This window comes from Neptunomonas japonica JAMM 1380 (assembly GCF_016592555.1).
In the GTDB taxonomy this organism is placed as follows: Bacteria; Pseudomonadota; Gammaproteobacteria; order Pseudomonadales; family Balneatricaceae; genus Neptunomonas; species Neptunomonas japonica_A.
On sequence record NZ_AP014546.1, the window covers coordinates 3524466 to 3985838 of the forward strand.

The 461373-nt window shown below is 44.6% G+C and carries 417 protein-coding genes, 17 tRNA genes, 9 rRNA genes, 1 other RNA gene, 2 pseudogenes and 1 riboswitch (2 of these 447 running past the window's edge); of the genes and pseudogenes, 154 read left to right on the plus strand and 292 right to left on the minus strand.

Going from position 1 to position 461373, the window contains the following annotated elements:
• The 8 genes from NEJAP_RS16595 to NEJAP_RS16630 all read left to right on the plus strand — a co-directional run.
• Nucleotides 1-830: the 3' portion of a branched-chain amino acid ABC transporter substrate-binding protein gene (locus NEJAP_RS16595; protein WP_201348266.1), read on the plus strand. Its footprint begins 283 nt before the window's first position; the window shows 830 of its 1113 coding nt (coding positions 284-1113); its start codon lies off the left edge, out of view; it ends in the stop codon at nt 828-830.
• A gap of 112 nt (nt 831-942) precedes the next feature.
• On the plus strand, nt 943-1869 hold the full coding sequence (gene livH / locus NEJAP_RS16600; RefSeq protein ID WP_201348267.1) for a high-affinity branched-chain amino acid ABC transporter permease LivH: 927 nt from the start codon (nt 943-945) through the stop codon (nt 1867-1869).
• Entirely contained in the window at nt 1869-3116 is a 1248-nt protein-coding gene (locus NEJAP_RS16605; protein WP_201348268.1) for a high-affinity branched-chain amino acid ABC transporter permease LivM, read from the plus strand. The genes livH and NEJAP_RS16605 overlap by 1 nt, the downstream gene beginning before the upstream one ends.
• Nucleotides 3116-3883 (plus strand): high-affinity branched-chain amino acid ABC transporter ATP-binding protein LivG, encoded by a 768-nt coding sequence (livG, locus tag NEJAP_RS16610; protein WP_201348269.1) that lies wholly within the window; start codon nt 3116-3118, stop codon nt 3881-3883. Before NEJAP_RS16605 ends, livG begins: the two co-directional genes overlap by 1 nt.
• A gap of 1 nt (nt 3884) precedes the next feature.
• Entirely contained in the window at nt 3885-4586 is a 702-nt protein-coding gene (locus NEJAP_RS16615) for an ABC transporter ATP-binding protein (protein ID WP_201348270.1), read from the plus strand.
• A 164-nt stretch (nt 4587-4750) separates the two neighbouring features.
• The gene (locus NEJAP_RS16620; RefSeq protein WP_201348271.1) at nt 4751-5677 is read left to right on the plus strand and encodes an exopolyphosphatase; all 927 of its coding nucleotides are present in this window, start codon (nt 4751-4753) and stop codon (nt 5675-5677) included.
• Between the two features lie 13 nt (nt 5678-5690).
• Nucleotides 5691-6860: a PilT/PilU family type 4a pilus ATPase gene (locus NEJAP_RS16625; protein ID WP_201348272.1), complete on the plus strand. Its 1170-nt coding sequence runs from the start codon at nt 5691-5693 to the stop codon at nt 6858-6860.
• Between the two features lie 72 nt (nt 6861-6932).
• On the plus strand, nt 6933-7343 hold the full coding sequence (locus NEJAP_RS16630) for an SMI1/KNR4 family protein (RefSeq protein WP_201348273.1): 411 nt from the start codon (nt 6933-6935) through the stop codon (nt 7341-7343).
• 85 nt (nt 7344-7428) lie between these two features.
• Here the strand turns inward: NEJAP_RS16630 and NEJAP_RS16635 are convergent, their stop codons facing one another.
• Nucleotides 7429-8319, minus strand: a complete 891-nt coding sequence (locus tag NEJAP_RS16635) for a hypothetical protein (RefSeq protein WP_201348274.1) — start codon at nt 8317-8319, stop codon at nt 7429-7431.
• Nucleotides 8320-8451: 132 nt separating this feature from the next.
• Here NEJAP_RS16635 and NEJAP_RS16640 point away from each other — a divergent pair, with 132 nt between their 5' ends.
• The 5 genes from NEJAP_RS16640 to NEJAP_RS16660 all read left to right on the plus strand — a co-directional run bounded on the left by NEJAP_RS16640 (nt 8452) and on the right by NEJAP_RS16660 (nt 13997).
• Nucleotides 8452-9861, plus strand: a complete 1410-nt coding sequence (locus NEJAP_RS16640; protein WP_236590978.1) for a sigma-54 interaction domain-containing protein — start codon at nt 8452-8454, stop codon at nt 9859-9861.
• A 163-nt stretch (nt 9862-10024) separates the two neighbouring features.
• Nucleotides 10025-11656 (plus strand): acyl CoA:acetate/3-ketoacid CoA transferase, encoded by a 1632-nt coding sequence (locus NEJAP_RS16645; RefSeq protein WP_201348275.1) that lies wholly within the window; start codon nt 10025-10027, stop codon nt 11654-11656.
• Between the two features lie 123 nt (nt 11657-11779).
• On the plus strand, nt 11780-12271 hold the full coding sequence (locus NEJAP_RS16650; RefSeq protein ID WP_201348276.1) for a SixA phosphatase family protein: 492 nt from the start codon (nt 11780-11782) through the stop codon (nt 12269-12271).
• Nucleotides 12272-12414: 143 nt separating this feature from the next.
• Nucleotides 12415-13371, plus strand: coding sequence for an AEC family transporter (locus NEJAP_RS16655; RefSeq protein ID WP_201348277.1), 957 nt, complete (start codon nt 12415-12417; stop codon nt 13369-13371).
• Nucleotides 13372-13373: 2 nt separating this feature from the next.
• Complete coding sequence (locus tag NEJAP_RS16660; protein WP_201348278.1) at nt 13374-13997, plus strand: ankyrin repeat domain-containing protein; 624 nt, start codon at nt 13374-13376, stop codon at nt 13995-13997.
• Between the two features lie 9 nt (nt 13998-14006).
• On the opposite strand, the gene NEJAP_RS16665 is transcribed toward NEJAP_RS16660, so the two are convergent.
• Nucleotides 14007-14819 (minus strand): helix-turn-helix domain-containing protein, encoded by an 813-nt coding sequence (locus tag NEJAP_RS16665; protein ID WP_201348279.1) that lies wholly within the window; start codon nt 14817-14819, stop codon nt 14007-14009.
• Between the two features lie 159 nt (nt 14820-14978).
• Here NEJAP_RS16665 and NEJAP_RS16670 point away from each other — a divergent pair, with 159 nt between their 5' ends.
• The gene (locus NEJAP_RS16670; protein WP_201348280.1) at nt 14979-16298 is read left to right on the plus strand and encodes a lyase family protein; all 1320 of its coding nucleotides are present in this window, start codon (nt 14979-14981) and stop codon (nt 16296-16298) included.
• 23 nt (nt 16299-16321) lie between these two features.
• Nucleotides 16322-17362: a type I asparaginase gene (locus NEJAP_RS16675; protein ID WP_201348281.1), complete on the plus strand. Its 1041-nt coding sequence runs from the start codon at nt 16322-16324 to the stop codon at nt 17360-17362.
• Between the two features lie 25 nt (nt 17363-17387).
• Here NEJAP_RS16675 and NEJAP_RS16680 read toward each other — a convergent pair whose 3' ends face one another.
• The 5 genes from NEJAP_RS16680 to hemA are packed head-to-tail and all read right to left on the minus strand — an operon-like array spanning nt 17388 to nt 21834.
• On the minus strand, nt 17388-17810 hold the full coding sequence (locus NEJAP_RS16680) for a CoA-binding protein (protein WP_201348282.1): 423 nt from the start codon (nt 17808-17810) through the stop codon (nt 17388-17390).
• Nucleotides 17807-18568: a HesA/MoeB/ThiF family protein gene (locus tag NEJAP_RS16685; protein ID WP_201348283.1), complete on the minus strand. Its 762-nt coding sequence runs from the start codon at nt 18566-18568 to the stop codon at nt 17807-17809. The genes NEJAP_RS16680 and NEJAP_RS16685 overlap by 4 nt, the downstream gene beginning before the upstream one ends.
• A gap of 54 nt (nt 18569-18622) precedes the next feature.
• A complete protein-coding gene (prmC, locus tag NEJAP_RS16690; RefSeq protein WP_201348284.1) occupies nt 18623-19471 on the minus strand; it encodes a peptide chain release factor N(5)-glutamine methyltransferase in 849 nt (282 codons plus the stop codon).
• A gap of 11 nt (nt 19472-19482) precedes the next feature.
• Complete coding sequence (gene prfA / locus NEJAP_RS16695; protein WP_201348285.1) at nt 19483-20565, minus strand: peptide chain release factor 1; 1083 nt, start codon at nt 20563-20565, stop codon at nt 19483-19485.
• 3 nt (nt 20566-20568) lie between these two features.
• Nucleotides 20569-21834: a glutamyl-tRNA reductase gene (gene hemA / locus NEJAP_RS16700; protein WP_201348286.1), complete on the minus strand. Its 1266-nt coding sequence runs from the start codon at nt 21832-21834 to the stop codon at nt 20569-20571.
• 215 nt (nt 21835-22049) lie between these two features.
• Between hemA and NEJAP_RS16705 the strand changes: the two genes are divergently transcribed.
• From NEJAP_RS16705 to NEJAP_RS16755, 11 genes are all read left to right on the plus strand, one after another.
• Nucleotides 22050-23756: a tetratricopeptide repeat protein gene (locus NEJAP_RS16705; protein WP_201348287.1), complete on the plus strand. Its 1707-nt coding sequence runs from the start codon at nt 22050-22052 to the stop codon at nt 23754-23756.
• Nucleotides 23753-24352 (plus strand): lipoprotein insertase outer membrane protein LolB, encoded by a 600-nt coding sequence (gene lolB / locus NEJAP_RS16710; RefSeq protein WP_201348288.1) that lies wholly within the window; start codon nt 23753-23755, stop codon nt 24350-24352. Before NEJAP_RS16705 ends, lolB begins: the two co-directional genes overlap by 4 nt.
• Nucleotides 24353-24446: 94 nt before the next feature.
• Nucleotides 24447-24521, plus strand: a tRNA-Gln gene (locus NEJAP_RS16715).
• A gap of 66 nt (nt 24522-24587) precedes the next feature.
• Nucleotides 24588-25529, plus strand: coding sequence for a ribose-phosphate pyrophosphokinase (locus tag NEJAP_RS16720; RefSeq protein WP_028469602.1), 942 nt, complete (start codon nt 24588-24590; stop codon nt 25527-25529).
• Nucleotides 25530-25654: 125 nt separating this feature from the next.
• The gene (locus tag NEJAP_RS16725; protein WP_201348289.1) at nt 25655-26236 is read left to right on the plus strand and encodes a 50S ribosomal protein L25/general stress protein Ctc; all 582 of its coding nucleotides are present in this window, start codon (nt 25655-25657) and stop codon (nt 26234-26236) included.
• Between the two features lie 30 nt (nt 26237-26266).
• Complete coding sequence (gene pth / locus NEJAP_RS16730; protein WP_201348290.1) at nt 26267-26854, plus strand: aminoacyl-tRNA hydrolase; 588 nt, start codon at nt 26267-26269, stop codon at nt 26852-26854.
• Between the two features lie 17 nt (nt 26855-26871).
• Complete coding sequence (gene ychF / locus NEJAP_RS16735; protein ID WP_201348291.1) at nt 26872-27963, plus strand: redox-regulated ATPase YchF; 1092 nt, start codon at nt 26872-26874, stop codon at nt 27961-27963.
• A 147-nt stretch (nt 27964-28110) separates the two neighbouring features.
• A tRNA-Met gene (locus NEJAP_RS16740) sits at nt 28111-28187 on the plus strand.
• A gap of 13 nt (nt 28188-28200) precedes the next feature.
• Nucleotides 28201-28275 (plus strand) — tRNA-Gln (locus NEJAP_RS16745).
• Between the two features lie 38 nt (nt 28276-28313).
• A tRNA-Gln gene (locus tag NEJAP_RS16750) sits at nt 28314-28388 on the plus strand.
• 98 nt (nt 28389-28486) lie between these two features.
• Complete coding sequence (locus tag NEJAP_RS16755; RefSeq protein WP_201348292.1) at nt 28487-30610, plus strand: EAL domain-containing protein; 2124 nt, start codon at nt 28487-28489, stop codon at nt 30608-30610.
• Between the two features lie 86 nt (nt 30611-30696).
• Here NEJAP_RS16755 and serB read toward each other — a convergent pair whose 3' ends face one another.
• The 7 genes from serB to queA form a co-directional block, all read right to left on the minus strand.
• On the minus strand, nt 30697-31914 hold the full coding sequence (gene serB, locus NEJAP_RS16760; RefSeq protein ID WP_201348293.1) for a phosphoserine phosphatase SerB: 1218 nt from the start codon (nt 31912-31914) through the stop codon (nt 30697-30699).
• Between the two features lie 101 nt (nt 31915-32015).
• Nucleotides 32016-34562 carry a ribonuclease R gene (gene rnr / locus NEJAP_RS16765; RefSeq protein ID WP_201348294.1) on the minus strand — a complete coding sequence of 849 codons (2547 nt, stop codon included), beginning with the start codon at nt 34560-34562 and terminating at the stop codon, nt 32016-32018.
• An 88-nt stretch (nt 34563-34650) separates the two neighbouring features.
• Nucleotides 34651-35577: a protein translocase subunit SecF gene (secF, locus tag NEJAP_RS16770; RefSeq protein ID WP_201348295.1), complete on the minus strand. Its 927-nt coding sequence runs from the start codon at nt 35575-35577 to the stop codon at nt 34651-34653.
• An 11-nt stretch (nt 35578-35588) separates the two neighbouring features.
• Nucleotides 35589-37442, minus strand: coding sequence for a protein translocase subunit SecD (secD, locus tag NEJAP_RS16775; protein ID WP_201348296.1), 1854 nt, complete (start codon nt 37440-37442; stop codon nt 35589-35591).
• A 68-nt stretch (nt 37443-37510) separates the two neighbouring features.
• Nucleotides 37511-37846, minus strand: a complete 336-nt coding sequence (yajC, locus tag NEJAP_RS16780; RefSeq protein WP_201348297.1) for a preprotein translocase subunit YajC — start codon at nt 37844-37846, stop codon at nt 37511-37513.
• Between the two features lie 28 nt (nt 37847-37874).
• Entirely contained in the window at nt 37875-38996 is a 1122-nt protein-coding gene (tgt, locus tag NEJAP_RS16785) for a tRNA guanosine(34) transglycosylase Tgt (protein ID WP_201350693.1), read from the minus strand.
• A 14-nt stretch (nt 38997-39010) separates the two neighbouring features.
• Nucleotides 39011-40057, minus strand: coding sequence for a tRNA preQ1(34) S-adenosylmethionine ribosyltransferase-isomerase QueA (queA, locus tag NEJAP_RS16790; RefSeq protein ID WP_201348298.1), 1047 nt, complete (start codon nt 40055-40057; stop codon nt 39011-39013).
• Nucleotides 40058-40248: 191 nt separating this feature from the next.
• Here queA and NEJAP_RS16795 point away from each other — a divergent pair.
• Nucleotides 40249-40333: transfer RNA gene (locus NEJAP_RS16795), tRNA-Leu, on the plus strand.
• A gap of 207 nt (nt 40334-40540) precedes the next feature.
• On the opposite strand, the gene NEJAP_RS16800 is transcribed toward NEJAP_RS16795, so the two are convergent.
• Nucleotides 40541-41386: a tyrosine-type recombinase/integrase gene (locus NEJAP_RS16800; RefSeq protein ID WP_201348299.1), complete on the minus strand. Its 846-nt coding sequence runs from the start codon at nt 41384-41386 to the stop codon at nt 40541-40543.
• A 147-nt stretch (nt 41387-41533) separates the two neighbouring features.
• On the opposite strand from NEJAP_RS16800, the gene NEJAP_RS16805 reads away from it, so the two are divergent.
• The 4 genes from NEJAP_RS16805 to NEJAP_RS16820 are packed head-to-tail and all read left to right on the plus strand — an operon-like array spanning nt 41534 to nt 44051.
• Entirely contained in the window at nt 41534-42076 is a 543-nt protein-coding gene (locus tag NEJAP_RS16805) for an ATP-binding protein (RefSeq protein ID WP_201348300.1), read from the plus strand.
• A gap of 11 nt (nt 42077-42087) precedes the next feature.
• Complete coding sequence (locus NEJAP_RS16810; RefSeq protein WP_201348301.1) at nt 42088-43146, plus strand: hypothetical protein; 1059 nt, start codon at nt 42088-42090, stop codon at nt 43144-43146.
• A complete protein-coding gene (locus tag NEJAP_RS16815) occupies nt 43124-43498 on the plus strand; it encodes an ASCH domain-containing protein (protein ID WP_201348302.1) in 375 nt (124 codons plus the stop codon). Before NEJAP_RS16810 ends, NEJAP_RS16815 begins: the two co-directional genes overlap by 23 nt.
• A gap of 28 nt (nt 43499-43526) precedes the next feature.
• Nucleotides 43527-44051: a hypothetical protein gene (locus NEJAP_RS16820; protein WP_201348303.1), complete on the plus strand. Its 525-nt coding sequence runs from the start codon at nt 43527-43529 to the stop codon at nt 44049-44051.
• Between the two features lie 71 nt (nt 44052-44122).
• Here NEJAP_RS16820 and NEJAP_RS16825 read toward each other — a convergent pair whose 3' ends face one another.
• Both NEJAP_RS16825 and NEJAP_RS16830 read right to left on the minus strand, forming a co-directional pair.
• The gene (locus tag NEJAP_RS16825; RefSeq protein ID WP_201348304.1) at nt 44123-44866 is read right to left on the minus strand and encodes a hypothetical protein; all 744 of its coding nucleotides are present in this window, start codon (nt 44864-44866) and stop codon (nt 44123-44125) included.
• Nucleotides 44867-45100: 234 nt separating this feature from the next.
• Nucleotides 45101-45794, minus strand: a pseudogene (locus tag NEJAP_RS16830) (IS6 family transposase).
• Between the two features lie 274 nt (nt 45795-46068).
• On the opposite strand from NEJAP_RS16830, the gene NEJAP_RS16835 reads away from it, so the two are divergent.
• Nucleotides 46069-46539 carry a VOC family protein gene (locus tag NEJAP_RS16835; protein ID WP_201348306.1) on the plus strand — a complete coding sequence of 157 codons (471 nt, stop codon included), beginning with the start codon at nt 46069-46071 and terminating at the stop codon, nt 46537-46539.
• 41 nt (nt 46540-46580) lie between these two features.
• Nucleotides 46581-48002: an MFS transporter gene (locus NEJAP_RS16840; protein WP_201348307.1), complete on the plus strand. Its 1422-nt coding sequence runs from the start codon at nt 46581-46583 to the stop codon at nt 48000-48002.
• A gap of 246 nt (nt 48003-48248) precedes the next feature.
• Here NEJAP_RS16840 and NEJAP_RS16845 read toward each other — a convergent pair whose 3' ends face one another.
• Both NEJAP_RS16845 and NEJAP_RS16850 read right to left on the minus strand, forming a co-directional pair.
• Entirely contained in the window at nt 48249-49631 is a 1383-nt protein-coding gene (locus NEJAP_RS16845; RefSeq protein ID WP_201348308.1) for an aspartate aminotransferase family protein, read from the minus strand.
• A gap of 255 nt (nt 49632-49886) precedes the next feature.
• Nucleotides 49887-51314: an APC family permease gene (locus NEJAP_RS16850; RefSeq protein ID WP_201348309.1), complete on the minus strand. Its 1428-nt coding sequence runs from the start codon at nt 51312-51314 to the stop codon at nt 49887-49889.
• A 352-nt stretch (nt 51315-51666) separates the two neighbouring features.
• On the opposite strand from NEJAP_RS16850, the gene NEJAP_RS16855 reads away from it, so the two are divergent.
• Together NEJAP_RS16855 and NEJAP_RS16860 are read left to right on the plus strand one after the other, a co-directional pair.
• Nucleotides 51667-52998 carry a tetratricopeptide repeat protein gene (locus NEJAP_RS16855; protein WP_201348310.1) on the plus strand — a complete coding sequence of 444 codons (1332 nt, stop codon included), beginning with the start codon at nt 51667-51669 and terminating at the stop codon, nt 52996-52998.
• Nucleotides 52999-53404: 406 nt separating this feature from the next.
• Entirely contained in the window at nt 53405-54871 is a 1467-nt protein-coding gene (locus NEJAP_RS16860; RefSeq protein WP_201348311.1) for a PLP-dependent aminotransferase family protein, read from the plus strand.
• Between the two features lie 94 nt (nt 54872-54965).
• On the opposite strand, the gene NEJAP_RS16865 is transcribed toward NEJAP_RS16860, so the two are convergent.
• The 5 genes from NEJAP_RS16865 to NEJAP_RS16885 form a co-directional block, all read right to left on the minus strand.
• A complete protein-coding gene (locus NEJAP_RS16865) occupies nt 54966-55787 on the minus strand; it encodes an ABC transporter permease subunit (RefSeq protein ID WP_201348312.1) in 822 nt (273 codons plus the stop codon).
• Nucleotides 55787-56743 carry an ABC transporter permease subunit gene (locus NEJAP_RS16870; protein ID WP_201348313.1) on the minus strand — a complete coding sequence of 319 codons (957 nt, stop codon included), beginning with the start codon at nt 56741-56743 and terminating at the stop codon, nt 55787-55789. The genes NEJAP_RS16865 and NEJAP_RS16870 overlap by 1 nt, the downstream gene beginning before the upstream one ends.
• Nucleotides 56740-57909 carry an ABC transporter ATP-binding protein gene (locus NEJAP_RS16875; RefSeq protein ID WP_201348314.1) on the minus strand — a complete coding sequence of 390 codons (1170 nt, stop codon included), beginning with the start codon at nt 57907-57909 and terminating at the stop codon, nt 56740-56742. The genes NEJAP_RS16870 and NEJAP_RS16875 overlap by 4 nt, the downstream gene beginning before the upstream one ends.
• Nucleotides 57910-58058: 149 nt before the next feature.
• A complete protein-coding gene (locus tag NEJAP_RS16880; protein ID WP_201348315.1) occupies nt 58059-59150 on the minus strand; it encodes a polyamine ABC transporter substrate-binding protein in 1092 nt (363 codons plus the stop codon).
• A gap of 164 nt (nt 59151-59314) precedes the next feature.
• Complete coding sequence (locus tag NEJAP_RS16885; RefSeq protein ID WP_201348316.1) at nt 59315-59809, minus strand: thioredoxin family protein; 495 nt, start codon at nt 59807-59809, stop codon at nt 59315-59317.
• Nucleotides 59810-60141: 332 nt separating this feature from the next.
• Here NEJAP_RS16885 and NEJAP_RS16890 point away from each other — a divergent pair, with 332 nt between their 5' ends.
• The 8 genes from NEJAP_RS16890 to NEJAP_RS16925 all read left to right on the plus strand — a co-directional run bounded on the left by NEJAP_RS16890 (nt 60142) and on the right by NEJAP_RS16925 (nt 70260).
• Nucleotides 60142-61674 (plus strand): aldehyde dehydrogenase family protein, encoded by a 1533-nt coding sequence (locus NEJAP_RS16890; protein ID WP_201348317.1) that lies wholly within the window; start codon nt 60142-60144, stop codon nt 61672-61674.
• A 358-nt stretch (nt 61675-62032) separates the two neighbouring features.
• A complete protein-coding gene (locus NEJAP_RS16895) occupies nt 62033-63160 on the plus strand; it encodes a GGDEF domain-containing protein (protein WP_201348318.1) in 1128 nt (375 codons plus the stop codon).
• Nucleotides 63161-63825: 665 nt separating this feature from the next.
• Nucleotides 63826-64875: a hypothetical protein gene (locus tag NEJAP_RS16900; RefSeq protein ID WP_201348319.1), complete on the plus strand. Its 1050-nt coding sequence runs from the start codon at nt 63826-63828 to the stop codon at nt 64873-64875.
• A complete protein-coding gene (locus tag NEJAP_RS16905; RefSeq protein ID WP_201348320.1) occupies nt 64847-66496 on the plus strand; it encodes an ABC transporter transmembrane domain-containing protein in 1650 nt (549 codons plus the stop codon). Before NEJAP_RS16900 ends, NEJAP_RS16905 begins: the two co-directional genes overlap by 29 nt.
• Complete coding sequence (locus tag NEJAP_RS16910) at nt 66496-67305, plus strand: alpha/beta hydrolase (RefSeq protein WP_201348321.1); 810 nt, start codon at nt 66496-66498, stop codon at nt 67303-67305. Before NEJAP_RS16905 ends, NEJAP_RS16910 begins: the two co-directional genes overlap by 1 nt.
• 11 nt (nt 67306-67316) lie before the next feature.
• A complete protein-coding gene (locus tag NEJAP_RS16915) occupies nt 67317-67754 on the plus strand; it encodes a hypothetical protein (protein WP_201348322.1) in 438 nt (145 codons plus the stop codon).
• Nucleotides 67755-67894: 140 nt separating this feature from the next.
• Complete coding sequence (locus tag NEJAP_RS16920) at nt 67895-68530, plus strand: TVP38/TMEM64 family protein (protein ID WP_201348323.1); 636 nt, start codon at nt 67895-67897, stop codon at nt 68528-68530.
• Between the two features lie 8 nt (nt 68531-68538).
• On the plus strand, nt 68539-70260 hold the full coding sequence (locus NEJAP_RS16925) for an amidohydrolase (protein ID WP_201348324.1): 1722 nt from the start codon (nt 68539-68541) through the stop codon (nt 70258-70260).
• Nucleotides 70261-70303: 43 nt separating this feature from the next.
• Here NEJAP_RS16925 and NEJAP_RS16930 read toward each other — a convergent pair whose 3' ends face one another.
• Nucleotides 70304-70477, minus strand: coding sequence for a hypothetical protein (locus NEJAP_RS16930; protein WP_201348325.1), 174 nt, complete (start codon nt 70475-70477; stop codon nt 70304-70306).
• A gap of 229 nt (nt 70478-70706) precedes the next feature.
• Entirely contained in the window at nt 70707-73682 is a 2976-nt protein-coding gene (locus NEJAP_RS16935) for an insulinase family protein (protein ID WP_201348326.1), read from the minus strand.
• A gap of 384 nt (nt 73683-74066) precedes the next feature.
• Between NEJAP_RS16935 and ilvC the strand changes: the two genes are divergently transcribed.
• Nucleotides 74067-75542: a ketol-acid reductoisomerase gene (gene ilvC, locus NEJAP_RS16940; protein ID WP_201348327.1), complete on the plus strand. Its 1476-nt coding sequence runs from the start codon at nt 74067-74069 to the stop codon at nt 75540-75542.
• A gap of 125 nt (nt 75543-75667) precedes the next feature.
• Complete coding sequence (gene modF, locus NEJAP_RS16945) at nt 75668-77086, plus strand: molybdate ABC transporter ATP-binding protein ModF (protein ID WP_201348328.1); 1419 nt, start codon at nt 75668-75670, stop codon at nt 77084-77086.
• A 70-nt stretch (nt 77087-77156) separates the two neighbouring features.
• Here modF and NEJAP_RS16950 read toward each other — a convergent pair whose 3' ends face one another.
• The 3 genes from NEJAP_RS16950 to NEJAP_RS16960 are packed head-to-tail and all read right to left on the minus strand — an operon-like array spanning nt 77157 to nt 80917.
• Nucleotides 77157-79181: a putative bifunctional diguanylate cyclase/phosphodiesterase gene (locus NEJAP_RS16950; protein WP_201348329.1), complete on the minus strand. Its 2025-nt coding sequence runs from the start codon at nt 79179-79181 to the stop codon at nt 77157-77159.
• 39 nt (nt 79182-79220) lie between these two features.
• Nucleotides 79221-79856: a hypothetical protein gene (locus tag NEJAP_RS16955; protein WP_201348330.1), complete on the minus strand. Its 636-nt coding sequence runs from the start codon at nt 79854-79856 to the stop codon at nt 79221-79223.
• 2 nt (nt 79857-79858) lie between these two features.
• Nucleotides 79859-80917 carry a hypothetical protein gene (locus NEJAP_RS16960; protein ID WP_201348331.1) on the minus strand — a complete coding sequence of 353 codons (1059 nt, stop codon included), beginning with the start codon at nt 80915-80917 and terminating at the stop codon, nt 79859-79861.
• A gap of 311 nt (nt 80918-81228) precedes the next feature.
• On the opposite strand from NEJAP_RS16960, the gene NEJAP_RS16965 reads away from it, so the two are divergent.
• The gene (locus NEJAP_RS16965; protein ID WP_201348332.1) at nt 81229-83724 is read left to right on the plus strand and encodes a methyl-accepting chemotaxis protein; all 2496 of its coding nucleotides are present in this window, start codon (nt 81229-81231) and stop codon (nt 83722-83724) included.
• A 17-nt stretch (nt 83725-83741) separates the two neighbouring features.
• Here NEJAP_RS16965 and NEJAP_RS16970 read toward each other — a convergent pair whose 3' ends face one another.
• Nucleotides 83742-84680 carry a LysR family transcriptional regulator gene (locus NEJAP_RS16970; protein ID WP_201348333.1) on the minus strand — a complete coding sequence of 313 codons (939 nt, stop codon included), beginning with the start codon at nt 84678-84680 and terminating at the stop codon, nt 83742-83744.
• 113 nt (nt 84681-84793) lie between these two features.
• On the opposite strand from NEJAP_RS16970, the gene NEJAP_RS16975 reads away from it, so the two are divergent.
• The gene (locus tag NEJAP_RS16975) at nt 84794-85804 is read left to right on the plus strand and encodes an NADP-dependent oxidoreductase (RefSeq protein ID WP_201348334.1); all 1011 of its coding nucleotides are present in this window, start codon (nt 84794-84796) and stop codon (nt 85802-85804) included.
• 32 nt (nt 85805-85836) lie between these two features.
• Entirely contained in the window at nt 85837-86514 is a 678-nt protein-coding gene (locus tag NEJAP_RS16980; protein WP_201348335.1) for a type 1 glutamine amidotransferase domain-containing protein, read from the plus strand.
• A 76-nt stretch (nt 86515-86590) separates the two neighbouring features.
• Here NEJAP_RS16980 and NEJAP_RS16985 read toward each other — a convergent pair whose 3' ends face one another.
• The 3 genes from NEJAP_RS16985 to NEJAP_RS16995 all read right to left on the minus strand — a co-directional run bounded on the left by NEJAP_RS16985 (nt 86591) and on the right by NEJAP_RS16995 (nt 89986).
• Nucleotides 86591-87604, minus strand: a complete 1014-nt coding sequence (locus NEJAP_RS16985; RefSeq protein WP_329610914.1) for a patatin-like phospholipase family protein — start codon at nt 87602-87604, stop codon at nt 86591-86593.
• Nucleotides 87605-87682: 78 nt separating this feature from the next.
• Entirely contained in the window at nt 87683-88465 is a 783-nt protein-coding gene (locus NEJAP_RS16990; protein WP_329610915.1) for a 3-hydroxybutyrate dehydrogenase, read from the minus strand.
• Between the two features lie 162 nt (nt 88466-88627).
• A complete protein-coding gene (locus NEJAP_RS16995) occupies nt 88628-89986 on the minus strand; it encodes a magnesium transporter (RefSeq protein WP_201348337.1) in 1359 nt (452 codons plus the stop codon).
• A 154-nt stretch (nt 89987-90140) separates the two neighbouring features.
• Between NEJAP_RS16995 and NEJAP_RS17000 the strand changes: the two genes are divergently transcribed.
• The 4 genes from NEJAP_RS17000 (at nt 90141) to NEJAP_RS17015 (ending at nt 96991) form a co-directional block, all read left to right on the plus strand.
• Entirely contained in the window at nt 90141-91094 is a 954-nt protein-coding gene (locus NEJAP_RS17000) for a zinc transporter ZntB (RefSeq protein ID WP_201348338.1), read from the plus strand.
• A 217-nt stretch (nt 91095-91311) separates the two neighbouring features.
• Nucleotides 91312-93399 (plus strand): TonB-dependent receptor plug domain-containing protein, encoded by a 2088-nt coding sequence (locus NEJAP_RS17005; protein WP_201348339.1) that lies wholly within the window; start codon nt 91312-91314, stop codon nt 93397-93399.
• A gap of 27 nt (nt 93400-93426) precedes the next feature.
• On the plus strand, nt 93427-94356 hold the full coding sequence (locus NEJAP_RS17010; protein ID WP_201348340.1) for an ABC transporter substrate-binding protein: 930 nt from the start codon (nt 93427-93429) through the stop codon (nt 94354-94356).
• Between the two features lie 76 nt (nt 94357-94432).
• Complete coding sequence (locus NEJAP_RS17015; RefSeq protein WP_201348341.1) at nt 94433-96991, plus strand: ATP-binding protein; 2559 nt, start codon at nt 94433-94435, stop codon at nt 96989-96991.
• Nucleotides 96992-97006: 15 nt separating this feature from the next.
• Here NEJAP_RS17015 and NEJAP_RS17020 read toward each other — a convergent pair whose 3' ends face one another.
• The 8 genes from NEJAP_RS17020 to aceK form a co-directional block, all read right to left on the minus strand.
• Nucleotides 97007-97342, minus strand: coding sequence for a hypothetical protein (locus tag NEJAP_RS17020; RefSeq protein ID WP_201348342.1), 336 nt, complete (start codon nt 97340-97342; stop codon nt 97007-97009).
• A gap of 40 nt (nt 97343-97382) precedes the next feature.
• Nucleotides 97383-97862 (minus strand): DUF2489 domain-containing protein, encoded by a 480-nt coding sequence (locus NEJAP_RS17025; protein WP_201348343.1) that lies wholly within the window; start codon nt 97860-97862, stop codon nt 97383-97385.
• 162 nt (nt 97863-98024) lie between these two features.
• Nucleotides 98025-98140, minus strand: a 5S ribosomal RNA gene (rrf, locus tag NEJAP_RS17030).
• Nucleotides 98141-98255: 115 nt separating this feature from the next.
• Nucleotides 98256-101147, minus strand: a 23S ribosomal RNA gene (locus NEJAP_RS17035).
• A 192-nt stretch (nt 101148-101339) separates the two neighbouring features.
• A tRNA-Ala gene (locus NEJAP_RS17040) sits at nt 101340-101415 on the minus strand.
• A 49-nt stretch (nt 101416-101464) separates the two neighbouring features.
• Nucleotides 101465-101541: transfer RNA gene (locus NEJAP_RS17045), tRNA-Ile, on the minus strand.
• A gap of 100 nt (nt 101542-101641) precedes the next feature.
• Nucleotides 101642-103184: ribosomal RNA gene (locus tag NEJAP_RS17050) — 16S ribosomal RNA — on the minus strand.
• The 16S, 23S and 5S rRNA genes sit together here with 2 tRNA genes alongside, the layout of an rRNA operon.
• Before the next feature lie 510 nt (nt 103185-103694).
• The gene (aceK, locus tag NEJAP_RS17055; RefSeq protein ID WP_201348344.1) at nt 103695-105422 is read right to left on the minus strand and encodes a bifunctional isocitrate dehydrogenase kinase/phosphatase; all 1728 of its coding nucleotides are present in this window, start codon (nt 105420-105422) and stop codon (nt 103695-103697) included.
• 108 nt (nt 105423-105530) lie between these two features.
• Here aceK and pfkA point away from each other — a divergent pair, with 108 nt between their 5' ends.
• Nucleotides 105531-106538, plus strand: a complete 1008-nt coding sequence (gene pfkA, locus NEJAP_RS17060; RefSeq protein WP_201348345.1) for a 6-phosphofructokinase — start codon at nt 105531-105533, stop codon at nt 106536-106538.
• Nucleotides 106539-106554: 16 nt separating this feature from the next.
• Here the strand turns inward: pfkA and NEJAP_RS17065 are convergent, their stop codons facing one another.
• Nucleotides 106555-107196 carry an MBL fold metallo-hydrolase gene (locus tag NEJAP_RS17065; protein ID WP_201348346.1) on the minus strand — a complete coding sequence of 214 codons (642 nt, stop codon included), beginning with the start codon at nt 107194-107196 and terminating at the stop codon, nt 106555-106557.
• A gap of 24 nt (nt 107197-107220) precedes the next feature.
• Nucleotides 107221-107676 carry a hypothetical protein gene (locus NEJAP_RS17070; RefSeq protein WP_201348347.1) on the minus strand — a complete coding sequence of 152 codons (456 nt, stop codon included), beginning with the start codon at nt 107674-107676 and terminating at the stop codon, nt 107221-107223.
• A gap of 154 nt (nt 107677-107830) precedes the next feature.
• Here NEJAP_RS17070 and NEJAP_RS17075 point away from each other — a divergent pair, with 154 nt between their 5' ends.
• The 4 genes from NEJAP_RS17075 (at nt 107831) to NEJAP_RS17090 (ending at nt 109833) form a co-directional block, all read left to right on the plus strand.
• Complete coding sequence (locus NEJAP_RS17075; RefSeq protein WP_201348348.1) at nt 107831-108727, plus strand: D-hexose-6-phosphate mutarotase; 897 nt, start codon at nt 107831-107833, stop codon at nt 108725-108727.
• Between the two features lie 102 nt (nt 108728-108829).
• Nucleotides 108830-109096 carry a DUF5062 family protein gene (locus tag NEJAP_RS17080; RefSeq protein WP_201348349.1) on the plus strand — a complete coding sequence of 89 codons (267 nt, stop codon included), beginning with the start codon at nt 108830-108832 and terminating at the stop codon, nt 109094-109096.
• Nucleotides 109097-109132: 36 nt separating this feature from the next.
• A complete protein-coding gene (locus tag NEJAP_RS17085) occupies nt 109133-109303 on the plus strand; it encodes a hypothetical protein (RefSeq protein WP_201348350.1) in 171 nt (56 codons plus the stop codon).
• Complete coding sequence (locus NEJAP_RS17090) at nt 109300-109833, plus strand: nucleoside 2-deoxyribosyltransferase (protein ID WP_201348351.1); 534 nt, start codon at nt 109300-109302, stop codon at nt 109831-109833. The genes NEJAP_RS17085 and NEJAP_RS17090 overlap by 4 nt, the downstream gene beginning before the upstream one ends.
• 49 nt (nt 109834-109882) lie before the next feature.
• Here NEJAP_RS17090 and NEJAP_RS17095 read toward each other — a convergent pair whose 3' ends face one another.
• From NEJAP_RS17095 to NEJAP_RS17130, 8 genes are all read right to left on the minus strand, one after another.
• The gene (locus NEJAP_RS17095) at nt 109883-110107 is read right to left on the minus strand and encodes a hypothetical protein (RefSeq protein ID WP_201348352.1); all 225 of its coding nucleotides are present in this window, start codon (nt 110105-110107) and stop codon (nt 109883-109885) included.
• A gap of 58 nt (nt 110108-110165) precedes the next feature.
• A complete protein-coding gene (thiC, locus tag NEJAP_RS17100) occupies nt 110166-112043 on the minus strand; it encodes a phosphomethylpyrimidine synthase ThiC (RefSeq protein WP_236590980.1) in 1878 nt (625 codons plus the stop codon).
• A gap of 37 nt (nt 112044-112080) precedes the next feature.
• Nucleotides 112081-112917: a bifunctional hydroxymethylpyrimidine kinase/phosphomethylpyrimidine kinase gene (gene thiD / locus NEJAP_RS17105; RefSeq protein WP_201348353.1), complete on the minus strand. Its 837-nt coding sequence runs from the start codon at nt 112915-112917 to the stop codon at nt 112081-112083.
• Nucleotides 112906-113000: riboswitch (TPP riboswitch) on the minus strand. (Overlaps the previous gene by 12 nt.)
• Nucleotides 113001-113395: 395 nt before the next feature.
• Nucleotides 113396-114412 (minus strand): glycosyltransferase family protein, encoded by a 1017-nt coding sequence (locus NEJAP_RS17110; protein ID WP_201348354.1) that lies wholly within the window; start codon nt 114410-114412, stop codon nt 113396-113398.
• A complete protein-coding gene (locus NEJAP_RS17115) occupies nt 114409-114936 on the minus strand; it encodes a phosphatase PAP2 family protein (RefSeq protein WP_201348355.1) in 528 nt (175 codons plus the stop codon). Before NEJAP_RS17115 ends, NEJAP_RS17110 begins: the two co-directional genes overlap by 4 nt.
• A gap of 91 nt (nt 114937-115027) precedes the next feature.
• Nucleotides 115028-115957 carry an alpha/beta hydrolase gene (locus tag NEJAP_RS17120; protein WP_201348356.1) on the minus strand — a complete coding sequence of 310 codons (930 nt, stop codon included), beginning with the start codon at nt 115955-115957 and terminating at the stop codon, nt 115028-115030.
• Nucleotides 115958-115966: 9 nt separating this feature from the next.
• On the minus strand, nt 115967-116779 hold the full coding sequence (mutM, locus tag NEJAP_RS17125; protein WP_201348357.1) for a bifunctional DNA-formamidopyrimidine glycosylase/DNA-(apurinic or apyrimidinic site) lyase: 813 nt from the start codon (nt 116777-116779) through the stop codon (nt 115967-115969).
• A gap of 43 nt (nt 116780-116822) precedes the next feature.
• On the minus strand, nt 116823-117707 hold the full coding sequence (locus NEJAP_RS17130; RefSeq protein WP_201348358.1) for a DMT family transporter: 885 nt from the start codon (nt 117705-117707) through the stop codon (nt 116823-116825).
• 150 nt (nt 117708-117857) lie between these two features.
• Between NEJAP_RS17130 and NEJAP_RS17135 the strand changes: the two genes are divergently transcribed.
• Nucleotides 117858-119291 carry a PLP-dependent aminotransferase family protein gene (locus tag NEJAP_RS17135; RefSeq protein ID WP_201348359.1) on the plus strand — a complete coding sequence of 478 codons (1434 nt, stop codon included), beginning with the start codon at nt 117858-117860 and terminating at the stop codon, nt 119289-119291.
• A 25-nt stretch (nt 119292-119316) separates the two neighbouring features.
• On the opposite strand, the gene rpmG is transcribed toward NEJAP_RS17135, so the two are convergent.
• Both rpmG and rpmB read right to left on the minus strand, forming a co-directional pair.
• Entirely contained in the window at nt 119317-119487 is a 171-nt protein-coding gene (gene rpmG, locus NEJAP_RS17140; RefSeq protein WP_028470634.1) for a 50S ribosomal protein L33, read from the minus strand.
• A gap of 11 nt (nt 119488-119498) precedes the next feature.
• Entirely contained in the window at nt 119499-119735 is a 237-nt protein-coding gene (gene rpmB / locus NEJAP_RS17145; protein ID WP_028470633.1) for a 50S ribosomal protein L28, read from the minus strand.
• Between the two features lie 395 nt (nt 119736-120130).
• On the opposite strand from rpmB, the gene NEJAP_RS17150 reads away from it, so the two are divergent.
• On the plus strand, nt 120131-120679 hold the full coding sequence (locus NEJAP_RS17150; protein WP_201348360.1) for a hemerythrin domain-containing protein: 549 nt from the start codon (nt 120131-120133) through the stop codon (nt 120677-120679).
• A gap of 2 nt (nt 120680-120681) precedes the next feature.
• On the opposite strand, the gene radC is transcribed toward NEJAP_RS17150, so the two are convergent.
• Nucleotides 120682-121356 (minus strand): RadC family protein, encoded by a 675-nt coding sequence (gene radC, locus NEJAP_RS17155; RefSeq protein WP_201348361.1) that lies wholly within the window; start codon nt 121354-121356, stop codon nt 120682-120684.
• Between the two features lie 114 nt (nt 121357-121470).
• Here radC and coaBC point away from each other — a divergent pair, with 114 nt between their 5' ends.
• From coaBC to slmA, 5 genes are read left to right on the plus strand one after another with little or no spacing between them, the layout of a single operon-like run.
• Nucleotides 121471-122676: a bifunctional phosphopantothenoylcysteine decarboxylase/phosphopantothenate--cysteine ligase CoaBC gene (gene coaBC, locus NEJAP_RS17160; RefSeq protein ID WP_201348362.1), complete on the plus strand. Its 1206-nt coding sequence runs from the start codon at nt 121471-121473 to the stop codon at nt 122674-122676.
• The gene (gene dut / locus NEJAP_RS17165) at nt 122673-123128 is read left to right on the plus strand and encodes a dUTP diphosphatase (RefSeq protein WP_201348363.1); all 456 of its coding nucleotides are present in this window, start codon (nt 122673-122675) and stop codon (nt 123126-123128) included. Before coaBC ends, dut begins: the two co-directional genes overlap by 4 nt.
• A 19-nt stretch (nt 123129-123147) precedes the next feature.
• The gene (locus NEJAP_RS17170; protein ID WP_201348364.1) at nt 123148-124536 is read left to right on the plus strand and encodes a phosphomannomutase/phosphoglucomutase; all 1389 of its coding nucleotides are present in this window, start codon (nt 123148-123150) and stop codon (nt 124534-124536) included.
• 25 nt (nt 124537-124561) lie between these two features.
• Nucleotides 124562-125464: an acetylglutamate kinase gene (gene argB / locus NEJAP_RS17175; protein ID WP_201348365.1), complete on the plus strand. Its 903-nt coding sequence runs from the start codon at nt 124562-124564 to the stop codon at nt 125462-125464.
• A gap of 10 nt (nt 125465-125474) precedes the next feature.
• The gene (slmA, locus tag NEJAP_RS17180; protein ID WP_201348366.1) at nt 125475-126071 is read left to right on the plus strand and encodes a nucleoid occlusion factor SlmA; all 597 of its coding nucleotides are present in this window, start codon (nt 125475-125477) and stop codon (nt 126069-126071) included.
• A 50-nt stretch (nt 126072-126121) separates the two neighbouring features.
• Here the strand turns inward: slmA and NEJAP_RS17185 are convergent, their stop codons facing one another.
• The 4 genes from NEJAP_RS17185 to gpmI are packed head-to-tail and all read right to left on the minus strand — an operon-like array spanning nt 126122 to nt 131027.
• Nucleotides 126122-126976, minus strand: a complete 855-nt coding sequence (locus NEJAP_RS17185; RefSeq protein WP_201348367.1) for a divergent polysaccharide deacetylase family protein — start codon at nt 126974-126976, stop codon at nt 126122-126124.
• Nucleotides 126976-128277 carry a S41 family peptidase gene (locus NEJAP_RS17190; RefSeq protein ID WP_201348368.1) on the minus strand — a complete coding sequence of 434 codons (1302 nt, stop codon included), beginning with the start codon at nt 128275-128277 and terminating at the stop codon, nt 126976-126978. Before NEJAP_RS17190 ends, NEJAP_RS17185 begins: the two co-directional genes overlap by 1 nt.
• A gap of 34 nt (nt 128278-128311) precedes the next feature.
• The gene (locus tag NEJAP_RS17195; protein WP_201348369.1) at nt 128312-129460 is read right to left on the minus strand and encodes a murein hydrolase activator EnvC family protein; all 1149 of its coding nucleotides are present in this window, start codon (nt 129458-129460) and stop codon (nt 128312-128314) included.
• 16 nt (nt 129461-129476) lie between these two features.
• The gene (gpmI, locus tag NEJAP_RS17200; protein ID WP_201348370.1) at nt 129477-131027 is read right to left on the minus strand and encodes a 2,3-bisphosphoglycerate-independent phosphoglycerate mutase; all 1551 of its coding nucleotides are present in this window, start codon (nt 131025-131027) and stop codon (nt 129477-129479) included.
• Nucleotides 131028-131205: 178 nt separating this feature from the next.
• Between gpmI and NEJAP_RS17205 the strand changes: the two genes are divergently transcribed.
• From NEJAP_RS17205 to secB, 3 genes are read left to right on the plus strand one after another with little or no spacing between them, the layout of a single operon-like run.
• Complete coding sequence (locus tag NEJAP_RS17205; RefSeq protein WP_201348371.1) at nt 131206-131625, plus strand: rhodanese-like domain-containing protein; 420 nt, start codon at nt 131206-131208, stop codon at nt 131623-131625.
• 5 nt (nt 131626-131630) lie between these two features.
• Nucleotides 131631-131885 carry a glutaredoxin 3 gene (grxC, locus tag NEJAP_RS17210; RefSeq protein WP_201348372.1) on the plus strand — a complete coding sequence of 85 codons (255 nt, stop codon included), beginning with the start codon at nt 131631-131633 and terminating at the stop codon, nt 131883-131885.
• 9 nt (nt 131886-131894) lie between these two features.
• Nucleotides 131895-132371, plus strand: a complete 477-nt coding sequence (secB, locus tag NEJAP_RS17215) for a protein-export chaperone SecB (RefSeq protein ID WP_201348373.1) — start codon at nt 131895-131897, stop codon at nt 132369-132371.
• A gap of 50 nt (nt 132372-132421) precedes the next feature.
• Here secB and NEJAP_RS17220 read toward each other — a convergent pair whose 3' ends face one another.
• From NEJAP_RS17220 to glnA, 5 genes are all read right to left on the minus strand, one after another.
• The gene (locus NEJAP_RS17220) at nt 132422-133309 is read right to left on the minus strand and encodes a M14 family zinc carboxypeptidase (protein WP_236590981.1); all 888 of its coding nucleotides are present in this window, start codon (nt 133307-133309) and stop codon (nt 132422-132424) included.
• Nucleotides 133310-133384: 75 nt separating this feature from the next.
• Nucleotides 133385-133849 carry a tRNA (uridine(34)/cytosine(34)/5-carboxymethylaminomethyluridine(34)-2'-O)-methyltransferase TrmL gene (gene trmL, locus NEJAP_RS17225; protein WP_201348374.1) on the minus strand — a complete coding sequence of 155 codons (465 nt, stop codon included), beginning with the start codon at nt 133847-133849 and terminating at the stop codon, nt 133385-133387.
• Between the two features lie 53 nt (nt 133850-133902).
• Nucleotides 133903-135327 carry a nitrogen regulation protein NR(I) gene (gene glnG / locus NEJAP_RS17230; RefSeq protein ID WP_236590982.1) on the minus strand — a complete coding sequence of 475 codons (1425 nt, stop codon included), beginning with the start codon at nt 135325-135327 and terminating at the stop codon, nt 133903-133905.
• A complete protein-coding gene (gene glnL, locus NEJAP_RS17235) occupies nt 135311-136393 on the minus strand; it encodes a nitrogen regulation protein NR(II) (RefSeq protein WP_201348375.1) in 1083 nt (360 codons plus the stop codon). Before glnL ends, glnG begins: the two co-directional genes overlap by 17 nt.
• Before the next feature lie 262 nt (nt 136394-136655).
• Nucleotides 136656-138062 (minus strand): glutamate--ammonia ligase, encoded by a 1407-nt coding sequence (gene glnA, locus NEJAP_RS17240; protein WP_201348376.1) that lies wholly within the window; start codon nt 138060-138062, stop codon nt 136656-136658.
• Between the two features lie 371 nt (nt 138063-138433).
• On the opposite strand from glnA, the gene typA reads away from it, so the two are divergent.
• From typA to dtd, 3 genes are all read left to right on the plus strand, one after another.
• The gene (gene typA / locus NEJAP_RS17245) at nt 138434-140251 is read left to right on the plus strand and encodes a translational GTPase TypA (RefSeq protein WP_201348377.1); all 1818 of its coding nucleotides are present in this window, start codon (nt 138434-138436) and stop codon (nt 140249-140251) included.
• 117 nt (nt 140252-140368) lie between these two features.
• Nucleotides 140369-141319, plus strand: a complete 951-nt coding sequence (gene pip, locus NEJAP_RS17250) for a prolyl aminopeptidase (protein WP_201348378.1) — start codon at nt 140369-140371, stop codon at nt 141317-141319.
• 8 nt (nt 141320-141327) lie between these two features.
• The gene (dtd, locus tag NEJAP_RS17255) at nt 141328-141768 is read left to right on the plus strand and encodes a D-aminoacyl-tRNA deacylase (RefSeq protein ID WP_201348379.1); all 441 of its coding nucleotides are present in this window, start codon (nt 141328-141330) and stop codon (nt 141766-141768) included.
• Between the two features lie 11 nt (nt 141769-141779).
• Here the strand turns inward: dtd and NEJAP_RS17260 are convergent, their stop codons facing one another.
• The 10 genes from NEJAP_RS17260 to pssA all read right to left on the minus strand — a co-directional run bounded on the left by NEJAP_RS17260 (nt 141780) and on the right by pssA (nt 153336).
• The gene (locus NEJAP_RS17260) at nt 141780-142487 is read right to left on the minus strand and encodes a tRNA-uridine aminocarboxypropyltransferase (RefSeq protein WP_201348380.1); all 708 of its coding nucleotides are present in this window, start codon (nt 142485-142487) and stop codon (nt 141780-141782) included.
• On the minus strand, nt 142487-142993 hold the full coding sequence (locus tag NEJAP_RS17265; RefSeq protein WP_201348381.1) for a hypothetical protein: 507 nt from the start codon (nt 142991-142993) through the stop codon (nt 142487-142489). The genes NEJAP_RS17260 and NEJAP_RS17265 overlap by 1 nt, the downstream gene beginning before the upstream one ends.
• A gap of 43 nt (nt 142994-143036) precedes the next feature.
• Entirely contained in the window at nt 143037-144029 is a 993-nt protein-coding gene (gene moaA, locus NEJAP_RS17270; protein WP_201350700.1) for a GTP 3',8-cyclase MoaA, read from the minus strand.
• Nucleotides 144030-144199: 170 nt separating this feature from the next.
• Entirely contained in the window at nt 144200-145288 is a 1089-nt protein-coding gene (gene mobA / locus NEJAP_RS19565) for a molybdenum cofactor guanylyltransferase MobA (RefSeq protein ID WP_419197835.1), read from the minus strand.
• A gap of 155 nt (nt 145289-145443) precedes the next feature.
• A 5S ribosomal RNA gene (gene rrf, locus NEJAP_RS17285) occupies nt 145444-145559 on the minus strand.
• 115 nt (nt 145560-145674) lie between these two features.
• Nucleotides 145675-148566: ribosomal RNA gene (locus NEJAP_RS17290) — 23S ribosomal RNA — on the minus strand.
• 259 nt (nt 148567-148825) lie between these two features.
• A 16S ribosomal RNA gene (locus tag NEJAP_RS17295) occupies nt 148826-150368 on the minus strand.
• Between the two features lie 529 nt (nt 150369-150897).
• Nucleotides 150898-151515 carry a sulfite oxidase heme-binding subunit YedZ gene (locus NEJAP_RS17300; protein WP_201348382.1) on the minus strand — a complete coding sequence of 206 codons (618 nt, stop codon included), beginning with the start codon at nt 151513-151515 and terminating at the stop codon, nt 150898-150900.
• The gene (gene msrP / locus NEJAP_RS17305; protein ID WP_201348383.1) at nt 151506-152513 is read right to left on the minus strand and encodes a protein-methionine-sulfoxide reductase catalytic subunit MsrP; all 1008 of its coding nucleotides are present in this window, start codon (nt 152511-152513) and stop codon (nt 151506-151508) included. The genes NEJAP_RS17300 and msrP overlap by 10 nt, the downstream gene beginning before the upstream one ends.
• A gap of 61 nt (nt 152514-152574) precedes the next feature.
• Nucleotides 152575-153336 carry a CDP-diacylglycerol--serine O-phosphatidyltransferase gene (pssA, locus tag NEJAP_RS17310; protein WP_201348384.1) on the minus strand — a complete coding sequence of 254 codons (762 nt, stop codon included), beginning with the start codon at nt 153334-153336 and terminating at the stop codon, nt 152575-152577.
• Nucleotides 153337-153637: 301 nt separating this feature from the next.
• Here pssA and ilvY point away from each other — a divergent pair, with 301 nt between their 5' ends.
• Complete coding sequence (gene ilvY / locus NEJAP_RS17315; RefSeq protein WP_201348385.1) at nt 153638-154531, plus strand: HTH-type transcriptional activator IlvY; 894 nt, start codon at nt 153638-153640, stop codon at nt 154529-154531.
• A gap of 27 nt (nt 154532-154558) precedes the next feature.
• On the opposite strand, the gene NEJAP_RS17320 is transcribed toward ilvY, so the two are convergent.
• From NEJAP_RS17320 to NEJAP_RS17330, 3 genes are all read right to left on the minus strand, one after another.
• Nucleotides 154559-154957 carry an acyl-CoA thioesterase gene (locus NEJAP_RS17320; RefSeq protein WP_201348386.1) on the minus strand — a complete coding sequence of 133 codons (399 nt, stop codon included), beginning with the start codon at nt 154955-154957 and terminating at the stop codon, nt 154559-154561.
• An 85-nt stretch (nt 154958-155042) separates the two neighbouring features.
• Entirely contained in the window at nt 155043-155534 is a 492-nt protein-coding gene (gene ilvN / locus NEJAP_RS17325; RefSeq protein WP_028470424.1) for an acetolactate synthase small subunit, read from the minus strand.
• A 2-nt stretch (nt 155535-155536) separates the two neighbouring features.
• Nucleotides 155537-157258, minus strand: a complete 1722-nt coding sequence (locus NEJAP_RS17330; RefSeq protein WP_201348387.1) for an acetolactate synthase 3 large subunit — start codon at nt 157256-157258, stop codon at nt 155537-155539.
• Between the two features lie 427 nt (nt 157259-157685).
• On the opposite strand from NEJAP_RS17330, the gene NEJAP_RS17335 reads away from it, so the two are divergent.
• Nucleotides 157686-157952: a hypothetical protein gene (locus tag NEJAP_RS17335; RefSeq protein WP_201348388.1), complete on the plus strand. Its 267-nt coding sequence runs from the start codon at nt 157686-157688 to the stop codon at nt 157950-157952.
• 4 nt (nt 157953-157956) lie between these two features.
• Here the strand turns inward: NEJAP_RS17335 and NEJAP_RS17340 are convergent, their stop codons facing one another.
• On the minus strand, nt 157957-158796 hold the full coding sequence (locus NEJAP_RS17340; RefSeq protein ID WP_201348389.1) for a 23S rRNA (adenine(2030)-N(6))-methyltransferase RlmJ: 840 nt from the start codon (nt 158794-158796) through the stop codon (nt 157957-157959).
• 67 nt (nt 158797-158863) lie between these two features.
• On the opposite strand from NEJAP_RS17340, the gene NEJAP_RS17345 reads away from it, so the two are divergent.
• From NEJAP_RS17345 to NEJAP_RS17365, 5 genes are all read left to right on the plus strand, one after another.
• Nucleotides 158864-159859, plus strand: coding sequence for a lysylphosphatidylglycerol synthase transmembrane domain-containing protein (locus NEJAP_RS17345; RefSeq protein ID WP_201348390.1), 996 nt, complete (start codon nt 158864-158866; stop codon nt 159857-159859).
• Nucleotides 159856-160896, plus strand: a complete 1041-nt coding sequence (locus NEJAP_RS17350; protein WP_201348391.1) for a glycosyltransferase family 2 protein — start codon at nt 159856-159858, stop codon at nt 160894-160896. Before NEJAP_RS17345 ends, NEJAP_RS17350 begins: the two co-directional genes overlap by 4 nt.
• A complete protein-coding gene (locus NEJAP_RS17355) occupies nt 160889-162448 on the plus strand; it encodes an ArnT family glycosyltransferase (RefSeq protein WP_201348392.1) in 1560 nt (519 codons plus the stop codon). The genes NEJAP_RS17350 and NEJAP_RS17355 overlap by 8 nt, the downstream gene beginning before the upstream one ends.
• A 9-nt stretch (nt 162449-162457) precedes the next feature.
• Nucleotides 162458-163327, plus strand: coding sequence for a phosphatase PAP2 family protein (locus NEJAP_RS17360; RefSeq protein WP_201348393.1), 870 nt, complete (start codon nt 162458-162460; stop codon nt 163325-163327).
• 75 nt (nt 163328-163402) lie between these two features.
• Nucleotides 163403-164401, plus strand: coding sequence for an NAD-dependent epimerase (locus NEJAP_RS17365; protein WP_201348394.1), 999 nt, complete (start codon nt 163403-163405; stop codon nt 164399-164401).
• Here NEJAP_RS17365 and NEJAP_RS17370 read toward each other — a convergent pair.
• From NEJAP_RS17370 to NEJAP_RS17385, 4 genes are all read right to left on the minus strand, one after another.
• Nucleotides 164398-165177, minus strand: a complete 780-nt coding sequence (locus NEJAP_RS17370; protein WP_201348395.1) for a response regulator — start codon at nt 165175-165177, stop codon at nt 164398-164400. The two genes, NEJAP_RS17365 and NEJAP_RS17370, sit on opposite strands and share 4 nt — an antisense overlap.
• A 166-nt stretch (nt 165178-165343) precedes the next feature.
• Complete coding sequence (gene clpB / locus NEJAP_RS17375; RefSeq protein ID WP_201348396.1) at nt 165344-167923, minus strand: ATP-dependent chaperone ClpB; 2580 nt, start codon at nt 167921-167923, stop codon at nt 165344-165346.
• Nucleotides 167924-168056: 133 nt separating this feature from the next.
• The gene (gene feoB, locus NEJAP_RS17380) at nt 168057-170039 is read right to left on the minus strand and encodes a ferrous iron transport protein B (protein ID WP_201348397.1); all 1983 of its coding nucleotides are present in this window, start codon (nt 170037-170039) and stop codon (nt 168057-168059) included.
• Nucleotides 170032-170259, minus strand: coding sequence for a FeoA family protein (locus tag NEJAP_RS17385; protein WP_201348398.1), 228 nt, complete (start codon nt 170257-170259; stop codon nt 170032-170034). The genes feoB and NEJAP_RS17385 overlap by 8 nt, the downstream gene beginning before the upstream one ends.
• A gap of 181 nt (nt 170260-170440) precedes the next feature.
• Between NEJAP_RS17385 and NEJAP_RS17390 the strand changes: the two genes are divergently transcribed.
• On the plus strand, nt 170441-171010 hold the full coding sequence (locus tag NEJAP_RS17390; protein WP_201348399.1) for a helix-turn-helix domain-containing protein: 570 nt from the start codon (nt 170441-170443) through the stop codon (nt 171008-171010).
• 51 nt (nt 171011-171061) lie between these two features.
• On the opposite strand, the gene tdh is transcribed toward NEJAP_RS17390, so the two are convergent.
• The 3 genes from tdh to NEJAP_RS17405 all read right to left on the minus strand — a co-directional run bounded on the left by tdh (nt 171062) and on the right by NEJAP_RS17405 (nt 174478).
• Complete coding sequence (gene tdh, locus NEJAP_RS17395; RefSeq protein WP_201348400.1) at nt 171062-172090, minus strand: L-threonine 3-dehydrogenase; 1029 nt, start codon at nt 172088-172090, stop codon at nt 171062-171064.
• A gap of 11 nt (nt 172091-172101) precedes the next feature.
• The gene (locus NEJAP_RS17400) at nt 172102-173292 is read right to left on the minus strand and encodes a glycine C-acetyltransferase (protein ID WP_201348401.1); all 1191 of its coding nucleotides are present in this window, start codon (nt 173290-173292) and stop codon (nt 172102-172104) included.
• Nucleotides 173293-173422: 130 nt separating this feature from the next.
• Nucleotides 173423-174478 carry a PLP-dependent cysteine synthase family protein gene (locus NEJAP_RS17405; RefSeq protein WP_201348402.1) on the minus strand — a complete coding sequence of 352 codons (1056 nt, stop codon included), beginning with the start codon at nt 174476-174478 and terminating at the stop codon, nt 173423-173425.
• Nucleotides 174479-174583: 105 nt separating this feature from the next.
• On the opposite strand from NEJAP_RS17405, the gene NEJAP_RS17410 reads away from it, so the two are divergent.
• Entirely contained in the window at nt 174584-175051 is a 468-nt protein-coding gene (locus tag NEJAP_RS17410; protein ID WP_201348403.1) for an Lrp/AsnC family transcriptional regulator, read from the plus strand.
• A gap of 35 nt (nt 175052-175086) precedes the next feature.
• Here NEJAP_RS17410 and pgeF read toward each other — a convergent pair whose 3' ends face one another.
• Both pgeF and rluD read right to left on the minus strand, forming a co-directional pair.
• Nucleotides 175087-175809 carry a peptidoglycan editing factor PgeF gene (gene pgeF / locus NEJAP_RS17415; RefSeq protein ID WP_201348404.1) on the minus strand — a complete coding sequence of 241 codons (723 nt, stop codon included), beginning with the start codon at nt 175807-175809 and terminating at the stop codon, nt 175087-175089.
• Between the two features lie 12 nt (nt 175810-175821).
• Complete coding sequence (gene rluD / locus NEJAP_RS17420) at nt 175822-176793, minus strand: 23S rRNA pseudouridine(1911/1915/1917) synthase RluD (RefSeq protein ID WP_201348405.1); 972 nt, start codon at nt 176791-176793, stop codon at nt 175822-175824.
• 144 nt (nt 176794-176937) lie between these two features.
• On the opposite strand from rluD, the gene NEJAP_RS17425 reads away from it, so the two are divergent.
• Both NEJAP_RS17425 and nadE read left to right on the plus strand, forming a co-directional pair.
• The gene (locus NEJAP_RS17425; RefSeq protein WP_201348406.1) at nt 176938-177858 is read left to right on the plus strand and encodes an outer membrane protein assembly factor BamD; all 921 of its coding nucleotides are present in this window, start codon (nt 176938-176940) and stop codon (nt 177856-177858) included.
• 51 nt (nt 177859-177909) lie between these two features.
• Entirely contained in the window at nt 177910-178743 is an 834-nt protein-coding gene (gene nadE, locus NEJAP_RS17430; RefSeq protein ID WP_201348407.1) for an ammonia-dependent NAD(+) synthetase, read from the plus strand.
• Nucleotides 178744-178768: 25 nt separating this feature from the next.
• On the opposite strand, the gene NEJAP_RS17435 is transcribed toward nadE, so the two are convergent.
• From NEJAP_RS17435 to murJ, 14 genes are all read right to left on the minus strand, one after another.
• Nucleotides 178769-179860 (minus strand): NAD(P)/FAD-dependent oxidoreductase, encoded by a 1092-nt coding sequence (locus tag NEJAP_RS17435; protein ID WP_201348408.1) that lies wholly within the window; start codon nt 179858-179860, stop codon nt 178769-178771.
• Nucleotides 179861-179906: 46 nt separating this feature from the next.
• Nucleotides 179907-180449 (minus strand): GspH/FimT family pseudopilin, encoded by a 543-nt coding sequence (locus NEJAP_RS17440; protein WP_201350702.1) that lies wholly within the window; start codon nt 180447-180449, stop codon nt 179907-179909.
• A gap of 46 nt (nt 180450-180495) precedes the next feature.
• Complete coding sequence (locus NEJAP_RS17445; protein WP_201348409.1) at nt 180496-180903, minus strand: type IV pilin protein; 408 nt, start codon at nt 180901-180903, stop codon at nt 180496-180498.
• Nucleotides 180904-180908: 5 nt separating this feature from the next.
• Entirely contained in the window at nt 180909-181238 is a 330-nt protein-coding gene (locus NEJAP_RS17450; RefSeq protein ID WP_201348410.1) for a hypothetical protein, read from the minus strand.
• Nucleotides 181239-181248: 10 nt separating this feature from the next.
• Nucleotides 181249-184530 carry a pilus assembly protein gene (locus NEJAP_RS17455; RefSeq protein ID WP_201348411.1) on the minus strand — a complete coding sequence of 1094 codons (3282 nt, stop codon included), beginning with the start codon at nt 184528-184530 and terminating at the stop codon, nt 181249-181251.
• 12 nt (nt 184531-184542) lie between these two features.
• Nucleotides 184543-185172, minus strand: a complete 630-nt coding sequence (locus NEJAP_RS17460) for a pilus assembly PilX family protein (RefSeq protein ID WP_201348412.1) — start codon at nt 185170-185172, stop codon at nt 184543-184545.
• Complete coding sequence (locus NEJAP_RS17465; protein ID WP_201350703.1) at nt 185172-185891, minus strand: PilW family protein; 720 nt, start codon at nt 185889-185891, stop codon at nt 185172-185174. Before NEJAP_RS17465 ends, NEJAP_RS17460 begins: the two co-directional genes overlap by 1 nt.
• Nucleotides 185891-186322: a type IV pilus modification protein PilV gene (gene pilV, locus NEJAP_RS17470; RefSeq protein ID WP_201348413.1), complete on the minus strand. Its 432-nt coding sequence runs from the start codon at nt 186320-186322 to the stop codon at nt 185891-185893. The genes NEJAP_RS17465 and pilV overlap by 1 nt, the downstream gene beginning before the upstream one ends.
• A gap of 9 nt (nt 186323-186331) precedes the next feature.
• Complete coding sequence (locus tag NEJAP_RS17475; protein WP_201350705.1) at nt 186332-186823, minus strand: GspH/FimT family pseudopilin; 492 nt, start codon at nt 186821-186823, stop codon at nt 186332-186334.
• Between the two features lie 254 nt (nt 186824-187077).
• A complete protein-coding gene (locus tag NEJAP_RS17480; protein WP_201348414.1) occupies nt 187078-187509 on the minus strand; it encodes an FKBP-type peptidyl-prolyl cis-trans isomerase in 432 nt (143 codons plus the stop codon).
• A 15-nt stretch (nt 187510-187524) separates the two neighbouring features.
• Nucleotides 187525-188019, minus strand: coding sequence for a signal peptidase II (gene lspA, locus NEJAP_RS17485; protein ID WP_419197836.1), 495 nt, complete (start codon nt 188017-188019; stop codon nt 187525-187527).
• A 33-nt stretch (nt 188020-188052) separates the two neighbouring features.
• On the minus strand, nt 188053-190884 hold the full coding sequence (ileS, locus tag NEJAP_RS17490) for an isoleucine--tRNA ligase (protein WP_201348416.1): 2832 nt from the start codon (nt 190882-190884) through the stop codon (nt 188053-188055).
• Nucleotides 190885-190899: 15 nt separating this feature from the next.
• Nucleotides 190900-191832 (minus strand): bifunctional riboflavin kinase/FAD synthetase, encoded by a 933-nt coding sequence (gene ribF / locus NEJAP_RS17495; protein WP_201348417.1) that lies wholly within the window; start codon nt 191830-191832, stop codon nt 190900-190902.
• A gap of 74 nt (nt 191833-191906) precedes the next feature.
• Entirely contained in the window at nt 191907-193400 is a 1494-nt protein-coding gene (gene murJ / locus NEJAP_RS17500; RefSeq protein WP_201350707.1) for a murein biosynthesis integral membrane protein MurJ, read from the minus strand.
• Between the two features lie 236 nt (nt 193401-193636).
• Between murJ and rpsT the strand changes: the two genes are divergently transcribed.
• On the plus strand, nt 193637-193900 hold the full coding sequence (gene rpsT, locus NEJAP_RS17505; RefSeq protein WP_028470392.1) for a 30S ribosomal protein S20: 264 nt from the start codon (nt 193637-193639) through the stop codon (nt 193898-193900).
• A 70-nt stretch (nt 193901-193970) separates the two neighbouring features.
• Here the strand turns inward: rpsT and proB are convergent, their stop codons facing one another.
• From proB to rplU, 4 genes are all read right to left on the minus strand, one after another.
• Entirely contained in the window at nt 193971-195095 is a 1125-nt protein-coding gene (gene proB, locus NEJAP_RS17510; protein ID WP_201348418.1) for a glutamate 5-kinase, read from the minus strand.
• A gap of 21 nt (nt 195096-195116) precedes the next feature.
• Nucleotides 195117-196322, minus strand: a complete 1206-nt coding sequence (gene cgtA, locus NEJAP_RS17515; RefSeq protein ID WP_201348419.1) for an Obg family GTPase CgtA — start codon at nt 196320-196322, stop codon at nt 195117-195119.
• Between the two features lie 103 nt (nt 196323-196425).
• Nucleotides 196426-196683, minus strand: a complete 258-nt coding sequence (gene rpmA / locus NEJAP_RS17520) for a 50S ribosomal protein L27 (RefSeq protein ID WP_201348420.1) — start codon at nt 196681-196683, stop codon at nt 196426-196428.
• A 23-nt stretch (nt 196684-196706) separates the two neighbouring features.
• Nucleotides 196707-197018 (minus strand): 50S ribosomal protein L21, encoded by a 312-nt coding sequence (gene rplU, locus NEJAP_RS17525; RefSeq protein ID WP_201348421.1) that lies wholly within the window; start codon nt 197016-197018, stop codon nt 196707-196709.
• A 225-nt stretch (nt 197019-197243) separates the two neighbouring features.
• Between rplU and ispB the strand changes: the two genes are divergently transcribed.
• The 3 genes from ispB (at nt 197244) to fabB (ending at nt 200249) form a co-directional block, all read left to right on the plus strand.
• Nucleotides 197244-198212, plus strand: coding sequence for an octaprenyl diphosphate synthase (ispB, locus tag NEJAP_RS17530; RefSeq protein ID WP_201348422.1), 969 nt, complete (start codon nt 197244-197246; stop codon nt 198210-198212).
• Nucleotides 198213-198408: 196 nt separating this feature from the next.
• Complete coding sequence (gene fabA / locus NEJAP_RS17535; RefSeq protein ID WP_028470386.1) at nt 198409-198924, plus strand: bifunctional 3-hydroxydecanoyl-ACP dehydratase/trans-2-decenoyl-ACP isomerase; 516 nt, start codon at nt 198409-198411, stop codon at nt 198922-198924.
• Between the two features lie 107 nt (nt 198925-199031).
• Entirely contained in the window at nt 199032-200249 is a 1218-nt protein-coding gene (gene fabB / locus NEJAP_RS17540) for a beta-ketoacyl-ACP synthase I (protein WP_201348423.1), read from the plus strand.
• Nucleotides 200250-200304: 55 nt separating this feature from the next.
• On the opposite strand, the gene NEJAP_RS17545 is transcribed toward fabB, so the two are convergent.
• From NEJAP_RS17545 to glp, 5 genes are all read right to left on the minus strand, one after another.
• Complete coding sequence (locus NEJAP_RS17545; protein WP_201348424.1) at nt 200305-201060, minus strand: lysophospholipid acyltransferase family protein; 756 nt, start codon at nt 201058-201060, stop codon at nt 200305-200307.
• 3 nt (nt 201061-201063) lie between these two features.
• Nucleotides 201064-201318 (minus strand): molybdopterin converting factor subunit 1, encoded by a 255-nt coding sequence (moaD, locus tag NEJAP_RS17550; protein WP_201348425.1) that lies wholly within the window; start codon nt 201316-201318, stop codon nt 201064-201066.
• A gap of 3 nt (nt 201319-201321) precedes the next feature.
• A complete protein-coding gene (gene moaC / locus NEJAP_RS17555; RefSeq protein WP_201348426.1) occupies nt 201322-201801 on the minus strand; it encodes a cyclic pyranopterin monophosphate synthase MoaC in 480 nt (159 codons plus the stop codon).
• A 3-nt stretch (nt 201802-201804) separates the two neighbouring features.
• Nucleotides 201805-202923, minus strand: coding sequence for a 1-acyl-sn-glycerol-3-phosphate acyltransferase (locus NEJAP_RS17560; protein WP_201348427.1), 1119 nt, complete (start codon nt 202921-202923; stop codon nt 201805-201807).
• Between the two features lie 65 nt (nt 202924-202988).
• A complete protein-coding gene (gene glp / locus NEJAP_RS17565) occupies nt 202989-204206 on the minus strand; it encodes a gephyrin-like molybdotransferase Glp (RefSeq protein ID WP_201348428.1) in 1218 nt (405 codons plus the stop codon).
• A gap of 101 nt (nt 204207-204307) precedes the next feature.
• On the opposite strand from glp, the gene NEJAP_RS17570 reads away from it, so the two are divergent.
• Nucleotides 204308-204694 carry a SirB2 family protein gene (locus NEJAP_RS17570; protein WP_201348429.1) on the plus strand — a complete coding sequence of 129 codons (387 nt, stop codon included), beginning with the start codon at nt 204308-204310 and terminating at the stop codon, nt 204692-204694.
• A 10-nt stretch (nt 204695-204704) separates the two neighbouring features.
• Here NEJAP_RS17570 and rfbD read toward each other — a convergent pair whose 3' ends face one another.
• On the minus strand, nt 204705-205619 hold the full coding sequence (gene rfbD / locus NEJAP_RS17575; protein WP_201348430.1) for a dTDP-4-dehydrorhamnose reductase: 915 nt from the start codon (nt 205617-205619) through the stop codon (nt 204705-204707).
• Between the two features lie 228 nt (nt 205620-205847).
• The gene (ssb, locus tag NEJAP_RS17580) at nt 205848-206384 is read right to left on the minus strand and encodes a single-stranded DNA-binding protein (RefSeq protein ID WP_201348431.1); all 537 of its coding nucleotides are present in this window, start codon (nt 206382-206384) and stop codon (nt 205848-205850) included.
• Nucleotides 206385-206584: 200 nt separating this feature from the next.
• On the opposite strand from ssb, the gene uvrA reads away from it, so the two are divergent.
• On the plus strand, nt 206585-209407 hold the full coding sequence (gene uvrA, locus NEJAP_RS17585; protein WP_201348432.1) for an excinuclease ABC subunit UvrA: 2823 nt from the start codon (nt 206585-206587) through the stop codon (nt 209405-209407).
• A 55-nt stretch (nt 209408-209462) separates the two neighbouring features.
• Here the strand turns inward: uvrA and rplQ are convergent, their stop codons facing one another.
• The 54 genes and pseudogenes from rplQ to NEJAP_RS17855 all read right to left on the minus strand — a co-directional run bounded on the left by rplQ (nt 209463) and on the right by NEJAP_RS17855 (nt 247688).
• Entirely contained in the window at nt 209463-209852 is a 390-nt protein-coding gene (gene rplQ, locus NEJAP_RS17590) for a 50S ribosomal protein L17 (RefSeq protein ID WP_028470375.1), read from the minus strand.
• A 39-nt stretch (nt 209853-209891) separates the two neighbouring features.
• Nucleotides 209892-210896: a DNA-directed RNA polymerase subunit alpha gene (locus tag NEJAP_RS17595; protein WP_201348433.1), complete on the minus strand. Its 1005-nt coding sequence runs from the start codon at nt 210894-210896 to the stop codon at nt 209892-209894.
• A gap of 26 nt (nt 210897-210922) precedes the next feature.
• On the minus strand, nt 210923-211543 hold the full coding sequence (rpsD, locus tag NEJAP_RS17600) for a 30S ribosomal protein S4 (protein WP_028470373.1): 621 nt from the start codon (nt 211541-211543) through the stop codon (nt 210923-210925).
• Nucleotides 211544-211558: 15 nt separating this feature from the next.
• Nucleotides 211559-211948, minus strand: a complete 390-nt coding sequence (gene rpsK / locus NEJAP_RS17605) for a 30S ribosomal protein S11 (RefSeq protein ID WP_028470372.1) — start codon at nt 211946-211948, stop codon at nt 211559-211561.
• Nucleotides 211949-211973: 25 nt separating this feature from the next.
• The gene (gene rpsM, locus NEJAP_RS17610) at nt 211974-212330 is read right to left on the minus strand and encodes a 30S ribosomal protein S13 (protein ID WP_028470371.1); all 357 of its coding nucleotides are present in this window, start codon (nt 212328-212330) and stop codon (nt 211974-211976) included.
• Nucleotides 212331-212465: 135 nt separating this feature from the next.
• Complete coding sequence (gene rpmJ / locus NEJAP_RS17615; RefSeq protein ID WP_028470370.1) at nt 212466-212582, minus strand: 50S ribosomal protein L36; 117 nt, start codon at nt 212580-212582, stop codon at nt 212466-212468.
• 16 nt (nt 212583-212598) lie between these two features.
• A complete protein-coding gene (gene secY / locus NEJAP_RS17620; RefSeq protein ID WP_028470369.1) occupies nt 212599-213927 on the minus strand; it encodes a preprotein translocase subunit SecY in 1329 nt (442 codons plus the stop codon).
• Complete coding sequence (gene rplO, locus NEJAP_RS17625; RefSeq protein ID WP_028470368.1) at nt 213928-214362, minus strand: 50S ribosomal protein L15; 435 nt, start codon at nt 214360-214362, stop codon at nt 213928-213930.
• A gap of 14 nt (nt 214363-214376) precedes the next feature.
• Nucleotides 214377-214559 (minus strand): 50S ribosomal protein L30, encoded by a 183-nt coding sequence (gene rpmD, locus NEJAP_RS17630; RefSeq protein ID WP_028470367.1) that lies wholly within the window; start codon nt 214557-214559, stop codon nt 214377-214379.
• A gap of 6 nt (nt 214560-214565) precedes the next feature.
• Entirely contained in the window at nt 214566-215066 is a 501-nt protein-coding gene (gene rpsE / locus NEJAP_RS17635; RefSeq protein ID WP_028470366.1) for a 30S ribosomal protein S5, read from the minus strand.
• A gap of 11 nt (nt 215067-215077) precedes the next feature.
• A complete protein-coding gene (gene rplR, locus NEJAP_RS17640) occupies nt 215078-215428 on the minus strand; it encodes a 50S ribosomal protein L18 (RefSeq protein WP_028470365.1) in 351 nt (116 codons plus the stop codon).
• A 9-nt stretch (nt 215429-215437) separates the two neighbouring features.
• Complete coding sequence (rplF, locus tag NEJAP_RS17645) at nt 215438-215971, minus strand: 50S ribosomal protein L6 (RefSeq protein ID WP_201348434.1); 534 nt, start codon at nt 215969-215971, stop codon at nt 215438-215440.
• Nucleotides 215972-215980: 9 nt separating this feature from the next.
• Nucleotides 215981-216373: a 30S ribosomal protein S8 gene (rpsH, locus tag NEJAP_RS17650; protein ID WP_028470363.1), complete on the minus strand. Its 393-nt coding sequence runs from the start codon at nt 216371-216373 to the stop codon at nt 215981-215983.
• Nucleotides 216374-216455: 82 nt separating this feature from the next.
• Nucleotides 216456-216761: a 30S ribosomal protein S14 gene (rpsN, locus tag NEJAP_RS17655; RefSeq protein WP_028470362.1), complete on the minus strand. Its 306-nt coding sequence runs from the start codon at nt 216759-216761 to the stop codon at nt 216456-216458.
• A gap of 12 nt (nt 216762-216773) precedes the next feature.
• A complete protein-coding gene (gene rplE / locus NEJAP_RS17660) occupies nt 216774-217313 on the minus strand; it encodes a 50S ribosomal protein L5 (protein WP_201348435.1) in 540 nt (179 codons plus the stop codon).
• 12 nt (nt 217314-217325) lie between these two features.
• On the minus strand, nt 217326-217649 hold the full coding sequence (gene rplX / locus NEJAP_RS17665) for a 50S ribosomal protein L24 (RefSeq protein WP_028470360.1): 324 nt from the start codon (nt 217647-217649) through the stop codon (nt 217326-217328).
• 100 nt (nt 217650-217749) lie between these two features.
• On the minus strand, nt 217750-218118 hold the full coding sequence (gene rplN / locus NEJAP_RS17670) for a 50S ribosomal protein L14 (RefSeq protein WP_028470359.1): 369 nt from the start codon (nt 218116-218118) through the stop codon (nt 217750-217752).
• Nucleotides 218119-218194: 76 nt separating this feature from the next.
• Nucleotides 218195-218458 (minus strand): 30S ribosomal protein S17, encoded by a 264-nt coding sequence (gene rpsQ, locus NEJAP_RS17675; RefSeq protein ID WP_028470358.1) that lies wholly within the window; start codon nt 218456-218458, stop codon nt 218195-218197.
• Nucleotides 218455-218649, minus strand: coding sequence for a 50S ribosomal protein L29 (rpmC, locus tag NEJAP_RS17680; RefSeq protein ID WP_028470357.1), 195 nt, complete (start codon nt 218647-218649; stop codon nt 218455-218457). Before rpmC ends, rpsQ begins: the two co-directional genes overlap by 4 nt.
• The gene (rplP, locus tag NEJAP_RS17685; RefSeq protein WP_201348436.1) at nt 218649-219062 is read right to left on the minus strand and encodes a 50S ribosomal protein L16; all 414 of its coding nucleotides are present in this window, start codon (nt 219060-219062) and stop codon (nt 218649-218651) included. Before rplP ends, rpmC begins: the two co-directional genes overlap by 1 nt.
• An 11-nt stretch (nt 219063-219073) precedes the next feature.
• Nucleotides 219074-219760, minus strand: coding sequence for a 30S ribosomal protein S3 (gene rpsC / locus NEJAP_RS17690; RefSeq protein WP_201348437.1), 687 nt, complete (start codon nt 219758-219760; stop codon nt 219074-219076).
• 24 nt (nt 219761-219784) lie between these two features.
• The gene (gene rplV / locus NEJAP_RS17695; RefSeq protein ID WP_201350709.1) at nt 219785-220114 is read right to left on the minus strand and encodes a 50S ribosomal protein L22; all 330 of its coding nucleotides are present in this window, start codon (nt 220112-220114) and stop codon (nt 219785-219787) included.
• Between the two features lie 14 nt (nt 220115-220128).
• Entirely contained in the window at nt 220129-220404 is a 276-nt protein-coding gene (rpsS, locus tag NEJAP_RS17700; protein WP_028470353.1) for a 30S ribosomal protein S19, read from the minus strand.
• Between the two features lie 19 nt (nt 220405-220423).
• Nucleotides 220424-221251 (minus strand): 50S ribosomal protein L2, encoded by an 828-nt coding sequence (gene rplB / locus NEJAP_RS17705; RefSeq protein WP_201348438.1) that lies wholly within the window; start codon nt 221249-221251, stop codon nt 220424-220426.
• Nucleotides 221252-221264: 13 nt separating this feature from the next.
• On the minus strand, nt 221265-221561 hold the full coding sequence (gene rplW, locus NEJAP_RS17710; protein WP_028470351.1) for a 50S ribosomal protein L23: 297 nt from the start codon (nt 221559-221561) through the stop codon (nt 221265-221267).
• A complete protein-coding gene (gene rplD / locus NEJAP_RS17715) occupies nt 221558-222163 on the minus strand; it encodes a 50S ribosomal protein L4 (RefSeq protein ID WP_201350711.1) in 606 nt (201 codons plus the stop codon). Before rplD ends, rplW begins: the two co-directional genes overlap by 4 nt.
• Before the next feature lie 11 nt (nt 222164-222174).
• Nucleotides 222175-222813, minus strand: a complete 639-nt coding sequence (gene rplC, locus NEJAP_RS17720) for a 50S ribosomal protein L3 (protein ID WP_201348439.1) — start codon at nt 222811-222813, stop codon at nt 222175-222177.
• Between the two features lie 113 nt (nt 222814-222926).
• Nucleotides 222927-223239: pseudogene (rpsJ, locus tag NEJAP_RS17725) on the minus strand (30S ribosomal protein S10).
• Between the two features lie 180 nt (nt 223240-223419).
• Nucleotides 223420-224643 carry an elongation factor Tu gene (tuf, locus tag NEJAP_RS17730; protein WP_201348440.1) on the minus strand — a complete coding sequence of 408 codons (1224 nt, stop codon included), beginning with the start codon at nt 224641-224643 and terminating at the stop codon, nt 223420-223422.
• Between the two features lie 30 nt (nt 224644-224673).
• Entirely contained in the window at nt 224674-226767 is a 2094-nt protein-coding gene (fusA, locus tag NEJAP_RS17735) for an elongation factor G (RefSeq protein WP_201348441.1), read from the minus strand.
• Nucleotides 226768-226786: 19 nt separating this feature from the next.
• Nucleotides 226787-227257, minus strand: coding sequence for a 30S ribosomal protein S7 (rpsG, locus tag NEJAP_RS17740; protein WP_028470788.1), 471 nt, complete (start codon nt 227255-227257; stop codon nt 226787-226789).
• A 151-nt stretch (nt 227258-227408) separates the two neighbouring features.
• Entirely contained in the window at nt 227409-227783 is a 375-nt protein-coding gene (gene rpsL, locus NEJAP_RS17745; protein ID WP_028470787.1) for a 30S ribosomal protein S12, read from the minus strand.
• Nucleotides 227784-227909: 126 nt separating this feature from the next.
• Nucleotides 227910-232130, minus strand: a complete 4221-nt coding sequence (gene rpoC, locus NEJAP_RS17750) for a DNA-directed RNA polymerase subunit beta' (RefSeq protein ID WP_201348442.1) — start codon at nt 232128-232130, stop codon at nt 227910-227912.
• 66 nt (nt 232131-232196) lie between these two features.
• The gene (rpoB, locus tag NEJAP_RS17755; RefSeq protein WP_201348443.1) at nt 232197-236291 is read right to left on the minus strand and encodes a DNA-directed RNA polymerase subunit beta; all 4095 of its coding nucleotides are present in this window, start codon (nt 236289-236291) and stop codon (nt 232197-232199) included.
• 174 nt (nt 236292-236465) lie between these two features.
• Nucleotides 236466-236834, minus strand: a complete 369-nt coding sequence (gene rplL / locus NEJAP_RS17760) for a 50S ribosomal protein L7/L12 (RefSeq protein WP_236590984.1) — start codon at nt 236832-236834, stop codon at nt 236466-236468.
• A gap of 60 nt (nt 236835-236894) precedes the next feature.
• Nucleotides 236895-237389: a 50S ribosomal protein L10 gene (gene rplJ / locus NEJAP_RS17765; protein WP_201348444.1), complete on the minus strand. Its 495-nt coding sequence runs from the start codon at nt 237387-237389 to the stop codon at nt 236895-236897.
• 197 nt (nt 237390-237586) lie between these two features.
• Nucleotides 237587-238279, minus strand: a complete 693-nt coding sequence (gene rplA / locus NEJAP_RS17770; protein WP_201348445.1) for a 50S ribosomal protein L1 — start codon at nt 238277-238279, stop codon at nt 237587-237589.
• Nucleotides 238279-238713: a 50S ribosomal protein L11 gene (rplK, locus tag NEJAP_RS17775; protein WP_201348446.1), complete on the minus strand. Its 435-nt coding sequence runs from the start codon at nt 238711-238713 to the stop codon at nt 238279-238281. Before rplK ends, rplA begins: the two co-directional genes overlap by 1 nt.
• Nucleotides 238714-238815: 102 nt before the next feature.
• A complete protein-coding gene (gene nusG / locus NEJAP_RS17780; protein ID WP_201348447.1) occupies nt 238816-239349 on the minus strand; it encodes a transcription termination/antitermination protein NusG in 534 nt (177 codons plus the stop codon).
• 10 nt (nt 239350-239359) lie between these two features.
• Nucleotides 239360-239728, minus strand: coding sequence for a preprotein translocase subunit SecE (secE, locus tag NEJAP_RS17785; protein ID WP_201348448.1), 369 nt, complete (start codon nt 239726-239728; stop codon nt 239360-239362).
• A gap of 58 nt (nt 239729-239786) precedes the next feature.
• Nucleotides 239787-239862 (minus strand) — tRNA-Trp (locus NEJAP_RS17790).
• 62 nt (nt 239863-239924) lie between these two features.
• A complete protein-coding gene (gene tuf, locus NEJAP_RS17795) occupies nt 239925-241148 on the minus strand; it encodes an elongation factor Tu (protein ID WP_201348449.1) in 1224 nt (407 codons plus the stop codon).
• Nucleotides 241149-241243: 95 nt separating this feature from the next.
• A tRNA-Thr gene (locus NEJAP_RS17800) sits at nt 241244-241318 on the minus strand.
• Between the two features lie 13 nt (nt 241319-241331).
• Nucleotides 241332-241406, minus strand: a tRNA-Gly gene (locus NEJAP_RS17805).
• 15 nt (nt 241407-241421) lie between these two features.
• Nucleotides 241422-241505, minus strand: a tRNA-Tyr gene (locus NEJAP_RS17810).
• A gap of 13 nt (nt 241506-241518) precedes the next feature.
• Nucleotides 241519-241594, minus strand: a tRNA-Thr gene (locus NEJAP_RS17815).
• Between the two features lie 50 nt (nt 241595-241644).
• Complete coding sequence (locus NEJAP_RS17820) at nt 241645-242304, minus strand: hypothetical protein (RefSeq protein ID WP_201348450.1); 660 nt, start codon at nt 242302-242304, stop codon at nt 241645-241647.
• Nucleotides 242304-243050 (minus strand): type III pantothenate kinase, encoded by a 747-nt coding sequence (locus tag NEJAP_RS17825; protein ID WP_201348451.1) that lies wholly within the window; start codon nt 243048-243050, stop codon nt 242304-242306. Before NEJAP_RS17825 ends, NEJAP_RS17820 begins: the two co-directional genes overlap by 1 nt.
• Nucleotides 243010-243993 carry a bifunctional biotin--[acetyl-CoA-carboxylase] ligase/biotin operon repressor BirA gene (birA, locus tag NEJAP_RS17830; RefSeq protein WP_201348452.1) on the minus strand — a complete coding sequence of 328 codons (984 nt, stop codon included), beginning with the start codon at nt 243991-243993 and terminating at the stop codon, nt 243010-243012. The genes NEJAP_RS17825 and birA overlap by 41 nt, the downstream gene beginning before the upstream one ends.
• Nucleotides 243994-244500, minus strand: coding sequence for a dihydrofolate reductase (locus NEJAP_RS17835; RefSeq protein ID WP_201348453.1), 507 nt, complete (start codon nt 244498-244500; stop codon nt 243994-243996).
• 203 nt (nt 244501-244703) lie between these two features.
• Nucleotides 244704-245177, minus strand: coding sequence for a PaaI family thioesterase (locus NEJAP_RS17840; protein ID WP_201348454.1), 474 nt, complete (start codon nt 245175-245177; stop codon nt 244704-244706).
• Between the two features lie 34 nt (nt 245178-245211).
• Nucleotides 245212-246063, minus strand: coding sequence for a thymidylate synthase (locus tag NEJAP_RS17845; protein WP_201348455.1), 852 nt, complete (start codon nt 246061-246063; stop codon nt 245212-245214).
• 18 nt (nt 246064-246081) lie between these two features.
• Nucleotides 246082-246879, minus strand: a complete 798-nt coding sequence (gene lgt, locus NEJAP_RS17850) for a prolipoprotein diacylglyceryl transferase (protein WP_201348456.1) — start codon at nt 246877-246879, stop codon at nt 246082-246084.
• An 8-nt stretch (nt 246880-246887) separates the two neighbouring features.
• The gene (locus tag NEJAP_RS17855; RefSeq protein WP_201348457.1) at nt 246888-247688 is read right to left on the minus strand and encodes a sulfite exporter TauE/SafE family protein; all 801 of its coding nucleotides are present in this window, start codon (nt 247686-247688) and stop codon (nt 246888-246890) included.
• A gap of 91 nt (nt 247689-247779) precedes the next feature.
• Here NEJAP_RS17855 and NEJAP_RS17860 point away from each other — a divergent pair, with 91 nt between their 5' ends.
• Nucleotides 247780-248547, plus strand: a complete 768-nt coding sequence (locus NEJAP_RS17860; protein WP_201348458.1) for an NRDE family protein — start codon at nt 247780-247782, stop codon at nt 248545-248547.
• 17 nt (nt 248548-248564) lie between these two features.
• On the opposite strand, the gene ptsP is transcribed toward NEJAP_RS17860, so the two are convergent.
• Together ptsP and NEJAP_RS17870 are read right to left on the minus strand one after the other, a co-directional pair.
• Nucleotides 248565-250841, minus strand: coding sequence for a phosphoenolpyruvate--protein phosphotransferase (gene ptsP / locus NEJAP_RS17865; protein ID WP_201348459.1), 2277 nt, complete (start codon nt 250839-250841; stop codon nt 248565-248567).
• Nucleotides 250842-250859: 18 nt separating this feature from the next.
• Entirely contained in the window at nt 250860-251354 is a 495-nt protein-coding gene (locus NEJAP_RS17870; protein WP_028470537.1) for an RNA pyrophosphohydrolase, read from the minus strand.
• Between the two features lie 149 nt (nt 251355-251503).
• Here NEJAP_RS17870 and NEJAP_RS17875 point away from each other — a divergent pair, with 149 nt between their 5' ends.
• Entirely contained in the window at nt 251504-252157 is a 654-nt protein-coding gene (locus tag NEJAP_RS17875; protein WP_201348460.1) for an HAD family hydrolase, read from the plus strand.
• A 16-nt stretch (nt 252158-252173) separates the two neighbouring features.
• Here NEJAP_RS17875 and NEJAP_RS17880 read toward each other — a convergent pair whose 3' ends face one another.
• From NEJAP_RS17880 to NEJAP_RS17930, 11 genes are all read right to left on the minus strand, one after another.
• Complete coding sequence (locus NEJAP_RS17880; protein WP_201348461.1) at nt 252174-252566, minus strand: CBS domain-containing protein; 393 nt, start codon at nt 252564-252566, stop codon at nt 252174-252176.
• A gap of 122 nt (nt 252567-252688) precedes the next feature.
• Nucleotides 252689-255115 carry a putative bifunctional diguanylate cyclase/phosphodiesterase gene (locus NEJAP_RS17885; protein WP_201348462.1) on the minus strand — a complete coding sequence of 809 codons (2427 nt, stop codon included), beginning with the start codon at nt 255113-255115 and terminating at the stop codon, nt 252689-252691.
• Nucleotides 255115-256743 (minus strand): FecR domain-containing protein, encoded by a 1629-nt coding sequence (locus tag NEJAP_RS17890; RefSeq protein WP_201348463.1) that lies wholly within the window; start codon nt 256741-256743, stop codon nt 255115-255117. Before NEJAP_RS17890 ends, NEJAP_RS17885 begins: the two co-directional genes overlap by 1 nt.
• A 172-nt stretch (nt 256744-256915) precedes the next feature.
• On the minus strand, nt 256916-257953 hold the full coding sequence (locus tag NEJAP_RS17895) for an NADP(H)-dependent aldo-keto reductase (protein ID WP_201348464.1): 1038 nt from the start codon (nt 257951-257953) through the stop codon (nt 256916-256918).
• Nucleotides 257954-257971: 18 nt separating this feature from the next.
• Nucleotides 257972-259168, minus strand: coding sequence for a class I SAM-dependent rRNA methyltransferase (locus tag NEJAP_RS17900; RefSeq protein WP_201348465.1), 1197 nt, complete (start codon nt 259166-259168; stop codon nt 257972-257974).
• Between the two features lie 100 nt (nt 259169-259268).
• Complete coding sequence (gene gcvH / locus NEJAP_RS17905; protein ID WP_201348466.1) at nt 259269-259661, minus strand: glycine cleavage system protein GcvH; 393 nt, start codon at nt 259659-259661, stop codon at nt 259269-259271.
• Between the two features lie 22 nt (nt 259662-259683).
• Nucleotides 259684-260787 (minus strand): glycine cleavage system aminomethyltransferase GcvT, encoded by a 1104-nt coding sequence (gcvT, locus tag NEJAP_RS17910; protein WP_201348467.1) that lies wholly within the window; start codon nt 260785-260787, stop codon nt 259684-259686.
• A gap of 209 nt (nt 260788-260996) precedes the next feature.
• Nucleotides 260997-262265, minus strand: coding sequence for an FAD-dependent oxidoreductase (locus NEJAP_RS17915; RefSeq protein ID WP_201348468.1), 1269 nt, complete (start codon nt 262263-262265; stop codon nt 260997-260999).
• 9 nt (nt 262266-262274) lie between these two features.
• Nucleotides 262275-263525: a 2-octaprenyl-6-methoxyphenyl hydroxylase gene (gene ubiH / locus NEJAP_RS17920; RefSeq protein WP_201348469.1), complete on the minus strand. Its 1251-nt coding sequence runs from the start codon at nt 263523-263525 to the stop codon at nt 262275-262277.
• Nucleotides 263525-264856, minus strand: a complete 1332-nt coding sequence (gene pepP, locus NEJAP_RS17925) for a Xaa-Pro aminopeptidase (protein ID WP_201348470.1) — start codon at nt 264854-264856, stop codon at nt 263525-263527. Before pepP ends, ubiH begins: the two co-directional genes overlap by 1 nt.
• Before the next feature lie 15 nt (nt 264857-264871).
• On the minus strand, nt 264872-265459 hold the full coding sequence (locus NEJAP_RS17930) for a UPF0149 family protein (protein ID WP_201348471.1): 588 nt from the start codon (nt 265457-265459) through the stop codon (nt 264872-264874).
• A 152-nt stretch (nt 265460-265611) separates the two neighbouring features.
• Here NEJAP_RS17930 and NEJAP_RS17935 point away from each other — a divergent pair, with 152 nt between their 5' ends.
• The 4 genes from NEJAP_RS17935 to NEJAP_RS17950 all read left to right on the plus strand — a co-directional run bounded on the left by NEJAP_RS17935 (nt 265612) and on the right by NEJAP_RS17950 (nt 267004).
• Nucleotides 265612-265821 carry a TIGR02449 family protein gene (locus NEJAP_RS17935; RefSeq protein WP_201348472.1) on the plus strand — a complete coding sequence of 70 codons (210 nt, stop codon included), beginning with the start codon at nt 265612-265614 and terminating at the stop codon, nt 265819-265821.
• A complete protein-coding gene (locus NEJAP_RS17940) occupies nt 265818-266123 on the plus strand; it encodes a cell division protein ZapA (RefSeq protein WP_201348473.1) in 306 nt (101 codons plus the stop codon). Before NEJAP_RS17935 ends, NEJAP_RS17940 begins: the two co-directional genes overlap by 4 nt.
• A 116-nt stretch (nt 266124-266239) precedes the next feature.
• A non-coding RNA gene (ssrS, locus tag NEJAP_RS17945) (6S RNA) lies at nt 266240-266417 on the plus strand.
• An 8-nt stretch (nt 266418-266425) separates the two neighbouring features.
• Nucleotides 266426-267004, plus strand: a complete 579-nt coding sequence (locus NEJAP_RS17950) for a 5-formyltetrahydrofolate cyclo-ligase (protein WP_201348474.1) — start codon at nt 266426-266428, stop codon at nt 267002-267004.
• A 167-nt stretch (nt 267005-267171) separates the two neighbouring features.
• On the opposite strand, the gene NEJAP_RS19470 is transcribed toward NEJAP_RS17950, so the two are convergent.
• Both NEJAP_RS19470 and NEJAP_RS17955 read right to left on the minus strand, forming a co-directional pair.
• Nucleotides 267172-267306 (minus strand): hypothetical protein, encoded by a 135-nt coding sequence (locus NEJAP_RS19470; RefSeq protein ID WP_268927819.1) that lies wholly within the window; start codon nt 267304-267306, stop codon nt 267172-267174.
• Nucleotides 267307-267522: 216 nt separating this feature from the next.
• Nucleotides 267523-268434 (minus strand): AEC family transporter, encoded by a 912-nt coding sequence (locus tag NEJAP_RS17955; RefSeq protein ID WP_201348475.1) that lies wholly within the window; start codon nt 268432-268434, stop codon nt 267523-267525.
• Nucleotides 268435-268510: 76 nt separating this feature from the next.
• Between NEJAP_RS17955 and NEJAP_RS17960 the strand changes: the two genes are divergently transcribed.
• Together NEJAP_RS17960 and NEJAP_RS17965 are read left to right on the plus strand one after the other, a co-directional pair.
• Complete coding sequence (locus NEJAP_RS17960) at nt 268511-269023, plus strand: glycine cleavage system protein R (protein ID WP_201348476.1); 513 nt, start codon at nt 268511-268513, stop codon at nt 269021-269023.
• Between the two features lie 85 nt (nt 269024-269108).
• Nucleotides 269109-269357: a GlsB/YeaQ/YmgE family stress response membrane protein gene (locus NEJAP_RS17965; protein WP_201348477.1), complete on the plus strand. Its 249-nt coding sequence runs from the start codon at nt 269109-269111 to the stop codon at nt 269355-269357.
• Between the two features lie 16 nt (nt 269358-269373).
• Here the strand turns inward: NEJAP_RS17965 and NEJAP_RS17970 are convergent, their stop codons facing one another.
• Both NEJAP_RS17970 and argH read right to left on the minus strand, forming a co-directional pair.
• The gene (locus tag NEJAP_RS17970; protein WP_201348478.1) at nt 269374-270372 is read right to left on the minus strand and encodes a GGDEF domain-containing protein; all 999 of its coding nucleotides are present in this window, start codon (nt 270370-270372) and stop codon (nt 269374-269376) included.
• A 328-nt stretch (nt 270373-270700) separates the two neighbouring features.
• Nucleotides 270701-272095 carry an argininosuccinate lyase gene (argH, locus tag NEJAP_RS17975; protein WP_201348479.1) on the minus strand — a complete coding sequence of 465 codons (1395 nt, stop codon included), beginning with the start codon at nt 272093-272095 and terminating at the stop codon, nt 270701-270703.
• Between the two features lie 185 nt (nt 272096-272280).
• Between argH and hemC the strand changes: the two genes are divergently transcribed.
• Genes hemC through NEJAP_RS17995 form a run of 4 tightly spaced genes read left to right on the plus strand, consistent with a single transcriptional unit; the run spans nt 272281 to nt 276659 of the window.
• The gene (gene hemC, locus NEJAP_RS17980) at nt 272281-273225 is read left to right on the plus strand and encodes a hydroxymethylbilane synthase (RefSeq protein ID WP_201348480.1); all 945 of its coding nucleotides are present in this window, start codon (nt 272281-272283) and stop codon (nt 273223-273225) included.
• Nucleotides 273206-274030, plus strand: a complete 825-nt coding sequence (locus NEJAP_RS17985) for a uroporphyrinogen-III synthase (RefSeq protein WP_201348481.1) — start codon at nt 273206-273208, stop codon at nt 274028-274030. The genes hemC and NEJAP_RS17985 overlap by 20 nt, the downstream gene beginning before the upstream one ends.
• Nucleotides 274027-275361, plus strand: a complete 1335-nt coding sequence (locus tag NEJAP_RS17990) for a uroporphyrinogen-III C-methyltransferase (RefSeq protein WP_201348482.1) — start codon at nt 274027-274029, stop codon at nt 275359-275361. The genes NEJAP_RS17985 and NEJAP_RS17990 overlap by 4 nt, the downstream gene beginning before the upstream one ends.
• Entirely contained in the window at nt 275361-276659 is a 1299-nt protein-coding gene (locus NEJAP_RS17995) for a heme biosynthesis HemY N-terminal domain-containing protein (RefSeq protein WP_201348483.1), read from the plus strand. Before NEJAP_RS17990 ends, NEJAP_RS17995 begins: the two co-directional genes overlap by 1 nt.
• An 83-nt stretch (nt 276660-276742) precedes the next feature.
• Here NEJAP_RS17995 and NEJAP_RS18000 read toward each other — a convergent pair whose 3' ends face one another.
• From NEJAP_RS18000 to trxA, 5 genes are all read right to left on the minus strand, one after another.
• Nucleotides 276743-277195: a DUF302 domain-containing protein gene (locus NEJAP_RS18000; RefSeq protein WP_201348484.1), complete on the minus strand. Its 453-nt coding sequence runs from the start codon at nt 277193-277195 to the stop codon at nt 276743-276745.
• Nucleotides 277196-277414: 219 nt separating this feature from the next.
• On the minus strand, nt 277415-278476 hold the full coding sequence (locus tag NEJAP_RS18005; RefSeq protein ID WP_236590985.1) for a 2Fe-2S iron-sulfur cluster-binding protein: 1062 nt from the start codon (nt 278474-278476) through the stop codon (nt 277415-277417).
• Nucleotides 278473-279972 carry a 4-hydroxy-3-polyprenylbenzoate decarboxylase gene (gene ubiD, locus NEJAP_RS18010; protein WP_201348485.1) on the minus strand — a complete coding sequence of 500 codons (1500 nt, stop codon included), beginning with the start codon at nt 279970-279972 and terminating at the stop codon, nt 278473-278475. The genes NEJAP_RS18005 and ubiD overlap by 4 nt, the downstream gene beginning before the upstream one ends.
• 129 nt (nt 279973-280101) lie before the next feature.
• Complete coding sequence (gene rho / locus NEJAP_RS18015) at nt 280102-281361, minus strand: transcription termination factor Rho (protein WP_201348486.1); 1260 nt, start codon at nt 281359-281361, stop codon at nt 280102-280104.
• Nucleotides 281362-281572: 211 nt separating this feature from the next.
• Nucleotides 281573-281899, minus strand: coding sequence for a thioredoxin TrxA (gene trxA, locus NEJAP_RS18020; protein WP_028470566.1), 327 nt, complete (start codon nt 281897-281899; stop codon nt 281573-281575).
• A 178-nt stretch (nt 281900-282077) separates the two neighbouring features.
• Between trxA and ppx the strand changes: the two genes are divergently transcribed.
• Complete coding sequence (ppx, locus tag NEJAP_RS18025; RefSeq protein ID WP_201348487.1) at nt 282078-283598, plus strand: exopolyphosphatase; 1521 nt, start codon at nt 282078-282080, stop codon at nt 283596-283598.
• A gap of 82 nt (nt 283599-283680) precedes the next feature.
• Here ppx and NEJAP_RS18030 read toward each other — a convergent pair whose 3' ends face one another.
• From NEJAP_RS18030 to yrfG, 4 genes are all read right to left on the minus strand, one after another.
• Entirely contained in the window at nt 283681-285228 is a 1548-nt protein-coding gene (locus NEJAP_RS18030) for a phosphoenolpyruvate carboxykinase (protein ID WP_201348488.1), read from the minus strand.
• Nucleotides 285229-285404: 176 nt separating this feature from the next.
• On the minus strand, nt 285405-286277 hold the full coding sequence (gene hslO, locus NEJAP_RS18035; protein WP_201348489.1) for an Hsp33 family molecular chaperone HslO: 873 nt from the start codon (nt 286275-286277) through the stop codon (nt 285405-285407).
• A gap of 75 nt (nt 286278-286352) precedes the next feature.
• Complete coding sequence (gene hslR / locus NEJAP_RS18040; RefSeq protein ID WP_201348490.1) at nt 286353-286748, minus strand: ribosome-associated heat shock protein Hsp15; 396 nt, start codon at nt 286746-286748, stop codon at nt 286353-286355.
• The gene (gene yrfG, locus NEJAP_RS18045) at nt 286748-287425 is read right to left on the minus strand and encodes a GMP/IMP nucleotidase (RefSeq protein ID WP_268927820.1); all 678 of its coding nucleotides are present in this window, start codon (nt 287423-287425) and stop codon (nt 286748-286750) included. Before yrfG ends, hslR begins: the two co-directional genes overlap by 1 nt.
• Before the next feature lie 41 nt (nt 287426-287466).
• Here yrfG and nudE point away from each other — a divergent pair, with 41 nt between their 5' ends.
• Entirely contained in the window at nt 287467-288018 is a 552-nt protein-coding gene (gene nudE, locus NEJAP_RS18050; RefSeq protein ID WP_201348491.1) for an ADP compounds hydrolase NudE, read from the plus strand.
• Nucleotides 288019-288043: 25 nt separating this feature from the next.
• Here nudE and NEJAP_RS18055 read toward each other — a convergent pair whose 3' ends face one another.
• Nucleotides 288044-288325 carry a hypothetical protein gene (locus NEJAP_RS18055; RefSeq protein ID WP_201348492.1) on the minus strand — a complete coding sequence of 94 codons (282 nt, stop codon included), beginning with the start codon at nt 288323-288325 and terminating at the stop codon, nt 288044-288046.
• Between the two features lie 271 nt (nt 288326-288596).
• Here NEJAP_RS18055 and NEJAP_RS18060 point away from each other — a divergent pair, with 271 nt between their 5' ends.
• Nucleotides 288597-289181, plus strand: coding sequence for a superoxide dismutase (locus tag NEJAP_RS18060; protein ID WP_028470574.1), 585 nt, complete (start codon nt 288597-288599; stop codon nt 289179-289181).
• Between the two features lie 88 nt (nt 289182-289269).
• On the opposite strand, the gene NEJAP_RS18065 is transcribed toward NEJAP_RS18060, so the two are convergent.
• Complete coding sequence (locus NEJAP_RS18065) at nt 289270-289644, minus strand: isochorismatase (RefSeq protein WP_201348493.1); 375 nt, start codon at nt 289642-289644, stop codon at nt 289270-289272.
• Nucleotides 289645-289750: 106 nt separating this feature from the next.
• On the opposite strand from NEJAP_RS18065, the gene NEJAP_RS18070 reads away from it, so the two are divergent.
• A complete protein-coding gene (locus NEJAP_RS18070; protein WP_236590986.1) occupies nt 289751-290620 on the plus strand; it encodes a LysR family transcriptional regulator in 870 nt (289 codons plus the stop codon).
• A gap of 36 nt (nt 290621-290656) precedes the next feature.
• On the opposite strand, the gene NEJAP_RS18075 is transcribed toward NEJAP_RS18070, so the two are convergent.
• From NEJAP_RS18075 to NEJAP_RS18095, 5 genes are all read right to left on the minus strand, one after another.
• On the minus strand, nt 290657-291064 hold the full coding sequence (locus NEJAP_RS18075) for an ACT domain-containing protein (RefSeq protein WP_201348494.1): 408 nt from the start codon (nt 291062-291064) through the stop codon (nt 290657-290659).
• Nucleotides 291065-291135: 71 nt separating this feature from the next.
• Nucleotides 291136-291984 (minus strand): fumarylacetoacetate hydrolase family protein, encoded by an 849-nt coding sequence (locus NEJAP_RS18080; RefSeq protein ID WP_201348495.1) that lies wholly within the window; start codon nt 291982-291984, stop codon nt 291136-291138.
• 41 nt (nt 291985-292025) lie between these two features.
• Entirely contained in the window at nt 292026-292655 is a 630-nt protein-coding gene (locus NEJAP_RS18085) for a DUF2799 domain-containing protein (RefSeq protein ID WP_201348496.1), read from the minus strand.
• Nucleotides 292636-293007: a DUF805 domain-containing protein gene (locus NEJAP_RS18090; RefSeq protein WP_201348497.1), complete on the minus strand. Its 372-nt coding sequence runs from the start codon at nt 293005-293007 to the stop codon at nt 292636-292638. Before NEJAP_RS18090 ends, NEJAP_RS18085 begins: the two co-directional genes overlap by 20 nt.
• A gap of 69 nt (nt 293008-293076) precedes the next feature.
• The gene (locus NEJAP_RS18095) at nt 293077-293685 is read right to left on the minus strand and encodes an arylesterase (RefSeq protein WP_201348498.1); all 609 of its coding nucleotides are present in this window, start codon (nt 293683-293685) and stop codon (nt 293077-293079) included.
• Between NEJAP_RS18095 and NEJAP_RS18100 the strand changes: the two genes are divergently transcribed.
• Together NEJAP_RS18100 and NEJAP_RS18105 are read left to right on the plus strand one after the other, a co-directional pair.
• The gene (locus tag NEJAP_RS18100; RefSeq protein ID WP_201348499.1) at nt 293684-294448 is read left to right on the plus strand and encodes an ABC transporter ATP-binding protein; all 765 of its coding nucleotides are present in this window, start codon (nt 293684-293686) and stop codon (nt 294446-294448) included. The genes NEJAP_RS18095 and NEJAP_RS18100 overlap by 2 nt on opposite strands.
• Nucleotides 294445-296898 (plus strand): ABC transporter permease, encoded by a 2454-nt coding sequence (locus tag NEJAP_RS18105; protein WP_201348500.1) that lies wholly within the window; start codon nt 294445-294447, stop codon nt 296896-296898. The genes NEJAP_RS18100 and NEJAP_RS18105 overlap by 4 nt, the downstream gene beginning before the upstream one ends.
• A gap of 53 nt (nt 296899-296951) precedes the next feature.
• Here NEJAP_RS18105 and NEJAP_RS18110 read toward each other — a convergent pair whose 3' ends face one another.
• A complete protein-coding gene (locus NEJAP_RS18110; RefSeq protein ID WP_201348501.1) occupies nt 296952-299831 on the minus strand; it encodes a DUF748 domain-containing protein in 2880 nt (959 codons plus the stop codon).
• Between the two features lie 484 nt (nt 299832-300315).
• Here NEJAP_RS18110 and NEJAP_RS19475 point away from each other — a divergent pair, with 484 nt between their 5' ends.
• Nucleotides 300316-300441, plus strand: coding sequence for a hypothetical protein (locus NEJAP_RS19475; RefSeq protein ID WP_268927821.1), 126 nt, complete (start codon nt 300316-300318; stop codon nt 300439-300441).
• Between the two features lie 101 nt (nt 300442-300542).
• On the opposite strand, the gene rpiA is transcribed toward NEJAP_RS19475, so the two are convergent.
• On the minus strand, nt 300543-301220 hold the full coding sequence (rpiA, locus tag NEJAP_RS18115) for a ribose-5-phosphate isomerase RpiA (RefSeq protein ID WP_201348502.1): 678 nt from the start codon (nt 301218-301220) through the stop codon (nt 300543-300545).
• Nucleotides 301221-301387: 167 nt separating this feature from the next.
• On the opposite strand from rpiA, the gene ilvA reads away from it, so the two are divergent.
• Nucleotides 301388-302905 (plus strand): threonine ammonia-lyase, biosynthetic, encoded by a 1518-nt coding sequence (ilvA, locus tag NEJAP_RS18120; RefSeq protein ID WP_201350715.1) that lies wholly within the window; start codon nt 301388-301390, stop codon nt 302903-302905.
• Nucleotides 302906-302991: 86 nt separating this feature from the next.
• Here ilvA and NEJAP_RS18125 read toward each other — a convergent pair whose 3' ends face one another.
• The 5 genes from NEJAP_RS18125 to NEJAP_RS18145 form a co-directional block, all read right to left on the minus strand.
• On the minus strand, nt 302992-303936 hold the full coding sequence (locus NEJAP_RS18125; RefSeq protein ID WP_236590987.1) for an RluA family pseudouridine synthase: 945 nt from the start codon (nt 303934-303936) through the stop codon (nt 302992-302994).
• Nucleotides 303933-304433, minus strand: coding sequence for a hypothetical protein (locus tag NEJAP_RS18130; RefSeq protein ID WP_201348503.1), 501 nt, complete (start codon nt 304431-304433; stop codon nt 303933-303935). The genes NEJAP_RS18125 and NEJAP_RS18130 overlap by 4 nt, the downstream gene beginning before the upstream one ends.
• Nucleotides 304434-304572: 139 nt before the next feature.
• Nucleotides 304573-305970 carry a TRAP transporter large permease gene (locus NEJAP_RS18135; RefSeq protein ID WP_201348504.1) on the minus strand — a complete coding sequence of 466 codons (1398 nt, stop codon included), beginning with the start codon at nt 305968-305970 and terminating at the stop codon, nt 304573-304575.
• Nucleotides 305967-306554, minus strand: coding sequence for a TRAP transporter small permease (locus tag NEJAP_RS18140; protein WP_028470144.1), 588 nt, complete (start codon nt 306552-306554; stop codon nt 305967-305969). The genes NEJAP_RS18135 and NEJAP_RS18140 overlap by 4 nt, the downstream gene beginning before the upstream one ends.
• 163 nt (nt 306555-306717) lie before the next feature.
• The gene (locus tag NEJAP_RS18145) at nt 306718-307701 is read right to left on the minus strand and encodes a TRAP transporter substrate-binding protein (RefSeq protein WP_201348505.1); all 984 of its coding nucleotides are present in this window, start codon (nt 307699-307701) and stop codon (nt 306718-306720) included.
• Nucleotides 307702-308068: 367 nt separating this feature from the next.
• Between NEJAP_RS18145 and NEJAP_RS18150 the strand changes: the two genes are divergently transcribed.
• Nucleotides 308069-309682: a methyl-accepting chemotaxis protein gene (locus NEJAP_RS18150; RefSeq protein ID WP_236590988.1), complete on the plus strand. Its 1614-nt coding sequence runs from the start codon at nt 308069-308071 to the stop codon at nt 309680-309682.
• Between the two features lie 50 nt (nt 309683-309732).
• On the opposite strand, the gene NEJAP_RS18155 is transcribed toward NEJAP_RS18150, so the two are convergent.
• Both NEJAP_RS18155 and NEJAP_RS18160 read right to left on the minus strand, forming a co-directional pair.
• On the minus strand, nt 309733-311139 hold the full coding sequence (locus NEJAP_RS18155; RefSeq protein WP_201348506.1) for a sigma-54-dependent transcriptional regulator: 1407 nt from the start codon (nt 311137-311139) through the stop codon (nt 309733-309735).
• A 10-nt stretch (nt 311140-311149) separates the two neighbouring features.
• Complete coding sequence (locus NEJAP_RS18160) at nt 311150-313369, minus strand: ATP-binding protein (RefSeq protein ID WP_236590989.1); 2220 nt, start codon at nt 313367-313369, stop codon at nt 311150-311152.
• Nucleotides 313370-313595: 226 nt separating this feature from the next.
• Here NEJAP_RS18160 and pyk point away from each other — a divergent pair, with 226 nt between their 5' ends.
• The 3 genes from pyk (at nt 313596) to gshA (ending at nt 319099) form a co-directional block, all read left to right on the plus strand.
• Entirely contained in the window at nt 313596-315032 is a 1437-nt protein-coding gene (gene pyk, locus NEJAP_RS18165; RefSeq protein WP_201348507.1) for a pyruvate kinase, read from the plus strand.
• Nucleotides 315033-315169: 137 nt separating this feature from the next.
• Nucleotides 315170-317452: a Tex family protein gene (locus NEJAP_RS18170; RefSeq protein ID WP_201348508.1), complete on the plus strand. Its 2283-nt coding sequence runs from the start codon at nt 315170-315172 to the stop codon at nt 317450-317452.
• Nucleotides 317453-317533: 81 nt separating this feature from the next.
• Nucleotides 317534-319099 (plus strand): glutamate--cysteine ligase, encoded by a 1566-nt coding sequence (gshA, locus tag NEJAP_RS18175; protein WP_201348509.1) that lies wholly within the window; start codon nt 317534-317536, stop codon nt 319097-319099.
• A 4-nt stretch (nt 319100-319103) separates the two neighbouring features.
• On the opposite strand, the gene NEJAP_RS18180 is transcribed toward gshA, so the two are convergent.
• Nucleotides 319104-319430, minus strand: coding sequence for a flagellar basal body-associated FliL family protein (locus tag NEJAP_RS18180; RefSeq protein ID WP_201348510.1), 327 nt, complete (start codon nt 319428-319430; stop codon nt 319104-319106).
• A gap of 217 nt (nt 319431-319647) precedes the next feature.
• Between NEJAP_RS18180 and rsd the strand changes: the two genes are divergently transcribed.
• The gene (gene rsd, locus NEJAP_RS18185) at nt 319648-320121 is read left to right on the plus strand and encodes a sigma D regulator (RefSeq protein WP_201348511.1); all 474 of its coding nucleotides are present in this window, start codon (nt 319648-319650) and stop codon (nt 320119-320121) included.
• A 2-nt stretch (nt 320122-320123) separates the two neighbouring features.
• On the plus strand, nt 320124-321104 hold the full coding sequence (locus NEJAP_RS18190) for a WD40 repeat domain-containing protein (RefSeq protein WP_201348512.1): 981 nt from the start codon (nt 320124-320126) through the stop codon (nt 321102-321104).
• 42 nt (nt 321105-321146) lie between these two features.
• On the opposite strand, the gene NEJAP_RS18195 is transcribed toward NEJAP_RS18190, so the two are convergent.
• Together NEJAP_RS18195 and NEJAP_RS18200 are read right to left on the minus strand one after the other, a co-directional pair.
• Complete coding sequence (locus NEJAP_RS18195) at nt 321147-321842, minus strand: FKBP-type peptidyl-prolyl cis-trans isomerase (RefSeq protein ID WP_201348513.1); 696 nt, start codon at nt 321840-321842, stop codon at nt 321147-321149.
• 91 nt (nt 321843-321933) lie between these two features.
• The gene (locus NEJAP_RS18200) at nt 321934-322425 is read right to left on the minus strand and encodes a TIGR02444 family protein (RefSeq protein ID WP_201348514.1); all 492 of its coding nucleotides are present in this window, start codon (nt 322423-322425) and stop codon (nt 321934-321936) included.
• A 23-nt stretch (nt 322426-322448) separates the two neighbouring features.
• Between NEJAP_RS18200 and NEJAP_RS18205 the strand changes: the two genes are divergently transcribed.
• Nucleotides 322449-324371 (plus strand): ATP-binding cassette domain-containing protein, encoded by a 1923-nt coding sequence (locus tag NEJAP_RS18205; RefSeq protein ID WP_201348515.1) that lies wholly within the window; start codon nt 322449-322451, stop codon nt 324369-324371.
• On the opposite strand, the gene NEJAP_RS18210 is transcribed toward NEJAP_RS18205, so the two are convergent.
• The 9 genes from NEJAP_RS18210 to NEJAP_RS18250 form a co-directional block, all read right to left on the minus strand.
• A complete protein-coding gene (locus NEJAP_RS18210) occupies nt 324368-325690 on the minus strand; it encodes an HDOD domain-containing protein (protein WP_419197837.1) in 1323 nt (440 codons plus the stop codon). The genes NEJAP_RS18205 and NEJAP_RS18210 overlap by 4 nt on opposite strands.
• Before the next feature lie 165 nt (nt 325691-325855).
• Nucleotides 325856-327964 carry a RelA/SpoT family protein gene (locus tag NEJAP_RS18215; RefSeq protein ID WP_201348516.1) on the minus strand — a complete coding sequence of 703 codons (2109 nt, stop codon included), beginning with the start codon at nt 327962-327964 and terminating at the stop codon, nt 325856-325858.
• An 83-nt stretch (nt 327965-328047) separates the two neighbouring features.
• Nucleotides 328048-328260, minus strand: a complete 213-nt coding sequence (rpoZ, locus tag NEJAP_RS18220; protein ID WP_201348517.1) for a DNA-directed RNA polymerase subunit omega — start codon at nt 328258-328260, stop codon at nt 328048-328050.
• A gap of 89 nt (nt 328261-328349) precedes the next feature.
• On the minus strand, nt 328350-328970 hold the full coding sequence (gene gmk, locus NEJAP_RS18225; protein ID WP_201348518.1) for a guanylate kinase: 621 nt from the start codon (nt 328968-328970) through the stop codon (nt 328350-328352).
• 45 nt (nt 328971-329015) lie between these two features.
• A complete protein-coding gene (locus NEJAP_RS18230; RefSeq protein ID WP_201348519.1) occupies nt 329016-329651 on the minus strand; it encodes a response regulator transcription factor in 636 nt (211 codons plus the stop codon).
• The gene (locus tag NEJAP_RS18235) at nt 329644-330849 is read right to left on the minus strand and encodes an ATP-binding protein (protein WP_236590991.1); all 1206 of its coding nucleotides are present in this window, start codon (nt 330847-330849) and stop codon (nt 329644-329646) included. The genes NEJAP_RS18230 and NEJAP_RS18235 overlap by 8 nt, the downstream gene beginning before the upstream one ends.
• Nucleotides 330850-330893: 44 nt before the next feature.
• Nucleotides 330894-332531 carry an acyl-CoA synthetase gene (locus tag NEJAP_RS18240; protein WP_201348520.1) on the minus strand — a complete coding sequence of 546 codons (1638 nt, stop codon included), beginning with the start codon at nt 332529-332531 and terminating at the stop codon, nt 330894-330896.
• Nucleotides 332532-332599: 68 nt separating this feature from the next.
• Nucleotides 332600-333145, minus strand: a complete 546-nt coding sequence (locus NEJAP_RS18245) for a hydrolase (protein ID WP_201348521.1) — start codon at nt 333143-333145, stop codon at nt 332600-332602.
• A gap of 1 nt (nt 333146) precedes the next feature.
• On the minus strand, nt 333147-333587 hold the full coding sequence (locus NEJAP_RS18250) for a MaoC family dehydratase (protein WP_201348522.1): 441 nt from the start codon (nt 333585-333587) through the stop codon (nt 333147-333149).
• 157 nt (nt 333588-333744) lie between these two features.
• Between NEJAP_RS18250 and NEJAP_RS18255 the strand changes: the two genes are divergently transcribed.
• From NEJAP_RS18255 to NEJAP_RS18265, 3 genes are all read left to right on the plus strand, one after another.
• Nucleotides 333745-335118: a malonyl-CoA decarboxylase gene (locus NEJAP_RS18255; RefSeq protein WP_236590992.1), complete on the plus strand. Its 1374-nt coding sequence runs from the start codon at nt 333745-333747 to the stop codon at nt 335116-335118.
• A gap of 65 nt (nt 335119-335183) precedes the next feature.
• Nucleotides 335184-335927, plus strand: a complete 744-nt coding sequence (gene phbB / locus NEJAP_RS18260) for an acetoacetyl-CoA reductase (RefSeq protein ID WP_201348523.1) — start codon at nt 335184-335186, stop codon at nt 335925-335927.
• 181 nt (nt 335928-336108) lie between these two features.
• Entirely contained in the window at nt 336109-338016 is a 1908-nt protein-coding gene (locus tag NEJAP_RS18265; RefSeq protein ID WP_201348524.1) for an EAL domain-containing protein, read from the plus strand.
• 5 nt (nt 338017-338021) lie between these two features.
• Here NEJAP_RS18265 and NEJAP_RS18270 read toward each other — a convergent pair whose 3' ends face one another.
• Nucleotides 338022-340349 (minus strand): heavy metal translocating P-type ATPase, encoded by a 2328-nt coding sequence (locus NEJAP_RS18270; protein ID WP_236590993.1) that lies wholly within the window; start codon nt 340347-340349, stop codon nt 338022-338024.
• Between the two features lie 119 nt (nt 340350-340468).
• Between NEJAP_RS18270 and cadR the strand changes: the two genes are divergently transcribed.
• Nucleotides 340469-340939, plus strand: a complete 471-nt coding sequence (cadR, locus tag NEJAP_RS18275; protein WP_201348526.1) for a Cd(II)/Pb(II)-responsive transcriptional regulator — start codon at nt 340469-340471, stop codon at nt 340937-340939.
• 20 nt (nt 340940-340959) lie between these two features.
• On the opposite strand, the gene NEJAP_RS18280 is transcribed toward cadR, so the two are convergent.
• From NEJAP_RS18280 to NEJAP_RS18320, 9 genes are all read right to left on the minus strand, one after another.
• The gene (locus NEJAP_RS18280) at nt 340960-342705 is read right to left on the minus strand and encodes a BatD family protein (protein ID WP_201348527.1); all 1746 of its coding nucleotides are present in this window, start codon (nt 342703-342705) and stop codon (nt 340960-340962) included.
• Complete coding sequence (locus NEJAP_RS18285; RefSeq protein WP_201348528.1) at nt 342699-344651, minus strand: VWA domain-containing protein; 1953 nt, start codon at nt 344649-344651, stop codon at nt 342699-342701. The genes NEJAP_RS18280 and NEJAP_RS18285 overlap by 7 nt, the downstream gene beginning before the upstream one ends.
• Nucleotide 344652: 1 nt before the next feature.
• On the minus strand, nt 344653-345639 hold the full coding sequence (locus tag NEJAP_RS18290; RefSeq protein WP_201348529.1) for a vWA domain-containing protein: 987 nt from the start codon (nt 345637-345639) through the stop codon (nt 344653-344655).
• Nucleotides 345632-346111 (minus strand): DUF4381 domain-containing protein, encoded by a 480-nt coding sequence (locus NEJAP_RS18295; RefSeq protein WP_201348530.1) that lies wholly within the window; start codon nt 346109-346111, stop codon nt 345632-345634. Before NEJAP_RS18295 ends, NEJAP_RS18290 begins: the two co-directional genes overlap by 8 nt.
• Entirely contained in the window at nt 346111-347046 is a 936-nt protein-coding gene (locus NEJAP_RS18300) for a DUF58 domain-containing protein (protein WP_201348531.1), read from the minus strand. The genes NEJAP_RS18295 and NEJAP_RS18300 overlap by 1 nt, the downstream gene beginning before the upstream one ends.
• A 15-nt stretch (nt 347047-347061) precedes the next feature.
• Entirely contained in the window at nt 347062-348096 is a 1035-nt protein-coding gene (locus NEJAP_RS18305; protein ID WP_201348532.1) for an AAA family ATPase, read from the minus strand.
• Nucleotides 348097-348268: 172 nt separating this feature from the next.
• Nucleotides 348269-348871, minus strand: a complete 603-nt coding sequence (rrtA, locus tag NEJAP_RS18310) for a rhombosortase (protein WP_201348533.1) — start codon at nt 348869-348871, stop codon at nt 348269-348271.
• Nucleotides 348871-350922 carry a VIT and vWA domain-containing protein gene (locus tag NEJAP_RS18315; RefSeq protein WP_201348534.1) on the minus strand — a complete coding sequence of 684 codons (2052 nt, stop codon included), beginning with the start codon at nt 350920-350922 and terminating at the stop codon, nt 348871-348873. Before NEJAP_RS18315 ends, rrtA begins: the two co-directional genes overlap by 1 nt.
• 144 nt (nt 350923-351066) lie before the next feature.
• The gene (locus NEJAP_RS18320) at nt 351067-351819 is read right to left on the minus strand and encodes a helix-turn-helix domain-containing protein (protein WP_201348535.1); all 753 of its coding nucleotides are present in this window, start codon (nt 351817-351819) and stop codon (nt 351067-351069) included.
• A gap of 172 nt (nt 351820-351991) precedes the next feature.
• On the opposite strand from NEJAP_RS18320, the gene NEJAP_RS18325 reads away from it, so the two are divergent.
• The 3 genes from NEJAP_RS18325 to NEJAP_RS18335 all read left to right on the plus strand — a co-directional run bounded on the left by NEJAP_RS18325 (nt 351992) and on the right by NEJAP_RS18335 (nt 357826).
• Nucleotides 351992-355450, plus strand: a complete 3459-nt coding sequence (locus NEJAP_RS18325; protein WP_201348536.1) for an acyl-[ACP]--phospholipid O-acyltransferase — start codon at nt 351992-351994, stop codon at nt 355448-355450.
• Nucleotides 355451-355644: 194 nt separating this feature from the next.
• The gene (locus NEJAP_RS18330; protein WP_201348537.1) at nt 355645-355878 is read left to right on the plus strand and encodes a helix-turn-helix domain-containing protein; all 234 of its coding nucleotides are present in this window, start codon (nt 355645-355647) and stop codon (nt 355876-355878) included.
• A complete protein-coding gene (locus NEJAP_RS18335; RefSeq protein WP_201348538.1) occupies nt 355871-357826 on the plus strand; it encodes a DUF2075 domain-containing protein in 1956 nt (651 codons plus the stop codon). The genes NEJAP_RS18330 and NEJAP_RS18335 overlap by 8 nt, the downstream gene beginning before the upstream one ends.
• 405 nt (nt 357827-358231) lie before the next feature.
• Here the strand turns inward: NEJAP_RS18335 and NEJAP_RS18340 are convergent, their stop codons facing one another.
• Complete coding sequence (locus NEJAP_RS18340; protein WP_236590994.1) at nt 358232-358720, minus strand: hypothetical protein; 489 nt, start codon at nt 358718-358720, stop codon at nt 358232-358234.
• 328 nt (nt 358721-359048) lie between these two features.
• On the opposite strand from NEJAP_RS18340, the gene NEJAP_RS19570 reads away from it, so the two are divergent.
• The 3 genes from NEJAP_RS19570 to NEJAP_RS18355 all read left to right on the plus strand — a co-directional run bounded on the left by NEJAP_RS19570 (nt 359049) and on the right by NEJAP_RS18355 (nt 360729).
• Nucleotides 359049-359315 (plus strand): AlpA family phage regulatory protein, encoded by a 267-nt coding sequence (locus NEJAP_RS19570; protein ID WP_201348540.1) that lies wholly within the window; start codon nt 359049-359051, stop codon nt 359313-359315.
• Nucleotide 359316: 1 nt separating this feature from the next.
• The gene (locus NEJAP_RS18350) at nt 359317-359898 is read left to right on the plus strand and encodes a hypothetical protein (RefSeq protein ID WP_201348541.1); all 582 of its coding nucleotides are present in this window, start codon (nt 359317-359319) and stop codon (nt 359896-359898) included.
• Between the two features lie 231 nt (nt 359899-360129).
• The gene (locus NEJAP_RS18355) at nt 360130-360729 is read left to right on the plus strand and encodes a hypothetical protein (protein ID WP_201348542.1); all 600 of its coding nucleotides are present in this window, start codon (nt 360130-360132) and stop codon (nt 360727-360729) included.
• Nucleotides 360730-360745: 16 nt separating this feature from the next.
• On the opposite strand, the gene NEJAP_RS18360 is transcribed toward NEJAP_RS18355, so the two are convergent.
• From NEJAP_RS18360 to NEJAP_RS18380, 5 genes are all read right to left on the minus strand, one after another.
• The gene (locus NEJAP_RS18360; RefSeq protein WP_201348543.1) at nt 360746-361384 is read right to left on the minus strand and encodes a hypothetical protein; all 639 of its coding nucleotides are present in this window, start codon (nt 361382-361384) and stop codon (nt 360746-360748) included.
• Nucleotides 361381-362292, minus strand: a complete 912-nt coding sequence (locus NEJAP_RS18365) for a tyrosine-type recombinase/integrase (protein WP_201348544.1) — start codon at nt 362290-362292, stop codon at nt 361381-361383. The genes NEJAP_RS18360 and NEJAP_RS18365 overlap by 4 nt, the downstream gene beginning before the upstream one ends.
• A 101-nt stretch (nt 362293-362393) precedes the next feature.
• Entirely contained in the window at nt 362394-362939 is a 546-nt protein-coding gene (locus tag NEJAP_RS18370; RefSeq protein ID WP_201348545.1) for a hypothetical protein, read from the minus strand.
• Nucleotides 362939-363355: a DUF2787 family protein gene (locus NEJAP_RS18375; RefSeq protein WP_201348546.1), complete on the minus strand. Its 417-nt coding sequence runs from the start codon at nt 363353-363355 to the stop codon at nt 362939-362941. Before NEJAP_RS18375 ends, NEJAP_RS18370 begins: the two co-directional genes overlap by 1 nt.
• A 631-nt stretch (nt 363356-363986) precedes the next feature.
• The gene (locus NEJAP_RS18380) at nt 363987-364955 is read right to left on the minus strand and encodes a zinc transporter ZntB (protein ID WP_201348547.1); all 969 of its coding nucleotides are present in this window, start codon (nt 364953-364955) and stop codon (nt 363987-363989) included.
• Nucleotides 364956-365255: 300 nt separating this feature from the next.
• On the opposite strand from NEJAP_RS18380, the gene mgtE reads away from it, so the two are divergent.
• Together mgtE and NEJAP_RS18390 are read left to right on the plus strand one after the other, a co-directional pair.
• Complete coding sequence (gene mgtE, locus NEJAP_RS18385) at nt 365256-366614, plus strand: magnesium transporter (protein ID WP_201348548.1); 1359 nt, start codon at nt 365256-365258, stop codon at nt 366612-366614.
• Between the two features lie 42 nt (nt 366615-366656).
• Nucleotides 366657-367520 (plus strand): mechanosensitive ion channel family protein, encoded by an 864-nt coding sequence (locus NEJAP_RS18390; protein ID WP_201348549.1) that lies wholly within the window; start codon nt 366657-366659, stop codon nt 367518-367520.
• 29 nt (nt 367521-367549) lie between these two features.
• Here the strand turns inward: NEJAP_RS18390 and NEJAP_RS18395 are convergent, their stop codons facing one another.
• Genes NEJAP_RS18395 through rimK form a run of 3 tightly spaced genes read right to left on the minus strand, consistent with a single transcriptional unit; the run spans nt 367550 to nt 369995 of the window.
• Entirely contained in the window at nt 367550-367984 is a 435-nt protein-coding gene (locus NEJAP_RS18395) for an ATP-dependent zinc protease (RefSeq protein WP_201348550.1), read from the minus strand.
• 49 nt (nt 367985-368033) lie between these two features.
• On the minus strand, nt 368034-369065 hold the full coding sequence (locus tag NEJAP_RS18400) for a succinylglutamate desuccinylase/aspartoacylase family protein (RefSeq protein ID WP_201348551.1): 1032 nt from the start codon (nt 369063-369065) through the stop codon (nt 368034-368036).
• A 24-nt stretch (nt 369066-369089) separates the two neighbouring features.
• Nucleotides 369090-369995, minus strand: a complete 906-nt coding sequence (rimK, locus tag NEJAP_RS18405; RefSeq protein ID WP_201348552.1) for a 30S ribosomal protein S6--L-glutamate ligase — start codon at nt 369993-369995, stop codon at nt 369090-369092.
• 1278 nt (nt 369996-371273) lie between these two features.
• On the opposite strand from rimK, the gene dptF reads away from it, so the two are divergent.
• The 5 genes from dptF to NEJAP_RS18430 are packed head-to-tail and all read left to right on the plus strand — an operon-like array spanning nt 371274 to nt 381067.
• Nucleotides 371274-372863 carry a DNA phosphorothioation-dependent restriction protein DptF gene (gene dptF, locus NEJAP_RS18410; RefSeq protein WP_201348553.1) on the plus strand — a complete coding sequence of 530 codons (1590 nt, stop codon included), beginning with the start codon at nt 371274-371276 and terminating at the stop codon, nt 372861-372863.
• Between the two features lie 2 nt (nt 372864-372865).
• A complete protein-coding gene (dptG, locus tag NEJAP_RS18415) occupies nt 372866-374248 on the plus strand; it encodes a DNA phosphorothioation-dependent restriction protein DptG (RefSeq protein ID WP_201348554.1) in 1383 nt (460 codons plus the stop codon).
• The gene (gene dptH / locus NEJAP_RS18420; RefSeq protein ID WP_201348555.1) at nt 374229-379358 is read left to right on the plus strand and encodes a DNA phosphorothioation-dependent restriction protein DptH; all 5130 of its coding nucleotides are present in this window, start codon (nt 374229-374231) and stop codon (nt 379356-379358) included. The genes dptG and dptH overlap by 20 nt, the downstream gene beginning before the upstream one ends.
• 15 nt (nt 379359-379373) lie before the next feature.
• Entirely contained in the window at nt 379374-379910 is a 537-nt protein-coding gene (locus tag NEJAP_RS18425; protein WP_201348556.1) for a hypothetical protein, read from the plus strand.
• A complete protein-coding gene (locus NEJAP_RS18430; protein ID WP_201348557.1) occupies nt 379907-381067 on the plus strand; it encodes a DGQHR domain-containing protein in 1161 nt (386 codons plus the stop codon). Before NEJAP_RS18425 ends, NEJAP_RS18430 begins: the two co-directional genes overlap by 4 nt.
• Nucleotides 381068-381093: 26 nt before the next feature.
• On the opposite strand, the gene dndE is transcribed toward NEJAP_RS18430, so the two are convergent.
• The 7 genes from dndE to NEJAP_RS18465 form a co-directional block, all read right to left on the minus strand.
• A complete protein-coding gene (gene dndE, locus NEJAP_RS18435; RefSeq protein ID WP_201348558.1) occupies nt 381094-381441 on the minus strand; it encodes a DNA sulfur modification protein DndE in 348 nt (115 codons plus the stop codon).
• Nucleotides 381441-383435, minus strand: a complete 1995-nt coding sequence (dndD, locus tag NEJAP_RS18440; RefSeq protein WP_201348559.1) for a DNA sulfur modification protein DndD — start codon at nt 383433-383435, stop codon at nt 381441-381443. Before dndD ends, dndE begins: the two co-directional genes overlap by 1 nt.
• Complete coding sequence (gene dndC, locus NEJAP_RS18445; protein ID WP_201348560.1) at nt 383432-385036, minus strand: DNA phosphorothioation system sulfurtransferase DndC; 1605 nt, start codon at nt 385034-385036, stop codon at nt 383432-383434. Before dndC ends, dndD begins: the two co-directional genes overlap by 4 nt.
• Nucleotides 385033-386118, minus strand: a complete 1086-nt coding sequence (dndB, locus tag NEJAP_RS18450) for a DNA sulfur modification protein DndB (RefSeq protein ID WP_201348561.1) — start codon at nt 386116-386118, stop codon at nt 385033-385035. Before dndB ends, dndC begins: the two co-directional genes overlap by 4 nt.
• A gap of 135 nt (nt 386119-386253) precedes the next feature.
• Nucleotides 386254-386865 carry a hypothetical protein gene (locus tag NEJAP_RS18455; RefSeq protein ID WP_201348562.1) on the minus strand — a complete coding sequence of 204 codons (612 nt, stop codon included), beginning with the start codon at nt 386863-386865 and terminating at the stop codon, nt 386254-386256.
• A gap of 626 nt (nt 386866-387491) precedes the next feature.
• Nucleotides 387492-389183: an MBL fold metallo-hydrolase gene (locus NEJAP_RS18460; protein WP_201348563.1), complete on the minus strand. Its 1692-nt coding sequence runs from the start codon at nt 389181-389183 to the stop codon at nt 387492-387494.
• A gap of 25 nt (nt 389184-389208) precedes the next feature.
• Nucleotides 389209-390564: a hypothetical protein gene (locus NEJAP_RS18465; protein ID WP_201348564.1), complete on the minus strand. Its 1356-nt coding sequence runs from the start codon at nt 390562-390564 to the stop codon at nt 389209-389211.
• A gap of 334 nt (nt 390565-390898) precedes the next feature.
• Between NEJAP_RS18465 and NEJAP_RS18470 the strand changes: the two genes are divergently transcribed.
• Complete coding sequence (locus NEJAP_RS18470) at nt 390899-391384, plus strand: YhfG family protein (RefSeq protein ID WP_201348565.1); 486 nt, start codon at nt 390899-390901, stop codon at nt 391382-391384.
• Nucleotides 391377-391964: a putative adenosine monophosphate-protein transferase Fic gene (locus tag NEJAP_RS18475; RefSeq protein ID WP_201348566.1), complete on the plus strand. Its 588-nt coding sequence runs from the start codon at nt 391377-391379 to the stop codon at nt 391962-391964. Before NEJAP_RS18470 ends, NEJAP_RS18475 begins: the two co-directional genes overlap by 8 nt.
• 2 nt (nt 391965-391966) lie before the next feature.
• Here NEJAP_RS18475 and NEJAP_RS18480 read toward each other — a convergent pair whose 3' ends face one another.
• Both NEJAP_RS18480 and NEJAP_RS18485 read right to left on the minus strand, forming a co-directional pair.
• Nucleotides 391967-393175: a tyrosine-type recombinase/integrase gene (locus tag NEJAP_RS18480; protein WP_201348567.1), complete on the minus strand. Its 1209-nt coding sequence runs from the start codon at nt 393173-393175 to the stop codon at nt 391967-391969.
• Nucleotides 393176-393361: 186 nt separating this feature from the next.
• Nucleotides 393362-394225: a YicC/YloC family endoribonuclease gene (locus tag NEJAP_RS18485; protein ID WP_201348568.1), complete on the minus strand. Its 864-nt coding sequence runs from the start codon at nt 394223-394225 to the stop codon at nt 393362-393364.
• A gap of 153 nt (nt 394226-394378) precedes the next feature.
• On the opposite strand from NEJAP_RS18485, the gene rph reads away from it, so the two are divergent.
• The gene (gene rph, locus NEJAP_RS18490) at nt 394379-395101 is read left to right on the plus strand and encodes a ribonuclease PH (protein ID WP_201350725.1); all 723 of its coding nucleotides are present in this window, start codon (nt 394379-394381) and stop codon (nt 395099-395101) included.
• A gap of 57 nt (nt 395102-395158) precedes the next feature.
• Here the strand turns inward: rph and NEJAP_RS18495 are convergent, their stop codons facing one another.
• On the minus strand, nt 395159-395932 hold the full coding sequence (locus tag NEJAP_RS18495; protein ID WP_201348569.1) for an exodeoxyribonuclease III: 774 nt from the start codon (nt 395930-395932) through the stop codon (nt 395159-395161).
• A gap of 150 nt (nt 395933-396082) precedes the next feature.
• Between NEJAP_RS18495 and pyrE the strand changes: the two genes are divergently transcribed.
• Nucleotides 396083-396727, plus strand: coding sequence for an orotate phosphoribosyltransferase (gene pyrE, locus NEJAP_RS18500; protein ID WP_201348570.1), 645 nt, complete (start codon nt 396083-396085; stop codon nt 396725-396727).
• A gap of 8 nt (nt 396728-396735) precedes the next feature.
• Here pyrE and NEJAP_RS18505 read toward each other — a convergent pair whose 3' ends face one another.
• Genes NEJAP_RS18505 through NEJAP_RS18575 form a run of 15 tightly spaced genes read right to left on the minus strand, consistent with a single transcriptional unit; the run spans nt 396736 to nt 409543 of the window.
• Nucleotides 396736-397137 carry a hypothetical protein gene (locus NEJAP_RS18505; protein WP_201348571.1) on the minus strand — a complete coding sequence of 134 codons (402 nt, stop codon included), beginning with the start codon at nt 397135-397137 and terminating at the stop codon, nt 396736-396738.
• Nucleotide 397138: 1 nt separating this feature from the next.
• Nucleotides 397139-397948, minus strand: a complete 810-nt coding sequence (locus NEJAP_RS18510) for a prepilin-type N-terminal cleavage/methylation domain-containing protein (RefSeq protein ID WP_201348572.1) — start codon at nt 397946-397948, stop codon at nt 397139-397141.
• Nucleotides 397948-398457, minus strand: a complete 510-nt coding sequence (locus NEJAP_RS18515) for a type IV pilus modification PilV family protein (protein WP_201348573.1) — start codon at nt 398455-398457, stop codon at nt 397948-397950. Before NEJAP_RS18515 ends, NEJAP_RS18510 begins: the two co-directional genes overlap by 1 nt.
• On the minus strand, nt 398438-398941 hold the full coding sequence (locus tag NEJAP_RS18520; RefSeq protein ID WP_201348574.1) for a prepilin-type N-terminal cleavage/methylation domain-containing protein: 504 nt from the start codon (nt 398939-398941) through the stop codon (nt 398438-398440). Before NEJAP_RS18520 ends, NEJAP_RS18515 begins: the two co-directional genes overlap by 20 nt.
• A 29-nt stretch (nt 398942-398970) precedes the next feature.
• Entirely contained in the window at nt 398971-399465 is a 495-nt protein-coding gene (locus tag NEJAP_RS18525) for a type II secretion system protein (RefSeq protein ID WP_201348575.1), read from the minus strand.
• Between the two features lie 52 nt (nt 399466-399517).
• Complete coding sequence (locus NEJAP_RS18530; RefSeq protein WP_201348576.1) at nt 399518-400030, minus strand: type II secretion system protein; 513 nt, start codon at nt 400028-400030, stop codon at nt 399518-399520.
• Nucleotides 400023-401252, minus strand: a complete 1230-nt coding sequence (locus NEJAP_RS18535; protein ID WP_201348577.1) for a type II secretion system F family protein — start codon at nt 401250-401252, stop codon at nt 400023-400025. The genes NEJAP_RS18530 and NEJAP_RS18535 overlap by 8 nt, the downstream gene beginning before the upstream one ends.
• Before the next feature lie 2 nt (nt 401253-401254).
• On the minus strand, nt 401255-403018 hold the full coding sequence (locus NEJAP_RS18540) for a GspE/PulE family protein (protein WP_201348578.1): 1764 nt from the start codon (nt 403016-403018) through the stop codon (nt 401255-401257).
• A 15-nt stretch (nt 403019-403033) separates the two neighbouring features.
• On the minus strand, nt 403034-404461 hold the full coding sequence (locus NEJAP_RS18545) for a tetratricopeptide repeat protein (RefSeq protein WP_201348579.1): 1428 nt from the start codon (nt 404459-404461) through the stop codon (nt 403034-403036).
• Complete coding sequence (locus NEJAP_RS18550; protein ID WP_201348580.1) at nt 404458-405375, minus strand: ExeA family protein; 918 nt, start codon at nt 405373-405375, stop codon at nt 404458-404460. Before NEJAP_RS18550 ends, NEJAP_RS18545 begins: the two co-directional genes overlap by 4 nt.
• Nucleotides 405376-405411: 36 nt before the next feature.
• Nucleotides 405412-407019: a pilus (MSHA type) biogenesis protein MshL gene (gene mshL, locus NEJAP_RS18555; protein ID WP_236590995.1), complete on the minus strand. Its 1608-nt coding sequence runs from the start codon at nt 407017-407019 to the stop codon at nt 405412-405414.
• 26 nt (nt 407020-407045) lie between these two features.
• A complete protein-coding gene (locus NEJAP_RS18560) occupies nt 407046-407375 on the minus strand; it encodes a hypothetical protein (protein ID WP_201348582.1) in 330 nt (109 codons plus the stop codon).
• Nucleotides 407368-408036 carry a hypothetical protein gene (locus NEJAP_RS18565; RefSeq protein WP_201348583.1) on the minus strand — a complete coding sequence of 223 codons (669 nt, stop codon included), beginning with the start codon at nt 408034-408036 and terminating at the stop codon, nt 407368-407370. Before NEJAP_RS18565 ends, NEJAP_RS18560 begins: the two co-directional genes overlap by 8 nt.
• Nucleotides 408029-408634: a PilN domain-containing protein gene (locus NEJAP_RS18570; protein WP_201348584.1), complete on the minus strand. Its 606-nt coding sequence runs from the start codon at nt 408632-408634 to the stop codon at nt 408029-408031. The genes NEJAP_RS18565 and NEJAP_RS18570 overlap by 8 nt, the downstream gene beginning before the upstream one ends.
• 3 nt (nt 408635-408637) lie before the next feature.
• Nucleotides 408638-409543 carry a hypothetical protein gene (locus NEJAP_RS18575; RefSeq protein WP_201348585.1) on the minus strand — a complete coding sequence of 302 codons (906 nt, stop codon included), beginning with the start codon at nt 409541-409543 and terminating at the stop codon, nt 408638-408640.
• A gap of 210 nt (nt 409544-409753) precedes the next feature.
• Between NEJAP_RS18575 and NEJAP_RS18580 the strand changes: the two genes are divergently transcribed.
• Nucleotides 409754-409829 (plus strand) — tRNA-Phe (locus NEJAP_RS18580).
• Between the two features lie 151 nt (nt 409830-409980).
• On the opposite strand, the gene fabI is transcribed toward NEJAP_RS18580, so the two are convergent.
• The 7 genes from fabI to tyrS form a co-directional block, all read right to left on the minus strand.
• Nucleotides 409981-410757 (minus strand): enoyl-ACP reductase FabI, encoded by a 777-nt coding sequence (gene fabI / locus NEJAP_RS18585; RefSeq protein WP_201348586.1) that lies wholly within the window; start codon nt 410755-410757, stop codon nt 409981-409983.
• A 192-nt stretch (nt 410758-410949) separates the two neighbouring features.
• Nucleotides 410950-411065: ribosomal RNA gene (gene rrf, locus NEJAP_RS18590) — 5S ribosomal RNA — on the minus strand.
• A gap of 115 nt (nt 411066-411180) precedes the next feature.
• A 23S ribosomal RNA gene (locus NEJAP_RS18595) occupies nt 411181-414072 on the minus strand.
• A gap of 192 nt (nt 414073-414264) precedes the next feature.
• Nucleotides 414265-414340 (minus strand) — tRNA-Ala (locus tag NEJAP_RS18600).
• Nucleotides 414341-414389: 49 nt separating this feature from the next.
• Nucleotides 414390-414466: transfer RNA gene (locus NEJAP_RS18605), tRNA-Ile, on the minus strand.
• 100 nt (nt 414467-414566) lie between these two features.
• Nucleotides 414567-416109: ribosomal RNA gene (locus NEJAP_RS18610) — 16S ribosomal RNA — on the minus strand.
• Between the two features lie 560 nt (nt 416110-416669).
• Nucleotides 416670-417965, minus strand: coding sequence for a tyrosine--tRNA ligase (tyrS, locus tag NEJAP_RS18615; protein ID WP_201348587.1), 1296 nt, complete (start codon nt 417963-417965; stop codon nt 416670-416672).
• Between the two features lie 193 nt (nt 417966-418158).
• Here tyrS and NEJAP_RS18620 point away from each other — a divergent pair, with 193 nt between their 5' ends.
• A complete protein-coding gene (locus NEJAP_RS18620) occupies nt 418159-419583 on the plus strand; it encodes a peptidoglycan DD-metalloendopeptidase family protein (RefSeq protein WP_201348588.1) in 1425 nt (474 codons plus the stop codon).
• Between the two features lie 5 nt (nt 419584-419588).
• Nucleotides 419589-420695, plus strand: coding sequence for an anhydro-N-acetylmuramic acid kinase (locus NEJAP_RS18625; protein WP_201348589.1), 1107 nt, complete (start codon nt 419589-419591; stop codon nt 420693-420695).
• A 52-nt stretch (nt 420696-420747) separates the two neighbouring features.
• Here NEJAP_RS18625 and erpA read toward each other — a convergent pair whose 3' ends face one another.
• Both erpA and argC read right to left on the minus strand, forming a co-directional pair.
• A complete protein-coding gene (erpA, locus tag NEJAP_RS18630; RefSeq protein ID WP_028470805.1) occupies nt 420748-421098 on the minus strand; it encodes an iron-sulfur cluster insertion protein ErpA in 351 nt (116 codons plus the stop codon).
• Nucleotides 421099-421163: 65 nt separating this feature from the next.
• Nucleotides 421164-422195: an N-acetyl-gamma-glutamyl-phosphate reductase gene (gene argC, locus NEJAP_RS18635; protein ID WP_201348590.1), complete on the minus strand. Its 1032-nt coding sequence runs from the start codon at nt 422193-422195 to the stop codon at nt 421164-421166.
• An 88-nt stretch (nt 422196-422283) separates the two neighbouring features.
• Between argC and NEJAP_RS18640 the strand changes: the two genes are divergently transcribed.
• Genes NEJAP_RS18640 through NEJAP_RS18655 form a run of 4 tightly spaced genes read left to right on the plus strand, consistent with a single transcriptional unit; the run spans nt 422284 to nt 426629 of the window.
• Nucleotides 422284-424050, plus strand: a complete 1767-nt coding sequence (locus NEJAP_RS18640) for a chloride channel protein (protein ID WP_201348591.1) — start codon at nt 422284-422286, stop codon at nt 424048-424050.
• Nucleotides 424047-424679 carry a thiamine phosphate synthase gene (thiE, locus tag NEJAP_RS18645; protein ID WP_201348592.1) on the plus strand — a complete coding sequence of 211 codons (633 nt, stop codon included), beginning with the start codon at nt 424047-424049 and terminating at the stop codon, nt 424677-424679. The genes NEJAP_RS18640 and thiE overlap by 4 nt, the downstream gene beginning before the upstream one ends.
• Before the next feature lie 15 nt (nt 424680-424694).
• The gene (gene hemL, locus NEJAP_RS18650; RefSeq protein ID WP_201348593.1) at nt 424695-425990 is read left to right on the plus strand and encodes a glutamate-1-semialdehyde 2,1-aminomutase; all 1296 of its coding nucleotides are present in this window, start codon (nt 424695-424697) and stop codon (nt 425988-425990) included.
• Nucleotides 425991-425993: 3 nt separating this feature from the next.
• Nucleotides 425994-426629: a hypothetical protein gene (locus NEJAP_RS18655; RefSeq protein ID WP_236590996.1), complete on the plus strand. Its 636-nt coding sequence runs from the start codon at nt 425994-425996 to the stop codon at nt 426627-426629.
• A gap of 157 nt (nt 426630-426786) precedes the next feature.
• Here the strand turns inward: NEJAP_RS18655 and NEJAP_RS18660 are convergent, their stop codons facing one another.
• Both NEJAP_RS18660 and mrcB read right to left on the minus strand, forming a co-directional pair.
• Nucleotides 426787-427395, minus strand: coding sequence for a tetratricopeptide repeat protein (locus tag NEJAP_RS18660; protein WP_201348595.1), 609 nt, complete (start codon nt 427393-427395; stop codon nt 426787-426789).
• Between the two features lie 2 nt (nt 427396-427397).
• Nucleotides 427398-429614, minus strand: coding sequence for a penicillin-binding protein 1B (gene mrcB / locus NEJAP_RS18665; protein WP_236590997.1), 2217 nt, complete (start codon nt 429612-429614; stop codon nt 427398-427400).
• 186 nt (nt 429615-429800) lie between these two features.
• On the opposite strand from mrcB, the gene NEJAP_RS18670 reads away from it, so the two are divergent.
• Nucleotides 429801-431348 carry an AAA family ATPase gene (locus tag NEJAP_RS18670; protein WP_201348597.1) on the plus strand — a complete coding sequence of 516 codons (1548 nt, stop codon included), beginning with the start codon at nt 429801-429803 and terminating at the stop codon, nt 431346-431348.
• 31 nt (nt 431349-431379) lie between these two features.
• Here NEJAP_RS18670 and NEJAP_RS18675 read toward each other — a convergent pair whose 3' ends face one another.
• From NEJAP_RS18675 to NEJAP_RS18685, 3 genes are read right to left on the minus strand one after another with little or no spacing between them, the layout of a single operon-like run.
• Nucleotides 431380-432156: an ATP-binding cassette domain-containing protein gene (locus NEJAP_RS18675; protein WP_201348598.1), complete on the minus strand. Its 777-nt coding sequence runs from the start codon at nt 432154-432156 to the stop codon at nt 431380-431382.
• On the minus strand, nt 432150-433160 hold the full coding sequence (locus NEJAP_RS18680) for a FecCD family ABC transporter permease (protein WP_201348599.1): 1011 nt from the start codon (nt 433158-433160) through the stop codon (nt 432150-432152). Before NEJAP_RS18680 ends, NEJAP_RS18675 begins: the two co-directional genes overlap by 7 nt.
• A complete protein-coding gene (locus NEJAP_RS18685) occupies nt 433160-433966 on the minus strand; it encodes an energy transducer TonB (RefSeq protein WP_201348600.1) in 807 nt (268 codons plus the stop codon). The genes NEJAP_RS18680 and NEJAP_RS18685 overlap by 1 nt, the downstream gene beginning before the upstream one ends.
• 107 nt (nt 433967-434073) lie before the next feature.
• Here NEJAP_RS18685 and NEJAP_RS18690 point away from each other — a divergent pair, with 107 nt between their 5' ends.
• Nucleotides 434074-434400 (plus strand): Rieske (2Fe-2S) protein, encoded by a 327-nt coding sequence (locus NEJAP_RS18690; RefSeq protein WP_201348601.1) that lies wholly within the window; start codon nt 434074-434076, stop codon nt 434398-434400.
• Nucleotides 434401-434402: 2 nt separating this feature from the next.
• Here the strand turns inward: NEJAP_RS18690 and NEJAP_RS18695 are convergent, their stop codons facing one another.
• The gene (locus tag NEJAP_RS18695; RefSeq protein ID WP_201348602.1) at nt 434403-435566 is read right to left on the minus strand and encodes a pyridoxal phosphate-dependent aminotransferase; all 1164 of its coding nucleotides are present in this window, start codon (nt 435564-435566) and stop codon (nt 434403-434405) included.
• Nucleotides 435567-435833: 267 nt separating this feature from the next.
• Between NEJAP_RS18695 and dksA the strand changes: the two genes are divergently transcribed.
• From dksA to NEJAP_RS18735, 8 genes are all read left to right on the plus strand, one after another.
• Nucleotides 435834-436265, plus strand: coding sequence for an RNA polymerase-binding protein DksA (gene dksA / locus NEJAP_RS18700; RefSeq protein WP_028470601.1), 432 nt, complete (start codon nt 435834-435836; stop codon nt 436263-436265).
• A gap of 327 nt (nt 436266-436592) precedes the next feature.
• Nucleotides 436593-439541, plus strand: a complete 2949-nt coding sequence (locus NEJAP_RS18705; RefSeq protein ID WP_201348603.1) for an ATP-binding protein — start codon at nt 436593-436595, stop codon at nt 439539-439541.
• A gap of 10 nt (nt 439542-439551) precedes the next feature.
• Nucleotides 439552-440943 (plus strand): sigma-54-dependent transcriptional regulator, encoded by a 1392-nt coding sequence (locus NEJAP_RS18710; RefSeq protein WP_201348604.1) that lies wholly within the window; start codon nt 439552-439554, stop codon nt 440941-440943.
• Nucleotides 440944-441398: 455 nt separating this feature from the next.
• A complete protein-coding gene (gene pcnB, locus NEJAP_RS18715; RefSeq protein ID WP_201348605.1) occupies nt 441399-442826 on the plus strand; it encodes a polynucleotide adenylyltransferase PcnB in 1428 nt (475 codons plus the stop codon).
• Complete coding sequence (gene folK, locus NEJAP_RS18720; protein WP_201348606.1) at nt 442807-443304, plus strand: 2-amino-4-hydroxy-6-hydroxymethyldihydropteridine diphosphokinase; 498 nt, start codon at nt 442807-442809, stop codon at nt 443302-443304. Before pcnB ends, folK begins: the two co-directional genes overlap by 20 nt.
• A 44-nt stretch (nt 443305-443348) precedes the next feature.
• Nucleotides 443349-444143 (plus strand): 3-methyl-2-oxobutanoate hydroxymethyltransferase, encoded by a 795-nt coding sequence (panB, locus tag NEJAP_RS18725; protein ID WP_201348607.1) that lies wholly within the window; start codon nt 443349-443351, stop codon nt 444141-444143.
• 3 nt (nt 444144-444146) lie between these two features.
• Entirely contained in the window at nt 444147-444995 is an 849-nt protein-coding gene (panC, locus tag NEJAP_RS18730) for a pantoate--beta-alanine ligase (protein WP_201348608.1), read from the plus strand.
• Between the two features lie 244 nt (nt 444996-445239).
• On the plus strand, nt 445240-446421 hold the full coding sequence (locus tag NEJAP_RS18735; protein ID WP_201348609.1) for an acetyl-CoA C-acetyltransferase: 1182 nt from the start codon (nt 445240-445242) through the stop codon (nt 446419-446421).
• 84 nt (nt 446422-446505) lie between these two features.
• Here the strand turns inward: NEJAP_RS18735 and NEJAP_RS18740 are convergent, their stop codons facing one another.
• Nucleotides 446506-447348 carry a 6-carboxytetrahydropterin synthase gene (locus NEJAP_RS18740; RefSeq protein WP_329610919.1) on the minus strand — a complete coding sequence of 281 codons (843 nt, stop codon included), beginning with the start codon at nt 447346-447348 and terminating at the stop codon, nt 446506-446508.
• A gap of 160 nt (nt 447349-447508) precedes the next feature.
• Here NEJAP_RS18740 and rsuA point away from each other — a divergent pair, with 160 nt between their 5' ends.
• Nucleotides 447509-448204 (plus strand): 16S rRNA pseudouridine(516) synthase RsuA, encoded by a 696-nt coding sequence (gene rsuA, locus NEJAP_RS18745; RefSeq protein ID WP_201348610.1) that lies wholly within the window; start codon nt 447509-447511, stop codon nt 448202-448204.
• The gene (locus NEJAP_RS18750; protein ID WP_201348611.1) at nt 448201-449250 is read left to right on the plus strand and encodes a methyltransferase; all 1050 of its coding nucleotides are present in this window, start codon (nt 448201-448203) and stop codon (nt 449248-449250) included. The genes rsuA and NEJAP_RS18750 overlap by 4 nt, the downstream gene beginning before the upstream one ends.
• Before the next feature lie 46 nt (nt 449251-449296).
• Here the strand turns inward: NEJAP_RS18750 and NEJAP_RS18755 are convergent, their stop codons facing one another.
• The 13 genes from NEJAP_RS18755 to glmM form a co-directional block, all read right to left on the minus strand.
• Entirely contained in the window at nt 449297-450514 is a 1218-nt protein-coding gene (locus NEJAP_RS18755; RefSeq protein ID WP_201348612.1) for an NnrS family protein, read from the minus strand.
• A 130-nt stretch (nt 450515-450644) separates the two neighbouring features.
• On the minus strand, nt 450645-452750 hold the full coding sequence (pnp, locus tag NEJAP_RS18760; RefSeq protein WP_201348613.1) for a polyribonucleotide nucleotidyltransferase: 2106 nt from the start codon (nt 452748-452750) through the stop codon (nt 450645-450647).
• A 207-nt stretch (nt 452751-452957) separates the two neighbouring features.
• Nucleotides 452958-453224: a 30S ribosomal protein S15 gene (rpsO, locus tag NEJAP_RS18765; RefSeq protein ID WP_028470589.1), complete on the minus strand. Its 267-nt coding sequence runs from the start codon at nt 453222-453224 to the stop codon at nt 452958-452960.
• Between the two features lie 127 nt (nt 453225-453351).
• Nucleotides 453352-454302, minus strand: a complete 951-nt coding sequence (gene truB, locus NEJAP_RS18770) for a tRNA pseudouridine(55) synthase TruB (protein WP_201348614.1) — start codon at nt 454300-454302, stop codon at nt 453352-453354.
• 3 nt (nt 454303-454305) lie between these two features.
• A complete protein-coding gene (gene rbfA, locus NEJAP_RS18775; RefSeq protein ID WP_201348615.1) occupies nt 454306-454701 on the minus strand; it encodes a 30S ribosome-binding factor RbfA in 396 nt (131 codons plus the stop codon).
• A gap of 9 nt (nt 454702-454710) precedes the next feature.
• On the minus strand, nt 454711-457260 hold the full coding sequence (infB, locus tag NEJAP_RS18780) for a translation initiation factor IF-2 (RefSeq protein ID WP_201348616.1): 2550 nt from the start codon (nt 457258-457260) through the stop codon (nt 454711-454713).
• A 23-nt stretch (nt 457261-457283) separates the two neighbouring features.
• Complete coding sequence (gene nusA / locus NEJAP_RS18785; RefSeq protein WP_201348617.1) at nt 457284-458774, minus strand: transcription termination factor NusA; 1491 nt, start codon at nt 458772-458774, stop codon at nt 457284-457286.
• Between the two features lie 31 nt (nt 458775-458805).
• Nucleotides 458806-459261, minus strand: coding sequence for a ribosome maturation factor RimP (gene rimP / locus NEJAP_RS18790; RefSeq protein WP_201348618.1), 456 nt, complete (start codon nt 459259-459261; stop codon nt 458806-458808).
• A gap of 123 nt (nt 459262-459384) precedes the next feature.
• Nucleotides 459385-459461: transfer RNA gene (locus tag NEJAP_RS18795), tRNA-Met, on the minus strand.
• A gap of 49 nt (nt 459462-459510) precedes the next feature.
• Nucleotides 459511-459596: transfer RNA gene (locus NEJAP_RS18800), tRNA-Leu, on the minus strand.
• Between the two features lie 15 nt (nt 459597-459611).
• Nucleotides 459612-459971, minus strand: a complete 360-nt coding sequence (gene secG / locus NEJAP_RS18805; protein ID WP_201348619.1) for a preprotein translocase subunit SecG — start codon at nt 459969-459971, stop codon at nt 459612-459614.
• Nucleotides 459972-459976: 5 nt separating this feature from the next.
• Nucleotides 459977-460738 carry a triose-phosphate isomerase gene (tpiA, locus tag NEJAP_RS18810; RefSeq protein WP_201348620.1) on the minus strand — a complete coding sequence of 254 codons (762 nt, stop codon included), beginning with the start codon at nt 460736-460738 and terminating at the stop codon, nt 459977-459979.
• Nucleotides 460739-460776: 38 nt separating this feature from the next.
• Nucleotides 460777-461373: the end of a phosphoglucosamine mutase gene (gene glmM / locus NEJAP_RS18815; RefSeq protein WP_201348621.1), read on the minus strand. Its footprint extends 759 nt past the window's final position; the window shows 597 of its 1356 coding nt (coding positions 760-1356); the start codon falls outside the window, past its right edge; it ends in the stop codon at nt 460777-460779.

Here is a 461373-nt window from a genome sequence, read left to right on the forward strand (position 1 = left end):
AACACGTTGTAGGTCATCTTTGCTCGTCTTCTACTGAACCCGCTGCTGATATTTACGAAGAAGAAGGCGTTCTGATGATTACTGCCGCTTCAACCTCTCCTTCTATTACGGAAAAAGGTCATCAAATGATCTTCCGTACTATTGGTTTGGATAGCATGCAGGGCCCCTTTGCTGGCCAATATGTTATTAACAGCGTTAAGCCAAAAAACATGGCGATTATCCATGATAAACAGCAATACGGTGAAGGCCTTGCAACGGCAGTAAAAAAAGAAGTTGAAGCCGCAGGCATCAAGCCGGTTATGTTTGAAGGTGTAACGCCAGGGGACAAAGATTTCTCTGCACTCATCGCTAAATTGAAAAAGAACAAAGTAGACTTTGTTTACTACGGTGGCTACCACCCAGAGCTAGGCCTGATTTTGCGTCAATCTAAAGAAAAAGGTTTGGCTGCTAGATTCATGGGCCCTGAAGGTGTAGGTAATCCTGATATCTCTAAAATTGCCGGTGCAGCATCTGAAGGCCTGTTAGTAACACTGCCACAGAGCTTTGATAAAGATCCTGCCAACCAAGCATTGGTTCAAGCCATTGTTGATAAAGGCGAAGATCCAACAGGCCCATTCGTATTCCCTGCATACTCTGCCGTTGAAGTTATGACAACTGCAATGACAGCAACTGGGTCTACTGATACAGAAAAACTAGCTGATTACATCCGTAGCAACACCTTCAAAACAACGACAGGTGAATTAGCATTCAATGAGAAAGGCGACTTGGCCCAATTCTCATTTGTCGTTTACGACTGGCATGCAGACGGTACTAAAACGCCGGCGAAGTAACGCTCATAACAACAATAGAATTAACACAGTATTTGCCACTGAGTTGATTCAAAATAAACACCCTTATTCCGTGATCCGGGATTAAGGGTGTTTCATTATACGGTTCCCGCATATGTCAGAAACTATTCTCTATTTGATTCAGCAGCTCATTAATGGGCTGACTATCGGGTCGACCTATGCCCTGATCGCTATTGGCTATACCATGGTCTACGGCATCATCGGCATGATTAATTTCGCTCACGGCGAAGTTTATATGATCGGCTCTTACATTACCTTTATTGTGATTGCCGGCCTGTTAGGCATGGGCATGGTCAGCCTACCACTTATCCTATTTATAGCCTTAGTGATTGCCGTACTGATCGCCAGTACCTATGGTTGGACCGTTGAACGCGTTGCTTATCGCCCGTTACGTGGAACAAACCGTTTAATTCCGCTGATTTCGGCAATTGGTATGTCTATCTTTCTGCAAAACTATGTTGTTTTATCGCAAGGTTCACGTGATATCGCACTACCACCGATGATTTCCGGTAGCTGGACCTTTGGTGACCCAAATTTATTTGAAGTGTCTTTTTCATACATGCAGCTCTTCATTTGGGTAGCAACCTTCATCACTATGCTGGGGTTAACCCTGTTTATCTCGCGCTCTCGTATGGGCCGTGCTTGTCGTGCTTGCTCAGAAGATATTGGTATGACTAACTTGCTTGGCGTAGACACGAACCGCGTTATCGCTATGACATTTATTATTGGTGCAGCGCTAGCAGCTATTGCCGGTTTACTTTTGAGCCTTTATTACGGCGTGGTAAACCCATTTATTGGTTTTATGGCAGGTTTAAAAGCGTTTACAGCAGCTGTTTTAGGCGGTATCGGCTCAATACCCGGTGCAGTACTCGGTGGTCTTATACTCGGTGTTACAGAAGCACTCACTGCTGCATACTTTCCTTCTGAGTATAAAGATGTCGTTGCCTTTGGCTTATTAATACTGATCCTACTGTTCCGTCCTAGCGGCTTGTTAGGCAAACCGGAAGTGGAGAAAGTCTAATGGGTAAACTCTACAACGCAATTTTTTCTGCGGGTATCGCCTTTGTACTAGCATGCCTAATGATTGGTGTAAAACTCAACACCGATGGTACAACGCTTAAAGTATCAGGCGCGACTTCTGAGCAGTGGGCGTGGATCATTGGCGGTATTGCACTGGTCTTTTTCTCACAGCTATTTGCAGACCAGATAGATACTGCATTTAGTAAAATACCTAAGCCAAAGGTGGGTCACTTAATACCTGAAGGTGACAAGATGGCGCAACTCAAGCCATGGCTAATAGCTGGGCTTTTTGTTTGCATGGTCATCTGGCCTTTTATGGTGTCACGCGGATCTGTTGATTTAGCCACATTGGCTCTCATTTATATCATGCTGGGTCTTGGCCTGAATATTGTTGTTGGTTTGGCGGGACTTCTGGACCTTGGCTATGTTGCCTTTTATGCCGTAGGTGCTTATACCTATGCATTATTATCGCAATATTTTGATATGTCTTTCTGGGTTTGCTTACCCATTTCAGCCGGTATGGCAGCCCTATTCGGCTTTATACTTGGGTTTCCGGTATTACGCTTACGCGGTGATTACCTCGCGATTGTAACCTTAGGGTTTGGTGAGATTATTCGTATCTTACTGAATAACTGGACAGCGGTAACCGGCGGCCCAAATGGTATTTCAGGTATCGCTAAACCTGCGTTGTTCGGCTTAGAATTTACGCGCAGATCCAAAGACGGGAGCCCGCTCTTCCATGACTTTTTCGGTATTAGCTACTCCAGCTCATACAAGGTTATTTTCCTTTATTTGATTGCCGTAGTCTTAGTGGCCTTTGTTATCTTTGTGATCAACCGCCTAATGCGTATGCCTATTGGTCGCGCATGGGAAGCATTACGTGAAGATGAAATCGCTTGCCGCTCTCTTGGCCTTAACCGTACAGCCATTAAGCTATCCGCCTTTACTATAGGCGCCTCGACTGCAGGCTTTGCGGGCTCATTCTTTGCGGCAAGGCAGGGCTTTATTAGTCCAGAGTCATTCACCTTTATCGAATCAGCTATTATCTTAGCGATTGTGGTTCTCGGTGGTATGGGGTCGCAAGTCGGCGTTATTTTGGCAGCTATCGTTATGACGATTCTCCCTGAGCTGGCACGTGAGTTCTCTGAATACCGCATGTTATTGTTCGGACTAACCATGGTTCTGATGATGCGCTGGCGCCCACAAGGCCTAGTGCCCATGAAACGCCCTGTTCTGGAGTTGAAATAATGAGTCAGTTATTACTCGACGTTAACGGGCTGACCATGCAGTTTGGCGGACTGGTAGCGGTAAACAAAGTTAATTTAACTGTAAAAAACCGCCAAATTGTTTCCGTCATTGGACCCAATGGTGCTGGTAAAACCACAGTCTTTAACTGCTTGTCGGGTTTTTATATCCCAACAGCAGGCAGCGTTATGTTCAAAGGCAAAGAGATTGCTGGCATGAAAGATTTCCAAATCTCTCGCCAGGGCTTAGTACGCACTTTTCAGCACGTACGTTTATTCTCGAACATGACCGTTATTGAAAACATGTTAGTAGCACAGCATCGCCATTTAAATACGGGTCTATTAGCCGGATTATTTAAAACGCCGTCTTATCGCCGACTAGAGCAAGAAGCGATGGAACGAGCAATCTTCTGGTTAAAAGAAGTGAACCTACTCGACTCAGCCAATCGTGAGTCAGGTAACCTGTCTTACGGTCAGCAAAGACGTTTAGAGATTGCTCGCTGCATGGTCACTCAGCCAGAACTATTGATGCTGGATGAACCAGCGGCGGGCCTTAACCCGAACGAAACCAAGGAGCTTGATGAACTGATTATCAAGCTACGTGATGAGCATGAAATATCTATCCTGTTGATCGAGCATGATATGGGCTTAGTGATGGGTATTTCTGACCACATTTATGTGATTGCACAAGGAACGCCTTTGGCCGACGGCAATGCCGACGATATCAAAAACAATCCTGATGTTATCAAAGCTTACCTTGGGGAATCGTAAAATGCTGAAACTGGAAAATGTAAATACCCATTACGGCAAAATCCAAGCACTACACGACATATCCATTGATGTTCATACAGGTGAAATCGTCACGCTTATCGGCGCAAACGGCGCAGGTAAAACCACACTAATGATGACTATCTGTGGTGATCCTCGCGCATCATCTGGGAAGATATTCTTTGATGGTGAAGAGATATCTTCTGTAAATACTCCTGAAATCATGCGCAAAGGATTAGCCGTGGTTCCTGAAGGGCGGCGTGTTTTCTCTCGCCTGACGGTGCAAGAAAACTTGCATATGGGTGCTTACTTTCGCAGCAATGCAGAGTACGAGGAAAGCCTTGCACACGTACTTGAGTTATTTCCACGATTAGAAGAGCGCATCAACCAGCGTGCCGGCACGATGTCAGGTGGCGAACAACAGATGTTAGCGATTGGCCGCGCCATGATGAGCCGCCCTCGGATGATCTTATTGGATGAACCCTCATTAGGGCTTGCTCCTATCATCATTCAGCAAATTTTCTCTATTATTGAGAAACTGCGCGATGAAGGCGTCACCATCTTTTTAGTGGAACAAAACGCTAACCAAGCGTTGCGTATCGCTGATCGAGGTTACGTCATGGAAAACGGACGTGTTGTTCTTAGCGACAGTGGTGATGCTTTGTTAACTAACCCAGAAGTGCGCAAAGCATACCTAGGCGGCTAACCATTTAAATTGATACTAAAAGCCATTCGCTATTGACGTAGCGAGTGGCTTTTTTGTTCTTCGTACTGGCTCAAAAAACTTTCCTAACGACTCACCTGCATATCAGTAATCCTTGTCTATACTGATTTCTATAATATTTTGTCAGTTAACGCAGGAATACTGGTATGTCTCAATTTCGATTAGTCACCCGCAGCGACTTTGACGGTCTAGTGTGTGCAATTTTACTTAAACACCTCGACTTAATTAACGATATTACGTTTGTTCATCCCAAAGACATGCAGGATGGCACGATCAGTATTTCTGATAACGACATCACGACGAACTTACCCTATGTCGCTGCTGCCCACTTAGTTTTTGACCATCATCTATCAGAAACCTTGCGCAACCAAGGCGATCGACCTAACCATATTATCAACCCAGAAGCCCCTTCTGCTGCACGTGTTGTATGGAAGCATTACGGCGGAGAAGCAGCCTTTCCTAAAGAATGGAAAAGCATGATGTCTGCAGTAGATAAAGGTGATTCGGCTCAGTACAACCAAGAGGAAGTACTCAACCCCAAACGCTGGGAGTTGCTCAACTTCATTATGGATGCTCGCACAGGTCTCGGTCGCTTTCACGACTTCCGAATCTCTAATTACAATTTAATGATGGATCTAATTGATTACGGTAAAGATCATTCAATTAACGACCTTTTAGCACTCCCTGATGTTAAAGAGCGTGTCGATCTCTACTTTGAACAAGAGAAAAAATTCAAAGACCAAATCACGCGTTGCGCTACAGTCCACGACAACTTGGTCGTTCTGGATTTACGAAACGAAGAAGTTATCTACGCCGGTAATCGTTTTGTCATTTATGCCATGTTTCCACAATGCAATATTTCCATCCATGTGCTGTGGGGCCTTAAACAACAGAACACAGTATTTGCGACCGGGAAGTCTATCTTTGACCGTTCATCAAGAACCAATGTTGGCGAGTTAATGCTGGCCTATAACGGCGGCGGACACCAAGCAGCAGGAACGTGCCAAGTAGATAATGACAAAGCAATTGACACATTACACAAGCTCACTGCTCAAATTAACGCTGACGGATAAATAGGGCCACTAAATGGATTTTTACGATTGTCTTCGTTTACTCGCGGCTAAAGATGGTTCCGATCTTTATCTCTCAACGGGAGCACCGCCATGCGGAAAATTTCAGGGAGTTCTCAAACCCCTGAGTAAGACGCCCTTTCAGCCCGGAGAGATCGAAAAAATTGCTTTGCAAGTGATGGACCAAGAGCAAAAAACCGCTTTCCAACACGATTTAGAGATGAACCTAGCCATCTCTGTTGAGAAGTCCGGCCGCTTCCGTCTTAATATTTTTAAACAGCGTAATGATGTTGCTATTGTAGCTCGAAATATCAAGACAGATATTCCCCGCATGGAAGACCTAGGTCTTCCAGATGTACTGAAAGATGTCATTATGGCCAAGCGTGGTCTGGTACTATTTGTAGGGGGAACAGGCTCTGGTAAATCAACATCACTCGCAGCTCTTATCGACCACCGTAACAGCAATAGTGGTGGACACATCATCACCATTGAAGATCCCATCGAGTTTGTACATCACCATAAAAAATCGATCGTCAATCAGCGTGAAGTCGGCGTAGATACTCGTAGTTTTCACAACGCCTTGGTCAACACACTGCGTCAAGCTCCCGATGTTATTCTTATCGGAGAGGTGCGCGATAAAGAAACAATGGAACACTGCTTAGCTTTTGCAGAAACAGGTCACCTTGCTATTTCTACACTGCACGCCAATAATGCGAACCAAGCATTTGACCGTATCATTAACTTTTTCCCCGAAGAAAAGCGCCACCAGCTGTTGACTGACCTATCACTGAACGTACGCGCTATTGTTTCACAGCGCCTAGTGCACACAATTGATGGAAAACGAGCAGCAGCCATTGAGATCCTCCTAGGAACTTCAACGATTAAAGAGCTTATCTTTAAAGGCGATATCGATGGCATCAAAGAGATTATGGCAAAGTCCGAAGCCTTGGGTATGCAAACCTTCGACTCAGCTCTTTTCAAGCTCGCCAGAGAAGGAAAAATTAGCGAGGAAGAAGCCATTAAGAATGCTGATTCAGCAAATAACCTGCGCTTAAAATTCAAGTTAAGCGAAGAGGGAAATAGCAGCAGTGCTGGTGGATTAAACTTCAGTTTAGAAGAAGATAAAGCTGAAGAGGACGACGCTGGAGAGGAAATAGACGATCACAAAGGCCAGACAGTGTTCTAATTTATCCTGTAAACTCCACTATCAATTTATTAGTGTTTAACAACACAGGTTTTAGGACTCTTATTACTTAATATGAACGACATCATTGATGAACTTCGTGAGCTAAACGAAGACCGCTTCAACTCTGTACGCCTCCCAACGGAAGATGAATTAGTTGAGTTGGAAGAGGAGATTTTAATCTCTATTCCTGCAGACCTGAAAGAGTTCCTGCTAGAGGCTAGCGATGTCGTAGTTGGCTCACTATCTCCTGTCACTGCAACCGAGCCACACTCACATACGCATTTGCCTGAGCTAACAGCCACAGCATGGTCGTTAGGTTTACCCAGAGAGTTAATTCCATTTTGCGAGGCGAATGGGGGTTATTACTTTATCGAACAGGATGGTTCTATCGGCTTCTGGTCAGCAGAAGACGAGGTAAACGAAGAGCAATGGGACAACCTGTGGGACTGGATTAGTGATGTTTGGATGAGTGACACTGAATAGTTTTCTGTTATAGATCACTCCATAATTAAGGGCTATTGATAGCCCTTTTTTCATACATCAATCTAATTACTGAACTCCCCACCTCCTAATATGCCTCTATACCGTTCTTTAACAATAAGCGCGGCATAACATCATCTAAATTTGCAATATCACTCTCATGCAACTCTAGAAGTGTTAACCCATATTTCGAGTAAGCCTGCAGCTTTTGTTGCTTAATTTTTTGATACCCCGGATCACTCTCATGCTCCCATAGCTCAACATATATCTTACCCGCGGGTATATAAAAAGTACTGTAAACATCTTCTTCAATCGGCAAGCGGCGCTCATAAGCGTGCGCGATATCTGCTAAATACAACCAGTTATCAATCAACACTTCAGCTTTTGAGCGAAGCTGATGACCATCTACCGCTCGAAAATTGGCAGGAAATGTTTTCCTAAAAACGGAGACCTCTTCGCTCGTGGATTCATTGAGCCCCAATGCCTGGCCTAAATCTCCTTTAAGCGCTTTTAACGAGCGCTGAAAAGCAAGATTATGAATAAACGCGAGCGGCCATAACACATAAGGAATAGCGGTTTTTTGGCTCTCTTTTTGCACGCCCCCTAATGCCTTTCCTTGCTCCGTTAACTGCCAACCTTTGTGATACCGATCCACCCAACCTAACTCAGAAAACAACGCGTTAACTTGCCGTGCTGACAATTCAACTTTTTGCCCTATATTAGCTGCGCTATGGAGATCATTTTTATCATAGGCGACCACTACGGCTTCGCCCTCAATTTTTAACTGCGCTGGCCAAACAATATAAGACCCAAACTTATCACTTTGCTTTACCTCTCCCCCCTGCTCTCTGCCACTAGGTGTTAACTCCCAGTTTTTTTCTAAACGCACAATCCATCCAGCACTTTCTAATTGAACAAATAGCGCTTTACTCGACATGGAACGCAATTTTGATAACGCTGTAGTTGATATTTTATCCATGGAGCATGTCCTGAGAAGCAATTAATAAGCAGTGTAGTTTACAGCCAACACTTGTATTTCATGACACATATGAGTACAAATTTATAAGCCTAATGCAAACAAAAATATTTATAGATAACAAGGGATGCAGCATTGATCAAACCAAAAGTTCAGCAACCTGAGCAACACATCTGTCTTGATGAGTTACTGAGCGGACAAACTAGCAAGCAGCACCCCTTTGAGCTACTTTCAAGCCTCTGCGAAGGTGCCATTGCTGTAGATTCATCTTGTCGTATTATCTGGATGAGCCCCAAATATCGACAACTCATTAACATAGCTGAAGATGAAGCACTTATCGGCATGCCTATTGAAGAGCTGCTGCCTAATACACAACTACCCCGTGTATTAAAAAGTGGCAAGCCCACCTTTGTCGACCTCATGCAAATTAACAACCGCTGGTGTGTGGTCACGCGCATGCCATTAAAAGACAACGACGGCACTGTGATGGGTGCTATTAGTTTTATTTTTTATACCGATTTAGAAAGCCTAAGACCATTATTTGACAAGTTTACTCGTCTTAAACGTCAGCTCGAACAACAAAAATTAATTCGCCCTTCTCGCTATGCGCTGGATGATTTAATTGGTCAATCCGCCATTATTCAACAATTAAAAAGGCAAGCTCGCAGAGCCGCATTGCTAGACACTACTGTGCTTCTACTTGGCGAAACGGGGACAGGTAAAGAACTGCTCGCCCAAGGTATTCATCACGCATCCCACCGAAACGGAGGCACATTTGTTGGCATCAATATGGCAGCGCTACCAGAGTCACTCGTTGAGGCCGAGTTGTTTGGAGCCGCTCCCGGAGCCTATACCGGTATTGATAAAGGCGGACGCAAAGGAAAGATACAGCTAGCCAATGGCGGCACTCTGTTTTTGGATGAAATTGCCGAAATGCCTCTTACCATGCAAGCTAAACTTCTTAGGGTCTTGCAAGAGCGAGAAATAGAGGCGTTAGGATCAAACCGCCTAGAGCAAGTCGATGTTCGCATTATTGCTGCGACATCAGGCAACCTTAAACAACTGGTTGATGAAGGTAAGTTTCGTGCTGATCTTTATTATCGATTGAATGTATTACCCATACGTTTAGCACCACTTCGGGAGCGTAAAGAAGATATTCCATTACTGTGTGCCCACATGTTAGAAAATATTCAACAGCAAGCACAGGTTCCCGCACTTGCACTAACAGACACCGCACAGCAATGGCTACTTGAATATAGCTGGCCTGGCAATGTCCGGGAACTTCACAACCGCTTAGAACGCGGCTGTGTAATGGCAGAAGGTACTGCTATTGAACCCGCAGACTTAGGTGCATTTGATGATCTCCCCCGTGTTGACCTCAACCCTTTACCGACAAACCTTCATGAAACACGGTTAAAGCTAGAACAAGGTGCATTGAAAGAAGCGCTTCAACAAACAGGTGGCAATAAAAGTAGTGCCGCCAAACTATTGGGCATTTCTAGAGCCACTTTATATGAGCGCTTAAAAAAGTGTAAAGGGAAATAGACACACTGCTAAAAACCGGACATTAGTGTCTACATAGCAATACACTGCAGAATAAGCTCCAGCACATAGAAACAACCAAACATATGATTTTATTGATAAAAAAATGACTGGCTCGCCTTTTGCTATAGCCAGTTAACAATAAAAATTATTTACAGGTAATGGTATGCCCAATCGTTTTATTTCAGCTCAAGAAGCCGCGCTACTCATTGCAGATAATGACACTATCGCAACCGCAGGCTTTATCGGTATCGGGTTTGCAGAGACACTCGCAAAAGCTATCGAGAAGCGTTTCTTAGCTACCGGCCACCCTAGCAGTCTTAACCTAGTGTATGCAGCAGGGCAAGGCGATGCCGAAAGCCGAGGACTGAATCGCTTTGGTCATGAAGGCATGCTAAAACGCGTCATTGGAGGGCACTGGGGCTTAGCACCACGCCTTGGCAAACTGGCAATTGAAAATAAAATTGAAGCATACAACTTGCCGCAAGGTGTTATCTGTCATCTATTTCGTGACATTGCAGCAGGGAAACCCGGCACATTAACACACGTGGGATTAAATACGTTTGTCGACCCCCAGCAAGATGGCGGAAAAATCAATAGCAGCACTCATGAAGATCTCGTTGAACGCATAGAAATAGCCGGCTCCCCTTTTCTTTTATACAAGACCTTTCCCATTAATATAGCCTTGCTTCGCGGTACCACTGTTGATGGACATGGCAATATTTCAATGGAGAAAGAAGCGTTGCCATTAGAAGCATTGGCTATCGCTCAAGCAGTTAAAAGCAGCGGCGGTAAAGTTATCGTGCAAGTTGAACGAACCACTGAGCAGCACCAAGTAACACCTGATCGTGTACGTATCCCTGGAATTCTAGTAGACCATGTGGTGCTCTCAGAAGCAGAAGATCATCCGCAAACATTTGCTGAGCAGTACAACCCTGCCTATTGCGGCGAAGTTCGTACCGGCAACCCACTGAAGCCTATTCCTCTATCCGCACGCAAGATCATTGGCCGGCGCGCATTAATGGAGCTACGTAAAGGCTCGGTCGTTAACTTAGGTATTGGCATACCTGAAATCATCTCACACATTGCGGCAGAAGAAGGCAGACTTAAAGAGTTTACATTAACGGTTGAAGCTGGCGGTATTGGCGGATCACCCGCCAGCGGCTTAAGCTTTGGGGCTATTGCCAATGCCGACGCCATTATTGATCAGCCTGCTCAGTTTGATTTTTATGATGGTGGTGGCCTAGATCAAGCCTTCCTTGGACTAGCAGAAGCAGACCCTCAAGGTCATATTAACGTCAGTCGTTTTGGTACGCGACTTGCCGGATGCGGAGGCTTTATCAACATCACGCAAAACACTCGTGATGTTTACTTTCTGGGTACATTTACGTCAGGTCCTCAAGCACTTGAAGTTAACAACAATCAACTAACGATTATTGAAAACGGCCCTATTAAGAAATTTCTCGCCGCCGTAGAACAGATCACCTTTAACGGGCAATATGCCTTAGAAAAACAACAAAATGTTATGTTCATTACCGAAAGAGCAGTTTTTAAACTCACGGAAAAAGGCTTAAAACTGTTAGAAATTGCTCCTGGCGTAAATCTAAAAACTGATATCCTCGACCATATGGGGTTCATACCCCTTATCGATGATGATTATGTGCTGATGGACCCTCGTTTATTTAACGACGGCCCCATGAATTTACAGCATGTAGGCAGTATGCCGATGCCGCATATGCGCTCTGTATGGAAGCGAGTGCTGGAGAGCACCTCACAAGATCATGAGTTTTCACAGTAATCTAGACAGTGATAACTGAGCTTAGAAAAGTTATCACTGATTTTTATACACTCAAATACCTTAAAAGATTCCAACAACCGTGCTATTTTGCGCAAATAGCTGCTTTAAGGCCGGAGTCCTATTATGCGCACGCTCACTCTTATCAGACATGCTAAATCAAGCTGGAAGAATCCAGATCTTGAAGATTTTAACCGCCCTCTTAACAAACGCGGAAAACGTGATTTGCCTGCCATGGCCGAACGCCTAAAAGCGGCAAACCTGACACCCGACAAATGCTTATCGAGCGGCGCTACGCGTGCATACCTGACGGCGAAAGCCACCAGCAAACAACTCACTAACCGACCACTCATTGAGGTTATTCCTGAGTTATACGACTCATGTATGGAGACATTGCTCGATACATTACAGCGTCATTCAGACAAGGATCATCACATTATGCTGTTTGGTCATAACCCCGGCTTACAACGTTTAGGGGAGTATTTGAGTGCCGAACGGATCAACAACCTACCCACCTGTGGTGTTATGCATATTCAACTAGGTATCACCTGCTGGTCCGAACTCACAGAGTCATGCGGCACACTTCTCTGGTTCGATTACCCAAAGCTTCACCAGTAGGCCAACATAACCTACTCAACGAAAATACTTGCGCTGATAAAAAGTTACCTAAGTGAGTAGGCTTTCCTACAACACTGTATTGCATAGCACTTAAATCACGACAGCAGTATCATCGTGCCTTCATTCACTTATAGGAGCTTTACGTGGCGCTTTACCTAGATACATTGGTTTTTACAGCCAACATTGTGGCGCCCATCTTTTTTATCGTATTTATGGGCGTTATATTAAAACGCACATCACTTATTGACGAGGCGTTTGTCAGCACTGGATCTAAACTGGTGTTTATAATTACGCTACCAACCCTCGTTTTTATGAGTATCGCTAGAACTGACTTTCAAGCAGTTTTTAATCCCGCACAACTCAGTTATGTAGCCGCCGGAACATTGATTACATTTATCGCTATCTGGTTGCTAGCGAAACAATGGATCCATAAACCCGAAGACCTTGGTGTTTTTATTCAAGGATCTTTTCGCAGTAACTATGGGATTATAGGGTTAGCGGTAAGCTTCAATTTATTTGGCCAAACAGGTCTGGCCCAAGCGTCATTACTGCTTGCATTGGTCATTCCTCTATATAACGTACTATCGATCATTGTCCTCTCACTGCCCATGAAAAACAGTAACGCTCTATCACTGAGCGGCGTGATCGTAGAGATATTAAAAAACCCCTTAATTATTGCGGTACTACTCGCACTGCCTTTTTCCTATTTCGGCTTCTCGTTACCCGAAGTCGTTGACCGCACTGGCCGTTACTTTGCTAACCTTACATTACCCTTAGCGCTACTCACTATTGGTGCCACATTGAATTTAAAGAGCCTAAAACACACATCATTCCAAGCATTCTGGGCTACGGCAACTAAATTACTTATTCTCCCAGTCGTTCTCACTTTAGGAGCTTGGCAAGCGGGTTTCACAGATCAAGACTTAGTAATAATGTTTGTGCTTTTTGGCTGCCCTACTGCGGCAGCAAGCTTTGTCATGGCAAAAGCCATGGGAGGCAATGCACAGCTGGCCGCTAATATTATTTTAACGACGACTATCGGCTCAGTATTTACGCTAAGCAGCGGCATCTATCTGATGAAAATTTTAGAGGTTATCTAAGCATGCTAACGCTATTCAAAAAACAAAAAATATCCAAGCTATTTAAAGCAATTAAAGCAGGTGATTTAGCCGCCCTTGCTAAACGGCTACAAAACATCGATTCAGCAATACTAAACGACCAAACAGACCAACAGCTTAGTGCTATTGAAACTGCCATTCTTGCACAACAACCCAAAGCTCTTATCATGGTAATTGCTGCCGGAGCTAACATTGAGCAGCTATCATCGACCAATGAGCCTTACTTGTTACTTGCCCTTAAGCAGGTGCAGAGCTTGCCACTCATCAATGCATTGCTACAATCAGGTTCGAGTACTGAGTATAAAGCCCAAGAAGAAAACACACATTTAATAGCCGCCTGTTTTAAGCACTGCTCTGTCACAGAGTTAATGCTTCACCTGAGTCGTTTTATAGAATATGGGATTGACCTTAACCAAGAAGACTCACAAGGGCTCAGCGCGTTGAATTATGCACTAGAGACTCAAAACAAAGAGCTACTTAATTTTTTGATAGCTTCTGGCGTTCAAACACCAGCTCAATGGCCTCAGTCATTACCTGAAGAGCTAAAGCAGCATGTAAAACGCGCCGTTGATGATCTGCGTATCAGACAGATGTTTTTAAGCCCCTAGGAACTCAATTTAAGCGCGCGCTGTAAAGTGCCAATCAGCCTCATTCATCTGATTACGCACCGACACCTTAATAGAGTCGTCTATGGCATCATCATTCAACTCATAGAGGCCACAGAGCCCTAACGCTTTTCGGATATCAACCTGCAAACCTAAATACTCCATCACCACACGGGCACAGCTAGGCTTTCTTACGCCATTGGCAGGCACACCAATCCTTAAACCATTTAAGCGGCTGATACGATTCTTATAACTTGGAATCAAAACCGTTTCGGTAACTTCATTCGTCGCTAACGCTTCATAATCAATCATGAAGATGCGATCAGTTAAAAATAAAGCCATCCCTATATATTTACTATGAAATGCTGCTTCAGTAGGACTTTCTTTTAATCTCTCGGTACGTTGGTAATAATAACCTTCATCGCGTTTTTCAATACAGATCAAATTTCGAAGCACCTTGCCAGGACACGCCATCGACATATAGTACTCAAAATAATACCCCACGTACTTTTCCATCTGTGCCGAACTGGCATGACTCAGGGTTTGCAGATGACTATCTTCGACTCGAGGTGGTCCAGAGGGGGCAATGACTTTCGGACGCACTTGAATAAGGCGCTCGAACTGAGCGACAGGAAGCAGTAATTCATACTCCTCTACACCAAAAAAATCACAGAGCTTTCGCATAGTTTTTGGCGAAGGCTTATAACGACCACTTAGATACCGATTGAACTGTGTACGATTAAGATTCAGACGACGGCACACATCGGCAATAGAGTCGTAATAACTGCAGAGCAATTTTAGATTACTGGACAGGTCCTGATACATATACACAGCCTTTAATTTAGACACTTCAACTATAGTGGTGCTATATGATGCATTTCAAGCAACATTCTGCATCAAAAACTGCATCAATGCCTAATAGATAGATGCAACTTAAGTATGATTGAATGGTAATCACCTACTTAATAAAGAGCTAGTCGCCCAATGAATAACCGAAAAGAACATGATTTATTAGGCGATGAGACACTCCCAGACACTGCTTGGTACGGCATTCAGACATTACGCGCCTTGCGCAATTTCAATACCTCTGGTGTACCTATTCACCAGTTTCAAGATCTCATCAATACATTAACAATGGTGAAACAAGCGTCAGCTGAAGCAAACCACGAACTGGGGTTACTCAGCAGTAAAAAAACCAATGCTATTCGCCAAGCTTGCATACGTATTCGTGAAGGAGAGCTACATAACCAATTCGTTGTTGATTTAATCCAGGGAGGTGCCGGGGTATCAACTAACATGAACGCCAATGAGGTTATTGCTAACTTAGCGCTCTCTATCATGGGTCACGAAAAAGGTGAGTATCAGTACCTTCACCCCAACAATGACGTTAATAAATCACAGACAAACAATGATGCATACGCCACAGCAGCACGATTATCAATTGTATTAAGTACACAGACACTCACACATGCGCTCTCCTCTATTAAAAGCAGCTTTGAGAAGAAGGCAGAAGAGTTCGCTCGAACTCCTCTTGTAAAAGGCACTCACTTACAAGATACCGCTACAAAAATGCTAGGAAGTGAGTTTGCCGACTTTGCAGCCTCCCTGAAAGAAGAGATCGTAAATATACAAAGCGCCTGCACACAACTATGCGCGACAAACCTTAATAGTACATCGCAATATCAAACAAACAGTGTTCATCCTGATTATACGAAATCTACAATAAAACATCTGACACATATATCAGCGCTACCTATCACATCAGATAAAGAATCATCTGATAACCACTCTGATATGGAAGCATTTGTGAAGACGTCTGCTATTCAAAGAAAATTAGCGATAAAGCTCGCCAAAATTTGCAATGCAATATGCATACTATCTAACGATCCACGGACTAATTTTAATGAGATTAACCTCCCCATTACACAAGCAGGTTCCTCGCTTGTTCCAGGTGTTGTTAGCCCTGTTATTCCTGAGGCTGTTAGCCAAACCGCTTTCCAAGTCATTGGGCATGATGTCACCGTGTGCATGGCCGCAGAGGCAGGTTCTCAACAGCTAAACGCCATGGAACCGGTCATTATCTATAACATTCTCAATTCCATGAAAATGCTTAGCTCTGCTATCTACATGCTAAACCATCGCTGTATTCGTGGTATTACCGCCAATAGCCCACCGATCCAACTCAATATACCAGACAGCCGCATGCTCGCAGCATTAATGCCAGATCTTAGCTATGGAACTCATCCCCTAAATCATCTAAGCTCTGCTGCCGCAAATACTAGCCCCATGAAAACGGCTGTATGAACACCCCCAATTGAGGCCGCTACATGAACAAATCCCGCGTTCTAATTATTTATACTGGCGGTACCATTGGTATGTGGCCTTCGGCATCTGGCTACGTACCACAAGGCGGGTTCAATGAACTATTAGAGCAACGCCTCAATAAAGTATCTATCTCGGCTCTTCAGCCTTTTGACATTATCGAACTCGACAAGCTCATTGATAGCTCAAATATAGTGCCTGCCGATTGGGCCACATTAGCAGAGCTGATTACGCTGCATTATGATAAATATGATGGTTTCGTCATTCTTCACGGCACCGACACCATGGCCTACACAGCCTCAGCGTTGTCTTTTATGCTTTGCGGTTTAAGTAAACCCGTCATTTTAACCGGTTCGCAAATTCCTTTAGCTCAACCCAGAACCGATGCCACTAATAATTTACTGAATGCTATTGAGTTCGCCCGCGAACCCAACAACCAAGAAGTCTGCATCTGTTTTGATGGGCAATTATTGAGAGGTAATCGCGCCAAGAAAGTTCATACCTCGTCATTACGCGCTTTTGCATCGCCTAATTATAGTCCTCTAGGACAGTCAGGCATCCAAATTAAATTGTTTGATAACAGTACTAAAAGCATAGAGCAGGCTAAAAACACGCAAAATAATACGTCGCAATTTAAAACGCCAAACTGCGGCACTGAACATATTGCACAACTGCACCTTTACCCAGGCATCAATGATGCTCAGTTGACATCAATACTAGATAACCCTGATATAAAAGGCGTTATTATGCTGAGCTACGGGGCAGGAAACCCCCCTGATAATAATCAATGCTTGATGTCTTTGCTGGAAACAGCCAACAATCGTGGTGTAGTCATCGTTAACCTGACTCTTTGCCACTCAGGACAGGTAATACAAGGGTCTTATGCAACGGGCGCGCGTCTCAATCAACTAGGCGTGATTCCCGGTGCCGATATGACTGTTGAAGCGGCTTATACCAAGCTACTGTTTTTATTAGCGACTGAAACAGATATTGAACATATTAAAGAACTGATGTCATCCCCTCTATGCGGTGAGATGACACTATAGGAGAAACTATAAACCCAACAAAAACTTACGAAATTTTTGATATACCCAAACTTGGTATATCAATCGCAGGACAACGATCCATAATCACATCGAGTCCTGCAGCCTCAGCCCGATCAGCCGCAGGCTGATTAATCACACCAAGCTGCATCCACACAGCTTTTGCACCGATACCAATAGCATCATCTACTACACTCGCTGCCGCCTCGGAATTGCGAAACACATCCACCAAATCCACAGTTTCAGAGATATCCTGCAATGATGCCAAAATAGTTTGGCCATGCAACTGCTGCCCTGCTTTAACAGGATTAACAGGAATAACCTGGTAGCCTTGGTTAAGTAAAAAAGCCATCACCCGGTAACTAGCACGCTCTGGTTTTAGGCTCGCACCAACCAATGCAATGACTCGGCTGCTCTCAAGAACACGTTTTACCTTTTCGATTTCGCTCATGCACTAACCTCCTTATTGGCGCAAACAGGGCAAGCCGGGTCTTGTTTCAATTTAAGGGAACGCCATTCCATATGCTTTGCATCCAACAACAATAATCGACCCGTTAAAGTCGTGCCTATATTAGCCAACACCTTCAGCGCTTCCAAAGCCTGCATAGAGCCAATAATACCGACTAATGGAGAAAGCACGCCAGATTCAGAGCACGTTAGCGTTTCATCATCTCCTTCGGTATATAAACACTGGTAACAAGGGCTTCCTTCTACTCCAGGCTGGTAGACCGCAATTTGGCCTTCCATACGAATAGCTGCGCCCGATACCAACGGCTTTTTATGCTTAACACATGCGTGGTTTACAGCAAAACGTGTTGCAAAGTTATCAGTACAATCCAGCACCAAATCAACTTGAGCAACAAGCGCTTGTAATGCATCGGCACCTAAACGCTCAGCACGCGTTACGATATTAATATCTGGATTAATATCGCGTAGCATCTGTGCGGCGGAATCTACTTTTTTCATACCTATACGGGCTGTCGTATGAACCACTTGACGCTGCAGGTTAGAAAGATCAACCTGATCGTCATCCACTAAGACCAGCTCACCAATGCCCGCAGCAGCCAGATAAAGGGATACAGGGCTACCTAACCCGCCTAAGCCTATTATGAGCACTTTAGAGGCTAGCCAACGCTCCTGACCATCAATATCCACATCAGGTAACATAATTTGGCGACTGTAACGTAGTAACTGATCATCACTTAGCATTATTATTTTCTCCAGCACCTTATTTATCTAACAACCTAATAGCGTGCGTACCGATTAGCCGACTTTCCAACAACCCAGCGTAACACGATCGTTACCCGCATAGTCCTGACAGGTATTTACCTGCTGATAGCCACAATCATTAAATAATTGCCTCACGGCAGCCCCCTGTTGGTAACCATGCTCAAACAGTAGCCATCCATCAGTCACAAGATAGTCAGTGGCAGCACTAATGATATGCTGAATATCCGATAGACCTTCATCATCAGCGATTAACGCACTACGTGGTTCAAAACGCACATCACCTTGGTCAAGATGCTCATCTCTTGAATCTATATACGGTGGGTTACTAACAATCATGTCAAAAAGTCCAGAGAATGGTTCAAGCCAATTGCCTTGAACAAAGCTCACCTGAGCTAGACCTAATCTTTTCTGGTTACGTTGCGCCAACGCAACCGCCGCATCAATGCGGTCACATCCCCATACTTCCCACGTCGGTCGCTCACTTGCCAAAGCGAGAGCAATAGCGCCAGTTCCGGTTCCTAGATCAGCCACTCTAAATGGTCGATCAAGAAACGGGACATTAGCAAAAAGAGAGAGTGCAGTTTCAACCAACACTTCTGTGTCGGCGCGAGGAATAAGGGTATCCGGCGAGACTTCAAGATCTAAAGTCCAAAAAGCCTGGGTACCCAAAATATAGGCAATAGGCTCACCGATGGAGCGGCGCGCCATCAATGTAAGAAACTGCTGCTGCTGGCTAACTAAAAGCGGTTTTTCTGGCCAAGTCATCAAATAGCTAGAGGGCTTATCTAACACATGACATAACAGCAATTCAGTATCTAACTTAGACGAATCACTGACCTCTTCTAATTGTTTAGAGCACAATAGAGCCTCAGCAATATGCATAGTCACTCCTGCTACTCAGACAGCGCCCCTAACAACTCAGCTTGGTATTCATGCATCAGCGGATTAATAACTTCTTCCAGCTTGCCTTCCATGATCTCATCAAGCTTATAAAGCGTTAGGTTAATGCGATGGTCAGTAATTCGGCCCTGAGGATAATTATAAGTCCGAATACGTTCAGAACGATCACCACTACCCACTAAACTCTTACGTGTCGTGGCCTGCTCCGCTTCGTGTTTTTCTTTCTCTGCAGACTGTAAGCGCGACGCCAACAAAGCCATCGCTTTGGCACGGTTCTTATGTTGAGAGCGCTCTTCCTGACACTCAACAACAAGACCACTAGGAATATGAGTAATACGGATAGCGGAGTCTGTTTTATTGACATGCTGTCCACCCGCACCAGAAGCACGATAAGTATCAACACGCAAATCAGCTTTATTAATTTCAACTTGAGCCACTTCATCCAGTTCAGGCATAACGGCCACGGTGCATGCCGAAGTATGGATACGCCCCTGAGATTCAGTTTCGGGCACTCGTTGAACACGATGCGCACCCGATTCAAACTTCATCCGCGAGAAAACATCTTGCCCTACAATACGGGCTATCAGCTCTTTATAACCACCATGCTCGCCTTCATTGGCACTAATAACTTCTATACGCCAACCTTGTGCTTCAGCAAACTTAGAATACATTCTAAAAAGATTACCGGAGAAGATAGCCGCTTCATCACCACCAGTACCTGCTCGCACTTCCAAGAAAACATTACTGCCGTCATTGGGGTCTTTAGGTAGCAAGTGAATCTGGAGTTCATCCTCTAGGGTCGCAATACGTGCTTGCGCATCTGACCATTCTTCTTTGGCCATCTCACGCATATCAGGATCAGTATCTTCCATCATTAGCTGCGCTTCTGCCACATCACTCTCTGCTTGCTGGAATGCACTATAAGCCTGCACCACAGGCTCTAGCTCTGAATATTCTTTAGAGAAATCGCGAAATTTGTTTTGGTTTGAGATAACGTCCGCATCACTTAATAGTGCTGCCAGTTCCTCAAAGCGATCTGCTAGCTTATCCAGCTTGGCTTGAATAGACTCTTTCATGTATTAGTTTTCGTCCGAATCAGATAACTGGAAAAGCGTTTGTGCGGCAGTTACAACATCAGATTGCCCTTCAGCACTCGCTTTTCGTAGCTGAATTGTTGGGTGATGAAGTACTTTATTAGTCAAACGGCGAGCCATCTGAGCGAGTACTTCCTCGGGATCTTTACCTTTTTTCAATTGCTTCAAAGCAACTTCAACTTCTTGGTCACGCAAAGCCTCATAGCGCCCACGTAACTGAGTGACGGTATCGACTGCATCAAGCGACCGCAATTGGCGCATAAACTCATGAGCACCAACATCGATAATAGCCTCAGCCTCTTTCGCAGCACTCTCACGACTACGCTGATTTTCTTCAATCACTTCACGCAAATCATCAACTGTGTATAAATACACATCATCAAGATCAGCGACTTGCGGTTCAATATCTCGCGGCACAGCAATATCAACCATGAAAATAGGTCGATGCTTGCGTTTTTTTAATGCATTTTCGACCGCACCTTTACCTAAAATAGGTAACTGGCTAGCGGTAGATGAAATAATAATATCGGCATCAGCTAAAACGTCAGGAATATCTCCAAGCATCACAGCTTTACCGTTAAAAGCTTCAGCAACACTTAAAGCACGGCTCACCGTACGGTTCGCAACTGTAATATTACTAACGCCTGCGTTTACCAGATGCTGAGCTACTAGCTCTATAGTTTCACCTGCACCAATTAACAGCGCCCTACTGTCTTTAAGATCAGAGAATATATGCTGCGCAAGATTAACGGCCGCATAAGCAACAGATACTGGGTTTTCGCCTATGGCTGTATCAGTGCGGACTTTTTTAGCTACTGAAAAGGTTTGCTGAAACAAACGCCCCAGTTCAGCACCCACTAACCCTTGCTCCTGTGATAAAGAATAGGCTGATTTAAGCTGCCCCAAAATTTGCGGCTCACCTAAAACCAAAGAATCCAATCCACTGGCAACCCGCATCATATGCTTAGCCGCAGACTCATCCCAATGAGTATAAGCACACGCTTCAAGCTCACTCAGCTCAAGGCCATGATACTCACCTAACCACTCCAATACCGCACGCGTTCCCGACAACTCAGTTGAACAATAAAGTTCTGTTCGGTTACAAGTAGAGAGAATGGCAATTTCTTTTAGCTGTGCAAAGCCATGGGCCTGCCGCAAAGCATCCGCCAATTTATCAGGACTGAATGCCACTCGTTCTCTGACGGAGACAGACGCCGTTTTATGATTAATGCCTAAAGCAAGAAGAGACATGGATCGATTAACTACACCAGACTATCAATAAGCGCGCAATGATACACCGATTTAGCCTAAAACATGAAATTCCCCGCGCCTGAAAATGCACTAAATGGAACCTATTTACAGAGTATTACACTAATCAGGATATGCTTTGGCGATGACAAGGCGTATCAAATTCTACTATAGTGACAATAGTCAGTAGTACATCAACCTTGGATCGATTATATATTGTGCTAAAAAAAATACTCTGTTTGTTGATTATCAGTACAGGAATACTGAGCGGGTGCAGCTCAACGCAGCAGCCGAACGAAACAGTAGCGCCAACGCCTGCTTGGGAAAGCACTTATCAGCAAGGTGAGCTAAATGGCGAATCATTATACGACCTTCTGATTGCTGAATTAGCGGGGCATCAACAGCAATACGATGTTTCTCTTGAGAAGTACCTAAAACAAGCAGAATTAACGGGCGACCCCGGCATTATCAGACGTGCCGCTCGCATCGCACAGTTCACTAAAGACGCAAGCTCGCTCGAAAAAGCTGCAAGAATATGGGTCAAATACGAACCTGATAGCCAAGAACCGCAAACATTATTGGTTGGCTTGCTCATTCAACAAGGCAAATTTTCAAAGGCACTGCCTTTCATTGAGGGTGCATTAACGACTAACAGCCACCAAATATTGGCGCTACTCAACAGCCACGCTGCTAAAATGCCACCTAAAGAAGCGCAGGCATATTTGAGCATCATCAACAAACAGACACAACGCACTCCCAAAAATTCAGAGCTATGGCTATCACGTGGAATACTCGAGAGGCGAGTGTCTGACAATAACAACGCGCTATATAGTTTTAATAAAGCCCTTAAGCTAAACCCTAAAAATGAAACTGTCATTATTCAAAAAGCAGACTTACTGAAAGATAGCGGCAAATACTCTCAGGCACTCGATGTGATTGCAGCGGGCCTTAAAAGAGATCCGGAAAACAAGCAGCTCACTATTCTAAAAATCCAAACGCTTTACAAAGGCAACCAGCCCAAAACTGCCGTTAAAGAAAGCAATCAACTTATCTCCAGCTTTCGCACTGATAACCAACTTCATCTATACCTTGCTTTATTAGCATTAGACTTCAACCGCCTTGACGACAGTAAAGCTATATTGCAAACCTTGTACTCACGCACGCGAGATACATCGTTACATTTTTATCTCGGATTAATAGAAGAACAGCTAGACAATCCAGAGCTCGCTATACAGCACTATTTGCAAGTAAACCGTGGTAACAACGTACTGCAAGCATACACACGTACACTTGCACTATTAGCCGGCGACACCAAAGAGCCTCGTGTTACTGACATCATCACCAAAGCGACAGCAAACCATGCTGAATTAGCACCTGATTTGATCAATGTATACGCGGATTGGCTGAGAAGTTTCAAATTTGAAAAGCAAGCAATCACAAGCTTAGATAAAGGAATTTCAACCTACCCCGATCATATCCCTCTACGTTATTCGCGCGCTATGATGCGACCTCCTGAAGAGTTCCCTCAGTCAGAGGCAGATTTTAGATTTATTCTAAATAAAGACCCTAACAACGCCATGGCATTGAACGCTCTCGGTTATACCTTGTCACTCTATACCGAGCGTTATCAAGAAGCTTACCAATTACTTAGCAAAGCTATCAGTTTAAAACCGGATGACCCCGCCGTTATGGATTCAATCGGATGGATATTGTTCAAGCTCAACCGTTACGATGAAGCGCTCACCTATTTAACTAAAGCCTATAAAGTATACCCAGATCCAGAAGTAGGCAGTCACCTTATTGCAGTTCTGGTAGCCCAGAACAAAAATCAGCAAGCTCAAGAACTGTTCACCGAGCTTTCGAGTAAGTTCCCAGAAAACCCTCATATTATGAATACCGAGAAAACACTGAACGGACAGCTATGAAAAATATACTTTTACTGATGACCCTTTCATTAATAATGACAGGCTGTAGCCTTATACCTAAAACTCAAGCCCCAGAACCTAAATCCACTATTAGCTGGGAAGAACACCAGGCAGTTATCAAGCAGATATCTCATTGGAATACGTCAGGAAAAATAGGCATTCGCACCCCTGATGACTCACAATCAGCGTCCCTAACTTGGAATCAAAACCAACAAGCATACAATATTAGCTTAAAGGGCCCACTCGGTCAGGGTGGCGCTACCATTAGCGGCGACCAATACTCTTCAACACTAGAGATTCCTGGTGAGCAGCCATTAGCTGCCGGCTCTCCTGAAGAGCTACTAAGCCTACGTCTTGGCTGGGAAATCCCCGTTAAAGATGCACAATATTGGATCAAAGGCATCCCCTCCCCTAGCAGCACCTACGACCTGACACTGACCGACAATCGTTTGGCAAAACTAACTCAGCAAGGTTGGAATATTGAATACCAGAGTTACGTTGACGGTAACAAAGCCAGCCTTCCTAAAAAGTTAACAATGAGCCGCGAAGAGTTAAAGTTGACACTGATTTTACGGAACTGGCGAATTATTGATTAAAAAGAGCACAATTTTCGTTTTTACTTGACCATTCTGGCTGTTTTTAAGAGAATAGCGCCCTCTTTTTGAGGGGAATTACCTCCAAAGATGATAGTGGGGTATAGCCAAGCGGTAAGGCAGCGGGTTTTGATCCCGTCATGCGCAGGTTCAAATCCTGCTACCCCAGCCAATAATCTATGGTGAGTTCTCACTCAACATGAATTCCAATGAAGAACAGTCCGAAAAGGTGCACACCATGTCTGAAATGATGGTTTTCACTGGCAATGCAAACCCTGAGCTAGCGCTCAAAGTTGTCGATCGTCTCGATATACCGATGGGTAAAGCTCACGTTGCTCGTTTTAGCGATGGTGAAGTCAGTGTCGAAATCCAGGAAAACGTCCGCGGTCGAGATGTTTTTATTATTCAATCCACTTGCGCACCGACCAACGACAACCTCATGGAATTGATTGTCTTGGCTGATGCACTACGTCGCGCATCAGCAGCAAGAATTACAGCTGTAGTACCATATTTTGGTTACGCTCGACAGGATCGTCGTCCGCGTTCAGCTCGTGTAGCTATCACAGCTAAAGTTGTTGCCGATATGATGACAACTATTGGTGTAGACCGCGTTCTTACAGTAGATCTACATGCTGACCAGATTCAGGGATTCTTCTCTGTTCCTGTGGATAACGTTTATGGTTCTCCAGTTCTATTAGATGACATTATTGATCAGCAATACGAAAACCCAATGGTCGTCTCTCCAGACGTTGGTGGTGTAGTGCGTGCTCGCGCCGTTGCTAAGCAACTGGATTGCGATCTTGCTATCATCGATAAACGCCGCGAACGCGCGAACGAATCTCAGGTTATGAACATCATTGGTGATGTAGAAAATCGTACCTGTATTCTTGTTGATGATATGTGCGATACAGCTGGCACCTTGTGCAAAGCTGCACAAGCACTAAAAGAAAACGGTGCCGCTCGTGTTATTGCGTACGCTACTCACGCAGTATTATCAGGCCCAGCTATTAACAACATTACAAATTCAATGCTAGATGAATTGGTGGTTACTGACACGATTCCTCTAACAAAAGATGCACAACAGTGCAGCAAAATTCGTCAACTAACGCTAGCGCCCTTGTTGGCAGAAGCCGTACGACGCGTTTGCAACGAAGAATCTATCAGCGCTATGTTCCGCTAATCGCGAACACTGCCTGTAAGAAAAAAAGCCCGCTACCGGGTACACGAAGTCCTGAAAAGGACTAAATCAATCACTTTAGGGCCTTGGTCGCGCGGTTCTAAAGGTAGTTATTTATAGGTAAAAAAATGTCTAATTTTGTAGTTGAAGCTGTATCTCGTGAAGATCAGGGGAAAGGTGCGAGCCGCCGCCTGCGTCACGAAGGCCTGGTACCAGGTGTTGTATACGGCAGCGAAACACCTGTTTCGATCTCAATGATCAACAAAGATCTGATCAAGCAACTTTCTGATGAAACTTTCTTCTCTTCAATTCTGACTTTGAAAATTGACGGAAAAGAAGAAAAAGTAATCATCAAAGATTTGCAGCGTCACCCAGCTAAATTATTGATCATGCACGCTGATTTTCAGCGCGTTGTTAGCGATCAGAAAATCAAAATTACTGTTCCTCTGCAGTTCGCTAATTTTGAAAAATCTGCTGCTTCTAAGGCTGCTGCTAAATTTGCTGCTGAAAGCAACGTTGTTGAGGTTTTGTGCCTACCTGAAAACTTGCCAGAAGCATTGGTTGTTGACCTAACAAATGTTGAAATTGGTCAAACACTTCATTTGTCAGACATCTCTATGCCTGAAGGTGTTGAGGTTGCTGCATTGCGTCGTGGTGGAGACCATAACCAAGGTATCGGTTACATCTACTCTCCACGTGGTGCTAAGTAATATATTTAGCCATAGGACACCCGCTCTGGCATGAAAGACACGATCCAGCTCATTGTTGGCTTGGGTAACCCAGGCAGCCAATACGCTAAAACCCGTCATAATGCCGGTGCCGAGTTTGTCGAGCAACTTGCTGCTCGACAACTCACTCCCCTACAAGCCGAAAAGAAGTTTTACGGCTTGTATGGGAAAACTACTCTGAACAATCAGACAATACATCTATTGATACCGACCACCTACATGAATCTCAGTGGGCAATCTGTATCGGCGCTTGCCAATTTTTACAAAATTTCTCCAGAAAACATTCTTGTTGCTCACGACGAACTCGACCTACCTCCCGGCATTGCACGCTTTAAAAAAGGCGGCGGCCACGGTGGCCACAATGGTTTAAGAGATATCATCAGCAAACAGGGAAATAACAAAAACTTTTACAGATTACGTCTTGGCATCGGACATCCCGGCCATGCAAACGCTGTGGCTGACTTTGTTTTGAACAAAGCTCCCATCAGCGATCGTGATAGCACTCAAGCTGCGATCGAAGAAGCGATCCACTATCTTCCTGAAGCCACTTGCGGCGAATGGGCGAAAGCCATGAATAAACTCCACAGCTTTAAAGGCTAACGAAAGGTAATAACACTATGGGTTTTAAATGCGGAATCGTTGGCCTGCCTAACGTAGGCAAATCAACACTTTTCAACGCGCTCACGAAAGCAGGCATTGACGCGGCTAACTTTCCTTTCTGCACTATCGAGCCGAACTCTGGCGTTGTTCCAATGCCCGACACTCGCTTAGATAACCTTGCTGCTATCGTCAATCCAGAGCGAATTTTACCAACAACAATGGAGTTTGTTGATATTGCAGGGCTCGTTGCCGGCGCATCAAAAGGTGAAGGGCTCGGCAATAAGTTTCTTGCCAATATCCGCGAAACAGATGCTATTGCACACGTTGTTCGTTGCTTTGATAACGACAATGTCATACATGTTGCCAATAAAATCGACCCTATTGCTGACATTGAAATCATCAATATGGAGCTAGCACTGGCTGACCTAGATTCTGTTGAAAAGCAGCTATTCAAAGTCCAGAAACAAGCTAAAGGCGGCGATAAAGACGCCATCAAAGCTAAAGAGCTACTTGAACGCTTAAAGCCTCATTTAGAAGAAGGCCTATCTGCTCGCGCATTAAGCTTTAGCCCTGAAGAGCTAAAAATCATTTCAACTTTCCACCTACTTAGCATCAAACCTATGATGTATATCGCCAATGTAGATGAAGACGGCTTTGAAGATAACCCACATTTAGATAAAGTTATCGAATTTGCTACCGCCGAAGGTGCTCAGGTTGTTGCTATCTGCAATAAACTGGAAGCAGAAATAGCGGAACTTGATGATGATGAGAAGAGCGAATTTCTGCAAGATTTGGGCATGGACGAGGCAGGGCTAGACCGCCTAATTCGCGCAGGATACGAGCTTTTAGGCCTACAGACCTATTTCACAGCAGGCGTTAAAGAAGTACGCGCCTGGACCGTTTCAATAGGCGCCACAGCACCACAAGGAGCCGGGGTCATACACACAGATTTTGAAAAAGGCTTTATTCGTGCTGAAGTCATTAGTTACGAACACTTCATCGAGTTTAACGGTGAGCAAGGCGCTAAAGATGCTGGAAAGTGGCGCTTAGAAGGAAAAGACTACGTACTGAAGGATGGCGACGTTATTCATTACCGTTTCAACGTATAAACTAGCATTCATCCTAGCCAATAAAAGCCGACTTCACGTCGGCTTTTTCATATAAATCAACGCCATTTCAACTATTTCAATTTTTTTACACATTACGTGTTGACAGGTTTTCAAAAAAATAGAATAATGCGCGCCTCGAATGACTACGGCGATGTAGCTCAGTTGGTTAGAGCAACGCATTCATAATGCGTGGGTCGCAGGTTCAAATCCCGCCATCGCCACCATTCGAAGAGAAATAGGGGTATAGCCAAGCGGTAAGGCAACGGGTTTTGATCCCGTCATGCGCAGGTTCAAATCCTGCTACCCCTACCATTTCTCTCTTGAATCATCTGATTCATACTCTCTACTACAGGGGTATCGCCAAGCGGTAAGGCACTGGATTCTGATTCCAGCATGCGTAGGTTCAAATCCTTCTACCCCTGCCATTTTCTCTTCTCTTTTCCTGACATCACTCTTTAAACCAGCTAAACTTTAATTGATAGTCTATTGCTTTAGATGGATGCTGAATTAAAGGAAGATTGGAATGAAAGAAGCGGTCACCACTTCAGACGCATTATTACAGCGCCTATCTGACCAACGCCGTCAAAGACTACGTAAAAATGTTCAGCTTCTTTTCTTAGGCCTTAGACCCGAAGAAACAGATCCAATTATATCCCTACTGCGTGGTGCACGACTTGCACCTAGAGGCAGGCAACTCAACACCGAAGCAGAGTTTCTAGAAGCCCTTAGTGAACGCTCCTGGGACTTGATTATTTGCACGTCGGAACGCGAAGACTTTGCCATCAAACACGCAATACACCACCTTAAGCGTTTTGACAAAGACATTCCTGTTATACAGCTCGTTTCCCATGCAGATAGCCAACTGTCGCTACAAGGCTTAAAAGCCAATATGCAAGCCGTAGTTCCACTCGAAGAAAAAGAATTACTGTTAATCACCATTAGGCGAGAGCTTGAGCACTTAGAAAACCGGCGACGTATGCGACAAGCTGAAGCGCAATTAAACGAGGCAGAGAAGCGCGGCAAGATGTTGGTAGAACGCTCAACACTCGCGATAGCCTATTTTGATGCTGAGCGCCTACTGCTGGCAAACAATGCCTTTGCTTTGCTATTTGGTTACGACAACCCAGAAAAGCTCGAAGGCAAACCCATCGAGCAATTTGTTGTGCCACAAGACAGCAACGAACTACACGAACAAGTTCGCTACTTTGCAGAAGAAAATCTTAAAGAGCTAATCTTCCAACTCACAGGCCGAAGAGCTGATGATTCCAACTTTAATGCCCATATAGAACTTCAGGAAACACGCATGAACAACAAAGCATGCGTTCAAGTAACCGTTCGTGCAGAAAACCTTCAAAAAAGTAAGAAGTCATTTAGTGAACACGACCCTATCACCGGTCTGTATAACACTGACTTTTTCCAACGCCGCCTTGATGAAACCATTCAAGCCGCATTACCAGGCGGGCATGACTGCCATCTCTTTTATATCAACATTAACAACTACAAAAACATTCGTGCTGACTACGGCAGCGACTGCTGCGATCATATCGCCCGAGACCTTGCCGACCTACTCAAAGCACAGATAAACCCCGTACACACAAAAGGCAGGCTCTCAGATGCTAGTTTTAGTATTATCTTCCAAGACCCCAACCCTGATAAAGCCGCCGTCGCCGCTGAAAAGTTATGCGCAGCTATCACACAGCACAGGTCACACATTAATAACGCAGAAGTGGCGATTACCTGCGCAATAGGCGTCACCACGATCACAGACACATCGCCGAACACAACCGAACTAATTGAACGCGCACAGTCTGCCGCCAAAAGCATCAGCTCAAATAATGAGAATGGGGTGATGTTCTACATACCAGATACAAACCCGTCCGAACAAGATGCAAGCAAGGCAATCAACGCCCTAAAAAATGCTATTGAGAAACAGCAATTCAAACTTCTTTATCAACCCATAGTGCCACTCTCTTACAACAGTCAATTAAGCCACTATGAAGCCCTACTCAGACTACTTGATAATAACAACAACGAAATATCACCTTCACTGTTTTTAGAAACAGTAGAAATAGCGGAATTAAGCACTACGATGGACCGCTGGGTTATTCAAGAATGCATTCGTCATTTACGTGAAGAGCTCGACAGCGGCAATAAGCACCGTTTATTTATCAGCGTAACTAAACGCACCTGGGGAGATCCAGATATCCTCCTGTGGCTCTCAGAACAGCTCAGAGAGTTTAGAATCCCCGCCGACCTTCTAGTATTCCAAATTAGCGAAAGCGACTGCTCCAGCCATTTAGCGAGCGCACAAGCATTTGTTGAGGGCTTAAAGAAACTTCACTGCCTAATATGCATAAAACACTTTGGCTGCTCTAGCAGCGCCAACCAAGTTCTTCGTCAAATAAATGCCGAGTACGTTAAAATTGATGGCTCTTTTGTACAAGAACTCGCATCAGCACCCGCATTAGATGATACGTTTGAAGAGATGATTGAGGCCTTAAAATCTCAGGGGAAAATAACCATCGCACCACTGATAGAAGACCCTAAAGTCATGAGCCGCTTATGGAAATCAGGTGTTGGACTTATTCAGGGTTACTACTTACAACCACCCAGAGAAAAAATGGACTATGATTTTTTTGAGGGCTAATAAAAATGCCAGTACTAATAACAGCACTGGCATTTTTCTACTTCAGCCTACAACGAGACTCAGGGCAATTAGCTTAACGAACCATATTACTGCAATGAATCTCGGTCTCTAAACCCTATCAGATATAAAATACCATCAAGCCCCAGCGTAGAAATTGCTTGTTTAGCACTCTGTCGTACCAGCGGTTTGGCTCTAAAAGCAATACCCAGCCCTGCAATTGACAACATAGGTAAATCATTAGCGCCATCGCCAACAGCAATTGTCTGCTCTAAACGCACACCTTCACGCTCAGCAATCTCTCTTAACAGCTCAGCCTTACGATTACCGTTAACAATTTCACCGACCACATCTCCCGTGACAATCCCGTCTTTAATGTCCAGCTTGTTAGCATACACATAATCAAAACCAAGCTGTTGCTGCAGCTTCTCAGCAAAATAAGTAAATCCACCTGACAGTATTGCCGTTTTGAAGCCCAACGCTTTCAAGCTTGAAACCAACTCTTCAGCGCCTTCAGTCATCGGCAAACGTTGCGCAACGGACTCAAGCACACTGGCATCTAACCCTTTAAGGAGAGCTACACGACGGCGAAAGCTTTCATTGAAGTCGAGTTCACCACGCATGGCCGCTTCAGTAATCTCAATCACCTGATCACCGACGCCCGCCTCTTTAGCTAACTCATCAATTACTTCAGCTTCAATCAGCGTTGAGTCCATATCGAACACAACCAATCGACGGTTACGACGGAAAATATTATCTTCCTGGAAAGCAATATCGACATCCAAATCACTAGCCGTGCGCAGAAACTCTTCTTGCAGTAGCGACAGATCACTAGACGCACCACGTACAGAGAACTCAACACAAGCTTTCGCTTTCTCTTGTGATTCACCACCCAGCGACAAACGGCCTGATAAACGCGTAATTTTATCAATATTAAGACCGTGCTGAGAGGCAACATCAGTTACCGCAGCAATGTGCGCAGCCGTTATTTTACGCGCGAGTAGCGTAATAATATGGCGTGACTTACCTTGGCCCGCAACCCACTGCTCATATTCTTCTTCACCAACCGGCTGAAAACGAACCTTCATATCCATTTCATGTGCTTTGAATAACAAGTCACGTAAAATAGGCGAAGATTCCGATACCTGCGGAACCTCAATAAGAATACCTAAAGACAAGGTGTTATGAATAACAGCCTGTCCTATATCTAGTATATTGACCTGAAACCCAGCCAAAATAGACGTTATAGTCGAGGTTACGCCCGGCTTATCTTCACCGGATATCGTGAGTAAAATAATCTCTTTCATCAAACTTCCAATCTAACTAAACAATATTACTGTAAAGAGTGTTACTGCAAAAATGCTGTTATAAATAATGGCAATATTATACAAAGAGCATTCGCCATGAATCACTTACGGCCTTTAGAAAGCTTAGCTGCCGAAGCCTTCTTAGGCTTTTTAGCACGACGCTTTTGAGCTTTCTTACTTTTGCCTTCACCACCTTTCGATATAGCAGCTAGCTCTCGCTCAGCCGCAGACATATGCGCCTTTTTATGCGCTGACCCTTGGTGTCCTGGCTTAGCCTTAGCTTTACTTTTTGGCCTACCTCGGCCATTCGTTGCTTTAGGCTTAGCATGCTCTCCTGCGGCCCCTATTTTGCCTTCTGCCAATAGCTGACGCTGACTGACTTTAGCTTTAACTATCTGGCCACTTTCTAAAGACTTAACTAGTTCAAAATCAATTTTACGATCATCTAAATCAACGCGCGCTACCTGTACACGCAAACGGTCACCTAACTTAAAGACCTTACGCGTACGCTCTCCAACTAGGCGCTGCTTCGGCGCATCAAAGTGATAATAATCACTCGGCAAACCAGTAATATGCACCAAGCCTTCGATATAGACAGACTCCAACTCTATAAACAAACCAAAACCTGTGACAGCAGATACAACACCGTCGTACTCATGACCAACCTGATCTTGCATAAACTCACACTTAAGCCACGCAACCACATCACGCGTAGCATCATCAGCACGTCGCTCCGCCATTGAGCAATGTTCACCAAGCTGCACTATTTGCTCAGTGGTGTAGGCATACCTAAACGCAGGATTGTGCACAAAATCATCGGGGCGACGCACTGTGCGTGCCTGAGAGTCAGAATGAATCATGGCACGAATAGCACGGTGCACCAAAAGGTCAGGGTAACGCCTAATAGGCGATGTGAAATGCGTATACGCAGGATAAGCTAAACCAAAGTGACCATTATTCTCAGGCGTATAGACAGCTTGCGCCATGGAGCGCAACATCATTGTCTGTATTACATGTCGATCAGGACGCTCTTCTATCCAACCGGCTAACTGCTGATAATCTTTTGGATCTGGTTCATCCCCACCACCCAACTCAAGGCCAAGCTCCCCTAAATAAGATCTAAGGCTCTCTAAGCGGCCAACTTTAGGCCCTTCATGAACACGATATAGCGTAGGCATATCAGTGCTGCTTAAAAAACGTGCTGTGGCAACATTGGCACACAACATACATTCTTCTATCAGCTTATGCGCATCATTACGCACAACAGGCACAATCTGTTCAATCTTACGGTCTTCACCAAAAATCATACGACTTTCAGTGGTTTCAAAATCAATAGCGCCCCTCTTCCCTCGCGCCGTTCTTAATGCAAAATACAGTGCATACAGATGCTCAAGATGAGGAACAACATGTGAATATTCACTGCGCAGAGCAACACCATCATCAGAGGCAGGCTCCATCAACATAGCCCCCACTTTTGTATAGGTTAGCCTTGCCTGTGAGTTAATAATCGACTCATAAAAGCGGTAACCCGATAACACCCCAGCAGCACTAATAGTCATTTCACAAACCATCGCTAAGCGGTCTGCATTAGGGTTTAATGAGCACAAGCCATTCGACAACAGCTCTGGCAACATAGGCACAACAAACTCAGGAAAATACACCGAGTTACCACGCTTATGCGCTTCTTGATCCAGCGCTGTACCAGGGCGCACATACCAAGAAACATCGGCGATAGCGACCCATAAGCGCCAGCCACCGCTGGCTTTTTCTTCTGCGTAAACTGCGTCATCAAAGTCTCTAGCATCTTCACCATCAATAGTCACAAAAGGTAGATGACGCAAATCAACGCGATTCTGCTTTGCAGACTCTTCTACTTCCGGTGTTAAGTCGCCAATTTCTTGATGAATGGCGTCAGGCCACTCATTGGGAATATCGTAGTTATGAATAGCAACCTGAATTTCCATACCGGCTGCCATATGATCACCCAGCACCTCAATAACACGACCTTGAGGCATATTACGCTTACCTGGTTGTTGAGTAATCTCAACCACAACCAGCTGATCATCTTCATAAGAAAGACCGCCTTCTGGGTCTGCGATTACCATAACCTGCTGCGTAATACGCTGGTTTTCAGGATGTATATGCCCAAAGCCCGCAGCCCCTTTAAAACGCCCTACAAGCTTATGCGTACAGTGCTCTAGTACCTCTATAACTTTACCTTCGCGTCGCCCTTTTTGATCAACACCAATCTCTTGCACAACGACACGGTCGCCATCAAAAACTTGACGCATTTGACGTGGACTAATGAATAAATCATTACCGCCTTCATCAGGTTTAACGAAGCCAAAACCATCACGATGGCCGATAACTCTACCCGGCAACAGATCCATTTTTTTAATCAGACCAAATTCGTTTTTACGGTTGCTCATTAGCTGGCCATCACGACACATTGCTTTAAGGCGCCTGGAAACCGCTTCGATAGGATCTTCTCCAGATATCTTTAATTCAGCACACAGTCTGCCATGACTAATGGGTGCTCCCCAGCTATGCAGAAAATCAAGAATATACTCACGGCTAGGTACCGGGTTCTGATACTTCTCAGCTTCACGCTGAGCTTCTGGATCGTTCTGGGCCCACTCTTTACTCATGACTTTCCATCCAATAGATAAACTATTTTTTAATAGTATGCGGTATAAACAAACAGGCCGGCAAGATGCCGGCCTGTGTTTCTCTAATTTAAGGAAGCTCGTCTACCGCTTCCTGATCATCTTTAGGCGGGGGTATCAAATCTTCCTTACAAATCCCCATCATGATCAGAGCATTTGCTGCCACATAAATAGAAGAGTAAGTACCCACAGTAACACCGACTAACAACGCAATGGCAAAGCCATGAATCATCTCACCACCAAACATTGCCAACGCTACCAATACCAACAAGGTAGTGATTGAAGTAATCAAGGTACGACTCAAGGTTTGACTCAACGAAATATTCATTATTTCCATTGAGGTTTCTTTGCGCAGCTTACGAAAGTTCTCACGAATCCTATCCGCCACTACAATCGTATCGTTCAACGAGTAACCGATAACAGCCAGTACAGCAGCCAGCACGGTTAAATCGAATTCAATCTGAAAGAGTGAAAAGAAACCAACAACGATCAAGACATCATGCCCTAGAGCAACGACAGCCCCTACCGAGAACTTGAACTGAAAACGAAAGGCCACGTACAGCATGATCATAAAGAGTGCCAATAGCATTCCTAGACCGCCCTGTTCGCGCAACTCTTCACCAACCTGAGCGCCAACAAACTCATTACGGCGTAGCTCGATATTTTGACCGCCATCCTGCTGCAACGCAGCCAATACCTTATCGCCCAACTTAGGATCATGATCTGACCCCAAACGAATAAGAATATCGGTAGGCGCACCAAAGGTTTGCACTACAGCACCTTCAAAACCAGCGGCGTTTAGCTGGCTGCGGATATCATTTAGATTAGCTTCTTTCTCATAACCTAATTCAACAAGGCTACCACCAGTAAAATCTAGCCCTAGATTCAGCCCACGCGTCGCTAAAGAGCCAATGGATACCAGCAATAACAACAATGAGAATATAGTTGCCAACTTCCGTAAACCCATGAAGTTGTAAACTTTAATATTTCCTGACATCTTCATGTACCTCAGATCGACAGCGATTTAAGCTGGCGGTTGCCATAGGTTAAATTCACTAACGCACGCGTTACCAAAATAGCGGTAAACATCGACGTCACAATACCAACGGACAATGTAATTGCGAAACCTTTCACAGGCCCTGTACCCATTGAGAACAAGATTACTGCAGCGATCAATGTCGTAATGTTGGCATCAAATATTGTCGTAAAGGCGCGATCAAAACCAGCACTAATAGCTGACTGCGGAGGAAGACCATTTTTTAACTCCTCCTTTATACGCGCAAAGATGAGCACGTTAGCATCAACCGCCATACCTACCGTCAATACGATACCGGCAATACCGGGCAATGTTAGCGTCGCTGATAGCAACGACATTACTGCCACCAACAGCACTAAATTGATACACAGTGCAATATTAGCCAGTAACCCGAAGACGCGGTAAATAGCCAGCATGAAGATCAATACAAGCGCAAAACCGATTTGCACAGAAGTAACACCCTGCGCAATGTTTTCAGCACCCAAGCTTGGCCCTACGGTACGTTCTTCAACAAAGTAAACCGGAGCTGCCAGCGCACCTGCACGTAACAACAACGCCAACTCAGACGACTCACCACCGCCATCAAGACCCGTTATACGAAATGAAGAACCCAATACCGACTGGATTGTAGCCAGAGAGATAATTTTCTTCTCTACGTATGGGACACGCCTTTCCACTTGCTCCCCATCCACGGTTTCAATCAAGGTACGCGCTTTGTGCTCAACAAAAAGAACAGCCATGCGGCGCTTAATAGCATTACGCGTGGTCCGCCCCATCAACTGCCCACCCTTACTATCTAGCGTAATAGATACTTGGGGTTGCCCATTTTCATCAAACGTCGACTGTGCATTAGAAACACTTGAACCGGTAATAATAATGTCTTTCTCAAGCACCCCCCTACGCCCAGGCTCATTACGAAACTCATACGTATCAGTCAAACCACGACTTGCATCCGGTTTAGCTTCCAATCGAAACTCAAGGTTCGCTGTTTTACCAATAATGCGTTTTGCAGCAGCAGCATCTTGCACACCCGGCAACTGAACAACAATACGGTTACGCCCTTGACGCTGCACCAAAGGCTCAGCAACACCTAGCTCATTCACACGATTACGCAGGGTTGTTAGGTTTTGCTTGATTGCATAATCTTCTATCGAACGTGTTGTTTGCTCTGTCAGAGTAACAATCAAAAAATTACCCTTGTCAGTATCTTCTGTCTGCAAAAGAAACTCAGTGTAATCTTTACGTATCAAGCTCTGGGCTTTATCACGTGTTGCGGCATCTGCAAACTTCACCTCTAAACTACCATCTTCACGATGCGTGACTGAACGATAGCGTAGCTTATCTTGACGCAGCTTCACTTTAATTTCAGACACATACACATCAAGACGTTGAGCTACTGCCGTCGCCATATCCACTTCTAGCAAGAAATGCACACCACCACGCAGGTCGAGTCCTAATTTCATGGGACCCGCGCCAATACTCTCTAGCCATTCAGGCGTAGTCGGCGCTAAGTTCAGCGCAACAACATAGTTGTCGCCGAGTACACTGCTAATAATTTGCTTAGCTTTTAACTGGGCTTCACCATCAGCAAAACGAATCAGTCCACTTTTGCTCGTTAATTCAACTTCTTTATAAACTAAGCCTTCACGTTTCAAGGCAGAGGTAACGGTATCCATCAGCGGTTGATCTACCTGATGAATGTCACGATTACCTGACAGCTGCACAGCATAATCTTCAGGATACAAATTGGGAGATGCGTAAAGCGCGCCAATAAGCAGTACAAAGAGAATAAGTAGATTTTTCCACAGAGGGTATCGGTTGAGCATGGTGCCCGTTCCTTGTATACAAACGAAAACGCCACTGAGAAGAGTGGCGTTTCAAACAAACTTAAGTATTAGATGCTTTTCAGAGTGCCTTTAGGCAATACAGCTGAAACATGTACTTTCTGGAAAGTAAGCTCTGTTCCTTCACTTACTTCTAGTACTACATAGTCATCATTTAGCTTAACAACTTTACCAAGAATACCACCAGCGGTTAGCACTTCATCACCTTTGGTCAGGTCGTTGATCAATGCTTTATGCTCTTTGGCACGTTTTGCCTGTGGACGCCACATGAAGAAATAGAAAATTAAACCAAAGCCCAACAGGAAAATAATGTTGAAAAAACCTGGATCCATTTCTCCTGCAGCACCTGCTGCTTCAGCGTAAGCTGGGGAAATAAAGAAGCTCATTGCTACTCCTAACGTTATGAAATTAAAATTAATTTTCGGCTAACGGCGGCACTTCCATACCCCGATTGCTGTAAAACTCTGTTACAAAGTCGTCCAATTTACCCTGTTCAATCGCCTCACGCAAACCAGCCATCAATGTCTGATAATAACGCAGGTTATGAATCGTATTTAACTGTGCGCCCAAAATTTCGTGACACTTGTCCAAATGGTGCAGATAAGCGCGACTAAAGTTCTGACAAGTATAACAATCACAGGTTTCATCTAACGGACGCGTATCTGTTTTATTGGAGGCATTTCTTAGTTTTACAACCCCCGTAGAGACAAACAGATGGCCATTTCGAGCATTACGCGTCGGCATAACACAATCAAACATATCCACACCACGACGCACGCCTTCTACTAGATCTTCAGGTTTACCGACGCCCATTAGGTAGCGAGGCTTGTCTTCTGGCATCTTATACGCTAGATGATCAAGTACTTTAACCATCTCATCTTTAGGCTCACCAACAGATAAACCACCGATAGCATAACCATCAAAGTCAATATCCGTTAATCCAGCTAAAGACTCATCACGCAGGTTTTCATACATACCACCCTGAATAATGCCAAACAGAGCCGATGGACTATCCCCATGTGCCTCTTTAGAACGCTTCGCCCAACGCAGTGACAAACGCATCGACTCAGCAGCTTCCATCTCTGTTGCCGGATAAGGAGTGCATTCATCAAAAATCATCACGACATCTGAACCCAGCTCACGCTGCACCTGCATAGAACGTTCAGGATCGATAAACACTTTTGAGCCATTTACTGGCGACTGAAAGGTAACACCCTTTTCAGTGATTTTTCGCATCTTGCCAAGGCTGAACACCTGAAAACCACCAGAGTCCGTTAAAATAGGGCCCTTCCACTGCATAAAGTCATGCAAGTCACCGTGCTGCTGGATAATTTCGGTACCAGGACGCAGCATCAAATGGAAAGTATTTCCCAAAATCATGTGCGCACCAATAGCTTCGATATCTCTTGGCAGCATCCCTTTCACCGTGCCGTAAGTTCCTACCGGCATAAATGCAGGCGTCTCTACAACACCACGAGGAAAGGTTAAACGACCACGACGGGCTTTGCCCTGTGTCGCAATCTTTTCAAATTTCATAAAGCAGTTACGGCTCACAAAGCCTCCGTTGTATCTGTTTTACGGCTGATACACATGGCATCACCGTAACTAAAAAATCGATATTTTTGTTTTACCGCTTCTGCGTATGCATGCATCGTATGCTCATACCCTGCAAAAGCACTGACTAGCATCAATAGTGTTGATTCAGAAAGATGAAAGTTCGTAATCAACAGATCAACACTTTTAAATTCATACCCAGGGGTAATAAAAATAGAACTATCACCAAAGAAAGGTTGAATTTCACCGTTTTGACTGGCACTTTCAAGCGAACGAACACTGGTTGTGCCTACGGCGACAACTCGACCACCACGGGCACGCGCTGCTCTTACCGCTTCACACACCGACTCATCCACTTCGATATACTCAGCGTGCATGATGTGATCTTCAATACGCTCAACCTTCACTGGCTGAAACGTACCCGCACCCACATGCAGAGTCACAAAGGCTTTTTGAATACCTTTTTCATCCAACTGCGCCAACAACGTCTCATCAAAATGCAAACCTGCCGTAGGTGCGGCCACCGCACCTGGCTGTGAGTTATAAACCGTTTGATAACGCTCACGATCTTCTAACTGATCTTCACGCTTCATATAAGGCGGCAAGGGCATATGCCCATGCTTTTCGAGCAGATCAATAACAGGGGCCTCGCCTGCAAACTCCAACTCAAATAAATTCTCATGACGAGCCACCATTGTTGCTTGCGCTGCACCTTCAAGCAACAAAACAGCACCCGGCTTGGGCGAGCGACTAGAGCGAACATGTGCTAACACACGATGCTGATCCAGCACTCGTTCAACCAGCACTTCAACCTTACCACCAGAGGACTTCTCACCAAACAAGCGAGCAGGTATGACACGAGTATTATTAAAAACCACTAAATCATTAGGGGTTAATAGCTCGAGTACATCCGAAAAATGTCGATGCGTTAACTCACCCGAATTACCCTCTAAACACAATAAACGGCTTGCAGAGCGCTGCTCTAACGGGTAACTCGCAATAAGTTCTTCGGGAAGTTCAAAACTAAAATCTTTTACCAGCATATCACTACAAAAAGGACGTTAAAGAGGCAAGAGATTGTACAGCAAAACAATTTTTTTTATCATAGTTTAAATATAGGGATTGACGTACCGCGAAAGCTGCCTATAATACGCCCACACTTTAAGCCAGTATGGTTAAATTGATAGACAGATTCTGTATCTATCTGATACTGAGCAAAAGAAGTTAAAGATGTGCCGGTGTGGTGAAATTGGTATACACGACGGATTCAAAATCCGTTGCCGAAAGGCGTAGCGGTTCAAGTCCGCTCACCGGTACCATTATATAAAACAGTAACTTAACTCTTAGTTACTTTCCTCTGTGTTTCGTCGTTGTCTACAAATCGTCTACATTGCTCAAACTACTCAACGGGTTGAATATTTTTGCCTCGTTCAGATGGTCTGGCGCTAGATGTGCGTATCTCATTGTCATGTTAATTGTGCTGTGACCTAAAACCTTCTGTAGTGTCAGAATATTTCCGCCATTCATTATGAAGGGCTGGCAAATGTGTGTCTTAACACATGTGTTCGTTGCCCTTTCGGTAGCTTGATACCTGATTCTACAAGTGCAGCTGTAAATGCATCATAACTATTGATAAAGGCTCTATCGTTATCACGGTTGTGTGCAATCTCACTATGCAGCTCTTCAGTAATAGGAATAGTTCTGTTACGACCTGACTTTGTACCTGTGTACCTTACGCTAAACGGTCTTATCTGTTGATTGGTGATCTGCTCTGCCTCACTCCACCGAGCCCCTGTTGCTAAACAGAGTTTTGTTATCAGCAGTGCGTCTTTGTTTCGCCTCTCCTTTAAGTGCTTAATAAGAAGCTGTATTTGGTTTTTGGTCAAGAATGTTAGTTCGTGTTCATCAATTTTGATGCGTTTGATATGAATGAGCGGATTGGCTTTAAGCTGCCCCTGTTTGACCAGCTCGTTATAAACAGCCTTTAAATAGGCAAGATCATGATTAAGAGTATTACTGGTAACTTGGTTCGCTCTAGCTGCTCGATATTGAGTATATTGTTCAGGTGTTAGCTCTGCCGCTATTGGGTCGCCTAACTCAGCACAGATTTTATTGAGGATTTGCAGCCGACTCTTACTGTCTTTCAGGTGTTGCCCGTGTCCATCAAACCAAATAGAAATACAATCAGATAAATGCTTTCTATCTTTACGTGGTGGTTCCCAGTCTGGGTTTTGCGTTACCTGCTGAATAACCCAAGCCTTCCAACGAATAGCCTCCCCTTTCGTCGATAGCGTTTTTCGATATCGTTTACCGCTCCTGCCACTAGGCCAGATATCTACATACCAGCCTTTATCTATTTTTTTTATCGTCACGACAAGTGCCCACTATCATTAATCTAATAAATGTCAGTTTTCTTTGATCATATAAGGTTTATCATCAATACTTGAAGATTAATAAACCAACTTTTATTTAAGTGCAGTTCTAAATACTTGTTCAATCACATCAAGGAAGAGGTGAGAGTGGAAAGGAAAACCATATTTCTGGGCGGTATTCACGGTGTTGGTAAAACAACTGCCTGCAATGCACTCACATCAAAAATATCTATCCCACACCACTCATGCAGTGACTTAATTAAACAGTTAACACTTCGATTGGATAGTCAGACAACTAAAATTGTTGATGATGTAGAGGGAAACCAAACAGACTTAGTTAAAGCGTTTAACCTTTATACATCAGAAAGCTGGAACTTACTGGATGGGCACTTCTGCCTATTCAATAGCAGTAAACAAGTGTCGAATGTGCCAACAAGCACTTTCCTAGACTTAAAAGTACAGGCCATCGTTTTACTAACGGGTAACCCTGAGACTATTGTTGACCGAATTTATCAACGTGATGGCATTCACCGTAACCTTGAAGAATTTGAAGAAATGCAGCGCTGTGAAATTTTACGCGCTCATCACGTAGCCACAAAACTCAACATTCCTCTATTGGTGTATAACACTAGTGACGATATAGCTCTAATAGTGACGTTTATTCATTCAATACTGAACACAGATATATAAAGGCAGTGATTATGGAAAATCTTTCTTATGTACCCTTCTCTAGTATTAATCTAGATGATTCCTTTTTTAGTACACTTAAAAGTGACTATTCAGAGTTTACTGCTTGGTTTGATAAAAAAGCGAGAGTTGGTGAACACGCATACGTATTACGTACTGATACTGGTGCAATAGAAGGCTTCATGTATCTAAAACCTGAGCTGGGTGAGGTGCTGGATATAGACCCTGCATTACCAAATGGTAAACACTTAAAGGTAGGAACATTCAAATTTGATTCGCATGGCACACGCCGTGGTGAGCGTTTTATCAAGAAGGTTTTTGATCATGCTATGTCAGAAGAAGTCGATGACGTATACGTTACTGTTTTTGATAAGCATGAATATTTACTACATTTATTTGCACTCTATGGTTTTGAAAAAGTCTCTGTTAAAACCACACAAAACGGGCAAGAAAGTGTTTTAGTAAAAAATATGACAAGTTACAAAGGTGATATTCTTAAAGATTATCCTCGCATGAACTCTGAAGGCGTTAATAAATATTTACTATCGATACAACCAGAGTACCATACTCGAATGTTACCTGATTCAATATTAAACAATGAAAGTCATGATCTAATTAAAGATATATCTCATTCTAATAGTATTCATAAAATATATATATGCGCGATGAATGACACGGCCCTTTTTAAAAGCGGTGACCTTTTGGCTATATATAGAACCAATGACTATAAGGGCCCAGCTAGATTCAGGTCAGTGATCACATCAATCGGTGTTGTAGAGCAATACAAAAGCATATTTGAATTCAGTTCTCTTCAAGACTTTAAAGATTATTGCTCTTCATATTCTGTTTTCTCTGATCAAGAGCTTACTGATATATTCAATAATAAAAAATATATTCATATAATTAAATTTACTTACAACACAGCCATGCAGAAAAGAACAATTCGTGATAAACTTATAAAAGAAGTAGGCCTTAAAGAAAAAGACTACTGGGGTGTAATGAAACTTACAGACAATCAGTTCAAACACATTATTAGCTTAGGTGACATCAATGAAAGTTTTATTATCAATTAAGCCTGAGTATGTAGAGAAAATACTTGATGGCTCAAAACGTTTTGAATTCAGAAAAACTGATTTCAAACGAGATAATATTAAAACGATTGTCATTTATTCAACGATGCCTGTAGGTAAAGTTGTGGCAGAGTTTCAAATAGCTGATGTAATGTCTCATTCACCTGATGACTTATGGGAAAAAACAAAAGACTTTTCAGGCATATCTGAAGAATTTTTCCGCTCATATTTTGAAGGCAAAGAAAAAGCAGTTGCTTTTGAAGTAGGTGATTTGAAGATATATGATCGCCCTATGAACTTGTGCGAACTTGGTGAAAATATAAAAGCACCACAATCTTATAGATATCTTCAATAGCAATTTAACATGAAAATAGGTCAAAGGAATGAGTGAAAATAATTGGGGGCAAGGAAAAAATAAAGAATACTGGAACGATTTCCAGTACTGGATGCATCTACATATAGGAAAACTAGGAGAGGTATCTTTAAAACATCGCAGTGCAATATTATTAATTTCTGTCCTAATGTTCTTAATCGATCCCAATGCTGAGATAACTTTTGGCGATGCTTCATTTGTTGGTTTTGGTATTTCTGTTACCCCTCCTCAAACTGTATCTATAGGTTTATTTTTATTCTGGTTATTGTTATATAAGCTAACCGCATTCTGGGTTTCAGTCTTACTAGAAAATGGTACAGATACGAAGAGAGCATTAGATAAAGCACTACATAAAAAAGACCCAGCTTATTTGATAGGAGAGCACAACCCAGAAGATGAAAATGCCATTATCAAAGATGATGCTGATTTGATCGTTACTCGATGGGCTAGAAAGCGTTTTTTATGGGAGTTTGCTTTACCTAACTTAATTGCATTTTTTATTATAGTTCGTTATTTAAGTGTGCTTTTTTGTTAATTTAAAATATTATATTTCGATTAATTTAAAAAGCAGTGTTATAGATTAGTGTATTTTATATTTTCATTAACCTATGTTGTATAATTCAGTATGGTCTGACGACCTTTTGGGGTTATTTCTATAGATTTTTTATGACTACCACTAGCGACATTAACTTTGATAAGATCACTAATTTCAAGAAAATCAATATCAGATTGAATCAAATCCTTGTCTTTCTTATCAACATTATCTTTAAAAAGTTCATCTATATTTTTACGGGCTTTCGTTTTTGCTTCTTTTAAAACATCCAATTGATCATTAGTAATAACAACACCAAGGTATCTTTTCTTATAATCTTCAAGAGATATTTTCAATCTACTTTTTATATAGTCATTTAATAATTTTATTTCATCATCTTTTATTTTTTCTCTTTTTTCATATTCGTGTTCTAATTCATAAATTTTATTTTTTATTTTAAAAGACTCTTCTTTGGATAATAACTCATAATCTTCAATTTTCTTTTTAACCGAAGCTATTTCTGACTGTCTTCTCTTATAAAATGAAAATATTATTTTTGCAGGATACGGGTATATAAAAATATAAATCAGAGTTGAACACAGTGGATAAAAAATACCATAAAATAGAACCTGATAGTCTGTTTTATATAATATCTCATCAATAATTCTCACTTTTTCAAGAACCTTTTCATCAGACAAAAGAACTAGTAAAAATTTATAATTCCACACACACCACGCAACACAAAAACCGAACATCAAAGGGCTTGAGACACGATCATACAAATCTGCTTTTATTGATTTAATGCTTTCTTCGATCATACATCTTCCATAATATATTTAGGTTCTTGTCCACTCTGCGCCCCTAGCGGTACCATTTATCCCTTATCCGTTGCGCTAATCGGTATCCGTCCCATTGCCGTATTCACTAGCGGTATCTTCTAGCTCTGGGCTAATTTGCCCTAGTTCAGGGTAAGTTTCTCCAAAAGCAAACCATATCTTATATGGTGCTGACAAGTTAACTTTATCAACCGGATTAAAATGAGTAGAAAAGCCTTAAGCTGTCACTACTCTCCACTCGTTAAACGCACCTTCCCTGAAATACCGATAGTTCGATGCTGAAACCATCCCCCTACAAGATTGAAAAGGTTATGAACCACAGCATGAACACTTAAAAACCGCTGCGCCTGACCCATTGATTTAAACCGCAGCAACCCCGCTCTCTTACTCTCGTTGGCTGATGAGAAAGCTCAGCTCGATTGTTCGCATACTGCGATGTATCGTGAATAACATCAGGTATCAACTCTCGGTGAGCAACACGATAACTCCCTAATTTATCGGTAACAATCTTACGGGGATCACCCCCACTTGAACGAATCAGTCTCGTTAAAAAGCGCTTCGCAGCCGAACTATCCTTACGTTCTTGCAAAAACACATCAATAACATCGCCATCCTGATCAACGGCCCGCCACAGGTAATGCTGTTTACCATGAATCTTCACAAACACTTCATCAATGAAGAACGTATCACCGAAGCCCCGAGATTTTTTCTTTAAATGATGAGCATACTGAGGGCCAAACTTATTACACCACAATCTGACCGCTTCATAACTAACGGTCACTCCACGCTCAGCTAAGAGATCTTCAATATCTCGGTAACTAAGATTGAAACGGCAGTACAATCAAACGGCATGCTGGATGATGACTGACGGGAAGCAGTGACGTTTATACTTAATTTGGGATGATTTCATTCGCTGATTATCCCGTAACAAGAGTTAACTTGTCAGTACCAGCTCGATCAATAGGGCCTACTGTCTACAAAAAAGTGGCACGACTTTACACTCCAAGCTGGCTTTTAATTTTAGAAGCCTGATAATCGTCACCTTAATTAAATGTAGATACCTGATCAGCATTCTGATGGTTAGATGTTACTTATTCAGACCTCTCCTGAGTGGCCTTTTACATAATTCGAAATTTTTAGCTTTACACTAATTATCATTTTCAAATATCACCAAGGAATGTGCTATGAGTAAAAAAGTATCGCCGATACCCAGAGGGTATCGCACCGTGACGCCCGTTATTGTGGTGAGAGGGATTCAGGACGCCGTCGAATTCTATCGGGGCTGCTTTGGCGCTGAACCGAGCCAACAGGTTCTCAGTCCAGATGGGCTAACGGTGGTTGCCGCAACACTTAAGATAGGCAACTCATTTGTACGGGTGATGGAGGAGTCATTAGAAAACAAGATATTGAGCCCTTCTGCTCTAGGAGGCGCTGCCGCCAGCCTTCATCTTTACATCAATGATATTGATACATTTTGGCAACAAGCACTTGATTGTGGTGCACGTCCTATTACAGCGCTGCAAGATACCTACTGGGGTGAACGACACGGAATTGTAGTAGATCCGTTTGGCCATCATTGGTCCATGGCTTCCAAGATTGAAAACTTGTCTAAAGATGAACTGGCATCCCGTGCGAAAGAAGCCTTTGCTTGCTGATTTTGTATGTTTTCTTACACCGCTTGCTTTCAGGTTAAAAGATGAACTCGTCATCGCCTACAAACCATCATAAAACACCCTGGCTGGCACTTTATAGCATTTGCCTGGGTGCCTTTTTGGTGCCTATGGCGATGTCTGCAGTCAATCTTGCTTTGCCTTCAATCGCTGAGGATTTACAGGTCGATGCGGTCTTACTCAGCTGGATTCCCAGTGCACCTCTCTGGGGAAGCGTGGTGCTGATGCTGCCCATTGCTCGATTAGCCGATATCTTTGGGCGCAAACTCGTTCATTTGTTGGGGCTGTTCTTGTATGCCCTATCCTCACTAGCAATTGTGTGGGTCGACAGCATTGAATGGTTGTTAGTTTTCCGGGTGATACAAGGTTTAGCTAGCTCGTTTATCTTTGCTACCGCGATGGCTATGGTGGCACTCTTAGCGGGTAGCAAGCGACGCGGCATGTTTCTTGGCATCGTTTCCACATCTGTTTATCTAGGGCTGACAATTGGCCCTGCGGCAGGAGGCTTATTAACGGAGTGGCTAGGTTGGCGCAGTGTTTTCTGGTTACCTGTACCCGGTATATTGATGGCGTTAGGGCTGATTACTTGGCTTCTGCCTACTGAACAGAAACCGACCGGGTCAGAGCCCCAGCAGCATTCTATGCGACAACGCTTCGACGTAACGGGCAGTTTACTGTTTTCTTTAAGCGTCAGCTGTTTATTCTTCGGCGTAACAGGCTTGCCGGATATAAACTTCGTTGCCTTGCTGTTTCTGGGGTTGGCTTTAAGTGGCGGGTTTATTTATCAACAACGTCACGCCAGTGTACCGTTGGTAAGAATTGATGCATTAAGCCAGAACCGGGTTTTCAGCCGCTCGATGCTAGCCAGCCTTTACATGTATGGGGCTAGCTTCCCTGTCCTGTTTATCGTCAGCTTGTACTTGCAATATATTCAGGGACTCTCTCCGGGTGATGCCGGTAAAGTGATACTTTTGCAAGCGCTATTAACCGCCTGTATTGCACCTATAGCGGGCCGCTTATCCGATAAATACGAGCCGCGGATAATTGCTACCGCGGGTTGTGGTCTTTTTTTACTGGGGTTTGTACTGCTATTTTTTGTGGGTATACAAACGCCACTGTGGCAGGCTAAAGCCGGTTTATGCTTGCTGGGTATCGGCTTTGGTTTATTTTCATCACCCAATACTAATGCAGCAATGAGCTCGGTAGACCCATCTCGTTTAGGTATTGCTTCAGCATTACTTAACCTAGCACGCACCGGCGGTAATATGTTTAGTACGGCAATTATGGTGGTTATCTTTAATTTTTATTTTGCCGATCAGATATTACAACCCGAGCATTATCCACAACTATTAACGGTGGTAAAAATCACTCTGCTACTTGGCGGCTTATATGCTTTATTGGGAGGATACTTCTCTCTGACTCGGGGGCGCATTCGTTTAACAAAGTAAGCCCCCTCACTCGCCTACGTTAACCGAAATAGACTCGATATCTCATGATTAAAATAGCGCTCAGATAAAATTCATCTAACAAATGAAGCCACAAAATCAGCTTAAAGATAATATCCGAGCGCCCCAGATTAACGAGCTTCACGCGTTATTATTTATTACGCCGAAATATAAGCGTTCTTAACACAGCACGCACTACTCCAAGTACCCTTCGTCTTCTCTAACCTCCATTTAAGGTCAGAGAATATTTCAAGTCAAATCCTGCAGAGCGTTATCCAATGCCTGAATAATCACATCTATATCATCCCGCGTAACAATCAAGGGAGGGCTAAGACAGATATTATTATTTAATGTCGCAAAAGAGCGATTGGTACGCCCGATAATCACGCCATTGGCCATACAATGAGCCGCTATAGCCATGCATAGATTTTCATCGGCAGGCTCTTTAGTCATACGATCTTTTACTAGCTCAAAACCTGCAAATAAGCCTTTACCTCGTACATCTCCGATCACCTCATATTTATCCATAAGTTGATTCAAGCGACCACGCAGGTATTCACCTTGCTCGGTAACATTATCGAGTAGCTTTTCATCTTCGATGATTTGCATATTAACTAACGCAGCAGCAGGCCCTGCCGTACAACCGGCAAAGGTAGAGATATCACGAAAGTACCCCATACGCGGGTCATCATCTTCCTTAAACGCCTCAAAGACATCCTCTGTGGTAACGGTACAGGAGATAGCGGCATAACCTGATGCAACACCTTTTGCCATAGTGACAATATCTGGTCGAATACCATAATGCTGATAGCCAAACCATTTACCCGTGCGCCCTAGGCCACATACCACTTCATCAATATGTAGCAATATGTCATATTTTTTACAGATCTGTTGCACACGCTCCCAATAACCATGCGGAGCTTCAATAATGCCACCACCGGCGGTGATAGGCTCTAGGCATAAAGCGCCCACAGTATCTGGCCCTTCGGCAAGAATGACCCGCTCAATTTGATCCGCCGCCCAAACGCCGTAATTACCTATGTCTGCCCCTTCCTGCGCTCGGTACTCACAGCAATGAGGAACTTCGACAAAACCCGGAGTAAAAGGTCCATATTGATTACGGCGTTCGCTCTGACCGGTAGCGCTCAGAGTAGTAATAGTCGTACCGTGATAATCCCGTTCTCTGAAGAGAATTTTACGCTTTTTGCCACCATACTTTTTATCTGCAATTTGGCGTACTATTTTAAATGCTTTTTCGTTGGCCTCCGAGCCTGAGTTTGAATAATACACTCGGCTTAAACTTGGCATTTTACTGATCAAGCGTTCAGCAAACTGAGCCGCTGGAACATTACCTGCAGTCTGAGCAAAGTAGTTCATAGTGACCAGCTGATCCCGAACAGCATCCGCGATCTCAGTACGGCCGTAGCCAACATTAACAGTCCATACAGCGCCAGATACTGCATCAAGATACTCATTACCTTTGGCATCCCAAACCCGTACGCCCTTACCTTTGACAATCATTAACGGATCGCTGTTTTCATAGGCCTTATGTTGGGATAAGTGATGCCAGACATGACTACGATCACTCTCTACCACTGTTTCAGAAATTAGATTCTCTGTCACATTATTCATTTATCTAACCTATCCATAATTATTTCTAAATAGAGGAGCGCTTTTATATGCGCTATATATTTATATTTACTCAGATATAAAAAAGGCCTTAGACCCAGCATCACAGAGGTTTTAATACCAACTAGCAATATGCTGATATCGAATATATTGAGTTGGTATCAGAGTAAATACTAACGAGATAACCTTTGAGTAATGAACTGCAGTAAATATAAAAATATTACGGCAGGTGTAACCTGCCGTAATTTTCATCCACTATCAATTAACTACATTTTCCTGCAATGCTTCTTCAACTTCAGGTTTACGACGCTCCGCCATCACCACGGATACAACAGCAATAGCAAAGGACGCACAGGCCATAATCAGTGCCTTAACACCATAAATTGAATGACCTCCTAGGAAAGCGTAATAGATCGCAACGATGGTAGATATTGCGCCGATAACAGCAAACCCTTTGTACCAATCACCAAAGGCCGGAACAGAACCGTCATTGCGGTAACGTGCGAGCAGCGAATAGACATGGAAAATCACATAGGAAATAACCCAAACATAGGCACCACTAAATACCAGCTCAATAACACTGGAGCTCGTCATAGAAGGTACTGTTAGGAACACCGCCGTTAGCAAAATACCGGCTGTCGGTGTATGAGATTTAGGATTAAGGTAAGCAAATGATGTGGAAATTGTTTCACCAAACAATAGTCCATCACGAGCGATAGAGAACAACAAACGAGAAAGAGCTGCGATAGCAACCGTTGCAGTACCCAACGTTGCAGCAGCAGAGGCAATTGCCATTAAAGTAAAACCAGTAGCGCCAAAAGCGTGTTGGCCAATCGCCAATTGCGGACAATCACCTGAGCATGCAGCTTCTGATGCAGCCAACGTTTGCCAGAACTCTAAAGGCGCCGTACCGGTTACCCCGACGCCCATCATAATGGATGTTGCTAAAATAACCAGAATACCTAACATCAATCCCATAGGCATCGATTTTGCTGGATTCTTGACCTCTTCCGCTAGAGCACAACCAAACTCAATACCTACAAAACTCCAAATCGCCAACCCTAAACCAACAATGATAATACCGCCATCACCAAACAACCCTGGAACGCCTCCTTCAGGAACCATATTTGCGGATGACCATTCACCAAATTCACCCCAGCCAAGAAAACCGGCTAGACCAAAGAACCAGCGTATTCCCAACATAAAAATCAGCAGCAATGCACTCACCCAAGCCGCTTCCTTCACCCCTAAAAGGTTTGGAATCACTGCCAGCACAACGATAATGCCAACAAAGTAGTGCACCCCGATATCTGAATGAAACAGTGCCTTGAGCGCATGCCCCCCAGCGGCGATCTCTCCAGAGATGCCAAAGCTGATCATAATAAAGAAACACAACGCCACAAAGACACTGATTAATGCACCTATGCGCCCAGAAAACAGATCTTTAGAATATTCATATAAAGCACCCGCTTTGGGGTAGCGCACACTCAAATCTGCCGCCGACATTGCCAGTAACATATTAATTGCACCGGCGATAACTAAGGCGATTACAAAGCCCCAACCCAAGGTAAAAAACCCTGCAAAATCAGTAACCATGGTACTGGCAGCAACGACCAACGCTATACCAGCCACCATCACATCCCATGTACCTAAGGTACGTGAGAGGTGAATTTTTTTATTATCCATAATATCCTCACTATATTTATTTTTATTAATGTCTTCTGCTAAAAACTCTGTCTGATTCTTATTAAAAAATAACCTGCCAGTTTTTAGCCTTTTAAATAAATACGTGTGAAGAGCAAATAACCTTAGATCCAACAGCATCTTTAAAACTGTCAGCGTTGGTTCCATCCGTATTATTTATACTTTTAGAAAACCGTGGGTGGCCACTGTCACAAAAACACAATGATGCTGGACCTATTAAACTTCGATCTCAGTGATACCTTGACTACAAGAAGAAATTTGTTGACCAGCAGCATGAGACCGCTGCCGGGCATTACCTGGACAAGGCTATTCAAATAAAAAAGGAAACAGAGTAATGAAAGACCTGACAAATCTGGACGTTACCGTCCACAGCCAGCAAGCACTCGATCTCTACAATATTGCTGTAGCGGAACTATGTCACTTTAAAAACCCAGTACCTACTACCATCAAAATGCTGGAAGTAGAATCCAGCTTTGTGATGGGTCAAGTATTCAATGGGCATATCAACCTCTGGGCTACCGACAAAGATGACCTGCAATGGACACAGCAAAGCCTGCAAGCTATTGCTAATGTAAACCCAGCTCAGCTAAACCACCGTGAACGGATGCATATTGCAGCCCTCACTACATGGGCCAAGGGCGATCTTCGTGGAGCATCCCAGCAATTAGACCAGATACTGATCGAATATCCTCTGGATATTATGGCCTTACTTAGCGGCCATCAGCTGGACTTCTTTCTAGGCGATGCCTTAAACCTACTCGATCGAGTTTGCCGAGTACTGCCTGAGTGGGATAAAGAGCACCCACTCTATGGCTTCCTACTGGGAATGCTAAGTTTCGGCCAAGAAGAAACGGGCCGTTATGAGCTGGCTGAACAGACAGCACTGGAAGCCGTCACAATTAACCCTAAAGATATTTGGGGCATACACGCCGTTGCTCACTCACGCGAGATGCAGAGCAAGTTCAACGAAGGCGCCAGCTTTATGCGTGAATACGAAAAGCATTGGTCTCAAGATAATGTGATGATCTCTCACAATGCAATCCATCAGGGCCTGTACTTATTAGAAACAGGCGAATTAGCCGAAGCGGTAGACCTCTATGATAAATATGTACACTGGACGGGTATAGAGCCTATCCCGATGGCTCTAGTCGATGCATCCTCAGTTTTATGGAGGCTACACTTAGAAGGCGTAGAGCTGGGTAATAGGGCCTATGAATTAAGTGATTCTTGGCAGAAAAAAGATGATCAGCTGTTCTATGCATTCAATGACGCCCATGCCATGCTAGCCTACGCTGCCAGCGGCAACGACAATGCGGCACAAACACTACTCAACAAGATGAAAGACTATGCACTTCAGGGTGATAGTAACGTTACCAACCATGCCATGGTTGTACAAACGGGACTGCCAACTTGCGAAGCCTTCTACGCCTTCGGTAAGGGTGACTATCAGACTGCTGCCAATAAACTCTGGGCCATAAAGAACACCAACGCCCAATTTGGTGGAAGCCACGCACAGCGTGATGTGCTGGCTCGTACTCTTTTGGAAGCGGCTATCCGTTCAGACAACAAGACACTGGCTCAAGCTGTCATAAATGAACGCTTAATGGCGCGTCCTCAGAGTCCATACAACCTAAGTAAACTAGAGAAGATTAGGGCAATGAACTAAGCCCATACACCAACAAATCGGACGAAAGTACCGACTAACGTCCGATTTAATAGGTAATAGTGAATACATAACCCGAACAATAAATGTCTGCACGGTAAAAAATCCACTTATTATTATCAACTTAGCCAATCAATAGCTAAAAAAGCACTCCCAAAACCACTGTAAAGATCGGTAAGATAGTGCCGCTACCATTACTAGACCAGATAGAGCGATAATTACGCTAATCTCGACAAGTATTTTTATTCACTAACAGCACGAACAAGAAACCCTTTTTACATCAACGAACGTTATTCAAAATAAATAATTAATCCGTTCGTTTCAGACAAACTTATTAGCTTCACCACCAGCTTTTGGCATGGTGGTTTTTTGCTTTAAGGACACCTGAAAACAATGAGGCAGGCCCGCCATGTTTAAACAACTTTTTCACCTTTCTCCCGACAGTACTGCCACGTTGCAGCAACAGGTGCGTGCTCAAATCAGCAAAGCAATTCTTGAAGGTCACATCCCTGCAGATGTTCAGCTACCCTCCACCCGAGAGCTAGCTAAAATGCTGAAAATCTCTCGTAATACAGTCATTATTGCTTACCAAGACCTGATTGCCGATGGCTACCTTATTTCCAAAGAACGAGCAGGATTTTACGTTGATCCTACTATTCTAAAAGGTAATATTTGCGGTAGGAAAGAGAAAACAGTCAATACTAACGGTACTCCGGACTGGGGACACTTTCTTAAATTTCGCCCAACAACTAAGAGACTGAATAAACAGCGGCTCTGGCAGGAGTCTCCTTATCCTTTCATATATGGCCAGCTAGACCCAGAAATGTTCCCCTTTAACCACTGGCGCGAATGCTGTCTTGACTCGGTACGAATCCAAGCTGCGAAAACTTGGTCATCCGATCATTATGACGCCGACGACCCACTCCTGATAGAACAGATTCACTCCAGAGTTTTGCCACGTAGGGGAATTTGGGCTGAACCAGAAGAGATCCTAATCACAGTGGGAGCACAACATGCCCTCTACATGACACTGAATGTATTACTTAATAAAGATACGCTATTCGGTTTAGAAGAGCCGGGCTACCCAGACCTGAACCGGATGGCCGAATTTACCGGGTCAGAAACTCGCTGTCTGGATATTGATGCAAACGGATTGATCATCAATGACGAGCTTGATGAGTGCGATCTAATTTTCACGACTCCTAGCCACCAATTCCCTTCTACAGTCACTATGCCGTTAGAAAATCGCAAAGCACTTCTTGAGCGAGCAGTAGAAGATAATTTTCTTATCATTGAGGATGATTATGAGTGTGAAACCAATTTTTCATCCTATCCAACTCCAGCCCTAAAAAGCTTAGATACTAATGAGCGCGTCATCTATATCGGCAGTCTATCAAAAACGCTATCTCCGGGATTACGAATGGGCTATATCGTTGCCCCAAAAGAGCTAATCACAGAGATGCGTGAATTTCGTCGCATGATGCTGCGCCACCCACCCATGAATAACCAACGTGCTGTCGGGCTATTTTTAGAACGAGGCTACCATGACTCACTCATTCGAAATCTGCTCGAGGTCTACGAAAGTCGTTGGAACATCATGAAAGACAGTATCAACGACCTGCTACCCAACACAACCATACCACCCGCATTCGGGGGCTCTGCATATTGGATCGAATGTGATGAACAACTCAACAGCCATCGACTAAAACAGGAAGCGATGGATCAAGGGATTATTATAGAAACCGGCGATATCTATTATTACTGCAATACTCCGCCACTTAATTGCTTCCGGTTGGGCTATTCATCTATCGCAACCGAGCGTATTAGGCCAGGGTTAGAACGTTTGGCTAAGCTAGTTGAAAGCCAGCTCAGCTAATACCCCATTATTAAGCCCTCATTGAGGGCTTAATTAGGACAAGAGTTAAAGTATCAACTAAATCAGTACCACCCACAGTCGTTAAGACTTTCAATCACGTTTGATTTGCAACCATTGTTAACCGTGTCTGACGGCGCATTTGTAGTATTGCTGCAACAACACCCAGCGCCACAACAGCAATCATAATCGTAGCCAAAGCATTAACTTCTGGCGATACACCCAGACGGACCTTAGAGAAAATCAACATGGGTAGGGTAGTGTTACCTGGTCCAGACACGAAACTTGCGATTACAAGATCATCCAATGATAGGGTAAAAGATAGTAACCAGCCGGAAATTAACGCTGGTTTTATTAATGGTAGAGTGACCAGAAAAAACAATGACGCAGGCTTAGCGCCAAGATCCATCGCCGCTTCTTCCAGCGTGTCATCTAGCTGCGAAAGCCGCGACTGTACGACCACTGCCACATAGGCCATACAAAAAGTTGTGTGGGCAATAATAATAGTGCCAATACCACGACCTGCGGGCCAACCAAATGCCCCTTCCATCGCAACAAACAATAATAACAATGACAGACCGGTAATTACCTCCGGCATTACTAACGGGGCGGTAATCCAACCAGACAAAATCAACTTGCCACGAAAACGCCCAAAACGACTCAGCACCAACCCCGCTATCGTACCCAGCACCACTGCCAATGAGGCACTAATAAAAGCGATCTTAAGACTTAATAAAGCCGCATCAATAATCTGTTCATTACGAAACAGCTCGCCATACCATTTCAGCGACCAGCCTCCCCATACGGTTACCAGCTTCGACTTGTTAAAGCTGTATACAATCAACGCAATCAGCGGCGCATAAAGAAAGATAAACCCGAGTGTCGCCGTCATTTTTAAAAACAAAGATTGGCGTTGCATTACACCCTCTCCTCTTTACCCTGACTATTACGAATCAACATGATGGGTAGCACCAGCACCACTAGCATCACAATGGCAACAGTAGAGGCCATCGGCCAATCTCGGTTTAGAAAGAACTCATCCCACAGTACTCGACCGATCATCAGTGTATCTGAGCCTCCCAGAAGAGCCGGAATAACAAACTCACCTACGGCAGGTATAAATACCAATAGACAGCCGGCAATAATGCCCGGTATCGCCATCGGGACTGTAATCAGAAAAAAGCTGATAGAAGGCCTAGCCCCCAAATCTTCAGCGGCTTCCAGCAACGTCATATCCATTTTTTCCAGCGCGGTATAAAGCGGTAAAATCATAAATGGTAGGTAGGTATAAACAATACCGACGTACACAGCAAAGTCAGTCTGCAACATGGTAAGAGGCTGTTCGATAATACCGATATTAAGCAAAAACTCATTAACGATACCATTCTTCTTCAGTAAACCCATCCAAGCATAAACCCGTAGCAAGAATGATGTCCAAAATGGCAAAATTACCAGCGATAGCAACAGTGTGCGGGTTGAAGGCTTACTGCGAGCAATCAGATAAGCGATGGGGAAGCCTATTAGCAGAGTGAAAAAAGTAGAGATAGTGGCGATCTTTACTGAGCTAAGGTAGGCATCTAGGTAAAAAGTATCTTCAAACAGGTACAGATAGTTACCCAGATTCAACTTAATGTTGATGTACGCTTCTTCCAGATCCCAATCCAATAGTGAGGTGTAAGGAGGGATAGCGATGGCGCTCTCTGAAAGGGATATCTTAAACACCACCAGAAAAGGTACGAAGAAAAATATCCCCAACCAAAGCGTAGGGACAGAGATAACAGCCAAACGCCCCCAATTTATGCCGTTAAACAGTTTATATCGCGCCAGCCGGGACGAAGCAAAATCCACCCAAGCCGCACCAGTCTGAATACTCATGCGATTAGTACCACGCTGCTATCAACTTCCCAAAACAGATACACCTGATCTTGCCAAGTCAATCGCTCATCCATATCTCTGGCAAAGTTTGGCTGAGTGACTCGTACCTCCATTCCACTGGCCAACCGAACACGATAAACCGACTGGCTACCCATATAAGCAATATCTTCAATCACGCCATGGATGCAGTTTTCATTTTGAGAAGGCTGCTTGCTGCTAATACGAATCTTTTCTGGACGCAATGCCACATGCACTTTCTGATTCGGCGCACAGCTAATGCCGTGATTGACATACAACATACCCCCGGCTTCTTTAGACTGAACCCGAACTCGGCCCGGCTCGTCTTCAACCACTAGCCCCTCAAACAGGTTTACCGAGCCGACGAACTCTGCCACAAAACGACTGTTCGGATATTCATAAACATCGTGGGGCTCAGCTATTTGAACAATTTCACCATGGTTCATCACACCGATGCGAGTCGATAAAGTCATCGCCTCTTCCTGATCATGAGTGACCACTACAAAGGTAACCCCCAGCTCATCCTGAATATTAATCAGCTCAAACTGCGTCTCCTCCCGAAGCTTCTTATCCAATGCCCCAAGCGGTTCATCTAAAAGCAGTAACTTCGGTTGTTTAATCAAAGAACGTGCCAGAGCAATTCGCTGTCTCTGACCACCGGACAGTTGATGGGGTTTACGTTTTCCTAGATGCGACATCTGCACCAGCTCAAGCATCCCCCTCACTCTTTGTTTCACTTCACTACGGGCAACACCTTCTCGCTTCAAGCCGAAGGCAACGTTCTCCTCTACCGATAGATGAGGAAATAGGGCGTAAGACTGGAACATCATATTTACCGGCCGTTTCCAGGGCTGAATGCCAGACATATCAACACCATCGATCCAAATACGCCCGCTAGTCGGCGTTTCAAATCCAGCTAACATCCGTAATAAGGTACTCTTTCCGGAACCAGAGCCGCCCAGCAGGCAAAACAACTCATTTTTATAAATATCTAACGAGATATTATCGACGGCAGAAAATTCACCGAATTTCTTGGTTATATTCTCAAGCCTTAAGAAGGGTTCCGCCCCCTCCTGCTTCCATAATGGCAGGTTGGCACTAGTCAGTACGGCAGGCGTTGACGGACAATTATTCTGAAATAAATTCATAAGGCCCCTTGATGCTTCTTTTATGGGTAGCTTTTAAATGAACCTTTGCCTAGTCAAGGCTTCAACTACACAAAGGTTTATTTAGTCACTGTAGGATCAGAGAAAGAGAATTCAGGGCGGCAGCGTCCACGCCTGAATTTAAAAACAGCTCAACGGCCCGTTTTTATATTGCTCCAAGCGCGGGTTAATAGACGGTCGTATTTAGCACTATGAGCATTCATAGGGAATAGTTTCTGCTTCACCTCTGCCGTGGGGTATATTCCGGGGTTAGTACTCACTTCGTCAAGTAAGTAAGACATTGCGGCCTTGTTAGCGACTGCTGTAAAGGCATAGTTGGAAATACTTGCGTGGTTCTCACCACGTAGAATGTAATTTAAAAATTGATGGGCAGCCTGCGGATGTGGAGCATCAGCAGGTATTGCCAATAGGTCAAACCAGACCAAAGAACCTTCTTTAGGAATAACATAATCGACGCTCACTCCTTGACCCGCTTCTACTGCACGGCTTTGCGCCATTAACACATCTGAGCCATAGCCCAATACTATACAGATATCGCCATTAGCTAAATCAGACAAGTATTTACTAGAGTGGAAATATTTATAGCTAGAACGCACACCATCAATAAGATGGCTAGCCGCTTTCAAATCAGCCTTTTTTTCTGAGTTAGGAGCAATACCCAGATAGTTAAGAGCAATACCTACAATTTCAGAAGGCGAGTCCAATACGGCTATACCACAATCAGCCAATTTGGCAGCAACCTCCGGTTTAAAGATTAGATCTAGGCTATCAACGGGTAGATCTCCCAGACGCTCCTCTATCATCTGTTTGTTATACCCTAAACCAATCGTTCCCCAAGCATAAGGAACGTTATGCTTATTGCCCGGATCATGGGAAGCAATTTTATTCATGATATTCTGGTCGAGATTGCCATAATTACTTAATTGTTGGCGATCAATTTCTGCATAGATTCCAGCTTTAACCTGGCGCTCTAGAAAGAAACCGGTGGGCACTACCACATCATAACCAGAACTACCCGACATCAGCTTTGCTTCGAGCATTTCATTGGAATCATAAACATCATAGTTAACCTTAATACCGGTGTCTTTCTGAAACTGCTCGACCACTTTTGGATCAAGGTATTCTGCCCAGTTGTATACATTGACAACTTTATCTTCGGCTACTGCAACAGCCGACAATAACGCAGATAGCATCACTGCATAACTAACATGTTTAATTTTCATATTATTCTCCATTACATATATCTATCACTTTTAAAAAGTGAACATCTAAGATGACCTTTGTTTTAATTAACAAAGAACATTTATTATTATTTTCTTATCAATCTTATTAATATCTGATACATAAAGAATTAAAGAACACGAATAATGAGCAAACCTCCCTGTGTTTACTTAATTTGTTCAAGAACTTCACATAATGTTTCGCTAAGATATTCTCCCTCTGAATACGCTTGCTGTATTCTTTCCTCAGGATTAGACACTGAGACGGGCTTCTCAACAAATCTACCGACCACCTGAAAAGAACGGTCAAGAATGGCAACCACCGGAATTAAAATCTTATCCAGCCCAAGACTCTCCATAATTTCATCTTCAGCTCTGCCTTTAGATATAACCGCCATTTGAATTTTAGGTTGTAACTCACACATCTTATTAAGTGCGGTGATATTGATCTGGCAGTCTGGGCACCACATCTCTCCTGCCACCAGTAGATAATACCGCTCCGTCACCTCAGACAAAGCATCTAGCGTAGCTTGTGGCAATGTTTGCGGTACTTCTAACAGCGCTGATATTTTTGCGACAGCCTGCCTTTCCTGTGGGGTGCCACGCCCAACATAGGTATGAAAATTATCACCAAGTTCAAATAACGCTTTGTATGACTTCATTTTTATTGCCTTCCCCCACTACCGATGCTCTAAGTGAGAACCCTAGTACCTGATCCCATTGCTAAACTCAGTATTCATTGTTACCCCGTCAGATATTGAGGCGTAGAACCAACAGCGCAGTAAATTTTGATACCGGTTGGATCCACCTTGCTGCAATTAAAATAAAATCAAAAACCTTACACAGCGTAATGGTTCTTTTTATTCTCAGACGTTGGGTCTATCCGCTTTATAAACAGCCCCGATACCATCGCCTTAATATACGAGAAGCAAAAAGTTTAATTACATTTAATAAAAATAATTTCCACACACAAAATTATGAACTAGAGGCTCCTATGAATACTGAATATATCAAGATTAAAAACCATATTAATGGCAAGTGGCTTGACGAAACCAATGGCCAGTATGAGCCTCTTAAGAACCCCTCAACGGGAGCTGTGATCGGCGAGGTACCTCTTTCTTCTGTGCAAACCTCCCAAGCTGCAGTCCTTGCTGCAGCCGAAGCTTTTCCAGCCTGGAGCGCTACTCCGCTACCTAAACGAATGAACTACATCTTCGATATGCAGCAGGCGATGAAGGACAACCTAGAAATGCTAGCCCAAGCGATCGCTATTGATCAGGCTAAGCATATTGCAGAAGCGCGTGGTGAAGTGGGCCGAGTCATCGAAATCCTACAAATGGCCTGCTCTATCCCTGCCATGATTCAGGGCGAAACAGTACAAGGCATCGCCAACAACATCAACGGTCGTATCATTAAAGCTCCTTTGGGCGTTTTTTGTGGCGTGGCACCTTTCAACTTCCCTGCATTGGTATTTGGCTGGTTTATTCCGTTTGCCATCGGCAGCGGCAACACCTTTGTATACAAGCCATCCACCGAATCACCACTGTTTATGCAGAAAATGATGCAACTACTAGTAGATATTGGCCTACCAGACGGTGTGGTTAACATCGTTCACGGCGACCGTGAAACAGTAGAAGCATGGTACGAAGATGATAATGTTGCCGGTGTTTGCCTAGTAGGCTCGACGCCAACCGCTAAAGCAATCGCTGAAGGCTGTGGCCGTGGCGGTAAAAAAACCATGCTGCTAGGGGGTGCAAAAAACTTTCTGGTAGCGATGGAAGATGCACCAATGGACCTGATGATCGAAAACATTTTGATGTCAGGATACGGATCTGCAGGCCAGCGCTGCCTGGCTGTTTCCAATATTGCAGTGGTCCCAGAGATCTACGACGAGTTTGTTGAGCGTCTACTTGCTGCGTCTAAAGACATTACCATTGGCGATGCGATGAACCCAGATGTGTTTATGGGGCCTGTGATCTCTGCTAAAGCGAAAGAGAGAATCGAGAATTATATCGAGATAGGCCAGAATGAAGGCGCCACACTGGCGTTGGATGGGCGCAACCCTAGTGTAGCTGAGGGTAATAAGAATGGTTACTTCATTGGTCCAACCGTATTTACTGATGTGACTCCATGCATGCAGATCGCTCGCGAAGAGATCTTTGGTCCTGTACTGAATGTAATGAAAGTAGGCTGTATCAATGGTGCCCTGCGCATGATTAAAAACCATGAGATGGGTAATGGTGCTGTCATTTTTACTCAGAACAGTTACTACACAGAAAAATTCATCAATGAAGCTGACGTAGGGATGGTTGGCGTTAACGTAGGTATCTGCGCTCCGCATCCATATCTGCCCTTCGGTGGCATTAAAGGATCGCTAGTAGGCAACAACAAAGTTCAGGGTAAAAGTGCTGTAGATTTCTTCACTCAAAACAAAGTAGCAACGGTACGTGTTGTTGACCCAAAAGAAAATAACGCAGCTCCTGTCGCTAGTAGCAATGCAGCTGTACGTAGTTGTGTTGCCAGTTAGTTCCGTGTTGCCAGACTATTCACTAGCGGCACTGTATCGCTTTTGATAGCTGGATTTAGCGCGCCGAAAGGCGCGTTTTTTTTGCTTATAACTATATGGACGCTATCAGCAGTTTGAATTTTACATAATTAAACCCTACAACGTAAAAATACGCCACTAATCCCACCCTCGCTACGTAGATCCAGCAAGCTTTTCGCAGGTAATTTGCTAAGGTATAGTAAAATTAACATTAGCGAAATCAAATTAAGCTCTCCATAATACAATCATATTAGCAATAGTCCATCATTAGGGCAGTGGTAACGAGTACCGCTACACACACGCTAAATAATTACAGAAATTCAACCTTTGAGAAAAACAAATGACGACTGAACAGGCTTATTTTTTCACCGTCGCATTAATAAATTTAGTGTTAGCCTTCTCAGGTACACGAGTTGCTGACCCTGATGGAAAACAGAAATCTATACTCTTTTTTATCATCGCCTTTTCTGCAAACTGCCTTAGCTGGTTTCTTTACACATTTGATATAAATGTATTTTTAAAAATCATATCAGCAGTTCTATCTTCAGCGTTTATCTGGGGAATGGTGGTATTTAGCTTCAAGCGATGCGAGTGTCGTTTACCACTTGCCACGATATCAAGCCTGTTTTTGATAAACTGCATTGCTTTGGCCTTTTTCATATATAACAGTAATTTTAATGACGCTTTGCACGTTAGTGCTCTCTTTGTGCCTTCAGCATTTTGCTGCATCGGTTATTTATTTATAAAAGTAAAAAAGAATAGAAATCCGTCCGACATCATCCTTTCTTACGCTTGTTTTTTCATGGCCCTTTGTGTTGTTACCCGCTCTTTTTTACTCGAGCTATCACCTGAATTGTTTAGTAAAACCATGATTTCATCACAAATAATATGGCCTGCGTTTAGTGTCATCAGCGGCGTTTTCTCTTTGCTCAGCTTTACCGAAGAAGCCCAGTTGAAGCTTAAAGAAGAATCAAATACAGACCAACTCACCAACCTTGCCAACCGTCGCGCAATGAACGAAGTACTAAACAAAGAGTGGACGATAGCGAGACGACATAAAAGACCGCTCACCTTGATTATGCTAGACGTCGATTTTTTTAAGAAATATAACGATCTGTATGGCCATCAAGCAGGTGATGAGTGCCTGAAAAGCGTGGCTCGTACCTTACAAGGTAACGTAAAACGTGCAGGAGACCTCGTCGCACGCTATGGCGGGGAGGAATTCTTACTCATCTTACCTGACACCAACAATATTGCTGCGCAACATTTGGCCAACAGGATATGTACTTCGATAGCACAACTTGAACTGCCGCACGACCAATCACCTTTGGGCATCATCACGATCAGTGCAGGTATTGCGGTATTAACGAAAAACTCATACGAGAACATCGATGAGTTACTGCGAGGAGCAGACACTGCTCTTTACCAAGCTAAACAAATGGGTCGTAACCAGACTCAACTCATTTAACAGACCTATAGCTAAAATAGGCTGGATAAATTTCACCCATAAAAAGTAAGTAATTATTAAATTGCATAAGCTTATGTTCAGATGGGTTCACTATAATGGCCCCATATTAAAACAAGGAAGTGTTACTGTGAGCACAGAGCTAGAGCTATACCAAGATAGAACAGGAGAATATCGTTTTCGCTTAAAAACTGGCAATGAAGAAAGCAATATGAAGCCTGAAACTCATAAAGATAAATTCCGTACAATGAACAGAATGGAATCTGTGAAGAGAGTTATTCAAAAGGTTCTGGTCACAAATTATAAACACTAAACCCATAAGCTAATCAGCGCAAAGCTAAATGCCTACTTGAAGCCCAGCCCTCCCTAACCGCTAGAAAACTTTCCTACGTTTGCATGAACATTGCAGTATCACTGCTAACTGGCCCAAACACCTTCTTATAGAACCGCTCTAATAATAAAAAACCAAATATACCTTATTCCACCTATTTTATATTTAAGCTCCATTTAAACTTTTTTCTATAAGCTACACTTTTAGTTAACAGTGTTGAAGTAACTAAACAGGCATAATAATAACGTGAATAAAGACTGCGCTATTTTCACTTACGTTGAAGTAGCCAGCTGACTGGCATTAAGCTGATTTAAGAAATATACACTAGGTACTTATCATGGGTTTTTTATCAAATGTGAAACAAGGCTATATCACACGTAACGTTGATATATCTCAAGCAAAAATGCTATTAGACGTTCAACCAGCTGCTGGTGACTTATTGCTTTGTCGCGTTGATAAAATTCGTCAGCACACTCGCCTAGAAAACACCCAGGGCCGACGGGAACATCTTTATGAAGGTGATAACATTATCGTAGTAGCCGCGAAGCGTTATGCAACTGACCAATTTTGTGCCGAGCTACCTACCCTTGGACAACCCTTTCACCTTGTGGCAGCCGGAGGTATAGCAGGGAATGTCACGCACCGCAGCCAAAAGGTCAAAGCACCTACAGAACTCACACTCCAAGGCGTAATAGGTGGAAAAGATGGTAAAGCATTAAACTTATCGTCTTTTGCACCACTTAAAACGATGAATAGAACTCAGATAAACATCCCTGTTTTAGTAATTGTCGGCAGTGATATGAATGCAGGAAAAACCACAACGGCTTGTGCTTGTATTAACGGCCTATTTAAAGAAGGGATACGCGTTGCAGGCGCCAAATTAACTGGCACAGGCGCAGGGCCCGACTATTGGCGAATGAAAGACGCAGGCGCATGTCATGTTATTGATTTTGTAGATGCCGGCTTCCCTTCAACGGTTGGTCTCTCTACTGGCAACTTCATTCAGCTTTTACAACGCTTCAAAGAGTCTGCCCAAAAAGCGGAAGCCCAAATACTGGTTCTCGAAATAGCTGATGGTATTCTTCAACCAGAAACTAAATCCTTAATGAATTCGGAGCATTTTATCAATGAGGTAACAGGCGTCATTGTTGCTGCCGATAGTGCAACCTCCGCTATTATGGTGGCTGAAAGAGTGCTTTCAGCAGGATTCTCCCTTTATGCTATTAGCGGCTTACTTACCCGCTCCCCAATTGCATGCGAAGAAGCCACTACGGGCTCAGGCCTGCCGGTATTTACTGCAGCAGATTTAAGCAAAAAGTCAGCCATTGATTACTTATACAATACGATAATCCGAGACTATGAAAATACATGCTCTGCTGCTGGATAAAGTCCGCCAGTGTTTATTATTAGCGTTAGTTACCATTGCAATAGTTCAGTCTCTTTGTCTGATGGGTATGATTTATCAAGCTAAGCAGTCCTTGCAAGCCAGTAACTTTACACCAAGCTTTTATTGGCTTGGGTTTGCATTTCTCGGCATTTTAGTTATCGCTACGGGCCGTTATTGTGAACGATATATAGCAGAGCAACTCGCTCAACAATATGTAAATGAATTACGCCAATCCGTTTTTCTTAAAGTATTACAGCTCCCTATTTCAGATTCATCAATGATCAATAAAGGTGGCACACTTTTACGCCTAACGGGCGACATGGCAGCCATAAGAAACTGGATTGTCAGCGGGCTAGTACCCGCGATCGTATTAGGAATCTGGTTACTTATCGCACTCATTGGCTTATCTAGAATAAACCCATTACTAACCGCTAGCTTAACACCACTCATAGTCATTATATTTACTGGTAACTACTTAATTGGTAAGCATTTATACGAAAGGTCCAAACATATCAGACGAACCAGAGGGCGTCTAATACGCAATGTAACTGAACAGTTGCGAGAAATAAGAATCATTAAAGCATTTAACCAAATTAGCCGTGAGAGAAAACGTTTTAATGAGCAGAGCAGGCTTTTATCCACTGGCAATATTAAGCGCGCTAGTATTTCAGGCATTTCTCGGGGCTTTAATGAAGCAGTTCTTGGCACAGGTGTCTTAGCATTATTCATAACGGGTTTGTGGCTCGTAAAACAACAAGAAATAAAACCTGAAGATGTCGCTATTGTTATGACAGCAGCACTATATTTTTTATCTCACCTACGGCCGTTAAGTCGCTTATATGAATTATGGACACTAAAAAAGTTAGCCATTCATCAGCTTGAGTATTTTTTTAACCGCAAAGATAATATATCAATCGGTACAAAAAAACGTCCGTCTAAAATTCTAACGATCCAGTTGGATAAACTACAATCGAACCAACGCTTCCCTCCCATTTCTGCCGAGCTAACCGGAAGTGACCGCATCAGGCTTTGCGGCCAAACAGGTGGAGGGAAAAGTTCATTACTCTCCGTTCTTGCCGGTTTACTCGACTACACTAATGGCGAAATGAAAGTAAATAATATAGCGCTTTCTACATTCCAACCATTCGTTACTTCTCAGCTCACAACACTCATCAGCCAGCAGATGCCATTACTACGCGGTACCATACGAAAAAACCTTTTTTATGGCGCTAGGCAAAAATCTGACCGTTATACCCAACATGTTCTCTCAATGTGTAATTTAGAGCGATGGTTAACCCAATTACCTACCGGGATGGATACACGTGTACAAGAAAATGGGAGCAACTTATCTGCGTCCCAAAACTATAAAATCATGCTAGCCCGCGCATTACTCAGGCGCCCAAAAGTATTATTAATTGATACTGACGCGGCTCACCATGATGATGAAATAAAAATAATTACTCTGAAATTACTGAAAACATTTGAAGGCGCAATCATCATCTGCTCAGAACAAGGCTTCAACTACCAATATTACGACCAGATATGGGAGTTAAACAAAGAATCATTTCGCATAACTCATTTACCCCATGAGTCAAACTCGACAACAACTAGGCCTCAATAATGTTAAATATACTTAAGATGCTACCGAGCCCTGGTACAATTAAACAAGTCACTTTTCCTGCGAGTAGAATGCTACCTGTCTGGGTGTATCAACCAACAACAGAAAAGAAAAAACACCAAGCGATTGTCGCTATACACGGCATTTCCAGGAATAGCCTACAGCAACTTGAAGCCTACAAAGCACTTGCGGAAAAACATGGATTATGGCTTTTTGCTCCGGAGTTCAGTAAAGAAAATTTTCCCAGCTACCAACTGCTAGCCAAAAATTCATCCTCTCCAAGAGCCGATCTAGCATTAAACAATATCATCACAACCTTTAGGTCAATTAAGGGATTAGCTGAACTAAAAGTTCATCTATGTGGTTATTCCGGTGGGGCGCAATTTGTACATCGTTATGCTTACCTCCACCCCTATAATTTAGCTTCTCTGACGTTACTGAGTGCAGGCTGGTATACCTTTCCTGATCTTTATAAAAGCTATCCACAAGGTTTAAGAAATTGGCCATCATGGATGAACCGTCCAAGGTTACAGCATTTTTTACAAATCCCAATGTTGGTCATGGTAGGTAAGCAGGATATAAAACGAGACAAGAGCCTAAGGCAGTCTGAACTACTGGATCAATATCAAGGTATTCATCGTTTAGAGAGAGCGAACACTTGGAGCAAAGCGATACACGACACGATGAAACACTCCCCTTCGTCATCCACTATAAATATTGTTCATCTAGACAATCAGTCCCACGATTTCCAAAAAAACATTACTGAAACTGACATGCTTTCCGAAATAAGTCACTTTTGGTTAACGAATTAAGAGCAATTACTATGAGTAAACACTCGATTATTTTAATTATTATATGTGGATTATTTTTATCTGGTTGCCAGATAAAGCCTTACAACCAAAAACCAATTATGCTCAGCGGCGAGCAGGTCAAAAAGCTATTCGTCAAACACACTGTAGAGTCATATAACCTGAAAACCGGCACAACAAGTTTTTCTTATTACACTTCCAAAGGTCGTGTCAAACAGATCAGAAAACAGAGGAACAGAAGCGGGCATTGGAAGCTCGATGCAGAAGGAAAAATGTGCTTACGTATGCAAAAAAATAAATTTAGCTGCAGAGGTATATATCGTGAAGGAAACACCTACTATAAATACCGGTTAGACAATCAAAATAAACTCGAAAGAATCATCCGCTACCAGAGGTTTAATAAGGGCAATATGCTCAAAAAAATATCAGCTAAAACCGTGAATAATAACTAGAGATTAATACAAAATAGTCCCCCCCATAAACAGGGTCATTAACGTAGCGTTGAACTTAATAAGAAAACTCCTTTCTCATTAAAAACTATCCATCGTTAATTAACGGAGTTCTTATTAAGCCCCTGCACTACAAAACAGCATTGGCACTTATTCTGCTAATCACGTTAGTCATAGCATGGGGTAGTTATTCTTTACTACCGCTGATTGAGTCATATATTAACCCTGAAGCACTAGGCGAATGGGTCAAAAAGCATGGTTTTGGGGGTATATCAGCTTTCGTACTGTTAAGCGCTATCGCTGCCGCCATTGGGTTACCAAGACAGTTAATTGCACTCGTTGCCGGTTACAGTTTTGGGTTATTAGTGGGCTTATTATTAGCGATTAGCAGTATTAGTTTAGGAGCACTTTTAACATTCTGGTTTGCTCGTTTTTTTGCACGCCCTTGGGTCCAGCGGCACTTTCCTGATGCCATCAAAAAGATAGATAGCTTTATTGCGGAGCAACCTTTTCTTAAAATTCTCACTATTCGTTTTCTACCCTTTGGGACAAATATGCTGACTAACCTAGCTGCAGGGACGACAAAACTATCTGCCACAAAATTTTTCAGCGCGTCATTTTTAGGTTTTTTGCCACAAAGCGCACTATTTGTCATGGCTGGTAACGGATTCAATATCAACTCCAATAGCCAGATAATATTAAGTGTTATTCTGCTTCTTTTTTCTGCTTTACTCGCACTGCTTATCTATAAAAAGCATCAACATCATCCACTCCGATGACTCAACTGATGAAAACACGCATATCAACATATCTTTTAGGCATCGCATTACTAGCCGCCATCGTTATAGCGTTGCTTGTCGGTCTCGCGACGCCTGGACATAGAGTCTTTATTAACGGGAATATAATTACCGTCGACGACAACAACAGTATCGTCGAAGCGATATCTATTAGAGATGGCAAAATAGAGGCTATTGATAGTAATAAGAATATCCGCAAACTCATTCAAAAAGGCACCCAAGTTACAGATTTAAAAGGCAAAACATTACTACCTGGTTTTATCGACGCACATAGTCATTTTCCTAGCTCTGGGCTTACGGCTATTTCTGCTGACTTAAGCCCTCCTCCTACCGGCAGAACGTCTAGTATCGCGCTATTACTAGACAGCATGCGTTTACAAGCTGCAATGACTCCGCCAGGGAAATGGCTATTAGGCTTTGGCTATGATGACTCATCTCTTACAGAAAAACGCCACCCCACAAGGCAAGAACTCGATAGCATATCTAGCGAACACCCTATCTATCTATGGCACAGCTCCGGTCATATGGGCATAGCTAACAGTCTTGCTCTAGAAAAAGTTGGCATCACAGAAAAAACGCTATCGCCTTCTGGGGGAGTCATTGGACGAGATGCAAATACGGGCAAGTTGAATGGCCTACTGCAAGAGAAGTCTGCCTTATCGCTCACTACATTACTGCAGGACTTTTCATTTACCGATTATTACCAAATTTTCCGGCAGGCTCGCGACGACTATAGCAAAAATGGCATTACTACAGCACAAAGCGGTGGCATTGGTGTTAACCTTACTCGAGCACTTTACTGGGCTAGCCAGCTCAGGCAGATTCCCTTTCGTATGGTTGTTTTCCCTAACCACCAGAGCTTTGGACAACAACTATTAAATGGCAGCTACAAACAAACGGATTTTAACTCCGAGCGTTTTTATTTGGGGCCAATAAAAATCATTGCCGATGGCAGCGTTCAAGGGCGTACCGCTTTTTTAACAAAGCCATTTTATAAAAACCCACCAGCCATACCAGACTACAGAGGTTTCCCTTCCTTTGAGCAAACAGAACTCAGTGCCATTGTAAGCACCTATCATGATGCAGGGTTCCAATTAGCTATTCACGGAAATGGTGATGCTGCGATTGACCAAATAATCAATGCCTTTGCAAAAGCTCAAAAATATACTCCCTCAACTGACCCAAGGTTGATTCTTGTACATGCACAAATGGCACGGCTCGATCAACTCAAAAGCATGCAAGCATTAGGCATTACTCCCAGCTTTTTTCCTACACACACCTATTATTGGGGCGACCAGCATATCGCATCATTCATGGGCCCCAAGAGAGGAGCAATGATGAGCCCTACGGGCTCGGCAGCAGCATTAGGGCTTAAGTTTAGTGTGCATACAGATGCCCCCGTCACCCCAATTAGCCCATTACAGTTACTCTGGAGCACAGTTAATAGGCAGTCAGTCAGTGGCAATACCATTGGAGAAGAGCAGAAAATTTCTACCATGCAGGCTATACGTTCAATGACTATTGATGCGGCGTGGCAGGTGTTTCAAGAAAAAAACAGAGGCTCAATAGAGCAAGGGAAGTTTGCTGATTTGGTGCTGCTATCAGGAAACCCTTTAGAAAACCCAAAAGATATCAAACAAATAAAAGTGTTAGAAACCATCGTGGATGGTGTCACTGTGTATACAGCAGAAACGAAAAACCCCAAGAAATAATCTCAGGGTTTCAATATAGAGTACGCGAACCTAATCGAGTAAATTAACCAGCTATACCAACAAAGTTATAAGCACTTTTCTTAGTTTTATCGCCTGTCATATTTTTATCATCAAGGGATTGATCACGTACAGAAGAACCTGCTTTCTCTTGACGAGTTTTAGATTTTTGTTCGTCTGAAGACTGCTTGTTGTATGAATGAAAGCCTTTAACGTTCATGCCTGTACCCTCTATCTAATGTGTTACTAATCATCTCTTGAGTATTAATATACCGACTTTTTCTTATAAGTAAATGGTATTAAATTTCATACAATTAGACCAAAAAAGAATAAGTAGTAAAAATAAGACACTACAACGAAAAATGACCGAGAAGCGGTCAAATTATTTTTATGATGGTGACGTTAAGGAGACATAATGTTTTTACATAACGGCTATCGATAAAAACAATCTATAGCTTGATGATCTCAAAAACATGCTCGCCAGCCCAATCAACAAGATCATCAGCACAATGCGTGATCACTGCTATGCTTGCCTTATCAGGAGATAAATAGGTTTCACGCACTCGCACAAGGTCATCCAATGAAATATTCAATACTCTTTCTCGAAAAAATTCTCTCTGTTCAAGCGTACGGCCATATAAAGCATTGTGAAAAACCTGCTTGGCATCACTCGCGGGTGAAACAGGCTTATCCATATAACTAATCATAGCAAAAACGGCGCTATCTACGTGTTGCTGAGTAAACTGACAGTTTTGCAACCACCCCGTCGCTTCACCAAAATCTTCCAACGTACCTACTGACCTCGGGTCTCTATAAGAGCACATCCGAAAAGCACCTATATTGGAGTCCTGACTACAGCCGCTGCCATACGCCCCACCACGTTCACGCACGATGGGATGCAAGTACTCATGACGAACCAACTCCCCTAACACATGCAAAGCTGCAGAATCGGGATGGTTAATAGCCACTGTCGGGTAAGCAATCGAACAGAAATTAACTTGAGTATCAGTTGTCCAGATCTCTCTTATTTGACGTGATACAGGCTCTAGCGTAAATGGCTGAAACTCCATACCCTGAATCTGAGCATCCTGAGAGTGCGTGCCTTGCCACCTCTCCAGCAATATCTGGCGCTCACATTTAAAATCAGCACTTTCACCCACCAGCATAAACTGCTTAGGCGCTGTGGCTAAGCGATAGTGAATGCGTTCAAACTTAGCTGCCATAGATGCAGCAAGGCTGTCATTACAAGCGCTGCGTAGACTATTATCAAAAGCACGTAGTGACTTAATACCTCGCAACCCACTCAAGCGCTGTACAAACGACGCAGCGGGGCTAAAGCCGCTAGAGGCCGTACGTTTAGCCAGTATATGACCATTATCAGCGACATAGTGATCAGCAGACAAGCGCTGCTGAGCTATAAGACTTTTTATTCGTGGTAATTCATCAAACCTCGCCATCGTCAAAGCGTTGTAGAGCATCTCGGTCATCGCTTGATGGTTTGTCGATAGCCCTCGCGTGGCTAATGTGAAATACCCTTTTGTTTGCTGCACATCGAGGAGAGAACCACGCATATTACAACTGGCGTGAATACCCTCTGAATACTCAGCTCGCCACGCTTGTGTTTGCTGATAGTTTTTTCCCCCACAGCCAAGCTCAGTTAAACAAGCCGTATAAAAAGGCAGGGCCTGCAGTAACTCTTCTTCCAAATAAGGCATCTCAATAACTAACTGTTGATGCAAAAGACCATTAGTCCCTTGCTCAAAACAAGTAATCGGTATGGAAGGGTTCGTCATAAAACGCTTACCTTGGGCGCCTTTTAAACCAACTGGTATTTCTTGCACAGTGAGCTTTGGCAAAATATCAGAATTTTCTTCCTCACTCTGACGCTCCTCTAGTGCAGACTCCTGCTCAAAAAGTTGCTGGCGTTGCTGGTCACTCATTTTAGCCAACATTTGCGTTAGCTTTTCCTTATTATCACTCTGGCGACGAGACTTAAGCGTTGTGTCAGGTAATAAAGAAAGACGAACCCTGTGCATATTTTCAAGCACCCGCTCTCTTATCAATGTTTTAATATATTCGGGGTCACTGACAGCCGTTCTGAGCTCAAGCATCACAGGCTCAAGGTCTAACGAAGCTGATAAAGCATCTTTATCTGCATTTACTTGCAATGCAGTAGGCAAAGCGGAAAGGATAACTTGCAAGCCATAGGGATAAGCATCATCGCTTATGTCTCGATGATCAAGCTCCAACTGATGAAGCACGGCATCCAAACGTGCTTTATCCACACCGTTTATCGCTATCTCGTTCAAAGTAGCCAACACCAAAGACTCGAACGCATCCGCCGCTTTTGGGTCGCTGCCCTGAATACCACAGACTAAGCTGAGTTCGGCATTGCTGTCTTCTAGGCCACATAAATGCGAAGGCCCATGACCCAGCGCCGTCGACTCTAGCGCATTCATCAAAGGTGAGGCACTGTCTTGAAAGAGCAGTCGACTTAACAGATGCGCCTCTAACCATTGCTTCAAGTCGGTGCTCTTGCCTATTAACCAAGCCAACAGATGATGTGTTTGCTCTGACAGCGGCTCACTACTAGTACCTCTATCCTCATCTAACGCATCTGTACAAACGAATTCTTGTGCTTTGACAGGTACTGTAAAATGCTCTTCAAATAACGGAGTCTCAACTAGAGATTGCTGGTCAAAGCGAGACAGTGCTTGCTGATCAATACGCTCGTGCAGCTCCTCAACAGGAAGATCTCCATAGGTCATAAATACCGCATTGCTTGGGTGATAATGCTCGTGATAGAAAGTTAATAATTGCTCATAGCTAAGGCTTGGAATCTCCGCAGGATCGCCACCGCTCACATAACGATAAGGAGTCGTTGGGAATAGGTACTTACAAAGAATGTCCCAATGAGTAGACGAAGACGCGTTAAAGGCACCTTTCATCTCATTATAAACAACGCCTCGCTGTTCTAAACATCCCTCATCATTAACCGCTAAACGATGACCTTCTTGTGCAAAATCTAATGGATTCAACTTGGCAAAAAAAACCGCATCTAGGTAGACATCGAGTAAATTAAAGTAATCTTTCCGGATTTGGCTAGCAAAAGGATATGCCGTCCAGTCAGCACTGGTAAATGCATTCATATAAGTAGCTAGGGAGCGCTTACGCATCATAAAATACGGTGCGCGCAACGGATATTTTTCACTTCCACATAGAATACAGTGTTCTAATATATGAGTAACACCACAAGAATTAGTAGGTGGGGTTCTGAATGCGACCAAAAAAACATTCTCAGGGTTATCCGCAGCTAAATGATAATGCAGCGCACCTGTTTTAATATGCCTATATTCCTGCACTTCTACTTTTAACGCGGGAATAACCCGGCTGCGGAGCTTTTGAAATGCAGAGTAGCAAGGCATAAAGAGTCCTCAATCTTATTACGCAACAGTGACTACTTATACTCTAACCGCCCACTTACACTAGAAACAGAGCCAGACGTTAGCCCTATGGAGTACCAACTCTGCTCGAAAGCCCACAATGGAGCCGCATATTCAGACAGCACAAATACAGCGTTTCCAATAACGCAATACTACGATGAATATATATCAATATACGCAAGATGGAACTTTATATAAAATGGCGCTATTAAATTTCGGTCGTGGGGCGTATATAATATCCCTTTCTGAATTTTAGCCTGTAAACCTGCATTGGCAGCAGCCAGCTTTTCGTTTACCCCGGCAATTAATCTAAATTTTCAGTACCTGCTGGTTTAGCAGGTACTTCATTACACGGAACTATCAGACATGCCAAATAATTACTTTAATACTCTGCCTCTACGTGAGCAGCTAGCGCAACTGGCTAAATGCCGCTTCATGGACATTTCTGAATTCCCAGATGGTGTAGAAGCGCTAAAAGGTAAAAAAATCGTTGTTATCGGTTGTGGTGCTCAGGGCTTGGCTCAGGGTATGAACCTACGTGATAGCGGCTGTGATGTATCTTACACATTACGTGCTGCTGCGATTGCTGAAAAACGCCAGTCTTGGAAAAGTGCTACTGAAAACGGTTTCGTTGTTGGTACATACGAAGAACTAATCCCAACGGCTGATGTTGTTCTTAACCTGACACCTGATAAGCAGCATACGGCTGTTGTTAATGCCATCATGCCTTTGATGAAACAAGGTGCTTGCCTATCATACTCTCACGGTTTCAATATCGTTGAAGAAGGTATGAAAATCCGTGAAGACTTAACAGTCATCATGGTTGCTCCTAAGTGTCCTGGTTCTGAAGTACGTAACGAATACGTGCGTGGTTTCGGTGTACCTACACTGATCGCTGTTCATGAAGACAACGACCCTAAAGGCGAAGGTTTGGCTTTGGCTAAAGCGTACGCTGTAGGTACAGGCGGTCATAAAGCCGGCGTATTGATGTCTTCTTTCATCGCTGAAGTTAAATCTGATTTGATGGGCGAACAGACTATTCTTTGCGGTATGTTACAGACTGGTTCTTTGTTGTGCTTCGACAAAATGATCGAAGAAGGTGTTGACGCTGGTTACGCATCTAAGCTGATTCAGTTTGGTTGGGAAACCGTTACTGAAGCGCTTAAATACGGCGGCGTAACGAACATGCTGGATCGTTTGTCTAACCCAGCTAAAATCAAAGCATTTGATCTTTCAGAAGAACTGAAGCTGATCATGCGTCCGCTGTACAACAAGCACCAGGATGACATCATCGACGGTACTTTCTCTCGCACTATGATGGAAGATTGGGCTAACGACGACGTTAACCTACTAGGATGGCGCGCAGAAACAGCAGAAACAGCATTCGAGAAAACACCTGCTGGCGATGTAGAAATTTCTGAGCAAGAATACTTCGACCACGGCATCCTAATGGTTGCTATGGTTAAAGCGGGTGTTGAGCTAGCTTTCGAAACAATGACAGCTGCGGGTATCGTTGCTGACTCTGCATACTACGAGTCTCTACATGAAACTCCGCTTATTGCTAACACAATTGCACGTAAGAAGTTATATGAGATGAATGCAACTATCTCTGATACAGCTGAATACGGTTGCTACCTATACAACCATGCTTGTCTGCCACTATTGGCTGACTTCATGAAAGATATCAAAACGGATGTCATTGGTAGAGGCCTAGCTGTAGACGACAACGGCGTTGATAATGCTCGCTTGATCGAAGTGAACGCTGCTCTTCGCGCTCACCCAGTTGAAGCAATCGGTACGACTCTACGTGGCCATATGGCTGATATGAAAAAGATCGTTTGATTTAGATCTTTGCCTGTAACGTGTTACAGGTAACGGAAGGCCAGGATTCATCTCCTGGCCTTTTTTTACATTTCATAAACACCCTCATCCCACACGCTGATACAGAACACCGGACACCGATACCTATGAACATTAGCCTGGACAACCTGACCGTTAACTTTGACGACCGCTTTCAATTGTATGAACTCAACTGGCAGCTAAATGATAATCAACATTGGGTCGTTACTGGCGCCAACGGTTCTGGGAAATCTGCGCTAGCAGCCGTACTGGCAAGTGCTGGAGAAAATGTATCAGGCAGTATCGAGGGACTTCCTGCAAAAGTAGGTCTGGTTTCTTTTGAAGCCCAAGCAGAACTGATCGAGGCCGAACTTAAAAAAGATGATGCTGACATCATGGATGTGATCGCTGAAGGTACACCTGTACATGAGATCCTTAATCCCGGCGACAGCAATCAGAAGTTGGTCGATGAGTTAGTTGAGAAGTTTGCTCTACAGCCATTAGTAGATCGTGCGTTTCGAAAGCTATCTACGGGCGAATCTCGCAAGGTTATGTTGATCCGTGCGCTAGCCAGCGAACCCGACTTGTTGATTCTTGATGAGCCATTTGATGGCTTAGATGTGCATACACTTGAAATGCTTCAAACGTATTTAGCATCACTGGTAAAAACAGTACCGATGGTTATGGTTCTCAACCGCTTTGATGAGTTTCCTGACTTTATTACTCATATCGCCTATATCGATCATGGACGCTTGCAACATAAGATCGATCGCAGAGACAGTAAAGCATACAATGAGCTTTACCAATTATTGCATTTAAAAACTACTAATTTACAAGTCCCAGCAGCCGACCCAGAAACCGCCATTCCACAGTTAGATCCAACCCAGCCGCTAGTTCGCCTAAACGCTATCAATATTACTTATGATGGCCACAAGATCATTGATTCATTGAATTGGACTATCGAGCGTAACCAGCACTGGCAATTGAGCGGTCCTAACGGCAGTGGAAAAACCGGTCTACTATCACTCATTACCGGCGACCATCCACAATGTTATGTAAATGACATTTTCGTGTTTGGCTTTAAGCGCGGTAGTGGTGAAAGCATTTGGCAAATAAAGCAGTTTATTGGTTACGTCTCTACCGCCCTACAGTGGGAGTACAAAGTAGGAACAGGCCTGCGAAATGTAATTATTTCGGGCTTCTACGACAGCATAGGCTTATACACAAAATCTACCGACAAGCAGAAGCAGATTGCTGATGAATGGCTAGCGTTATTAGGAATGAGTGACCGCGCCGATACGCCGTTTAATAAGCTATCCTATGGAGACCAGCGCTTATTATTAATTGCACGTGCCATGGTTAAACACCCGCCATTGCTTATTCTTGATGAGCCATGTCTTGGCTTGGATGATATGAATCGCCAACTGGTGTTAGCGTTAATAGAGAAAATCTGTGCAGGCAGCGAAACCTCTGTGCTCTATGTCAATCATCATCCAGAAGATCAGATTAAAGGCATCAACAACTACTTAGCACTGGAAAAAAGTTAATACATTAAATACTTAAGGGTCATTCCTCTATCCAGAATGACCCTTTTCAGTCCCATGGGCCGCCATAAAGTCATGGAGCCAAGTCCACCAGCAACGAGGGCTGATCAAAGTAGTACCCTTGCGCAAAGTCGACCCCTATCGATTCTAACTCACCCGCAATGTCTTGGCTTTCAACAAACTCTGCAATGGTTTGTTTACCTAGCGCTCTCGCCACATCGTTGATCGATCTTACCGTGGCTAAATTAACAGCATCTGTCATCATATCTTTAACGAACATACCATCAATCTTAATGATATCGACATCTAATGTTTTCAAATAAGCAAATGATGACAAGCCACTCCCAAAATCGTCTAACGCAAACTGGCAACCCAGAGCTTTAAGGCTTGCTATAAATTGACGAGCATTTTCAAGGTCTGTAATCGCTGCAGTTTCGGTAATTTCAAAGCAAATTTTCTCAGCAGGCAATCCTGCCTGCTTAAGCTTAGTAATAATAAAACTCAGAGAATCCTGACAAGCAATAGATTGCCCAGACAAGTTAATAGCACAGGTATTGAGTGCAGCTAATTCTTGAGGATGAGTAGCCAACCAATCAAATGTTGCATTCACTACTTCACGATCCAAACGGGGCCCCAAGTGATAACGTTCAACCAGAGGCAAGAATTGATTTGGATAAATAAGCTGCCCATCTGAGGCTTTTAACCGCAAGAGTATTTCATAATGCTTATCAGCACTGTTTTGCGGTTGCAAACCAATAATTGACTGTCGATGCAACACAATACGCTTCTTATCTAATGCGTTATTTATTTGATTGATCCACAGCATTTCATGGCGCTTATCCGCCAAGGTTGCATCTCCAACATCGAAGGTGTGTACACGATTACGACCAGAGTCTTTCGCCACTTTACAAGCCGTATCTGCAGCATTAAGAATGTCTTCTATCGACGATGTATGAGAATCAATTAAGGTCAGGCCAATACTCGCACTTATACGGTAAACTTCGCCGTCCCATTGGTAACGTACATCTGCAATGGCTTTACGGATATCATTACAAATGACACTTCCATTAGGGACACCACAAGAGGTCAACAATATAGCGAATTCATCCCCCCCTAAACGTGCGACCACATCGGTTGTTCTCACACACACTTGAATCAAACGGGCTACTTGCGCTAATAACTCATCCCCAGCAGCATGCCCACATGTGTCATTGACAACTTTAAAGTGGTCTAAATCTACAAAACACAAAACATGCGTTACTGAGTCATCAACCGTATCGGAGTAATGAGCCAACATTCGGCTAAACTCGCGTCGATTGTTTAAGTCAGTCAATGCATCATGGCTAGCTTGATAGGAAAGTGAATTGGTTAACCTGCGGGTATTGTTGCTCAGCTCAACGACTTCCTTGGGCCCACTCGTCACGCCGACAAACACTTCTCCTGCCTCAGCATCTCTTGCCATCTGGGTCAGTTGTCGTAAAGGACTAGATATTTGTCGGTTAGCCCAATACCAGAGTAATAGTACCATTAAAGAGAATCCGCCCCAGCTTAGGTACTGAATCAGCGTAACATTGCTTCTCTCATTCGCCTGAAGTTTAAAATTAGTATTAACCGCGGCTTCAGAAAGGCTGCGTAAACGCCTTAAGCGTTCAACTAACAATTCACTAACGCGGTCTGATTCAGCTAATAGGTAGGATAGTTGCTCATTACGGTTCTCGTTAGGAAGGACCGCAGCTTCTTCTAAATAGTGGCTCATGCTTGAGATGGTAGATGCCGTTTCAGACAATTCAGTAGTTAAAGGTATTGGAGAATCTTGGGCGCCTAAGTTTTCAAGGCTTTTTACAATAAAACGGCCCTTACTCACCCCACCTCTCACTAGGTAAGTTTGCCCAGAGCCCAGCACCAAATCAGCTGTAATCAGGTATTGCGATATATCAATCGCGAGTGATTCGACATCTTTATTCCAAAGCACACTTTGCATATGTTTTTCAGATGCTTCATGCGCTAAACGAAATTGATGCGACAAAAGCAGCTCGATAAGAAAGCCACCGGCTAAGCAGGCAAGAATAACGGTTGCAAGATAACCTTTTATTCTCATTTTGGCTGCCCTCTCATCATAGCGACTTTTGCAATAATGCTATTGTAACTGTGCAGAAATGACATCTCCCCATGCAAGCTCAGTGATTGCAAGCGTCTTCAAAGCAGAGCTTAAAATCAATAAATGCATGGCCGAATTCTTCGAAAAAACACCTTGAGCATGCTCACTTAACCCTTGCCCATCAGCGCTTATTAACAATAACAGCTCACTAAATGACTTTCCTTGTAATACAGCCTCTACTTCATTTATCAAAGTATCATTACATTCAAAACTACGGCAACGCTGAAAAGCTAAGCCTTCAATTTTCATATTTGGGCTTATAGCCCAAGCAATTTCTATAAGCCCCCATTCAGACAACTCTGAACGTGCTTGAACAAACCCTATAGAATTACTACCGTCTAGCACTTGATATAAGGTGTGCTTGCCAATTTCATTATGGTGAATAGTAAATGGTAAGCGTTCAGATACTTCACGTCGCATTTGTTGATCAATAGGTCGAATGATCGAACGATGCTTGGTTGCTTCAGGATAAAGACTATGGATAGCAAAAATAGGATCTCTTAATGAACAAAAGGCAGCAGATACAGGGATCGAAAAACTCACCAAAATAACTACTATCGCGGTTAGCACTCTTACATTATTTACCTGTAAGAAAAGACTCTCAACCTTACTCACACTTATATCCTCACGCGTAACTGTGCAACGAGCTTCGATGCCGTTTGTTGACCCGCTATGGTATCTAACTCATTAAACCATTCAGTGCTAACATCAACAAATCGATTAATTTTCCACTGAACGCCTAATGATACGCTACTATGGTCTTGCCAAGTATCAGCATTTTCTTGCTGCGCGTGCCTTAGTTGCAAATAAGTATGCAATGACTCCATAGGGTTACGCCAAGACAGTTCTAATAAAGCGTTTCGCTGCCCTAAGCCACTGTTATCACCGCCTGACAACTCAGCTAATGCCTCCCATTGACGATAGTAATGAACAACATCAATACCAACACGCTTACGCGCTACGGTTCCTTGAGCAGTAAGTATTTTCCCATTAAACCAAGAGAAGCCCAGCACGGTATTTTCTCTTGACGGAGTTCCTATGCGACCTGCAAACACATAAGGGTTACCACGATCCGATATGTTGTTCCCTGATCCCCGTGTCAGCGCAACTTCATAATCCAGTTGTGCTGATACACCATTTAAAGAAACACCCCAGTCAGCTTTAATTCCTCTATCGCGGAATGTGTGTTGTCTCAACGTACCATTAGTATCTATGTTTTGTTCCAACCCAAATGGCACTTCAAAGTGTCCAACACGAACATTGAATGTATTACGGGTTAGCCCTGTAAAATTGATATTCGCTATACGCCATGTAATTTCTGAATCATCACCATCATCAAAGAAAAACGCAGGGTTTTTAACCGCATTTAAACGGACCCAATAAGGCTGAAAAACTAAAGTAGCAATATCTCCATTTTTTCCTGAGAACACCTTGTGAAAATCAACGCCTATAACATGTTGGCTCGATAAATGGTCTAGGTCAGTGTCCTGAATAAAGCGGCTAGAAAGATCCAACGCCCAGCGGCTATTATCCAACCAATGAGAAGCAGTGTGCTGCTGACTAGTTTGATTATCAAAATCAGCCGCACCAGCAAACACAGAAGTAAAAACCATCACAAACATGGCGATTGTTCGATGAACCACATAGTGTACTGCCTTCAATGACAAACAGCTCAAGCGCTTCTCCTATATCATGATTGTTAAGCAAATAAAGGACTAATTTAGAAAATAAAAAGATTCATATATTCGATATCATAAGCATAGTTTACATCACGGGCTTGTCATGCCTAAACACAAGGTTTTCTATCTATTTATGCTAAATATTTTCCTCAAAAAAATAACAATGGCGATCTAAAGCAGAGCTTACTCGCTTTCAACCAATGCCATAGGCTATAACTAGTAGCTATAGTTATATTTTTTTCTTCTATACTGAATTCAACACAAAAATCACAGCACTATTTAGCGAGCAGGCTAACTTGGAGATTTTTTTGAAATCGTTTAACAACTCGAACATAAACACAAAGCTACTCCTCAGCTTTTTATTAATTGGTATAGTGCCGTTCGCAATACTCGCTATGGTCTCCATTTATAAGGCAAGTGACTCTCTATCAAAGCAAAGTTACCAACAGCTTGATGCTGTTCGTAGTATCAAAGCTCATCAAATAGAAAATTTCATGGCAACCAGCCGCCGAGATGCTATAAGCCTTGCCTCACTACTTAGTACTCTTCTGAATACAGGTACGCTTCAACTGGTAATAACAGATCAAAATGCTGCGGGCAAAAATTTATTTTCTACCTATTTAGAAAATCATGACTACGACGACCTACTTTTAATTGAGCCTACTGGGCTGATCTCTTATACAGCTGCAAAAAAATCAGACTACCAAACCAATTTAATGACGGGGCCGTATCGTGAATCACATTTAGGGGACCTTTTTCGAAGCATAGTGAAAACCGGACATTACTCAGAAGTAGATTTCGCACTTTACGGAGCAAGCTCTGGAGCTCCTGAGAGATTTATTGGAGCTCCAGTTTATGACGCTCAAGGAATACTCACTTTAGTCGTGGTACTAGAGATACCCATCGATCCTATTAACGATATTATGGGAATACGCGAAGGCATGGGGAAAAGCGGTGAATCATACCTTATCGGGTCTGACTTCCTAATGCGTTCTGACTCTTTTATCGATCCAAAAAATCACTCAGTTGCAGCATCTTTTGCCAACCCTTCAAAAGGAAGCATAACAACAGCTGCTGCGAAAGCCGCCATCGCCGGAAGAACAGGCAGCCAGTTAATAATTGATTACAACGGCAACCCTGTTCTCTCTTCTTACTCTCCAATTAATGTTGGGGGTAAACGCTGGGGACTATTAGTCGAGATTGATGAAGCCGAAGCATTTTCCGCAGTATCCACCTTAAAGCTTTGGATACTTCTTATTGGTTTCTTAGGGATTTTAGTCATCATTTTTGCTGCTCTGCGAATTTCACAGAAGATAACAAAACCTATCTCTGGGTTAGCACACACCATACGTCAAGTTGAAGAAAGCGGTGACTTTTCTGCACGTTTACAAGTATCAAGTGAAGATGAGATTGGACAAGCAAGTAAAGCGGTCAATCAATTACTCCAAGGTACTCAGAATGCATTAGCAGACACTAAATTGGTGATGAGAAAAATAGCAGCTGGCGATTTCACTGTACGCGTCACTCGTACCTTAAAGGGTGACCTTAACGACTTGAAGCAAGCAATCAACGACAGCGCAGAACAAACCCAAACAAGTATTTCTGCACTTAAACAGCTCATGGAAAACTTATCAACAGGAAACTTTAATACTGAGATAAAAACAGAGCTTCCCGGAAACTACCAGCAAATTGTTGATATTACCCAATGTGCCATGTTCGATATAGGCAACGCCATTAGGGAAGTTAACGATATCATGGAAGCAATGGCAAAAGGTGAATTTGACCTACGTATCGAGAGCGACTTACCAGGACAATTACATATTCTCAAAGAGAATATCAATGATTCATTAGATGCCGTCAAAACAGCGACATCTGAGGCATTACTTGTTGCAGAACTCCAGTCACAAGGAAACTTAGTAGCGCGTATTGATGGGCATTACAAAGGACAATTTAACGAACTAAAACAGGCCATTAATCATGGCCAGCACTCAATATCAAAATTAGTCAATGAAGTCCGCATTTCTGCTCGGGATGTTTCCAGCGCCACTCAAGAAATATCTTTGGGCAATAACGACTTATCAGAACGCACTCAAGAACAAGCCATTTCAATAGAAAAAACCAGTATTCGAATAGAACAGATCAGCACAACCATTCAGGCCAATGCAAACAATGCAGCACAAGCAAACATCGTAGTAAACCAAGCCAAAGAGATCACTGCGCATGGTGCTCAAGTTATGACAGGCGCCATCAACGCGATGTCTGCCATCCAAGCATCCAGTAAACATATTGCAGAAATCACTGCCTTAATTGATAGCATTGCGTTTCAAACTAATCTATTAGCTCTAAATGCTGCAGTAGAAGCGGCACGTGCTGGGGAACAAGGACGAGGATTTGCTGTAGTTGCTAATGAGGTACGCGATTTATCTCAAAAATCAGCTAAAGCTGCACGTGACATTAAAGAACTAATTAAAGATACAACACAGAAGATTAAAGAAGGTACAGAGCAGGTTCAATTATCCTCAGATGCGCTTGAAGACATTACGAACAGTATAGAGGAAGTCACATTACTGACTCTGCAAATCAGCGAAGCTAGCCAAGAACAAGCCCAAGGCATTATCCCAATCAATCGCGCCATCATGTCAATCGATGATATTACTCAACAAAACGCAGCCTTAGTCGAAGAGATTTCTGCCGCCGCAAGCGCCATGCATGATCAGGCTGACGGACTAAATACGTTGATGCAACGCTTTATCAGCGAGCAACCACCCACACAAAAAATAGATAAAACGACGTCACATACGTGAACCTTGGCTATTAGGCTCTAACAATTAAAGTCAGCTTTTAAGGCTTTGAGAGTACTGGTTAACTCCTCAAACACTAGCTGACGTAACCACATGTGCCCTGCGTCTTTCATATACCGCTCATGCCACACTACAGAATAGGTAAAATTATTTTGTTGCATAGGAAAAGGGATGATTTTCAATTGGTAATGCTTAGCGCAGCTGTGCGCTAAGCCAAAAGGAACGGTTAATACCAAATCACTTTGAGCCACCAGCGCCAGCGCAGCAACAAAGTGCGGCACTCTTAATGCAATACGCCGCTTTAGCCCTTTTTCTTCAAGTAAGTAGTCTATAGCGCCTTTACGGGCACCGCCCATAGTAATTAACGCATGCGGTTGCTTCGCATAACTTTCAAGACTCAGCCCAACTTCTGCCAAAGGGTGGTTAGTACTCATAACACATACGAACTGATCATCGCCGACACCACGTCCATGAACCGCTGCAGGCGCAGCTTTCACAGTACAAACAGCCAAATCAATATTGTCTTGGTCAAGTTGGTTCAATAAGCTTTCTTGCCATGGAACAATCTCTAAATTTACTCCGGGAGCTTCGCTTCTCAACCGACTTACCACAGAGGGGAGTAACACCTGAGTCCCATAATCGGTCGTCGCTAACCGGAAGTCACTTTTCGCGTGAGAAGGGGAAAACTGCGGCGGCTCGATCAGTGAGCTTATGTCTTGTAGCGAATGGTGTAATTGTAACGCGAGGGCTTCTGCTCGCGGCGTAGGCGCCAAACCTTTAGGCGTGCGTGTAAACAGAGGGTCATTAAACAGTTCTCTTAAGCGTGCAAGGTTACGGCTAATCGCTGACTGTGTCAGGTTCAATCGCCCCGCCGCACGCGTGACACTGCGCTCTTCTAACAACACATGAAAAACCGGTAATAAGTTAAGGTCAGCAGCAGACACTCGGGATATATTCACAGTCACATTACCAGTAATCATGTCGGATATTTTTATAATGCATTGGATGCATATCATATTCAAGATTAGAGTAACCATATTCTCTGGCATCTACTCTTTTTAAAGGCATGAATATGTATATCGAAGTAAACCGTGAAATACAGCTCGTACGCCGCCCTTCAGGTATCCCTGTCCCGGAAGACTTTCGCATTGTAACGACACCTATCAGCGTTTTAAAAGACGGTGAAGTTCTTATTAAAAACTCGTGGATGTCTGTAGACCCCTACATGCGGGGTCGCATGCTAGATCGTAAAAGCTACATTGAACCCTTTGCTCTGAATGAAACTTTATCAGGCGGAGCCGTTGGGCAAGTGATGGAGTCCAGTAATCCTAAGTTTCCTGTGGGCAGTAAAGTCGCCAACATGAACGGATGGCGAGAATATTTCACAACAGAAGGCTCAGATTTACAGCCTTTGCCAGAAACAGAAATACCAGATCAGGCCTTTTTAGGCGTGCTTGGTATGCCTGGTATGACCGCCTTTACCGGACTCACTAAAGTTGCTCGTATTAAAGAGGGTGATACCGTGTTTGTTTCTGCCGCATCCGGTGCAGTCGGCGCCATCGTTTGCCAAATAGCCAAACTGAAAGGTTGTTTTGTTGTCGGTAGTGTTGGTTCAGAGGAAAAAGCTCAATACCTAAAGACCGAATTGGGTATCGACGCTGTTGTAAATTATAAAACCACGGAAAACTTACAAGAAAGTATTTCCCAAGCCTGTCCGCAGGGTATTGATGTCTACTTTGAAAATGTTGGCGGTGAACATTTAGAAGCGGTTCTTAATCTCATGAATGATTATGGCAGAATTGCTGTGTGCGGGATGATCGACCAGTACAACGTAACATCGCCGAAAGCAGGCCCAACCAATTTATCGCAGATAATTATTAAAAAGCTAACCATACAGGGGTTCATTATCTTTGATCACTGGAATGAATACCCCGCCTTTGTTACTCAAATGACACAGTGGATACAGCAAGGAAAGATCACTGCAAAAGAAACAGTATATGAAGGAATTGAACAAGCCACTGAGGCTTTTATCGGCCTATTTACCGGAAAAAACATAGGCAAAATGCTAGTAAAACTAAGTTAGTTTTCGATTAACCGTAGAGAGGAACAAACACGATGAATATTCTTTTCGTACTTACTTCACATGACACACTAGGCGACACTGGCGAAAAAACAGGTTTTTGGATTGAAGAGTTTGCCGCCCCCTACTATACATTCTCTGATGCTAACGCCAATATTATACTGGCGTCTCCCGCGGGAGGCCTGCCTCCTATCGACCCGAAAAGTGAATTAGAAGACTTTCAAACAGATGCTACTCGCCGTTTCGATCAAGATAGCGAACTACAAACTAAGTTAGCTAACACTATCAAACTAACCGATGCTTTAGCTAATGACTACGATGCAATTTTTTACCCCGGTGGGCACGGCCCTATGTGGGACCTGACAAACAACACTGCATCCATCAACCTGATAGAAAGCTTTCTTCAGCAAGAAAAACCGGTTTCTGCCGTCTGCCATGCCCCCAGCGTATTGCTCAACGCCAAAGATGTAACAGGTGAAGCGCTTTGCAAAGGGAAAAAAGTTACAGGTTTTAGCAACACTGAAGAAGCAGCCGTTGGCTTAACCGAAATAGTGCCATTTTTACTGGAGGACGAGCTAACGAAGCAAGGCGGCCTCTATAGCCAAGGCGCTGACTGGACTCCCTATGTTGTTGAAGACGGTTTACTGATCACCGGTCAAAACCCAGCCTCCTCTACTGCCGTCGCCAACGCAGTGCTCGCTAAACTAAGCTAAAGAGCAAACATATCTTGTAGCAATAAAAAAGGAGCCATTAGGCTCCTTCTTTACAATGCAGAATTAAGACACAGCTTTATGAAAATTCCTTCACTAGGTCTAACGTTGAACGCTCACCTAAATTATCATAATTGGCATCAAGAAATACTTTTGCAGATTCACGACCAATATCGCGAAGGTGTGTTAAGAACTCCCACTCCGCATTCATTTTACTAGAAGCAGACAGTGGATTTAGCTGCTCGGTCGCTTCGATACGATGCACTAAGATATCGGCGTAATGATCTTTATCGAGTTTATTCTCATGTAATAATCGATGAACAAACTCAACACTACGTAGCTCTCTTAATAAAGAAGTATTAAAGGATATTTCATTCACTCTATTAAGAATTTCACGTGCAGTTTTCGGTGTTTCATTTCTCTCAATAGGGTTAACCTGAACCACTAATACATCTCGTGATTTAGTTCCTTGAAAAAGGGGATATAGTGGGGGATTGCCCACATAACCTCCGTCCCAATACGGAATCCCATCAATCTCTACTGCTTGGTATAAAAAAGGTAAACAGGCAGAAGCCAGCACCATATCAGGTGTGAGTTCTTCACGTTCAAAAACTTTAATTTTCCCTGAGTGCACATTAGTTGCAGCAATAAAAAGTTTAACGGCACTACACGCCCTAACTTTTTCAAAATCGATACTCGATTCAACTAACTCTCGCAACGGATTAATGTTCAAAGGGTTAGTGTCGTAAGGTGAAGCTACTCGGCTTAATAAATCATACATTAGGTATGCAGGCGAACTTTCCATATCCCAGCGCCCAGTAAGTACATCCATCGGAGTCCGTTTAAGTGGACTGTACCTACCCATTTCAGAGACTTTTCGCCAAAATGTCTCTAGCGATTCTCTGGCGCCATCTGCGCCACCGTTCATATAACCTTGTGCCAGTACAACAGCATTCATTGCTCCCGCACTTGTACCTGAAATGCCTTCAACACTGACACGCCCATCTTCCATAAAGTGATCTAATACACCCCAGGTGAATGCTCCATGAGACCCACCTCCCTGCAATGCAAGATTTACTGACTTTTTACGCATCAGTGTTATTTCCTTAACTAGAAGCTTTCATTCAATAAGACTGCTTTAGTAAACAAGCAGTCATTGATTATCGTGCAATTACTGTGCAGTCCAGCCGCCTTCAACCGGTAGAGTACTACCCGTAATAGACGCAGCACCATCACTGCATAAAAACACAGCAACAGCTGCTATTTCTTCAACTGTTACAAACTTTTTAGTCGGCTGTGCTTTCAACATCACATCCTGCTTAACCTGCTCTTCGGTAATACCACGTGCTTTAGCTGTATCAGCTACCTGCTTTTCAACCAGCGGCGTCCATACATAACCAGGAGCAATCGCATTGACTGTAGTACCGTATTCAGCCAGTTCCAGTGCTGTTGTTTTAGTAAAACCAGCAATACCATGTTTAGCGGCAACATACGCAGATTTAAATGGGGAAGCGACTAATGCATGTGCTGATGCCGTGTTGATAATACGCCCCCAACCACGCTGCTTCATACCAGGAATAGCCGCTTTGGTAGAGTGGAAAACGGCGGTCAGGTTAATAGCGATAATGGCATCCCATTTAGCTTCAGGAAACTCCTCAACAGGCGATACAAATTGAATGCCGGCATTGTTTACCAATATATCTACTGAACCTAATGCCTTCTCAGCATCCGTAATCATGGCTGCAATTTCTACAGGCTTTAACATATTCGCTGGTGAAAAAAGTACTTTAACATCAAAATCAGCTTCGATTGCTGCTCGAACCCCTTCGTTTTCTTCTGGTGTGCCTAAACCATTAATTACGACGTTAGCACCTTGCTCCGCTAGACCGCGAGCAATGGCCAAACCAATTCCGGAAGTAGAGCCTGTCACAACTGCATTTTTACCTGTCAGCATCATCCATTACCTTATGAAAATAATTATCTTCAGAATCTGGACTGGTGCTTTGAAATATCACAATTCCAGTTCTATGCAGCCAAGACATTAACATATATTTTGCACTGCACAAAACCCCCTATTAAATATCTTATGAATACCCAATAAGCAGTCAGCTGGCGTTCAGATTAGGAATAACGTTCCCAGCCCGAGGAAGGTCACAAAGCCGACAACATCGGTCACCGTTGTCAGTATGACTGAACCTGAAAGCGCGGGGTCGATCTTCAACTTTTCTAATAAAACAGGAATAATTACTCCTGAAAAAGCAGCCGCCATTATGTTGATAGCAATCGCTGAGGCAATCACCAACCCAATCATAAAATCTGAAAACCAATAAGCAACAACTCCCCCTATAGCTAGTGCCCACAAAAAGCCATTGAAGCAACCCACACTTAACTCTTTTATTAGCAGAGGCATTAAATTACCTCGGGATATTTGGCCTAATGCAATACCGCGGATAATGAGCGTCAATGTTTGGCTACCCGCAATGCCACCCATCGAAGCAACAATAGGCATTAATACAGCAAGTGCTACCACTTGTTGTAGCGTCGCTTCAAAGAGTCCAATAGCCCAAGATGCTAAAAATGCAGTTAGTAAGTTAATACCAAGCCACGTAGCGCGACGCATTGAGCTTTTTAATATGGGAGAGAACAAGTCTTCCGATTCGGATAAACCTGCGCGAGCCATATTTTCTGCTTCATGGCTTTCGCGCATTATTTGGAAACCATCTTTAATCGTCATACGCCCGATTAACATGCCTTTAACATCGATAATCGGTAATAAAACGTATTCAGATTTCTCCAGAACCTCAGCACTCTCTTCAAGGCTCATTTCTGCCAACAGAGGCTCTGCCTGTTCGTCTAACAACTCCACAAGCGAGATATGCCCAGGCGAGCCAAAAGTACTTTGCAGAGGGACCGTTCCGGCATAACGTCCGGCCCTATCTGTTAGAAATAACGTATCGGTACATTCAGGAATAGCACGGCGTAGTAAACGTAGTGCATCGTAAACCTTAGCATTCTGAGGAAGCACTAAAAGATTATGATCTGCATAACGACCAATTTGATTTTCGTTAAATTGGTTGCTGTGTTCAAAAAACAGACGCTGCTTCTGATCCATCTGCTGTAATGCAAGATCAATCAAATGGTCAGGCAAAGAGTCAGCTAGTTCAATTAAGTCCTCTGGGCTTAAAAGTGAAAATATCTGCTCAAGATTATCTGTAGCCAATGTATCAATAATTGAAAGGCGTGCCTCCGCTCGCATTTCAACCAGCACTTCGGCCTGCACATCATCAGAAATTAATTGCCATTGAGAAAGGCGCTCCTCTATTGGCAAAGCTTCAAGTAAGCGTGCCCACTGATCAAACTCTAGATCTTCAAGTTCATCGATAAGCATTGCCTTTTCTATGGCAACATTTTCAAGATCAGTATCAACACCGGCATTAACTATGCGGTCAACTAAAGGACCTAAATCATCTGACATACAAGCCACTACTTGCTAGTAAATAACGGAACCTAGATTGCCATGATTCATGAAGCATAACCAATATATCCGACGCTCATATGTAAAAAAATTCCCATTGATCAAACAACTATGCAACTATTACCTACCAAATATCAGAATCTGAGAGCAAATAATGCAAGGACTAATTCACGCCCTAGAGCTTGATAATAAGGGAGGTGCATCATTGTTAACCTCTCCTTTTAAAACCTCTTCAGCAGTGCAGTGGATTCATCTTGATTTTACTGAACACGACGCGATTAACTGGCTGCGTGAAGAAAGCGGCGTTGATTCAATTATTGCAGATGCATTACTAAGTGAAGAGTCTCGACCTCGTTATAATGAATACGAGGATGGAGCTTTAATTATCTTACGCGGCGTTAATATGAGCCCTGAATCAGACCCTGAAGATATGGTTTCAATTAGACTGTGGATTGATAAAGATCGTATTATTAGTACCCGCTGTCGAGTGCTATTGTCCGTACAAGATACCTATCGTAGTTTGTTAGCAGGCAAAGGGCCTCAAAACTCCGGTGAGTTCATTACTAGCCTTTGCGATAAACTCGTTGATCGCGTTTCCAGCTTTGTTGATCGCGTAGATGAACAAGTTACACAATTAGAAGAAGAAGCTATTGAAAACCCCTCAAGGGGCAAACGTAAAATAATTTCGGATTTAAAAAGACAAATTATCGCTTTACGTCGTTATCTACTTCCGCAAAGAGAAACATTTATAGCCATCTCAAAAAGTAATAATGAAATATTCAACAATAGACATCGGCTCATAACAGAAGAAGTAACAGAGCATTTGATGAGAAAGCTCGATCACCTTGAGTCTATCAATGAAAGAATCAATGTTATTCTCGAGCAACTCGCCAGTAATAGCTCGGAAATGCTAAATGAGCGCATGTATTTACTGTCTCTCATCACCGCCCTATTTTTACCTCTTGGCTTTCTCACCGGGTTGCTCGGTGTCAATATTGCAGGCATGCCTGGTACTGAATCACCCTCTGCATTTTGGTACTTTGTTATAATACTGATCACGATATCAGGCGGGATTTTTTGGTATTTTTATTCCAGAAAATGGATGTAACTATCATCTTATTTTTTCATATTTTTATTCTATGAAATTTAAGTCTACTACCCACCTGCTAAATTCGTTATTCTTCCTAATAATTTTTTAGTGGTTATTCAGCATGCTAGATTGGGTTCTAACAAATAATGGGTTTGTTATTGAAGCAGTTATTATGCTGGCCATCATTATCTATGTTGGCACACGCATTTAAAGCTATTCTAATATCAGGTGTTATATGAATTATCCGTGTTTGAGTCATTTCCCGCAGTTTCTACTTGTATTGTCTTTATCTATAACGAGTTCAACCTCCTATGGATATAATGAAACTGATCTCTTTAGTGATATTCCAGAAATTGTCTCTGCTACTCGTATCTCACAAAATATTTCAGAAGCGCCTGTCTCAACCACAGTAATCACGCAAGAGTTGATCCAAGCATCGGGCGCTACCGATATCCCTGAGCTATTTAGGCTAGTCCCAGGTTTTCAAGTCTATACACCCAATGCAAATAAGTACGCAGTAACTTATCATGGCGCTTCAGGCGAGTTTCCTCGCAATCTCGATATTCGTATTAATGGGCGCCCCGTCTACATCCCTCTTCTATCGACAGTGGCTTGGAATACTCTGGGGATATCTATTGACGATATCCAACGTATAGAAGTGGTGCGCGGCTCGAACGTGCCTTCTTATGGCTCAAATGCATTAATGGGAGCCATTAATATTATTACTAAAACCCCCATTGAACAAACTTCGCACCAATTAACAACAACAGTGGGAGCGCAAGGCAAAAAAGATGTCACGGCATCTTTTAGCGGTAAAGCCAACGATTTGTATTACCGTGTCAGCTTGGGTCATGAAGGTAATAAAGGGTTTGATTTTCAAAAAGATGGTGAGAATGTAAATTTGGGCAATCTACACTTCATATTTACTCCTTCACTCTATGACAGCATAGACTTTACTGTCGGATTTAATAACGGAGTCATGGGTATCGGAAGTGGCGATAACTTAAGAGAATACCAAGACAGGGAACACTTCTCTCATTTCCAATACCTTCAATGGAACCATATCATCAATGAAACACACGAAATCAACACTCAGCTTTATCATAACTACCTAAGACTCGAAACAAAGTCTTTCAATGCATCAGAACTACTAAATGATCCAGGGTTAGCAAACCTTAACGCCCAGCTTGCCTTCCTAGCAGCAACATTAGGCAGCAACTACCCATTCAGCAGTAGTCATGTAAGTGATTTCCCCGTATTTAGTAGTGCAGAAAATGGCAGTACACAAACATACGGTGCAGAGGTTCAGCATACATACTCTCCTAACTCATTTTTCACATTAGCCTCGGGATTAGGTTTGCGCTACGAGAAAGCAACTAGCGGTGTATTACTAGGAAGTGACTCAACAGTTGATGAAGAGACCTATTTTTTCTTCACTAATGCTGAATGGAAACAAACTGACCGTCTAAGTTGGAATGCAGGCTTGATGTCTGAGTTTTCCTCGATTACATCTCCTGCAACCTCATTACGACTCTCCTCAAATTATAAATTAAACGATACTCTTATCCTGCGTGGAGCGATAACCCAAGCTTATCGGACACCATCGCTTCTAGAAGAAAATAATAAGTCAGCTTATATATTCCCAGAAGGTGTACCTTATGATTTTATATCTCTCCCAAATGATGAGTTAGAAGCAGAAAAACTCAATGCCGCCGAACTGGGACTGTTTTGGTCACTTCACGAACTAAATGGCTTCATTGACCTGAAAATTTTCCAAGAGCGTATCTCTAATGGTATAGACAGCTGGTTTTATGACGGGCCGATTGACCTTCTATCCATTGCTCAAGGTTTTAGAGATGAAGTCAGAGAGCTACGTAATGCCTCTAATAGAAAATCACACGGATTTGAAATACAAGCTAGCATAAAACCATCTAAAAACGACCTTATTCATTTTGCATATAGCTTGACCAAAATAAGTGGCATCCAAAGAAGAGGGGAGTTAGCGAGAAAACCTGATCGAACCTATGATGATTCCGCACCACGCCATACAGGAACCTTATTACTTAATCATCAATTCACAAACTCTTTAGATAGTAGTGTTATTTTCAACTACATGTCAGACGTACAGTGGCGAGATAGTAGTCTCATTGAAAGCTACAAAACTACTGATTTTAAAATAACAAAATCGTTCCCTACTGGTCATGGTCAAAAATTAACAACGAGTTTTCTTGTTAAGAATTTGTTTGATCATAAGTATTCTCAATTCCAAACTAAGAATTCTTATGATCGTCGTTTATACTTAACAATGAAATTAAATTTCTAAAATTACCGGCACGGACAGCCTGAAAATATGACTTATTGGATATGGAGAGCAAGGAGGGTAAACAAGGCAATATTTACTGCCCTCCTCTTATTCGTGCCCATTCTTTGTCAAGCTAACTCAATATCTCGTGTTACCTTACTACTGAGCTCAAAACAACCTGTTTACCAATTAGTAGCCAAGAGCATTCATTCTTCATTGCACTCGAGCGCCGACATTGAAGAATACACCATAGACTCAATCAATAATATTTCAGAACCACCAGAAATAGTTCTAACAATTGGCTCTACTGCGTTTGAAAAGGCTTTAAATAAGTTTAAAGCCTCACCTATTATTGCAAGCTTTCTCCCACGTAGAGTTTATGAGGAATTACTTGAGCGGACATTAAGAAAACCTAACAATACAACGGCCGTATTTATTGATCAGTCAATGTCGCGCCAATTAGCTCTTGCTCGATTGATTGTCCCAACAGGCGTAACCATTGGCACCGTGTTTGGAGCATCATCAATACATGAAAGAGAACGCCTTTATCATGCAGCTAAAAAAACAGGCTTCAACATAAAGTCAGTTGCCCTCAATAGTGACGATAATCCAGTCAACACCTTACAGCCCGTCATCCAAGAATCGGACGTGTTTCTAGCTATTCCTGACCAATCAGCCTTTAACCGAGCTAGCGCTAAATGGTCATTATTTCTTGCGCTTCGACTAAAAAAGCCACTCATCGGTTTTTCAGAAAAATATGTAGATGCAGGGGCTCTGGCGGCAGTCTTTTCATCTCCTCAACAAATAGGAAAACATGCAGCGGAAACGCTCAATACTTATTTAGAAACAGAGGTACTTGTTGGGCCAGCACACCCGAAATATTTCACTGTAAAGACAAACCTAAAATCTATACAAACCATTAACATACAGATGGATGATGCTGTGATATTGCAACAGCAGTTAGGAGACTCTCATTAACTCCTCGCCTAACGCGCTTTTTCGGCTTGGTATCAGAAAGGGAATTTTGCTCCTGACTCTTTTACCATTGTTGTTTATGTCTCTACTTTTAGGAGGCTACTTCACTTATACGCGTTTACAAGATGCGGAGTACTCCCTCCTTGAACGCGGTCAATTATTAGCTCGTTTAATTGCATCCTCATCAGAGTTTGGTTTTATAACTAATAATAGCGAGCTGCTTAAAAACCTCAGTAAAGGACCGCTATTAGAACAAGATGTATCAGACATACTGTTTCTGGACGGAAAATACGAATTAATCCTACGTTCCGCTGAATTTCCTATCGATCTTCAAATAGCGTCTGGTGAAACATACAACCACAATGAATACTGGTACTTTACTCAACCTATTATCACCACAGGTATACCATTCTTAGATAATTCAGAGTTTCAAGAATCGGAACAGATTATAGAAACAATAGGCTGGGTTGTTGTTGTTATTTCTGAGTCGAGGAAAGTACAACAAGAAGAGCAAATATTTATAGCAAACACTCTTTTGTTACTCATAGGCTCAATATTTACATTCTTTCTCGCGCAGCGGTTTGGTAAACGAATCAGCTTACCGATACTCGAGCTCACTCAAACAATGGAAAAGATTCAAGCCGGACAATATGACGCTCGTATAACAAATACTTATACCGGCGAATTCAATTCGCTTGCCATTGGGCTCAATAATCTTGCAGATACTGTGCATAAATCTATAAAAAACCAAGAAAATAAAATTGAATTAGCGACACGCAAATTACAATTCACGCTTCATCACCTAGAACAACAAAATAATGCTCTAGCCACTGCAAGAAAACGTGCAGATGAGGCAAACAAAGCAAAAGATGATTTCCTAGCAAGAATGAGCCATGAGCTACGCACTCCACTAACATCTGTTGTTGGTTTTTCAAAACTACTTAAGCAAAGCCCTTGCACAGAAGAACAGTTGGAACATATAAGAATTATTAACCAAACATCGCAGATGCTTCTGTCTATCATCGATGACATTCTAGACTTCTCTAAGCTCCAGCAAGATGCGATAACAATAGAGCACATCCCCTTTAATTTAGAAGATGCAGTTTACGATGTGATGGAAATGCAAGCCCCACTAGCTCATAGCAAAGGATTAGAACTTATTGCCCATCTACCTGAAACTGAGCGCCTTGAGATTATTGGGGACCCCACTAGACTTCGGCAAATAGTATCAAACATTTTATCAAATGCAGTGAAATTCACAGAGAGCGGTTCTGTCGAAACTTATTTAAGCATTAAACAATTAAATAAACAGCAAAGCTTGTTCACACTTAAGATCATAGACACTGGCATTGGCATTCCCCAAAAGCAGCTAGAACAGCTCTTCAAAGCTTTCATGCAAGCAGACACATCTATTACTAGGCGCTTCGGCGGCTCAGGGCTAGGCTTAGTTATCGCTAAAAAACTTACTGAGCTAATGGGAGGCAAGCTGTCCATGAGTAGCGAAGAAAGCCAAGGAACAACACTTACGCTAGACCTCCCATTAAAAACACAAAAAAATGCGAACCCCATTACTAAAAATACCAGTGAAGCTGATACAACCACCATTTACTATGAAGAAAATACTTCTCTTCGAATAGCCATTAGCAGCATATTAAAACAACAGAATAATAAAGTTATAGCGGTAAACAGTATCGAAGAGATGAAGCGGCAGGCTGAAAAAAATAATGTAATAGTAAGTATTCCTGCTAATCCACAAAAACAAATAACACTATTAAAGGAGATAAAAGACATAAGCCGTCATTGTGCTAAATTGATATTCCTTTCACCTAACTGCACGAATCTTCCTGTCGCAAATAACATAGCCATATTAAACAAACCAGTCAGACCAAGCCGCATCCAGCAAGCAATAGAACGGACAATTCGTATTGAAGCCACAGACACTAAACAACGTGTAGCGGTAAAGGCTATAAAAGTCGTAGTAGCAGAAGACAATGAATTCAACAGTATTCTTATTAACAAAATACTTAACAGCTTTAACATACAAGCGTTTACGGCAACCACAGGACTAGAAGCAATCACACTAGTTAAAGAAGAGAAACCTGATATTGTTTTAATGGATGCCCATATGCCTATTATGGATGGATTTGAGGCAACAAAACATATCAAGGAGCGATGGCCCTCCCTCCCGATTATTGCCCTCACTGCCAACATTATAGAAAGTGAGCATATCGCTTTATATAAAGCCGGAGTATCTAAGGTATTACTAAAACCTATTAATGATTCACAGTTATTTGAGACTATTAATGCTCTCACTACAAACGTACTACAAGTAGACGAGAACGCTCAAAAAATCACACAAGTAACAGATATCACGAAATATGACATACACCCTCAGCAACTAGAGCAAGAGCTACAGTCTCTAAGCAGACAACTAGAAACAGCGTTTCAAACATATCAAATTGATGCTATTAGAGAAATCAACCATCAGATTGCGGGGATCTCTGGACTATATGAGCTGCCTGAAATTGAATGCTGTGTCTCAAGCCTGCAAGCACTGATAAGTAAAAGCACTATGGACTGGCCTAGCATATGGAAAGTTATCTGGCGCCTTAAGCGCATACTAGACAGCAATGATTGATAGTAACAGTGGCACTTAAAATGAGCGGTAGCTAGGCTCTTGATCCATCAAGGCCTTTAAAGCAGAACGTATTTCCTTTAGACGATCCATCCCCACATTGTTATAACGATAACGGCCAGAACCAAATAAAATCTCTTGGTGGCCGTCCGCTAGCAGCTCTAAATCGTAACAGCGCAAGCGAATTTTCTCTAACTCCGGGTCATGTAAGATAGTTAACCCAACAAAGACCACCCACTGATCAGCATCACCTTCCCCTTCACACAGGTCTGAAATTAGGCAATACACATCCATCCGTTTAGGGCGATAAATTGGTGGGCGACCAAACAGCATAGCAATAGCAAGTAAAAGCAAAAACAATAAACATATAATAAAAACTAAAATAAAGTCCACTTTAATGAAGAGCTCTATTCAACTCAGAATTCAGGGCCCCAGCTGCTTCAATAACCTCATCGGCACGTTTATTTTCTATATCAGCCATAAAAGCTTCATACTTTCTTTTGGTACGCTTATCTAAACTTTTCCATGCTTTTAATATAGGGATGTGTTCTGTTTCATTAAAAATATCAGAGAACACTTTATAAGATTTTTTACTATGAAACTCAGGATCTAAATGATCAATTAATACTTTAATTCTGATAGAACCTTCGACAACACCAACCTGACCACTCATCAAAGCTTGTGATAATACTTTGAGGCTATCAAGTACATAAGTATATTTTTCTTGGCGCACCTTATTAATTTTCTCGGCCTGCTCTTGCTGAGCCAAACGATTTTTCTTTATAAGTTGATATTTTTTATAAATAAACACTAAAAGAAACACAATAATGAATGCTCCAAAAGCAATCATCGAAATTATTACTGATTCTGACATCGAATAAACCTACTGAGCTAACACTGTTGATAAAAATAAATAATACAGTAAAAGCCTCGAAGGCCCTAGAGCTTACATCACCTGTATTGAGGACTCTTGGTGTTCTAAATCGCAGGCATAAAAAAACCCTGATCACGAAGTGATCAGGGTTCTCTATTAAAAGCTTGGCGATGACCTACTCTCACATGGGGAGACCCCACACTACCATCGGCGCTAAAACGTTTCACTTCTGAGTTCGGGATGGGATCAGGTGGTTCCATTTCGCTATGGTCGCCAAGCATAAACTGTCACAACATGGATTTGATGAAGGCTTTTCTTTGTCTTGGTCTATTCACAAGCACTACTCTGTAATCTTATCTTTACTACATGCTTCCCACACGCCTTTGGCGTTATATGGTCAAGCCTCACGAGCAATTAGTACTGGTTAGCTCAACGCCTCGCAGCGCTTCCACACCCAGCCTATCAACGTCTTAGTCTTAAACGGCTCTTTAGGGGAATCAAGTTCCCAGCGAGATCTCATCTTGAAGGGGGCTTCCCGCTTAGATGCTTTCAGCGGTTATCCCGTCCGAACGTAGCTACCCGGCAATGCCACTGGCGTGACAACCGGAACACCAGAGGTTCGTTCACTCCGGTCCTCTCGTACTAGGAGCAACTCTTCTCAAATCTCAAACGCCCACGGCAGATAGGGACCGAACTGTCTCACGACGTTCTAAACCCAGCTCGCGTACCACTTTAAATGGCGAACAGCCATACCCTTGGGACCGGCTTCAGCCCCAGGATGTGATGAGCCGACATCGAGGTGCCAAACTCCCCCGTCGATGTGAACTCTTGGGAGGAATCAGCCTGTTATCCCCGGAGTACCTTTTATCCGTTGAGCGATGGCCCTTCCATACAGAACCACCGGATCACTAGCACCTACTTTCGTACCTGCTCGACGTGTCTGTCTCGCAGTTAAGCACCCTTATGCGCTTGCACTCAATGCATGATTTCCGACCATGCTGAGGGTACCTTCGTGCTCCTCCGTTACTCTTTGGGAGGAGACCGCCCCAGTCAAACTACCCACCACACAATGTCCTCGATCCCGATTAGGGAACAGAGTTAGAACCTCAACAGTACCAGGCTGGTATTTCAAGATTGGCTCCACACGATCTAGCGACCATGCTTCAAAGCCTCCCAGCTATCCTACACAAGTAATGTCAAAGTCCACTGTGAAGCTATAGTAAAGGTTCACGGGGTCTTTCCGTCTAGCCGCGGGTACGCTGCATCTTCACAGCGATTTCAATTTCACTGAGTCTCGGGTGGAGACAGTGTGGCCATCGTTACGCCATTCGTGCAGGTCGGAACTTACCCGACAAGGAATTTCGCTACCTTAGGACCGTTATAGTTACGGCCGCCGTTTACCGGGGCTTCGATCAAGAGCTTCGCCGAAGCTAACCCCATCAATTAACCTTCCGGCACCGGGCAGGCGTCACACCCTATACGTCCACTTTCGTGTTTGCAGAGTGCTATGTTTTTAATAAACAGTCGCAGCCACCTGGTATCTTCGACTGCCAGCAGCTTAGAGCGTAAAGCTCATCACCGCCAGCAGCGTGCCTTCTCCCGAAGTTACGGCACCATTTTGCCTAGTTCCTTCACCCGAGTTCTCTCATGCGCCTTAGTATTCTCTACCTGACCACCTGTGTCGGTTTGGGGTACGGTTCGTTATAACCTGAAGCTTAGAAGCTTTTCCTGGAAGCATGGCATCAACAACTTCAGTCCTCAAGGGACCTCGTCATCGGTTCTCAGTCTTATAAGAGCCCGGATTTACCTAAGCTCTAAACCTACTACCTTAAACGCGGACAACCAACGCCGCGCTTGCCTAGCCTTCTCCGTCCCTCCATCGCAGTTATAACCAGTACGGGAATATTAACCCGTTTCCCATCGACTACGCATCTCTGCCTCGCCTTAGGGGCCGACTCACCCTGCCTCGAATAGCGTTGGACAGGAACCCTTGGTCTTCCGGCGGGGAGGTTTTTCACCTCCCTTATCGTTACTCATGTCAGCATTCGCACTTCTGATACCTCCACGGTGCCTCCCGGCTTCCGCTTCAACGGCTTACAGAACGCTCCTCTACCATGCCATAAATGGCATCCGCAGCTTCGGTGTCTAGTTTTAGCCCCGTTATATCTTCCGCGCAGGCCGACTCGACTAGTGAGCTATTACGCTTTCTTTAAAGGGTGGCTGCTTCTAAGCCAACCTCCTAGCTGTCTAAGCCTTCCCACATCGTTTCCCACTTAACTAGAACTTTGGGACCTTAGCTGGCGGTCTGGGTTGTTTCCCTTTTCACGACGGACGTTAGCACCCGCCGTGTGTCTCCCGTGATTGCACTCATTGGTATTCGGAGTTTGCATCGGGTTGGTAAGTCGGGATGACCCCCTAGCCGAAACAGTGCTCTACCCCCAATGGTGAGACACGAGGCGCTACCTAAATAGCTTTCGAGGAGAACCAGCTATCTCCGAGCTTGATTAGCCTTTCACTCCGATCCACAGGTCATCCGCTGGCTTTTCAACGACAGTCGGTTCGGTCCTCCAGTTGATGTTACTCAACCTTCAACCTGCCCATGGATAGATCGCTCGGTTTCGGGTCTAATCCCAGCAACTATACGCCCTATTAAGACTCGGTTTCCCTACGCCTCCCCTAAACGGTTAAGCTTGCTACTGAAATTAAGTCGCTGACCCATTATACAAAAGGTACGCAGTCACGGTCTCAAGGACCGCTCCCACTGCTTGTACGTACACGGTTTCAGGATCTATTTCACTCCCCTCACAGGGGTTCTTTTCGCCTTTCCCTCACGGTACTGGTTCACTATCGGTCAGTCAGGAGTATTTAGCCTTGGAGGATGGTCCCCCCATATTCAGACAGGATATCACGTGTCCCGTCCTACTCGATTTCATTGAAAATAGGTTTTCGCATACGGGGCTATCACCCACTACGGCCACACTTTCCAGTGTGTTCTGCTAACCACATCTCAACTTAAGGGCTGTTCCCCGTTCGCTCGCCGCTACTTAGGGAATCTCGGTTGATTTCTTTTCCTCCGGGTACTTAGATGTTTCAGTTCCCCGGGTTCGCCTCTAAACACCTATGTATTCAGTGTAAAGATACTCTATAAATAGAGTGGGTTTCCCCATTCAGAAATGTGAGGATCAAAGCTTGTTTACCAGCTCCCCTCACCTTATCGCAGGTTACAACGTCTTTCATCGCCTCTGACTGCCAAGGCATCCACCGTGCACGCTTTGTCACTTGACCATATAACCCGAAGGCGTCTGGCAAGAAACATGTTCTCGTAACGATAAAATTACTTTTGGCGCTTGTGTTTAAACAAGACTTTCTTTCATCAAATCCACATTGTTAAAGAGCGTTTAAAGCAAAAAGCTTTAAATGCTACACTCAAAAGATAATAAAACTCTCTTAAATATAATATTTAAAACTTTGTAGTAATGGTGGAGCTATGCGGGATCGAACCGCAGACCTCCTGCGTGCAAGGCAGGCGCTCTCCCAGCTGAGCTATAGCCCCATTATTGTGAGTATTGACACACTATCGATTTCTTGACCAATCGTGAAATTGGTAGGCCTGAGTGGACTTGAACCACCGACCTCACCCTTATCAGGGGTGCGCTCTAACCAGCTGAGCTACAAGCCTATCGCAGCGGTCACTTGGCAGACACCAAGTCACTCGTTTGCTCTCTTTACTTCGGTCAGATAATTCGTGTGAACGCTGTGCCAGAACTCGGCTTATCGTTTAAGGAGGTGATCCAGCCGCAGGTTCCCCTACGGCTACCTTGTTACGACTTCACCCCAGTCATGAACCACACCGTGGTAAACGTCCCCCCGAAGGTTAGACTATCTACTTCTGGTGCAATCCACTCCCATGGTGTGACGGGCGGTGTGTACAAGGCCCGGGAACGTATTCACCGTGGCATTCTGATCCACGATTACTAGCGATTCCGACTTCACGGAGTCGAGTTGCAGACTCCGATCCGGACTACGACCGGTTTTGTGAGATTAGCTTACCTTCGCAGGTTTGCAGCCCTCTGTACCGGCCATTGTAGCACGTGTGTAGCCCTACTCGTAAGGGCCATGATGACTTGACGTCGTCCCCACCTTCCTCCGGTTTGTCACCGGCAGTCTCCTTAGAGTTCCCACCATTACGTGCTGGCAAATAAGGACAAGGGTTGCGCTCGTTACGGGACTTAACCCAACATTTCACAACACGAGCTGACGACAGCCATGCAGCACCTGTCTCAGAGTTCCCGAAGGCACCAAGCTATCTCTAGCGAGTTCTCTGGATGTCAAGAGTAGGTAAGGTTCTTCGCGTTGCTTCGAATTAAACCACATGCTCCACCGCTTGTGCGGGCCCCCGTCAATTCATTTGAGTTTTAATCTTGCGACCGTACTCCCCAGGCGGTCAACTTATCGCGTTAGCTGCGCCACTAAAGAATCAAGTTCCCCAACGGCTAGTTGACATCGTTTACGGCGTGGACTACCAGGGTATCTAATCCTGTTTGCTCCCCACGCTTTCGCACCTCAGCGTCAGTATCAGACCAGGTGGCCGCCTTCGCCACTGATGTTCCTTCCTATATCTACGCATTTCACCGCTACACAGGAAATTCCACCACCCTCTTCTGTACTCTAGCTTGGCAGTATCAGGTGCAATTCCCAGGTTGAGCCCGGGGCTTTCACATCTGACTGACCAAGCCGCCTACGCGCGCTTTACGCCCAGTAATTCCGATTAACGCTCGGACCCTCCGTATTACCGCGGCTGCTGGCACGGAGTTAGCCGGTCCTTCTTCTGTTGCTAACGTCACAGATGTTACGTATTAAGTAACACCCTTTCCTCACAACTGAAAGTGCTTTACAACCCGAAGGCCTTCTTCACACACGCGGCATGGCTGCATCAGGGTTTCCCCCATTGTGCAATATTCCCCACTGCTGCCTCCCGTAGGAGTCTGGGCCGTGTCTCAGTCCCAGTGTGGCTGATCATCCTCTCAGACCAGCTAGAGATCGTCGCCTTGGTGAGCCTTTACCTCACCAACAAGCTAATCTCACGCAGGCTCATCTGATAGCGAAAGGTCCGAAGATCCCCTCCTTTCCCCCGTAGGGCGTATGCGGTATTAATCCAAATTTCTCTGGGCTATCCCCCACTACCAGGCAGATTCCTACGCGTTACTCACCCGTCCGCCGCTCGTCAGCAAAGTAGCAAGCTACTCTCTGTTACCGCTCGACTTGCATGTGTTAAGCCTGCCGCCAGCGTTCAATCTGAGCCATGATCAAACTCTTCAGTTTAAAATCATTGGTAATTTATCAATACCGGAGTATTAACAACTACCTAAATCTAGCTCAGGTTTTGCTAACTAAAAAACTTTATAAAACGTATGTTTCATTCTGTTCGTTAGGTTGCTTATCCTGATAAAGCTTTTGTAGCTTCATCCTGACAAGCGCCCACACGAATTATCTGACCAATCTGTTAAAGAGCGCTTGAACGTGTCGTTCAAGTGAGGCGCATATTCTACCGAACGCCTCGCTGGTGTCAACCTTTATTTTGCAACTTTCTGAAACTCATTTGGCTGCAAAGCTCGACTCCAACTACTGACCTGAAATCTTTGAAAAGATGTTAATTATCAAAGAGTTAAAAACCAGTATCTTCTCATCTCAACCCGCCTTTTTGGCGGCATCCTTGGGAAGAGGTGCGCATTCTACAGACACCCCAAAAGGAGTCAACACCCTAGCCTAAAAAAAGTCATTTATTTACCAAAAAAGGGGATTTAATAGCACCCGAAACCATATGGGGTATTATTAACGAGTGAACCGCTGTATCTGACGATATGGAAATATATCCACAACCTCGCCTGAGCTTACCTGCTCCTGCATTTCTTTCCAAAACTTCACGTCCAATAGATCGCCATGCAACTCATTAAATATCTTACGCACCTTCACATTACAGGCAGTAAGAATTGTAAACTCTTCAGGAAATACATCATTTGGCGCTACTGAATACCATGGCTCAGCAGCCATTTCTTGCTCGGGATACATTGCAGCGGGTATTTTTCGAAAATTACACTCTGTTAAATACATGATTTCATCATAGTCATAAAACACTACTCTTGCGTGCCTAGTTACACCGAAGTTCTTAAACAACATATCACCAGCAAAGATGTTTGCTGCCGCCAATTGCTTAATAGCTTTTCCGTACTCATTAATCGCATGAAAAATAGCGCTACTGTCATCATTTGCGAGCACTTTCTCTAAGTAGATATTTAACGGCGTCATGCGACGCTCCGTCCACAAATGCTTAATAGTTACTGCTTCTTCTTCAACTACTAACGAAGACGGTGCTACTTTTCGCAACTCTTCAAGTAACTCATCAGTAATACGTGCCCGGGGAAGTATTAAATTTGTAAACTCTTGCGTATCAGCCATACGCCCAACACGATCATGGCGCTTTACTAACTGATATCTTTCATGAACTATTGATCTGGTTACACGTTTAGATGAAGAAAATTTATCTTTGATAATTTTAAACACTACCGGATAAGAGGGAAGCGTAAAAACCGTCATGACCATCCCTTTGATACCAGGAGCTATGACAAATGAATCCTTTGAACAGCCCAGATGATCTATAAAATCACGGACGAACTCCTCCTTTCCCTGTTTATAAAAACCTATAGAGGTATAAAGCTCACCCACTGATTTTGAGGGAATTAAGGAGTGCAAAAAGCTCACAAACTCGGAAGGTGCATCAACATTCACCATAAAATAAGCACGTGTAAAACTAAAAATTATCGAGACTTGGTCCTGATTGCTTATAGCCGTATCGACATAGACACGCTTATTATGATTTAACACGGGAATAACGAAAGGAATATCACCACCCACAAAACTAATACGCCCGACGATATATGCCCCTTTATTTCTATAAAAAACGCTTCGAATTACATCAACACTGACCATACGACCGGCATCAAACTCTAAAGGCATATGCTGCAAGATATAACGAGTCAGGTTCACAACATCTCTTTTTTTATTCTCCCAAGGCACATCAAACCCGCAATCATCCAGCACCTCCCCTATTAAACCCACCAACCCTTGCTCGACACTGTAAGATCGGTAAATAGCATGGCGGGATAACACTTCGTGTTCAGCAACCAAGGAATGGACAAATATATTTTCATCCGTTAATTGGCGATGCTTACATACCTTACAATAGACAGAGTTATAAAAGGTTTCTGCCAGTTCAGAATCATTGCGCTGACATACCAATCCAATGTAACTAACTTTTATTTCATTCCACAAAAGTTTTTCGCAAGCATTAGCACCTACAATGCAGGCAATACTATCTATCGTCTTTTGCAGCTGCTGCTCATAGAGGTCTATTCGATCTGACGCAGCCTGCTGTATTTCTAACCATTGCTCCTGCTCAAAGCGCTGCTGAGCCATGTCTGTAATTAATTTAAAGAGCATACGATAAGTCACGAAGTGCTTAAGCACTTCTCTGGCAATTCGCTCAGACACTTTCTTACTCATATGCCCTCCTCTTATTTCTTCATTACATTAGCTTATTTACTTGAACATCATAAACCCCACGATACATACTACTCTCTATATTATGTTGATATCACAATAGGGTGTGCCATGTTTACACTACCTCACTTAAAGCCTATCAAACCGTATAAATCCATTGCCTTACTCACCAGTGGAGGCGACTCTCCGGGAATGAACCCCGCCATTCGAGGTATCGTTCGTGCAGCCCTTAATAGCGGCATAGAGAACGTATATGGCATTCAACGAGGTTATAGCGGCTTAATTGCCGGAGACATTCAGAAACTGAGTTCCCGCTCTGTTACCAACATAGTACAACGTGGTGGCACTATGTTAAAAAGCGCTCGCTGCTTGGAATTCAAAGACCCAGCCACCCGCGCTAAAGCAGCCAAAATTTTACATGACAAAGGCATTGAAGCACTGATTGTTATTGGCGGTGATGGATCAATGACAGGCGCTCACTTATTAACAGAAGAAACCGGTATTCCTGTTATCGGCCTACCCGGAACTATTGATAACGATATCCCTGGCTCTGATGACACCATCGGCTTTGATACCGCTGTTAATACCGCCTTAGAGGCTATTGATAAGATTCGTGACACCGCACTCTCTCATGAGCGGCTATTTCTAGTTGAAGTGATGGGGCGAAACTCCGGCTTCATTGCAACACAAGTAGGTATTGCCTGCGGTGCTGAACTTGTCGTGGTTCCTGAATATGAATTTGACTTGCACGACCTGTGCGTCGCCCTTGCCGAGCAACGGGCATCCGGGCAAGGTTCCAGTGGTATTATCGTTATTGCAGAAGGTAAAGACCCTGGCCTGACATCAAGAATCGCTTATCAATTAGAAGAACAAGGACAGGACCCTAAAATTTGCATTCTCGGGCACATTCAACGCGGGGGAAGCCCGTCGGGGCACGACAGAATGCTTGCCTCATGCCTGGGAGCGTCAGCAGTGCAATATCTATTAGCAGGTTATAACGACATTATGGTGGGGTTACGGCAAGGCGCTGTCATCGATATCCCATTACGTAGAGTTATCTCAGAAAAGAAAACTCTCGACCAGAACATCTTTGATATAACCACCTTGCTACATAAATAAGCAGCGCTGAAGCAGATCAACCCCGATGATCAGATACAAAAGGGTTGGTTTGCTTTTCATGCCCTAATGTAGATGCAGGCCCGTGACCGGGTATAAATTCTATATCATCACCTAAAGCGAACAACTTATTACGGATAGAGCTGATCAGCTGTGGGTGGTCTCCGCCTGGAAAGTCAGTGCGCCCAATAGATCCTTGAAAAATAACATCGCCCACTTGAGCCATACCTGCCAGCTTATCGAAGAAAATCACATGCCCCGGTGTATGCCCAGGACAATGCAACACCTGAAAAAATTGATTCCCTACACTTACCTGATCACCATCTTCAAGCCAACGATCCGGCATAAACCCATCTACTTTAGGAAAACCAAACATAGCACTTTGTTTATCCAACCCCTCAATCCAGTATAAATCTCCCTTATGAGGTCCTTCGATAGGCACTTGATGAAGTGCTTTTAGTTCGGCAGTGCCACCAGCGTGATCAATATGCGCATGCGTTAATAAAATCTTTTCTAGAACCAAACCTTCTTCTTTAATAGCTGCTTCTATTTTTGCGACATCTCCGCCGGGATCAATCACCGCAGCTTGTTTAGTTTCTTCACACCAACATAGCGTGCAATTTTGCTGAAAAGCAGTAACCGGAATAACTCTAAATTTCATAAAATACCCAACACCCTATAAATTTCAAATAACTGAGACAACTTCAAAGCACTTTTCATTAGAACCTAAGCGCAATAATATTTCGTCACCTTCATAACACCCTAAGACCTTACGCCCCAAAGGGGCATCAGACGTTATAGTCGTTACGTTTATCTCTTCAAACTGCAGCTCAACACCACCAGCAACAGGCACAACCCATAACCATTGAGATAATTGATTACTATGCTCACGTAAATGCACAACCGCACCCACAGCAACTGCAGAGTCACATTTAAAATCCACTGATTCAAAATGTTTCAAAACTGTAATTTGACGCTGCAACTCAGCGGCACGTACCGATTGCCCATGCGCCAAATAAGCAGCCTCTAACGCCAGAGTGTCATATTGATTTTCCGGTTTACTTTGCTCATGAACAGCATTGTCCCGCGCCTGATCAACAGCACCAAGCATTGTCGTTAATTCATTTTGCACAGCATTCAAGAGCTGCTCTGCTAACCGAGTTTTATTCAAAAGGCACTAGTCATCAGAAGATAAGAACGGGATGATAATTATGCAATGATATATTCACACAACTATCTGTTTTATAGTGAACAGCTATTTTAAGTCAATGAAAATCGAATTGCGAAGCCATTATATGAAATACGCTTTTTGCCAGCTAATTAAACGTGATGAACTTGATAGCATCCAAATAGACCACCCTCTTTTCAAAGCGACGGTGTTATTACAAGGAGCACAAATTATTGAGTTTTCGCCCGCTCACTATCATTTCAAAAACGCTTTATGGCTAAGCCCGAGCGCTCATTATAAAACAGGAGAATCTATCCGCGGAGGCATTCCTATTTGCTGGCCCTGGTTTGGTGCTCCTGATAAAAATCCCACGAACATTAGCCAGAATATAAAACAACCTTCTGCCCATGGCTTTGCCCGCAATAGTATCTGGCAGCTCAAAAGCATCAGGGAAAGCTGCCATCAAATTGAAGTCACTCTGTCACTTGCATCAAGCGCTGAAAGCCTTCAATGCTGGCCGTTTGATTTTGAACTCGAAGCTACATTTATTATTGGCAAAACTCTGCGTATTTCTCTCTCAACGCACAATACAGACAAGCACGTTGTGACCTACAGCCAAGCGTTACATACCTACCTGCCAACAAGCGATATTAATAAAACGCTCATTTATGGAGCAAGCGGCACCACTTACATTGACGCGCTTGATCATTGGAAGAAAAAACAACAGCAAGGCAGTATAAATTTTTGCATAGAAACTGATCGTATTTACATGTTTAGAGATAACACAACACTAACCGCAACCACGCCTCTGCACACATTATTACTCAACCAGTTTAATAGCCGCTCAGCTGTTATCTGGAATCCATGGATAGAAAAAAGCAAACGAATTAGTCAGTTTTCATCTACAGATTTTAATTCCATGTTTTGCATCGAAACAGCTAATGTTCTTGGAGATACTGTTACACTGAAACCTAATGAGACTCACCAGATAGGTATGCAACTATCCATAGAGTCTCAATATTAAAGTCTGTTAATACAAGCGGATGAAAACAACTAATGGTTTTCAAATCCAATGCCCAATAAATCATTCAACTCAATCTATGCATATTTTTAAAGAGGAATAGCGATGAAAATGAAACCCAAACAAGAAGCCCAACTGCTTAAAGAAGCATTACGTATCGGCGAAGTCTATATGAAGAACCGAGGCATCAACGAATTTAAGCCAACAGATAGCAGCAGCCTAAAAGTCACACAACTTTATCATTTGTTGACACAAGACAAACTCATCACTCCACTAGCAAAAGACCAAGAAGACGAGCCTCATATGAAACATAAGCTCGCATTATGGATTGCGAAGCAATTACCGGAAGACCACCCGTTGAAAAGTAATTAAAGAACAGTTTCACCTGTAAACAAGGCTCTATTTTCTATGCCAGCGCTAGCTTTGCTCTATGCATCCCAATTTAAAGCGCTACGCCCTAAATTAGTTGCTTTTGCTTTACTACAAGTAGCAGACAGAGGGCATGCAGAGGGTATTGTTAAATCTCTATGCAAAAGACGCCATACAGAGAGCCTTGATAATGATAACGTTCCCACATGATCAAATACATTTATTTAGCAGGCCCTGATGTTTTCAGGCCAACAGCCAAAGCGCTGGGTGCAGCAAAGAAAAAACTTTGCCATGAACTTGGCTACAGCGGTTTATTCCCCCTAGACAACGAACTTAGTCTTGAGCATTTAACACCATTCAACGCGGGTCTTAAAATTTATCACGCCAATATTGCGCTTATGAATCAAGCAGACTGCATCATTGCCAATATGACACCCTTTCGAGGTGCGGGAATGGATCAAGGCACTGCGTTTGAGATGGGTTATATGGCCGCACAACAAAAACCGGTATGGGGCTATACGCTTTCCAACAAAAGTTACTCCGAACGTATCAATCAGCCACTCCCCGGAGAGGACAAAAATGGCCAAATGGTTGAGCAATTTGATATGAGTGACAATTTGATGATGGTAGGCAGTACAACACCTAAAGGGGGCCTAATTCAATTATTAGGAGATGACCTGAATGATGAGTCGCACCTTAATGCTTTTCGCCACGCGCTAGAGAGGATATCAGTATCGTAAAAAGGTATTCACGCTCTTTTAGCATGAATACCTCGCCAACATAGCCACGCTACTTATTTTTGTTCTTTTGCGCTTCGATATACTTTTCATCCAAAGCACCGTACTGCCTCTGGTAAGCATCGGGGTCTGAGCGCCACAATCGGTATAACTTTCGATCATTGCTAGCCAAAGGCGGCGGTTGCTCCTTTCGTCTTCTAAGCGCCTGAAGGGTAACAGGCACAAAAGCAAACAGCACGAGAAGAGCAACCGCGACATACTTCAGTTCTTCTGACATAAGGGATCTTCATAAGTTATCAACATCCCTATAAGACTAACCGAAAGAACCTCTCAGGTTAAACTTTATGGTAAATTTCAGCCCCTGTATCTTTAAATTCCTGAGACTTTTCTTGCATCCCTTTATCAGCGGCTACTTTTATTGCCTCGATCTGAGCAGCATCAAGATCTCTGACTTCCTGAGAAATTTTCATAGAACAAAACTTAGGCCCACACATGGAACAAAAGTGAGCCACTTTTGACGACTCTTTCGGTAAGGTTTCATCGTGATATGCGCGTGCTGTATCAGGATCGAGACCAATATTAAACTGATCTTCCCAACGGAATTCAAAACGCGCTTTAGACATAGCATTATCACGTATTTGCGCACCCGGATGGCCTTTCGCCAAATCCGCAGCATGTGCCGCAATTTTATAAGTGATAATACCCGTTTTAACGTCATCCTTATTCGGCAAACCAAGATGCTCTTTTGGCGTCACATAGCACAGCATCGCACAACCATACCAACCAATCATGGCGGCACCGATACCTGAAGTAATGTGGTCATAGCCCGGAGCAATATCTGTCGTCAAAGGACCTAAGGTATAGAAAGGCGCTTCATGACACTCGGTCAGCTGCTTATCCATGTTCTCTTTGATCATATGCATAGGTACATGACCCGGCCCTTCGATCATTACTTGAACATCGTGCTTCCAAGCAATTTTTGTCAACTCACCTAAGGTTTCAAGCTCAGCAAATTGAGCCTCATCATTTGCATCATAAACAGATCCAGGGCGTAAACCATCCCCCAATGAGAATGATACATCGTAAGCTTTACAGATTTCGCAGATCTCTTCAAAGTGCGTGTAAAGGAAACTCTCTTCATGATGAGCCAAGCACCATTTCGCCATGATGGAACCACCGCGAGAAACGATACCCGTCATACGCTTAGCGGTCATTGGCACATAGCGTAGCAAAACACCGGCATGAATAGTGAAGTAATCCACACCCTGCTCTGCTTGCTCAATCAATGTATCGCGAAATACTTCCCAATTAAGGTCTTCTGCAACACCGTTTACCTTTTCTAACGCTTGGTAGATAGGCACGGTACCGATCGGAACAGGAGAATTACGCAAGATCCACTCACGTGTTTCATGAATATTCTTACCTGTAGAGAGATCCATAATGGTATCGGAACCCCAGCGAGTCCCCCACGTCATCTTCGCTACTTCTTCCTCAATAGAAGAAGTCACTGCAGAATTGCCAATATTACCGTTAATTTTCACCAAAAAGTTACGGCCAATAATCATTGGCTCTGATTCAGGGTGGTTAATGTTAGCGGGAATGATAGCGCGACCTTCAGCTACTTCTTTACGAACAAACTCAGGGGTAATTTCGTCCGGTAAGTTAGCGCCAAAACTAAAACCAGGATGCTGTTGCGCAACGATATTACCTTCAGCTTTGGACTTCGCTAATTTCATATTTTCGCGTATAGCAATGTACTCCATCTCAGGCGTCACTATCCCTTGGCGGGCATAGTGCAGCTGAGTAACATTCATGCCTGCTTTAGCGCGAGATGGTTTTCGCGTTAATTCAAAACGCAATTCATCCAAACGTAAATCGACTTCGCGCGCACGACCATATTCAGATGATAATGCGGTTAACTGCTCTGTATCGTTGCGTTCACTAATCCAGCCTGCACGCAATGCATCCAAGCCTTTTCTCACATCTATGTTTGCTTCAGGGTCAGTATAGGGACCCGACGTATCATATACATACAACGGATCATTCTTTTCGCCACCCATACCTGTTGGCGTATCATCCAGAGAAATTTCACGCATCGGCACACGAATATCAGGACGGCTTCCTTCAATATAAACCTTGCGAGACTTAGGAAACGGCTGCACAGAGGCATGATCAACACTGGCATTTTGGCTTAGTAATTTATTATTAGACATAATCCACCCTACTTAGAACTGAACTCTGAAAACAGCCTTAGCTAGTTTTATTCCAGAGCAACGAAAAATGATGCAGAGGACCGTATCCGGTCCCTACTGCTAATGTGTCCGCAGCAGAAATTGCTGCACTTATATAGCTTTTAGCCTCTTTAACAGACTGCTCAACACTTAACCCTTTAGCGAGCCCGGCAGCTATCGCTGAAGACAGCGTACAACCAGTCCCATGTGTATTTTTTGTCTTGAAACGCTCACTCTTAAATTCAAATACCTGCTCACCATTAGAAAGCAGGTCTATCGCGTGATTATGTACAGGTAAGTGCCCACCTTTGAGCAACACCCAAGGAACACCTAGCTCATGAAGTGACTCTAGGATTTGATACATCTCTTTAATAGATTGAGGTTCAGGTAACCCTGTTAAAGCAGCGGCTTCAGGAAGGTTCGGCGTCAAGACAGTAGCCAACGGGAAAAGACGATTTTTCAATAATGAAATAGCATCAGACTGTAATAGTGCATTACCACTTTTTGACACCATGACAGGGTCGATGACCAACGAATTCACAGGAAACTCGCTCAGCACAGAAGCTATCGCATCAATGGTTAGCGCATCACCCAGCATACCTATTTTACAAGCAGCAACATCCAGATCGTCCAATACAGCACGCAATTGTGCAGTAACGATGTCGTTAGGAATGGAGTGAATAGCAGAAATGCCTAATGTATTTTGCGCCGTCACTGCTGTAATAACAGAGGCGGCATACACCTCAAGAGCAGAGAACGTTTTAATGTCAGCTTGTATACCTGCACCACCACCGCTATCTGAGCCGGCAATAGTTAACGCTACAGGCATAGCTGTTGAAGAGCTATGATTGTACATCTCGATTCCTACGCCAGTACTAGCTGGATCAGGTTCAGCGGGTTTTCTCTCAGCCTCAACACAAGGCACCCCGACAAGATTAAAATGAGTCTAAGCGGTTAGTCTCTGACTGTCTACCCCTTGGATAATGAATCTACATTCAATAATTTACTGTTAAAAATAGGACTTTTTCCTATATGAAATCCGGGCCAACTCGCCATAATAACAACGGTGGATCTCCTGTTCATGGAACGAATTCAAGGATGGCCAAGTCAGCGGAAAGGACACAAGGTAGTTAACAGCACGGAAGCCTTTCAACCGCACGGATAATGGAAGCCAAATGAGTAAGCTTTATAAAGGATTTATAAAGCTTACTCGCCCTTTTACACACTATCTCATTAACCATACCCTTTGCACTTAACAGCAACAGGCTAGAATTAATCGCTAACCATTACTTCTTAAATTCGTATTTAAATTCTAATGCCTACTCAGCTGCTGTCTAAGACCACATCTGTTTAACAACTTGGTCCAATGGTATCTGACGCTCACTCGCTATCCATTCCGATAATGCCGCTGCCACATTAGGAAAGCACTTAGGCAGAGGGTTATCTAATTGGAGCCATGCTTCTATTACATCAACACCCAGTTCATTAATAATAGTTGCCAAGCCTAATGACTTCAAAATGCGTGCATTGGACTGCTGTTCAGCTTGACCCTTCATCGGCTTGCTAAGAAATTTTTTCCCATACTGCATAGCCTCACTAGCCAAACCAAAACCACAATTTGAAATAACGCCTTCACACATCGACAGGTCTTTTTCAAAACAATCTCTGCTCAATGGTCTAAATACAACGTTACTTCGCACATACGCTTTATCGATTTTGCTATAAACACGAAATTCATAATCAGGGAAAGCACTAAACCAATAGAACAAAACATCGTTCACTTCATACGGCATATATACCAAGATCATTTTATGTGTAGAATTCGAAGTAAACCTAGCAGGACTAATCAACGGCGGCGCTATCAAAGCGTCAAATGAGTCCCAATGAATACCAACGGCTTGCTTTACTGGCGCAAACAGCTTGATACCCGGCCTGATAAGTCTGGAGCAATAACCATCGGGCAATGCATGTAAAAAGGCGTATTGATGCGCAACCCCCATACTGGCTTTATTCGCCAACTTTGCCGACCACGCTGTAACAGGCTCAAAATCAGAAATAACTAAATCATAGCGGGATACATCTAAAGACCTGACATCACGATATAGCTGAACCAAGTTATTATTTAAAAGCGTTTTGAGCGGTAGTACTTTTGCCCCCTCCCCCATACAGAAGGTCAAGCCTCGTCTGACTGTGTAATCACCAAAACATGCCATATCAAACAATTCTGCCTTAGGCCTGCCACTAAAAAGATAATCTACATCAACACCCACTTCCGCCAAAGCGGGTGCCATAACCCTTGCACGAGCAATATGCCCATTGCCCGTGGCTTGCACCCCATATAAGACCTTCACCCTCCAACAACCCCTATACACAACTTAGCACACACAATACCAACCACTGCTCCCGCCACTATATCTGCAGGATAATGCACACCTAATACAACTCTAGAAATACCTATCAAGATAGCAATAATATAAGTTAGCAATGCGACAGACGGGTAGACATGCGCCAACACTGACGCAAAAACAAAAGCAGCAGCGGCGTGGCCAGAAGGAAAACCAAACTTATCTAAAGGGGTAACAACTGACTTAAGATCCAATCGCTGACAGGGGCGGTCTCGTCTAATGATATTTTTGAGAAACAGGTAGAGCGGAAGCTCTACAACAAAAGCGAACAGGCCCAAACGTAGAAAAGAAACACCATCTTGCGGTTCAAATAAAGCTAACAGGCCGCCCAAAAGAAGGTACAGCACTCCATCACCCAGTCGAGAAACGTTACGACTAAGCGTAGTTATCCCAGCATGCATTTGGCGCCGGTCTTGAAACCAGTAGAACAACGATGTATCAAAAGCAGTAATCGTTTGAATAGATAACATAACGCGCCCCATAAACGGATACGATAATGAGCATTATCGCTTCGCATCTGTGGAGCCCTTGTTACATCAAGGTGAAGTTTTTATGACAGGCCTACTTTAATCCCTGCGTAGGCAAAGCACTTAACCACCCAGTAACACTAGTAATCAACAGCTCTGGGTTATACCAAGGCATCATATGCCCACCAGGAACCTCGATTAACTCAAAAGGGTGAGCCAAGGTTTCGACTAAGCGCTTTGAGTACCTCAATGACATAACCTCATCATCTGAGCCGTGTAAAATAGCGGCATGAAAATCAAAAGCTTCTGACTTCACTCTGGAGCGCCACGAGTACAAACTGGACAACGTACTTAACGGGTAATCAAATATCATAAGGTGGTCATGATTAAACTCTTTTGCTGCAGGATGCCCTGCAAGCAACTGTTCATAATCCACCATCGATTTCAACGGTAACTTCATACTAGGAAACAGCTGCGCCATTCCCCATGTCCATTGCCACCCGATTTGATGAAAAGTGTCTGGGGGAATTTCGGGAATCAGTAAGGTCCCACACATAACACCCTTTATCCGATTATCCTTCTCTGCGGCAGCAACAGCCAAAAGTGACCCAATCGAATAACCAAATACATAAACAGGTCCAGAGTAGCGCTCTTCAAGCCCATCAATCAACTCACTGACCGACTCTACAACACTCTCAACTGTATAATGCCCTCTTTTACCACCCGAATAACCATGCCCTGGATAATCCAAACCAACAGCATGAAAACCGCTTTCTGCAAAGCGCCCAAGGATATCAGCATACAACTCGCAATAGGTGCCAATACCAGGCAACAATATCAGGATGGGCGCATCTTTATTACCTGCTTCATAAAGCTCACAGTGCACCGGAAGCTCGCCTATTTGAAGGTTTTCGCGCTTATCCAAAAAATGATGGATATCCAACTTATCTCTTAAACGCCCTCGGTGATCTTCAACTACGCAGCCCTTGCGATTTTCGTTGATGTGTAATTCGGCTATCGACATTTTATATTCCTACCGCTGACAATAATTGCAGAACACCGTACTACGCTGCCCTAAACGCACTTCTTTCAAGGTGCGACTACAAGTGGAACAAGGCTCACCACCTCTCCCATAAACATTCAAAGACTGCTGAAAATATCCAGGCTGACCATCACTATCGACAAAATCTTTAAGAGTTGTGCCGCCTTGAAAAATCGCTGCAGTCAGCACACTTTTGATTCTCTTCACGAGCACCGATAAGCGCTTCTCAGAGATTTGACCCGCAGATTTCCGGGGATCAATACCTGCGTGGAACAGTGCTTCATTGGCATAAATATTCCCTACACCAACAACCACTTTGCTATTCATGATGAATTGCTTAATAGTAACAGATCGCCCCTTACATTGCTGATGCAAATATCGCCCATTAAATTGATCCGATAGGGGCTCAGGCCCCAAAGAGGCAATACGCTCATGTACTTGCCCTTTGGGTTGCCATAAAATGGCACCGAAACGACGTGGGTCCGTGTAACGCAGCAAGATCCCGTCGCTAAATTGGATATCGACATGGTCATGCTTCAAGGCAGATCGCTCATCAGAGATAATCCGCAAACTGCCCGACATCCCCAAATGAATAACAACCGCACCACGCTCGGTCTCTAAAAGAATATACTTACCGCGTCGCACCACACTCTTTATAGATAAGCCTTCAAGCTTACGTAACTCAAGTTCAGGAACTCTCCAGCGCAATTGCGGTTGCCTCACAACCACACCAGCAATTTCTTGATTCAGTATATGCGGCTCGATTCCGCTTCTGGTCGTTTCAACTTCAGGCAATTCTGGCACAAGAACTCATTCCATTCATACTATGAAGCACGGTCGCTTATAGCTACTTCTGAGGGGCTTTCAATACAAGATACACACCAAACACAGTAATACATATCCCTATTAGTGCTAACACCCCTAATGCTTCATCAAATAGCAACCACGCTTCGATAACAGTGACCGGTGGCACCAAGTAGAAGTAACTGGCAACTCTGGCCGACTCCCCCTCGCGAATCATATACATCAACAGCAAAACGGCGGATACAGACAAACCAAACACTAACCAGCCAAGCGCCATCACTAGGTCAAATGACCAAACTACTTCACGCGTTTCTATACTGAACGCCAACAGCCCCATCCATACAGCAGTGGCTAGGTATTGAAAAAAGGAGCCCGCCATTAAGTCAACACCAGCACCAAAACGTTTCTGATACAGCGTGCCTATCGATATCCCTAGCAGCGCGACGATAGAGGCAGCCATCGCTTCAGGCCTCAGTGACCAATCACCTAAATCTTTGCCGCCAGTTAGCACCAGCGACACGCCTACCAGCCCTAACACTAAGCCCCATACTTGCAAACCTGCCAATGATTGTCTAAACCAGATCCGCCCAATAAGCGCGGTAAGCAAAGGCTGTAAGCCAACCACAATAGCAACTATGCCAGCAGGCATATCCCATTTTATGGCTGCAAAAACGCCTCCCAGATAAGCGGCATGCACCAGCGAGCCAGAAACCATCTGATGAAAACCCTGCCTACCGGTAGGAATTTTTGATTTGAAAATAGCCATCAATACCATGAATACCGCCAGCGTAAACAGCATTCGTATAAACAGCATATTAAAAGGTTCTATGTAAGGCAGCCCATATTTAGCCCCGATAAACCCAGTACTCCATAGCAGCACAAAGATAAATGGGATAAAAGGAATAAGCTTGGTACGCAACGCAACCATATAGGCGCCCCTATGGTGAAATATAAGTAACATTTAAAGAGATAGAGTACGAATAAAGCACTGATTAAAAAAGAGACAGCACAGCAATAAAAAATAGGGTACAGTTAATAAAATAGCAGAAAATAACGACAAATAACTAAGACTGTACCCATGAAAGTTTATGAAAAAGTTATTAAACACATCGAGCACCAGCTACGCTCAGGTGCACTTCAGGCATATGATTTCCTACCCTCTGTCAGAAGCCTGTCACAAACACTAAATGTCAGTAAAAACAGTGTCATCCGAGCCTATATCGCACTTGAGCAAAGCGGAGTAATCCTTGCTCACCCAAGAAAAGGGTTTTCCATAAAAGCTGATACCGAATACGATCAACCGCAACCACCCTCACCTCAAAAAGTGATTCGCGGCGCAACCTCACTGGATATTATTGGGTCTGCTCAACGTCAAGCTGATGTAGTTTTTGGTAGTGCTAACCCAGATACTCGTATCAAAGGGCGCAAAGAGTTTTATAAGCAATTAAACAAACTAGTTCGCCTAGAAATAAAGTCTCCTGCCATCTATAGCCACTACCAAGCACCACCAGGCAACCTAGAGCTGAGACAACAAATTGCAAAAAAAACACATAGCGGCCATGCCGAGCTTGACCCTGAAGAGATCATCATTACTAACGGCGCACAAGAAGCCATTTCACTTGCACTTAGAAGCACCACACAATCCGGCGACATTATCGCGGTAGAATCGCCCTGCTTCTATGGTACATTACAATGCATAGAAGCCTTGGGCTTACAGATAATTGAAATACCGTCCCATGCGCCAGATGGCATCGACTTAGAACAGCTCTCTAATATATTAGAGCGTTGGGAAATAAAAACGATTCTACTCAACCCCCACGCCAATAACCCTCTGGGGTTTAACATGCCAGATACAATGAAGTCATCATTAATGGCCATAGCGCAAGCGTATGATTTAGTTATTATCGAGGATGATGTATTTGGCAAGCTGGTGCATACCTCACAGCGACGCAGAACACTAAAATCAATGGATACCGAGGGGCGTGTTATTTTATGCAGCGCTCTGTCCAAAATACTCGATCCAGACATCCGTATTGGTTGGGTCAGCCCCGGACGATATTTTGATCAAGTTAACTATTTGAAATATGTCACCACACTCGCCACATCAGGTCTAATGCAACACGCTTCTGCTTTGTGGATGGAGTCGGCTAATTTCGACCGTCATATCAAGCAGCTTCAAAACAACTACAGACAACGAAAAATACTATTTATCGAAGCACTAAAAACATGCCTTCCTGTAGAAGCACATATAAATAATCCAGATAGCGGCTACCTATGCTGGATAACCCTTCCTCTCAATATTGACGGCGACCACTTGTTCGAGCGGATGAAAAGCGAAGGCGTTAGCATTACCCCGGGAAGTTTGTTCGGTACAGCACGGCAATTTCAGCACTGCATACGCCTTAACTTCAGTACATTCGACAACACACCGCAACAAATATTAGCACTGGCAAGGCTTGGCGAGATTATTTCTGAGGAGGTCAATTTTCAGGCACAAAAAAGCCCGACATAGCCGGGCCTTTTGAGAAACTATCATCTTATTTGATTTTAGCTTCTTTATACATAACGTGCTGGCGAACTACAGGATCAAATTTTTTGATCTCGAATTTCTCTGGCATGTTACGTTTGTTTTTATCAGTTGTGTAGAAATGACCTGTGCCTGCAGAAGAAACCAGACGGATCTTTTCACGATTACCTTTAGCTGCCATCGTCTAGCTCCTTATACCTTTTCGCCACGTGCACGAACTTCAACAAGTACTGCATCAATGCCTTTTTTATCGATAATACGCATGCCTTTAGCAGTTACACGTAAACGAACGAATTTATTCTCAGTTTCTACCCAAAAACGGTGCCAATGCAGGTTTGGAAGAAAACGACGACGCGTTTTGCGCTGTGAGTGAGAAACATTATTTCCTGTTACTGGGCGCTTGCCAGTAACCATACAAACTTTAGCCATAATCAAAGCCTCAAATTACATTGTTAACTTCTATTTCGGATGTCTATTGGTCGCTTCACAGATACTGTGTATATAAGCAAACCTCAGGCGGAGCGTTCAATAACCGAACTGAATCCCGTACCAAGCACGAATAGAAGGGGGCGAATTATATAGATAAGAAACATCAAATACCATTAAGATTTTCAAAAAGGGCTAGATTCCCGCTAAAAACAAGCGAAAAGCGCCTTCTGAAAAACGAACCGAACATAAAACGATACATTAATAAAAAATAATAGAAGGTTTTCGTGTAACTTTGATATTCGTCATATATACGTATAACAAACCCTCTTAGTATTAGAGAATACAGAATTCCAACCTTGGAATCCGTAGCCATTCACTGCAAACAGGATAATCCAATGGATAATAATATTAAGGTAACTGGTAATGATGATCCATTGATGGATTTTTCAAACTGTCACGTGGGCATCATTAAAAATTTTGAGCAGCTTCGAGGCTTAGCCACAACAAATATTAGCGAACCGATATCTCCTGACATCAAGCAGACAGCCGCTAAGTTATATAGCTTCTTTCATGAAGTGGTACTCAAACATCATAAAGAAGAAGAAGATGAGTTATTCAATGTCGTACTTGATTGCGCCAGACGTGGTGAAGAGACTCTTAAATCAAAAACAATGATTAAGCAGCTAACGAATGAACATCGCATGCTTGAACTGCAATGGAAACTAATTGAACCTGATATCAAGCAGCTAGCTAAAGGTAAATTTGTCATATTTGACCAAGCAATGGCATTAAGACTCGCTAACTCATACCTTGACCATGCTCAATTCGAAGAAAGGGAGTTCCTCCCCCTCTCTGCTGAAATATTAGGCGATAAAGGCCTTTCCTCTCTTGGCCTATCCATTCATATGCGCCATACACAAGTGGGTGTTGCCAGCTATATGTAAGCCTAGAGCAACCCTTGCTCTGCAAAAGATATGACATCTGGGTCACCCACGATCATGTGATCCAGTACTCGTATATCCACCAGCTGTAATGCATCCACTAAGCGTTTTGTAATCTGCTTATCTGCCACGGAAGGTTCCGCAACGCCGGACGGGTGATTATGTGACAAAATAACGGCAGCTGCATTTAAAGACAGCGCCCTTTTCACTACTTCTCTCGGGTATACCGATGCTGCATCAATAGTGCCATAAAACATCGGCTCAAAGCGGATAACTCTGTGCTTATTATCCAGAAAAAGACAGGCAAACACCTCTTGTTGATGATGCCTCATCTGCACTACTAGGTAATCCCTGACAGCTTGTGGGCTTTCCATTAACTCACCTCTTTGTAGTGAAGCCATCAAATGTCGGCGGCTCATTTCTAAAACCGCTTGCAGTTGAGCATATTTGGCAGGCCCTAAGCCCGGCGCTTCACAAAACTCTTCTTGTGAACTTTCCAAAAGTGGACGCAAACCATCAAATCTATTTAATAGGTCGCGTGCTAAATCAACTGCGCTCGCCCCTTTGATACCCGTTCGAAGAAAAATAGCCAATAATTCTGCATCAGATAAAGTCGATGCACCCTGTGCCAAAAGCTTTTCCCTAGGCCGCTCTAACTCAGGCCAGTCTGTAATCGCCATACACATTCCTTGTGCTAGTTACGTATAATCCCATAGAAGGTCTACGCAAAGATTTCCTGAAGTGGTATCTTACACCCCTTTACCACAACTGCGTAATTCCGGGTTGCTCAAGGTATGTATAGACTTACTAACAAACAAATAATTTTAGGTATCACAGGCGGAATCGCTGCCTATAAAAGCGCTGAACTCACGCGTTTATTGAAAACAGCAGGAGCGGATGTGCGGATCGTAATGACCCCGGCTGCAACCTCTTTCATCACACCGTTAACGCTACAGGCACTATCAGGGCATCCGGTTCACCTTGAACTACTCGACCCTGAAGCTGAAGCTGGAATGGGCCATATAGAACTAGCAAAATGGGCCGATTTAATTGTCATCGCCCCAGCTAGTGCCGACTTTATGGCACGCCTAGCAAATGGCATGGGTAACGACCTACTCAGCACTTTATGCCTCGCTACAGCAGTCCCTATTTGCTTAGCTCCTGCGATGAACCAGGCGATGTGGCGCTCTAGCGCAACACAAAAAAATGCAGATACGCTGCAGCAACAGCACGTTCAATTATGGGGGCCGGGTGTTGGCGAACAAGCCTGCGGTGATACAGGCCCAGGGCGTATGATCGAACCCACTGAAATTATAGAAAGAGTCGCTAAGCAATTTGATAATGGCGCTTTGTCGGGTCTCAACATACATATTACAGCAGGGCCAACGCGTGAGCCTCTCGACCCTGTTCGTTATATCTCCAACCATAGTTCTGGCAAAATGGGTTATGCCTTGGCTGAGGCGGCTATTGATGCAGGCGCTAATGTTAAACTAATTAGCGGGCCCGTTAACTTACCCGCACCGGCTCATGTAGAACGCGTATCCATCACTACTGCTGAAGATATGCTAGAAGCTTCATTAGAAGGTATTAGCAACTGCAACATCTTTATTGCGTGCGCTGCCGTAGCTGATTATCGCCCTACTTCTATCGCTGAACATAAGATCAAAAAAGGCAACGAGGAGATCATGGAACTCCATCTGGTCAAAAATCCAGATATTGTTGCAACGATAGCAGCAAGAGTAGACAAACCTTTCACTATTGGTTTTGCGGCAGAAACACGCGATGTCTTGTCTTACGCTCAAGGAAAGCTAGAACGTAAAAATCTAGATATGATCATTGCTAATGACGTTTCACAAGCAGGCATAGGCTTTAATAGCGACGAAAACGCTGTCACATTAGTGACTCGTGATACGCACATTGAAATTCCTCAAACCAGCAAGCGCCAGCTGGCAACACTATTGATTGAACAGATCTCCCAACTTTATAAGACATCAAAATGAAAAAAATACAGGTTAAAATTCTGGATGACAGAATTGGTCAGGCATTCCCGCTACCAAACTATGCAACACCAGGTTCAGCAGGCTTAGACCTGCGCGCTTGTCTTGACCAATCCCTTACGTTAGAGCCAGGCGAAACGGAGCTAATCCCAACAGGTATGGCGATTCATATTGAAGACCCATCGCTATGCGCTATGATTTTGCCTCGCTCAGGGCTAGGCCACAAACACGGCATCGTATTGGGGAATTTGGTGGGGTTAATCGATTCCGACTATCAAGGACAACTCTTTGTTTCTTGCTGGAACCGAGGTAACACCCGCTTTACGATGGAACCAGGTGAACGCATTGCTCAGTTAGTGTTGGTTCCTGTAGTACAGGCCGACTTTGAAGTTGTCGATAATTTTACTGACACTGAACGCGGCGCAGGCGGATTTGGTTCGTCTGGACGCTCTTAATTCTTGCAAGGATGAAAGCATGACTTATACATTGGAACAGCTCGACCAGGAAATTTTTCGTGCTTATGATATTCGCGGTATTGTAGATGAAGCACTAACAGACCCTGTCGTTTATCATTTAGGGCGAGCGTTTGCAGCCCAAGCACAACACCAGCAAATTAAAACGGTCGTGGTCGGTGCTGATGGGCGTTTGTCTTGTCCTCGTTTAAAAGCGGTCTTGATTGAAGGCCTATTAGAAGGTGGGGTCGATGTTACCGATGCAGGTTACATTCCAACACCTCTACTGTATTTCGCCGCACACCATACCGACAGCCAAACTGGCATTATGATTACCGGAAGCCATAACCCAAGCAATTATAATGGTTTTAAAATGATGCTTGGCGGCAACACTCTTGCCGGCGAAGAGATTCAAGCCCTTAAGCACCGAATCTTGCAGAGAGAATACACGCAAGGTGAAGGCCAGCTAAACAGCATCGACATTCGTCCGCAGTACCGTAAACGCGTGACCGAAGACGTTAGTATCAAGCGTAAATTAAAAGTGGTTATCGACTGTGGAAATGGTATTCCGGGTGAGATGGCCCCCATTTTAATGGAGCAACTCGGGTGCGAAGTCATTCCTTTGTATTGTGAGGTCGACGGCAATTTCCCTAATCACCATCCAGACCCTAGCAAACCAGCCAACCTTATTGATTGTATTGCTGCCGTTAAAGAGCATAACGCAGATCTTGGCCTTGCTTTTGATGGTGATGGTGACCGTGTAGGCGTCATCACATCTAGCGGCGCGATGATTTATCCAGACAGAGTCATGATGTTATTTGCAGAAGACATCCTGCAGCGCAACCCTGGATCTGAAATAATCTACGATGTGAAATGCTCTCGTTTATTAGGCGACGTTATACGCAAAGCCGGTGGCCAAGCCACCATGTGGAAAACTGGACACTCGTTGATCAAACGTAAAATGAAATCATCCGGCGCCCTGCTAGCTGGCGAGATGAGCGGTCATATTTTCTTTAAAGAACGCTGGTTCGGATTTGATGATGGTTTATACAGCGCTGCACGCTTGCTAGAAATTTTATCAACGCGCACAGAAACATTGGATGAAATTTTCAATAAGTACCCTGAAGATGTGAGCACGCCTGAACTGAATATCGATGTACGTGATGATAATAAATTCGATATCGTCGAAAAGCTACAAGCACTCGAGTACCCAGATGGCGATGCTAGCCGCATTGATGGAATTCGTGTTGATTACCCTGATGGGTGGGGACTAGTAAGAGCCTCTAATACAACACCTGTGTTAGTGCTGCGTTTTGAAGCAGCTAATGAAACAGCTCTTAATCGTATCAGGGATCAATTCCAGGAACGATTATTAACCGTTGATTCAAGCCTTATCATTCCCAACGAATAAGTATTATTTTGGAGCAGATATCTACATGCCTTTAAATCGTCAACAGGCCATGCAAACGGCTGAAGTTCTCAGTGAAGCCGTTCCTTATATTCAGCGCTTTGTGGGTAAAACCATTGTCATCAAATATGGCGGAAACGCCATGACTGACGAGAAGCTAAAAAACAGCTTTGCTCGTGATATCGTTATGATGAAACTTATTGGCTTAAACCCCATTGTTGTTCATGGAGGTGGCCCACAAATTGGCGACCTGCTTGAAAAACTCAACATTGAGTCTCACTTTATTAATGGTATGCGTGTCACCGACTCTAAAACCATGGATGTTGTAGAAATGGTGTTAGGCGGCATGGTCAATAAAGAAATTGTTGGCTTAATCAATAGCAATGGCGGTAAAGCGATTGGCTTAACGGGTAAAGACGGGCACCTACTAGGTGCTAGAAAACTCAGAGTCAAACATAAAACACCTGAGATGGAAGCACCTGAGATCATCGATATCGGCCATGTTGGCGAAGTTGAACATATCAATACTGCTGTTCTTGATATGCTAGCAGACTCTGACTTTATCCCTGTTATCGCTCCTATCGGTGTAGGCTCGGACGGCTCTTCTTACAATATCAATGCGGACCTAGTGGCAGGGAAAGTAGCGGAAGTACTTAAAGCTGAAAAACTAATTCTCTTAACTAATATTGCAGGCTTACTCGACAAAGATGGCGCAGTTCTAACAGGCTTATCCACACAACAGGTAGATGCACTCATTGAAGATGGCACTATCTATGGCGGCATGCTTCCAAAAATTGATTGTGCACTAGGCGCAGTGAAAAGTGGCGTCACCAGTGCACATATCATTGATGGTCGTGTAGAGCACTCTTGTCTGCTGGAAATATTCACCGATGAAGGTGTCGGCACGCTCATTTCCAACAACACTCTGTAGTAGGTTTTACATGAGCGAAAATACGAAAGTTTCCAGAAGCGAGCAAATTTTACAAGCACTCGCAAGAATGCTGGAATCTAATCATGGCCAGCGTATTACTACGGCAGCGCTAGCAAAGGAAGTCGGCGTTTCAGAAGCGGCGCTGTACCGTCACTTCCCTAGTAAGGCACGCATGTTCGAGGGGTTAATTGGCTTTATTGAAGAAACTATCTTCTCTAGAGCTAATATCATTACTTCGTCAGAGAGTCCGGCGATCCGCCAGTGCGAGCAAATTTTAACCTTAGTATTAGCTTTTATTGAACGTAACCCAGGAATGGCTCGCATCCTCACAGGAGATGCTCTTGCTGGCGAAACTGACAGGCTTCGCCATCGTGTCAATCAGTTTTTTGAACGGCTGGAGACACAATTAAAGCAAGTGATGCGCGAGGCTGAATTTAAAGAAGGACTTCGCACGGAGGCTACAGCAGGCGTTACTGCAAATCTAATGATTGCCGTGCTTGAAGGCCGTATTCGTCAATTTGTCAGAAGTGAGTTCCAACGCAAACCAACCGAGCACTGGAGTGACCAGTGGCAAAGACTTGCTGTAGGTCTTTTCCGCCCAGGCTAACCATTAGTGACAACATATTAACCAGATAAACCGACCGTTTACCTGGTTAATCACTCGTTACACCCATAGGCTTGTGACGATGTACACTTCGCTGATGGTGGGCGTGCTACTTCATAAGATTTCTTATTTATTTTTGTTAACAATTCGGCCTGTTGCTTTTGCATGATTAACGCGGGTGCTGACACTAATTGCACACCAGCCTCATCTAATGCAGGAATCGCCTTTTCCAAAAAAGTAGTCGTAATAGGGTAAGGGTGACCAATCACAATAGCAGAGCCATGCTTTCTCGCAATTTTCACAGCCTGAATAAACTGCTGACTTAAAAAAGCCTCGGTTTGCACGTGATCGAGAAAGATATCTCTACTCAGTGCCGGAATCCCTTCTTTTCGAGCAACGCTCCACGCCACACTGCCACGTGTTGTACGGCTATCGAGAAAGAAAAGATTGCGTGATTTTGCAACTTCCATCACCCACTTCATCGGAACCCGCTGACGTGTCAGTAAGCTTCCCATATGGTTATTCAAGCCCGCTGCATAAGGAACCGCATCCAAATCATCATTCAAAATTTCTTTAAAACGCGTTTCAGATAAGTCAGGTGTTAGCCCTCCTGGGCCTAACTTTAAATTTTGATCATTAGCCATAGGGACATGCAACATGACATCTTTGCCCAGCTCATGGGCAGCAATAGCAAGCAACCGCCCATGAGCGGAGTATGGTAACACGGCATAAGTAACGGGCCCCGGCAGTGCAAGCGCTGCGCGGCCTTGAGCCAAATTATTACCGACATCATCAATCACAATAACAATGCGCGGCTGTATAACGGCATCCAAGTTATTACCCGCCTGACAGCTAACACTAACCGTCAGGCAGATACCACAAACAGCCTCGAGCCAGCGAACAGTCATTAAGGCGCTGTCACTTTTCCAACAATCGTTAGCGCTTTAAGCAGGTTAAGCGCTTCATACAGTTGATAATCTCTTTGTGACAAGCCCTTCTGCGCCTCAGCTAGCTCATTATCTTTTAACTGTTCAGCTTGTCCATTAAACAGGTGACCCGACAAGTCTTTCTCTTTTGGAAAATTTCTACCTTGAACTTTTTTCAGCTCAGCTTCTTCAACCACAACATCTGGCTGTATACCTTGCGCTTGAATTGAACGACCACTTGGCGTGAAATATCGCGCCGTTGTAAGCTTCAAGGCACGACGTTGCGTCAAAGGTAAAATAGTTTGCACAGAACCTTTTCCAAAACTGCCCGTTCCCATAATCACAGCACGCTTATGATCTTGAAGTGCACCAGCAACAATTTCTGAAGCAGACGCAGAGCCTCCATTAATCAACACAACCATGGGTACAGTTGCCGACACAACATCTTCTGTTGCCATAAATTCAGTATCAGCATTGGCTAGGCGACCTTGCGTATAAACAATCATGCCTTTATCTATAAATGCGTCGACAACTTCAACTGCCGCTTGCAAAACCCCGCCCGGGTTATTTCTCAAATCGAGTACAATGCCTTGTAAAGATGAAGCGTTTTTTTCCTGAATTTCATATAGTGTTTTTTTAAGATCACTTCCCGTATTTCCTTGGAACTGTGTAATTCGCAAATACGCATACTGCTCACCCAGCATCTTATGCTTAATGCTCGTCACCTTGATCACATCACGCACAACTTTAATGCTTAACGGCTTATCCTCCCCCTCACGCAGGACAGTCAGTACGATCTCAGTACCAGGCTTGCCCCGCATTCGGCTAATAGCACCGTCTAGCCCCATGCTTTTAACTGGTTCGTCATCAATTCGTGTAATCAAATCACCCGCTTTAATACCTGCTTTAACAGCTGGCGTATCATCAATGGGGGCAATCACGCGAATAAAACCATCTTCAAGACTAATCTCAATCCCAACACCACCAAATTCGCCACTGGTATGCTCGCGTAACTCATCAAAAGCTTCAGGCTCTAAATAGGATGAATGCGGGTCTAAACCCGAAATCATTCCACGAATAGCATCTTCCAATACTTTGGCATCATCTACTGGTTCAACGTATGAGTTCTTTATGCGATCAAACACTTCGCTAAAACGCCTCAACTCTTCTAAAGGTAGCGCTTTAGATACCTCAGAATTAGGAGGCACAACGGTTTGAGACAGCGCCGTTGCACTAAGCCCTAAACTAAACAATACGCTAACCAGCTTTAACGATAGTTTCACTGCTGCCACCTTTTCATAAAAACATTTATCATCCTTAATGACGGACAAACCAACGTTTGGGGTTAATTGCTTTTCCTTTATGTCGGATCGCAAAATATAGACCGGGTTCACTATTTCCACCACTACTGCCTAATGTCGCTATAGGCTCACCTTGAGACACCCAATCCCCTGTCTCTTTGAGTAAGCTATCATTCTGCCCATAGAGGCTCATATATCCTCCTCCATGATCAACAATAGTTAATAAACCGTAGCCTCTTAACCAGTCAGAAAATACTACTCTACCATGATGTACTGCAGCTACAGGCCCACCAGTGGTTCCTGAAAGTAATACACCATCGTAACTTAGGTTATTCTGAACACTACCATAAGCACGTAGAATCTTTCCTTTTACTGGCCACTTCAATTTACCTTTAAGACTGGCAAATTTTTTATTATTTTGCGTAAGGTTTGCTGAAGAGATCGACTTCTCGATATCTATTAGAAGCTTTTCCAAGCGCTTTTTGTCACGCCGTAGCTGCTTTAGTTTAGCCTGAGAACTCACAACCCGCTTACCTAAAGCGCTCAGTGATTGCTTACGCTTTTCACGCAAGCTTGTGAGTGACGTCAATGAGCCTTTCAAACGATCACGGTTGTTTATAATAGCTTGCTGTGTTGTATCAATGGACAGGTGTGTTGATTTAAGGTCATTTAACAACGCTTGATATTGTGCCATCTCTTTAACTTGAGCAGAGCTAAAGCGATCATAGTAGTGCGTCATACGCGATATTTGTTCAGGATCTCGCTGGTTCAAGAACATAAAAAGACGAGGCTGAGAACCCAATCGATATTGTTGTCGAATAATCTGCTCTAAACGCTCTTGGCTCTTCTCAAGACGAGCTTCTAACCCAACTTTATCGGCTTGATACCCAGATAAATCTACTTTCAAGGTGCTCAGCTTCTTATCAAGCTGATGGATTTTTTTGCCTAATACACTAATCTCTTGCTCTGTTGTTGCCAATACACGCTCAGCAACACCTTGTTTTTTCCGGTCCCTTTTTAATTGAGATTGAACCTTATTTATATTTTTTTTAAGAGCACTCAACTGTGATTTTGTAGCTTGTCGATCCGCTGCTACGGCATGAGAATTTTTATCCCCCCCCAGAAACAGCGCTAAACAGAAAAAAAGATATAAAAAAGGCCGCATAGACGGCCTTATTAATTTACTGGGTTTTAGCAAGGCTATGCCCCGTCATTTCAGCAGGCTTTGGCAAGCCCATTAAATCCAGGATGGTAGGGGCTAAATCACATAAGGCACCATCTTCTAGCGATAACGCCTGCTTATTAGGGCCGTCATAAATCAATGCAACCGGAAAGTTTGTGTGTGCGGTATGTGGTTGCCCTGACGCGGGGTCCAACATCATCTCAACATTACCATGATCGGCCGTGACCAAGGTTTCCCCTCCCACTTCAGCCATCGCAGCCAAGACACGTGTTAAGCAGCTATCAACAACCTCTACGGCTTTAACTGCCGCATCGAAAATGCCGGTATGCCCTACCATATCGCCATTAGGGTAGTTACAAACGATCAGATCATATTTGCCACTTTTGATTGCATCCACCAGCTTATCGGTTAATTCCGGCGCACTCATTTCAGGCTGTAAATCATAGGTAGCCACTTGAGGGGATGAGACCAAAATACGCTCTTCTCCTGGATAAACCGCTTCCTGTCCACCATTAAAGAAGAAAGTCACATGCGCATACTTCTCTGTTTCTGAGATCCGCAATTGCGTTTTCCCTTGTGCTGAAATGTACTCGCCCAAATCATTAACTATTGTTGCAGGTAAGTAAGCACAAGCAGCGGGAATAGTGGCGGCATATTCGGTCATCATGACGTAATCGGCTAAAGCCGGAGCAGAGGTTCGATTAAACCCTGAAAAATCCTCGCTCTCTACAAACGCACGGGTTATTTCTCTCGACCTGTCCGGACGAAAGTTAGCACAGATAACGGCGTCACCATCACCAATGACACCCATGGCAACACCATCTTGGTGAATAACAGTCGCCTGCACAAACTCATCATTTTCATCACGTTCATAAGCAGCATCTAAAGCTTCGACAGAGGAGCTAGCAACACAAGGCGATTGCCCCAGTGTCATTGCATCATATGCCTGCTGCACACGATCCCAACGATTATCGCGGTCCATAGCATAATATCGGCCAACAATAGTGGCGATACCGCCAACGCCTAAATCAGCAAACAAAGCCTGGGCTTTTTCAAGTGAAGGTTTAGCCGAGCGCGGTGGCGTATCTCGTCCATCCAAAACAGCATGCAGATAAACCTTCTGCGCACCTCGCTGAGCAGCCATCCTTATCAGCGCAAATATATGCTCTTCATGACTATGCACGCCACCTGGCGATAGCAGCCCTAAAATATGCACCGCTTTTTGCTGATGTATCGCTTTATCCATCGCACTTGTCAGCACATTATTTTCAAAAAAATCACCGTCATCTATCGCTTTAGATATACGGGTAAAGTTCTGATAAACAGTGCGGCCCGCACCAATATTCATATGGCCAACTTCAGAATTCCCCATCTGCCCATCAGGCAAGCCTACTGCCAAACCTGAAGTCGCTATGCGAGAGTTTGGGTTATTCGCCAGTAACTGATCCCACATAGGGGTATTTGCCACTTCAATGGCAGAAGAAGGAGTCGACTCAATGCCAAAGCCATCTAGGATAATTAGTGCTTTGGGGATACGCATATTACTCATATGAATTCAGGCCAATATCGTCTAAGGAAGGTCACGTATTTTACTTTGATTCACAGCAATTGGCTAACAACGCCTTGCAATTCATCTTGCCCTCTTATATGAGAAGCTTTGTCAATGTATAATCTTCGCTCGAAATGAGGTGCCGGCTTCGCGGCGTAATGACGGTTTAGGAAACATAATGGAACAATTGATTGAATTCGCCACTAACAACTTTATGCTGATAGCGGCTTGGCTAGTAACACTTTTGATGATTATGTGGTCTGAAGGCCAAAAAGCTGGCAAGTCTGTTTCACCAGCCGTAGCTACCCAGCTGATGAACAAACAAGATGCTGTGCTGATTGATATTCGCACTAAGAAAGAGTGGGATACAGGCCACATTACAGGCTCAAAGCACGTCCCTCTTGCTGACTTTGCCCGTCGCTTACAGGAAGTAGAAAAATTCAAAACGCGTCCTGTTATTGTTGTCTGTAATATGGGACAAACAGCAGGCGCTGCTAGCAAGCAACTGAAAGCAGCTGGTTTTGATAACGTATTACGCCTACAAGGCGGAATTACTGAATGGAAAGGCCAAAATCTGCCTATCGTAAAAAAGGCCTGAGCTAGATGATCACAGTTTATAGTTCTGACTGGTGCCCTTTTTGCACAAACGCAAAAAGGCTGCTGGACCATAAAGGTGTGAAGTACACCGAGATCAACGTCGATAATCAACCCAATAAACGGGCACAAATGACAGAATTAAGCGGCCGCACTAGCGTACCGCAAATTTTCATTGGTCACACACATGTTGGCGGCTGCGATGAGCTTTACGCATTAGAACGACAAGGGCAGCTAGATACTCTAATTTCAACACAGGATTAAGGATTAAAAATGTCAGAGAATGATCAGGTTGCTGAGCAGCCAAAAGGACCACAGTTTTCTATTCAGCGTGTATATGTAAAGGACGCTTCTTTAGAAACACCTAACAGCCCGCAAATCTTCACTAAAAAGTGGCAGCCAGAGATCAACCTGGAAATGAACACTAAAACCACACCTCTTAGCGAAGAACATTTTGAAGTTGTTCTAACGCTAACAGTGACAGTTAAAAACGAAGAAGATACTGCGTTTTTAGTAGAAGTTCAGCAAGGTGGAATTTTTCAAGTCTCTGGCATGAACGAGCAAGAAATTAGCCATACGTTAGGCGCATTTTGCCCTAACTTACTCTTCCCGTATGCTCGCGAAACGATTGATACGCTTGTAACTAAAGCCAGCTTCCCTCCACTGATGCTAGCGCCCGTTAATTTTGATGCGCTTTATGCTCAGCAAATGCAACAAAAGGCAGCACCTGCTACTGCAGAACAACACTGATCTATCAGTGTATTACAAGCTCAACCTAGTTGAGCTTGTAATAACTCGCCCTATTCAGATAATACCACTTCTTTTTTCACTGCAGATTTATCGACCCAATCCACTAGGTCAGTCCACATACGCCCTATATCATTGCGCGATGGCATAATACCCGCATGGGGCAACTCTATTGTCATAACAGGAATTTTTTTTACAAACCAAGCATAGTTACCCAAAGATCCTGGATAGGTGCCTAATTGGCGCAAGTAAAGAGGTCCTAATTTTTTGGGTGGCTTTAAACTGCTACCATCAAAATCTAAAATTCCGTGAGGGGCATGCACTGATACAATAACATCCGGACGATATTCCTCTATCAACTGATGAACAACTTGGGATTCCGGCTCACTAAGGGGCGCCTTCCCTGGGTAGTAACGAGATCTTTCACGTGCTTTTTTCTTCCAATGCGCCAATGGCTCCGGAAAACCTGATGCTGGAATAAAATTACGATTCAAATCTACTTTATTAAAATTGACGCGTGAAGAGCGCGATCGCAACAAGCCATCAGGGTTAGCCAATGGAAGAAAATGCCAATCATAAGCACCGCTATGATGCTTATGTAGTGTATTCAACCACTTGAAGGTCACACTAACACTGGAGTATTCATCGCCATGAATACCGCCAATAAAGAGAACCTTAGGTGCATCACTACGCATCGCAGGAAAATGCTTTTCCAGAATAGCCAAGCCTCCAACTGAATAAAATCGAGGCTCATCAAACGCTAATTTATTACACTCACGCACAGACACGCTAGAAAGTTTACGGCCAATTTTCCCGCACAATAACTGCACATCCGTTTTAATATCTTTATGTGTATTGGGTTGTACGCTGGTTGTCGCAAACGATAGTGCAGGTAACACACATAAAAAATTCGCGAGAAACAAAAAACGATTTTTGATCAAGGGAAAAGTTCACCGATAGTAATAGAGATGACAGTATAAAAGAGTGTAGCTCACTATAAAAAATGATTCCTCACTTCAAATAGCACTTTTATAACCGTGCTGGCGCCATGCTTCATAAACCACAATGGCGCACGCATTGGAAAGATTCAAGCTTCGACTGCCATCACACATCGGCAATTTAACACACTGCTCAACCGGCAAGCTATCTCTTACATCTTCCGGTAGGCCACGGGTTTCAGGGCCAAATAAAAGCACATCTCCCTCAGAAAAACTGACTTCACTGTGGAAGCTTTGCCCTTTAGTTGTCAGTGCCCACACTTTAGGAGAGCCCAGTTCGTTCAAGCACTCTTGGAGAGAGTCATGGACACGCATCGCTGCAAACTCATGATAATCAAGCCCAGCTCGCCGTAGTTTTTTATCATCAAGCTCAAAACCTAAAGGCTTAATTAGGTGCAAGTGGAACCCTGTATTAGCACATAGACGGATAATATTGCCCGTATTAGGCGGTATTTCAGGCTCAAAAAGAACAACATGCAGCATAATGCTTCTCGTTAAAATAGATCAGTTAACATTATACCGTCATACACTCAAAATCACTCCTCTTCTGTACTTTCAACAACTAGTTTGAGGTCTTTAATTTTCCGTGTCAGCGTATTACGCCCCCAACCTAACAATACTGCTGCGTCTCGCCTCCTCCCAGCGGTATGTTTTAATGCTGTTTCAATCATTATTTTTTCAAATGCAGGCATTGCTGCATCAATAACCCCTTGCTTGCCGGCACTCAATTGCTGATCAACCCAATTACGTAAAGCGTGCTCCCAATTAGAGGTAATCACTTCAGCAGCCCCTTGCTGCTCGGCCAATTCAGGAGGCATGTCGGAAACCAATACTTCTCGTCCAGACGCCATAACCGTCAGCCAGCGACAGGTGTTTTCTAGTTGCCGAACATTACCAGGCCACGCCAAATCACACATAAACGCCTCGGTTTCAGGCTTTAAAACCTTTGCCTCAACGTTGAGCTCTTCTGCTGAACGCACCAGAAAGTGTCTAGCCAAGCGCGGTATATCTTCTTTGCGCTCAAACAGTTGCGGAATATGAATACGAATGACATTTAGACGATGAAATAAATCTTCACGAAACCGCCCTTCTTGGACCAAGCCCTCAAGGTCCTGATGGGTTGCAGCAATAATACGCACATCAACTTTAACAGCGGTATGCCCACCTACTCGATAAAACTCACCATCAGCCAGCACTCGCAGCAAACGGGTCTGAGTCTCGGCCGGCATGTCTCCAATTTCATCTAGAAATAATGTGCCACCATCAGCTTGTTCAAACCGTCCATGACGAGCCGCCGCCGCTCCTGTAAAAGCGCCTTTTTCATGACCAAAAAGCTCCGACTCTATCAAATCTTTTGGGATCGCTGCCATATTAAGCGCTATAAAAGATGAAGAGGATCTCGGGCTATGCTTATGCAAAGCATGAGCGACCAGCTCTTTGCCTGTTCCCGACTTTCCGTTTATCAAGACCGTTATATTCGATTGAGATAAACGTCCAATAGCCCTGAACACCTCCTGCATAGCAGGTGCCTCGCCAATAATCTCAGCAGTGTCTAGCGCAACAGGTTCAGCACTTTCTTGTCTTTGCTCAAACGCATGCTCAACAGCTCTTGTTACTAAAGCAACCGCATCATCAACGTCAAAGGGCTTAGGCAAGTACTCAAACGCACCACCTTGATAAGAGGCGACAGCGCTATCCAAATCAGAGTGTGCGGTCATAATGATGATAGGCATCTGCGGATGTATTTTTTGTATGCGCTCAAGTAGCTGTAAACCATCGATACCTGGCATACGAATATCACTAATGACAGCATCAGGAGTGCTCTTTTCAAGCTGCTTCAATACGTCATCCGCTTTTTCAAATACTTGTGTCTCAATACCAACCTGACTTAATGCTCTTTCGAGCACCCAGCGGATGGAACGGTCATCATCTACTATCCATACTTTACCGGGCATTTTCATTACTTAACTCCAAGGGAATATTGAGTGAAAAACGTGTACACCCGGGCTCACTGCTACACTCAATTAGCCCATGATGTTGATTAATGATGGATTGCGCTATAGACAACCCCAACCCCGAGCCATCTGCTCGACCGCTGATCATCGGATAGAAAACTGTATTAAGTATGTCTGTGGGTATCCCTGGACCATTATCAATAATATCAAGGCAGCACACTAATCTATGCCGCTCAGAACCCAACGTCACCTGACGCTTTGCTCGAGTTCGAAGAAAAATCTCTGGTGCTTCAACCTCATTTTCTTGTAATGCCTGCATCGCATTTCTTACAACATTCAATACCGCTTGAATAATTCTCTCTGAATCCCCCGTAAATTCAGGAATACTCGGGTCATAATCCCTTCTCAGGGCCAGCTTACCAGCGCATTCTGCATTCACTAATGCACAGACTCTCTCGAGCACTGCATGGATATTTACTTGCTCTTGCTTGGGAAGCTGATGTGAGCCCAATAATCGATCAACCAGATTCCTTAACCGGTCAACCTCTTCGATAATGATATGCGTATATTCATGTAACGCTTCATCTTCTAATTCTCTTTCGAGCAACTGTGCCGCCCCTCGAATACCCCCTAGAGGGTTCTTTATCTCATGCGCCATTCCTCTCACTAAATTCCGAGTAGCGGCATGGTGTGATAACAACTCCTCTTCGCGCTCGATTCGCAGCAGACGATCTCTTGCTTGGATCTCAATTAGCAACATAGGACTATGCTGCAATGGTAAAGGATTAACACTGTAATCAACTGTGAGCTCATGACCACTCATCGTAAGAAGTTTTGCTTCACGACGCGTGTATGGGTGGCCAGAGTGGATTGATTTCTTTAGTACTGCCAGCTCATCAGAATCATTAGTAAGCCACTGCTCAACACCGTAATTTCTCAAACGCTTGGCTGTCGCTTCCAGCAGCATTTCTGCAGCAGGGTTCATATAATCGATACACAGCTTCTCATCCAACAGAATCACACTGGTAGATAGGTTTTCTAAAGTTTGCTTATGTGTTTGTTTTCGAAACATCCGCGCGACCACCTAATACGTTGTTAAGCACAATGCAAAATAAGCGCCAACTTATAAAAATATTCTTTTATAACCAGAAAGCGCTAACAACACGCCTAAAGAGATACAAGCAAAGACTAGTTATGCGTATACCACTATAGCACCACTTCCAAACGCACCAATATAGTGCACCACTACTTTATTAGTGCGTTATTCTTACTCATTACAGTAAATACCAGGCAAAAAAAAACCTCCCGAAGGAGGTTTCTTTAAACAATCTCAATTAGCAAGAGTAGTACAAGTCATACTCTACAGGGTGAGTTGTCTGGTTTACTTTATCTACTTCTGCCTGCTTCACTTCAATGTATGCATCAAGCATATCATCAGTAAATACGTTGCCGCGTGTCAGGAATTCACGGTCAGCATCTAGCTCAGCCAATGCTTCAGCTAAAGAACCACAAACTTGTGGAATCTCTGCTGCTTCTTCTGGAGGAAGGTCATACAGATCTTTATCTGCAGCATCGCCAGGATGAATCTTGTTCTGAATACCGTCAAGACCAGCCATCATCAGTGCTGCGAAGCACAAGTATGGGTTAGCAATTGGATCAGGAAAACGAGTTTCGATACGACGTGCTTTAGCAGTAGTCACATAAGGAATACGGATAGAAGCCGAACGGTTACGAGCCGAATAAGCCAGCATTACAGGCGCTTCAAAATGAGGAACCAAGCGCTTATAAGAGTTCGTACCTGGATTAGTCAGTGCACAAAGCGCTTTAGCGTGCTTAATGATACCACCGATGTAGAACAAAGCGGTCTCACTCATACCTGCATAAGCGTCACCAGCAAAGATGTTTACACCATCTTTAGACAAAGACTGATGAACATGCATACCAGAACCGTTATCACCAACAATTGGCTTAGGCATGAAAGTCGCCGTTTTACCATACGCATGAGCAACATTATGTACGCAGTATTTTAAAACCTGGACTTCATCTGCTTTATTTACTAGCGTGTTAGCACCAACACCAATTTCACACTGACCAGCCGTCGCTACTTCATGGTGATGAACTTCAACATCCAATCCCATAGCCGTCATTGCATTACACATGTTTGCACGTAGGTCATGTAGAGAATCAACAGGAGGAACAGGGAAGTAACCACCCTTAACACGTGGACGGTGACCTGTATTACCACCTTCATACTTGTTGTTCGTAGACCATGCAGCTTCTTCAGAAGTAATAGTGTAACCACAACCACTCATTTCATTATGGAAATGAACTTCATCAAATACGAAGAACTCAGGCTCAGGGCCAAACATTGCTGTATCAGCGATACCGGTAGACTTTAGATACTCTTCAGCACGGCGAGCAACAGAACGAGGATCACGCTCATAACCCTGACCCGTTACCGGCTCAACGATATCACAACGGACAATAACAGTAGACTCTTCAGAAAACGGGTCCAAGATAGATGCACTATCATCTGGCTGAAGAATCATGTCAGATTCATTAATACCCTTCCAACCTTCGATAGAAGAACCGTCAAACATTTTCCCTTCTTCAAAGAAGTCATCACCCATCTGGTGAACAGGAATAGTAACGTGCTGCTCTTTACCTTTAGTGTCAGTGAATCGCATATCAACCCACTTAACATCATTTTCTTCGATTAACTTCAGAGTCTTCTCTGACATTTGGCTCTCTCCACATCAAAATTTTGTCAGACACGCTAAAAAACACGGTCCTGAAAAACATATCGGCCTAAGCCGGCTTAATATTTCAATAAGCAACTAGTGTGCCAGCACATATGTGCTTGATTTTATTACACCAGCCACCTTCAAACCCAATAAAACGCACCAAAATAACCCGAAAAACAAAACATCGCACCATAACAGTGCATAAACCGTGTTACATATACCGCTTTATATAGCCGCTAATATCATACTCCAACCTAAAACAAACTTCTTGTGGAAAAAAGACGTACAAACATAACTATTAATCAGGATCAACGTTGCTATTGCGTGTATAATGCGGCCTTTATGAAAATCTCTACAGGTACTTCCACGTGATCGAGAAGCTGAGAAATATCGCCATCATTGCGCACGTTGACCATGGTAAAACCACACTGGTTGACAAACTATTATCGCAATCTGGCACCCTGGGCCGCCGAGATGAGGGCACCGAGCGCATTATGGACTCCAATGACCAGGAGAAAGAGCGCGGTATTACCATTCTGGCAAAAAATACAGCCATTGAGTGGAACGGTTACCATATCAACATCGTTGACACTCCGGGCCATGCGGATTTTGGTGGTGAAGTTGAGCGCGTACTATCAATGGTTGATTGTGTATGCCTGCTAGTCGATGCTGTTGATGGCCCTATGCCACAAACACGCTTTGTTACACAGAAAGCATTCGATCAGGGCTTGCGTCCAATCGTAGTTGTGAACAAGGTTGACCGTCCTGGTGCTGATCCTGACCGTGCCGTTGATAAAGTCTTTGATTTGTTTGACTCGTTAGGCGCTACTGATGAGCAACTTGATTTCCCAATCATTTACGCATCAGCTCTAAACGGTATTGCAGGACTTGAGCATGATAACCTTGCTGAAGACATGACCCCGCTTTTTGAAGCAATCATTGAGCATGTTAAACCACCTGAGGTTGACGTTGATGGACCATTCCAAATGCAGATTTCTGCTTTGGATTACAACAGCTATGTGGGTGTTATTGGTGTTGGCCGTGTTAAACGCGGTTCGGTTAAGCTAAACCAACAAGTGAAAATCATTGGTGCCGACGGCAAAGTACGTAGCGGTCGTGTACAAAAGATTATGGGCTATCTTGGCCTCGAACGCATAGACGTGGACACAGCTCGCGCAGGCGATATCATTTGCGTCACAGGTATGGATGTACTAAATATTTCTGATACCTTGTGCGACCCTGAGAATGTAGAAGCATTGCCTCCATTATCAGTGGATGAGCCAACGGTTTCTATGACATTCCAGGTTAACGACTCTCCTTTTGCGGGTAAAGACGGCAAGTTCGTTACCAGCCGTAACATCAAAGAGCGTCTAGATCGTGAGTTAATTCACAACGTTGCTCTACGCGTTGTAGAAGGCGACTCACCTGAGAAATTCCGTGTATCTGGCCGTGGTGAGCTTCACCTTTCTGTATTGATTGAAACCATGCGCCGCGAAGGCTTTGAGCTGGGTGTTTCTCGCCCCGAAGTAGTTCAAAGAGAAGTTGATGGCGTTACCCATGAACCTTTTGAAATCGTTATGATTGACGTTGAAGAAGATCATCAGGGAAGCATCATCGAAGAAGTAGGTAAACGTGGTGGCGACATGACCAATATGGAAGTGGATGGTACTGGCCGTATTCGCCTTACTTTCCTAATTCCATCACGCGGTCTGATCGGCTTCCGTAGCCAATTCCTGACAATGACATCAGGTACTGGCATCATGACTTCTATCTTTGACCATTACGGCCCTGTCAAAACAGGTGAAGTTGCTTCGCGTACCAATGGTGTGTTGATCACTATGGTAACGGGTAAAGCACTTGGTTATTCGTTATGGAACCTGCAGGCACGCGGACGTCTTTGTATCGCACCTAACGTTGAAGTATACGAAGGTATGATTCTAGGCATTCATAGCCGTACAAATGACTTAGCAGTTAACCCAATTAAAGGTAAGCAGCTAACCAACGTACGTGCATCAGGTACTGATGAGAATATTCAGCTAACGCCGCCAATTCGCTTCACGCTAGAACAGGCGCTAGATTTCATTGAAGATGATGAACTAGTTGAAGTAACGCCGAACCACATTCGTTTACGTAAGAAGTTCCTTACAGAAAACGAGCGTAAGCGCTTTGCCCGTACGGGCAAATAAACAAGCAAGAATAAAAAGGCGACTCTTTAGTCGCCTTTTTTACGCCTATAGATTCCCTTTCCTCATCTTCCCACTCTATACTTTAAGCATACTTCCCGTATCAGTTAAGGATTTACCATGCGGACGCTTTATCCTGAAATATATCCATATAAAGAGCACTTAATTAACGTTGATTCTCAGCACACTTTATATGTAGAAGAGAGCGGTAATGCTGAAGGAATTCCCGTGCTGTTTATTCATGGTGGCCCCGGTGGTGCTACTAGCGGTGCTCAACGACGCTTTTTTAGTCCAGAAAAATACCGAATAATATTATTTGACCAACGTGGTTGCGGCAAATCAACACCTCATGCCAGCCTAGAAAACAACACCACACAAGACCTTATTAATGACATCGAGAAAATCCGCGAACTGCTCAGTATCGACGCATGGCTTCTTTTTGGTGGTTCTTGGGGCTCTACGCTAAGCCTTCTTTATGCCCAAGCCTACCCTGAAAGGGTGTCTGGTATGATATTGCGCGGCATTTTCTTAGCCAGAGAGCAAGATATACAGTGGTTTTACCAACAAGGTGCCAGCGCTATATTCCCTGACTACTGGCAAGACTTCATTTGTTTAATTCCGAAAAATGAACAAGGTAACTTACTGTCAGCCTATTACCAACGCCTGACATCGCAAAATGAAATTGAGAGAATGGCTGCAGCAAAAGCTTGGGCAGTATGGGAAGGTCGCTGCTCAACATTAGACCCTAACCCCAATATTGTTGATCACTTTGCTGACCCACATACCGCACTTTCTATAGCTCGCATTGAAGCCCACTATTTTATCAATCAAGCATTTATTGAAAGCAATCAAATTATCGAAAATGCCGGAAAAATTGCCCATATACGAACCACTTTGGTGCACGGCCGCTATGATATGATCTGCCCTATAGAGCAAGCACACACATTGCACCAAGTCTTACCCAATGCCGAACTTCATATTGTTAGAGATGCAGGTCATTCATCATTTGAGGCAGGTACTATCGACAACCTAGTGCGCGCTACTGATGATTTTGCACGCTCAAGCGCTTAAGGGACATTATGAAAGGTTTAATCCAACGTGTTAGCGAAGCTTCTGTAGAAGTCGATGGTCGTATTATTGGTGAAATAGGGCCCGGCATTCTTCTCTTACTGGGTATAGAAAAAAGCGATACAGAAGAAACAGCTGACAAGCTTTTAAAAAAAATTCGGACTTATCGCATTTTTTCTGATACTGAAGGGAAAATGAATTTAAACCTTCAACAAGCTAATGGAAGTTTACTTATTGTTTCTCAGTTCACTCTGGTAGCCGATACAAAAAAAGGACTTCGCCCTGGCTTTTCAAATGGAGCATCTCCCGAGCAAGGTAAAGCACTCTATCACTACTTTACCAAGCAAGCCCAAGCTACAGATACGCCTGTGCAAACAGGCAAATTTGGTGCTGATATGAAAGTGCGGCTTTTAAATGATGGCCCTGTCACTTTTTTATTAGAAGTAAACTAACCTTACACAATCTATACAATATTAGTAACGCCACCCTGCAGCTGAGCTAGGCGATGCCTAGCCGCTGCAGAAGCATTGCTCATATCAACTGAACGACGTGTTGCGTAATACTCCGCATTAAAAAGATCAAAATAGGCATCTAGGACATCGGCACTATGGTGATCACTGACTTCACGTAGCATCTGTGCAGCAACCTCTGCTGTACAAAGGTGATGCTTCTCTACAGACTGCCTTAAATGATAACGAGATATAGCCACTGCATTAGGCTGCATTACTGGTAAGTCATCCAAATAACGACTCAATCGAAACATACGACGCGCCTGCCGCCAAGTACCGTCCAAGATAATAAACGCGGGAGTCTTTTCTGATAAATTTTCACTAACGATCATCCGCTGCTGATAACTCTCTCCAGAAGGAAAAACAATACAAGGTTGATATTGATCATCACAAAGCGCCGCTATGAACTCAGGATCAGGCTCTGTTCGTGACCACTTAAAGACTCGCGCACCATCAATTGCATCTACAATTAATCGCCCCGTATTCGTTGGCTTATAAATCTCATCATTATGTGTCAGTAACCAAAAAACAGCACTGGCTTTCACTTTAGGTTTTTCAGAACATAGACAACTAAGCAAAGGAAGGAAACACCCCTTGCAACGACCTACATTAGAGCCTCTCGTTATAAACGGTTTACGTGGAGCGTTTACATCAAAGGCCACTATTGCAATCTCATCGGTGCTTGTTCATTTATATCAAAAAGGGATACTGATACTCCCCAGTCTAATTGCAAACAGCCCTTATGCATCCAGTGTAAAATTTGATGCATCTCCTGATGAGTAAGCACACTAAAGCCAAACACCTCATCCTGATTACCTACATAGAAACTCAAGCGATACTGCCCTTTTTGGAAGCTAATATCTAAGCGACGCAAAAGAGAAGCTTTGAAGTCATTATGCTCAAGATTAGCTTCTTGTCTAACCGATTGACTTTGCTTTGCGCTATCGTGCTCAAATTGAGCCATTGCACTTTGGTGTTCTAGGGGAGTTTTACTAATTTTCTCAGACGTCTGCTTCACCAACGTTGGTGAGGCCTCAAGCAACTTCAAGACTAAGCGTCGCGTAAGCCAAAAGTCGACTCTTTGCTGGCCATTATCTAGGTTACCAATTAGGCGAATACGGTCTTCAATAACATCAAAATAAAAAGAAAGAGAGGCAAGATTGATCATCTAATTCCCTGTTGAGAGACCATGGAATTAATATGATAACGAATCACCCCCCCGTTGTATTCATAAAGCGAACAATTTGCACATCGCCATCAGAGGTAAAATGATGCTCTTTAGGCTTATGCATTATCGCTTCTCGAATGCTTGTTTTTAAACGCTCAACATCTCCGGGATAACGCCTCACAACGGCTTTAAGATCGACCGAGTTTTCATTACCTAAACAGAGTAATAATCGACCCTCCACTGTTACCCTTACACGGTTACAATCTCCACAAAAATTATGGCTATGAGGAGAGATAAAACCAACACGCGAGGGGCTATCAAGCATACTCCAATAGCGAGATGGGCCTCCCGTAGTCTCACTGGATGACGCCAAAGGGTACTTCTCATCGATTATGCTGCGAACTTCATCACTGGAGCAATAAGTCTGTGCACGATCATGTTCAGAAATACTTCCCAAAGGCATCTCTTCAATAAAGGAAATATCTAAACCTTTATCCCGTATGAAATGAACTAGATCCAATATTTCATGATCATTTCGCCCCTTTAAGATGACAGCATTAAGCTTTATCTTATCAAAGCCAGCATCACATGCGGCATTAACACCTTCTAAAACCTGCTCAAGTCGCCCTGTACGTGTCAACTCTTTAAACAAAGCATCATTCAAACTATCAAGACTTATATTTATTCTTGTCACTCCAGCAGCTTTCAAATCAGCAGCAAACCTCACAAGCTGGGAGCCATTCGTCGTCAAGCAAAAATCATCCAGCCCTGGAAGAGAACCTATTCCATTGAATAAACTTATCACATCTTTTCTAACAAGCGGCTCTCCACCTGTCAGCCTTAATTTATTAACTCCCATTTCAGTAAAAGCACGCGCTATCAGCGTAATTTCTTCGAGAGATAATACCTCTTCACGAGGCAAGAAAGTCATCACCTCATCCATACAATACACACAGCGAAAGTCACATCGGTCAGTCACCGACATGCGAACATATGTAATGCACCGTCCAAATGGATCAACTAGCTGCTCATTCATCATCTATTCTTTAAACCTGCACTGACAAGCGAATTGGCAATAACTTTTAAGATCAATAAACAAGAATACTGCTTAGCTAATTACAAAAAAAGAACCAAAATACCCTGTGGTATGAGCCACGCCAACAAACTAAAAGAGACTCTTCAATACATATAAAAATATTATCGCAACTAACGAGCCTTCAAATACTCCATAACAAACTCCAGTATGCTATCCACATCCGCCAAATGCATAACCTTAAGGTCTGAGGCAACGGTTTCAGGTTCATCTGAAGCAATCGCGATAATATTTTTATCTTCAGGAAAAATCAGTGGACGCCCTAAAGAAGGACGATGCAATTCAATTTTCGGGATAGTTTCTCTCTTAAAGCCTTCAACTAGCACCAAATCTAAATTCGCTAAATCGAGCTTACTTACTAAGTCCGCTAAGACTGGTTCTTGCGGCTCTGGCTTATCAACCATTAGCGCCCAGCGGTTTGCAGAGGCGATAAGCATCTGATTAGCTCCCGATTTACGCAATTCATAACTATCCTTACCAGGATGATCTACATCAAACTGATGATGCGCATGCTTAATCACCGCCAACCTCACATCATGATTACGCAAAGCAGGGATTAATTTTTTTAGTAACGTTGTTTTGCCCGTACCACTCCAAGCAGAAAGCCCTAAGAGTTTAGGCATTTCAATTAATGCGTCTAAGTCATCACGACGATTAACATTAACAAAAGCGTCAATACAGTCAGAAAAATCAACTTCTATACATGAGTGCTGAGCAAACCAACTTTCAATCTTACGCTCACCATTGATTAAACACTGCTCCAAGTCGTCTAACAAACGTCTATTCAACAATGCCACGACCGGTTGTAACCTTTTACCGTCATGCGCTACAGCAATATCATAATCACCATCTTCTACTCCTTTCATTAACCGAAATACCGTGTCCTTAGGTAATCGAGGACTATCGCACGGTATAAATGCGATCCAGTCTGTCTTGGCATTAGATAGGCCTGTTGCCATGCCCATCAACGGCCCCTGATAACCACCTGCCAAGTCAGTAAACACTTCTAAGTTCAATGACTGATATGCTTCTAAACTCCTATTCGCATTGATAATGCAACGAGCAACCTGAGGTCGAATAATATCTAACGCGTGCTGAATAAGAGGCTTACCCTCAAACTCAATCCACCCTTTATCCGTCCCCCCCATTCTACGAGCCATGCCGCCAGCGAGTATTACACCGGTTACAGAGTTACTACACATACAACAGATACTCCAACAAGAGAAATATTTAGATGACCTAGAAATAGTACTCTATCGTCCTAGCGACAGTAAATTCACCACGCTACTCTTCGAACTCTTAAATCGCAGGCATAAAAAAACCCTGATCACGAAGTGATCAGGGTTCTCTATTAAAAGCTTGGCGATGACCTACTCTCACATGGGGAGACCCCACACTACCATCGGCGCTAAAACGTTTCACTTCTGAGTTCGGGATGGGATCAGGTGGTTCCATTTCGCTATGGTCGCCAAGCATAAACTGTCACAACATGGATTTGATGAAGGCTTTTCTTTGTCTTGGTCTATTCACAAGCACTACTCTGTAATCTTATCTTTACTACATGCTTCCCACACGCCTTTGGCGTTATATGGTCAAGCCTCACGAGCAATTAGTACTGGTTAGCTCAACGCCTCGCAGCGCTTCCACACCCAGCCTATCAACGTCTTAGTCTTAAACGGCTCTTTAGGGGAATCAAGTTCCCAGCGAGATCTCATCTTGAAGGGGGCTTCCCGCTTAGATGCTTTCAGCGGTTATCCCGTCCGAACGTAGCTACCCGGCAATGCCACTGGCGTGACAACCGGAACACCAGAGGTTCGTTCACTCCGGTCCTCTCGTACTAGGAGCAACTCTTCTCAAATCTCAAACGCCCACGGCAGATAGGGACCGAACTGTCTCACGACGTTCTAAACCCAGCTCGCGTACCACTTTAAATGGCGAACAGCCATACCCTTGGGACCGGCTTCAGCCCCAGGATGTGATGAGCCGACATCGAGGTGCCAAACTCCCCCGTCGATGTGAACTCTTGGGAGGAATCAGCCTGTTATCCCCGGAGTACCTTTTATCCGTTGAGCGATGGCCCTTCCATACAGAACCACCGGATCACTAGCACCTACTTTCGTACCTGCTCGACGTGTCTGTCTCGCAGTTAAGCACCCTTATGCGCTTGCACTCAATGCATGATTTCCGACCATGCTGAGGGTACCTTCGTGCTCCTCCGTTACTCTTTGGGAGGAGACCGCCCCAGTCAAACTACCCACCACACAATGTCCTCGATCCCGATTAGGGAACAGAGTTAGAACCTCAACAGTACCAGGCTGGTATTTCAAGATTGGCTCCACACGATCTAGCGACCATGCTTCAAAGCCTCCCAGCTATCCTACACAAGTAATGTCAAAGTCCACTGTGAAGCTATAGTAAAGGTTCACGGGGTCTTTCCGTCTAGCCGCGGGTACGCTGCATCTTCACAGCGATTTCAATTTCACTGAGTCTCGGGTGGAGACAGTGTGGCCATCGTTACGCCATTCGTGCAGGTCGGAACTTACCCGACAAGGAATTTCGCTACCTTAGGACCGTTATAGTTACGGCCGCCGTTTACCGGGGCTTCGATCAAGAGCTTCGCCGAAGCTAACCCCATCAATTAACCTTCCGGCACCGGGCAGGCGTCACACCCTATACGTCCACTTTCGTGTTTGCAGAGTGCTATGTTTTTAATAAACAGTCGCAGCCACCTGGTATCTTCGACTGCCAGCAGCTTAGAGCGTAAAGCTCATCACCGCCAGCAGCGTGCCTTCTCCCGAAGTTACGGCACCATTTTGCCTAGTTCCTTCACCCGAGTTCTCTCATGCGCCTTAGTATTCTCTACCTGACCACCTGTGTCGGTTTGGGGTACGGTTCGTTATAACCTGAAGCTTAGAAGCTTTTCCTGGAAGCATGGCATCAACAACTTCAGTCCTCAAGGGACCTCGTCATCGGTTCTCAGTCTTATAAGAGCCCGGATTTACCTAAGCTCTAAACCTACTACCTTAAACGCGGACAACCAACGCCGCGCTTGCCTAGCCTTCTCCGTCCCTCCATCGCAGTTATAACCAGTACGGGAATATTAACCCGTTTCCCATCGACTACGCATCTCTGCCTCGCCTTAGGGGCCGACTCACCCTGCCTCGAATAGCGTTGGACAGGAACCCTTGGTCTTCCGGCGGGGAGGTTTTTCACCTCCCTTATCGTTACTCATGTCAGCATTCGCACTTCTGATACCTCCACGGTGCCTCCCGGCTTCCGCTTCAACGGCTTACAGAACGCTCCTCTACCATGCCATAAATGGCATCCGCAGCTTCGGTGTCTAGTTTTAGCCCCGTTATATCTTCCGCGCAGGCCGACTCGACTAGTGAGCTATTACGCTTTCTTTAAAGGGTGGCTGCTTCTAAGCCAACCTCCTAGCTGTCTAAGCCTTCCCACATCGTTTCCCACTTAACTAGAACTTTGGGACCTTAGCTGGCGGTCTGGGTTGTTTCCCTTTTCACGACGGACGTTAGCACCCGCCGTGTGTCTCCCGTGATTGCACTCATTGGTATTCGGAGTTTGCATCGGGTTGGTAAGTCGGGATGACCCCCTAGCCGAAACAGTGCTCTACCCCCAATGGTGAGACACGAGGCGCTACCTAAATAGCTTTCGAGGAGAACCAGCTATCTCCGAGCTTGATTAGCCTTTCACTCCGATCCACAGGTCATCCGCTGGCTTTTCAACGACAGTCGGTTCGGTCCTCCAGTTGATGTTACTCAACCTTCAACCTGCCCATGGATAGATCGCTCGGTTTCGGGTCTAATCCCAGCAACTATACGCCCTATTAAGACTCGGTTTCCCTACGCCTCCCCTAAACGGTTAAGCTTGCTACTGAAATTAAGTCGCTGACCCATTATACAAAAGGTACGCAGTCACGGTCTCAAGGACCGCTCCCACTGCTTGTACGTACACGGTTTCAGGATCTATTTCACTCCCCTCACAGGGGTTCTTTTCGCCTTTCCCTCACGGTACTGGTTCACTATCGGTCAGTCAGGAGTATTTAGCCTTGGAGGATGGTCCCCCCATATTCAGACAGGATATCACGTGTCCCGTCCTACTCGATTTCATTGAAAATAGGTTTTCGCATACGGGGCTATCACCCACTACGGCCGCACTTTCCAGTGCGTTCTGCTAACCACATCTCAACTTAAGGGCTGTTCCCCGTTCGCTCGCCGCTACTTAGGGAATCTCGGTTGATTTCTTTTCCTCCGGGTACTTAGATGTTTCAGTTCCCCGGGTTCGCCTCTAAACACCTATGTATTCAGTGTAAAGATACTCTATAAATAGAGTGGGTTTCCCCATTCAGAAATGTGAGGATCAAAGCTTGTTTACCAGCTCCCCTCACCTTATCGCAGGTTACAACGTCTTTCATCGCCTCTGACTGCCAAGGCATCCACCGTGCACGCTTTGTCACTTGACCATATAACCCGAAGGCGTCTGGCAAGAAACATGTTCTCGTAACGATAAAATTACTTTTGGCGCTTGTTTTTAAACAAGACTTTCTTTCATCAAATCCACATTGTTAAAGAGCGTTTAAAGCAAAAAGCTTTAAGCGATAGACAAGCCGAGCAAACAGCAGGCCTATGACTTAGAACTTTACTTCCAAGATCAAAGATCTTCCTCTTAACTTTCAGTCAGATAATTCGTGTGAACGCTATGCCAGAACTCGGCTTATCGTTTAAGGAGGTGATCCAGCCGCAGGTTCCCCTACGGCTACCTTGTTACGACTTCACCCCAGTCATGAACCACACCGTGGTAAACGTCCCCCCGAAGGTTAGACTATCTACTTCTGGTGCAATCCACTCCCATGGTGTGACGGGCGGTGTGTACAAGGCCCGGGAACGTATTCACCGTGGCATTCTGATCCACGATTACTAGCGATTCCGACTTCACGGAGTCGAGTTGCAGACTCCGATCCGGACTACGACCGGTTTTGTGAGATTAGCTTACCTTCGCAGGTTTGCAGCCCTCTGTACCGGCCATTGTAGCACGTGTGTAGCCCTACTCGTAAGGGCCATGATGACTTGACGTCGTCCCCACCTTCCTCCGGTTTGTCACCGGCAGTCTCCTTAGAGTTCCCACCATTACGTGCTGGCAAATAAGGACAAGGGTTGCGCTCGTTACGGGACTTAACCCAACATTTCACAACACGAGCTGACGACAGCCATGCAGCACCTGTCTCAGAGTTCCCGAAGGCACCAAGCTATCTCTAGCGAGTTCTCTGGATGTCAAGAGTAGGTAAGGTTCTTCGCGTTGCTTCGAATTAAACCACATGCTCCACCGCTTGTGCGGGCCCCCGTCAATTCATTTGAGTTTTAATCTTGCGACCGTACTCCCCAGGCGGTCAACTTATCGCGTTAGCTGCGCCACTAAAGAATCAAGTTCCCCAACGGCTAGTTGACATCGTTTACGGCGTGGACTACCAGGGTATCTAATCCTGTTTGCTCCCCACGCTTTCGCACCTCAGCGTCAGTATCAGACCAGGTGGCCGCCTTCGCCACTGATGTTCCTTCCTATATCTACGCATTTCACCGCTACACAGGAAATTCCACCACCCTCTTCTGTACTCTAGCTTGGCAGTATCAGGTGCAATTCCCAGGTTGAGCCCGGGGCTTTCACATCTGACTGACCAAGCCGCCTACGCGCGCTTTACGCCCAGTAATTCCGATTAACGCTCGGACCCTCCGTATTACCGCGGCTGCTGGCACGGAGTTAGCCGGTCCTTCTTCTGTTGCTAACGTCACAGATGTTACGTATTAAGTAACACCCTTTCCTCACAACTGAAAGTGCTTTACAACCCGAAGGCCTTCTTCACACACGCGGCATGGCTGCATCAGGGTTTCCCCCATTGTGCAATATTCCCCACTGCTGCCTCCCGTAGGAGTCTGGGCCGTGTCTCAGTCCCAGTGTGGCTGATCATCCTCTCAGACCAGCTAGAGATCGTCGCCTTGGTGAGCCTTTACCTCACCAACAAGCTAATCTCACGCAGGCTCATCTGATAGCGAAAGGTCCGAAGATCCCCTCCTTTCCCCCGTAGGGCGTATGCGGTATTAATCCAAATTTCTCTGGGCTATCCCCCACTACCAGGCAGATTCCTACGCGTTACTCACCCGTCCGCCGCTCGTCAGCAAAGTAGCAAGCTACTCTCTGTTACCGCTCGACTTGCATGTGTTAAGCCTGCCGCCAGCGTTCAATCTGAGCCATGATCAAACTCTTCAGTTTAAAATCATTGGTAATTTATCAATACCGGAGTATTAACAACTACCTAAATCTAGCTCAGGTTTTGCTAACTAAAAAACTTTATAAAACGTATGTTTCATTCTGTTCGTTAGGTTGCTTATCCTGATAAAGCTTTTGTAGCTTCATCCTGACAAGCGCCCACACGAATTATCTGACCAATCTGTTAAAGAGCGCTTGAACATGTCGTTCAAGTGAGGCGCATATTCTACCGAACGCCTCACTGGTGTCAACCTTTATTTTGCAACTTTCTGAAAATCATTTGGCTGCAAAACCGGACCCCAACTACTAACTTAAAAACCTTGAAAAGATGTTAATTATCAACGCTTTATAAACCAGCATCTTCTCATCTCTCCCGCCTTATTTGGCGGCATCCTTGGGAAGAGGTGCGCATTCTACAGACACCTCAAAAGGAGTCAACACCCTTCTTCAAAAAAAGTCATATTTAGGCAAAATAATCCCAAAAACAACAAAGGCGCCACTAGGGCACCTTTAGTTAGCAATCAAGCTACATTTAAACCTTCTTCAGCGGCTTACTCTTCTTATAACTAAAATAAATCCTCTCAAACAAAGCAACCGCTAGAAACCCACCGTAGATGATGGCATCTTCATAACTCGCTCTTACCATCCAGATAACATGAACCATAACCAAGATTGATATGAGATACACCAGCTTGTGCAATTGAAGCCATCGCTTCTTTAAACGGCGTTGCATTTTTTTTGTAGAGGTGACAGCCAGCGGTATCAGCAACAACACAGCTGCAGCACCCACTATAATATAAGGGCGCTCTGAAAACTCCTCCAACAATATCTCAAACCGCCACCCGACAATAAAGGTAGCGAACGCCAACAAGTGCAATACGCTATAAAAGAATGCATACAAACCGAACATACGACGAAACCGCACAAGCCAAGCAAGCGACAACCTACGACGCAATGGCGTAACCCAAAGACTTAGCCACAATGAGATAATGGCCCAAGTACCCAGATATTTAACTATTTCTTTTGCAGGATCAGCTCCCAACTGCTGCGTATAAATATCATAAGACAACATCAAAAGCGGGAGCATTAATCCAAAGAAAACAAAGCACCACACCAACCTGCTTTTTGCAGGCTTAATCCCTAAAACCATTTACGTAAATCCATTCCAGCATAGAGGTGAGCCACTTCTTCCGCATAACCATTGAAAGGCAACGTTTCGATTCGATTTGGCGAAAATAAAGATGAAGGCAAACGTCTTTCAGATGCTTGCGTCCATCGCGGATGATCAACTTCAGGATTCACATTAGCAAAGAAACCATACTCTTTCGGTGCTGTTAAGTTCCAAGTTGATCTGGGCATAGTTTCAGTGAAACGAATTTTCACTATAGATTTAATGCTTTTGAAACCATATTTCCAAGGAACAACCAGCCTGAGCGGTGCTCCATTTTGCGGCGGCAAAGCCTGACCGTAAACACCAGTAGCCAAAAAGCTCAAAGGGTTCATTGCTTCATCTATACGTAGCCCCTCAACATAAGGCCAATCAAGTGAGCTAAACAGCGCCTTTTGCCCCGGCATCTGCTGCGGATCATAAAGCGTTGTAAATTCAACATACTTTGCTTTGCTGGTAGGTTTGAATTGCTTTAATAGATCCGCCAAAGGTATACCTAACCACGGAATAACCATCGACCATGCTTCGACGCAACGCAACCGGTAAATTCGCTCCTCAAATTTATGCGGCTTTATCAAATTTTCTAATGCAAATTTACCAACCTTTTCTGCCTCTCCTTCAATCTCTATCGCCCAAGGATCAGTCTTAAACTGCTGAGCTTTGCGGCTGGGATCTTGCTTACCAAGCCCAAATTCATAAAAGTTATTATGTAAAATCACATCAGGGTAAGGAGTAAGCTTTTCATTTGAAGAGAAATTACTATTACGCTGAGCGGCTTTAATAGATGGTTGCATCCAGTCAGGACCTGCATATACAGGCCAGTCTTCATCAAAGTCATATTTGGAAAGTGCGGAAGCCATACCAGCAGAAAGCAAGGCGGCAGTACCTGCCAAACCTTGCATAAAGAGACGACGCTGCTTATAAATACTTTCTGGCGTTATCTCTGAGCTTTTTATTAATTCAGCCTTTTTAATTAACATTTCAATTTCCATTGCTTATACCAATGAAAATTTAGACCCTAAAGTAATAAATAATTCCCTACTATACTTTTTTCCTTTTGCGCAACAACCACAATACAGGGCCAGAAGCACTATAGATAAGAAATAATAACCACAGAAAAAGGGCCGGCTCGATAGAGATTACCCCTAGACCTAACACTATTGCCGCCAAAATCACGAACGGCACCTTACCCTTCAGATCAACATCCTTAAAGCTATTATAAAGCGCATTACTCACCATCATAATGCCTGCTAGCGCGACATAAAGAGCAATAATATAAGCATAAGGGGCCGGATCAATACCGTACTCGGTAGCTGCCCACACTAAACCACCAACTGCAGCAGCCGCTGCTGGCGAAGGCAAACCGATAAAGTAGCGTTTATCAACAGAACCAATTTGGGTATTAAATCTCGCCAACCGAAGAGCAGCACATGCCACATAAATAAACGCAGCAAACCAACCTATTTTTCCTATATCACCTAACACCCAACTAAATGTAACCAAAGCTGGCGCAACACCAAACGAAACCATATCAGACAAAGAGTCATACTCAGCACCAAAGGCACTGGATGTATTTGTCATTCTAGCAACACGACCATCAAGCCCATCCAAAACCATTGCCACAAAAATCGCAATTGCGGCAGCTTCGAACTGGCTATTCATACCTGCGACTACAGCATAGAAACCAGAAAACAACGCCCCTGTTGTAAATAAATTTGGCAACAAATAGATACCACGTCGAGGCTTAACCTCTGATTCAGAGGCAGATTCATCTTCAGGACAAGAGTTATTTTCTTCAGTCATAACATCACTATTCATTAGGAAAGGGGGTTATTCTACAGCGCCATTAAACAGTTCGATAGCTTATCAAGCAAACAATACACGAATATCACAACTCATTATCTACACTCAATCACCACGCCTATTTAGCATTCAAGCAGCCCCAAGCACTTTATAATTGCACTTAAAGCTTATAACAAATACGGCATAGCAAAATACAACCCTCTATATTCAACAATATGTACTCACATACTTTTTAAAAGCTTATCTTCTGCGCATCAGAATTTCTGGCCAGATATCATCAGATTTATGTAATAATAATCATATGGATACACGCACTCTTCAACTATTTCTTAGCCTCTCAGACACACTCCACTTCGGGCGTGCCAGTGCCTTTTGTCATATTAGCGCATCAGCTTTAAGTCGCACCATCAAGCAATTGGAGGAAGAGATCGGAGTTTCTTTATTTATAAGAGATAACCGCAGCGTACAACTAACTCATGAAGGTAAGTTGTTTCAAGCCTATGCCCGAGACGCACTCGCCCAATGGGAGTTAACACGAAATACGCTACTAGAAGAAGCCAAAGAACTACGTGGTGAAGTCAGCATCTACTGCTCCGTTACAGCCAGCTATAGTTTTTTATATGACATTCTTAGCCAGTTTCGGAAAAACTTTCCCAGCATCGAAATAAAACTACATACGGGTGATCCGGACCTTGCGCTTAACCGAGTACAGAACAACGAAGAAGACATATCAATAGCCGCCAAACCAGACCAACTACCTAAAGACTTAACATTCAAGCCTATCGGTATTTCTCCACTGTTATTTATCGCGCCTAAAAAGCGCAGCGCTCAATCCGAAGCAATTGCTTTACCGGTCAACACAGAACAATGGAGCCATGTCCCCATGATTCTTTCCGAGGGCGGCGTTTCAAGAGACCGAATCGACGAATGGTTTCGACAACTAGATACCAAACCTAACATTTATGCACAAGTTGCTGGTAACGAGGCTATTGTAAGCATGGTTAGCCTAGGCTTTGGCGTAGGAGTGGTACCCAAAATAGTACTAGACAATAGCCCTCTTGCAGACAAGATAGAGATCCTGTCTGTCACCCCCCAGCTAAAACCATACGAAGTTGGCCTGTTCACACTAGAAAAGAAACTCAAAAATCCATTAATTAATGCTCTATGGAGCCAAATAAAAACCAGCCTCCCTTAACCACTATTCCTTTCATTAAACTTCTGCTTATTCACCAAACAACGCCTCTATTTCAGGAGAAATATAAGGACGCCCTCGCTCATTGAGCGCAGTACCGATTACTAATGCACTCACACATAGCTTTTGATCTGATAAACGAACAACCTCCTGCCTAAAACCAAATCTAACCTTACCAAGACGCTCAACAGCCACACTCACTACATATTCATCACCACTCCTTAAAGAAGCCTTATAGTCCATCTCCGAGCGAATAACGACAAGGTGAATACCTTGCTCCGCTAAAGCCGCAAAGTCCACACCGTTTGTTATTAAAAATTCATGGCGCGCATGCTCTAAATAATTGAAATAAACGCCATTATTAACAATACCCTGCATATCTAATTCGTAATCACGCACCTTACTCATGACCTGAAAAGGAGTACCCATTAGCTTCTCTCTCTCTGCGTTTTTTATGTAGATACAAAAAAGCCGCTCCACTATGGAACGGCTTTTTGAGAATCACCTTAAGATGTTACAGGCTCAACACCTTCTCACCACGCGCAATACCAGACACTCCCGAACGCACTACTTCCATAATGCTGGTAGAACCTAATGAATCAATGAAAGCATCTAATTTTGAACTAGAGCCCACCAACTGCACAGTATAAGTATTGGGTGTAATGTCGATAATCTGGCCACGGAAAATATCAGCCGTACGCTTAACCTCAGCACGAAATGCGCCCGAGGCCTTGAATTTGATCATCATCAGCTCGCGCTCAATGTGCTCACCTTCAGTCAGGTCAACTACCTTAACAACATCAATAAGCTTATTAAGCTGCTTAGTAATTTGCTCAACAACACGATCATCACCTTCGGTAGTGACCGTCAGACGAGACAAGGTCTCATCGTTTGTCGGTGCTACTGTTAGGGACTCGATGTTGAAGTTGCGCTGAGAAAACAATCCAACGACACGAGACAAAGCACCCGGTTCGTTCTCAAGAAGAACAGAAATGATATGACGCATATTTAAGTCCTCTCCGTTTTGCTCAACCACATGTCACGCATAGAACCGCGCGGCACTTGCATAGGATATACATGCTCATGCTGATCAACCGTGATATCCATAAATACCAAACGATCTTTCATGGCAAAAGCTTTCTCCATTGCCGCTTCCAGTTCCGAGTATTTCTCAACCTTAATACCCACATGCCCATACGACTCAACCAGCTTCATAAAGTCAGGCAATGATTCCATATAAGATTGAGAATGGCGAGATTCGTAGTTCATATCTTGCCACTGACGAACCATACCTAACGAGCCGTTATTCAAGCAAATAATCTTGACGGGGATATCGTATTGATTGCAGGTTGATAGTTCCTGAATATTCATCTGGATACTACCCTCCCCTGTCACACAGGCAACATCAGCATCCGGGAAATTCATTTTCACACCCATCGCTGCTGGCAGACCAAAGCCCATCGTACCCAAACCACCAGAGTTAATCCAACGATTAGGTTTATTGAACTTATAGTACTGTGCAGCAAACATCTGATGCTGACCAACATCCGAGCAAACGTATGCATCACCACCAGTCACCTTGCTAAGCATTTCGATGACCTGTTGCGGCTTCATCTTCTCAGAATCATCCGTACGGTAATGACCGCCATGACGCTGGCGCCACTCCTCAATCTGAGCCCACCAAGCTTTAGTCGACTCTTCATCCGGAGTTTTCTTGCTAGCTTTAAGCAGTTGTAATAACTCGTCCAAAACAGATTTCGCTGGACCAACAATGGGCACATCTGCACGAATTGTTTTAGAAATAGATGCTGGATCTACATCAATATGAACAATTTTTGCTGTTGGGCAGAACTTATCAACACCATTGGTAACACGGTCATCAAAACGCACCCCAATAGCCAAAATAAGATCACTATGATGCATAACCATATTCGCTTCATAGCTACCATGCATTCCTAACATACCAACAAACTGGCGATCCGTTCCAGGATATCCGCCAAGCCCCATCAATGTGTTAGTCACAGGGTAGTTCAGCGCTTGAGCCAGCTCAGTTAATTCCTCACTAGCATCACCCATGATGACACCGCCACCCGTGTAAATAACTGGGCGTTTAGCACTCATCAACAAATCGAACGCTTTCTTAATTTGACCACTATGACCTTTGGTCACTGGATTATAAGAACGCAGCTTCACTTGCTTTGGAAACACATAAGGGAAACGATCTGTCGGGTTGGTCATATCCTTAGGGATATCGACAACCACAGGACCGGGGCGCCCTGTTTGTGCAATATGAAATGCCTTACGGATTATTTCAGGGATTTCTTCAGCATGACTAACGCTAAAATTATGCTTCACGATTGGGCGAGAAATACCAATCATGTCTGTTTCCTGAAACGCATCTTCACCAATCAGATGACTCATTACCTGTCCGGTAATAACCACCATTGGTATTGAATCCATATAAGCCGTTGCGATACCTGTAACCGCATTTGTAGCTCCCGGCCCAGATGTTACGAGCGCAACACCCGCCTTGCCGGTAGCACGTGCATATGCATCGGCCATATGCGTTGCCGCTTGTTCGTGGCGCACAAGAACATGTTCTACTTCTTCCTGCTGAAAAATCGCATCATAGACATGAAGCAACGCTCCGCCGGGATATCCGTAAATAAATTTCACGCCTTCGTCACGAAGAGCGCGAACAACCATTTCTGCGCCTGATAGTAATTCCACTTTCTTACCCTCTAGTCGACACCGACCTCGTCGGTGAGTAAACAGTTCAGAGATTCTGCAATAATGAACATGTTAAAGCCGCTGTGCGATGATGACGCAAGAACAGCGGAAAACCAAAAGCACACCTTGTGTAATGGCCCATGCTCGGATGAATGCAGGTTAAGGATCGTCTTAACCGGCAGACTTTCTGAAACTTAAGCTGGGTAGTGCTTATAATGTTTTAAAAAAGAATTTACTAACCCAATTTACCAACATTAATTTCGCCATTTGTGTCGGGATTTCCTACTGCAAACGAACGAAGAAAAACAGCCCAACATTCTCGCATTTTGCGCACTATTGATCAACTCTAGGAACACACTTTGCATACAGCAGATGCACATAGACGAAAGTCAGGTTATATTGTCTGAAAAAAGCTGGAGATTACCTAATGAGTATTGCCGAAATAAAAAACAAAGAGCGAGTTATTAAAGAACTAACGCTATTCATTCGTAAAGTATTTTCTGAACCAGAAATATGCGCCATTGCTAAGGATATAGCACGCAAACACCTCAACAGCCCTAACGCAAACGTCCTTATTGCGGATGAGCTATCTTCACTCACTAACGTCAAAATTCCTATAGAACACAGCGAAGCAGATGAGATGTTTCTTGATCTGTTAAAAGACATTGTAAAAGACGAAACCGCTCTTTATTAAGCGCTTACTCCGGCACGAGCCACTGACCTTGTGGCTCACCCGCCTCTTTTAGTGCCAGACTCTTATGCAACCATGGCATAACTGAATCAATTTTTTGATCAAGCTGCCAAGGTGGGTTAATCAGCAACATACCGCTTCCGTACATCCTTTGTGAATCAGAACCCTTTACGAAGAACTCAGATTGATAGACTTTTCGAATACCTGATGCAGCAATGTTATCCAACATTTCTTGATGATGGCCTGCTTTTAACAGTGGGTACCAAATAGCCACGCTCCCATTTGGCCAACGCGTAAGCAATTGCCTCACAAATTTAGCTACCTGCTTGTATTCTGTTTTCACTTCATAAGACGGATCAACCAAGACTAGGCCACGATTAGGCTTTGGCGGCATCATTGACATAACGCCTTCATAACCATCTCGGTGGTGTACAGCCATTTGTGGCTGACGTTTAAAATGCTGCTTAACACGCTGGTACTCAGCGGGGTGCAGTTCCATCACCGCTAAGCGATCAGACGGGCGCGCCATCATAGTCGCTATTGATGGCGAACCTGGATAAAACTGTAAAGTAGCCTCCGCGTTCACTGCTCTTACTTGCTCCATATAAGGGAGAAGCGCTTCTGGAATATTAGCTTTATCCCAAAGCTTATTAATACCCTCAAGGAATTCACCTGTTTTTTGAGCTTGCTCATCTGACAAATCATAAAGCGCACAACCGCCATGCGTTTCAAGGTAGCTCCACGGCTTATCCTTAGCATTAAGTGCTTCAATCATTAACGCCAGTATCATGTGCTTATGCACATCTGCAAAATTCCCGGCATGAAAGCCATGTTGATAGCTCAGCACTCTAACACCTCTATTTGGTTATATTCCTGACCATTATCGCTGCCATATCCCTTATGCAAAAGGTACAATGCTCAACTTTGTCACTTTTCGTATAGATGATATGCAAACAGACACTCAAGACAGCCTGTTTTCAAAACGCAAACGCTTACCCTGGTTACTTGGCATTCTGATTTTTATCATTATGTTAATTGCTGTTGAGTACATTGTTGGCTGGAAAGCAGTATTAACACAATGGCAAGCGGTACCTACCAGCACATTATTGCCAGCACTAGCTCTTTTTGCGTGCAGCTACTTATTACGTGCATGGCGTATATACGATCTTTGCCAACCGGCATTACACGGGCGTTTTATAGCCGTATTAAAACTGAGCGTTTTGCACTTATACGCAAACAATATGCTACCGATGAGATTAGGTGAAGGCCTTTTCCCTATACTAATGAAACGTTATTTTTCGGTAGGTTTTGCTGAGGGTTTTGCTCGCCTAGTATGGCTCAGAGTATTAGATTTGATGATTGCAGGCACGCTTATCGTCATCACTTTTAGCTATTTTTTCCCGACATTGGCGCTTATTGGAACCGCTCTAGGTATCGTTTCATTACTTGTAATTTATGCAATTTATCGTACCAAAGGACGAGTTTGGATTATCCAGCACTCTTTTTACCCAAAAATTGAGCCCATCATCAAGCAGTTACAACTCACAGCACCAAAGGATACAAAGCAGTTCATGCGCGTTGTTCTCTGGACCTTTCTTTCTTGGGGCTGCAAACTCGCTGCGCTGATCATGATTACCCGTGCATTACAGTCACTCAGCACCTTTGAAGCACTCGCGGGTGTATTAGGTGCGGAACTAAGTAGTATATTACCCATCCATGGTATTGCTGGAAGCGGTAGTTTTGAAGCCGCTTTTATGGCTGGACTGGCTCCCATAGGATTACTCAGCTCAGATGTGTTGGGGCTGGCCGTTAACTTACACCTGTTTATACTAGGAGCAACGTCACTGTTTGCTCTGTTATGTTTCTGGATTCCCGTTGCCAAGCCAACGAGAGAGGATATCTCAATATGATCGACACAATTGATACACCTGAAGGTACAACCACCCACGAAGTAAACCATGCTTCTACTGACCCATGCAGCCAAAGCCTTTCGGTTGTTGTTCCTTTTTATAATGAAGAAGAGAACATCAAACCCTTCATGGAAGAGGTACATGCGGCACTAAAAGATTATCCTGGAAAATGGGAGCTTATTGCTGTTAACGACGGTAGTAACGACGGTACGACTCAGGCACTAGATAAAGCAGTAGCGGAATATGGCAGTCACATTAATGCAATCCATTTTGCCCGCAACTTCGGCCAAACAGCTGCAATGCAAGCAGGTATTGATGCCGCACGCGGAGACCTGATAGCAACACTGGATGGGGATTTGCAAAATGATCCCGCTGACATTCCTAAGCTAATTGTTGCACTCGAAGAACGTGACCTAGATATGATCAGCGGCTGGCGCAAAGATCGTCAAGATGGCGCGATTAATCGAAAGCTCCCATCTCGCATTGCCAACTGGTTAATTCGTAAAAACACCGGCGTCTATGTTAATGACTACGGCTGCAGCCTCAAAGTATATCGTTCGTGGGTCATCAAACAGGTTCACTTAATCGGCGAAATGCATCGCTTTATTCCTGCGTGGGTTGCTTGTGTCACATCGCCTGACCGTATTAGCGATATGCCCGTTAACCATCGTGCTCGCCAGTTCGGCACATCTAAATACGGTATATCACGTACCATTCGCGTAATTTTGGACTTGCTAGCGGTGTTCTTCTTTATGCGCTTTTCACGCCGCCCTGGTCATTTCTTTGGCTCGATCGGTTTATTTTTAGGCGCTATTGGCGGCTTGATTCTTACTTACTTGTTTGGTGTAAAGCTATTTACTGAAGAAGATATCGGGAATCGTCCATTACTCTTCACCGGCATTTTGTTTGTAATGACCAGTGCTCAGCTAGTAACTACTGGGGTATTGGCAGAGATTCTGACTCGCAGTACTGCACATGCTCAAATGCCCGTACGGCCATCGCCTAATGCTCCGACACAAAGGGGGTGGTGTGAATAACGCACTACCACAACAGGGGCTATTCAAGCTCCTGTTATCCACACCTATCTTAATAGTACTGGCACTTGTCAGTACTTTTGGTTATGCCGCCTGGTTGCCTTTATTCGATCTAGATGAAGGTGCTTTTACTACTGCCACTCGTGAGATGTTAGAAACCGGAAATTGGATTTCTACCTACATGAATGGCGTGCCTCGCCATGATAAACCTATTCTGATCTATTGGCTGCAAGCGCTTAGCGTCTCAAATTTTGGCCTCAGTACTTTGAGTCTACGGCTTCCATCATGTCTAGCTGCACTTGCCTGGATTTGGATAAGCTACCGCTTTGTTAAAGAACAAAGAAATGAAACAGAAGCACGCTTGATGGTATGGTTGCTGGCATCACTGCCACTGGCTAGTATTATTTTTAAAGCCGCGATTGCAGACGCACTGCTGAACTTTTTATTATGCGCCGCCTTCTTTGATATCTACCGCTATTATCAACGTGCAGATAAGGGCACCTTATTTAGGATTGGCATCTGGCTGGGATTAGGATTTCTCACCAAAGGCCCTGTTGCTTGCGCCCTACCACTCATTGCCAGCTTTGTTTTATTCACCTCTGAAGGGCGCTTTAAAGACTGGCTAAAAGCTGTTTTTCATCCCATTATTATCACCACCTTTATCATCATCGTCCTTCCTTGGCACATAGCTGTCTATCTCGACCAAGGGTGGGAGTTTTTTAAAGGGTTCTACTTAAAGCACAATATTGACCGCTTCAGTAGCACCATGGAAAGCCACGGTGGTAAACCTTATTACTATGTCATGCTGCTACCACTGTTATTGACACCTTTCACCGGGTTAATAGCACCGGTGATTAAATCGCTGCTTAATCAACGCCCCAAAGAGCTTGAGTTATTTCTACTTACTTGGTTTTTATTAGTATTAGCGATTTTCTCATTCTCAAAAACACAACTTCCACATTACATTCTTTACGGCATTACACCGGTGTTGTTTTTGATGGCAAGACACCTACTTAATGTAGGTTTTTTGTCGTTGCTTGCTCCCGCCCTAACCATCCTATTTGTGAGCCTATTGCCACTATTGTTTGACTATGCAGCAAGCCAATCGCACAAGCCTTTTGATATAGCGGTACTGGAGCTTGCAGCACTCGAATACAGCATCATATTTCAAGCTATGACGGCTATCGGATTATGTATAGTCATTTCATTATTTTTGTTGAGAAAAACAGATTACCCTTCAAGGCTTTTAATGGGTGCAGCAGGCACTATGCTGGTATTTAATTTCCTGCTTCTCCCCTTATTGGGCGCCGCTCAGCAAGAGCCTGTTCGAGAAGCAGCGCTACTGGCTAAAAAATTGGGTGGCCCTGTCGTTAGCTATGGTATCAACATGCCCAGCTTTTCCGTTTATAGAGACGCCATTGTGCCTCGCAGAGAACCACAACGCGGAGAACTTGTTTTCACCCGCATCAATAAAGACCTGTCTTTATTGGACCCAACAGCCAACCCAGTACGCCTTTATGCTAAAGGCGGTGTTGCCCTTTATTCTTATGAGTAATCAATCTTTATGAGTGACTCTAGCAATAGCACATTTATGGGGCTGCGCTACATACCCAGAACTACAACATTCAAGCAGCATGTTAGCTCAGCTAATGCAGCGTGGCCGCAGCCGCAAGCATTTGACCAGGTTCTGTTAATTCTTGCAGCGGTTTGCTTCCTGCTTGGCTGCGCATTGCTATTAAGCAACGGCTTACAAACAGGCTTCTATACTGCTCAAACTTTGAGCTTTATACTGCCAGCTATTATCTGGGAACATCTCTCTTTCATGGGAGACACGCTCGTTGTTCTAACCTTAGCGCTGCTATTTGCGTACCGCTATCCACATCTGCTATTGGCATTACTGATCACCGCCATTGTTGGTACACTCATTACACACGGCATAAAGCCTTGGCTAGCTACGCCGCGACCACCAGGAGTTCTTGAACCTGGAAGTTTTCAATTAATTGGCTCGAGCATCAGCAAAAAAAGTATGCCCTCTGGTCATACCTTAACTGCATTTGCAGCAGCAGGCTTATTAACAAGACTAACCACCAATCGAGTTATACAAGGCTTAATTCTAATAACCGCCTTATTTATAGGCTGGTCACGCGTGGCTGTCGGTGTTCACTGGCCTGCAGACGTATGCATGGGAGCGGCAGGTGGGCTTGTTTCAGCCTGGACGGGTCTTAAGCTATGTGATCGCTGGCAAGATGTATTCAAAGGTCGATTTTATGCCGTCCTCTTAATCATTCATGCGGGGTGCGCCATTACATTGATAAATTATGACGGGGGCTTCCCCCATACTTGGATTTTTGCTATTGCAGCATCCGCTGTCAGTTTAGGTTATATTTATCATAAACTCACTTTTAACCAACGGCTACCTAGGTTAAAACGATAAGCAATAAATCTGCCGACTATGGTAGCTTCTTTCGGTCATGTACCACTTAAATAGATGTAATCAGGAGTAGGCACAATGCGTTTTTTGGTAACCGGTGCAGCAGGATTTATCGGCTTTCATGTAGCTCAACGCCTGCTGAAAAAGGGCCATCAAGTTATTGGCCTAGACAATATAAATGATTACTACGATCCACAATTAAAGCTGGATCGCTTAGCTTTATTAAAGCCTTATTCTGATTTCACCTTCTATAAATGTGACCTTGCTGATAAAGAAGGTGTAGAAAAAATCTTTGCCGATGAAGCCATTCAACGTGTTATTCACTTAGGTGCGCAGGCGGGTGTAAGACACTCAATCAATAAACCCTTTGATTATGCCAGTTCTAACTTGCTTGGCATGTTAGTAATTCTTGAGTGCTGTCGTCACTTTGCGGTTGAGCACTTGGTTTACGCTTCATCTAGCTCAGTATACGGCACCAATACTAAGATCCCATTCTCAACCACAGATGAAGTAACTCATCCCGCTTCGCTTTATGCCGCTACCAAGAAAAGTAACGAGCTGATGGCACATAGCTATTCACATCTTTATAGCATTCCCACTACAGGCTTGCGCTTCTTCACGGTGTACGGTCCATGGGGACGACCTGATATGGCGCCGATGTTATTTGCCAGTGCGATCTCAGAAGAAAGAGCTATTAAAGTATTTAACTACGGAAAAATGCGCCGCGACTTTACTTATATTGATGACATAGTTGAAGGTATTGTACGCATTCAGAATATCATCCCACAACAAAACCCCGACTGGGATGGAAAAGGCGACGAGAGTGCTGCGCCTTATAAAATCTTCAATATCGGAAATAACCAGCCTGTCGAGTTGGAATATTTTATTCAGCAAATTGAAACCTCTTTAGGCACGACCGCTGTTAAAGAGTACTTGCCAATGCAAGCCGGTGACGTAGTCGAAACATTTGCAGATATTGACGCACTCAGTGAAGCAACTGGATTTACGCCAGCGACCCCTATTGAAGAGGGAGTACGTCAGTTTATTGAATGGTATAAAAGCTACTATAAAGCTTAGCGAACACTGGCGATATATTTAGAAAGATGTGCCATTTTATCAGGGTCATCATCAACTAGGGTGACCTTGATATTGATAAACGCAGAGTTTATATGTGGGTCTGCTGCCTGTACCATTTGTATAAACCCATTAACCCTTGCCACACTATCGCCCGATAGCTGCTCAATGTCGATCACGGCCTGATCCAGTACTTGCGGAAAAACACCTGCATTTTTCACTACCACCAGCACATCCTTCAGGCTCATATCTTTAATCGCACACTTAAACACCTGATCACGAACACGCAAATTTGCCATACCTTTAGGTTTTGATACGCTTTTTGGCGTCACTTCAACTTTGGCGCGCTCTTGCTGCAGCATCTTAGCGGCTTTAGCTTGTTTTGCTTTATCTGGTGCGGCTTGCTTACCCAACACCTTATTCATTTTTTGGACTAGCTGCTCATTAGTAAACGGTTTACCTAAGTAGTCATTAACACCCGCATGAATCGCTTTAAGCACGTATTCTCGCTCACCACGACTGGTTATCATGACAAACGGAACTGTTTTATATTGCGGTTGTGAGCGCGTCCATTCGAGTACCTCCAAACCACTCATTTTAGGCATTTCCCAATCACACAGGACAATATCAAATGTTTCTGAAGAAAGTAGCGACTGAGCCTCTTCACCATTAAAAGCGGCCTTAACCACAGACTGGGGAAAAGCATCACTCACTATTTTAGAGACTAGCTCGCAAATAAATTTTGCATCATCAACGATCAATACTTTCAAATTTTCCATTTACTACTCTCTACAACCGATCTGCCTTTAGGCAATTACTACCGGGATTTTTATCAATATACACCCATTAAAGTAGGCCATAAAAATGCTATTCACCAGTAATCAGCAGAATACAAACATAAAAAAGCCCGCTAAATCAGCGGGCTTTACAGAAATGTTTAGTCATTTAGCGAAAAACGAACTCTCCCGCCTCTACATCGACCGCTATCTCAGTACCGGGTAAATATTTACCGGCCAATAACGCGTGAGCCAACGGGTTTTCAATCCATTGCTGAATCGCTCGTTTAAGGGGGCGCGCTCCATAGATTGGTTCAAAGCCGACTTCCACCAGCTTATCAAGTGCTGTAGATGTCAGGGTCAAGGTTAAATCTCGCTCAGCCAAACGCTGACGTAAACGCTCCAACTGGATAGTAGCAATACCAGCCACCTGCTCTTTACGCAGACTGTGGAACACCACCACTTCATCTATACGGTTAATAACCTCAGGGCGGAAATGGGAACCCACCTCTTCCATCACAGCTCTTTTCATCAAGCCATAATCATCATCACTACTGAAGTTCTGAATAAGGTGAGAACCTAGGTTTGATGTCATGACAACGATAGTATTTCTGAAATCAACCGTCCTTCCTTGCCCATCTGTCAAACGACCATCTTCTAATACTTGTAGTAAAATATTGAAAACATCTGGGTGTGCCTTTTCTACTTCATCCAGTAGTAAAACAGAATACGGTTTACGACGTACAGCCTCCGTCAAATACCCTCCCTCTTCATAACCGACGTAACCAGGAGGAGCCCCTATCAGCCGAGCGACAGAGTGTTTTTCCATAAACTCTGACATATCTATACGCACCATGGCTTCTTCGGTATCAAACAGGTAAGTAGCTAATGCTTTACAAAGTTCTGTTTTACCCACACCAGTAGGGCCTAAAAACAGGAAACTACCATTTGGGCGATGGGGATCAGCTAACCCTGCTCGTGAACGACGTACTGCATTTGATACGGCTACCACTGCTTCACTTTGGCCGACCACACGATGATGTAAGGCATCTTCCATGCGCAATAGTTTTTCACGCTCACCTTCGAGCATTTTACTCACAGGTATACCGGTCCAACGCGAAACGACCTCAGCAACTTCCTCTTCCGTGACTTTATTACGCAGCAGTTTATTATTTTCCTGCCCCGCCTCTTCTGCTTCACTGGCCGCCGCCAACTGCTTTTGCAATTCAGGAATAATGCCGTATTGCAGTTCTGACGCTTTCGCAAGGTCACCGCTTCGTTTAACCTTTTCTAACTCAACTAACGCCTGATCTAGCGCCTCATTAACCTTTTGAGAGCCTTGCAAAGCGGCTTTTTCAGCTTTCCAGATCTCTTCCAAATCGGCAAACTCACGTTCCAGTAAGTCAATCGTTTTTTCAAGCTCTGTCAGGCGCTTACGGGCTGCGCCATCTTTCTCTTTTTTAAGCGCTTCGCGCTCCATTTTCAGCTGAATTAAGCGACGCTCTAAACGGTCCAAGTCCTCAGGTTTTGAATCCATTTCCATTCGAATACGCGAACCCGCTTCATCAATAAGATCAATCGCTTTATCAGGCAACTGCCGATCAGTAATATAGCGCTGTGATAATTTAGCCGCCGCAATGATGGCAGAATCGGTTATCTCCACTCCATGGTGCACTTCATAGCGTTGCTTAAGGCCACGTAAGATAGCGACCGTATCTTCTTCTGTTGGCTCATCTACAAGTACTTTTTGAAAACGTCGCTCAAGGGCAGCATCTTTCTCTACATACTGTCGATACTCATCCAGCGTTGTTGCGCCGACACAATGCAACTCGCCTCGCGCCAAAGCGGGTTTCAGCATATTTCCGGCATCCATGGCGCCTTCGCCTTTACCGGCACCGACCATCGTGTGCAGTTCATCGATGAAGAGAATTATTTGCCCTTCTTGCTTAGAGAGTTCATTCAATACAGCTTTAAGGCGCTCTTCAAACTCACCACGAAACTTAGCTCCGGCAATCAGTGCACCCATATCAAGAGACAATACTTTTTTACGCTTCAGGCCTTCAGGTACTTCACCATTTATAATGCGCTGAGCTAAACCCTCAACAATAGCCGTTTTACCTACACCAGGCTCGCCGATTAATACGGGGTTATTTTTAGTTCTTCGCTGCAATACTTGTATCGTACGGCGAATCTCATCATCACGACCAATTACAGGGTCCAGCTTACCTAATTCAGCCTGTTCGGTTAGATCAATACAGTACTTATCTAGCGACTGACGACTGCCTTCAGCATTAGGGTCATTCACACTATCCCCACCACGCATATTATTAATAGCCTGTTCCAAAGATTGTTTAGTAATTCCAGCATCTTTTAACACTTTACCGGCATCACTTTTATCTTCTAGCATTGCCAATACGATTAGCTCACTAGCTATAAATTGATCAGCACGTTTTTGTGCTAACTTATCCGTCAGATTAAAAATGCGCGCCATATTCTGGGATAGTCGAATTTCACCGTCTGGGCTTTGAACTTGAGGTAAACGCTCTAAGGCCTCACCAACACTACGCGTAAGCTGCGGCAAAGCTGCACCAGCCTGCGCTAACAGTGGCCGAACAGAACCATCCTGCTGCTGTAAAAACGCCGCAAGTAAATGAATCGGCTCTATAAAGTTATGATCTTTGCCAACGGCCAACGATTGCGCTTCACTTAACGCATCCTGGAGTTTTGAGGTAAATTTATCGGGTCTCATAGATAAGTATCTCCTGTTAGCAGCTCACAATATGACGGAGCTGCTGTCTCTTTGCATCTGATATGGGGATACTTGCTGGTTGATTCAAGCCATGCATGATTAATAATTAACCAGATGTGACCTGAATCAACTTTTACAGGAGTAAACTTCCTATGGTAAATGCTAACCAGCCACCGACCCAAGCTAAGACTAAACCTAAAGCAATAGACAAAACCGCCCAACGCCAACTGCCGGTCTCCCTGCGAATAACAGCAAGCGTTGCCAAGCAAGGCATATACAACAAGGTAAACACCATGAGAGCTAGCCCAGCAGCAGGTGCCAAGCCCGCCTGTATCGCTAACTGTAAACCACCAATATCTTCAGCATTAACCTGATAAACCATCGCCAGCGTTGCTGCAATAACCTCTTTTGCTAAAAATCCAGAAAGCAGCGCGACAGTTTCTTGCCACTGAAAACCCAAGGGAGCAAATATCGGCGCCATCCAGCGCCCCAACTGTTCCAGAAATGACATCTCAGCTTGCATCGGGAATGTTTGCAACCCCCATACCGCCAAAGACCCTACCAGAATCACACCGCCGACTTTTTGCAGGAAATCTTTCACTTTATCCCACACATGTAACGCTAATGATCGCCATGATGGCCAACGCCACGGCGGCAGTTCCATAATAAAAATTTCGTTAGGTTGTGCAGGTAACCAGCGAGACAACAATGCGGCAATCATGAATGCAACCATAATACCTAGCATATGAATTCCAAAAAGAGCGCTGCCCGCATTATTCTTGAAAAATATCCCTGCTAATAATACATACACAGGTAAACGTGCCGAGCAGCTCATAAAAGGATTGATCAAAATAGTAATCAAGCGTGCTCGGGGTTCCTCAATCGTTCGTGTTGCCATAATTGCCGGTACATTACAGCCAAACCCCATCACCAAAGGTACGAACGCTTTTCCATGTAACCCCACCTTACTCATGACTCTATCAGTGAGAAACGCCGCACGCGCCATATAACCGCTTTGCTCTAAGATCGCGATAAAAAAGAACAACAACACCACATTAGGTAAAAATACTAAAACTCCGCCAACGCCTGCTAACAGACCATCAGTAATAACGGCCCTAAATAAGCTATCAGGTAACAGCCAAGTCACACCATCACCCAATAGAGAAACACCCTGCTCAATCCAACCAGCGGGATAAGCGCCAAAAGTAAACGTTGCTTCAAAAATCAGCCACAATGCTATAAAAAACAGTGGTAAACCCAGCCAGCGATTAAGCGTAATATTATCCAGCCAACTATCAATACGGCTAATATCCACATGGTTCTCATCTATTTCATGAAATAAACCATGTATATAACCGTAACGCCCCGCGGTAATCATTTCGGTCGCGGTTTCATCATGGCGCTCTGCCAGCATTTTCAACGCACTAGTCATTGCCTTTTGCGCATTCTCAGTTAATTGAAAACCAATATCGCCTTGCGCTTCTAGACACTGAATCGCCTTCCAGCGAGGCAAATCAGCAAGTTGCAGCTGTTCGACGGCTTGTTCAATATGAGGCTCATAAACGATATCTAATGCATGAAAAGTAGATATCAATGATGACTGATGCTGGTTACTTGCCAGCAATGAGGCCACTAGCTGGTTAAGCAAAGGTTTAATAATGTTGATATTGCGACCATCACTCGCCAACGCAGGCACACCCAACTGGCGAGACAACTCTTTTAGGTCGGGCACTTGGCGCAAACGTGCCGCCTCATCCATCATATTTAGTGCAAGTAAGGTAGGTAAGCTTTGCTCCAGCAACTGTGTTGTTAACGCCAGATGACGTGAAAGATGGCTGGCATCGAGTACATTCAAAATAAAATCGGGTGGTGTGGATAGCAAGTAGTCTCGTGTAACCCGCTCTTCCACGCGACTCTGGCTTAACGAGTAAATACCGGGGAGATCCACAAATGTCAGCGTTAGGCCTTCATACTCACGTGTACCCTGCTTAATATCAACGGTAACGCCCGCCATATTTCCGGTCCGCTGCCTCGCACCTGTGAGCAGGTTAAACAACGAGGTTTTACCACAATTAGGATTACCCACCAGCGCAATAGTGAAATGTGTTTTAGTCATTATCTGCTACCTGAATACAGACTGCTTCTTCATTTCGTAAGCAGATTTTCTGTCGCCCCAATTGGTAGACTTTAGGGTTTCCCCAAGGGGATACAGCTGATAACTGAATAACCTGTCCACGCAAGATACCCAGCGTCGCCAAGCGCTGTCGAAAATCGCCAGAACCACAAATATCCACGATTTTTCTAGACTGCCCACGTGCTAAAGAGTCAAGAGTCACGACTAGCCACCTCACCATGAAAGATAATGAGAATGATTATCCTCTCAGTTATCACAAGGAGATATGACAAATATCAACAAAAGCTTATATACATGCAGCAGATTAAAAAACACCTGAAGGACAAAAACTGCCGAGTGTTTTATCATGAGTGCTAATTTTGATAAAACGGTAGGAGTTGTCAGTGAGCCAGAGAAGTACACCAAACCTTGGGTTAGCCATGAAGCAACGCCGCAAAACACTTGGGCTTAACCTGTCTCAGCTTGCCGAGCTTTCTAATGTGTCACGCTCAATGTTATCAGAGATAGAGAGAGGCAACGCCAACCCTACGTTCACAAACTTATGGAATATTACTCAGGCATTAGGCGTTAGCATTGATGATTTGGCGCATAGCAGCACAGAAAACCAGCCCCCAACAATCATGAGGCAAGATGCTATCAACACACCGAGAATGCACAGCGAAGATCAGGGCTGTGAACTGATTGCACTCAACCCTGTAGATACGGCCACTGAATTTGAGTGGTATCAGCTAATCATTCAACCCGGTAGCCATCTAGAATCTGAAGCGCATGTTCGTGGTACGCAGGAGCACTTGTCGGTTATAGAAGGACAGATGGAAGTGATACTCCAAGAAGAGGTACGAACACAAGCGACCACAGGGGATACACTACGCTACCCCGCCGACATTCAGCACTCCATAAAAAACCCAGGAAAGGTAACGGCCCGAGCTTTTCTAGTTGTACATAAACGCTAAAATACAATTCACATCATAAACTTAAAACAAACTTCGATTGACTAAGTCTGCTTATTCAGGCCAGTCAAGTATCACTTTGCCAGAAGCACCAGAGCGCATCAAATCAAAACCCTGCTGAAAATCTTTTAACGGGAAGTGATGGGTAATAATAGATGTAAGGTCTAACCCGGATTGAATAATACTGGCCATTTTATACCAGGTTTCAAACATCTCGCGGCCATAAATCCCTTTTAGGACCAATCCTTTAAATATCACCTTGGTCCAGTCTATTGCCATATCTGAAGATGGAATACCCAACATGGCAACTTTACCGCCATGGTTCATGACATCTAGCATATTACGAAAGGCAGCCGGTGCACCTGACATCTCTAAACCTACATCAAAGCCTTCTGTCATCTGGAGCTCTGCCATTTTATCTTCTAATGCTTGCTCAGCAACATTAACGGTATGCTCTACACCTAGTTGCTTGGCCAAAGACAAACGGTAGTGATTTATATCCGTCAGCACCACATGTCGTGCACCTACGTGCTTTGCAACAGCAGCCGCCATTATTCCAATAGGCCCTGCACCAGTAATCAGAACATCTTCACCCACCAGATCAAACGACAACGCCGTGTGTAATGCATTACCAAAAGGGTCAAAAATTGACGCCAAATCATCCGAAATATTATCAGGAATCTTGAATGCATTTATCGCAGGCAAAGCAAGGTACTCAGCAAAAGCGCCAGGGCGATTTACACCCACGCCTTGCGTATTACGGCATAGATGGCGACGACCCGCTCGACAGTTACGACAATGCCCACACGTAATATGCCCCTCACCGGAAACTCGATCACCAATTGAAAAGCCTTCTACTTCACAACCAATTTCAACCACGGTACCTACATATTCATGACCAACTGTCATTGGCACTGGAATCGTTTTTTGCGACCACTCATCCCAGTTGTAAATATGAACATCCGTTCCACAGATAGCGGTTTTACGAATCTTAATTAACAGGTCATTATGACCCACTGCCGGTTTCTCTATCTCATGTAACCAAATACCTTCTTGTGGATAAAGTTTTGCTAGCGCTTTCATATAACCTCCCCTTAGATAATACCCAGTTCACGAGCAAGGCGTGTAAAAGCAGAAATAGCCTGATCCAGTTGCTCACGAGTGTGAGCCGCTGACATCTGAGTGCGAATTCTCGCCTGCCCTTTGGGTACAACAGGAAAAGAGAAGCCAATCACATAGATCCCTTCTTTGAGCAGTCTATCTGCTAAGGTAGATGCTAATGCGGCATCACCAATCATCACCGGAATAATCGCATGGCCACTACCGGATAAAGTAAAACCTGCCAGCTCCATCTGCTGACGAAAATAATCTGCATTCTTATTTAGCTGCTTACGAAGTTCATCACCAGCCTCAACTAATTCCAGCGCTTGCAAACTGGCTTGCACAATAGCGGGAGCCAGTGAATTAGAAAAAAGGTAAGGACGTGAACGCTGGCGAAGCCACTCAATCACTTCTCGCTTGCCTGCTGTATATCCACCGGAAGCCCCGCCCAGAGCCTTACCCAAGGTGCCGGTAATAATATCGACACGCCCCATCACTTCACACAGTTCATGACTACCGCGCCCGTTCTCACCAACGAACCCCACGGCATGCGAATCATCCACCATCACCAGTGCATTATATTGATCAGCCAGATCACAAATGCCCTGTAAATTAGCAATTACACCGTCCATAGAGAAAACACCATCAGTGGCAATCAACCTCACTCGTGCATCTTGTGACTGCTGTAGGCACTGCTCAAGCGCTACTAAATCATTATTAGCGTAACGCAAACGCTGCGCCTTACTCAGGCGCACACCATCAATAATACTGGCATGGTTTAACGCATCGCTGATAATGACGTCATCTGCACCTAATAAGGTTTCAAACAAGCCACCGTTCGCATCGAAACATGAAGAATATAAAATGGCATCTTCCAAACCTAGAAACTGGCTTAATGCAGCCTCTAGTTGTTTATGGATATCTTGTGTGCCACAAATAAAGCGAACCGATGACATACCAAACCCATGCTCATCTAGCCCCCGCTTTGCAGCTTTTATCAATGCAGGATGATTCGACAAACCTAAGTAGTTATTAGCACAAAAGTTAATCACTTTGTTGCCATCCGTTAGCTCAATAGCAGCCTCTTGAGGAGAAACAATAGCCCGCTCAGCTTTAAACAACCCTTCTGCTTTTAGCTGATCGGTTTGCAGCACCAGCTGCTGTAAAAAATCTGAACGGTTCATATTTTCTCCTAATGCTCACTTTATCTTGTATAAAATATTTAATTCCAATATACCAGACAAAATAATAAAAATAACTTTATTGGAGAATTATTTCCATTAAACAGGATTCATTATTCAAAAGAGATCACACTCAACCATATATGGATTGCATTGAAGCAACTCTTTCAGGTACCTCATACCCCTTTTCTCGCAGCCAATCATGGTCAAAGTAGCTCTCTTGATAACGATCTCCACCGTCACATATCAAGGTAACAATACTGCCCTGTTCACCTCGTTGCTGCATCTCTTCTGCCAATGCCAAGACACCCACAAAATTAGTACCTGTTGAGCCCCCAACTAAACGACCCAACTTTGCAGATAAAAAGTGCGCTGCAGCTAAGCTCTCGTTATCTTCTACTTTCAGCATTTTATCAATCACCGCAGCCTCAAAAGAAGGCTCTACACGTGGACGGCCAATACCTTCAATGCGCGAGCCTTGCTGAATTGTTAAGCTGGCATCTCCACTTTGGTAATAATCGTAGAATACTGAATTTTCAGGGTCGACTACGCATAACTGCGAGGGTTGCTGCCACCACTGCTGGTGTCGTAGGTAACGGCCGATGGTTGCTGATGTTCCCCCCGTTCCAGCACTCACTACAATCCAACTCGGCTTAGAAAAGCGCTCAACATTCATCTGAGTAAATATAGATTCCGCTATATTATTATTCCCCCGCCAATCAGTTGCTCTTTCTGCGTAAGTAAATTGATCCATAAAATGGCCGTTCATTTCTTTTGCCATATCAGCCGCCGCTTGGCACAAGTCAGTCGCAGCAACTTGATAGCACTGCCCACCATAAAAGGAGATCTGCGCCATCTTTTTAGGTGCCGTACCCACCGGTACTACGGCAATAAAAGGCAAACCCAATAACCTAGCAAAGTAAGCTTCTGATATAGCCGTGCTACCTGAAGACGCCTCAATAATGGGCATTCCTTCTTTAATCCAGCCATTACACAACGCATAAAGAAACAATGAGCGAGCCAAACGATGCTTTAAGCTACCGGTAGGGTGGGTTGATTCATCTTTAAGATAAATATCGATATCAGGAAAAGCCGGCATATCTAATTTAATTAAATGTGTATCAGCGGAGCGATTGTAGTCTGCTTCAATAATACGAATAGCATTAGCTAACCAATGGTTTTGACTCATAGCTTGTTCTCCTGTTGATTAATAAAAGTATGCAGGAGCCAGCAGAGAAAAATATTGCTATTATTTACTTATAATTAATAAATAATAGAAAATAATTCTAATATTATGACAAATATTAAAATTGATGATACGGATAGACGAATCCTGCGTGAGCTTCAAGAAAATGCCGAACTTGGCATCACAGAGCTTGCCGCGCGTATAAACCTATCCTCAACCCCCTGCTGGCGGCGTGTTCAAAAACTACAAGATGCGGGTGTTATTAGAAAGAAGGTCGCATTGCTGGATTCAGCAAAAGTAAAATTGAATGTATCTGTCTTCGTGCATATAAAAACACGTAACCATTCTCATGATTGGTTTATCGCGTTTTCAAAGAAGATATCTAGCTATGCAGAAGTCGCCGAGTTTTATCGCATGAGTGGCGAGTATGATTACCTAATGCGTATAGTCGTTGCTGATATTACTGCGTTTGACAACTTTTATAAGCGCCTTGTTGAAGAGACGCCCGACTTAAGTGATGTTACCTCGAGCTTTGCTATGGAGCAGATCAAATATACAACAGCACTGCCTATATAAACTCACTAGCATGTCAAAGTATTTGGAGAAAAGGCTTAACTCGCAGTTTTCCAAATCAACGTGGCCATGCGCCCCGTTTGCGGAGCACGACGGTAAGAGAAAAAACGCTCTGTATCCGAAAATGTACAGTACTCACCACCTGATATCTGAGTTACACCAACCCGCTGTAAACGCAAAGTAGCCAACCGGTAGATATCCGCCAACCACTTACCAGAATTCAAAGAAGACACAAAGCAATCACTGGACTGTGCCAATTGATCGCAAAACTGCTGGCGAACTTCTTCACCAACTTCAAATACTGTTGGGCCAATAGCAGGCCCTAACCACACGTGAATGTCAGATTCTGACATTGTTTCTAGTGTTGTTTCCAGAACACCATCAGCCAAACCTCTCCACCCCGCATGCGCAGCCGCAACACGCTCTCCATCCGTGAATACAACCGGTAAGCAGTCTGCTGTCATTATGACACAGGCAAGGTCTGCTTCAGCTGTCCAGCAGGCATCTGCTTCACGAATAACAGCATCGCTTTGCGCTTCAACACACACCGTACCGTGCACCTGTGTTAACCATTGCGCAGCAGGCAGTTCAAGCTCATTCAGTAATTTCCCACGATTACTCGCCACAGCACTATGCTGGTCGCCAACATGATCACCCACATTAAACGAATCATAGGGAGGACAACTAACACCTCCTAAGCGAGTAGTAACAGCTGCCTTTATATGTTGCGGCGCGGCCCAACCAGGGCGAATTAGCTGCATGGTAATACCAGGCTAGTATTCATAATCATCAAAATCTTTAACATCTCGCTCTAGAGCTGCTAGTAAGCACTGAAAGTCTTCAGGCAGATCAATTTCCCAAGACATCAACTCACGGCTCGTCGGATGCCATAGCTCTAATTTTTTCGCATGCAATGCTTGGCGCTTAAAACCTAGCAGAGTTTCCTGAACCTCTTCAGTCGCCCCTTTTGGCATACGAAAACGTCCACCATAGAGCTGATCACCCGCCAGCGGATAATTTATATGTGCCATATGAACACGTATCTGATGGGTACGCCCCGTTTCTAGCTTCAAACGAATATGCGTATGGTTACGGAATTTTTCAAGAAGTCGGTAATGCGTAACAGCTTCTTTTCCTCCTTTAACGACACCCATCTTAAGGCGGTTTTTAGGGTGACGCGCTATAGGTTCTTCAACACAACCACCGCCTGTCATCACTCCCTGAGCTACCGCTTCATACTCACGTCCCATGGAGCGATCTTGCAACTGGCCCACTAGTTCAGTTTGCGCTTGGATAGTCTTAGCAACCACCATCAAACCGGTAGTGTCCATATCCAAACGATGCACAATGCCAGCACGCGGTACCATCGCTATATCAGGAAAGTGATGTAGCAAAGCATTCAGCAAGGTACCCGTACGGTTTCCCACTGCCGGGTGAACCACTAACCCTGCCGGTTTATTAACAACGAGAATATCATCATCTTCATAGATGATATCCAACGGAATGTCTTCTGCTAGATGTTCCTCCATAGGCTCGACCGTTGCATTAATAACAATGCGCTCGCCGCCATAGAGTTTTTCCCGAGTTTTCGCTTGCTTTCCGTCGACAGTAACGGAGCCCTCTTTTATCCAAGACTGTAACCGTGAACGCGAAAACTCTGAAAACAACTGAGCAACAATCTGATCAAGACGTTTTCCGGTCAATGCACCCGGAACTATTACTTCTAATTCAATCTTTTCTGACATCAATATACCGATCTGTAGCGCTGATGATTTTTCTTAGCTTCCGGTTATGGTTAAATAGACCGTTAATTAAGCATTTTGGCTCAGTATACCCGATACGGCGAGTCACGCCGACAATCGAATACTTGGAATATCAGGATTTATTACATGCGCTTGGCAAAAATCGTTGGTACCGTCACCCTTTGCGTTCTGGCAACCGGTTGTTCATGGTTTGGTGGTGATAAAGAGATCCCGGATATTCCGGAACAACAACTGTACGAAGAATCAATTTCTGCACTTGAGCTGGAGGACTATCAACTAGCTGTTGAAAAACTGCAGATGCTGGAAGCTCGCTATCCATTTGGCCGCTATTCAGAGCAAGCTCAGTTAGAATTAATTTACGCTTACCACAAAAACTATGAACCTGAAGCAGCTAGTGCGTCAGCAGATCGCTTTATTCGACTACACCCTTCTCACGAAAATATTGATTACGCATACTACCTTAAAGGCCTCACTGCATTTGAGCAGGATAGAACTTTTTTTGAGCGTTACTTGCCCATTGATATCACTCGACGGGACCCAGGAGCAGCACTAGACTCTTTCGAAAGCTTCTCTACTCTGCTAAATCGCTATCCAGACAGCCAGTATGCACCTGACGCTAATAAGCGCATGGTGTTTTTGAAAAATCGCCTAGCGACCTATGAAATAAATGTTGCACGTTTTTACATGAAACGTGGTGCTTTTGTTGCAGCAGCAAACCGAGGACGTTATGTCGTTGAGAATTTACAAAACACACCCGCAGTCCCTAATGCACTTGCTATTATGTATCAAGCATATACAGAACTAGGGATGACTGATTTAGCCAGCAGTGCGCGTGATGTTTTATTAGCTAACTATCCTGACTATGACTTACGAACTTACCGTCAAGAAAATAAAACATTACTAGAAACAGCTACCTTTGGATTACTTGGTAGCAGCGAAGAGCCTCTTCCACCATCACGACCTAACACTAAAACAACTGAGCAAAAAACTAAGATAGAAAAGAAAAGATCTTGGTTTGATCGTGCTACTTTTGGTGTTTTTGAGTAGTTATCTGGCAGTACGTAACTTTTGAATCATTAATATAGGAATGCAGACGCAATGAATGCTGATGAGATCATTAAAGAGATGCAAGTTCTACCTGAAATAGATCCTGCGTTTGAAATAACACGACGCATCAGCTTCATCAAACAACGTTTACGTGACTCACGCTTAAAAAATCTCGTATTGGGTATCAGCGGTGGAGTCGACTCATCCACTTGTGGAAGACTCGCTCAACGTGCCGTTGATGAGCTTAATCAAGAAGAGCAAACATCTGACTATACGTTTATTGCCGTACGCCTGCCTTATCACATCCAGCACGATGAAGATGACGCACAACGTGCTCTTTCATTTATTAAGCCAAGCGAAACGCTTACCGTTAATGTGAAGCCAGGTGCTGATGCGCTACATGAAGAAGTCACATCTTCATTACAGCAAAGCCAACTACTTTCTGCGAATGAAGCAGCTATTGATTTCGCAAAAGGTAATGTCAAAGCTAGGACCCGAATGATCATTCAATATGAGATTGCAGGAATCGTTGGCGCGCTGGTACTCGGAACAGACCACTCCGCTGAAAACATTACAGGCTTTTATACCAAGTGGGGTGATGGTGCGTGTGACTTAGCGCCACTATTTGGATTAAATAAACGCCAAGTTCGCCAACTTGCAATGGAGCTTGGGGCACCGGAAAGCCTCGCACATAAGACACCTACGGCTGACTTAGAATGCCTTGCTCCACAAAAAGCAGATGAACACGCTCTTGGTTTAACATACGACAATATCGATGATTTCTTAGAAGGGAAAAACGTTACATCTGAGGTTCAAGAAAAACTTATTAGCATCTACATAAAAACACAGCATAAGCGCCAACCGATCCCCACTATCTACGATTAAACGCTCATTTTGTCGCTAGAAGGGCTTAGACACGCCCTTCTAAATAATAGGCTGCAGGATCAATAACAGGCTCACGCCCTAATAGTAGATCCGCATGTAAACGTGTTGACGCAGGAGCCAACACTAAACCGTTACGAAACTGCCCTGCATTAACAGCAAGCCCTTCATAACCCGGCACATCACCAATATACGGCACCCCTTGTGGCGACCCAGGTCGCAAGCCTGACCAGTGGTGCTCAATATCATAATTAGCCAAAGATGGAATAATACTAACGGCTGTTTTATACAAAGAGTCATGCGCCTGCTGAGTTGTAGTTTTATCAAATCCAGCATGTTCCAAAGTAGAACCTATTAAAATACGACCATCATTACGTGGAATAACATAACGGCCTGCCATCAAGATGACTCTATTTACGGTTCCTACAGGCGCTTTAAAAATCATCATTTGCCCTTTCACTGGCGATACAGGCAAACTAATATTCAACGGCTTCAGTAACTCGCCACTCCACGCCCCTGCTGTAATAATGGTTTTTCCACCCGTGATATCAGCTTGAGCAGTCCTTACACCGTGAACTTTCCCGTTATCCAGCAATAGTTGTTTTACTTCATGATGTTCGTACAAAGCCACACGAGGTGATTTCTCCAAGCTGGCTCTTAGCGACTTCCCTAAACGAGGATTACGTATACTACAAACTTCTGGCATCCATAACGCGCTAGTATACCCACTGCAAAAATTTGCTTCTCTTGAATACAGATGAGTTGCATCAACCTTAAGCATTGGCCGATTGAACCTAGCCGCCCAAGCTAGTGCATCGCGCTCATCCTCTACATCCACCATATACATACCTTTTTGGCGAAGTTCAGGATCACAACCGGTTTCTTCTTGAAGATCTTGTGATAGATGTAAATAACTACTTTGCGACCAGGTTGCCAGTTGAGTAACAGGCTCAGAATAGCGCCAAGGGTAAAGAGGAGATACGATACCACCACCCGCCCATGTTGACTCCTGAGCACATGCTACACGGTCTACTAATGAGACTGTCGCACCCGCTTGCACTAATTCACGCGCCAACATCATTCCCACAACACCCGCACCAACAATGACAAAGTCGCTCATTACTACACCTGATTAAATTTCAACAAAAAGAGCAGTGTAGAGCATTTTAGATATCGATAGAACGTACCCTACCTACAATATTAAGTATCAAGCGTCGCTCCAATGCATAGCTAGGGTGGTTAATGCGAAATGAGCTATTGCCCAATAGTAACCGCCCAGTTGAAACATAGATTAAATAATGCCCCCGCCCCCAATTTATATCCAAAGATTCGCTAAAACGTGCGATATGTAACAATTCATCGATAGCGGCGTTATAGACCCTGTCGCTATCGACATCTTGAAACACAATAAAACCATCATTCCATACTATGCGCCCAACACCCACACTACCGGCACATTGCATTGTTGCTGTGGACAAGCTACAAACCTGAACTTGAGCACCGCGCTTTACCGCTTCAGACCGAGCAATAGATAAGCCTGCACGAATAGCCATTGAAGCGGCTGTTATTTCACTGCGAATTAGCATTTGTGAAAACGAAGGTATTGCCAAAAACATTAAAATGATCATGAGAGACAGCGCTACCATCAACTCAATAAGCGTGAAACCGGATTGCGAGCGCTCCCGGTCCGTATGCGCATCCTTGTGCATATGTCATCCTCAGGCCATCCTAGCCTTATATTTACTCGTTATACATTTACCAGCAGTCTTGCACACTCCCCGTTCCTGTCTCAGCACGTGCCCCCGTTTGGGTAATGCTTAACGTGCCACATTGTGTATCTGCAGTTTGTGCTCCCTGGGGAACAGCTTGGACTGTGTATACTGCTGCTGATGCTGCTGCCGCTAAGCTAATTGTATACCGTGCGGCCATACCATTTTCAGTTGTACAACCATCAACAGGCACCGCCGCTAAATAGGTCATATTTGCTGTAAACTGACGCTCCATATTTTGCGCCAGCGAAAGCACACAGCCACTGGCCGTTGCGCGCCATGAACTTAGTACATACTGTTGGTAACTTGGATAAGCGATTGCACTCAATATGCCTATAATCGCTACCACAATCATTAACTCTATAAGGGTTACACCCTTTTGGTCTGGTTTCATATGACTCATTTCATAATGACATTAATTGAAGTAATAACGGGCCTACGAGCGCCTTTCTTACCTTTTTTGTAGCTAAATAGCACGTCCAGCCCTAAGTCTAAATGACGCAATTTAGTAGGGTTACCCGCTTCCCTTATCCTCGCATGTGAAGCCACTTTATAGATTTCATTATCAATCATAATGCTACCGGTGCCCTTTGTAACAATTTCCTGTAATACCCCCTGGCTCTGATATACAACACCAGATTTAAGCTTATCTTTAGCCAGTGAAAGTTGTGGCACAAAGCTTATAACTAACGCTAAAACCATACCAATAAACAGTTGTGTAATTTTCAAAGCATCCCTCCTAGCGAGTAATCTGCTGCCAGCTCTGGCGGTTCACATCATCGCCTTCATCAATCCGCATTGTTTCTAACTGGTCATTCCCAGAAATAATAACTTGGTCAGAGTCTGCTCCAGGCATGAAACTGGGCGCATTACCTCCAGACCCAACCTTAATACCCGATGCAACAACAGGATTACCAGTAGGACCAAAAACCTTATCCCCTGTACCAAACTTGCCATCTTTATCAAGATCATATGTTTGGTTCAAGCGCCCCCCAGTGAAAGCATCGAGGGACATCAACCAACTGTCTCCTCCGGGAGAACAAGGGTCATTCGCTGGAATATTTGTTACAAATAGCAACCGCTTCCCACGTATCGCGGGAATAGAAATTAAGCGTTCACCTCGTTCACCCGCAGGCGGAACCATATCAAGAAACCAGCCTTTCTTTGCAGTAGTGGCGTAATTATTAGATGTTTCACGCAAAGGGTAACTATTCACAACATCATCTACGGTTGATACCGTGCCCTTTGTATCCGTCACATTAACAGAGGCTTCTATTGTGATAGTTTGCTGCAACAATTGAGAGCGCCCTGTAACATTAGCACCCTTATCATGAATACCGTAAAAGGTTTGTCGGCCGCCTAACGCTCCATTATTATCCGTAACTTCGATATATTGCCCAGTACCAAAATAAACCATTTGGCCAATACCGCTTTTCGATTTACCAACAGTAACTGCGGTTGTAATTGGCTGAGCATTACTGACAGTCCCTCCTGTTGTTTTGGTACAAGGGTCGGCACTACAAGCACTATAAAGTTTATAATCCAACTTCCATTTTGTAGGATCAACATCATTCAAATTAAATTTCCAAACATTACCAAATAGATCTCCCCCATAAACATAATCGGCTACTTGGTCACCATTTAGATCCACGGGTGTTAATGTAGAAAAGCCATTAGGCCTACTAGCATTAGTGGGATCATCACTTGTACCAACACCGGTAGAAATCTTAATCACATTAGTTTTGTCCCAAAGGTCGACAATATAAATCACCGCATTGCCGCTGCTACTCGCATAGCCATCTGCTTCAGTATTGTTATAACCATTACCAAATACTGCATACCATTTACCATCCTGCAACTTAACTATTTTAGGCCGACTATAGCTATAGCCTAAATCCACATCATCCTCGTCTGTAAATTCCCACATAAACAAAGATGCTGCATTTGACTCTGAGTAGGCTGACGGGTCAGTAATATCTAATGCATAAATACCCTGCCCACCTTTATTTAAACCACCCACTAAAACTGTTTTCCAAGCGGTGCCATCAAATGCATCGACAACCGTTGGAGAACCATCTACATAATATTGATGGGAATAATTAGGATCAGACAACTCTTTTAAATTTGGCAGTAAAGAGCCGGGGATAAACGCCATTTTTTCAACACCCGTGAGTGCTTCAAACGCATGCAACATCCCATCGTTAGCACCTACATAGAGTATTTTATCGCGGTTTTTATGTGTTGTTACAAATGAAGAATAAGCCACTGATTCAAAGGAGTCAGAATACCTAGCCGCTGGGGCGCCTACAAAATAAGGGGTAGAATGAACAATGTCACCTAAGTTAGTTACACGGTCTCGGTAGATAGACACGTCATAGGCTGTATCACTAACATTGCGGCCTCGTAAGTACTGCAGCATCGCTTCTTGACCATTAAAATAACTCGTTTTCTCTGCCGCCGAAAACTGCGACCAATCAAACGCGATGCCTGCTGCTTTGTTCGTCACAATAACACGTGAATTCCACGCTGGAATTTTTTTTCCTGCATCAAATACTGCGCCATTGGTAGCTGAACCTGTTGTTTTTACTTGCCCATACGTCGAACCAACGGTGGTATCTATCTCAAAAGAAAGAAATTCACCCGACCAGTTGGAGCTGTTGTAACGCGCTTGATAGACACTAGACCCCGTCTGTATTCGCCCAGTACTGGCCGCTGCAGAAGAAGAAGAACCCGATTTTTTTGTAATATCAGCGAGCGCATTTTTAAGTACTGTGGATAATTGGGCGGCATTAGACGCTGTATAGTATTTCCCATTACCGTATTCAGCCGCATCTTCCAACATCTGATTTTGTGTCGCAAAACCAACTGTATAGGTATACATATTCTGCACAGGAAAAGCCGCATCGTTATATCCAACACCGGATAAGTCATTTTCACTCGCATTTTTTTTAAAATCAGTGTCCCAAGCAAACTTAGCAATGTCATCCAAATATAACGTAGCACCTTCACCCGTTCCGTTCGAATCATATCCATCTGAATATTGAGGAAATGAAGGGTAATCACTACTTGATGTAGCTGGATGTAAACCATCCCAGTCCGTTAAAGTTTGACCTGCAGGCACATCAGGATCGTTACTAGGAAAATTACTATCACGTGTAGGGAAGCCATCTGTTATTGCTAACGTAAAATTTTTCTGGCAACGGTATTGAATAGGGCTGCTATAAGAAGTACTTGAATGATAATAACTGCTCAAACCTCGAAAATAGCGCGTGATTTCATAAAGGGCTTCAGACAGTGGCGTGTTAGTGTCAGCAGAATAACCTGAAAGAGAGCTCTTAATACTGCTAATACTACTACCGCATACTTGATCAATCGTTGCACCATGCCCGTAACTATGACCACTAGGCCCATAAAAACGAGCAACACCAAAGCGCATACCAGCAGTATTATCAACAACATCCGCCCCTACCGCTTTTGCAACCATCATTCTGGTTTCGTTAGGAATATTTCCAGAAGCCCCTGTTGATAAATCTGTCCCGCTAGCAAAGCGATTCAGTAGATAATTTACATACTCACCTGAATAGCGTGTATCACCACTACCGACAGGGTCAGGCAACTTCAAACACTTAGTAATACTGGTTGTCGACGCATTCCTAAATCGATCATAGTTACTTGAGCAACTTCCTTGCTTAAAACTGCTCTTATAATAGTTACCAGCCGTATTAGAAACATTAGACCAGCTGCCGCTTGAATTATAGTATTGCCACTGTTGCTGTGAAGAGCGATCTATTACTCCACTATTCGGGTCGCTAGAATCAACTAGAGCAAAGAAGTCCGCATCATAAATAATGTTATCCATGCTGCCGGAGTTATCCACCAGCAACATAACGTTGGGTTTTACTGTAGTAGAGACGGGTAAAGGTGCATTAGACAGCGCCCAAGAAGCGGCTATAGCATCTACGGACATACCGAGTATCACAAATAACTGAAGCCCATAAATTGGCTTTAATAGCATGCTCATACACCTCCTCCTTTATCTAAACCGACGCGCGAAAATAGTTTGCAACAGAGCCTCTGAAGTTAACGACCCCCCGTATGCCTTAATTGTGTTTCTATACAATGCACTACCTCTATCTTCAACAACTCCGCCTCCAACATCGTAAGCATCTGTTTTATAAACAACATACTCCACCATTAATAAAGGGCTAGAAACGACTAGTGTGTTCATATCAGTACTAGTAGGAGGATTAATAACTGTTCCATCTGACTCTTTGTAACTGCCATAACTAATAGCTTGGGCATCCCACGCCGCCGTGTCATTTGCAGGCAAAGCAACACCTCCTGAAGCGTTTATTACCTGACAACGAGGCGTAGCAGTCGCACTGCAACCTCCATATGACTTACCTACATCCAAGTTTTCTATGCTTTTAAGAAAACCCTCTTCTAAATAACGCATTCCGGCTTCACCTGCTTGGAGTGCCAAATTTGCATCGCGCATATTACCACTCATTTTTTCCTGCATCGCCGTACCTTGCATCGCACTTAACCCAAGAACGGTTAGCAGCAACATCATCACCAAACCGATTATGAGCGCAGCTCCCTTTTGTTGATGACGGTGAGGGGCTAATCTTTGTATGTTTCTTCTTTTATAGATATTCATCATTAAGGCATCTTGTTTCGAAGCGCTACGGTCGTAGTGTAGACCTTATATAAACGCCTATCCGTAGTGGTTACCGTATAAGGTGCAGCATTAAATGGGGCTGGGGCCGCTTGTGCCTGCTCCACTACACCTGCATCATTACTGGCAACTAGAAAGCTAATACGCACTGTCACCACATCAGTCCATTGCGAAGCGCCTACAGCAGCAACGCCTAAATAAGTATCGGGTTCTCGGTCACTGTTTGTATCTACACCATAGGTGAAAGCAACATTTTCAACACCTTCAACAACAGCATTTGCATTTCTAAATAATGCCCGTTGCCCTCCTGCATCAGGAGCGACATAGTAAACAACGCCGCCGCCTGAATTTGCAGCATTCGCTGGTATTGAAAGTATCTCACTCGTCACACCGGCGACAACATTTGCTGGCAAAGGAGCGACGGCCTGAAACCCTTGCACAGCAGTAATACTGGTATCTCGACTACTATTAACAGGCAATAAATTTTGAAATCCCGCATCACGCAGATCACGCAACATAATGTCTAATGCGAAACGCCCCGACTCTTGAACCCGAAACATAGCCTCTTGCAGCCTATATGTTTGACTGGACGCCAAAAACACATTGATAACACCACCAATCAAAATTAGCCCTAACAACATAGCTATCATTAGCTCAATTAACGAGAAACCAGCTTGCTCACTTGGACTATTAACTTTTTTCATCACAGCCCCGTTACAAATGAAAAGCAAGTCGCAGGAGCACCACCACCCCTACTCTCATCCCAACACACCTGAACTGTAAACTCTTCACTGTTTCGAGCAATGGTTCCTGTACCTGTAGGTAAAGCAGCCGCTAAATTTGCTTGCCATGCGGTTATATCAGCTGCAGCGGTGGCATCAACACCCGACGGAGCCGGCTGAGTATCATAATCCCCATCTCTTGCGGCCGAGCGATTAGACCTGATGCGATCCGACATATCATAAGCAAGATTCACAGCTTGTGATCGCAAAAATGCATCGTGATTTAATTTAACCGCATCAAATTGCAATGTTGCCATTCCAAGAAGCCCTATTGACAGTACTAGTACAGTTATTAGTACTTCTATTAGTGTAGAACCTGATTGCTTACTACTTTGCGTGCATTCATATTTCATAACATCACTCTATGGACAAGCGGCTCTCGTCACACTGACCCGCCCTGTAGTACTAATTTGTATCTGCCTAGCTTGTTGGCCTGTGCAATTTGGGTATCGACTATTAATAGTGACTGCTGCTGCCGGTAATGTCATACGACCACTACCATCAAACCTAATAGTAGAATTTCCGCCTGTCTGAGCAATAACAGCCCCAGTATCAGGGGCATCCCATACCTGTATAGTTGCAGCTCCTGTATTTAGCTGCACAATCCAACCATTCGCCCAGCTCCCAGGGCACGCAGTCCCATCATTGCCTGGGCATAAATTTACCAACGTATTCCTTTTTACGGCCTCGCTTCGAGCAACATTTAAGGCAATCACAATACTGTTAGCTAACGCAGCAGAACGGCTATTTTGAATCAGATTTGTAAAACTAGGGATAGCGACAGTAATCAAAATCACTAACACCACCAATGTCACCATTAATTCAATCAGTGTAAAACCTAAATTTCGCTTCATATTTTCTATTTAGTTATTCGCGCATGGCCATTGTCATCCCTTTCCATTGATTGATCTTCTATCCATGAAGATTTAACTCAAACTATTGTAAAACGCACATACTGTACAAAATCTAAACACTTTGTTTTATGAGTATAGGTCAAAAAATAGAAGTGGCCATTTTTATAGATAAAGTAACAACAGCGAAAACGAAAGGAGGGTAGGGAAAAGGAAGGGGAATATTTATTGTCAGCCCCCTCCATAATAGGGAATAGTTACGCAGCTATCTGTAGTACTTCTACTTCAAACTCCAAGTTTTTTCCGGCTAGCGGGTGGTTAAAATCCACTTCTACATTTATATCATCAAATGAAACAACGACACCGGGCAGTTCTCCGCTTGCATCTTGAAAACCAACAACCAAGCCTGCCTCTAACTCAATACCCGAAAAGCTTTCACGCCCAACTTTTTGAATATTACTGGGGTTTGGCATGCCAAATCCATGCTCAGGAGTGATCTTAAATACTTGTCGATCTCCTACTTTCAAACCAAATATGGCTGCTTCAAACCCTGCTAACATATTGCCATCGCCCACAGTAAAGGTAGCGGGTTGGCTAGAAAAATTACTGTCGACTACATCCCCATTTTGCAAACGGATCTCAAAATGCAGTGTAATTGTTTTCTCAGGGCCTATGACTTGCTCACTCATACCTTTCTCCGGCTCTCAAGTTGTTGAAGATTCAGCATCTTCGTTTTGCTTTTCCAGAAATATCATATCGATAATCATAATAGCGGCACCGAGCGTGATAGCGCTGTCTGCCAGATTAAACGCAGGAAAAAAGTAGGATTGATAATAGACAGAGATAAAGTCTACGACATAACCCAGCAGAATACGGTCATGCAAATTACCTAGAGCGCCTCCAAGAATCAGAGCCAGCCCCATCCCCAGCCACCACTGACGCGTTTCAGTTCGCTTTAACCACACAACCAAAACAACACTAATAACCACCGCAATCACAACAAACAACCATCGCTGCCAGCCACTGGCTTCTGATAAAAAGCTAAAAGCAGCCCCTCGGTTGTAAAGCAGAGTCATATCCAAGCCAGAAAACAGTGCCACAGGGACACCATAATCTAACCACTCTTGGGCAAAGTTTTTACTAAGTAGGTCTGCAGCTAACACAAATACCGTTAGCCACAACCACTTTAACGAGCCCAAACTTATTCCTTTCTGCGATTCTGTCATTATATTTTAAGCAAACTGGCGTGCTTCACCCTCACCATAAACATTATCAACGCAACGGGTACAAAGCTCAGGATGGTCTGCATTAGCGCCCACATCTTCACGGTGGTGCCAGCAGCGCTCACATTTAACATGCTCAGATGCTTTTAACGCCACTTTCATACCTTCTAGCTCTGTATCACGCGCATCCCCTGCTTCGCTCAGCGGTTTCAACGCTGCTTCAGAGGTAATCAATACAAAGCGCAACTCTGTTCCCAAACGTTCAAGATCAGTCATAATACTGTCATTCACATAGAGTGTTGCTTCGGTAGATAAGGAAGCTTTCACTAACTTTTCATTTCGTGCTTCTTCCAGCACCTTATTCACGGCGCTTTTAACTTCAAAAATACGTGCCCAATACTCACGGTCAAAAGCGACCTCTGCATCAAGCTCAAACAAGCCTTCATACCAGGTTTCGAAAAAGATGCTTTCGCTTTTATCTTTATCTGGTAAGGCTGCATAGATCTCTTCAGCCGTGAAGCTAAGAATAGGCGCAATCCAACGTGTGATCGCCTGTGCAATATGATACAACGCCGTCTGACAAGAGTGGCGCACCAAACTATCCGCTTTAGTCGTGTACTGACGATCTTTGATGATATCTAGGTAAAAGCCACCCAGCTCCTGCACACAGAAGTGATGCACTTGTTGATAAACATCTAAGAAACGATAGTTGGCATAAGATTCTTTCACTTTTTCCTGCAACCGCGCCGTGGCATCCACAGCCCAACGGTCCAGTGCCAGCATATCCTTAGGCGCTACTAAATCAGTAACCGGGTCAAAACCATTAAGATTGGCTAACAAGAAACGCGACGTATTACGGATACGACGGTATGAATCAGCAGTACGCTGCAGAATTTGCTTAGAAACGGCCATCTCACCTGAGTAGTCTGTTGAAGCAACCCATAAGCGCAAAATATCAGCACCTAATGTACCGGTAACTTCTTGCGGAGCAACTGTATTACCCAAAGACTTAGACATCTTGTAGCCCTTCTCATCAACGGTAAAGCCGTGTGTGAGAAGTTCTTTGTAAGGTGCATTTCCGTCAATTGCACAACCGGTTAACAGCGATGAATGGAACCAACCACGGTGCTGATCAGAGCCTTCTAAATAAAGGTCAGCGCGAGGGCCTTGATCATGCCCCATAGGGTGAGAACCACGCATGACATGCCAATGTGTTGTTCCTGAATCAAACCACACATCTAATGTATCTGTTACTTTTTCGTATTGATCAGCTTCATCACCTAATAGTTCAGCAGCGTCTAGCTTAAACCAGGCTTCAATACCTTCTTTCTCAACGCGTAATGCAACTTGTTCCATCAAAGCTACGGTATTCTGATGTAGCTCGCCCGTCTCTTTATGCAAGAAGAACGGAATCGGCACGCCCCAGTTACGTTGGCGTGAGATGCACCAATCAGGACGGTTAGCAATCATGCTATGCAAGCGAGGCTTACCCCAACCGGGAACAAACTGAGTCTGTTCAATCGCTTCTAGAGCACTTTCACGTAATGTTGAACCAGAGTTAGCTTGCTTATCCATACCAACAAACCATTGCGCAGTAGCACGATAGATCAGCGGAGTTTTATGGCGCCAGCAATGCATATAGCTGTGTGTAATGGTTTTATGCGTTAACAAACGCTGATTTTCACGTAATTTTTCAACAATCTTAGGACTAGCATCCCAGATTGACAGGCCACCGAAATCAGCTAAGTCATCAATATAAACCCCATCCGCCTTAACAATGCTTAGGATTTGATCAAACTCCATTCCATAACTACGGCAAGTGACAAAGTCATCTACCCCATAAGCAGGTGATGAATGCACAATGCCTGTACCGGCATCGAGTGCGACATAATCAGCCAAATAGATCGGAGATTCACGATCATATAGCGGATGTTGGAATGCTATGTGCTCTAACGCAGTTCCCGTTACTTTAGCAACAATATTCCCTTGTAACTCATAACGTTCCAAGCAGCTATCCACAAGCTCTGCTGCTAACAATAAATAACGATCACCCGTATCTACCAAGGCGTAATCAAATTCAGGATGAACATTCATCGCTTGGTTAGCAGGAATAGTCCACGGCGTTGTTGTCCAGATAACCGAAAAAGCAGGCTTATCTAAAGTATCTAATCCAAAAGCAGTAGCTAATTTTTCTGTCTCTTTACATTCAAAGGCGACATCAATTGCAGAAGATTTTTTGTCTGCATATTCAACTTCAGCCTCAGCCAATGCCGAACCACAATCAAAACACCAGTTAACCGGCTTCAAGCCTTTAAAAACATACCCACCTTCAACCATTTTCCCTAATGCGCGAATTTCACCCGCTTCATTAGCAAAATCCATAGTTTTATACGGGTTTGCCCAGTCACCAAACACACCCAAACGAATAAAGTCGTCTTTCTGGCCTTCAATCTGCTCATGAGCATAACTGCGACATAGCTCACGCGTTTTATCAGCCCCCAAGTTTTTACCGTGGGTAACCTCTACTTTGTGCTCGATAGGCAAACCGTGACAATCCCAACCTGGAACGTAAGGCGCATCAAAGCCATCCAATGTTTTGGACTTAATAATAATGTCTTTCAGTACTTTGTTTACTGCATGGCCAAGATGAATATTGCCGTTAGCGTATGGAGGGCCATCATGCAGAATAAACTTGGGACGACCTGCATTGATTTCACGAATTCGCTGATATAAGCCCATATCTTGCCATTTTTTCAGCATATCGGGTTCGCGCTTAGCCAGATTCCCACGCATTGGAAATTCAGTATCCGGCAGGTTCAATGTCGCTTTATAGTCGGTCATCACATTTATTCCAGATCATTTAGGTTGGGCAAAGTAAGTTTGCGCAACCTCTATATCATTAAAGATTTGTTTGCGAAGCTGTTCTAGCCCGTCAAATTTCTGTTCTTTTCTCAGGAAAGTTTCAAACTCTACACTGAGTAGCTGTCCATAAAGGTCTTCATCAAAATCAAGTAGATGAACCTCCAAAACTGGCTGAGTGCCATTAACGGTTGGGCGCATACCTATATTGCATACACCCTGTCCCAACATCTGCTCCTCACGATACATAGTAACGGCATAAACACCTCGCAACGGCGCAATAAATCGATGCATACGAATGTTTGCAGTGGGCACACCTAACTGACGACCTAGCTTCTGACCATGCATAACCCGCCCGGCTATACGATAACGCCGACCTAGCAAGCGTTCAGCCAAATCAAAATCGTTTTGCTCTAATACTTTTCTAACACGTGTGCTGCTGACACGCTCACCTGCAATCGTAAATGTATCTGTATTAACAACGCTAAAGCCATATTGTTTACCCACGGCTTCCAACATTTGATAATCGCCAGCACGATCACAGCCAAACCTGAAGTCATCACCTACAACAAAGTGCTTCACTTCAAGGCCTTTGAGTAACAAATTTTCTACAAACTCAGCCGCTGTCATTTTTTGCAGCTGCGCATTAAAAGCCAGACATAACACCCGATCAATGCCTTGAGCTCGCAACAAGCGCACTTTTTCACCAAAGCGGGTCAATCGTGATGGGACACTTTCACCACCAAAGAACTCCCTAGGCTGTGGTTCAAAAATAATAACAGTGGTCGGCAACCCCAGTTCTCGAGCTTTTGCTTTCACTTGCTCCAATACACGTACGTGCCCCAAGTGGACACTATCGAAGTTACCGATAGTCGCCACACATCCACGGTGTTTTTCACGTAAGTTATGCAGCCCGCGAATCAATTCCATCGAATTTAATACAACCCCAATAAAAACGCCGAATTATAGCTCACTTAGTATACAACGAGTACCGCAAATTCGAATTAGGCTCGAATATGGCGCATTCTCAGCCCTGCAAGCACTAATACAGCAAAATATGAGACAGCTCCGGCAACCACCACAAGCAACATATGCTGAGCTCGTTGCCACACATCACCACTCATCCACACATCCACAGTAGGGCTTAGCCACGTTATTACGGCAAATAAGACGGCCAAAGCTAAAAACAATCTTATCAGCAACACACCCCACCCAGGCTGCCACACAAATACCTTTTCGCGTATCAAACCTCTCAACAACATAGCAGCATTCAAAAAAGCAGATAATGCCGTTGCCATCGCCAATCCCACATGTTGAAAATGCCAAATCAGTAATAAGTTAAACACCATATTGGCAACCATTGCTTGTACGGCAATCTTCACTGGTGTTTTCATATCTTGGCGCGAGAAATATCCTGGAGCCAGCACTTTAATTAGCATAAATGCTAGCAACCCACAGGCATAAGCCTGCAAGCTCATTGCAGACATAGTCACATCCCTTTCGGTTAATGCGCCATATTTGAACAAAGTGATGATCAGCGGCTCAGCCAAAAGAATAAGCGCCAGCGCAGACGGCAACGCAATCAGCAAAATCATCCGCACTGCCCAATCCAAGGTATGAGCAAACTCTTTCGAAGATCGGCTAGCATGCTTACGAGCAAGGCTGGGTAAAATAACGGTAGATATGGCTATACCAAACACACCCAATGGCAACTCAGTTAAGCGATCTGAGTAATACAACCAAGAAACACTACCGGTTTGTAAGAAAGAAGCTAGTACGGTATCAAGCAGCAAATTGATTTGAGCAACGGAGACACCAAATAATGCCGGGATCATTAATTTAAGGATGCGCTGAACACCTTCATCCTGCCAACCAAACACAGGCTTAGGTAACAGTTTCAAATGCATCAAAAAAGGAAATTGGAAAATCAGCTGCACCACACCGGCAATTAACACGCCCCATGCAAGCGCAACAATGGGCTCATCAAACAAAGGACTAAGAAAAATGGCAGAGCCTATCAAGCAGACATTTAACAACACAGGCGTAAAAGCAGGAACAGCAAAGCGGCCATAGGTATTTAAAATAGCACCAGCAAAGGCCGTTAAGGATATAAGTAACAAATAGGGAAATGTAATTCGCAGCATTTCAGATGCAAGATCAAACTTGTGCGTATGATCCATATAAAAACCTGGAGCAAACACCGCAGTCAACACGGGTGCAGCCAAGACAGCCAAAACAGTAATTGCCAGCAAGATAAGGCCTAGCGTACCGGCCACCCTATCGACTAAGCGTTTGACTTCATCATGATCTTTCTGAGTTTGGTATTCCGATAACACAGGAACAAACGCTTGCGAAAAAGCACCTTCAGCAAACAAACGTCTCAGGAAGTTAGGAATCTTAAATGCTACAAAAAAAGCATCGGCACTTCCGCTAGCGCCAAAATAGTTAGCAATGACAACATCTCTTACCAGCCCCAAGACGCGAGAAAGCATGGTCATAATGCCCACGATGCCGCTTGAACGCAGCAACCCACCACGGCGTTTCGTATCTTCTACAACCCCTTTACCCACAATACTTCCTTTACGTGATACCTTATACGCCACGCATCTTATCGATTTTATAATAAACTTGCTTGTTTTTATTGACAGCAGGCTCAGAAATATGAATAATCTTGCGTCTCAAATTCTGGTGAATTCACCGGATAGATACTAACCCAACTTGAAGGAGCCGGATTGTGGCTAACTCCGCAGGATCCCGTAAACGCGCTCGCCAGTCGGAGAAACGTCGCCAGCATAACGCTAGCCTCCGCTCCATGGTTCGAACGTACATCAAAAAAGTTGTTGCAGCTATTGCTAGCGGCGACAAAGCTGCTGCAAACGAAGCATTAAAAGTTGCACAGCCTCTCATGGACTCTTCTGTAAACAAAGGCATTTTTGAGAAAAACAAAATTGCTCGCAGCAAAAGTCGCATGAACGCACGCATCAAAGCAATGGCTTAATTAGCACTGCTTTAAAAAAACCGGCTTTTGCCGGTTTTTTTATATCTGATTTTTACAACCCAAACAAAACTCAGGCCAACACCAGGTTATCCCGATGCACCAACTCCTCTTCACTGATATAACCCAATACCTCCGAAATCATTGAGCTAGGCTTGCCTACTATCTTACGAGCATCTCCCGCACCATAGTTCACAAGACCTCGCGCTACAATCCGCCCGGACTCATCAGCAATCAGCACCATCTCTCCACGCGTAAACTCCCCCGAGAGCCCTTTAACACCCGCAGGCAACAAACTCTTACCGCGCTCAGTCAACGCCAGCACAGCACCCGCATCAAGCACTAAGGTACCTCTTGCTTGCAGATGACCTGCCAACCACTGCTTTCTCGCCGCCATAGGGCTACGATCAGGCACCAAGAGCGTACCCAGCACCTCCCCCTGCTTCAGGCGCAACAACACATCCTCTTCACGACCACTAGCAATCAGCGTTATCGCTCCAGAGCGAGCAGCAAGTTTGGCAGCCCTCACCTTAGTTGCCATACCCCCCTGCCCCAACTTCCCACCACTACCAGCAACCGCTACCAACGACTCATCTTCAGCACGCGCTTGCGAAATCAACTCAGCATGCGGGTTTGAGCGAGGGTCAGCCGTATACAACCCATGCTGATCCGTTAGCAAGACGACACCATCCGCTTCAATCAAATTCGCAACCAATGCAGCCAAGGTATCATTATCACCAAACCTAATCTCATCAGTGACAACAGTGTCATTTTCATTGACGACAGGCACAACACCCATCTCAAGCAAAGTCTTAAGGGCTGCACGAGCATTCAAATAACGATCTCGATGAGTCAGGTCATCATGAGTCAGCAAAATTTGAGCTGTATGCGTACCATGGCGCTGAAAATTCGCCTCATACGCCTGCACCAGGCCCATTTGCCCAACCGCAGCAGCTGCCTGCAAGCGGTTAAGCTCTTTAGGACGAACACTCCAACCAAGCCGTGTCATTCCTTCAGCCACTGCCCCCGAAGAGACCAGAACAACCTCAACACCCTGCTGTTTCAAGGCCGCTAATTGATCGACCCAGCGACTAATAGCCGCCTGATCCAACCCCTGACCATCATTGGTCAACAAAGCACTACCTATCTTAACAACCCAGCGCCGTGCTTTTTGCAACTTATCTCGACTTGCCGCCACAACTACCTCTTCGTGCTAAATTCAGCGAACATATTCCACGTCAACATCATAATCATCATCATCGAAGTCATCATCGTCGATATCAAGATCCTGATCAGCTTCACGCTTCTTACGCATAGACTGACGCAGCCGCTCAATATGCAGACGCGCTTCAGCATCCACCAATGCACGAACTTCATTTTCCTCTTGCTGCAACTCAGGCTCAGCAAGAAAAGCAGCCGCACGCTCATCAAGGAAGTTCTGCAGATCCATCATCAGCGGCTTAACACCACCCTTATCAATCGCCGATATACGATAAACAGGACCATCCCAACCCAACGCATCAATAACAGACTGACAACGCTCTTCATGCTCTTCGACAGGCACCAAATCCAGCTTATTCAACACCAACCAGCGCGGCTGATCTGCCAACGTAGGACTGAATTTAGCAAGCTCTTCAACAACTACTTTGGCAGACTCAGCAGACGTCTGCTCATCCCACGGCGCCATATCAACAATATGCAACAACACACGATTTCGCGCCAAATGCTTAAGAAAACGAATCCCTAAACCGGCACCCTCGGCAGCCCCTTCGATAATCCCAGGAATATCAGCCACGACAAAACTACGATTACGCTCCGTTCTTACAACGCCTAAACTTGGCACCAACGTTGTAAAAGGGTAATCAGCCACCTTTGGCGTCGCCGCTGATACGGCACGAACAAAGGTAGACTTACCCGCATTAGGCAAACCCAACAAACCAACATCCGCTAGCACTTTCAACTCAAGCTTAATGTTACGAAATTCTCCGGCACTACCATTACTCGTCTGTCGCGGCGCCCGGTTCACACTACTTTTATAGCGCGTATTACCCAGCCCATGAAATCCGCCTTGAGCAATTTTCTCCACCTGACCAACCTCTGTCAGATCAGCAAGCACTTCATTAGTATCTATATCGATAACAGTAGTACCAACCGGCACCTTCAGCACCAAATCATTACCCTTATTACCCGAGCAGTTTCTACCCATCCCCGACTGACCTGTTTGCGCTTTGTGCACTCTCGTAAAACGAAAATCAACCAGCGTATTCAGCCCAGCATCAGCCTCCATATAGATAGAGCCCCCATCACCACCATCACCACCATCAGGACCGCCCTTGGGTACATACTTTTCGCGACGAAAGCTCAGGCAGCCATTACCACCCTTACCCGCTTCTACAGTAATCGTCGCTTCATCTACAAACTTCATCTTCTATCTCCCAAGAACAACTCCGCCTTAGCATAGCGCGAGGGCTGCTCATAAACAAAAAAAGCCCCGCACAGCGGAGCTTTTTCAACAACAAAGCCAGTTTTTACGCTGGAACGATGCTGACGTATTTGCGGTTTTTCGCGCCTTTAACTTCGAATTTAACCACGCCGTCTGTTTTAGCAAACAAAGTGTGATCTTTTCCGATGCCTACATCAGTACCTGCATGAAAATGCGTACCGCGCTGACGAACAAGAATATTACCTGCGATCACAACTTGACCACCAAAACGTTTAACACCTAAACGTTTCGATTGTGAGTCACGACCGTTTCGAGTAGAACCACCCGCTTTCTTATGAGCCATTTTCTATCTCCCGACAACTCAGCTTATGCGCTGATTCCAGTGATTTTTACTTCAGTAAACCACTGACGGTGGCCCTGACGAGTCATGCTGTGCTTACGACGACGGAATTTGATAATTGACACCTTAGCGCCACGACCATTACCAATCACCTCAGCAGTAACTTTAGCGCCGTCAACAGTTGGCAAACCAACTTTAACGTCATCACCATTACCAACCATCAAAACACGATCAAATTCAATAGTAGAACCTGCTTCAGCTGCCAATTTCTCCAGCTTAAGAGTGTGCCCTTCTTGTACTCGGTATTGCTTTCCACCGCTTACGATTACTGCAAACATTTCTTTCTCCAATTAACGCTTATCCGGCTACTAAAACGAAACCTACTTCTAATGGCGAACCCATATGGTAGGGAGCTAAGTTGGATAAGCTCAGGGCGCGAGATTTTAAAGCAATCGAGCCAATAACTCAAGCAATTTACCAGTAACACCGCCAATTCTTGACACTCCGCTCATCAACACCTAGCATGCGCGCTAATGTCCACATCAATATTATAAAGTTGTCGCATGCAACCACACCAGCTAAATCCAGCCATAGAACCACAATTCGAGTCCGTAAATGACTATATAATCAATCATTTAGGATCAAACGTACCTCTGGTCGAAAAGATTGGCCATTATATTGTCGAGAGCGGCGGAAAACGCCTAAGACCTCTACTAGTGTTGCTTGCCGCTAATGCATGCAACTACAACGGCAAACATCATATTTCCCTTTCTGCCGTTATCGAATTTATCCATACAGCAACACTACTGCATGATGATGTCGTTGATAATTCAGATCTGCGCCGCGGAAAAGACACCGCTAACGCTAAGTGGGGCAATGCGCCCAGCGTTTTAGTAGGCGATTTTCTTTATTCACGCGCTTTCCAAATAATGGTCGAAATTGGCGACATGGATATTATGAAAGTCATATCTAACGCCACCAACGTTATTGCCGAGGGTGAGGTTCTACAGCTCTTAAACTGCCGCAACCCGGACACCTCTGAAGAAGCCTACATGCAGGTGATCATTGGTAAAACGGCCATGCTTTTTGAAGCGGCAACCGAGGTTGGCGCGATATTAGCCAATGCGCCCAAAAAACAACAAGAAGCTCTTCGCGACTACGGCCGTCATCTAGGCATTGCCTTTCAGCTAATCGATGACGTCATGGACTATCTATCCAGTGCTGAAGAGATGGGTAAAAATGTGGGTGATGACTTAGCAGAAGGAAAACCAACACTGCCACTAATTCAAGCAATGAAGGTTGTAACGGCGGAAGAGCGTCAGCTTATTCGCCAAACCATCCGCAAAGGTGGACTTGAAGATCTTGAACCTATACTAGCGCTCGTAAAAAGCTCTGGCGCCATAGAATACACTCAAGAAAGCGCCTTAAAGCAAGCCGACCTTGCCATCGACGCACTATCAGCACTGCCAGACTCGTCATTCAAAGAAACCCTGACCCTTTTAGCCCACATGGCTGTGCACAGAAACACTTAACCCAGCACTATGGCATCTTGAAATACAGGTAAATTCATCAATTTATCTGTATTTTCCTACCTAAAAAACGACAGTTTTAGTAAGAAAACCACATCTTTAACTAATTTACCTGACTCAGGCCGTGCCTACAGCTCATCAAACCGGTATAATCAACCGATATTTTGACTACAATTTCTCTGGGATAGACAGTTACCACATGACTAAAGCATCCTCTTTTGAACGCGAAGACCTGTTGAAATGCGGGCACGGTGAAATGTTTGGCCTTGGCAATGCACGCCTGCCAGTAGGTAATATGCTAATGATGGATCGCATCACTAGCATCTCCGATGATGGAGGCCAATTTGGCAAAGGCGAAATTATTGCCGAACTAGACATCAATCCAGACCTCTGGTTTTTTGACTGCCACTTTCCAACCGACCCGGTTATGCCAGGCTGCCTGGGACTTGATGCAATGTGGCAGATTGTTGGCTTCTACCTAGGGTGGAGAGGCAATAAAGGCCGCGGAAGAGCACTCGGATCAGGTGAAGTAAAATTCACGGGACAAGTCCTCCCTACAGCTAAAAAAGTCACTTACCACATTGAGCTAAAACGCGTAATTGAACGCAAACTAGTAATGGGAATTGCAGACGGAACCGTTTCAGTTGATGGCCGAGTTATCTATACAGCTAAAGATCTGCGTGTAGGCTTGTTTACATCTACAGACAATTTCTAGTCCATTACAATGTCCTGCCCGTCATACCAAGAAAACTGGAGACGGGTAGTGGACGAACTATCCATTAACGAATAAGAAGAAGATCCTCTTAACAGGAGATACAACATATGCGACGCGTTGTAGTAACAGGAATGGGCATCGTATCTTGCCTGGGTAACGATAAAGAAGCCGTACTCGACTCATTGAAAGAAGGCCGTTCAGGCATCAAATTTCAAGAAGAGTACAAAGAACTAGGCTTTCGCAGCCATGTAGCCGGCAGTATTGATATCGACCTAGAGGCGTTAATTGATCGCAAACTTCGTCGTTTTATGGGTAATGCTGCAGCATATTCATACCTTGCAATGGACCAAGCCATTAAAGATGCAGGCCTCAGCGAAGAGCAAGTATCTAACGTGCGCACCGGTTTAATCGCGGGTTCAGGTGGCGCCTCATCAGCAGACATCGTTGAAAGTGCTGATATTTTGCGCAACAAGGGCGTGCGCCGCGTTGGCCCTTATCGCGTTACTCGCACCATGGGCAGCACAGTTTCAGCCTGCCTTGCCACACCATTCAAGATCAAAGGCATTAACTACTCGATTACCTCTGCCTGCGCTACGAGCGCACATTGTATCGGTAACGCAATGGAGCAGATCCAACTAGGCAAACAAGATGTTGTGTTCGCTGGCGGTGGTGAAGAGCTACACTGGTCACTAACAGTAATGTTCGATGCCATGGGCGCGCTATCCAGCAAATATAATGAAACACCTGAAAAAGCCTCACGTGCATATGATGCCAATCGTGATGGATTCGTCATTGCTGGCGGTGCAGGCATGCTAGTAATAGAAGAACTTGAACACGCCAAAGCACGCGGCGCCAAAATTTATGGCGAACTCGTGGGCTACGGCGCGACATCTGATGGCTACGACATGGTTGCACCTTCAGGCGAAGGCGCTATGCGCTGCATGCAGCAAGCAATGAGCACAGTTGATGGGTCTATTGATTACATCAACTCTCATGGCACATCAACGCCCGCTGGAGACATTCAGGAGCTCAAAGCAATGAAGAACACCTTCGGCGATGAGATGCCTCCTGTTAGCTCAACCAAGTCATTAACAGGACACTCTCTTGGCGCTACTGGCGTTCAGGAAGCCATCTACAGCCTTCTAATGATGGAAAATGACTTTATCTGTGCCTCTGCCAATATCGATGAGCTCGATGAAGCAGCACAAGGCATGCCTGTCGTCACAACACGCAAAGACAATGTTAAACTAGATCGCGTCATGTCAAACAGCTTCGGCTTTGGAGGCACCAACTCTACGTTGGTATTCCAGCGCTTTGACGGCTAATATCTGAAACGCATAAAAAACCGCCTATTGCGGTTTTTTGTTTTTATAATAAGCTTTACACTTTTTTAACTTCCAGCGCTTCAAGTTGCTCCATCTGCTCAAGCAACCAAGCAACTGACTCAGTATGCACCTCATCAACACTACGTCCCTCAGACAGCACCGGCTTACCAATACGTAACTGTATCGTTCCCGGATATTTGAGAAAACTTTTCCCCGGCCAATACACTCCAGCATTATGGGCAATAGGAACCACAGGCACAGCCGAACTAACCGCCAGCATAGCACCACCTTTATTAAACTTACCTCTCTCACCCACAGGCAGGCGCGTTCCTTGAGGGAAGATCACAATCGGAATACCCTTACCTAAACGGTCTTTTCCTTGCGATAATAACTCTTTCAACGCGCCACGCTTCTGACTTCTATCTAAAGCGATAGGATCTAACAACCCCAGCGCCCAACCAAAAAATGGCATCTTCAGCAGCTCTTTTTTCAAGACAACACACTGCGGACGAATCAAGGTTTGAAAGTAGATAGTTTCCCACTCACTCTGATGATTAGCGATAGCAACATACGCCCCATCTTTAGGCAGGTTTTCCAGCCCATCAACCTGCAGCTTTACACCACAACAAATGCGCAACCATGCTATATAAAAGTAGTTAATTTGGGTTACAAATTTAAAGCGCTGGGCAAATGGCAAAGGCTTTGCAACTACCACACAAAGCAAGCTATAAACGATTGTCGCCGGATAAAATGCCATGTAATAAAGCGCTGCCCGAAAATATCCCAGCATTGGTTTTCCCTGTTTAGACATTAATTACCCGCCTGTTACCGGCGGAAAAAAAGCAATTTCGTCACCATCTTTAATGGAAGCTTCCAGACTCGCCATCTCTTGATTAATAGCAACCAACAGATTAGGTCGCATCAGAACCCGCTCCCATGCATCACCCTCCTCTTTCACCAAAGCCGCTAAGAGGTGCGCCACCGTAGATAGATTCGCATCCCATTCCAGATCAACCTGTCCTACTCCCAGCTGCTCACGCACGCTGGCAAAAAAAACGAGTGATAACATCATTTACCCCTCAATTTTCCAATGACCGCTTTTACCACCTTTTTTTTCTATCAATTTTACCTCAGAGATCACCATCCCTTTATCAACAGCCTTGCACATATCATATAAGGTTAAAGCAGCAACACTCGCGGCCGTTAATGCTTCCATCTCAACCCCTGTCTGACCAGACAAACGACACAGCGTACTAATACAAATTGCAGATTTCTCCACATCAGGTACCAGCTCTACAGAAACCTTCGTCAACATGAGCGGATGACACAAAGGTATAAGGTCACTGGTGCGCTTAGCGGCTTGAATACCAGCAATTCTAGCGACAGCCAGTACGTCACCCTTCTTATGCCCACCAGAGACTATCATCTCCAGTGTTTCTGGTAACATCAAAATTTCTGCGTAAGCACGCGCCTCACGAGTAGTAACCGCCTTCTCAGAAACGTCTACCATATGGGCGTGACCCTGCTCATCCAAATGGGTTAATTTACTCACAAGCTATACCTTCTTTGATTCATGATTAAACACAGGATTAGCATATATATTTCGCATAATTTCACTTTCACGTGAACCCAGCCCTTCAAAGCGCTTCTCAAATACCGCTTGCTGCTCTTCTGTCGCCTCTTCTAGAAGGCCTGCTGCAATATAGTTCGAAGGGTGCAAAAAATAGTTTTGATGTATCTGGCGGTCCAACTCTGCTGCCAGCAACTCCGGCGCTTCGTAATCATTAACAATTACATCACCAAAATGAATATGCACCGCGCCTTTAAAACCTGTAATTCCCTGAACGATACTCTCTATATCTTCATGCTCACCTTTTTCATAAACACCCTCTCTTTCTCGTGCCGCAAGCTCAATTGCTTTAGCTCGATCACAAGGGTCAAATTCATAAGAGATCGACACAGGTACAATATTCAATCGCTTAACCGCTTCAGGGAAGTTACGCTGTTTACGCTGACTCACATAAAACATTTTTAGAAGAGCAGGATCCGTTTTATCGTCTCCGTCCTTAGCCCGCCCTTCCCGCTGCGCAATCCAGACCGATTCACCCTCCTGGATACTATGGTCAATATAAGCGGATAACTGAGTAACCGCAGCCATCATTTCACGCGGGCCTTTAGCCGAACGGTTGACGATAAAGCTTTTGTTCAATCGCATTAAATCAGATATATAAGGCTTACTCAGCAAATTATCGCCAATTGCGACCCGCACGGTAGGAAGATCTTGCTGGTAATGTGTCCAATTGACAAATGCTGGATCCATAGCAATATCACGATGATTAGACACAAATAAATAGGCTTCGTCGCCTTCAAGATTTTCCATACCAGAACACGTCAAACGAGTGGTTGTTCTGGCAATCATTTTTGCCATGTATTTAGCAATAGCTTGCTGAAACTGCTTTACTGATTGAATATCGCCGAGTTCACGTGCCAAACCAATGCGAACAAAAGGCTTGAGAAATTTAGCTAACCAGCCCGGCAAAGAAGGAAACTGATAATGAGTAATTGCGCTTATCAGTTCATTGTCATACAGCAAGTTCTGTAAAACAGCTTCAACTTCACGATCATTATAAGGGCGCATTTCTTTGAATGGGTCTTGCTGTGTATTCACTTGCATCAAGATCTCTAATCAACCAATAAACAGCGCATTTTACCCGCTATTTCACGCCAAACCCAATAATATCACCCCAACAGCTCCGAAAAGGGTATAAAGCTAACCAAATCACCCTTGTGCACCACACTTCCAGGCGGAATGACCACTAATCCATTAGACCAGCTCGCCGAAGACAAGATGCCCGAACTCTGATTATGAAACACAGCTATACGCCCTTGCTCCATCCTTGCACGCATGTATTCCTGACGATTCCCCGACTTTAAATGTTCAAAGTCAGCAGGCACATTAAATGCTAAAGGTAACGCATAGCCAGCTCCCTGCATGCGTATTAAAAAAGGCCGCGCCAATAAGCAAAAAGTGATGAGCGCCGAAGCAGGATTTCCGGGAAGCCCAAAGAAAGGCGTTTCTTTAACACTACCAAACGCTAATGGTTTTCCTGGCTTTATCTTTAAGCGCCATACATCTAGCTTACCCAGCCTCTCAACGGACTGCTTCACATGATCCTCTTCCCCAACAGAGACACCACCCGTACTGATGATACAATCAGCTTGTTCAGCGGCTTGCTCCAGCGCCTCTTCGACAGCCTCTGCGGTATCTGCTACTTTACCAATATCAATAGGCACACAACCCATTTGAGTTAACAAAGAGGCCAGCACAAATCGATTGGAGTTATAAATTTGCCCTGGTGCCAGTGATTCACCGGGACTAACCAACTCATCACCTGTCGATATGATGGCAACCTTTATTGGCCGAAAAACAGCAATACTATCGAGCCCTGTTGAGGCCAGCACACCCACATCAGCAGCCTGCAGCCGCACTCCCTTAGCCAGAAAAACCTGCCCTACTTTAATATCCTGACCTTTAGCTCTAATGTTTTGACCAACTTGCACCGGCCCATCCATAACTACTTTTTCGCCATCAAACTGAGCATTCTCTTGAATAACGATAGCATCAGCACCTTGTGGAATTTCAGCACCCGTAAAGATGCGTGCAGCCGTACCTGAGACAAGCGGTTGAGGCGCCCTTCCTGCCGGAACTCTTTGAGAAACAGCAAATGTTGTTTTACCGCCCTCGTTTATCGAGCAAGAGTTAATTGCGTAACCGTCCATACTGCTATTATCAGCAGGAGGCACATCAACAGCAGCAATAGGTGATTCAGCCAAAACCCGACCAACGGCATGCTCCAAATACACAACCTCTGTTTCAGTAGGTTTAGGTGCCATTTGCAAAATGGCTGATAATGCATCACTAATCGGCATTAAATCAGGATTATCAACAACTGACATTTCAAACTCCTCATATCATTTCCTACCGCGACACCGTTATAATTGCAGCCTCTAAAACAAGTACATTTAATACCCCGGATAATGCCCAACAGGAAACACTCATGTCAGAACTATACCCGCTCATCAAACATATTCACTTGACCAGCGTCGCTTTAAGTATTCTATTTTTTTTGGTGCGCGGTGCAGGTATGCTTTTTGACGCTCAGTGGCTACAAAAAAAGCTGGTAAAAATTCTACCGCATATCATAGATACCATATTACTAGTCAGCGCTATTGCTCTGACCTTTATCATCAACCAATACCCTATTCAGGCTGACTGGCTATCGGCAAAGGTCGCAGGCTTAGTTCTGTATATTATTCTTGGCAGTATCGCTCTAAAACGTGGAAAAACCAAAACAACTCGCATCAGTGCGTTTGTTTTAGCACTACTTTGCGTTACATATATTTTAAGCGTCGCCATTACTCATAACGCAGCGCCTTGGAGCTAACCGATTGCAATCAAGTGTCTTTTTGATAAATCTGGCGCAAGACAGCTACCAGCTCACTGCGCCAAGGACGCTGTCTAATACCAAACGTACTGAGCAGTTTTTTACACTTCAACACTGACGATGCTGGCCGCTCTACTTCCACATGCAGAGCGCGCGAAGGCACTGGAACAAGGTCTATTGTTTTCAATGCTTCGTATTGTCCGGCCGCCGCCAAAATAGCCTCTGTAAAGCGATAACGCGTAGTGACTTCTGCACCACAGTAATGATAGGTACCCCAAGCATCGGCTCCATTTTCTAGCTGCTTAATCATAGCTAAAATCACACGCCCAACATCAGTCGCTGAGGTAGGGCATCCTTGGCGATCATCCGCAGTCTCAATCGCCGCCTGCTTGCGAGCATTTTCAAGTGTACGTAGCAGGTAATTATCACCTCTAGCACTAAAAACCCAACTCACACGTAAGATAATGTGTTTTGGCTGATACTGGCGAAGCAGGTCTTCACCTTGACGCTTACTCTCTCCAAATACGCCCAACGGAGAAACATCATCATCTTCACTATAACCGCTAGCATAATGCCCATCGAACAAATGATCAGTCGACAGGTGAATTAACGGTATAGACAGAGCTCCGCATTCAACAGCAAGGCTTTTTACTGCATCACGGTTCACACAGAAACTGCGTTCTGGCTCGTGCTCAGCGGCATCAACATTATTAAATGCCGCTGTATTAACAACATAATCAGGCATGTAACGATCTAATGCCTGTTGAATAGCATCAGGGGATGTGACATCCAAAGCAGAAAGCCCTAAGCAGATAAACTCAAAATGATTATCTTGCTCACCGAGTAATACCAAATCATGAGCAACCTGCCCATCGCCGCCGGTCACTAACACTTTAATCGGCAAAAGCTTTGTCCACTCAGTCATGCTTCTCTAACACCTAATCCAATAAAGTTTATTTTTAACATGCAAATTAATATAAATGAACAAAAACAATAATATGCGACCAATAAAACACACAAACATGTATTTTGAATTAAATAGCGTAACAACTTACAGACAGAACACTTACTAGTCCCACAAAAAAGCCCCGCTAATGCGAGGCTTTCAATTAAATACGCTTTATAAAACGTTACACTTTACATGAAACAGGGTCTAAAACGGAATATCATCGTCAAAATCATCAAAATTTGGTGCTGGCGCTGCTTGCTGTTGCGGAGCCTGCTGCGGCCTCTGCTGCGAAGGAGCACTCTGCTGAGGACGAGACTGCTGTGGTGCGCTCTGTGGGCGAGACTGCTGTGGAGCCTGGTTATACTCTTGATCTTGCGAATAGCCAGCATCGTTATTGTTATTACCACGACCGCCCAGCATCTGCATTTCACTAGCGACGATTTCAGTTGTATAACGGTCTGCGCCGCTCTGATCCTGCCACTTACGAGTACGCAACGCGCCTTCGATATAAACCTGCGAGCCTTTACGCAGGTACTCGCCAGCAATTTCTGCCAATTTATTAAAGAACACAACGCGGTGCCACTCAGTACGCTCCTGATTCTGCCCCGTTTGTTTATCTTTCCAAGATTCACTGGTGGCCAACGTAACATTGGTGACAGCATTTCCTGACGGCATGTAACGCACTTCAGGATCACCACCCATATTACCTACCAATATTACTTTATTTACACCACGTGCCATGCTTCTCTCCGTCAGATAAATCAGCCCCTACAAACGAGGGAAACCATTACATATTTCTATAAAGCATACCACAGAGGACATATAAAATTATACGAAGCACGCCAGATAGAACAGATTCATTTATAAGAAACAGAACACATAGCGCTGCCGCCCCTGAGTACTTTATAATCGATCTCTTTTGTATTCCTCTTGGAGTAAGCATGGACACTATTCTGGTTCGCGGTGCACGCACCCACAACCTGAAAAACATTGACCTGGATATCCCACGCGACAAACTTGTGGTGATAACAGGCCTCTCCGGTTCTGGAAAATCATCATTAGCCTTCGATACATTATATGCAGAGGGCCAGAGACGCTATGTTGAGTCCCTATCTACTTACGCCAGGCAGTTTCTATCCATGATGGAAAAGCCAGACGTAGATCATATTGAAGGATTATCGCCGGCCATTTCCATCGAGCAGAAATCAACATCACACAATCCACGATCTACTGTCGGCACAATTACTGAGATCTATGACTACTTACGTCTGCTATTTGCTAGAGCCGGCGAACCACGCTGCCCAGACCACAACCTACCTCTGGCAGCACAAACGGTCAGCCAAATGGTTGATCAGGTCCTGACTTTAGAAGAGGGCAGCAAATTAATGCTCCTAGCGCCAGTTATACAGGGCCGCAAAGGTGAGCATTTACATACCTTACACGACCTAAGAAAACAGGGCTTTGTCCGCGCTAGAATTGACGGCATCGTTGTTGATTTAGACAGCGCACCTGAATTAGACAAAAAGAAAAAACACACGATAGAAGCCGTGGTTGACAGATTCAAGGTACGCGATGATCTGCAAATACGCCTAGCAGAGTCGTTTGAAACGGCACTCAACCTAACCGACGGTATTGCTCGCATCGCCTATATGGATGGCGAGGCCGCAGATCTTATATTCTCCTCTCGCTTTGCCTGCCCCGAGTGCGGCCATAGCATTCAAGAACTCGAACCTAGACTCTTTTCATTTAACAACCCACACGGCGCATGCCCTAGCTGTGATGGCCTCGGCGTTAAACAATTTTTTGACCCAAATAAAGTTATTCAAGACCCTAGTTTAACTCTTTCAGAAGGCGCTATTCGTGGCTGGGATAGAAGAACCCTCTATTATTTCCAACAGTTAAAAGCAGTGGCTAATCACTACTCATTTGATATCGATACACCATTCGAGCAGCTCACCAGCGAACAACAAACGCTCATACTCGAGGGAACTGGAAATGAAGAGGTTCCTTTTACCTATTTAAATGACCGTGGTGACACAATCACCAAGTCACATCCTTTTGAAGGCGTACTAAACAACCTGCAACGGCGATACAAAGAAACAGAGTCTGATATGGTGAGAGAGGATCTTGCCAAGTACCTTAATATGCAACCATGCCCTTCGTGCGAGGGTAGCCGCTTAAGAAGAGATGCTAGACACGTCTATATAGATCAGCACACTCTTCCAGAGATGGTCACCATGCCGATCGGGGCCAGCCTTGAGTATTATGAAAACCTCAAACTGAGCGGAAAACAAGGAGAGATTGCTGACAAAATTCTCAAAGAAATTCGTCTGCGCCTATCATTTCTCGTCAATGTTGGGCTCGATTACCTATCACTTGACCGCAAAGCTGATACATTATCGGGCGGAGAGGCCCAGCGTATCAGGCTCGCCAGTCAAATAGGAGCAGGCTTAGTCGGCGTTATGTATATTCTCGACGAGCCTTCGATAGGACTGCACCAACGTGATAACGAACGTCTATTGCAAACTCTGGTTCATTTACGCGACCTTGGCAACACAGTCATTGTTGTAGAGCACGACGAAGATGCTATTCGCTTAGCCGACTATGTAATTGACGTAGGCCCTGGCGCCGGAGTTCATGGTGGTGAGATTGTCGCTTACGGAACACCTGATGAAGTTATCAATAATAGCGCATCACTGACAGGCCAATATTTATCTGGTAAAAAGTGCATCGCCATACCAGAAGAAAGGCACCCCTTTGATACTTCTAAAACGCTAACGCTTTCAGGCGCTACAGGCAATAACCTGCAAAACGTCACTATCAAAATTCCACTTGGCCTCATGACATGCATTACCGGTGTATCAGGTTCAGGAAAATCGACACTGATTAACAACACGCTATACCCTCTCGCGGCCACTGAGTTGAATCACGCTACAACGCTTGATGCGGCACCTTATGAATCAATAGACGGTCTACAGCACTTGGACAAGGTTATCGATATTGACCAAAGCCCTATAGGCCGAACACCACGCTCAAACCCCGCTACCTATACTGGCATTTTCACACCGATAAGAGAGCTACTCGCGGGCACACAAGAAGCACGCTCTCGCGGCTATAAACCAGGACGCTTCAGCTTTAACGTTAAAGGAGGACGCTGCGAAGCCTGTCAGGGTGATGGGGTTATCAAAGTAGAAATGCACTTCTTAGCAGATATCTATGTGCCATGTGATGTCTGTAAAGGCAAACGTTACAATCGTGAAACACTGGAGATCGAATACAAGGGCAAGAGTATTGACGCAATACTTAAGCTAACTGTAGAGGATGCAAGAGAGTTTTTCGATGCCATTCCTGCACTCGCTCGACGCTTACAAACATTAATGGATGTGGGTCTGTCTTATATTCGCCTTGGACAAGCAGCAACAACGCTCTCTGGTGGTGAAGCACAGCGCGTAAAACTTGCAAAAGAGCTCTCTAAAAGAGACACAGGCCAAACCCTGTACATTCTTGACGAGCCAACAACTGGGTTACATTTCCACGATATTGAACAACTGATGTCTGTTCTCTCAAGGTTGAGAGATCACGGCAACACAGTAGTGATAATTGAACACAATCTTGATGTGGTTAAAACAGCTGACTGGATAGTAGATCTTGGTCCAGAAGGCGGAATAAATGGAGGAATGATTGTAGCGACTGGAACACCTGAAGATGTTGCTAATAACTCAGACTCACACACCGCTCGTTTCTTGAAGCCTCTATTGAAATAATAGAGCAGACATAAAAAACCCGGCCAAGGCCGGGTTTTTTTTGAAGACTAATTAATTAACCTTCAACTTCTTCAGCTGCACCAGTTACCTTACGGTCAACTAGTTCAACATAAGCCATAGGAGCACAATCACCTGGACGGTTACCGCATTTCAGAATGCGGATATAGCCACCTGGACGGTTCGCATAGCGAGGTCCTAGGTCAGTGAAAAGCTTACCAACAGCTTCTTTACTACGAGTACGGTCAAATGCCAAACGGCGATTTGCAACCGAATCTTCTTTCGCCAGAGTAATCAGTGGCTCAGCTACGCGGCGAAGTTCTTTCGCTTTTGGCAAAGTTGTTCTGATCAGTTCATGCTCAAATAATGAGCATGCCATGTTCTTGAACATCGCTTTGCGGTGCGAGCTGGTACGATTTAAATGGCGACCAGATTTACGATGACGCATTATAAATTCCTTACCAACTTGGTCAGTTAAAACCGCATCTTACGATGCGATTTTATCGTCGTTCTTCAGGCTAGCCGGAGGCCAGTTTTCAAGACGCATGCCCAAAGAAAGACCTTTGGAAGCAAGCACATCTTTAATCTCTGTCAGCGACTTCTTACCTAGATTTGGGGTTTTCAGCAGCTCAACTTCTGTTCGCTGAATCAGATCACCAATATAGTAAATCTGCTCTGCTTTCAGACAGTTGGCCGAACGAACCGTCAATTCCAAATCATCGACAGGGCGCAACAGAATCGGATCAACTTCCGGCTCTGCAGGCTCATCTTTCGCCTGATCAGCTGCATCTTCAAGATCAACAAAAACAGACAACTGATGCTGAAGGATTGTAGCTGCACGACGAATGCACTCTTCAGGATCAATCGTACCATTTGACTCGATATCAATAACCAGCTTATCTAGGTCAGTACGCTGCTCCACACGAGCACTTTCGACAACATAAGAAACACGGCGTACCGGACTATAAGAAGCATCCATCTGGAGACGACCAATAGCACGAGTTTCGTCTTCGTCATTAGTGCGAGTGTCAGCAGGCACATAACCACGTCCGTTGGTTACCTTAAGCTGCATATTCAGAGTCGCACCTGAATTCAGGTGAGCAATCACGTGGTCGGGATTTGCAATCTCTGCATCCTGGTTCAACTGAATATCACCAGCTGTTACAGCACCTGAGCCTGATTTGCTCAATGTCAGAGTTGCTTCTTCGCCATTGTGTAGCGTGATAGCAACGCCTTTAAGGTTAAGAAGAATCTCAATGACATCCTCCTGCACACCTTCAATTGTGCTGTATTCATGCAAGACACCGTCAATCTCAACTTCAGTGATGGCACAGCCAGGCATTGAAGAGAGTAGGATACGACGTAAGGCATTTCCCAACGTATGACCGAAACCACGTTCTAGCGGTTCCAATGTCACTTTAGCACGTGTGTTACTGATTTCCTGGACATCAATATGACGAGGACTCAGAAACTCATTTACAGAACGCTGCATAGTTCCACCAATCAAGAGTTCATGAATTACTTAGAGTACAGCTCAACGATCAGCTGCTCATTGATGTCAGCTGACAATTCGCTACGCTCAGGAATAGCTTTAAATACGCCTTCCATTTTGCCAGCATCAACTGAAACCCACTCAATTGGAGCACGCTGCGAAGCAAGATCTAGTGCGCTTTTAACACGCAACTGGTTCTTAGCTTTTTCACGAACTGCGACCACATCACCCGCTTGCACTTTAAAAGATGCAATGTTAACAACCTGACCATTAATAGTGATCTGGCGGTGTGATACGACCTGACGAGCTTCGGCACGTGTAGAACCAAAACCCATACGATAAACTACGTTATCCAGACGACCTTCAAGCAGTTGCAACAAGTTTTCACCTGTTGAACCAGCCTGACGAGCGGCTTCTTTGTAGTAATTACGGAACTGACGTTCCAGTACACCATAAATACGACGTACTTTTTGTTTTTCACGAAGCTGTAGACCGTAATCGGACAGACGACCTCGACGAGCACCATGTACACCAGGAACAGTTTCAGCTTTACACTTACTATCCAGTGCACGGACACCACTCTTCAAGAACAGGTCTGTACCTTCACGGCGTGACAGCTTGCACTTTGGCCCAAGATATCTTGCCATTATACCGTCTCCAGTTTATACGCGACGTTTTTTCGGTGGACGACAGCCGTTATGTGGAATCGGCGTGACATCAGTAATGTTTGTAATTTTGTAGCCGCAACCGTTCAGCGCACGAACTGCCGATTCACGACCAGGTCCAGGACCTTTTACAAACACGTCAAGATTTTTCAAACCATAATCCAAAGCAGCCTGGCCGGCACGCTCTGCAGCAACCTGCGCAGCGAACGGTGTACTTTTACGAGAACCACGGAAGCCGGAGCCGCCTGAAGTTGCCCATGAAAGTGCATTACCCTGGCGATCGGTAATGGTGATAATTGTATTGTTAAAAGAAGCGTGGATGTGAGCTAACCCATCTACTACTTGCTTTTTAACTTTCTTACGTGTGCGATTACCTGGCTTAGCCATATTGGAAATTCCTATCGCTTAACACTTATTTACGGATCGGCTTACGTGGACCTTTACGCGTACGCGCGTTGGTCTTACTACGCTGCCCACGAACTGGCAGATTACGACGATGACGAATACCACGGAAACAACCGAGATCCATGAGGCGTTTAATGCTCATAGATACTTCACGGCGTAGGTCACCCTCAACTGTAAACTTGCCAACTTCACCACGAACTACATCGAGCTGCGCTTCGCTAAGCTCTGAAATCTTAGTTGCTTCGGTTAAACCAGAAGCTTCACAGATTTTTTTTGCAGTCGTACGGCCAATCCCATAAATGTAAGTCAGAGAAATAACCGCATGCTTATTGTCAGGAATATTGACGCCAGCTATACGAGCCATTCAACTTACTCCATCTTAAAAATGCTCTTATTTGAGCACAATTCTATAAATATGTTCATAGAAAGCGCGATATTATACGCCCTGATTAATTTTAAATCAAGACCTCGCGCTTTCTACTCCCTTTGTCAGTGGTAATTAACCCTGACGCTGCTTATGGCGAGGTTCCACCTTGCAGATAACACGAACCGCACCATTGCGACGCACAATCTTGCAGTTACGACAGATCTTTTTAACAGATGCACGCACCTTCATGATCCACTCCTAGCGCTCAACGCAGCATGCCTGCGCCGCCACCTTTGAGATTTGATTTTTTCATCAGGGACTCGTATTGGTGAGACATCAAATGTGACTGCACCTGAGCCATAAAGTCCATTACAACAACTACCACAATCAGCAGAGATGTTCCGCCGAAGTAGAAAGGCACATTCCATGCAACAACCAAAAATTGAGGCATTAAAGATACCGCTGTGATGTAAAGCGCACCAAACAAGGTAAGGCGACCTAACACAGAGTCAATGTAACGAGCCGATTGCTCTCCTGGGCGGATACCCGGAATAAAAGCACCTGACTTCTTCAAGTTGTCTGCCACTTCACGCGGATTAAACATAATCGCAGTGTAAAAGTAGCAGAAAAACACTATACATACTGCGAACAGAATGATGTACAGCGGCTGCCCTGGCCCAAGAGCCAATGCAACATCGCCCAACCACTCCATTCCTTCAGTTTGCCCAAACCACTGACCAACTGATGCAGGGAACAGCAAAATACTAGACGCAAAGATCGGAGGAATAACACCTGCCATATTAACTTTCAATGGTAGGTGGCTGGTTTGAGCAGCGAAAACCTGACGCCCTTGCTGACGTTTTGCGTAGTTTATAGTGATACGGCGTTGACCGCGCTCCATAAACACAACAAATCCGACAGTAGCAACCGCTAGTACAGCGATAGCTAGCAACGCAAGAATGTTAAGATCACCCTGTCGTGCAGACTCGAAAGACTGCCCAATAGCACTCGGCAAACCAGCAACAATACCAGCGAAAATCAAAATCGAAATACCATTACCAATACCGCGCTCAGTAACCTGCTCACCTAGCCACATCAAGAAAACTGCGCCTGCTACTAGTGTTACTACTGCAACAAAGTAGAAGCTTGGGCCTCCGAGGAAGGCAACGCCTTGATTAGCTAGACCTACAGCCATACCAAATGACTGCACAGTTGCCAGTACGACAGTACCGTAACGCGTGTATTGGTTGATCTTACGACGACCCGACTCACCTTCTTTCTTTAACTGCTCGAGCTGCGGGCTCACCACCGTCATCAGCTGCATAATAATAGATGCAGAGATATACGGCATGATACCGAGCGCAAGAATACTCATACGCTCCAATGCACCACCCGAAAACATATTAAAGAGGCTGAGAATCGTCCCCTGATTTTGATCGAACAGTGCGGCTAGACGATCAGGGTTAATACCAGGCACAGGAATGTGTGCACCAATACGATAAACCACGATAGCCAGCAACACAAAGCGCAGACGAGACCATAGCTCCCCTAAACCACTTTGCTTGCCTGCCGGTATTGATCCTTTCTTAGCCATTTACGCCTCGACTTTGCCGCCAGCAGCTTCGATAGCAACCAAAGCACCTTTGGTCACACGAAGACCTTTAATGCTGACCGCTTTCTTAAGCTCACCTGACAGAATGATTTTTGCAGACTTAATCTCTTCAGAGATGATGTCTGCAGCTTTCAATGCCGCCAGATCGATTACTTCAGCTTCGATGCCGTTCAGTTCATTCAAACGTATTTCAGCAACAAAACGTGCTTTCCGTGAAGTGAAACCGAACTTAGGCAGACGACGCTGCAACGGCATCTGACCGCCTTCAAAACCCGGTTTTACAGAACCACCGGAGCGGGACTTCTGACCCTTGTGACCACGACCACCAGTTTTTCCTAAACCAGAACCAATTCCGCGTCCGACGCGTTTTGGAGCAGGCTTAGAACCAGCAGCTGGACTGAGAGTGTTCAGACGCATATGACGAACTCCTCTTACTCGCCTACTACACTAACCATGTAGTGGACTTTATTGATCATACCGCGAACTGAAGGAGTATCTTCAAGCTCAACAATATGTCCGATACGGCGCAAGCCAAGACCTTTAACACATAATTTGTGCTTAGGCAGAATACCAATTGGGCTGCGGACCAGTTTAACTTTCAAAGTATTAGCCATAATAGTCTACCCCAGAATCTCTTCTACAGACTTACCACGTTTAGCAGCAATATCTTCAGGAGAGCGCATTTGCTGCAATCCTTTGAATGTTGCACGCACTACGTTGATAGGATTTGTAGATCCGTAGCATTTAGCCAATACGTTGTGCACACCAGCGATTTCCAAAACGGAACGCATAGCACCACCGGCAATTACACCAGTACCCTGAGAGGCTGGCTGCATATATACTTTTGAAGCACCGTGACGCGCTTTAATAGGATACTGCAAAGTATCTCCATTAAGCTCAACACGGATCATGTTACGGCGTGCTGCTTCCATTGCTTTTTGAATTGCAACAGGCACTTCGCGAGCTTTACCTCGACCGAAACCAACACGTCCTTTTCCATCACCAACTACAGTTAGCGCTGTAAAAGCAAAAATGCGTCCGCCTTTAACTACTTTGGCTACACGATTTACTTGAACTAGCTTTTCCTGTAGATCACCATCTTTTTGTTCGTGATTTGACATCATCGACCCCTTTAGAATTCCAGGCCGCCTTCACGGGCTGCGTCAGCTAGCGCTTTAATACGACCGTGGAATTTAAATCCCGAACGGTCAAAAGCAACCTTAGTGATACCTGCTTCTTTAGCGCGCTCTGCAATCAAAGCGCCAACTTTTACAGCAGCATCGGCGTTACCAGTACTACCTGCGCGTAGCGCTTGCTCAACTGTTGATGCAGAAGCCAGAACCTGGCCGCCATCAGCAGAAATTAGCTGAGCATAAATGTGACGTGGTGTGCGGTTAACACACAATCGCGCAGCACCAAGTTCACGCATTTTCAGGCGAGCACGCAGTGAGCGACGAATACGAGCTTTTTTCTTAGCGTTCATAACCCTGCCTTACTTCTTCTTAGCCTCTTTACGACGAACATGTTCGTCAGCATAACGTACACCTTTACCTTTATAAGGCTCTGGCGGACGGAACGCGCGAACTTCTGCCGCTACCTGACCAACACGCTGCTTATCAGCACCACTAATGACAATTGTGGTTTGGTTAGGCATAGAAGCTGTTATGCCTTCAGGCAATTGATATTCGATTGGATGCGAGAAACCCAAAGTTAGGTTAATTGTGGTGCCTTTAACAGCAGCACGATAACCAACACCTTGTAGCAACAAAGTTTTCGAGAAACCTTCGCATACACCGACAACCATATTGTTGACAATGGAACGGGCTGTGCCAGACATAGAGCGCGAGATTTTTGAACCATCGCGAGCTGCAAATGTAAGTACGTTACCTTCTTGTTCCATAGAAACTGATGGGTGCATATTGATAGCTAGCTGGCCATTCTTACCAGATACGCTAACAGACTGCCCTTCAAGCTTCAGTTCAACACCTGCAGGAATGACTACGGGATTTTTAGCAATACGTGACATTGTAACCCCTTAGAATACCGTGCAAATGATTTCACCGCCGATACCGGCAGCGCGTGCAGCACGATCAGTCATCATACCTTTAGAGGTAGATACGATCGCAACACCAAGACCAGCTGCGATAGTTGGCAGCTCTTTAGTTGCCTTATAGATGCGCAGACCTGGACGACTAACTCGTTTAATCTCTTCGATTACCGGCTTACCATCAAAGTATTTAAGTTCGATAGTGAGAAGAGGTTTAGCTTCACCTTCTACAGCGTAGTCAGCGATATAACCTTCATTCTTCAACACTTCAGCAACTGATACTTTAATCTTGGAAGACGGCATAGATACAGCTGTTTTTTCAGCCATATGACCATTACGAATACGTGTAAACATATCCGCTAATGTATCTTGCATGCTCATGCATTTACTTCCTCAGTTGTGCAGCACAACGCGGTAGCAGTCTCCTGCCCTGACCATTGTGCTTACCATTTAACAAACTGTCTTACCAGCTTGCTTTCTTAAGACCCGGAACATCACCGCGCATTGCTGCTTCACGCAGTTTGTTACGACACAAACCAAACTTACGGTACACACCATGAGGGCGACCAGTAATTTGACAACGATTGCGTTGACGGCTCGGGCTTGAATCACGCGGCAATTTCTGCAGCGCAACAGTTGCGTCCCAACGTTCTTCTTCAGAAGACGCGGCACTATTAATAATTTCTTTAAGCTGTGTACGCTTTGCAGCGAATTTAACAACAGCTTTAGCACGTTTATCTTCACGTGCTTTCATAGATGACTTAGCCATTCTTAACCCCTGTTAAATCTTAAACGGAAAATTCAAGGCAGCCAGCAGGGCGCGACCTTCGTCGTTTGTCTTAGCAGTTGTTGTGATCGTAATATCCAAACCACGCAATTTATCCACTTTATCGTATTCGATTTCAGGGAAAATAATCTGCTCTTTGACACCCATGCTGTAGTTGCCACGACCGTCAAAAGATTTCGGGTTGAGGCCACGGAAGTCACGAATACGAGGGATAGATACATCTACCAAACGATCCATGAAGTCCCACATCTGCTTTCCACGCAACGTCACTTTACATCCGATCGGCCAACCTTCACGAACTTTGAAGCCTGCGATAGATGTGCGCGCCAATGTTACTACAGGTTTCTGACCAGCAATAGCTGTCATATCATTCACAGCGTATTCTAGCTGCTTCTTATCACCTAAAGCTTCACCAACACCCATATTAAGAGTGATTTTAGTAATGCGAGGAACAGCCATAACATTAGGGCTGTTTAGTTCTTCTTTAAGCTTCTGCTTAACTTCACTAGCGTAAAGCGCTTTCAATCTTGACATAACAATCGCTCCTTATTTTCCGCCGCCGACGATTTCGCCATTGGATTTAAAGAAGCGAACTTTGGTGCCGTCTTCAAGCACTTTAAAGCCCACACGATCACCCTTGCCTGTTGCTGGATTAAAAATAGCAACATTAGATGTAGTGATCCCAGCTTCTTTCTCAACAATACCACCAGGCTTACCCAACTGCGGGTTAGGCTTGGTGCTTTTTTTAACCATGTTGATACCAGAAATAATAAGGCGATCATCCGTCATTACACGAAGAACTTTACCGCGCTTACCTTTATCTTTACCTGCAATAACGACTACTTCGTCGTCACGTATAATCTTACGCATGCTATACCTTTATCGCTTCCTACTACCTGCTCATGCTCAAAAACGCCAAACCCTTTCGGGAGTGGCGTTTCAAAAGACAAAATCCTAAAAGAATAATGTCTTAAAGCACTTCAGGCGCCAGGGAAATGATTTTCATAAACTTCTCAGAGCGAAGTTCACGCGTTACTGGGCCAAAAATACGCGTACCCATAGGTGCGTTGTTCGCATTCAATAAAACCGCTGAATTTACATCAAAGCGGATTACAGAACCATCTGGACGACGAACACCTTTACGGGTACGTACTACAACAGCGTTAAGAACCTGACCTTTTTTAACTTTACCGCGTGGAATTGCTTCCTTAACAGTAACTTTAATGATGTCACCAATACCTGCGTAACGGCGGTGTGAACCACCCAGAACCTTAATACACTGCACACGCTTAGCACCGCTGTTATCAGCGACATCAAGCATCGATTCAGTTTGAATCATGGTCTACTCCAAAATATGTTAGCTGCCCATCAAAATCATGACGGGCAAACCGTCAACTGGAGCGAAGGCGCGTATTCTACACCTTCGCAGCACGCTCATCAATACTTACAAGCGCCCAAGTTTTACTCTTGGAGTAAGGACGGGTTTCTTCGATCGTTACAAGATCACCCGCATGGCACTCATTTTTCTCATCGTGAGCATGCAGCTTGGAGGAACGCGTCATGAACTTTCCGTAAATCGGATGCTTCTCTTTACGCTCAACCAACACTGTAATGGTTTTATCCATCTTGTCACTGACAACACGTCCAACCACAGTCCGAGTACGTTTTTCAGCGCTCATTTTTCACCTGCCTTATCATTAAGTACTGTCTTAACGCGAGCCACGTCGCGACGGACCTGACCCAGAAGGTGAGTCTGTGACAGCTGACCAGTCGACTTCTGCATACGCAGATGAAACTGATCTTTCAAAAGACCCAGCAAAGTCTGCTGAAGTTCTTCTGAAGACTTTTCACGAAGTTCTTTGGCATTCATTACATCACCGTCCGTTTGACAATGGTTGTAGACACCGGCAATTTAGCAGTTGCAAGAGCAAAAGCCTCAGTCACCAGATCTTCAGGTACACCGCTAATTTCAAATAACACGCGACCCGGCTGGATCTGTGCTACCCAATATTCCACGTTACCCTTACCTTTACCCATACGTACTTCTAGTGGCTTATTAGTAATCGGCTTGTCTGGAAAAATACGAATCCAAATTTTACCACCACGCTTAACGTGACGAGTCATGGCACGACGCGCTGATTCGATCTGGCGCGCAGTAATGCGACCACGACCGGTAGCTTTAAGACCGTACTCACCAAAGCTAACTTTGCTACCGCGATGTGCAAGACCGCGGTTACGGCCTTTCATCATCTTGCGGAATTTAAGTCGTTTAGGTTGCAACATTGACGTTCACCTCACTTAGAACCTTTCTTCTTAGGCGCATTTTTCTTCTCAGCACGTACCTGTTCGATACCACCAAGAACTTCACCTTTGAAGATCCAGACTTTAACGCCAATCACACCATAAGTAGTGTGCGCCTCATAAGGTGCGTAATCGATGTCTGCACGTAGTGTATGCAAAGGTACACGACCTTCACGATACCACTCAGAACGCGCGATTTCAGCGCCACCTAAACGACCACCTACCTGAATTTTGATACCCTTAGCACCCAAGCGCATAGCGTTTTGCACAGCGCGCTTCATAGCACGACGGAACATAACACGACGCTCAAGCTGGCTAGCAACACCTTGTGCTACTAACATGGCATCTAGTTCAGGCTTGCGAATCTCTTCGATGTTGATGTGAACTGGCACACCCATCATGTTAGAAACAGCATTACGCAGTTTCTCAACATCTTCACCTTTTTTACCAATCACGATACCCGGACGAGCCGTAAATATTGTGATTTTAGCATTCTGTGCAGGACGCTCGATTTCGATGCGGCTTACAGAAGCATTTTTTAACTGACCTTCAAGGTAATTACGTACCTGAAGATCGTTTTGCAATTTTCTTGCATATTCAGACTTATCGGCATACCACACAGATGTGTGATCTTTGACGATTCCAAGTCGAATACCGGTCGGATGTATTTTCTGACCCATAACGAACTCTCCTAGCACTCAGCCTTAGTCGGACACCTTAACGGTGATATGGGAGTTGCGCTTCAGGATGCGATCAGCGCGACCCTTTGCACGTGGCTTGATACGTTTCATGGTTACACCTTCATCTGCGAAGACTGTAGAAACATGCAACTCATCAATATCAGCACCGTCATTGTGTTCGGCGTTTGCAATAGCAGACTCCAGAACTTTTTTAACGAGTACTGCAGCCTTTTTAGGGCTAAAAGCTAAGATATTCAAAGCTTCACCCACCGACTTCCCGCGAATCTGATCAGCGACTAGGCGCACTTTCTGGGCAGAAATGCGAGCGCCATTTAATTTAGCAGCGACTTCCATCATTTAACCCCTTATTAGCGCTTAGCCTTCTTATTCGCAGCATGACCACGATAAGTACGCGTAGCAGCGAATTCGCCAAGTTTATGACCTACCATATCTTCAGTCACGAAGACTGGAACGTGCTGGCGGCCGTTATGAACTGCAATCGTCATCCCAACAAAATGCGGGAAGATAGTAGAGCGTCGTGACCAAGTTTTGATTGGCTTACGATCGCTCGCTTCAATTGCAGCTTCTACCTTCTTCAACAGGTGAAGGTCGATAAATGGACCTTTCTTCAGTGAACGTGGCACAGCTGTATCCTCAAGTTAGTTACTTAGCAGAACGACGACGAACGATTAGCTTGTTCGTACGTTTATTCTTACGTGTCTTATAACCTTTAGTAGGCACACCCCATGGAGTAACAGGATGACGACCGCCCGAAGTACGACCTTCACCACCACCATGCGGATGATCTACTGGGTTCATCGCAACACCGCGAACGGTAGGACGAACACCTTTCCAGCGCTTAGCACCGGCTTTACCGAGCTGACGCAGACTGTGTTCACTGTTGCCAACTTCACCCAACGTTGCGCGACACTCAACCAGCACTTTACGCATCTCACCAGAACGTAGACGCAATGTAGCGTACGTTCCTTCACGCGCAACTAACTGAGCAGATGTACCCGCAGAACGAGCGATCTGAGCACCCTTACCAGGCTTCAGTTCGATACAGTGAATAACACTACCCAAAGGAATGTTGCGCAATGGCAACGTGTTACCCGCTTTAATATCAGCATCAACGCCAGAAACTAATTTAGCTCCAGCAGAAACACCCTTCGGCGCAATAATGTAGCGACGCTCACCATCTGCATATTTCAGCAGGGCAAGGTGCGCAGTACGGTTTGGATCGTATTCCAGACGCTCAACAACTGCCGGGATACCATCCTTATTGCGACGAAAATCAATAACGCGATAATGCTGCTTATGACCGCCACCAATGTGACGAGTCGTAATGCGACCATTATTGTTACGACCACCGCTCTTGCTTTTCTTTTCGATCAATGCAGCTAAAGGCTTGCCTTTATGCAGCTCAGCATTTACAACCTTAACTACGTGACGACGTCCAGCAGAGGTTGGCTTTGATTTCATAACCGCCATAACTTAACCTCTCTTATTCGCCACCAAGAAAATCAATCTCAGAGCCAGCAGCAAGACATACATATGCCTTACGAACATCGCTACGCTTGCCTAGGCCGCGTGCAGTGCGCTTGGTCTTACCCTTAGCATTGAGAACGTTAACGCCAGATACTTTGACGTTGAACAGCTGCTCAACTGCTTCTTTGATTTCAGGTTTGGTAGCATCTTTAGCCACTCGAAAAACAACCTGCTGAGCATCGTCAGCGATAATTGTTGCTTTTTCCGAGATATGAGGACCTAACAATACTTTGTATAGACGTTCCTGGTTCATGCTAATGCCTCCTCAATTTTCTTAAGAGCAGGTACAGTAACTACAACCTTATCAAAACCAACCAGGCTAACCGGGTCAATTCCTGCAACATCACGTACGTCCACATGCGGAACATTACGAGCAGCCAGGTATAGGTTTGCTTCAACATCTTCAGTCACGATCAACGCGTTTGCTAGATCAAATTCTTTCATCTTAGCAATAAACTGTTTAGTTTTCGGCGTATCCATGGAGAACTGATCAACAACTACCAGACGATCCTGGCGAACCAATTCAGAGAAAATGCAACGCATAGCTGCACGGTACATTTTTTTGTTCACTTTCTGCGAGTGGCTACGTGGCTTTGCAGCAAACGTAACACCACCACTACGCCAGATAGGCGAACTAATTGTACCGGCACGCGCACGACCTGTTCCTTTCTGACGGAATGGCTTAGCACCACCACCAGAAACTTCAGAGCGAGTTTTCTGTGCTTTTGTACCTTGACGAGCACCAGCCAAGTATGCAGTAACTACTTGGTGTACCAGTGCTTCGTTGAATTCTTTACCAAATGCCGAATCGGATACTTCGACCGATCCATTAGCTCCAGCGAGATTCAGATTCATCATAACCCCCCTTAGGCGCCAGCTTTAACAGCTGGTTTAACGATTACGTCACCGCCAGTTGCGCCTGGAACAGCACCCTTGATCAATAACAGGTTACGTTCTGCGTCTACACGCACAACTTCTAGAGTCTGAATAGTAACGCGCTCAGCTCCCATGTGACCTGCCATCTTCTTGCCTTTCCAAACACGACCAGGAGTCTGACACTGACCGATGGAACCCGGAGCACGGTGAGATAGTGAGTTACCATGAGTCGCATCTTGCATAGAGAAGTTCCAGCGCTTGATAGCACCCTGAAATCCTTTACCCTTAGATTGACCAGCAACATCTACTTTCTGACCTACTGCGAAGCGCTCAACCGTTAGTGAATCACCAACGTTGATACCTTCATCACCCGACAGACGGAACTCCCACAAACCACGTCCTGCTTCTACGCTAGCTTTAGCATAGTGACCCGCTTTTGGTTTGTTTAGGCGGTTAGCCTTAACAGAACCAGTAGTCACTTGCACAGCTGTGTAGCCGTCAGTTTCAACAGTTTTTACCTGCGTTACGCGATTCGGATCCACCTCGATGACCGTGACTGGCACGGATACGCCATCTTCTGTGAAGATGCGAGTCATACCCGCTTTACGTCCGATTAAACCTACAGACATTTCCTATACCTCTTGCCAGTTGTGTACGGGGCTGTTACCCACTACGGCTGCCCTTTTCAGGAGCATTCCACAAACAGCGCTTCATTAAATGAATAATTCTGCGCAGTGACTGATTAGCCTAAACTGATCTGCACTTCTACACCCGCAGCAAGATCTAGTTTCATCAAAGCATCAACAGTTTTTTTCTGTTGGCTCAACGATATCTAGAACTCGTTTATGTGTACGAATTTCGTACTGATCACGCGCATCTTTGTTTACATGCGGAGAGATCAGAACGGTAAAACGTTCTTTGCGAGTTGGAAGCGGGATCGGACCATGCACCTGTGCACCCGTACGTTTTGCAGTATTAACAATTTCCTGCGCAGACGAGTCGATCAGGCGATGATCAAACGCTTTCAGACGTATTCTGATTTTCTGATTTTGCATTTTGATCACACTTTTCAAATGATTTATAACGGCAATAGCCGACCTCCCCTTCTATGAAGGGGACGCAAATTCTACTCAGGAGAGCAACCCACGTCAAGACCAGTCGACTAATATTTAACCAAAAGCAAAAAAAGCCCTCACATTGAGGGCTTTTTTGTATCATCTAACCTCAAAATGAGATTACGCGATAATTTTAGATACTACACCAGCACCTACTGTACGTCCGCCTTCACGGATCGCAAAACGCAGACCTTCGTCCATTGCGATTGGTGCAATCAGAGTAACAACCATCTTAACGTTGTCACCCGGCATTACCATCTCAACGCCTTCAGGCAGCTCACAGTTACCAGTCACATCCGTTGTACGGAAGTAGAACTGCGGACGGTAGCCTTTGAAGAATGGTGTATGACGACCACCTTCATCTTTGCTCAATACGTACACTTCACCTTCAAAGTTAGTGTGCGGGTTGATTGATCCTGGCTTAGCCAAAACCTGACCACGCTGTACGTCATCGCGCTTAGTACCACGCAATAGAACACCACAGTTTTCGCCTGCACGACCTTCATCAAGCAATTTACGGAACATCTCAACACCTGTACAGGTTGTTGTAGTTGTTTCGCGAATACCAACGATCTCGATAGCCTCACCAACTTTAACGATTCCGCGCTCTACACGACCAGTAACCACTGTACCGCGACCTGAGATTGAGAATACATCTTCAATTGGAAGCAGGAACGGCTGATCGATAGCACGTACTGGATCCGGGATATAAGAATCCAATGCTTCAACTAGCTGCTTAACAGCTGTTGTACCTAGCTCGTTATCATCTTCGCCGTTCAACGCCATTAGCGCAGAACCACAGATGATTGGAGTGTCATCACCCGGGAAGTCGTAAGCATCTAGCAACTCACGCAATTCCATTTCTACAAGCTCACGCATTTCAGCGTATTCTTCAGAATCAACACCACCACAGTCTTCAGCCAGCAAGTCTGCTTTGTTCAGGAAAACAACGATGTATGGAACACCTACCTGACGAGAAAGCAAAATGTGCTCACGCGTCTGAGGCATAGGACCATCAGTTGCGCCACATACCAAAATAGCGCCATCCATCTGAGCAGCACCGGTAATCATGTTTTTCACATAATCCGCGTGTCCTGGGCAGTCAACGTGCGCATAGTGACGAATCGTTGATTCGTATTCTACGTGCGATGTAGAGATGGTAATACCACGCTCACGCTCTTCTGGAGCGTTATCGATACCGTCAAACGCTACGGCTTCACCGCCAAATACTTCCGCACATACGCGCGTTAGTGCTGCAGTTAGTGTTGTTTTGCCATGGTCAACGTGGCCAATTGTGCCTACGTTGACATGCGGCAGATTTCGTTCAAATGCTTGTTTTGCCACGATAAAATACCTCTTAAATTATGGCGAAGGCTAGTAAGCCTTCATCACCGCTTCGGCGACATTCTTAGGAGCTTCAGCGTAACACTCAAACTCCATAGAGTAAGTTGCACGCCCTTGAGTTGCGGAACGCAGATCAGTTGCATATCCGAACATTTCACCCAACGGAACCTGTGCATTAATCACTTTGCCAGATGGAGTGTCTTCCATACCCTGAACAAGACCACGACGACGGTTAAGATCTCCCATAACGTCACCCATGTAATCTTCTGGAGTTACCACTTCGACTTTCATCATTGGTTCCAACAGACATGGATCAGCTTGCAAAGCGTATTTTTTTAATGCTTGAGATGCGGCAATTTTAAATGCCATCTCATTGGAGTCAACATCGTGATATGAACCATCGTACAAACGAGCTCTCAGACCAATCAGCGGATAACCGGCAATAACACCGTTCTGCATCTGCTCTGTAATACCCTTCTCGACAGCACCGATGTATTCCTTAGGAATAGCACCACCTACCACTTCATTAATGAACTCCAAACCTTCTTCATCAGACGGGCTGAATTCAACCATGACGTGACCATACTGACCACGCCCACCCGACTGACGGGCAAACTTGTGGTTAGCATCGATTGACTGGCGAATCTTCTCGCGATAGGCAACCTGAGGCTTACCAATGTTTGCCTCAACGTTGAATTCACGACGCATACGATCAACCAGAATATCAAGGTGAAGCTCACCCATCCCTGAAATAATCGTCTGCCCAGACTCTTCATCAGTCTCAACACGGAAAGACGGATCTTCCTGTGCCAACTTACCCAGAGCAACACCCATCTTCTCTTGATCGGCCTTAGTTTTAGGCTCAACAGCGACAGAGATTACAGGCTCAGGAAACTCCATGCGCTCCAATACGATTTTATTCGTAGGATCACATAGCGTGTCACCTGTGGTAACGTCTTTCATACCGATCAAAGCGGCGATATCACCTGCACGCACCTCTTTGATCTCATCACGGTTATTTGCATGCATCTGCACCATACGACCAACACGCTCTTTCTTACTCTTTACAGAGTTAAAGACGCTGTCACCTGAAGCCAACACACCCGAATAAACACGCACAAACGTCAACGTTCCAACAAACGGGTCAGTTGCGATTTTAAATGCAAGCGCAGCAAACGGAGCAGTATCATCAGCTGGACGAGCTGCGACAGTTTCGTCTTTATCATCCAAAGTACCTTCAATCGCTTTAACTTCGATTGGTGAAGGCATGTATTCAATTACTGCATCCAGCATCGCCTGAACGCCTTTGTTTTTAAAGGCCGAACCGCATTGCATTAGAACCACGTCATTATCTAGCGTACGCGCACGCAGACCTGCTTTGATTTCGTCATTATCCAAGCAACCTTCTTCAAGGTACTTTTCCATCAACTCATCAGAAGATTCTGCTGCAGCTTCAACCATCTCCTCACGAAGCTCTTCAGCTTTAGCTTGGAGATCAGCCGGAATATCTTCCAGCTCATAAGTCATACCCTGATCTGCTTCGTTCCACATGATTGCTTTCATGAGAATCAGATCAACAACGCCTTTGAATTCATCTTCAGCGCCAATAGGGAAGTTAATTGGAACAGCTTTAGCTCCTAAACGAGCTTTAAGCTGATCAATAACCATAAAGAAGTCTGCACCCGCACGGTCCATTTTGTTAACGAAGACCATACGCGGAACATGATATTTATTAGCTTGGCGCCAAACAGTTTCTGTTTGCGGTTGCACACCTGAAGAGGCGCACAACACGACAACCGCACCATCCAATACACGCAAAGAACGCTCAACTTCAATAGTAAAGTCAACATGCCCAGGCGTATCAATGATATTGATGCGGTGATTTTCAAACTGCTTGTTCATACCTTGCCAGAAACAGGTAGTCGCAGCAGAAGTAATGGTAATACCACGCTCCTGCTCCTGCTCCATCCAATCCATTGTTGCGGCGCCATCATGCACCTCACCAATTTTATGAGATAGACCTGTATAGAAAAGCACGCGCTCTGTTGTAGTCGTCTTACCGGCATCTACGTGTGCAACAATACCAATGTTACGGTAACGCACAATAGGAGTTTTACGAGCCACGACTCATCCCTCTGGATATTTAGAAGCGATAGTGAGCAAAAGCTTTGTTAGCTTCAGCCATGCGATGCACATCTTCACGTTTCTTAACAGCAGCACCACGACCATCAGCAGCATCTAGCACTTCACCAGCCAAGCGCAAAGCCATGGATTTCTCACCACGCTTACGTGAAGCATCAACCAACCAACGCATAGATAAAGCCATACGGCGCGAAGGACGTACTTCACAAGGCACTTGGTATGTAGCACCACCAACACGACGCGACTTAACTTCAACCGCTGGCTGGATAGCATCTAACGCTTTTACAAACATATCCAGAGGATCGTTATTTGAACGTTCCTGGATTTTATCTAGTGCACCGTAAACAATACGCTCTGCAACAGATTTTTTACCACTGACCATTACATGGTTAATAAATTTTGCCAATGTAATGTTGCCGAACTTAGGATCCGGCAGTATTTCGCGCTTTGCAGCGACGCGTCTTCTAGGCATGATAAGCCCTCATATTTAAAAGGTCTTCAGGAAATTCAGATAGATAAGTATCTATCCAACCTTACTCTTACCGGGTCCGGTCTTGCCAAATTTAGTATTGGATCTGTCACCAGACATTTTACTAGCATCAACTTCCACCGTTAAACGGTGATTAAGACTTAGGACGTTTAGTACCGTACTTCGAACGAGCCTGCTTACGATCGTTAACGCCTGAGCAATCCAATGCGCCACGAACAGTGTGGTAACGAACACCAGGCAAATCTTTAACACGACCGCCACGGATCAAAACAACACTATGTTCTTGCAGGTTATGACCTTCACCACCAATGTAGGAAGTCACTTCGAAGCCGTTTGTTAAACGAACACGGCAAACTTTACGAAGGGCCGAGTTTGGCTTCTTCGGAGTTGTAGTGTAAACACGTGTACATACGCCACGACGCTGAGGGCAAGCCTGCAGAGCCGGTACGTCACTTTTTTGTACTTTGCGCTTACGTGGTTTGCGAACCAATTGGTTAATTGTTGCCATTAAAGCAAACTCCACGTTTTCACGTTTAATTAAAAGCACCAAAAAACCGGATTATTATTAATCCGGTCACTAGGGGGCCGGAATTTTAATCAATTCCGACCCGTAAAGTCAATGTCTGATTAAAAATTAATCAGAATTTGACAACGAGGCATTCAATGCAGCCGCTAGTGCTTCTTGCACTTCTTCTGCACTGACTGTCTCAGTTCCTTCCGCAATCGCTTTTTTGCGTTTGCGCTCACTGTGATAAGCCAGACCCGTTCCCGCAGGAATAAGACGACCAACCACAACGTTTTCTTTCAATCCGCGCAAGAAGTCTTGCTTGCCCTTCACTGCCCCTTCGGTCAGTACGCGAGTTGTTTCCTGGAAGGATGCAGCCGAGATAAAGGACTCTGTTGCCAGAGACGCTTTAGTCACACCTAACAAAACACGTTCGAACTTAGCAGGAATTTTATCTGCTTCTACAAGCTCAGCATTTTCAGATACGACAGCAGCATACTCAACCTGCTCACCAGGGATAAAGGTAGAATCACCAGAAGTAACGATTTCAACTTTACGTAACATCTGACGACAAATAACTTCGATATGCTTGTCGTTAATGCCTACACCCTGAAGACGGTAAACGTCTTGGATTTCATTAACAACAAACTCAGCTAACGCCTCAACACCCAAGATACGCAAGATATCATGCGGATTAGTTGGACCATCAGAAATAACCTCACCCTTTTCAACATATTCACCTTCAAATACGTTGAGGTTACGCCATTTCTGAATCATTAACTCAAACGGTTCAGCGTCATTTGGTGTGATAACCAGGCGCTTCTTGCCTTTGGTCTCTTTACCAAACGAGATAACACCTGAAATCTCAGCCAATATTGAGGATTCTTTCGGCTTACGCGCTTCAAACAAGTCAGCTACACGTGGCAGACCACCGGTAATATCTTTGTTTACAGAACCTTCCTGCGGAATACGTGCTAACGCCTCACCTACCGACACTTTACTGCCGCTAGCCATGTTAACGATGGCTTTAGCAGGCAATAAGTACTGCACCAGCTGATCAGTACCAGGATGACAAATATCAACGCCTTTTTCATCTACCAATTTAATCATTGGACGAATGTCTTTACCGGCTGCCGGGCGATCTTTACCATCCAGCACTTCAGTAGTAGATAGACCTGTCAGATCATCAGTCGTTTGCTTAACCGTAATACCGTCTTCCATACCAACGTAAATTACTGTACCAGCAACTTCGGTAATAATTGGATGCGTATGCGGATCCCAGTTTGCAACGATATCGCCAGGGTTAACCTCAGCGCCATCTTGAACCTTGATGACAGCACCGTAAGGAAGCTTATAACGCTCACGCTCACGACCATGCTCATCAGTTACACCCAACTCACCAGAACGCGATACAGCAACCAAGTGACCTGCAGGTGTTTCTACATGCTTAAGGTTATGAAGGCGAATCTCACCGCCTTTCTTAACTTCAACACTATCCACTGCAGCAGCCCTAGAAGCCGCCCCACCGATATGGAACGTACGCATAGTAAGCTGAGTACCCGGCTCACCAATCGACTGTGCAGCGATAACACCGACAGCCTCACCCGCATTTACACCATGCCCACGACCTAGATCACGACCGTAACACGCAGCACAAATACCGAAACGCGTATCACAAGTAATTGCCGAACGAACCACGATTTCGTCGATAGATGAGAATGCTTCATCATTTTCTAAACGATGAACCCACGCCTCATCAATCAATGTTCCTGCAGGAATAAGTACATCCACACCCGCTGGATCAAGTACATCACGTGCAACCACACGACCTAGGATACGATGCCCTAACGCTACAACAACATCGCCGCCTTCGATCATTGGCTGGATTACAAGACCATTTTCAGTGCCGCAATCTGTCTCAGTAATAACCAGATCCTGCGCAACATCAACCAAACGACGCGTCAGGTAACCAGAGTTAGCCGTTTTCAGAGCCGTATCTGCCAAACCTTTACGAGCACCATGAGTAGAGATGAAGTACTGAAGTACGTTCAAGCCTTCACGGAAGTTAGCAACGATCGGCGTTTCGATGATCGAACCATCCGGCTTGGCCATCAGACCACGCATACCCGCTAGCTGTCGAATCTGTGCCGCACTACCACGGGCACCTGAGTCAGCCATCATATAAACAGAGTTGAAAGACTCTTGATCGACTTCATCGCCTTCACGATCAATTACTTTTTCAATTTTTAGGTTTTCCATCATACGCTTAGCCAACAAATCGTTAGCACGCGACCAGATATCAATAACCTTGTTATATTTCTCGCCTTGCGTTACCAAACCATCAGCAAACTGACGCTCGATCTCTTTTACTTCAGCATCAGCTTCACCAACGATTGTTGGTTTTTCATCAGGAATAACGAAATCGTTAACACCAATTGATGAGCCTGAAACGGTTGCTTGACGGAAGCCCATATACATTAGCTGGTCAGCGAAAATCACCGTATCTTTTAGACCGCAACGACGATACGCTTCATTCAACAAGCGTGAAATCGCTTTTTTCTTCATCGCCTGGTTAACAAGCTCATACGGAAGACCATCAGGAACGATAGAGAACAGCATGGCACGACCCGCCGTTGTCTCTTTCATTTCAGTGATTTCAGTAACATTACCTTCGATATCACGAATCACTTCACTGATGCGTACTTTAATCCGCGCCTGCAAGTCTAGCTGTTTAGCACCGTAAGCACGTTCGATCTCTTCGATATCAGCAAAGGCCATACCTTCGCCTTTAGCGTTGATGCGCGAACGTGTCATCCAATACAGACCCAATACAACGTCCTGTGAAGGAACGATGATTGGCTCGCCGTTTGCTGGTGACAAGATGTTGTTGGTAGACATCATCAAAGCACGCGCTTCAAGCTGCGCTTCAATAGTCAACGGTACGTGTACCGCCATCTGGTCACCATCAAAGTCAGCGTTGTACGCAGCACATACCAATGGGTGTAACTGAATCGCTTTACCTTCGATCAACACAGGCTCAAACGCTTGAATACCCAAACGGTGAAGTGTTGGCGCACGGTTAAGAAGAATAGGATGCTCACGGATTACCTCATCCAAGATATCCCATACTAATGGCTCTTCACGCTCAACCATCTTCTTAGCGGCTTTTATCGTTGTCGCATAGCCACGCAATTCAAGCTTAGAAAAGATGAATGGCTTGAATAGCTCAAGCGCCATCTTCTTAGGAAGACCACACTGATGCAAACGCAGGTACGGACCTACAACGATTACCGAACGACCCGAGTAATCTACACGTTTACCCAATAGGTTCTGACGGAAACGACCCTGCTTACCTTTGATCATATCAGCCAAAGATTTTAGTGGGCGTTTGTTAGAACCGGTAATAGCGCGACCACGACGACCGTTATCTAATAGCGCATCTACAGATTCCTGCAGCATACGTTTCTCGTTGCGCACAATAATGTCAGGTGCGTTCAGATCTAATAGACGTTTCAAACGGTTATTACGGTTAATAACACGACGATACAGATCATTTAGGTCAGAAGTAGCAAAACGACCACCATCCAAAGGTACTAATGGACGCAGATCTGGTGGCAATACTGGCAAGATTGACAGCACCATCCACTCTGGTTTGTTACCAGATTTATAGAATGATTCGCACAGCTTAAGACGCTTAGAAAGCTTCTTAATTTTGGTTTCAGAGTTTGTTTGCGGAATTTCTTCACGCAGCATTTGAATCTCTTCTTCCAAATCAATTGAAGCCATCAACATCTGAACTGCTTCAGCACCCATACGAGCATCGAATTCGTCACCGAACTCTTCAAGTGCTTCAAAGTACTGCTCATCGTTCATCAGCTGGCCACGCTCAAGCGTAGTCATACCAGGCTCAACAACAACAAACGATTCAAAATATAGAATTCGTTCGATGTCACGCAGCGTAATATCAAGCATCAAACCGATACGTGACGGCAATGATTTCAAGAACCAAATATGTGCAACAGGGCTCGCTAATTCAATATGCCCCATGCGGTCACGACGCACTTTGGTTAGCGTGACTTCAACGCCACACTTCTCACAAATAACACCGCGGTGTTTCATGCGCTTATACTTACCGCACAAGCACTCATAATCCTTGACTGGGCCAAAGATTTTCGCACAGAACAAGCCATCACGCTCAGGCTTGAAAGTACGATAGTTAATCGTTTCAGGTTTTTTAACTTCACCGAATGACCACGAGCGGATCATTTCCGGTGATGCAAGCGAGATTTTGATCGAGTCAAATTCATCAGCCTGGCTTTGTGACTTCAGTAGATTCAGCAGATCTTTCATTGTCTACGGCTCCTCGCGGAGTTATTGGGCAGGCACAGCGCGCCTACCCGGGTGATTCGGTAATACCTAGTCGTTCTCTAGCTCAATATCGATACCAAGAGAGCGAATCTCTTTAATCAATACATTGAACGATTCAGGCATTCCTGGCTCCATTTTGTGGTTTCCGTCGACGATGTTTTTATACATCTTCGTACGTCCATTCACGTCATCCGACTTAACAGTCAGCATCTCTTGAAGAGTATATGCTGCGCCGTACGCCTCCAGTGCCCACACTTCCATCTCACCGAAGCGCTGACCACCGAACTGCGCTTTACCACCCAGCGGTTGCTGAGTAACAAGGCTGTAAGAACCAGTAGAACGTGCATGCATCTTGTCATCAACCAAATGGTTAAGCTTCAACATGTACATGTAACCAACAGTCACTTGACGCTCAAACTCATCACCTGAACGACCATCAAATAACGTAACCTGACCTGTATCGTTCATGCCAGCCATACGAAGGAGCTCTTTAACTTCTGCTTCTTTCGCACCATCAAATGCAGGTGTTGCCAATGGCACACCACCACGCAAGTTACGGGCCAGATCGATAATTTCTTCATCAGAGAAGCTGTCAAGATCTTCATGACGGGCATTATTCCAGCCATCTAGCTCGCTGTTATAAATGCGATGCAGGAATTCACGAATTTCTTTAACTGCTTCAGCTTTTTCGCGCTCAACTTCTAACATCTCGTTGATACGACGCCCCAAGCCTTTAGCAGCCGCACCCATGTGCGTCTCAAGAACCTGACCAACGTTCATTCGCGAAGGTACACCTAGCGGGTTCAGAACGATATCAACTGGCTCGCCGTTGGCATCATAAGGCATATCTTCTACCGGCATAATAACCGAGATAACACCCTTGTTACCGTGACGACCGGCCATCTTATCGCCTGGCTGTACGCGGCGCTTAGTAGCCACATACACTTTAACAATCTTCAATACGCCTGGCGCTAAATCGTCACCAGCCTGAAGCTTGTTCTTTTTGCTTTCGAATTTTTTATCTAGCTCTTCACGACGCTCTTCTAGCTGCGCTTTTGCTTGCTCTAGCTGCTCAGACACGGCCTCATCAGAAAGACGGATTTTAAACCACTCTTCTTTCTTCAGATCAGCTAAAAATGCTTCTGTAATTTCAGCACCTTTAACAAGACCAGCACCACCATCAGCCTGTTTACCGACCAAGACCTTAGCCAAACGCTCAAAAGTAGCCTGCTCAACGATACGGTATTCATCGTTAAGATCTTTACGAATAGCGTCCATCTCTGCTTTTTCAATCGCTAAAGCACGCTCGTCCTTCGCTACACCATCACGTGTAAAGACTTGAACATCGATAACTTTACCAGTCGTACCGCCTTTCACTCGCAAAGAAGTATCTTTAACGTCGGAAGCTTTCTCACCAAAGATTGCACGTAGTAGCTTTTCTTCAGGCGTAAGCTGAGTTTCACCCTTAGGTGTTACCTTACCCACTAGGATGTCACCAGGACCAACTTCAGCACCGATATGGACAATACCTGATTCATCTAACTTCGCTAGCGCAGACTCACCTACGTTTGGAATATCTGAAGTAATCTCTTCAGATCCTAACTTAGTGTCACGCGCAACACAGGTAAGCTCTGAAATGTGAATAGTGGTGAAACGATCTTCTTCCACTACACGCTCTGAGATAAGAATAGAATCCTCAAAGTTATAACCATTCCAAGGCATAAATGCGATGCGCATATTCTGACCAAGCGCCAGCTCACCCATGTCAACAGAAGGACCGTCGGCCATGATATCGCCACGTTTAACTGTTTCACCCGGGCGAACAATTGAACGCTGGTTAATACAAGTATTTTGGTTAGAACGCGTGTATTTAGTAAGGCTATAAATATCTACACCAGCATCACCAGCTGTTACTTCTGCATCACCTACACGAACCACAATACGTGCCGCATCAACAGATTCAATAACACCACCACGCTCAGCGGTAACACATACACCAGAGTCACGAGCAACATAACGCTCCATACCTGTACCTACGAGCGGCTTATCAGCACGCAATGTAGGAACAGCCTGACGCTGCATGTTAGAACCCATCAACGCTCGGTTAGCATCATCATGCTCTAGGAACGGTATAAGCGAAGCCGCAATAGAAACTACCTGGCGCGGAGAAACATCCATGTAATCGACCTTTGCAGGTGCCATTACTGTTGTTTCATTCAGATGCCTAACCGTAACCATATCATCAAGCAAACGCTTCTCTTCATCCATAGATGCAGAGGCCTGAGCGATAACAAAGTTGTTCTCTTCAATTGCCGATAAGTACTCGATATCGTCAGCAACAACACCATCAGTCACTTTACGGTATGGTGTTTCAAGAAAACCATAGTCATTGGTACGAGCGAATGTTGCCAATGAGTTGATCAGACCAATGTTTGGTCCCTCAGGTGTCTCGATTGGGCATACACGACCATAGTGAGTCGGATGTACATCTCGAACCTCAAAACCAGCACGCTCACGAGTCAAACCACCCGGGCCTAATGCAGAAATACGACGCTTATGCGTTACTTCCGATAGCGGGTTGTTCTGATCCATAAACTGCGACAACTGAGAAGAGCCAAAGAACTCTTTAACCGCAGCGGCAACAGGCTTAGCATTGATCAAATCCTGAGGCATCAGGTTATCAGCTTCAGCCATACTTAGACGGTCACGAACGGCACGCTCAACACGCACCAAACCAACGCGGAATTGGTTTTCTGCCATTTCACCAACAGAACGAATGCGACGGTTACCCAAGTGATCGATATCATCAACAATGCCTTTACCATTGCGTATATCAATCAGGGTTTTCATTACATCTAAGATGTCTTCTTTATCTAATACGCCGGATCCAGTTTCTGCATCACGCCCTAGACGACGATTAAACTTCATACGACCAACAGCTGACATGTCATAACGTTCTTCAGCGAAGAACAAGTTACCAAACAATGTTTCAGCAGATTCTTTTGTTGGTGGCTCACCAGGGCGCATCATACGGTAAATTTCTACCAATGCTTCTAACTGGCTACGCGTAGGATCGTTACGCAATGTATCTGAGATAAACGGACCACAATCCAGCTCGTTTGTATAAAGCGTCTCGATCTCGGTCACATTTGCTGCAACAAGCGTCGCTACCAATTCATCCGTTACTAATGTATTACATGGACAAACCAGTTCACCCGTTGCAGGGTCAACAACATCTCTAGCGATCGATTTACCAATCAGATACTCAAGAGGCACTTCTAGCTGAGGCATATCAGCCATTTTCTTGATATGGCGCGGCGTAATACGACGACCAGCTTCAACAATCACATCGCCTTCGTTATTCTTGATCTCGAATGACATGGTTTCACCACGCAAACGGTCAGGAATAAGACCCATCTGTACTTTATCTGCAGAAAGCTCCCATGATGTATTCTCAAAGAAGATATCAAGAATTTCATGCGTATCATAACCCAGAGCGCGCAACAGTACAGTTGCAGGCAATTTACGACGACGGTCAATACGAACAAACAGCGCATCTTTAGGGTCAAACTCGAAATCTAACCAAGATCCACGGTAAGGAATAATACGCGCAGAATATAGCAGCTTACCAGATGAGTGTGTTTTACCTTTATCATGATCAAAGAACACACCAGGTGAGCGATGAAGCTGAGAAACGATAACACGCTCAGTTCCATTTACTACAAATGTTCCATTGTCCGTCATCAAAGGCATTTCGCCCATGTAGACTTCTTGTTCGCGGATATCTTTTACTGCTTTATTTGATGATTCACGATCATAAATAACCAACCGCACTTTAACGCGCAGTGGCGCAGCGTATGTAATGCCACGCTGTTGACATTCTTTGACGTCAAAAACAGGCTCACCTAGGCGATAGCCTACATATTCCAAGGCAGCATTTCCGGAATAAGAGACGATAGGAAATACAGATTTAAATGCCGCGTGTAGACCTTCCTCTTTACGATCTCCGGCATCCGCACCTTCCTGTAGGAATTTGCGATAAGAGTCTAGCTGGATCGCCAGCAGGTAAGGTACATCCATGACTTGCAGCAATTTGCTGAAATCTTTCCGGATGCGTTTCTTTTCAGTATACGAATAAGCCATCAGTGTTCCCCAGCATGTGCACCAAGTTGAGAAGCAGCCCAGAACGAGAATTTCTGGCCCGCGGAGCCGCTATTTATTTGCTGTCTACAAATAACGGAAAAAGGCCGGTGGCAATTTGCCACCAGCCATAGGTGTTTCAAGCAGTCTCAGGCTGCTTGTAAAGCATAAGCCAGATTACTTAAGCTCTGCAGAAGCGCCTGCTTCTTCCAACACTTTCTTAAGCTCTTCAGCTTCATCTTTGCTAGCGCCTTCTTTAATAGCAGAAGGAGCGCCATCAACAAGACCTTTAGCTTCTTTCAGGCCAAGACCTGTAGCAGCACGAACAGCCTTGATTACGTTAACTTTCTTATCGCCAGCAGAAGTCAGGATAACGTCGAATTCAGTCTGCTCAACAGCAGCTGCAGCGTCACCAGCAGGACCAGCAACTACAGCAGCAGCAGCAGATACGCCGAATTTTTCTTCCATTGCTGAAACTAGTTCAACAACATCCATTACAGACATTTCAGCGATAGCGTTAATGATATCTTCTTTAGTCAGAGACATGACTTTTTCCTAAAATATGGAGCCTAAGCTCGTTTAAATCGTTATGAAACAGCAAAAAAATTACGCTGCTTCTTGCTCTTTCTGATCGCGAACAGCGTCGATAACACGTACCAACTTGCCTGCTGCTGCTTCTTTCATACAGCTCATCAGTTTTGCAAGCGCTTCGTTGTAGGTTGGCAAGCTTGCCAATAACGCTACATCTACTACTTCGCCTTCAAATGCTGCTGATTTAAGCTCAAGCTTATCGTTCTTCTTAGCGAATTCTTTAAGAATACGCGCACCCGCACCCGGGTGATCTGTAGAAAAAGCGATAATCGTTGGGCCTGTGAAAGATTCAGACAAACACTCATACGCTGTACCAGTTACTGCACGACGTGCCAATGTGTTACGCACTACACGCAACCACACGCCATTTTCACGCGCTTCTTTACGTAGCGCTGTCATATCCCCAACGGTAACACCGCGAGAATCAGCCACTACTGCAGATAGTGCGTTTTGAGCAGCTTCCTGGACTTCAGCGACGATCGCTTTTTTGTCTTCTAGTCCTAATGCCACAATTAACTCCTGGATTAATAGTCTTACGACTGTTTACCATCAATCTACCTAAGTAGAGTTGCGAGCACGGTGGTATTCACCGTCTGCGCAGGCTGGCCACCCATTAAGATACGCCAAAGACGCATCACCTGCGGTCTTTGACGGCCTTCGTCTCTGTCTAACAGGTCGCGAAGACCCTCAAAAAACCTATTGCCTGATTAAGCTAAAGAAGCTTGATCAACCAAGATGCCTGGCCCCATAGTAGAGGACAGAACGATTTTCTTAATGTAGATACCTTTTGATGCTGCTGGCTTAAGTTTCTTAAGATCAGCAACCAAAGCCGCTACATTGCCTTTAATTGCATCTGCATCAAATTCAATTTTACCCACACCTGCATGGATAATTCCGTTTTTATCTGTACGGAAACGAACCTGACCAGCTTTTGCATTTTTAACAGCAGTTACAACATCTGGAGTCACAGTGCCAACTTTCGGGTTAGGCATCAAACCACGTGGACCCAAGATCTGACCCAACTGACCAACAACACGCATAGCGTCTGGAGTTGCGATAACAACACCATAATCAAGGTCACCAGCTTTCATAGAAGCCGCTAGGTCATCAAAACCAACAACATCTGCGCCAGCTTCTTGTGCTTTAACAGCATTTTCACCCTGAGCAAAAACAGCAACACGCACTTCTTTACCTGTACCATTTGGCAATACAGTAGAACCACGTACAACCTGATCCGATTTACGAGGATCAACACCCAAGTTAACAGAAACATCAATTGACTCTTTAAAGCCAACTGTAGAAACTTTAGCCAACAACTCTACCGCTTCATTGATTGAATATGCTTTTCCCGCAGTTACTACTTCACGGATAGCTTTCTGACGCTTAGTTAGTTTAGCCATTATTCCTGACCCTCCACTACAAGACCCATGCTGCGAGCACTACCAGCGATAGTATTAACAGCCGTTTCTAAATCAGAAGCATTCAGATCTGGCATTTTGATTGTTGCGATCTCTTCCAACTGAGCCTGTGTCACCGAACCAACTTTTACAGTGTTTGGACGACCAGAACCGCTTTTCAAGCCTGCTGCTTTCAACAACAAAACTGAAGCTGGCGGAGTTTTTGTAATAAAGGTAAAGCTACGGTCACTGTAAACTGTAATCACAACAGGAGTCGGCAAGCCTGGCTCCAAGCTCTGCGTTTCAGCATTGAATGCTTTACAGAACTCCATGATGTTTACGCCGTGCTGACCCAGAGCCGGACCTACTGGCGGACTTGGATTAGCTTGAGCTGCTTTAATCTGCAACTTAATATAAGCCTGTATTTTCTTGGCCATTTTCAACAATCTCCTTTGGGTCTAACGCCTAACGGCTCCCCGGTTTTACAAAGACAGAAAAACTCCACCTTATAAAAGGCAGAGTTTTTAGATTTTTTTATATCAGACTTTCTCGACCTGCCCAAACGCCAACTCAACCGGCGTAGAACGGCCAAATATAAGCACCGCAACTTTCATGCGATTCTTCTCATAATCGATCTCTTCGACAACGCCATTAAAGTCAGCAAAAGGACCGTCCGAAACACGCACCATCTCACCTGGCTCAAACACAGTTTTAGGCTTAGGCTTATCAACACCGCTCTGCACTCGAGACAAAATCTCATCAGCTTCACGCTGAGTAATAGGAGCAGGCTTATCTGCAGTACCGCCAATAAAACCTAAAACACGCGCAGTATGCTTAACAAGATGCCAAGTCTCATCAGTCATCTCCATCTGCACCAACACATAACCAGGGTAGAACTTACGCTCAGACTTGCGCTTTTTCCCATCCTTTATTTCAACAACTTCTTCTGTTGGAACCAGGATGTCACCAAACATATCCTCTAAGCCAGCAAGAGTAATACGCTCTTCTAACAATGTTTTTACACGCTTCTCATAGTTAGAGTGAGCATGAACAACATACCAATTTTTAGCCATGCCCTTTCTCCTAACCTATTATACTAGAGACAATCCAACCCAATAACGAGTCAAGCCCCCATAGCATCAAACCAATCAACAACACCACAACCACAACCATCGCTGTCGTCTGCAGTGTTTCTTGGCGCGTAGGCCAAACAACCTTACGCACTTCGTTCTTCGCCTCTTTAAACAGAGTGAAAAACGCACGACCTTTCTCTGTCTGCAGCGCAACAAACCCAGCAACCAAGCCCAACACCAACAAGGCAATGACTCGATATAACAAGGACTGTTCTGCATACATTGAGTTACCAACAACACCCGCCGCAACAAGCAGCACAACAACCAACCACTTCAAGGTGTCGAACTTAGATCCTTCAGATGCAACTTTTGAATTCACGCTTGTTAGCCTCGGCTTCGAATAAAGCTTGCGCTTTGATACCACTCTCGACTGAGAATGGCAGGTCAGGAGGGACTCGAACCCACAACCTGCGGTTTTGGAGACCGCTGCTCTGCCAATTGAGCCACTGACCTTTAAAAACAGGGACGCACATTATATGCACCCCCCTGCTATTTGGCAATACCTTTTATCGATATTATTCGATAATTTTAGATACTACACCAGCACCTACTGTACGCCCGCCTTCACGGATCGCAAAACGCAGACCTTCGTCCATTGCGATTGGTGCAATCAGAGTAACAACCATCTTAACGTTGTCACCCGGCATCACCATCTCAACGCCTTCAGGCAGCTCACAGTTACCAGTCACATCCGTTGTACGGAAGTAGAACTGTGGACGGTAGCCTTTGAAGAATGGTGTATGACGACCACCTTCATCTTTGCTCAATACGTACACTTCACCTTCAAAGTTAGTGTGCGGGTTGATTGATCCTGGCTTAGCCAAAACCTGACCACGCTGTACGTCATCGCGCTTAGTACCACGCAATAGAACACCACAGTTTTCGCCTGCACGACCTTCATCAAGCAATTTACGGAACATCTCAACACCTGTACAGGTTGTTGTAGTTGTTTCGCGAATACCAACGATCTCGATAGCCTCACCAACTTTAACGATTCCGCGCTCTACACGACCAGTAACCACTGTACCGCGACCTGAGATTGAGAATACATCTTCAATTGGAAGCAGGAACGGCTGATCGATAGCACGTACTGGATCCGGGATATAAGAATCCAATGCTTCAACTAGCTGCTTAACAGCTGTTGTACCTAGCTCGTTATCATCTTCGCCGTTCAACGCCATTAGCGCAGAACCACAGATGATTGGAGTGTCATCACCCGGGAAGTCGTAAGCATCTAGCAACTCACGCAATTCCATTTCTACAAGCTCACGCATTTCAGCGTATTCTTCAGAATCAACACCACCACAGTCTTCAGCCAGCAAGTCTGCTTTGTTCAGGAAAACAACGATGTATGGAACACCTACCTGACGAGAAAGCAAGATGTGCTCACGCGTCTGAGGCATAGGACCATCAGTTGCGCCACATACCAAAATAGCGCCATCCATCTGAGCAGCACCGGTAATCATGTTTTTCACATAATCCGCGTGTCCTGGGCAGTCAACGTGCGCATAGTGACGAATCGTTGATTCGTATTCTACGTGCGATGTAGAGATGGTAATACCACGCTCACGCTCTTCTGGAGCGTTATCGATACCGTCAAACGCTACGGCTTCACCGCCAAATACTTCCGCACATACGCGCGTTAGTGCTGCAGTTAGTGTTGTTTTGCCATGGTCAACGTGGCCAATTGTACCTACGTTGACATGCGGCAGATTTCGCTCAAATGCTTGTTTAGCCATCGTTATTATCCCCTAACCGGCCACTTTCTGACCGCAAGTTCACAGATACAACAAAGGGCAGACATATCTCTATATCTACCCTTATCGAATTTTTTTGGAGCTCATGGGCGGATTTGAACCGCCGACCTCACCCTTACCAAGGGTGTGCTCTACCCCTGAGCTACATGAGCAAGCCATTAGCTCTGGAGCGGGTAGTGGGAATCGAACCCACCTCTTCAGCTTGGAAGGCTGAGGTAATAGCCACTATACCATACCCGCTGATCGGAGCATTTATGGTGATGGGGGGTGGATTCGAACCACCGAAGCTTGCGCGTCAGATTTACAGTCTGATCCCTTTAGCCACTCGGGAACCCCACCTTACCATCTTCGTTGGTGCCGGCACCAAGAGTCGAACTCGGGACCTACTGATTACAAGTCAGTTGCTCTACCAGCTGAGCTATACCGGCTTAACGAAGTGGCGCATATGTTACTGACGACACCCCACCCTTGCAACCCCTTAACAAGGTTTTTTTAGTATTTTTAACGATTTATATTTTTTCTGCAGTACATCATTGATTTTATTGATCAAAATACGATCAACATCTACTGACAACTGGACTGAATAGCGCTTTTTCACCGCAAGCTGGTGTTTTATTCCAAGCCTTTCTGCAAGCATCAACAAACTATTCATTTTATCCTGCGCTCCTGCTTGCGTCTGAAATTCAGCAATGACAAATTCAGAAGCAACAAAATCTCGGCTTGGCGTAACTAAAACTCCGCTTTCACGTAACGGCGCAACCAACAAAAGCTTCTCGCGCATCGTCTTTGGCAAACTAAGAACAAGCTGAAATTTTTCACCCTCAGAAGGCCCCACAATAATAGTAGGCAAGAGCCCTTGCTCAACCATAAAACCAGCAACAGCATCAGCGTCAGACTGATTAACAAACCCCTCATAAACGACACATTCAGCCAGTATCTCGCCTGCCTTAATATCTGCCAGCTTATGCGCCGACCTTTTCTCAAGACTACCTTCTGCCACCTCGCTCACCAAGCGAAGCGTAAATGCCTGCTCAATCTCAACATCTAGCTGGCTAACTGGTTTTTCAGCAGTCATAACAAAGCCATAAAAAGCAACCACATTCGCTAATAACAAGAAAACCAGCAGCCATTTACGCATTATCGACAAACCCAGGCCAAACCATCCATAACAAGGTCCGACTCATACCGCCCAACCTGTATCATCTCTTGCATCAACGCACCGTCACCTCCTGTAAAAAACAACTCCGCACCCTTTTCAAGATCACCCTCAATAGCATAAGCAAGCGCTTTAAATAGATAGACACTTCCCTGCAAGACTGCTTCAGCCGTACTTACACCAGGATGAGTTACTATTTCTGCCGGCTGCTTCTCAAAGCGAACTTGTGCAGTGTTTTTCAGCAAAGACTCTCTCATCAAACGTAAACCCGGGATAATATACCCACCTAGATGCTCACCTTTATCAGAAAGATACTCGACGGTAACAGCACTACCGCAATCAACAACAATTACAGCTTTATTCACACGTTTATATGCCGCTATCATCGCTAACCAACGATCTACCCCCATTTTAGACGGGTCTTCATAGCTGTTGGTAACACCGGCGCACTGACTGCTGGTTTTAGCAAAGATGGGCTCAACCTCCCATAACGCCCTACACACCTTACGCAGCCGCTTATCACATTCGAACCCGGCAACAGAGCCAACAAATACCTCGTCGACCCGATCATTTACCACATCGCCAAACGAGTCATGCGCAAACTCTTGCGTCAATACAGAACCTTTTTTTATAACATTGCCTGCATCAATCACTCGCCATTTTAATAATGTATTTCCTATATCGACTTCAAGACGCATGGTATGGCCTAACGCTAATTTCACCTGCATGAAAATGCTCGACGCCTGCAGCATGCTCAACGATAAGCGCGCCATGCTCATCGACGCCCAAACACTCCCCCACGACCTCTTTACTACCCAGCAACAAGCGTATCGTTTCATTTTGGTAAGCGTGTATTTTCTGCCATTCATCCCTAAATACTGAAAAGCCATGCTCACTAAAACGCTCTAGTTCAGGCACAAGATGATTGAGTACTTGTGACATCAAGGTATTGCGCGATATACCGCCACCACATAGCTTATGCAGATCAGTCCACGGCTGATCGATAGACTCCTGCGCGTGGTCCGGCATAGCCACATTAACGCCCACACCAATCACTACCTGACACTCACCCGATGCATCTCCATGCATCTCAAGCAATATGCCCGCAAGCTTTTTAGAGTTGACCAACAGGTCATTTGGCCACTTTACCCGCACCTCCTTCACACCCAAACAACCCAATGCTTTAACCAACGCTAAACCGACAACAAGACTCAAACCTTCTAGCGCGGCAGCGCCTTGAGTAAAGCGCCAAACCAGCGAGAAGTAGAGGTTTTTTGCAAATGGACTCACCCACGTTCGGCCTCTACGACCTTTACCTCCTGTCTGATACTCAGCTAAATACAAACGTCCAGAAACCACACCTTGCTGATGCACTTCTCGCATAGCCATCATATTTGTAGAGTCGACAACTCGCTCTAGAGAAATAGTTGTTAGGCGACGACTTGCATACTCAGAGCAGCCCGTAACAATTTCTTTTTCACAGAGCAGATCCAAGCCTCCCGGAACGCGATAACCACGCCCTCGAATGCTATACACATCGACTCCTAACTGCTCAAGCTCTTTCATCTGCTTCCAGATAGCGCTGCGGCTCACACCCAGTACATCACCGAGTTCCTGCCCCGAATGAAACTCGCCATTTGATAATATCGCTAGCAGTCTGTCATCAATCATCTAGCTAGCCCGCTGGTATACAACAAAACTGTAATCATATGGGTTCGGCCCCTCGGCTTGAAAATCCTCCCGCCCCAGCTCTTGCCACTCATCCACACAGAACTCAGGAAAATAGGCATCACCATCAACTTCAGCATGTACTTGCGTCACATAAAGACGCTCTATTAATGGTAAAGCTTGAGCGTATATTTGCTCCCCACCAATAACCATAGCCTCTTCAGCCCCATCAATTTCTGCCTGACAAGCGGCCAAATCAAAAGCCTCATCCAGAGAGCGCACTACCTTTGCGCCTTCCAACTGATAAGCATCATCACGCGTAATCACTATATTCAATCGACCCGGTAGCGGCTTACCAATCGAGTCATACGTCTTACGCCCCATAATGACCGGCTTACCCATGGTTGCTTGTTTAAAATATTTCAGGTCACCAGGCAAATACCAAGGAAGCTTGTTTTGCCTACCAATCACTCGGTTTTGTGCCTGAGCAACAATCATGGACAATCTCATAGAAATACACCTTAAAATAAGCTTTTGCTGTCATTTGAAAACACAGCAAACAAGAAAATAACAATAGTTTATATTTTAGACAAAAACACGCAGACCAACTTAGGAACAGACCTTTCATCATACATACTGGGTCGTTCTGGCCAGAGACATCTAGCCCCACATAAAGACCTTTGCGCACTCACTGAGTAAAATCTAGAGTGTACTCACCCCATTGTTGCTGGCATCTTAACCGCAATAACAGAACCGCTAACACACACCACATCATCAGCTGACAAAGTAATCTCCACAATTACCTTACGCTCTTTTACCTCAGTGATTTTACCGCGAAGTATTAATTCAACACCCATTGGCGTGGGCGCCAAAAAATTTACATTCAAAGCCCCCGTAACAAAGCGAAGCGCGGGCGCCGAGCCAATAACACGCCCCTGCGCTTGATAAGCAGCCGCCGCAGCACTTCCAGTACCGTGACAATCAATTAAGGATGCAATCAAGCCGCCATAGACAAAACCTGGAATAGCCGTGTGATAAGCTTTTGGAGTGAAGCGCGCAATTGTTTCACCCTGCTTTTCATCTAGCCAATAACTTTTTAACTGATGCCCATCTGCGTTATTACTTCCACATCCATAACAATGACTCAGTTCCTCAGGATAATAGTCTTGAAACGCTTGCTTGCTCATAAAGTACCCCAGTCGTTAACGTTATTACGCTCATCTATACCGAAAATGGGTATTGAATTGGATCATGAAATTGATAGTTTAATACCTCGAAATCATCCATCGTCACCCAGGTTTCCAAATCTTCGAGTGATTTAATATCAGGATTGATATGCAATTGCGGGAGCTCAAAGGGCTCTCTGTGCAATTGCACATCACGCATTAACTCAATTTGATCTTCATAAATATGCGCATTAACGATTTTATGGAACGCTTGACCCGGTTTATGCCCGGTAATTTGAGCAATAATTTTCAAGAACGCGAACACCTGCACCTGATTAAACACCAAGCCAAGCGGCACATCACAAGAACGCTGATAGGATGTCAGGTGCAATGTATCACCTAACAATGAAAAATTATGGGTATGCATACATGGACGCAAGCAGCCCATATGAAATTCGCCTGGATTATAAAAGCTCAGAATTTCACCGCGATCATCAACACCTCTAGAAAGGTCATCTACTAGCTTTCGTAGCTGATCAATAACACCACCATCTTGTTTTTTCCAAGCACGCCCCTGCACTCCATATACCCTCCCCATATCATCAACACCCTGACGATGAGGATTACTTAACCATGCGCTATTTTCGTTTGCATTAGCGTCCCAAGTTTTTGTACCCAGCTTTCTAAAATCTGCAGCGTTATCATAACCACGCAAATAGCCGATCAATTCAGCAATTGCTGATTTCCAAAACGATTTTCGCGTTGTTAACAATGGGAACTGATTATTAGCGACATCGTAGATCATATCCGCGTTAATTACTGTGAGACAACGCTTACCTGTACGCTCATTCTCAACCCACTCACCTTGCTGAATAAGGCGCTGACAAAGATCTAAATATTGTTTCATATACTTTACTAACCTTAATTAAACAGCAGCCGGTGATGTTTTTTTCTTATACGCCCACAACAGCAATAGAGCACCGACGACTACCATCGGTAATGATAACAACTGCCCCTTTGTTAACCAGCCAAATGCAATGTACCCAATATGCGCATCCGGCTCACGAAAGAACTCAACACAAGAACGAAACACACCATACATTATTAAAAATAACGCCGATGCCGCCATGCGTGGACGTGGTTTTGATGTAAACCACCAAAGCACTACAAACATGACGACGCCTTCCAAAAATGCCTCGTAAAGCTGAGAAGGATGCCTTGCTATACCATCAACTGTACGCGGAAAAACGACTGCCCAAGGAACATCAGCAGCACGCCCCCAGAGCTCACCGCCTATAAAATTACCGATACGACCGGCACCCAACCCTATTGGAACCAAAGGCGCGACAAAGTCTCCCATCTGCATAAAGCTTTTATCGTGCTTTTTGCCAAACAACCACAGCATAACTAGCACGCCTAGTAAGCCTCCATGAAAAGACATACCGCCTTCCCAAACAGCAAACAACCAGAGTGGGTCTAAGAGAAACTGATCAAAATTATAGAACAGCACATAGCCCATACGACCACCTAAAACCACACCCATAGCGCCCCAAAATATCAAGTCTGATACTTGCTCTTCGGTCCAACCAGAACCTGGACGCCGTGCTCGGTATGCACCTAACCAAAATGCAGCACCAAACCCGATTAAGTACATTAGCCCGTACCAATGGATCTGTATAAAACCTAAATCCAGTGCAATCGGATCAATATCATGAACCCACATAGTGTTCCTTAAAATAAATTAGAGAGTAGGAATCGAGCCGCAACCAGCGCCAGAAAACCAGCAAAAATTTTCTTGAGAAGATCCCCTGGCAAACTATGCGCCCACTTCACGCCAATTTTTGCACACAGCGAGCTACTAATAACGATACCCACAAAAGCAGGCAAGTAGATATAACCCAAGCTCCACTCAGGTAAACCTTCCTCACCCCACCCTGTATAAATATTTGTTATTGCGCCCATGCAAGCAATAGGTAACCCACAAGCGGCGGACGTAGCGACAGCCTCCTGCATAGATACTTGCTTCCAAGTTAAATACGGCACCGTCAACGTTCCACCACCAATCCCAAAAATAGCCGATGCCCAACCAATAATACCACCAGCACCCGCCAAGCCTTTATCAGAAGGCGCTTCACTCCCTGCTTTAGGCTTCAACCCGAATGCCATTTGAATGGCCACTGTCATTGCAAAAATGCCAATCGCAATCTGTAGGTGAGCTCCTTTCATTAAATCGGCTGTAAATACACCGATAAAAGCCCCGACCATAATACCAACAGCCAAAGGCTTAAACATCTGCCAACGTACTGCACCACGTTTGTTATGAGCACGCACTGAGCTAATAGAGGTCACCACAATAGTGGCCAACGAGGTAGCCACTGCTGCATGCGTCAGCACTTCTGGTGACATGCCCTGCAAACCAAAACTGAAAATAAGCACGGGAACGATTAACAAACCGCCACCAATTCCAAATAAGCCTGCCACAATGCCCGCCGCAGCACCGAGAACTAAATAGAGCGCAAGAGTGATTAACATCAATTCTAATCCGTATTTTTTTCATGTTAATGTGCTAGTTTATCGAATTCGCTTCATGTAAGCACTCCAAAGACAAGAGAAACCATCGACCGTGTGCCTAATCACCTTCGCTTATCAACAACATCCAGAATACTCACTCATAATGGTGGCCAACCGTGATGAGTTTTACGCTCGACCAACATTAGATATGCACTTCTGGGAAAACCATCCTAACGTACTAGCAGGCAAAGATTTACAGCAGCAAGGTACCTGGTTAGGGATAAACAAGAGCGGCAAGCTGGCAGCCGTCACAAACTTCAGAGACGGCAAAAATATAGAAAATAACTTAAAGTCTAGAGGCGCTCTTACACGACACTTTCTCACCGAGGCGATACCTGCCAAAACCTACCTACAAGAGCTAGCCACTGAAGGCAGCCTGTATGGAGGCTTCAATTTACTATTGGGAGACACCACTGGGCTCTACTACTGTTCAAACAAAGGCGCGCTAACTAAACAAATAACGCCCGGCGTTTACGGTTTAAGCAATGCTTATTTAGACAGCCACTGGCCAAAAGTAGAGGCTGCCAAACAAGGTTTAGCGAGGCTCATAAAAAGTGAGTTTTCTATTCAATCGCTTGCCCATTTACTTCATTCAGAACATCAAGCCGCAGATGAGGACTTACCTAGCACCGGCATAAGCTATGAATGGGAAAAACAGCTATCGGCCAGCTTTATCAACACCCCAAGCTATGGAACTCGCGCTACCACCGTCCTACTACAAAAAAACTCTGGAGAAACTCAAATAGCAGAGTTCAGGTTTGGCCCCTCAGGCAAGGTAGGTGAAGAGCATTTCGCTCTCCTCATGAAACCCATTGGTTAAGCTGCGTATATAACATGTCACTCAGGTAATACCGGACTGCTTAACTGGCTTAAACCTAAAGACTTCATCGTTTCTGTCATCAGTGCCTGTATTTTATCGGCATCATCCATGCGCATGACTTTATCAAGCAGCACTTTTGCCTGCACCATCGAGACGCTACGTATGGTCGATTTAACCCGGGGAAGGTTAGTCGCATTCATAGATAGCGCATCATAACCCATCGCCATTAACAATAAGGCACCACCAGGATCAGCAGCCATTTCACCACAGATAGATACCTGTAGCTTATCCTTGCGAGCTTCACGCGCAATATCTTCTAGGACCTTAAGCACTGCAGGGTGATAGGGAACATAGAGTCCCGCCACCCTTGGATTATTACGGTCGACCGCCAACAGATATTGTGTAAGGTCGTTTGAGCCTACAGATATAAAATCTACCCGCTTTGCAAAACGCCGTAACTGGTACACCGCAGCAGGCACTTCAATCATCACCCCAACAGAAGGCCGTGCAACAACATAACCCTCTTCTTGCAGCTCAATTAGTGCCCGGTCTAGTAGATTATTAGCTTCATCTACTTCATTTACACTGGTTATCATCGGCAACATGATACGTAAATTACCTAGGCCTTCATTAGCCCTGAGCATCGCTCTTATCTGCACTAAGAAAATTTCAGGATGATCTAGCGTCACCCTAATGCCTCGCCAACCAAGAAATGGGTTTTCTTCCTTTATAGGAAAGTAAGGCAACGCCTTATCACCACCAATATCCAGTGTTCTCATGGTCACAGGCAAAGGCGCAAAAGCTTCTAACTGACGACGATAGATTTGCATCTGCTCATATTCGCTAGGAAAAAAGTCCCGCACCATGAATGGGATCTCAGTACGGTATAAACCTATCCCTTCAGCCCCGCGCTCCAACGAGCGTGATACATCAGCAATAAGCCCAGTGTTTACCCACAACGGCATCCGGCTACCATCTATTGTTTTAGCGGGCAGGTCATTTAATGTTGCTAACTCAGCAGCCACTTCTTCCTGCTCACGCAGCACTTCTCGATAAGCCTGTATCAACTCCTCTGATGGATCGACATACAAGCGACCCGAATAACCATCAAGAATAACTTCACGACCATCCAGCTGACGATAAGGCAGGTCAACCATACCCATGACAGTAGGAATACCCATAGAACGAGCCAAGATCGCCGCATGAGAGTTACCTGAACCTAATACAGAGACCAGCCCAGCAAGCTTCTCAGCGGACACTTCGCCCAATACTGCAGGTGATAGCTCATCTGCCACTAAGATACCGTTTTCAGGCAACTCAATTCTTTTTGAGCCACTTTCTTCTTGCAGATAAGCAAGAACGCGGCGCCCTAAATCGCGAACATCCGTTGCTCGTTCTCTCAAATAAGGGTCATCCATCCGGGCAAACTGTCGAGCATTACTGGTAATAACCGCGCTGAGCGCTCCTTGCGCCCAGTTACCTTGCTTAATTTGCGCCACCACTTCACCCGCTAACGCATTGTCATCTAGCATGCGAAGATAAACTTCAAACAACGCTTGCTCATCGTGACGTAGACGCTTGGCAAGCCTAGCGCTTACTTTGCGGATATCTGCACGCACGCGCTCTAATGCAGTTTCAAACCGAGCAATCTCCTGCGCAATATCATCGGTCGCTTTTTCAGGTACAGCGTCAATATCAGCCAAAGGCGCCACGACCACAACTCGACCAATAGCCACGCCCGGAGCACCTGGAATACCTTCAAAGCGATGATCAATACTTTTTTGGTGCTTCCAAGCAATCTTACTGATCGCTCCTGTGACCTGAGCATGTGCTATAACACCCGCCAACTGAGCAGAAATAGTCACTAAAAATGCTTCTTCGGCTTCATCATAGCGTCGACAGTTCTGCTGCTGTACGACAAGCACACCTAATACTTGTTTTTGATGGATAATCGGCACACCTAAAAAAGCATGAAAACGCTCTTCGCCGGTGTCTTTCAACAAATAAAACGCTGGATGAGTTTCAGCATCTTCCAAATTAATCGGCTCAGCTCTTTTCGCCACCATACCCACAATCCCTTCTGAAGAAGAGAGAGACACACGGCCAACAGCTTTACGATTAAGCCCTTGAGATGCACGCAACACAAACCGTTGTGATGGGGCATCCAATAGAAACACTGAGCATACTTCGGTTTTCATGCCTCGTTGAATTCTGCGCACGATCAACCCCAGCACAGCATCCACATCAGGCGCAGTACTGACTTCTTGAACAATTTTACGCAGTAATTCCAGCATATTTTTTTCCTTGCGACATTAGCGTTGCTGTTGTACAACCACACGCGATAGTTTTGGTGATAACTCCTTCATTGCTTTGCGATAAACTTCACGCTTAAAAGAAATAACTTGACCCAATGGATACCAATAACTAACCCACTGCCAACCGTCAAACTCCGGCGAATCAGTATGATCAATTACAACGGCATCGTCATGGCTCAGCATTCTGAGCAAAAACCACTTCTGCTTTTGACCCACACAAATGGGGTGTGAGTGCCTGCGGATCATGCGCTTGGGTAGCCGATAACGAAGCCAGCCACGAGTAACAGCGACCACCTCAACATCTTTCTCGCTGAGGCCGACCTCCTCTCTTAATTCTCGATACATTGCCTGTTCTGGCGTTTCATCGGGGTTAATCCCCCCTTGCGGAAACTGCCAGGCATCTTGTCCGATACGACGCGCCCAAAGCACCTGACCCAGTGGGTTTGCCAGAATGATACCTACATTCGGTCTAAACCCGTCTGAATCAATCACGTATACAAATCCTGTAACTATTTTGACCCTATTGTTCCACACTTCCTGCAATCCGCAAATAGCTTGTCTGTCGGATAGGAAAAGCACAAAGTTTGAAAGCAACGAGATATCACATTATGCTTGCCTCTCTAACTAAGGGAGTGCGACACGTGAGCTTGGCCATCTTTGATCTTGATAACACCCTCCTCAACGGCGATAGCGACCATGCATGGGGCGAGTTTCTTTGTGAGCAAGAAATTGTTGATGCCGCTGAATACAGTAAAAGTAATGACTATTTCTTTCAGCAATACCAGCAAGGAACCTTAGATATTCAGGAGTTTCTTGAGTTTGCTTTACGCCCACTAGCAATGCTTTCTACACAAAAGCTATCAGAACTACATACACAGTTCATGCTTCAAAAAGTTGAGCCGATCATCTTACCTAAGGCACTAGCGCTACTTCAGAAGCATCGCGACCAAGGGGATTTTTTGCTCATCATTACAGCAACTAATAGCTTTGTCACAGGCCCTATTGCAGCCCGCCTTGGTGTCGATGCAATTCTGGCTACTGACCCTGAAATAATTAACGGCAGCTATACTGGAAAAGTGGCAGGCACCCCCTGTTTCCAAGACGGCAAAGTAACTCGCTTGAACCACTGGCTGAAAGACAATAATCACTCGCTACAAGGAAGCTCGTTCTATAGCGACTCACGAAACGATCTACCGTTATTAGAGCTTGTCGACCACCCAGTCGCTGTCGACGCAGATGAGACGCTAACGCAAACCGCACAACAAAAAGGCTGGCCAGTTATCAGCCTACGCTAGCCAAAACACGGGTGGCTCAAGCCACCCTGCATGACTGCAACGAGTGACTCAAAGATTTCATCACTTGACCACGCGCCACTAAACCCGTGACGATACCATCTTCTACAACAGGAAAAATCTTTGGCTGGCCTTTGCCAAAACGCTCCGCTAGCTCCAGAACAGACAGCTGTGCAGATACTGAGAGCGGGTCATGCCTCATCACATCTTTAACCAGGGTGTGGGAGTCGCAATGGTAGCTTTCACTAATCAAGTCTTGCTCCGACACAAAGCCAATAAGCCCTCCTCCCGCATCAATCACCGGCAGCCCTAAATATCCACTGTTAAGAATCATATCAACCGCATCAGGAAGCCCCTGCTCTTGCGATAACAATGGCGGATTCACACGCATTAGATCTTTCACTTTTAACATGACAGCACCCTCAATCATCCAAATCACATCTTTAGTAGTATCAGGTGCACTCCACAATAGCTAATTAGCTATCACTATATAAACAATAGTTTTACGTTATAGGACTCTATAAAGGGAACAAATCAGGACCGAGAAAGAAGGTCGGTAAATTCATTAGCAGGTAAAGGCTTACTGAAAAGAAAGCCTTGTAAGTATTCGCAGGCATTATCTTTCATAAACTGCGCTTGGGCTGGCGTTTCGACCCCCTCAGCTACCACTTTAAGATTTAGGCGATGCGCCATACCTATAATGCTAGAAGTGATATCTTTGCTATCGCTCTTTATACCGATGTCTTTAACAAAAACTCGATCAATTTTTAGGGAGTCTACTGGAAACATATTTAAATAGTTCAGCGATGAATAACCCGTTCCAAAATCATCAACAGCCACACCGGTTCCTAACGCCTTAATTTGCTCAAGTATGCTAATTGTTAACTCAACATCCGTCATCAGTGCGGTCTCGGTCACCTCGATTTCTAGTAGCTGAGGATCAAGCTTGGTTTCAACCAATGTATCGTGTAGTACTGCGGGAAAATCACTCTCAGTCAATTGGACTGCAGACACATTCACCGCAACCTGAAACTCAGAGAAACCCAAAGCATGCCACTGCTTAGTCTGAAAGCAAGCCTCACGCAGGACCCAGGCACCAATATCAACAATAACCCCTTGCTTCTCTGCTAACGGAATAAAATCAGAAGGGGGAATCATCCCTCTGCTGGGGTGATGCCAACGCAGTAGTGCTTCAGCCCCCTTAATATTATGATTATTCGCACACACTTTAGGCTGATAATAAACTTCAAACTCTTTATTGGCTAAAGCATTACGCAGATCATTTTCTAACTCAGAACGCTGTACTAAATCAGTACGCATCTGATGAGAGAAAAATAATAAACCTCGTTTCTTATCAGCTTTCGCCCGGTGCATAGCAGTAAAAGCATGATTGATCAGCGCATCACTACTCAGACCGTCTTCAGGAAAAACACTGACACCAATACTGGGTGGTAAGTAGTAGTCTTTTCCTTGCCACTCAATGGGCTGCTGTAAAATTTGTAATAATCGACCACCGACGTGTTTAATTCTCAGTTCGTTAGATGTTACTTGCACCACTGCAAACTCACCATTTATTTTGGCAACAACAGCCTCCTCTCCCAATGTCTGCTGTATACGCAAAGCAACTTTGTGTAACAATTCATCTCCTACCTTAAAACCCAATTGGTCGTTAATCGTTCGCAACTGCCCAGAGTTGATAATATAAACACTGACCAAATCTCCCACTTGCTTAGCATGAAGCATGCTCTGATTAAGACTTTTCTCAAGCATGCTTCTGTTCGGTAAAGCAGAAACAGGGTCATGATCACCCTGATGCTGCAATGTTTGATTCAGACGAAATAACTTCCCCTGCACGATGGCTTGAGACCGCCACCCCCAAACAAAATAGGCCACCATAATACCAACCAACGCACTAACAGGAGGTACCCAAATATGCGTTAATTGCAAACAGATAAAAGCAAGTAAAAGAGCCAAGGTAATTGATGTAAAAAACACGACAGGAGCTCGCAAGAGTCCGAACAAGTACATAACCAAACTAAACAACAAAGTCACTAACACAGTACAAATGGCTTGCAAGGGCAAAGAGGCGTATTCGAGTGTACGCTGCTGAATCAGTGCTTCCAAAACATGAGCATTTACTTCCACTCCCGACATGCGCTGATGATTACCAGAAACGGGTGTCGACAGTTGATCACCTAACCCTGTAGCCGTGGCACCAACTAATAGCAACTTATTACGAATAAGATCATCTACCTGCCCCGACAGCACATCACTAAATGACACTCGACTTATAGTTCTGGGTAACGTTAAAAAAGGAATATAAACGGACTGACTTCTCGTCCACCCAGAACCTGCCGGCTCAGTGCTTTTTGCACTAAAAAGCTTACCGTATGCCGTTTGATAAACGGCATACGAAAAAGCAGGCCAATGCGCACCATCGAGCCCTGCATATAGATATACAGAGCGGCATATACCATCGACACCTAACTCATAATCAACATGGCCCAGACTATCTGCTGCTAATGCCAACACAGGTATCGGCAATGACTCCGATGCTATTTGCCCCAATGTATTGGTTTCTGGAGCCACCGCTAATACCACTTTTCCCGATTGCTGGATTGCCTCAGCAAATATTTGATCAATATCGGCGGCTTCACTTTCAGGAAAAAGAATATCAAAGCCCACAGCCTTAACACCCAGCTCAGTCGTCTTTTCTAATAAAGAAGTATGGACTGACCTAGACCATGGCCAACGACCTATCTGCTGTAGGCTTTTGTCATCAATAGCAACAATAACTACTTGCTCAGACACTTCATGCGATAGAAAACCATGCATAGTGTCATAAATAATCCAGTTCAGACGTGCTATATAGCTATTATTTAGCAGTAATAAAGGGACTAGCAAACAAAGAACCCAAAGCCCACTATTAATAAGGAAGGCTCGCCTCTTTACTGCATTCATCAGAATAACAAAATACCCAAAATACCCACACCAATAACCTGTAACCAGCGATTATCTTGCGGCGGGTAGATTAACTGCGTGGCCCCCCAAGGCCCCTTATATCCATCTGACTCAACAACTCGAATACGCATATATTGCAAATTAGTTGCTCTTGAGAACGTCATCTCATGCTGCTTTGTTAGCTTATCGACAATTAACTCATCAAAACTATCACTTTCTGAAATCTGAATGTGATATTGCTGAGCAACCTCCCCCGCTAAGGATACCGTTAACTTACCTTCTTCAGGCGAAACGACAAGCTCAGGTGCAAGCGGTACGGGATCCTGTCGAAATTGGCGCGCCACACTATATGGCCCCAGCTCTTTTTCAGAGGAAAGACTAGCAACACGCCAATAGTAGCTACCATTAGCGAGGGATTTCTCCAGCGAATAAGACGCTCGCTCCACACCCTTTTGATCTAAGAGCAAGGGCCCTGAAAAATCTTCTGAAGCAGATATCTGCAAGCGGTACGCACTAGCATTAGCAGATTGCGTCCATTGAAATACTGGAGGTATCCCCCTTATTACTTGCTCATTTAGAGGTTTTAATGGCAAAGGAGGCTGCGGGTGCACATCAAGTTGTAAACGGGCAACCACTGCAAGGCCTTCAATACCTAAATAATCAATACCACGAACACGCACGTAGTACTGGCCATCAGGCACTTCTGGCAGGGTAGTCTGCCTGTTTTCTGTCACCCTGCTCCACAGCACAGCAACAAAATCAGCTCTTTTTGACAGCTCAATACGATAACCTTTAGATCGCGCAAGCTTATGCCAAACAAGCGACCAATCAAGTTGACGAATCACATCAGGAATAGCCTTGAACTTGGGTGCAGCAAGCAGTTTTTGCGGTGCGAGAGGCACCTGACCTGGAGACACTCGCGTACCAAAACCCGCAGCTATTCTACGTGTTCTCGATTGCCCCTTAACAGCAACCTTACCTTCAATGACTTCTATACGAGATACATCATCAGTACTAATAACCGTCGTTCTGAACTTTGTTCCTCTCACTGCAGTAATGGCCGAGGGGGTTTGAATTTCAAAACGAGACCCATCACCTTTAGCCGGTATGGCACGCGTATCGACACGCCCTTTTTCTAAACGCAAACGGGTATCTACCATCCCCGAATCACCAAATTGACTCAGGTGATTAAAGCGCACTGCACTGCCTTCATATAAAGTAATAATGGAACCATCAGCAAACTTCACAGATAAGCTACTGGCGTGACCAACATTAAGCTGATCACCTAAACGAATACGTGAGCCAACAATAACAGGCTTTACACTGCTATCTATTAGAGTCAATGAAGCACTACCTAAGATAGCCACAACCTCTGCTTCTACAGGTGTTTCTTTCACCCATGCCAAAGGCACCCGAATGCGTGTTCCTGGCTGCATTTTCTTAGGATTTTTAATCCCATTGATTTTTTGTAAATCTTTCCAGCGACCACTATTTTTAAGATTTTTAATACTAAAATCCCAAAGCGTATCGCCTTCATGAACAATATAGGCCCACTCAGCCGCTGAGACAGGCACCACACAGCTTAGAAAAAGCCACATAGAAACAATTAACTGCAGATAACGCCGCATCACAAAGTCCTTTCTTGCTACGGTTAACACGATATAGACCTTAGCTGAGCAAGCATCCGCTCATGCCGAAAAATTCAGGCTACATTCAGTAACTATAGCTGACTTATGGCATGAGTAAAATTTGTATTTCAGCGGTATCTGCGCAGTACATAAGGAAGAGTGAGTAAGACTGTTACGGACTTGGGTTTGGGTTATGACTATGTATATCTTCAATGGACTCAAGGATTTCATCACTGAGCACCAACCCATCAGAAGCAATATTGCTCTTTAGCTGACTCATGGTGGTAGCCCCGATAATGCTTGCGCCAACAAAGGTGCGGCTATTCACATACGCTAGCGCCATTTGAGCCGGATCTACTCCATGCATCTTAGCTAGATCAACATAGGCTTGAGTCGCTCTAATGCCATTAGGTTTAATGTAGCGGGCATAACTAGGAAACAAAGTAAGGCGTGCACCAGCGGGTCGTTTGTCGTCTAAATACTTTCCTGATAGCACACCAAAACCTAACGGTGAATATGCCAACATATCAACCCCTTCACGCTGTAGTACTTCGGTTAAGCCAATTTCATCGGTACGGTTTAGCAAGCTATAAGGGTTTTGTACTGAAACCACTTTAGGTAAGTCATACAATTGTGCATATTGAAGGAAGGTCATCACACCCCAAGGCGATTCATTCGACAAACCGATATGGCGTATCTTTCCTTCATCCACCAGCTCTTTTAAAACTTTCAATGTTTCCAAAATTGGGACGCCATCTTTTGACGTATCATGCTGGTAACCTAACTGGCCAAAAAAATTCGTTTTTCGGTCAGGCCAATGTAACTGATAAAGATCGATGTAATCAGTTTGTAAGCGCTGCAAACTTCCTTCAATTGCCATGCGGATATTACGGCTATCAAAACAAATATCTTGGCGCAAATAGCTCACCATATCGGCAGGGCCCGAGACCTTTGTTGCGATAACTATTTGCTCACGATTACCTCGAAGCTTCATCCAGTTACCAACATATTGCTCAGTAAGCCCTTGCGACTCTGCTGAGGTTGGCACTGGATAAATTTCGGCTAGATCTAAAAAGTTCACCCCCTGAAAAACAGCATAATCTAGCATTTGGTGAGCCTCGGCTTCACTGTTTTGTTCACCAAACGTCATGGTTCCCAAACAGATGCGGCTTACCTTAAGATCGCTATGTCCCAGTGTGTGATAATGCATGCATACTTCCCTAAACAACTAGCTACTTGGTAACACTCTGACACAAAATGATTTCAGATAATCAGTTTCTGGAATAGCCGGGTGTACTGGATGGTCAGCACCCTGATGCCCCTGATCAAAAATTTGTGCTGTTCGGTCGAGTTCACGCGCATTCGCTCTAATAATGTCAACGAGGTTAGCACGCTCAAGATGCATTGAGCACGAAGCACTTACTAATACACCGTTACGTCCCAGCAAGCGCATCGCTAAGTTATTGATTCGTGAGTAAGCACGTTCACCATTTTTTATGTCTTTACGCCGTTGAATAAACGCAGGAGGATCAACAATGACAACATCAAATTTTTCTTGATCATGGATCAATGCTTTACAAGCATCAAACGCATCGCCCTGTACTGCCACAAAACGATCTTCTGCATTATTAAGACGCGCATTTTCTAATGCTACATCCAATGCAGTTTCAGACGCATCAACACACATCACTTCGGTTGCACCCGCCGCTAAAGCCTGCACACCCCAACCACCCACATAACTAAATAGATCTAATACACGCTTACCTTCTACATGCTTTTGCATCGCTGCACGGTTGTTACGATGATCATAAAACCAACCTGTTTTTTGCCCTGTTAGCACCGGGGCTAACAGAGGCACGCCATTCTCTTCAAATGGGCATAGCTCAGGCACTTCACCTTGCGCAACCTCAATGTAGCTTTCGAGGCCTTCAGTACTGCGCATTTTGCCGTCACAACGCAATACTATCGCTTCAGGTGTGAAAATTTTATTTAATGCCGAAATAATTTCATCCACAACGGCTTCCATTCCAGCGGTCGAAATTTGCACCACAAAGATATTGAAATAGCGGTCGATTACCAATCCTGGTAAGCCATCACTGTCGCCGAATACTAAACGATAGCAAGGTTTATCAAAGCACGCTTCACGCAATGACAACGCAATATTAATACGATGAACCAGTAACGATCGATCTAAGCGAAGCTTAGTATCACGACACAGCAGACGACCACAAATCAAAGTATTAGGGTTCACATACGCAACACCTAACGACTTCCCATTACTCGCTTCAACTAAAACCTGCTCACCCAACTGAAAAGATTTAATGGGCGTGCGCTTATTATCGACCTCATTGCTGTAAATCCAGACATGGCCTGCACGAAGTCGGCGCTCTGCACCTTGATTGAGAATAAGCGTATTTAATGACATGGTAATCTCTATAGACAGTAAAAATGACTGTCCCGGCCAAGTGCCGGGACAGTGAATAAATCAATCGGTATAGCTTACACCGAAGTGCTACATGAATCGATCAGGATTCATCCTCACATAATTCCCCGTACGCCTGAGCATCCAATAAGCCATCCAGCTCTGCTTCATCAGCCAGTTTAATACGGAAAAACCAGCCATCACCATAAGGGTCACTATTCACCAATTCAGGTGAGTCTTCAAGCAACTCATTAGTCGCAATGATTTCGCCAGAAATAGGCACATATATATCAGATGCAGCTTTTACAGACTCAACAACACCTGCATCGTCCCCTGTCTCAACGTCAGCACCGACTTCAGGCAACTCAACAAAGACAACATCACCCAATAAGTCTTGTGCGTGATCAGTAATGCCGACAGTTACAGATCCATCACCTTCATTACGAATCCACTCATGGCTAGCTACATATTTTAGTTCGTTACGAATATCACTCATATTCCCGATTCCTACACTAGGGTTAAGAAAATACTTTTTTGCCATTACGGACAAAGGGAGGACGCACGACTGATACTGCTACATGCTTCCCACGAATATCGACCATCGCTATATCTTTTGTTCCTACTGGAACTCGTGCCAAAGCAATAGACACGTTCAGTGTAGGTGAAAAAGTACCACTCGTAATTTCCCCCTCACCAACACCTTCTACAATAACTTTTTGGTGGCCACGCAATACACCTCGTGACTCCATCACCAACCCTACCAACTTCTGAGCTACGCCTGCAGCCTTTTCAGCTTCTAATGCAGCACGCCCACAGAAATTACGGCTTTCTGGTTCCCAAGCAACAGTCCACCCCATGGCAGATACCAGTGGAGATACGCTTTCATCCATATCTGCACCATATAGGTTCATACCGGCTTCAAGGCGCAATGTGTCTCGCGCTCCCAAACCACAAGGCGCTACACCTGCATCAGCCAAGGCCTGCCAAAACTCAGAAATTTCATCTTCAGGGATAATAATTTCTAATCCATCTTCACCGGTATAACCGGTTCTAGCGATAAACCAACCCTCGGACTCAAGCCCCTGAAAGACACTCAAGCCATCAATTAAACGACCACGTGATTCATTCAATACAGATTTAGCCTTTGCTATTGCTTCTGGTCCTTGTATTGCGACCATAGAGAGCTCTGGCTGCTCAGTTAAAGCAACATCAAAATGTGCAGTTTTGTCCGCCATCCAGCGAAGGTCTTTTTCTCGAGTAGCGCAATTCACAACAACTCGGAACCATTCACCAGGCACACTAGGATCGGTCATACGATATACAATCAGATCATCAATAACCTTGCCATCTTCGTTCAACATACCGCTGTACAACGCTTTACCCTTAATTTCTAAGCGCGCCACGTCATTTGCTAACAAATAACGAAGGTATTCAGAAGCATCAGCACCCGTCACATCGACAATTGTCATGTGCGATACATCAAACATTCCTGCCGCTGTACGTACTTTTTTGTGCTCTTCTATCTGCGAACCATAGTTCAGAGGCATATCCCAGCCACCAAAGTCGACAACTTTCGCACCCATGGCCAGGTGCTGATCATATAAAGCGGTTTTATTAGCCATCGTTATAAAACTCTTGTTGTTATCTATTGTTAACGCATCAACAGCCAATACACATAAGTACTAATCTATAGCTGGATACAGAAAAAAGGGATGTCAATTTATAGGGATTTTAATGCCAGATCAATATTTGAAAGCATTCTAACCCCCGACCTACGACTTATGCCTAAAACTATTCATACTTACACTAGGATAAATGCATAATACTCATGTCAGCCTTGATCTATTGGCCTTCTTGCCAACGCAGGGATATCGCCACTCAAGCCCATCGCTTGCATCACCACATGCTGTTTAATAGGAGACAGGCGACTCAATGTATTCATACCCATATTTCGCACTAATTTAAGCAAAGGCTGCTGGTGTCCAAATAACTGCTTGAAAGCCTCCATACTCGCCGACATCTGCAAGTTGGCACTTTGTCGCTGGCGCTGAAAGCGTTTCAAAACAGCCTCACTGCCTATCTCTTCTCCACGAGTATGAGCCGATAAAACCTGCTCAGCTAATGCTGCTGCATCCATCAGCCCCAAATTAACTCCCTGTCCAGCCAAAGGATGAATGGTATGTGCAGCATCACCTATAACAGCTAACCCTGCCTGCACATAATATTGTGCATGGCGTTGGCGTAACGGAAAGAGGTGTCTTTTGTCTGCCCATAGCGCATCCCCCAAGCGACCTTCAAATGCACGTGTTAGCGCGGCACAAAACGCATCATCATCTAATTCGATAAGTGCTGCCGCATGATCTGGCGATGTAGACCATACAATAGAGCAACAATGGGGATCATCGAGTGGCAGAAAGGCCAATGGCCCGTCATCAGTAAATCGCTGCCACGCAGTCTTCTGATGAGGTTTTTCTGTACGTACCGTAGTAACAATGGCGTGGTGCCCATAATCCCACTCCCACATAGGAATAGAGGCGAGCTGTCGCACTTTTGACATAGCCCCATCAGCAGCAACAACTAATTTGCTACGCCACTGAGAGCCATCTTTGCAGGTCAATAATCGCAAGCAGCCATCAACAGCACTTCCTGGCTCTGACAACTTTATAACAGAAGCCCCCGTCACTACGCTCAAATTATCTACTTGCTGTGCTGCCGCATACAAGGCGGCAACCGTCACTCTATTTTCTACTATGTGACCGAGTGCAAGCTCATGCAACTCTCGTGAGGAAAAGTGTATATGACCACTACCCTCGCCATCCCAAACATCCATATCAGTGTAAGGATTGATACGAAGCTGCTGCATGTAAGGCCAGGCACCCACGTGTGTTAATAGCTGCTGCGAAGCGCATGTCAAAGCACTCACTCGAGGGTCATAGCCAGCCGTGAGCTGACCAGCAACATCATCTATAAGGCGCTCAGGATCAAACTCTCTATTTTCCAGTAATACGATATGTAACCCAGAAGCAGCTAACGCTAACGCTGCCGTTACACCTACCATACCACCGCCTACTATAATTATGTCAGCTGTTTGTACGGTCATTCTGTTACCTTATTTCAAACGAGGAGCGGGAACATCTAAACCCATTGCCGCGCGTGCAAAAAGTGTTTTCGCCGGCGGGCAGATATCCATCAATTGCAAACCAAGATCGCGGCCTAATGCTAGCATTGGATTACGATTCGAAAACAATTTCATGGTTTTGTCACTCAAACCAATCGTTCTCTTTTGATCGGCTATACGCGCCTGATGGTAAGCTTGCAACATAGAAATATCTCCTACAGACATATCGCAACGTCGCGCCTCAATAATATGCTGCGCCAAATCAACCACACCCCGCAATGCCAAGTTATACCCCTGACCCGCAATCGGGTGCAATGCATGCGCTGCATTACCCAGCACGGCTAACCCTGGGCGTACCTGCTCATCTGCCAATACCAGTTTGAGCGGGTAACTAAAACGTTTTCCGACATGCATAAAGCGCCCGCAACGATAGCCAAAACGCTCTTGAACACGTGCTAAAAACGCAGCATCGTCAAGCCCCATAACAGCATCTAACTCAGCATCAGGTACCGTCCACACCAAACCACAGCGCGCCATGTCATCTTGATCTTGTAAGGGTAGCAAGGCCAAAGGGCCTGTATCTGTGAAACGCTCATAAGCAACATTCCGATGAGGGCTCTCAGGACTTATGTTAGTAACCACAGCATGTTGTTCATAGACAACTTGTTGATAACTAATTCCCAAGCTTTCTCGTAACTCTGAACGCCCCCCATCAGCGATAACAACCAACGCAGATGACACCTGAATTGTTTTGTCGTCCATAAGGATATCTAGCTGCATCCCCTCTTCGATAGGCGTTACACTGAGCACTTCTGCAGGGCAACAATAAGTAACCCTCTCGGCGTACTGATGAGTGGTAATGTGGTTCAGTAGCGTACGGCCCATCCATTGGTTCTCAACAACATAACCTAACGCAGGTACGTGCTCTTCTTCAGCGTGCAAACGCGTAGCACCAAAATGCCCTTTATCAGAAACATGGATACGCTGGATCGAAGACACATGTTCAGAAATAGCGTCCCAAACACCCATCTGCTCATAAAGTTTTCGGGCACCATAAGACAGAGCCGTAGCGCGCGCATCATAACTCGGTTGATATTGGGATAAGTCGCTGGTCGGCATCGGCATCGACTCAACTACAGCAATTTGCAGATTGAGCGCTTCGGTCATAGGTAACAAAGCCGCAGCCAAACTCGCTCCAACCATCCCACCACCAATAATGACAATATCGTAATGTGTATTCATCAATGTCTCGCAGCAGCCATCAGCGCCTCAATCTCATCAACAGTTTTTGGCACTGACGCTGTCAACACTTCACAACCTTCCGCAGTAACCACAACATCATCTTCTATACGGATGCCAATACCGCGCCAGCAGGCATCAACGCTTTCATTGTCGGGAGCAACATAAATACCAGGCTCAACCGTCATGACCATGCCAGGTTCTAAGAGCCGCCACTGGCCATCACTCTTATAATCACCAACATCGTGTACATCCATACCCAACCAGTGACCCAAACGATGCATATAAAATGCTTTGTAAGCACCGCAATCAATCAATTCATCAACCTTGCCTTTTAATAGTCCGAGCTCGACTAAGCCTTCGGTAATCACCCTGACTGACGTATCGTGCGTTTGCTCCCAAGGAATGCCCGGTTTAATCTCTTCCAAACATGCTGATTGTGCTCTAAGCACTAGTTCATACAAAGCACGCTGAGCATCACTAAAACGCCCATTAATAGGAAAAGTACGTGTAATGTCACCTGCGTAATAGTCAGTTTCACAACCCGCATCAATTAATACTAGATCACCTTCCCTTAGCATGGCGTTATTCGATACATAGTGCAGAACACAACCATTCTTACCACCTCCCACAATGCTGGAATAAGCAGGTAAGCGGCAACCATGTTGCATAAAATGATGGATAATCTCTGCTTCTAGCTGGTACTCCATCAAACCAGGACGACATATCTGCATAGCACGAACATGTGCTTGAGCGGATATTTCACCTGCAGCACGCATTACTTCAATCTCTTGCTCTGATTTAAGCAGTCGCATCTCGTGTAGCACAGGGCCCAACTCAATAAGGCGAGAAGGCACTTTAACGCCCTGACGACGCTTTTTGCGCATTGACTCTAACCAGTGTTCAACACGAGACTCTGTGCGGTAACACGTACCCATACAGAAGTAGATAGACTCCATACCATCAAGTATTGATGGTAAACGCTCATCAACGTCATCAATAGAAAACGCTTTATCCGCCAGAAAGTCTACTTTAGCACCCTCAGGTCCAGACCGATAACCGTTCCAAATCTCCATCTCTGGATCACGGGGCTGGCAAAACAGGTGATAGCTAACAACGGCCTCGCCTTTTGTAATCACAATCAGCGCTTCAGGCTCATCAAAGCCACTTAGATAATAAAAATCACTATCCTGCCTAAAAGGAGATTCAACATCACTGTTTCGCTGCTGCAACGTTGCTGAGGGAACAACAACCACACTATTAACAGGCAGCTGTGCGAGGAGCCGCTCTCTGCGCTCAGCAAACTCGCACTGATTGATACAGGGTTGTTTCATGCTCACATCATCCATTTAGTGCATTTTAGGTGCGTTTGGGTTGCTCACGGCATCACTGCTAAGATTGCATTCTGAAAACAGCATTAATACAGCCATACGTACATACTCTTCTAGCTGCATTAAATCCGCTTCACTATCTTCACCATCGTCAACTTCATTTGCTACCTGTGAAATTTCTGACAAGTCTCTAAGCACATCTTTCGCTTCATCAGAAAGCGACTTATCCGTTTGCTTTCCCTGATAACCAAAACCTGTCATAAAACCCTGGCACCAACGCCCTAACGATTCGACTCTTTGCGCAAGCGTCGCGTCATCATCAGGTAGAAGCATCGTCAGCTCTAAACTAAAACTCTCCATCTGCCCCAACGTCTGCTGATAAAGACCAATCATACCCACCTTACTGGTTTCTTGTGTAAGCCCATCTAGCTCTAACAACTCCGCCACGGTACTTAGCCAAATATCTGGGACCATGCGGGCACCGGACGACAATTGCCCTGCCAACAAACCATGTAATTCAGAGGGTGTGATAATGAAAACATTCTCTGATACAAGTAGGTTGGCTATCGCATCAAAACCAATCAGCTCTTCACTCACTTCCGGCATTATTCACTCTTCTCTTCACTGTTTTACAGACATATATTTCAAAATATTTTGATTATCCTAGCATTGTAATCTATACAGAGCTATGCAGACTCGATTGACCCTCTAAGGCAGCCTGTTTATAGTCCACTTTAGATTTTATGTTGGATTCCCGAATGACAGACCATTACTTTATCGCACTTGAACAAAAAATTGATCAGCTACTCGCCCGTTGTGAGGAGCTTGAACTGGAAAACCAGCATCTCAAGGCCACCGGATTACAGGCCCGACAGGAAAGAGCTCGCCTTCTCCAAGTGAACGATCAAACACGTGTACAAGTTGAAAAAATGATTCAACGCATGAAGACACTGGAGCAAAGCTCATGAGCAACGACGCTGGACACAAAGTCGCTATCAAAATAATGGATAAAGAGTACTTGATTGGCTGTCCTGAAGGCTCAGAAGCAGAGCTATTTGTTTCAGCCGATTACCTCGATAAGAAAATGCGCGAAATTCGTGATGCCGGAAAAGTATTAGGGTTAGAGCGCGTAGCGGTTATGACTGCATTAAACCTTTCCCATGAGTTATTACAGAACAAAGCTCAGCAACAAGAAAATTTAGAAGAGCGTATTATGAAGCTCAGCAAAAAAATTGACAGCTCACTCATAAAACCTAAGGGAACACCCTAGGGTGAACATAAAAACCATATTAACTGTATAATTTTCAACCAGTTAAAGACTCCTCTTAGCAGATATTTAATAAAATACAAGAGCTGACTTTGGCGCCAAACGCGTTATAATGATCTGGCTCCCTGAGGTGTTCGTTAATTGGTTACGTCCCTCGAGCCGATAATTACCAGTATGGATTTTTCTAGCAAGTGTTGTGTGCATGTCCGTTTTCGGAAAGCCTTATACACTTCGGAGATCTCCTCCTTGAACCTTCGGGTTCAGGGCCACAACCAGTAACGGCATCTTGGGGAGTCTCTACGTTAATGGACGCACGCTCAACACTTCGTCAGTCAATGCGCCAAAAGCGACGATCCTTAACACCCAAGCAACAAGCGACAGCGGCACTCAAGCTGCTAGCTGAAATCAAAAAACTTCCCAGCATACATAAATCTAAACATCTTGCACTTTACTTACCTAATGATGGTGAGCTCGATCCAACACCTATTATTCATTGGTGCTGGAAGATGAAAAAAAATGTTTACCTACCCGTGCTACACCCACTCTCACATAATCGGCTTTGGTTTGTTAGATACACCCCTCGCACGCCAATGACACGTAATATTTATGGCATTTTAGAACCCAAAGCTCCCTATCGCTTCATTTCTGCAGCCAAGATGCTAGATATCGTATTACTACCGCTTGTTGCATTTGATGACAAAGGAGGGAGGCTTGGCATGGGTGGCGGCTATTATGATCGAACGTTCAGCTTTATTAGACAGTTCAATGCCCAAAAACCACGTTTAATAGGGCTTGCACATCATTTACAAAAAGTTGAACAGTTACCTACTGCAAGCTGGGATGTGCCATTAACAATGGTGGCGACTGACCACGGTTTTTATTAATAATAAAATTCATATTGCCGTGTATTTTAATAAACCCTCAATAATATTTTTATGAGCATGTCGTTAATACATTAATGACATGCCCATATTTTATTTTATCGAATATATAGCTGCCCTCACGATATGCAAGGAAATGGAATTTCTCTTTCAACTTAGTAAGTTAACATTTAACCTTGGCGATTAAATACTTGCTCCACCAACGATGCAAACTGAAAGTCTGTTTGAGAAAATACGCCTGTTAGGACTGAGCCCACTACAAACGTCATTACTACTACCATCACTAAATCAGGACCTTTCTTCATATAATCTCTATATTTTCATTAATCAGCTTATTTACATACTACCGATACATTATCTCCGCATCCCATCCAATTATGGTGCATAAACAATTAACTCCCTATTTAGTATTATAGCCAGCAGAAGAGCTTTTACCCTAACAAAGAACAAAAAACATGCTACGAATCATCATATTTCAGGAATTTTTCTGAATTTCGCAACATTTTAACCTCTTCGTCATGTTAAATCAGCACTCCCAAGACAATCGGCAAAGTCAGCATTGATAACAACACCTGCCCTGTAATAATGGCTGCCATCATTTCGGCATCACCACCTAACTGTCTTGCCAAAATAAAAGCGGAAGGAGCCGTCGGCACGGCAGCAAAGACAAGCAAGAGACCCGTAATAAAAGAAGAAAGTTCCATAAAAAAACAAATTCCATACATTATAAATGGAAAGAGTAATAATTTAATAAATGAAGACACCCAAACGGCCGACTGCACTGCCCGCAAAGCTTGAAGATTCAAACCCGCACCAACCGCCAAAAGCCCCAATGGCAATGCCATACTACCCAACAGCCCAGTCACAGATGCAACCGCTGATGGAATTCCAATACCGCTAACATTTAACCCAATACCCAGCAAGCAACTTAGAATCAGCGGATTTTTTATGAGTGTAGCAAGCAAACCCCGCACACCTTGCTTACGCGCCAATTGTGTTGAGAAAACTATAATGCTCAATAAGTTTAATAATGGAATCATGAACGCAATAACGACAGCAGACACAGCAACAGCGTCACTCCCATAGAGTGTGCTAACTGAAGCCAGCCCAACATAGGTGTTAAAACGCACAGACCCTTGATAGAAAGAGGTAAACCCTGCCCCAGAAAGCCCCATCCAATAACGAACCACAAAACACAGGCCTGTACCGATTAATAACAGAGCCACCACGGCAATCGATATATCCAAAATAGAAACACCGCTTATATCGGCTGAGCCTAACTTATTAATCAACAGCACCGGAAACAATACAAAGTATGTAAGTTTTTCAGCAGGTTCCCAAAAGCCATTACCAGGAAAACCTGCTCTACGCCCTGCAAAACCTAAGATTAATATTGCAAAAACCGGCCATAAAGCACTTAGCACTGACAACATATTTGTGTACTATCCTCTTATATCAGATATTTATATCTTAGCTTTGAGATCACACCTTTTAGAAGGAACCAGCTATATGACCTCCCTTATATTAACAGTCATCGGACCTGACAAGCCTGGACTCGTTGAATGTTTATCTCAAACTATTGCTGCACATGACGGCAACTGGCTAGAATCTGCATTATCACGACTCGGTGGAAAATTCGCAGGTATCCTCGTAATTAAGGCCCCTAAAGCAAAAGCCGCAGGATTAACCAGCGCCTTACTTGAGCTAGAAAAGTCTGGCCTTAAGATCATTGTCGAAACAGCTGATGAACAAGACAGACCCGACACGCTCCAGTCTTTTACACTCGAACTAATTGGGCATGACAAACCAGGCATCGTACGTGAAATTTCGCAAGCCTTGGCACAACGGCACATCAATGTTGAAAGCTTATCGACAGAACTCGTCTCTGGCTCAATGTCAGCAGAACTACTGTTCAAAGCACAAGCTCAACTACTCGCCCCTGAAAGCCTAGATTTTGACGACCTTCAAAGTGCTATAGAATCAATTGCCAGCGACCTAATGGTTGATATCACATTGAACTAACGCCCTGGCGGGCCCCGCCCGCCAACTTTACCTACCAAGTAGAAATCGATTCAAAAACGCCTCCATTTACATTAAGGGCACTTCTATGGGTATTTTTTCATGGATCCTAATGGGTTTTCTTGCAGGGGCTGTTGCCAAATGGCTAATGCCAGGCAAAGATCCCGGCGGTTGTTTTATAACCATCATTTTAGGTATTGCTGGCGGAGTTGTCGGCGGATATCTAGGAACAATACTAGGATTTGGGAAAGTCAACGGGATTAACCTAGTTAGCTTTGGGCTAGCTACAACAGGGGCTGCACTATTACTCCTCATTTATCGCCTAATAAAAAAATAACCGCTAATCTGTTTCGTTATGCATTCTCTTTTTCAACGAGAATGCTTTCATCGAATGAAACTGTTTTTGGCTTACTCTCTAAAGAGGGAGCCAAGCACACTCTATTTCGACCCAATGACTTAGCTAAATACAAGGCATCGTCAGCCCTCTTCATCCACTCGCGTGACGTTTCTTCATGACCTAGTTCTGCTACGCCAATCGAAACAGTAACAGCGTGATCAGGTATCAACTGCGCTTGCTCAAACAACCCACGTATCTTCTCTGAAAGATTACTTGCTTCTTCTAAGCGCCCTTCAGCTATTACAACAAATTCTTCTCCGCCAAAGCGGAACAGTATCTCACTTTTACGGATAACGCCGTTGAGGTACTCTACAAAGCGCTGTAAAAACAGATCTCCAACTGCATGCCCATACTCATCATTGATGCGTTTAAAATAATCAATATCGATGATCACAATAGAGACCGGCGCTGCTCTTCTTGAAAAGAGAGAGACTCGGCTTTCTATAGCATCATCAAGAGCTCTGCGGTTATTTGCACCGGTTAACGGATCTATCGTCGCTTGCTCAGCAAGCCTTTGTTTATCTTGTGTCATGCGTGCAGCAAAAAAATAGGAAAACAAACACACAAGTAAGTATGTCACCACAAATCCTGATAACTGAAACGCGGAAAGCGCCTCATAGACTAATGCGGTGATAGCGACTGCAGAAAGAACACTAATACTGATGGCAACCTTTAGACGAACCATAAAGTAGCCGCCTATCGCGGTAGGGTAGGCCCAAAACAACATATCCGGCCCCTTTACCGAAATCACTGCCAGCATGCCGCTGGTGTACATCAAGGTAAAGAGAGTGCTTACTGTTCTGAAATTTGCACCATTACGACCATAAACTCCCAAGGAGACAATGCCTGAAATAATTAGAAGATCAAGAATCACCATGACCCACTCACCTTGCAAAGCACGGCTAACGGCAAAAGGAAGAATAGCCAAGACACCGAGGGTACCTTGGATCATCATAATGTCTTCCTCAAGCCTAGAAGTAGCTCGGCTGGCCTTTAGTAAAGGCATGACTTTTCTGAACGCATACATCCCTATACTCGTATTTATGCAAAGCGTTAGTGTAATAGATGTGTATATTTGTACCAGCCCGAGAAAAAAGAGGCAAATTTAAGGGAAGAGCGATTATCAATAACAGACAAATGCTCGCAAAGACGTCCTTTAACACTCCCGTAGTACTTTTAGATCTTAACAAAACAGTTCTGAATATTTGCAAACAAATCTTTAGACAAAAAAATAGCGTGCAAGAGCACGCTATTTTTTCAGCACTGGGTAGTGTTATAAATTACTAAGCACGTGCCCCCAGTTTATCCTGACCTCGCTTAACGGCAGCTCTTACCTGATCTGGGGCAGTACCACCAACATGATTACGTGCAGCCACCGAACCTTCTAACGTCAACACATCAAATACATCTTCAGAGATAGTATCGGAGAATGCCTGTAGCTCCTCCAGTGACATCTCTCCCAAATCTTTACCTGTCTCAATCCCATAAGCAACCGACTTACCGACCACTTCATGAGCATCGCGGAAGGGCATACCTTTTCTGACCAAGTAATCAGCAAGGTCCGTCGCTGTGGAGAAACCACGCAGAGCGGCTTCACGCATGTATTCTTTACGTGATTCAAGCGCAGGCACCATATCAGCATAAGCTCGCAAACAACCTTTCACTGTATCAATGGTATCGAACAACGGCTCTTTATCTTCTTGGTTATCTTTGTTGTAAGCCAATGGCTGTGACTTCATCAACGTTAACAAGCTGAATAGGTGACCATAAACACGTCCACTTTTCCCACGTACCAGTTCAGGCACATCTGGATTTTTCTTTTGCGGCATAATAGATGAGCCGGTACAGAAACGATCTGGTAGATTAATGAAATTAAACTGAGCAGAGGTCCACAACACCAACTCTTCGGACATACGTGTCAGATGCATCAACAAAAGACTAGAAGCCGCACAAAACTCAATACCGAAGTCACGATCAGATACAGCATCTAATGAATTTTCAGCAGGCGCGTCAAAACCTAACAACTGACAAGTAATATCACGCTGAATCGGATAGGTAGTACCCGCTAAAGCAGCCGCACCTAACGGCATAATATTAACTCGCTTACGCGTATCAACAAAACGATCGTAGTCACGACTAAGCATTTCAAACCACGCCATCAAATGATGGCCAAACGTTACAGGCTGAGCCGTTTGCAGATGGGTAAAGCCAGGCATGATCGTATCAGCTTCTTGATGAGCCAGACCCAACAGCCCCTCTTGCAAGCGTGTAATTTCAAGTAAGATAAGATCAATTTCATCACGCAAGTATAAGCGAATATCTGTCGCTACTTGGTCATTACGAGAACGCCCTGTGTGTAGCTTCTTACCCGTAATACCAATTTTAGCCGTGAGCGCTGCTTCAATATTCATATGAACATCTTCAAGCTCAATAGACCACTCAAAGCGACCTTCTTCGATATCTGTGCTTATTTCAGATAATCCTTGGATAATCATGTCACGCTCAGCAACAGTCAGCACACCGGCTTCAGTCAACATTGTGGCATGAGCAACCGAGCCTTGAATATCTTGTCGATACATACGCTGATCAAATTCAACTGATGCCGTGAAGCGTGCTACAAACGCATCCGTTGGCTCATTAAAACGACCACCCCACTGCTGGTTGGTTTTATTGCTCATGCTCAGGACCTCACTATGAAAACTGGACAGACCGTTCTGGTCTAAATTTGCGAGGGATTATATCAGTTTTGGCACCCGATGCGTGTTCTCTTGATATATGCAAAGCCCCTGAAACGAAATGATCTGTTACAATCGCTGCATTCGCCCGGTAAGGCCCATTGTCGTTTTCACTTTAGGACAGGACTATGCAGAAAAAAGTTGTGCGCATCGCGACCCGAAAAAGCCTATTAGCACTTTGGCAAGCTGAGTATGTTAAAGCTGAGCTGGAGAAGCACCATCCAGGTATTCAGGTAGAACTGCTGGGCATGACAACCCGTGGCGACATTATTCTCGATACACCACTGGCAAAAGTTGGCGGCAAAGGGCTATTTGTTAAAGAACTCGAAGTCGCCATGTTAGAAAATAGAGCAGATATCGCCGTTCACTCCATGAAAGATGTCCCTATGGAGTTCCCCGAAGGCCTAGGCCTTTCTGTTATTTGCCCACGCGAAAAGCCAACAGATGCCTTTGTTTCTAACAAGTTCAACTCCCTTGCTGATTTACCTCAAGGCGCTATTGTTGGAACATCATCACTACGACGCCAATCACTCATAAAAGAACAACGCCCAGACCTTGAAATTCAAGACCTTCGCGGCAATGTTCAAACACGTCTAAGAAAACTAGATGAAGGTCAATACGACGCCATTATTCTTGCTACCGCAGGCCTACTACGGCTGAAACTAGAAGAACGTATTCGTAGTGAACTACCCGACGACATCTGCCTGCCCGCTGGCGGCCAAGGTGCTGTCGGCATAGAGTGCCGCCTTGATGATGCAGATACCATTGCCCTACTGGCGCCACTGCACCATCAACCAACAGCATGGTGCGTATTGGCTGAACGCGCACTAAATAGACGCCTTGAAGGCGGCTGTCAGGTTCCTATTGCCTGTCACGCCATACTCAACGAAGCCCAAGATGAAGTATATTTACGTGGTTTAGTTGCACGCCCGGATGGCACTACCGTTTTACGCGACGAAATGCGCGGACACCCTGATCAAGCAGAAGAGATTGGCGTCACAGTAGCCGAGCGACTTTTGGCAGCCGGTGCTGATGAAATTCTGAGCGAAGTTTATGCAACCAACAAAGGTTAAACTTCCCTCGCTTCACAACCAACGTGTGCTAGTAACACGCCCTACTCAGCAAGCAGATCAGCTCATTGACCTGCTTAAACAGTGTGGTGCTAAGCCTGTGCACTTACCGGCTCTGAAGATATGTCCTATCAGTGATACTGACTCCCGATATGCGCAGCTCAGAAATCAGATGATGAACTTAGATCATTACTCCATCATCATCTGTATTAGCCCCAATGCAGCACACCAGGCACTCGAGTGGATCGATCAATTCTGGCCGCAGCTCCCCGAAGGGATTGATTGGTATGCCATTGGCAAAAAAACGGCTCACATATTAAACAATCAAGACATTTTAGCTCACCATTCAACAGCAGGCTTTGATTCAGAAGCCATGCTGACACTACCAGAACTAACTGATATTCGTGGTAAAAGAATTCTCATTTTACGAGGCTCAAGCGGCAGAGCTATGTTAGCCGAAACACTAACAGCCCGCGGTGCTGAAGTAGAGTATGCTAATCTCTACGACAGAACATGCCCCGAATATGACGATACGCATATCAAAAGTATTATTTATAACATTCCTTTATCATCTATCCTGATTACCAGTGGCGAGGCCCTTAGCAATTTTGTTACAGTTGCTGCTGGTCGCCAAAAACAGTTCAGCACGGATTCACTACATCATCTTTATCTTGTAGTACCTAGTGAGCGAATTGCTGATCAGGCTAGACACAAAGGATTTACACGAATCAAGGTAGCGCAAGGGCCGGATGACTTATCCATGGTAACAGCGCTAAATTCAGCTAACGACTCGGAAGCCAACGCATGAAACATACCGAGAAAAAAACTCAAACCACCGTAGAAGCCGTCATCGAGTCGAAAACCGCACCGACAGACCAAACCGTAGACGAATCAACAGTCGATACTAAGAATACAAAAAGCAGTACCGACAACGTGGTTGAAACAGCTAAAGAAGAACAATCTTTAGCAAAAAGCCAAAACAAAGACAGCGACGCTCAAGAAACACCTGAGCCTGTTAAATCAGAGCCGGTCGACAAAACAACGCCACCTCCTGTCATGCCTGCAGAGGAAAAACAAGCAGCTACGTGGCCCGGAAAACTAGCGCTAGTTATCTCTATTATCGCGCTAGGCGGCAGTGGCTACCAATATTGGCACTCCATGCAAAGTCAGCAACAAGATAGCTCTACGATCGACAACCTTAAACAGGAAGTCAGTAAAGCAGTTGCCAGTGTCAATACACAGCTTACTGATACAAAATCAGTCGTTAGCTCCCAAGTAGCATCGGTAAACCAAAACCTAACGTTACTGCAGTCTCAGTCTTCAAAAGAGCAAAAAGGCATTGAAGAGCTACAAACACGCCTGACACAAAGCATCCAGCAAGTAACAGCCAAACAAAGCAACTCACGCAAAGATTGGCTACTCGCAGAAGTAGAATACTTACTGAGGTTAGCCAACCAGCGTATTTTGATGGAAAATACCTCTTCAGGTGCTTTATCACTACTTAAATCTGCTGACAAAATTTTAAAAGAAACAGATGATGTATCCATCTATACTGTCCGCAAAACATTAGCCTCAGATATTGCAGCCCTTGAATCAGTCCCTACTTTTGATCTTGAAGGCTCATACCTGAAATTGGCAGCCCTAAGCGAACAGATTAACAACCTGCGTCTAGTTCCGCTTACAGACAAGAATAAGCTACCTTCTCTGATCGAAGAGATCTCGCCGGAAGCCATGAGCGAAACATGGTCGAGTGGATTAAAAGAGTCGTGGGCTAAAGCTGTTGATAAGGTAGAGAAACTCGTTGTTATTCAACATCGCGACGAGCCAATCGAGCCACTACTATCACCTGAGCAAAACTACTACTTACAACAGAACTTACACCTGATGTTAGAGCAGGCTCAATTAGCACTTTTGCAGAAAAACCAAATCGCATTTGATCGCAGCCTCGTCAAAGCTGAAGAGTGGACGGGCACCTACTTTGAAGAAAAAGATGCCACTACCCAAGCACTCATTCGTGGTATTGATGAACTCAAAGGTCTAAAGATCTCACCGGAGATGCCAAACATCAGCGGATCACTCAATGCGCTAAAAACGTACCTGCAACAAGTCACCAAACTTAAGGAAAAAGGAGCAGCATAATGAAAAGATTATTTCTGCTGCTCCTCATCGTTCTGGCTGCGGGAGCATGGGTCGGCGAAAAAATGGTCAAAGACCCTGGCTATGTTCTGATCTCCTATGACGAGAGCACAATAGAAACCAGCCTTTGGGTGCTATTAGTTGTGCTAACACTGGGTTTTGTTGCACTTCATTGGGCCGTGAACATATTCTTTAAAGCGCGCTTCCCTACGGCTAAATTCCGTGAGTGGCGCGAGCGTCGTGATGCCCGCCAAGCGCAAGGCAAAACATTAAAAGGCTTACTCGCTTTATCAGAAGGCCGCTGGTGGAAAGCACAACGCTTATTGAGTCAATCTGCTGAAAGTTCAGACCAACCATTAATCAACTATATTGCTGCAGCACGTGCAGCTCATGAGCAGGGTGAAGACAAAGCCGCTGATGAGTTACTACAAAAGGCTCGCAGTAGCGTACCTCAAGCCGAAGTCGCTATTGGTATCACTCAAGTGCAAATCCAGCTTGAACGTGGGCAACTTGAGCCTTCTTTAGCAACGCTGCTGCGTTTGCGCAGGCTCGCCCCAAAACATACTTACGTACTCCGTCTCTTGAAAGATGTTTATGTTCGCTTAGAAGACTGGCAAGGGTTAACCAACCTAATCCCAGAGCTGCGCAAACTTAAAGTACTAAAAGAAGACGAAATCGCTGCTCTCGAACAAACCTGCTATTCAGAGTTATTGGAAAGCACACTAGAAAAACTTCCGGTAGAAGCAGATAGCAACACTCGCTTACAAGCGCTAACAAAAGAGTGGAAAAGCTTACCTTCAGCACTTTCTCACGATACAGAGATGATCCAGCGTTACATCGAGCAGCTGGTGAGCGCAGGCTCTGAAGATAAAGCCGAAAGCGTCCTTCAAGACAAAATCAAACGTCAGTGGGACGAAGACCTCGTCAACCTTTATGGTCGAATTAAAGGTGAAAGTGCCCATAAGCAGCTCGAAGTTGCTAAAGGCTGGCTGAAAAAGAACCCAGATAGCGCAGCACTTAAACTCACTCTTGGTCGACTTGCCATGCGCAACGAGCAATGGGGCAAAGCCGTAGACTATATGGAAGAAAGTTTAGCGCTTGAAAAACGCCCTGAAACTTACACCGAGCTAACACGAGTATTACAACACCTGGGCGACAACAAGCGCTCACTGAGTGTTATGCAAGATGGGCTCGCCTTAATGGGTGGTGGGTTAACGCCTATTCCACTGCCTGCTGCACAAGAGCAAGGCGAAAGCAAAACTGACGAAGAAGCTAAAGAGAGCAGCACAAGCAACGCTTAAAACGTCACTTTCTTTGTATATATAAAAAACCAGCACTGGTGACGGCGCTGGTTTTTTTATGTCTGAAAAATCAACATATCGAATTACGGCTGAGTAGCCGCTTTAGCAAAGTGTTTAAGCGCGCCTGTAACTTGCTCAAGAACAGCAAAACACTCTTGTAACTGATGACGCTTGGCCAAGTACGCAGGGTTGTTATAGCTTAACCATACCTGCCCTGCCTCATCCTCATGGATCAATGCTTTTTGCGGAAGATCAATGGCTGCACTCTGGTCGCACAACATCAGTGGCGTGCCCACTTTTGGATTACCAAAAATCACTAACTCAGTTGGGCGTAACTGCATATCTACTTTTTTCGCACCTGCGGCATGATCAATGCGCGCAAACACATTCATGCCTTTTTTAGCCAATACAGCCTCAAGCCGGTTTGCTGTTTCGTTAACATCATGAGCACTCTTTACACTGATAACACCATTATCAGCTATAGCAGCTGATGAGAGTGAGAACAAAGCAATAAAACCTAATAGAAATTTACGCATGGGAAGCCCTTCTTTATATTCATTGAAAATAAGTAATAATTTTAAGCCCCTTGTTAATAAGGGCGCCAACAGGACAGAAAGAGTTCATTTTGACAGACTGTTTTACATAAAAGTTCATATTCAGTTGATACAACTAAGCAACACTTTTCAGTTCTATAGACATAAAAAAGCCGATCAAAAGATCGGCCATTTAAACGTATTAGCACTGGATTTCTAAAGCTACTTCTCTGGGCGAGGTGCGTAAGCAAATACGTCAGAGTGCATCTGCACTTGCTGCAGGCCTTTCTCTTCGCACGCATCCAATAGCGCATATATCATAGGAGGAGATCCACTGGCGTACACTTCAACGCTTTCAAGTGTAGCAAAATCATGTTTGATCGCATCAGGCAGCAGGTCAACACGCCCTGTCCAGCCGCAGCTGTCGCCCGGCTCACTGACTACAGGGTGATAAGTAACATTATCGTTCTCTGCCGCCCATTGTTTTGGTAACTCAGGCAGATACAAGTCTGCAGCGATACGTGCGCCCCAGTAAATATGAATAGGGTTTTTCACACCGCTAGCAAGTAGGTGCTCCATCATGCTTTTTACTTGCGAAAAGCCTGTACTTGCCGCGGCCAAAATAATCGTCTGGTCTGCTGCAAAGCTTGCTGCTTGTAGGTAGCAGTCGCCTTTTGGCAGTTCAACTTCTACACTCTTAGAACTCTGTAAATGCGCCAGAATCGCACTCGACAACTCACTCTCAGGTGCGTGCCTTACATGCAATTCAAGGTTACGCCCTGCTTCTGGCGCACTACCAATAGAAAATGCAGCTTGCTGACCATCAGGCATGACAATTTCGAGATATTGACCAGCATAATAGCTTACCGACTGAGATGCTGTTGCTGGCAAAACCAGTGATACCCTATATACATCTTTGTTTAGCTTTTCAATTTGCGCAATATCACAATTCAAACGTTTCACTTCTTGCTCTCCAGGGCGCTTCAGCCCTTTAATATTTACCCAACAATCACTGACGGGAACAGATGTACATGCCAAGCCTAAAACGTCAGCACTGCCTTCAACTTGATCGCTGCTGGCTACTAAATGCTTTTCTGGATAGCGCTGCAAGGCTTGACCTGACAGCAACTGGTATTCACATATTTGGCATACGCCGTTTTGGCAACTCCTTGGCATAAGATAACCATAACGCTCCACAACCTGAAGTAGCGTTTCGTCGGGGTTGCACAATAGTGGCTGAGCCAGCTCATTTAAATACAGCTGTATCAGCGATTTTTTATTCACACTTTACTCATTGTAGCATCCGGCATGATGCCAAGATCATCCCAAAGTTCATCGACACGCTGCTTAACATCCGCATCCATCTCGATAGGCTCGCCCCACTCTCGGGTGGTTTCACCCGGCCACTTATTGGTCGCGTCCATACCCATTTTAGAACCAAGGCCTGATACTGGCGAGGCAAAGTCTAAATAATCAATGGGGGTGTTGTCGATCAACAAGGTATCACGCGATGGATCCATCCGCGTTGTGATCGCCCAAATAACATCGTTCCAATCTCGCGCATCCACATCATCATCGCAAACAATCACAAACTTGGTATACATAAACTGTCGCAAGAAAGACCATACACCCAACATAACGCGCTTTGCATGCCCTGGGTACTGCTTCTTCATGGTGACAACAGCCATCCGGTAAGAACACCCTTCTGGCGGCAGATAAAAATCAACAATTTCGGGAAATTGCTTTTGCAGGATTGGCACAAACACTTCGTTTAGTGCAACACCCAAAATGGCTGGCTCATCAGGTGGACGCCCGGTATAAGTACTGTGATATATCGGCGTATCACGATGCGTAATGCGCTCAACAGTAAATACTGGAAAACTATCAACCTCATTGTAATAGCCAGTATGATCCCCAAACGGGCCTTCATCTGCCATTTCGTCAGGTGCGATGTAACCTTCAAGAATAAACTCGGCACTAGCAGGTACCTGCAAGTCATTACCTACACACGAAATAACTTCTGTTTTGCCTCCCCGTAACAAACCTGCAAAAGCATATTCAGATAAAGTATCAGGCACAGGTGTTACCGCACCAAGAATAGTGGCAGGGTCAGCACCTAGCGCAACAGCAACCGGGAAGTTTTCACCGGGGTGTTTTTCTTTCCACTCGCGAAAATCGAGCGCTCCACCACGGTGCGCTAACCAGCGCATAATCAATTTATTTTTGCCAATCACTTGCTGACGATAAATCCCAAGATTTTGGCGTTCTTTATTAGGGCCACGTGTAATGACCAAAGGCCACGTCACTAAGGGACCAGCATCGCCCGGCCAACATGTTTGAATTGGTAATGTACTTAAATCAACATCATCGCCTTCAATCACATGAGTCTGACAAGCAGCCTTTTTAACAACTTTAGGCCCCATGTTTAGCACTTGCTTAAACACGGGCAGCTTTTCCCAGGCATCTTTCATGCCCTTAGGAGGCTCAGGTTCTTTTAGCATTGCCAGCACTTTACCAACTTCTCGTAGCGCTGAGACGCTTTCTTCACCCATACCCAACGCTACCCTTTCAGGCGTGCCAAACAAATTACCCAGTACTGGATAGTTATAACCTTTTGGATTCTCGAACAATAGCGCTGGCCCGCCTGCTCGCAAAGTACGGTCGCAAATTTCCGTCATCTCAAGATTAGGATCAATCTCTTGCTTAATGCGCTTAAGCTCACCTCTGGCTTCTAACAAAGCCATAAAATCGCGTAGGTCGTTATATTTGAGATTCGACATCAGTTAGAGCTCTTTTTTTACTAAGCGTTATTAATACAAGCAGTGACAAGGTTATTTACAAACTCGGCAGCAGCACTGCCCATAAAAAAGGGCAAGCACAAGCTCACCCTTAATCACATATCTAGCAGCTTACTTTCGGCGCATCGACATAAAGAATTCATCATTTGTTTTAAAATCTTTAAGCTTATCAATAACAAACTCAGTGGCCGCGGAGTCCTCCATAGAGTCCAGCAGCTTGCGCAGAATCCACATTCGTTGCAGTTCATCTTCAGATGTTAGCAAGTCTTCACGGCGTGTGCCTGAACGACGGATGTTAATGGCAGGATAGATACGCTTCTCAGCAGTTTTACGGTCTAGGTGCACTTCAGAGTTACCTGTACCTTTAAACTCTTCAAAGATAACTTCATCCATCTTCGAGCCAGTATCAACCAGCGCAGTCGCGATAATAGTTAAACTACCACCTTCTTCAATATTACGTGCCGCACCAAAGAAACGCTTAGGGCGCTCTAATGCATGCGCATCAACACCACCGGTTAGCACCTTACCGGAAGAAGGAATAACTGTGTTATATGCACGAGCCAAACGTGTAATAGAATCAAGCAAGATAACAACATCCTTCTTATGCTCAGTAAGGCGCTTCGCTTTCTCAATAACCATTTCTGCAACTTGTACGTGACGTGATGGCGGTTCATCAAAGGTAGATGCCACTACTTCGCCGCGCACTGTACGCTGCATTTCTGTTACTTCCTCAGGACGCTCATCAATCAATAATACAATGAGGTGACACTCAGGGTTGTTACGCGTGATGCTGTTAGCAATATTCTGCAGCATCAGGGTTTTACCTGCTTTAGGCGGAGATACCACTAAAGCACGCTGACCTTTACCCATTGGACTAACGAGATCCAAAATTCGTGCGGTAATATCTTCTGTACTGCCATTACCTTGCTCCATACGTAAACGCTTTTGCGCAAATAATGGTGTCAGGTTTTCAAACAGTATTTTATTTTTTGCGTTTTCCGGGCGATCAAAGTTAATTTGATTAACTTTAAGTAATGCAAAATAGCGTTCGCTGTCTTTTGGCGGACGAATTTTACCGGAAATAGTATCACCGGTACGCAAGTTAAAGCGTCTGATTTGGCTCGGTGAAACATAAATATCATCAGGGCCGGCAAGGTAAGAGCAATCTGCTGAGCGCAAGAAACCGAAACCATCCTGGAGAATTTCCAGCACACCATCGCCATGAATATCTTCGCCGCTCTTAGAATGCTTCTTCAAGATGGCAAAAATCACATCTTGTTTACGAGAGCGGGCTAAGTTATCTAGGCCCATTTCTTTTGCAATATCGAGAAGCTCGGGAACGCTTTTAGTTTTTAATTCGGTAAGATTCATATATTTTGAGGTGAGTAACTAAGTAGGATAATAATTGAGAAAAGAGGGAAAATTCGAAAGAGTATATGTAAAGAACTGAAACGCTCAAATACTGAACAGAAGCGCCAGACAAATCAAATATAGAAGGTTGTATCGCGAGTGTCTAGTAAAACGGAGAAGATAATTACTAAAGTTGCTATTTCTTCCCCGTTTTCATCTAGCTTTACATAACTTATAGGTTTGAATCAATAAAAGCAGACAACTGCGATTTTGATAGTGCACCTACTTTAGTCGCCTCAACATTGCCGCCTTTAAACAGCATTAATGTTGGAATACCACGAATACCAAACTTAGGTGGTGTTTCACTGTTCTCATCGATATTCAGCTTACAGATTTTCAAACGACCTTCGTAATCTTTAGCGATCTCTTCCAGCACTGGCGCAATCATTTTACACGGACCACACCACTCTGCCCAGTAATCAACCAGCACAGCAGTATCTGCTTTTAGAACATCTTCATCAAAAGATGCATCAGTAACATTAACGATATTTTCGCTCATTTAACCTCTCCAAACGCACCAGAAACGCTGAGTGCTTTCAAAACAAAGCAAGATGATACCATCTGAATGAAATAAATGTGAACTCTCTTCATTCATTGAGCTAATTCACTGAATATGTCTTTTTGTTCTGATACTCTTGGATTTTTACACCGCTAACGCTAAAGAGAAGATTAGCTTAATGCACAATTCAGAAAATCATACAGATTCAGTACCGGACGACTCACTTCTCGCCGCTATTGACCTGGGCTCTAATAGTTTCCACATCGTTGTTGCCCGCCTCTCTCAAGGAGAGCTTTCTACCGTCGATATCATGTCAGAAAAAGTACAGTTAGGTGCTGGCATAGGTCCTGATAAAAAACTTTCTTGCGAGGCGATGGAAAGAGGCCTTAGCTGTTTAAGCCGGTTTTCACAGCTGTTGAGTGATTTACCACATGACGCTGTAAAAATCGTTGCTACAAATGCACTTCGAGAAGCCGCCAACCGTTACACTTTCACCGAACAAGCCGAAAAAATACTGGGTATTCCTATTGAAATTATTGCCGGCCGCGAAGAGGCCCGGCTAATCTACTTAGGCGTATCCCATACTCTGGCCAATACCACGGGAGCCCGACTGGTAATAGATATTGGCGGCGGCAGTACCGAATGTATTATCGGTGAGCATTTTGAGCCACTTGAGATGGAAAGCCTGCATATGGGGTGCGTGAGTTATACGCGCCGCTTCTTCAGCGATGGCCGCATCAATGAAAAAAACTTCAAACATGCTGAACATGCTGCGATGCGTGAGTTGCTTTCTATCCGAGAGCGCTATAAAAAAGCCGGCTGGGCTACGAGCGTTGGTTCTTCCGGCACGATAAAAGCCATAAAAAACGCCTGCATTGCCAGCGGATTTAGCGAAGAGCGCATCACTCGCAAAGGGTTAGAGCAACTAAAAAAACAGATCCTCACATTCGACACCTTATCAGAACTTGATATCGATGGTGTCAAAGCAGAAAGAGCTGCCATTTTACCGGCAGGACTAGCAATACTCATCGCGTTATTTCAATCATTGAAAATAGAAGAAATGACTTTTTCTGATGGCGCACTACGTGAAGGTCTACTCTACGATATGGCTGGGCGCTTACGCCACGAAGATATACGCGAGCGCTCAATATCCGCTCTAATGAAACGTTACCATGTGGACGAAGCTCACGCTCAACGTGTTGAGCACACCGCATTGGCAGCGCTAGCACAAGTAAATAAAGCGTGGGGGCTTACCTCACCCTCCCATCAAGAGATGCTGAGCTGGGCAACCCGCACGCATGAAATAGGCTTAACCATTGCACACAGCCAATACCATAAACACAGCGCTTACTTACTACAGCACTCTGACCTTGCAGGCTTTACCAAATCAGAGCAGCAGCTTCTTGCGTTTTTAGTTCGAGGAAATCGCCGTAAATTTCCAAAAGGTGATTACAAACAGCTACCTGAACGCCGTAAAGATGCCTATAAGAGACTATGCGTCTTGCTCAGGTTATCCGTTATTTTGCATCGTAGTCGTAATGCCTCTGCTCTGCCTGCATTTACATTAAAAGCAGATGGTAAGAAACTAAATCTAAACTTTGCGAAAGGTGTACTGATAGAACACCCATTGACTCAAGCTGATCTTGAACAAGAGATAGACTACCTAAAAAATGCAGATATTAAACTAAGCATCAGTTAGTCCGCCATAAAGCTATACGCGCTATAAACGAAAAAGCCCCTGCTTATGTGAATAAGCAGGGGCTTTTTGTATCAGTCGTTACTTAAACTTTAGGGCCGGCATCAATAATGTCCGTAGAAACACCTTCAAACTTCGTGAAGTTGTTCACAAACTGACCAATCAAGTCACGTGCAGCAGCATCATAAGCTGATTTATCTTCCCATGTATCACGAGGATTCAACAAGGCTGAATCAACACCCGGTACAGAAGTAGGAACGGTCAAGTTAATACCCGGTAACTGCTGGGTTTCAACACCTTTCAATGCACCACTCTGAATTGCAGCAATCACACCACGTGTTGTTGGAATACTGAAACGCTGTCCAGTTCCATAAGATCCACCTGTCCAACCGGTATTAACCAGATAAACCTGAGAGTCAAACTCTTCAACACGCTTCATCAACAGCTCAGCGTATACGCGAGCAGGGCGTGGAAAGAACGGAGCGCCAAAGCAAGTAGAGAAAGTGGATTTAATACCACCACCAGAACCCATTTCAGTAGACCCTACCAATGCTGTGTAGCCAGACAAGAAATGATAAGCCGCTGCTTCTTTTGTCAAAATAGACACAGGAGGCAAAACACCCGTCAAATCACATGTAAGGAAAACAACGGCTTTTGGTTCGCCACCCATATTAGTAGCAGAGCGCTTTTCAACATGCTCTAGTGGGTATGCACAACGACCATTCTCAGTGAGAGAAGTATCATCGTAGTCCGCTTTACGATTATCATCTAGCTTTACGTTTTCAACGATTCCGCCAAAACGAATAGCATCCCAAATGATAGGCTCGTTTTTCTGGCTCAGGTTGATCGTCTTCGCGTAACAACCACCTTCCAAGTTAAAGACAACGCCTTTACCCCAACCATGCTCATCATCACCAATGAGGTAACATGTAGGATCTGCAGATAAGGTCGTTTTGCCTGTACCTGATAACCCGAAGAACAATGTAGTATTGCCATCTTCGCCAATGTTTGCTGAGCAATGCATAGGCAATACATCTTTTTCAGGAAGCAAGAAGTTCTGTACAGAGAACATCGCTTTCTTCATTTCACCCGCATAACGCATACCGGCCAACAAAACTTTACGTTTAGCAAAGTTAAGGATGACACAGCCTTCACTGTTAGTGCCATCACGCTCAGGTACGCATTCAAAGTCAGCAGCATTAATGATCTGCCACTCTTCTTTCGCTTTTGGGTTGTATTCTTGTGGACGGATAAACAGGTTCTGACCGAACAAGTTCTGCCATGCTGTTTCTGTTGACATTTTTACGGCTAGGTACTGATTTGGATCAGAGCCCACATGAACATTAGCTACAAAGTGTTCTTTGCTAGCCAAGTACTCTTCAACACGATTCCAAAGAGCATCAAATTTATCGGCATCGAATGGGCGGTTAATGCTACCCCAGTCAATAGAATCAGCAGTGCTAGGTTCTTCTACGATAAAGCGATCCATCGGAGAACGCCCTGTGCGCTTACCAGTAGTTACTACTAGTGCGCCGGAATCTGCCAGCGTTCCTTCGCCACGGCTAATTGCCTGTTCCACGAGCTCAGCACGGGTCAGATTAAAGTGTACGGTATTCTCAGTTTCTTTGGTCATTCTGTGGATTCCCTTGGCTCGGCGCCAAAAAACGTTACCTAAAAAGCAAAAAACCCCTTTATTCTGCGTATAACCGACAGTGAGTAATTATTTGGGGATGCATATTATTACAAAAAGTTGCGATTTATGCCATGCCAAAACCGCAGATCCGCGGCTTGGCAGCCATCACATCCGCATCAATGCAGCTGATCAGATTTAGGCACATGCGCCGAATCTGAAAACATCGCTCGAATATCTGTTTCATCAAAGGTGTAATGCTCGTTGCAAAATTGACAAGCAACATCGATAAGACCTTGTTTTTCAATAATTTCGAGCAATTCGTCTTGTGTTAGAAACTGTAAGCTATTGGCACTTCTCTCTCGCGAGCAATCACATTTGAATTCAACTGAATCAGGATCATACAAACGACATTGCTCTTGATGGAATAGACGAAAGAGTAATGCGTCGTTATCTAATTCCAACAATTCTTCTGCTTTGAGCGTCGCACCAATCTGTTCAATATGCTCCCAATCATTTTTAGCAGTGCCTGCTGCAGGCATAACCTGTAATAAGAAGCCAGAAGCACGGTTCTCATCAGCCGCCAAATGAATTTGCGTTGGTAATTGCTCAGACCGCTCAAAATAGTCAGCTAAACAAGCCGCCAACGTTTCTTTTTCTAGAGGTACAATCCCCTGATAACGCTGCCCAACTTCTGGCTCAATAGTTATAACTAGGTGGCCATCACCGATCAGCTCAATAATGCCAGCATTCTCATCAATATCACCTTCATATCTGGCTATACCCCGGCATTCACGCTTATTGTTCACTTCAGCCATCAATGCACTAACAGCTCCCGTACCTTGAGCTTGTAACAGGAGTCGCCCATCAAACTTTAAGGTAGTGCTGAGCAATGCTACTGCGGCTAGCATCTCTCCTAATGCATTACGTATCGCTGTTGGATAGTCATGTAGCGCGAGCATATCCTGATAGGTTTTGTCCAAACCCACCAACACACCCCGGATATCGAGATCATCAAATAAAATACGCTGAATTTGATCAGGGTTACTCATATTGCCAATTTCTCACTTTACAAAAATTATTCGTTGTCCATTTTACCACAAAGTTTTTGCTGTAAACGCTAGCAATTATCCTCTTTGTAGCTCTTTAACACCTAACAACTGACGGCGGCTACGTTTATCCGGCTTATGTCCAGGGCTTAGATCAGCACCTTTTAATGCTTTTCGTTGCAGTGCTTCTTTTTCTCGACGCTCCAGGCTATCTGCCGTTTCTTCATATAATAGCTGTGCGTCGGCGGCACCACGGCGCTGCTCAGATAAAGCTTTTACAATAACAACACGCTGGTCAAAGCCTTGTCGAATTTGCAGCGTAGCGCCTAACTCAACTACTTTACTGCACTTAGCTCGCTGCCCTTCATAATGCACTTTCCCACCATCAACCATCTGCTTGGCAATGGCGCGGGTTTTATAAAAACGCGCTGCCCATAACCACTTATCTAGACGGACTTTCACCTGTTCAGACATCACTTTTCTCCTTCAGGTTTAAGCTCACTGAAGTGCTCTAGCGCATCAAACTCATCGATATCACGTAGTGGGCTTTGGCTATCAGGTTGTGATATAGCTAATAAATAACGGATACCATACTTTTTCGCTGATGCTAAAACAGACAAGCTATCATCTATCAACAGAGTCCGCTGAGGGTTAAAAGGTTCTACTTCCTGCAGTTTTGTCCAAAAAACCAGATCTTCTTTAGGTAGACCAAAATCATGCGAGCAAACAATTGAATCAACACGCTCGGCTAAATCAGTCCTTTCTAGTTTTAATGAAAGGCTACCACGATGCGCATTAGTCACTATCACTGAACGCATGCCCGCTGCTTTCACTTGTTTAAGAAAGTCCTGTACATGCGGCCTAAAAGCGATGCGATCCGCCACTTCTTTTTTTAGAGCAACGATATCGACGTTTAACTCTTGCGACCAGTAATCCAAGCAATACCAGTTCAGCGTTCCATATTCCTTCATGATGCGCTCGTGTAACCACTCTCTCGCCTCCTTCGTATCCATTTTATGGATATCCGCGTAGCGTACCGGCAAATGCTCTAACCAGAAGAAAGAGTCAAAGTGTAAGTCCAGCAGAGTTCCGTCCATATCTAACAAAACAGTATCAATACTGGACCAATCAAGCGTAGCAGGTACAATCACATCAATGCCTCTTATATCAATCCATCAGAATGGATATCAGTATGCCCGTGAAACCCGAGATTTTGAAGGTCACACCTACCGCCCGCAGTCGTCTATTTCAAGTAGAGGAATTAGAATTACGCTTTAGCAATGGCGTAGAAAGGACTTATGAACGCTTAGCATCACGCGGTAACGGCGCTGTTATGATTATTGCCATCGATGCAGAAGATAATGTCATTCTGATTCGAGAATATGCCGGCGGTATTGAAGATTATACGCTAACACTCCCCAAAGGCTTGATCGACCCTGGCGAGACAGCAGAAATTGCTGCCGATAGAGAGCTCAAGGAAGAGGCGGGCTTTGGTGCAAACAAGCTCGATTTTTTAAAAGAGATGACATCCGCACCCAATTATATGGGGCACCGTATTTCAGCGATTATTGCTCGAGACCTCTACCCTTGTAAGCTTGAGGGAGATGAACCAGAACCAATGGAAGTGGTTCATTGGCCGCTATCAAATATAGAAGAGCTCATAGCTCTACCCGAGTTCACAGAAGGACGAGCCATTGCAGCCTTGTATATGACTCGCCACTTTCTATCGACTGAAAGCAAGTAGCGCAACAATTACTCAATAACAAAGCTTAAGGGTTTGCACACACTTGTGAGCCCTGGCGAATATCTTGCTCTACCTTCGTTTGAGAAAGTTCATCACCCAAACGATTATCCATAATAGCCCGTACTTCTAAGTCGCTATATCGTTTATGCACATAGTCAGACAAACATTCACACTGCTCTTGCGATGCATTACCTGAGGAAACACACCCAGCAACAAAAGGCTCATACGTTTTTGAAGTTAAATACTGCGTTTTAATCACAAAGACCGCCAACAATACTGCAGAGATCCAAAGAAGTATTTTAGCCATGATAAATTATCTATTCTTGTTTTAATGGATGAGCTTCAGCTTGCCTGAAGGTTGGTTATTCTAGAGTGAGTCTTATTAATTTGCAGCAAACTTTAGTCGTAACTAGATCTAATCACACACAAATTGTGTCATGAAAAGACAAAGCAAGGGTGATATCATCTACTCACAAATATGTCGTGGGTCATCTAACCTTTGTCTGAAAGGGATGTCCATAACTGCTATCCATAACTACAACGATATGCTGAACGTGTCGACAAGAAGGTGAAAACACATGAGCTTTGAACTACCTGCACTGCCGTTTGCAAAAGATGCACTAGAACCACACATCTCTGCTGAAACGCTTGATTTCCACCACGGCAAGCACCACAACACATACGTAACTAAACTAAATGGTTTGGTTCCTGGTACTGAATTTGAAGGAAAAACTCTGGAAGAGATTATCCTTTCAGCTCCAGCTGGCGGTGTTTTCAATAACGCTGCTCAAATCTGGAACCACACGTTCTACTGGAACAGCCTATCTCCAAATGGTGGTGGCGAGCCTACAGGCCCAGTTGCTGATGCAATTATCGCTAAATGGGGCTCTTTCGCAGCATTCCAAGAAGAGTTTAACGATAAAGCCGTTAACAACTTCGGTTCTAGCTGGACTTGGTTAGTTAAAAACGATGACTTCTCTCTAGAAATTATCAACACAAGCAATGCGGGTACGCCAATGACTAACCGTCAGCGCGCTATCTTGACTTGTGACCTGTGGGAACACGCTTACTACATCGATTACCGTAACGTACGCCCTGATTACCTGAAAGGCTACTGGTCTCTAGTAAATTGGGACTTCGCTAACCAGAACTTTGGTGCGTAAGTTTTAGCTTTATAAAGCACCTACCTAGGTAGATGCAAAAAAGGCCATTGAGTGACAATTCAATGGCCTTTTTTATTAACCGCAATAATTACCGCTCGCCCTGCACTTCAAAATCATCACGACTCAAACGTGCTTTGCCATCAGTATCAATAATCCAGTGTTCACGATGAACCACGCCAAAGGCCTTATTCATTGTCCAGCTAGAACTCAGTATATACCCCTCGCTCCCTGCCGATTCCCACTTAACATCGAAATACTCAACATTGGCAAAACCCTGATCCATAATGTTTTGCCAAAAAGCCTGTATCTCATCCCGCCCCGTAAATGTTCCAAACGGGCGCGCGTCCATCACAGCACCTAGCATATATTGTGCAGCGCAGCCTGCTGCATCTTGCTTATTAAATGCTTGCTGCCAAAGCAAAATACCTTCTTCACAAGCTTCTAAGATACTTTTAACTGACATGTTACCTTCCCCAATTAGTAAGACAATAAAGCAAGGTTATGCGAATGATTGACACAGAAAAACAGATAGATAAAGATTAACTGTTCTATAAATACGGACAATTAAAATGAACCAGTTACGCTATATGTCTGTCTTTGCACGTATTGTGGAAGAAGGCTCAATTACCGCGGCCGCAGATTCTCTGCAGCTTTCTAAGTCCGTGGTCAGTCAACACCTTAAAACACTTGAAGACGAACTAGGTATTTCACTTTTAAAACGCACAACACGAAGACAAACGCTGACTAGTGCAGGAGACAGTTTTTATCAACAATGCAAAGCACTTAACGACATAGCACAAATAGCTTGGCAGCAAGCCAAAGACACATTAGAAACGCCGCAAGGCGCCATCAGAATCACCGCACCCGACGCTCTCATGAGCACGCTCATCGCACCGGCTATCAGCAAGATCATCAAAAAATATCCTTTATTAGAACCAGAGCTTATTAGTAGCGATCAACATTTAGACTTAGCCGCTGATAATATTGATTTGGCAATTCGCGTTGGTCCTTCTGCTATCAGCTCAATAAAGCAAAGACGTATAGGTTATTTTCGAGATGTTTTATGTGCCACTCCTGATTTAATAGTCAAAGGGATTGATCAACAATCCACTTACATTGCAAACACCTGGCAAGGTGAGCAGATATGCCATACTTTTACACATAAGGACACAGGCCTACCCTTTACATTTTCTACGCAGGCTCGCTGCAAAGCTAACTCATCTAATACTTGTTTAGCCCTCATTAGTGAAGGCGCGGGGGTCGGAGTAATACCTGATTTTTTACTCAAGCAAACAAAAACATCTGTTGATGAGGTTTTTCCAAGCTTTCAACTAATGGAGAACTCAGTGTACGCCTTGCACCCATACAAGAGCATAATACCGCGCAATGTAACCGAGTGTTTAGCCGCTATTGAAGAACAACTATCAGCAGAAATGTAGAGCGCATTAGAAGAGATACGCGGACTTATTAAGACTCTACAAGCCCTTTTTCACCAGTTCATTAAGTACTGACAGTGCTTTATCTGCGTCAAGAGACTTAATAAAAATATGGTCATGATAATAAGCAGCAATGACATTGGCGCTAATATTGGATTTGGTTAATTTAGTGGCAACCGCCGCCGTTAAGCCAACAGCATCAAGGCTTGAATGAACACTTAAGGTAATACACTTAAACACACCCGAATAGGCAACATGACACTCATCTGCCTTTTCTTTTTCTAAAATAACAGTCACACCTTCTTTTTCACGAAAAGTGCCTCTGGGCTGTAATAGTGCTATCTGCTCGTAGTCAGCAATCGCCACTAAACCAAAAACATACTCTGCATCAGAAAGAGTAGGAGCCATGGACGCGATGAGTTTTTCTAGGTTTTTTTCACCAGGCATTTATCACCCTCCCCAAAATAAGCCCTACCCATATAAATATCGATCACATTAACCTGTGCATATGAACCAACCTATGACTCGTTAACGATAAGATTTTTCAACACACCAACCCCACTGATCTCAACTTCAATCACATCGCCTGCTTTCATATAGAGACGAGGCTTGCGTTTAACGCCCACACCACCAGGCGTGCCTGTAACGATGACATCGCCAGCCACCAGCGTACAAAAAGTCGATATATATTCGATCAATGCCGGAATATCAAAAATCAGATCAGAAAACGGCGCATGCTGAACCTGCTCACCATTTAAGCGCGTTGTTAGTGTTTGAGATTCCAAGTCAGCAATTTCATCTGGAGTTACCATCCACGGGCCAAAAGCGCCGGTATTATCAAAGTTTTTGCCTGGGGTAAACTGCCCGGTATGCATTTGCCAGTCACGAATACTGGCATCGTTGTAGCAAGCATACCCAGCAACATGCTGGAAGGCGTTTTCACGCGTTATATGCCGACCAGCGCACCCAACAATCACAGCAAGCTCGCCCTCAAAATCAAGCTTTTCAGAAACCTTTGGCCGTACTATCGGTGCTCCATGAGCGACCTGCGTTGATGAAAATCGCGTAAATAGCACGGGATGCTTCATCTCAGGCATTCCGGTTTCCAACCGATGGCTTTCATAGTTCAGCCCAACACAGATGATTTTTTCTGGGTTAGGAATAACGGGCAATAATTGCACTTCATCTAATGAGTAACAAGGAGTGCTTTCTAATTGGGCCTTGATCACAGCAATATCTGGAAAGCTTACTAATAAACTTTTCAAATCAGGAACATCAGGGTATTCAACAGACAAGTTATATGCACGGCCGCCTTTAATTACACCAAAGCAAGGGTGACCCTCTATTAAAAATGATGCCAACTTCATGTCTGTTTGTCCTATTCATTACGTGGAGTAAAACTAATAATTTAATACGTATGTAAACGCACTTTTCGATCGTATTCTGACTGTTTTCGTAGTAACTCAAAACGCGAGTCTTCAGCATCTTGCTGTAGCCAAAATATTTCCCTGTGATGCGTTTTAATCTCACCTAATAAACGCTTGCGATCTGCGGGCGTGCTTTTATCACTAATTAACAACTGCTCTTTTTTACTAATACGCGTTCTGAGTTTACGAATATCACGTTCAGCATCACTCAAAGTGGCTCGCAGTGTCGTCATCACATCGCTGATCATGAACAATTCATAGCCGGGGTTATACCCTTGCAGAAACTTTTCTTCCAATGCTGCTGGGCAAATACCTTGATACTTACTGCCTTTTTTTCCCTGAAAAAAGCCACTAGAACGTGTACAAAACTGCGTCAACCCTTCCTGATACCCAAGGTGGTAAGCTTCACGCGAAGGGATCACCGCGAACTCAGCACAATCATGACGATACTCATCCAAAATAGAAGAGTGAACTCCCTTAGATGCATCAGCCTGCCCTATCAACTGCCAGTCAGCATGAATACACTCAGACTGGTTCATCGAGCTACAGCCCTGTACTAAGGCAGCAATAGCAAAAACCGCCAACAGTTTATTAAAAGGCTGTTTCATCATGATTATTCTGTGGTCCATATTCGTTATTAGGTTTGCTTGGAAACGCCATCATTACTAATAGAATAATCCAACCCAGTAGCGGCACCAGCATAATCAGCACCCACCAGCCACAACGCCCAATATCATGTAAACGACGAACGCTCACCGCTAAACTTGGCAAAAAGATAAACAGCGAATATAAGCCGCCGAGAAAACCTGCACCCGAAGCATATCTCCAGCCCATAAAACCATCGACAAAACCTACCGCGATACTGATGAGAATATTTATCAGCATGAAATACCAAAACTCTTCACGTGAAGCTCTGCCAGAAAACACCGTGTATTTTTTTATAACCTGTAGATACCAATCCATTATTCACCTGTATCACAATAAATGAGGAGATCTAAACTCGTAAAAATCATCCTAACAACTGGTGCGATGCTAGTCACCCAGCAAAGGCTGTAAGTAAGGCCATACGTTATCTAACAACACAGCTTGCGCTTTAGCATTTGGATGTAAACCATCTGCCTGCATCAGACTTTGCTGCAACGCGACACCTTCCAGTAAAAATGGAACCCGGCTGACTTCATACTCATCTGCCAAGGTTTCAAAAAGCGAGTAAAAACGCTCCGTATAAGAAACACCATAATTAGGCGGCAAACGTATACCCACGAGCAAAGGCGTGGCGCTAGCTTGTTCACTCAGTTCAATTAACTGTGTGATATTTCGCTGTATAAGCGCCAAAGGCATCCCTCGCAACCCATCATTTGCTGCCAATTCAAGAACTATCCAGTCAGGCTGATGTCTCTCTATCAAGGCCGGCAGACGTGTTATACCTCCTTGCGTGGTTTCACCACTGATACTGGCGTTTACCACATCGATATCGGTGTACCCTTGCTGGAGCCGAGTTTCTAGCAGCGCTACCCAGCCCTGCTCAGGACGAATACCATAAGCGGCAGATAAACTATCACCCAGTACTAATAGAGTTCTAGCGGATACACTGCTACTAACAATAACGGATAGTAGTAATAAATAACGGATGAAAGCCATGCTTGATAAAACCTCTTTTGCTATTGAAACACACCATCTCGCAAAAACCTTCTCAACTCAAGCAAGTGCCATCCATTTATTTAAGGATTTGTCGCTCAACATTCAACAAGGTGAGAGCGTGGCGATTATTGGCCAGTCCGGTGCAGGTAAATCAACATTGCTCAGCCTATTAGCTGGATTAGACGAACCTACATCAGGTACTGTGAAGCTAATGGAAACAGACCTTAGTCAATTATCCGATGCTGCACGCTCTGCTTGGAGAAGCACACACCTCAGTTTTATTTTCCAAGCGTTTCACCTGTTACCGGAATTAACCGCACTTGAGAATGTGCAGTTACCACTCGATATTCGCGGCGACAAACAGGCGGCACAACAAGCCACACGCTTACTCGGCAAAGTAGGGTTATCAGACAGGCAAGATCATTACCCTGCTCAACTTTCTGGTGGCGAACAACAACGCGTTGCTATCGCGCGCGCATTTGTCACTGCCCCCTCAATTTTATTTGCTGATGAACCTACCGGAAATTTAGATGCGCAGACGGGTGAAAATATAATCACTCAACTATTCGATATTAATTCGCAGCAAGCAACCACCTTAATACTAATTACACATGATGCCGCCTTAGCATCGCGTTGCAATCGCCAGTTTAGGCTTGAGCAGGGAATGTTAATTGAAGGACTATCAGAAGCACGCCAACAAGAGCCAAACGAAACAATGAATGAAGGCTCAAGTTTAGGAACAAGCAAAGGGTTAGCAGGATGATAACCAAACTAGCCTTACGACAGCTAAAAGCACAGTGGCGACGCCCCGATGGAAGAGCACTACTGCTCTCTATTTTTTTAATGACCAGTTTAATTACCCTACTGAGCCTAACCGGTGACCGCTTAGAAAAAAGCCTAACCACTCGAAGTGCTGAAATACTCGGAGCAGATATGGTGATGAGCAGTCATCGCCAATTGCCTTCTGGCTGGAACAATCAAACCGCACCTTTTGGTTTGAGCACTACCAAGGTAACGCAATTTACCAGCATGGTTGAAGCTCAAGACTCGATGCTACTCAGCGCTATTCGTGCGGTTGATGCCCCCTATCCTTTGCGTGGCAAAATCATTACCGACCCACCACACCTTACGAGCGTCCCTAAAAGCGGTACCGTTTGGGTAGAAGCCAGCGTTTTGAGCCGTCTCAATATTAATGTTGGCGACTCATTAAATATTGGTTACAGCAGCTTTATTGTCGATCGAACACTCATTAGCAGCCCTGACCGTGGTTCTGGTTTTCGTAGCTTTAATCCGCATATCATTATGAATAGCGATGATCTAGCTGCCACCAGAGTACTCGCTCCAGGCAGCAGGGCCCATTATCGTCGTTTATTTGCGGGCTCCCCAGAACAGATTCAAAAAGCAGAATCGTTCTTTAGAGCAAACCTAAATGAAAAGCAGAGACTCTATACGGCCCAAGGTAATCAACCTGTTAGAGGTAATACCGCCAATAACGCCAGCCAATACTTAAAACTCAGTGCTTTATTTGCTCTATTACTAGGCTCCTTTTCTATCTACCTCTGTTTACGCCGCTTCAGTGCCGACCAACGCAGCCGTACCGCGCTACTAATGAGCTTAGGGCTCTCACGGAAGCAGCTTTTTCAACTATTCAGTATTCAGCTTTTATGCGGTTGGTTGCTCGCGACCATCCCTGGTGCCTTATTAGGTTTCGGTCTACATAATGTGGTTTTATGGAAACTGGCTAACTTACTACCCCAACCCTTACCATCACTGAGCATTCTATCGCTTATTAGTAGCCCACTACTGGCAGGCGCCATATTGATCGTTGCCGGGCTTGTCACCTTACTACCGCTAGGGAAAACATCTGTTTTATCCTTAATACGCCAAGGGAATGACCGCCCTAGCACACATAAGCTACTCTACTTACTCACGCCCATGGCACTGTTTAGCATAATTGCTCTATTTGTGGAGTCCGCTTTATTTGCACTCTTTTTAACAACGGGCCTACTATTAGCAGGACTCATATCGGGTTGGTGTGTTCAATTTCTAATTCATACGCTTAACCAACGCCTAAAAAACAGCATACGGCTATTTCCATTATTAACCTTACGCATCAGACAGCAACGCCACTGGCACCGTCTACAAGGCGGTGTACTGACACTCCTCCTTACATTGATGACGGTCCTTTTATTTGCTCGCCAAGACATGCTGAGCGAATGGCAAGGACAGCTCCCTGAAGATACACCTAATCAATTTGTCATCGACATCCAACCTTGGGAAAAAGAGTTTGTTACTCAATGGTTAAGCGATCAAAAAATACCATCAACTCTCTACCCAATTATCAGAGGGCGCATTGAGTCCTTAAACGGCCAAGCAATAGCACAAGCGTTTACCGCTGAGCAACGCCTGCACAATACCTTAAACCGAGAGCTTAATTTAACCTGGGGCAATAAAATTCCTGCACATAACACCCTCAACCAAGGGCAATGGAGCAGCGCCGACAATGCTATTTCTATCGAGCAATCCATGGCGGAGGAATTATCACTGGTACTAGGCGATGAGATTGGTTTTCGTGTTGGCAGCGACCTGTTCAGCGGAACAGTTACCAGTATAAGAGGCGTTGAGTGGGCATCGTTTCGCCCGAACTTTTATGTGATTTTTTCACCCGGCGTGATCGATCAACTTCCGGCGACATATATTACGAGCTTTAAAACGGACGCTAGCCAAAAAAATGCGACGACACTGCTACTCAAAGCATTTCCAACGCTCACCTTGATAGATATTGAACAGCTATTACTGCAAGCACAAGATCTGATCAATAAGCTCAGTGATAGCGCATCGCTTATTTTGTTGCTGACATTACTCAGTGGATTAATTTTAGTGATCACAACACTGCAGCAAGACTTGGTACAGCGTCGTTTTGAAGTAGCGCTACTACGCACGCTCGGAGCATCAGCGAATCAAGCTCGTCAGTTAGATATGCTGGAATACCTATTAATAGGCCTTAGTTGTGGTTTGCTAACCTGTATTATGAGCGAGTCTTTACTCTATTTAATCTACACAAACTTACTGCAGTTAGCCCCTCAGCCACATCCATTTTTGTGGTTAGCATTACCTGTACTGGCAACCGTGCTGTTTGCATTAACAGGCTTACTCACTCGAAAAACGCTGTCACTGCCTAGCAGTTACCAGCTACTTAAAAGTGGGGAGTAGTGCTAAGAGCTGCGTACTTTACGCGGCTCTTAGCACTGTAGTTAACGCAGCTCCTATAGCCCGAGAACAACACCTGGTTTCAACTTGTCGTCTTTCAAGTTTGGAACTGGGAAGCAGGAAAACAAGCGATCTTTAGGAATGCCCTTTTCTAGGAGGATAGCCGTTACAGCCTCGCCACGCTCAGCGGCCAATTCCTGGAGGCGCTCCATGACTAGCACTTCTAGCTCTGCAGGCGGTAAGGGCTTAGATTTTGCTTTATTTTCTTTTTCAAGTAATATCAGTACGCTAGCTCTATCTGCTTTCACCGCATTACCACAAATATTCAAACGTAAGCCTTTTCGAGAAACCATCATCTCACTGATTTTACCCAAATAATCACCGGCATCTGCAGCCGTATTATTCGTGCCTGTTGCGAAATTCACCGGCGCTAAGGTAATAAATGCTCCCGATTTATTGGCATCAATGGCCGTACTGGCCAAAGAGATAAGCGCACCATAGGGCTGTAAAGCTTTTGTCAGAAAGCCAAACGCGGCTTTTTTTAAGCCTTTGCTTGCCAGGCGGTTAATAACACTCTGGTAGCCAAACTGCGGATCATCTAAAGAGCCCTCAACCGGCAAGTCTAATTTAATATTATCCTCGCTATCCTGAAGAACAGAGATTGCTGTGCCCAAAGGCATACTCAGTGTCTTATTAAAGTTACCTGTTGCTTCGTTCTGAGCAGGCTGTACTTCTAATCGGTTTAACTTAATACGGTTCTTACCTGCCAGCACACCTTTTTTCAGCGTGCCGCTACTGCTAAAGTCCATCTGACCACTTTGTAAAAAGTAACCTACATATTTTCCAGCATAAGGGCTAACAACGGGCAGTTCTGCATTTTTCAGGTCGACTTTCCAGTCACCATTTTTTGCACCACCCAGCAAATTCATCTTGCCGGATGCCGTTAATATGGCATGTTTATTAATCGCCGCTTTTACACTAAACGGACTTAACCCACTTTTCCCCGTATCTACCTTAGCTACACTTAATTGCTTGATATCAACCGTCGATTTAAACGTAGGCTTAACACTGTGATCTTCTATATAAACGAGGTTACTGCCAGTCAGTTGTAGCGTCCCAATACGAGAAGTAAAGGCAGCATTATTACCTTTAGATGCTTTTTTTGCAGTACTGCTTTTTTTAGACGATACAGCACTTTCATCTTCTAACGTAGCCAGCGCTTTTGTCAGAGCATCAATCTCTTTTATCACTTGTTTTTTAGTAACAGAGATAGTTGTTTTAGAGTTTTTAAGACGAATATCATTAATCGCTAAGCGTGTCAGATCGCTAAGAAGAATCCCTTTAAGCCGAACTTCACCAATTGTACTTAACGGTTTCTGCCCTTGCTTATAGCTTGCTTTCAAGCCAGATAAAGTCACTTGATCTGAGCTGATTTTCTTCGTCGAATAGAACGCATTATTAAGACCCAAACTTTTTAACTGTAACAACTGCAATGGGTTTTTAATGGTGGCGACATTAAGAGCAGAGCCTTTTAATTGAATTTTATCGATAACCGGCTGCGTGACTTGCATATTATTGATAGCAGCAGACATATCAGCGGATGCTAAATCAACGGCCAACCGACCACCTTGTATCAACTTCAACTGCTGTAACGCGATCACTGGAACTGCAGAGATCCCAGCAATTTCACTCCCTTGCCAGCTAACATCCAAGGGAGACATTAATGATAATTGCGCCGCAGCTAAGTCTAGTTCAGGTGTTTTAAGATCTAGAGCGGCAATATTAAGACCAGCTTGCGTCTTAACTTGCTTAGGTAAGCCTTTTTCAAACTGTATATTTAACGGCCCATTCTGGGTCAGCGTCGCCGCACTGACATTCAAATCAGATTGTCGTAGTTTTAGGTCTTTTACTGTTAAATTTTGTGGGCCTTTGATACTGCTCAATAACTTATCTGCAAATAAGAGATTAACGCCCCCTTTCCAATTAAGTTGCGACATCAACAATGCTAACTCTTTGCCCTGCTCAACCTTAATTGCCGCATTTTTTAACGCGCCATCCAAAGCCATACTTTGTAAATCGCCTTCTGCTAACTCAACAGAGCCTTTCCCCTTCCAGGCCAAATGCTTATCGGTAATAGTGAGCGGCCCATCCTGCCAAGCAAAGTCATCTAAGCTCAAGCTACCGGAGTGAGACAGTTGTCCTGTTCCTCCGGTGATATCAAGCGAAAGCTCAAGGTTCGTTGTTAAAACACCCTGCAGCTGAGGCACCCATGCTTTTGCAACACTCTGTAAAGGAAACTGATCCAGTACTAGCTTTATAGTTGAGGTCTTCTTATCAGGTAATGGCACGGCATCCGTATCAAGCTTGATACGTGCACCATTTAACAAAGCATCTATAGAGAGCTCAGTAGAAGCTTCCTCATCCCATTGGTACAAGGCGTTTAACCCAGCATTATCAATCACGAGGTTCTGCTGGTGCTGCGGCAAGTCTAACGACCAGCTGATCTGACTTAAATTGACATTAGCGATACCGAACTTCCACTCACTGGGAGGCCCTTGTGGTTCTTCTACCTTCTCGCTAGATTCAAATTGAGAAAGATTTATCGGCCCCAACCAAAGGTCATCTCCTTGCTGGTGCAACCCACTCGCCACATCAGTGATCAACACTTCATTAATAAAAACGCGTTTATCCAACAGAGAAGGATAATCCACAGAAACTTTTAAATGGCCTACTTTAATTGGCGGCACACCATCAGATTCAGCTTTAAGCTGTAAAAGCTCAACCGCACCACTAAACCAATGAATATCTACCTTTTCAAATGATGCATTTTCAACGCCCTGGCCTTTAAGCCAGATAACGACCTGATCGCGAATCAAATAGGGTACTGAATATAGCCCTAAAGAAATTAATACTATTATTGATAAAATGATTCGCATTCGTTACCCCGTTATATTTAAAACCACTAGTCACTTACTCTCAAACGTCCAACCTAAGCGACACTCTAGTAGGCCAAAACTTATATACAAAAGCCTACACAACGCTCCCTGATTAGAGGCTGAATCGCTGTTTAGCTTTTGTTTTATTATTTGAGTCTCCTATCAACTTTTCCATAAGAAGTGCTCACTGAACACTAGCAAGACTTGTAGCGTAACGAAACCCCATTAAATAAATGCGGTTATACCACTCGCCCGACTAAAGTCGCTTAATCTTAAATATTTCAACCGCATATAATTTTTTTAATATAAAACAATAAGATAACTAGAATTCTACAGAGCACCAGGATGATTTAACAAAATAAAATATCATTACAAAACAAGTGGTTATTCCAAAAAGCTATAAACCAATAGCGGTTACTGCTAAAATCCGCGGACAAAAAAATACAGTGTAACTCCAACTTTTTAATTTTTTAGGGTGAATTTCATGGATCATCATGATGAGAATTTTCGTGATACTTCTAGCTATGGCTGGATTGCTATTAACCTAGTCGCGATGGTATGGGTTACCATGCCGGTTAGCATTGTAGCGATGCAAATCATGCAGAGGTAAGTATCAGCTTAAAATACTGATATAAAAATGCCGCTTAGATAAGCGGCATTTTTATAATAAAAGCTGTAACCTAAATCCGCTACAACCTTTTGTTACAACGTCTACTGCGTATGTTTGATCGTCTGCACACCTTCAGGCGTACCCATCAAAATCACATCAGCACCGCGCTGAGCAAACAAGCCATTAGTAACAACACCTACGATACTGTTTAGCGTCGCTTCTAACCCTTTAGGATCAACGATCTCAAGGTCATGTACATCAAGGATTTCGTTACCGTTATCAGTTACAAAACCATTACGATAAACCGGCATTCCATCCAACTTTACCAACTCACGAGCTACGTATGAACGAGCCATAGGAATCACTTCAACTGGCAAAGGAAAATCACCCATCACATCGGCCTGTTTACTTGAATCAACAATGCAGACAAACTCTTTTGCAACAGCCGCTACAATTTTTTCTCGTGTTAATGCACCACCGCCTCCTTTCACTACATTTAAACGAGGGTCGAATTCATCAGCACCATCAACATAGACTTCCAGTTCATTGATCGCGTTAAGATCAAAGACGGTAATACCATGGCTTTTTAAACGCTCAGCCGTTGCTTCAGAACTAGCAACTGCACCGTCAAACATATGCTTTACTTTAGCCAGTTCATCGATGAAAAAGTTCGCTGTAGAACCCGTGCCTACGCCAACAATTGTTTCGCGCCCTAAACGTGGACGAATATATTCAACAGCAGCCTGAGCAACGGCTAGCTTCATTTCATCTTGTGTCATGCTATTCAACATCTCATTTATTGACTAATTGCACAAATTATACGCAGCATTGGCGCTCGCTTATAGACGAAATGCATTACAACTTGTAGGATTTCTGCCTCTTCTTGTTAAATCACTCAAGATTGACTGATAAACAAGCCACTCGCTCTATTGATCGTACCCTTATTATGGCTCACCGATACATAAAAAAAATTCTTGAAGCGCGTGTCTATGACGTCGCTGTCGAAACACCTCTGGATGAAGCTAGAGGCCTGTCTGAACGCCTCAGCAACCGTGTCTTATTAAAACGAGAAGACCTGCAACCGGTGTTTTCTTTTAAAATTCGCGGCGCTTATAACAAGATGAGACAGCTGTCGGAGAAAGAGCGAGCGTGTGGTGTTATTGCAGCATCAGCCGGAAACCATGCTCAAGGGCTAGCGATGGCAGCCAAACACTTAGGTGTTAAAGCCACTATTGTGATGCCTAAGACGACACCAGAATTGAAAGTGAATAATGTACGTCGCCTTGGTGGCAAAGTCATCTTACATGGTGATGCTTTTGATGAGGCTTCAGCACACGCACAAAAGCTAGTCGCAGAAAAAGGGATGACTTATGTCCACCCTTTTGATGATCCAGATGTGATCGCGGGGCAAGGCACGGTCGCAATGGAGATTCTCCGCCAAGAGTCTGGGCCTATCGATGCTATTTTTGTACCGGTCGGTGGCGGCGGCCTGATTGCCGGTATCGCGGCCTATGTAAAGTACCTGCGCCCCGAAACCAAAATTATTGGCGTTGAGTCCGAAGACTCCGCCTGCCTTGCTGCTGCCATGAAAGCATCTCGACGCGTAACCTTGTCACAAGTAGGCATTTTTGCTGACGGCGTCGCTGTTGCACAAATTGGTAAAAACACCTTTGAAATATGCCGTGACCATGTCGATGAAGTGATCACCGTGACAACCGACGAAATCTGTGCGTCCATCAAAGATATTTATGACGACACACGCTCAATCTGTGAGCCAGCAGGTGCATTGGGTGTTGCCGGGCTTAAAAAGTATGTCCATCGTGAGCAAAGCAAAGGCAAAACACTAATTGCCATTGATTCAGGTGCCAATATTAACTTTGACCGCCTACGCCATGTCGCTGAGCGCTCTGAACTAGGCGAGAAACGTGAAGCTATTATTGCCGCTAAGATTCCAGAAAAACCGGGCAGTTTCAAAAAGTTCTGTACGGCGCTAGGTAAGCGCAATATCACAGAATTTAACTACCGATACAGTGACGATACTCAGGCGGTTGTATTTGCAGGGGTGCAGATTCAAGCGAATAACGATGGAAAGGAAGAGCTATTAACAGAGCTTCGTGAGCATATCGAAGAGGTTGTAGACCTTACCGATGATGAAGCAGCCAAACTACATGTACGTTACATGGTAGGTGGACATGCTCCTGAGTCAGTTACCAATGAGATCGTTTACCGATTTGAATTTCCGGAACGCCCTGGTGCACTAATGAAGTTTCTCAGTACATTAGGTGGTCGTTGGAATATTTCCATGTTCCATTACCGCAACCATGGCTCCGCTTATGGTCGTGTGCTGGTTGGCATGCAAGTACCCAAAGCAGAAAGGCCACAGGTAAAAGAGTTCCTGAACGAGATTGGCTATAACTTCTGGGAAGAAACCAACAACCCAGCTTACAAGTTGTTTTTAGGCTAACTCTCTTAAGGCTATTTGGCTTGTCATAAGATCACAAAAACCGCTCTAACCCAGCGGTTTTTTTTACGTCAACTATAAGCAAGGAGTCATAACAACTCTCTATTAAACTCGGTATTCAGCTCGATAACCTTTGATTCAAGCATGTGGTGTTGCGCGCCTAACGTACCAAAGTCATCGTCAGTGAGAGCTTGCTCTAAGCGCTTTAAGTAAAAACGGCCATCATGTGAGTAAATTTTGTCACCGATGATGGGATAACCCAAGTGCGCTAATTGAGCTCGAATTTGATGCTTTCTGCCCGTAAACAACTCGCACTCGATTAACGCCCTGCCGGTTTGACGCTGCAGTACACGAAAAGCCGTTTTACTGACTTTGGGTTTTAAATAGCGTTCCCGTTCCTGTGGATCAACGACATACATTTGGCTACGAATTTCACTGCCTTGTTTTTCGGACAATTCGCACTCAAAAGTAATCTGATTCCACTCCGGCAAACCTGTCACCCACGCATGGTAGACTTTCCTGACAATGAGTTGCTCTAAATGCTTTTTCCACTTTTTATCTGCAGCACTATCTTTAGCCAGCAAGATGACACCCGATGTCTCTGTATCCAATCTATGTAGCAGTTGAGCATTTACGAACGGAGTTTCACGGCGAACTAACGAGATCAGTGTTTGATATAAGTTACGTGTAGTACGACTAACAGGCAGTAAGGCGGGTTTATATACTTTCAGCAGCTCATCATTTTGCCACAGTACTTGCCAGTGAGAGTCAACATCCGCTTCTTGATGTCCCCTCAGGCGGACCGTCACTTTTTGTCCACAAATAAGTATTTGATTAGGATAAGCGACAAGACCATCAACACAGATGCAGCCGTGTTCAAAAGCTTGGGGCAACTGATCAACATCACGACGTGCTAAACGTACGGAGAGAAATTCTAAAATATTTTGTGATGATTCAGAGAAAACCCAAAAGACTAAGCAAAAGCTATCAGCAGGGTCATGTGTTGCAGATAGCACCACCTCATGGGTCGTCAAGGCATCTCCGGTGAATGTTCAAAGCTCTTTCCAAAGAAAGCCCGCACAGTAAATAAGCACGTAGAGGTAAGCCCCCATAGCAGACCTGTCACCACTCCTAAATCAACAATCCCGCGCCAAGGTTGTTCTAACTGATGCACCAATAACACCATCACGATAATACCTAGCGTCAAACTATAAGTAACTATCATGCGTTTACGCACAATAGAAAAAAAGCCCATACAAAACAGCGGAGCCAACAATAGTCTAAGTGGAGATACATTCTGAGATAGGTAAAGTATTCGCGCAGCAACACGTGGAGACCATCCCTGCTGGAATCCGCGATACCCTTCACTAAAGCCCATAAAAACAATACTTACTACCAACGCCAACCAATGATGCCACTCGAGGTTGTAATCAAAGGTTTGCCAACCTATCGCGCTTAATCGATAAATGGCACTACCCAGCAGCAAGCCGATCCCTGTGATTCCCCACAGAACAGCAATATACCCTAGCACTATCGTATCTCTTTTATTAATCAGTAGAGGCGCACATTGTACCCAACTCTGCCAGATACTAAACAAAAAAACCGCCCATATAGGGCGGTAAGTGCACGTAAATTGATACAAATATTACATCGCCGCTATCACATCAAATTTAATAACCGTTTAGCGAATCAATATATTCAGGTAAGAATAGTGAAATCTGCGGTATATAAGTTATTAGCATCAGGAAGCCTAACAACAAACATAACCACGGTAGACACGCTTTAATAACCCAGATCATATTCTGTCCGGTGATACCTGCCGTTACGAAGAGATTGAGCCCTACCGGCGGTGTCAGCATGCCAATTTCCATATTCACCACCATGATAATACCGAGGTGAATCGGATCAATTCCCAATTGCGTTGCTATAGGGAACAAAATCGGCGCCATGATCAAAATAATCGCTGATGGCTCCATAAAGTTACCAGCAATCAATAGTAAGATATTTACTACAATCAAAAAGCCCCAAGCTGGTAAACCCCATGCAATGATCGACTCAGCGATGGTATGCGGGATACGCTCAGTCGTTAGCACATGAGCAAACAGCATTGCATTAGCAATAATGAACAGCAGCATCAACGACACTTTTGATGCATCCAGTACGACTTTGCGAACTTCAGGATCTGCAAAAGACTTAGGGATTGCCATCAACATCTGCGCAGTATTACGAAAAGATGCAGACGCAACACCCTCTCCCTCATTCTGCCACGCGACACCTTTCATCGGACCAATGTCACGGTAACCAACGACGGCAATGAAATAACCGTAAACCGCCGCAACCGCCGCCGCTTCCGTCGGTGATGCAATACCACCGTAGATAGAGCCCAATACGATGATGATCAGCATCATCCCACCCAGCGCAATGATGCCTGAACGAGCTAGTTTCTTAAAACCTGGAAACGGCTGAGAAGGCAACCCTTTGATACGTGCTACGATGTAGATGGCGATCATCAAAATAAGACCCATCATCAAGCCAGGAATAAACCCTGCCATAAACATACGCGAAGCAGATACTTCCGTTGCTGCGGCATACACCAGCATGACAATTGAGGGAGGAATCAGGATACCTAATGTCCCGGCATTGGCAATAACACCCGCAGCGAAGGATTGTGGATAACCCGAGCGAACCATCCCTGCAATACAGATAGTTCCGATTGCTGCTACAGTCGCAGGAGATGAACCTGAAACCGCCGCAAACAACATACAAGCCATAACAGACGCCATTGCTAGGCCGCCTTTAATATGACCTACCGTATCGACAGCAAAGTTAATCAATCGCTTGGCGACACCACCGGTCGATAAAAACGCCGATGACAATACAAAGAACGGAATCGCTAACAGTGTGTAATGCTCTGATGTTGCTTCAAATAGCTTAAGTGCAATCGATGCAAGAGAGTCATTCGAGAACATCAAAATAGTGGTGACAGACGATAGACCCAACGCTATAGCGATCGGCATACCAATAAACATACAAAAGAACAGGGTGATAAAAAGAACCGCAATAGTCATGATTTATCTCCCTTGTCTTTGTTTGAGTCTTTATTCTCTGGATCCCCAAGAGCTGTGTCCTGCAAATCTTTTGCAATCTCCATCGACTCTTCGGCTTCATCCGCAAAATGGAAGCCATCGGCTTGTCCAATCACAACTTTCCAACCGAGCTGTAAAAAGCGAACAATCAATAAAACAAAACCAATAACCAATATGCTCATCGGAATCCATTTAGGAATAGGAATATCTTCCATCTCGATACCGATCATTTTCATCTTGCTTAAATAAATCCAAGAGCCATAAACAAATAGGCCGCAGTAAATTAGGCAAAGCACGATTGCCAGCAATGTAAAGAATCGATGAGTGTTAGCTGGCAGCATCTTGACGAATACATCTACGCCGATATGAGCACCAACTTTTACTCCATAAGAAGCACCAAACAGCACAAACCAAGCAGCCATTAGCAAGGTAGCTTCCTGTGCCCAGTGAATACCTGAGTTGAACCCAAACCGAGCCACAACCTCTACAAACACAAGCAGGGTCATTGAAACCAGAAGCAAGGACAAGAATCCCTCTTCCAGATGCGAAACCACTTTTTTAATCATCACATCCACCATCTACACGACTTTCGTCGTTTATTATTATCGTGAGACAACATTTACAGGACAGCTCTACCTGCGTAGCTACCAGCACGCAGGAGAAGCTCTCTTCTAAACAATACTCATTGAGGAAACAGGCAAGCAGTTACGCTTGCCTGTTAACATCAACTTACTGGTTAGATGCTTCGGCAGCTTTGATCAGATCAGCGCCAATTTCTTCTTCAAACTGAGCCCATACAGGCTTCATTGCAGTAACCCACTGCTGACGCTCAGCATCAGTCAGGTTGACGACTTCAGAGCGTTTAGAGTCAATAATTTTTTGCTTATCTTCGCTGGCTTTTTCAGCAGCAATACCATTGCCGTATGCAATAGCATCATCCAAGGCTTTTTTAACTTCTACTTGCAGCTCTTTGTCCAAAGACATCCAGAATTCAGCTGAAGTCACGACTAGGTAGTCAAGAACACCATGGTTAGATTCTGTGATGAATGGCTGTACTTCAAAGAATTTTTTAGAGTAGATGTTAGACCACGTATTTTCCTGACCGTCGATAGCCTGCGTTTGCAGCAGAGTAAATACCTCAGAGAAAGGCTTTTTCAATGGCACGGCATCGATCGCTTCAAACTGCGCTTGCAGTACATCAGACGTCATAATGCGGAACTTTCTTCCTGCAGCATCAGCTGGTACTTTCAATGGATTACTCGCAGACAACTGCTTCATACCATTATGTAAGTAACCCAAACCAACAAGACCTTTTGATTCAAGAGAGCTTAATAGCTTTTGGCCATCAGGACCTTGCTGAAAACGCTCAACGGATTTCATATCTTTAAACAGGAAAGGTAAATCAAAAATTTGTAGCTGCTTAGTATATTTTTGTAATTTAGAAAGTGAGGGAGCGGCTAACTGAACGTCCCCCAGAAGCATCGCCTCCAATACTTTGTTATCACCGAAAAGCTGAGAACTTGGGAATACAGCAACCTCAACTTTCCCAGCTAGGCGCTCTTCAACTAGCGCTTTGAATTTAAGCGCCATCTGGCCTTTAGGGGTGTTTTCAGCTACCACATGAGAAAACTTAATTTCGATTGGTGCTGCTACTGCAGCCTGAGCACCGAGTGCTAAAGCAATTGTCGTTACCGCGGCGGTCAATAAACGCATGGTGTATCTCCTACTTCTTGGATTTATTTTGATTATTTCGCGTTTGCTGAAAGCCACTTAAACCTCTGCTATCAGCGTCTACACTGATATAGCAAAGATAAGGCCAATCACAAATTATCATTTAGAAACATGAAGTTAGACATAAAACACAGTTTGTAACAGTAAAGAAATGGCGTATTACCACCCATGCAAAAACCACAGAAGTGGCGAGAATCCACACATTTACAACAAAACAACGCCCTTCAGAGTTACACGATCCTTACTATTCTTTGATTTAGATTCACGACAAAAATCTAAAGAACCTCTATAGTCCGCCGCTGTTAAGTTTATATTCAGCGTTATAGAACGGTCAAAACAGGAGCCTGAAGTGAGCATCAATAAAGGGATGTCGATTCAAACCAAAGTCAATTTGTCACTCGTTGCCGTTTTCACGATTGTTTTCATCGGTAGCCTGACAGCTATCTTTAAAAGTGAGACAGGACTCAGTAATGAGGTAGCCCGTAAAACAACACTCGCTACGGCAGACTCTTACTTTGATAGCATCAATATCCTGATGCTCAGTGGTGCCATGGCAAATCGCTCCACCTTACAACAAAAAATTATTACCAATGAAGACCTGATTGAAGCGAGAATTATTCGTAGTGATGCGATATCAAACGTCTATGGCCCTGGAACAACAGACTCTCAAATACAAGATGAGTTTGACCGTAGAGCGATGCAGGGAGAGCATATTATTGAGGATATTAATGACGAGAAAGGCCATCGCCTTGTCGTTGTAACCCCAATGAAAGCCTTAACTGACTATAAGGGCACGAACTGTTTGCTCTGCCACCAGGTTCCCGAAGGCGACATTATTGGTGCCGTGCGCGTTACTTATTCATTCAAGAACTTAGATGCTAGCGTTTTCAGCAATATCACAGCCATTGCACTCATTGAATTGGCCCTATTTGCGGCCGGCATTATTCTTATAAGCCTTCTGCTTCGCCGCTTAGTAGTAAGTCCTATTAACCGCTTGAGCGACACAATTCATAGCATCGAAAAAGAGGGAAACCTTAACCTTAGAATCGACGTCACGTCGACTGATGAAATTGGCAATATGTCTACTGCATTTAATTCAATGCTGGAGAATTTTCACAACAGTCTAAAGCAAGTCAGCAATACCATTATTCAACTAGGCTCATCCAGCAAGCAGATAAATGACATTGCCAGTATGGCCTCACAAGCGGTTAGTAACCAGCAGACCCAAACAAGCTCCGTTGCCTCTGCAGTGACACAAATGGAAGTTGCTACAAAAAGTGTGGCAGAGAACGCAGAACGCACCGTGTCCGCATCAGATCTTGCTCTACGAGAAACCACCAGCGGTACAGATATCACGCAAGCGGCTTTACAAGAAATTGAAAGCCTTAAAGACAATATGATCAAAGCAACCCTCGTTATCCAGCAACTCAACGATCAGAGTCAAAATGTAGGTACGGTACTGGAAGTCATTCAAAAAATTGCAGGCCAGACTAACTTACTCGCTCTTAACGCGGCTATAGAGGCAGCACGTGCTGGAGAGCAAGGGCGTGGATTTGCTGTCGTAGCTGATGAAGTCAGAACCTTAGCCAGTCGCACCCACCTCGCCACTGAAGAAATTAACTCTATTATTACGCGTTTACAGAAAGATGCTGAGGGGGCGGTCACTGTCATGGATGTTGCGATGAACAGTGCCGAGTCGGGCGTTGAAAGCGTGCACAAGACCTCTAATGCACTCATCAATATTGCCGAAGAAGTACGTGTCATTAACGACATGAACCACCAGGTGGCCAGTGCTATTAAGGAACAGTCTCAAATGGCGGCCAGCGTAGACTCCAGTGTTCAAGATATTAGTCAAAGCTCGAGCAATACCGCAAATAGAGCCACACAGCTAACATCGGTTTCTTCTGAATTAGGCTCGCTGGCTTCGCAACTTGGCACGCTGGTGAACCGTTTTAAGTTATAAGACCCGGCAAGAATAAATTCTGTCCCCCTTCTCCATAGAGAACGGGGGTATTATGACTTGTAATCGTTTTTATCCAGCCCATACTTGCGCATTTTGTCATAAAGGGTTTTTCGCGGCAGCCCAAGGCTATTAAGCGTATCCTTGATCGACCCTCCATGCAGTGAAAGCTCAGTTTGCAGCAGTATTTTCTCGAACCGTTCAACTTGCTCTGGCAATGTCATTTTCCCTGAAGCAGTGCTGTCGGTAATGGGGCGGTTATCGAAGTCGAAAGTACAACTTTCTCCAAGTAATACATAGCGCTCAGCCAAATTGCGTAGTTCACGAATATTTCCCGGCCAATCATGTGTCATCAAGCTATGCATTCTTTCCATGTTAAGAGGCAACACCTCCCTTCCATACTGAGTAGAAGCTAAGATGGAAAAGTGCTGAAAGAGCATAGGGATATCATCTAAACGCTCTCTTAGTGGTGGAATATCAACACGGACAACATTCAAGCGATAATACAAATCTTCACGAAACTCACCTCGCTCGGCCTGTTCTTTTAAATCTACTTTACTCGCAGCAATCACCCGAATATCAAGCGGAATCAGTTCATTTGAGCCCAAACGTTCAATGGTGCGCTCTTCCAATACCCTTAGCAGCTTCACCTGTAAGGCGAACGGCATACTTTCAATCTCATCTAAAAAAACAGTTCCACCATTAGCATGTTCAAACTTACCAATTCGCTTGAATTTAGCATCAGTGAAGGCACCCTTCTCATGTCCAAATAACTCACTCTCAATCAAGCTTTCAGGTACGGCCCCGCAATTAATCGCTACAAAGTTTTTATCTCTGCGGTTGCTGTGTTCATGAATATAACGGGCCATCAAATCCTTACCGGTGCCGGTCTCAGCTAGCACCAAAATATCAGCAGGCGTATCGGCTACGGCATGCACTAAGCGACGCAATTGTTTAACAGATGACGTATTACCAATAATACGCGGCCCTGGAGCACTTTGTGCTTCTAACTCCTGACGTAATCTGCGGTTTTCAATAGTAAGCGCACGTTTTTCCATTGCTCTACGAACAATATCTACTAGAAGCTCTGTCGAGAATGGTTTCTCTATAAAATCATAAGCGCCATTTCGCATCGCACTCACAGCCATAGAAATATCACCATGACCTGTAATCAAAATCACAGGAAGGTCCGGGTCAATAATATGCGCTCTTTGCATTAACTCCAGCCCATCGATGCCAGGCATATTGATATCGGTTACTAAGACACCACACCATTCATCAGTAATTTGCTCGAGCGCTTTTTCTGCGCTTTCTAGCGCGACAACAGCATACCCTGCCAGCTCTAGCGTCTGCCCAGCAGAAAGCCTTATATGCTTTTCATCATCCACAAGCAGCACTGTGTTACTGTGACCTGCCACACTTTGATGAGTCGTATTTTGATTTTCGTCTACAACCTGCATACGTTTCTCGCTACCTAGATGTCAATTGCTGATCAATACCCTGATAAGGATCTGTAGGCAAAGAGAGCCTAAATACAGCGCCTCCTTGAGGATGGTTAGAGACGCTTAAATCACCTCCCAAACTATCAATAATGCGATATGAAATAGACAGCCCTAGCCCCAGCCCCTGACCTGCTTTCTTCGTTGTATAAAAAGGCTCAAACACCCTCCCAAGCTCATCTTCAGGTATACCTGGGCCATAGTCACGTACCAGTAAAGCCTGCTCGTTATTACATGACTCTAGCGTAATATCAATTCGCTTATCCTCTAGTGACTCCATCGCTTGTATAGCATTAGCGATCAAATTCACCATCACTTGCTCAATGCGTACAATATCACCCAACACAAAGCATGACTCTAAGCTACTAGGCCAGCTGATGGATACTTGCTCACGACTCAAACGACCATACATAATCGACATAGCCCCGTCTTTAACCGACTTCATACAAACAGTTTCAGCATGCCCACTGGTTTTACGCGCAAACTCTTTCAATGGGTGAATGATTTTAGCCATACGCTCTGTTAGCTGGCTAATTTCTGCCAAGTTAGTGCCGACCGGCTCCAATCGATCCAACTTTAAAAATTGTTGTGCATTATCCGCATAAGCGCGAATAGCCGTTAAAGGTTGATTCAATTCATGATTAATACCCGCAGACATTTGTCCTAATACTGCCAGTTTAGCCGTCTGGATTAATTCGTTTTGGGTATTTTTATGTAGGTCCATCTCTTCTCTAAGCTTGGCATTAGCATAAGTTAAATCAGAGGTACGTTCATGTACTCTCGACTCCAGTTCTGCCTGAGAATTTTGCAGCGCTAATTCATATTCTTTGCGTTGAGTAATATCGTGAATGGTCACAACAAAGCGTAACACGTCACCACGCTGCATCTTCCCTATTGTGATCTCTATCGGAAAATACGTACCACTTTGGCGCTTACCAGAAGCCTCGATCATCAGGTCAGGAACTTCTGCAACGGAGGCCTGGGTAATATGCTGCCAACATACGGGGCGGTCTTCTTGGGATAAAAACAAGCTAAAATACTGATGTTTCACCCGTTCTTCGTTATAACCAAAGAGCTTTTCTGCGGTACGATTAAACGAATCTACTCGTCCTTCACTATCCAGCGTTATTAACCCAGCCTGCGTATTATCAATAATGTCACGGATACGAGATTCATTTTTTTCTAATGCCTGCAGTTCTCTTTGCTTAAAGCGAGCACGCTCCTTTACGATACGTCGCCTTGAGATAATCACCATCACTAACAACACCATAGCAAGGTAGACAAATGCAGCCAACATAATGGCATTCAAAACTTGGCGCTGTACCGGTTTCATACTGGCCAATATCGATACAGTAAAACCAGCACCATCAACCACGGTACTTTGCAGTAAATACTCCCCTGTTTTTATACCATCTAATGCCGTATTACTAACATCCCCGCTATCTATTAAGGTGATTAATTGACTGCCATCATCGCGCGCGCTACGCTTGATAATGTCCAACGAAGTCAACGGGTAATCGCCGTAGCGTAAACTTTGATAGATTCGTTGCGCATCCAGTGGCGCTAACGGTGTGAGAGTGTGAAACTTCCAATCTTTTCGCGTTGAGATAAAGATAACGCCGTCATCATCGCTAACAACTAAATCAGTGGATACATCATTCCAGTCTGTTTCTATTTCATTCAGATCAATCTTAACAATGACAGCACCAATAATTCTGCCGCGATGCTCAACAGGGTAGGAAAAGAAATAACCACGTTTTTTTGATGTTGTTCCTAACGCAAAGTAACGCCCAGCACGCCCTTGTATGGCGTCTTGAAAATATGGACGAAAACTAAAATCTCTACCTACAAACGATGCTTCCTTACTCCAATTACTAGCTGACACCGTCGAGCCTTGAGCATTCATCAAATAAGTGTCTGATGCACCAATCACATCATTGACCTGCTCAAGATATAAATTAGCGCGCATCTGTGCATCATTACTGGAGTCATAGAGCAGTGTATTAATAAGCTCAGAATGTGTGGATAGCAGACGAGGCAGGTCTTTATAACGGTCAAGCGTCTGCTGTAAATTCAACATGTATCGATTCATATCCGCCAACGTTTTCTGCTGCAGATTGTTCAATGCTTGTTGGCGGCTAAGACTAGCGGCTTGTATGAGCAATAAAATAAATACGCATGTCAACGCCACCGCCACCCAAGGCCGGTAAGTTGAAAAATATCTTGCCAGAATCGCACCCCTTCTAATAATTTAATGGCAAACTAAAATATCTTAATGTGAAGTGGAAATTATCTACTGCTATGATTCTATAGGAAACATTTGTTTTTCACACGAAAGGAAGATATCACGGCATTTGCACTAATCAATATACAATGCACCTTCCTCACTTTACCCGTACCAATGACAGAGAGTTATTATGCTAAAACGTACTAAAATTGTAGCTACTTTAGGGCCTTCTACAGACCAACCCGGCGTCTTAGAGGAATTAATTCGCTCAGGAGTGAACGTAGTACGTTTGAATTTCTCTCATGGCACGGCTAACGACCATCGCCGTCGCGCCAAAGAGGTCCGCGACACCTCACGCCGTATCGGTAAAATCGTCGCGGTTTTAGGCGATTTACAAGGCCCTAAGATCCGCATTGCAAAATTCAAAACAGACCGCATAGAGCTAAAAACGGGTGACCTATTCACTCTTGATGGCGAGCTTCCAAGCGCTGTAGGTGATCAACATCAGGTCGGCTTAGATTATAAAGAGCTACCGAATGACTGCAGCTCAGGTGACATATTGCTGCTAGATGATGGCCGTATGCAGTTAAAAGTACTGAAGGTTAATGGCTCAAGAGTAGAAACAGAGGTGTTACTCAACGGCCCATTATCAAATAACAAAGGGATTAATAAGCAAGGTGGCGGCTTATCTGCCGCAGCCCTAACAGAGAAAGACAAACGAGACATATTAGTCGCCGCTGAGCTGGATATGGATTATGTGGCCGTATCTTTTCCGCGCTCTGCCGCCGATATCGAAGAGGCACGGGCATTACTGCTAGCGGCGGGGTGTCGTGCTGAGATTATTGCTAAAATTGAACGCGCTGAAACCGTTGCCGATGATGACATTCTTGATGCACTTATCCTCGCCAGTGATAGCGTCATGGTGGCACGCGGTGATTTAGGGGTAGAAATTGGCGATGCACAACTGATTGGTGTTCAAAAACATATTATCAACCGTGCTCGCGAGTTGAACCGCACAGTCATTACTGCGACCCAAATGATGGAAACCATGATCAAAAGCCCAATGCCAACACGTGCTGAGGTTTTTGATGTCGCTAACGCAATACTCGACGGCACAGACGCTGTGATGTTATCAGCAGAAACTGCGGCAGGAGATTTCCCGGTTGCCGTGGTTAAATCCATGACAGAAATTTGCCAAGGCGCTGAGAGGCATCAGTCAGCACGCCCAGCGGTGACAAGCATATCCCAACAAGGCAACCGCATTGATGAAACCATTGCTCGCTCTGCCATGTACACCGCCAATCATTTAGTAGGTATCAAGGCTATTATCTGCCTAACTGAATCAGGTTCGACACCACGTTGGATGTCCCGTATTCGCTCAGGCTTGCCAATTTACGCCCTAACACGTCATGACCGCACTATGCGCCGCATGGCGCTTTATCGTGGTGTAGAAGCAATGCACTTTGACGCAACTGGCGTACCAGAAAACAGCCTCAACGATGAAATTCTGGCAGGCCTTAAAGCGAAAGAATTACTAACAAGTGGTGACCTCATTATCCTCACTCGAGGCGCTACACTTGGGGAACACGGCGGCACAAACTCGATGCAGGTATTACAAGTTCCTTAACTTAACTCTATCTGCCACATAAGGGAGGCTTACTCCTCCCTTAACCAAGTTTTTCACGCCTACTGGCGTAACCTGCTAGTTTTATACATAGTATGTTTACGCATATTAATAACTCATCTAATCAATCGGATAACTTTATGACTCTCGCTGCTCAAATCGCTCAGGAACTCGGCGTTCGTACACAACAGGTGGCTGCCACTATCACCTTATTGGACGAAGGCGCTACTGTGCCGTTCATTGCGCGTTACCGTAAAGAGATCACGGGGGCTTTAGATGATATTCAGCTACGCCAGTTAGCTATAAGAGTCGATTACTTAAGAATTCTAGAGAGTCGCAAGCAGGCGATTCTTAGTAGTATTGAAGAGCAAGGCAAGCTAACAGCCGATCTAAAAACAGCCATCACCTCTGCAGATACCAAAGTACGCCTAGAAGATTTATACCTACCGTATCGCCCAAAACGCCGCACAAAAGCACAAGCGGCACGCGAAGCAGGCCTTGAACCGCTTGCCCTGAAATTACTGAAAACACCTTGCGACCCGATGCAGGCAGCAAGCCAATACATTAACCCGCAAAAGCAGGTTATTGACCCGGAAAGCGCGTTAGCGGGAGCGCAGCAAATTCTGATGGAGCAATTCTCAGAGCAAGCAGACCTCCTCAACCGACTACGCAGCTGGCTGTGGAGTAACGGTATCACCACCGTTAGCGTGACACGCGGCAAAGCATCAGAAGACAGTAAATTTCGCGACTATTACGACCATAAAGAGCCTGTTCGAAAGATGCCTTCACATCGTGCACTGGCAATGTTTCGCGGAAATAAAGAGGGAGAACTTAAAATTGCATTACTGCCTGAACCAAGCATGCAACAAGAGCCTATCAACATCATTAAGCAGCATGTAGGCACACCCTCAGGCAACAGCACTCGCGAGCGATGGCTACAAAATTGCGTTGAACACACATGGACTCAAAAGCTACACAAACAGATTGAAACAGACCTTCTTAAGCGCTTACGAGAAGAAGCCGAGGCAGAAGCAATTAATGTTTTTGCTCGCAACCTTAAAGACTTACTACTTGCAGCCCCTGCTGGCCCTAAAATAACCATTGGGCTAGACCCTGGCCTAAGAACCGGCACCAAGGTTGCTGTCGTTGATGCCACAGGAAAATTGCTCGATCACTGCACCTTGTATCCACACGCCCCCCATAAACGCTGGGACGAAGCATTAAATACGCTTGCAAAGCTTGCAGCCAAATACAAAGTATCGCTTATTAGTATCGGCAATGGCACAGCATCACGCGAGACAGAGCAACTAGCAAAAGACCTAAGTAAGCGCCATCCAGAATTAAACTTTACCGCTGTTATGGTCAGCGAAGCAGGCGCATCGGTGTATTCCGCATCAGAACTTGCCAGCCGAGAGTTCCCTGATTTAGATGTTACTATTCGCGGCGCCGTATCTATCGCTCGTCGCTTGCAAGACCCGCTGGCAGAACTCGTAAAGATTGACCCAAAAGCCATCGGCGTAGGCCAATACCAACACGATGTGGATCAAAAATCACTCGCAGGATCACTAGAAAACGTGGTCGAAGACGGTGTAAACCATGTAGGCGTCGATCTGAATACCGCCTCCTGCGAGCTCCTTTCGCAGGTCGCTGGGCTAAACCGTACGACAGCACAAAACATTATTGATTACCGCGATAAGCAAGGTCGCTTCACGAATCGTAAAGAATTGCTGAAAGTACCAAGACTAGGCGCAAAAGCTTTCGAACAATGCGCTGCATTTCTTAGAATACGAGAAGGAAAGCAACCACTGGACAACTCCGCTGTTCACCCGGAATCCTATGCGCTAGTAGACAACATGGCTGCCGCCTTGCGTTGCAAAACAACGGAGCTGATAGGTAATAGTGATTTAATCCAAGCACTCACAACACAACAGTTTATCTCAGCCCAATATGGTGAATACACCGTACGTGATGTTATTTCTGAACTAGATAAACCAGGCAGAGACCCGCGCCCTGAGTTCAAAACAGCGCAGTTTGCCGAGGGTATAGAAACCATCAAAGATCTACATGTTGATATGCAACTTGAAGGCGTCATTACCAATGTCACTAATTTTGGTGCCTTTGTTGATATCGGTGTACACCAGGACGGCCTGGTACATATTTCGCAATTATCCGACCAGTTCGTGAAAGACCCACACACACTGGTCAAAACAGGCGATATTGTACATGTCAGAGTCACTGACGTTGATGAAGCACGCAGGCGTATTGCACTATCAATGAAGAGCCAAGCAGTAGCTACTGACCAACGCTCCACAACTAAACCGGCAGCACCTAAATCCAATAAGCCTAACCGCTCTCATACAAGCTCACATTTAAACACCGGGCTAGCTGCTGGATTACAAGCAGCAGGTTTTAAAGTTAAATAGTGCAACGCACTGTTTCTGTGCTTTATTAAGAGCAGTTTGGTTATAATGCTAACCATTTTATCATCTGGGAAGGGCTAAGCTTTGGCATCAGTTCTAAAAAAACAGCTTGAACAACTTGTGTCCAGCGGCAATGACGTCCACTTCAAGGGCATCCTGCATGGCATCGAAAAAGAAGGCTTACGTGTTGATGGCTCTGGTGAGTTATCTCAGATAGGCCACCCAGTAGGGCTTGGGTCGGCACTGACCAATGGTGATATCACCACCGACTATTCTGAATCTTTGCTAGAATTCATTACACCTGTTTTTGAAGCACCTGAAGAGGCGCTCAACTTCCTTGAAGAGCTGCATAAATTCAGTTACCAGCATTTAGGTGAAGAGCTCATATGGGGCGGTAGCATGCCTTGCCATATTAAAGATGAAGCCGATATTCCTATCGCCCATTTTGGCGCCTCTAATGTTGGCCAACTAAAGCATATTTACCGTGTCGGCCTTGAGCATCGCTATGGCAAAATGATGCAAACCATCGCAGGTATTCACTACAACTTTTCGCTCCCTGATGATTTTTGGCAAGCATTGCAGACCCAGCAAGCTAATACAGAGTCACTACAGGCATTTCGTTCAGCCTCGTATTTCAGATTGATCCGGAATTTTCGTCGCCACTCGTGGCTATTGCTCTATCTTTTTGGTGCATCTCCTGCATTGTGTGACTCTTTCTTGGAAGGGAAAAACCACAATTTAGAAACCCTACATGACCATACGCTTTACTTGCCATATGCCACGTCATTGCGCATGAGTGATTTAGGCTATTCAAACAAAGCTCAGGCTTCTTTGAATATCTGTTTTAACCACCTGAACACCTATATAAGCTCATTACACAGAGCTATTCATACACCTTACGGCGCTTATGAAACCATCGGCACTAAAGTTGACGGGCATTACAAGCAACTCAATACCAATATTTTGCAGATTGAAAATGAGTACTACAGTGATGTTCGTCCCAAGCGAGTAGCGGCACCTGGCGAAAAGCCATTACATGCCCTGCAACAACGTGGTGTTGAATATATAGAGGTGCGCAATACGGACATCAATCCATTCCTACCTACCGGTATTGATAGCCAGCAAGCAAAGTTTTTAGATGCATTCTTGATTAGCTGTTTGCTCATGAGTGATGATGAGATCAGTGACGTCGAGTGCGATATGATCAGTGCAAACCTAGATAAAGTCGTCTCGCGTGGACGCGAACCAGGGTTAACATTAGAAACACTGAACGGCCCTGTTGCCCTTACTAGTGCGGGGGACGACATACTACAACAAGTAAAAATGACAGCCAAAGTGCTAAGCAAGCTTCATAATGACGACGCTTATATGCATTGCGTAACAGCCCAGCATGACAAGCTAAACGATGTCTCCCTCACACCGTCGGCTCAGGTACTAAAAGCGCTAAAAGAAAGCGGCCTCAACCATACACAATGGCTATTGCAAAAAAGCACCGAGCACCGTCAAACCTTTAACCTGTCACCTTTGCCTCAAACTGTTCAGCACAAACTCACTGAACAAGTCGATAAATCACTAAACGCTCAGGCAGAGATCGAAGCGAGCGATACGCTTAACTTCGACCAATACCTAGCAGAGTATTTAGCGAGTTAAAGCACTATTGAATGACAAAGCTGGTAAAGAAGAGGTCGGTAATCATAGCCTCACCCTCTTCTTCAACCAGCAATTTTTGTATCAGTTGCAACCCCTTTTTGGCCAGAACCTGCTGTGCCTCAACCGTTTCTAGATCAGCTTCTGTTTGTGCACTAAATAGAAAAACCAAATCATTACGAACATTCGCCATATGCTGGTTAATTGCATGATTTGCCGCTTCAGAACCGACCTGCACCGTCACCTCACATTTAAGGAAACGTATTTTTCCTGAGCCGCCAAAATTAGCAATAAAAGGTTTAAGTTCAACATATCCTATATAATCGGACTCCACTGGCTGCTCTTCATCTGCAGCCCAAGCAGTCGGTAACCATAAACTAAAAAAACAATGGCGAAAAAACGTAGTAGCATAGCGTCAAAGCTCCCGTTGAGATAAGTCAATTTAAGGTAAGTATAACCGCCTATTTCGACTACGCCAGAATTGATCTCTATTGCACAGGAAAGTCGCTTGGGATTAGTATTAAAATATATTAATGAATAAGGATTTAATCATGTTGGAAAAATGCCAAAGTGCCCACGAACGCTGGGGTGGTGTTAGCGAAGTTATTGATAATTGGCTGGAGCACCGCCAAAAGCTAATAAGCAATTTCGTTGCCTTACCTAATGTGGAAGTTCGCGACATTGAAGGAAGCATCGAGTCATTTTGCACTTTAATGATGGATTATTTGTCATCTGGCCACTTTGAAGTATACGAAAAACTACTTCATGAAGGCAGCGAGTTTGACGACGGCGGTTTAGAAGAAGCACAGAAGATTTTTCCACGCATCCAGCCTACGACCGACATCGCATTAGATTTTAATGATGGCTACGCCTCTCTTCAACATCCAACGGTTCAGCAAATTAGGGAGTTTTCTTTCCAACTATCTAAACTAGGTGAAAGCTTGGAAGAGCGTTTTGCTCTAGAAGATCAATTAATTGAGATTTTACATACATCGCACCGCGATACTGTCATGGACGAGGCATAACAATGTTGAAACGATCACACAGGCTATTACTCTTTCCCTTATTAGCGAGTGCATTAGCCGCGTGTGATAGCGCCAACTCTCCTTCTTCTGTATATGAATATACGACGCTTGGCGCATATAGCGCCGACATCTCTTCAGACGGTCACTATGCTGTTATAGGCTCCCAAGAAGAAGGCGGAAGCCTTTGGGACATCAAAAAAAATGCCCGACTATTTGACTGGAACCACCGCAAAGGTGAGCGCTCTATCATTGCAGAATCCGGCTTTTCTCCTGAAGCAGATTTTGCAGTAACAGCGAACCAGCAAGACCTTGTGTTATGGCATACACTGACCGGAAAACCAGAATGGTTTTGGAGTTCTCCCGGCGAAATACTAGACTTGGTGTTGTCGCCAAAAGGAGATTTTGCACTATTAGGTCTAGGTAATCATGAAGCGGTCTACTTTGATATCAAGAACGGAGGGGTTAAACGCACCTTACGTCATCAAGGCCGTGTAAGAAGTGTTGATCTAAGTGCTGATACGCTGACCGTATTGACCGGCTCAGATGATTACAAAACCACCTTGTGGGATTTAAAAACCGGCGAACAACTACAACAAATAACACTAGAGAATGTTATTGACGTAGTAGCCCTGACGCCAAAAGGTGATCTAGCGTTCAGTGCAAGCAATCTAGATAAAGCTATTATTTGGGACACGAAGACCGGAAAAATACGACACTCTCTGTCTGGAACGGATGGTTTTTTTCCTAAACGCGTTAGTTATGTCGCTGCCCGTTTTTCTCAAAATGGAGATCAGCTATTAACCGGTACAGCCGCAGGCTTGATTCAGCTTTGGAATAGCGCCACAGGTAAAGAACTGAAACGCTGGCGGGCACATAAACGTGATCCGTACGGCCCAACCAGCACCAGTGTTTATGCTGTTGGTTTCGGCTCCGGCGAGTACTACGCCATCGGCTCTAATGGCATTATGAATATTCTTAAATAAAAATGGCCGCAATTGCGGCCATTTTTTAATGACCCACGCGTATTACTGAGCGGGGTTTACTTCTAACAATTCAATATCAAACTGTAATGTTGCATTCGGGCCAATGGCATCACGCATGCCACCAGGGCCATAAGCGAGCTCTGCAGGTATTGTCAGCTTGGCTTTTCCGCCTTCTTTCATTAGCTGTAGACCTTCGGTCCAACCTGGAATAACACCATTAAGCGGAAAAGATACCGGCTCGTTACGTGCAAAAGAGCTATCAAACTCAGTGCCATCTAAAAGCGTACCGCGATAGTGAACTTTCACAGTATCGGCAGCTGTTGGTTGCTTACCCGTACCGGCTTGTGTCTCTTCATACTGCAAACCACTCTCAGTCACTGTAACGCCTGGTTTTTTAGCGTTTTCAGCCAAGAATTTCTGGCCTTTATCTAAATTTTCCTGTGCTACTTTAGCGACTTCTTGGCGTTGCTCTTCCATTTTTCTCATTTGAAAAGCTTGCATTGTCTCGCCAACTTGTTGGGAATCCATCAGTGGTGTCGTTCCCTGGTACACAGCTTTGATGCCTTCCTGAAAAGCATCTAGATCCATTGTCTCAAGATCTAACTTAAGTTTTTCACCCAAAACCAATCCCAAACTATAACTTACTTTCTGATCATCAGTTTTCAGTTCAAACGCCTGAGCCAACGGCATTACAACCAAAGAACCTGCCACAGCGATGGCCAGTAATGTTTTTTTCATTCTGTTTTCCTTGTACCTGATATCGTTCATATAAGTTTTTATTACAGCGTTAGTGCCTGATTAAACCGTAAAGTTCAAAGAGAAGCGAATCTTATCCTAGCAACATCATCTGCCGACTCAGAGAAGTTAATAATTTTTGCTGGGTAACACTAATAGATGCCCCAGAAAACACAGCTAAACGCTCTATATTGTCCTGCATAAGAACCTTAGGCGGCATTACAACCTCGGGCCAGTGAATAGCTAACGCATGCAAATGAGCCAGTTCAATTTTTTCAGCCTCAAGCTCAGCCTTACGCATCGCTTGATACAATGCAGCAAGCTCAGGTTCTTTTTTCTGCATAGGTCTTAGCTGATACCTCAAAGCTCTCAGCGGGTGTGTCATACTTTTTTGCCAAACACTCGCTTGACTCTGCTCCAGCGCAGCAAGGTCTATCGATTTATGCTGCAAAGCTAACCAGCCAGCAAATAATAGACGGTTCACACTCATTTCAAAGTCATTTTGCAGCGTTAAACAGCACTGCTCCACCTCAGAATGTGAATAAACTTTTAACGCAAATGCCCAAAGAGGATTTTGTAATTGCATAGCTATGGTAGAATCTCGCGCCTATGATTCAGTTATCTAAACTCAGCTTACACCGTGGCACTCAGTTTTTACTAGAGCAAGCCGATTTAACCATCTATCCCGGTTGGAAGGTAGGAATTATCGGCGCCAATGGCGTAGGTAAATCTAGCCTATTTAAACTGCTATTAGGTGAACTACAACCCGATGCTGGCGATTGCTACCTGCCACCTCATCTCACTATTGCCCACATGGCACAGGAAGTCACTGCGATTAATCGCACTGTGCTTGAATATGTGCTTGATGGAGATAAAGCCTTGCGGCGCATTCAACATGCGCTAGAGCAAGCAGAGGCCAATGGTGCGAACGAACAACTCGGCGAATTGCATGCCGAGCTGGACGCCATTGAAGGCTATAGCGCCTCAGCGCGTGGACAGCAGCTGCTAGCCGGTTTAGGTTTTAGTGCTACAGATATGCAAAAAGAGGTTAAAGCGCTCTCTGGAGGCTGGAGAATACGTCTCAACCTAGCCCAAGCATTGATGTGCCGTTCTGACATTTTGTTATTGGATGAACCGACCAACCATTTAGACCTTGACGCTACTATGTGGTTGGAACAATGGTTGAAAAATTACCCAGGCACCTTACTGTTAATCTCTCATGACCGAGATTTCCTCGATCAAGTGGTCACGCATATTACCCATATGCACCAACAGCAGTTAACTATATACAAAGGCCAGTACAGCGCCTTTGAACGTGCTAAAGCAGAACGTTTATCCCAACAGCAAGCACAATATGAGAAACAACAGCAACGCATTGCCGAGATTGAACAGTTTGTACGCCGCTTTAAAGCCAAGGCCTCCAAAGCCAAACAGGCACAGAGCCGAGTGAAAGAACTGGAACGTATGGAGCAGATATCCGCTGCCCATGTCGATAGTCCATTCAGTTTCCATTTTTATAGCAGTGACAAAGTATCCAACCCGCTGTTATCTATGCGTGAAGCTAACTGTGGCTATGCAGGCAGCCCCATTCTTAAAGATATATCTCTCACATTAGTACCAGGATCACGTATCGGTTTGCTTGGCCCTAATGGGGCGGGTAAATCAACGCTGATTAAAACCTTAGTTGGCGATCTTACTCAACTCAGTGGTGAACGCTACTCAGGGGAGCATTTGCGCGTCGGTTATTTTGCGCAGCATCAGCTAGAGGCATTAGATTTAGAGGCGTCACCTCTACTTCACATTATGCGCTTATCTCCTAAAGCTACGGATCAAGAAGTGCGTAACTACCTTGGTTCTTTTGGCTTCTTTGGTGAAGATGCACTGGAACCCGTGAAGCGTTTTTCAGGTGGTGAGAAAGCACGTGTTGCGCTGGCACTCATCGCCTGGCAAAAACCAAACCTGCTCTTGCTGGATGAGCCAACTAACCATCTTGACCTAGAAGTTCGACACGCACTCACGGTTGCCATGCAAGAATTTGAAGGCGCGGTGATTCTGGTTTCACATGACCGCCATTTATTACGCAATACGGTTGATCAGTTTTTATTGGTCGCCAACGGTAATGTCGAAGAGTTCAAAGGTGATCTGGATGATTATCAAAAATGGCTAACCGAGCAGCGCCGCAGTGAACAGCAGAACGCTAATGAAACAGAAGAGCGCGAAAACCGCTCCCTTTCAGCTACTGAGCGTAAAGCGCAGAAACGTGAAGCTGCCGAGTTACGTAAGAAGCTCAGCCCTATAAAAGCACAGGTTTCAAAACTAGAAAAGCAACTCGAAACACTGCAAGAGAAGCTTCTATCCACTGAAGAGCAACTCGGTGACAGTAGCTTATATGATGCAGGTAACAAAGATAAATTGAAGGAAATTTTGGCAACTCAGACTCAGCTCAAACAGCAGATTGATAGCACTGAGTTAACATGGATGGAAGAACTAGAGAACTTAGAGACTCTAGAGTTAGCACTCGCAGCCAGTTAATGGCTTGCGAGTGAATCGGAGAAGTCCTGCAAAACATCACTGTCGTCTTGCATACGCTCAATCTCTTCTGTTATTTGCGCTTGAGTAAGACCCGTAATGGCTAATACGTCACAATCCAGCGCCTCCTCAACGGGACCATCTGCCCAGCCATTTTGACGTAGTGCATGATTGGCCAAGTGAATCAGCTGCGCATAAGCGTCAGCCTTAGGATTTAGTGGATCATTTAAGTACCGTACGCCATTATAAATTTCTTTAGGCAACGACCAACTTTCCATAAGCCACGCCCCAACCTGCTCGCGCGTCACATGCAAAATATGCTTTTCGATATAATCTAAGCGTAAGTGCGGATTCGCCTCAATATAACGAGACAAGAGCGAAAAGTGTGGAGGAAACAGGTGCGCTAAAACAACATAGCCAAAGTTATGCAACAAACCCGCTAAATAAACCAACCCGGGTTTAGGACGAATATCACCTGGCATTTTCTTAGCTAAACGTTCTGCCAACGTTGCCGTATACACAGCTTGCTGCCAATAAGGTGTTTGGTTGCGCGGGGTATCTTCAGGAAGGTTCAATGTTTTACCCATAGCAATACCTAATGCAAGGTTTACCACCAGATCAAAGCCCAAGACACGAATAATGGCATCATCAATCGACTGAATACTACCAGGCGCCGCATAGTAAGGAGAAACCGACCAACTCATTACCTGTGCAGACAAGCTTGGGTCCACTTTCACGACAGGCACAAGACGATCAACACCGGCGGCAGGATCAGAACGCAGCATAATTATCTTCTGCGTGGTCGGCGCTAAGCTAGGCAAACCTAAGGTATCTTCCAAGCGCTGACGTATTCTTAATGCAGTAAACCGCTCCACAGCATGAGTAATAACCGTTTCATCATCACCTTGAGGTTGTACATTTTCAATATCAGAAACACTCAACCCCATACGTATAGAGCGCATACTGGCCACATACCAAGAACGATCAGCCGTAAAACGCAAAGAACTGTAAGGCTCGATTACATCAAGCATATCCTGGTCTTCAAACGCACTGTCTATAAAGAGCGGCAATGAGAATAACTTTTGCTGCCCTTCTCTTGATAGCAATTTATTCTGACTAAAAAAACGTTTTACGTCATCACCCTTAACAGGCTGTAAATGCCGCTCAGTTTCTCGCCAAATGCTGACTAAATTAAGTAGTTTGGCTGCCGGTAATAGAACCAGCACCTTGCCAACATTGTCATGCAGCAGCACTAACCGAGCATAATTGCCCTTGCCTGCATCACTATTTAATGTATTTACACCTATAGCCAATGTGCTCACTCCAATCGAGGCTTGCCTAGTCAAATTATCAGCAACGATACGGCAGAGATCGCAGCTACTAACTAGTAGTATAGGCAAAACATTCGATTAATCATCAATTAAGGAACAATTTTGATTGAGTATCGGCAAAGGCGTGAATTTCTTTAGAAACACACAGCCTTAGTATTACAAGCGCGTTACACGACTCACTGCACGCAGTGCACGTAACTTTTTGATAACCCGAGCAAGATGCACCCTGTCAGCAACATCTATCTCCATATCAACGGTTGCTAACTGCCCCTCTTCCTCTCCCATATCTATTTTCAGGATGTTAGTACCTGTTCCCGATACGGTAGTGGCCAAGCTTGCGATAATGCCACGATATGATGCTACTTCTAGTTTCAAGACGACAGTAAACTCATCATCCATAACATCAGACCATTCAAGGTAAATACATTTTTCTGGGTCGTCTCGCATATAACGAATGTTGCGACATTCGGTGCGGTGAACCACTAAACCACGCCCACTGCTTATATGGCCGACTATTTGATCACCTGAAATCGGGTGACAGCATTTTGCATACTGAATAACCAAGCCTTCTGTGCCTTGCACAGCAATTGGCTTCTGACCTTTGAGTGATTCAACTTCACTTTCATCAGGCTTTAACTTACGTGCAACCACATACGCCATGCGATTACCCATGCCAATATCTTCAAGCAAATCTTCCAACGAAGTGAAATCAGCACCCTCTAAAAGCGCTTGCAACTTCCCTGCATCGATTTCATCAACTGAATTACCATAGTGACCTAAGAACTGGTTGAGCAAGCGGCGTCCCAATTCAACAGATTCATGGCGCTGTTGGTTTTTCAAAAAGTGTCGAATACTGGAACGCGCCTTACCTGTCACCACAAAGTTCAGCCATGCCATATTGGGCTGTGCGCTGCGGGTGGTAATGATCTCTATTGTTTCGCCACTCTCTAAAGGCTCAGAAAGCGGAGCTAAACGTCTATTAATACGGCAAGAAACACAGGAATTACCTACATCCGTATGTACGGCATAAGCAAAGTCTACCGGCGTTGCACCACGTGGTAACTCTAGAATTCGTCCTTTAGGAGTAAACACATAGACTTCATCTGGAAACAGGTCTTTTTTAACATGCTCAATAAACTCCATGGAGTCGCCCGCGCGTTTTTGCATTTCCAATAAACCCAACACCCACTTGCGAGCGCGGTTATAAGATCCGACTGCGCTATCTGAATCACCGTACACTTTGTAATGACTATGTTCAGCAATACCCAGAGAGGCCACCGCATCCATTTCGCGACTACGAATTTGCACTTCTATCGTAATGTCACGCGCGACAAATAGCTCGGTATGCAATGACTGATAGCCGTTAGCTTTTGGAATAGCAATATAGTCTTTGAAACGACCATGCACCGGCTTATAAAGATTATGAATAGCACCAAGAATGCGGTAACACTCATCAACAGTATCGGTCACTATCCTAAATGCAAACACATCCATAATTTCCGCAAAGGACTTACGCTGCGCTTTCATTTTTGAGTAGATACTATAAAGGTGTTTTTCACGCCCAGAGACGATACCCGGTAGCTTCTCCTGATCGAGTCGATTTCGAATGGCATCTTCGATCGAACTGATCATATCTTTGCGCTGACCACGTGCCTGCACAACGGCACGTCGAATATATTTAGCTCGCATAGGATAGAATGACTGAAAGGCGAGATCTTCAAGTTCTACCTGCATATCTCGCATACCAAGGCGAGCAGCGACAGGGGCGTAGATGTCCATCGTCTCACGCGCAATACGTCGCCGCTTGTCTGGCGGCATAGCGCCTAAGGTGCGCATATTGTGAAGTCGATCAGCCAGCTTCACCAAGATAACGCGGATATCCTCAGCCATGGCCAAGACCATCTTTTGGAAGTTTTCTGCCTGTGCTTCAGCTTTGGTTTCGAACTCGAGATGGGTTAATTTAGAAACACCATCAACGATATCTGCCACAGATGTGCCAAATTGGTTTTCAATACCATCATAACTAATATCAGTATCTTCGATAACATCATGCAACATAGCAGCCATCAAGCTTTGATGGTCCATATGCATAGTAGCGAGGATACTGGAAACGGCTAGTGGGTGAGTAACATAGGGCTCACCACTCTTACGGCGCTGACCATCATGTGCCTGTTCTGCATAGAAGTAAGCACGACGAACATCCTTGATCTGCTGAAGATCTAGGTAGTCTGTTAATCGGTCAGAAAGAAAATCAATCGTCGGCATTATTCCCCCATTATTTCCGCGCTAGTAATAATCTACTCACTAATGCTTCCAGATGGAACAATGCCCGATTAAAAAAGAGGAACTTATCTTTGAGCGATATCGTCTAGGATAGACTTATCAACCAAACCTTCTGCAATTTCGCGCAATGCGACAACAGTATCTTTGTCGTTTTCGCGCTCAACTTTAGGGTCTTTACCGCCTGTTGCCAACTGGCGCGCACGCTTTGCTGCAACCATAACCAGTTCAAAACGGTTATCTACATTGTCCAGACAATCTTCAACTGTGACACGAGCCATGCTAAACCTCAAAATTTGGTTTGTTTAAATATCAGTTTAGGAGATCTTACTTAAGAAATCCAAAGGGGCGAAATTTTACCTTACACTGCTTAAACTGACAAGAGGTCTTTCAGCAAGTCTGCATGGCGTACACACTGCACATCACGCTGTAAACGCTGTGCTGTCAAAACTGCCTGCAACTGAGTTAATGCTATGTCGAAGTCGTCATTAATCACAACATAGTCAAATTCAGGGTAATGCTCCATTTCGCTGACCGCCTGAGACATACGCAGATCAATGACAGAGACGTCATCTTGACCACGTCCGGTTAAGCGCTTACGCAGCTCTCCCTGTGATGGGGGCAGAACAAAGATCGACACAGCATCAGGCATCAACTGGCGAACTTGCTCAGCACCTTGCCAGTCTATCTCTAGAATGACATCAATACCTTTATCTAGCTCACTTTTAACCCAAACCTGAGATGTACCATATTTATTAGTGAACACATCGGCATATTCAAGAAACTGCTTCTGCGCAATTAAGCCATCAAACATGTCCATAGTGACAAAATTATAATCAACACCATCTTGCTCACCAGGGCGCATATCACGTGTCGTATGAGAAACAGACACTCTTACTTGTTGATCTTGCTTGAGCAACGCTTTTACTAGACTGGTCTTACCTGCTCCAGAGGGCGCTGATACTATATAAAGGGTACCTTTAACACTCATTTTACATTCACACCTAAATTCTTAGAGACTGTTTTAGCTTTAATTTTAGTGCTGCCCATAACTTTTGACTAGGCCTAGCGCAACAGACATTTGGATAAGCTCTGATAACGAACCAGCCCGCATTTTCGTCATCATATTAGCCCGATGCCCTTCTACCGTTTTGCGATTAATACCCAAGTGGTCAGCCACTTCTTGATTCGCTAAACCGGCAACCACACCCTCAAAAACCTGCCGTTCTCGCTTAGTAAGGTTTGCATAACACACACGCACATCACTGATCAATTCTGCTTGGTGACAACGCGCAGAGTCTTGCAATAAGGCTTGTTGAACAATATCAATCAATGCCTGATCGCTGAACGGTTTTTGTAAGAAAGTGAGTGCTCCTTGCGTCATGGCTGATACCGCCATGTCTACATCAGCATGACCTGAAATCATAATCAGTGGCATATAGATACGTCGCTCAGCCAGCTGGTTTTGCGCACTTAGACCGCTCATACCCGGCATACGAACATCCATGAGGATGCAGCCTTGAGCATTTTCAGGGCAACCATCAAGAAAACGCTGGGCCGTTTCAAACACCGTCACATTAAGATCGACAGACTCCAGCAACCACTTGAGTGAATCACGTACATCAGCATCATCATCAACAACAAAAATAATTTGCTTCGCTTGGTTACTCATTCAACTCCTCAACAGACGACAGGGAAAGCGGTAACACCACATGAAAAGCACTGCCTTTACCCGGTAATTTTTCACCGCGTAATTGCCCACCATGCGCCTCTATCAATGAGCGACTGATCGATAACCCCATACCCAACCCTTCAGCTTTAGTGGTGAAGAACTGCTCAAAGAGCTGTTCAACATCGCCGGAAAGGCCTTCACCTTGGTCATAAACTGAAATTATAACCTGTTCGTTCTTCACCAGAGAAGCATCAATCCACACAGACAATGGCTCATCTTCCGGTTTTGTCTGGCAAGACTCAATCGCATTTAAAATCAGATTAAGAAACACCTGTTCAAGCTGCACCCGATCTGCCATCACCTGAGGTAAAATGGCCGGTGTGCGGTTTTCTAACAACACATTACTCTGCGCAGCTGAACTCGCGCAAAACTCTAGCAGGTCATCAATTAGACCATGTAAGTCTAGCCGCTCTCTAACCGGCTCTTGCTTACGTGCAAAATCCATCATGCGATGCAAGATACCACCCGCTCGCATAGCCGTAGAGGTAATCCGCTGCAATACAGGCGTAACCTCTTCTAATGAAAGAGATTGCTTAGCCTCTAAACGCCGCTCGATTCCACGCGCATAGTTAACAATCGCAGTTAAGGGCTGGTTTAATTCATGCGCTAACCCCGATGCCATCTCCCCCATCACCACTAGACGCGAAGCACGATTAAGTTCTTTTTGGTATTGCAACATACGTGCTTCTGCTTCGATACGGCGGCTAACATCACGAGAAACAACGAGAATTTCTTTTAACTCACCAGATTGAGCATCTCGAATCGAGCGACTAGTACTTTCTAGCCACGTATAATGACCATCTTTACAGCGAAAACGATAAGTATGGGTATAAAAACCTTTTTCATAGAACACGCTAGGGCGGCGACGCTTAAAGTCTTCCACCTCATCCGGATGGTACAGCTCGTATGCAGACATACCAATGATTTCATCAACGCTATAACCCAGCAGATGAGTGACGGCTGGAGAGGCATAGATAAAGCGCCACTCTTGTGGTGTATGACGCGAAATCATATCGGTCGATTGCTCAGCCATTTCTGCCAGCAAACGGTTACGTTCCGCATCATCTGTTAAAGCGCTTTGGCCTTGCTGCGCACGAGAAGCTTCCATTGGTGGTTTGTTTCCTGAACTCAATATCATTCAGCCTCCTATCATAGCAAACCAGATCACAAGCGACGCTCTCATTATTGCGCTGTTTTGACTAATTCTCGCAATGCAAACTTCTGAATCTTTCCGGTGGACGTTTTAGGCAAAGCAGAGAAAACCACCTGCTTAGGACATTTGAAATGCGCTAAACGTGCACGACAAAACTGAATGAGGTCATCAGCACTGACATCAGCTCCGGCTTTGAGTGTAATGACCGCACAAGGCACTTCGCCCCATTTATCATCAGACAAGGCAACGACTGCCGCTTCCAGAATATCGGGGTGCTGATAGAGCGTATTTTCTACCTCGAGCGTTGAGATATTTTCTCCACCAGAAATAATAATGTCTTTTGCTCTATCTTTGACTTCGATATAACCGTCAGGGTGGCACACCGCTAAATCACCCGTATGAAACCAACCTCCTTGAAACGCTTCTTGCGTTGCCTGCGGGTTAGCCAGATAGCCTTTCATTACCGTATTGCCGCGAATAAACACTTCACCCATCGATTCGCCATCGTGTGGCAAAGGCTCAAGCGTTAGAGCATTGGCCACCATAAGACGCCCGACTGCCGGCGCCCTAACTCCTTGGCGCGCCATTTTGGCTGCTTTTTTCTCCATAGGTAGCTCTGCCCATGCTTGCTGAAAGTCACAAAAAACACTGGGACCATAGGTTTCAGTTAAGCCATAAGCATGCACCACTTTAATCCCTAAGCGCTCCATTCCCTCAATGATTGCCGCCGGCGGCGCGGCACCGCCGGTTGTGACTGTAACCTCTTGCTCAAGCACAATATTGGCAGCTTCAGGAGCATTCAACATCATATTTAAAACGATAGGCGCACCACAAAAATGTGTGACCTTATAAGCACTCAATGCAGTAAAAATATCAGCGGCGCGCACATTACGAAGGCACACATGCGTACCCGCTACAGCAGTAACGGACCAGGGGTAGCACCAACCATTGCAATGAAACATGGGCAAGGTCCACAGGTATACCGCATGCGGTGGTAAGTTCTGACCTAAAATATTACTCAAGGCATTTTGATAAGCACCGCGATGATGATAAACAACCCCTTTTGGGTTACCCGTCGTGCCGGAGGTGTAGTTCAGTGCAATCGCCTGCCACTCGTCATCAGGTAAGCTCCATTGGTAGGAAGCGTCCCCTTCTTGCAATAACTGCTCATATGTCAGAGAACCTATGTGCTCATCAAATCCGCTGACGACATCTTCGACATCAACAACCAACACCGAATGATCGCACTGCAACAACGCGGCCCTAGCTAAGCTTGCAAACTCAGCATCGACCATAAGTACGTTGGCCTGACTATGGTTTAGCATAAAAGCGATGGTATCGGCATCCAAACGGATATTCTGTGCATTCAAAACAGCGCCCACCATGGGCGCTGCAAAGTGTAGCTCAAGCATCTCAGGCAAGTTAGGTAACAGGGCAGCAATCGTATCGCCCTTACCTATGCCTCGCTTTTCCAGTGCATCAGCAAGCTGGCAGCAGCGTGTATAGGTATCTTTCCATGATCGAACTAAATCGCCGTAGATAACCGCAGGGCGATTAGGATAAACAGAAGCGGCACGTTCGATAAAAGGAACCGGACTCAGTGCTTCAAAGTTAGCCGGCACCTTACCAAGGCCGCTTTCGTACGGACTTTTATTGTTATTTTCCATACTTATTCCCATATCGATTACCTACTCTCCTTGCGGCATAACACCGCTTTACGTATCACTGTGCTGACTTAGCGAAGGAATTTTTTGCTAAATAATTTAAACCCTTCGGCATCCGAACGGCGCAGCCACTCAAAACCTACCATTTCGCGCGTGATGATTTTGATACCTTCTTCACGCATACGAGCAATCGCAAATTCGGTATCTTTAGGGTTACGAGCAGAAATAGCATCAGCCACCACAAAGACCTGTTTGCCCATCGCCTTAAAGCTCATCGCGCTTTGCAGTACGCAGGCATGCGCCTCCATTCCACAGATCACAACCTGATCCTGTGTGATAGTCTTTAGCTTGTCTTGAAATTGCGGTGCATCAACACAAGAGAAAAAAGTTTTACCTGTAAACTCACCTTCACCAACACGTTCACGCAAACCATCTGCCGTAGGGCCTACGCCTTCTGGGTATTGCTCTGTTCCAAAAACAGGAATGCTCAACTCTTGGGCGAGCTCCACTAATGAGTCGCAATACGCCACCAGCTTCTCGCTTTCGTGGATGCCGGGTAACAAGCGCGCTTGTACATCAATCACCATCAAGCACGAATTATCTTTTTGTAACATCATGTTATTTATCCTCAACTGGACGACGGTCTACCATATTAGTTGCGACACCTTCAGCCACTATTTTTCCTTTTACAGTACACACCGTTTTGAGCGTTACACGACGGCGCTGCTCATTAATCTCCATCACAGTAGCGGTCGCTGTCACCGTATCACCAATGTACACCGGTGCTTTGAAGCTAAGCTGTTGATCAATATAAATAGCGCCCGGCCCTGGCATGCGTGTACCCAAAACAGCTGAAATTAATGCAGCGCTAAACATGCCATGCACGATGCGATCTTTGAACATAGTTTGTGCTGCATATTCAGCATTGATATGAACCGGGTTGTCGTCGCCAGAAATACCAGCAAACAACACCACATCGGCTTCGGTGATCGTTTTAGCATAATTTGCCGTCTGGCCTACTTCTAAATCTTCAAGATAAAAACCGTGTAGTTCCTGCATAAATCCCCCAAATCTGTCATGTTTTAAGTGTTGATGATTATTAAACTAATGGTTTTCACTTAAAAAACCAAGTATTAACCCTTGGTTTTTATTTTATTTTGTTAGCGTGTTTATAGCAAGCACGTAAACCCCTTTCCATAAAACGAGGTAAGGCATAGTGGCTACATCAAACAACAGCTTCTTAGAGCGCACATTTAGTCATATACGTCTGGCTTGGCGCGAAGCAACTGATAACCGCGCTACGCTAGAGCGATTAAACTTATCTCCTGAACTAAGCAATGATGATGAAGCAATCCTCCGAACATGGATTGATCACTGCCTGGCGGACAAGGGCGGAGAAATAGCGTCACGCGCTCGCGCCGCCACTTTGGGACAAAGCTATTTAGAGTTGGACCCTATCGGGCAGCAACGATTCCTGTCTATTTTAGCAATGCACTACGATACCAATCGTGTGGATGTAGAGCAGTATATAGAGCGCTGGCAAGAAGCCAGCGACGACTCACGTGCAGAAGCCGCACGTCAATTGAGAAATGTACTTGAACCCCCAAGAATGAAGCTGTTGACGCTTTTCAATGAGTTACCAGAAGGCATCAAATTTCTGGTTGATATGCGCGCACAGATTCTTTCTTTACAAAAACAGCACCCCGAATTAAAGCCATTGGAAGCAGACCTTAAACGATTGCTGATTAGCTGGTTTGATATTGGGCTATTACAGTTGGAGCAAATCAATTGGCATTCCAGTGCAGAACTATTAGAAAAGCTGATTGCCTACGAAGCCGTACATGCCATTACCAGTTGGGATGACCTAAAAAATCGCCTAGATTCAGACAGACGCTGCTTCGCATTTTTCCATCCCAACATGCCAAACGAGCCTCTTATTTTTGTTGAAGTCGCACTCGTAAAAGGGTTGGCTGATAATGTCCAAACCTTGTTAGATGAATCAGCACCCGTCGGCGATATTGAGCAAGCCGACACGGCTATTTTTTATTCCATATCCAATGCACAGCAAGGGTTAGCAGGCATCAGTTTTGGTAACTTTTTAATTAAGCGAGTCGTGAAAGAACTACAACATGAGTTTCCTCACTTGAAGCAGTTTTCCACACTTTCGCCCATACCTGGCCTTACTCGCTGGATTCATAAACAACCCGCAGAAGAACTAGAACAATTACCCGGCGGAAAAGCCCTACTACCCCACATACAAGATCAAGCGCTTACACTGACAACGGAGCAGCTTGCAGAACCACAACTTAAAGCACCACTGATCAAATTAGCCACTTATTACCTTGCTAAAGCAGAACGTGTTGGTGGTACGGCGGCGGACTCTGTTACGCACTTCCATCTCAGTAATGGCGCGCAAATAGCCCAACTAAACTGGATGGCAGACACCTCAGTGAATGGTCTAAATCAAGCCGCAGGGTTTATGGTGAACTACCTATATGACCTGCCAAACATTGAAAAGCGCAGCCAAGCTTACCTGAGCCAAAATAAGCGAAGCCTCTCCTCTTCAATTAAATCGCTTCTGAGCAGCTAACTCTCAATCTCAAATTTAGTTAAAAACTTAATTAATCATCTATTAAAAAGAATAAGGATAAGAAAATGACGCAACGAATAGCCATAGTGACAGGTGCAAACGGCGGCCTAGGTGAATCAATGTGTAAAGCCCTTGCAGAGCAAGGCCGCAAGGTTGTGGGTACATTCGCACCTGGGCATGCTGCTGCCGCTGCTAGCTGGCAAGAAGAGATGAAACTGCAAGGTTTTGATATCACGATGAAGGCAGTAGATGTATCAGACTTCAACGACTGTAAACGCTTACTAGAAGAAGTAGAAAGTTCAGAAGGTAGCGTAGATATTCTGGTCAACAATGCCGGTATTACACGTGATGCGCCTCTGAAAAAGATGCAGCCGGAGCAGTGGCAAGCTGTTATAGGCACGAACCTAAACTCTATGTTTAATATGAGCCAGCCAATCTTTGAAGCGATGTGTAATCGCGGCTGGGGGCGTATCGTTAATATCTCTTCACTCAATGGCGAAAAAGGTCAGTTTGGACAAGCTAATTACTCGGCAGCAAAAGCCGGCATATATGGCTTTACTAAAGCAATTGCTCAGGAAGGTGCGAAAAAAGGCGTGACAGTGAACTCGGTTTCACCTGGTTACATTGATACACCGATGGTACGCCAAGTGCCTGAAAACGTATTAAACAGCATTGTTGGTGGTATTCCTATTGGACGCTTGGGTCAGCCAGAAGAGATTGCTCGTGCAGTGTCTTTTTTAACAGCAGATGATGCTGGTTTTATTACCGGCACCAACATTTCAGTAAACGGCGGCCAATATATGGCTTAGCTCTCTTTAAGCCTTTTGAGCCCCAAATATCAGGGCTGCAAGCTTTTGTAGCCCTTTATTATTTCGACAATTCAAACACTACGCCTATTATTTGATAGCCTATTAAATCAAACGGTAACTGGATAAACCGAAAATCCAACCTATTATAAGACTATTGGTTATTTTTCTAGATTAGGTACAAATGAACGATGCTATAAACATTCATACTATTGCCATTCCAGATGATGTTATTGATGGCTGGCAGCAATCTGTTGACCTAATCGCAAGTATTTGTGAAATTCCTGCGTCATTAATCATGCGAGTGCATACTCAAAATATTGAAGTATTTGTCAGTAGTCAAAGCGCCAGCAATCCTTACCCTACTGGCTATAAAGAAGCATTAGGGAAAGGTGTATATTGTGAAACCGTTATTAAGCAACGTGCAGAACTATTAGTACCCAACGCCTTAGTTGACCCTGTATGGGACCATAACACAGATGCAAAAGCAGGTATGATTTCTTATTGTGGGCTCCCTCTGAACTGGCCCACTGGAGAGGCCTTCGGCACAATATGTATCTTAGATAACAAAGCAAATCATTATAACGAGCAAAACCGCCAATTATTGTACCGTTTCCAAAAGTCTGTAGAAGCCAGCCTCACTATTTTATATCAGAAGTTCAAACTACAGGATGCAAATGAGCACTTAGAGCAACGTGTTCACCAGCGTACCAGCGAATTAGAAACACTCTACCACCGTCTATCCCAAGAGATAGATGAGCGACACTCTGCAGAAAAAACCATCTACCAACAAAACCACTACGATACTCTCACAGGCTTGCCTAACAGAAAGTTGCTACAAGAAAAGTTAAACACGTTGGAAAACGTATCATTAGCCCCTCTTTCAGCAGCCGTCTTGCACGTCGGTATTAATAATATGAAAGTGATTAATGATAACTTCGGATATAAAGCCGGAGATAATGTCATTCATACAATCGCGAATCAACTCAAACAACACATTCCGGCTACAGCATTTTTAGCACACCTGAGTGGCGATCAATTTATTATTCTTCACACAACCGCTGAGCACAGCATTGCTGAGGAATCTGCTCAACTAGCAAACAAGCTTTGCCAACTCTTCAGTTTTAGCAGGCCGGTTGTCACTCAAGAACAGGCTATCCCATTATCTGTTAGCATCGGCATTGCCTTATATCCTGACGACGCATTGGATATGGATGAACTCTTACGCAAATCCAGCGCGGCACGAACAAGCAAACAAAGCGCAGCAGATAATCAATACCAGTTTTTCAATTTGAGTATGCAATCCCAGCTCAGCACTCGTCTACAAATAGAATCCCAACTCTCTAATGCATTAAACAACAACGAATTAGTATTACACTACCAACCGTTTATTTGCACACAATCAGGTAAAGTGATCGGTGCAGAGGCGTTACTACGTTGGAATAACTCGATACTAGGTAATGTTCCACCTGATAGCTTCATTCCTATTGCGGAACAAAGCGGCCTGATCCTAAGCATAGGGAACTTCGTACTTCGTTCAGCAATAAAGCAAACCGCCCATTGGTGTAAAGCCCATCAAGTTGACGCATATGTTGCCGTCAATATTTCCCCAGTACAGTTCAGGGATGAGCAACTGGCCTCTCATATTCTTGAGCTGCTTGAATTTTACGAGCTACCACCTCATTGCCTAGAAGTTGAAATAACTGAAGGCGTTCTTTTACAAGATGAGGCACAAGCACTGGAAATTCTTAATATTTTAGCCAAGTCCGGTGTACGCATTTCACTTGATGATTTTGGGACGGGCTACTCGTCACTGAGCTACTTACAAAAATTCCCATTTGATACCATAAAGATTGACCGCAGCTTCATATCAAGTCTCGCAGAATCTAGCCGTAACCAAGACTTAGTATCAGCCATCATCTCTATGGCTCGCAACCTGAAGCTACATGTCGTTGCTGAAGGCATTGAAACCATCGAACAGTCAGACTTTATTACACATGCACAATGCGAAATTGGCCAAGGCTATCTATATGGTAAACCCGACCTACCCGAGGTTTTTCTACAACAGATACTTAAACAAACCAAGCACTAACCCCGTTACTTTCTCAGTAGCCTCAAGCCATTACCAACCACCAATAAACTAGCCCCCATATCAGCAAAAACAGCCATCCACATAGTGCCCATGCCCATCAGAGTTAACACCATAAACACCGCTTTAATGCCTAACGCTAGCGAGATATTCTGAATCAATATGGTACGCGTATCGCGTGATAAGCGTATGAATGAAGGCACTTTACGCAGGTCATCACCCATCAAGGCAACATCGGCCGTTTCAATAGCGGTATCGGTTCCCATCGCTCCCATAGCAAAGCCGATATGCGCACGCGCCAGTGCCGGAGTGTCATTAATCCCATCACCAACCATGCCCACTAAACCCTCAGCTTCCATTGCTTGAATAGCGCTCAGTTTATCCTCTGGTAGTTGGTTACCCCGTGCTTCATCAATACCGACCTGGCCAGCAATAGCCGTTGCAGTGTGTTGGTTATCACCCGTGAGCATCACGGTTTTGATTCCTAATTTCTGCAACTCGACAATCGCTTTGCGGCTGCTCTCTTTTACCGTATCAGCAACGGCGAAAAGTGCTAATACTTGCTGACGGCCCGCCAGCATCACAACGCTTTTCCCTTGCTGCTCCAAACGATCTAAACGCATTTCCAGTTCAGGGGTACATACACCGAGTTCTTCTATCAAGCGATGATTACCTAAGAAATATACTTTGTCGTCTATTTCTCCTTTTACACCACGCCCTGCCAAGGCTTCAAACTTATCCACACGGGCGTGATCCACATTAATACCCTCACCTTCCGCCGCCTTAGCTATCGCAAGTGATACTGGGTGATCAGAACGCACCGCTAAACTCACGGCCAAACGGCGGCATTCTTTCGCAACGTCAGTACTTGCGTCATCTCGGCCTGTAAGCAGCACTTCAAACTCTGTTTGCACTGGCTTACCATGCGTAATCGTGCCGGTTTTATCTAGGGCTAAATATTTCAGCTGATGGCCGCTTTCCAGGTAAACACCACCCTTGATCAGAATCCCGCGCCGTGCGGCAGCAGCTAAACCGCTAACAATCGTCACTGGAGTCGATATCACTAATGCGCATGGGCAAGCGATCACCAACAAGACCAGCGCTTTATAAACCCAATCAAACCAGCTAGCGCCCATCAATAGAGGAGGCAACACCGCCACACCTAACGAGATAACAAAAACAATAGGGGTATATAAGCGTGCGAATTGATCAACAAAACGTTGCGTAGGTGCTTTTGTTCCCTGCGCTTCTTCTACGGCATGAATAATACGCGCCAAGGTGGTGTTATTTGCTGCAGCGGTAACCCTGTACTCAAAAGCACTCGCTTCGTTAATAGTGCCAGCAAAAACCTTATCGCCTTCTGCCTTATCCACAGGCAAGCTTTCGCCCGTAATAGGTGCTTGGTTTATCGTGGAACGGCCATACACTATCAGCCCATCTAAACCAATTCGCTCGCCAGGTTTAATACGAACAATACTGCCAACAACAACAGATTTAGCATCCACCAACTGCCATGAACCATCCTCTTGTAAAACAGTCGCATTATCGGGTGTGAGCTGCATTAACCCAGAGATTGCATTGCGCGCTCTATCTAATGACTTTACTTCGATCAGCTCTGCCACAGTAAACAGCACCATCACCATGGCAGCTTCTGGCCACTGGCCTAAAATAAACGCGCCCGTGACTGCAATACTCATTAGCGCATTCATATTAAGGTCGGCATGACGAATCGCCACCCAGCCTTTTTTATACGTTGTTAAGCCGCTACAGCCCACTGCGACCAACGCCAGCACAGCAGCTAACCAGCTAGGTGCTGCCATCCAAGAAACAGCTTCAGCCGCTATTGCCGCCACACCTGCCACAACGAGGGGCCACCATGTTTTTTTTTGTTCGCTCACATCGGCGAGCTGGCCTTGTGCATCTGGTACTTCAGGCTCAAAACCGAGGGAACGAACCGCATCGAGCACACTTTTCAATGAGTCCGTGGTGTGCACTACGGTGAGGATACGTTGCATCAAGTTAAACTCCATGCTGATCACACTTGGCATGCCCCCCAGTTTTTTACGAATCATTGCTTCTTCGGTTGGGCAGTCCATCTGCATAATACGTATCGGCGTACGCAAACCCTCTGCAACCACTTGCGACTGACCTAAGGAAGAAGTGTTAAGCGACTCTAATAAAGGCTCAGGAATACAACAACTAGCCCCTTGGGTATCTGGCTCTTTATTTTCGAGGGCAGAGCTGCTTTCATGCGCGGAGCTGCAGCAAGCGCCTACGCGCTCTACTGCATTACTCTTCGTGCGATCACTCACCCTACTATCAATCGAGTCACTCATAGCATCGCCCTTCATATTAGTTATCACCTGCATTGTGTCGTATGCTTAGTATTAAACACCCTGAAGTTGCTTTAGGGTCAAGCGGCTCATGATTAGAAAAGCATCAATTCGGGGGAGGTATGAAAATAGGTGAACTAGCCAAACAAGTTGGCGTTACGGTAGAAACTATACGCTACTATGAAAATGAAGGCCTATTGCCTCCGGCTCTGCGCAATCCTGCTAATAACTATCGTCGTTATGATAAGGGCCATTTAGAACGTTTAATTTTTATTCGCCGTTGCAGAACGCTGGCGATGACCCACAGCGAGATAAAAGTACTGCTACAAGCGCGCATTCAACCCGATAACAGTTGCGAAACTATCAACGAATTAATTGATGAGCATATACATCATGTACAAGCCAGAATAGCGGAGTTAACAATACTGGAAACACAGCTTATTGAACTGCGCAACCAATGCCACGCAGCTCTGACTACACGTGATTGCGGAATTTTGCGTGAACTCGATCACCCTACGGATGAGTTGACTGAGGCTCCTTTAGTGCAGAGCCATGTTGCTGGCAGCCAATGTAAAACACATCAATCTAAATAATCACCTAGCTTCCCTCTCCTTTAAGAAAGGTACAAAGGAGATAGCTTTTCTGTATTTTTCTTTGTACTTTTTTGGGGGACAGAAAACGCCTGAATAGCTTTATATAACTCAGCACCCTGCCATTTCAGAGCAAATTGGCTATTAGCATTCTGGCTGTAACTGTTTTGCTGCAAATCACGAATAGCCGCTTGTAACTCAGGGCTTACTCGCACAGACAACTGATTTAAATTACTGCATTCTGACCATATACTCTGGCCCCACTGAATCAGAGCCAAACGCGCTTGCGTTACATCATTACTGGAGCATGCTTGCTTAAGTGCCGTTAAAGAAGGCTGCGGGAGCAGCGTATCGACTTCAATCGTTTTGACTTGTGATTTTCTGCTTTTCTGCCAAAAAATCATAACCAATATCGTTATCACACTACCTGCAATAAGACCTAAAAGCACAGCCAACCATGGGGTTAAGCTGTCATTATACGCAGTATCAACAGTACTCTGTGGCATTGCAGGTTTGGCTAATGGCGGTGAAGTAACCGCAGCCTGATTTAACGCTAGAGCTTGCACCGAAGCCGCCTGAGTTGATAGTGATGGCGTTACGGCTTGCGCTTTCCCAGGGGAAATATCTACGGTTCTTGCCGCCAGTACTGCCGTTTGTTCACTATCACTTTTGACATCCCACCAAGGCAGAGTAATCGCAGGTAAGATCAGTGCTCCTGATTTTTCAGGGATAAGCGTGACTTCTAGCGTTAAAACTGATGTTAATCGATCATTTTCATACTGCTGAGCCACCTCTGGATTAGCTGCATATTGTTTTATTCCATTGATTTCAGGCAAAGGCAATTCTGAAATATGGTTTCGGCTAAGCCCTTCTGCTTCCAACCTAATGGTACGTGTTACCGGCTCCCCTACTGTGAACTCCTCACTACTCCACTCATCGCTTAAGACAATATTTTCAGCAGGCAGCCAAACTTGGCCACTAAAGCTACTAGGAATAGGAGCAACATCTAATTGATAGCCTTGTGCTGATACCTGAATTCTACGCATGGCGGCGGGGTCTGAAAAAGCACCCCCAAATGGGTTGCGCGTTAAGCGCCCGGTCTGTATTTGCCCAATGACTTGGGCAGGCGCTATCTCTAGCGAGCCACTTTGCTCTGGCGTAATGAGCCACGTTTGTTCAACAACGGTAACCTGTCGGCCTTTAAGCGCCTGCTGGTACTGACGCTGCTCACCTAATGGTTCGATAAGCGCCTTGCCCTTTTGGATGCTCGGGCCTTGCAAAGATGCGTTGAAAATTTGCCGCCCCACCAACAAACTTGACTGGTAAATAAGCGGCTGCTGCACTCTAGGCTGCTCACTCGACAATGTTGATAACATCTCGATACCGCCATCCGCAGCGGTTGGCTGCTGCACGGTCGTAACGCGCAATGCATGCGAGCTGGTTTGATCACCATCAGCACTTAACGAGGGAATTTGTAAGTCGCCACTACGTTTGGGCAACAGCGTTAGGATAAGTTCAGAAGAGCTTTCGTACGAGCCATTACGAATAATTCTCTTCGATTGCTGGCTTCGCCCTAACACTTCAAAGTCTTTTTCTAGTGGCTTTAAGTCAATCTGGTCAGCGTCGATATCTTCAAGATCAATACTCAAGCGAATACTCTCGCCTTGCTCAATCATGCTGCGATTAATACTACTTTTAACCGCCGCCTGAAGATTAACGCTGGCACATAATAAGACAACAACTAGCCATACACGGCGAACACTTACCATGTTTTTTCTTCTCCCAAATGTTGTTCTGCCTGCTGACGATATTGGTACATAAACTTACGTCGCCACAAACCAGCAGGGTCATCAACTATTCGGTTAAGGAGCTGCTGTCGTGCTTGTTCAGATTCACTGATAGGTTCAGCAGATTGTGCTTGAGCATTGCCGGACGCCGCTTGGCCATCATATGGCCCAACCTTATCCATCTGTTGCTTAAGATAATCGGCCGCACGCTGCTGTTCTTCAGCTTTCGCCGCTTCAGCATCTTGGGCTTGCTCTGTAGTCTGATCTGACGTTTCACTCGGTGAATCCTTTTGGGCCGATTCACTTTGTTGTGGCGTTTCGGCCGAAGCGTTTTTTTCATCTTGATCGCCCTGCGAAGAATTATCCGCTGATGAGTTTTTTTGGCCTTGCTGATCTTGCTGATCAGATGGCCCTTGTTGCTGAGAGCTATTTTGCTGCTTTTTTTGTTCGCTGTCTTGCTCTGAATTACTTTTTGAACCTTGTTTGCTCTGCTTCTTGTCTTGTTCTTTTTGCTGCTGCTTTTGTTTTTCTAACAATTGCTTATTAAACGTCGCATTTTCGTGTTTAGGATCCCTCTGCAACGTTTGCTCGTAAGCAGCAATGGCTTCATCTAATCGTTGTTGTTGTGCCAGTATATTGCCACGATTATACCAATCAGCTGCCGTCTCTGGTTCAGGAAGGCTTTCTATAGCCGCGGCATAATCTTGTGTTTCATATTGTGCTATTTGCTTCCAGCGTGCATCACTGAATGCTTGTGCCGCCGCCGCTTTATCACCAGCTTGATACTGCTGTGCTGCCTGTTGATCGGCGGTTTTCCATAAATCCTGCCATATACTCGACGCTGCACCTTCCTTAACGTCAAGCTCACTTCCCGCCTCCGCATTAGGCGCAATGCCTAACCCACCTAAGCTTAAGGCACTAAAACATAAAGCGGGCAACAAGATGCTCGCAACACCTCGCCTAAAAAGAGGTAACAGTAAAGGCAAAGCTAACAACACAAACCAAGGACCTTCTGCAACCCAACGCTCAACCTCATTGCCCTGTTTTACCTCTTCGCGCTGACCAGTACTAAATGTAGCAATTAAGGTGCTCAGATCTGACTCATCCGCGACTAACTGCACGGCAGAACCGCCCCCTAAACTCGCGGCTTCACGCATCTGCTGCATATCGGTGCGTGCCAAAATCACTTGCCCTTGTTGATCTTTCATTGGTCCAAACTGTGTGGGTACCGGGGCTCCCTGCGCTGTTCCAACCGCTAAAATAGAGACGCTACGCCCTTGTTGAGCCAAACGGCTAGCAGCAGCGGCAATTTGGGCGGGGCTCACTTCATCACTGACTAATAAAACCGTCCCTCCCCTGACACCTGCTTGTGCCAGTATATCGCCCGCTTTTACCAATGCACGGTCTGCACGGCTACCCTGTGCAGGCATAATTTCAGGCGTCATCACGGGTAGTTGCGCTAAAATGGTACCGGTATCTTCAGTGAGCGGCGTTACTACAAAGGCATCGCCTGCATATACCAGCAGCGCTACTTGACTGTCGGGAAGGCGCCCCAACAGATCTTCAATTTTAAAATGCGCCCGTTGTAAACGGCTCGGCTTAATATCTGTCGCATTCATTGAAGCCGACAGATCTAGCGCGATGACAACAGCACCTCCTTGCTTAAATGCAGGCACAGGCTGTTGCTTCCATACAGGCTGTGCAGCAGCAACCGACAAGAGTACAGCGACCAATACGGCTAGAGCCGGGGCACTGCTTGATCTTGCTTGCCCCTCTTTCACTAACAAGGGCAGTAGCGCCGGATCACACACTTCAGACCAATACTGTGATGTGTTTCTTTTATGGCGTAACCAACCATAACCCAACACAGCGAATAGAGGTAAAAGTAGCAACCAAAAGGGCTGTTGAAAATGAAACGCGGCCAACATCTTAGACCCTCCTCTTCTGCCATAAAGCCGTTATGCACAGCAAGAAAACACCCGCTAACAACGGCCATTGATAAAGCGATACGACAGGGCGATAAAAGTCTTCATCTTGACCGATGGGCTCCAATTCATTGAGTAATGTGTAGATCTCAGATAGCTGTGCTAAATCTCTAGCGCGAAAATACTGCCCACCCGTTTTAGCGGCAATATTCTTTAAAGCCACTTCATCTATCTGAGAAGTACCGCCGCCAAAAAACCGGCTAATTAGCCCACGCTGGCTGCGGTCTCGGCCAATACCTATCGTGTATATCTTTAACCCTTCCACAGCGGCGAGTTCAGCCGCTTTGTCAGGCTCAATAGCACCAGCAGTATTCGTCCCATCGGTAATTAACACCAGTACACGCTGCTCGTTTTGCATCTCTTTAAAGCGCTTTACTGCTAAACCAATGGCATCACCGATAGCCGTTGTCTTACCGGCTAAACCTACCTGCGCCTCATCTAACAGTTGCTTTACTGTTTGACGGTCATGCGTCAGTGGTGCCTGCAAATAAGCTTGCTCACCAAACAGAATAAGACCGATTCGATCTCCCTCACGGCGCTCAATAAAATCACCGGCAACGACCTTAGTGGCTATTAAGCGGTTGATTAGGCGGTTACCTAACTCAAAGTCTTCCTCTAGCATGCTTTCTGATAGGTCGATGGCTAGCATCATATCGCGCCCTTCACGCTGCTGAGGAACAGGCTCACCCAGCCATTGCGGGCGCGCGGCAGATACCAGCAACAAACACCATGCAAGATACACCAACAGAAGTATCCATAAACGGCTGCGGCGCTTATCCACAACTGAAGCGCCAACGGCTTGTTCCATTGCTTCAAGAAAAGGCACTTGCAGTGCACTCTGTTGTGACTGCGTAACAGCAGGTGAGAAACGCCAAACAAACCAAGGTAAAGGTAATAAAATCAGTAACCATGGCCAAGCAAGATCAAGCATTATTGCGGCCTCCCTTACCTGCTGTTTTTAACCATTGGCGACAACTTTTAAGTAGGGCAGCGCTATCGTATTCAACGTTTTGTTGATAAGCGCCATTCTTAAGGCATTGCAATGCTTCTGCCTCACAGCCTTTGCTGCTACTTAGTAGGAACGCTATCCATGCCTCCCCTGACAACGAGGCAACATCATGGCGTGGATAGAGCGTCAGCGCTGTGCGCTTAAGTAGTTGATTGCAATGCGTGAGCAGTGCAGCTTGGCCACCTGACTGCTGACTGCTCTCAGGAGAATAACAGGCTTGAAGATTCTTCAGCTCTGCCAATGCATAACGGCGCGGGTCTGCCCAACGACGGCGTAACCACCAAAGCAAAGCAAACACACTTGCAATGATTAACACCAACAACAGCCACCAGCCAAGCGCCAGCGGCCACCAGCTAATAGGGTCGGGTAGCTGCATCGGACGAAGCTGCTCCATTAAACCGTCTCCTTCATAAGCGGTGATCGAAATAAGGGGTGCTGATTGGTTTGCCAATGTGCGAACTCCACACCGCGTAGATTACGCAAACGTTCGAGCAGCTGAATACGTGCATGGAACTGTTGATGATAGCGCTGCTGTTGCTGCTGATCAGCATCAACCAACAGTTCTCGGCCACTGCCTAAAAACCGATAGCGCCGACCGTGGGGAAGCTTTTCTTCCAAGGGATCTGAGATCAACACCAGCTTTAATTCACAACGCTGCGCCAAGCGCATCAAGTGCTGCTGCACACTGTCATCGACATCGTGAAAATCACTGAAAATATATAACAGGGTGCCACTCGTGATAGTGTGCTCAGCCGTTGCTAGTACATCCGACAAGCTCAACGGTGTTGTTACTCCCTGCACGTCAACCGCCGCATTGCTCTCTTGAGCAAGTGCCGCCATCATCGCCATCACTTGCTGGCGATTACTACTGGGCCGAAACAACTGCTCACCTTTTGTACCTAAAATCTGTCCACCAATACGGTCGCCATTTGCAAGCGTTGTCCAGATGGTCATAGCCGCGGCATAACACGCCAACACCGACTTATAATGCCCTTGCGTCGCAAAAGACATAGGTGAGCGCAGGTCTGCCAACACAAAAACGGGACGCTCACGCTCTTCTCGGTACAACTTAGTATGCGCTTCACCAGTGCGCGCCATTAAGCGCCAATCCAGATGACGAATATCATCACCCGGTTGATACTCGCGCACATCATCGTATTCCATCCCACGACCACGAATATGGCTAAGGTGATGGCCCTCACGAATCGCCATTCTTTGACGGCTAGGACTACGAGCAGGCGGCCAGTGACGCAAACTGAGCAACTCATCGAGTGAAATACAATGGCGCTGTTGCGGCACTGGACGCGGGCTATTATCACCGAGAAACATACTAATTTCTCCGTTTTAAGGCACGGCCACGCGAGCAATTAACTTAGCGATTAACTGGTCTTTATCCAGACCATTCGCTTCAGCGATATAACTTAAGCCAATGCGGTGGCGCAACACGCTCGGCAGTATCTCTTGGATATCATCCGGTGTAACAAAATCACGCCCTTGCAGCCATGCCTTAGCTCGTACCGCACGGTCCAATGCAATAGTGGCACGCGGGCTGGCCCCAAATGTGAGGCTATCTTTAAGATCCTCACCATAAGCACCAATATTACGCGTAGCCATGACTAGCGCGACTAAATAGTCTTCTAAACTGTCAGCCAAAAAGACATTCATTACCTCTCGCTGTGCTTCTAGTAATGCCGTTTCAGTCAACACAACACTGGCTGAAGACTCTGCTTTTAGCGTCTCTTGAGTGTGCTCATTACGCACTAACTTTAAAATTAATTTTTCTTGCTCATGCTGCGGATAATCGACACGCACATGTAGCATAAACCGGTCTAGCTGCGCCTCTGGCAGAGGATAGGTTCCCTCTTGCTCAAGCGGGTTTTGCGTCGCCATGACCATAAAGGAACGCGGTAATGGATAGGTTGTACCAGCCACCGTGACTTGGCGCTCACCCATCGCTTCGAGCAAGGCAGACTGCACTTTAGCAGGAGCACGGTTAATCTCATCGGCCAATAACATATTGCAAAATAAAGGGCCGGGGCGGAACTGGAACTCGCCTTTTTGTGCGTTAAAGATTTCAGTGCCGGTGATATCGCTAGGCAGCAGGTCAGGCGTGAACTGCGCACGCTTAAACTCGCCTTCGAGCAGATCACTGAGTGCATGGATAGTACGCGTTTTCGCCAATCCTGGCGGGCCTTCCAGTAATACATGGCCATCGGTTAACAAAGCGATTAACAGATGTTCAATCAAGCTATCTTGGCCTACCACTTTTTCCTGCAGTGCCGTACGTAGCTCGCTTAAAGTAGCCTGATGTTCGCTTGTTGCACTTACCGTGCTCTCAGTACTTTCGCTGCTATCTGCAACCACAACCTCTGCAGTCATCGGTATCTCCCAGTGACATTGTTTATTTCAACTAAATTCGGTACATCACTCTACGTTCAACCCAATTTTTGTCGACGTAAAGCAAGTCATTATTAAATAGACATTCTATAGATGGCGGCGAGGTGAAAAAATTCAACGCTTGTGAGAAATTATTCAAAAGACCAGTACACACCTACCCATTCGGCTTAACTGCAATCGGCCTATTTTTTGGTAGATGAACCGACCATTTAGCGTGTACTGCCACACTGAATATACCCGCCATTACTCCTGCCCAATGTGCGGGTGCATACAAGGGCCAGCCTTGCTGTGCTAATAAAAGGTCAGCGTTGTTTTCTTCAATCACGAGTTTTAACCCGGCAATGAATAGTGGCAAAAAATGCAGTACGTCTCTCTGCTTATTGAAGTGAGCCAACAGCACCAGCGTTGCAGGAGCACAAAGAACACCCGACAAACCACAATAACGATCCAGTCCAAAGGGCGACATTAACAAGCAGCCCAACATGAATACTGCTATGCCAATAGACACTATCAATTTTTTACGATGCCAGCATTCCGCAATACCTGCGAACACCATAAACCCAAGTAAATCCCAGCCTAAATGCGCCTCGCTGCTATGAACCAGATGCCCCGTCAACAAGCGCCACCATTGCTGCTGCTCAACTATCAAAGCGCGGTCAAAATATAGCCATTGAAATAGCTCAGGTGACAAACCTAAGCCCAGAACCACTGCGCTAATAGCAACAGTGATCCAAGGCAGACTCCATTGATTATTCATCACTGCTTGTTTGCTGTAACAACAGGTTTCGCTTTAAAGCCGACCAGTAAGGATGGCAGCCCCAAAGCAAGGAGGATTAACAAGAGAGAGCCATCAATCGCACCACCACCGGTACTTGCACGAGATTGCTGGAACATAGGCTGACTGCTATCGGCTCGGTTGTCTTGTACATGCTCTCGCTGGCTGCGTTGCTGGCGAGCCTGCTGTTCTTTGCTAACGCGTTGTTTGTTCGTGCGTTTAATACCTAATTGCTCGAACACTTCCTCTTCTACCACCAATAGCGAGGTATAATCAGTAATCAAACCATACTGTACTGCTAAATCAGTCATTGCTTGCTCTGTGTCGGCATCAGCACCCAAGTAATCCATTTTTTGCTGTAGTGCTTCTATCTTGCTGTAAGCCCACAAACGCTCTAGTTCTGGGTTATCTTTTGACACATCTGCTAGCTCGACCTGCGTTTTATACACACGCTCTTGTGCACCCACTTTACCGCGCAGCACTACTTCGGCTTTCCCTGCTTCAAAATAGTGACCAAACAGCACCAATTGCTGCCCACGATAAACCGTATTGATCTGCTCTGGTGTTAGATCACTGACCCGCCCGCCTTGGATGCTGACTTCGATACCTCTCATCGAAGCATGATTAAGTTTGCTGGTTGCCAGCATCACTTGGCCGATAACATCATCCGCATTAGAAATACTTGCAGCAAAACCGTTCGATAACGCTGTCATCTCCTGCAACATCGGGCGGTTAGCGCTGTTTCCCATAATAAAAGTGAACAGCCGCACGTCGTTTTCTTGAACAAGCTTTAAAAAAGCTTTCTTTTCAGTGACGCCGACATTAGCCACACCGTCTGTTACCAACACAATAGCCGTGGACCTGTCATCATCTAGGCGCTTTAAGCCTTTTGCTAAGCCCGCATATAAGTTGGTTCCTCCTCCTGTTCCATTACTCTGTAGCTGATCAATATACCGCGTGACATTCTCGCTACTAATCTGTTGATAACCGCCGGTCATATCACGTGCTTTATCGTTAAATGTAATCAAACGAAAGCGGTCTTGTGGCGGTAGCTTTACAAGCGCTTGGCGCACACCTTCAAGAAGAGTGGCGTATTTGCCTTCCATAGACCCCGATACGTCCAGAATAAACGTCCAATCACGATGACCTTGTACGGGAGGAAGATCATCTCCGGGGGTTAAGGTAAGCATGAAGGTGCCTTGAACACTGTCAGGGTGGCGATAACTCACTAGATCAACCGCGCCAGGTAGCCCTTCTTCTAAACGCCAGTACACCAAAATATCACCGCTTAACGATGCAGCAGGCTGGTACGTACCACTGCCTTCATCTACCTCTGCTGAAGAAGAAAGATCCACCGTCCACTGTTGCGGTGATAACTGTGTAATGATGGCATTGGCATGTTTGGGCAGCCTAACGCCATCCAGTGGATAACTGGAACGAATATCCATATTAAAGCTGAAGCTTTCTTGCACAACCTCATTACGCGACCAAAAGCTGTTTGTTTGCTCATCAACACCGCCATCTTCTAAAGGGTAGAGGTAGCGGCCTGTATTCGTATCAAGGTGTGCAGCCTGTACATAGACTAATTTAATACGCACATCGGCATTGGCTTCAACGGGATAAATAAGACTATCAAACGTTCGGTAGCCGTCTTGCTCTGTTAACGCGACATGATTACCCGCTTGTTTTTGCTGTTGGTAAATCTTTTTGGCTTGTTGTTTAGCGACAACCTCCCCTATCACTGGCTTACCGTTTATCCAATAAATAAACTCACCTACGGCCGCTCGTTCGGGTACAGGGAAGGAGTATTTTGCTTCTAACTGCGTATTGCTCGGGTTATGAAATACCTGCTCAACGGTGGTTGTGACATAACCATCCTCCACCAGCACATTCACGTGGTGTTGTTGAATGCTCAAGTCTGGCAATGCACTATTAACCGGTTTCATTAACCCGGCCGCCTGCGCGCTGAGCGAAACCCCAGCACATAACAATATGCCCCCAATACATTGGCTAATCATCTGTTTCCACAACATAGCAACTCTCCTCTCATGATCCACTTCAGTGGCGATGGGAAAGCAGTGTTGTGATTTTTACAGCAAGAGAACAGCAGATGTACAAAAGTAGCGTATGCTGCAACCTTCGGTAACTTGGTGTTTACCTACAAGGCGCTTAGTTATTCATTTTTTAATATGCCCTTTAAACAAGCTAGGCTGCCATTGCCGCATTGCCACCACCATCATAGTGCCATGACGCTCTGCCATTTCTAGGGTGGCATCTTTACGGCTATGCTCAGTAAACTCATTTATTAATTTCTGCATCCGTTTTTGTAATTCAGCATTACTGTTATTTGCAATGAGGCCATTAGCAACGATTAACTTATCGGATGATTTTGCAAAAGAAGCTTGAAAAAATTCTTCTTTGATTCGGCTGTGAAAAAAGCTTTGAATAGGCCCGTTAGCAAGCCAATTGAAGTTTGGGGCTATACATAACTTAATACGGTTATTAGGCTGTAGTTCAATTATTTTCAGCCTATCTAGCATCGCTAACTTTTTGATGAGCGTTGTTTGCTCAAGCGTGTACTGATTAAGAATCTCGTGAAATTTATAGCCATTTACGCAACAGATAGCGACCAGCAACAACACCTGATCATCAACAATTTCCTGCTCTTGTTCACGGCTCAAACCCTGTAGCTGTTGCCGTTGATGCGCCATTAATTGAAATAGCTCACTGAGCTCGAGCCCAATACCATCACAAATTTTTTCCAGGCGCGGTAGCGATAAATCTCCTTCACGAAATAACCGTTTAATAGACGCTTCACTTAAGCCTAATAATAAAGCGATATCTTGATAAGTTTTACCACTGGCCTTAAGTTGGCGCTTAAGCGTAGCAATCAACGCATTGGTTTGCGGGCGGTGCTCTGCAGAAGTCATAATCCTAGCTCACAAGAAATTTTAGAATCGAACCAAAAACGCGACCATCTTTAAAAAGGATCATTATGTAATACTATTTGTTTGATATGCCGCGCCTTTTACCGATAGTATTTCATCTCTTGAGTATTCGCCAATACTGGATGGTATACGAATCACAGCAAGGGATAATCTGATGGATAAACTGCTCAAAATCACTGGCTCTTTAGCTTATTTAGCGGCAGTGTTTCTTAACGCCTTTGTAGACTTGGGCCATAAGATTGTTATTCAAAACACTATCTTTAAAGTTTACGATGACCAAACTCAGGTTATCCTAACGGCGATTATTAACGGCTTAATCCTGCTACCTTTTATCTTACTGTTATCGCCGTCTGCGTTTGTTGCCGATAAGTATCCAAAAAACCACGTGCTCAAAGTCGCCGCTTGGTTTGCACTAGGGCTCACCTTAGCCATTACCTTTTGTTACTACCAAGGCTGGTTTTGGGCGGCGTTTGCAATGACCTTTTTACTGGCCGTGCAATCCGCCTTTTATTCACCGGCCAAGTACGGCTACATTAAGCCTCTTTTTGGAAAGGAAGGTTTAGCGCCCGCTAACGCGATGGTGCAAGCCGTTACTATCATTGCCATTTTGGCAGGCACCGTGGTGTATTCCCTCTTCTTTGAAACGCTTTATCCCGAGGGCGCTACCGATAGCAGTACTATTCTCCTCGCTATCGCGCCATTGGGGTGGATCTTGGTGCTCAACGCAGCACTGGAGCTACTCGCCATGTATCGCTTGCCTACACTAGAGCAAGGCGAGCCTTCCAAGCAGTTTTCAGTACCGGATTACGTTAGAGGCAAGCTCGTTGCTAACAACCTTAAAACAGTCAACAGCCGTGCCGTCATCCGCTTATCCATCATTGGGCTGGCAACCTTTTGGTCTGTGGGGCAAGTGCTTTTAGCGACGTTTCCATCTTACGCAAAAGATAGCTTTGGTATTACCAACACGGTCATCATTCAGGGCGTGCTCGCGTGTACGGGGCTTGGTATCGTATTTGGATCCTGGTTAGCAGGGCGGGTATCACGACACCATATTGAAACAGGCCTCGTTCCCGTGGGTGCATTAGGTGTGGCTCTGAGCTTATGGCTGCTGCCAAGCATCACAACACTACAAGGGCAAGCACTGCTGTTTACGGCGGTAGGTATCTTCGGCGGGTTATTCATTGTTCCCCTAAATGCCTTAATACAATTTCATGCTGAAGATGATGAAATGGGGAAAGTGCTCGCCGTTAATAACTGGGTACAAAATGTGGCTATGGCGAGCTTTTTAACACTCACCGTGGTGTTTGCTCTACAAGGGTTCGAAAGCCGGACTCTGCTACACATTATCGCGGGTGTGGCACTCATCGGTGGTGTTTATACCATCGTAAAACTACCGCAAAGCTTGGTGCGCGTTATTCTTAGCTCACTCATGAGCAGACGCTACCGAGTTAAAGTACAAGGGCTAAAGAACCTCCCTAGCAGTGGTGGCGTACTCTTGTTGGGCAACCATATTAGCTGGGTTGATTGGGCCATTATTCAGATCGCTAGCCCTCGCCCCATTCGATTTGTCATGCTGAAATCCATTTACGATAAATGGTATCTCAACAGCTTTCTAAAAATGATGGGCTGCGTACCTATTCAACAAGGAAAAACAAGCAAAGACTCCTTAACTAAAGTAACCGAGGCACTTAATGCTGGCGAGGTTGTGTGTATTTTCCCCGAAGGTAGCATTAGCCGTACCGGCCACCTGGCTGAGTTTCGCCGTGGCTATGAGCTAGCCTGTAAAGAAGCAAACGCTAACGTAAGCATTGTGCCGTTTTACCTTCGTGGCCTATGGGGCAGTAAATTCTCACACTCTTCTGAGCGGCTAAAGCGCTATAGCGCGCGTGGTATAAAACGTGATCTTGTAGTGTCTTTTGGCGCTCCGTTAGATAAAAACACGACTGTTGATGTGCTTAAACGCCGAGTATTTGATCTCTCTATCAGCTCTTGGCAGAAGCATGTTGCACAACTACCCACATTATCCGAAGCATGGATCAATACCGCCAAGCAGCAAGGCACTGATCTAGCCATTGCAGATACAACGGGGGCAGAGCTTTCAGGTTTGAGCGCTCTGGCTGGAGCCATGGGCATGTCTCACCGTATTGGCAAACTCAGCCCAGAGAAGCGAGTCGGCTTATTGGTCCCGACCAGTGCCGGTGGTGTGCTCGCCAATATGGCGTCTCTCATGGCAGGTAAAACCGTTGTAAACCTAAACTACTCAGCCTCCACCGATGCACTGATATCTGCGGTTAAACAAGCACAGATCAAAACTATTTATACCTCTGAGCGGTTTGTTAAAAAGCTGGAAAAACGCGGTGTGGATCTCGCACCACTGTTTGACGGTGTACAGATTGTTTATCTAGAAGAGATGAAAAAGACTATTGGCAAAGGAGAGCTACTCGGCCATTGGCTAATGGCGAAGCTTCTTCCTGCATCGTTACTGGCACGTTTAGTGTGTAAACAACGTGACCCGCTTGCAACGGCCGCTATTCTCTTTTCAAGCGGCAGTGAAGGTGCACCCAAAGGCGTTATGCTCAGCCATCGCAATATAATGGCCAACGTTAAACAAGCGGCCGATGTGCTCAACATGAATGATGATGACGTTATCATGGCCTCATTACCCTTGTTTCATGCGTTTGGTTTAACCGTTACTCAGTTCTTGCCCTTGATCGAAGGCTTACCGATGATCTGCCACCCCGATCCAACAGACGCACTAGGGATCGCTAAAGCTGTGGCCAAGCACCAAGCAACCGTCATGTGTGGCACCTCAACCTTCCTTAGGCTTTTTGCCCGCAACCACAAAGTGCACCCGCTTATGTTTGATAGCTTACGCATCGTTGTTTCTGGGGCGGAAAAGCTCAATACCGATGTACGCGATAGCTTCCAAATAAAATTTGGTAAGCCAATCCTTGAAGGATATGGCTGTACTGAGACTACACCCGTTGCCAGCGTAAACCTGCCTGATGTACTTGATACGCAATATTGGAAAGTACAAAAAGGCGGAAAACAAGGCACCGTGGGCATGCCGCTACCAGGCACAAGCTTCAAAATAGTCGACCCAGAAAGCTACACAGAGCTAGCCACAGGCGAAGCGGGAATGATCCTCATTGGTGGCGTGCAAGTGATGCAGGGCTACCTAGACAACCCCGAGAAAAATGCTGAAGTCCTAAAACAAATTGAGGGCGAGCGCTGGTATGTAACCGGCGATAAAGGCTCAATCGATGAACAAGGCTTTTTAACGATTTTGGATCGCTACTCACGCTTTGCCAAAATAGCAGGCGAGATGATTAGCTTAAGCGAACTAGAGCAAAACGTGCGCAACGCAATACCTGAAAAAGATATAGAGCTTGTTGCTATCAACCTTCCTTGCAACAAAAAAGGTGAGTCGATCACACTACTCTATGAGGGAGATTTAGAAACAACCGAAGTAAGGCAAGCAATGTTAGCGAATGGCGTTAGCGGTTTAATGATCCCGTCCAATTGGGTAGCCGTGGATACAGTGCCTAAGTTAGGATCGGGAAAAAACGATTTTGCAACGGCGAAGCAATTGGCACTGAGCGAAACGGCGTAAAGCACTGCAAAAAATACCGAGCCTCTGCGGCTAACAGGCTCGGTATTTTGTGATGAGTGCCAACGTATACATATACATGCCCCTGACACTTGCTTTCTACAGTATATGAACAGAGCCACTTAATGTGACTTATAGTCCGTAGACTCTTTGTCTACACATAGCAATCATGAAGGAAATCATCAGAAGGTCTCTTCATGGACGAACAGTTACTGCTCTGCTTCGGATCTCATATCAAATCTATCCGTATATCACAGCAACTATCACAAGAGCAGCTGGCGCTCAAAGCGGGCTTGGATAGAACATACATTAGCGGGATAGAGCGTGGAAAAAGGAACGTAAGCCTCGTTAATTTGGTAAAACTTGCTAAGGCACTTAACCTACCACTATCCGGCTTAATGTCATTCGACACTGGCTTTAGCAATGACTAAACGCGCATTTTATACCGATTCACTTAACCAATTTCTAACAAAAGCACCTACTGAAATTTCAGGTGAAATTAGTAGCCAGCATACGCAAACAATCCAGTATCAAGCAACCAGAGCATGGTTAGCTGAAATAGAAATTTTACAATCTCAACTTAAAACTCTCATAAATGAGACGGCAGCTATATTCTTTGAATTTATGATTCCTAGAATGGGACGAAGAGCTGATGTGATACTAACTTACCATGGGCTTATTTTTGTTTTAGAGTTCAAAATAGGCTCATCAGATTTTTATCTAGCAGATAAACGGCAAGCTCATGGGTATGCTCTGGATCTTAAAAATTTTCATCGCGGTAGCCATAACAAGTGCATCATCCCTATATTAGTTGCAAGTGAATCTCCTGATAACAGCATCAACATCACCTTAGCCAAAGATCATGTTGCCGAAACTGTTTGCATTAGTAAGAACCAAATTTCAGAAACAGTTTTGCTAGCAACAAAGCAATTTGCACATCCGCCTTTTGATGATAAACAATGGGCTTCGTCTGGTTATTTGCCAACACCAACAATAATAGAAGCTGCTCAAGCGCTATATGCCAACCATGAAGTTTCCGATATAGCTCGAAGTGAAGCTGACACACAAAACCTTGGAGAGACTAATAGACAACTTCTCGAACTTATCCGCAGAGCAAGAACTTATCATAAAAAAATAATCTGTTTTGTGACGGGTGTACCTGGCGCAGGAAAAACACTTGTTGGCTTAAACATTGCCAGCACACATTCAAACCCTAATGAAAAAGAATATTCGGTATTCCTGAGCGGAAATGCTCCTCTGGTCTCTGTATTACAAGAAGCTCTAGCACAAGATAGACATATCAGAACTAATGAGAAAATTTGCGATGCAAGAAGGCACACTGAACAGTTTATCCAAAACATCCACAAATTCAGGGATGACGCTCTAGATGGAAAAAAGCCACCTGAGCAAGTGGCTATTTTTGATGAAGCCCAGCGCGCATGGGATGCAAAGCAAGCCAGTAAATTCATGCAACAAAAACGTAATCAACCTGATTTTAATAAATCTGAACCTGAGTATCTAATTGAAGTAATGGATCGTCACGAGGAATGGGCTGTCATTGTAGCTCTTATTGGTGGTGGCCAAGAGATCCATACAGGGGAGGCAGGCTTAGCCGGCTGGTTAGCTGCACTGGAAGAGCGTTATAAACTGTGGGAAATATACACGTCAAAGGAGCTACTCAAAGGCGAGTACGTGTCTGAAGGAGTATCCAAAGAAGCACTAATAAAAGCTCATAACCTTACTAGCTTACATTTAGCGACTTCAATGCGCTCATTTCGGGCAGAACATCTATCTAGCTTTACTCATTTTTTAGTTTCTGGAAGCAACTCACAAGCTTACGCAGTTAACCGTACTCTATTCGAAAGCTTTCCAATAAAGGTAACTAGAGACTTGAAAACTGCTAAACAGTGGTTACGAAATAAAACTAGAGCTACAGAAAGTATGGGAATGATTGCATCATCTAATGGAATAAGGCTTAAAGCTAGCGGCATTTTTGTTAAAAATAAAATAGAGCCCAGAGACTGGTTTTTAAAACCACCTGAGGATATTCGCTCAGCTAGTTTTCTAGAAGATGTAGCCACAGAGTTTGATATACAAGGCTTAGAACTCGACTGGTGCTTGGTCGCATGGGACGCTGATTACCGATTCCAAGCAGGTAAATTTCAGCACTGGCAATTTAAAGGAAGTAAGTGGCAAAAGCGCATTTCAGAGGAAAGTCAAAAGCATTTGGTCAATGCGTACCGAGTACTATTAACAAGGGCCAGACAAGGCATGGTGATTTTCATCCCCAAAGGGGATGAAAATGATATGACACGATTACCGAGCTTCTACGAGGGTACATATCAATACTTATTAAAATGCGGTATTGAGACTATCTAACAGCTTATTCAATATTTTGAATTTGCTTATTGATCATAAATCTCAACCATTTGTTTTAAATGAATATATTTAAATATAAAGCTAGTTAAAACCACCATATGTCATACTTCCTGTCACCTTTTTAACTTGCACTCTCTTGATACAAATTGGAACCATATGAATTGAGAGCACATAAATCACCACTGCACGCTCGACTATCAACCAAGTAAGACTTCTGTAATATACAAAGTGCTTCGATGTATAAGACTAATTACCTTATACCAATGAAGACTTGGGGAAATAGTTTGAAGGACTTTTATACATGTGATTTTGGTCACGCATACATAATTTCACCTCATAATGCTCCACTTCCGCCGATAAGCGCTTATAGTCTAGCTAGAGATTTCGGTCTCTATATTTGATTCACTAAGATTCAAATTTTACTATATGCCAATCGCCTTCAAATTTATGTCGATGCCATTTCAGCAATATAGTAATGGCATCATTATATGAATTAAGCTTGTTGCTATCTCGAATTCTTTGTAACTGATCTCTAACCGCTAAACTCACGTCCACTGAGCAACGTCCCTCTCCCTGCTCCCTATTTTTTCTTCGTGATCTTGCCTTTCTGACTCTATCAATTATTTTTTTCCATTCCTTTATTCTCGAGTCTTTCTCATAAAAGAACTCTCTTCCTTTATTGATAATACTTTCTATCTCCTTTTTTCTTTTTCGATTTAGATAAAAATCCTGACTAGCGAGCTGACCATTCAGCATTTGGATTTTCTTTTTCAGTCGACGCCTTAGTTTCTGATTGTGATTTTCTTGGGCACTACTATCGACGCTCAATGCTATAGCTTGTAGAAACATTAAAGCATCGCTTACATGACCATCCACTAATTTTATTTCCTTCACCATAGCCCCCGGTACTTGTTAACTAACATTTTTTAGAAAGCGCACAAATATTGTGGTTCACATAATATTAAAAGCAGACCTAACGTGACTGAGTCCTGATATGTAACCCTTACTTATAAGCGAGACCTGTCACGCTATAATAATATTATGAGTATCGCTAAATACCAGGACTCAGTCACGGCAAATAGTCATGAATTTTTTGACTTTATAACTTCAGGTTTTTTAAGAACACGCAACATACTGATAAATAAGAAAATTATACGATTTTTATAATAGAAAAAGAAAACTGTAAAGAACCTTGTCATTAATCGAACGAGGTTTTCACATCATGAAACAGCAAGAAAAAACTGCATCTAGTACGCAACACTATCCACTAATAACTGCGCAGATCGTAACGCTAAATGACGTGATTAAGGCAACAAGCCTATCGCGCTCAACAATTTACCGTATGGTAAAAAGCGGAACCTTTCCACAACCCTTAGCCTTGACTAGCAAGCGATGTGGTTTTTATGCACATGAAGTAAACGAGTGGATAAGCAGCCTACCACGGGGAATAGAACTTAAAGGCAACTTAAGCTGTGTGGAGGATTTCTGAGATGGCTAATCAAAGTAAGGTAAACGCCAGCAAAAGCAAGAAGCGCCTTAGAATCGAAGCAACCATTTCAGGCCTGCCTGAGAAGTTAACTCTGGTTAAAGCTGTTAATGCTTGCAGTGAAGGAGTTTCTCAAACAAGGCAGATGATTTACACCATTTACAAAGATAATCTCTGGGATGAAAAATACGCTAGTTTCGACGAACTTGTAGAGAAAGAACTGCAGGACATATGTGGGCGTAGTAACGCTTACAGGCACATTAATGCAGCCAAGATTGACGTGATCTTAAGTTTTGATATTGGAACCGTGCCAATAACGACTGCAGAGCTACTTCACAAGAAAGGAAGAACTGGAGCTCAAGTACGGCATATTTGGAAACTTGCAGCAGAGGAGCTAGATCCTCAGACGCTGCCTAGGACTAAGGCAGTCAAAGAGGCTATTGAAGCATATGAGAATTTTGAGTCAGGCGTCACTTGGATTAATGCAAAACACAAACCGCACTCCTTACTTCATAGCCTAAGCCCGAAGGAAAAGAAAAAGCTTTGTAAGTCAATGAAAGCACTCACCGAACAACTGCAGACATAGTGCTACTAAATCGGGGATTCTCATGCCTGGAATCCCATATTTTTATCCTGTTCTAAAAAACTGTAAATAGTAATTTAACAAAGCTAGATTAGCAGCGATGCCACAGTGGCGGGAACCAACCAAGAGTCAGCATAGCTACTGGAGGTCTGCAACAGGAACTGAAAAAATCAGTTCTTGATGCTCCCCCTGTGCCTACCAGCTATTCCTAGCCAATACCCTAAGGTAATAACCATGCTAAGTACCAACCACATCCGTATCGAAGACCTTGTAATAACCGTTAAGAATGGAGGCCCTTACACCTATTTTGTTACACTACCATTTTTAAAGCCATCAGGACGCCCGCCCCTGTCCTTAAATGAAAGTGTTGATGCTTTTAACTATGTAATAAAAGCCCTGAACCGTAAACTCTATGGCACCAATTGGTATGAACACGAAAAGCACATGAAAGGATACGTTTGTATAGAAGACCACAAGCTAGGTGGCTATCACTTCCACGCACTTATTCAGCGTGACCCAGTCCAGTTTAAAATGGATAAGCCAAACTTTCGTGAGTTATTCATAGAAGCGGCGCTTAGACTAAAACGAGTAGATCCAATTAAAAAAGCATTTACCTATAACATCACAGACCCCGAACATCTTGATGTATTGTATCTAGCTGACTTCATGCTTATTCATCAAGACGGCTACTTTCCAGGAAGGACTGACGACAAAGCATGGTATATCTTAAAGCAACGCCGAAAGCCCCTTTATAACGGGAAAAAGCGAGTTAATAGAATATACCCACTTGAAGACACAGGAATAAACTTAATTGAGTACAATGGAGGGCTGTGACAGCCCTTTTTTCACTCTATTCAATTAACCACACGGATACTCTTAACCGTTCACCCATAGCCTCATCCAAACAGAACCCGGCATGCACTTCTTTGCCGCTGCCGGCCTCTCCTGCGATACCTTCAGCCAAAGCTTTAACCGCTTCTTTTATCGTTAACCCACTATCAAGCACATCATTCACTTCGGCCAATAACGGCAGCGCATAATTACTCATGCCTGCCGTAACCACCACAAACATTAACCTAGCGTCTTGTAACCGATAGCCACACTTATTGGCATAATCGGTTATTTCAGTTTGCCAGAAATCCGTAAAAGACGGCTTATCCTCACTCACCATAGATAAGTAGCCAAAACCGATATCGCCCTCCTCAATAACCTGCCATAAATTGGCCGTCACATTGCTATTAAGCATCATGGTTCCCATCGGGTGCGGTTCATACTGCACTCTGATCATATCGAGTAGCGCCTGAAGATATTCATCTGGCCGATCAAATTGCCTGCTAACCTGGAAAGGGCATTTACCATCTTCTGCATAGTAGCGGCGAACGCCGTTCGTCACTTCAGGCAATTCTTCTTCACGCGTTAACTCCATTAAATCTCTAACCGATTGGTCTAGCTGCGATACCGCGCTGTAGAACACAGAACTATCGATCATAACCTTCTCCCTAAATTGTCTGTCAGCTTTCTCATGGCGCTGATCTGCGCATTACCTGAGCGCTTGTCATATCGTGTAGTCGTCGTTACCGAGGCGTGCCCTACCGCTTTTGAAACCGTACTGAGATCCGATCCCTGCTCCAACATTAAACTGACAAAGGTTCTGCGCAGATCATGCGGCCGCAAGTTATCAATGCCGATAGACTTTCCCCGATTTTTCACTATTCGATATATGGCATGCGCTGAAAGCGCTTTACTACTAGCGGTTCCCCTTACCTGTGTGAAGAACGGTGCATTAGCATCCGTAAACTCACATAAGGCAGCCCATTTTTTGAGCGTTTTAAGCGTGATCCCACTGATATCATGATGTCGGAGCTTACGCCCTTTACTCAATATATTGACCCTGTGGCCGTCAAAATTGAACGATCCATGCGTTAAACAGACTACTTCTGAGCGTCTCAAACCAGACGTGAGCATGAGCATCAGAATCGCGGAATCACGTATTCCTTTGACCGACGTATCTTTAGACACCTTTCTAATTAGCCGCCTTGCATCAGTAAGTGATAACGCTATTCCACTATTTTTAGCGTTACCTCTCACATTCTCTATCTGCGATATTCGCGCTAAATGCTCAGCCGTGATCAAATTCATTTTGAAGGCGGTTTGCAGTACGCCCCTGATAGCGGCCAATGTGGTGTTCACCGTACTAATAGATTTATGTGCTTCTAACAGATAAGTGCGGACGTAGATGAGTTGTTGGTATTCCAGCTCATGCCACGTCACCTCATCAATATCATGCTTACCCAACAGTATGGCGACTTGCTTAAGCTGGCTCCTCATTGATCGGCGTCCTGTCGGTGCCAAGGCCAGTAAGTAACACTCTACTGCCGATATGTTTTTTGCGTTCATAGTAAGTCCTTGAATGACCCACCGTCCTCAAATCGCAGACAGCCGAATGCCCGCACGTTGTGCATAAGAGTCTGAATTAAAGAGTAAGGTGGGTTAGGTAGTTAGTCGCGTCGGTAAACCAGAAAGGTATCGATGGGGCTGAGGTGATAATGGCGACTGCTGCTTTGATCTGAAACCGTACAGTCAACACGATCGAGCACATCATAATACTGTGAATCATATAGAATCATCGCGTCCTTGCTACATGAAGTAACGACCGTCCAATGATTAGCCAATCCTCTAATCTGTGTCAGCACAACACCTTTGCCTTCTGCACGCTTCAGAAAGTTTGATATGACGCGCCAGTAGGTAAACAGATTCCACTCGGGCACCGCTGTGTCATCAACAAGGCTTCTATAGCCCATCTGATATTCTGGTAGCAGTATATTCAGCAAGTTTTCTAATTCTTCGCAGGATAGCCCATAGGTCACTCGTGCCGACTGTCTGCCTTTACGTAGCTCTGTTGTGCGCGCCAATGACTCAGCAAACATACTGGAGAAAATCTCAAGATCAGTTTCTGGATGTAGCCAGCGAATTGAATTCAAGACGCTATAAATAGCGCTCCATTCATCTAAGTCCCCCTGAATTAACGGGTCTTCTTCGTTCATTATGCGAACTCCTCTGCAGAGATCTGAACCTTGAACACACCCATTTCTATGTAAGCACAGAAGTTGCTTTCCCAGAGGCGGTAGAATTCTTCAACACCTCTATCGGTAATCGGATACGAGCGATATTCATTGCTGTAGATTCGTTCACCGAAATCGAAATCTGTAGCCTTAGCGAGTTCCGCATACGCACCCTGACCGAAATACGTAAACTCTGTGATATAAGTAATTTCACCAATATCACTAATCCTAATCTCTACCGGGCGATACCCTCCTCGCTCAGCAGAATAGTCAGGATCTCTAAAATTGATGGTGACTGATCGATGCGGATAATCACCGGCCTCAGATAAGGCTGATACCAGTGCTTTCACAAGTTTTTCACCAACAGGGAAAGCCGTGGTTTTTGTCTTAATAGTCATGTCGAATACCTTTTAGCAGGCGTGAAGAAGCCTCCGGCATAGCCGGATAACAAAAACACGTATGAGATTTATATAGGAATTGAGTGCCGCACTAACTTGGACACCACGTTAAGTTGGACGCAAGAATCACCATATATCGTAATGATTCTTATTATCATTATAGCAAATTCCAGCTTAATCCTCGAGGAATACCCCAAAACCTAGGTACTTGAAGATACATCAGAAAAGATACACTAATGATCATTAGCGTGCCTTTTTACTGTTGCTAAACGACTTGGACTACCTATAGCTGTTTGAACTGTTAAACTTCCGGTGTCGACCCTAACCGGTCTTTAGCTCGCAAGTAATTTCAACCCAATTCACCTACTAGCTATGCCCTTCTTCATCACTTTCCCGAAGAGGTAACCTGTAATCAATACGGCACGTAGTTGTGTGAATACCACAGATAGATGAGCCATTTTTAACATAGATAAGTGAGCCAATCTAATGGCTATTCGCGGTTGATATGGGCAATGAGCCTAGTTTGTTGTCCATTAATCACGTGGTTAATAATAGTTCGTTGTTACTCCTCGTACACCAGTTTAGTGCTGGTGACGATACTATGGAAGCTTAGAGAAACACTCAGATTCAGTTATAGCCAACTCTTTATTTTAAATGCCCAAAGTATTACAGCTGTACCTGTTATTAGAGCACCTAAAAACACCCAAAATGCCATAGGGTTATCGCTACCAGGAATGCCGCCGACATTTACTCCTAAAAGCCCAGTAAGAAACCCAAGCGGTAAGAAAATTGCTGTGACGAGCGATAGCACGTACATGCGCTGATTCATCACATCGGTTGCACTATTGATAATTTCTTCATGTAAAACTGAGGCTCGTTCGCGTGCTTCATTGATCTCTTCAATATAACGGTGCAAACGCTCTCTGCTTTCACGCAGTTCCATTATATGTGTGTCTGTTAAAATATCAGACGGAATCTCTTGTAGTGCGTCTAGTGCTTCGCGCTGAGGCGCTAGATAGCGCTTAAGTGCTATCAACTTACGACGTAATCGTGACAACTGATCACGAAGGATTATCGTACTTCCCTCCAGCATCATCTCTTCGAGTTCGATAATTTGATCTTCAACCTGATCAATGGCACCACTCATGCGATTTAGTAAACGCTTACTCAATGAAGTTATGACGTCACCGGTTGTTTTAGGGCCCTTATTATCCAGTAAACTAGACCTGATCTCACGAATAGTTAAGAGAGGTCGATTACGTGTACTTATGACTCTATTTGTTTCTAGCCATAGCCTGATGGCTACCATATCCTCTGGATCTTCACCTGGGTTGAGATTAACGCCACGAAGAGCGAGCAATAGCCCTCCCGGATAAATGTCTGCACGGGGGCGTGTGTTTTCGTCCAGCAAAGCTTGTGCGGCAAGTGCATTTATTTTTGATTCATGAGTAATCCACTCAACAGCTTCTGAAATTGTATAATCAAGATGAATCCAAAGGACCTCTTCATTATTGGGGACTAAAGAAAGCGCCTCCTCCCACTGAAGCTCTCTACCACCTCCTTTTCCATCGAGTAATATTGCATGTATTAATCCTGTCATTTTTTAGCACCGATCTCTTGGGAGTAAATAGTTTAGCAATGGCTTGGTCGCTCTATCAATTTCAATTGTAGGTCTATTTTTAAGAAAGGTATCCCGAGTTTACTTTTCCTCAGTTGGTTCCTATACCTACAAGTTTGCTTACCCACCTTTGATGTTGAGTGATACATCTGTAATACGTGCAAATTTTCAAATAAGTATTTACTACTTAACGAAATATGGAGGCATAATATCTTCAATCCTTATTTTATGTTCTTTATTAGTTTTTCGCGTCGCGACGCCTCAAATAGAGTTAACTGAACCATGCAATCTATAACCTCCCATGAGTCAGAAAAAATCAGTGTTGAACGTGTTGTTAACGATATACACAACAACAATCTTTCCTTGCTTGGAGAATTTCTCGATACAAGCTCACCAGCAGAGATCGCTGATTTATTGGTATCGATATTGCCAACTCAAAGAACCATTATTTGGGAGCTTCTCAGCGAACCTAAAAAAAGCGAAGTCATCCCCTGGTTACGTGCTGACATTCGCCCTAGTTTGATAGGGGAGATGGATGATGCACAGCTTTTTGTGGCAGCTGAAGCGATGGACGTCGATGATCTTGCCGATGTTTTAGGGGATTTTCCCGACCAGGTAACTCAATCTATTATCGAAGCACTTGAAACAGATAATCGAAAACGTCTTGAAACGGTTTTGAGTTACCCGGAGGGAAGTGCCGGTCGCTTGATGCGTACAGAAGTTCTCAGTGTAAGAAAAGATGTGACATTCTCAGTTGTGTTACGTTGGTTAAGACGGCATGAAAAACTGCCATCGCTAACTGATGCTTTAATGGTAACAGATGCAGAAGGTTACTATTTAGGAAAACTTGAATTAGCTAATATCGTTACAGGTAGTCCAGAAACCAAAGTAATAGAGGCAATGGTTGGCACGGCAGAAGCCGTACGTTTTGATGCTAAAGAACACGAAGTAGCCACATTGTTTGAAAAACGAGAGCTTATTTCAGTAGCGGTGATCGATGCTGAAGGCAAGCTGTGTGGAAGAATTACGGTTGATGATGTTGTAGATGTTATTCGTCATGAAGCAGACCAAGCGTTTCTAAAGTCCGGTGGAGTTGCACAGGAAGAAGATCTATTTTCTCCCATTATTCCAAGTGCCCGGCGTCGTGGGGTGTGGCTAGGGATAAACCTGATTACAGTGTTTATGGCCGTTTGGGTTATTGGCTTATTTGAAGCGGCACTCAATCAGATTGTAGCATTAGCCGTATTAATGCCGGTGACAGCAAGCATGGGAGGTATTGCCGGTAGTCAGACTCTCACGCTGATCATTAGAGGCCAAGCTATGGATCAAGTGTCTCACTTAAATGCTCTATGGCTGGTGCGTAAAGAGCTTGCTGTGGGGGCGCTCAATGGCCTAGTGTGGGCTTTCTTAGTAGCGATCGTATCCTTACTGTGGTTTAAAGACACATACCTTTCGCTAATAATTGCCGTCGCACTGTTCATAAATTTACTGGTCGCCTCTCTTTCTGGAGTACTTATCCCATTGACGTTAAAACGAATGAAAATTGACCCTGCACTTTCAGGGGCAGTTATTTTAACGACGGTAACTGATGTGGTCGGTTTTTTAAGTTTCCTCGGATTGGCCTCAATATTTCTATTATGAATACAATTTATTTTATAACCATATATAAAATTGGGATAACCCATGATCGACTTTACTCTTAGCGACTTCCTTGTTGAGCACAAGTTGCTATCTTCGCTTACGTTTATTGTTTTAGCTTATTTCTTTAAACTATTGTTGGTAAAAGCCATCAGAGTGAGAAGCAAGGCAAAACGGGAAGATCGTCGTTATCTAATTAATTTAATTAAAAACTTAATTAACCTTACAGTTGTTGTTTTATTTTTTATCTACTGGTCAGCCGAACTACAAAAATTTGCATTTTCTGTGGCCGCATTTGTTGTAGCTATTGTTATTGCTACGCGCGAGTTTATTCAATGTATTATCGGATACATTTATATAGTTGCATCAAGACCATTTCAGGTTGGTGACTGGATTCAGGTCGGTCGCTATTACGGTGAAGTAACAGAAACTGACTGGGTACAATTGACCTTATTAGAGGTTGATATTGATTCATACAGTCACACCGGAAAAACTCTTTATTTACCCAACAGCATGTTGGTATTGAATACTATAAAAAACCTCAACTTCATGAAGCGCTATGCGACCCACACTTTCACAGTTACTCGGGACCAACGCGTAAATCTGTTTTTATTTAGGGATGAATTATTGGAGCGAGCAGCTGTTCACTGCCAAGATTTCTATGAAGTAGCACACCGGTATAATTCTTTGATAGAAAAACGCTTAGATGTAACGATTGCAGGCCCTGCCCCGACTATTACCATAGCAACATCAGATATTGGAAAAAACACAGCCAGTGTGACAATTTTTTGCCCTTCAGAACAAGCTTTGGATATAGAACAAAAAATAACTCAAGACTTTATGGAATTATGGTACTTAGAACTAAAAAATTCTAATGAAAATGGCATTCTGAGTACCGTATATACATAATTCAAGATCTCTAATTCAATAAGGCACTATTACTCTAGATTGGTGAGCAAATAGGTAGCTGAAGGGTCGACGAGTACTTTGTCACCCATTCCTTCACGCCCGAACAGCATTAGATAACTCATATCCGACCGATCCGTCAGTGTTATATCAATAGGCCATGACTCATTACCAAGATGTACAGTCGTTTTTATCACATAGCGCTCTTCAGATGTTCCATTCGATGATTTAACTCGCCTTATATCTTGAAGAGGAGCATCGCACTCTACAATATCTTCTACTTTATAAATATTGGGATGAATATCGAATTTTATCCAAGGCTTACCCGATTTTTTGTACCGAGACAAATTATCCACATGAAGTGAAGATGTTTTTGCGCCAGTATCTATACGCACTTGCAAATCAAAAATCCCTAGATCAGGGAGATCACAACTCTCAATACTGCCAATAATCATTTTATCTTTCATTAAACTCATACCTAGACCGGCGCAAAGCGTTGCTATTAAGGGTTGTAACTTATCTTGCTATATCCTGAATGGGTGGAGCCAAAGCGTCTTGCATCTCGCTTATCTTTTCTGCTATTTCAGCATCATCCTCTGAAAAAAATGCAATATGAAACATAGCATCCCCCTCCTGTACCAACGGAATATTTTGCTTACCTATGATAATGCCCGATTTATTTGCCGTAACAATATCAATCACTTCTCCAAAAGGGCTACCAATTTCAGCTAAGGGAGTCCCTTTTTGTACCTGATCACCCAGATTTTTAAGATCATGCACAATGCCACTGCAGTTTGCACGCACCCAAGAGCTGTGATTAGCAATATAGGGTGTGAGTATTTTTCTTCGAAGCTTACGGTTCACTAAGCCTAGATGCCTAATAACATTCAAGACACCTTTCACGCCAGCCTGTATAGATAGCTCATCAAACCGCAGTGCTTGCCCAGCTTCATAAAGAAGAATACGTGTATCCGACTCCACTGCCGCTTGCCGTAAAGATCCATCTCTTAGGTCTGCGTTTAATAATACAGGCACACCAAAAACTTCAGCGAGCGTACGGGTTTCTGGATCGTTAAGGTTCGCACGTATTTGCGGCAAGTTGGAGCGGTGAATTGCACCTGTATGTAGATCAATGCCGTAGTCACAATGCTTTACAATTTCCTCTAAAAAAATATCAGCCACACGCCCTGCTAAAGAACCTTTCGCTGATCCAGGGAAGCACCGGTTAAGGTCACGCCGATCTGGCATATAGCGACTTTGATTGAGAACGCCATATACATTCAACATAGGCACTAAAATCAATGTACCGCTACTGATCTTCAGCGACTTTAATTGAATTAAGCGGCGAATAATCTCAATACCGTTTAGCTCATCACCGTGTACTGCCGCCGAAACAAAAACGGTTGGACCCGGTTTTTTACTACGCCTCACATGCACAGGGATACAAATATCAGTATCTGTATAGAGCTTTGCTACCGCTATCTCAATCTGCTTCGTTTCTCCAGGCCTAACTGTGAAACCACCGATTATCAGGTCATTAGTTTCCATTACTTCTTACCATGTAGTCCTGATTCATCCTTTGCCTCGAGTCCGGTTGTTATTTGGTTTAGCATTAGCTTCTATAAAATCAATAATTAACCCAGCTACATCTTTTTCTGTAGCCAATTCAATACCTTCAAGACCCGGCGATGAATTAACCTCCATTACTACCGGCCCGTTTTTAGCCTGGAGTATATCGACGCCACAGACGTTTAACCCCATCACTTTGGCTGCGTTAACGGCAGTCGCTCTTTCTTCTCTGCTTAAGCGTACAAGTCTTGCTGAACCACCGCGATGTAAATTAGACCTAAACTCTCCTTCAGCACCCTGACGCTTCATTGCCGCTACGACTTTATTGCCAACCACGAAACACCGAATATCAGCCCCCCCTGCCTCTTCAATAAACTCTTGCACCAATATGTTTGCTTTTAGGCCCATGAAGGCTTCAATAATACTCTCGGCGGTTTTGTTGGTTTCTGCCAGAACCACGCCAATCCCTTGTGTACCCTCAAGTAGTTTAATTACAACAGGAGCACCACCAACGTTTGCGATAAGATCTTTAATATTATCGGGTTTATTCGCAAAACCTGTACGAGGTAACCCAACATCTTTACGGGATAATAGCTGCAATGAACGTAACTTATCGCGTGACCTACTTATTGCTACGGATTCATTGACACAGAACGTCCCCATCACCTCGAATTGACGAACAACTGCTGTGCCGTAAAAAGTAACAGATGCCCCTATACGAGGAATAACTGCATCATAGTAGGGCAGCTCTTCACCGTGGTAACGTACAGCCGGTCGGCTTCGAGTAATATCCATATAGCAATGTAGAGTGTCTATGATATCAACTTGATGTCCACGGGACTCTCCGGCTTCTTTCAAGCGACGAGTAGAATACAAATTCTCATTTCGAGAAAGAATTGCAATTCTCATAATTATGTTCCTTATGAAAAGTAGACTATGTCAGAGTGTTTTTAGCCAGCATTGTTGAGAACAACGAATTCACGCGGCAGTACCACAACACGAATTAGGCTTGTTTTCTCTAAGTGAAAGTCAGTATTTTGCGTTAAGTAAACCACACACCTTATGCCAAAAAAGGTGCACATATGATGTGATAGAGGTTAAAAAATGGGCACTTTTTGGACTGTATTTAGATATATGGTTAGAGAAAAAACAGTCTTATCAGAGCTTACTTATACTCCCTCTGCCAAGAGGAAGTCTACGTATTTCTCAAAAGCTAAAACAAATAATAAAAATTTATTATCAGCGGTATTAGAGAAGGTACGAATAAGTCCAATATTTTAATTTTTACTTCCCTATCTATGCGGCCGGTAGAGTAGCAAAAATAACTTGTTCGCAGGTTCTCTATCACTCGTTCAATAAAAGATCTAGCTGAATATCCGCCGTTTATAATAGATTACAGACAACAAGAAGAAGTATTAGAATAGATTGTTTTTTAGTTTCTAAGTCTACTGCATGTTCCGGCAATATTGTCCCCTTGAATTAAAATATGAAGTGACAACAAGCCTGAGACAACTAGAGAATGGTTGTTCATGTTGAGCCAGAATATGCACTTTGCCCTGACCAAGAAGGCGAGAAAGGGGAATACCGGGGACAGTTTACTTAATTCAACCATCGCGTAATCATAAAGGCACTGGGATTTACAATTGGCACCGAATAATTTCTGATTAATCTCGGGAGTTTTAAAGTATCTATTTATGTCTGGTATTGGCACTTACCTGCCAAAACGATTTCACGTAACTCAAAGCCCTATAGTCGCAAAGCGACCTAACCAGTCAAAATCATCCCAACTATTGAACCACCCCTGACATGAAGTCATAGCAATAAAACCTAGTCGTGGAGTTCAAATGACTTACTGGCGACAGTAAGGAAAACCGCGCACTAAAGTAAGAAGCCTGATGAGACTTTGCGTTCGTGTTCAGGCTGCGGCTGAGGATCTAATGATATAGGCACGTTAATGATGATTAACGTACCTAACGGCCCAATCTCAACACCCTCTTTTCTGTCCCAAGACAAAAGTTCTAAAAACAGATACCAATTAAAGAGTTAGGCTAGATACACAATCAGTTAGGCATGTTAATCTCGAAACATACATTGAAGCCGATGCAATAATAAAGCTTACAAAGTTCGTACTGCTCCAATATAGATGAATCAGTAAGCTGACGGTATGCAACCACACATGGATATAATATGGATCTAAGGAAGGCTCTTGCTGTTTTATCAAAGTCATCGCCCAATGCTGTAACTACGGCTGGGGAGATTATCGACCCTGAACTACGAGCTATCAAAAACTATCTCTACGTAGAAACCGAGATAGAAGTAGTCTTCAAGCAAGAATTGAATGATATACAGGAAAATGACGTCATCTTCTTGTGTGGAAGTAGCGGTGACGGAAAGTCAGAAATTTTGACTCGTTACAGTGAAAAGCACGAGAAGCTGGTTGATTTTCATCTTGATGCAACCCATAGTTTTGATCCCTCCCATACTGCAATAGACACTCTTAACGATCGGTTTACCAAGCAAAAAACTAGCCGTAGGCCTCTGGTTATAGGTATTAATATTGGCATGCTGGCTAACTTTGAACGCGAAGGTGCTGATGAGCACTGCACTGTCAAAGCAGCCATTAAGCAATTTCTTAACACTCAGGAGTCCAGTGACCGTTTTACTTTTCTGGACTTTGAAGCCTTCCCTAAGTTTAAGATTGAAGGAACAGAAGTTTCATCTGCCTTTTTTAACGCTTTATTGGATCGAGTGGTCAGAGATGATCAAGGCAACAAGTTTCGAGATTGTTTCAACCAAGCGCTTGCGTTAAATCAAGATAAAAAGCTTATTGCTAACGTCCTCCTGCTGCGTGACCGTTCGGTACAAAAAGTTGTGGTCGAACTGTTACTAAATGCTCGTATTCGGCAAGATCAGTTTGTTACCGCACGGATGCTACTCGACTTTATCTACTGCATTCTGACAGGCTCAGGGTATCTGTTTGATAACCTGTTCAAGGGCGGAGATAACGAGCTATTGAAAGCAATGGTTGCATTTGACCCTAGCGTAATTCGCAATCGCGACATCGACCGATTTATTTTAAATCGAACACTGGATATCGAGGATACCGAATACCAGCTCTTTATTGATGAAATTGAAGCAAAGTACTCCGTCATAGGAACGTTGCAGGCAAGCTCTGCCATCCGTCTGTTTTATCTACTAAAACAAACGGGTATTGAACATAACTACCACAAAAAATTTAAGTCTTCGTTCCATGAAAAGGGCGAGCTTCTGTACCGAGAAATCTGGGCTCTGCACAGAAATTATGCGGGTGACAAAGAAGACAAGATAAAGCTGCGTCGCTTCTATGATGACGTCGTCTTTGCTGCCATTGAGCTCTATGCCAACCGCAATGCCCCATACTTGTCTAAGGATGAGTTTTATCTATCCTCTCATGGCTCCTGCGATCTCGCTTCTGAGATTGAATTAAGCGTAAATCATGAGGCTATCGAGGGCGCTGCGTGTAAGGATATACATGCCTTTTATCTTCACTTTTCGGTTAATGATAAGAAGCTAGAGCCCCTGCCTGTAAACGTCAACCTGTTGACATTAATGCTCGATGTAGTTGAAGGTTACCGCCCCAACAAACATGACAAAAATAGTGTTGTATTACTGGATGAACTAGTTAGCCATATCACATCTTTAGTAAGTAATACCGAAGTACTTTACCTCTATCGGGATGGACAGCGCGTCAAAGTTAAAGCTCATACCGATGGTGATATTCGAGTGAGTGGGTTGTAATTATGTCGATACTAAAAGCTACGCTAACGCCTGGTAACAACGTGTTAAACAGTTATTTCCCTGCTCGCACGGGCAACAACGAAGGTGATTTTGATTGGGATATAGCTAAAGCAATTGTGGTACGAAATCTTTACCGCAAACAGTTAAGCACCAAGTTCACTAAAGGGCTTCCAAAAGACCCAGAAAACAAAGAATCGTCAGCAATTAACGCCTTCCGTACTATATGCAAAGCCGACTTTAAAGAGCGCTTAGATGAAGCAGGCCTATGGGAGTACCTCGAAGAAATGTACTTTTCCGGTGAAGCCCTCTATAGCGTTACACCAGAGGCTTTGCTGTTCAAACTGGCTCCGTTAACAGGAAATTCGCCTCAACATCGGTTAGCGGATATGTTTTCTAGTTTAATGCAAGGTCTCTATATTGAGAGCCCCATTCAACAAGAAACCAATTTTCTAGAGCAACAAGTAGTTGAGTCTTTACGATCAGAAGAGGTTCTATCACTCTTTGAGAGAGGCAAGAAAACCCTTTCAAAAGGCATTAATGAAAAGTCTTTTCTCCCATTTTTAACAAAGCATTTCAGGTCCGATCTAAAATTTCTCGCCAGCCACCCTAAGTATTTGATTGATCAACTACAGAATTTACTCAAACTTTACGGCTACCTCTATACTGCACAGCTAGCACTTAATATTAAAGGGCTGGACTGTGAACCCACTGCTAAGCCTCTGTATTTTATTATGGAGAACGAGACAGCAAGTCGTGAGCGGACTGATTTAGTTCGCAATGGCCATCAAACGGTGGCCCGCCTGCTGGTTAATATTTTTCCGTACCTTTCAATGTCAGAAGGCCTGCAGGATGTGAGTAAAGAGGATAACGAGCATCGCTTACCTCTTTGGCAATTGGCACAGAAACTGACGGATGACGACAGTAATAAACTTAGGGAGTACGCTGAAGCCTTTGCCTTAAACCGTAATGAAAGCCTCACCTTTCTGTTCCCTTATGACAAAAACAATACCGATCCACGCTACTGGTTAAATGTCCTTTTAGAGCTTGCTGTTCAGCAGTTTGATAAAGGTATGAAACGATCTGCGGCACAGATTAAGTTTATTAAAGCCACCGAAGACGAGCTATGTAGCACTTTCGTGAAAGCGCGCGGTCAAGTCGGTAAAGTTCTGGTCATGAATCAAGACTATATCGCTTTAATTACTAATATAGCGATTGGCATCAAGGACAAACTGCGTTTCCACGAACTATTGACTGAATTCAATTCGCGTGGGATTTATTTTGATAAACAAAGTCAGCAGGCTCTCATTCGTTTTTACGAGCGTGTCGGTAATGTAGAGCGTATGAGTGATAGTGGAGACGCCGTTTATGTCCGTAAAATTCTTTGAAGAGTTCGTTGTCCCGCACTTCCTTAAGCTTACCGAAGGCTATATTCAAGCAGGATACCGGTATCAGTTTAAGTCACCTGATGTTGATAAAAGTAGAAAGCTCTATCACGCCTTCAGGCACTCCCAGCAAGGCTTAGGTACTTTAAATTTTCAGAATACGACCCTAACTTATATTGATTGTGCGGGGGTTAAATTAATCCCCGTTATGCACCGAGATGGTAGTGAAACGGGTTACACCGAAAATTTCATCTCCTTCTTACGTGATGTGGTGGCTGCGCAGCAGGGTAACTTCGCAGGTACAGCGCTCCTAATTATCCATAACAGCTTACTCGATACCCTGATTAACAGCGCAGAAGATATAACTGCTGAAGGCGGTATTTTTTCTCCTGCCAAAATCAAAGAGTCCTTGGCTGATGAGATCAATGATAAAGACACCCTAGAGGGGCGAGAAGTATCTAAGATTTTGCTGGAGTACCAATACGACCTGATTACTGAAGACAAAGGCAGCATGTTTGGTTTTGAGTCACTTCATGAAGCTATAGCCGATGGTGATATTCGGTTTCACGAGATTGATCTTTTAGAAGATCCCGCCATTTTGAGTATGTGCGGTGGCGCTAAGCCCACTGAAAACGAAAAAACGCAGGTTCGTAAGCGGCTTGATCAAAACAAAGCCCTATTTGATCAGATTTCAGATGTAGTAGAGCACTACTCCGACCAACTATCCGACCACCTGCCTTATTTCAGCGACAGCTTTATAGCCAAGCACTTTGGTCAAGATCAACCAGATAGCTGGAAGATGGTTAGTTTTGATGAGTACAGCAAAGAACAAGAACGTAATCGCGAACAGTTATTAGTAATTACGAATGAAAGCTCCGCCTCAGCCAAGATAGTAGTACGTACAAAAAGTGAAGCAACATCCGCACAGCGTGAACGACACATATTGCTAGAAGTTGACCCCGGTCGCGACGACTTCGATTTAAGCCTCGATTTTAGCGGGAGTAAAATTAACAGCGATGAAATTAAACTTGTCGATAAAACCAACACAATTAGCCGTAATAACATTCAACTCAGCGGAGGCCATGTTAACGCCAACCTAACGCTAACCGGAACCATCACTGATAAGCCCCTGTATTTCTCTCTCACGCTGAACCGGCCGAAGACTTCCGAGAAGTTTAAATTTAAGTGCTTGGTAGTTAAGCAAGGTTGGTTTAATACCGCAGCAATAGAAAACAGCTTCTTAATAAATCCAGTGAAGCAAGTCGTGAGCCTACAGACACAAGAAAGTGATCTAGCTGTTTCTCTCTCCGCCGGTTCACAACGAACATCGCTGGATGAAGTTGATCAGTGCTTCGATGTAACCCAGCATGGCATCATCGATTATGAAGCACTTGCCAATGAAGTCGAGCGCATCAGCTTTACTCTTTACAATGGTTTAGCTGAACTTGAATTTATTATTGAAGGTGCCGCAGCTACAGAGACTCTGATCTTACCGCTGATCTTTGACCAAAGTCGCGACAAGCGTTTGTTTAGCGATGCATTTTTTGGTGTTTTTAACCGCTCTAAACAACGGGTATATGTTGAACACAAAGAGCTTAAAAACGACAAGCCAACACTCGACTTACTTAACCGTGAAGCGACCTGGGTCGACAAGTCATTACTTCATCGCTTTGGTGAAAAGGAAAGTTTAAACCTAACAGAGATTGCCGAGATTGCACCCGAATTGTGCACAGCCTACCAGGCTCTTTTTGTATATTACGTAGACAACAAGACCTTGCCGTCATTATGTGGTTGGGGTCCTGAATATCAAATTTTGGTTAAAGCGGTCGTAAATGCCTATCACCGTTATTTGGCATATATTGAACCAAATAAAACGCTCGACGAAGCTGATAAAACTGTCTTAAAAATCGGCATGTATAAGCAGGAGGATGGTGAGTGGCTAACGCCTTTTCATCCCTTAGTCCTAGCCTACTACCTGAACTTGGTTGAACGAGCGACAGTAGAAGGTGACCAGAGTTTTATCAGCTTACCGAAAGTCACCTTAAACCGTCTCAACCCGCAAGGCTTACTGCCCTTTATTTACGATCCTCAGCATGAGTTTTCTTACGTAAAAGCCGTTGAAGACAACTGTTTCTGGCTGCACTGTGTACCGTATCAAGAGACCAACTACAGCTATGTAACTAAGCTAGTACGCGATAAAATCTCAGAGTTTAGTGCGGCCTTTTCGTGCCTATTTAATATAAAAAAAGGTAGTGCCCGCCCGACTTTAATCATGAATAGCATAAATAACTATGACAACCATGAGTTATTTATGGGCATCGTCGAACACATCATAAAACAGCGTACTAAGTGCTTTAATATTCACGTCAATCTCTATGACGATAAGCTGCAAGACAGTGAGTTTGATCAATTTTCAGAAATGGCCAGTTACGAGAAAATCAAACAGGTTTATGGTCTGAATAAGGGTAAGGCAAAAGACCATGCAGACACTATTGTCGACATAATGCGAACGCGTGTGACGTATAGTAAATTCACTCACGGTGATGCGAAAGAGCAAGCTTACGCCCACCTAAGCTTCTTCCGAAACAATCAAAAAATAATGGTAATTGATGACGTTAACCCTAAAGAGAAGTTAAGCGGTATTAGCTGTCACGGGCTGATAAATGGAGAAGCATCCAGCAATGAAGGCAGTAATTACATTACTGGTTTTGGTCTTAAAGGCCTAGAATATGAAAATAGTGAAGTCATAGATATTGCGTTGTTATTGAATCGTTTGAATAAGCCCGCGCGAAGCAATACCAAAACATATAGTAAAAATAGTTCCATTGCTTTGGCTATTGATGACAAGTTTAAAAGCCTGCTGGATCGTTCCTACGATAGCTCAATTTGGACAACAATCATTGACCCTAAAGTAACACTCGATTTTTTTGATAATGATGGCGACACCCTACTGATCCACTACTCAGATCAATACACCAGCTCTGCCGGTTACGATGCGATTACTGTGACTCGCCAATCTGACCTGTACGACAAGGTGCTAGAGAAAGATAATGGTGGCTCAGTCACCGAGTTCAACGCTTTCAATGGTGAATGGCTGTTGAAGATGATTACCGATAACGACAACATCCGAAAAGAACGAAAGGGTATATTAGCCGCCTACAAATTAATCAGCTGTTTGCTCTCAAAGTCGGATATTATCTGGGTGCCAATGTCTGCGGCTGAAATGATACGTGTTTCCGGTAATATCGGCCTCAATATGTCAGAATCAGAGTTCTCTAGGCGGTTACAGGGCTTCAAGTCAGGGCCTATTTCTGATGATGTTCTATTCGTAGGGTTCAAAAACCAACAGCTTTATCTGCTTTCCTTAGAAGTTAAAACCGGGAGCAGCTATAACCCCACTAAAGCAGTTAAACAAGCAAAAGAGCTAGTACGGTATTTAAGCGACCTACTCATCGGGAAAGATCTAGCCGCTAGTCTTTTTCGCAGTTTATTTGTGCGCCAGGCATTGATGCAAGTCGATAAGTACGAGCTGTATGGAATCTATCATGATGATTATTTTGCACCATTATTAGCTCACAAAGAGTGGTGGCTGCAAGGCGATTATTCCTTGGCTGGTATTAAGGGTTATCCGCAGGGCTTTGTGGTTGCGAACTTAGAGAATGACAAGTGTTTTGAGACCAAGCCAGTATTGATCGATAACATCCTCAAGATTGAAGTGCCATCAAGCTTTATGGCAAAAACCATTTCAACACCTTTAATGGAACTTTGGCAGGACTACAGCGCGACAGCTGCTGCTAAAATTCAAGATGTGTATTTTTTAAATGCAAAGACTGAGGCAACAACCTTGGTGTTTGACGCGCTGAGTGAACCGGAGCCCTTGCCTACGCAAGAAGAGCCTGTTCCCGCACTCCCAGTTGAATATGAATCTGTTTCTCACAATGCAGTTCTAGATGTTACGACGGCTGTGATTGAACCTACACCCCAAGCAGCCCTAAAAGTCTTGATAGGCCATGAAATCAACCATCAAGAACCGGTCTATTGGGAACCGACTAATACCGCCAAGTTTATGAATACCAACTCCGGAATCATCGGCACCATGGGTACGGGAAAAACTCAATGTACCAAGTCGGTCGTCACTCAGTTATATCGAAACCAACACCAAAATATTGATGGCAAAGCGATTGGCATGCTGATCTTCGATTACAAGTCAGATTATGTGGATGAGCAATTTCTGAACGCTACTCAGGGAAAGAAATTTAACCTACATAAGCTTCCTTACAATCCATTAAGTTTATTTGGCGATACGCCAATGCTCCCCGTACATACAGCCCGTGGTTTTTCAGAAACCATGAGTAAAGCTTTTGGTCTTGGGCAGAAACAGCAATTACGTCTGCGTAAATTAATCGCTGAAGCCTATGAATTAGCTGGCATCAATAAAGCGGATAAAACAACTTGGACCAAACCAGCGCCTACGATCAGAGACGTGTGGGCGCTGTTTATCGACCAAGAGAAAGTAGAAGAAGACTCACTCTATGCAGCATTAGAAAGCCTTTACGAGCTTGAAATTTTTGAAGACGATATCAATAAGTGCCACAGTCTTTATGACTTGGTCGACTGTATTACCGTAGTAGAGCTAGCAGGTTACCCTCCGCAGATTCAAAACCTCGTTGTGGCACTGACTCTCGATCTATTTTATTCCCAGATGCAAAAGCAAGGTAAACCAGAGGTGCGTGGTGATTTCCGGCAAATCACTAAGATGATTCTGGTTGATGAAGCGGACAACTTTATGTCACAAGATTTCCCCAGCCTACGAAAAGTTCTTAAAGAGGGGCGTGAGTATGGAGTTGGAGTCACCCTATCGACACAGGATATCACTCACTTTAAGACCAAAGAAAATGACTATTCCGCTTATATTCTTAGCTGGGTTGTTCACCGCGTTTCACAGATTAAAAGCCAGGATATTAAATCATTGTTCAATAAGGATGATAAGCCAGAACAGGACAACTTGATGAAAACTATTCGTGAACTAGATAAACACCATAGTTTATATATCGATGGTGATAAGAAAATTTGTAAGATTAAAGATTTGGCTTTTTGGGAAATATCCACTTAAACAGGCTTGAAAATAATGCAAGATTACATGTATAAAAGAATATGTTTCTACGAATTACTATGGATGTGGTTATTCTCTTTATTCCCTGTTTTATTTGGGGCTGTGTCCATGGCCATTTTCACTAAAAACGGTTTCTTTCAATCCTTTTTGGATGGGCTTATTGCCGGCGAAGTATTCATATACTTTGCATCCATGTCGGCTCCATTCTTTTATTTATCTGTAACAAAAATAAAAAATAGCAGAGCAAACAGTAGCGGTATGACTTACTCTCTTGTTTTGATATTTACCATTATTTTCTTGCTTACTTCCGTCATAATGTTCTCTGCTCACAAAATGTCTCAAATACCTGAATATACAACTGTAAAATCGAATGTAGACTCAGCTTGGTTCTCATTTTTTTCATTTTTTGTTTATATAGCAGGAGTCCTTACCTGGTACTACACAATATATGTAAGTAACAAAGAAGCGAGAGGCCATGATGAAGTGCTAGAAGAGAAAGTGTCAACGATGGACAACTCACTAAATAAATGGGCTGATGGTGAACAACAATGATCTCTATAGAAATACAAGCCATTAAGGTAAATCAGCCTATCGGAAGCTTTTATATCGGAAAAATGAAAGCATCTGAACTAGTGTCTATTACTTACCCTGACATGAGAGAAATGAAAAAAGAGAATGATCTTAATTCATATCTTGGAATTCAACGAGAGCTGAACAAAAAGAGAGCTGAAGAAATCAGACAATATGTAAAAACATTTGGAGCAACTTTCCCAAATTCAATTATTCTATCTATCGATGACGAACATTGTACATGGAAAGAAGAAAAAGGGCTTTTTGTGATCGAAAGTGAAAACCCAAATAAAATTGCTCGCATATTAGATGGGCAACATAGAGTGGCGGGCTTCATGAATAAAGAGGCAACGGCATTAGATGAAGACCAATGCCGATTTATCACTCCTGATGGCTATCAAGATTTCGAGCTTGTTGTAACATTTTTTGTAGGTTTAGATTTACCAGATCAAGCATCTATATTCTCTATTGTAAACCTAAAGCAGACTCCAGTTAGAAAAAGCCTTGTGTATGACCTTGAAGCACTTTCTAACACTAGGAGTCCGCAAAAATCTGCTCATACTATTGTAGTATCGCTTAATAAAAATAATAAAAGCCCTTTCTATAATCGTATAAAACGACTTGGCATAAAAACGCCAGATATCGAAAACGAGAAACTAAGCCAGTCCACAGTTGTTGAAGAGATAATGAAACTTATGTCTCCTGATCCATTGGCCGATAGAGAGTATTTTCTTAAAAAGTCAAAATCAGGGCTTTTTTCCAAAAGTATTAAGCTAGAAAATACCGATAAAGATAGCTTTAAAAAGTATCCATTAAGGGAACTATTTATTAATGAGAGAGATGACGATATAGCGAAAATGCTTTGGTCTTATTTTGATTCAGTGAAAGCGTCATGGCCCGAACAATGGGATAAAAATAACAAAAAGGCAATTTTAAATAAAACTGTTGGCTTTTACGCTTTAATGCATTTTTTCTCAGATTTAGTTGCAAAAATGCCTCCTACAGAAGATATAAGAGACTATTTTCAAAAATCTATTAAAAAAGTAACATTTCAAAAATCTGATTTTGACACCAATATGGAGCCATCATCAAAGACTACATCAAGACTATACGGAATCATGAAGAGTAGCCTTTCCTAAGCCATAATTAGAAATAAATATGGCTGCTATAATGCAGCCGCAAATTCCTTTAAGCTTTTAAGATTTCGAATACTAGCAATCCCATCTTCCACGTGTGATGCCCAGGCTAGCTCAAGCCCTTTAGAGTCGAGTTCTGGGTAGTACTTTCTAAGCAAGGTCTCCACCGCTAACTCAAGATCACCCAGCCAAGTTATCTTATCAAGCACAAGAGAACCATCTAAGTTAATAGCCTCTCCCGAGAAACGATAGCCACTCTCTAGTGATCTAAAGAAGGCAATACGCGAAGCAACATTAGGTGTAATACCTGTGTAGCCCTTCAACTTCTTCAGATGCTCTTCAGTCTGTCTTTTTAGGTGCATTCGATTAGGCAACATCAGACCACCTCCAATTGAGTATCTTTCCAAAAATAGCCTTCTGCAATCTGGGAGGACTTGGTCCTACCATCAAAAACAATTTCATAGGCATGTGATATATCTTCTTCAAGATATTTAGTGAAGTAGTGATTATCAATCTCTGTATCTGTTGAGAGGATGACAACTTGGTGGCTGGCAAACGGAAAGTAATTTTTAACCAGTTTATCTCTGTGATGGGAGTCAAGTCGCCCTAATGGCGTATCGATAATGATAGGCAGTTTACGACCAGATGTACGGCCAAGCGCTTCTAGGATTGATATAGCATAAATCTGTTTTTCACCAGCAGAAAGCGCCTTTCGATTGATTACATGACCATGCTCATCAACTAACTCAACATCAAATGTTTCTGGATGAATGCGAGCGTGAATATGTAAATCTTCTTTACGAGCAAGCTGTCTGTAAGATTTTATAAACTCAGTTTCAAGCATCTTAACTCGCGCGTGAGTCAAAAGTTCAGAGAAACGGTCAAGCAACCGTAACGCTTTTTGAGCATTCTCCACTGATGCGGAGCTATTCGATACTGCTCTATGCTTATCATGTAGCTTCTGTTCTTTTCGAGCTATATCCATAGCTTTACGGTAAGTGTTTTTAGCATCTTCTAATGCTTTACGGTATTCAGCTTTCAGCTTCTCTCGTCTTCGCTCTAATTCGCGAATCTGATTAAATACGCTTTGAAGCTGATCTTGATCGGGAGCACGAGCAATACTCAGAGAAGCGTGATCTAATTCATTTTCAGTCCCAGATAGCTCTTTACGATCCGCTTTAACGCGGACAAAGGAATGTTGTTCAGCATTTTGTATTTGTTGATGTAAGGATCGAAATTCTCTTTCGGATAGATCAAGTAAGGCCTCCTCTGAAGGGATTGCGGCCAACTGATCATTAAAACAATCCTCTATTGCTTTTAAAGCAACGTCTGATCCAGTATCGATGTTTCTGAGCACTGACTTAATTTGATCAAGTAGCTTTTTGACTTCACTTCCTGCACTCTGCTTTTGCTTCAGACTTGCTTCATGCTGAAGTGTTTCAATGAGCTCACCTAATACATTAGGAGCTAAGGCTAGTGGGAGTAATCCTTCAAACTCATTACGGATTGATTTCTCTAGCCTTTCCTTATCCTTAAGCAAAACCTTAACTCTTGCTTCTTCACTTTCCCTACTCTTAGCCCAAACACCACCTTCAGCATTAAGTGAAGCATCTAAGGATGCTAATTTCTCATTAGCAGCAACAATACTCTTGGCCTTAAGGTCAGCCTCATAACGATAACTTTCTGCAATTTTATCTAGAACTTTGCGTTCGCTATTAAAAGTATTTAGCTCTTGAGTGATCTTCTCCGGCATAGCTTCTGCACCAAGGCGCTTGAGAAAGATTGTCAAATCACTCTTGAGGCGAGCAATCAAATCAATTCCCAATAACCGCCGAACTGCTGTTTGTAAGATAACGCCTGATTCATCTTCTGCTAGTTCAGCTATTTTTTCTCCATCAAAGAAAAACAGATCAGCGATTCCAGAAGGTATGAGTTCATTCAAGAAACCCTGACATTGCTCATAGTTTAATCCGGCAGGTATACCATTCTGATTCAAGCTCAGCCGGTCTTTTTTACCGCGAGACCATGAACGAATAAGACTGTATTCACTTTCTTCTCCGTTCTGAGTAGTCTTAAATACCAATTCCACACTGGCTTGATCAGGCTGGCTACCTTGCCCCTCTCCGTGATGGATTAAAGCATCAAGCTGCTCAATATATTCACCTTGGCTTAGGGCTCGTCCAAATGCTTGCCGTCCATAAAGAACGGTTCTAATAGCCGAGAGAATTGAAGTTTTTCCTGCTCCATTCAAGCCACCGAATAAAATAATCGGCTTAACATGTCCATGCTGGTCATAACCTGGCTCTAAATCAATTTCATGAACACTACGAAACACGCGGAAGTTATGCAGAACTAACTTTTTAATAATCATATTAATTCTGCCTCTTGATCACGTTGCAATATCCCATCTACCTCACGTATAGCTGATTCATAGTCCTGAATCTCGATCTGGTGGAGATCATATTCATGCTTGGCTTGTAGTTGTGACTGTTTTTCCTGAATCTCTTCTAGGCTGCCCCAATCCTGCTTTAATAAAGAAGATATCTTATTAAACACACCACTACGGCGACTCAAACCTTCCATGGAAAGCTCCAGCTCAATAAGTTTTTTGATCATTGCAGGGACTACATCAAATTCATCACCAAGCTGTTCTAGTAACTTAGAATCTTCTGCATCAAACCGAGGACGATCATTCTGTGACCATTTAAGATCATGCCCATAAACACGATGATAGATAACCGGCAAAGAGTCTTCCCAATCAGGTTCATTAGGGTCGTTAAACCATTCCTGACGAATAGCATGCAGCTCGGGCTCTGTTATCAGTGTAATAGAGTGCCCACTATCATTTATCTGCTTCTCAATGGTTAGCAGCTCTTCAAGCCATTGTTTACGATACTTAAACCAGTATGGCCCCGGCACATGCTTACGCTGAGCGTTTACAACCTCACCTTCTTTTGCTTTTTGATAGATGACCTTTCCATCTCTACGCTTAAAGTTTCTGTATATGTTTTTCTTCGACGGATCACTCGTTGAAGCAAGAAGATCCCGATACTGTAGAAGAGGAAGCATCCACTCTTCGCCGTTCTCTATAAGCCCTTCCATTGCTTTATCTTTTGTAACGACAGTGCAAGTCCAGCAACCGAACCGCGAATTACCACAAGAAGGAGTACTCTCATCAATAACCAATGGGCATTCCCCTTGGTTTGATGAATGCATGTATAGTGTCCATAAAGGAAGGTTGCTCGTTCCCCAAGGGCTCTCCCACTCATCTATAAACTCTGAATGCTTGTAACCTCCCCGCAAAAGGTCCCAGACATCGTTAACACCCCAAGTTTCCACTGGCGTATATACAAATGCATTCGCTAATGTTGTGTGACGAGCTAAACGAGATCCATCTACTTTATGCTTAGCTATAACTTGCGCACGAGATGAACTTTCTGCACTTCGAGAGCCGAGTACAATGACTACTTCATCATACTGGGCTACTTTTTCTTTAATAAACAAACTGATCGGGTCAATCTTGATTCGCTCGGTACACCAACGAAATTGACGTGTCGGGGCAGGATATCCTTTACCTAATAAACTCACCCAAAAGGTATCTTCAACCTCAGGGGTAACTATGTGAGTCGTGATTGGTAGACTGTCGCGCTTTGCCCCGTCTTGTATCATATTAAGCGTGCCAGTAATCATGTCGACAACTACTGGGGTTTCTACCAACGTATCTGAGGAAATCACAAACACTGGTTTTTGACGATCTTTCGGCTCTAAACCTAACAGTGCTAGATATACCAATGTCATGATAGCAGTAGAGTCTTTACCTCCACTAAAACCAATCACCCACGGGCGTTTATCCGCAACATAGATGCGCTGCACCTCAGTAACAAAGTCAGCTAAAGGCCTCCCAGCAAAGACTTCACGATCAATGAATGCTTCATAGTCTTCAAGGTCATATTTTTGAACGATGGAGCTCATTGGCTTAGCTGCTCTTCAAGTGCTTTTTCTTCTGGCGTGAGCTTCAAGCCTAGCTGCAGCTTAAGCCTGTTACACATCAATTGAATACTGGTATTAGACTTACTTAATTTACCGTGTTGCATACTTCTTTGAATCCACTCAGGGTTAACTTTCCGCCAATCTACACTTTTTAATTTTTCTAACTTCTGTTGCCACTGATCAGGAGACTCACAAAGAAGCGCTTTACCTAACAGCCCTAGAGCATGTAACCCAACACCATGCGCGTGAACAAACTCCTGACGTAATTGAGACGGTGTCATTTGCTTTGATTGGGCAAGTTGCCAATCAGGCATGTTCTTATAAACGCTACGCCAATAAAGACTTGAGATTTCTTTATCTGCTGTATCAAAGCCATCTTTCAGGCCTTTTCCTAACATTGCTCTAGTGGCTTGTTTAACGCTAGAAAGCGTAAATAGCTTATTACTTACAACTGAAATGCTGGACTTTTCCATCTCCGTTAAGCCTTTAAAAGGCATCATCTCGGTTGCTAGATACCGAGCCAGATGAGAAGCTGGATCACGATGGTCATATAACGTAGACAGTGAAGGGCTTGGTTTAACCGCGTATTTATTCAAATCAGCGAACATTTGCTGACTTCGTATAAGCCCTTCATCCACAAAAAATAGAACGGGTATATTGTCATGCCCAAGTTCTGGTTTTTCCTTAATAGCCTCTTCAATAGCCTTGCGGCGATGCTGCCCATCATTAATAAGAATCTGAGCATCCATAGGCACTTTTAACGTCCCCATGTTGGCCGCCCCTTCAAATTCTTCAAATTGGACTTCAGTACCCACTGAAACGGTGAGTGCAGAAAAAACATAATCTAAAGGGTTATCAAGGAGATAACGTACCATTTCAGGAATGCGTGATTTGTTAAGTGTGCGTTGCGCTCGTAATTCAGGCGGTACTTCGTCCTCATCATATATAAAAATACGAGGGATAATTCGAAGTGGACACGTAGCAATATAAAAAGAGTGGCCAGCCTGCATTCCCCTCACGGCAGGAAAAGAATAGCAATAGCTTGAAGAATCTTGGGTGCTCATAACTGGAATCATCTATTAAACGTAACTGAACCAATTTTACGTCATCCAGTAACGTAAAAATACGCAATTTCCAGCAAAATGGAGATTATTCCTAGATAAATACAGAGTCAATCAGTGATTTTCGGCAGACTATACTCAACCGACGCTACCTTTGATTCGTCCCTTACAGGCAGCGATTTCCTCTAAGCACTCGTTCTTCATCGCTTCCAGATTACTTCTCTCTGCGGCAATATTAACGAGAAATGATTTTATTGCTTCCTCTGAAGGAGCCTGGCTAAGTTCATAGACACTTTTTCGAAGAATTATCGATTGGCTACGATAGGCATCCACTAAATCAGCTACTTCTTTTTGCCCAAGAGCCTTCAACAAAAATGAAGTTTTATGAATTTTGCTAAAGTTTGAATACACAGCACCTGTTGCTTCGTTCACTTTATGCGCAAAGCCTTCATCATCAGGATCCAATGCTATCACGCGCCTAAACCTCTTCTCTTGCATGGAAAAAAACAGACCCACTGCATCCGAATATTCAAAAAAACAATCTGCGGCTTCATATAATTTTTCTACATCCTTTTCAATCACTTTTTCATTGGTGACGTGTACAGAATGTCTTTTAACGGTGAGATAGCTTACCCAAACAGCGAACAAAGCCACTACGCTTGGCGCAGCCACAGTGACGATGTCGAACAACCCCTTTTCGGATGCAATAGATACAATCTCTTTTAACTGCTCATACGTTAATTCAGTCACGCCCACTCCTAGTATTTTATCTTTCGCTAATACCTATAATGCAATAGGTGCCAAACTGATCAACAGGCTTAACCCCGCTATCAGTATACCTACTCCAGGAATCACTTCAGAATTAGGGTTTATCCACTTACTAATTCTTACAATTTGATGCCCACAGGCATAAGCACTCCAAGTGAATAACCTGATAAAAAACCATGATATATAACTTACACCTGCTATTAAGGTGAAGATCACTACTAAAATTAAAAAGATGCTTAAAACCTGAACCATCACTTCCCAACTGAAGCCCTCTATCCAAAAAATAGCTCCTGCTAACTGCCACGGAAGAAGCAAGATAAGATTGGGCGCCGCCTAAACCTTTCCCACCTCCATTCTGGTGCATTTCTAAATCTCATATTTGCAAAGGAGGACAGTAATTTCTCAAGTTTTGCAGCAATTTTTGGGAGGTAGATACCAACAAAAGCCAGAGTTAATCCAATCACAGACAATACAAGTGACAGTAGTTCTAATGGAGTTATCATTGCAGATTCCCTTCTTAAAAAACACGTTAATAACTATTAACGTGCCTAAGCATATTTTAAATGGTGCTCTGCGACTTCAGCTTGATCACACAGAGATAAAACCCATCAGTATCGCGCCAACTTTAGTCCTGATATTTCATCAGTAAGGCGGCTCAGTTTATCTTCAATTGAAGCCAATCTACCCATCAACTGATCACTGTGCTCATTCTGTGAATCGATATAAGCTCCCGCATTAAGGTCGAACCACTCTTTCTTTGCAATCTCAACGGATTTAACCTCTCTGTCACCATGCAGCTTTTGACCTGATCGTTCCTGAATAGCTAATTTCAAAGCATTTTTAGTATCATCTATTCCATGATTAATGAAGATATGAGCGGGCTTTGACTCCTGAGAATAGCTGCCTAAAGAAAATACATAATCCAGTAACTTAGCTTGATCAGCATGGCCTGAATAATAACCTGACATATTGATAACCTGAGCCTGCTTACTACCAACACCTTCCAATTCAGATTGCTCTAAAAGCTGCCTGCCTAAGGATCCAGAAGACTGATAGCCAGTCAAAACAATGGTGTTCTTTGGGTCTCTTCGCATTTTTTTAATATACTCAACAACAGGGCCATTATCACACATACCAGAACTAGCAATAATCACTGAATATTTACTATTAGACTCTGGATACCGTGTTTTCTTCCTATTTTCAGGAGTAAGGCATCTAATCAAGTGCCCTTTTCTATAGATACAACCTGTATTCACGAGCTCACTAAATAGTTTACTGCTTTCTCCTTCTGAACAACTTAAACGCCCAGCTAGCTCTTTGTTTAAATATTGATATTTACCGTTAGATAGTCTTTTTGAAATTTGTGACGCATACACTTCGTTTATCCGATGCCCTAGCGGGCTATCACAAAGGATTCTCAATGGCTTCTCATAAGATTCTGTGCCGTCTTCCTTTAATTTATCCCCCCCCATCAAGCCCGCATATTCGCTCTTAGGCCAGCGACTCCATTGCCAACAGAGCAAATCCATAATTATTTCTTGTGTGCGATGAAAAGAAAAAGCGGGTATCAATACAGTACCGCCTTTCTGGTAAGCTGCTTCACATATGATTTTACCTAGGACATCAATACGGTTATTCGCATCCTTAAATCCAGGGTCCCTTTCAACTGCACCATATGTAGACTCCATCACAATGTAATTAGTCTTCGGGTAAGGCTGATGATCACTTTTCATAAGGGGAAGATAGGCATTGTCATCAAGCTGGCAACCAATATCACCACTAAAATAAATGCTTTTTAACTCCTTTGAATCCTCATTCACAGACCATGTTACAGAGATGCCACACGCACCCAGTACGTGACTACTTCTCTTGAACGTAGTTGATAGGCCATCCGCCAATCTAAGGGTTTTATTCCAGGAAAAGTCCCCTGCATCAATCACATGCCATTTGATCAGTCTGACATCAGTTTCTTGAAATAGATCTCCAATCTTTGCCGCATCCATTAGCATAAGCTCAGCTATTTCTTTGGTTGCTTGAGTACAGTAAACCCAACCTTTAAAACCACCTTTAATGAGTTTCGGTAACAAGCCACAATGATCTATGTGGGCATGGGTTAACAACACATATTGAATCTGCTTTGGGTCGAACTCAAAAGGCTGATAATTTTTCCACTCTTCCTCATGAGTCCCTTGATGCATGCCACAATCAACCAAAAATTGAGTATTTGTTTCCGTATGCCAAAGCCATGAACATGACCCTGTAATGCCTTCTGACGCCCCAACAAACTTAACTTTCAACATAACTAATCCTTGTAATAATTTATAACTAAATAACAATAGCTCCAGGCACATACCCGCCATATTCAGCTATATTTGTTTTCATTTCATCCATTGGAAGCGCGGGTAAATCTAGCCACTCTCTCAACTCATCAAGTTCATCAAAAAGACACATGCCTGATATATCGGGGATAACAATAAATCGTTCGGGATCATGTAACACATCACTGAAGCTACTCTCATAACTTCCTAATGACAGCATCAATGCGTAATCGCAGTTATCTTTAAGAAATAATGAAACTTTATAAGTTGTCCAATGATCAACAAACAAAGAAGTCACATCTTTTTTAGACAGCGAACTTAGCCCAATATCGTTTTGGTGAAGTGAAGAAATCCAATTAGCCCTACTCTTTCCATCTACAGAAAATATACTTCCGATTGCCGCTTCTCCGAGCCTAGGAATAGTAAATTTACTTTCCTGAGACCATATTTCTTTTCCTGTAATAACGTATTCTCTCAATTCTATTAAAACTTCATCAGTTTGAGAAATGAGAGTCGCCTTTGTAGCAGGCTCTTCAAACTCTCGAAAGTACTGCTCCAATGTTCCGAATAAAAAAAGGTTCACTTCAAGAAAGGGTAAAGACTTCAGCCCATGCTCCTCTAATAACTGATTCAGGGTACCTTCTGAAGAGAGATGATTATTATCGCCATCAGGGGTGATATTATGTATATCGTTAATACCGTAATAACCCGTAGCTCCCATCCTTCGAAATATTATCTCAGGGATACCATAAGCATCTACAGGGATATCATAAGCATCTAAAAGCTTATCTAAATACAACCCGGCAGCTGATAACCACTGAGAAAACTCTGGTGTTTTCATCATAGTGAATAGTTTATCTAGTTTTTCCTTTCTAAACTTAGCGGATGTATCTCTCTTATGAGCTCTGGCTTTACGCACTGCATCTCGCTCATCCATGTTTAGAAGCTCATCACCATCTTCTGCAAACTCCTCATAAGTAGGCCACAACTGATCACCCACCATCATGATTTTATCTGCTAGCGAGTTAAGAAAATGGACAGAGTGATATAGATTCCAAACCCTTTTAAGATGCCGAGACTTTGAAGTTGACGATTCATGTTCGAGGAAGGATTTAATACTCCCTCTCTCTTCAGCACGAACAAATAACCCTGGTTTTCCTTTAGGCTGGCCGTATTTCTCAATCAGCTTATTAGCGTCACTGACCTTTAAACGCCACCCTTTGCTTCTACCTTCAGAAATACGAGAAGCAGGCTCATTCAAAAAGTCAGCTATTTTAGCTGCATTCGTATTGGGGCTAGCACTGCAGGCATGATCTAGGAGCCTCTTAGTATCCTCAAAAGAAAGTTTATCTGAACTAGACATTGCTGCCCCCCTTCACCAATTAATTTAGAAGATCACTGTAATGGAAGAATAAAAATCAATAAATACGAATAATTAGTATTTTAATCGTAACTAATTACGATTATACAAAACCATTCTTAGATAACTTGTATTTAGGCACGGCTAATCAGCTTCAATTAGCCTTTTGGTCAGACTGTAGTACTTGCTCGCCTGGCAACTGCTAAGGAAAAAAGACGGTGATCGTCTATTGAATTGCGAACATATTGCATAAGTTACGCCGAAAGATAATTACTCAAATTTGTTGTATACTTTCCGTATGCGCATATATGTGCGCGAATAGATCAAGGAGCCATTTATGAATTATGAGATGACCGTTCTTGCCGCCATTATTCAGACGGAAAAACCGACAACTAAAATAGTTTCTGAGCTCACTGGGATTTCTATACGCAAAGTTCAAACAGTGCTACTAGAACTACCCACAACATTTGGTATTGAGTTATCTCGCGACAAAGAGGGTAACAAGGAAGTTCTTTGTATTGTTAAGTGGGGAGTCTTTGAAAGCGGGAACCACCTCAAAACACTGGTACAGCCAATGGACTTACAGCAAATCAAATCAAGTCGCGTTAAAAAATCAGAAAAAGCGGATGCTCTCACATTCGATGACAAATTTATGCGGTATGAGCACTCTAAACTCAAAAACTACCGCGCGAGCCTAGGCCTAGAGGGTATTGAAGCATCATCTAGACAAATCCCTACAGACAAATCTGAACGCCAGAATTTACGACAAGCACTGCTTAAAAAGCATTCACAATCAAACAGTAAAGCAGCTAAACATGGTTGATAAATACGGCACAGGCCAAGACCCATATTCGTATGAAGGCACGGATATTCTCATCAATAAATTTGATATTCGAGATGCCACACAACTGCAAGAAGCAGAACGTGATTTTTCTGAAATTGCGGCTATGGATATAGAGTTTTCAGAGCCTCCATATGATTTTTCCTATTGGTGCTCAATTCATCAACTTCTTTTTTCTGATATCTATGAGTGGGCTGGAGAAGCCAGAACAATTGATATCTCGAAAGGCAACACTCGTTTTTGTGCCGGTCGATTTATTGAAAGGGAATCTCAAAAACTACTTGGGCGAGTAGCAAAAGATAACTTCTTGAATGGACTCTCTAAAGAAGAATTAATCCCCAAACTGGCAGAGTATTATAGCGAGCTCAATGTAATACACCCATTTCGGGATGGTAATGGCCGTGCTCAAAGGATTCTTTTTGAGCATATTATCGTTAATACGGGCCACACCATCTCTTATGAACTCATCAGCAAGAGTGACTGGGTTCAAGCTAATATTGATGGTTATAACGGCGATTACCGTGCATTAGAAAGCATTTTTAATAAATGTATTTCTGACTAAAGCTACGCTTTCGAGATACTGACTAGCGTTGCTATTCTGCTGTTAACCTTCTCTAGAGCTTCTTTCCTTTCGTCGAAGTAATCATGGACATTGTAAGTTCTTTCAATCCCTGGAATCCGGTGATTCATGCAACGCTCAGCCACATGCCCCGGCACTCCAAGCAACCCAAGCTGAGTCCGAAAGGTTCTTCGTAAATCATGGACAGTGAAGTGCGGCATGTCTAACTTCCCTTCTCTAAACAACTTAGCTATTGCCGCATTGAGTGTATCCGGTGATATATGGCCATTTCTCTTACTAATACGTCTGCGAGGGAATACATATTCGGAACCTGCAGAGCGATATTTCAATTCTTGAAACCATTCAATTACACTTCCGACCAGAGGAATGGTTATTGAGTCACCGTTTTTGCTGCGATGTTTCGGTATAACCCAAAGGCCCTCTTCAAGGTCAACCTCAGACCACTCAGCGGCGATAAGCTCTCCTTTTCGGACACCAAGACACAAAAGCAACGCAACAGCTAAATAGTTATCTCTTGTGAATTGATCAGTATTCTCACGAAAGACTATAAATACCCGTTCGACTTCTTCGAGACTAAGCGCTCGGTCTCGGCTCTCTTCGGCCCCTCCAGCGTCTATATTACGAAAAGCCTGTGCAGGATTACTCTGAACAAGATCGAGCTTGATACCATGATTAAAGAGTTGCTTACAGTATGCAAGGGCATCATTGGCGATTGTCGGGCGGCCGCTCTTGGCAATTTTCAAGATAATTCCTCTGATATCACGAGCATTCACCTGATCAAGTGAAAGCTGACCTATCGCAGGGGATATTTCTTTGCGATAGACGCGCTCAGGTATATGCGGGTGTTTCAGCCGTCTACGACAGTCTTCTAACCAGTCCGCTGCAAGGTCATCAATGGTATTCGCTTTAGCGAGCTGATCACGCTCTCTTTCTGCTAAAGGATCAATACCATTCTTAGATTCAGCCTGAATCTTGGCAGCTTCCATTCGAGCATCACGAAGCGAAAGGCCGCCCGGGCCACTGCCATAGCGCCCGATGGTGATTTCGCGCCGCTTAGAATGGGCCTTAAACCTTACAACCCAGGTCCCAGTACCTTCTTCGCTAACACGAAAATATAATCCCAGTCGCTCACCAGTATTATGACGACCAACTACTTTATCCCTAAGTAACTTTTTGATTCGTAAGTCGTTCATAGCATTCCAACCGAAAAAGGGTGACAGAGAACTCGATCCTAACGAATAAAGATCAACCCTGTCACCCTTTCTGTCACCTTTTTTGGTGACATGTAGTGCATTTCAGTGAAACATCATGAAACACACAATCAATTTAACCATTTGTTTTATAATAAATTTTGACAGGTAGTGAACACTTATGAAATATCATTCTATATTCTGAATTTGCTCTCGCATCTGCTCAATTAGCACCTTAAGTTCCACAGCGCTCTGTGTGGTATCGGTCACTATCGATTTTGATGACAGCGTGTTAGCTTCGCGGTTTAGCTCTTGCATCAAAAAGTCTAAACGGCGGCCTACGGGTTCTTTCTGTTTTAGGATACGGCGCACTTCTTGAACGTGTGTATCTAGGCGGTCCATCTCTTCGTCTACATCGGCTTTTTGCGCGAGGAGTACGACTTCTTGCTCCAAGCGCTGCGGGTCTAGGTCTACGCCCAAGTCAGTGACGCGTGTTTTAAGCATGTTACGTTGGTTTAGCAGAATCTGTGGCAGCTTGGCACGTACGTCAGCCACCACAACACTGATGGCATCGAGCCGTTGCTCGATAAGCGACGCCAGCTCTTTACCTTCGCGCTCACGCCCTGCGTGTAGATCATCCAGTGCTTTATTAAACAGCTTTAATGCTTCGCGTTTTACTTCGTCCATATCGATCTGCACGTCTTGTAACACGCCAGGCCAGCGCAGAAGGTCGAGCGGGTTCAACGATTGAGAAACCGGCATGAGTTGTTCCATCTGCTCGGTGGCTGCCAGTAGCTGTTTAGCAAAGGCTTCGTTCACTTGCAGTGTTTGTGCTTGCTCTTCTGGCACAAAACGCAGCATGCATTCTACCTTGCCTCGGCTTAGGCGTTTACGCAGTGTTTCGCGCAAGCTGCCTTCTAGCTCTCTTAACTGCTCAGGGATGCGTAGGTGCGGTTCTAAAAAGCGATGATTTACCGAACGCACTTCCCAAGTGAGTGTTCCCCAGCCTTGTTGGCTCTCTTGACGAGCAAAAGCAGTCATACTACGTGTCATGTTGTCGTATCTCGATTAGAATTATCCAATTCAGATAGTTTAGCAGTCTGAAGACAGATGCTCTATGCAGCAAATCATTCATTGTCGATAAGGTGTATTTTACAGATGAGTCCTACCATGTCCGATCAACTTCAGAACCTGGGTCTTGCAAGCATGCGTCCGAGTGGTCGCCAACCCGACCAGTTACGTGAAATCCGTATTACACGTAATTTTACTAAGCATGCAGAAGGATCTGTATTGGTAGAATTTGGTGAGACGAAAGTCATTTGTACCGCAACAGTTGAGCGCGGTGTACCACGTTTTTTGCGCGGCTCAGGTTCTGGCTGGGTTACGGCTGAATACGGTATGTTGCCACGCTCTACCAACACCCGTAATGGCCGTGAAGCGTCACGCGGTAAGCAAACAGGCCGTACTATCGAGATACAGCGCCTTATTGGCCGCTCTTTGCGTGCTGCGCTTGATCTTAAAAAGCTCGGTGAGAACACCATTACTATCGATTGTGATGTTATCCAAGCCGATGGTGGTACACGTACTGCTTCTATCACCGGTGCTTGTGTTGCGCTAATGGATGCGATTAATTTCTTGAAGAAAGATAAGCACGGTGCGCTAAAAGGCAACCCTATCAAGTATATGCTGGCGGCTATTTCTGTCGGTATTTATAAAGGTGAAGCGGTGCTTGATTTAGACTACGACGAAGACTCTGCTGCCGAAACAGATATGAACGTTATTATGACTGACCAAGGCGGCTTTATTGAAGTTCAGGGTACGGCAGAAGGTGCTCCGTATTCTCACGATGAACTTAATAAAATGTTAGCGCTGGCTGATAAAGGCATTAAAGAGATTATCGAACTGCAAAAAGCAGCTTTCGCTAAGTAATAATCTGCAGACACAAAAAAGGGTGCATCAGCACCCTTTTTTACTCTCTAGGCTTTACTAAAAATCACCATCATAATCGATGATGAGTGGGCCATGCTCTGAAAATGATTGGTCTTTATAAATGCTCGCACCCGTAATCATCTTACGTAGGTTTGCCGTAGTGATTTGGTAATCGAGTCGTGCGCCTTCGTTTAGCGTGCGTGCACGGTTGTAATCAGGCCACCAAGTAAACTGACGCTCCGCTTTGTTTAACTCACGAAACGCATCAACAAAGCCCAGATCACCTAGCATCTCTTCCATCCAAGCACGCTCGCTTGGCAAGAAACCCGAAACACTCTGATTTGCATACCAGTTGCTCAAGTCCATGGTGCGGTGCGCGGTATTAAAGGTACCGCAAAAGATAAAGTCGCGACGCTTACGCAAGGTCTTTTTAAGATGCGCTAAAAAATGCGCCATAAACTCTTCTTTTGTCTGTTGGGCCGCAAAGCTTTTTAAACCAGAGGGAACATACAAAGAAGAAACACTGACTTTATCGAAATCAGCCTGGATAAAGCGTCCTTGATAATCACAAAGCTCAAAACCCAAACCTGTCATTATTGCTTTGGGTACATGGCGAGTGTAAATAGCCACACCGCTAAAGCCATCTTCAAAGGCATCAAAAAAGTAAGGGTAATATCCTTCAGGATGATAACGGTCACCATCGAGCTGATACTCTTTTATCCGAAGATCCTGCAGGCAGATTACGTCCGCATCCTGCTTGACCATCCAGTCAAAGAAGCCTTTATCAGCCGCCTGTTCAATACCTTGTGTATTGAAGGTGATAACACGCATATTTGTTATTCCTGTTAAAGCGCACAAAAAATGTTAGAGACGAATTGTATAGTGAAGTCAGCAAAAAGGAAATTTACAAACCGTTGAAAATCTCGTTCATAGTGCATCCTAATGGTAGAATACACCTTTTATCCCAAATGAGACCCTGCCATGCGTGATTACCAGAGAGAATTTATCCAATTTGCTATTGAACAGAACGTATTACGCTTTGGTGAGTTCACATTAAAGTCTGGCCGGGTTAGCCCTTATTTTTTCAATGCAGGCTTATTTAACAGCGGCACGGCTCTAGCCAAACTAGGGCGTTACTATGCGGCAGCTATTGATGAAGCCAAGGTTGAGTTTGATGTTTTATTTGGCCCGGCATACAAAGGCATTCCTTTAGCTGCAGCAGCAGCCATTGCACTGTCTAATGATTATGAGCGTGACACGCCTTATGTGTTTAATCGCAAAGAAGCTAAAAGCCACGGCGAAGGCGGTAGTTTAGTAGGTGCTGCGCTTGAAGGCCGCATCATGATTATTGATGACGTTATCACTGCCGGTACGGCTATTCGTGAAGTAATGGATATTATTAATAATGCAGACAACGCCACACCTGCTGCTGTCATGATTGCGCTTAACCGTATGGAAAAAGGTAAAGGTGAGCTTTCTGCTATTCAAGAAGTCGAGCGTGATTACAACATGCAGGTTATTAGCATTGTCTCTTTAGAAGATGTTGTTGAATATCTACAGGAAGTTGGCGGCTACGAGTCTTCAGTGGTTGCGATTCAGGCTTACCGCACGGAATATGGTATTTAACCGATAGCCTAAAGCGCCACTCGCACCTTTACTATGCGGGTGGCCGAATCAACACCGGATCCACACCGCCCGACACTTTCAATCGTCACATACGTATCTGTAATCGTTACCGATGCACAACTCGCCTGATAACTACAATCCAATAATCCCGGCGTTGTTAATACAACGGGAGTAGCATCCGTTGTACATGCCAGTGGAGCATTCTCTGGGTGCAATAACTTAGACAAGTGTCGCTCAGAGCCCGTTTGCGCAGCAGAAAGCGCTCTCACTGCTAGTACTTCTTGAGACCGATAGGTTTGGCTTGCCGTCATTATACTACTCATACCGACCACCAGCATAGCCAATACGACTATCACAAAAATAGCAGAGACTAGCCCTAAGCCTGCCTGAGCTTTATATGTATGTCTCATATTATGGCGCATTACGAATCTGCACCTCTTGTTGAATCAGCAAGCTTTCATCGTTTTGCTCTACGCTGAACTGCAGCATAACCAAGGCATTACGTTGCAATGTCGCATTTACCACTGTGAATGGCAGCGTGGGAGCAACAGGCGCCGTCACAGGAAAAGCGAGTAATACTCTGCTTGGTTCAGTAGTAGGCAACGTAGCTAGGGTTGGCTGTGACGCTGAACGGCCGTAGTTTTGATATCGATATAAGCGGTCTCCAACCACACAAAAACTCACTGGGCCTCCCACAATAAACATTCTGTTGGATGGTGAGTCTGCAGGGTATTGATGCGCAGCAGATAGCGATAACGTTACCGCAGCAGCACCGTCTAAGTCCCCCGCTGACGAGCTAATAGCAGGCGAGATAACCGCAGGGGAAACGGTGTTATAAACAGCCGTTGTGCTGATGGGATAAACCGCTGTGCTACCTAACTCAGGAGGTTCACTAAAGGGAACTATCGATAAAGTAGTAGCGCTGCTGCTTAACGGAATTGAAATATAGGTAGTCGCATCCAAAATCGGTATGTACTCTAAACACGCGCCATTCGTTCTAGCGCTGTTAGGCAACGAGTTGCGCAGCTCGCGCACCATACGGTCCATGGCTACTCGGCTAGTAGCGGCAATACCATCGCGTCTCGTTAAATCGCTATACCCTTCAACGGAGTTGACGATAAAGCCGGTGGTACCAACAGAAATAATACCCAACAAAACCACAACAACAATCAGCTCTAACAGGGTAAAGCCATTTTGCTGGCGTGTACTTACCGAGTACATTAGTAATTCCCTCGATAAACCACAAACTGCTGAGGAGACTCACCCGGCGGCGTCACTGTTACATTGATACGTTTCATTGTTGTGGCAGAGACACCGAGATCCCCTCCCGCGTAAGAGATGTTCACCTCTACTTGATAGTTGTTATATTCAGGCCGGACTACACCTAAAGCATTTTGAGAGGGCGTTTCATTTAAGCCGTTGTAATCATCAACGTCATCAAACAGGGCGCGTGTTTCACCGGCCTCAGCGCCGAGTGTTGTTGAGCAAGTGCTACTGCTACAAGCGGGTTGGCCTCCAACGGGGGTATTTTCATCATAGCGCTTGGTAAGTATCTCTTCGATATAGGCTTGGCCAAGATAAGCAGCTTTAGCATGCCAAAAAGGATCAGCGCTTTGCCTAGCTGATTGTCCCCAAGCAGAGACGAGCACCACTAGCGAGATACTGATGATAACAATGGTTAGAATAGTCTCAACCAGTGAGAAGCCGGATTCAGAGGCAGAGGCCTTCATATGCAAAGCCTGTAGGTGAAATACATAGGGAGCGGTTGCCCGCCACTACCAAAGAAAGGCTAGCATCAATATCGGCCGCAAGCGGTGCTGTTAGCTCAGAAAGGTCACCGTTATCGCTGTACACTAACGATAAGGTATCCCCCGTTGAAATACTGCCCGTACTGGCACCCGATGCAAAGGTTAAGGCGTTATCGCCATCAAGTTGATAGCTTAACGTTTGCGTAGCAAATACCAGCGTAATATCCCACTCAGAAGTGCTAACTCGGTTAATATTCAACTGAGCACCACTGCCCTGGTGTGCCACTGCAGTGCGTTGTGCTAAGCGTAAATAAGATAAAACTTGCTGCTGGAAAAGAGACTCGCTAAACGAATTCACGCCCCCTAAACGCGCGAAGGCCACTGCACTTAAAATCCCTAATAGGAGTAGCACAGTGACCAACTCAATTAACGTAAACCCTGTTTGCTGACGTATGCTGTGCTTCATATTAAAACCACCATCACGCCAGCTGGCTTTTATGTACTAGGGTTAACCGTGGTTACTTCACCATTGTTTGTATCATAAGCAATACTGCGAGTATTAACTGAGTCTTTTTGATAAGTATAAGTACAAACTGTACCTGATGCTGTCACGATATAATCAAATCCGGTACCTGTTGTTGCCACCGTTGGCGCACTGCCCTGTAAAACAGCACCCCACACATTAACACAGTTAGCAGCACTAACGGTTACGTTTGCTGCCGTTGTGGAAACAGGATAGCGCTTAGCATTCACAGTAACATCCACACCATCAAGACTAACCGTACCTGCTGCCGCAACATTATCGACAACGGCCTGAGCTTTAGCCAACACAACTGCTGCACCTAAACCTCCAGCAGAGCCTTGTACAGCAGCACGATGTGCATCATCCGTCACATCAATAAAGCGTGGTAACGCCACCGCTGCCAAAATACCCAGTAGCGCGATAACCACTACCAATTCGATAATTGTAAAACCAGCCTGTCGCTTCATTATTGCCACTCCGTTTTTTACTTGGCGGGCATCGCCATACTTCTTAAAATGCTCAAATGTTCCAAACAAACGGCCTAACCGTTTGAATCTTAATACTATAAACAGCTCTCTTTTGTTGGGTATCGGCTGCATTACCACTTAATTTAAGCACAAATTTGAGATTTCGCTGCTCACCACCCTCAATTTTTAACTTATTATTTCGTTTCACTCGATATACCAGCTGTTTAGTAGCTGTATCAAAGTACCAGCGGCCTTTAACCAGCACTTCTGCAACGTCGTTAACTTCTCCTGCATACTGGCTAGGCGGAGGTGAGATCCAACTAAAAGGGTTTTCATTGATGAGCGCTTTAGCCTTACTGGGTGAACCGTCAATATAAAACTTAGCCAAGCGTAGGTTTAATTGCTGCCGAACTTGGCCAAGCACTCCATAAACCGCCGCTCTCTCTGCTGATTCTGCTACACGCCCTAAACGAGTGGATAACACACCGTATAAGATAACAATGACCAACATACTGATAACCAGCTCAAGTAAAGTGAAACCCTTTTGCCGTTTGCGGTTAGCCATTTATCGTCGAACTCAATTCCCATAAAGGAAGGAATACACCCAGCGCAAGAACCAATACCATCATGCCAATCGCCACGATTAAAATAGGCTCAATAACACTCGAAAGGTTCTGCAGATCATATTCGACCTCTTCTTCATAAAAGTCAGCCACATCTGCCAACATCTCATCGACTCGCCCGGTTTCTTCTCCTACGGCTAACATCTGCATCACCAATGGGCTAAACATGCCGGTACGGTGGGCTGTCGCGGTAAAGCCTTCGCCACGTTCGATACCTTTGCGCATGTCCGCAACTTTCTCACCGACATACAGGTTACCCATTGCACGGGAAACAATAGACAAGCCTTGCTCAATGGGAATACCGGCTTTTAATACCACACTAAAAGTACGCGCAAAACGCCCTAAGATGGCTCGATAAAAAATCCCACCCACTAACGGAAAACGTAATTTAATTCGATCCCATTTTCGCCGTCCATCTTCTGTTTTTTTCCAACGAACAAACAGATACCCCAACAACAACAAGCCCCCCAAAATAAGATGCCACCAGTCCACGGTAAAGTCAGAAATAGCAATAAGCACACGTGTTTGCCACGGCATTTCACCGCCAAAGCTTTCAAACACCGACTTAAAAGCAGGAATAACAAAAACATTTATCACGCCCAAAGCAATCGCAATGGCCGCCATAACAAACATAGGGTAGCGGGTCGCTTGTTTAATACTGCGCGCTGTTTTTCGCTCAAGATCAAGATAGGATGCCATCTGGCTAAAGGCTTGATCTAATTGCCCGGTATTCTCACCTACATGGATCATGCTGACATACAAATCGCTAAACAACTTAGGGTGTTTATTCAGCGTAGTTGATAGCGAATTTCCGCGCTCTAAATCATCTGCAACTGTATTGAGCGTGCTTTCCAATAGCGGGTTTCGGATGGTGTTTGCTAAACCACGCATACCACTGGTAATAGGCACACCGGCACGTGTTAAACTCGCCATTTGGCGGCTAAACATAATCAGCTCATCCAGTGTTACCCGCTCAAACAAACGTATTTGGCCCGCTTTACTAGACTTTTTGTCATCCTCACTCGGCGCTGTTAACTCAACTTTCACCGGCGTGATGCCTTGATCCAGCAACTGAGAGGCCACCGCCGCTTTACTTAGCGCTTCGACTCGACCTGATGCGGCAGAGCCATCTGCATGACGCCCTGAATACTGAAACGATGCCATACCTACTCCAGCTCCAGATGATTATCAACTTGGGGAGGTTCTGTTGTATCGATATAAGCAGATTCATCCAGCTGCTCAGTTACCCTGAACACCTCTTCTAATGAGGTAATACCTTTTGCCGCCAATGCAAGCGCACTAATAACCAGCGGCTGATATCCGTCACTCTCTCTGGCTGCTTTGGCAAACGCTGAGTTATCGTTACGGCGTAATGCATCGGCCATGCTATCGTTAATTTCTAGCAGTTCAAATATACCAATACGGCCTTTATATCCAGTGTTGTTGCAATAGGTACAACCTTTACCCTGTTGGAGTTCTATCGCGGGGGAACCTAGCTCTTCGGCTTTGATATCTAGCCAAACCTGCTCTTGTACATTAGGAGCATAGCTACCTTTGCAGTTCACACAAACACGCCGTACTAACCGCTGGGCGAGGATTCCGCGCAATGCGGTACCTGCCAAGTAGCCTTCCACACCGATATCAACTAAACGCATAGCACTGGAGATAGCATCATTGGTATGTAAGGTAGAAAGGACAAAGTGCCCCGTCATCGCTGCTCGCATAGCGATATCTGCGGTTTCAAGGTCGCGAATCTCTCCTACTAATAGAATATCCGGGTCCTGTCGTAGGCAAGAACGTAATACTTTTGAAAAGGTTAAACCGATCTGTGGGTGTACCTGCACCTGGTTCACTCGTGAAAGCCGATACTCGACGGGGTCTTCCACTGTAATGATCTTTTTAGAGGCATCATTCAGCTCATTCAATGCGCCGTATAACGTAGTTGTTTTACCACTACCGGTTGGCCCTGTAACTAACAACAAGCCATGAGGCTCGTGGATAATTCTGCGCATTCTAGCCAATAAGTTAGCTGGCAAACCCGCTTTATCCAAACCAATCATACCTGCACTTTGATCGAGCAAGCGCATAACCACCGACTCTCCATGTTGAATCGGCAGTGTTGATATACGCACATCAACATTATGATTTTTGACAGTAATATTAAAACGCCCGTCTTGAGGCAAGCGCTTTTCAGAAATATTAAGTTCAGCCATTAACTTCAGGCGCAATACCAATACAGATGCTATGCGTGTTTCTTTTAAAACCTGCTCATGTAACACACCATCAACACGCTGGCGAATACGTAACACATGCTCGTCCGGTTCAATATGTATATCCGATGCACCTACTTGTACCGCATCTTCAAACAGGCTTTTGAGCAATCGTACGACCGGGGCATCCATCTCATCGGTGGCTGTTAATCGTGACAGGTCAAAACTGTCTTCAACGATATCCTCACTCAACTGGTCCGCTAAGGAATCAATATCGTTGGTGCGACGGTACATGAGGTCAAGCGTTTGCAAGAGCTGGCTTTCAGCAACAACAGCTAGTTCGATCGTTTTGGGCAATAGGCGCTGCAGCTCATCAAAAGCAAATATATCCAGCGGATCCGACATCCCCACGAGAAAGTGGTCAGGGTTTTCTTTGAGAACAATAGAGCGAAAACGCCGTGCATGCGTTTCAGAAAGGCGTAACACATCTTGCTGATTAAAATTGTAATGGGACAACTCTACCAACGGAACACTCAACTGCTGCGCAAGAAACTCCAAAAACTGTTGCTCATCAACATAACCAAGCGATATAAGAGTGCGCCCAAGCTTTTGCCGAGTTTCTTTCTGGCGGGCCAATGCATCCATCAACTGCTGTTCAGTAATTACACCATCCTGAACCATCAGATCGCCAATGCGAATTTTCATCTTTGGTGATGCCATGCCGCGTAACCCTTCTTATTGTAGTTGCAGTAACCGCTGTGATTGCTGCCTTGCATACTGCTTTAATGACCGATCCAGATTAGGAATCTGTAAGGCTGTTTGGTAAGCATCTAACGCTTTTGAGTTCTGCCCAAGATGCTCTAACGAAACACCTAAGTTAATCCACCAACGCGCTTCCTGAGAGTTTAGACCCAACAGGCTCAAGTAACGCGCCACAGCAGCACCATGCTGACCAACTTGCTGGTAACCCGATGCAAGCAAGTCGAGATAATCTTCTCGGCTTTGACCATCAGGGTATTGTTCTAATATACGTATAGCTTCATTTGCTTGGCCCTGTTGCAATAAGGATCGAGCTTTAAGAAGAGACCATGACAAGTTATTGGGTGCTTTTTCTAAAAGCTCTGTCGCACGAGAGTAACGCTCAGTCGCAAGGTATAACTGAACCAGCAAATACTGGCTTTGCAGAGAAGCCGGAGCTTTTTCAATATAGTCTGTTAATAGACTCACTGCTTCTTCAGTGCGCTGCTGGCTGAGTAAGCGCCGCGCACTTCGCACCGTTGAGCTATCGGTCGGTAATGTATTGAGGGACTTTCGCCATTGCCCTTCGGATTGAGCTGGTATGGCCGCAGCTACAGACTCAACATGAGAATTGACTAATTCAGGAGTATCAACAGGACTCTCATCAGACGGCTTTGCTACCGATTTAATAGCAGCTGATTCAGGAGTAGCGGGCGCCTCCTCAACGACAGCCTTCTGGGTACTCACAACCGTATTTGATGAGGGATCATTAGGAGCAAGCACACTGATCACTAAACGAGCAGGGTTCTGCTTGAGTTGCGTTTTGAACTCAACTGGGCTGCTAGCAATGAGTTTAAAACGGCTTTTACCCTCTTCTGCAACAATTTCAACCGCAGAGAGAAGCAAAGAATCCATGTCCGGTAACCCAGTCACTAGCTTTGACTCGTCAATCGCAATGTCGAGACTGTTGGCGGTTTTCTCATAAAGAACAAACGGTTTTACCTGGCCCATCCAAAACGTTAAGTAACCGCTTGTCTGAGTCTTTGTTGTCCAGTTAATAAGGCTTATATCCGTAACGGCTGGGCTGCTTTTTTCAGGTGTAACGGTTTCAGGCTTAGTCTCATTAGCCTCAGAGTCTTTTTGAACGACATCACTCTTTGCGGCCAGTGGTGGTAAGGGAGAATTTACACTATCCGCTGCCTGCGTTTCTTGCTTTAGCCAAGAGAGCAGATTTGCACGTTCTCCCACTTTCCCTCTAAGCTCAACCGCGACAAAGTACACAACGGCGGCGATGATTAAGGCTGCCAAAACAATCCATATCCAACGCCCTATTGTACGCTGTGGTTTTGCAACAGACCGATGACTTACTGAATCTCCTCTTTTACGCTCATCCAAATCGCGTAACATATCATTAACTAGGCTCATATCAGCCCTCGCATGACCGCTAGGTACAGTAATCCACAAGCAGACCCAGCAAGAATGGCAGAGCCTAGTAAAAATTTTATAACGCCAGCCATCGCTGGCACATCGACACCTTCGGTGTCTTCTATTGCTCTAATCACATGCTGCTTTTTAATGACGCTATCACCCAAGCCATAAGCACTCATCAATGACTTATGAGCCAGTATATTGACCAATCGCGGCACGCCTCTTGATGCTTTTGCGATAAACTGTGCAGCTGGCTGAGAGAACAGAGAAAGCCCTTCATAACCAGCCCTTCTTGCTCGTTGCTCTAAATAAGAACTAACGGCCTCCATTGAGAGGGTCTGTAAGTGATAGCTAAAGGTAATACGCTGGAGTAATTGCCTTAACGATACACGCCCGAGTATTTGATCAAGCTCTGGTTGCCCGAACAACACCACTTGAAACAGTTTTTCTGACTCTGTTTCAAGATTGGTTAATAAACGCAGCGCTTCAATTGTCTCTTCTGGCATAGCTTGCGCTTCATCGACAATCAATACGGTGTACTTACCCTCCTTAGCTATTTCGAGCAGGCGCAAGTTAATCTGATTAGCCAATTCAAAATCTTTAAGCTCCAGAGCATTATCAATTCCAATTTCCAATGCAAAATTATGTCGCAATGCTTCAGGGCTTAAATAAGGGTTTGGAATATACGCTGTAACACATGGCTCTTCTTCTAATGTATTAAGCAATGTACGGCACAGCATTGTTTTGCCTGTGCCGACTTCACCTACCACTTTTATAAAGCCATCACCGCTACCTAACGCGACTAACAATAAATTTAGAGCTTCTTGGTGCGTGGGCAACTGCAAAAAGAAATGCGTATTCGGTGTTAATGTAAACGGTAGTTCACGCATCCCAAAGTGATCAATGTACATAGGTATCTAATCCACCACTTATGTGCTGAGTTTAAATTAACGCTGTTTCAATGATTGGAAGCCATCAAGGCTACGTTGTAACTCTTGCTGCCAACCAGCCGAGTTAGCAATCACCGGTCTTAACAAAATAACCAGCTCGCTTTTATTAGAGCCTTGTCTGCGCTGTTGAAAAAGCTTACCTATTCCTGGGATATCACCCAAGCCTGGTGCTTGAGCAAATGTATCATTGCTACCGGAGGTCATCAGCCCACCAATAACGATCACTTGGCCACTCATGGCTTTTACAACGCTGTCTGATTCACGAATAGAGCTCAAGGCAAGCGGAATATTAAACTGTTCAGCACCGACACTGATTAACTTTTGCTGATCTTCAACTTCACTAACCGAAGGATGAATATGCAGAATAATTTCATTCTCAGCACTGATTTGTGGTGTCACATCCAATGCAATACCTGAAAAGAAGGGGGTTAACTCAACCGATGGCGTTGTCGTTGTCGCTGTTCCGGTCGTTGTCGTGCTTTCGATCTCAGTCACGAAAAACTCATCCGAGCCTACTTTGATCACTGCTTTTTGGTTATTCATTGTAGATACTCGAGGGCTAGATAACACCTGCACATTCCCTTGAGTTCCAAGTAAATCGATTAATGCCGTGAAGTCATTCAACCTCAAAGCAGCGCTAAAAACGCCACCAATACCATCGGGATTAATGATTCGCTCGGCACTTTGGCCAAACCCGACTGTGTTTTTCGAGTTAATTTGACCAACAGCCGCCCAATCAATACCCGCTTGAAAACCATTATTCAAATTTACTTCAAGAATTTTGGCTTCAATGACAACTTGGCGTCCTAAAATTAGCTCTGCCTTTTCTAAGTATTCACGTACAGTTTGCTGCTCACTCGGAAAAGCCCTAACAACCACAACACCGGCTTGCGGCGTAACCACTACTTTTTGTCCCTTATCACTATCGATAATGGTCAATAATGTTGTCTGTAAGCCACCCCAAAAATCTGTTTTGCTACGCGTACTGATATGAGTTCCAACTAACGCTCCCTTGCCGCTATCACTTGAGGAGCTATCATTATCACTCGAAGAACTGTTGCCACCAGAAGAACTGCTGCCAGCATTGCTGACAGAGCCTGCGCTTACGGACGTTTGTGATTGCCCATCACGCTGCACATCAAGATAATTCACTTGATAAATTTGCGTTTCAAGAACCGCAGGAAGCACTTGGTACAAATTACCCATGCGCTTATATTCATAGCCATAAACATCACGCACCGCTTTCATCACTTCAGCAACTGTCACATCCTTAAGCTGCAGCGAAATATCACCACTAATTCCTTCATGAACAATCATGTTGTAAGGAGAGCCTTCTACCAACCCCATAAAGAAAGTTCTGGCTGATAGCTGCTGAGCAGAGACGTCAAAACGCTCCTCCTCGACTTTTGCTAAGTCGTCCAAGCGTAATGGAGCCAAAGAGGGTAGTGCAGGTAGTGATATAGCGGTATTAGTTCTACTAGTTTCGGCTAATGCAGCCTGAAGAATCTTTTCAGATTCTTGCTTTGGTAGCTCTTGTGTTACGTGCCCTATCGACTGGCATCCTACTAGTAATCCAGCAACAATCAAAACTAGATGTTTATGCATATACTTCATCTGCAAACCTTATTACATTACCGGCTTTTCTTCAGCCCTGATTTCTTAGAAAGAGGAATCCAACGTCGGCTACCTCCAACATCTAGCAATACTTTGTCATAAGCGATACGCATAATTTTAGCTCCCTCTATACGCTCACCAACAGAAGCTTTTGCGCCATTGATAATGGCCCATGCGGTTTTTTTCTTCTTTAAAATCGAGGTCACACTAAATACAGATTTTTTACCCGCTTCTTGTAAAACAGGCACATGCTGAGACTGATAAGGCTGTGTCGGGTCTTTTATACCAGAAGCCGCCAACACCCAACCAGAGCAAAGCAGTAGAACAATACTTATATATTTAGCCACCCAGCCACCCCTCTACCGCACTTAAGGTATGTACTTGTAAAGTTACTTCAGAGTTGGGGTATACTGATACCTCATACTCCAGAGAATCCCAGAAAAACGATGAAGAAAGCCCTTCAAGCCGACGTAAATAATCATAAATATCGGAATAACGCCCCTGCAATACTACTTCAAAGCCATGAGAATAAACCGCAGCCGTTGACGTCGCTTCAGTATCATCAACGCGACTCTCAACCTCTTCAGATAATTCAAGAGGCTTTAGAGGAAGAGAGGCGAGCCGCTTTAATGTAATACCCTGCTTATCTTGAAGAACAGTTTCTAGGACTTGGCTCATTTGCACAGGATCCATCAAATGCACTGAGCGTTGCTGCAAAAGAGCCGTCACATGCTTATCTGACTTTTCCAAACTTGCCACTTCTTGTTTTACTGCTGCGGAGGGGTCGGCAGCCAATGCTTGAGTGAACGCGGTGATCTCAACATTATAGCCATTTATTCTGTGCTCTTTTTGTTCAACTTGAGTGTCCAGTTTTGATGATTTTTTCACCAAAGGCTCAATAGCAGCCACAAAAAAAAGCATCACAACGATAACGGCTAAGGTTATCGATACCAGCATTCGTTCACGCTTATTCAAAGCATTAAACTTTGCAGCCATTATATTAATCATATGTGCTCCCGGTAATAACGCCATGAGCATTGAAAATGTAAGCTTGATCGTTTTTGCGTTCTGTTTCTAATTCAGCAAAACGCATGCTTTTAAAGAACTCTTGTTGAGCTAATGATCTTAAAAAGAGAGGAATTTTCGATGTATCTGAGCTTTCACCCGTTAAGTCTAATATCAAGGAGCCTGATGTCATCTTAAATGCTGTGAGCCAGACTTTATCAGGCGTGCTATTTGAAAAAGCCAGCAACCCCTCAGAAAAGCCTTGTCGATGTTCCGGCTGAACCGTTTGTAAAAGATTTGATAAACGCTTTTTAGATAAAACAGTTTGCTTCAGCAAATCACGATATCCCATGAGTTCTGGATCTGGCGTACGCTGACTCCGCAAAGATTCTAAATCCTGCAATTTACTTTGATGCGACTTTTCTTGCTGTACTAATCCATTGAGTTTCTCTTCTGTTTGTTCAGTGTCGTACCACAACAACCCAGTAATAACAGAGCACACCATAAGCACGCCAGCCAAACCCATAAGCACAGAACTAAAGCATAATAAATCACGCTCAACTTTGGGTTTCGGTGGTAGCAGGTTAATTCTTTGCTTCATGGCTTATTTAGCTCCCTCATTACGTAACGCCGCAGCAATCGATAAAAAACACCGCTGCTGGAGGTCAATAGTTAAGGGAGTCTCGGATTCAATTACATCACCTAAATCCAGCGACTGAACATCCGCACCAAGATTATCTCTAAGTTCCATCATCAGAGGTGTCTCACCGACTTGCAAAGGCATTACAACAATCCTCAAACAGGGCGGTTTACCTATTTGGCTTTCAAAATAATCCATAGAGCGTTGTAAATCTAAAACAGCATTGTCTATTTGAGAGCTATGACTGTAAGACAAAGCCCTTGATAGATATAAACTGCTCAGCGACATCATATTGATAATGCTTTGCTGTTCATTGAGATACAAAATAGCGGTACCGGCCTCTACTTCACAGAGGTCTTCGGCGATATTCAACAAAGCTAATTCTGGGACATCAATACAAGCAGGTTCAAGATGAATGCTCTCCAGCCAAGCAGTCCGCTTTTCAACTAAATTTCGGTCAGCAGCCACGACGTAAAGCATCTTCCCTCGTCCTTTAAAGGCGTCTTCAGGAAGCTCAATAAAATCAATAATGGCATCATCAGTCGAATATTCAATGAGGTCTTTAACACGCCACAACAGAGCTTCTTTCAACTCTTCTTTAGGTACTTCTGGAGCCTCAACTAACAACAACTGGTATTCACCTGCTGACAATACCAAAGAGCAACGGCTGCCTTCTAAACCTAAGTTCAATATTTCTGCTGCAACAGACTGAGAATGAGTTAGAGGATCGTTAACCGACAGAAACGCAACATTAGATAACTTTCTCAGCTTACCCGCCAAAGACACTGATGCAACAGCTACACCCTCATGTGAGATATGAGCCGCAACCAAACCTTTTGCTTTGTTATTCTTTTTCCTGAACCTAAGCAAATCAGCCACCCCTTTCTACATCAATACTGCATCACAGCTGACAGATAATAAAATATTAAACCGTAAGTAAAAGCCCATTTTATATATAACGGCACATATTCATAATAGTTTAGGCGACATAACCTATTTAGCTAGCTGAATTAAATAGAAAAATAGAGAATAAGCTTGATATAAAGAGCGCTAAATGATTGAATACGCACCTCTTCTGATGCCCGGATAGCTCAGTCGGTAGAGCAGAGGATTGAAAATCCTCGTGTCGGTGGTTCGATTCCGCCTCCGGGCACCATCAATTAAGCCTTGCAGTTAAATGCAGGGCTTTTTTGTGTCTTACGCAGAAATAATTAGCAACAATTTCAGTGACTACACAAAAAGCAAAATAATAAATAAAAGGCAATAAAAAAGGCCTCATGAGAGACCTTTAAAAACATTAGGACACCTTACGCCATTATATGGTGACCTGCATCGACAAATAGCTGACTCCCTGTCTGACTAGAAGCCCAATCACTAATTAAGAACGCCGTTAAACGTCCAACATCATCAGGGCTACCTAAACGATGTAAAGGTGAGCGAGTCACAGCATCATCCATCAAACCATCAAAGTCGGTAATACCCGAACCAGCACGTGTCGGCATAGGGCCTGGTGACACGGAGTGCACCCTTATTCCACTTTCCCCAAGCTCAGATGCCATATAGCGTACAGAGCTCTCCAAAGCCGCTTTAACCGGCCCCATCATGCCATAATGGTCTACGACCTTCTCTGAGCCGTAATAAGTCATTGTAATCAATGTCCCACCATTATCCTTCATTAACGCTTCAGACAAACGCGCCGTACGAATAAATGAATGACAAGAAATATCCATGGCCATCCCAAAGCCTTGCGACGAAGAGTCCACTAAGCGGCCGTGCAACTCATCCAATGGCGACCAAGCAATAGAGTGGACAACAAAGTCTATTGTACCCCATTGCTTTTCTGCTTCTTTAAACACAGCTTCCAGCTCACCCGCTTTACTTACATCACAAGGAAGAAATAACGCTGTAGATAATTTTTCGGCAAGGGGGGCAACAAATGGTTTAGATTTTTCATTCAGATAGGTAATACAAAGCTCAGCACCTAATTCGCTCAATACTTCCGCACACCCGTATGCAATAGAATGACGATTAGCAATACCCAACACGATGCCACGCTTACCTTCTAAAGAAAAAGGGATACTCATTTTCTCTACTCCAAAAAGATTATTATGCTGCAATGCAATATAGGACAAAATACTTAGTATGCAAGTCAACACCGTTACTTTTTGGTGACAACTTAATGACCATTGACGCATCGCAGCAAAACCCCTTCGAACTCTTAAATCGCAGGCATAAAAAAACCCTGATCACGAAGTGATCAGGGTTCTCTATTAAAAGCTTGGCGATGACCTACTCTCACATGGGGAGACCCCACACTACCATCGGCGCTAAAACGTTTCACTTCTGAGTTCGGGATGGGATCAGGTGGTTCCATTTCGCTATGGTCGCCAAGCATAAACTGTCACAACATGGATTTGATGAAGGCTTTTCTTTGTCTTGGTCTATTCACAAGCACTACTCTGTAATCTTATCTTTACTACATGCTTCCCACACGCCTTTGGCGTTATATGGTCAAGCCTCACGAGCAATTAGTACTGGTTAGCTCAACGCCTCGCAGCGCTTCCACACCCAGCCTATCAACGTCTTAGTCTTAAACGGCTCTTTAGGGGAATCAAGTTCCCAGCGAGATCTCATCTTGAAGGGGGCTTCCCGCTTAGATGCTTTCAGCGGTTATCCCGTCCGAACGTAGCTACCCGGCAATGCCACTGGCGTGACAACCGGAACACCAGAGGTTCGTTCACTCCGGTCCTCTCGTACTAGGAGCAACTCTTCTCAAATCTCAAACGCCCACGGCAGATAGGGACCGAACTGTCTCACGACGTTCTAAACCCAGCTCGCGTACCACTTTAAATGGCGAACAGCCATACCCTTGGGACCGGCTTCAGCCCCAGGATGTGATGAGCCGACATCGAGGTGCCAAACTCCCCCGTCGATGTGAACTCTTGGGAGGAATCAGCCTGTTATCCCCGGAGTACCTTTTATCCGTTGAGCGATGGCCCTTCCATACAGAACCACCGGATCACTAGCACCTACTTTCGTACCTGCTCGACGTGTCTGTCTCGCAGTTAAGCACCCTTATGCGCTTGCACTCAATGCATGATTTCCGACCATGCTGAGGGTACCTTCGTGCTCCTCCGTTACTCTTTGGGAGGAGACCGCCCCAGTCAAACTACCCACCACACAATGTCCTCGATCCCGATTAGGGAACAGAGTTAGAACCTCAACAGTACCAGGCTGGTATTTCAAGATTGGCTCCACACGATCTAGCGACCATGCTTCAAAGCCTCCCAGCTATCCTACACAAGTAATGTCAAAGTCCACTGTGAAGCTATAGTAAAGGTTCACGGGGTCTTTCCGTCTAGCCGCGGGTACGCTGCATCTTCACAGCGATTTCAATTTCACTGAGTCTCGGGTGGAGACAGTGTGGCCATCGTTACGCCATTCGTGCAGGTCGGAACTTACCCGACAAGGAATTTCGCTACCTTAGGACCGTTATAGTTACGGCCGCCGTTTACCGGGGCTTCGATCAAGAGCTTCGCCGAAGCTAACCCCATCAATTAACCTTCCGGCACCGGGCAGGCGTCACACCCTATACGTCCACTTTCGTGTTTGCAGAGTGCTATGTTTTTAATAAACAGTCGCAGCCACCTGGTATCTTCGACTGCCAGCAGCTTAGAGCGTAAAGCTCATCACCGCCAGCAGCGTGCCTTCTCCCGAAGTTACGGCACCATTTTGCCTAGTTCCTTCACCCGAGTTCTCTCATGCGCCTTAGTATTCTCTACCTGACCACCTGTGTCGGTTTGGGGTACGGTTCGTTATAACCTGAAGCTTAGAAGCTTTTCCTGGAAGCATGGCATCAACAACTTCAGTCCTCAAGGGACCTCGTCATCGGTTCTCAGTCTTATAAGAGCCCGGATTTACCTAAGCTCTAAACCTACTACCTTAAACGCGGACAACCAACGCCGCGCTTGCCTAGCCTTCTCCGTCCCTCCATCGCAGTTATAACCAGTACGGGAATATTAACCCGTTTCCCATCGACTACGCATCTCTGCCTCGCCTTAGGGGCCGACTCACCCTGCCTCGAATAGCGTTGGACAGGAACCCTTGGTCTTCCGGCGGGGAGGTTTTTCACCTCCCTTATCGTTACTCATGTCAGCATTCGCACTTCTGATACCTCCACGGTGCCTCCCGGCTTCCGCTTCAACGGCTTACAGAACGCTCCTCTACCATGCCATAAATGGCATCCGCAGCTTCGGTGTCTAGTTTTAGCCCCGTTATATCTTCCGCGCAGGCCGACTCGACTAGTGAGCTATTACGCTTTCTTTAAAGGGTGGCTGCTTCTAAGCCAACCTCCTAGCTGTCTAAGCCTTCCCACATCGTTTCCCACTTAACTAGAACTTTGGGACCTTAGCTGGCGGTCTGGGTTGTTTCCCTTTTCACGACGGACGTTAGCACCCGCCGTGTGTCTCCCGTGATTGCACTCATTGGTATTCGGAGTTTGCATCGGGTTGGTAAGTCGGGATGACCCCCTAGCCGAAACAGTGCTCTACCCCCAATGGTGAGACACGAGGCGCTACCTAAATAGCTTTCGAGGAGAACCAGCTATCTCCGAGCTTGATTAGCCTTTCACTCCGATCCACAGGTCATCCGCTGGCTTTTCAACGACAGTCGGTTCGGTCCTCCAGTTGATGTTACTCAACCTTCAACCTGCCCATGGATAGATCGCTCGGTTTCGGGTCTAATCCCAGCAACTATACGCCCTATTAAGACTCGGTTTCCCTACGCCTCCCCTAAACGGTTAAGCTTGCTACTGAAATTAAGTCGCTGACCCATTATACAAAAGGTACGCAGTCACGGTCTCAAGGACCGCTCCCACTGCTTGTACGTACACGGTTTCAGGATCTATTTCACTCCCCTCACAGGGGTTCTTTTCGCCTTTCCCTCACGGTACTGGTTCACTATCGGTCAGTCAGGAGTATTTAGCCTTGGAGGATGGTCCCCCCATATTCAGACAGGATATCACGTGTCCCGTCCTACTCGATTTCATTGAAAATAGGTTTTCGCATACGGGGCTATCACCCACTACGGCCACACTTTCCAGTGTGTTCTGCTAACCACATCTCAACTTAAGGGCTGTTCCCCGTTCGCTCGCCGCTACTTAGGGAATCTCGGTTGATTTCTTTTCCTCCGGGTACTTAGATGTTTCAGTTCCCCGGGTTCGCCTCTAAACACCTATGTATTCAGTGTAAAGATACTCTATAAATAGAGTGGGTTTCCCCATTCAGAAATGTGAGGATCAAAGCTTGTTTACCAGCTCCCCTCACCTTATCGCAGGTTACAACGTCTTTCATCGCCTCTGACTGCCAAGGCATCCACCGTGCACGCTTTGTCACTTGACCATATAACCCGAAGGCGTCTGGCAAGAAACATGTTCTCGTAACGATAAAATTACTTTTGGCGCTTGTGTTTAAACAAGACTTTCTTTCATCAAATCCACATTGTTAAAGAGCGTTTAAAGCAAAAAGCTTTAAATGCTACACTCAAAAGATAATAAAACTCTCTTAAATATAATATTTAAAACTTTGTAGTAATGGTGGAGCTATGCGGGATCGAACCGCAGACCTCCTGCGTGCAAGGCAGGCGCTCTCCCAGCTGAGCTATAGCCCCATTATTGTGAGTATTGACACACTATCGATTTCTTGACCAATCGTGAAATTGGTAGGCCTGAGTGGACTTGAACCACCGACCTCACCCTTATCAGGGGTGCGCTCTAACCAGCTGAGCTACAAGCCTATCGCAGCGGTCACTTGGCAGACACCAAGTCACTCGTTTGCTCTCTTTACTTCGGTCAGATAATTCGTGTGAACGCTGTGCCAGAACTCGGCTTATCGTTTAAGGAGGTGATCCAGCCGCAGGTTCCCCTACGGCTACCTTGTTACGACTTCACCCCAGTCATGAACCACACCGTGGTAAACGTCCCCCCGAAGGTTAGACTATCTACTTCTGGTGCAATCCACTCCCATGGTGTGACGGGCGGTGTGTACAAGGCCCGGGAACGTATTCACCGTGGCATTCTGATCCACGATTACTAGCGATTCCGACTTCACGGAGTCGAGTTGCAGACTCCGATCCGGACTACGACCGGTTTTGTGAGATTAGCTTACCTTCGCAGGTTTGCAGCCCTCTGTACCGGCCATTGTAGCACGTGTGTAGCCCTACTCGTAAGGGCCATGATGACTTGACGTCGTCCCCACCTTCCTCCGGTTTGTCACCGGCAGTCTCCTTAGAGTTCCCACCATTACGTGCTGGCAAATAAGGACAAGGGTTGCGCTCGTTACGGGACTTAACCCAACATTTCACAACACGAGCTGACGACAGCCATGCAGCACCTGTCTCAGAGTTCCCGAAGGCACCAAGCTATCTCTAGCGAGTTCTCTGGATGTCAAGAGTAGGTAAGGTTCTTCGCGTTGCTTCGAATTAAACCACATGCTCCACCGCTTGTGCGGGCCCCCGTCAATTCATTTGAGTTTTAATCTTGCGACCGTACTCCCCAGGCGGTCAACTTATCGCGTTAGCTGCGCCACTAAAGAATCAAGTTCCCCAACGGCTAGTTGACATCGTTTACGGCGTGGACTACCAGGGTATCTAATCCTGTTTGCTCCCCACGCTTTCGCACCTCAGCGTCAGTATCAGACCAGGTGGCCGCCTTCGCCACTGATGTTCCTTCCTATATCTACGCATTTCACCGCTACACAGGAAATTCCACCACCCTCTTCTGTACTCTAGCTTGGCAGTATCAGGTGCAATTCCCAGGTTGAGCCCGGGGCTTTCACATCTGACTGACCAAGCCGCCTACGCGCGCTTTACGCCCAGTAATTCCGATTAACGCTCGGACCCTCCGTATTACCGCGGCTGCTGGCACGGAGTTAGCCGGTCCTTCTTCTGTTGCTAACGTCACAGATGTTACGTATTAAGTAACACCCTTTCCTCACAACTGAAAGTGCTTTACAACCCGAAGGCCTTCTTCACACACGCGGCATGGCTGCATCAGGGTTTCCCCCATTGTGCAATATTCCCCACTGCTGCCTCCCGTAGGAGTCTGGGCCGTGTCTCAGTCCCAGTGTGGCTGATCATCCTCTCAGACCAGCTAGAGATCGTCGCCTTGGTGAGCCTTTACCTCACCAACAAGCTAATCTCACGCAGGCTCATCTGATAGCGAAAGGTCCGAAGATCCCCTCCTTTCCCCCGTAGGGCGTATGCGGTATTAATCCAAATTTCTCTGGGCTATCCCCCACTACCAGGCAGATTCCTACGCGTTACTCACCCGTCCGCCGCTCGTCAGCAAAGTAGCAAGCTACTCTCTGTTACCGCTCGACTTGCATGTGTTAAGCCTGCCGCCAGCGTTCAATCTGAGCCATGATCAAACTCTTCAGTTTAAAATCATTGGTAATTTATCAATACCGGAGTATTAACAACTACCTAAATCTAGCTCAGGTTTTGCTAACTAAAAAACTTTATAAAACGTATGTTTCATTCTGTTCGCTAGGTTGCTTATCCTGATAAAGCTTTTGTAGCTTCGTCCTGACAAGCGCCCACACGAATTATCTGACCAATCTGTTAAAGAGCGCTTGAACGTGTCGTTCAAGTGAGGCGCATATTCTACCGAACGCCTCGCTGGTGTCAACCTTTATTTTGCAACTTTCTGAAACTCATTTGGCTGCAAAGCTCGACTCCAACTACTGATCTAAAATCCTTGAAAAGATGTTAATTATCAAAGAGTTAAAAACCAGCACCTTCTCATCTCAACCCGCCTTTTTGGCGGCATCCTTGGGAAGAGGTGCGCATTCTACAGACACCCCAAAAGGAGTCAACACCCTAGCCTAAAAAAAGTCACTTTTAGGGGAAATAAAGCTAAAAAACAACAAAGGCGCCACAAGGGCGCCTTTGATTAACTATTTAACAGGACATTCGAATACCCTAGCCAATAAGTCTTTTCTTATACGTAGAACAAGTGGTGCTTTTTCTTGCCTAACTTAACAAGGAAGTATTTTTGATGAAGACTGGCAGAGCGTGCAAAAACCTCTGCTCCTTTATTGTTGCTATCCAAACCTATAGCAACACCATTCACATTAACGGCATTACGCTGCAAAGCATCCTTTACTTGCTTACCGTTACCCATATCTGCATCAGACAACAAAGATGTTAGCAAGCCACCTTCTAGCGCTTCAAGGTCAAGTGCCGATGAAGGCAAACCATCTTGCTTCAACTGCTCAAAGTCCCCTTCGCTTAAATCCGTTAAGTTGCCACTAAACAGTGCGTCGGTAATACGCTGCGCAGCAACAAGGCCTTCTTCTTTATGAACCAGCCTTGTTACTTCACTCGCCAATATAGCTTGTGCTTCAGGGCGACCTTGGCGCTCTTTATCATCTGCTTCTATCTGATCAATTTCTGAAACACTTAAAAAAGTGAAGTATTTCAAGAACTGATACGCATCAGCATCAGCAACTTGTAGCCAGAATTGATAGAAGGCATAAGGAGATGTTTTTGAAGCAGATAACCAGATAGTACCGGATTCAGTTTTACCAAACTTAGTACCGTCAGACTTAGTCACCAATGGTAGCGTCATACCATAAGCACGATTGCCATTCATACGTCGCGTTAGCTCAGTACCGCCAGTAATGTTACCCCACTGGTCTGAACCACCGATTTGCAATGTGCACTCATGACTTTTGTTGAGCTGCTGAAAGTCAAACGACTGCAGAATCATGTAAGTAAACTCTGTAAAAGAGATGCCATCGCCGTCACGGTCAATACGCTGCTTAACAGACTCTTTTGCTATCATCTGGTTAACAGAAAAGTGCTTACCGACATCACGCAAAAAAGCCAGTACATCTAGGCCCCGCGTCCAATCTAAGTTATTAACAACAGCGGCACTGTTATCACCACAGTCAAAATCAATAAACGCGCTTACCTGTTCTTTAAGCTTATCAACCCAGCCAGCTACCGTTTCATCGTCGTTTAACTTACGCTCTTGAGCCTTAAAACTCGGATCACCTATTAAACCTGTCGCTCCACCAACCAGCGCTAATGGCTTATGGCCATACTGCTGGAAACGTTTCAAAGTTAACAATGGAACTAAGCTACCAATATGAAGACTGTCTGCCGTTGGGTCAAAGCCACAATAAAGCGTCACACTGTTCTCATTTAAATGATTCTCAAGCTCCTCTTCGCTGGTCATCTGCGCTATAAGGCCTCTCGCTTTAAAATCCTGTAACAGTGTTAACTCACTCATGTCGGGTCATTACCTTGTTAAATGTTAATACGGCACTCAATTGATGCGACATTCTACCCATAGCGTGAGTTTTGAACAAATTTCAATTACCAATGTCAATATTTTGACTTTTCAGCCGATACTACTTTAAGAAAATATCGTATATTACTGTTTTATATTCACTGATTAATAAATGGATCGTGAGAACTGAGCCATGCCAAACTTTTTACAACAGATCAAAGGCCGCTTCCCAACCGTACACCTTGCAGCCATCAGTATTTGCGGCGTTATTCTAAGTATCACGCTACTTCTTTTGCCTTCTGAAGAAGTCTCTGCGACAAAGAGCAACTTACAAACAGTTCAAACTTCTACAAATACTACCCATGCAGGCAGCGTTGACCAAACGTCACAAAGAGTACGTAAAAGTATTGTACTGGACCTAGCCCGCCCAACATCATCGCTACCAGAGAACCAGCGCGATGCAGCAACCTTTACTCCAGCACCAGAAACCGACGTAACGACAGCACTCCTTCAACCTACTGAAAACTGGATCTCTTACACTGTTCAAAAGAACGATAACCTAACGTCGCTCTTTAAGCGCGCTGGTCTAAACGCTCGCGATGTTTACAATATCAGCCAAGCTACCAAACATGATAACGAACTCAGCCGGCTCTACCCTGGCGAGTCACTTGCCTTTCTGATTGAAGAAGCCAGCCTCAAAAAACTAAAGTATGAAATCAGCCCATTAAAAACCCTTCTCATTGAATTAATCGATAATAAGTTTGCTGTTAATACGATCGAGCGCACGCCTGTTACTAAAGAGCATTATATAGAGGGTGTTATTGAAGGATCTTTATTCGTAGACGCAGAACGCGCTGGCTTATCGAATAATATGATTATGCAGTTCGCATCGATTTATGGCTGGGATATCGACTTCTCGCAAGACATCCGCAAAGGCGATAGCTTTCGTATTATTTATAATGAGCAATTCCTAGACGGGAAGAAAATTAGCGATGGTCATATCGTCGCGGCTCAGTTTATTAATAATGGTGAAAACCTTACCGCTATTCGTTATACCGACTCAGAAGGAAGCAGCAGCTACTACACACCTGATGGCCATAGCATGCGTAAGGCATTCCTACGCATGCCTATTAACTTTGCCCGTGTTAGCTCACGTTTTAACCTTTCTAGAAAACATCCTGTACTGAACAAAATACGTGCTCACAAAGGTGTCGACTACGCCGCATCCACAGGCACACCGATCAAAGCGTCAGGTGATGGTAAAGTCATCTGGAAAGGCAACAAGGGCGGCTATGGTCGTACCATCATTATTCAGCACGGCAGCAATATCACTACGTTATACGCTCATATGTCTAAGTATAATAAGAAATTGAAAAAGGGCAGCCGCGTAAAACAGGGACAAGCTATTGGTTATGTTGGTAAATCTGGGCTAGCTACAGGCCCACATCTGCATTATGAGTTTCGTGTAAACGGCGCTCACAAAAATCCAATGACGGTTAAATTCCCGCATGCGTCACCGGTTCCTAAAAAAGAGCTAGTCGCCTTTGGAGAAGTTGCCAGCCAAATGAAAAACCAATTTAAAACTTACGCTGCGACTCTATACGCCAGAGCGAATTAGTATTTATGAAAGCAGATATTTATATAGGCGTTATGTCGGGTACCAGCTTAGACGGTATTGATGTCGCTGCTGTTCGTATTGATGAGAAACTTAGCTTTATCAAAGCGCAGTGCTTCACTATTCCAGAGAAGGTTCGCCAAGATATTTTAGGACTAACTCAGCCTGCTGATAATGAGATCGAGAAATTAGGCCGACTTGATATAGAGCTGGGGCACTTATTTGCCGATAGCATCAATCAGTTTTTACAGTCAGCACCCTTTGATACTCGCCAAATAGTAGCGGTGGGATGTCATGGGCAAACGGTTCGCCATCGCCCTGAAGCCGGTTTCACCTTACAAATAGGCGATCCCAACACAATCGCTGAAACCACCAAGCTCACGGTTACTGCGGATTTTAGAAGAAGAGATATTGCTGCAGGTGGGCAAGGCGCTCCTTTGGTACCTGCTTTTCATAATAATGTGTTTCGTTCGGCAGATAAAAACCGAATCATTTTAAATATTGGCGGCATGTCCAACATTACGTTACTGCCTGCCGATAATTCAAAAGCGGTGACAGGTTATGACACTGGGCCTGGAAATATATTATTAGATGCGTGGATTAATAAACATTACGGCACTAGTTACGATAAAGCGGGCCAGTGGGCAGCTTCGGGCCAAGTAAACCAAGAGCTGCTACAACAATTACTCAGCTTACCCTTCTTTACGGAAGCCCCACCCAAGAGCACTGGAAGAGAGCAATTTCACCTTGACTGGCTAGAACAGGTTATCCACAACAGCCACCAGCACGTTTCAGCCGTTGATATTCAAGCCACATTGTTAGAACTAACCGCTCAGTCTATCGCTGCTGCCATTAACGCCGAAAACCTAACAAAGCCTGAGCTTTATATTTGCGGTGGCGGTGTGCATAACAACGTATTAACGGCCAGACTATCCTCGCTGGTTAAACATTCACATATAGGTACAACAGAAGAGCTAGGCTTACACCCAGACTGGGTTGAAGCGGCGGCATTTGGCTGGTTAGCTCATCAAACAATTAAACACCTACCCGGGAACTTACCAAGCGTGACAGGCGCTGCTCAAGAGCGAATATTAGGTGGGATTTATCAAGCATAGTAGATGAGATAAAAGTAAGCACAGCTAGCACTGTGCTTAAACTCATACTACATTAGATCGAAAATGATGAACCACAACCACAAGTCGTTGTTGCGTTCGGGTTTTCAATTTTAAACTGCGAACCCTGTAAACCTTCTTGATAATCAACTACAGACCCTTCTAGGTACTGTAAGCTCATGGGATCAACAACCATAAGGACACCCTGGTTCTCTATTTGGGTATCGTCCTCTGCGGTCTCTTCATCAAACGTAAAACCATAAGAGAAGCCAGAACAACCGCCGCCCGTAATAAAAACACGAAGCTTAAGATTATCGTTCTGATCTTCTTCTATTAGGCTTTTTACTTTTGCAGCAGCTGCATCTGTAAATACCATTGCCTCATTTAATGCCACTGATTCTGTCATATCGCTCTCTGTATCATTAAATCTGATCAGCCTATTCTCAATTAACCAAGCAATTTAGTCAAGTATCATGGCATAAGACCAACAAAAGATAAGCCTGCAGTCTCTTCAAAGCCAAACATGATATTCATATTTTGAATAGCTTGGCCTGCAGCACCCTTAACTAAATTATCAATGACTGATAAAACAACGACCGTGTCATCGTTTTGTGGACGGAAAACACTGATCCTGCACATATTAGAACCTTTCACACTGCGAGTCTCAGGATGGCTACCCGCAGGCAATACATCAACAAATGGTTCATCCTTATAACGCTCTTCAAACAGTGCCTGAAGCCCATCTTGCGGGTCTTTAAGCGTCGCGTACAAGGTAGAATGAATTCCTCGAATCATCGGCGTGAGGTGCGGAACAAACGTCAATCCAACTGGACGCTCTGCGGCCTCTGATAAACCTTGGCGAATTTCAGGGAGATGTCTATGGCCAGGAACTCCGTAGGCCTTCATGCTTTCACTCGTCTCACAAAGTAAAGCACCAACACTGGCACCACGGCCTGCACCACTAACACCCGACTTACAATCAGCAATCAAACGGCGATGGTCAATCAGTTTATTTTCTAGCAATGGCAAGAAACCAAGCTGAGTAGCTGTTGGGTAACAACCAGGACACGCAATAAGCTGTGCCGTCTTGATCTGTTCACGGTTTATCTCAGGCAAACCATAAACAGCCATTTCAACTAAATCAGGGCAAGTATGTTCAAGCTTGTACCATTGTGACCAAAGCTCAACATCTTTAATTCTAAAATCTGCACCCAAATCAATAACCCGCACACCCCTTTTGATCAGCTCAGGAGCCATCCCCATAGCCACACCATGTGGCGTAGCAAAAAACACCACATCACACGTAGAAAGTGTATCGGCATCCGGCACGGTAAACTGCAGATCATAATGCCCACGAAGGTTCGGAAACATATCAGCCACATAAACACCTTCTTCTGAACGCGAAGTAATTACTTTCACGTCCACATCAGGATGATTGGCGAGCAACCTTAAAAGTTCTACACCGGTATAACCTGTTCCACCTACGATACCTACATTAATCACTTTAACCTCTCATCGGCATGCAAAAACTGTTAACTTATAATACCGTTCAAGGGTCGTAAAAACTATCAGCAGTTGGTTAAAAAACTCAATGCAGAAATACCACTTATCATTGCAGTATTTTCGGGAGCGCTTAGCTCACTATGACGCACTACCTCAACTTGTTATTTTGGGGATGCTATCCGGGGTAATAACCGGCTTGCTGATGGTCCTCTTTCGTATGGCCGTTGAGTTACCACTCACCTACTGGTTGGGCCAAGCTGACAACTTCGAAAGTTTATCTACCACACAGCATTTGTTATGGCCCATTATAGGAAGCTGCCTCCTTATATTAATTTTTTATCTCTGGCCACAAGCCGCCAAACAAGTTGGTATGGTCAACCTTTTTGAGCGCCTCTCCTATTATCAGGGCCATATCCCGGGCAGAAGTATTGTCATGCAGTTCTTGTCTGCCACCATTGCTTTAGTCAGCGGACACTCTGTGGGTCGTGAAGGCCCTTCGATCTTTCTCGGTGCTGCCTGTAGTAGCCTCATAGGTCAACGTTTACGGCTGCCCAATAACTCATTGCGCCTATTAATTGGTTGTGGCGCTGCAGCGGCTATTTCAGCAGGTTTTAACACACCATTAGCCGGTGTTATCTTCGCGATGGAAGTGATTCTGCTGGAGTATACCGTCATCGGTTTTACACCCGTCATTGTTGCTGCTGTGTCTGCCGATATTGTTATGCGAAGCATCTTAGGGCATGAAAATGTTTTTGATGTGCCTTCCTTTGAGATCAATACATTAGCCGAAGTACCATGGGTCATGTTGCTAGGCGTTGTTGTGGGTTTATGTGCCGCGGTTTTTAATCACATATTGTTATCCGCCTATAAACTCGCACACTGGCCGGTTGCTGTACGCTTTATGTTAGCGGGTATTCTCACAGGCTTAGCCGCTATACTTTACCCAGAAGTGATGGGCATTGGTTATGACACCATCACCGAAACACTCTGGGGGCGATTAGATATCCAACTATTGTGTGGGTTATTGTTAGTTAAGCTGCTGCTTACTCCTTTTATTCTTGGCTTAGGCATTCCGGCAGGGCTTATAGGACCTACACTCTTTATTGGTGCTATTATCGGAGGGATTTGCGGCATTATCGGTGACTGGTCCACCGATATGGACGTATCGCATGTCGGCTTATATGTCATGCTGGGTATGGGGGGCATGATGGGTGCCGTACTCAATGCACCTTTGGCGGCACTGGTGGCATTACTCGAACTGACAGGAAACCCGAACATTATCTTTCCTGGCATGATTGCTATCGTCATCAGTAACCTAACTGTTCGCTACCTATTTAACCTGCCTTCGATCTTTCTATCTTCATTACAAGCTCAAGGACTCGATTACCGCCAAGAGCCAATTGCTCAAGCATTGTCCCGAGCAGCCGCCGCCAGTTTAATGGAAAGAAACTTTGTCGCGACTAATCATCTAATCAACACCTCCTCCGCACAGGAGGTGTTGGCAGAAGCGCCCCGCTGGATTCTTTTACAGGAAGTAGGGCAACCTGCCACATCCATCATGCTACCCAACGACTTACAAGACCATATAACACGCCAAGCCCAGCAAGATCAGGAGAAGGCAATACAGCCAGAAGCATCATTAGAACCACAGCCGCCGATTAACCTACTGGAAATTCCTGCTGAGCGCTTTAATATTGTGACACTCAGCTTTAGGGCAACACTTTATGAAGCCTTACAAAAGATGAATGAGCAAAACATCGCCAACCTGTGTATCACCAGTAACCAAGGCGAGATCATGGGTATACTCTCGCGCGCACAGATTGAATATTACTATACACATAAGCAGACTCTATGAATCCACTACACGGCCTGTACGCCATTACTGATAATACCCTCATGCCTGACGATCAGACATTATTGTCGTATGTTCAACAGGCGATTCTTGGCGGCGCTCACGTTATTCAATACAGAGATAAAACCTCTGATACTGAAAAGCGCTATCGCCAAGCACGTTTACTCAATGAATTATGCCGCGCACACAACCGTACATTTGTAATCAATGATGATGTGCAACTGGCACATCAATGCGGCGCGCATGGAGTACATATTGGGCAGAAAGATTCGGCGATAGAAATAGCACGCCAAACATTGGGGGCTAACGCCATCATTGGCGTGACTTGCCACGACCAACTATCACTGGCCAACAGCGCCGCGTTAGCTGGCGCAGACTATGTAGCCTTTGGTGCTTTTTTCCCCTCAAAAACCAAACCTAACGCAAAACCGGCACCGCTTTCGCTGTTAGGCGAAGCCAAATCAATACTCTCTTGTCCAATAGTGGCGATCGGAGGAATTACTGTGGATAATGCCAGCCAAACGATTACTGCAGGGGCTGATATGATTGCCGTAGTGCACTCACTTTTTGCCGCAGAGTCAATCACACAGCAAGCCGAGGCATTTGCCCACGCTTTCAACTGGAATGAATAAAGAAGGTTCATCAGCATGTCACGTTCAGAAGATCTTTTTCAAGCAGCCCAAACTCACATCCCCGGCGGTGTAAACTCGCCGGTTCGCGCATTTAAAGGCGTGGGCGGCACACCGGTATTTTTCAAAAAAGGGCAAGGCGCTTATCTTTTTGATGAAGATGATAATCAATATATCGATTATGTCGGCTCATGGGGCCCAATGATTTTAGGTCATGCTCTGCCTGAAGTTATTGATGCAGTTAAAAGCGTACTAGATAACGGTTTAGGATTTGGTGCACCGACCGAAATCGAAACTCAGATGGCTGATAAAGTATGTGAAATAATGCCTTCTATCGAAATGATCCGTATGGTCAGTTCAGGCACTGAGGCGACCATGAGTGCTATTCGCTTAGCACGTGGTTATACCGGCCGCGATAAAATCGTGAAGTTTGAAGGCTGCTACCATGGCCACTCTGACTCACTGCTAGTAAAAGCAGGTTCAGGCGCACTAACACTGGGCGAGCCCAACTCACCGGGCGTACCGGCATCTATCGCTGAACACACCATCACACTAACATTCAATGACATCGAAAATGTTCGCCAAGCATTTGAAGAAGTCGGCAGCGAGATTGCTTGTATCATCGTTGAACCGGTTGCCGGCAACATGAACTGTATACCACCTAAAGAAGGCTTCCTTGAAGGCTTGCGTGAAGTGTGTGACGAATACGGCACGGTACTTATTTTTGATGAAGTAATGACAGGTTTCCGTGTTGCCTTAGGCGGCGCCCAAGCCTATTACGGCATCAAACCAGACCTAACAACATTAGGTAAAGTTATCGGTGGCGGCTTGCCCGTCGGTGCTTTTGGTGGCAAACGCGAAATTATGGAACAGATCGCGCCTTTAGGGCCGGTTTACCAAGCGGGCACCCTATCAGGAAACCCGTTGTCGATGAATGCAGGTTTAGCCATGCTAAACGCTCTGACAGCGACACCGGGCATTCATGATCAGCTAGAGGCTAAAACTGATTACCTAACGCAAGGCTTAGAAGCCATGGCCATCTCAAAAGGTATTCCATTTACAACAACCGCTGTTGGCGGCATGTTTGGAATATTCTTCACAGATCAAAAAAATATCAGCAGCTTTGCACAAACAACGGCCTGCGATACTGAACGCTTTGGGCAGTTCTTCCAAGGCATGCTCAAAGAAGGCGTTTACCTAGCCCCTTCTGCATACGAAACAGGCTTTATGTCAGCAGCTATTTCTGAAGAAGATTTGGATCGCACCATTGCAGCAGCGGGACGTGTGTTTGATACCTTTGCTAAAAAAGCTTAGATGATGGCGACCTTTGCTAACCTGGCAATCATACTGAGCTGCGTTTTTTACGCGGCTCAGTTGTTTCGCCAACCAAAAACGCTAACCAGCAATAACAGATCACTCGTGCTGCTACTGTTGTTATGTATCGTATTGATATTAGCCTCTGCCGCTGGCCAGCTACTCATCAGCGAACAAAGTCAAAACTCACAAACCCTACAACGCCTGCTCAGCAATATGAAAGATTATTTAGCGATTCCGCTAATTGCCTCTCTATTACTAGCCACCAGCTTTAATAAGTTCTGGTCTCGCGCTGGCTGGGGCCGATGGGTGTTGGTGTTAATTGCGATGTTTGAGTTAGCACGTAGAGCCGAATTTGGTGAGCAGTACGCAATGGTGCTCTCAGGAATCACATCCGTGGCACTGCTGCTAGCCTTTGTTCGCTACAGCCAAGCAAATATTCGTCTGCTAGGGTTAGTCGGCGCACTGTTAGCGGGTTTATCGGTGGCTGTTTACGGAACGCTTTCTATATTACCAGAGTATCAAAATGCCCTGTTCAGCGATGGCCTACTAGCGATTAGCCTTGTGGCTTTAGGATTAGCGACGAGGGAAGTTATTTCTTTGTTTCAAAATCAGGGAGCGGTATCTACTAGCATGTAAGTATTCATATGCTGCTTAAAACAAATACCACACTGCAAAGTGCGGTATTTAATGAATAGCATTAGCCCCTCCAACAAAAAAGACCATTGAATTCTCATCCAATGGCCTTTCTCAAATAGCTAAACCCTACAGATATCTAGCTGCTTTACATTGCTTACTAATAGCGTCTTGCTACGGCAGCTGCTTTATCAGCCCCTTCTAGGTCACCGGCATCCGTGCGAATAGAAGCAATCAACTGCCATAAGCGACGTAGTTTAGTGCTCTGCCCTTGCGCTATTCCTACGCCTTTAAGGGCGACTTGCTCGGCTTGTAAAAACTCACCTAAACGTCGGTGCGTGTCAGCTAGGGAGTAATACACTTCTGGATCTTTAGGGGCGATACGCTGTGCACGTTGCAAACTAGTTTGCGCCGAACGTAATTGACCATTATTAGTTTGCTTGCGCGCCGTAGCAAGCAGTGCAACAGCAGCAGGGTTTTGCTTAGACTGTAAAACTACTTTAGGGGCAACAGGGACTGACGTTCCTACGCTATTCTCTTCACTGGTGTTGTCACCACGTTGTGGACGAAAAACCGGTGACGGAGCGACAGGGGTAACCGTAACGCCTGTAGTGATATCTACCGGTGTAACGACGCCGTTACTTTCCTGCTGAGGTCGCGTTGTTGAGCGGTCCTCAATAGGTGTATTGTAAATACCTTGCGTTGTACAACCCGTCAAAACGACTAAGGCACTCATAGCGACTAGCTTCATCTGTGTATTAAAATTCATTCTCACTCCTGCCTAAACCAACGCCGAAACCAGTCAAGTGGTTTTGATTCGCTATTCTGAACAGGTTCTACTCCACAATCAACTCGATACTGCGGTTTACTACCATTCTGGAAAGGAACGGGGATAGCACCTTGGCAACGCTCATCCGATAAGTAACCTGTTTCCTTATCAACCCAGAGGTATTCCACCCCTTCTGGCACGGGTGCTTGGAACGGCTCTGGCTTGTCGGCTTTCATGTAGGCAGTCCAAACTTTAAGTGCACCACCTGACCCTGTAAACGGCAAGGCGCTGTTATCATCTCGTCCTAGCCATACAACCGCCAAGCGGCTTCCGGTAAAGCCTGCAAACCAACTATCGCGCTGATCATTAGAGGTACCCGTTTTGCCTGCCACATTTAGGTTGGATGGCAAGTGTGAATAAACCGAACGCGCGGTACCTTCACGGGCAACTTCTTGCATTGCATACTGCAGGAGATGAACACTTTCAGCAGAAACGGTTTGCTTCACCTTAAAAGGATATCTGGATAACTCCATACCTTGGCTATCTGTCACCATGCGTATAGCTCGCAACGGCATCTGAAAACCATTAGCAGCAATTGTCTGGTACATAGTTGCGACTTCAACTGCAGGTAAGCCTTGAGCACCGAGTAACAGCGAAGGATATTCATCCATCTCACGGCTGACACCGAGGTCTTGCATGGTGCCTATCACTTTATTAACACCTAATGACATGCCAAGATTAGCTGTGGATAAGTTATAAGATCGCGCTAATGCATGGTGTAGAGGCACTACACCATGAGATTTTTTATCAAAGTTTTGCGGCTCCCACACTTGCCCACTAGGCATTTCAACAGATACGGGCTCATCATCTAACGGCGATACTAATGAATATCCATTTTCCAATGCCGTTAAATAAACTGCAGGTTTGACTAAAGATCCAATCGGCCTGACAGCATCAAGTGCGCGGTTAAAGCCCTCATATCGGGTACTTTTTCCGCCAATGATGCTCAGTACTTCACCGGTTTGTGGGTCCGTCACTACCATGCTGCCTTCAAGATCAGCTGCACGCTTTCCGTAACGTTTTTCCAAGCTTTTTATCGTGCTGACCAGTGCAGTTTCGGCCTTTGCTTGCACAATAGGGTTCAAGCCCGTAAAGACTCGTAGCCCTTCTGTGCGCAAATCTTCCTCGTGATAACTTTCACGTAGTTGGCGTTTAACTAAGTCCAGATACGCAGGATACGCGCCTTTTAGTAAGCTTTTCTGCTTAACAACACCTAGCGATTTTTTAATGGTCTTTTGGTACGTATCTTCGCTGATTTTGCCCTCGTCACGCAGTACTCTTAATACTAGGTCACGGCGCTTTTTGGCACGCTCGGGGTGACGACGCGGATCGTAGTAAGAAGGGCCTTTAACCATGCCAGCTAATAGTGCGACTTGTGATAATTGGAGCTCTTGCAGAGGTTGAGAGAAGTAATACTGTGCGGCTAAACCAAAACCATGAATAGCACGAGAACCTTCCTGCCCTAAATAGACCTCGTTAAGGTAGGCCTCTAAAATTTCATCTTTGCTGTAGTGAAAGTCCAATAGAATCGCCATTGGAATTTCCATTAATTTCCGTGCCAACGTTCGATCAGATGTCAGATAAAAATTCTTAATCAACTGTTGAGTCAGCGTGCTACCACCCTGCACAAAGCGCCCAACACGAAGGTTGACCCACATAGCGCGGGCAATACCTTTAGGCGATACACCAAAGTGCTCATAATAGCTCTGATCTTCAATAGCGATTAGCGCATCGGTTAGGCTAGTCGGCGCTTCGTCTAAACGAATCAGATCCCTGTCTTCATTATTTTGCGGATAAATGCCGCCAATTAGCACTGGTTCAAGACGTGCTAAGTTAACCGTTTGTCCTTTGCTATTTCGAATTCTGGATAATTGCTCACCCTTAAAATCTAATAGCAGCTTTTGAGAACGCTCCAACCCATCAGGAAACTCAAACCCTCGCGTATAAACGCGTATGCGTCTTTTAGCTATTTCAGCTTGTCCTGGCTGTGATGCTTTAGAGACGAGCTGATAACCTAAACCAGCAAGCTCAACCTTCACATCTTTGGTGGAGATGGTTAGTCCAGAGTACAACTCTAATGGCCGAGCATAGACTTTTGCAGGCAAAGCCCAGCGTTTTCCCTCAAATTGCTGGCGTATTTGAGCATCAAGGTATATCAACCCAATAGAGCCTATTACGGCGCCAATTAAGGTCAATTTTAGTAAAAATACGCCAAAAGAACGCCATAGGCTTTTCTTAACCTGCGGCTTTGCCTTTCTTTTTCGAGACGTTTTTTTGCTGGTGTTCTCTTTTTGTTCATCAAGCCCGTATAATTCCTTAACTTTTCAGACAATATCGAAGGTTACATGCTAGCCAAATTGATTACAGCGCTCACTTGCCCCTCATTTTACCCTCACTCGGTAGAAGCGCCGATACGTGTTATCGAAACACATATCTCTTGGCTTTTATTAACCGGCGAGTATGCCTATAAAATAAAAAAGCCTGTCGATTTTGGTTTCCTCGACTTTACAACGCTGAAGCAACGCCGCTACTTTTGCGAAGAAGAGCTACGTTTGAACCAACGCTTAGCGCCAGATATCTATGATACGCTAATCGCTATCGTTGGTTCGCCTGAAAAGCCGCAATTAATAGAAGCTTCACAACTCGGCGAAGATGAGCCATTCGAGTATGCCGTACGAATGTATCAGTTTGATTCTGAACTGCGGCTGGATCTTATCCTTGATCGGCAACGATTTGAACCAGCATGGATCGATATGTTGGCTGAACAGATCGCTCATTTTCATACCCGTACTCCTCGTGTCGCACAAAACAGCCCATGGGGCGAGTCTGACACTATCTGGGGCGTTGTTTCAGATAATTACCAGCACATCAGCGAGCATCAGCTAGAAGCTCACGATTGGCAGCAATTACAGTTTCTCTCGCAACGCACCTCACAACAGTTTCGAAAGTTAGAAGCGTCAATCAAACGTCGTAAACAAGATGGCTACATTCGCGAATGCCACGGCGATCTTCACTTAGGCAATATTGCCCTCTATCATGGTCAACTGCGCCTATTCGATTGCATTGAATTTAATCTGCAATTTCGTTGGATAGACACCATTTGTGACTTAGCGTTCCTTCTTATGGATTTAGAAGTGAAGGGCCAATATCGTTGGGCAAACCGCTGCCTTAACCGTTATCTCGAGCTTACTGGGGACTACGAAGGGCTAACCCTTCTCAACTTTTATAAATCGTATCGTTCGATGGTACGCGCTAAAGTCTCTATGCTCGGCGATAATCCAGATATCCTAACGTTTAGACGTTATCTGCTATTAACCAAGTCTTATGCCCATCAAAAGAAGCCATCGTTATTCTTGATGCATGGTGTATCAGGTAGTGGCAAAAGTTATCTGTGCAGCCAATTGGTTGAAAGGCTGGACTGTATAAGAATACGCTCTGACGTGGAACGAAAACGTCTTTACCGCGAACTTTGCCTGCGCGGCGAGCATCTGGACCTTTATGGTCAAGAGATGAACGCGCGTACTTTTCAACACTTATTAAACTTATCCACAGCCCTCTTAAAGAGCGGGTACTCCGTTATTGTTGATGCTACCTTTATTAGACAACGCACCCGCCAAAGCTATATGGATCTTGCTATCTCTCTTGATATTCCTATGCGTATCATCAGCTGTTATTGCGAGCCAAAATTAATAGAAGCACGACTGGCAAGGCGCAGTGAAGAAGGCGGAGACGCTTCAGATGCTGATATTTCTGTTATGCAGAACCAATTAAAACATCAGCAAAAACTGACGGATGCAGAACTAAAAAGTAGCTTACAGATTGATACTGATAGCGATGATGCCATCAATATTGTGGTGAGTCAGCTTATTGCCCAAGGATTGGTAGAGCCTTAGAGTTTACGATTTAGAACCTAAAATTTAAAGCTTACCGCTCAGATAGAGCGCTAGGCTGGGCAAAAAAGAGCGTCTGGCCAAAAGCTTCTGTTTTATTAATTTGGGTTTGGAACACCGACGAGAGTATTTCAGGCTGCATCACTTCATTCGACGTGCCAGTTTGGACAATTTGTCCTTTATCCATCAGAGTTACCTTATCGGCAAATTGCGCGGCTAACGACAAATCATGCACAATTAGCAACACCCCTTTACCCTCGTTGGCCATCTGTTTAAGCTGCTGCATAACGGCAATTTGGTGCTTCAAATCAATCGCTTTTAATGGCTCATCCAGCAGCACATATAGCGTGTTTTTAGTTACCTGAACCAATAGCCGTGCTAAATGGGTACGTTGCTTTTCCCCACCGGATAATGTTGTATAGTCACGCTTTGCAAGATGCATAACATCCATTGCTTTCATAGCATCAACTATCGCGTTATCAGGCGACTGTAATGTCTTATCAACTAGATAAGCGCCCATAGAAACCACTTCTTGTACCTGAAAAGAGAAATCAAGTGGTTGCTCTTGTAACAACACCGATAGAATAAGTGAGCGCTCACTTATTCCAATATTGTGAATATCTACAGTATCTAATAACACCTTACCAACGTCTGCTTTGAGCAACCCCGCTAAGGCTTTAAGTAAGCTACTTTTTCCTGCTCCATTAGGGCCTAAAATAACATGTAAGCCCTGCGGTTTTATGTCGAGACTAATATCATTTAGCAAGGTGCTTCCATAACGACTTACCACTAATGATTCAGCTTTCAACATGCACCACGCTCCCGTTGTCGATAGCTAATCATAAAGAGAAATACCGGCCCACCGATCAGAGCAGTAATCAAACCAATAGGCAACTCAGCCGGCGCGGCTACATTACGCGCCACAAGATCAGCAATTAACAACAATAGAGCACCGCTTAAAAAAGACATTGGCAACAGAAAGCGGTTGTCTGGCCCGTTAATGAGCCTAACCAAATGCGGTACAACCAAGCCCACAAAACCAATTAAACCCACCATAGACACCACTGCACCGACAATCAGTGCGGTTATCACAACCAAACGACGTTGAGTCTTGTCTACATCCACTCCTAATAGCATCGCCTGCTGTTCACCCAGTAAGAGTATGTTCAGTGCTGCTGCATGGCGAACCAGTACAGGAACAAAGACACTACTGATGATCAACAGCAATAACACTGCCCACCAAGAGGCTGCCTGTACATTACCCATCAACCAGAACGTTACTTGTCGCAAGGTCATACTATCTGATATGTATTTGAGCCCAGCAATACCCGCACCTGCAATAGTATTAATGGCGATACCGGTTAACAGTAACGTTAGGGATGAGATCCCCGATGCGCTTCGTGCAATACGTATCACTAGAAAAGTAACGAGCATGCCGCCCAAAAATGCAGCCAGCGGCATGCCTGCCGACAACCACACACTCGCACCCAAGGTTGCAGACGCAACGACTTGCCATGTCACTGCAGCTAATGCCGCACCACCAGCCACACCAATTAAACCAGGGTCAGCCAACGGGTTACGAAATAAAGCCTGCACCACAGCACCAGAGATCGCTAACAAACCGCCGCAAAGCATAACAACTAGAATTCTTGGTAAGCGCAGCTCATAAAGAATGCGACGTGTTAAATCACTCCCCTCCCACAAATCTGTCAGAGGAAGAACCGATGAGCCATTTAACAAAGACATCAACACCATTAGCGGCAATAACATCAGCACCACAACCCAGAAACTAGCTTTGGCTCTCGCATTCGACATTATTTTCTTCCTACAAGAGAAAAACGCACCGGAATACTTGCTTGTGCTGCTACAGCTTTGCCTGCCCGAACAGCTGGCACAAAATGCCATTGACGGGCAGCTTTCACTGCAGCCTTATCAAGTATCGAATATCCTGAGCTTGTGTCAATTACCACGCGCTCTACCAAGCCTGTAGAACTGATATGCAAGACCAGCATGACCATGCCTTCTAATCCCCTTCGTGTAGCCATACGGGGGTAATTAGGTTGAACTGGCACCTCTCGGTAATTTAGTGCTCGATAGTCTATGACAAATACTGATTGATCAAGATTAGCGCTTTTCTGGACAGAATCATTACTACTTGTCGCATGATCAATAGATGCTTTTGCGACCACTTTACTATCGTTAGTGCTGCTTTGAGAGTGTACTGGTTCGAGCGGTTTTGACATTGTTTTTTGCACAACAGGAGCCGCTTTAACCACCTTAGATTGCGGTTGCGGTTGCGGTTGCGGTTGCGGTTGCGGTTGCGGTTGCGGTTGCGGTTGCGGTTGCGGTTGCGGTTGCGGTTGCGGTTGCGGTTGCGGTTGCGGTTGCGGTTGCGGTTCAGCCTTTTCTTCTATGGGAGGGGCGTCAAGTTTTGGTACGTTGGTTAAGCGACTATTTAATCTAATACTTTGGGAGGACACCGCGGCCAGGTCATGGCCAGAGCTTTGTGCAGAACTTTGTTGGGACCAAATAAACAATGCATGAACACCTGCCGAGCACAGTAATAACAGCAAAAAACGCATCGAATAATGATTAAGTAGCACGCTGTATTCCCGCTTCATCAGGCAGTATCATAGGCCCGCATTATAAACACTTATGCACAGCCCATGGTTGAATGCTCTTCATCATGATACGCGCTGGATTCACTTTTCCCCACATGAGACTCGATATGCAATTACTTTGCTCTCTCGACACATTACCCACAGATACCTCAAAAGGCTTCCAACTGAACGATATCTCCCTACTGGCGGTGAATAAACACGATAATATTCATGTCTATCTGAATCAATGCCCGCATCGCGGAGTTCCATTAGAGTGGCAGCCCGATCAGTTTCTCGATCTAGATAAAAACTTTATCCAATGCGCTACCCATGGGGCTCTGTTTCGCATCGAAGATGGTGAATGTATTGCAGGACCTTGCCCAGGAGAAATGCTTACATCTATTCCAACTAAAATAGATCAAGGGCAAATTTGGGTAAACCTGCCCTCAACTTAAAATTAGCCATTAATTTTTGCTTTGAGCCTGCTCAAAGCAAGTTCAATACGATCCAGACTAGTGGTGTATGAAAAACGAATGAATTGATTTGCCCGGTATGAGCCAAAATCTAGGCCGGGTGTTACCGCAACATGCAACTCTTCCAATACATTCCAACAGTAATCGAATGAATTATCCGTTAAATGCGATGCGTCCGCATAAACATAAAATGCACCTTCCGGCATGACTGGAATTTTAAAACCTAGTTTTCTTAAACCATCCACCAGCACATTTCTGCGTATCTCAAACTGGTGACGTCTCTCTTCCAGAATCGCCAACGTCTCAGGCTCAAAAGCCGCTACGGCTGCATATTGCGATACCGTTGTTGGTGAAATATATACATTTTGTGCCAATTTTTCTATTTCGGGTACCGCCGCTTCAGGAGCAACGACCCAACCCAAGCGCCAGCCAGTCATACCAAAATATTTAGAGAAACTATTAATAACAAAAGCATTAGGGTCAACTTCCAATACCGATGGCGCATCAAAGCCATAGGTAAGGCCGTGGTACAGCTCATCCACCACTAAAGCCCCCTGCTTTTCTCTTACTACTTCAGCAATAGCCGCCAGCTCGTCACGATGTAATACAGAACCTGTTGGGTTGGCTGGCGACGCCAACAAAACTCCGGCTGTACTTTCATTCCACTCTTGGCGAATCAACTCAGGTGTAAGCTGAAAATTCTGTTCCGCCGAAACCGGAACGAGTTGTCCACGCGCCTCTAACATTCGTAAAATTTGACGATTACACGGATAGCCCGGATCACTCATCATAAAGCTAGTATCAGGGTCAGCTAACAGACCAAATACCAATAGCAACGCACCTGATGCACCCGAAGTAACGACTATCCGTTCAGCGGCGATATCCAAGTCGTAACGATATTTATAGAAGCGCGATATGGCTTGGCGTAGTTCAGGAATTCCCGCTGCCGGCGTATATTGTGTGAGACCTTGATCGATAGCCCGATGCGCCGCCTCTTTAATAAGCGGGGCCGTATTAAAATCAGGCTCACCTGCTTCCATATGCACAACATCGTTGCCTTGAGCCTCTAATTCCTTGGCTCTTTTCAGTAAGTCCATTACTTTAAAAGATTCCATTTCGCGCGCGCGCCCAGTCCACTGACTATCCATTTTAAACTCCTGCTCGATTAACCAGAGCATTATACATAAGTTGTATCGAATATTTGCTTAAACATACTTATTGTCCCTAGTAGAGGGATGCTACCTTGCAAGAATACTTACAACTCTCTTTACTTTTTACAGATCAGTACTAGCCTAATACCGTATCTTCTGGTAGTTTCTCCAACCTTCTGATCTCAGGAAGTAATGGAATCAACTGTAATTGGGTTGCCGGTTTATAGTCCAAAACCCGGTCATTTCGGAGAAGTGAGGCGCCACATGCCAAACACTAGCAACACACAATTCACCCACTTTGTACCTTACGAGGCGGCAAAGGGTGAGGAATACATGAATGATGCTCAAAAAGATCATTTCCGTCATATTCTTCTGGCCTGGAAACAGGAACTAATGGAGGAGGTTGATAGCACAATCCACCACCTGCAGGAAGAAGCATCTAACTTTGCAGACCCTAGTGACAGGGCTAGCCAGGAAGAAGAATTCAGCCTGGAACTTCGTACTCGTGACCGTGAGCGTAAGCTGATTAAAAAAATCCGTGAAGCGATGGAACGAATCGAAGAAGATGATTATGGTTATTGCGACACCTGCGGCATTGAGATAGGCATCCGTCGTTTGGAAGCACGTCCTACTGCAACTATGTGCATCGATTGTAAAACTCTAGCCGAAATAAAAGAAAAACAGGTCGGCTCTTAAGACTTATAAATTCAGGCAAAGGAAGCTTCCATTTGCCTGAATTTATTGTTGCTATCTGCCCTGTACTTCTTATGTTCAAGGTCTCTTCATGTCCTATTTACGTATAGAATAAGCTAAATTTTCGTTTTTTCTGTCGTGAAGACACACTCATCTGCTTATAGCTAGATCGCGCCAAAATATACTAAGCAAACCGTTCACGTATATATGTTGAACCCAAGCACTCAGTTAATAGCTTAATTTAAAACAGAACTTACCTACACAGATCTGGCTTGAGCTCTAGCAGACTATGTATACTGACGACATCTCCTTATTGATAAAAGCGAATATATGAATTTTTCGGTTACCGAACTTTTCCTAATTGTTACCGCCTACCTGCTGTTTCTATTCGGCATCGCCTATGCCACTGAGCGAGAAGTCATTCCCCGGCGTATTTCACAACACCCCATAACTCACATGCTTTCGTTAGGAACTTATGCCAGTGTTTGGACCTTTTATGGTGCTTTTGGGATGTTAGAGCATTCAGGGCTGCTATTTTTATCTTCATACCTTGGAGCAACAGCCGCCTTTATCATGGCGCCTTCACTGCTCATACCCATTTTCAACATCACTAATCGCTACAAATTAAGCTCTCTGGCTGACCTGTTTGCATTTAGGTTTCGTAGCGGGCTTGTCGGTACTATCACGACACTATTACTCCTATTAGCAACGCTACCATTACTATCGATTCAAATTCAGGCAGTCACTGACACACTACATATCCTTAATGGTGATTTTGCGTCACCACAGATAGCGGCCGCATTTTGTATCCTTATTGCCATGTTTGCTATTTTATTTGGCACACGCCACCCCTCAATGCGAGCTCGCAATCGAGGGCTCGTTATGGCGATGGCAATCAGCTCAGTCATCAAGCTACTAGTACTATTAAGCATTGCCGCTTATGTTCTTTTTGCCGTACTAGGAGGCCCTGAAGATGCCCTATCCTGGCTGAAACAGAACCCACAAATCCTTGAGCAACTCACTGCAAACGATAATGACGACAGCTGGCACACGCTACTTCTTGCATTTTTTACTGCTACGTTAGTTATGCCACACATGTTCCATCTAGCTTTTACAGAAAACCGTTCCACCGATAGCCTCTATAAAGCATCGTGGGGCATGCCCCTTTACTTGTTACTCTTAGCTGGCTGCGTACCGATTATCGTGCTGGCGGGTTATAAACTTGAAATTAACCAAGAGTCATCCTTCTTACTCCTGTATTTAAGCCAGATTCTGCATTCCGAATGGTTGATTATTATTGTTTTTATTGGCGGCCTCACAGCGGCCAGTGGAATTATTATCGTCGCCTCGATTTCATTGGCGTCAATGCTACAAAACCACCTCATTTTACCGTTGATTAAAACACCGGAAAATGTGAAATTTTATGCTTGGTTACTATGGCTGAGACGTATTCTAATTTCACTTGTGGTGTTATGTAGCTATCTTTTTTACACCGTATTTGGAGCGAGCCAACAAATTCATCTGCTTGGATTAAGTGCTTTCGTGGCATTCCTACAGTTCTTACCGGGTATTATTGCTACGCTATTTTGGCTAGGAGCTAACCGCATCGGCTTTATCGTTGGCTTAATTTTGGGGATGTCCAGCTGGATCATTACTACGTTTTATCCCGTCCTTTTGCAACAAGGCGCTTTATTAACAGACACTAATATTGAAAATTTGAACTGGCAATCATCTGCCATTATCTCTCTCTTACTAAACATCAGTGCCTTCATTATCGTTTCGCGTCTAACCCCAACTTACCAAGAAGAAACCAGAGCGGGAGAAGCGTGCCTTTTAAACACCATGAATTCCCCTTCTGACATTCAGCGACTCTCTTTTGAAACAACCGATATTATTCGCTTACTTACCCCCAAATTAGGTGAAACAGCGGCACGCAGAGAGCTTTTACATGCAACTCATCAGCTGGAATTGGATAAAGACCAAATAGGACCGCTCGATCTACTTCGCTTACGAAACGCTCTTGAGCAAAACTTATCAGCACTTGTTGGCCCCATCGAAGCCGCGACACTACTTGAACCTCTTGCTAAACAGCCCGGTGGCAAACCGTTCCAAACACGCGATATCTATCTTCTTGAAACACACTTAGAAACATACCAAGCTAAATTAAGCGGTCTTGCAGCAGAACTAGATGAGCTGCGCCGTTACCATAAAAGAACGTTGGAAAAACTACCTATTGGTGCCTGTACAATCACTCCAACACAACACATTCTTTTTTGGAACAATGAAATCGCTGACCTAACCCAACTCAGCGCAGCGGATGTTACCGACCTCTCTCTCTCAGAGTTACCAGAGCCATGGTGCACACTACTCCCTGAGTTTGTGCGACAAAGTGATAACCATTTAACCGATACCCAAGTAATAATAGGGACAGACACTTATTGGTTAACACTACATAAAAACCTACTTTCCGAAAATGCTGATAGTTCTATCGTCATTCTGGTTGAAGATGAAACAGAACATCATCAACTAACCGATAACTTAATGCATAGCGAGCGGCTTGCTTCAATAGGACGCTTTGCTGCCGGAGTAGCGCACGAAATAGGTAATCCAATCACCGGCATAGCCTGTTTAGCTCAAAACCTTTCTCTGGAAACCGATCAACCAGAGGTTTTGCAAGCAGGCGATCAAATAATGGAGCAAACCCGACGTATCAATCGAATAGTGCAGTCATTAGTCCGCTTTGCTCACACCGGCCAAACCATCAGTGACATTCAATTTGAAACGATTAATTTAAACCAGTGTGTAGAAGAAGCTATTCATTTAGTCTCTCTGGATATACATGCTCGGCAACAACAGTTTATTTGCAAACTTGATAACGGCCTAATGGTCGATGGTGACCCTCAACTACTTTTGCAAGTGCTGGTTAACATCCTAAACAATGCCTGTGATGCGTCACCTGAAGAGGGTGAAATAATGATTACTGCGTCTCAAGAAGAGCAGAGGATTTTTCTAACTATCACAGATGAAGGCAGCGGCATTGACCAATCCATTCAGGATAAACTATTCGAACCTTTTTTCACCACCAAAGAGCCTGGTAAAGGGACAGGATTGGGCTTGCCATTGGTTTACAACATTCTAACTGAGCATTATGGTAGTATTAAAATAATTAGCCCCGCCAATAACAAGCAGAAGAAAGGCACTCAGGTGATTATCACCTTACCGGGCTCCAGGCCTGAACTGAAAGACGAACTTTCTGAAAGGTCTAGTACTGGAGATTAGGTAGAGAACAATGAGCCGAATTCTGATCGTAGAAGATGAATCCATCATCCGTGCAGCGCTGCGCCGCTTATTAGAAAAAAACAACTACAACATAGATGATGCCGCCTCTGTTGATGAAGCCGCCTCACAGTTTAATTTAGATAGTTTTGATCTTATTATCAGCGACTTGCGTCTACCGGGCGCTCCAGGTACCGACCTAATTAAGCTCGCTAATACCGTACCTGTACTCATCATGACGAGCTACGCCAGCATGAAATCTGCCGTTGACGCCATGAAAATGGGTGCCGTTGACTATATAGCCAAACCTTTTAACCATGAAGACATGTTATCCACCATTGCTAGCATTTTGATCCAGCAGCCGGTAGAGCAACATAGTGTTAACACTGAGTCTGCGACGCAACGTACCGAGATTACGGGAAAGTGCGATGCCATGCTTAGTCTCTTTTCTCGCATTTCAAAAGTAGCTCGTACCGATGCCACGGTCTTAGTCCTAGGCGAGTCAGGCACTGGTAAAGAGTTAGTAGCACGCGCCATACACGAACAAAGCTCACGTGCTAAAGCGCCGATGATTTCAGTTAACTGCGCAGCGATCCCAGAATCCCTCATTGAATCTGAACTCTTTGGTCATGAAAAAGGGTCTTTTACTGGCGCGGACAATAGCCGTTGCGGATTAATTGAAGCCGCTGATAACGGCACATTATTTCTAGATGAGATCGGAGAGCTACCACTAGAAGCACAAGCTCGCTTATTACGCTTTCTACAAGAAGGTGAAATTCGTAAGGTCGGCTCAATACAATCGATAAAGGTCAATGTACGACTAATTGCAGCGACTCACCGCAATCTCAAAGAACTGGCACGCGCCGCACAGTTTCGTGAAGATTTATACTATCGCTTATATGTCATGGAACTGAACATGCCGCCCCTACGGGAGCGTGGACAGGATATCATCATGCTGGCAGAACGCTTTTTGATTAGTGCTTGCTCACGCATGAACTGCCCAGAAACCATTCTTAGTGATAGTTCCCGACAAGTCATGCTGCAATATAGCTGGCCGGGGAATGTACGTGAATTAGAAAATGCCATAGAGCGCGCCGTTATTCTTGCTGATAACCACTTTATTACGCCAGATTTACTTGGACTGGATATTGAAACACGCCCTAGCCTTCAGCAATTGGAGTCTGACTATATAGAGCAATCAACAACGCGTGAAACAACCACCAGCCACCTTTCAAAAAAGAGCTCGCCTGCGGGGCTATCAATGGATGACTACTTCCAGCGCTTTGTGATTGAACATCAAAACGAGATGAACGAAACAGACTTAGCTAAGAAATTGGGCGTCAGCCGAAAATGCTTGTGGGAACGCCGCCAAAAATTAGGCATTCCAAAGCGCCCCAAAGGGTAACACTTAGAGGTAACACGCACACATAGTGTTACCTAAAGAAACAAAAAAGTGTTCCCGCCTGTAACCAATCGGGTAGCACATATTTCACAAAAAACAAATTTTCTTTAAAAAACAACATCTTAATAAAAGTGGCACATCGAATGCATTATATTGGGTGTACAAACAAAAAAATAAACTTTGATACGCCGACCATTAATAAAAATAAAAATAGGCTGAGTGTAGATAAGTATTCCACCTCGAATAATAATAAAAATGAGGTTTAAAAGCTGATCGCTGGATTGTGCAGTAATGCATCTACAGTGCTCTAACAATAACAACAAGCCGAGATTTTTACTCTTAAGCTTGCGGTCAGCTGTCCATCTCCTCTTTACTGTTTATTCCCTCATTGCTTAATGTGTCACCTTAACAATGTTATGATGTGCCACTAAATATTTTACGAGCAAAATTTAAAACTCATGCCTAGCCGTTTAATTCAGAAAGTCACCGGACTGTTCCGTAACAAGTCGAACTCTTCTCTAGCAAAAGAGCCCACTCAAACACAAGATGAGGCCCCAGAGGAGCAAAATGACTTTCCGTTGATTATTTCCGAGAAAACTCATCAGATTCCTCGCAAGCACTTAGATGATAATGCAGCCAAGGTTGTGTATCGCCTACTAGATGCTGGCTATGAAGGCTATCTTGTTGGCGGCTGCATTCGAGATACCCTGCTTAGAAAGCGCCCGAAAGATTTTGATATTGCCACCAACGCACACCCCGAGCAGGCACATGAGCTATTTCAGCGCTCACGTCTTATCGGACGCCGCTTCAAATTACTCCATGTACGCTTTGGTAGAGAAATCATTGAACTAGCCACATTTAGAGCGAGTCATGATTCAAAAGAAAATAACGATGATGCTAAAGGCAAACAGTCCGAATCGGGGCTAATATTGCGCGATAATGTGTACGGCACCATCGAAGAGGACGCATTACGTCGAGATTTCACCGTCAATGCGCTCTATTACTGTATGAAAGATCACAGCATTTATGACTTTACTCATGGCTATGAAGACATACAGAAAAAAGTTATTCGTATGATCGGCGATCCAGATTTTCGCTATAAAGAAGACCCTGTTCGCATGCTGCGCGCCATCCGTTTTGCCGCAAAACTTGATTTTGTGATTGAGCCAGCAACGGCGGCCCCCATTAGACAGCAAGCACACTTACTACAAGGCATTGCACCTGCTCGCCTGTTTGATGAGACCTTAAAACTATTTCAATCAGGCCATGCAGTTACTGCATACCACTTACTTCAAGAGTATCAGTTATTTGAACAACTACTACCTTCAGCAGCGAAAGCCGTCAGCAGACAAGGCGACAACAAGCTGGTAGAAGCACTGATACTTCAAGGCCTTAAAAACACCGACCGACGTATTAACCAGCGCAAAAGCGTTACCCCTGCATTCTTATTTGCCACTATGCTTTGGCATCCTCTGCAAACGCGCATGCGAGAAATACAGAAGCAAAATAGCAAAATGCCTCCTCTGGTTGCTTTACATGCTGCTGCCAATGACATTATTGCGGCACAGGTAAAACGTACCGCTATTCCACGCCGCTTTTCTACGCCTATCAGAGAAATTTGGGAGTTACAGCTGCGCCTTCCTAAGCGTTTTGGTAACCGCGCTGAGCAACTATTAGAGCATCCTCGCTTCAGGGCAGCTTATGACCTTCTACTGCTCAGAGAGCAAAGCGGAGAAACGTTGGATAATTTAGGCCAATGGTGGACACAGTACCAAGCGGCTCCCATAGAAGAGAGAGAGTCAATGGTTTCTGAACTCGTTTCCGAAGGCCCTTCTCGTAAGCCCCGTCGTCGTAGAAGAGCAAAGAATGATCCTCGCAACGCTTAGTCGGTGCTATGTTGGCTTGGGCAGTAACTTAGAAGACCCTCGCCAACAAGTTTCAACCGCGCTAATAGAGCTGAGCCAACTACCAGGTTGCGCATTACTCGCTAGCTCCAGTTTATACCGCTCGGATCCAATAGGCCCCGCAGGTCAGCCCGACTATATTAATGCTGTGGCTCTATTGGAAACCCGACTAGAACCCGAAGCCCTGCTTGATCAATTGCAAGCCATTGAGCAACAGCACCAACGCGTGCGACAAATCCACTGGGGCCCTAGAACATTAGACCTAGATATCATCTTATACGATGATATCGTGCTCAATAGCACACGACTGACTATCCCTCACCCTTTCGCAACAGAGCGTAACTTTGTACTCTGGCCTCTAGCAGAGCTCTCTCCTGAGCTTATTTTCCCCGGAGACAGATCAATTAATGATCTATTAGTAGCATGCCCGCTGGGCACACTGGAAAAGATCTCTGTATAATCACGCTCGAAAACAGTGCATTCTATTAATCAATCGAGTTGCCTATGAACAAAGTCACATTACATACATTATCCGCCTGCAAAAAGGCAGGTGAGAAATTCTCCGTCCTGACCGCTTACGATGCGTGTTTTGCACACGTGGTCAGCGAAGCTGGAGTTGAAGTGATTCTAGTAGGCGATTCTCTTGGAATGGTTCTACAAGGGCAGGACAGCACACTACCTGTCACTATGGATGACATGATCTACCACACCGCTAGCGTTGCTAAAGGCAACCAAGGCGCTATGATCATGGCTGATATGCCATTTATGAGCTATGCCACTCCTGAGCAAACGATGGATAATGCAGCCCTACTTATGCAAGCAGGTGCACACCTTGTCAAAATCGAAGGAAATGCCTGGTTAGCAGAAAGCGTTTCGCTGCTGTCTGAACGCGGTATTCCAACCTGCGTCCATATGGGGCTGACGCCGCAAGCAGTTAACAAGCTAGGTGGTTATAAAGTTCAAGGCCGTGATCGAGACACGGCCAAACAGATGATTGAAGATGCCGTTAGGCTTGAAGAGGCAGGCGCAAGTATTTTATTGCTTGAGTGCGTTCCTTCCCTATTGGCAGAAGAGGTCACTCAGGCGGTTGATATCCCCGTTATAGGCATAGGCGCAGGCTCCGCAACTGATGCCCAGGTATTAGTACTGCACGATATGCTGGGAATCACTCCAGGCAAAAACCCAAAGTTTGTTAAAAACTTTATGGAAGATGCTGCTGACATCCAATCAGCCATCCAAAATTATGTCGCCGCGGTAAAGCAAAGTAGCTTCCCGGGGCCTGAGCACAGTTTCGAATAAGCTATGAAGACTATTCACACACTAGAAGAGCTCCGCCAGAACCTGGCCCAGGAGCGCGCGCGCGGCCATAATATTGGCTTGGTCCCTACTATGGGTAACCTGCATGCGGGGCATATTGCTCTCGTGCAGCAGGCAAAAGAAAATGCGGACATTATTGTCTCTACTATTTTCGTTAACCCATTACAGTTTTCGGCGGGTGAGGATCTCGACAAATACCCTCGCACACTCCAAGCCGACCAAGAAAAACTAGAAGCGGTTGGCTGCCACTACTTGTTCGTACCCTCAGAAGAAGAGGTTTATCCTGACGGACGCGAAAAACAGACCATGGTGGAAGTCCCCGATGTCTCTGACCTTTACTGCGGCGCAAGCCGTCCAGGGCACTTTCAGGGTGTTGCTACCATTGTTTGCAAATTATTTGGTATGGTACAACCAGATTTAGCTATTTTTGGGGCTAAAGATTACCAGCAACTTTTTGTTATCCGTAAAATGACAAAAGACCTTAGCTTACCTATTACCATTCAAGGCTCCCCGATTGTTCGAAACGAACATGGTCTAGCATTAAGCTCGCGCAATGGTTATCTCTCAGAGGAGCAGTTAAGTGCTGCTACCGCACTCAATAAAACCCTTAAAGCGACTGCACACGCAATAGAGCAAGGCAATACTGACTTTGACGCTCTCGTAGAAGCAGCACAACTACAGCTTGAAGCCGCTGGTTTTCAGCGTGATTACTTCGTCATTGCGCGCCAAAGTGACCTTTTGGCCGCGTCAAAAGACGATACTAAGCTGGCCATTCTTGCTGCGGCTTATATTGGTCCTGCCCGCCTTCTCGATAATCAGGTAGTTAACCTCTAAAGTTACAACTCAAAACCGCTAAAGCACTGCATTTCAATACGACTAATTGTCGGCACCTTTTTCAATGTTTATTGCTGAAGGTGCTTGCAATAGCCTTCGGGGTTGCTCACACTGATATTTTCCGCACTGCGGAAAAAACTAACTACTAAGCTGACTCCTGCAAGGCTATTCATTAGCACCTGCACATCCGGATCTCTTTAATATAAAAGTGACAGGATAGAGTTTACTGATAAGAGGCACAATCATGCGTGAAGTCGTTATTGTTGCAGCTGGCCGTACTGCGGTTGGTGCATTTAATGGTTCTTTAGCTGGCGTAAAAGCATCTGATTTAGGCGCTACGGTACTAAAAGGACTAGTAGAACAGACCAAAATTGACCCTGCTCAGATCGACGAAGTCATCCTTGGACAAGTCCTGGCTGCGGGCTGCGGGCAAAACCCAGCACGTCAAGCTCTGATCAATGCCGGAATCCCTCAAGAAGTATCTGCTCTCACTATCAACAAAGTGTGCGGTTCAGGCCTAAAAGCTATTCAAATGGCTACTCAAGCAATTCGTTGCGGCGACGCTGAAGTGATCATTGCTGGCGGACAAGAAAACATGAGCCAATCTCCACATGTTCTGCCTAATTCACGCAATGGCGCACGCATGGGCGATTGGAAAATGGTTGATACCATGATCACTGATGGCCTATGGGACGCATTTAACAACTACCACATGGGTATCACGACAGAGAATATTGTTGAAAAATACGGTTTTTCTCGTGAAGAGCAAGACGCATTTGCCAGCGCTTCGCAGAACAAAGCTGAAGCAGCCGTAACATCAGGACGCTTTAAAGGTGAGATTTTCCCTGTTGTTATTCCTAAGCGCAAAGGCGATCCAGTTGTCTTTGACACTGACGAACAGCCACGTTTTGGTTGCACACCTGAAGCACTTGCAAAACTTCGTCCGGCTTTCAAAAAGGACGGTACAGTTACAGCAGGTAATAGCTCTACTATTAACGACGGCGCTGCAGCAGTCATGCTTTGCTCTGCGGAAAAAGCCGCTGAGCTTGGTTTACCTGTATTAGCTCGCATCAAGGCTTATGCTTCTGCTGGTGTTGACCCTGCTATCATGGGCACTGGTCCTATCTGTGCGACACAGAAAACACTGGAAAAAGCAGGCTGGTCAATTACAGACCTTGAGCTGGTTGAAGCCAATGAAGCTTTCGCTGCTCAGGCAATGTCTGTTAACCGCGACCTAGGCTGGGATACTAACATTGTTAACGTCAATGGCGGCGCCATTGCTCTAGGGCACCCAATTGGTGCTTCTGGTTGCCGTATCTTTGTATCACTGGTTCATGAAATGATTAAGCGTGACGCTAAAAAAGGTCTAGCTACTCTATGCATCGGTGGCGGTATGGGTACAGCACTGGCTATCGAGCGCGATTAATCGTTAGCTTTTTGCATAAAAAAACCGCAGCTAATGGCTGCGGTTTTTTATATTATAGGTCAATAAACACAACTTAAGAGTTGATTAAGCCTTAGCGACAGCGCCTTTACCTACCCCCTCATAAGCTCGAACCATGACATCATCTAACGGCCTCATCTGCTTGATACGTGCGGCTAAGTGTCTAGCTATCTGTTCAACTGTTGTTTCTGTATCGATGTCATAACAGTATTTTTCTGGAAGCGTTAATGAAAACTCTCCCTGAGGCGCCTGGTATTCATAGCGATTCATACCCGCCTCACTTTCCTTACGATGTGCTGTTGTTCCAATATAAATATCTTGCCAACGATTAGCCCACTCTTGCTCCAGCTTTTCATCACGCTGATCATTCAAAAAGATCTCTATACGTGAACGATGCCCATGCGCTATACGCTGGCAATTACCATCGTGCTGCTGCAATCCATGACTGTAATGGTAAAAAGCGCCAGCCACCTCTTCAGGTATAAACTTTAAACTTAGCCCTTTAACCTCCTGAGGAAACAACTCAAGCAACTGGACTGTACACCACTGCGCCATCGCCTCTGGAGTAATTTCTTCAACATCTATCAGCACTATGGCCTTGCTTGGCGAGACACAATTGAACAACTCTCCATCAGGGTAGCGCCACTCAACACTAGTTTGCCCAATAGACTGCTCAGACTGAACATGGCTCATTTTTGTCGGTACCAATAGGGCATGATCAATGGTGTTATCCATCCATTCGCGTGTCAGCTTTTTTACAATACCGAAATCACAGACCATTCCTTGTTCATTAAGTGCGCCATCCAGTTCCAGCTGTAGCAACCAAGACTCGCCCATTAAGCCCCGCGATGAGTGCAGGTAGGAAAAATCCACATTTGTCAGATTATTTACAAAAAGCTTCACAGTCATTCACCCTCTTTTGAAGCCTCATATTCTACCGCAAGGCAGTATCCATATGCATTCAAATCATTACCTATAGTAGCTTTTTCAAGCGAAGTAATAAATTTGGTTATGAGACTCGCGTTAGCACGTTATAATGTATTTTTGTTTCCAGGAAAATTTATCTCACATGCGTCTCGATAAGTATTTATCTCAAGCTACCGGCCTTTCCAGAAAAGATATCAAACGCCTATTACACAAAGATTTGGCGGCTGTTAATGGCGTAGTTACGCGAGACTCATCCCTGCAGGTTTCTGAAGACGATACCGTTATGTTTCAAGAGATGGAGATTGCAGCGCCTCGCCCTCGTTACTTTATGATGAACAAACCATACGGCTATGTCTGTTCTTCAGATGACCCAACCAATGCAACCGTCATGGGCCTGCTTATCGACGAGCCTCGCCCTAACGACCTTCACCTAGCCGGCCGGCTTGATCTGGATACCACAGGCTTACTTCTAATCACTGATGATGGCCAGTGGTCACACAAGCTTACATCACCAAAGCACAAGCAAGGAAAACGTTACTTGTTGGAAACGGCTGATCCGATTCCTGAATCCGCTGTGGAGCAATTTGCCCAAGGTGTACAGCTTCTCAATGAAAAACACCTCACTAAACCCGCTGAACTTGAAATTATTGGCGTTGATGAAGCGTTCTTAACATTAACCGAAGGTCGCTATCACCAAGTTAAACGTATGTTTGCCGCCATCGGTAATAAAGTCATCAAACTACACCGAGATCGTATTAGCCATATTGTACTTGATGAGTCTCTAGCGCCTGGTGAATACCGTGAGCTGACTGAAGAAGAGATACAGATAAGCAAATGAGTGCAGATAAAGCCTTTGACCTGCTGTATGCAGAATTTAAGCAGGTCAGTGACGCTTCACTATGGATAGTCGATGAGAACATCTCCACACAGGCTATCCCTGCGGCGACGCCATTGATTTGTGCCATATCTAATCGGTTAGATATTGCACAAAGCTTACAGCGTCTAGGGTGGGATTGTAGTTTTAATGACTACCTACTCGAGGCTTGGCCCGAAAAGCACTTTTACAACATATTTTTACGCATCCCTAAAGAAAAAGCACAAGCCCACTACGTTATTAATCAGGCACAACGCTTGCTTGCCAATGGTGGCTCATTATATCTGAGTGGTTTAAAGCAAGAAGGCATTAAAGGCTTTATAGAGCGCGCGGGAACACTCACCAGTGCTCCAATACAAACATGGAAAGCTGACAAACAAACATGGGCCGGAAAAATCACCTTTGATGGCACATCAGCCGCGCTCTTAGATGACAAATCCTATCGCAGCCTTAGACAAGCTCCAAGCGATTTAACTTTCAGTTTTTGGAGCAAACCTGGGATTTTCGGCTGGGATAAGATTGATAAAGGCAGTGAATTACTTATTCAACACTTAAAAGAACTCACGGCAGGAATCGACCACATTAAGTCTGTGTTAGATATTGGTTGCGGCTACGGATATTTAAGCCTGCATACTGCCAAGCAACTCAATACTCAGGTTACTGCAACAGATAACAATGCCGCCGCTATTCTCGCTTGCCAAACCAATCTTGAGCACTATCAACTTAATGGCAGCGCAATGGCAGATAACTGCGCTGATAATATAAAGGAGCGTTTTTCACTCGTTATATGTAACCCACCTTTTCATTCGGGGTTTGGTGTGGAAAACGATTTAACTGATCGCTTTTTAGACAGTGCGGCAAAACATTTAACTGCAGATGGCCTAGCCATTTTTGTCGTTAACTTACACATCCCCCTAGAACGTAAAGCCAGTCGTTACTTTACGCTATGTGAAACGCCCGTAGTCACTGACCATTTTAAGCTAGTGCGGCTGTCCCAACCCAAACGATAACCTAGATCCAGCAAGCGTCGCTTAATCAGCACAGCCATTTTGCCAACTAATTCGGCTTTTTCCAGCTCGGCGCCGGTGAAATTAGAATCGGCACGTAGCGAATACAAAACAGTATGAACGCGACCATCCATATAACGCCGGCGCTCAAAATAAAGTGATTATAAGCAACACCACCTACCAAGGCCGCCGCCGCTCTCAGCAATGCGGTTATGCTTATTAGCACAAACACAGCTGTCATCATTTTACCCGCAACCAGCGCACGCTGAGTGTGGCCTAGCGCTGCCCGTGAAGCGACACCGAGAATCATCCCTGCCATGGCGCCAATACCTATTGCGTGTAATCCAGCAGAAACATTGATTAAACCCAAAGCAGACAAGCCGAGCAAAATAAGCCCCGTACCTAACCATACAAAGCCTAAGTGCAATACCCACAACAAAGGCTCACCTAAGATTTGTATTCCCTGCCAGCGACTGATACGTGCCCACTGGGCTATACCTGCAAGGCACAATAACCCACCTGTAAGCATGTTAACCGGTACTACAACCCAACTCACTGCAGCGACGACTAACAAGACACTAACAAACATATCAAAACGATTAAATAGCGTCGGGAGTGGCTTGTCTGAATCAGGCTTTTGTTGAACTAGGTAATTACGTGTAAAAGAAGGCGTGATACGCCCACCGATTAAAGCAATCATCAAACTTACTTGCATAATCACACCACGCAATGCCATATCGCTATATGCAGCACCGTACTGATGTCCCAAATGAAACAGCACATTGAAAACGCAGAATAAGCCCAGCATGACAATTATTTTATAATTGCGCTTGTGTCCACCTATCAAAATCTCACGACCGATCAAACCTGCCAACAAAACACCATAAAACAGATCAGCGGCCGCTACGATTGCATAAGGTAGTTCCGCAGACACAAGCATAGCCAAGCGACCCAATACCCAAAAAAACACCAATATAGCTAATGGCATACCACTAACGGGCAAACGGTTTGTCCATTTTGAAACAGCCGCCAGCAAAAAGCCGCCAATCGCCGCTCCAACAAAACCAAACAGCATTTCATGTGCGTGCCACTGCGTAACAGGAACGGCAATAGAGGCGCCATACCAATAGCCTTTTAAAATAGCTAACCATAACCCCATGAGAATGACGCCAGCAGCACCAACGCAAAGAAACAGCAGCCTGAAGCCGTTGCTCAATAATGTCTCCCAACGAGATGCCGGATATTTTTCAAACATCAGAATAGCCATAATAGAGTCTCAATTCTTTAAACATGCAATTATTATACATGTTATTACTCATTCTACATATAACTCATTAGAGGTAATTTCAGGCACAAAAAAACCCTCACTAGGAGGGTTTTTATTAAATCAGAATAGCTTAGCCTTCTACAGACTCATCCTGAACTAAATCTTTCATAGAAAGCTTAATACGACCGCGCATATCAACTTCTAACACCTTAACTTTAATGATGTCATCCATTTTCACGTAATCAGTTACTTTCTCAACGCGCTTGTTGTCGATTTGAGAAATATGAACCAAACCATCTTTACCCGGCAAGATGTTCACAAATGCACCAAACTCTTCCAAGCGTACTACTTTACCTTCATAGATCTTACCTACTTCAGCTTCAGCAGTAATTTCGATAACTTTATCTGTTGCTGCTTTAGCGGCTGCTTTGTCAGCTGCGTAAATACGCACCGTACCGTCATCTTCGATATCAATCATTGCGCCAGTTTCTTCGGTTAGAGCACGGATAGTCGCGCCGCCTTTACCGATAACATCACGAATTTTCTCAGGATTAATTTTCAACTGAGTCATCGCTGGAGCATTGTCTGGTAGCTCTGGACGAGCATAACCAATTACTTTAGCCATCTCTTTCAAGATATGGGTACGTGCATGCAGCGCTTGCTCCAATGCAATTTCCATAATCTCTTCAGTGATACCTGTGATTTTAATGTCCATTTGTAGCGCAGTAATACCTTGCTCGGTACCTGCTACTTTAAAGTCCATATCACCTAGGTGATCTTCATCACCCAAGATATCAGTTAGGACTGCAAATTTTTCGCCTTCTTTAACAAGACCCATAGCAATACCAGCTACCGGTGCCTTTAAAGGAACACCCGCATCCATCATCGCAAGAGAAGCACCACATACAGACGCCATTGAGCTAGAACCGTTAGATTCTGTAATCTCAGATACAACACGAATGGTGTACGGAAATTCTTCCTGTGATGGCAACATAGCTGCGATACCACGACGAGCTAGACGACCATGACCAATTTCACGACGGCCAGTTGAACCAATACGGCCCGCTTCACCTACAGAGTATGGAGGGAAGTTGTAGTGCAACATGAACGGGTCTTTACGCTCACCTTCCAGCGCATCAATAAACTGCTGGTCACGTGACGTACCAAGTGTACATGTCACGATAGATTGTGTTTCACCGCGAGTGAACAATGAAGAACCGTGAGTACCTTTCAAAATATCAACTTCAACGTTGATGGGACGAACTGTTTTCGTATCACGACCATCAATACGTGGTGCGCCATCAACGATACGCTGACGAACAATCGTTTTCTCAACAGAGCTAACAACACCTGATACTTCTTTATCAGAAGGCAGGCCTTCGTCAGAACCAGATAACTCATCTACTGCTTTACTACGCAGGTCATTAAGTGTTGCCTGGCGCTGCATTTTATCAGCCACTTGGTAAGCATCAGAGATACCCTGACCAACCAAAGTGTTTACTTGTGCAATCAAGGTTTCATTTTTGACTGCAGGCTTCCAATCCCATGTAGGCTTACCAGCTTCAGCTTTCAATTCACTGATTGCTTTGATAACAACTTGCATTTCAGTGTGTGCGTATAGAACAGCACCCAGCATTTCATCTTCAGTCAGTTCTTTTGCTTCTGATTCCACCATCAAAACAGCATCAGTAGTACCAGCAACAACCATGTCTAGTTCAGACTCAGCAAGCTGCTCGTAAGTAGGGTTTAGAATATACCCCTGCTCTTCAGTGAAACCTACACGAGCTCCACCTACTGGGCCAACAAATGGAATACCAGAGATAGACAAAGCAGCAGAAGTACCGATCATTGCTGCGATATCTGGATCATTGTTTTTATCAGCAGACATTACCGTACAGATTACCTGTACTTCATTCATGAAGCCTTTTGGAAAAAGCGGACGAATCGGACGGTCAATTAAGCGTGATGTAAGTGTTTCTTTCTCTGACGGACGTGCTTCACGTTTGAAAAATCCACCAGGAATTTTACCAACAGAATACGTTTTCTCGATGTAATGAACAGAAAGAGGGAAAAAACCCTGTCCTTCTTTGGCTTCTTTAGCACCAACAACGGTACATAAAACCTGAACCTCACCCATCGTTACTAATACAGCACCGGTTGCTTGGCGAGCAACGCGGCCTGTTTCTAATGTGACCTGCTGGCCACCGAATTCAAATGTCTTTGTAATCGCTTGCACGAATATAACCTCTCATTTAATAAACAAATGCCTGTCAGAGAGAAATCGAATTCCATACCATCTTAAGGCCAGTACTCATTTGCACTCTATCAAAACTATAGAGCATTGGTTAAGCACAAATGAGTACAGGCTGGTTGAAAACCTTCTCTCTTTAAACAGGCGGATAAAACAAAGGCCATACAGTGTATGGCCTTTGGAAAAACAGTCTTAGCGACGCAGACCCAAACGGCCAATTACTGTCAAATAACGATCTGCATCGTTCTTTTTCAAGTAATCAAGCAATTTACGGCGTTGGTTTACCATGCGAATCAGACCACGACGTGAATGATGATCATGTTTGTGAGACTTGAAATGTCCCTGCAGAGTCTCGATGTTTGCCGTTAGCAAAGCAACCTGTACTTCTGTAGAACCTGTATCACCTTCGCTACGGCCGTAATCTGCTACGATCTGCGCTTTCTGTTCAGCTGTTAACATCTATCTTGCTCCAGTCTAATATGCGGACAGCTTTTGCTGTCGGATTATAGGACACGGTGAACCGAGCATATTATCAGTTCATCGCCATCATCTGGAACCATTAGGCATCCAAACGTTTTCAGGAATGCTAGTTATTTGTCGACATTAACCGTCTTGAAACTAACTGACCTTCCTGAGTTATCTCGCCAATACCAAGAAATCTCCCAGTATCTTTTTCTTGTATTCTTACAAGCGGCTGCGCAGCCATATCAAGGTCAATGACAATGCCATTTAACACACGTGCACACTGCTCTGCTTCCAGCTCAATCAGAGGTGTATCCTCAATTGCTGACCACGGCGCTAATAATAGCGCATCTAAGCGCTCTTGTATGCTTTGTGGGGGTTCATCAGGCGTCATTGGAGCAGCTATTTCTTGTAGTTGCTCTAAGGTAATCATGCTTTGTGCTTGATAGGGCCCTGAATCTAAACGGCGCAATACTTTTACGTGCGCGCCACAGCCAAGATACAAACCTAAATCCTCTACAATCGAGCGAATATAGGTGCCTTTAGTACAACGTATATCCAGATCAACCTCGTCACCGCGAAAGTCGAGAATTTCAATACTTAAAATCGTAACTTGTCGACGTTTGACTTCAACCTTAATACCTTGTCTTGCCAGCTTATACAAAGGCTGACCGTTATGTTTCAAGGCTGAAAACATCGAAGGAACCTGCTCAATCTCACCGGTAAAGTGCTCTTCAAGCAAAGATTGAATCAGCTCACGTGTAACGTGCTCACCGATATCTGCTGTTGCAATGACCTGACCATCGGCATCACTGCTATCTGTTCTGATACCTAGTTTTGCAGTCGTTTGATAGCGTTTATCAGCATTGAGAAGAAATTGAGAGAATTTGGTGGCTTCTCCAAACGTAAGAGGAAGCATGCCTGTAGCTAGCGGATCAAGCGCACCGGTATGTCCCGCTTTTGCGGCACCATAGATGCGCTTTACACCTTGCAGAACATAATTGGAGCTCACGCCCTGCGGTTTATCAAGCAGAAAAATGCCGTCCACTGGACGGCCTTTATGTCGCCGGCCCACTACCTAATCCTCTTCTGAGTCATTCTTCTCACGAATTTCGCGAGAAGCTTTCTCTATAAGACTATGTATATGGCGTCCACGTTCTACACTTTTATCAAAGTGGAAACGCAGTTGCGGCATCACACGTAGCTGTATTTTATGCGACAGCTCATGCCTAAGAAAACCTGCAGCATTGCGCAGTACTTCAAGAGAACACTTAATAGCGTCCTCTTGAGTTTGCTCTCCTAGAGGGAAAACAGTGATATATACATCAGCAAAGCCTAGGTCTTTAGCAACCTTAACATAGCTGATAGTCACCATCCCTATACGTGGATCTTTGACTTCAAGTTGAATCAACTGAGCCAGATCTCGTTGCATCTGGTCAGCGATCCTTTGAGTACGACTAAATTCGCGTGCCATACTACTCCGTTACAATGTGCGTTGAACTTCAACAACCGAGAATACTTCGATCTGGTCGCCGACTTTAACGTCATTATAGTTTTTCACACCGATACCACATTCCATACCCTGACGAACCTCGCTCACGATGTCCTTAAAGCGACGTAGTGATTCCAGCTCACCTTCGTAAATAACAACGTTTTCACGCAGTACACGAATGCGCTTATTACGGAATACAGTACCTTCAGTCACCATACAACCGGCTACTAGGCCAAGTTTTGGTGAACGGAAGACATCACGTACTTCAGCAATACCAACTATTTCTTCACGGAACTCAGGTGACAACAAGCCTGTCATTGCCTGCTTAACATCATCAATGATGTTATAGATGACACTGTAGTAACGCAGTTGTATACCTTCGCGAGAAATAATCGCTTTAGCCTGAGCATCAGCACGCACGTTGAAACCAACAACTAATGCGGATGACGCTAGCGCAAGGTTGGCTTCTGTTTCAGAAATACCGCCGACACCGCTAGAAACTATAACAACTTTTACTTCATCAGTAGAAAGCTCTTCAAGTGCATTTGTTAATGCTTCCAAAGACCCCCTTACATCAGCTTTAAGAACAATATTTAAGTTCTTAACATCACCGGCTTCCATATTGGCAAACAGGTTCTCAAGCTTAGATGCATGCTGACGTGCTAGTTTGATGTCACGGTATTTTCCTTGACGGAATAGAGCAACTTCACGTGCTTTCTTCTCGTTAGAAACAACAGTGAACTCATCACCCGCGCCTGGCGTGCCATCAAGACCTTGGATCTCAACAGGAATGGCAGGGCCCGCTTCTTCAACTGGCTTACCGTTCTCATCCATCATTGCTCTGATACGGCCATAATGCAGACCAGCCAGAACAATATCACCTTTCTTCAAGGTTCCATTTTGAACAAGTAGCGTTGCAACTGGACCGCGTCCTTTATCAAGACGAGACTCAACAACAACACCTTGACCCGGTGCATTTTTAACCGCTTTCAGCTCAAGTACTTCAGCCTGCAGCAATACAGCTTCTAATAAGGCATCAATGCCTTCGCCTGTTTTAGCAGATACTGGAATGAACTGAACATCGCCACCCCAATCTTCTGGAATAACATCGCGCTGAGCTAGTTCGTTTTTAACGCGATCAGGATCAGCGTCTTCTTTATCCATTTTGTTGACTGCGATTACCAAAGGCACGCCAGCAGCTTTGGCATGCTGAACGGCTTCTTCTGTCTGAGGCATTACGCCATCATCAGCAGCAACAACAAGGATAACGATATCAGTTAGCTTGGCACCACGTGCACGCATCGCTGTAAAAGCAGCATGCCCTGGAGTATCCAAGAAAGTAACCATACCGTTTTCTGTTTCTACGTGGTATGCACCGATATGCTGGGTAATACCACCCGACTCACCTGCAGCAACACGCGTACGACGAATGGAATCCAGTAACGATGTTTTACCATGGTCAACATGCCCCATAACCGTCACGATAGGTGCACGACCGTGTAATTCACCTTGCGATTGCTGAATGCTTTCCATCAAAGCTTCTTCGATGGCATTTTCTTGCATCGGCTTAGCAACGTGCCCCATCTCTTCAACAACCAATACCGCTGTATCTTGATCAATCACCTGATTAATGGTCGCCATAGCGCCCATTTTAAACATCACTTTGATGACCTCAGCTGCTTTTACTGACATTTTCTTAGCCAGTTCAGCAACAGTAATACTTTCAGGTACAGCAACATCATGAACCTTCGGAGCCTGAGGCTCTGTAAATCCATGTGCATTATCTAGCTGATGAGCGGTCTTAGCGCGATTACCTTTCATATTATTACGTGAAAGCTTACCACCACGACGAGCGCCTTTTGCATCACTACCACCGCGCGTATTGCGACCATGAGATGCTTTAGCTGGCTTTTTATCTTCGCCTCGGAATGATTTCTTCTTATCATCCTGAGCAGGAGCGGCTTTTGCTGCTGGTTTAGGAGCAGCGGCAGGTCGCGGAGCAGCCTTCGGCGCTGGCTTGGCAGCTTCCTGAGGTTTAGGCGCGGGCTTAGCAACTGCAGCAACTGCAGCAGCTTTAGCTGCTTCTGCTGCTTTAGCATCCGCTTCAGCTTTCGCTTTAGCCTCTGCTTCTTTAGCTGCCGCTTCTTGTTCAAGCTTCAAGCGCTCTGCATCCAAACGTGCGGCTTCTTCAGCAGCAGCCTTATCAGCCTCTGTTGCACCACCTTCTACATCAGCACGTTTGACATAAGTACGTGTTTTGCGCACTTCTACATTAACCGTTTTTTTCTTACCTGATGCTCCAGCTACCTTTAACTGAGAAGTAGTAGAGCGCTTCAGTGTAATTTTTTTAGGTGAAGCAACATTTTCGTCTTCTTCACCATGTGATCTTTTAAGATGATTCAATAATGTCTGTCTTTCGGTTTCCGAAACCAGAGATTCATCTTTTTTACCTGCGATTCCCGCTTCCTGCATTTGCGCTAATAAACGCTCAACGGGAACACCAACCACACCGGCAAGTTGTTTAACAGTGACTTCTGCCATATTGGTATATCTCCTCCGCTGAATTAGACTTCATCCGCAAACCATGGCGCACGCGCGGTCATGATCAACTCTGCAGCCTTTTCTTCGTTCATACCTTCAATATCTAGAAGTTCTTCAACAGATTGCTCTGCCAAATCTTCCATGGTAATCACGCCATTAGCCGCAAGCAGGAAAGCCAAATGGCGATCCATACCTTCCATTTCCAGCAGGTCTGCTGCTGGTTCGGATTTCTCGAGCTGTTCTTCACTCGCTAGAGCTAAATTCAGCAGTGCGTCTTTCGCTCGAGTACGAAGCTCATTCACTAAATCTTCATCAAAGCCGTCAATTTCTAACATCTCATCGACTGGCACATAAGCCACCTCTTCCAAGGTGGTAAATCCTTCTTCAACCAACACTGACGCAACATCTTCATCAAGATCCAGATGTTTCATCAAAACTTCCATGACAGAACCCATTTCAGACTGCTGCTTCTCTTCAGCGGCCTCAACTGTCATGACGTTCAATTCCCAACCTGTGAGTTCTGATGCTAATCGAACGTTCTGGCCACTTCGGCCAATAGCCATTGCAAGCGACTCTTGCGCTACAGCAACATCCATTGAATGCGTTTCTTCATCAACAACAATAGAAGCAACTTCAGCAGGAGACATAGCGTTAATTACCAACTGCGCAGGATTATCATCCCACAGGATAATATCAACACGCTCGCCACCTAATTCATTAGAAACGGCCTGAACACGAGCACCACGCATACCAACACAAGCACCGACAGGATCGATACGACCATCGTTAGTTTTAACTGCGATTTTTGCACGCGAGCCAAGATCTCTAGCTGCCGCTCTGATTTCAATAACCTGCTCAGAAATCTCAGGTACTTCAATCTTGAAAAGCTCTATCAGCATTTCCGGACAAGCACGACTTAGCACCAACTGAGGACCACGCCCTTCAGCGCGCACTTCAGTTAAAACTGCACGAACTCGATCGCCCATACGGAAAACTTCGCGAGGCAAAACGTTGTCACGTGGTAATAAGGCTTCAGCGTTATTACCCAAGTCAACGATGATATTATCGCGTGTTACCTTCTTCACGCTTGCTGAAATCAGCTCACCAAGACGGTCACGATAAAGATCTACAACTTTTGCTCGCTCTGCTTCACGTACCTTTTGTACGATAACCTGCTTAGCAGTTTGAGCAGCGATACGCCCAAACGCAACAGACTCAATTTGTTCTTTATGTATATCACCAGGTTGCAGCTTAGGATCAATTTCCTCTGCTTCTTCCATGGTCAATTCTGTGCCCAATAAAGGCACATCGTCATTACTGACTACTTTCCAGCTGCGAAACGTATCATAACCGCCAGTTGCACGGTCTATGATGACAATTACATCAGCCTCTTCATCAAAACGTTTTTTAGTCGCTGTTGCTAATGCCAGTTCAATCGCTTCAAAAATAACATCTTTTGGGACGTCTTTTTCGTTCGATACTGCTTCTGCAACCAGTAGAATCTCTTTATTCATGCTACTGCCTCGCCAATCCCCGAATGTATCGTTAAAACTGCGGAATAACCTGAGCCCGATCAATCAAATCAATCGGTAACAAAAACTCTTCATCGTCCACAACCAGCAGAATATCTTCGCCTTCAATGCCATTTAAAATCCCTTTAAAATTTCGTCTGCCATCAAATGGTACGCGAAGACGAATTTGAACTTTGCTTCCTGCAAAGGCACTGAATTGCTCCAATGTAAATAGCGGCCTATCCATTCCAGGGGAAGACACCTCTAATGTATAGACACCACTAATAGGGTCTTCTACATCAAGTATTCCACTGATTTGATGGCTCACAGCCGCGCAATCATCCACAGAGACACCTTCTTCGCGTTCTATATAGACACGTAAGGTGCTGTGTTTCCCCTGTGAAATGTGATCAATACCCCATAGCTGACAGTCAAGTGACTCAACTATAGGTTTTAACATCTCTTGTAATAATTTCAGCTTTGCTGACACCCACTAACCTCTAACTTTCGTAAAGCAGAAATAAAAAATGGGTCTTTATAAGACCCATTTCTGCGAAATCAAACTTAACCATACTTACGAAAAAGCCCCTAAAAAGGGGCTATTTCAAAAATATGGTAGCGGGGGCCGGATTTGAACCAACGACCTTCGGGTTATGAGCCCGACGAGCTACCAGACTGCTCCACCCCGCATCAGAAACAGGCGCATATTATACATATAATACGTACCTTTGCAAACATATGGTGCCCAAGGCCGGACTCGAACCGGCACAGCCATAAGCCACTACCCCCTCAAGATAGCGTGTCTACCAATTCCACCACTTGGGCTTTACTCTTTACTACCTAATTCGCTGTTGGAATATCCGTTTCTGCAGGCGCTTCAATTTTAGGTTCATCTAAAACAGGCAAGGTCGATTGCTTTTCTTGCACCGCTTCAACCGCAGGAATACCCGCATCACCAATAGAGCCCGCTTGCTCCTTAGCATAAACAGCCAATACAAAACTTGTCGCAAACAAAGCTGTTGCCAACACTGCCGTCATACGACTTAAAAAATTACCCGACCCCTGACTACCAAAAACGGTCTGAGATGCGCCGCTACCAAATGCAGCGCCTGCTTCAGCACCTTTACCCTGCTGTAACAACACCAGAGCAATAATACCAGCAGCAAGAACAACATGAGCAGCAAGAACCAGAGTTTCCATATTACCTACCGTTTAAGCACTTCTGCAGCCGCACTGCAGATAGCTAAAAATTCATCAACCTTCAATGAAGCTCCTCCAACAAGACCACCATCTATATCTGGCTGGGAGAAAAGCTCCTGCGCATTAGCAGCGTTAACACTGCCGCCATACAGTATCGACATATTATGCGATACTTCTATACCTGCTAACTCAGCAACCAAGTTACGAATTAACTCATGTACTTCTTGTGCCTGCAACGGGGAAGCCGTTTGACCTGTCCCTATTGCCCAAACAGGTTCATAGGCAATAACTACATTAGAAGTCTGCTCTGTACTTAGCAGACTTAAACCCACTTTTACCTGAGTAGCTATAACATCGGCATACTTACCACCATCCCTATCTTCGAGTGTCTCTCCAACACACAAAATAGGCGTGATATGATTTTCCAAGGCAGCAACAACTTTTTTTGCTACTAGCAAATCATCTTCACCGAAGATTGCACGCCTCTCTGAATGCCCTAGAATGACATACTCACAACCCACATCAGATATCATCGATGCAGATAGCTCGCCAGTAAAAGCACCCGACTTTTCATAAAAAAGATTTTGTGCGCCAACCTTTACTGCTTTTGCTTGCTGAATTGCTTCATGCAAATACACAGAAGGCGGGAAGACAACAGCGTTTACAGGTTCGGAAAAACTAGCCTTATTAAGAGCTAACAACATCTCACCAACAAACTGTTGAGAGCCATTCATTTTCCAATTTCCAGCGACTATTAAGTCACGCATCGCCATCCTCCATAAAAGAGGCGCAAATATTAACCGAGTTACTCGTTACTGACAAGCGCTTCAAGTGCTTTTCCTACCTCTTTTGCCAACTCTTCACAGAGTTTTTGAATAAACTCTTTATCTTCACCTTCTAGCATCACTCTAACTAGCGGTTCAGTTCCTGAAGGACGTAACAAGACCCGGCCAGAGTTACCCAACTGAGCTTCTACATCCTTGACAGCCTGCTGAATAGACTCAACACTACGAATATCAACTTTTGCAGTCGTGCGAACGTTAATCATCACTTGCGGCATTTTATGCATGCCTTTTTTCAAGTCATGCAAATTCTTACCGGATTCAAGCATTGCTCGCAGTACCTGAAGCGCTGAAATGGTACCATCTCCAGTAGATGTCAGGTGGCGGCATACAACATGCCCTGAACTCTCTCCACCTAAAACCCAATCATTTTCTGCCAATAGCGCCATTACGTAACGGTCACCAACATTAGCTCGTACAAAAGGTATCTCAAGCTTAGCCAATGACTGCTCTAATCCGAAGTTGCTCATCAAGGTTCCAACAACCCCTCCCTGCAAAACTCCTCGCTGATGCATTCTCTCAGCAATGATATACAGCGCTTCATCTCCATCAATCACTTC

Bases quoted from the DNA above. Each gene is read 5' to 3' on its own strand.
- livH (WP_201348267.1), top strand. From the start codon at position 943: ATGTCAGAAACTATTCTCTATTTGATTCAGCAGCTCATTAATGGGCTG.
- NEJAP_RS16605 (WP_201348268.1), top strand. From the start codon at position 1,869: ATGGGTAAACTCTACAACGCAATTTTTTCTGCGGGTATCGCCTTTGTA.
- livG (WP_201348269.1), top strand. From the start codon at position 3,116: ATGAGTCAGTTATTACTCGACGTTAACGGGCTGACCATGCAGTTTGGC.
- NEJAP_RS16615 (WP_201348270.1), top strand. From the start codon at position 3,885: ATGCTGAAACTGGAAAATGTAAATACCCATTACGGCAAAATCCAAGCA.
- NEJAP_RS16620 (WP_201348271.1), top strand. From the start codon at position 4,751: ATGTCTCAATTTCGATTAGTCACCCGCAGCGACTTTGACGGTCTAGTG.
- NEJAP_RS16625 (WP_201348272.1), top strand. From the start codon at position 5,691: ATGGATTTTTACGATTGTCTTCGTTTACTCGCGGCTAAAGATGGTTCC.
- NEJAP_RS16630 (WP_201348273.1), top strand. From the start codon at position 6,933: ATGAACGACATCATTGATGAACTTCGTGAGCTAAACGAAGACCGCTTC.
- NEJAP_RS16635 (WP_201348274.1), bottom strand. From the start codon at position 8,319: ATGGATAAAATATCAACTACAGCGTTATCAAAATTGCGTTCCATGTCG.
- NEJAP_RS16645 (WP_201348275.1), top strand. From the start codon at position 10,025: ATGCCCAATCGTTTTATTTCAGCTCAAGAAGCCGCGCTACTCATTGCA.
- NEJAP_RS16650 (WP_201348276.1), top strand. From the start codon at position 11,780: ATGCGCACGCTCACTCTTATCAGACATGCTAAATCAAGCTGGAAGAAT.
- NEJAP_RS16660 (WP_201348278.1), top strand. From the start codon at position 13,374: ATGCTAACGCTATTCAAAAAACAAAAAATATCCAAGCTATTTAAAGCA.
- NEJAP_RS16665 (WP_201348279.1), bottom strand. From the start codon at position 14,819: ATGTATCAGGACCTGTCCAGTAATCTAAAATTGCTCTGCAGTTATTAC.
- NEJAP_RS16670 (WP_201348280.1), top strand. From the start codon at position 14,979: ATGAATAACCGAAAAGAACATGATTTATTAGGCGATGAGACACTCCCA.
- NEJAP_RS16675 (WP_201348281.1), top strand. From the start codon at position 16,322: ATGAACAAATCCCGCGTTCTAATTATTTATACTGGCGGTACCATTGGT.
- NEJAP_RS16680 (WP_201348282.1), bottom strand. From the start codon at position 17,810: ATGAGCGAAATCGAAAAGGTAAAACGTGTTCTTGAGAGCAGCCGAGTC.
- NEJAP_RS16685 (WP_201348283.1), bottom strand. From the start codon at position 18,568: ATGCTAAGTGATGATCAGTTACTACGTTACAGTCGCCAAATTATGTTA.
- prmC (WP_201348284.1), bottom strand. From the start codon at position 19,471: ATGCATATTGCTGAGGCTCTATTGTGCTCTAAACAATTAGAAGAGGTC.
- prfA (WP_201348285.1), bottom strand. From the start codon at position 20,565: ATGAAAGAGTCTATTCAAGCCAAGCTGGATAAGCTAGCAGATCGCTTT.
- hemA (WP_201348286.1), bottom strand. From the start codon at position 21,834: ATGTCTCTTCTTGCTTTAGGCATTAATCATAAAACGGCGTCTGTCTCC.
- lolB (WP_201348288.1), top strand. From the start codon at position 23,753: ATGAAAAATATACTTTTACTGATGACCCTTTCATTAATAATGACAGGC.
- NEJAP_RS16720 (WP_028469602.1), top strand. From the start codon at position 24,588: ATGTCTGAAATGATGGTTTTCACTGGCAATGCAAACCCTGAGCTAGCG.
- NEJAP_RS16725 (WP_201348289.1), top strand. From the start codon at position 25,655: ATGTCTAATTTTGTAGTTGAAGCTGTATCTCGTGAAGATCAGGGGAAA.
- pth (WP_201348290.1), top strand. From the start codon at position 26,267: ATGAAAGACACGATCCAGCTCATTGTTGGCTTGGGTAACCCAGGCAGC.
- ychF (WP_201348291.1), top strand. From the start codon at position 26,872: ATGGGTTTTAAATGCGGAATCGTTGGCCTGCCTAACGTAGGCAAATCA.
- NEJAP_RS16755 (WP_201348292.1), top strand. From the start codon at position 28,487: ATGAAAGAAGCGGTCACCACTTCAGACGCATTATTACAGCGCCTATCT.
- serB (WP_201348293.1), bottom strand. From the start codon at position 31,914: ATGAAAGAGATTATTTTACTCACGATATCCGGTGAAGATAAGCCGGGC.
- rnr (WP_201348294.1), bottom strand. From the start codon at position 34,562: ATGAGTAAAGAGTGGGCCCAGAACGATCCAGAAGCTCAGCGTGAAGCT.
- secF (WP_201348295.1), bottom strand. From the start codon at position 35,577: ATGTCAGGAAATATTAAAGTTTACAACTTCATGGGTTTACGGAAGTTG.
- secD (WP_201348296.1), bottom strand. From the start codon at position 37,442: ATGCTCAACCGATACCCTCTGTGGAAAAATCTACTTATTCTCTTTGTA.
- yajC (WP_201348297.1), bottom strand. From the start codon at position 37,846: ATGAGCTTCTTTATTTCCCCAGCTTACGCTGAAGCAGCAGGTGCTGCA.
- tgt (WP_201350693.1), bottom strand. From the start codon at position 38,996: ATGAAATTTGAAAAGATTGCGACACAGGGCAAAGCCCGTCGTGGTCGT.
- queA (WP_201348298.1), bottom strand. From the start codon at position 40,057: ATGCTGGTAAAAGATTTTAGTTTTGAACTTCCCGAAGAACTTATTGCG.
- NEJAP_RS16810 (WP_201348301.1), top strand. From the start codon at position 42,088: ATGGAAAATCTTTCTTATGTACCCTTCTCTAGTATTAATCTAGATGAT.
- NEJAP_RS16815 (WP_201348302.1), top strand. From the start codon at position 43,124: ATGAAAGTTTTATTATCAATTAAGCCTGAGTATGTAGAGAAAATACTT.
- NEJAP_RS16820 (WP_201348303.1), top strand. From the start codon at position 43,527: ATGAGTGAAAATAATTGGGGGCAAGGAAAAAATAAAGAATACTGGAAC.
- NEJAP_RS16825 (WP_201348304.1), bottom strand. From the start codon at position 44,866: ATGATCGAAGAAAGCATTAAATCAATAAAAGCAGATTTGTATGATCGT.
- NEJAP_RS16835 (WP_201348306.1), top strand. From the start codon at position 46,069: ATGAGTAAAAAAGTATCGCCGATACCCAGAGGGTATCGCACCGTGACG.
- NEJAP_RS16840 (WP_201348307.1), top strand. From the start codon at position 46,581: ATGAACTCGTCATCGCCTACAAACCATCATAAAACACCCTGGCTGGCA.
- NEJAP_RS16845 (WP_201348308.1), bottom strand. From the start codon at position 49,631: ATGAATAATGTGACAGAGAATCTAATTTCTGAAACAGTGGTAGAGAGT.
- NEJAP_RS16850 (WP_201348309.1), bottom strand. From the start codon at position 51,314: ATGGATAATAAAAAAATTCACCTCTCACGTACCTTAGGTACATGGGAT.
- NEJAP_RS16855 (WP_201348310.1), top strand. From the start codon at position 51,667: ATGAAAGACCTGACAAATCTGGACGTTACCGTCCACAGCCAGCAAGCA.
- NEJAP_RS16860 (WP_201348311.1), top strand. From the start codon at position 53,405: ATGTTTAAACAACTTTTTCACCTTTCTCCCGACAGTACTGCCACGTTG.
- NEJAP_RS16865 (WP_201348312.1), bottom strand. From the start codon at position 55,787: ATGCAACGCCAATCTTTGTTTTTAAAAATGACGGCGACACTCGGGTTT.
- NEJAP_RS16870 (WP_201348313.1), bottom strand. From the start codon at position 56,743: ATGAGTATTCAGACTGGTGCGGCTTGGGTGGATTTTGCTTCGTCCCGG.
- NEJAP_RS16875 (WP_201348314.1), bottom strand. From the start codon at position 57,909: ATGAATTTATTTCAGAATAATTGTCCGTCAACGCCTGCCGTACTGACT.
- NEJAP_RS16880 (WP_201348315.1), bottom strand. From the start codon at position 59,150: ATGAAAATTAAACATGTTAGTTATGCAGTGATGCTATCTGCGTTATTG.
- NEJAP_RS16885 (WP_201348316.1), bottom strand. From the start codon at position 59,809: ATGAAGTCATACAAAGCGTTATTTGAACTTGGTGATAATTTTCATACC.
- NEJAP_RS16890 (WP_201348317.1), top strand. From the start codon at position 60,142: ATGAATACTGAATATATCAAGATTAAAAACCATATTAATGGCAAGTGG.
- NEJAP_RS16895 (WP_201348318.1), top strand. From the start codon at position 62,033: ATGACGACTGAACAGGCTTATTTTTTCACCGTCGCATTAATAAATTTA.
- NEJAP_RS16900 (WP_201348319.1), top strand. From the start codon at position 63,826: ATGGGTTTTTTATCAAATGTGAAACAAGGCTATATCACACGTAACGTT.
- NEJAP_RS16905 (WP_201348320.1), top strand. From the start codon at position 64,847: ATGAAAATACATGCTCTGCTGCTGGATAAAGTCCGCCAGTGTTTATTA.
- NEJAP_RS16910 (WP_201348321.1), top strand. From the start codon at position 66,496: ATGTTAAATATACTTAAGATGCTACCGAGCCCTGGTACAATTAAACAA.
- NEJAP_RS16915 (WP_201348322.1), top strand. From the start codon at position 67,317: ATGAGTAAACACTCGATTATTTTAATTATTATATGTGGATTATTTTTA.
- NEJAP_RS16925 (WP_201348324.1), top strand. From the start codon at position 68,539: ATGAAAACACGCATATCAACATATCTTTTAGGCATCGCATTACTAGCC.
- NEJAP_RS16930 (WP_201348325.1), bottom strand. From the start codon at position 70,477: ATGAACGTTAAAGGCTTTCATTCATACAACAAGCAGTCTTCAGACGAA.
- NEJAP_RS16935 (WP_201348326.1), bottom strand. From the start codon at position 73,682: ATGCCTTGCTACTCTGCATTTCAAAAGCTCCGCAGCCGGGTTATTCCC.
- ilvC (WP_201348327.1), top strand. From the start codon at position 74,067: ATGCCAAATAATTACTTTAATACTCTGCCTCTACGTGAGCAGCTAGCG.
- modF (WP_201348328.1), top strand. From the start codon at position 75,668: ATGAACATTAGCCTGGACAACCTGACCGTTAACTTTGACGACCGCTTT.
- NEJAP_RS16950 (WP_201348329.1), bottom strand. From the start codon at position 79,181: ATGAGAATAAAAGGTTATCTTGCAACCGTTATTCTTGCCTGCTTAGCC.
- NEJAP_RS16975 (WP_201348334.1), top strand. From the start codon at position 84,794: ATGTATATCGAAGTAAACCGTGAAATACAGCTCGTACGCCGCCCTTCA.
- NEJAP_RS16980 (WP_201348335.1), top strand. From the start codon at position 85,837: ATGAATATTCTTTTCGTACTTACTTCACATGACACACTAGGCGACACT.
- NEJAP_RS16985 (WP_329610914.1), bottom strand. From the start codon at position 87,604: ATGCGTAAAAAGTCAGTAAATCTTGCATTGCAGGGAGGTGGGTCTCAT.
- NEJAP_RS16990 (WP_329610915.1), bottom strand. From the start codon at position 88,465: ATGCTGACAGGTAAAAATGCAGTTGTGACAGGCTCTACTTCCGGAATT.
- NEJAP_RS16995 (WP_201348337.1), bottom strand. From the start codon at position 89,986: ATGTCAGATGATTTAGGTCCTTTAGTTGACCGCATAGTTAATGCCGGT.
- NEJAP_RS17000 (WP_201348338.1), top strand. From the start codon at position 90,141: ATGCAAGGACTAATTCACGCCCTAGAGCTTGATAATAAGGGAGGTGCA.
- NEJAP_RS17005 (WP_201348339.1), top strand. From the start codon at position 91,312: ATGAATTATCCGTGTTTGAGTCATTTCCCGCAGTTTCTACTTGTATTG.
- NEJAP_RS17010 (WP_201348340.1), top strand. From the start codon at position 93,427: ATGACTTATTGGATATGGAGAGCAAGGAGGGTAAACAAGGCAATATTT.
- NEJAP_RS17015 (WP_201348341.1), top strand. From the start codon at position 94,433: ATGTCTCTACTTTTAGGAGGCTACTTCACTTATACGCGTTTACAAGAT.
- NEJAP_RS17025 (WP_201348343.1), bottom strand. From the start codon at position 97,862: ATGTCAGAATCAGTAATAATTTCGATGATTGCTTTTGGAGCATTCATT.
- aceK (WP_201348344.1), bottom strand. From the start codon at position 105,422: ATGAGTAAGAAAGTGTCTGAGCGAATTGCCAGAGAAGTGCTTAAGCAC.
- pfkA (WP_201348345.1), top strand. From the start codon at position 105,531: ATGTTTACACTACCTCACTTAAAGCCTATCAAACCGTATAAATCCATT.
- NEJAP_RS17065 (WP_201348346.1), bottom strand. From the start codon at position 107,196: ATGAAATTTAGAGTTATTCCGGTTACTGCTTTTCAGCAAAATTGCACG.
- NEJAP_RS17075 (WP_201348348.1), top strand. From the start codon at position 107,831: ATGAAATACGCTTTTTGCCAGCTAATTAAACGTGATGAACTTGATAGC.
- NEJAP_RS17080 (WP_201348349.1), top strand. From the start codon at position 108,830: ATGAAAATGAAACCCAAACAAGAAGCCCAACTGCTTAAAGAAGCATTA.
- NEJAP_RS17085 (WP_201348350.1), top strand. From the start codon at position 109,133: ATGCCAGCGCTAGCTTTGCTCTATGCATCCCAATTTAAAGCGCTACGC.
- NEJAP_RS17090 (WP_201348351.1), top strand. From the start codon at position 109,300: ATGATCAAATACATTTATTTAGCAGGCCCTGATGTTTTCAGGCCAACA.
- NEJAP_RS17095 (WP_201348352.1), bottom strand. From the start codon at position 110,107: ATGTCAGAAGAACTGAAGTATGTCGCGGTTGCTCTTCTCGTGCTGTTT.
- thiC (WP_236590980.1), bottom strand. From the start codon at position 112,043: ATGTCTAATAATAAATTACTAAGCCAAAATGCCAGTGTTGATCATGCC.
- thiD (WP_201348353.1), bottom strand. From the start codon at position 112,917: ATGTACAATCATAGCTCTTCAACAGCTATGCCTGTAGCGTTAACTATT.
- NEJAP_RS17115 (WP_201348355.1), bottom strand. From the start codon at position 114,936: ATGTTATCTATTCAAACGATTACTGCTTTTGATACATCGTTGTTCTAC.
- NEJAP_RS17120 (WP_201348356.1), bottom strand. From the start codon at position 115,957: ATGTCGATAGCCGAATTACACATCAACGAAAATCGCAAGGGCTGCGTA.
- NEJAP_RS17130 (WP_201348358.1), bottom strand. From the start codon at position 117,707: ATGGTTGCGTTGCGTACCAAGCTTATTCCTTTTATCCCATTTATCTTT.
- NEJAP_RS17135 (WP_201348359.1), top strand. From the start codon at position 117,858: ATGAAAGTTTATGAAAAAGTTATTAAACACATCGAGCACCAGCTACGC.
- rpmG (WP_028470634.1), bottom strand. From the start codon at position 119,487: ATGGCAGCTAAAGGTAATCGTGAAAAGATCCGTCTGGTTTCTTCTGCA.
- rpmB (WP_028470633.1), bottom strand. From the start codon at position 119,735: ATGGCTAAAGTTTGTATGGTTACTGGCAAGCGCCCAGTAACAGGAAAT.
- NEJAP_RS17150 (WP_201348360.1), top strand. From the start codon at position 120,131: ATGGATAATAATATTAAGGTAACTGGTAATGATGATCCATTGATGGAT.
- radC (WP_201348361.1), bottom strand. From the start codon at position 121,356: ATGGCGATTACAGACTGGCCTGAGTTAGAGCGGCCTAGGGAAAAGCTT.
- coaBC (WP_201348362.1), top strand. From the start codon at position 121,471: ATGTATAGACTTACTAACAAACAAATAATTTTAGGTATCACAGGCGGA.
- dut (WP_201348363.1), top strand. From the start codon at position 122,673: ATGAAAAAAATACAGGTTAAAATTCTGGATGACAGAATTGGTCAGGCA.
- NEJAP_RS17170 (WP_201348364.1), top strand. From the start codon at position 123,148: ATGACTTATACATTGGAACAGCTCGACCAGGAAATTTTTCGTGCTTAT.
- argB (WP_201348365.1), top strand. From the start codon at position 124,562: ATGCCTTTAAATCGTCAACAGGCCATGCAAACGGCTGAAGTTCTCAGT.
- slmA (WP_201348366.1), top strand. From the start codon at position 125,475: ATGAGCGAAAATACGAAAGTTTCCAGAAGCGAGCAAATTTTACAAGCA.
- NEJAP_RS17185 (WP_201348367.1), bottom strand. From the start codon at position 126,976: ATGACTGTTCGCTGGCTCGAGGCTGTTTGTGGTATCTGCCTGACGGTT.
- NEJAP_RS17195 (WP_201348369.1), bottom strand. From the start codon at position 129,460: ATGCGGCCTTTTTTATATCTTTTTTTCTGTTTAGCGCTGTTTCTGGGG.
- gpmI (WP_201348370.1), bottom strand. From the start codon at position 131,027: ATGAGTAATATGCGTATCCCCAAAGCACTAATTATCCTAGATGGCTTT.
- NEJAP_RS17205 (WP_201348371.1), top strand. From the start codon at position 131,206: ATGGAACAATTGATTGAATTCGCCACTAACAACTTTATGCTGATAGCG.
- grxC (WP_201348372.1), top strand. From the start codon at position 131,631: ATGATCACAGTTTATAGTTCTGACTGGTGCCCTTTTTGCACAAACGCA.
- secB (WP_201348373.1), top strand. From the start codon at position 131,895: ATGTCAGAGAATGATCAGGTTGCTGAGCAGCCAAAAGGACCACAGTTT.
- trmL (WP_201348374.1), bottom strand. From the start codon at position 133,849: ATGCTGCATGTTGTTCTTTTTGAGCCTGAAATACCGCCTAATACGGGC.
- glnG (WP_236590982.1), bottom strand. From the start codon at position 135,327: ATGAAAATGCCCGGTAAAGTATGGATAGTAGATGATGACCGTTCCATC.
- glnL (WP_201348375.1), bottom strand. From the start codon at position 136,393: ATGTTTCGAAAACAAACACATAAGCAAACTTTAGAAAACCTATCTACC.
- glnA (WP_201348376.1), bottom strand. From the start codon at position 138,062: ATGTCAGAGAAGACTCTGAAGTTAATCGAAGAAAATGATGTTAAGTGG.
- pip (WP_201348378.1), top strand. From the start codon at position 140,369: ATGCGGACGCTTTATCCTGAAATATATCCATATAAAGAGCACTTAATT.
- dtd (WP_201348379.1), top strand. From the start codon at position 141,328: ATGAAAGGTTTAATCCAACGTGTTAGCGAAGCTTCTGTAGAAGTCGAT.
- NEJAP_RS17265 (WP_201348381.1), bottom strand. From the start codon at position 142,993: ATGATCAATCTTGCCTCTCTTTCTTTTTATTTTGATGTTATTGAAGAC.
- moaA (WP_201350700.1), bottom strand. From the start codon at position 144,029: ATGAATGAGCAGCTAGTTGATCCATTTGGACGGTGCATTACATATGTT.
- mobA (WP_419197835.1), bottom strand. From the start codon at position 145,288: ATGTGTAGTAACTCTGTAACCGGTGTAATACTCGCTGGCGGCATGGCT.
- NEJAP_RS17300 (WP_201348382.1), bottom strand. From the start codon at position 151,515: ATGGTTTTAGGGATTAAGCCTGCAAAAAGCAGGTTGGTGTGGTGCTTT.
- msrP (WP_201348383.1), bottom strand. From the start codon at position 152,513: ATGTTAATTAAAAAGGCTGAATTAATAAAAAGCTCAGAGATAACGCCA.
- pssA (WP_201348384.1), bottom strand. From the start codon at position 153,336: ATGACTGAAGAAAATAACTCTTGTCCTGAAGATGAATCTGCCTCTGAA.
- ilvY (WP_201348385.1), top strand. From the start codon at position 153,638: ATGGATACACGCACTCTTCAACTATTTCTTAGCCTCTCAGACACACTC.
- NEJAP_RS17320 (WP_201348386.1), bottom strand. From the start codon at position 154,957: ATGGGTACTCCTTTTCAGGTCATGAGTAAGGTGCGTGATTACGAATTA.
- ilvN (WP_028470424.1), bottom strand. From the start codon at position 155,534: ATGCGTCATATCATTTCTGTTCTTCTTGAGAACGAACCGGGTGCTTTG.
- NEJAP_RS17335 (WP_201348388.1), top strand. From the start codon at position 157,686: ATGAGTATTGCCGAAATAAAAAACAAAGAGCGAGTTATTAAAGAACTA.
- NEJAP_RS17345 (WP_201348390.1), top strand. From the start codon at position 158,864: ATGCTCAACTTTGTCACTTTTCGTATAGATGATATGCAAACAGACACT.
- NEJAP_RS17350 (WP_201348391.1), top strand. From the start codon at position 159,856: ATGATCGACACAATTGATACACCTGAAGGTACAACCACCCACGAAGTA.
- NEJAP_RS17360 (WP_201348393.1), top strand. From the start codon at position 162,458: ATGAGTGACTCTAGCAATAGCACATTTATGGGGCTGCGCTACATACCC.
- NEJAP_RS17365 (WP_201348394.1), top strand. From the start codon at position 163,403: ATGCGTTTTTTGGTAACCGGTGCAGCAGGATTTATCGGCTTTCATGTA.
- NEJAP_RS17370 (WP_201348395.1), bottom strand. From the start codon at position 165,177: ATGGAAAATTTGAAAGTATTGATCGTTGATGATGCAAAATTTATTTGC.
- clpB (WP_201348396.1), bottom strand. From the start codon at position 167,923: ATGAGACCCGATAAATTTACCTCAAAACTCCAGGATGCGTTAAGTGAA.
- feoB (WP_201348397.1), bottom strand. From the start codon at position 170,039: ATGACTAAAACACATTTCACTATTGCGCTGGTGGGTAATCCTAATTGT.
- tdh (WP_201348400.1), bottom strand. From the start codon at position 172,090: ATGAAAGCGCTAGCAAAACTTTATCCACAAGAAGGTATTTGGTTACAT.
- NEJAP_RS17400 (WP_201348401.1), bottom strand. From the start codon at position 173,292: ATGAACCGTTCAGATTTTTTACAGCAGCTGGTGCTGCAAACCGATCAG.
- NEJAP_RS17405 (WP_201348402.1), bottom strand. From the start codon at position 174,478: ATGAGTCAAAACCATTGGTTAGCTAATGCTATTCGTATTATTGAAGCA.
- NEJAP_RS17410 (WP_201348403.1), top strand. From the start codon at position 174,584: ATGACAAATATTAAAATTGATGATACGGATAGACGAATCCTGCGTGAG.
- pgeF (WP_201348404.1), bottom strand. From the start codon at position 175,809: ATGCAGCTAATTCGCCCTGGTTGGGCCGCGCCGCAACATATAAAGGCA.
- rluD (WP_201348405.1), bottom strand. From the start codon at position 176,793: ATGTCAGAAAAGATTGAATTAGAAGTAATAGTTCCGGGTGCATTGACC.
- NEJAP_RS17425 (WP_201348406.1), top strand. From the start codon at position 176,938: ATGCGCTTGGCAAAAATCGTTGGTACCGTCACCCTTTGCGTTCTGGCA.
- nadE (WP_201348407.1), top strand. From the start codon at position 177,910: ATGAATGCTGATGAGATCATTAAAGAGATGCAAGTTCTACCTGAAATA.
- NEJAP_RS17435 (WP_201348408.1), bottom strand. From the start codon at position 179,860: ATGAGCGACTTTGTCATTGTTGGTGCGGGTGTTGTGGGAATGATGTTG.
- NEJAP_RS17440 (WP_201350702.1), bottom strand. From the start codon at position 180,449: ATGCACAAGGATGCGCATACGGACCGGGAGCGCTCGCAATCCGGTTTC.
- NEJAP_RS17445 (WP_201348409.1), bottom strand. From the start codon at position 180,903: ATGAAACCAGACCAAAAGGGTGTAACCCTTATAGAGTTAATGATTGTG.
- NEJAP_RS17455 (WP_201348411.1), bottom strand. From the start codon at position 184,530: ATGAGCATGCTATTAAAGCCAATTTATGGGCTTCAGTTATTTGTGATA.
- NEJAP_RS17460 (WP_201348412.1), bottom strand. From the start codon at position 185,172: ATGATGAATATCTATAAAAGAAGAAACATACAAAGATTAGCCCCTCAC.
- NEJAP_RS17465 (WP_201350703.1), bottom strand. From the start codon at position 185,891: ATGAAAAAAGTTAATAGTCCAAGTGAGCAAGCTGGTTTCTCGTTAATT.
- pilV (WP_201348413.1), bottom strand. From the start codon at position 186,322: ATGAAATATGAATGCACGCAAAGTAGTAAGCAATCAGGTTCTACACTA.
- NEJAP_RS17475 (WP_201350705.1), bottom strand. From the start codon at position 186,823: ATGAAGCGAAATTTAGGTTTTACACTGATTGAATTAATGGTGACATTG.
- NEJAP_RS17480 (WP_201348414.1), bottom strand. From the start codon at position 187,509: ATGAGTGAGCAAGTCATAGGCCCTGAGAAAACAATTACACTGCATTTT.
- ileS (WP_201348416.1), bottom strand. From the start codon at position 190,884: ATGACCGACTATAAAGCGACATTGAACCTGCCGGATACTGAATTTCCA.
- ribF (WP_201348417.1), bottom strand. From the start codon at position 191,832: ATGGAATTGATTCGCGGGCTGCATAACTTACGTGAAAAACACCGTGGA.
- murJ (WP_201350707.1), bottom strand. From the start codon at position 193,400: ATGACCATGCTTTCTCGCGTCTTGGGGCTGGTAAGAGATGTTGTCATT.
- cgtA (WP_201348419.1), bottom strand. From the start codon at position 196,322: ATGAAGTTTGTAGATGAAGCGACGATTACTGTAGAAGCGGGTAAGGGT.
- rpmA (WP_201348420.1), bottom strand. From the start codon at position 196,683: ATGGCTCATAAGAAAGCGGGTGGTTCTACTCGAAACGGTCGTGACTCA.
- rplU (WP_201348421.1), bottom strand. From the start codon at position 197,018: ATGTTTGCAGTAATCGTAAGCGGTGGAAAGCAATACCGAGTACAAGAA.
- ispB (WP_201348422.1), top strand. From the start codon at position 197,244: ATGCAACCACACCAGCTAAATCCAGCCATAGAACCACAATTCGAGTCC.
- fabA (WP_028470386.1), top strand. From the start codon at position 198,409: ATGACTAAAGCATCCTCTTTTGAACGCGAAGACCTGTTGAAATGCGGG.
- fabB (WP_201348423.1), top strand. From the start codon at position 199,032: ATGCGACGCGTTGTAGTAACAGGAATGGGCATCGTATCTTGCCTGGGT.
- NEJAP_RS17545 (WP_201348424.1), bottom strand. From the start codon at position 201,060: ATGTCTAAACAGGGAAAACCAATGCTGGGATATTTTCGGGCAGCGCTT.
- moaD (WP_201348425.1), bottom strand. From the start codon at position 201,318: ATGTTATCACTCGTTTTTTTTGCCAGCGTGCGTGAGCAGCTGGGAGTA.
- NEJAP_RS17560 (WP_201348427.1), bottom strand. From the start codon at position 202,923: ATGCAAGTGAATACACAGCAAGACCCATTCAAAGAAATGCGCCCTTAT.
- glp (WP_201348428.1), bottom strand. From the start codon at position 204,206: ATGTCAGTTGTTGATAATCCTGATTTAATGCCGATTAGTGATGCATTA.
- NEJAP_RS17570 (WP_201348429.1), top strand. From the start codon at position 204,308: ATGTCAGAACTATACCCGCTCATCAAACATATTCACTTGACCAGCGTC.
- rfbD (WP_201348430.1), bottom strand. From the start codon at position 205,619: ATGACTGAGTGGACAAAGCTTTTGCCGATTAAAGTGTTAGTGACCGGC.
- ssb (WP_201348431.1), bottom strand. From the start codon at position 206,384: ATGGCACGTGGTGTAAATAAAGTAATATTGGTAGGTAATATGGGTGGT.
- uvrA (WP_201348432.1), top strand. From the start codon at position 206,585: ATGGACACTATTCTGGTTCGCGGTGCACGCACCCACAACCTGAAAAAC.
- rplQ (WP_028470375.1), bottom strand. From the start codon at position 209,852: ATGCGTCATCGTAAATCTGGTCGCCATTTAAATCGTACCAGCTCGCAC.
- NEJAP_RS17595 (WP_201348433.1), bottom strand. From the start codon at position 210,896: ATGCAGCGTTCTGTAAATGAGTTTCTGAGTCCTCGTCATATTGATGTC.
- rpsD (WP_028470373.1), bottom strand. From the start codon at position 211,543: ATGGCAAGATATCTTGGGCCAAAGTGCAAGCTGTCACGCCGTGAAGGT.
- rpsK (WP_028470372.1), bottom strand. From the start codon at position 211,948: ATGGCTAAGCCAGGTAATCGCACACGTAAGAAAGTTAAAAAGCAAGTA.
- rpsM (WP_028470371.1), bottom strand. From the start codon at position 212,330: ATGGCTCGTATAGCTGGCGTCAATATTCCTGACAATAAGCATGCGGTT.
- rpmJ (WP_028470370.1), bottom strand. From the start codon at position 212,582: ATGAAGGTGCGTGCATCTGTTAAAAAGATCTGTCGTAACTGCAAGATT.
- secY (WP_028470369.1), bottom strand. From the start codon at position 213,927: ATGGCTAAGAAAGGATCAATACCGGCAGGCAAGCAAAGTGGTTTAGGG.
- rplO (WP_028470368.1), bottom strand. From the start codon at position 214,362: ATGCGTCTGAACACTCTCAGTCCAGCTGCTGGTTCTAAGCCTGCTCCA.
- rpmD (WP_028470367.1), bottom strand. From the start codon at position 214,559: ATGGCTAATACTTTGAAAGTTAAACTGGTCCGCAGCCCAATTGGTATT.
- rpsE (WP_028470366.1), bottom strand. From the start codon at position 215,066: ATGTCAAATCACGAACAAAAAGATGGTGATCTACAGGAAAAGCTAGTT.
- rplR (WP_028470365.1), bottom strand. From the start codon at position 215,428: ATGAACGCTAAGAAAAAAGCTCGTATTCGTCGCTCACTGCGTGCTCGC.
- rplF (WP_201348434.1), bottom strand. From the start codon at position 215,971: ATGTCACGTATTGCTAAAAATCCCGTAGTCATTCCTGCAGGTGTTGAA.
- rpsH (WP_028470363.1), bottom strand. From the start codon at position 216,373: ATGAGCATGCAAGATACATTAGCGGATATGTTTACACGTATTCGTAAT.
- rpsN (WP_028470362.1), bottom strand. From the start codon at position 216,761: ATGGCTAAGTCATCTATGAAAGCACGTGAAGATAAACGTGCTAAAGCT.
- rplE (WP_201348435.1), bottom strand. From the start codon at position 217,313: ATGTCAAGATTGAAAGCGCTTTACGCTAGTGAAGTTAAGCAGAAGCTT.
- rplX (WP_028470360.1), bottom strand. From the start codon at position 217,649: ATGCGTAAGATTATACGTGACGACGAAGTAGTCGTTATTGCAGGTAAA.
- rplN (WP_028470359.1), bottom strand. From the start codon at position 218,118: ATGATTCAAACTGAATCGATGCTTGATGTCGCTGATAACAGCGGTGCT.
- rpsQ (WP_028470358.1), bottom strand. From the start codon at position 218,458: ATGAGCGCTGAAAAACGTACTCGGACTGTGGTTGGACGTGTTGTCAGT.
- rpmC (WP_028470357.1), bottom strand. From the start codon at position 218,649: ATGAATGCCAAAGAACTTCGTGAAAAGTCTTCAGAAGAACTTCAGCAG.
- rplP (WP_201348436.1), bottom strand. From the start codon at position 219,062: ATGTTGCAACCTAAACGACTTAAATTCCGCAAGATGATGAAAGGCCGT.
- rpsC (WP_201348437.1), bottom strand. From the start codon at position 219,760: ATGGGTCAGAAAATACATCCGACCGGTATTCGACTTGGAATCGTCAAA.
- rplV (WP_201350709.1), bottom strand. From the start codon at position 220,114: ATGGAAGTCGCTGCTAAATTAAATGGCGCTCGCATTTCTGCCCAGAAA.
- rplB (WP_201348438.1), bottom strand. From the start codon at position 221,251: ATGGCGGTTATGAAATCAAAGCCAACCTCTGCTGGACGTCGTCACGTA.
- rplW (WP_028470351.1), bottom strand. From the start codon at position 221,561: ATGAACCAGGAACGTCTATACAAAGTATTGTTAGGTCCTCATATCTCG.
- rplD (WP_201350711.1), bottom strand. From the start codon at position 222,163: ATGAATCTGAATCTCGCTGGAGCTAATGGATCGGTCGAAGTATCCGAT.
- rplC (WP_201348439.1), bottom strand. From the start codon at position 222,813: ATGTCTGTAGGTTTAATCGGACGTAAAGCGGGTATGACTCGCATCTTC.
- rpsG (WP_028470788.1), bottom strand. From the start codon at position 227,257: ATGCCTAGAAGACGCGTCGCTGCAAAGCGCGAAATACTGCCGGATCCT.
- rpsL (WP_028470787.1), bottom strand. From the start codon at position 227,783: ATGGCAACAATTAACCAATTGGTTCGCAAACCACGTAAGCGCAAAGTA.
- rpoC (WP_201348442.1), bottom strand. From the start codon at position 232,130: ATGAAAGATCTGCTGAATCTACTGAAGTCACAAAGCCAGGCTGATGAA.
- rpoB (WP_201348443.1), bottom strand. From the start codon at position 236,291: ATGGCTTATTCGTATACTGAAAAGAAACGCATCCGGAAAGATTTCAGC.
- rplL (WP_236590984.1), bottom strand. From the start codon at position 236,834: ATGTCTCTGACTAAAGAAGATATCATTAACGCTATCGCTGAAATGTCT.
- rplA (WP_201348445.1), bottom strand. From the start codon at position 238,279: ATGGCTAAACTAACTAAGCGTCAGAAAGCTATCCGTGAAGTAGTAACT.
- rplK (WP_201348446.1), bottom strand. From the start codon at position 238,713: ATGGCCAAGAAAATACAGGCTTATATTAAGTTGCAGATTAAAGCAGCT.
- nusG (WP_201348447.1), bottom strand. From the start codon at position 239,349: ATGGCTAAAAATTGGTATGTTGTTCATGCTCACTCTAACTATGAGAAG.
- tuf (WP_201348449.1), bottom strand. From the start codon at position 241,148: ATGGCTAAACAAGCATTTGAGCGAAATCTGCCGCATGTCAACGTAGGT.
- NEJAP_RS17820 (WP_201348450.1), bottom strand. From the start codon at position 242,304: ATGCGTAAATGGCTGCTGGTTTTCTTGTTATTAGCGAATGTGGTTGCT.
- NEJAP_RS17825 (WP_201348451.1), bottom strand. From the start codon at position 243,050: ATGCAGGTGAAATTAGCGTTAGGCCATACCATGCGTCTTGAAGTCGAT.
- birA (WP_201348452.1), bottom strand. From the start codon at position 243,993: ATGATTGATGACAGACTGCTAGCGATATTATCAAATGGCGAGTTTCAT.
- NEJAP_RS17835 (WP_201348453.1), bottom strand. From the start codon at position 244,500: ATGAGATTGTCCATGATTGTTGCTCAGGCACAAAACCGAGTGATTGGT.
- NEJAP_RS17840 (WP_201348454.1), bottom strand. From the start codon at position 245,177: ATGAGCAAGCAAGCGTTTCAAGACTATTATCCTGAGGAACTGAGTCAT.
- NEJAP_RS17845 (WP_201348455.1), bottom strand. From the start codon at position 246,063: ATGAAACAATATTTAGATCTTTGTCAGCGCCTTATTCAGCAAGGTGAG.
- lgt (WP_201348456.1), bottom strand. From the start codon at position 246,879: ATGTGGGTTCATGATATTGATCCGATTGCACTGGATTTAGGTTTTATA.
- NEJAP_RS17855 (WP_201348457.1), bottom strand. From the start codon at position 247,688: ATGTTAATCACTCTTGCGCTCTATTTAGTTCTCGGTGCTGCGGCGGGC.
- ptsP (WP_201348459.1), bottom strand. From the start codon at position 250,841: ATGCTGGAATTACTGCGTAAAATTGTTCAAGAAGTCAGTACTGCGCCT.
- NEJAP_RS17880 (WP_201348461.1), bottom strand. From the start codon at position 252,566: ATGTTAAAAGTGAAAGATCTAATGCGTGTGAATCCGCCATTGTTATCG.
- NEJAP_RS17885 (WP_201348462.1), bottom strand. From the start codon at position 255,115: ATGAATGCAGTAAAGAGGCGAGCCTTCCTTATTAATAGTGGGCTTTGG.
- NEJAP_RS17890 (WP_201348463.1), bottom strand. From the start codon at position 256,743: ATGCGGCGTTATCTGCAGTTAATTGTTTCTATGTGGCTTTTTCTAAGC.
- NEJAP_RS17895 (WP_201348464.1), bottom strand. From the start codon at position 257,953: ATGCATTATCACACACTGGGACATAGCGATCTTAAGGTAAGCCGCATC.
- NEJAP_RS17900 (WP_201348465.1), bottom strand. From the start codon at position 259,168: ATGTCATTAAATACGCTTATTCTCAATCAAGGTGCAGAGCGCCGACTT.
- gcvH (WP_201348466.1), bottom strand. From the start codon at position 259,661: ATGAGTGATATTCGTAACGAACTAAAATATGTAGCTAGCCATGAGTGG.
- gcvT (WP_201348467.1), bottom strand. From the start codon at position 260,787: ATGGCTAATAAAACCGCTTTATATGATCAGCACCTGGCCATGGGTGCG.
- NEJAP_RS17915 (WP_201348468.1), bottom strand. From the start codon at position 262,265: ATGACCGTACAAACAGCTGACATAATTATAGTAGGCGGTGGTATGGTA.
- ubiH (WP_201348469.1), bottom strand. From the start codon at position 263,525: ATGAATACACATTACGATATTGTCATTATTGGTGGTGGGATGGTTGGA.
- pepP (WP_201348470.1), bottom strand. From the start codon at position 264,856: ATGAAACAACCCTGTATCAATCAGTGCGAGTTTGCTGAGCGCAGAGAG.
- NEJAP_RS17930 (WP_201348471.1), bottom strand. From the start codon at position 265,459: ATGCCGGAAGTGAGTGAAGAGCTGATTGGTTTTGATGCGATAGCCAAC.
- NEJAP_RS17935 (WP_201348472.1), top strand. From the start codon at position 265,612: ATGACAGACCATTACTTTATCGCACTTGAACAAAAAATTGATCAGCTA.
- NEJAP_RS17940 (WP_201348473.1), top strand. From the start codon at position 265,818: ATGAGCAACGACGCTGGACACAAAGTCGCTATCAAAATAATGGATAAA.
- NEJAP_RS17950 (WP_201348474.1), top strand. From the start codon at position 266,426: ATGGACGCACGCTCAACACTTCGTCAGTCAATGCGCCAAAAGCGACGA.
- NEJAP_RS19470 (WP_268927819.1), bottom strand. From the start codon at position 267,306: ATGAAGAAAGGTCCTGATTTAGTGATGGTAGTAGTAATGACGTTTGTA.
- NEJAP_RS17955 (WP_201348475.1), bottom strand. From the start codon at position 268,434: ATGTTGTCAGTGCTAAGTGCTTTATGGCCGGTTTTTGCAATATTAATC.
- NEJAP_RS17960 (WP_201348476.1), top strand. From the start codon at position 268,511: ATGACCTCCCTTATATTAACAGTCATCGGACCTGACAAGCCTGGACTC.
- NEJAP_RS17965 (WP_201348477.1), top strand. From the start codon at position 269,109: ATGGGTATTTTTTCATGGATCCTAATGGGTTTTCTTGCAGGGGCTGTT.
- NEJAP_RS17970 (WP_201348478.1), bottom strand. From the start codon at position 270,372: ATGATGATCCAAGGTACCCTCGGTGTCTTGGCTATTCTTCCTTTTGCC.
- argH (WP_201348479.1), bottom strand. From the start codon at position 272,095: ATGAGCAATAAAACCAACCAGCAGTGGGGTGGTCGTTTTAATGAGCCA.
- hemC (WP_201348480.1), top strand. From the start codon at position 272,281: ATGCAGAAAAAAGTTGTGCGCATCGCGACCCGAAAAAGCCTATTAGCA.
- NEJAP_RS17985 (WP_201348481.1), top strand. From the start codon at position 273,206: ATGCAACCAACAAAGGTTAAACTTCCCTCGCTTCACAACCAACGTGTG.
- NEJAP_RS17990 (WP_201348482.1), top strand. From the start codon at position 274,027: ATGAAACATACCGAGAAAAAAACTCAAACCACCGTAGAAGCCGTCATC.
- NEJAP_RS17995 (WP_201348483.1), top strand. From the start codon at position 275,361: ATGAAAAGATTATTTCTGCTGCTCCTCATCGTTCTGGCTGCGGGAGCA.
- NEJAP_RS18000 (WP_201348484.1), bottom strand. From the start codon at position 277,195: ATGCGTAAATTTCTATTAGGTTTTATTGCTTTGTTCTCACTCTCATCA.
- ubiD (WP_201348485.1), bottom strand. From the start codon at position 279,972: ATGTCGAATCTCAAATATAACGACCTACGCGATTTTATGGCTTTGTTA.
- rho (WP_201348486.1), bottom strand. From the start codon at position 281,361: ATGAATCTTACCGAATTAAAAACTAAAAGCGTTCCCGAGCTTCTCGAT.
- trxA (WP_028470566.1), bottom strand. From the start codon at position 281,899: ATGAGCGAAAATATCGTTAATGTTACTGATGCATCTTTTGATGAAGAT.
- ppx (WP_201348487.1), top strand. From the start codon at position 282,078: ATGCACAATTCAGAAAATCATACAGATTCAGTACCGGACGACTCACTT.
- NEJAP_RS18030 (WP_201348488.1), bottom strand. From the start codon at position 285,228: ATGACCAAAGAAACTGAGAATACCGTACACTTTAATCTGACCCGTGCT.
- hslO (WP_201348489.1), bottom strand. From the start codon at position 286,277: ATGAGTAACCCTGATCAAATTCAGCGTATTTTATTTGATGATCTCGAT.
- hslR (WP_201348490.1), bottom strand. From the start codon at position 286,748: ATGTCTGAACAGGTGAAAGTCCGTCTAGATAAGTGGTTATGGGCAGCG.
- nudE (WP_201348491.1), top strand. From the start codon at position 287,467: ATGCCCGTGAAACCCGAGATTTTGAAGGTCACACCTACCGCCCGCAGT.
- NEJAP_RS18055 (WP_201348492.1), bottom strand. From the start codon at position 288,325: ATGGCTAAAATACTTCTTTGGATCTCTGCAGTATTGTTGGCGGTCTTT.
- NEJAP_RS18060 (WP_028470574.1), top strand. From the start codon at position 288,597: ATGAGCTTTGAACTACCTGCACTGCCGTTTGCAAAAGATGCACTAGAA.
- NEJAP_RS18065 (WP_201348493.1), bottom strand. From the start codon at position 289,644: ATGTCAGTTAAAAGTATCTTAGAAGCTTGTGAAGAAGGTATTTTGCTT.
- NEJAP_RS18070 (WP_236590986.1), top strand. From the start codon at position 289,751: ATGAACCAGTTACGCTATATGTCTGTCTTTGCACGTATTGTGGAAGAA.
- NEJAP_RS18075 (WP_201348494.1), bottom strand. From the start codon at position 291,064: ATGCCTGGTGAAAAAAACCTAGAAAAACTCATCGCGTCCATGGCTCCT.
- NEJAP_RS18080 (WP_201348495.1), bottom strand. From the start codon at position 291,984: ATGAAGTTGGCATCATTTTTAATAGAGGGTCACCCTTGCTTTGGTGTA.
- NEJAP_RS18085 (WP_201348496.1), bottom strand. From the start codon at position 292,655: ATGATGAAACAGCCTTTTAATAAACTGTTGGCGGTTTTTGCTATTGCT.
- NEJAP_RS18090 (WP_201348497.1), bottom strand. From the start codon at position 293,007: ATGGATTGGTATCTACAGGTTATAAAAAAATACACGGTGTTTTCTGGC.
- NEJAP_RS18100 (WP_201348499.1), top strand. From the start codon at position 293,684: ATGCTTGATAAAACCTCTTTTGCTATTGAAACACACCATCTCGCAAAA.
- NEJAP_RS18095 (WP_201348498.1), bottom strand. From the start codon at position 293,685: ATGGCTTTCATCCGTTATTTATTACTACTATCCGTTATTGTTAGTAGC.
- NEJAP_RS18105 (WP_201348500.1), top strand. From the start codon at position 294,445: ATGATAACCAAACTAGCCTTACGACAGCTAAAAGCACAGTGGCGACGC.
- NEJAP_RS18110 (WP_201348501.1), bottom strand. From the start codon at position 299,831: ATGCGAATCATTTTATCAATAATAGTATTAATTTCTTTAGGGCTATAT.
- NEJAP_RS19475 (WP_268927821.1), top strand. From the start codon at position 300,316: ATGGATCATCATGATGAGAATTTTCGTGATACTTCTAGCTATGGCTGG.
- rpiA (WP_201348502.1), bottom strand. From the start codon at position 301,220: ATGACACAAGATGAAATGAAGCTAGCCGTTGCTCAGGCTGCTGTTGAA.
- ilvA (WP_201350715.1), top strand. From the start codon at position 301,388: ATGGCTCACCGATACATAAAAAAAATTCTTGAAGCGCGTGTCTATGAC.
- NEJAP_RS18135 (WP_201348504.1), bottom strand. From the start codon at position 305,970: ATGACTATTGCGGTTCTTTTTATCACCCTGTTCTTTTGTATGTTTATT.
- NEJAP_RS18140 (WP_028470144.1), bottom strand. From the start codon at position 306,554: ATGATTAAAAAAGTGGTTTCGCATCTGGAAGAGGGATTCTTGTCCTTG.
- NEJAP_RS18145 (WP_201348505.1), bottom strand. From the start codon at position 307,701: ATGCGTTTATTGACCGCCGCGGTAACGACAATTGCTTTAGCACTCGGT.
- NEJAP_RS18155 (WP_201348506.1), bottom strand. From the start codon at position 311,139: ATGCAGGTTGTAGACGAAAATCAAAATACGACTCATCAAAGTGTGGCA.
- pyk (WP_201348507.1), top strand. From the start codon at position 313,596: ATGCTAAAACGTACTAAAATTGTAGCTACTTTAGGGCCTTCTACAGAC.
- NEJAP_RS18170 (WP_201348508.1), top strand. From the start codon at position 315,170: ATGACTCTCGCTGCTCAAATCGCTCAGGAACTCGGCGTTCGTACACAA.
- rsd (WP_201348511.1), top strand. From the start codon at position 319,648: ATGTTGGAAAAATGCCAAAGTGCCCACGAACGCTGGGGTGGTGTTAGC.
- NEJAP_RS18190 (WP_201348512.1), top strand. From the start codon at position 320,124: ATGTTGAAACGATCACACAGGCTATTACTCTTTCCCTTATTAGCGAGT.
- NEJAP_RS18195 (WP_201348513.1), bottom strand. From the start codon at position 321,842: ATGAAAAAAACATTACTGGCCATCGCTGTGGCAGGTTCTTTGGTTGTA.
- NEJAP_RS18200 (WP_201348514.1), bottom strand. From the start codon at position 322,425: ATGCAATTACAAAATCCTCTTTGGGCATTTGCGTTAAAAGTTTATTCA.
- NEJAP_RS18205 (WP_201348515.1), top strand. From the start codon at position 322,449: ATGATTCAGTTATCTAAACTCAGCTTACACCGTGGCACTCAGTTTTTA.
- NEJAP_RS18215 (WP_201348516.1), bottom strand. From the start codon at position 327,964: ATGCCGACGATTGATTTTCTTTCTGACCGATTAACAGACTACCTAGAT.
- rpoZ (WP_201348517.1), bottom strand. From the start codon at position 328,260: ATGGCTCGTGTCACAGTTGAAGATTGTCTGGACAATGTAGATAACCGT.
- gmk (WP_201348518.1), bottom strand. From the start codon at position 328,970: ATGAGTGTTAAAGGTACCCTTTATATAGTATCAGCGCCCTCTGGAGCA.
- NEJAP_RS18230 (WP_201348519.1), bottom strand. From the start codon at position 329,651: ATGAGTAACCAAGCGAAGCAAATTATTTTTGTTGTTGATGATGATGCT.
- NEJAP_RS18235 (WP_236590991.1), bottom strand. From the start codon at position 330,849: ATGATATTGAGTTCAGGAAACAAACCACCAATGGAAGCTTCTCGTGCG.
- NEJAP_RS18240 (WP_201348520.1), bottom strand. From the start codon at position 332,531: ATGGAAAATAACAATAAAAGTCCGTACGAAAGCGGCCTTGGTAAGGTG.
- NEJAP_RS18245 (WP_201348521.1), bottom strand. From the start codon at position 333,145: ATGATGTTACAAAAAGATAATTCGTGCTTGATGGTGATTGATGTACAA.
- NEJAP_RS18250 (WP_201348522.1), bottom strand. From the start codon at position 333,587: ATGCAGGAACTACACGGTTTTTATCTTGAAGATTTAGAAGTAGGCCAG.
- phbB (WP_201348523.1), top strand. From the start codon at position 335,184: ATGACGCAACGAATAGCCATAGTGACAGGTGCAAACGGCGGCCTAGGT.
- NEJAP_RS18265 (WP_201348524.1), top strand. From the start codon at position 336,109: ATGAACGATGCTATAAACATTCATACTATTGCCATTCCAGATGATGTT.
- NEJAP_RS18270 (WP_236590993.1), bottom strand. From the start codon at position 340,349: ATGAGTGACTCGATTGATAGTAGGGTGAGTGATCGCACGAAGAGTAAT.
- cadR (WP_201348526.1), top strand. From the start codon at position 340,469: ATGAAAATAGGTGAACTAGCCAAACAAGTTGGCGTTACGGTAGAAACT.
- NEJAP_RS18280 (WP_201348527.1), bottom strand. From the start codon at position 342,705: ATGGTAAGTGTTCGCCGTGTATGGCTAGTTGTTGTCTTATTATGTGCC.
- NEJAP_RS18285 (WP_201348528.1), bottom strand. From the start codon at position 344,651: ATGTTGGCCGCGTTTCATTTTCAACAGCCCTTTTGGTTGCTACTTTTA.
- NEJAP_RS18290 (WP_201348529.1), bottom strand. From the start codon at position 345,639: ATGCTTGATCTTGCTTGGCCATGGTTACTGATTTTATTACCTTTACCT.
- NEJAP_RS18295 (WP_201348530.1), bottom strand. From the start codon at position 346,111: ATGGAGCAGCTTCGTCCGATGCAGCTACCCGACCCTATTAGCTGGTGG.
- NEJAP_RS18300 (WP_201348531.1), bottom strand. From the start codon at position 347,046: ATGTTTCTCGGTGATAATAGCCCGCGTCCAGTGCCGCAACAGCGCCAT.
- NEJAP_RS18305 (WP_201348532.1), bottom strand. From the start codon at position 348,096: ATGACTGCAGAGGTTGTGGTTGCAGATAGCAGCGAAAGTACTGAGAGC.
- rrtA (WP_201348533.1), bottom strand. From the start codon at position 348,871: ATGAATAATCAATGGAGTCTGCCTTGGATCACTGTTGCTATTAGCGCA.
- NEJAP_RS18315 (WP_201348534.1), bottom strand. From the start codon at position 350,922: ATGTTGTGGAAACAGATGATTAGCCAATGTATTGGGGGCATATTGTTA.
- NEJAP_RS18320 (WP_201348535.1), bottom strand. From the start codon at position 351,819: ATGACTTCTGCAGAGCACCGCCCGCAAACCAATGCGTTGATTGCTACG.
- NEJAP_RS18325 (WP_201348536.1), top strand. From the start codon at position 351,992: ATGGATAAACTGCTCAAAATCACTGGCTCTTTAGCTTATTTAGCGGCA.
- NEJAP_RS18330 (WP_201348537.1), top strand. From the start codon at position 355,645: ATGGACGAACAGTTACTGCTCTGCTTCGGATCTCATATCAAATCTATC.
- NEJAP_RS18335 (WP_201348538.1), top strand. From the start codon at position 355,871: ATGACTAAACGCGCATTTTATACCGATTCACTTAACCAATTTCTAACA.
- NEJAP_RS19570 (WP_201348540.1), top strand. From the start codon at position 359,049: ATGAAACAGCAAGAAAAAACTGCATCTAGTACGCAACACTATCCACTA.
- NEJAP_RS18350 (WP_201348541.1), top strand. From the start codon at position 359,317: ATGGCTAATCAAAGTAAGGTAAACGCCAGCAAAAGCAAGAAGCGCCTT.
- NEJAP_RS18355 (WP_201348542.1), top strand. From the start codon at position 360,130: ATGCTAAGTACCAACCACATCCGTATCGAAGACCTTGTAATAACCGTT.
- NEJAP_RS18360 (WP_201348543.1), bottom strand. From the start codon at position 361,384: ATGATCGATAGTTCTGTGTTCTACAGCGCGGTATCGCAGCTAGACCAA.
- NEJAP_RS18365 (WP_201348544.1), bottom strand. From the start codon at position 362,292: ATGAACGCAAAAAACATATCGGCAGTAGAGTGTTACTTACTGGCCTTG.
- NEJAP_RS18370 (WP_201348545.1), bottom strand. From the start codon at position 362,939: ATGAACGAAGAAGACCCGTTAATTCAGGGGGACTTAGATGAATGGAGC.
- NEJAP_RS18375 (WP_201348546.1), bottom strand. From the start codon at position 363,355: ATGACTATTAAGACAAAAACCACGGCTTTCCCTGTTGGTGAAAAACTT.
- NEJAP_RS18380 (WP_201348547.1), bottom strand. From the start codon at position 364,955: ATGACAGGATTAATACATGCAATATTACTCGATGGAAAAGGAGGTGGT.
- mgtE (WP_201348548.1), top strand. From the start codon at position 365,256: ATGCAATCTATAACCTCCCATGAGTCAGAAAAAATCAGTGTTGAACGT.
- NEJAP_RS18390 (WP_201348549.1), top strand. From the start codon at position 366,657: ATGATCGACTTTACTCTTAGCGACTTCCTTGTTGAGCACAAGTTGCTA.
- NEJAP_RS18395 (WP_201348550.1), bottom strand. From the start codon at position 367,984: ATGAAAGATAAAATGATTATTGGCAGTATTGAGAGTTGTGATCTCCCT.
- NEJAP_RS18400 (WP_201348551.1), bottom strand. From the start codon at position 369,065: ATGGAAACTAATGACCTGATAATCGGTGGTTTCACAGTTAGGCCTGGA.
- rimK (WP_201348552.1), bottom strand. From the start codon at position 369,995: ATGAGAATTGCAATTCTTTCTCGAAATGAGAATTTGTATTCTACTCGT.
- dptF (WP_201348553.1), top strand. From the start codon at position 371,274: ATGGATCTAAGGAAGGCTCTTGCTGTTTTATCAAAGTCATCGCCCAAT.
- dptG (WP_201348554.1), top strand. From the start codon at position 372,866: ATGTCGATACTAAAAGCTACGCTAACGCCTGGTAACAACGTGTTAAAC.
- dptH (WP_201348555.1), top strand. From the start codon at position 374,229: ATGTCCGTAAAATTCTTTGAAGAGTTCGTTGTCCCGCACTTCCTTAAG.
- NEJAP_RS18425 (WP_201348556.1), top strand. From the start codon at position 379,374: ATGCAAGATTACATGTATAAAAGAATATGTTTCTACGAATTACTATGG.
- NEJAP_RS18430 (WP_201348557.1), top strand. From the start codon at position 379,907: ATGATCTCTATAGAAATACAAGCCATTAAGGTAAATCAGCCTATCGGA.
- dndE (WP_201348558.1), bottom strand. From the start codon at position 381,441: ATGTTGCCTAATCGAATGCACCTAAAAAGACAGACTGAAGAGCATCTG.
- dndD (WP_201348559.1), bottom strand. From the start codon at position 383,435: ATGATTATTAAAAAGTTAGTTCTGCATAACTTCCGCGTGTTTCGTAGT.
- dndC (WP_201348560.1), bottom strand. From the start codon at position 385,036: ATGAGCTCCATCGTTCAAAAATATGACCTTGAAGACTATGAAGCATTC.
- dndB (WP_201348561.1), bottom strand. From the start codon at position 386,118: ATGAGCACCCAAGATTCTTCAAGCTATTGCTATTCTTTTCCTGCCGTG.
- NEJAP_RS18460 (WP_201348563.1), bottom strand. From the start codon at position 389,183: ATGTTGAAAGTTAAGTTTGTTGGGGCGTCAGAAGGCATTACAGGGTCA.
- NEJAP_RS18465 (WP_201348564.1), bottom strand. From the start codon at position 390,564: ATGTCTAGTTCAGATAAACTTTCTTTTGAGGATACTAAGAGGCTCCTA.
- NEJAP_RS18470 (WP_201348565.1), top strand. From the start codon at position 390,899: ATGAATTATGAGATGACCGTTCTTGCCGCCATTATTCAGACGGAAAAA.
- NEJAP_RS18475 (WP_201348566.1), top strand. From the start codon at position 391,377: ATGGTTGATAAATACGGCACAGGCCAAGACCCATATTCGTATGAAGGC.
- NEJAP_RS18480 (WP_201348567.1), bottom strand. From the start codon at position 393,175: ATGAACGACTTACGAATCAAAAAGTTACTTAGGGATAAAGTAGTTGGT.
- NEJAP_RS18485 (WP_201348568.1), bottom strand. From the start codon at position 394,225: ATGACACGTAGTATGACTGCTTTTGCTCGTCAAGAGAGCCAACAAGGC.
- rph (WP_201350725.1), top strand. From the start codon at position 394,379: ATGCGTCCGAGTGGTCGCCAACCCGACCAGTTACGTGAAATCCGTATT.
- NEJAP_RS18495 (WP_201348569.1), bottom strand. From the start codon at position 395,932: ATGCGTGTTATCACCTTCAATACACAAGGTATTGAACAGGCGGCTGAT.
- pyrE (WP_201348570.1), top strand. From the start codon at position 396,083: ATGCGTGATTACCAGAGAGAATTTATCCAATTTGCTATTGAACAGAAC.
- NEJAP_RS18505 (WP_201348571.1), bottom strand. From the start codon at position 397,137: ATGAGACATACATATAAAGCTCAGGCAGGCTTAGGGCTAGTCTCTGCT.
- NEJAP_RS18510 (WP_201348572.1), bottom strand. From the start codon at position 397,948: ATGTACTCGGTAAGTACACGCCAGCAAAATGGCTTTACCCTGTTAGAG.
- NEJAP_RS18515 (WP_201348573.1), bottom strand. From the start codon at position 398,457: ATGAAGGCCTCTGCCTCTGAATCCGGCTTCTCACTGGTTGAGACTATT.
- NEJAP_RS18520 (WP_201348574.1), bottom strand. From the start codon at position 398,941: ATGAAGCACAGCATACGTCAGCAAACAGGGTTTACGTTAATTGAGTTG.
- NEJAP_RS18525 (WP_201348575.1), bottom strand. From the start codon at position 399,465: ATGAAGCGACAGGCTGGTTTTACAATTATCGAATTGGTAGTGGTTATC.
- NEJAP_RS18530 (WP_201348576.1), bottom strand. From the start codon at position 400,030: ATGGCTAACCGCAAACGGCAAAAGGGTTTCACTTTACTTGAGCTGGTT.
- NEJAP_RS18535 (WP_201348577.1), bottom strand. From the start codon at position 401,252: ATGGCATCGTTTCAGTATTCAGGGCGTCATGCAGATGGCTCTGCCGCA.
- NEJAP_RS18540 (WP_201348578.1), bottom strand. From the start codon at position 403,018: ATGGCATCACCAAAGATGAAAATTCGCATTGGCGATCTGATGGTTCAG.
- NEJAP_RS18545 (WP_201348579.1), bottom strand. From the start codon at position 404,461: ATGAGCCTAGTTAATGATATGTTACGCGATTTGGATGAGCGTAAAAGA.
- NEJAP_RS18550 (WP_201348580.1), bottom strand. From the start codon at position 405,375: ATGTACATTGATCACTTTGGGATGCGTGAACTACCGTTTACATTAACA.
- mshL (WP_236590995.1), bottom strand. From the start codon at position 407,019: ATGCATAAACATCTAGTTTTGATTGTTGCTGGATTACTAGTAGGATGC.
- NEJAP_RS18565 (WP_201348583.1), bottom strand. From the start codon at position 408,036: ATGATTAATATAATGGCTGCAAAGTTTAATGCTTTGAATAAGCGTGAA.
- NEJAP_RS18570 (WP_201348584.1), bottom strand. From the start codon at position 408,634: ATGAAGCAAAGAATTAACCTGCTACCACCGAAACCCAAAGTTGAGCGT.
- fabI (WP_201348586.1), bottom strand. From the start codon at position 410,757: ATGAGTATCCCTTTTTCTTTAGAAGGTAAGCGTGGCATCGTGTTGGGT.
- tyrS (WP_201348587.1), bottom strand. From the start codon at position 417,965: ATGAGTGAGTTAACACTGTTACAGGATTTTAAAGCGAGAGGCCTTATA.
- NEJAP_RS18620 (WP_201348588.1), top strand. From the start codon at position 418,159: ATGCCAAACTTTTTACAACAGATCAAAGGCCGCTTCCCAACCGTACAC.
- NEJAP_RS18625 (WP_201348589.1), top strand. From the start codon at position 419,589: ATGAAAGCAGATATTTATATAGGCGTTATGTCGGGTACCAGCTTAGAC.
- erpA (WP_028470805.1), bottom strand. From the start codon at position 421,098: ATGACAGAATCAGTGGCATTAAATGAGGCAATGGTATTTACAGATGCA.
- NEJAP_RS18640 (WP_201348591.1), top strand. From the start codon at position 422,284: ATGCAGAAATACCACTTATCATTGCAGTATTTTCGGGAGCGCTTAGCT.
- thiE (WP_201348592.1), top strand. From the start codon at position 424,047: ATGAATCCACTACACGGCCTGTACGCCATTACTGATAATACCCTCATG.
- hemL (WP_201348593.1), top strand. From the start codon at position 424,695: ATGTCACGTTCAGAAGATCTTTTTCAAGCAGCCCAAACTCACATCCCC.
- NEJAP_RS18655 (WP_236590996.1), top strand. From the start codon at position 425,994: ATGGCGACCTTTGCTAACCTGGCAATCATACTGAGCTGCGTTTTTTAC.
- NEJAP_RS18660 (WP_201348595.1), bottom strand. From the start codon at position 427,395: ATGAATTTTAATACACAGATGAAGCTAGTCGCTATGAGTGCCTTAGTC.
- NEJAP_RS18670 (WP_201348597.1), top strand. From the start codon at position 429,801: ATGCTAGCCAAATTGATTACAGCGCTCACTTGCCCCTCATTTTACCCT.
- NEJAP_RS18675 (WP_201348598.1), bottom strand. From the start codon at position 432,156: ATGTTGAAAGCTGAATCATTAGTGGTAAGTCGTTATGGAAGCACCTTG.
- NEJAP_RS18680 (WP_201348599.1), bottom strand. From the start codon at position 433,160: ATGTCGAATGCGAGAGCCAAAGCTAGTTTCTGGGTTGTGGTGCTGATG.
- NEJAP_RS18685 (WP_201348600.1), bottom strand. From the start codon at position 433,966: ATGAAGCGGGAATACAGCGTGCTACTTAATCATTATTCGATGCGTTTT.
- NEJAP_RS18690 (WP_201348601.1), top strand. From the start codon at position 434,074: ATGCAATTACTTTGCTCTCTCGACACATTACCCACAGATACCTCAAAA.
- NEJAP_RS18695 (WP_201348602.1), bottom strand. From the start codon at position 435,566: ATGGATAGTCAGTGGACTGGGCGCGCGCGCGAAATGGAATCTTTTAAA.
- dksA (WP_028470601.1), top strand. From the start codon at position 435,834: ATGCCAAACACTAGCAACACACAATTCACCCACTTTGTACCTTACGAG.
- NEJAP_RS18705 (WP_201348603.1), top strand. From the start codon at position 436,593: ATGAATTTTTCGGTTACCGAACTTTTCCTAATTGTTACCGCCTACCTG.
- NEJAP_RS18710 (WP_201348604.1), top strand. From the start codon at position 439,552: ATGAGCCGAATTCTGATCGTAGAAGATGAATCCATCATCCGTGCAGCG.
- pcnB (WP_201348605.1), top strand. From the start codon at position 441,399: ATGCCTAGCCGTTTAATTCAGAAAGTCACCGGACTGTTCCGTAACAAG.
- folK (WP_201348606.1), top strand. From the start codon at position 442,807: ATGATCCTCGCAACGCTTAGTCGGTGCTATGTTGGCTTGGGCAGTAAC.
- panB (WP_201348607.1), top strand. From the start codon at position 443,349: ATGAACAAAGTCACATTACATACATTATCCGCCTGCAAAAAGGCAGGT.
- panC (WP_201348608.1), top strand. From the start codon at position 444,147: ATGAAGACTATTCACACACTAGAAGAGCTCCGCCAGAACCTGGCCCAG.
- NEJAP_RS18735 (WP_201348609.1), top strand. From the start codon at position 445,240: ATGCGTGAAGTCGTTATTGTTGCAGCTGGCCGTACTGCGGTTGGTGCA.
- NEJAP_RS18740 (WP_329610919.1), bottom strand. From the start codon at position 447,348: ATGACTGTGAAGCTTTTTGTAAATAATCTGACAAATGTGGATTTTTCC.
- rsuA (WP_201348610.1), top strand. From the start codon at position 447,509: ATGCGTCTCGATAAGTATTTATCTCAAGCTACCGGCCTTTCCAGAAAA.
- NEJAP_RS18750 (WP_201348611.1), top strand. From the start codon at position 448,201: ATGAGTGCAGATAAAGCCTTTGACCTGCTGTATGCAGAATTTAAGCAG.
- NEJAP_RS18755 (WP_201348612.1), bottom strand. From the start codon at position 450,514: ATGGCTATTCTGATGTTTGAAAAATATCCGGCATCTCGTTGGGAGACA.
- rpsO (WP_028470589.1), bottom strand. From the start codon at position 453,224: ATGTTAACAGCTGAACAGAAAGCGCAGATCGTAGCAGATTACGGCCGT.
- rbfA (WP_201348615.1), bottom strand. From the start codon at position 454,701: ATGGCACGCGAATTTAGTCGTACTCAAAGGATCGCTGACCAGATGCAA.
- infB (WP_201348616.1), bottom strand. From the start codon at position 457,260: ATGGCAGAAGTCACTGTTAAACAACTTGCCGGTGTGGTTGGTGTTCCC.
- nusA (WP_201348617.1), bottom strand. From the start codon at position 458,774: ATGAATAAAGAGATTCTACTGGTTGCAGAAGCAGTATCGAACGAAAAA.
- secG (WP_201348619.1), bottom strand. From the start codon at position 459,971: ATGGAAACTCTGGTTCTTGCTGCTCATGTTGTTCTTGCTGCTGGTATT.
- tpiA (WP_201348620.1), bottom strand. From the start codon at position 460,738: ATGCGTGACTTAATAGTCGCTGGAAATTGGAAAATGAATGGCTCTCAA.